The 461,373-nt window shown below is 64.0% G+C and carries 398 protein-coding genes, 17 tRNA genes and 1 pseudogene (2 of these 416 running past the window's edge); 168 read left to right on the top strand and 248 right to left on the bottom strand.

All coding sequences use genetic code 11. The features are described from left to right. Positions 1–9 carry the start of a hypothetical protein gene (locus tag O3297_RS04285; protein ID WP_034787797.1) on the bottom strand. Its footprint begins 444 nt before the window's first position, so only the first 9 of its 453 coding nucleotides appear in the window; it begins with the start codon at positions 7–9; its stop codon lies beyond the left edge, outside the window. A gap of 182 nt (positions 10–191) precedes the next feature. On the opposite strand from O3297_RS04285, the gene O3297_RS04280 reads away from it, so the two are divergent. Continuing rightward, positions 192–659, top strand: a complete 468-nt coding sequence (locus O3297_RS04280; RefSeq protein WP_070253636.1) for a PACE efflux transporter — start codon at positions 192–194, stop codon at positions 657–659. Here the strand turns inward: O3297_RS04280 and O3297_RS04275 are convergent. After that, positions 635–1,516: a LysR family transcriptional regulator gene (locus O3297_RS04275; RefSeq protein WP_034787224.1), complete on the bottom strand. Its 882-nt coding sequence runs from the start codon at positions 1,514–1,516 to the stop codon at positions 635–637. The two genes, O3297_RS04280 and O3297_RS04275, sit on opposite strands and share 25 nt — an antisense overlap. Positions 1,517–1,593: 77 nt before the next feature. On the opposite strand from O3297_RS04275, the gene O3297_RS04270 reads away from it, so the two are divergent. Beyond that, positions 1,594–1,797 (top strand): DUF3460 family protein, encoded by a 204-nt coding sequence (locus tag O3297_RS04270; RefSeq protein ID WP_034787227.1) that lies wholly within the window; start codon positions 1,594–1,596, stop codon positions 1,795–1,797. 6 nt (positions 1,798–1,803) lie between these two features. Here O3297_RS04270 and O3297_RS04265 read toward each other — a convergent pair whose 3' ends face one another. Together O3297_RS04265 and O3297_RS04260 are read right to left on the bottom strand one after the other, a co-directional pair. Then, positions 1,804–2,553 (bottom strand): YcbK family protein, encoded by a 750-nt coding sequence (locus tag O3297_RS04265; protein WP_370385381.1) that lies wholly within the window; start codon positions 2,551–2,553, stop codon positions 1,804–1,806. A gap of 99 nt (positions 2,554–2,652) precedes the next feature. Next, a complete protein-coding gene (locus O3297_RS04260; RefSeq protein ID WP_305047848.1) occupies positions 2,653–3,489 on the bottom strand; it encodes an EAL domain-containing protein in 837 nt (278 codons plus the stop codon). Between the two features lie 234 nt (positions 3,490–3,723). On the opposite strand from O3297_RS04260, the gene O3297_RS04255 reads away from it, so the two are divergent. Beyond that, positions 3,724–4,536 carry a class II glutamine amidotransferase gene (locus O3297_RS04255; RefSeq protein WP_071653602.1) on the top strand — a complete coding sequence of 271 codons (813 nt, stop codon included), beginning with the start codon at positions 3,724–3,726 and terminating at the stop codon, positions 4,534–4,536. Positions 4,537–4,601: 65 nt separating this feature from the next. Here O3297_RS04255 and O3297_RS04250 read toward each other — a convergent pair whose 3' ends face one another. After that, positions 4,602–5,132, bottom strand: coding sequence for a GNAT family N-acetyltransferase (locus O3297_RS04250; protein ID WP_070253641.1), 531 nt, complete (start codon positions 5,130–5,132; stop codon positions 4,602–4,604). Between the two features lie 400 nt (positions 5,133–5,532). Between O3297_RS04250 and O3297_RS04245 the strand changes: the two genes are divergently transcribed. Continuing rightward, positions 5,533–6,489, top strand: coding sequence for a sulfate ABC transporter substrate-binding protein (locus O3297_RS04245; protein ID WP_046685513.1), 957 nt, complete (start codon positions 5,533–5,535; stop codon positions 6,487–6,489). A gap of 56 nt (positions 6,490–6,545) precedes the next feature. Here O3297_RS04245 and O3297_RS04240 read toward each other — a convergent pair whose 3' ends face one another. Next, positions 6,546–7,046: a hypothetical protein gene (locus O3297_RS04240; RefSeq protein ID WP_305047847.1), complete on the bottom strand. Its 501-nt coding sequence runs from the start codon at positions 7,044–7,046 to the stop codon at positions 6,546–6,548. A gap of 170 nt (positions 7,047–7,216) precedes the next feature. Here O3297_RS04240 and O3297_RS04235 point away from each other — a divergent pair, with 170 nt between their 5' ends. Next, complete coding sequence (locus O3297_RS04235; RefSeq protein ID WP_034757699.1) at positions 7,217–7,435, top strand: molybdopterin-binding protein; 219 nt, start codon at positions 7,217–7,219, stop codon at positions 7,433–7,435. A 54-nt stretch (positions 7,436–7,489) separates the two neighbouring features. On the opposite strand, the gene O3297_RS04230 is transcribed toward O3297_RS04235, so the two are convergent. Genes O3297_RS04230 through O3297_RS04220 form a run of 3 tightly spaced genes read right to left on the bottom strand, consistent with a single transcriptional unit; the run spans position 7,490 to position 9,967 of the window. Further along, positions 7,490–7,918 carry a DsrE family protein gene (locus O3297_RS04230; protein WP_081345408.1) on the bottom strand — a complete coding sequence of 143 codons (429 nt, stop codon included), beginning with the start codon at positions 7,916–7,918 and terminating at the stop codon, positions 7,490–7,492. A gap of 43 nt (positions 7,919–7,961) precedes the next feature. After that, on the bottom strand, positions 7,962–8,711 hold the full coding sequence (locus tag O3297_RS04225; RefSeq protein WP_034777866.1) for a LytTR family DNA-binding domain-containing protein: 750 nt from the start codon (positions 8,709–8,711) through the stop codon (positions 7,962–7,964). Continuing rightward, positions 8,708–9,967, bottom strand: a complete 1,260-nt coding sequence (locus tag O3297_RS04220) for a sensor histidine kinase (protein ID WP_305047846.1) — start codon at positions 9,965–9,967, stop codon at positions 8,708–8,710. The genes O3297_RS04225 and O3297_RS04220 overlap by 4 nt, the downstream gene beginning before the upstream one ends. Before the next feature lie 416 nt (positions 9,968–10,383). Between O3297_RS04220 and O3297_RS04215 the strand changes: the two genes are divergently transcribed. Further along, positions 10,384–11,262, top strand: coding sequence for a serine hydrolase (locus O3297_RS04215; RefSeq protein WP_034778183.1), 879 nt, complete (start codon positions 10,384–10,386; stop codon positions 11,260–11,262). On the opposite strand, the gene O3297_RS04210 is transcribed toward O3297_RS04215, so the two are convergent. Further along, on the bottom strand, positions 11,263–12,195 hold the full coding sequence (locus O3297_RS04210; RefSeq protein ID WP_099393294.1) for a DMT family transporter: 933 nt from the start codon (positions 12,193–12,195) through the stop codon (positions 11,263–11,265). A gap of 109 nt (positions 12,196–12,304) precedes the next feature. On the opposite strand from O3297_RS04210, the gene O3297_RS04205 reads away from it, so the two are divergent. Next, complete coding sequence (locus O3297_RS04205) at positions 12,305–13,204, top strand: LysR family transcriptional regulator (RefSeq protein ID WP_099393293.1); 900 nt, start codon at positions 12,305–12,307, stop codon at positions 13,202–13,204. Between the two features lie 4 nt (positions 13,205–13,208). Here O3297_RS04205 and O3297_RS04200 read toward each other — a convergent pair whose 3' ends face one another. The 6 genes from O3297_RS04200 to O3297_RS04175 all read right to left on the bottom strand — a co-directional run bounded on the left by O3297_RS04200 (position 13,209) and on the right by O3297_RS04175 (position 28,486). Then, positions 13,209–15,143 (bottom strand): methyl-accepting chemotaxis protein, encoded by a 1,935-nt coding sequence (locus O3297_RS04200; RefSeq protein ID WP_305047845.1) that lies wholly within the window; start codon positions 15,141–15,143, stop codon positions 13,209–13,211. 159 nt (positions 15,144–15,302) lie between these two features. Further along, the gene (gene recD, locus O3297_RS04195; protein ID WP_305047844.1) at positions 15,303–17,261 is read right to left on the bottom strand and encodes an exodeoxyribonuclease V subunit alpha; all 1,959 of its coding nucleotides are present in this window, start codon (positions 17,259–17,261) and stop codon (positions 15,303–15,305) included. Next, positions 17,251–20,922, bottom strand: coding sequence for an exodeoxyribonuclease V subunit beta (recB, locus tag O3297_RS04190; protein WP_305047843.1), 3,672 nt, complete (start codon positions 20,920–20,922; stop codon positions 17,251–17,253). Before recB ends, recD begins: the two co-directional genes overlap by 11 nt. Beyond that, a complete protein-coding gene (recC, locus tag O3297_RS04185) occupies positions 20,919–24,338 on the bottom strand; it encodes an exodeoxyribonuclease V subunit gamma (protein WP_305047842.1) in 3,420 nt (1,139 codons plus the stop codon). Before recC ends, recB begins: the two co-directional genes overlap by 4 nt. A 75-nt stretch (positions 24,339–24,413) precedes the next feature. After that, the gene (locus O3297_RS04180; protein ID WP_305047841.1) at positions 24,414–27,452 is read right to left on the bottom strand and encodes a CHASE domain-containing protein; all 3,039 of its coding nucleotides are present in this window, start codon (positions 27,450–27,452) and stop codon (positions 24,414–24,416) included. A 143-nt stretch (positions 27,453–27,595) separates the two neighbouring features. Further along, on the bottom strand, positions 27,596–28,486 hold the full coding sequence (locus tag O3297_RS04175; protein WP_092610783.1) for a LysR family transcriptional regulator: 891 nt from the start codon (positions 28,484–28,486) through the stop codon (positions 27,596–27,598). A 138-nt stretch (positions 28,487–28,624) separates the two neighbouring features. Here O3297_RS04175 and O3297_RS04170 point away from each other — a divergent pair, with 138 nt between their 5' ends. Continuing rightward, positions 28,625–29,587 (top strand): cyclase family protein, encoded by a 963-nt coding sequence (locus O3297_RS04170; RefSeq protein WP_305049599.1) that lies wholly within the window; start codon positions 28,625–28,627, stop codon positions 29,585–29,587. An 11-nt stretch (positions 29,588–29,598) separates the two neighbouring features. On the opposite strand, the gene cobA is transcribed toward O3297_RS04170, so the two are convergent. From cobA to O3297_RS04110, 12 genes are all read right to left on the bottom strand, one after another. Next, the gene (cobA, locus tag O3297_RS04165; RefSeq protein ID WP_305047840.1) at positions 29,599–30,369 is read right to left on the bottom strand and encodes a uroporphyrinogen-III C-methyltransferase; all 771 of its coding nucleotides are present in this window, start codon (positions 30,367–30,369) and stop codon (positions 29,599–29,601) included. A gap of 14 nt (positions 30,370–30,383) precedes the next feature. After that, the gene (locus O3297_RS04160; protein WP_305047839.1) at positions 30,384–31,574 is read right to left on the bottom strand and encodes a CmpA/NrtA family ABC transporter substrate-binding protein; all 1,191 of its coding nucleotides are present in this window, start codon (positions 31,572–31,574) and stop codon (positions 30,384–30,386) included. A 157-nt stretch (positions 31,575–31,731) separates the two neighbouring features. After that, positions 31,732–32,370 carry an ANTAR domain-containing response regulator gene (locus O3297_RS04155; RefSeq protein WP_305047838.1) on the bottom strand — a complete coding sequence of 213 codons (639 nt, stop codon included), beginning with the start codon at positions 32,368–32,370 and terminating at the stop codon, positions 31,732–31,734. Positions 32,371–32,445: 75 nt separating this feature from the next. Continuing rightward, positions 32,446–32,628, bottom strand: coding sequence for a hypothetical protein (locus O3297_RS04150; protein ID WP_370385380.1), 183 nt, complete (start codon positions 32,626–32,628; stop codon positions 32,446–32,448). 79 nt (positions 32,629–32,707) lie between these two features. Continuing rightward, entirely contained in the window at positions 32,708–34,207 is a 1,500-nt protein-coding gene (locus O3297_RS04145) for a CoA-acylating methylmalonate-semialdehyde dehydrogenase (protein ID WP_305047837.1), read from the bottom strand. A 10-nt stretch (positions 34,208–34,217) separates the two neighbouring features. Next, a complete protein-coding gene (iolB, locus tag O3297_RS04140; protein WP_305047836.1) occupies positions 34,218–35,015 on the bottom strand; it encodes a 5-deoxy-glucuronate isomerase in 798 nt (265 codons plus the stop codon). Next, on the bottom strand, positions 35,012–35,932 hold the full coding sequence (iolE, locus tag O3297_RS04135) for a myo-inosose-2 dehydratase (protein WP_305047835.1): 921 nt from the start codon (positions 35,930–35,932) through the stop codon (positions 35,012–35,014). Before iolE ends, iolB begins: the two co-directional genes overlap by 4 nt. Further along, positions 35,929–37,758, bottom strand: coding sequence for a 3D-(3,5/4)-trihydroxycyclohexane-1,2-dione acylhydrolase (decyclizing) (gene iolD, locus O3297_RS04130; protein ID WP_305047834.1), 1,830 nt, complete (start codon positions 37,756–37,758; stop codon positions 35,929–35,931). Before iolD ends, iolE begins: the two co-directional genes overlap by 4 nt. Continuing rightward, entirely contained in the window at positions 37,755–39,701 is a 1,947-nt protein-coding gene (gene iolC, locus O3297_RS04125; protein ID WP_305047833.1) for a 5-dehydro-2-deoxygluconokinase, read from the bottom strand. The genes iolD and iolC overlap by 4 nt, the downstream gene beginning before the upstream one ends. Before the next feature lie 8 nt (positions 39,702–39,709). Further along, positions 39,710–40,495, bottom strand: coding sequence for an ATP-binding cassette domain-containing protein (locus tag O3297_RS04120; protein ID WP_034777901.1), 786 nt, complete (start codon positions 40,493–40,495; stop codon positions 39,710–39,712). 3 nt (positions 40,496–40,498) lie between these two features. Beyond that, positions 40,499–41,668 (bottom strand): ABC transporter permease, encoded by a 1,170-nt coding sequence (locus O3297_RS04115; RefSeq protein ID WP_034777904.1) that lies wholly within the window; start codon positions 41,666–41,668, stop codon positions 40,499–40,501. A gap of 139 nt (positions 41,669–41,807) precedes the next feature. Beyond that, complete coding sequence (locus O3297_RS04110) at positions 41,808–42,857, bottom strand: sugar ABC transporter substrate-binding protein (protein ID WP_305047832.1); 1,050 nt, start codon at positions 42,855–42,857, stop codon at positions 41,808–41,810. A gap of 247 nt (positions 42,858–43,104) precedes the next feature. Between O3297_RS04110 and O3297_RS04105 the strand changes: the two genes are divergently transcribed. From O3297_RS04105 to O3297_RS04095, 3 genes are read left to right on the top strand one after another with little or no spacing between them, the layout of a single operon-like run. Then, complete coding sequence (locus O3297_RS04105) at positions 43,105–43,971, top strand: MurR/RpiR family transcriptional regulator (protein ID WP_034757651.1); 867 nt, start codon at positions 43,105–43,107, stop codon at positions 43,969–43,971. Next, the gene (iolG, locus tag O3297_RS04100) at positions 43,964–44,950 is read left to right on the top strand and encodes an inositol 2-dehydrogenase (protein WP_305049598.1); all 987 of its coding nucleotides are present in this window, start codon (positions 43,964–43,966) and stop codon (positions 44,948–44,950) included. The genes O3297_RS04105 and iolG overlap by 8 nt, the downstream gene beginning before the upstream one ends. Positions 44,951–44,978: 28 nt before the next feature. Continuing rightward, positions 44,979–46,001 carry a Gfo/Idh/MocA family oxidoreductase gene (locus O3297_RS04095; protein ID WP_035817889.1) on the top strand — a complete coding sequence of 341 codons (1,023 nt, stop codon included), beginning with the start codon at positions 44,979–44,981 and terminating at the stop codon, positions 45,999–46,001. Between the two features lie 13 nt (positions 46,002–46,014). Here O3297_RS04095 and O3297_RS04090 read toward each other — a convergent pair whose 3' ends face one another. Next, a complete protein-coding gene (locus tag O3297_RS04090; RefSeq protein ID WP_099387406.1) occupies positions 46,015–46,350 on the bottom strand; it encodes a DNA-binding protein in 336 nt (111 codons plus the stop codon). Next, positions 46,319–46,693 (bottom strand): type II toxin-antitoxin system RelE/ParE family toxin, encoded by a 375-nt coding sequence (locus O3297_RS04085; protein WP_305049597.1) that lies wholly within the window; start codon positions 46,691–46,693, stop codon positions 46,319–46,321. The genes O3297_RS04090 and O3297_RS04085 overlap by 32 nt, the downstream gene beginning before the upstream one ends. Positions 46,694–46,933: 240 nt before the next feature. Here O3297_RS04085 and O3297_RS04080 point away from each other — a divergent pair, with 240 nt between their 5' ends. Then, the gene (locus tag O3297_RS04080) at positions 46,934–48,151 is read left to right on the top strand and encodes a hypothetical protein (RefSeq protein ID WP_305047831.1); all 1,218 of its coding nucleotides are present in this window, start codon (positions 46,934–46,936) and stop codon (positions 48,149–48,151) included. Between the two features lie 3 nt (positions 48,152–48,154). On the opposite strand, the gene O3297_RS04075 is transcribed toward O3297_RS04080, so the two are convergent. Beyond that, a complete protein-coding gene (locus O3297_RS04075) occupies positions 48,155–49,534 on the bottom strand; it encodes an MFS transporter (protein ID WP_305047830.1) in 1,380 nt (459 codons plus the stop codon). A 122-nt stretch (positions 49,535–49,656) separates the two neighbouring features. Here O3297_RS04075 and O3297_RS04070 point away from each other — a divergent pair, with 122 nt between their 5' ends. Then, positions 49,657–50,307, top strand: coding sequence for a TetR/AcrR family transcriptional regulator (locus tag O3297_RS04070; RefSeq protein WP_305047829.1), 651 nt, complete (start codon positions 49,657–49,659; stop codon positions 50,305–50,307). Between the two features lie 21 nt (positions 50,308–50,328). On the opposite strand, the gene O3297_RS04065 is transcribed toward O3297_RS04070, so the two are convergent. Genes O3297_RS04065 through O3297_RS04055 form a run of 3 tightly spaced genes read right to left on the bottom strand, consistent with a single transcriptional unit; the run spans position 50,329 to position 53,801 of the window. Next, entirely contained in the window at positions 50,329–51,792 is a 1,464-nt protein-coding gene (locus tag O3297_RS04065; RefSeq protein WP_099387404.1) for an ATP-binding protein, read from the bottom strand. Continuing rightward, positions 51,785–52,498 carry a response regulator gene (locus O3297_RS04060; RefSeq protein ID WP_034777921.1) on the bottom strand — a complete coding sequence of 238 codons (714 nt, stop codon included), beginning with the start codon at positions 52,496–52,498 and terminating at the stop codon, positions 51,785–51,787. Before O3297_RS04060 ends, O3297_RS04065 begins: the two co-directional genes overlap by 8 nt. Beyond that, entirely contained in the window at positions 52,473–53,801 is a 1,329-nt protein-coding gene (locus tag O3297_RS04055; RefSeq protein WP_305047828.1) for an ABC transporter substrate-binding protein, read from the bottom strand. Before O3297_RS04055 ends, O3297_RS04060 begins: the two co-directional genes overlap by 26 nt. Before the next feature lie 355 nt (positions 53,802–54,156). Between O3297_RS04055 and O3297_RS04050 the strand changes: the two genes are divergently transcribed. The 7 genes from O3297_RS04050 (at position 54,157) to O3297_RS04020 (ending at position 62,655) form a co-directional block, all read left to right on the top strand. Further along, positions 54,157–55,422 carry an ABC transporter substrate-binding protein gene (locus O3297_RS04050; protein WP_305047827.1) on the top strand — a complete coding sequence of 422 codons (1,266 nt, stop codon included), beginning with the start codon at positions 54,157–54,159 and terminating at the stop codon, positions 55,420–55,422. A 111-nt stretch (positions 55,423–55,533) separates the two neighbouring features. Next, positions 55,534–56,448 carry a carbohydrate ABC transporter permease gene (locus tag O3297_RS04045; protein WP_305047826.1) on the top strand — a complete coding sequence of 305 codons (915 nt, stop codon included), beginning with the start codon at positions 55,534–55,536 and terminating at the stop codon, positions 56,446–56,448. 8 nt (positions 56,449–56,456) lie between these two features. Continuing rightward, positions 56,457–57,296 carry a carbohydrate ABC transporter permease gene (locus O3297_RS04040; protein ID WP_305047825.1) on the top strand — a complete coding sequence of 280 codons (840 nt, stop codon included), beginning with the start codon at positions 56,457–56,459 and terminating at the stop codon, positions 57,294–57,296. Between the two features lie 10 nt (positions 57,297–57,306). Further along, complete coding sequence (locus tag O3297_RS04035; protein WP_305047824.1) at positions 57,307–58,440, top strand: ABC transporter ATP-binding protein; 1,134 nt, start codon at positions 57,307–57,309, stop codon at positions 58,438–58,440. A gap of 90 nt (positions 58,441–58,530) precedes the next feature. Further along, complete coding sequence (locus O3297_RS04030) at positions 58,531–59,766, top strand: carbohydrate porin (protein WP_034777930.1); 1,236 nt, start codon at positions 58,531–58,533, stop codon at positions 59,764–59,766. A 112-nt stretch (positions 59,767–59,878) separates the two neighbouring features. Continuing rightward, positions 59,879–60,910, top strand: a complete 1,032-nt coding sequence (locus tag O3297_RS04025) for a ParB/Srx family N-terminal domain-containing protein (RefSeq protein ID WP_305047823.1) — start codon at positions 59,879–59,881, stop codon at positions 60,908–60,910. Between the two features lie 77 nt (positions 60,911–60,987). Next, positions 60,988–62,655 carry a ParB-like protein gene (locus O3297_RS04020; RefSeq protein ID WP_305047822.1) on the top strand — a complete coding sequence of 556 codons (1,668 nt, stop codon included), beginning with the start codon at positions 60,988–60,990 and terminating at the stop codon, positions 62,653–62,655. 70 nt (positions 62,656–62,725) lie between these two features. On the opposite strand, the gene O3297_RS04015 is transcribed toward O3297_RS04020, so the two are convergent. The 5 genes from O3297_RS04015 to O3297_RS03995 all read right to left on the bottom strand — a co-directional run bounded on the left by O3297_RS04015 (position 62,726) and on the right by O3297_RS03995 (position 68,507). Beyond that, entirely contained in the window at positions 62,726–63,835 is a 1,110-nt protein-coding gene (locus tag O3297_RS04015; protein WP_070279178.1) for an ABC transporter ATP-binding protein, read from the bottom strand. Positions 63,836–63,844: 9 nt separating this feature from the next. Continuing rightward, positions 63,845–64,714, bottom strand: a complete 870-nt coding sequence (locus O3297_RS04010; protein WP_034777933.1) for a carbohydrate ABC transporter permease — start codon at positions 64,712–64,714, stop codon at positions 63,845–63,847. Then, positions 64,711–65,595, bottom strand: a complete 885-nt coding sequence (locus O3297_RS04005) for a carbohydrate ABC transporter permease (RefSeq protein ID WP_034777935.1) — start codon at positions 65,593–65,595, stop codon at positions 64,711–64,713. The genes O3297_RS04010 and O3297_RS04005 overlap by 4 nt, the downstream gene beginning before the upstream one ends. A 115-nt stretch (positions 65,596–65,710) precedes the next feature. Then, on the bottom strand, positions 65,711–66,964 hold the full coding sequence (locus O3297_RS04000; RefSeq protein ID WP_035817882.1) for an ABC transporter substrate-binding protein: 1,254 nt from the start codon (positions 66,962–66,964) through the stop codon (positions 65,711–65,713). 244 nt (positions 66,965–67,208) lie between these two features. Then, entirely contained in the window at positions 67,209–68,507 is a 1,299-nt protein-coding gene (locus O3297_RS03995) for a carbohydrate porin (protein WP_052140684.1), read from the bottom strand. A gap of 346 nt (positions 68,508–68,853) precedes the next feature. On the opposite strand from O3297_RS03995, the gene O3297_RS03990 reads away from it, so the two are divergent. Further along, positions 68,854–70,767, top strand: a complete 1,914-nt coding sequence (locus O3297_RS03990) for a glucokinase (RefSeq protein WP_070253665.1) — start codon at positions 68,854–68,856, stop codon at positions 70,765–70,767. Next, complete coding sequence (locus O3297_RS03985) at positions 70,751–71,839, top strand: LacI family DNA-binding transcriptional regulator (RefSeq protein WP_305047821.1); 1,089 nt, start codon at positions 70,751–70,753, stop codon at positions 71,837–71,839. Before O3297_RS03990 ends, O3297_RS03985 begins: the two co-directional genes overlap by 17 nt. A 51-nt stretch (positions 71,840–71,890) precedes the next feature. Here the strand turns inward: O3297_RS03985 and O3297_RS03980 are convergent, their stop codons facing one another. The 5 genes from O3297_RS03980 to O3297_RS03960 form a co-directional block, all read right to left on the bottom strand. Next, the gene (locus tag O3297_RS03980; RefSeq protein ID WP_191909660.1) at positions 71,891–73,531 is read right to left on the bottom strand and encodes a sensor domain-containing diguanylate cyclase; all 1,641 of its coding nucleotides are present in this window, start codon (positions 73,529–73,531) and stop codon (positions 71,891–71,893) included. A 232-nt stretch (positions 73,532–73,763) separates the two neighbouring features. Further along, entirely contained in the window at positions 73,764–74,696 is a 933-nt protein-coding gene (locus O3297_RS03975) for a carbohydrate kinase (RefSeq protein WP_305047820.1), read from the bottom strand. Beyond that, complete coding sequence (locus tag O3297_RS03970; protein WP_305047819.1) at positions 74,693–75,907, bottom strand: AGE family epimerase/isomerase; 1,215 nt, start codon at positions 75,905–75,907, stop codon at positions 74,693–74,695. The genes O3297_RS03975 and O3297_RS03970 overlap by 4 nt, the downstream gene beginning before the upstream one ends. Positions 75,908–75,975: 68 nt before the next feature. Next, positions 75,976–76,977, bottom strand: coding sequence for a tetratricopeptide repeat protein (locus O3297_RS03965; protein WP_305047818.1), 1,002 nt, complete (start codon positions 76,975–76,977; stop codon positions 75,976–75,978). Further along, positions 76,974–77,816 (bottom strand): tetratricopeptide repeat protein, encoded by an 843-nt coding sequence (locus O3297_RS03960; protein ID WP_305047817.1) that lies wholly within the window; start codon positions 77,814–77,816, stop codon positions 76,974–76,976. Before O3297_RS03960 ends, O3297_RS03965 begins: the two co-directional genes overlap by 4 nt. A 134-nt stretch (positions 77,817–77,950) precedes the next feature. Here O3297_RS03960 and O3297_RS03955 point away from each other — a divergent pair, with 134 nt between their 5' ends. Then, positions 77,951–78,340 carry a DUF1090 family protein gene (locus tag O3297_RS03955; RefSeq protein WP_305047816.1) on the top strand — a complete coding sequence of 130 codons (390 nt, stop codon included), beginning with the start codon at positions 77,951–77,953 and terminating at the stop codon, positions 78,338–78,340. A 12-nt stretch (positions 78,341–78,352) separates the two neighbouring features. Here O3297_RS03955 and O3297_RS03950 read toward each other — a convergent pair whose 3' ends face one another. The 8 genes from O3297_RS03950 to O3297_RS03915 all read right to left on the bottom strand — a co-directional run bounded on the left by O3297_RS03950 (position 78,353) and on the right by O3297_RS03915 (position 92,671). Beyond that, complete coding sequence (locus tag O3297_RS03950) at positions 78,353–80,359, bottom strand: SWIM zinc finger family protein (protein ID WP_305047815.1); 2,007 nt, start codon at positions 80,357–80,359, stop codon at positions 78,353–78,355. Next, complete coding sequence (locus tag O3297_RS03945) at positions 80,356–81,489, bottom strand: VWA domain-containing protein (protein ID WP_070279172.1); 1,134 nt, start codon at positions 81,487–81,489, stop codon at positions 80,356–80,358. The genes O3297_RS03950 and O3297_RS03945 overlap by 4 nt, the downstream gene beginning before the upstream one ends. Further along, positions 81,482–83,953, bottom strand: a complete 2,472-nt coding sequence (locus tag O3297_RS03940) for a DUF5682 family protein (protein ID WP_305047814.1) — start codon at positions 83,951–83,953, stop codon at positions 81,482–81,484. The genes O3297_RS03945 and O3297_RS03940 overlap by 8 nt, the downstream gene beginning before the upstream one ends. Next, entirely contained in the window at positions 83,944–85,050 is a 1,107-nt protein-coding gene (locus O3297_RS03935; protein ID WP_305047813.1) for an AAA family ATPase, read from the bottom strand. Before O3297_RS03935 ends, O3297_RS03940 begins: the two co-directional genes overlap by 10 nt. Before the next feature lie 14 nt (positions 85,051–85,064). Next, positions 85,065–88,805: a DUF4132 domain-containing protein gene (locus tag O3297_RS03930; protein WP_305047812.1), complete on the bottom strand. Its 3,741-nt coding sequence runs from the start codon at positions 88,803–88,805 to the stop codon at positions 85,065–85,067. A 212-nt stretch (positions 88,806–89,017) separates the two neighbouring features. Further along, a complete protein-coding gene (gene mmsB, locus O3297_RS03925) occupies positions 89,018–89,911 on the bottom strand; it encodes a 3-hydroxyisobutyrate dehydrogenase (protein ID WP_034788907.1) in 894 nt (297 codons plus the stop codon). A gap of 10 nt (positions 89,912–89,921) precedes the next feature. Continuing rightward, positions 89,922–91,436: a CoA-acylating methylmalonate-semialdehyde dehydrogenase gene (locus O3297_RS03920; RefSeq protein WP_305047811.1), complete on the bottom strand. Its 1,515-nt coding sequence runs from the start codon at positions 91,434–91,436 to the stop codon at positions 89,922–89,924. A 17-nt stretch (positions 91,437–91,453) separates the two neighbouring features. Beyond that, the gene (locus O3297_RS03915; protein ID WP_305047810.1) at positions 91,454–92,671 is read right to left on the bottom strand and encodes an ABC transporter substrate-binding protein; all 1,218 of its coding nucleotides are present in this window, start codon (positions 92,669–92,671) and stop codon (positions 91,454–91,456) included. A 121-nt stretch (positions 92,672–92,792) separates the two neighbouring features. On the opposite strand from O3297_RS03915, the gene O3297_RS03910 reads away from it, so the two are divergent. From O3297_RS03910 to O3297_RS03900, 3 genes are all read left to right on the top strand, one after another. Continuing rightward, positions 92,793–93,710: a LysR family transcriptional regulator gene (locus tag O3297_RS03910; RefSeq protein WP_305047809.1), complete on the top strand. Its 918-nt coding sequence runs from the start codon at positions 92,793–92,795 to the stop codon at positions 93,708–93,710. 50 nt (positions 93,711–93,760) lie between these two features. Beyond that, positions 93,761–94,291: an isochorismatase family protein gene (locus O3297_RS03905; protein ID WP_305047808.1), complete on the top strand. Its 531-nt coding sequence runs from the start codon at positions 93,761–93,763 to the stop codon at positions 94,289–94,291. A 106-nt stretch (positions 94,292–94,397) separates the two neighbouring features. Beyond that, positions 94,398–96,269 (top strand): hypothetical protein, encoded by a 1,872-nt coding sequence (locus O3297_RS03900; RefSeq protein ID WP_305047807.1) that lies wholly within the window; start codon positions 94,398–94,400, stop codon positions 96,267–96,269. Between the two features lie 19 nt (positions 96,270–96,288). Here O3297_RS03900 and O3297_RS03895 read toward each other — a convergent pair whose 3' ends face one another. The 3 genes from O3297_RS03895 to O3297_RS03885 are packed head-to-tail and all read right to left on the bottom strand — an operon-like array spanning position 96,289 to position 100,525. After that, positions 96,289–97,446 (bottom strand): DUF1624 domain-containing protein, encoded by a 1,158-nt coding sequence (locus O3297_RS03895; RefSeq protein ID WP_305047806.1) that lies wholly within the window; start codon positions 97,444–97,446, stop codon positions 96,289–96,291. Positions 97,447–97,455: 9 nt separating this feature from the next. Beyond that, positions 97,456–99,558, bottom strand: coding sequence for a TonB-dependent siderophore receptor (locus tag O3297_RS03890; RefSeq protein ID WP_305047805.1), 2,103 nt, complete (start codon positions 99,556–99,558; stop codon positions 97,456–97,458). A gap of 55 nt (positions 99,559–99,613) precedes the next feature. Further along, positions 99,614–100,525: a LysR family transcriptional regulator gene (locus O3297_RS03885; protein WP_305047804.1), complete on the bottom strand. Its 912-nt coding sequence runs from the start codon at positions 100,523–100,525 to the stop codon at positions 99,614–99,616. A gap of 127 nt (positions 100,526–100,652) precedes the next feature. Between O3297_RS03885 and O3297_RS03880 the strand changes: the two genes are divergently transcribed. Both O3297_RS03880 and O3297_RS03875 read left to right on the top strand, forming a co-directional pair. Further along, a complete protein-coding gene (locus O3297_RS03880) occupies positions 100,653–101,639 on the top strand; it encodes a zinc-dependent alcohol dehydrogenase family protein (protein WP_305047803.1) in 987 nt (328 codons plus the stop codon). A 71-nt stretch (positions 101,640–101,710) separates the two neighbouring features. Then, positions 101,711–102,034, top strand: coding sequence for a tetratricopeptide repeat protein (locus tag O3297_RS03875; protein WP_305047802.1), 324 nt, complete (start codon positions 101,711–101,713; stop codon positions 102,032–102,034). Positions 102,035–102,040: 6 nt separating this feature from the next. On the opposite strand, the gene bla (O3297_RS03870) is transcribed toward O3297_RS03875, so the two are convergent. From bla (O3297_RS03870) to O3297_RS03815, 12 genes are all read right to left on the bottom strand, one after another. Further along, positions 102,041–102,982 carry a subclass B3 metallo-beta-lactamase gene (gene bla, locus O3297_RS03870; RefSeq protein WP_305047801.1) on the bottom strand — a complete coding sequence of 314 codons (942 nt, stop codon included), beginning with the start codon at positions 102,980–102,982 and terminating at the stop codon, positions 102,041–102,043. 77 nt (positions 102,983–103,059) lie between these two features. Beyond that, the gene (locus tag O3297_RS03865; RefSeq protein ID WP_305047800.1) at positions 103,060–104,817 is read right to left on the bottom strand and encodes a M56 family metallopeptidase; all 1,758 of its coding nucleotides are present in this window, start codon (positions 104,815–104,817) and stop codon (positions 103,060–103,062) included. Continuing rightward, positions 104,814–105,206, bottom strand: coding sequence for a BlaI/MecI/CopY family transcriptional regulator (locus O3297_RS03860; RefSeq protein ID WP_034757543.1), 393 nt, complete (start codon positions 105,204–105,206; stop codon positions 104,814–104,816). The genes O3297_RS03865 and O3297_RS03860 overlap by 4 nt, the downstream gene beginning before the upstream one ends. Before the next feature lie 64 nt (positions 105,207–105,270). Further along, positions 105,271–106,761, bottom strand: a complete 1,491-nt coding sequence (locus O3297_RS03855; RefSeq protein WP_305047799.1) for a hypothetical protein — start codon at positions 106,759–106,761, stop codon at positions 105,271–105,273. Positions 106,762–106,865: 104 nt separating this feature from the next. Next, positions 106,866–108,212: a DUF3422 family protein gene (locus O3297_RS03850; protein WP_305047798.1), complete on the bottom strand. Its 1,347-nt coding sequence runs from the start codon at positions 108,210–108,212 to the stop codon at positions 106,866–106,868. 122 nt (positions 108,213–108,334) lie between these two features. Further along, complete coding sequence (locus tag O3297_RS03845) at positions 108,335–109,543, bottom strand: multidrug effflux MFS transporter (RefSeq protein ID WP_305047797.1); 1,209 nt, start codon at positions 109,541–109,543, stop codon at positions 108,335–108,337. Next, a complete protein-coding gene (locus tag O3297_RS03840) occupies positions 109,540–110,196 on the bottom strand; it encodes a CerR family C-terminal domain-containing protein (RefSeq protein ID WP_305047796.1) in 657 nt (218 codons plus the stop codon). The genes O3297_RS03845 and O3297_RS03840 overlap by 4 nt, the downstream gene beginning before the upstream one ends. A 122-nt stretch (positions 110,197–110,318) precedes the next feature. Further along, positions 110,319–110,795 (bottom strand): copper chaperone PCu(A)C, encoded by a 477-nt coding sequence (locus tag O3297_RS03835; RefSeq protein ID WP_174718099.1) that lies wholly within the window; start codon positions 110,793–110,795, stop codon positions 110,319–110,321. Between the two features lie 18 nt (positions 110,796–110,813). After that, on the bottom strand, positions 110,814–111,410 hold the full coding sequence (locus tag O3297_RS03830) for an SCO family protein (protein WP_070279155.1): 597 nt from the start codon (positions 111,408–111,410) through the stop codon (positions 110,814–110,816). Between the two features lie 62 nt (positions 111,411–111,472). Continuing rightward, positions 111,473–111,859 (bottom strand): DUF2946 domain-containing protein, encoded by a 387-nt coding sequence (locus tag O3297_RS03825; RefSeq protein ID WP_244965456.1) that lies wholly within the window; start codon positions 111,857–111,859, stop codon positions 111,473–111,475. A gap of 20 nt (positions 111,860–111,879) precedes the next feature. Next, the gene (locus tag O3297_RS03820; protein WP_305047795.1) at positions 111,880–112,503 is read right to left on the bottom strand and encodes a hypothetical protein; all 624 of its coding nucleotides are present in this window, start codon (positions 112,501–112,503) and stop codon (positions 111,880–111,882) included. A gap of 62 nt (positions 112,504–112,565) precedes the next feature. Then, the gene (locus tag O3297_RS03815) at positions 112,566–113,267 is read right to left on the bottom strand and encodes a Crp/Fnr family transcriptional regulator (protein ID WP_305047794.1); all 702 of its coding nucleotides are present in this window, start codon (positions 113,265–113,267) and stop codon (positions 112,566–112,568) included. A 112-nt stretch (positions 113,268–113,379) separates the two neighbouring features. Here O3297_RS03815 and O3297_RS03810 point away from each other — a divergent pair, with 112 nt between their 5' ends. Next, positions 113,380–115,014 carry an acyl-CoA synthetase gene (locus O3297_RS03810; protein WP_092610677.1) on the top strand — a complete coding sequence of 545 codons (1,635 nt, stop codon included), beginning with the start codon at positions 113,380–113,382 and terminating at the stop codon, positions 115,012–115,014. Between the two features lie 10 nt (positions 115,015–115,024). Here the strand turns inward: O3297_RS03810 and O3297_RS03805 are convergent, their stop codons facing one another. The 8 genes from O3297_RS03805 to O3297_RS03770 all read right to left on the bottom strand — a co-directional run bounded on the left by O3297_RS03805 (position 115,025) and on the right by O3297_RS03770 (position 125,602). Beyond that, a complete protein-coding gene (locus O3297_RS03805) occupies positions 115,025–116,440 on the bottom strand; it encodes an MFS transporter (RefSeq protein ID WP_305047793.1) in 1,416 nt (471 codons plus the stop codon). A gap of 73 nt (positions 116,441–116,513) precedes the next feature. Beyond that, on the bottom strand, positions 116,514–117,230 hold the full coding sequence (locus O3297_RS03800) for a hypothetical protein (protein ID WP_305047792.1): 717 nt from the start codon (positions 117,228–117,230) through the stop codon (positions 116,514–116,516). A gap of 70 nt (positions 117,231–117,300) precedes the next feature. Further along, on the bottom strand, positions 117,301–118,401 hold the full coding sequence (locus tag O3297_RS03795) for a branched-chain amino acid aminotransferase (RefSeq protein WP_151094501.1): 1,101 nt from the start codon (positions 118,399–118,401) through the stop codon (positions 117,301–117,303). Between the two features lie 117 nt (positions 118,402–118,518). Continuing rightward, complete coding sequence (locus tag O3297_RS03790; RefSeq protein ID WP_151094498.1) at positions 118,519–119,016, bottom strand: Fur family transcriptional regulator; 498 nt, start codon at positions 119,014–119,016, stop codon at positions 118,519–118,521. A gap of 133 nt (positions 119,017–119,149) precedes the next feature. After that, positions 119,150–121,486 (bottom strand): TonB-dependent siderophore receptor, encoded by a 2,337-nt coding sequence (locus tag O3297_RS03785; protein ID WP_305047791.1) that lies wholly within the window; start codon positions 121,484–121,486, stop codon positions 119,150–119,152. Between the two features lie 105 nt (positions 121,487–121,591). Then, complete coding sequence (locus O3297_RS03780) at positions 121,592–123,997, bottom strand: TonB-dependent siderophore receptor (RefSeq protein ID WP_305047790.1); 2,406 nt, start codon at positions 123,995–123,997, stop codon at positions 121,592–121,594. Positions 123,998–124,080: 83 nt separating this feature from the next. Further along, positions 124,081–125,103 carry a FecR domain-containing protein gene (locus tag O3297_RS03775; protein ID WP_305047789.1) on the bottom strand — a complete coding sequence of 341 codons (1,023 nt, stop codon included), beginning with the start codon at positions 125,101–125,103 and terminating at the stop codon, positions 124,081–124,083. Continuing rightward, complete coding sequence (locus O3297_RS03770; protein ID WP_370385422.1) at positions 125,090–125,602, bottom strand: sigma-70 family RNA polymerase sigma factor; 513 nt, start codon at positions 125,600–125,602, stop codon at positions 125,090–125,092. The genes O3297_RS03775 and O3297_RS03770 overlap by 14 nt, the downstream gene beginning before the upstream one ends. A gap of 261 nt (positions 125,603–125,863) precedes the next feature. Between O3297_RS03770 and O3297_RS03765 the strand changes: the two genes are divergently transcribed. From O3297_RS03765 to O3297_RS03750, 4 genes are all read left to right on the top strand, one after another. After that, positions 125,864–128,407 (top strand): sulfite reductase flavoprotein subunit alpha, encoded by a 2,544-nt coding sequence (locus tag O3297_RS03765; protein ID WP_305047788.1) that lies wholly within the window; start codon positions 125,864–125,866, stop codon positions 128,405–128,407. A 138-nt stretch (positions 128,408–128,545) separates the two neighbouring features. Further along, complete coding sequence (locus tag O3297_RS03760) at positions 128,546–128,731, top strand: hypothetical protein (protein ID WP_099387374.1); 186 nt, start codon at positions 128,546–128,548, stop codon at positions 128,729–128,731. A 162-nt stretch (positions 128,732–128,893) separates the two neighbouring features. Beyond that, positions 128,894–129,049 (top strand): hypothetical protein, encoded by a 156-nt coding sequence (locus O3297_RS03755; protein WP_161789600.1) that lies wholly within the window; start codon positions 128,894–128,896, stop codon positions 129,047–129,049. A gap of 299 nt (positions 129,050–129,348) precedes the next feature. Then, entirely contained in the window at positions 129,349–129,747 is a 399-nt protein-coding gene (locus tag O3297_RS03750) for a bacteriohemerythrin (RefSeq protein ID WP_034786005.1), read from the top strand. A gap of 3 nt (positions 129,748–129,750) precedes the next feature. Here O3297_RS03750 and O3297_RS03745 read toward each other — a convergent pair whose 3' ends face one another. After that, positions 129,751–130,620 carry a hypothetical protein gene (locus tag O3297_RS03745; RefSeq protein WP_305047787.1) on the bottom strand — a complete coding sequence of 290 codons (870 nt, stop codon included), beginning with the start codon at positions 130,618–130,620 and terminating at the stop codon, positions 129,751–129,753. Positions 130,621–130,957: 337 nt separating this feature from the next. Here O3297_RS03745 and O3297_RS03740 point away from each other — a divergent pair, with 337 nt between their 5' ends. Further along, entirely contained in the window at positions 130,958–133,192 is a 2,235-nt protein-coding gene (locus tag O3297_RS03740; RefSeq protein WP_175445024.1) for a TonB-dependent siderophore receptor, read from the top strand. Between the two features lie 15 nt (positions 133,193–133,207). On the opposite strand, the gene O3297_RS03735 is transcribed toward O3297_RS03740, so the two are convergent. Beyond that, positions 133,208–133,969, bottom strand: coding sequence for a nucleotidyltransferase domain-containing protein (locus tag O3297_RS03735; protein WP_305047786.1), 762 nt, complete (start codon positions 133,967–133,969; stop codon positions 133,208–133,210). Between the two features lie 106 nt (positions 133,970–134,075). Between O3297_RS03735 and O3297_RS03730 the strand changes: the two genes are divergently transcribed. Continuing rightward, positions 134,076–134,642, top strand: a complete 567-nt coding sequence (locus O3297_RS03730) for a methylated-DNA--[protein]-cysteine S-methyltransferase (protein ID WP_092610646.1) — start codon at positions 134,076–134,078, stop codon at positions 134,640–134,642. Positions 134,643–134,701: 59 nt separating this feature from the next. Continuing rightward, positions 134,702–135,076 carry a DUF1294 domain-containing protein gene (locus O3297_RS03725; RefSeq protein WP_034786011.1) on the top strand — a complete coding sequence of 125 codons (375 nt, stop codon included), beginning with the start codon at positions 134,702–134,704 and terminating at the stop codon, positions 135,074–135,076. Between the two features lie 640 nt (positions 135,077–135,716). Here O3297_RS03725 and O3297_RS03720 read toward each other — a convergent pair. Continuing rightward, entirely contained in the window at positions 135,717–136,439 is a 723-nt protein-coding gene (locus O3297_RS03720; RefSeq protein WP_305047785.1) for a hypothetical protein, read from the bottom strand. 158 nt (positions 136,440–136,597) lie between these two features. On the opposite strand from O3297_RS03720, the gene O3297_RS03715 reads away from it, so the two are divergent. Then, complete coding sequence (locus O3297_RS03715) at positions 136,598–136,777, top strand: hypothetical protein (protein WP_034786014.1); 180 nt, start codon at positions 136,598–136,600, stop codon at positions 136,775–136,777. Between the two features lie 89 nt (positions 136,778–136,866). Continuing rightward, positions 136,867–137,115, top strand: coding sequence for a hypothetical protein (locus tag O3297_RS03710; RefSeq protein ID WP_139144250.1), 249 nt, complete (start codon positions 136,867–136,869; stop codon positions 137,113–137,115). Positions 137,116–137,177: 62 nt separating this feature from the next. Here the strand turns inward: O3297_RS03710 and cydX are convergent, their stop codons facing one another. The 5 genes from cydX to cydD all read right to left on the bottom strand — a co-directional run bounded on the left by cydX (position 137,178) and on the right by cydD (position 143,553). Continuing rightward, the gene (gene cydX / locus O3297_RS03705) at positions 137,178–137,303 is read right to left on the bottom strand and encodes a cytochrome bd-I oxidase subunit CydX (RefSeq protein ID WP_070258990.1); all 126 of its coding nucleotides are present in this window, start codon (positions 137,301–137,303) and stop codon (positions 137,178–137,180) included. Between the two features lie 22 nt (positions 137,304–137,325). Then, the gene (cydB, locus tag O3297_RS03700; protein ID WP_099393239.1) at positions 137,326–138,480 is read right to left on the bottom strand and encodes a cytochrome d ubiquinol oxidase subunit II; all 1,155 of its coding nucleotides are present in this window, start codon (positions 138,478–138,480) and stop codon (positions 137,326–137,328) included. A 13-nt stretch (positions 138,481–138,493) separates the two neighbouring features. After that, positions 138,494–140,071 (bottom strand): cytochrome ubiquinol oxidase subunit I, encoded by a 1,578-nt coding sequence (locus O3297_RS03695; RefSeq protein ID WP_099387367.1) that lies wholly within the window; start codon positions 140,069–140,071, stop codon positions 138,494–138,496. 114 nt (positions 140,072–140,185) lie between these two features. After that, complete coding sequence (locus tag O3297_RS03690) at positions 140,186–141,868, bottom strand: amino acid ABC transporter ATP-binding/permease protein (RefSeq protein WP_305047784.1); 1,683 nt, start codon at positions 141,866–141,868, stop codon at positions 140,186–140,188. Then, a complete protein-coding gene (cydD, locus tag O3297_RS03685; protein WP_305047783.1) occupies positions 141,865–143,553 on the bottom strand; it encodes a thiol reductant ABC exporter subunit CydD in 1,689 nt (562 codons plus the stop codon). Before cydD ends, O3297_RS03690 begins: the two co-directional genes overlap by 4 nt. A 139-nt stretch (positions 143,554–143,692) precedes the next feature. Here cydD and O3297_RS03680 point away from each other — a divergent pair, with 139 nt between their 5' ends. From O3297_RS03680 to O3297_RS03670, 3 genes are all read left to right on the top strand, one after another. Continuing rightward, complete coding sequence (locus tag O3297_RS03680) at positions 143,693–144,244, top strand: GbsR/MarR family transcriptional regulator (RefSeq protein WP_170909696.1); 552 nt, start codon at positions 143,693–143,695, stop codon at positions 144,242–144,244. A gap of 305 nt (positions 144,245–144,549) precedes the next feature. Further along, complete coding sequence (locus tag O3297_RS03675) at positions 144,550–145,116, top strand: PEP-CTERM sorting domain-containing protein (RefSeq protein ID WP_305047782.1); 567 nt, start codon at positions 144,550–144,552, stop codon at positions 145,114–145,116. Between the two features lie 160 nt (positions 145,117–145,276). Then, positions 145,277–145,456, top strand: a complete 180-nt coding sequence (locus O3297_RS03670; RefSeq protein WP_305047781.1) for a hypothetical protein — start codon at positions 145,277–145,279, stop codon at positions 145,454–145,456. 83 nt (positions 145,457–145,539) lie between these two features. Here O3297_RS03670 and O3297_RS03665 read toward each other — a convergent pair. From O3297_RS03665 to O3297_RS03640, 6 genes are all read right to left on the bottom strand, one after another. Beyond that, a tRNA-Arg gene (locus O3297_RS03665) sits at positions 145,540–145,614 on the bottom strand. Positions 145,615–145,708: 94 nt separating this feature from the next. Then, a tRNA-Pro gene (locus tag O3297_RS03660) sits at positions 145,709–145,785 on the bottom strand. Between the two features lie 82 nt (positions 145,786–145,867). Continuing rightward, a complete protein-coding gene (glmM, locus tag O3297_RS03655; protein WP_305047780.1) occupies positions 145,868–147,205 on the bottom strand; it encodes a phosphoglucosamine mutase in 1,338 nt (445 codons plus the stop codon). A gap of 40 nt (positions 147,206–147,245) precedes the next feature. Further along, positions 147,246–148,079: a dihydropteroate synthase gene (folP, locus tag O3297_RS03650; RefSeq protein WP_070279803.1), complete on the bottom strand. Its 834-nt coding sequence runs from the start codon at positions 148,077–148,079 to the stop codon at positions 147,246–147,248. A 103-nt stretch (positions 148,080–148,182) separates the two neighbouring features. After that, the gene (ftsH, locus tag O3297_RS03645; RefSeq protein ID WP_034786027.1) at positions 148,183–150,066 is read right to left on the bottom strand and encodes an ATP-dependent zinc metalloprotease FtsH; all 1,884 of its coding nucleotides are present in this window, start codon (positions 150,064–150,066) and stop codon (positions 148,183–148,185) included. A 202-nt stretch (positions 150,067–150,268) separates the two neighbouring features. Continuing rightward, positions 150,269–150,952: an RlmE family RNA methyltransferase gene (locus O3297_RS03640; RefSeq protein WP_034757436.1), complete on the bottom strand. Its 684-nt coding sequence runs from the start codon at positions 150,950–150,952 to the stop codon at positions 150,269–150,271. Positions 150,953–150,994: 42 nt separating this feature from the next. On the opposite strand from O3297_RS03640, the gene O3297_RS03635 reads away from it, so the two are divergent. Further along, entirely contained in the window at positions 150,995–151,465 is a 471-nt protein-coding gene (locus tag O3297_RS03635; protein ID WP_010397237.1) for a YhbY family RNA-binding protein, read from the top strand. A 211-nt stretch (positions 151,466–151,676) separates the two neighbouring features. Here the strand turns inward: O3297_RS03635 and O3297_RS03630 are convergent, their stop codons facing one another. The 6 genes from O3297_RS03630 to O3297_RS03605 form a co-directional block, all read right to left on the bottom strand. Then, a complete protein-coding gene (locus O3297_RS03630; RefSeq protein WP_305047779.1) occupies positions 151,677–152,126 on the bottom strand; it encodes a DUF4149 domain-containing protein in 450 nt (149 codons plus the stop codon). After that, positions 152,126–152,602 carry a transcription elongation factor GreA gene (gene greA, locus O3297_RS03625; protein ID WP_034757428.1) on the bottom strand — a complete coding sequence of 159 codons (477 nt, stop codon included), beginning with the start codon at positions 152,600–152,602 and terminating at the stop codon, positions 152,126–152,128. Before greA ends, O3297_RS03630 begins: the two co-directional genes overlap by 1 nt. A gap of 163 nt (positions 152,603–152,765) precedes the next feature. Continuing rightward, positions 152,766–155,996 (bottom strand): carbamoyl-phosphate synthase large subunit, encoded by a 3,231-nt coding sequence (carB, locus tag O3297_RS03620; RefSeq protein ID WP_034786033.1) that lies wholly within the window; start codon positions 155,994–155,996, stop codon positions 152,766–152,768. After that, positions 155,989–157,167 (bottom strand): glutamine-hydrolyzing carbamoyl-phosphate synthase small subunit, encoded by a 1,179-nt coding sequence (gene carA / locus O3297_RS03615; RefSeq protein WP_092610630.1) that lies wholly within the window; start codon positions 157,165–157,167, stop codon positions 155,989–155,991. The genes carB and carA overlap by 8 nt, the downstream gene beginning before the upstream one ends. Positions 157,168–157,462: 295 nt before the next feature. Further along, positions 157,463–157,870, bottom strand: a complete 408-nt coding sequence (locus O3297_RS03610; protein WP_034786036.1) for a heme-binding protein — start codon at positions 157,868–157,870, stop codon at positions 157,463–157,465. Between the two features lie 59 nt (positions 157,871–157,929). Next, positions 157,930–158,841 carry a patatin-like phospholipase family protein gene (locus tag O3297_RS03605; protein WP_230522079.1) on the bottom strand — a complete coding sequence of 304 codons (912 nt, stop codon included), beginning with the start codon at positions 158,839–158,841 and terminating at the stop codon, positions 157,930–157,932. Positions 158,842–159,019: 178 nt separating this feature from the next. Between O3297_RS03605 and O3297_RS03600 the strand changes: the two genes are divergently transcribed. The 4 genes from O3297_RS03600 (at position 159,020) to O3297_RS03585 (ending at position 163,808) form a co-directional block, all read left to right on the top strand. Continuing rightward, a complete protein-coding gene (locus O3297_RS03600) occupies positions 159,020–159,679 on the top strand; it encodes a hypothetical protein (RefSeq protein WP_305047778.1) in 660 nt (219 codons plus the stop codon). Further along, positions 159,676–159,963 (top strand): barstar family protein, encoded by a 288-nt coding sequence (locus tag O3297_RS03595; protein WP_305047777.1) that lies wholly within the window; start codon positions 159,676–159,678, stop codon positions 159,961–159,963. Before O3297_RS03600 ends, O3297_RS03595 begins: the two co-directional genes overlap by 4 nt. A 364-nt stretch (positions 159,964–160,327) precedes the next feature. Then, positions 160,328–162,034, top strand: a complete 1,707-nt coding sequence (gene leuA / locus O3297_RS03590; protein ID WP_034786041.1) for a 2-isopropylmalate synthase — start codon at positions 160,328–160,330, stop codon at positions 162,032–162,034. A 169-nt stretch (positions 162,035–162,203) separates the two neighbouring features. Further along, positions 162,204–163,808 carry a methyl-accepting chemotaxis protein gene (locus tag O3297_RS03585; RefSeq protein ID WP_305047776.1) on the top strand — a complete coding sequence of 535 codons (1,605 nt, stop codon included), beginning with the start codon at positions 162,204–162,206 and terminating at the stop codon, positions 163,806–163,808. Between the two features lies 1 nt (position 163,809). Here the strand turns inward: O3297_RS03585 and egtB are convergent, their stop codons facing one another. Continuing rightward, entirely contained in the window at positions 163,810–165,051 is a 1,242-nt protein-coding gene (gene egtB, locus O3297_RS03580; RefSeq protein ID WP_305047775.1) for an ergothioneine biosynthesis protein EgtB, read from the bottom strand. 11 nt (positions 165,052–165,062) lie between these two features. Then, positions 165,063–166,055 (bottom strand): L-histidine N(alpha)-methyltransferase, encoded by a 993-nt coding sequence (gene egtD / locus O3297_RS03575; protein WP_305047774.1) that lies wholly within the window; start codon positions 166,053–166,055, stop codon positions 165,063–165,065. 324 nt (positions 166,056–166,379) lie between these two features. Here egtD and O3297_RS03570 point away from each other — a divergent pair, with 324 nt between their 5' ends. From O3297_RS03570 to O3297_RS03560, 3 genes are all read left to right on the top strand, one after another. Continuing rightward, the gene (locus O3297_RS03570) at positions 166,380–167,072 is read left to right on the top strand and encodes an ABC transporter ATP-binding protein (RefSeq protein WP_034786044.1); all 693 of its coding nucleotides are present in this window, start codon (positions 166,380–166,382) and stop codon (positions 167,070–167,072) included. 181 nt (positions 167,073–167,253) lie between these two features. Next, positions 167,254–167,541 (top strand): hypothetical protein, encoded by a 288-nt coding sequence (locus O3297_RS03565; RefSeq protein ID WP_034786045.1) that lies wholly within the window; start codon positions 167,254–167,256, stop codon positions 167,539–167,541. A 290-nt stretch (positions 167,542–167,831) separates the two neighbouring features. Further along, on the top strand, positions 167,832–173,297 hold the full coding sequence (locus O3297_RS03560; protein WP_305047773.1) for a CHAT domain-containing protein: 5,466 nt from the start codon (positions 167,832–167,834) through the stop codon (positions 173,295–173,297). Here the strand turns inward: O3297_RS03560 and O3297_RS03555 are convergent. Beyond that, positions 173,230–173,991, bottom strand: a complete 762-nt coding sequence (locus tag O3297_RS03555) for a GNAT family N-acetyltransferase (protein ID WP_034786047.1) — start codon at positions 173,989–173,991, stop codon at positions 173,230–173,232. The two genes, O3297_RS03560 and O3297_RS03555, sit on opposite strands and share 68 nt — an antisense overlap. A gap of 143 nt (positions 173,992–174,134) precedes the next feature. Between O3297_RS03555 and O3297_RS03550 the strand changes: the two genes are divergently transcribed. Next, positions 174,135–176,441: an FdhF/YdeP family oxidoreductase gene (locus O3297_RS03550; protein ID WP_305047772.1), complete on the top strand. Its 2,307-nt coding sequence runs from the start codon at positions 174,135–174,137 to the stop codon at positions 176,439–176,441. Here O3297_RS03550 and fdhD read toward each other — a convergent pair. The 4 genes from fdhD to O3297_RS03530 all read right to left on the bottom strand — a co-directional run bounded on the left by fdhD (position 176,438) and on the right by O3297_RS03530 (position 180,820). Then, the gene (gene fdhD, locus O3297_RS03545) at positions 176,438–177,265 is read right to left on the bottom strand and encodes a formate dehydrogenase accessory sulfurtransferase FdhD (RefSeq protein WP_081345828.1); all 828 of its coding nucleotides are present in this window, start codon (positions 177,263–177,265) and stop codon (positions 176,438–176,440) included. The two genes, O3297_RS03550 and fdhD, sit on opposite strands and share 4 nt — an antisense overlap. 68 nt (positions 177,266–177,333) lie before the next feature. Next, positions 177,334–178,023 carry a hypothetical protein gene (locus O3297_RS03540; RefSeq protein WP_305047771.1) on the bottom strand — a complete coding sequence of 230 codons (690 nt, stop codon included), beginning with the start codon at positions 178,021–178,023 and terminating at the stop codon, positions 177,334–177,336. A gap of 93 nt (positions 178,024–178,116) precedes the next feature. After that, a complete protein-coding gene (locus O3297_RS03535; protein ID WP_305049596.1) occupies positions 178,117–179,574 on the bottom strand; it encodes a Ppx/GppA phosphatase family protein in 1,458 nt (485 codons plus the stop codon). Between the two features lie 163 nt (positions 179,575–179,737). Continuing rightward, on the bottom strand, positions 179,738–180,820 hold the full coding sequence (locus tag O3297_RS03530; protein ID WP_070259032.1) for a calcium:proton antiporter: 1,083 nt from the start codon (positions 180,818–180,820) through the stop codon (positions 179,738–179,740). A 295-nt stretch (positions 180,821–181,115) separates the two neighbouring features. Between O3297_RS03530 and O3297_RS03525 the strand changes: the two genes are divergently transcribed. Then, positions 181,116–181,445 (top strand): hypothetical protein, encoded by a 330-nt coding sequence (locus tag O3297_RS03525; RefSeq protein ID WP_034782839.1) that lies wholly within the window; start codon positions 181,116–181,118, stop codon positions 181,443–181,445. Between the two features lie 16 nt (positions 181,446–181,461). On the opposite strand, the gene O3297_RS03520 is transcribed toward O3297_RS03525, so the two are convergent. Both O3297_RS03520 and O3297_RS03515 read right to left on the bottom strand, forming a co-directional pair. After that, complete coding sequence (locus O3297_RS03520; RefSeq protein ID WP_034782841.1) at positions 181,462–182,613, bottom strand: diguanylate cyclase; 1,152 nt, start codon at positions 182,611–182,613, stop codon at positions 181,462–181,464. Positions 182,614–182,650: 37 nt separating this feature from the next. Beyond that, positions 182,651–182,926 carry a hypothetical protein gene (locus tag O3297_RS03515; RefSeq protein WP_034782903.1) on the bottom strand — a complete coding sequence of 92 codons (276 nt, stop codon included), beginning with the start codon at positions 182,924–182,926 and terminating at the stop codon, positions 182,651–182,653. Positions 182,927–183,091: 165 nt separating this feature from the next. Here O3297_RS03515 and O3297_RS03510 point away from each other — a divergent pair, with 165 nt between their 5' ends. Continuing rightward, a complete protein-coding gene (locus O3297_RS03510) occupies positions 183,092–183,868 on the top strand; it encodes a transferase spermidine synthase (RefSeq protein WP_034782842.1) in 777 nt (258 codons plus the stop codon). A 154-nt stretch (positions 183,869–184,022) separates the two neighbouring features. Continuing rightward, positions 184,023–186,902 (top strand): EAL domain-containing protein, encoded by a 2,880-nt coding sequence (locus O3297_RS03505; protein ID WP_099393222.1) that lies wholly within the window; start codon positions 184,023–184,025, stop codon positions 186,900–186,902. On the opposite strand, the gene O3297_RS03500 is transcribed toward O3297_RS03505, so the two are convergent. The 6 genes and pseudogenes from O3297_RS03500 to O3297_RS03475 all read right to left on the bottom strand — a co-directional run. Beyond that, positions 186,892–187,125 (bottom strand): hypothetical protein, encoded by a 234-nt coding sequence (locus O3297_RS03500; RefSeq protein ID WP_211547432.1) that lies wholly within the window; start codon positions 187,123–187,125, stop codon positions 186,892–186,894. The two genes, O3297_RS03505 and O3297_RS03500, sit on opposite strands and share 11 nt — an antisense overlap. Positions 187,126–187,148: 23 nt before the next feature. After that, positions 187,149–188,030, bottom strand: coding sequence for a LysR family transcriptional regulator (locus tag O3297_RS03495; RefSeq protein WP_305047770.1), 882 nt, complete (start codon positions 188,028–188,030; stop codon positions 187,149–187,151). Between the two features lie 91 nt (positions 188,031–188,121). Beyond that, on the bottom strand, positions 188,122–188,739 hold the full coding sequence (locus O3297_RS03490; RefSeq protein WP_305047769.1) for a hemolysin III family protein: 618 nt from the start codon (positions 188,737–188,739) through the stop codon (positions 188,122–188,124). 134 nt (positions 188,740–188,873) lie between these two features. Next, entirely contained in the window at positions 188,874–190,373 is a 1,500-nt protein-coding gene (locus tag O3297_RS03485; protein ID WP_305047768.1) for an NYN domain-containing protein, read from the bottom strand. A 112-nt stretch (positions 190,374–190,485) separates the two neighbouring features. Then, positions 190,486–191,127 (bottom strand): hypothetical protein, encoded by a 642-nt coding sequence (locus tag O3297_RS03480; protein ID WP_305049719.1) that lies wholly within the window; start codon positions 191,125–191,127, stop codon positions 190,486–190,488. A 97-nt stretch (positions 191,128–191,224) separates the two neighbouring features. Next, a pseudogene (locus O3297_RS03475) lies at positions 191,225–191,443 on the bottom strand (dienelactone hydrolase); the annotation flags it as partial. A 390-nt stretch (positions 191,444–191,833) separates the two neighbouring features. Here O3297_RS03475 and O3297_RS03470 point away from each other — a divergent pair. Beyond that, positions 191,834–192,205, top strand: a complete 372-nt coding sequence (locus tag O3297_RS03470) for a flagellar basal body protein (protein WP_034782850.1) — start codon at positions 191,834–191,836, stop codon at positions 192,203–192,205. Between the two features lie 32 nt (positions 192,206–192,237). Here O3297_RS03470 and O3297_RS03465 read toward each other — a convergent pair whose 3' ends face one another. Continuing rightward, on the bottom strand, positions 192,238–192,843 hold the full coding sequence (locus tag O3297_RS03465; protein ID WP_092610589.1) for a TetR/AcrR family transcriptional regulator: 606 nt from the start codon (positions 192,841–192,843) through the stop codon (positions 192,238–192,240). A 140-nt stretch (positions 192,844–192,983) separates the two neighbouring features. Here O3297_RS03465 and O3297_RS03460 point away from each other — a divergent pair, with 140 nt between their 5' ends. Genes O3297_RS03460 through O3297_RS03450 form a run of 3 tightly spaced genes read left to right on the top strand, consistent with a single transcriptional unit; the run spans position 192,984 to position 195,850 of the window. Then, a complete protein-coding gene (locus tag O3297_RS03460; RefSeq protein WP_305047767.1) occupies positions 192,984–194,045 on the top strand; it encodes a sugar phosphate isomerase/epimerase in 1,062 nt (353 codons plus the stop codon). A 12-nt stretch (positions 194,046–194,057) separates the two neighbouring features. Further along, positions 194,058–194,924 carry an alpha/beta fold hydrolase gene (locus O3297_RS03455; RefSeq protein ID WP_305047766.1) on the top strand — a complete coding sequence of 289 codons (867 nt, stop codon included), beginning with the start codon at positions 194,058–194,060 and terminating at the stop codon, positions 194,922–194,924. After that, positions 194,921–195,850 (top strand): alpha/beta hydrolase, encoded by a 930-nt coding sequence (locus tag O3297_RS03450; RefSeq protein ID WP_305047765.1) that lies wholly within the window; start codon positions 194,921–194,923, stop codon positions 195,848–195,850. Before O3297_RS03455 ends, O3297_RS03450 begins: the two co-directional genes overlap by 4 nt. Before the next feature lie 51 nt (positions 195,851–195,901). On the opposite strand, the gene O3297_RS03445 is transcribed toward O3297_RS03450, so the two are convergent. Together O3297_RS03445 and O3297_RS03440 are read right to left on the bottom strand one after the other, a co-directional pair. Then, positions 195,902–196,438, bottom strand: coding sequence for a molybdopterin-dependent oxidoreductase (locus tag O3297_RS03445; RefSeq protein WP_305047764.1), 537 nt, complete (start codon positions 196,436–196,438; stop codon positions 195,902–195,904). Between the two features lie 30 nt (positions 196,439–196,468). Continuing rightward, positions 196,469–198,457 carry a TonB-dependent siderophore receptor gene (locus tag O3297_RS03440; RefSeq protein WP_305047763.1) on the bottom strand — a complete coding sequence of 663 codons (1,989 nt, stop codon included), beginning with the start codon at positions 198,455–198,457 and terminating at the stop codon, positions 196,469–196,471. A 277-nt stretch (positions 198,458–198,734) separates the two neighbouring features. Here O3297_RS03440 and O3297_RS03435 point away from each other — a divergent pair, with 277 nt between their 5' ends. The 8 genes from O3297_RS03435 to O3297_RS03400 all read left to right on the top strand — a co-directional run bounded on the left by O3297_RS03435 (position 198,735) and on the right by O3297_RS03400 (position 206,878). Further along, a complete protein-coding gene (locus O3297_RS03435) occupies positions 198,735–199,559 on the top strand; it encodes an IclR family transcriptional regulator (RefSeq protein WP_070259059.1) in 825 nt (274 codons plus the stop codon). Between the two features lie 39 nt (positions 199,560–199,598). Continuing rightward, entirely contained in the window at positions 199,599–200,753 is a 1,155-nt protein-coding gene (locus O3297_RS03430; protein WP_034782861.1) for an acyl-CoA dehydrogenase family protein, read from the top strand. An 11-nt stretch (positions 200,754–200,764) separates the two neighbouring features. After that, on the top strand, positions 200,765–202,303 hold the full coding sequence (locus tag O3297_RS03425; protein ID WP_305047762.1) for a class I adenylate-forming enzyme family protein: 1,539 nt from the start codon (positions 200,765–200,767) through the stop codon (positions 202,301–202,303). 60 nt (positions 202,304–202,363) lie between these two features. Beyond that, positions 202,364–203,530, top strand: coding sequence for an ABC transporter substrate-binding protein (locus O3297_RS03420; RefSeq protein WP_034782864.1), 1,167 nt, complete (start codon positions 202,364–202,366; stop codon positions 203,528–203,530). A gap of 104 nt (positions 203,531–203,634) precedes the next feature. Continuing rightward, positions 203,635–204,507, top strand: coding sequence for a branched-chain amino acid ABC transporter permease (locus O3297_RS03415; protein WP_034782865.1), 873 nt, complete (start codon positions 203,635–203,637; stop codon positions 204,505–204,507). Beyond that, positions 204,504–205,466, top strand: a complete 963-nt coding sequence (locus tag O3297_RS03410; protein ID WP_305047761.1) for a branched-chain amino acid ABC transporter permease — start codon at positions 204,504–204,506, stop codon at positions 205,464–205,466. The genes O3297_RS03415 and O3297_RS03410 overlap by 4 nt, the downstream gene beginning before the upstream one ends. Then, positions 205,459–206,172 (top strand): ABC transporter ATP-binding protein, encoded by a 714-nt coding sequence (locus O3297_RS03405; protein ID WP_305047760.1) that lies wholly within the window; start codon positions 205,459–205,461, stop codon positions 206,170–206,172. The genes O3297_RS03410 and O3297_RS03405 overlap by 8 nt, the downstream gene beginning before the upstream one ends. A 4-nt stretch (positions 206,173–206,176) precedes the next feature. Next, positions 206,177–206,878, top strand: coding sequence for an ABC transporter ATP-binding protein (locus O3297_RS03400; protein WP_034782870.1), 702 nt, complete (start codon positions 206,177–206,179; stop codon positions 206,876–206,878). Between the two features lie 40 nt (positions 206,879–206,918). On the opposite strand, the gene O3297_RS03395 is transcribed toward O3297_RS03400, so the two are convergent. After that, positions 206,919–207,836, bottom strand: a complete 918-nt coding sequence (locus O3297_RS03395; RefSeq protein WP_305047759.1) for an HDOD domain-containing protein — start codon at positions 207,834–207,836, stop codon at positions 206,919–206,921. A gap of 239 nt (positions 207,837–208,075) precedes the next feature. Between O3297_RS03395 and O3297_RS03390 the strand changes: the two genes are divergently transcribed. Continuing rightward, positions 208,076–208,660, top strand: coding sequence for a DinB family protein (locus O3297_RS03390; protein WP_305047758.1), 585 nt, complete (start codon positions 208,076–208,078; stop codon positions 208,658–208,660). 1 nt (position 208,661) lies between these two features. Here O3297_RS03390 and O3297_RS03385 read toward each other — a convergent pair whose 3' ends face one another. Continuing rightward, positions 208,662–209,054, bottom strand: a complete 393-nt coding sequence (locus O3297_RS03385; RefSeq protein WP_305047757.1) for a VOC family protein — start codon at positions 209,052–209,054, stop codon at positions 208,662–208,664. A gap of 79 nt (positions 209,055–209,133) precedes the next feature. Here O3297_RS03385 and O3297_RS03380 point away from each other — a divergent pair, with 79 nt between their 5' ends. The 5 genes from O3297_RS03380 to fghA all read left to right on the top strand — a co-directional run bounded on the left by O3297_RS03380 (position 209,134) and on the right by fghA (position 212,985). Further along, positions 209,134–209,685, top strand: coding sequence for a GNAT family N-acetyltransferase (locus O3297_RS03380; protein ID WP_305047756.1), 552 nt, complete (start codon positions 209,134–209,136; stop codon positions 209,683–209,685). 223 nt (positions 209,686–209,908) lie between these two features. After that, complete coding sequence (gene lepB, locus O3297_RS03375; protein WP_099387340.1) at positions 209,909–210,580, top strand: signal peptidase I; 672 nt, start codon at positions 209,909–209,911, stop codon at positions 210,578–210,580. Between the two features lie 48 nt (positions 210,581–210,628). Then, positions 210,629–211,492: an NAD-dependent protein deacetylase gene (locus O3297_RS03370; RefSeq protein WP_305047755.1), complete on the top strand. Its 864-nt coding sequence runs from the start codon at positions 210,629–210,631 to the stop codon at positions 211,490–211,492. Positions 211,493–211,527: 35 nt separating this feature from the next. Further along, complete coding sequence (locus tag O3297_RS03365; RefSeq protein ID WP_305047754.1) at positions 211,528–212,046, top strand: hypothetical protein; 519 nt, start codon at positions 211,528–211,530, stop codon at positions 212,044–212,046. A gap of 72 nt (positions 212,047–212,118) precedes the next feature. Then, positions 212,119–212,985, top strand: coding sequence for an S-formylglutathione hydrolase (gene fghA, locus O3297_RS03360; RefSeq protein WP_305047753.1), 867 nt, complete (start codon positions 212,119–212,121; stop codon positions 212,983–212,985). A 9-nt stretch (positions 212,986–212,994) separates the two neighbouring features. On the opposite strand, the gene O3297_RS03355 is transcribed toward fghA, so the two are convergent. The 4 genes from O3297_RS03355 to O3297_RS03340 all read right to left on the bottom strand — a co-directional run bounded on the left by O3297_RS03355 (position 212,995) and on the right by O3297_RS03340 (position 217,947). Next, positions 212,995–213,660 carry a dienelactone hydrolase family protein gene (locus tag O3297_RS03355; protein ID WP_052140159.1) on the bottom strand — a complete coding sequence of 222 codons (666 nt, stop codon included), beginning with the start codon at positions 213,658–213,660 and terminating at the stop codon, positions 212,995–212,997. Positions 213,661–213,845: 185 nt separating this feature from the next. Beyond that, positions 213,846–216,164 (bottom strand): xanthine dehydrogenase family protein molybdopterin-binding subunit, encoded by a 2,319-nt coding sequence (locus O3297_RS03350; RefSeq protein WP_305047752.1) that lies wholly within the window; start codon positions 216,162–216,164, stop codon positions 213,846–213,848. Beyond that, on the bottom strand, positions 216,157–216,624 hold the full coding sequence (locus tag O3297_RS03345) for a (2Fe-2S)-binding protein (protein WP_099387335.1): 468 nt from the start codon (positions 216,622–216,624) through the stop codon (positions 216,157–216,159). The genes O3297_RS03350 and O3297_RS03345 overlap by 8 nt, the downstream gene beginning before the upstream one ends. A 24-nt stretch (positions 216,625–216,648) precedes the next feature. Next, positions 216,649–217,947, bottom strand: coding sequence for a cytochrome c (locus tag O3297_RS03340; protein ID WP_305047751.1), 1,299 nt, complete (start codon positions 217,945–217,947; stop codon positions 216,649–216,651). A 207-nt stretch (positions 217,948–218,154) separates the two neighbouring features. On the opposite strand from O3297_RS03340, the gene O3297_RS03335 reads away from it, so the two are divergent. From O3297_RS03335 to O3297_RS03305, 7 genes are all read left to right on the top strand, one after another. Beyond that, the gene (locus O3297_RS03335) at positions 218,155–219,807 is read left to right on the top strand and encodes a Na+/H+ antiporter (protein ID WP_305047750.1); all 1,653 of its coding nucleotides are present in this window, start codon (positions 218,155–218,157) and stop codon (positions 219,805–219,807) included. Between the two features lie 194 nt (positions 219,808–220,001). After that, a complete protein-coding gene (locus tag O3297_RS03330) occupies positions 220,002–220,589 on the top strand; it encodes a YfiR family protein (RefSeq protein ID WP_305047749.1) in 588 nt (195 codons plus the stop codon). Beyond that, the gene (locus O3297_RS03325; protein ID WP_034782885.1) at positions 220,586–221,857 is read left to right on the top strand and encodes a diguanylate cyclase domain-containing protein; all 1,272 of its coding nucleotides are present in this window, start codon (positions 220,586–220,588) and stop codon (positions 221,855–221,857) included. The genes O3297_RS03330 and O3297_RS03325 overlap by 4 nt, the downstream gene beginning before the upstream one ends. Positions 221,858–221,873: 16 nt before the next feature. Then, positions 221,874–222,377 (top strand): OmpA family protein, encoded by a 504-nt coding sequence (locus O3297_RS03320; protein ID WP_034782886.1) that lies wholly within the window; start codon positions 221,874–221,876, stop codon positions 222,375–222,377. Next, the gene (locus tag O3297_RS03315; protein ID WP_305047748.1) at positions 222,374–222,877 is read left to right on the top strand and encodes a gluconokinase; all 504 of its coding nucleotides are present in this window, start codon (positions 222,374–222,376) and stop codon (positions 222,875–222,877) included. The genes O3297_RS03320 and O3297_RS03315 overlap by 4 nt, the downstream gene beginning before the upstream one ends. Before the next feature lie 71 nt (positions 222,878–222,948). Continuing rightward, positions 222,949–223,266, top strand: a complete 318-nt coding sequence (locus tag O3297_RS03310; protein WP_034782889.1) for a DUF3144 domain-containing protein — start codon at positions 222,949–222,951, stop codon at positions 223,264–223,266. Then, complete coding sequence (locus O3297_RS03305) at positions 223,266–224,207, top strand: fatty acid desaturase (protein ID WP_305047747.1); 942 nt, start codon at positions 223,266–223,268, stop codon at positions 224,205–224,207. Before O3297_RS03310 ends, O3297_RS03305 begins: the two co-directional genes overlap by 1 nt. On the opposite strand, the gene O3297_RS03300 is transcribed toward O3297_RS03305, so the two are convergent. From O3297_RS03300 to O3297_RS03280, 5 genes are all read right to left on the bottom strand, one after another. Further along, positions 224,180–224,722, bottom strand: a complete 543-nt coding sequence (locus tag O3297_RS03300; RefSeq protein WP_070259099.1) for a gamma carbonic anhydrase family protein — start codon at positions 224,720–224,722, stop codon at positions 224,180–224,182. The genes O3297_RS03305 and O3297_RS03300 overlap by 28 nt on opposite strands. A gap of 31 nt (positions 224,723–224,753) precedes the next feature. After that, positions 224,754–225,497 carry a CPBP family intramembrane glutamic endopeptidase gene (locus tag O3297_RS03295; protein WP_305047746.1) on the bottom strand — a complete coding sequence of 248 codons (744 nt, stop codon included), beginning with the start codon at positions 225,495–225,497 and terminating at the stop codon, positions 224,754–224,756. 86 nt (positions 225,498–225,583) lie between these two features. Further along, a complete protein-coding gene (locus O3297_RS03290) occupies positions 225,584–226,720 on the bottom strand; it encodes a benzoate/H(+) symporter BenE family transporter (protein ID WP_305049594.1) in 1,137 nt (378 codons plus the stop codon). 177 nt (positions 226,721–226,897) lie between these two features. Continuing rightward, positions 226,898–228,373, bottom strand: a complete 1,476-nt coding sequence (locus O3297_RS03285; protein ID WP_305047745.1) for a PLP-dependent aminotransferase family protein — start codon at positions 228,371–228,373, stop codon at positions 226,898–226,900. After that, positions 228,370–229,305, bottom strand: coding sequence for a hypothetical protein (locus tag O3297_RS03280; protein WP_305047744.1), 936 nt, complete (start codon positions 229,303–229,305; stop codon positions 228,370–228,372). The genes O3297_RS03285 and O3297_RS03280 overlap by 4 nt, the downstream gene beginning before the upstream one ends. Before the next feature lie 150 nt (positions 229,306–229,455). On the opposite strand from O3297_RS03280, the gene O3297_RS03275 reads away from it, so the two are divergent. Both O3297_RS03275 and O3297_RS03270 read left to right on the top strand, forming a co-directional pair. Continuing rightward, positions 229,456–229,923 (top strand): META domain-containing protein, encoded by a 468-nt coding sequence (locus tag O3297_RS03275; RefSeq protein WP_305047743.1) that lies wholly within the window; start codon positions 229,456–229,458, stop codon positions 229,921–229,923. Positions 229,924–229,978: 55 nt separating this feature from the next. After that, on the top strand, positions 229,979–230,689 hold the full coding sequence (locus tag O3297_RS03270; RefSeq protein WP_305047742.1) for an HAD-IA family hydrolase: 711 nt from the start codon (positions 229,979–229,981) through the stop codon (positions 230,687–230,689). Here O3297_RS03270 and O3297_RS03265 read toward each other — a convergent pair. From O3297_RS03265 to ssuE, 5 genes are read right to left on the bottom strand one after another with little or no spacing between them, the layout of a single operon-like run. Next, positions 230,646–231,476 carry an ATP-binding cassette domain-containing protein gene (locus O3297_RS03265; protein WP_099394564.1) on the bottom strand — a complete coding sequence of 277 codons (831 nt, stop codon included), beginning with the start codon at positions 231,474–231,476 and terminating at the stop codon, positions 230,646–230,648. The genes O3297_RS03270 and O3297_RS03265 overlap by 44 nt on opposite strands. Positions 231,477–231,493: 17 nt before the next feature. After that, on the bottom strand, positions 231,494–232,285 hold the full coding sequence (ssuC, locus tag O3297_RS03260) for an aliphatic sulfonate ABC transporter permease SsuC (RefSeq protein ID WP_305047740.1): 792 nt from the start codon (positions 232,283–232,285) through the stop codon (positions 231,494–231,496). Between the two features lies 1 nt (position 232,286). Beyond that, positions 232,287–233,447 (bottom strand): FMNH2-dependent alkanesulfonate monooxygenase, encoded by a 1,161-nt coding sequence (gene ssuD, locus O3297_RS03255; protein WP_070279091.1) that lies wholly within the window; start codon positions 233,445–233,447, stop codon positions 232,287–232,289. A gap of 21 nt (positions 233,448–233,468) precedes the next feature. After that, positions 233,469–234,467, bottom strand: coding sequence for a sulfonate ABC transporter substrate-binding protein (locus O3297_RS03250; protein WP_305047739.1), 999 nt, complete (start codon positions 234,465–234,467; stop codon positions 233,469–233,471). A 24-nt stretch (positions 234,468–234,491) separates the two neighbouring features. Further along, positions 234,492–235,112 carry an NADPH-dependent FMN reductase gene (gene ssuE / locus O3297_RS03245; RefSeq protein WP_305047738.1) on the bottom strand — a complete coding sequence of 207 codons (621 nt, stop codon included), beginning with the start codon at positions 235,110–235,112 and terminating at the stop codon, positions 234,492–234,494. Positions 235,113–235,365: 253 nt separating this feature from the next. Between ssuE and O3297_RS03240 the strand changes: the two genes are divergently transcribed. The 9 genes from O3297_RS03240 (at position 235,366) to O3297_RS03200 (ending at position 243,833) form a co-directional block, all read left to right on the top strand. Next, positions 235,366–236,580: an acyl-CoA dehydrogenase family protein gene (locus O3297_RS03240; protein ID WP_305047737.1), complete on the top strand. Its 1,215-nt coding sequence runs from the start codon at positions 235,366–235,368 to the stop codon at positions 236,578–236,580. A gap of 21 nt (positions 236,581–236,601) precedes the next feature. After that, the gene (locus O3297_RS03235) at positions 236,602–237,429 is read left to right on the top strand and encodes a MetQ/NlpA family ABC transporter substrate-binding protein (protein ID WP_305047736.1); all 828 of its coding nucleotides are present in this window, start codon (positions 236,602–236,604) and stop codon (positions 237,427–237,429) included. Between the two features lie 3 nt (positions 237,430–237,432). Then, positions 237,433–238,824 (top strand): LLM class flavin-dependent oxidoreductase, encoded by a 1,392-nt coding sequence (locus O3297_RS03230; RefSeq protein ID WP_305047735.1) that lies wholly within the window; start codon positions 237,433–237,435, stop codon positions 238,822–238,824. Positions 238,825–238,852: 28 nt separating this feature from the next. Then, positions 238,853–239,842, top strand: coding sequence for an aliphatic sulfonate ABC transporter substrate-binding protein (locus O3297_RS03225; protein WP_305047734.1), 990 nt, complete (start codon positions 238,853–238,855; stop codon positions 239,840–239,842). 6 nt (positions 239,843–239,848) lie between these two features. Next, the gene (locus tag O3297_RS03220) at positions 239,849–240,679 is read left to right on the top strand and encodes an ABC transporter permease (RefSeq protein ID WP_034785690.1); all 831 of its coding nucleotides are present in this window, start codon (positions 239,849–239,851) and stop codon (positions 240,677–240,679) included. A gap of 15 nt (positions 240,680–240,694) precedes the next feature. Next, positions 240,695–241,429, top strand: a complete 735-nt coding sequence (locus tag O3297_RS03215; RefSeq protein ID WP_305047733.1) for an ABC transporter ATP-binding protein — start codon at positions 240,695–240,697, stop codon at positions 241,427–241,429. 76 nt (positions 241,430–241,505) lie between these two features. Next, positions 241,506–242,291 carry a hypothetical protein gene (locus O3297_RS03210; RefSeq protein WP_305047732.1) on the top strand — a complete coding sequence of 262 codons (786 nt, stop codon included), beginning with the start codon at positions 241,506–241,508 and terminating at the stop codon, positions 242,289–242,291. Positions 242,292–242,355: 64 nt separating this feature from the next. Further along, on the top strand, positions 242,356–243,261 hold the full coding sequence (bla, locus tag O3297_RS03205) for a subclass B3 metallo-beta-lactamase (protein WP_305047731.1): 906 nt from the start codon (positions 242,356–242,358) through the stop codon (positions 243,259–243,261). A gap of 92 nt (positions 243,262–243,353) precedes the next feature. Beyond that, entirely contained in the window at positions 243,354–243,833 is a 480-nt protein-coding gene (locus O3297_RS03200) for an META domain-containing protein (protein WP_151094345.1), read from the top strand. Positions 243,834–243,926: 93 nt separating this feature from the next. On the opposite strand, the gene epsC is transcribed toward O3297_RS03200, so the two are convergent. Then, on the bottom strand, positions 243,927–244,865 hold the full coding sequence (epsC, locus tag O3297_RS03195; protein ID WP_092610475.1) for a serine O-acetyltransferase EpsC: 939 nt from the start codon (positions 244,863–244,865) through the stop codon (positions 243,927–243,929). Positions 244,866–245,054: 189 nt separating this feature from the next. Between epsC and O3297_RS03190 the strand changes: the two genes are divergently transcribed. Then, the gene (locus O3297_RS03190) at positions 245,055–246,230 is read left to right on the top strand and encodes a multidrug effflux MFS transporter (protein ID WP_305047730.1); all 1,176 of its coding nucleotides are present in this window, start codon (positions 245,055–245,057) and stop codon (positions 246,228–246,230) included. A gap of 92 nt (positions 246,231–246,322) precedes the next feature. On the opposite strand, the gene O3297_RS03185 is transcribed toward O3297_RS03190, so the two are convergent. Together O3297_RS03185 and O3297_RS03180 are read right to left on the bottom strand one after the other, a co-directional pair. Continuing rightward, positions 246,323–246,631, bottom strand: coding sequence for a hypothetical protein (locus O3297_RS03185; protein ID WP_305047729.1), 309 nt, complete (start codon positions 246,629–246,631; stop codon positions 246,323–246,325). Between the two features lie 80 nt (positions 246,632–246,711). Further along, complete coding sequence (locus O3297_RS03180) at positions 246,712–247,152, bottom strand: carboxymuconolactone decarboxylase family protein (protein ID WP_305047728.1); 441 nt, start codon at positions 247,150–247,152, stop codon at positions 246,712–246,714. A gap of 104 nt (positions 247,153–247,256) precedes the next feature. Between O3297_RS03180 and O3297_RS03175 the strand changes: the two genes are divergently transcribed. Further along, positions 247,257–248,729, top strand: coding sequence for a PLP-dependent aminotransferase family protein (locus tag O3297_RS03175; protein WP_305047727.1), 1,473 nt, complete (start codon positions 247,257–247,259; stop codon positions 248,727–248,729). On the opposite strand, the gene O3297_RS03170 is transcribed toward O3297_RS03175, so the two are convergent. The 5 genes from O3297_RS03170 to trxC form a co-directional block, all read right to left on the bottom strand. After that, positions 248,698–249,288: a DUF1287 domain-containing protein gene (locus O3297_RS03170; RefSeq protein ID WP_305047726.1), complete on the bottom strand. Its 591-nt coding sequence runs from the start codon at positions 249,286–249,288 to the stop codon at positions 248,698–248,700. The genes O3297_RS03175 and O3297_RS03170 overlap by 32 nt on opposite strands. Before the next feature lie 190 nt (positions 249,289–249,478). Beyond that, complete coding sequence (locus O3297_RS03165) at positions 249,479–249,844, bottom strand: DUF6616 family protein (RefSeq protein ID WP_099387316.1); 366 nt, start codon at positions 249,842–249,844, stop codon at positions 249,479–249,481. A 24-nt stretch (positions 249,845–249,868) separates the two neighbouring features. Then, complete coding sequence (locus tag O3297_RS03160; protein WP_305047725.1) at positions 249,869–250,615, bottom strand: DNA alkylation repair protein; 747 nt, start codon at positions 250,613–250,615, stop codon at positions 249,869–249,871. Further along, on the bottom strand, positions 250,612–251,121 hold the full coding sequence (locus O3297_RS03155) for a MarR family winged helix-turn-helix transcriptional regulator (RefSeq protein ID WP_305049593.1): 510 nt from the start codon (positions 251,119–251,121) through the stop codon (positions 250,612–250,614). Before O3297_RS03155 ends, O3297_RS03160 begins: the two co-directional genes overlap by 4 nt. A 70-nt stretch (positions 251,122–251,191) precedes the next feature. Continuing rightward, a complete protein-coding gene (trxC, locus tag O3297_RS03150) occupies positions 251,192–251,644 on the bottom strand; it encodes a thioredoxin TrxC (RefSeq protein WP_305047724.1) in 453 nt (150 codons plus the stop codon). Positions 251,645–251,791: 147 nt separating this feature from the next. Between trxC and O3297_RS03145 the strand changes: the two genes are divergently transcribed. Next, positions 251,792–253,219: a coniferyl aldehyde dehydrogenase gene (locus O3297_RS03145; protein ID WP_305047723.1), complete on the top strand. Its 1,428-nt coding sequence runs from the start codon at positions 251,792–251,794 to the stop codon at positions 253,217–253,219. Between the two features lie 4 nt (positions 253,220–253,223). Here O3297_RS03145 and O3297_RS03140 read toward each other — a convergent pair whose 3' ends face one another. Then, complete coding sequence (locus O3297_RS03140; protein ID WP_305047722.1) at positions 253,224–253,829, bottom strand: LysE/ArgO family amino acid transporter; 606 nt, start codon at positions 253,827–253,829, stop codon at positions 253,224–253,226. 202 nt (positions 253,830–254,031) lie between these two features. Here O3297_RS03140 and O3297_RS03135 point away from each other — a divergent pair, with 202 nt between their 5' ends. Then, positions 254,032–254,922 carry a LysR family transcriptional regulator ArgP gene (locus O3297_RS03135; protein WP_034785706.1) on the top strand — a complete coding sequence of 297 codons (891 nt, stop codon included), beginning with the start codon at positions 254,032–254,034 and terminating at the stop codon, positions 254,920–254,922. A gap of 105 nt (positions 254,923–255,027) precedes the next feature. Then, positions 255,028–256,059, top strand: a complete 1,032-nt coding sequence (locus O3297_RS03130) for an alpha/beta hydrolase (RefSeq protein WP_305047721.1) — start codon at positions 255,028–255,030, stop codon at positions 256,057–256,059. 105 nt (positions 256,060–256,164) lie between these two features. Here the strand turns inward: O3297_RS03130 and O3297_RS03125 are convergent, their stop codons facing one another. The 6 genes from O3297_RS03125 to O3297_RS03100 form a co-directional block, all read right to left on the bottom strand. Further along, entirely contained in the window at positions 256,165–256,803 is a 639-nt protein-coding gene (locus O3297_RS03125; RefSeq protein WP_070279068.1) for a phasin family protein, read from the bottom strand. A 280-nt stretch (positions 256,804–257,083) separates the two neighbouring features. After that, positions 257,084–257,419 carry a hypothetical protein gene (locus tag O3297_RS03120; protein ID WP_052140423.1) on the bottom strand — a complete coding sequence of 112 codons (336 nt, stop codon included), beginning with the start codon at positions 257,417–257,419 and terminating at the stop codon, positions 257,084–257,086. 26 nt (positions 257,420–257,445) lie between these two features. Further along, positions 257,446–257,817 carry a VOC family protein gene (locus O3297_RS03115; RefSeq protein ID WP_170846428.1) on the bottom strand — a complete coding sequence of 124 codons (372 nt, stop codon included), beginning with the start codon at positions 257,815–257,817 and terminating at the stop codon, positions 257,446–257,448. A gap of 108 nt (positions 257,818–257,925) precedes the next feature. Beyond that, complete coding sequence (locus O3297_RS03110; protein WP_151094325.1) at positions 257,926–259,197, bottom strand: YncE family protein; 1,272 nt, start codon at positions 259,195–259,197, stop codon at positions 257,926–257,928. A gap of 55 nt (positions 259,198–259,252) precedes the next feature. Next, complete coding sequence (locus O3297_RS03105; RefSeq protein ID WP_305047720.1) at positions 259,253–260,023, bottom strand: creatininase family protein; 771 nt, start codon at positions 260,021–260,023, stop codon at positions 259,253–259,255. A 272-nt stretch (positions 260,024–260,295) separates the two neighbouring features. Next, positions 260,296–260,763, bottom strand: a complete 468-nt coding sequence (locus O3297_RS03100) for an SRPBCC family protein (RefSeq protein WP_305047719.1) — start codon at positions 260,761–260,763, stop codon at positions 260,296–260,298. Between the two features lie 381 nt (positions 260,764–261,144). Between O3297_RS03100 and O3297_RS03095 the strand changes: the two genes are divergently transcribed. The 4 genes from O3297_RS03095 (at position 261,145) to O3297_RS03080 (ending at position 266,070) form a co-directional block, all read left to right on the top strand. Next, positions 261,145–261,564: a hypothetical protein gene (locus tag O3297_RS03095; protein WP_099387308.1), complete on the top strand. Its 420-nt coding sequence runs from the start codon at positions 261,145–261,147 to the stop codon at positions 261,562–261,564. A 213-nt stretch (positions 261,565–261,777) separates the two neighbouring features. Then, positions 261,778–262,893 (top strand): AraC family transcriptional regulator, encoded by a 1,116-nt coding sequence (locus tag O3297_RS03090; protein ID WP_151094319.1) that lies wholly within the window; start codon positions 261,778–261,780, stop codon positions 262,891–262,893. Positions 262,894–263,170: 277 nt separating this feature from the next. After that, a complete protein-coding gene (locus O3297_RS03085) occupies positions 263,171–264,328 on the top strand; it encodes a nuclear transport factor 2 family protein (protein ID WP_305047718.1) in 1,158 nt (385 codons plus the stop codon). A 35-nt stretch (positions 264,329–264,363) separates the two neighbouring features. Then, positions 264,364–266,070 carry a serine hydrolase gene (locus O3297_RS03080; protein WP_305047717.1) on the top strand — a complete coding sequence of 569 codons (1,707 nt, stop codon included), beginning with the start codon at positions 264,364–264,366 and terminating at the stop codon, positions 266,068–266,070. Positions 266,071–266,394: 324 nt separating this feature from the next. Here O3297_RS03080 and O3297_RS03075 read toward each other — a convergent pair whose 3' ends face one another. The 3 genes from O3297_RS03075 to O3297_RS03065 all read right to left on the bottom strand — a co-directional run bounded on the left by O3297_RS03075 (position 266,395) and on the right by O3297_RS03065 (position 270,482). Further along, the gene (locus O3297_RS03075; protein ID WP_305047716.1) at positions 266,395–268,041 is read right to left on the bottom strand and encodes a methyl-accepting chemotaxis protein; all 1,647 of its coding nucleotides are present in this window, start codon (positions 268,039–268,041) and stop codon (positions 266,395–266,397) included. 79 nt (positions 268,042–268,120) lie between these two features. Continuing rightward, positions 268,121–269,242 (bottom strand): patatin-like phospholipase family protein, encoded by a 1,122-nt coding sequence (locus O3297_RS03070; protein WP_305047715.1) that lies wholly within the window; start codon positions 269,240–269,242, stop codon positions 268,121–268,123. 313 nt (positions 269,243–269,555) lie between these two features. Beyond that, entirely contained in the window at positions 269,556–270,482 is a 927-nt protein-coding gene (locus tag O3297_RS03065) for a LysR family transcriptional regulator (protein WP_305047714.1), read from the bottom strand. 115 nt (positions 270,483–270,597) lie between these two features. Here O3297_RS03065 and O3297_RS03060 point away from each other — a divergent pair, with 115 nt between their 5' ends. The 12 genes from O3297_RS03060 (at position 270,598) to O3297_RS03005 (ending at position 287,037) form a co-directional block, all read left to right on the top strand. Further along, on the top strand, positions 270,598–272,172 hold the full coding sequence (locus tag O3297_RS03060; protein WP_305047713.1) for an MFS transporter: 1,575 nt from the start codon (positions 270,598–270,600) through the stop codon (positions 272,170–272,172). 238 nt (positions 272,173–272,410) lie between these two features. Continuing rightward, the gene (locus O3297_RS03055) at positions 272,411–273,628 is read left to right on the top strand and encodes a carbohydrate porin (protein ID WP_305047712.1); all 1,218 of its coding nucleotides are present in this window, start codon (positions 272,411–272,413) and stop codon (positions 273,626–273,628) included. 312 nt (positions 273,629–273,940) lie between these two features. Then, on the top strand, positions 273,941–274,954 hold the full coding sequence (locus O3297_RS03050; RefSeq protein ID WP_305047711.1) for a substrate-binding domain-containing protein: 1,014 nt from the start codon (positions 273,941–273,943) through the stop codon (positions 274,952–274,954). 291 nt (positions 274,955–275,245) lie between these two features. Further along, positions 275,246–276,883 carry an alpha-amylase family glycosyl hydrolase gene (locus O3297_RS03045; protein ID WP_305047710.1) on the top strand — a complete coding sequence of 546 codons (1,638 nt, stop codon included), beginning with the start codon at positions 275,246–275,248 and terminating at the stop codon, positions 276,881–276,883. A 222-nt stretch (positions 276,884–277,105) separates the two neighbouring features. Next, a complete protein-coding gene (locus O3297_RS03040) occupies positions 277,106–278,191 on the top strand; it encodes an ABC transporter ATP-binding protein (RefSeq protein ID WP_305047709.1) in 1,086 nt (361 codons plus the stop codon). Positions 278,192–278,289: 98 nt separating this feature from the next. Beyond that, positions 278,290–279,510, top strand: a complete 1,221-nt coding sequence (malE, locus tag O3297_RS03035) for a maltose/maltodextrin ABC transporter substrate-binding protein MalE (protein WP_070259175.1) — start codon at positions 278,290–278,292, stop codon at positions 279,508–279,510. Positions 279,511–279,650: 140 nt separating this feature from the next. Further along, a complete protein-coding gene (gene malF, locus O3297_RS03030) occupies positions 279,651–281,162 on the top strand; it encodes a maltose ABC transporter permease MalF (RefSeq protein WP_071653298.1) in 1,512 nt (503 codons plus the stop codon). A 10-nt stretch (positions 281,163–281,172) separates the two neighbouring features. Then, entirely contained in the window at positions 281,173–282,063 is an 891-nt protein-coding gene (malG, locus tag O3297_RS03025; protein ID WP_034783032.1) for a maltose ABC transporter permease MalG, read from the top strand. A gap of 2 nt (positions 282,064–282,065) precedes the next feature. Continuing rightward, positions 282,066–283,706 carry an alpha-amylase family glycosyl hydrolase gene (locus tag O3297_RS03020; RefSeq protein WP_305047708.1) on the top strand — a complete coding sequence of 547 codons (1,641 nt, stop codon included), beginning with the start codon at positions 282,066–282,068 and terminating at the stop codon, positions 283,704–283,706. Further along, a complete protein-coding gene (locus O3297_RS03015; protein ID WP_305047707.1) occupies positions 283,703–284,614 on the top strand; it encodes a carbohydrate kinase family protein in 912 nt (303 codons plus the stop codon). Before O3297_RS03020 ends, O3297_RS03015 begins: the two co-directional genes overlap by 4 nt. Positions 284,615–284,708: 94 nt before the next feature. Next, entirely contained in the window at positions 284,709–285,995 is a 1,287-nt protein-coding gene (locus O3297_RS03010) for an O-acetylhomoserine aminocarboxypropyltransferase/cysteine synthase family protein (RefSeq protein ID WP_070259189.1), read from the top strand. A 49-nt stretch (positions 285,996–286,044) separates the two neighbouring features. Further along, entirely contained in the window at positions 286,045–287,037 is a 993-nt protein-coding gene (locus O3297_RS03005) for a GyrI-like domain-containing protein (protein ID WP_305047706.1), read from the top strand. An 18-nt stretch (positions 287,038–287,055) separates the two neighbouring features. Here O3297_RS03005 and O3297_RS03000 read toward each other — a convergent pair whose 3' ends face one another. Continuing rightward, positions 287,056–287,859 carry an SDR family oxidoreductase gene (locus O3297_RS03000; RefSeq protein ID WP_305047705.1) on the bottom strand — a complete coding sequence of 268 codons (804 nt, stop codon included), beginning with the start codon at positions 287,857–287,859 and terminating at the stop codon, positions 287,056–287,058. Positions 287,860–288,025: 166 nt separating this feature from the next. Here O3297_RS03000 and O3297_RS02995 point away from each other — a divergent pair, with 166 nt between their 5' ends. After that, positions 288,026–288,589: a TetR/AcrR family transcriptional regulator gene (locus tag O3297_RS02995; protein ID WP_305047704.1), complete on the top strand. Its 564-nt coding sequence runs from the start codon at positions 288,026–288,028 to the stop codon at positions 288,587–288,589. On the opposite strand, the gene O3297_RS02990 is transcribed toward O3297_RS02995, so the two are convergent. The 9 genes from O3297_RS02990 to O3297_RS02950 all read right to left on the bottom strand — a co-directional run bounded on the left by O3297_RS02990 (position 288,561) and on the right by O3297_RS02950 (position 297,883). Next, entirely contained in the window at positions 288,561–289,589 is a 1,029-nt protein-coding gene (locus O3297_RS02990; RefSeq protein ID WP_305047703.1) for an AAA family ATPase, read from the bottom strand. The genes O3297_RS02995 and O3297_RS02990 overlap by 29 nt on opposite strands. Next, positions 289,586–290,953 (bottom strand): capsule biosynthesis protein CapK, encoded by a 1,368-nt coding sequence (locus O3297_RS02985; protein WP_305047702.1) that lies wholly within the window; start codon positions 290,951–290,953, stop codon positions 289,586–289,588. The genes O3297_RS02990 and O3297_RS02985 overlap by 4 nt, the downstream gene beginning before the upstream one ends. Further along, complete coding sequence (locus O3297_RS02980; RefSeq protein WP_070259199.1) at positions 290,950–291,543, bottom strand: hypothetical protein; 594 nt, start codon at positions 291,541–291,543, stop codon at positions 290,950–290,952. Before O3297_RS02980 ends, O3297_RS02985 begins: the two co-directional genes overlap by 4 nt. Before the next feature lies 1 nt (position 291,544). Continuing rightward, on the bottom strand, positions 291,545–293,308 hold the full coding sequence (locus tag O3297_RS02975) for a VWA domain-containing protein (RefSeq protein WP_305047701.1): 1,764 nt from the start codon (positions 293,306–293,308) through the stop codon (positions 291,545–291,547). Then, positions 293,305–294,276: a hypothetical protein gene (locus O3297_RS02970; RefSeq protein WP_305047700.1), complete on the bottom strand. Its 972-nt coding sequence runs from the start codon at positions 294,274–294,276 to the stop codon at positions 293,305–293,307. Before O3297_RS02970 ends, O3297_RS02975 begins: the two co-directional genes overlap by 4 nt. 9 nt (positions 294,277–294,285) lie before the next feature. Then, on the bottom strand, positions 294,286–294,771 hold the full coding sequence (locus tag O3297_RS02965) for a hypothetical protein (protein ID WP_305047699.1): 486 nt from the start codon (positions 294,769–294,771) through the stop codon (positions 294,286–294,288). After that, complete coding sequence (locus O3297_RS02960) at positions 294,768–296,348, bottom strand: AAA family ATPase (RefSeq protein WP_070259207.1); 1,581 nt, start codon at positions 296,346–296,348, stop codon at positions 294,768–294,770. The genes O3297_RS02965 and O3297_RS02960 overlap by 4 nt, the downstream gene beginning before the upstream one ends. Positions 296,349–296,423: 75 nt before the next feature. Continuing rightward, complete coding sequence (locus O3297_RS02955; protein ID WP_305047698.1) at positions 296,424–297,029, bottom strand: glutathione S-transferase; 606 nt, start codon at positions 297,027–297,029, stop codon at positions 296,424–296,426. Further along, a complete protein-coding gene (locus O3297_RS02950) occupies positions 297,026–297,883 on the bottom strand; it encodes an alpha/beta fold hydrolase (protein ID WP_305047697.1) in 858 nt (285 codons plus the stop codon). The genes O3297_RS02955 and O3297_RS02950 overlap by 4 nt, the downstream gene beginning before the upstream one ends. Before the next feature lie 99 nt (positions 297,884–297,982). Here O3297_RS02950 and O3297_RS02945 point away from each other — a divergent pair, with 99 nt between their 5' ends. Beyond that, positions 297,983–298,867, top strand: coding sequence for a LysR family transcriptional regulator (locus tag O3297_RS02945; RefSeq protein ID WP_305047696.1), 885 nt, complete (start codon positions 297,983–297,985; stop codon positions 298,865–298,867). Here the strand turns inward: O3297_RS02945 and O3297_RS02940 are convergent. The 9 genes from O3297_RS02940 to O3297_RS02900 all read right to left on the bottom strand — a co-directional run bounded on the left by O3297_RS02940 (position 298,864) and on the right by O3297_RS02900 (position 310,504). Further along, positions 298,864–299,382 carry a hypothetical protein gene (locus tag O3297_RS02940; RefSeq protein WP_305047695.1) on the bottom strand — a complete coding sequence of 173 codons (519 nt, stop codon included), beginning with the start codon at positions 299,380–299,382 and terminating at the stop codon, positions 298,864–298,866. The genes O3297_RS02945 and O3297_RS02940 overlap by 4 nt on opposite strands. A gap of 2 nt (positions 299,383–299,384) precedes the next feature. Beyond that, positions 299,385–300,533, bottom strand: a complete 1,149-nt coding sequence (locus O3297_RS02935) for an ABC transporter permease (protein ID WP_305047694.1) — start codon at positions 300,531–300,533, stop codon at positions 299,385–299,387. Then, positions 300,530–301,711, bottom strand: a complete 1,182-nt coding sequence (locus O3297_RS02930) for an ABC transporter permease (protein WP_305047693.1) — start codon at positions 301,709–301,711, stop codon at positions 300,530–300,532. Before O3297_RS02930 ends, O3297_RS02935 begins: the two co-directional genes overlap by 4 nt. Before the next feature lie 6 nt (positions 301,712–301,717). After that, complete coding sequence (locus tag O3297_RS02925; RefSeq protein ID WP_305047692.1) at positions 301,718–302,692, bottom strand: HlyD family secretion protein; 975 nt, start codon at positions 302,690–302,692, stop codon at positions 301,718–301,720. 2 nt (positions 302,693–302,694) lie between these two features. After that, positions 302,695–304,104 carry a TolC family protein gene (locus O3297_RS02920; protein ID WP_305047691.1) on the bottom strand — a complete coding sequence of 470 codons (1,410 nt, stop codon included), beginning with the start codon at positions 304,102–304,104 and terminating at the stop codon, positions 302,695–302,697. Between the two features lie 177 nt (positions 304,105–304,281). Then, positions 304,282–305,892 carry a bifunctional aspartate transaminase/aspartate 4-decarboxylase gene (locus O3297_RS02915; protein ID WP_151094271.1) on the bottom strand — a complete coding sequence of 537 codons (1,611 nt, stop codon included), beginning with the start codon at positions 305,890–305,892 and terminating at the stop codon, positions 304,282–304,284. 56 nt (positions 305,893–305,948) lie between these two features. Then, positions 305,949–307,637: an aspartate-alanine antiporter gene (aspT, locus tag O3297_RS02910; RefSeq protein ID WP_070279039.1), complete on the bottom strand. Its 1,689-nt coding sequence runs from the start codon at positions 307,635–307,637 to the stop codon at positions 305,949–305,951. A gap of 56 nt (positions 307,638–307,693) precedes the next feature. Then, positions 307,694–309,376 carry an aspartate-alanine antiporter gene (gene aspT / locus O3297_RS02905; protein ID WP_305047690.1) on the bottom strand — a complete coding sequence of 561 codons (1,683 nt, stop codon included), beginning with the start codon at positions 309,374–309,376 and terminating at the stop codon, positions 307,694–307,696. A gap of 261 nt (positions 309,377–309,637) precedes the next feature. Continuing rightward, on the bottom strand, positions 309,638–310,504 hold the full coding sequence (locus O3297_RS02900) for an ABC transporter substrate-binding protein (RefSeq protein ID WP_305047689.1): 867 nt from the start codon (positions 310,502–310,504) through the stop codon (positions 309,638–309,640). Positions 310,505–310,752: 248 nt separating this feature from the next. Here O3297_RS02900 and O3297_RS02895 point away from each other — a divergent pair, with 248 nt between their 5' ends. Continuing rightward, on the top strand, positions 310,753–311,016 hold the full coding sequence (locus tag O3297_RS02895; protein WP_070259219.1) for a heavy-metal-associated domain-containing protein: 264 nt from the start codon (positions 310,753–310,755) through the stop codon (positions 311,014–311,016). Positions 311,017–311,046: 30 nt separating this feature from the next. Here the strand turns inward: O3297_RS02895 and O3297_RS02890 are convergent, their stop codons facing one another. The 3 genes from O3297_RS02890 to O3297_RS02880 are packed head-to-tail and all read right to left on the bottom strand — an operon-like array spanning position 311,047 to position 313,535. Further along, positions 311,047–311,574, bottom strand: coding sequence for an SCP2 domain-containing protein (locus O3297_RS02890; protein WP_081345836.1), 528 nt, complete (start codon positions 311,572–311,574; stop codon positions 311,047–311,049). Between the two features lie 20 nt (positions 311,575–311,594). Further along, positions 311,595–312,491, bottom strand: coding sequence for a U32 family peptidase (locus tag O3297_RS02885; RefSeq protein ID WP_034783050.1), 897 nt, complete (start codon positions 312,489–312,491; stop codon positions 311,595–311,597). 9 nt (positions 312,492–312,500) lie between these two features. Continuing rightward, positions 312,501–313,535, bottom strand: coding sequence for a peptidase U32 family protein (locus O3297_RS02880; protein WP_034783049.1), 1,035 nt, complete (start codon positions 313,533–313,535; stop codon positions 312,501–312,503). A gap of 165 nt (positions 313,536–313,700) precedes the next feature. Between O3297_RS02880 and O3297_RS02875 the strand changes: the two genes are divergently transcribed. The 7 genes from O3297_RS02875 (at position 313,701) to O3297_RS02845 (ending at position 322,715) form a co-directional block, all read left to right on the top strand. After that, positions 313,701–314,111 (top strand): hypothetical protein, encoded by a 411-nt coding sequence (locus tag O3297_RS02875; protein ID WP_305047688.1) that lies wholly within the window; start codon positions 313,701–313,703, stop codon positions 314,109–314,111. Positions 314,112–314,234: 123 nt separating this feature from the next. Then, entirely contained in the window at positions 314,235–315,983 is a 1,749-nt protein-coding gene (locus tag O3297_RS02870; RefSeq protein WP_151094261.1) for a ribonucleoside triphosphate reductase, read from the top strand. Continuing rightward, on the top strand, positions 315,980–316,180 hold the full coding sequence (nrdD, locus tag O3297_RS02865) for an anaerobic ribonucleoside-triphosphate reductase (RefSeq protein WP_092712624.1): 201 nt from the start codon (positions 315,980–315,982) through the stop codon (positions 316,178–316,180). The genes O3297_RS02870 and nrdD overlap by 4 nt, the downstream gene beginning before the upstream one ends. Beyond that, on the top strand, positions 316,170–316,877 hold the full coding sequence (locus tag O3297_RS02860) for an anaerobic ribonucleoside-triphosphate reductase activating protein (RefSeq protein ID WP_151094259.1): 708 nt from the start codon (positions 316,170–316,172) through the stop codon (positions 316,875–316,877). Before nrdD ends, O3297_RS02860 begins: the two co-directional genes overlap by 11 nt. A 148-nt stretch (positions 316,878–317,025) precedes the next feature. Beyond that, positions 317,026–321,081, top strand: a complete 4,056-nt coding sequence (locus O3297_RS02855) for a Pls/PosA family non-ribosomal peptide synthetase (protein ID WP_305047687.1) — start codon at positions 317,026–317,028, stop codon at positions 321,079–321,081. Between the two features lie 11 nt (positions 321,082–321,092). Continuing rightward, complete coding sequence (locus O3297_RS02850; protein ID WP_305047686.1) at positions 321,093–321,608, top strand: 4'-phosphopantetheinyl transferase superfamily protein; 516 nt, start codon at positions 321,093–321,095, stop codon at positions 321,606–321,608. Positions 321,609–321,806: 198 nt separating this feature from the next. Continuing rightward, positions 321,807–322,715, top strand: a complete 909-nt coding sequence (locus O3297_RS02845) for a LysR family transcriptional regulator (protein ID WP_305047685.1) — start codon at positions 321,807–321,809, stop codon at positions 322,713–322,715. Here the strand turns inward: O3297_RS02845 and O3297_RS02840 are convergent. Beyond that, positions 322,712–323,389 carry a phosphoribosylanthranilate isomerase gene (locus tag O3297_RS02840; RefSeq protein WP_305047684.1) on the bottom strand — a complete coding sequence of 226 codons (678 nt, stop codon included), beginning with the start codon at positions 323,387–323,389 and terminating at the stop codon, positions 322,712–322,714. The two genes, O3297_RS02845 and O3297_RS02840, sit on opposite strands and share 4 nt — an antisense overlap. Positions 323,390–323,675: 286 nt before the next feature. On the opposite strand from O3297_RS02840, the gene O3297_RS02835 reads away from it, so the two are divergent. Further along, a complete protein-coding gene (locus tag O3297_RS02835) occupies positions 323,676–324,080 on the top strand; it encodes a hypothetical protein (RefSeq protein WP_305047683.1) in 405 nt (134 codons plus the stop codon). Between the two features lie 39 nt (positions 324,081–324,119). Here O3297_RS02835 and O3297_RS02830 read toward each other — a convergent pair whose 3' ends face one another. The 7 genes from O3297_RS02830 to O3297_RS02800 all read right to left on the bottom strand — a co-directional run bounded on the left by O3297_RS02830 (position 324,120) and on the right by O3297_RS02800 (position 329,374). After that, the gene (locus O3297_RS02830) at positions 324,120–325,154 is read right to left on the bottom strand and encodes an RNA methyltransferase (protein ID WP_305047682.1); all 1,035 of its coding nucleotides are present in this window, start codon (positions 325,152–325,154) and stop codon (positions 324,120–324,122) included. Between the two features lie 67 nt (positions 325,155–325,221). Beyond that, entirely contained in the window at positions 325,222–325,563 is a 342-nt protein-coding gene (locus O3297_RS02825) for a zinc ribbon domain-containing protein YjdM (RefSeq protein ID WP_034784061.1), read from the bottom strand. A gap of 91 nt (positions 325,564–325,654) precedes the next feature. Beyond that, entirely contained in the window at positions 325,655–326,638 is a 984-nt protein-coding gene (gene dmeF / locus O3297_RS02820; protein WP_305047681.1) for a CDF family Co(II)/Ni(II) efflux transporter DmeF, read from the bottom strand. Between the two features lie 10 nt (positions 326,639–326,648). After that, positions 326,649–326,924: a metal/formaldehyde-sensitive transcriptional repressor gene (locus tag O3297_RS02815; protein ID WP_034784058.1), complete on the bottom strand. Its 276-nt coding sequence runs from the start codon at positions 326,922–326,924 to the stop codon at positions 326,649–326,651. A gap of 123 nt (positions 326,925–327,047) precedes the next feature. Next, entirely contained in the window at positions 327,048–327,884 is an 837-nt protein-coding gene (locus tag O3297_RS02810; protein WP_305047680.1) for a TlpA disulfide reductase family protein, read from the bottom strand. Positions 327,885–327,942: 58 nt separating this feature from the next. Then, positions 327,943–328,614 carry a DUF2325 domain-containing protein gene (locus O3297_RS02805; protein WP_370385421.1) on the bottom strand — a complete coding sequence of 224 codons (672 nt, stop codon included), beginning with the start codon at positions 328,612–328,614 and terminating at the stop codon, positions 327,943–327,945. A gap of 142 nt (positions 328,615–328,756) precedes the next feature. Then, the gene (locus tag O3297_RS02800; protein ID WP_305047679.1) at positions 328,757–329,374 is read right to left on the bottom strand and encodes a hypothetical protein; all 618 of its coding nucleotides are present in this window, start codon (positions 329,372–329,374) and stop codon (positions 328,757–328,759) included. 247 nt (positions 329,375–329,621) lie between these two features. On the opposite strand from O3297_RS02800, the gene O3297_RS02795 reads away from it, so the two are divergent. Both O3297_RS02795 and O3297_RS02790 read left to right on the top strand, forming a co-directional pair. After that, entirely contained in the window at positions 329,622–330,452 is an 831-nt protein-coding gene (locus tag O3297_RS02795; RefSeq protein ID WP_305047678.1) for a PoNe immunity protein domain-containing protein, read from the top strand. Further along, complete coding sequence (locus tag O3297_RS02790) at positions 330,449–330,760, top strand: hypothetical protein (RefSeq protein ID WP_305047677.1); 312 nt, start codon at positions 330,449–330,451, stop codon at positions 330,758–330,760. Before O3297_RS02795 ends, O3297_RS02790 begins: the two co-directional genes overlap by 4 nt. A 7-nt stretch (positions 330,761–330,767) precedes the next feature. Here the strand turns inward: O3297_RS02790 and O3297_RS02785 are convergent, their stop codons facing one another. The 11 genes from O3297_RS02785 to cysS (O3297_RS02735) form a co-directional block, all read right to left on the bottom strand. Further along, positions 330,768–331,916 carry an FAD-dependent oxidoreductase gene (locus O3297_RS02785; protein ID WP_305047676.1) on the bottom strand — a complete coding sequence of 383 codons (1,149 nt, stop codon included), beginning with the start codon at positions 331,914–331,916 and terminating at the stop codon, positions 330,768–330,770. Beyond that, on the bottom strand, positions 331,916–334,102 hold the full coding sequence (locus O3297_RS02780) for a LodA/GoxA family CTQ-dependent oxidase (protein WP_305047675.1): 2,187 nt from the start codon (positions 334,100–334,102) through the stop codon (positions 331,916–331,918). The genes O3297_RS02785 and O3297_RS02780 overlap by 1 nt, the downstream gene beginning before the upstream one ends. Positions 334,103–334,149: 47 nt before the next feature. After that, entirely contained in the window at positions 334,150–334,509 is a 360-nt protein-coding gene (locus O3297_RS02775) for a hypothetical protein (protein ID WP_070259248.1), read from the bottom strand. Beyond that, positions 334,506–336,200: a tyrosinase family protein gene (locus O3297_RS02770; protein WP_305047674.1), complete on the bottom strand. Its 1,695-nt coding sequence runs from the start codon at positions 336,198–336,200 to the stop codon at positions 334,506–334,508. Before O3297_RS02770 ends, O3297_RS02775 begins: the two co-directional genes overlap by 4 nt. A 76-nt stretch (positions 336,201–336,276) precedes the next feature. Then, on the bottom strand, positions 336,277–338,322 hold the full coding sequence (locus tag O3297_RS02765) for a multicopper oxidase family protein (RefSeq protein WP_305047673.1): 2,046 nt from the start codon (positions 338,320–338,322) through the stop codon (positions 336,277–336,279). Between the two features lie 339 nt (positions 338,323–338,661). Further along, a tRNA-Ser gene (locus tag O3297_RS02760) sits at positions 338,662–338,754 on the bottom strand. 110 nt (positions 338,755–338,864) lie between these two features. Beyond that, positions 338,865–340,112 (bottom strand): aspartate kinase, encoded by a 1,248-nt coding sequence (locus tag O3297_RS02755; RefSeq protein WP_034784049.1) that lies wholly within the window; start codon positions 340,110–340,112, stop codon positions 338,865–338,867. Positions 340,113–340,308: 196 nt separating this feature from the next. Next, positions 340,309–341,727 (bottom strand): tRNA lysidine(34) synthetase TilS, encoded by a 1,419-nt coding sequence (gene tilS, locus O3297_RS02750; protein WP_305047672.1) that lies wholly within the window; start codon positions 341,725–341,727, stop codon positions 340,309–340,311. A gap of 145 nt (positions 341,728–341,872) precedes the next feature. Next, positions 341,873–342,847 carry an acetyl-CoA carboxylase carboxyltransferase subunit alpha gene (locus O3297_RS02745; RefSeq protein WP_034784047.1) on the bottom strand — a complete coding sequence of 325 codons (975 nt, stop codon included), beginning with the start codon at positions 342,845–342,847 and terminating at the stop codon, positions 341,873–341,875. A gap of 54 nt (positions 342,848–342,901) precedes the next feature. Then, positions 342,902–343,621: a DNA-3-methyladenine glycosylase gene (locus O3297_RS02740; protein WP_070279786.1), complete on the bottom strand. Its 720-nt coding sequence runs from the start codon at positions 343,619–343,621 to the stop codon at positions 342,902–342,904. Then, entirely contained in the window at positions 343,621–345,018 is a 1,398-nt protein-coding gene (gene cysS, locus O3297_RS02735; protein WP_282408500.1) for a cysteine--tRNA ligase, read from the bottom strand. Before cysS (O3297_RS02735) ends, O3297_RS02740 begins: the two co-directional genes overlap by 1 nt. A gap of 278 nt (positions 345,019–345,296) precedes the next feature. On the opposite strand from cysS (O3297_RS02735), the gene O3297_RS02730 reads away from it, so the two are divergent. From O3297_RS02730 to O3297_RS02715, 4 genes are all read left to right on the top strand, one after another. After that, positions 345,297–345,926 (top strand): peptidylprolyl isomerase, encoded by a 630-nt coding sequence (locus O3297_RS02730; RefSeq protein ID WP_174718096.1) that lies wholly within the window; start codon positions 345,297–345,299, stop codon positions 345,924–345,926. Between the two features lie 73 nt (positions 345,927–345,999). Further along, the gene (locus O3297_RS02725) at positions 346,000–346,491 is read left to right on the top strand and encodes a peptidylprolyl isomerase (RefSeq protein WP_034756945.1); all 492 of its coding nucleotides are present in this window, start codon (positions 346,000–346,002) and stop codon (positions 346,489–346,491) included. Between the two features lie 86 nt (positions 346,492–346,577). Next, positions 346,578–347,333: a UDP-2,3-diacylglucosamine diphosphatase gene (locus O3297_RS02720; protein ID WP_305047670.1), complete on the top strand. Its 756-nt coding sequence runs from the start codon at positions 346,578–346,580 to the stop codon at positions 347,331–347,333. A 69-nt stretch (positions 347,334–347,402) separates the two neighbouring features. Continuing rightward, positions 347,403–348,152 (top strand): DUF72 domain-containing protein, encoded by a 750-nt coding sequence (locus tag O3297_RS02715; protein ID WP_305047669.1) that lies wholly within the window; start codon positions 347,403–347,405, stop codon positions 348,150–348,152. Here O3297_RS02715 and O3297_RS02710 read toward each other — a convergent pair. Then, positions 348,149–350,392, bottom strand: coding sequence for a hypothetical protein (locus O3297_RS02710; RefSeq protein ID WP_305047668.1), 2,244 nt, complete (start codon positions 350,390–350,392; stop codon positions 348,149–348,151). The two genes, O3297_RS02715 and O3297_RS02710, sit on opposite strands and share 4 nt — an antisense overlap. 255 nt (positions 350,393–350,647) lie before the next feature. On the opposite strand from O3297_RS02710, the gene O3297_RS02705 reads away from it, so the two are divergent. The 7 genes from O3297_RS02705 to O3297_RS02675 all read left to right on the top strand — a co-directional run bounded on the left by O3297_RS02705 (position 350,648) and on the right by O3297_RS02675 (position 365,515). Then, positions 350,648–351,028 (top strand): GntR family transcriptional regulator, encoded by a 381-nt coding sequence (locus O3297_RS02705; protein ID WP_305047667.1) that lies wholly within the window; start codon positions 350,648–350,650, stop codon positions 351,026–351,028. Then, entirely contained in the window at positions 351,025–351,897 is an 873-nt protein-coding gene (locus tag O3297_RS02700) for an ABC transporter ATP-binding protein (protein WP_099393122.1), read from the top strand. The genes O3297_RS02705 and O3297_RS02700 overlap by 4 nt, the downstream gene beginning before the upstream one ends. Beyond that, positions 351,894–352,895 (top strand): hypothetical protein, encoded by a 1,002-nt coding sequence (locus O3297_RS02695; RefSeq protein WP_305047666.1) that lies wholly within the window; start codon positions 351,894–351,896, stop codon positions 352,893–352,895. The genes O3297_RS02700 and O3297_RS02695 overlap by 4 nt, the downstream gene beginning before the upstream one ends. A 759-nt stretch (positions 352,896–353,654) precedes the next feature. Further along, positions 353,655–360,773: a hypothetical protein gene (locus O3297_RS02690; RefSeq protein ID WP_305047665.1), complete on the top strand. Its 7,119-nt coding sequence runs from the start codon at positions 353,655–353,657 to the stop codon at positions 360,771–360,773. A gap of 110 nt (positions 360,774–360,883) precedes the next feature. Further along, positions 360,884–362,176, top strand: a complete 1,293-nt coding sequence (locus O3297_RS02685) for a TolC family protein (protein WP_305047664.1) — start codon at positions 360,884–360,886, stop codon at positions 362,174–362,176. A gap of 28 nt (positions 362,177–362,204) precedes the next feature. Next, positions 362,205–364,349: an ATP-binding cassette domain-containing protein gene (locus O3297_RS02680; RefSeq protein WP_305047663.1), complete on the top strand. Its 2,145-nt coding sequence runs from the start codon at positions 362,205–362,207 to the stop codon at positions 364,347–364,349. After that, entirely contained in the window at positions 364,346–365,515 is a 1,170-nt protein-coding gene (locus O3297_RS02675) for an HlyD family type I secretion periplasmic adaptor subunit (protein ID WP_070260260.1), read from the top strand. The genes O3297_RS02680 and O3297_RS02675 overlap by 4 nt, the downstream gene beginning before the upstream one ends. 38 nt (positions 365,516–365,553) lie before the next feature. On the opposite strand, the gene udk is transcribed toward O3297_RS02675, so the two are convergent. Both udk and O3297_RS02665 read right to left on the bottom strand, forming a co-directional pair. Continuing rightward, positions 365,554–366,198: a uridine kinase gene (udk, locus tag O3297_RS02670; protein ID WP_305047662.1), complete on the bottom strand. Its 645-nt coding sequence runs from the start codon at positions 366,196–366,198 to the stop codon at positions 365,554–365,556. A gap of 59 nt (positions 366,199–366,257) precedes the next feature. Next, positions 366,258–366,761 (bottom strand): DUF2199 domain-containing protein, encoded by a 504-nt coding sequence (locus O3297_RS02665; RefSeq protein ID WP_305047661.1) that lies wholly within the window; start codon positions 366,759–366,761, stop codon positions 366,258–366,260. Between the two features lie 192 nt (positions 366,762–366,953). Here O3297_RS02665 and O3297_RS02660 point away from each other — a divergent pair, with 192 nt between their 5' ends. After that, entirely contained in the window at positions 366,954–367,403 is a 450-nt protein-coding gene (locus O3297_RS02660) for a DUF4240 domain-containing protein (RefSeq protein ID WP_099387235.1), read from the top strand. A gap of 7 nt (positions 367,404–367,410) precedes the next feature. Beyond that, positions 367,411–367,779 carry a tetratricopeptide repeat protein gene (locus O3297_RS02655; protein ID WP_305047659.1) on the top strand — a complete coding sequence of 123 codons (369 nt, stop codon included), beginning with the start codon at positions 367,411–367,413 and terminating at the stop codon, positions 367,777–367,779. Positions 367,780–367,794: 15 nt separating this feature from the next. Here the strand turns inward: O3297_RS02655 and O3297_RS02650 are convergent, their stop codons facing one another. The 4 genes from O3297_RS02650 to rnr all read right to left on the bottom strand — a co-directional run bounded on the left by O3297_RS02650 (position 367,795) and on the right by rnr (position 372,682). Further along, the gene (locus O3297_RS02650; RefSeq protein ID WP_034784005.1) at positions 367,795–368,493 is read right to left on the bottom strand and encodes a YceH family protein; all 699 of its coding nucleotides are present in this window, start codon (positions 368,491–368,493) and stop codon (positions 367,795–367,797) included. Positions 368,494–368,503: 10 nt separating this feature from the next. Then, positions 368,504–369,253, bottom strand: coding sequence for a serine O-acetyltransferase (gene cysE, locus O3297_RS02645; RefSeq protein ID WP_070280435.1), 750 nt, complete (start codon positions 369,251–369,253; stop codon positions 368,504–368,506). Positions 369,254–369,373: 120 nt separating this feature from the next. Next, the gene (gene rlmB / locus O3297_RS02640; RefSeq protein WP_034784003.1) at positions 369,374–370,117 is read right to left on the bottom strand and encodes a 23S rRNA (guanosine(2251)-2'-O)-methyltransferase RlmB; all 744 of its coding nucleotides are present in this window, start codon (positions 370,115–370,117) and stop codon (positions 369,374–369,376) included. 15 nt (positions 370,118–370,132) lie between these two features. After that, entirely contained in the window at positions 370,133–372,682 is a 2,550-nt protein-coding gene (gene rnr / locus O3297_RS02635; protein WP_305047658.1) for a ribonuclease R, read from the bottom strand. A 387-nt stretch (positions 372,683–373,069) separates the two neighbouring features. On the opposite strand from rnr, the gene O3297_RS02630 reads away from it, so the two are divergent. The 4 genes from O3297_RS02630 (at position 373,070) to O3297_RS02615 (ending at position 373,866) form a co-directional block, all read left to right on the top strand. Further along, positions 373,070–373,154 (top strand) — tRNA-Leu (locus tag O3297_RS02630). Between the two features lie 321 nt (positions 373,155–373,475). Continuing rightward, positions 373,476–373,560: transfer RNA gene (locus O3297_RS02625), tRNA-Leu, on the top strand. Between the two features lie 68 nt (positions 373,561–373,628). After that, positions 373,629–373,713 (top strand) — tRNA-Leu (locus tag O3297_RS02620). A 68-nt stretch (positions 373,714–373,781) separates the two neighbouring features. Further along, positions 373,782–373,866: transfer RNA gene (locus O3297_RS02615), tRNA-Leu, on the top strand. 86 nt (positions 373,867–373,952) lie between these two features. Here the strand turns inward: O3297_RS02615 and O3297_RS02610 are convergent. Further along, positions 373,953–374,804 carry an SDR family oxidoreductase gene (locus O3297_RS02610; RefSeq protein WP_151094199.1) on the bottom strand — a complete coding sequence of 284 codons (852 nt, stop codon included), beginning with the start codon at positions 374,802–374,804 and terminating at the stop codon, positions 373,953–373,955. Between the two features lie 116 nt (positions 374,805–374,920). Between O3297_RS02610 and O3297_RS02605 the strand changes: the two genes are divergently transcribed. From O3297_RS02605 to phaP, 4 genes are all read left to right on the top strand, one after another. Then, complete coding sequence (locus O3297_RS02605; protein WP_034778174.1) at positions 374,921–375,349, top strand: helix-turn-helix domain-containing protein; 429 nt, start codon at positions 374,921–374,923, stop codon at positions 375,347–375,349. A gap of 91 nt (positions 375,350–375,440) precedes the next feature. After that, positions 375,441–377,693 carry an ATP-binding protein gene (locus tag O3297_RS02600; RefSeq protein WP_034778171.1) on the top strand — a complete coding sequence of 751 codons (2,253 nt, stop codon included), beginning with the start codon at positions 375,441–375,443 and terminating at the stop codon, positions 377,691–377,693. 47 nt (positions 377,694–377,740) lie between these two features. Continuing rightward, positions 377,741–377,935 (top strand): hypothetical protein, encoded by a 195-nt coding sequence (locus tag O3297_RS02595; protein WP_305047657.1) that lies wholly within the window; start codon positions 377,741–377,743, stop codon positions 377,933–377,935. 107 nt (positions 377,936–378,042) lie between these two features. Then, on the top strand, positions 378,043–378,654 hold the full coding sequence (gene phaP / locus O3297_RS02590; protein WP_034778166.1) for a TIGR01841 family phasin: 612 nt from the start codon (positions 378,043–378,045) through the stop codon (positions 378,652–378,654). Between the two features lie 122 nt (positions 378,655–378,776). On the opposite strand, the gene O3297_RS02585 is transcribed toward phaP, so the two are convergent. Then, a complete protein-coding gene (locus O3297_RS02585; RefSeq protein ID WP_151094193.1) occupies positions 378,777–379,406 on the bottom strand; it encodes a metalloregulator ArsR/SmtB family transcription factor in 630 nt (209 codons plus the stop codon). A gap of 8 nt (positions 379,407–379,414) precedes the next feature. Continuing rightward, positions 379,415–380,632 carry an MFS transporter gene (locus tag O3297_RS02580; protein ID WP_305047656.1) on the bottom strand — a complete coding sequence of 406 codons (1,218 nt, stop codon included), beginning with the start codon at positions 380,630–380,632 and terminating at the stop codon, positions 379,415–379,417. Positions 380,633–380,792: 160 nt separating this feature from the next. Here O3297_RS02580 and O3297_RS02575 point away from each other — a divergent pair, with 160 nt between their 5' ends. The 3 genes from O3297_RS02575 to O3297_RS02565 all read left to right on the top strand — a co-directional run bounded on the left by O3297_RS02575 (position 380,793) and on the right by O3297_RS02565 (position 385,499). Beyond that, the gene (locus O3297_RS02575) at positions 380,793–381,497 is read left to right on the top strand and encodes an SMI1/KNR4 family protein (RefSeq protein WP_305047655.1); all 705 of its coding nucleotides are present in this window, start codon (positions 380,793–380,795) and stop codon (positions 381,495–381,497) included. A gap of 88 nt (positions 381,498–381,585) precedes the next feature. Further along, positions 381,586–383,238, top strand: coding sequence for a VRR-NUC domain-containing protein (locus O3297_RS02570; RefSeq protein WP_034778156.1), 1,653 nt, complete (start codon positions 381,586–381,588; stop codon positions 383,236–383,238). Continuing rightward, positions 383,235–385,499 (top strand): ATP-dependent DNA helicase, encoded by a 2,265-nt coding sequence (locus O3297_RS02565; RefSeq protein WP_305047654.1) that lies wholly within the window; start codon positions 383,235–383,237, stop codon positions 385,497–385,499. The genes O3297_RS02570 and O3297_RS02565 overlap by 4 nt, the downstream gene beginning before the upstream one ends. Positions 385,500–385,504: 5 nt before the next feature. Here O3297_RS02565 and O3297_RS02560 read toward each other — a convergent pair whose 3' ends face one another. The 16 genes from O3297_RS02560 to pstS form a co-directional block, all read right to left on the bottom strand. After that, entirely contained in the window at positions 385,505–385,933 is a 429-nt protein-coding gene (locus O3297_RS02560; RefSeq protein WP_151094185.1) for an XRE family transcriptional regulator, read from the bottom strand. 21 nt (positions 385,934–385,954) lie between these two features. Continuing rightward, the gene (locus tag O3297_RS02555; protein WP_070254139.1) at positions 385,955–386,356 is read right to left on the bottom strand and encodes a type II toxin-antitoxin system RelE/ParE family toxin; all 402 of its coding nucleotides are present in this window, start codon (positions 386,354–386,356) and stop codon (positions 385,955–385,957) included. Between the two features lie 57 nt (positions 386,357–386,413). Continuing rightward, positions 386,414–387,142 (bottom strand): LytTR family DNA-binding domain-containing protein, encoded by a 729-nt coding sequence (locus tag O3297_RS02550; RefSeq protein WP_305049591.1) that lies wholly within the window; start codon positions 387,140–387,142, stop codon positions 386,414–386,416. A gap of 11 nt (positions 387,143–387,153) precedes the next feature. Next, positions 387,154–388,230: a sensor histidine kinase gene (locus O3297_RS02545; protein ID WP_151094183.1), complete on the bottom strand. Its 1,077-nt coding sequence runs from the start codon at positions 388,228–388,230 to the stop codon at positions 387,154–387,156. Between the two features lie 6 nt (positions 388,231–388,236). Then, the gene (locus O3297_RS02540) at positions 388,237–389,043 is read right to left on the bottom strand and encodes a LiaI-LiaF-like domain-containing protein (RefSeq protein WP_305047653.1); all 807 of its coding nucleotides are present in this window, start codon (positions 389,041–389,043) and stop codon (positions 388,237–388,239) included. Further along, positions 389,033–389,416, bottom strand: coding sequence for a LiaI-LiaF-like domain-containing protein (locus tag O3297_RS02535; protein ID WP_070254145.1), 384 nt, complete (start codon positions 389,414–389,416; stop codon positions 389,033–389,035). Before O3297_RS02535 ends, O3297_RS02540 begins: the two co-directional genes overlap by 11 nt. 384 nt (positions 389,417–389,800) lie before the next feature. Beyond that, positions 389,801–390,715 carry an NAD-dependent epimerase/dehydratase family protein gene (locus O3297_RS02530; RefSeq protein WP_305047652.1) on the bottom strand — a complete coding sequence of 305 codons (915 nt, stop codon included), beginning with the start codon at positions 390,713–390,715 and terminating at the stop codon, positions 389,801–389,803. A 219-nt stretch (positions 390,716–390,934) separates the two neighbouring features. Then, the gene (locus O3297_RS02525; protein WP_305047651.1) at positions 390,935–392,881 is read right to left on the bottom strand and encodes a UvrD-helicase domain-containing protein; all 1,947 of its coding nucleotides are present in this window, start codon (positions 392,879–392,881) and stop codon (positions 390,935–390,937) included. Positions 392,882–392,914: 33 nt separating this feature from the next. Then, positions 392,915–394,111: a selenoneine synthase SenA gene (senA, locus tag O3297_RS02520; protein WP_305047650.1), complete on the bottom strand. Its 1,197-nt coding sequence runs from the start codon at positions 394,109–394,111 to the stop codon at positions 392,915–392,917. Between the two features lie 76 nt (positions 394,112–394,187). Beyond that, entirely contained in the window at positions 394,188–395,504 is a 1,317-nt protein-coding gene (phoR, locus tag O3297_RS02515) for a phosphate regulon sensor histidine kinase PhoR (RefSeq protein ID WP_034778134.1), read from the bottom strand. An 11-nt stretch (positions 395,505–395,515) separates the two neighbouring features. Next, entirely contained in the window at positions 395,516–396,205 is a 690-nt protein-coding gene (locus O3297_RS02510; RefSeq protein WP_034755074.1) for a response regulator, read from the bottom strand. Between the two features lie 5 nt (positions 396,206–396,210). Further along, positions 396,211–396,921, bottom strand: a complete 711-nt coding sequence (phoU, locus tag O3297_RS02505) for a phosphate signaling complex protein PhoU (RefSeq protein ID WP_034778131.1) — start codon at positions 396,919–396,921, stop codon at positions 396,211–396,213. Between the two features lie 47 nt (positions 396,922–396,968). Further along, entirely contained in the window at positions 396,969–397,751 is a 783-nt protein-coding gene (gene pstB, locus O3297_RS02500) for a phosphate ABC transporter ATP-binding protein PstB (protein WP_010396817.1), read from the bottom strand. 38 nt (positions 397,752–397,789) lie between these two features. Beyond that, positions 397,790–398,677: a phosphate ABC transporter permease PstA gene (pstA, locus tag O3297_RS02495; protein WP_099387220.1), complete on the bottom strand. Its 888-nt coding sequence runs from the start codon at positions 398,675–398,677 to the stop codon at positions 397,790–397,792. Beyond that, a complete protein-coding gene (pstC, locus tag O3297_RS02490) occupies positions 398,674–399,645 on the bottom strand; it encodes a phosphate ABC transporter permease subunit PstC (protein WP_225240714.1) in 972 nt (323 codons plus the stop codon). Before pstC ends, pstA begins: the two co-directional genes overlap by 4 nt. Positions 399,646–399,867: 222 nt before the next feature. Beyond that, positions 399,868–400,917, bottom strand: a complete 1,050-nt coding sequence (pstS, locus tag O3297_RS02485) for a phosphate ABC transporter substrate-binding protein PstS (protein WP_034778123.1) — start codon at positions 400,915–400,917, stop codon at positions 399,868–399,870. 271 nt (positions 400,918–401,188) lie between these two features. Here pstS and ppk1 point away from each other — a divergent pair, with 271 nt between their 5' ends. The 3 genes from ppk1 (at position 401,189) to O3297_RS02470 (ending at position 404,065) form a co-directional block, all read left to right on the top strand. Next, positions 401,189–403,282, top strand: coding sequence for a polyphosphate kinase 1 (gene ppk1, locus O3297_RS02480; protein ID WP_034778120.1), 2,094 nt, complete (start codon positions 401,189–401,191; stop codon positions 403,280–403,282). A 26-nt stretch (positions 403,283–403,308) separates the two neighbouring features. Continuing rightward, positions 403,309–403,767: a phosphohistidine phosphatase SixA gene (gene sixA, locus O3297_RS02475; protein ID WP_070254143.1), complete on the top strand. Its 459-nt coding sequence runs from the start codon at positions 403,309–403,311 to the stop codon at positions 403,765–403,767. Between the two features lie 172 nt (positions 403,768–403,939). Beyond that, positions 403,940–404,065, top strand: coding sequence for a hypothetical protein (locus O3297_RS02470; RefSeq protein WP_254926692.1), 126 nt, complete (start codon positions 403,940–403,942; stop codon positions 404,063–404,065). An 83-nt stretch (positions 404,066–404,148) separates the two neighbouring features. On the opposite strand, the gene O3297_RS02465 is transcribed toward O3297_RS02470, so the two are convergent. The 8 genes from O3297_RS02465 to O3297_RS02430 all read right to left on the bottom strand — a co-directional run bounded on the left by O3297_RS02465 (position 404,149) and on the right by O3297_RS02430 (position 417,205). Beyond that, positions 404,149–405,264: a polyamine ABC transporter substrate-binding protein gene (locus tag O3297_RS02465; protein WP_305047649.1), complete on the bottom strand. Its 1,116-nt coding sequence runs from the start codon at positions 405,262–405,264 to the stop codon at positions 404,149–404,151. A 161-nt stretch (positions 405,265–405,425) separates the two neighbouring features. Then, positions 405,426–408,032, bottom strand: a complete 2,607-nt coding sequence (gene clpB / locus O3297_RS02460; RefSeq protein ID WP_176382777.1) for an ATP-dependent chaperone ClpB — start codon at positions 408,030–408,032, stop codon at positions 405,426–405,428. 121 nt (positions 408,033–408,153) lie between these two features. Further along, a complete protein-coding gene (moaE, locus tag O3297_RS02455; protein WP_034778112.1) occupies positions 408,154–408,627 on the bottom strand; it encodes a molybdopterin synthase catalytic subunit MoaE in 474 nt (157 codons plus the stop codon). After that, complete coding sequence (locus O3297_RS02450; protein WP_305047648.1) at positions 408,624–411,203, bottom strand: DUF349 domain-containing protein; 2,580 nt, start codon at positions 411,201–411,203, stop codon at positions 408,624–408,626. The genes moaE and O3297_RS02450 overlap by 4 nt, the downstream gene beginning before the upstream one ends. Before the next feature lie 194 nt (positions 411,204–411,397). Continuing rightward, positions 411,398–412,054, bottom strand: a complete 657-nt coding sequence (locus O3297_RS02445; protein WP_305047647.1) for a hypothetical protein — start codon at positions 412,052–412,054, stop codon at positions 411,398–411,400. A gap of 116 nt (positions 412,055–412,170) precedes the next feature. After that, positions 412,171–414,837 carry a bifunctional acetate--CoA ligase family protein/GNAT family N-acetyltransferase gene (locus O3297_RS02440; protein WP_305047646.1) on the bottom strand — a complete coding sequence of 889 codons (2,667 nt, stop codon included), beginning with the start codon at positions 414,835–414,837 and terminating at the stop codon, positions 412,171–412,173. A gap of 101 nt (positions 414,838–414,938) precedes the next feature. After that, positions 414,939–415,931 carry a DUF2804 domain-containing protein gene (locus O3297_RS02435; RefSeq protein ID WP_305047645.1) on the bottom strand — a complete coding sequence of 331 codons (993 nt, stop codon included), beginning with the start codon at positions 415,929–415,931 and terminating at the stop codon, positions 414,939–414,941. Continuing rightward, on the bottom strand, positions 415,928–417,205 hold the full coding sequence (locus tag O3297_RS02430) for a winged helix-turn-helix domain-containing protein (protein ID WP_305047644.1): 1,278 nt from the start codon (positions 417,203–417,205) through the stop codon (positions 415,928–415,930). Before O3297_RS02430 ends, O3297_RS02435 begins: the two co-directional genes overlap by 4 nt. Before the next feature lie 408 nt (positions 417,206–417,613). Here O3297_RS02430 and O3297_RS02425 point away from each other — a divergent pair, with 408 nt between their 5' ends. After that, positions 417,614–420,832 (top strand): di-heme oxidoredictase family protein, encoded by a 3,219-nt coding sequence (locus O3297_RS02425; protein WP_305047643.1) that lies wholly within the window; start codon positions 417,614–417,616, stop codon positions 420,830–420,832. Between the two features lie 33 nt (positions 420,833–420,865). On the opposite strand, the gene O3297_RS02420 is transcribed toward O3297_RS02425, so the two are convergent. Then, a complete protein-coding gene (locus O3297_RS02420; RefSeq protein ID WP_225317273.1) occupies positions 420,866–422,176 on the bottom strand; it encodes an ATP-binding protein in 1,311 nt (436 codons plus the stop codon). Positions 422,177–422,378: 202 nt separating this feature from the next. Between O3297_RS02420 and O3297_RS02415 the strand changes: the two genes are divergently transcribed. After that, entirely contained in the window at positions 422,379–424,523 is a 2,145-nt protein-coding gene (locus O3297_RS02415) for a TonB-dependent receptor domain-containing protein (protein ID WP_305047642.1), read from the top strand. A gap of 62 nt (positions 424,524–424,585) precedes the next feature. Here the strand turns inward: O3297_RS02415 and O3297_RS02410 are convergent, their stop codons facing one another. Continuing rightward, on the bottom strand, positions 424,586–425,254 hold the full coding sequence (locus tag O3297_RS02410) for a response regulator (RefSeq protein WP_070254154.1): 669 nt from the start codon (positions 425,252–425,254) through the stop codon (positions 424,586–424,588). 23 nt (positions 425,255–425,277) lie between these two features. Continuing rightward, positions 425,278–425,649 carry a YajD family HNH nuclease gene (locus O3297_RS02405; RefSeq protein WP_034755042.1) on the bottom strand — a complete coding sequence of 124 codons (372 nt, stop codon included), beginning with the start codon at positions 425,647–425,649 and terminating at the stop codon, positions 425,278–425,280. A gap of 274 nt (positions 425,650–425,923) precedes the next feature. Between O3297_RS02405 and O3297_RS02400 the strand changes: the two genes are divergently transcribed. The 3 genes from O3297_RS02400 to O3297_RS02390 are packed head-to-tail and all read left to right on the top strand — an operon-like array spanning position 425,924 to position 434,000. Next, positions 425,924–428,944 (top strand): PAS domain-containing protein, encoded by a 3,021-nt coding sequence (locus tag O3297_RS02400; RefSeq protein ID WP_249936266.1) that lies wholly within the window; start codon positions 425,924–425,926, stop codon positions 428,942–428,944. Between the two features lie 54 nt (positions 428,945–428,998). Continuing rightward, positions 428,999–430,225 (top strand): exonuclease SbcCD subunit D C-terminal domain-containing protein, encoded by a 1,227-nt coding sequence (locus tag O3297_RS02395; protein ID WP_305047641.1) that lies wholly within the window; start codon positions 428,999–429,001, stop codon positions 430,223–430,225. A gap of 16 nt (positions 430,226–430,241) precedes the next feature. Beyond that, entirely contained in the window at positions 430,242–434,000 is a 3,759-nt protein-coding gene (locus O3297_RS02390; RefSeq protein ID WP_305047640.1) for an AAA family ATPase, read from the top strand. Positions 434,001–434,004: 4 nt separating this feature from the next. Here O3297_RS02390 and O3297_RS02385 read toward each other — a convergent pair whose 3' ends face one another. Further along, on the bottom strand, positions 434,005–434,172 hold the full coding sequence (locus O3297_RS02385; RefSeq protein ID WP_162835746.1) for a hypothetical protein: 168 nt from the start codon (positions 434,170–434,172) through the stop codon (positions 434,005–434,007). Positions 434,173–434,350: 178 nt separating this feature from the next. On the opposite strand from O3297_RS02385, the gene O3297_RS02380 reads away from it, so the two are divergent. From O3297_RS02380 to O3297_RS02355, 6 genes are all read left to right on the top strand, one after another. Further along, positions 434,351–434,560, top strand: a complete 210-nt coding sequence (locus tag O3297_RS02380; protein WP_034755039.1) for a hypothetical protein — start codon at positions 434,351–434,353, stop codon at positions 434,558–434,560. Positions 434,561–434,620: 60 nt separating this feature from the next. After that, positions 434,621–435,478 (top strand): hypothetical protein, encoded by an 858-nt coding sequence (locus tag O3297_RS02375; RefSeq protein WP_305047639.1) that lies wholly within the window; start codon positions 434,621–434,623, stop codon positions 435,476–435,478. Between the two features lie 58 nt (positions 435,479–435,536). After that, a complete protein-coding gene (locus tag O3297_RS02370) occupies positions 435,537–436,715 on the top strand; it encodes a class I SAM-dependent methyltransferase (RefSeq protein WP_305047638.1) in 1,179 nt (392 codons plus the stop codon). Positions 436,716–436,771: 56 nt separating this feature from the next. Further along, positions 436,772–436,848: transfer RNA gene (locus O3297_RS02365), tRNA-Met, on the top strand. An 89-nt stretch (positions 436,849–436,937) separates the two neighbouring features. Next, positions 436,938–437,447: a hypothetical protein gene (locus O3297_RS02360; RefSeq protein ID WP_305047637.1), complete on the top strand. Its 510-nt coding sequence runs from the start codon at positions 436,938–436,940 to the stop codon at positions 437,445–437,447. Between the two features lie 62 nt (positions 437,448–437,509). Continuing rightward, positions 437,510–437,586 (top strand) — tRNA-Met (locus O3297_RS02355). A 70-nt stretch (positions 437,587–437,656) separates the two neighbouring features. Here O3297_RS02355 and O3297_RS02350 read toward each other — a convergent pair. Further along, on the bottom strand, positions 437,657–438,223 hold the full coding sequence (locus O3297_RS02350; protein WP_070280460.1) for a hypothetical protein: 567 nt from the start codon (positions 438,221–438,223) through the stop codon (positions 437,657–437,659). Between the two features lie 325 nt (positions 438,224–438,548). Between O3297_RS02350 and O3297_RS02345 the strand changes: the two genes are divergently transcribed. The 6 genes from O3297_RS02345 to dbpA all read left to right on the top strand — a co-directional run bounded on the left by O3297_RS02345 (position 438,549) and on the right by dbpA (position 446,457). Next, complete coding sequence (locus O3297_RS02345; RefSeq protein ID WP_305047636.1) at positions 438,549–439,067, top strand: sigma-70 family RNA polymerase sigma factor; 519 nt, start codon at positions 438,549–438,551, stop codon at positions 439,065–439,067. 1 nt (position 439,068) lies between these two features. Beyond that, entirely contained in the window at positions 439,069–440,079 is a 1,011-nt protein-coding gene (locus tag O3297_RS02340; RefSeq protein WP_305047635.1) for a FecR domain-containing protein, read from the top strand. A gap of 99 nt (positions 440,080–440,178) precedes the next feature. Continuing rightward, a complete protein-coding gene (locus O3297_RS02335) occupies positions 440,179–442,683 on the top strand; it encodes a TonB-dependent receptor (protein ID WP_305047634.1) in 2,505 nt (834 codons plus the stop codon). A gap of 116 nt (positions 442,684–442,799) precedes the next feature. Next, positions 442,800–444,464, top strand: coding sequence for an acid phosphatase (locus O3297_RS02330; RefSeq protein ID WP_070253446.1), 1,665 nt, complete (start codon positions 442,800–442,802; stop codon positions 444,462–444,464). A gap of 217 nt (positions 444,465–444,681) precedes the next feature. Next, positions 444,682–444,918 carry a hypothetical protein gene (locus O3297_RS02325; protein WP_034778081.1) on the top strand — a complete coding sequence of 79 codons (237 nt, stop codon included), beginning with the start codon at positions 444,682–444,684 and terminating at the stop codon, positions 444,916–444,918. 111 nt (positions 444,919–445,029) lie between these two features. After that, complete coding sequence (gene dbpA, locus O3297_RS02320) at positions 445,030–446,457, top strand: ATP-dependent RNA helicase DbpA (RefSeq protein WP_305047633.1); 1,428 nt, start codon at positions 445,030–445,032, stop codon at positions 446,455–446,457. Here dbpA and O3297_RS02315 read toward each other — a convergent pair. The 4 genes from O3297_RS02315 to O3297_RS02300 form a co-directional block, all read right to left on the bottom strand. After that, complete coding sequence (locus tag O3297_RS02315; protein WP_305047632.1) at positions 446,444–446,986, bottom strand: hypothetical protein; 543 nt, start codon at positions 446,984–446,986, stop codon at positions 446,444–446,446. The two genes, dbpA and O3297_RS02315, sit on opposite strands and share 14 nt — an antisense overlap. Beyond that, positions 446,979–447,548 carry a hypothetical protein gene (locus tag O3297_RS02310; protein ID WP_305047631.1) on the bottom strand — a complete coding sequence of 190 codons (570 nt, stop codon included), beginning with the start codon at positions 447,546–447,548 and terminating at the stop codon, positions 446,979–446,981. Before O3297_RS02310 ends, O3297_RS02315 begins: the two co-directional genes overlap by 8 nt. 42 nt (positions 447,549–447,590) lie before the next feature. After that, positions 447,591–448,967: a cysteine--tRNA ligase gene (gene cysS, locus O3297_RS02305; RefSeq protein ID WP_305047630.1), complete on the bottom strand. Its 1,377-nt coding sequence runs from the start codon at positions 448,965–448,967 to the stop codon at positions 447,591–447,593. Between the two features lie 238 nt (positions 448,968–449,205). After that, positions 449,206–450,447, bottom strand: coding sequence for an MFS transporter (locus tag O3297_RS02300; RefSeq protein WP_080753177.1), 1,242 nt, complete (start codon positions 450,445–450,447; stop codon positions 449,206–449,208). A 138-nt stretch (positions 450,448–450,585) separates the two neighbouring features. Here O3297_RS02300 and O3297_RS02295 point away from each other — a divergent pair, with 138 nt between their 5' ends. Next, positions 450,586–451,416 (top strand): helix-turn-helix domain-containing protein, encoded by an 831-nt coding sequence (locus O3297_RS02295; protein ID WP_052139850.1) that lies wholly within the window; start codon positions 450,586–450,588, stop codon positions 451,414–451,416. A gap of 43 nt (positions 451,417–451,459) precedes the next feature. On the opposite strand, the gene aqpZ is transcribed toward O3297_RS02295, so the two are convergent. From aqpZ to gltX, 17 genes are all read right to left on the bottom strand, one after another. Continuing rightward, positions 451,460–452,149 carry an aquaporin Z gene (gene aqpZ, locus O3297_RS02290; RefSeq protein ID WP_034778070.1) on the bottom strand — a complete coding sequence of 230 codons (690 nt, stop codon included), beginning with the start codon at positions 452,147–452,149 and terminating at the stop codon, positions 451,460–451,462. Positions 452,150–452,373: 224 nt separating this feature from the next. Next, the gene (locus O3297_RS02285) at positions 452,374–452,784 is read right to left on the bottom strand and encodes a GNAT family N-acetyltransferase (protein ID WP_070253439.1); all 411 of its coding nucleotides are present in this window, start codon (positions 452,782–452,784) and stop codon (positions 452,374–452,376) included. Further along, positions 452,784–453,242 carry an Ivy family c-type lysozyme inhibitor gene (locus O3297_RS02280; protein ID WP_167468645.1) on the bottom strand — a complete coding sequence of 153 codons (459 nt, stop codon included), beginning with the start codon at positions 453,240–453,242 and terminating at the stop codon, positions 452,784–452,786. The genes O3297_RS02285 and O3297_RS02280 overlap by 1 nt, the downstream gene beginning before the upstream one ends. 64 nt (positions 453,243–453,306) lie before the next feature. After that, positions 453,307–453,717 carry a hypothetical protein gene (locus tag O3297_RS02275; protein WP_034778064.1) on the bottom strand — a complete coding sequence of 137 codons (411 nt, stop codon included), beginning with the start codon at positions 453,715–453,717 and terminating at the stop codon, positions 453,307–453,309. 29 nt (positions 453,718–453,746) lie between these two features. Further along, positions 453,747–454,895 carry an amidase family protein gene (locus tag O3297_RS02270; RefSeq protein WP_305047629.1) on the bottom strand — a complete coding sequence of 383 codons (1,149 nt, stop codon included), beginning with the start codon at positions 454,893–454,895 and terminating at the stop codon, positions 453,747–453,749. Between the two features lie 206 nt (positions 454,896–455,101). Beyond that, positions 455,102–455,677: an elongation factor P gene (locus tag O3297_RS02265; RefSeq protein WP_034758247.1), complete on the bottom strand. Its 576-nt coding sequence runs from the start codon at positions 455,675–455,677 to the stop codon at positions 455,102–455,104. 135 nt (positions 455,678–455,812) lie between these two features. Beyond that, positions 455,813–456,982 carry an elongation factor P maturation arginine rhamnosyltransferase EarP gene (gene earP, locus O3297_RS02260; RefSeq protein WP_305047628.1) on the bottom strand — a complete coding sequence of 390 codons (1,170 nt, stop codon included), beginning with the start codon at positions 456,980–456,982 and terminating at the stop codon, positions 455,813–455,815. 95 nt (positions 456,983–457,077) lie between these two features. Continuing rightward, a tRNA-Glu gene (locus O3297_RS02255) sits at positions 457,078–457,153 on the bottom strand. Between the two features lie 57 nt (positions 457,154–457,210). Beyond that, positions 457,211–457,286, bottom strand: a tRNA-Glu gene (locus tag O3297_RS02250). 124 nt (positions 457,287–457,410) lie between these two features. Next, positions 457,411–457,486 (bottom strand) — tRNA-Glu (locus O3297_RS02245). Positions 457,487–457,728: 242 nt separating this feature from the next. Next, the gene (locus tag O3297_RS02240; protein WP_305047627.1) at positions 457,729–458,805 is read right to left on the bottom strand and encodes a DUF5694 domain-containing protein; all 1,077 of its coding nucleotides are present in this window, start codon (positions 458,803–458,805) and stop codon (positions 457,729–457,731) included. Positions 458,806–459,211: 406 nt separating this feature from the next. Then, positions 459,212–459,287: transfer RNA gene (locus O3297_RS02235), tRNA-Ala, on the bottom strand. Positions 459,288–459,337: 50 nt separating this feature from the next. Further along, positions 459,338–459,413: transfer RNA gene (locus tag O3297_RS02230), tRNA-Glu, on the bottom strand. 38 nt (positions 459,414–459,451) lie between these two features. Then, positions 459,452–459,527 (bottom strand) — tRNA-Ala (locus O3297_RS02225). A gap of 134 nt (positions 459,528–459,661) precedes the next feature. Next, positions 459,662–459,737: transfer RNA gene (locus O3297_RS02220), tRNA-Glu, on the bottom strand. Positions 459,738–459,804: 67 nt separating this feature from the next. Then, positions 459,805–459,880 (bottom strand) — tRNA-Ala (locus O3297_RS02215). A gap of 123 nt (positions 459,881–460,003) precedes the next feature. Further along, positions 460,004–461,373, bottom strand: partial view of a glutamate--tRNA ligase gene (gene gltX / locus O3297_RS02210; RefSeq protein ID WP_305047626.1) — the 3' portion only. It continues 37 nt past the right edge of the window; only the last 1,370 of its 1,407 coding nucleotides appear in the window; its start codon lies beyond the right edge, outside the window; its stop codon occupies positions 460,004–460,006.

The following is a 461,373-nucleotide window of genomic DNA, read 5'->3' as shown; positions in this document are numbered from 1 at the left end:
GCCTTGCATGCTCATTGACCTTTTCTGCGGTGATGCGGCGGGACCGGTTGCCTGCCAGCCGCCATTATCCACCGTTCAGGGCAAGCATGGTATTCCTACGCCGAATCAATCAGAAAAACTGACAGCTATCGACTTTAAAGATCAGCATGCCTGACTTAAAATATGCACCATCTCTTCTTTACAGGCTTTACATGCAAGGCATTAAACGCAAAATCGTCTACGTCACCGCTTTTGAAATCATCGGCATGGCCATTTCCACGCTCTGGCTGACCCTGCTTTCGGGCGAATCGCCCACCAGCACGGGGCCGCTGGCCATCATGATCACCACCATCGCCGTGATCTGGAACCTGCTCTACAACACCGCGTTCGAATACTGGGAAATCCGGCAGGTGTCGCGCACGCGCACGGTCTGGCGCCGCATCCTGCATGCGATCGGCTTCCAGATCACGCTGGTCATCTACCTGATCCCGCTGATCGCCTGGTGGCTGAACATCAGCCTGTGGCAAGCCTTCGTGCTCGATTTCGCGCTGATGCTGATCATCCCGTGCTACAGCTTCATTTTTAACTATTTCTTCGACGGCCTGTTTGGCGTGCCCCTGTCGGCGCAGCAGCCGAAGGAAGAAGCCACTGACGTTCAGGCTGCTTCGCTGAGCAACTGAAGAAAGGACCGCGCCGCCATGCCCAGCGGCCGGTCCTTCATCCACACCAGGTGGATGGGCACGACCAGGCCATTGCCCGTATTCTTGAACGCCACGCAGCGCACCCGCCCCGCCGCCAGAGAATGCTGGATGGCCGAGGCGGCAAAGTTGCCCCAGCCCAGTCCCGCTTCCACCATCGCCAGCGCCATCGGCAAACTGTCCGTGCGCCAATAGGACAGCCCCACCACGGGGCGCGCATCGGCCAGGTCGAGTTCGCGGCTGGCCACGATGATCTGGCGCAAGTTCACCAATTCCTCGATATACAAGGGCTGGCCCGCCGCGCTGGGCGGATGCTGGGTGGAGATAATCGCCAGCAAGGCATCGCTGCCGACCAGCTGGAACTGTTCTTCGTGATTGATGCGCCCGCCTGCGAAAGCCATGCAGGCGCTGATGCGGCCCCGGTGCAGCATGTCAAGCACATCGTCCTGCGGCGCCGTCAGCACCTCGATATCGAGCAAGGGATGGCGCTGCGACAGCGCGCGCACGGCGGCCAGGAAAGGCGTATGGTCAAGCTCGGCCGCGATGCCCAGCGAAATGCGGCTTTCCAGTCCCTGCGACAATTCCTGTACATGCAAGTGCAACTGTTTCAACTGCTCGGCGATCAGGCGCGCGTGCGGTATCAGGGCCAGCGCGGCCGGGGTGGGCACGGCTTCGCGTGCGCCGCGGTCGAACAGGGTGATGCCCAGTTCCGCCTCGATATTGGCCATCGCCATGCTGACGGCCGACGGCGCCCGCCGCAAGGCGCGCGCGGCAGCCGAGAACGAGCCGCCATCGACGACGGCCAGGAACAGTTCGATGTTATGGCTGGACAGTTTCATGAAAAAGTGGAAAGTGCGGCACTTTCGGGCGCGCGGGCGGTCAAAACGGGGAACGACAGCAACACTCGGGAGTACACATGCGCCATCGATTAACTTACCGCCGCAGCGGCTACATTTCCGACTTTACCCGCTTCATCGACGGCTACCTGCAGGCGCACCCGGAAGTGCAAGCCAGCCAGCGCCAGGGCTGGCGCATTTTCTGGGAGCGTCCGGCCAGCATGCGCGAACTGGAACTGGCTCACGCGGACAGCGTGCCGGAACCACCCTACCATTACGACTAAAAACTCTTAGCCTTTCCAGACGCGCTGCAATCCGGTGTCCGCATGGATCCAGCCACCACGCGGGCCGTTGCGGTAATAGAAGCCCACGCCGCCCTGCTTGAAGCTGCGCACCAGCGAACCGAGCACTTCCGCGTTCAGATTCGCCACGCGGATGTCGGCGGCGCGGCCCGAGATGTGCAGCGACTGGCGCGCGGCCGGCACGCCCGCTTCGCGCAGCCTGCTGTTCGACTCCGCCGTGCGGTAGCCCGACAAGATTTCCAGCGGCTGCTCGATGCCGTAGCGGGCCACGAACGCTTGCGTGCCCCACAGGGTTTCCAGCAGTTTCGGATCGATGGGCGCCGTCTTCTTGCCGTTGACGTCGCGCAGCAAGTGACACAGTTCCTGGTAGGCCGAATCGATGACTTCGCCATCTTTCCAGTACAGCAGCTTGGCCTTTTCATTGCTGGCCGGGCGCACCACTTCCAGGGTGCGGGGCTTGAGCCAGAATTCCAGGTCCAGCGCCTGCGCATCGAAAATGTCGGGTGGCGGTTCCATCTCGGTGATGGCCTGGCGCGATTGCGACGTGATCGAGCGGTCGATGCTGGCCAGTTGCGTCGGCTGCGGCGGCACGGCCGTGCGCGGCACGCGCGGCTTGGCGCTGGCCGAAGCCGAGGCGGGAGCGGCCGTGCGCGAGGCGCAGCCGATGAGAGGAGTGGCAACCAGGCCCAGCGCGGCCAGGCCCATACCGTGGTGTAGAAAATTTCTGCGCGATGCCATAGTCAGTCCAATTTAACGATGGGAATACTATAGCGTATTGTGCCGCGAAGAAAAACCCTCAATGCCTATCGTGTCACCCTCATTTCAAGGCATTTTGCGTCAGGCGGCAGCCGCGACGGAGACGCCGGCGCCTTTCGCCTGCGCCAGCGCCGTCAATGGCTTGTCGAGCAGATAACCCTGGGCCACGATGGGCAAGCCCGTGATGGCGGCGACGCGCTGCAGCGCGGCCAGCGCGGCCGGCGTGTCGAGGCGCTTGAAAAGGACGCGGATTTTCGCCGCATGGCACACAGTGACGAAGCTGGCGACGGCTTGCTCGTCGCTGAGGTTGCCCGCATCGAGCTTGAACGCATGCGGGTGCAGGCGCTCCAGCATGCCCGTTGCCTCATGCACGTTGGCCACGTTAATGGCCAGGCGGAAACCGTTGCGGCGGTAATTGTCGGCCACGTAGTTGAGCAGCCAGCCCTGGTTCGGCGTGACCGTCGGCAATTGCAGCACGATGCGCTCGATGGGCAAGCCCAGCGCGTCGAGGATGCGCTGGAAAGCGTGGCCGTGATTGCTGCTGACGGCGCTCAGCAGGCGGTCATGCACATTCAGGTACAGGTCGGCCTGCTCCGCTTCCGCCTGCCGGAAAAAATTAATGGCGTGCAGCATGCGGCACAGCCGGTCCAGTTCCACGGATTCATCGTCGCTGGCCGCGTGATCGAGCAAGCGCCACAGCGACAAGCCCTCGTCCGCCTTCGACACGCTGCGCGCCAATCCTTCGAACGCCACCAGCTTGCCGCTTTCCAGTTCGCGCAGCGGCTGGAAGGCGCTGGTCATGGTGCAATTGAAAAAGCGCCCCAGCGCCCGACCCTCCCCGTCGAGCCAGACGCTGGTGCCGGCCTGGGTTTGATGCGACAGGCGGGCCAGGTAATTTTTCAGGACAGGAAATGGCATACGTGCTCCTTCGTAAGGCTGCGCCAGCTGCCCTCATGGGGAAGACGGCGCCAAAGTGTGCAGAGTAAGGCAGCGCAAACCAAAGGAGAACGAATGGTTTCGCCATTTGATATGCACCCAGCAAATATGGACGCAACAACGGACAGCGCATAACGATAGTCAGAAACATTCCTTCCCGCCCCCTGGTCCAGCCTTTACTGTGGGCATGTACCGATACCATCAGGAAGGGCCGCCATGTGCCAGTTACTCGCAATGAACAGCAGCAAGCCTGCGGCGCTGGGATTTTCCTTTGCCGGCTTTGCCGAACGGGGCGGACGCACGGACGAGCACCGCGACGGCTGGGGCATCGCCTATCATTCCAGCAGCGGCTGCACCCTGCTGACGGATCACCTGGCGGCCATCGATTCGCCGCTGGCGGCCCAGGTGCAGCAGCATCCCGTGAAGGCGAAAAACATCGTCGCGCACATCCGCAAGGCCACGCAAGGCCGCATCGCCCAGGAAAATACCCACCCGTTCGCCCGCGACCTGTGGGGCAAGACCTGGTCCTTCGCCCACAATGGGGACTTGAAAACGTGGCGTGCGCCCGCCAATGCGCACTACCGCGCCAGCGGCGACACGGACAGCGAACAAGCCTTCTGCCACCTGCTAGCCACCTTGCGCACGCAGTTTCCCCTCGGTGAACCCACGCGCGCCGACTTGCGCGCCGCCATCGCCGAGGTCGCCAAGGACATTGCGGCGCACGGCACCTTCAATTTCATCCTGTCGGACGGCGAACTGCTGTTTGCCCACTGTTCCACGCACTTGCACTATGTGATACGCGAATACCCGTTTTCCGTGGCGCAACTGATCGACTGCGAGCGCAGCATCGACTTTCGCCAGCACAACCACCTGGACGACAGGATCGCCGTCATCGCCACGCATCCGCTGACGCAAAACGAGGATTGGCTGGCGTTCGCTCCCGGCGAACTGAAACTGTTTACGGGCGGCACCTTGCTGCCGGCGGATGATGCCGCGCCACAAGGCGTGTATATCCAGATCAGTTACTGAGGGAATTATTGAACGGGAAGAAATGGCCCGCCGCCGGATGGGCGGGCTGAGGGACTGACGGGGCGTCAGGCCGAATTGCAGTTGCAAAAGCGCTTGCGCTTGGGATCGCCGCTAGCGATGCCCGTGGGATCAATCTGTTTCCAGCAAAAAATCGTTTCCACGCCATATGGCGAACGCACATTGCCCGCCTCGACATAACCCTGCTTGACGAAAAAGGCCTGGCTGCTGGCCGTGCTGTGCAGTTGCAAGGCCTTGATGCCCCACTCGCGCGCCTGCGCTTCCAGCTGCTCCACCAGCGCCTTGCCAGCGCCGCGGCCTTGCGCCTCGGGCAGCAGGTAGCACAGGGCAAGCTTGCCGGCGCGCGTCAGCAAGCCGACGCCGACAACGGCGCCCGCCTCGACTGCGACCAGCGAAAAATTAGTCGGCGACGCAAACCAGCACGCCACCATCTGCGGTGTTTTATTGCCCAGCCAGGCTTCCAGGATGGCCGGATCGTCCCGGTGATCGAGGCTGCAGCATTCGACGATGGAGCGTCGTAATACGTTGCACGCCTCGAAAGCGTCGGTCGATGTTGCAATACGAATTTCAAGACTCATGTACGCTCACAAAATATTCCAGTTGCCGATGCAGACGGTTTTCCCCCTGTATCGTGCGATTCGACTATACACCAAGCGGCGCTTTCGGGTTTTTTGCCGCACGCCACGGGCCGGTTTTGCCTATGGCGCTATGCCTGCAGACTAAGTGCTGATGCGCATCTTGCCCACGAATGTTTCCAGAAATCGATATATGTTTTTTAGCGCAAACGGGAATCAAGTCTAAGCATATTACGAAAAATTCGTTTCTTTTCCGGCCGGAATTTTAGACTATGTCTATCTATTCTCACAACAAGAGTTCAACATGACCCATTCCAACGCCGTAACGACTGCCGCAGCAACGCTCACACAACGCTCGCGCCGCTGGTTCCTGGCCAGCGCCCTGGCCGCTTCCGCCGCCGCCATGAGCCTGCCGATGGCCGCCAGCGCCGCCGAACCGGTGGTCTTGCTGAACGCGTCCTACGACGTGATGCGCGAATTGTTCAAGGACGTGAATCCCGCATTTATTGCTGATTGGAAAGCCAAAACGGGCGAAACCATCACCATCAAGCAATCGCACGGCGGCTCCAGCAAGCAGGCGCGCTCCGTCGCCGATGGCCTGGAAGCATCCGTCGTGACCATGAACCAGGCCAATGACATCGACATCCTCGTCGACCGCGGCCTCGTGGTGGCTGACTGGGCCAAGAAATTTCCGAACAATGCGGCGCCGTTTTACTCGACCATGGTGTACCTGGTGCGCAAAGGCAACCCGAAACACATCAAGGATTGGGACGACCTGGCCAAGCCCGGCATCAAGGTCATCGTGCCGAATCCGAAAACCTCGGGCAATGGCCGCTACACCTACCTGGCGGCCTGGGGCTATGCCGTGAAAAAAGGCGGCAGCGAAGCGCAGGCGCGCGACCTCGTCACCAAACTGTTCAAGAACGTGCCCGTGCTGGACGGCGGCGGCCGCGGCGCCACCACCACCTTCACGCAGCGCGAAATCGGCGATGTGCTGGTCACGTTTGAAAATGAAGTGCAACTGGTGCGCGCCGAATTCGGCGACAACTTCGAAGTGGTATATCCAAGCATTTCCATCCTGGCCGAGTCGCCAGTGGCCGTCGTCGACAAGGTCGTCGACCGCCGCGGCATCCGCAAGGAAGCCACGGCCTACCTGCAATACCTGTACTCGGAACCAGGCCAGGAACTGGTTGCCAAGCACTACCTGCGCCCCCGTTCGGCGGCCGTCGCCAAGAAATACGCGGCCAGCTTCAAGCCGATCACCCTGTTCACCATCGACGACGTCTTTGGCGGCTGGAAACAGGCACAAAAGAAACACTTTGACGATGGTGGCGAGTTCGACAAGATTTATCAGAAGTAATCTTCGCCGCATCAAAAAAAACCGGGACATGTCCCGGTTTTTTTATCCTCCACACATCACTGCTTCTTCAGCAGCAGCTTGAATTGCGGCGCCCAGCGCCCGTCCACCAACATCTCGCTGGCCGCCTCATAGCCATCGCCCGACGGCGTCCAGCGCACGCGATAGGTCAGCGTCTTGCCATTCGCGCCCACGTATTGCGTGGCGGGAAAGTCGAGGCCGCCGTCCGCCGGCAGCATCGTGCCGCGGCTATGGCCGCCGCTATTCTCCACATACAGGAAGGCTACCTTGCCTGCGGCGGGATCGTGGTAATACGTGGTTTCGCCCACGTAGTCGGGCTTGCCGGGGCTGCGCACCGTGTGCACGTCGCGCAGCATCTGGCCGCCATACAGCCACTGGAAACAGTGCTCATCCGTTTGCTTCCCGCCAGGGAACTCGCCCTTCCAGCAATGCCCGGCCAGGAAAGCCATCGGTTGCAGGGCGGCAATGGGTTGCGCCAGCACGGCCGAGGTGGACAACAGCAGGGGCAACAGCAAGAGCGATAGCAGGAATGGACGCATGGCACACCTCCGGTAGATGCTCCAGTATAGGCGAATAATATGCTTGCAGCAGCGCTGGCGCACACTTTGCGCATATCGATATGCGCATCGATTCGTGGTCAAAAGCGTGCGCGCGCCGTACTCTGGCCTTGTCGCGCCGCATGGCGTATTACAGGCTCAAAGGAAATATCATGGCTATCTCGGAAGTGAATGTACGCAACCAGTTTCGCGGCAAGATCAAGGAAATCATCTTTGGGCCCGTGGTCTCGGAAGTGGACGTGGAAACGCCGCACGGCATCGTCACCTCGGTGATCACCTCGCGCTCGATCAAGGACCTGGACTTGAAAGTGGGCAGCGAAGTCATCGCGCTGGTGAAATCGACGGAAGTGTCGATCGCCAAGATCCAATAAGGGTTACCCACCCGCTAGCGCCGCGCCCCTTGCCATCCGGCAGCGGCGCGTGCGTCAGGGCTTGATATACGCATACCCTTCCTGCCACTGCAAGCGGCTCAGCTCGGCCACGCCCGAGGGCACGATGACGGCGTCGGGCAGCACGCGCTGGCGGTCGATGTTGCGTCCTTGCAAGGTGTTATTGCAGACACGGAAACTCACGCCGCGCTTGGTCAGCTCGCGCACCACTGCGTCATACGGAGTGCCATTCTTGTCGACGGCGCCATCGAGCAGGAAATCGATGCCGGGACCATGCGCGACGAGCACGATGGTGGCTTGGGGACTGGCGTCCAGGTGATTGCGGATATTTTTCAGCGCAGCCGTGGCATTGCTGGCGTCATTGACGTGATACACCACCTTTTCCTCCTTCTGCGCTGCCGTGGCGGCAGTGCAAGCGAACAAGGAAAGAAGGATGGCGGAGAACCAGCGGCGCAAGATTGTCATGAGATGTCCATTTCAGTGGCAGATTAAAAACATTGCCATCATATCAATCTCTGAACAAATACGTAAACGTGCGGCTGACGGGCAGCTTTTCCGTGCTGCCGCGCAGCAGCACCTGCATGCGCTCGGCGTCGATGCGTTCGGCCGCCTCGATGGCTTTCACGTTGACCATGGTGCCGCGGTGGATTTGCCAGAACTGTTCCGGATCGAGGCCGCCCAATAAATCCTTCAGCGGCGTGCGCACCAGCGCTTCCGAGCCGGCCAGCACCACGCGCGTGTACTTGGTGTCGGCCTGGAAGAACAGCACGTCGTCAATATCGATCAGGCGGATCTGCTTGCCCACGCTGGCCCTGATCCATTTCAGTTTTTCGCGCGGCGCGGCCGGCAGCGCCGCGCGCAGCGACTGCAGCAAGTGGGCCATGTCGGCCGGCTGCGCGCCCAGCTTGTCGCGCAGCCGGGATAGCGCGCGCTGCAAGCGCTCGGCCTGCACGGGCTTCAACAGATAATCGACGGCGCCCGCATCGAAGGCATCGACGGCATACTGGTCATACGCGGTGACAAACACCACGTGCGCCCGCACGCCGATGCGCTCGGCCACTTCCAGGCCCGACAGGCCCGGCATGCGGATGTCGAGGAAGACCACGTCCGGCTCATGCTCGAGGAAACCGTCCCAGGCATCGTTGCCGTTTTCCGCCACCAGCACGATGCGCGCCTCGGGCCAGGCCAGCGCCAGCATCGTTTGCAGGCGTTCGCGCATCAGGGGCTCGTCTTCGGCGATCAGGATGGTGGCATTCATGCGGCAAGTTCTTTCAGGCTGGTTTCCATTTTGATGGGCAACATAATTTCAGCGATCACACCCCCCTCTTCGCCGTCGCGCAGGGTCAGGCTGGCGGACGGATCGGACAGCGACAGCCGGCTGCGCACGTTTTCCAGGCCCAGGCCGCCTTCCGGCGCGCTGCCCGCAGCGCTTGCCGGCAAGCCCATGCCCGTGTCCTGCACGCGCAGGCGCAGCATGCCGTCCACCCGCAGCGCCGACAGGCTGATCTCGCCGCCGCGCAAGGACGGTTCAATACCGTGCTTGATGGCATTTTCCGCCAGGGTCAGCAAGATCATGCTGGGAATCGTCGCGTGTGCAAATTCGGCCGGCAAGTCCAGCGCATAGCGCAGGCGGGAGCCCATGCGCGCCTGCATCACGCGCAAATACGCGGCCACCATGTCGAACTCGCTTTGCAGCGGCACTTGCTCGCTGCGCATCTCCGCCATGCTGGCGCGCAAAAAGGCGATCAGGTCGGCAGTCAATGCCGCGGCCCGGCCGGCGCCTTGCGCTCCCTGCTCGGCCAGCTGCTGCACGGCGCCCAGGGTATTGAACAGAAAATGCGGCTCGATCTGCGCGCGCAACAGCCGCAGCTGCGATTCGCTCAGTTCGCGCGCCAGGCGGTCGCGCTCGGCATCCTGCTGCAGCTGCAGGGCCAGCGCTTCATACTGGCGGTTGCGCCAGGTGCTCACGACCGCCAGCGGCACCATATAAAACAACCCGGCCACCAGCAAGGCAATGCCGCCCACGCGCAGCAAGCGCTCGAAGGCCATTTCCATGGAACCCGTATCGCTCAAGCCGGCCAGCAGCACGCCGGCCGCTACCCCTGCCGCGCAGGTCGACACGATCAACAAAAGCTTCTTGAACTTGTAGCGCACGGAACTGCGGTAATTGAACCAGACGCCCACCAGGCCCCACGCCAGCGCAAAACCCAAGCCGTTGCTGAAGACCAAGGCCTTGAGCAATTCGAACCGTGCCGGCAACAGCAGGTGCAGGGCGACGCCGATGGCGCTGAACAGCAGCATCAGCTTGAACACGGCGATGTAAAAACCGGCGCCGCGGTACTTGAGCAGGAAATCGTGCAATTGCTGACGCTCGATCGGCGTCAGCTTGACCAGCTTCATGGCGACGTAGCGGCGCACTCTTCCCTGGATCTGGTCAGCCATCTCGGGATGTTTCAGCACCAGCAGCGATTCTTCGTCGATGCTGCGGTACCAATCCGTATATTTTTTTAACACGATGCGCTCCCCTTGGTCTGTGATTCAGGCATGAACGCAGTCTACGGCGCCACCGTGGCAGGGCATAGCGCGGGGCGACGAAGCACGAAGGGACAGGCATCAACGACGAGGTACATGGCGCCTGCCAGACCCTCGCTGCCAATATTGCTGAAATAATACGAAGTTTCCAAGGCGAAATCAATAATTGCGTAACAATTTTCACTACGGCAAGATTAGCCCCATTTATTTGCCAAATTGGCCGCAACACCGCTTGTCGCGGGCCTGTACCGTAGACATCGCTTGATCTTTAATGGTATTGTTTAAGCTTGGTAAATATTGCCTCCGAGATACACGCCGCGTCCCCGCGCGGCCCGTTTCCGGATTTGCGCGCAGCGCCCACGATGGCGCCCCAAAACTGCTTTCCCACATACAATCCCATGCTCAAAAAAATGTTCGCCGCGGTGCTGATGACGCTTTCGACAGCGGCCATCGCCGTGCCCTTCGGTTCCCAGTCGATACTGGTGGTCGAAGACGGCACAGGCAAAGTCTTGCTTGAAAAAAATTCCAACGTGGTGGTGCCCATCGCCTCGCTGACCAAACTCATGACGGCCATGGTCGTGCTCGACTCCAAGGCGAATATGCAGGAAGAGATCAGCATCGACCGCGAGGATGTCGACACCTTGAAGCACAGCACCTCGCGCGTGCCCGTGGGCGCCACACTGAGCCGTCACGACGTGCTGCAACTGGCGCTGATGTCGTCCGACAACCGCGCCGCCGCCTCGCTGGCGCGCACTTTCCCCGGCGGCCCCACCGCATTTGCCGTGGCCGTCAACGCCAAGATCAAGGCCCTGGGCATGCGCCAGACCGTGATCGAAGAGCCAACGGGCTTGTCGCCAAACAACCAGTCGACGGCAGCAGACCTCGTCAAGATGGCCGTGGCCGCCTCGCGCTACCCGGAAATCAGCCGCATCACGACGGATTCGAAGGACGTGATCCAGATCAAGGGCCGCGACGTGGAGTACCACAACACGAACCGCCTGGTGGGTGCCAAGGGCTGGGATATCGGCCTGTCGAAAACGGGCTACACGAATGAAGCGGGCCGTTGCCTGATCATGCGCATCAAGTCGGCCGGCAAGTTCGCCACCATGATCCTGCTCAACGCGCGCGCCAATTCCGTGCGCGCCATGGACGCCGTCAACATCCGCCGCATGCTGGCGGCCGAGAACGGCATCGAAGAGCCGAAAGTGATGCGCGCCTCGGTCAGCCGGCACAAAAAAGCGCCGGCGAAACCAAGTAAACGCCGCCGCGCCCGCTAATTACTTCGCTTGCCGGTTGGTCATCACCACACCGGCAATCGTCACCGCGCCGCCCACCAGCATCGAGACGAGCACGGGCTCGCCCAGCAACGCCGCCGCCAGCACGATGCCGAACACGGGCACGAGGTTGTTGAAGACGGCCGTGCGCGACGGGCCCAGCGCCTTCACGCCCTCGTAATACCAGACAAAGCCGATCACCGTGCCGAACACGCCCAGGTAGCCGATGGCGGCCCACACTTGCCAGCCAAAGCTGTGCCATGGCACGCTCGGAAATTCCACGGCCGCCCCCACCAGCAAAAAGGCCAGGCCCCACATCGACGCGTACGTGGTGGCGGCAATCGGGCTCAAGCCCTTCAGCGCGACCCGGCCGATCAGGGTATAGGCGGCCCAGCTGGAAATGCCGCAGAACATGAACACCTCGCCCATGCCGATGCCGCCGCCCGTGCCGTGCAGCACGCCGGCGAGATCGCCGCGCGTGATGACGATGGCCGTGCCGCAAAACGCCAGCATGATGCCCAGCCACTTGAAGGAACCGAGCCGTTCGCGGAACAGCATGGCCGAGGCCAGCGCCGTGACGATGGGATTCAGGGCCACGAACAGGGCCGTGCGCCCCGCCGGCATGCGCGACAGGGCCGCCAGGAAGCACAGGTTGTACAAAAAGATGCCCGTCAGGCCCAGCGCGGCCGTCGTTGCCAGCTGCTTGCGGTCCAGGCGCGGCAAGCCCCCTTCCAGTTTCCAGGCCAACATGACCAGCAACAGCACGGCCACGCCGAAGCGCCCGCTGGCGGCCGTCATGGGCGGCATCTGCTGCGCCAGCACGCGCCCCGCGATGAAGGTGCCGCCCCAGAACAGGGCGACAAAGATCAGTTTGATGTAGACGAGCGGCGATTGCACGGAAGGCAAGGCGGCTGATGGTATGGCGGAAGAAGACATGAAATATCCTGTATGGCCGCTTGCGCGGCGGGTGGTGTCCATATATATTAATACTAATATCAACTCATGAAATAATGAGTAAATACTCATAACTCAACAAAACCACGCCATGACCTTCACGCAACTGGAAATTTTTACCCTGGTGGCCGAATTGCACGGCTTTTCCGCCGCCGCCGCGCAGCTGGGCATCAGCCAGTCGGCCGTCTCGCACGCCTTGAAGGCGCTGGAAAAGGAGATGGGCGTGGACCTCATCGTGCGCCACCAGGCATCGGCCGAACTGACGGACGTGGGCCGCCAGCTGCTCGTGCGCGCGCGCGAAATCCTCGGTTTGTCGGAGGCCATGCGCCAGGAAGCGGCCGACGTGCTGGGCCAGCGCCAGGGCACCCTGCGCATCGGTTCCTTCGGCCCGACGTCTTCCTTGAATCTGCTGCCGGCCATCACGGCGCAATTCCGCCTGCGCTATCCGGGCATCGACCTGCGCATCGACGAGGGTGCAGACCATGAAGTGGTGCAGTGGATACGCGAACGCAGGGTCGATGTCGGCTTCGTCGTGCTGCCGGACGAGCGCTTCGACACGGCGCCGCTGGTGGAAGACCAGATGATGGCGCTGGTGCCGCGCAGCCATGCGCTGGCCAGCGAAACCGCCATCACCCTGGCCCAATTGTGCGAAGGGCCGTTCATCATGTCCGAGGCGGGATGCGCCTGCCTGATCGAACCGCTGTTCGCCAACGCGGGCTTGCAGCCGAACGTGCCCTACCGCATCAGCCAGGTGATCACCATCCTCGACATGGTCAGCCGCGGCGACGGCCTGTCTATCGTGGCCGAACTGGCCCTGCCGCAGCGGCTGCGGGAGCAGTATCCGGAACTGGTCGCCCTGCCGCTCAATCCGCCCGTCAGCCGCAAGGTGGGCCTGGCCGTGCGCGACCGGCGCCAGAATACGCCCGCCACCAACGCCTTTTTCGAGGTGGCCAGGCAGATGGCGCCGACCCTGGCGCCACGGCGCGCTTGAGCGTTTAAAAAGTCTCCCACTCCTCGCTGCGCTCCGGCTTGACGGCCGCCGTCCTTGCCGGAGTGCTGGCGAGGCGCGGCGCCATCGCGGCGCGCACCACGGGCCGAACGGGGTGCTGCTGCGGCGGCGGCGGTGCCTGCCCCTCATCGAGCTTGAACACGCCGACCACCTGCGCCAGCGTGCTGGCCTGGTCTTGCAGGCTTTCCGCCGCAGCCGCCGCCTCTTCCACCAGGGCCGCATTCTGCTGCGTCACCTGGTCCATCTGCGCGATGGCCTGGTTCACCTGCTCGATGCCCGAACTCTGCTCGGCGCTGGCGGCCGTGATCTCGCCCATGATGTCCGTTACGCGGCGCACGCTATCGACGATTTCCTGCATCGTCGCGCCAGCCTCGTCGACGAGGCGCGCGCCCGAATCGACCTTGCCCACCGAATCGTCGATCAGCAGCTTGATTTCCTTCGCCGCGCCGGCGGAGCGTTGCGCCAGGCTGCGCACCTCCGTCGCCACCACGGCAAAGCCCCGCCCCTGCTCTCCCGCGCGCGCCGCCTCCACGGCCGCATTGAGCGCGAGGATATTCGTCTGGAAGGCGATGCCGTCGATGACGCTGATGATGTCGACGATCTTCTTCGACGAATCGTTGATCGAGGCCATGGTATCGACCACCTGCGCCACCACTTGTCCGCCCTTGCTGGCCACGCCGGACGCCGATTGCGCCATCTGGTTGGCCTGGCGCGCATTGTCCGCATTCTGTTTCACGGTGCTGGTCAGCTCCTCCATCGAGGCGGCCGTTTCTTCCAGCGAACTGGCTTGCTGTTCCGTGCGCGACGACAGGTCCTGGTTGCCGGCGGCGATTTCCGACGATGACACTTTCACCGATTCGCTGGCCGTGCGGATTTTCACGAGAACGGCGGCGATCTTGTCGATGAAGCGGTTGAAGGCGCCGGCGATCTGCGCCAGTTCATCCACGCCGGAAGCGTCGAGGCGGCGCGTCAAATCGCCTTCGCCCGATGCGATGTCGTCGAGCGCATCGCGCACCAGTTCCAGGCGCTTGAGCATTTTGAAGACCAGCAGCGACAGCAGCAGCGCCGCCAGCCCCGTCAGCAGCGCGGCAGTGACGGTGGCTGTCGTCAGCATCGTCTGCAACGCTTGCATGGCTTCCTGCTGGTCGAGCACCACGGCCAGCAGCCAGTCGGTACCCGCCACGCGCGTGACGTACAGCATGCCGTCGCGCTCATTGAGGCGCACGGCCTCGCTCGTGCGCGTGCTTTCCAGCCGGTTGACCTGCGCGGCCGACAGCGCCGCATCGAGTTTCGCCACCGGCTGCAGGCTCAGGTCCTTGTTCGCATGGGCGATGATGGTGCCGCTCCGGTCGACGAGGAAGGCAAAGCTGTGCGGGGTCGGCTTGATCGCCACCACGTTGGCGATCACCGTATCGAGCAGCACGTCCGCGCCCGCCACGCCCAGCAGCGCCTCTTTCGGGCCGACAGGCGCCGTAAACGACACCACCAGCTTGTGGCTGGCCGCGTCCACATACGGCGGCGTCAGCATCGGCACGCCCGCCTTGACGGTGTCCGTGTACCAGGCGCGCGCCGTGGGATCGAAATCGGCCGGGCGCCCCGGATGGGTAAACACGGAACGCTTGTCCGCATAGCCGATGAACACTTCCGCAAAATCGCCGGCCTTTTCCGCGATCTGGAAGGCGCGCAGCGGATCGGGCGTCTCGGCGGACATGACAACGGATGCCATGACCTTTTTCTTGCCATCGACCCATTGCGCCAGCACGGCCGACTGGCTTTGCAGCAATTGCTGCATCTGCTGATCCGACGACGCCAGCATGCTGCTGCGCGTCGTCACGTAATTGGCAACCGACAAGGCCAGCATGGACAGTACGACAATGGCCACGCAAATGAGCACCAGCCGCGTGCGAAGGGAAGACAACATGATGGACTCCTCGTTTCGATTTTAATGGCGTGAAACAGTGCTGTTGCACCGCTTTCTCTACGGAAGCATTTTCACACAAAAATCGGAACAATTTTCATCAATATTCGGAATACAACACATATATTTCCGTGCAGAAACCTATCGAACCCTGTCAACCTATCAGCGGATCAGCCCCCTCAAGCCGCTGGCCCGCTGCGTGCGGCGCAGGATCGCGTCGAACAGCACGGCCTGCGTGGGCGAGACGAGGGTAAAGAAGTCGCGCGCGCGCGTGATGCCCGTGTAGACCAGTTCACGCGCCAGCATGGCGCCGCCTTCCTGCGGCAGCACCAGCACCGTATGGCGAAATTCCGAGCCCTGCGATTTGTGCACCGTCATGGCGAACGCCGTCTCCACGTGGCGCAGGCGCGTGGCCAGCACGCTGCGCACATTCTCGCCCTCCAAAAAATACACGCGCAGGGAGCCGGGCCGCGCAGGATCGCGCAAGGTCAAGCCGATATCGCCATTGAACACGCCCGTGCCGTAGTCGTTGCGCGTGACCATCACGGGACGGCCCACATACCATTCGCTGCGGCGTATCAAGCCATCCTTTTCCAGCCGCAGTTCGATGGCCGTGTTCAAGCCCGCCACGCCCCACTCGCCTTCGCGCACGGCGCACAGGATGCGGAACGATTCAAAACTGTGCAGCACGGCGCGCACCCAGTCGTCATGCTGCGCGTAGCCTTCGCCGCCCGCATTCACCAGCGCCAGGTAAGGCTGGTAGCCGCCCGGCGCGTCGGCGCGTCCACGCAAGGCCAGGCGCAGCACATCTTCCTGCTGCGCCGGCACGCTCCACGCCAGCTGGCCGCCGCTGTCGCCGGCGAAGCACGCTTTGGCCAGATCGGGCCTGCCGCCATTCACGGCCAGCGCCAGTTCGCCGATCGGACCGCTGAAGCGGTGGCTGTGGCGCAGCATCACCGTCTGCTGCGCCAGCGCGCCGGCCGCACCGGCAAAATCAGCGGGTATGGCCACGCCGCTGGCCGCCTGCGCATACGCGATGGTGGCGTCCGTGTAGCCGCCCGCCTGCGCGTCGTGGCACAAGTCGCCCAGCACGGCGCCCGCTTCCACGGACGCCAGTTGGTCCTTGTCGCCGAGCAGTATCAGGATCGCCGTGGACGGCAAGGCATCGAGCACGCTGGCCATCATCTCCAGGTGAACCATCGACGCTTCATCAACGATCAGCACGTCGACGTCGAGCGGGTTGCCCGCGTGGTGGGCAAAGGCGCGCGTCTCGGGCCGCGCCCCCAGCAAACTATGCAGGGTGCGGGCCGCCCCCATGCGCCGCGCCAGTTCCTGCAGGGGCAAGGCATCGCCCGCCTTCGCCGCCAAGCCTTCCAGCGCCTTGTCGATCGACTGTTTCAGGCGAGCGGCCGCCTTGCCCGTGGGCGCGGCCAGTGCGATGCGCAGCTGCTCCGGCTGCGGCGAGACGGCAAACAGCAGGGTCAAAAGGCTCGCCACCGTGTACGTCTTGCCTGTCCCCGGCCCGCCCGTGATGATGGCCACCTTGCCGCGCAGGGCGATCGCGCACGCCACTTTTTGCCAGTCCGGGCCACCATCCTGCGCGGGCTGGTCGAACAGGATGTCGAGCCATTGCCGCACCTGCGCCAGCGGGGGATCAGTCAAATCCTGTGCGCGGAGGGCTATTTTCTCGCCCACCAGGCTTTCGTCGCGCCAGTAGCGGCGCAGATACAAACGGTCGCCATCGAGCACCAGCGGCTGGCGCACATCGGCCGCACCGACCTGCCACACTTGCGGTGCACCGGCCAGCAGTGCGCGCCAGCCATCGACGCTGTCCGGCAGCGGACCGGAGACGGCCAGTACGGCATGCCACAGCTCCTCGCTCCAGCCCAGCAACTGCGACGGTTCGCTGGCCAGCTCAAACAGCATCAAACAGCTGTGCCCCCGCCCTTCCAGCTCGGACAGCACCACGCACGCCACGGCCACGGCCGGCGCATCCGGCGCATTCTCGTCCAGGCTGGCGATGAAGCGGGCAAAGGCGGCGCTCAGGCGGCGCAGATGGCCATCCTCGGCGACGCCGTCGACATGGGCAAACAAAGCGTTCATCTGTGCGTCATGCTGCATGGTGTTCCGTTTCTTCTAACAGTTGATCGAGGCCGTCCAGCAATTCCAGCTGCGGCGCCAGCCAGTAGCAGCCATGTGTATCCGCATTCGCTATGCCGCGCAAGAACAGGAAGATAGCGCCGCCCAAGTGCTCAGCCGCATCGTAGGCATCACCGAGCCGGCTTTTCAGCAGGCGGTGCAGGGCCAGCATGTAGATGGCGCCCTGAATATCGTAGCGGTGCTGCGCCATGCCGGCTGCCAGCGCCTGCGTGTGGTAGGCACCGTCGTTGACGCCCAGCGCATTCGACTTGTAGTCGAGCACCCAGTAGCGGCCATCCTGTTCGATGACCAGGTCGGCAAAGCCTTTCAGCATGCCGTGCAGCTGGCGCCGCGGCAGCACGGGACGCGGCGCGCCATCGAGCAGCAAGCGCGTGCACAGCTGATCGAGCGCCCCCGTGGACAAATGCTCGCTGGGGAACCAGAACTCCATCTCGGACAGGGTGCTATCGAGCTGCGACAGCGACGCATCGAGCAGCGGCAACGGCGTGAGGGCGATTTCCCTGAGCCAGGCGATGGCGTCTTCCTGGCGGTGCCCCCAGCCGGCCCGCTCGCAGCGCGCGGCCAGACGGGTATTGAAGTGCTCGTCGTGGACGCTGTCAAAACCTTCGCTGCCCATCCACTCGAGCTGCTCGTGCAGGAAATTGCCGGGCACGGAGCCGCGCGGGAAGCGGTGCCATGGCGCGTCGCCCATGTGCATCGGCGAAGTCACGGCGACAGCCGTGCCATCTTCCAGCAGGGTTTCCTCCAGCGCCCGTTGCGGCACGTGTGCGGCCGCTACAGCACCGATCTGGCGCGTCAGCGACGTAAAGCTGCCCACCGACCAGTCGCGCTCGAACTCGCCCGCGAACACGGGCGCGGGACGCAGCTCGGGGCGCCGCTCGACCCGGTCCAGCACCGTGCAGGCATCGGGCTGCGCCAAAGAAGCCACGTAGATGGCGTCGCAGTCACCCGCCACCTGCTGCCAGCGCAACAGCAATTGCTCCGCCGGCAGCTTGTCGCCGCCCGTCAGCAGGTAGCCGAGCGCCGATTCGTGCAAGGTATTCTCGCCCGCCTTGCGCGCCGCCTGGGCGGCCACGCCCAGCCACAGGAAGTGGCGCGCGCGCGTCAGCGCCACGTACAGCAGGCGCAAGTCTTCCTCGATGCGCGCCTCTTCGACCGCCGCCATGGCTTCGTCGGACAAGGACAGGTCGAGGCGGCGTTCGCCATCCTCGCCCGCATAATCGAAGAAGCTGCGGTTGCGTTTATCCACCTTGCGCGCCGTGACGGCAAACGGTAAATAGACCAGCGGGTATTCGAGTCCCTTGGATTTGTGCACGGTGATGACCTTGACCAGCTCCGCATCGCTTTCCAGGCGCAGCACGCGCTCGTCGCCGCCCTCGCCTTCGCCGGCGATCTGCTCGGCCAGCCAGCGTATCAGCGCCTGCTCACCATCAAGCTGGCGGCTGGCCGATTGCAGCAGTTCGGCCAGGTGCAGCAGATTCGTCAGCCGCCGCTCGCCGCCCGTCTGCTGCAGCAGCATGGCGGGCAATTGCAGCTCGTGGATGAAGCGGCGCAGCATGGCCAGCACGCCCTGGCGCTGCCAGATCAGGTGCAGGGCCTTCAGTTGTTCGACGCGGCGTTCCCATTCCAGTTCATCGCTGGACAGGCGCGCCAGCTCGCCCAGCGACAGGCCGATGGTGCGCGTGGCAAACGCGGCGCGCGCCAGTCCCCCGTCGAGGGGATTGGCCAGCGCCGCCAGCCAGCGCAGCACGTCTTGCGCTTCCTCGCTGTCGACGACGGAATCCTTGTCGGACAGGTACACGCTGGCGACCCGGCGGCGCGCCAGCGCGCGGCGGATATCCGCCGCTTCCTTGCGGTCGCGCACGAGGATGGCGACGTCGGCCGGCTGCAAGCGCGTAAAACCGTCGGGGCCATCGAAGCCCGCCTGCGGGTCGCCCAGCATGGCGACGATATGTTCGGCGCAGTGCTGCGCGAAATACTCGCGGTAGCTGTCGCCGCGCAGCCCTTCATCGCTGGCGCAGGCGGCCAGCAGCGCTGGCAGCGGGCCGCTGGCGTTCACCAGGTATTCGGCGCGGCCCTTGGCATCGACGGCTTCAAACGGCAGCGGGTTCTCGCCATTTTTCCGGTAGCGGAAGGCGCCAAGCGGCACTTCGGCGCGTTCGGCATGCAGGAACAGCTGGTTGACGGCAGCGACCAGCGGCGCCGTCGAACGGTAGTTGGTGCCCAGCTGGTAATGGCGTCCCGTCGTCGCGCGCCGCGCCGCCAGGTAGCTCTGGATGTCGGCGCCGCGAAAGCCGTAGATCGACTGTTTCGGGTCGCCGATCAGGAACAGGCCCAGGGCCGGGTCGTTGTCGGCGATGCGGTACAGCAGATTGAAAATCTGGTACTGGGCGGGCGCCGTATCCTGGAATTCGTCGACCATGGCCAGCGGATACTGGTCGATGATGCGCTGGCGCAGGGCCGTGCCATTCTCGCCGGCCAGCGCGTCGTGCAGGCGCTGCAGCATGTCGGCAAAGCCGAACTGGCGCGACTGGCGTTTTAACTGGTCCATGCGCCGCGCGATGGCCGCCGCCGCATGCAGGTGCAGCTTGTGCGCCAGCGGCGTGAGGCCCGCCAGGGCGGTCCCCAGCCCTTCCGTATGCTCGAAGCATTCGGGCACCTGGGCCGTGAAACTCTTGGCAAACGCATCCTCGATGCCGAACGGCGTTAATCTCTCCCACGCCTTGGCCGTGATGGCCGGCTGCAGCAGCAGCGGGTCTTGCGCCCAGCGGCGCAAGCCATCGAACCACTTCGCCAGGTTCTCCGGCTTCATCTTGACGCCGTTAAAACACTTGGGATTGGCGGCGCGGTGGTCGTTGATCCAGGCGGCCATCTGGTCCACGCGCTCGACCCATCCCGCCTTCAGGGTAGCCAGCTGCGCGGCCAGCGCCCGCTGTTCGCGCGCGATCAGCGCGGACAACGGTTCCTCGTCCGCCATGCCCATGATGTCCGCGCGGCGCGCCAGCTCGCGCGCGCCCTTCTTCAGCGCCCCCACGTCGGGCCAGCAGGCCAGCAGCACGTCGAGCGCCTGCGGCGGCAAGGGATAGACTTGCTGGCGCCAGTAATCGTGGGCAGCATCCTCGAACAGGGCTTGCTCGTCGCTGACCAGTTCTTCGTCGAACAGGCTGCCGCTGTCGAACGCGTGCTCGCGCAGCATGCGCTGGCACCAGGCGTCGATGGTGAAAATGGCCGCTTCATCCATCGTCTCGGCGGCCAGCATCAGCCGATGCGCGGCCTTTTGCCGTTCGCTCTCGTCCGGATAGGACTCGAGCAAGGCGTCGAGAAAGGGATCGCTGCCGCCGGATTCAATGCCAAATTCGTGGCGAAAATAGGCGGCCGCCTCGATCAGGCGCTCGCGCACGCGGTTCGACAATTCGCGCGTGGCGGCGCGGGTAAACGTCATCACGAGGATGTCGGCCGGCAGCAAGGGACGCGTAAAACGGCTGTCGTCGTCGCCATGCCCCAGCACGAGCCGCACGTACAGCGCGGCGATGGTCCAGGTCTTGCCCGTGCCGGCCGAGGCTTCGATCAGGCGCGAGCCGTGCAGCGGGAACGCCAGGGGGTTGAGCAGATGGCTCGTCATGGTTCTTCTCCCGCGCCGTCTGCGGGCGCGCTGATAGGGTCGATCGTGATGTGTTCTTGCAGCCAGTCGGCCAGCGGGCCATACAGCTCGCGCGTGCAGTCTTCCCAGGCCTCTTCCGCGGCCAATGCGGAAAACTCGGGCCACAGGCGCGCCAGGCACAGTTCTTCGCGCTCGCCGGAGACTTCAAAGCCGCCGTCGTAGACGGCGCGCGGGTCGCCCTGCTGCACCAGCGCGAGGCCCGTCTTGCACGCCGTCGGCAGCGGATGGTTCATGCCTTCGCGCCACAGCGCCAGCAAGGTGGCCAGCGCATCGCGCGAAGTAGCCGGATCGAGCGGCGCCATGCTGACGATGGCGTCGCGCGCCACCAGGTAGCCGGTGACGGGGAAACCGAGGGCGGCGGCGGCCAGCTGGCGCAGCCACATCAGCATCAGCTTGTCGCCGCGCGCCAGGCCGCCCTTGTCCGTCACCTTCGAGGAAATCTGCATCAGCCAGGCCGTGCCCTGCCCGTTGCTGCACAATTTGTCGAGCCAGTCGTCGATCTGCAGCTCGCCAAACGGCAAGTTGATGGCGCGCTTCTCGGCCGCGTACGGGAACGAGGCGCGCAGGGACAGCCACGCGCTGCGCACGGGCACCAGCGCCTCGACCAATTGCGCCTGCACTTGCCGGCCGATCAGACCGATGGGCAGCACGCCTTCGCGCGCCAGCTTTTCCGCGCGCGCTTCCAGGCTGGCGCGCACGTCATCGAGCGCTTCGACGGCACCGCCGTCGTCCAGCATGGTGTCTTCCAGCAGATAGCGCTCGAGCGCATTCAGGCCGAACGGCTCTTCATCCTCGCCCAGCATGGCCGCATCGGCGAAATACACGCTCAAGCGGCGGCGGAAAAAGTATTTCACGGGCTGGCGCAAAAAGCTCGCCAGCTCGCCCAGTTTCAGCCGCGTGCCGGGATCGAGCTCGTAAGGGCCAAGCGCCAGTTCCTCGACCTGCGCATCCGCATCGGCATGCGCCACGCGCCATTCGCGCGCGTAGGTCAACAAGCCATCGGCCTCGAAATAGCGGCGGCTGAACGGCTGCAGCGCATGCTCGGTGGTCAGCGATACAAGGTGCCGGTCCAGCGACCAGCCGGCGGCCAGGTAATCGCGCAGCTGCGACACCAGCACGGACGGCGGCTGCTCGGAATTGTCGCGCACATTGCGCCCCACCCAGCTCACGTACAGCTTGTCGCGCGCGGCCAGCAAGGCTTCGAGCATCAGGTAGCGGTCATCGTCGCGGCGCGAGCGGTCGCCCGGGCGCGCCATGCCGGGCAGCGCCAGCAGGTCGAAATCGGCCTTCTGCGCGCGGCGCGGGAAATCGCCATCGTTCATGCCCAGCAGGCAGACGACGCGGAACGGCACGGCGCGCATCGGCATCAGGGTACAAAACGTGACGCCGCCGGAGACGAATTGATGGTTCAGGGTCGGCTCGTCCAACGCGCCCAGCCACGCCACGCGCAGCACGGACAGCGGCACCTGTTCGACAAAGCCCGCGTGCTCGCAGGTTTCCAGCCAGCCCTGCAATGCGCCTTCCAGCTGCGCCAGGGTCAAACGGTCGCCCTCGTCGTCGGCGTCGAAAAAGGCGGCCAGCAGCGCACGCGCCTGCACGCCCCACTCGGCTGGCGTGCAGGCGCCCGCCAGCACGGTGCGCCAGTGCAGCAGCGCCTCGACCAGCTGCGCCAAGGACCCCGCCAGCGCCGCATCGAGGCCGCCCACTTCCGCATACGGCTCGATGCCGCCAAAGCTGGCGCCACTGCCGCTGGCATAGCCGAGCAGCATGCGCCGCACGCCGAAGATCCACGCATTCTGCTCGCCGGCCGCACCCAGTCCCAGGCCGGCGCGGTGTTCCTGGTCCAGGCCCCAGCGCACGCCCGCCCCTTCGATCCACGCGCCCAGGGTGGCCAGGTCGTCCGGCTGCAGGCCAAAGCGGGCGGCAAGCGCCGGCACGTCGAGCAAATCGCGCACCTCGCTCTGGCGGCAGCGCTGCTGCGGCAACTGCAGCAGCCACTCGAGCGCGACGAGCAGCGGATTGACGCTGCGGTCCTTCACGTCGCCGATCTCGAACGGGATGAAGCGCTCGTCATTGCGCCGGTACTGGCCGAAGACAGCGTGGATGGCAGCCGTAAAAGTGTCGATATCGGGCACCATCACCACCACGTCGCGCGGGCGCAAGCCCGTCTGGGCGCTGTGCGCGAACATGGCCAGCAGCTGGTCGTGCAGCACTTCCACTTCGCGCTGCACGCTGTGCGCCACGTGGAATTCGATCGAGCGGTCGCCTGGCTCGGGCGGCACCTGCTCATGCTCGGCCAGCGGGCGCAGTTCGCGGATGGCCACCTGCACCTGCTGCAGCAAGGTCTCGCCCGTTTCCTCGCCAAACAGGTCGATGCGCAGGCTGTCGTCGCGACCCTCGGCTTGCGCGTGTTCGTCGAATTCGTCGAGCATGCGGATGAAATCGCGCCCTTGCCTGCCCCAGCTGGCCAGCAGCGGGTGGCTGTGCGCATGCAGTTCTTCCAGCGGAATTTGCGCCAGGTCGGTGCCGTTTCGCTGCCGCTGGCGCTTGTTTTGCGCGCGCAGCAAGTCGCGCCCGTCGATGATGTCGCCCCAGTAAAACTGGCACGGATTGGGCACGGCCAGCACCACCTGCGTGTGGCGCGCCAGCGCGGCCAGCGCCTGCAAGGTCTGGTACGGCAAGGCCGACACGCCAAACAGCACGACACGTCGCGGCAGCTTGCCGGCAGGCGCATCGCCGGCGGCGATCGCTGCCAGGAAGGCCTCGTGGATGTCGGCGCGGCCCGTGTCGCGCTCGAACGCCTCGACATCGGCAGCCACGGCGCGCCACAACTGCGCCTGCCAGCGCTGGTCCTCCTTCAATGCGATGGATACCCCGCGCGCCGTGCGCAACTGGTCGCTACCCGCCGCCCAATCGGCCAGCCAGTCGGCGCGGTAGACCTGGTACTGGTCGAACAAATCGGCCAGCCGCTCGGCCAGCTGCAGCCGGCGCTCGCTATCGCCATCGGCAAGGAAGTAGCGCAGCGGCGCGAAGACCGGGTCGGCCAGCAAGGACGGCAACAGGCGCATCAAACGCCACGTCAGCGGCGATTTATCGAACGGCGACACGCGCGGGACGCGCTCGCGCCCCAGCATGCCCCGGTAGCTTTCCCACAGCAGGCGCGCCGGCAGCGCGATGCGCGTGGCGGCGCACACGCCCATCTCCTCGGCCAGGGCGATCTTCAGCCACTCGGCCACGCCGTTTGACTGCACCAGGAAGATATCCGTTTCCAGGGGCGCCAGCGGATGCTGGCGCAGCCACTGGAAGACGGCGGCGCGCAGCTGTTCCAGCTGGTTGCCATGCAGGATGAGGAGGCCGGGCGTGACGGGAGTATGCATGCTGATCCGATGGGTTGCCGCGCCTCCGGCCGGGTGGCCAGAGACGTCAAAGGCATATTATCGCCGCTGCTTGCGTCAGGGGGCGTCGCTGGCGGCAAATTCCACTGAAATTTGTTCTGCCACCTGCGCCAGCGCCGGCCCGAGCGCCGTCAGCAAGGCGCGCGCCTGCTGCAGGTCGCCGCCCAGGCGCAAGCCTTCGATCGACGTGCACAGGCCCGCAAAGGCATGCGCGCCCACGGCCAGCGCCGACGATTTGCTGCGGTGGCCCAGGTCGGCCAGGCGCCCCAGGTCTTCCAGCGCCATGGCCTGCTCCATTTCCGCGATGCCGTCGCGCGCCGTGTCGAGAAACAGCTGGGTGTACTTGCGCATCTTCACGGCGTCATTGCTGAACGTGAGCGCCAGCGTGGCCAGGTCGAGGATGGCCGTGTCGCGCAATTCCGGCGAAGCGGCCGATGGCGGCGCTTTCGGCGCTGCCGCCGGCCTCTCGCCCGCGCGCGCATGGCCGGTGCCGCCAATGCCTCCACGCAGGCGGAACCATTTCGCCAGCAGGTGAAACAGCAGATTCGGGGCGATAGGCTTGGTCACGAATTCGTCCATGCCCGCCGCCAGGCAGCGGGCGCGGTCTTCGCTGCCCGCATTGGCCGTCATGGCGATCACCAGCAGGCCGGCAAGCTGCGGATCGGCGCGGATGCGGCGCGTCGCCTCGAAGCCGTCCATTTCCGGCATCTGCACGTCCATCAGCACGCAGTCATAGCGCTGGTGGGCCAGCAATTCCAGCGCCTCGCGACCATTGCAGGCGACGCAGACGGTGGCGCCGGCGTCTTCCAGCAATTCGCAGCCTACCTGCTGGCTGAAGACGTTATCTTCCACCAGCAGGATAGACGCGCCGCGTATCACTCCCAGCACTTCCGGCTCCACTTCGGCGATGCGCTCGTCGCTGGCCTGCGTGCTTTTCTCCAGGCGCGCCGTGAACCAGAAGGTGCTGCCCAGGCCAGGCTGGCTGTACACGCCCACCTTGCCGCCCATGAGCTCCACCAGCTGCTTGCTGATCACCAGTCCCAGGCCGCTGCCGCCATACTTGCGCGTGGTCGACGGGTCCGCCTGGTGGAAAGAGCGGAACAGCTGCGCCACCTCTTCCTGGTTCATGCCGATGCCCCGGTCCTGCACTTCGAAGCGCAGCATGCTGTGGCTGCCCCGCTCCTCGGACTGGCGCACGCGCACGAAGATGCTGCCATTGTCGGAAAACTTGATGGCGTTGCTGGCCAGGTTCAGCAAGACCTGCTCCAGGCGCAGCGGGTCGCCACGCCAGCGCTGCGTCAGTTCCGGCGCGATATCGAACTGCAGTGCCAGGCCCTTGACGGCGGCCGCATCGCCGAGCTGGCTGGCGATGTTCGCCAGCAGGGTGTCGAGACGGAAATCCAGCACTTCCAGTTCCAGCTTGCCCGCCTCGATCTTGGAAAAATCGAGGATGTCGTTGATCAGGCCCAGCAAATGCTGGCCCGAATGGAAGATTTTCTGCAGATAGTCGCGCTGGCGCGCGTCGGCCACGGATTTCAGCGCCAGGTGCGCCATGCCGATGATGCTGTTCATCGGCGTGCGGATTTCATGGCTCATGTTCGACAGGAAGTCGCTCTTGGCCTGGCTGGCCGCGTCGGCCTGCTCCTTCAGCCGGTGCAGCTCCGTCACGTCGGTGGACAGGCCGATCAGGCCCGTGACGGGACCGGGCAAGCCCAGCGGCACCTTCACGCTCCACAGGTGATGCACCTGCCCTTGCGCATCGACGAAGCGCTCCTCGCCGACGAACTTGGCGCCGCTGTCGAACACCTGGCGCTCCGTGCGCTGCGCGGATGCCGCCGCATCGCCGAGCATCAATTCGCCGTCCTGGCGGCCGATCAGCTGCTCCGCCGAACGGCCCAGTATCTTCGCCGTGCGCGCATTCACGTAGCGGTAGCGCAGGTCGGCATCCTTCATGTAGACGTAGGCGTCGACGCTGTCGAGCACCGTATCGAGCAGGGTGCGCTGCGCCACCGCGTTGCGGCGCGAGCGGTACAAGGTAAAGATATAGCCATAAATGAGCAGGGTGCCGGCCACGCCGACGGCCAGCGCCAGCCATGGAAAATAGCGGTCGAAGGGGCTGTACAGCTCCGCCTTGCGCACGCGGAAATGGGCTTTCCACAGGCCGCCCTGGTACGCCACCGGCAGCACCTGGTCGAAATAGTCGGCATCGCTGCCCGGCTGCGGCGGCGGGGCCGTCAGGTCGCCACCGTCGTTGAACAGCAGGCGGTCCTGCGGCGTGATGCGCCAGACGCCGTCGGCAGGCGGCGCCTCGGCGGCGCTGTACAGGGTCAGGTGCAGCGGTTCCAGGGCGCTGCGTTCGAGTGCGCTGTGCACCAGCTGCGCCACGCCAAAGCCGATGCCGACGGATCCCTGATAGGCGGCGCGGCGCTCGGCCACGCTGCCTTGCGGCATGCCATTGCGGTACACGGGCAGGCGCATGCCCAGGCCCACGTGCGCTGGCGGTCCCTTGATCATGATCACCTGGCCCGACGCGCCGACCTCGCCGCTGTCGCGCGCCTGCGCCAGGGCCTGCGCCACCAGCGGGTTGGCGCCGATATCGACGCCCATGCGCTCGGCCAGCAGGGAGTCGGGTTCCAGGTAAGTGAGCACCGCATATTCCGGCCGCTCGCCTGGCGGTCGGATGGTGAATGCGGGATAGCCGCGCGGCGCCAGGCTGGTGTCCTTGCGCACGGACTCGATGAAGGCGGCGCGCTGCGCCGACGGGACGGCCACCGCGTAATTGACCGATTCGATGGCAGGGAACTGGCGCGCGATATCGAGGCCGGCCACGTAATCGTGGAACTGGCGGCGCGTCAGGTGCTCGCTGGTGCGGAACAGGGCTTCGAGGCCGCGCAGCAGGTCGGAATAGCTTTTTACGCGCGTGGCCAGGCTATGCTGGGCGCCATGCGTGAGATTGTCGAAACGCTGTTCGGCGTCGTCATTGACCGTGCGCGCCGCACCCGCATACAGGGCGCCGCCCACCGCCAATGCCAGCAGCAAGCCACCCGCCCAGATCCTGATGCCTGATCCCGCCCCGCCCTTGCTCAAAGTGTGCATTGTCAATCGCTTATTCCGGTTTCCTCGAATGTGCGGCGCTCCGGCCACCCAGCAAGTACGAGGATACTATCAAAGCTCCTGCCAGACGCGCTTGTGCAAGAAAAAAAGCGCGCATGATGGTTGCACTGGAAAACAACGCGCGCTTAAGCCTCCCGCAGCTCACCGGCCAGGAAGTCGCAAAAGGCGCGCACCTTTTCCTGCACATGCCGTCCGTCGGGCATCAAGGCATACACGCCGCGCCTGGCCATGCCGTGCGACGGCAGCACGCGCACCAGGGCGCCGCTGGCCAGCAGCGGCGCGGCGACGAACGACGGCAGCGCGCCCACGCCGATGCCCGCCACCAGCATGTCGGCCAGCAGCAGGCTGCTGTCGGCGGAAAAGCGCACAGGCAGGACGATGCTGCTGCTCCCTTCCGGGCCGGCCAGTTGCCAGATGCCGGGACTGTCGGCCAGGCGGTAAGCCAGGCAATCGTGGCCGTGTAAATCCTGCGCCTGACGGGGCGTGCCACGCCGCGCCAGGTAGGCAGGCGCCGCGCAAATCATCTGTTCGACGTCGCCCAGGCGGCGCGCCACCAGGGTCGAATCGGCCAGCGCGGCGCGGATGCGCAGCGACACGTCATAGCCCTCGCCCACCACGTCGCGCAGGCGGTCGTCCAGGGTCATTTCGATTTTGACTTCCGGATAGCGGGCCATGAACACCGGCAGCAGCGGCGACAGCACCTTCAGGCCAAACGACAGCGGTGCATTCACGCGCAGCCGCCCCGCCACCTTGCCGGCGCAGCCGCGCGTGGCCAGTTCCAGCGCATCGATTTCATCGAGCAGGCGGCAGCATTCCAGATAATAGGCGCGCCCGCCGTCCGACAAACTCATGCGCCGCGTCGTGCGCACCAGCAGCACGGTCGCCAGATGCGCCTCCAGCTGGCGCACCTGCTTGCTGATGGCTGCCGCCGACTGGTTCAGGTCCAGCGCCGCCTTGCTGAAGCTGTCGCGCTCGACCACCTTGCGAAACACGCGCATGTGCGCCAGGACATCCATGATTCTTTCCCTTCAGTTGAATATCTTATTATTTTATCGCTGATTATCAATGAATTAGAAAATAATATGATGAAGGCTTCTTCATTCATGTCACGCAAGGAGTACCCCATGTTCAAACCATCCGCCACCCTGACCACCATGCTGCTGGCGCTGCTGGCCGGCACAGTGCAGGCCGCCCCGGCCGCCGCCCTGCCGGAAGTGGGCATCAGCCCCTGGGGGCCGAAAGACGAGATCGGCCGCCTGAACCTGATGACACCGGCCTCGCGCGCCGCCATCCTGGCGCGCATCGACGGCGGCAAGAGCTACGACCTGGCCGTCGATTTCTATGTCGGCATGCCCAGCTGGCAGGCGGCCGGCGATCCGCCCTACCAGATGTGGATGACGCACACGCCGAAGGGCAACGTGGTGGCCGACTCGATGAACGTGGGCGAACAGATGAACCGCCACGTCAGTTATACGGGTTCGGCCGTGTCCATGTATGCGCACATGGGCACACATATCGACGCCCTCAATCACTTTGGCCTCAACGGCAAGATCTGGAATGGTTTTACGGAAGAGCAATACCTGGGCGACCGGGGCTGGACCGTGACGGGGGCCGAAAAGCTTCCGCCCATCGTCGCGCGCGGCGTGCTGATCGACGTGGCCGTGGCCAAGGGATTACAACAGCTGCCCGACAATTACCGGGTCACGCGGCAAGACTTGCGCGCGGCGCTGGCAAAACAGAAGGTCACGCTGGAAAAAGGCGACGTGGTGCTGATACGCACGGGCCGCATGCAGCACTATGAGCAGGCGCAAGCGTACATGGCCAATCCCCCCGGCCTGTCGCTGGACGCGGCAAAATTCCTCGTGGAAGATGGCGGCGCCATGGTGGTCGGTGCGGACAACCTCAGTTTCGAAGCATTTCCGTCCGAAGTGGCAGGCAATTACCTGCCCGTGCACACCTATCTGCTGGCGCAGCAGGGCGCGCCCATCCTGGAACTGGTCGACCTGGAAGCGCTGTCGCGCGACAGGGTTTACCAGTTTGCCTTCATCGGCGCTTCATTGAAATTCCGTGGCGGCGACGCGGCCCCCATCCGTCCCGTGGCGCTGCCGATCCGCTAAATTTCGCTGGATCACACGATCGCGGCCAGCAAGCCCTGTGCGCCATGGTCATCCCAGGCATCGGCGCAGCGCACCACCTCGCCCACGACGATGATGCTGGGGCTGCCCAGGCCGCTGGCCAGCAAGTCGGCAGGCAAGGCTTGCAAGGTACTCAGCAACTGGCGCTGCGCCGGCAAGCTGGCCGATTGCACCACGGCCACGGGCGTGCCTGGCGCCATGCCGCCGGCCAGCAAGCCGGCCTGGATGGCGGCCACCCTGGCCACGCCCATGTAGATGACGAGGGTGAGCTTGCTCTGCGCCAGTGCCGCCCAGTTCGGCTCGGACGCGCTATCCTTGCCATGGCCCGTGACGAAGATGGCGCCCTGGCTCCAGCCGCGGTGTGTCAGCGGCACGCCGATGCTGGACGGCGCGGCCAGGCCGCTGCTGATGCCAGAGATCACTTCGACGGCCACGCCGTGGCTGCGCAGGTAGGCGCGCTCTTCGCCGCCGCGCCCAAACAGATAGGGGTCGCCCCCTTTCAAGCGCACCACGTGCAGGCCGGCGCGGGCTTCGGCCAGCATCAGGCGTTCGATGAAGGCTTGCGGCGTGGAAGCGCAGCCGCCCCGCTTGCCCACCTCGACCACGCGCACGCCGGGCGCCGCATGCGCGAGGATGGCCGGGTTGACGAGGTCGTCGATCAGCACCACGTCGGCCCGCGCGATGGCCTTCACCGCTTTGATCGTCAACAGGTCCGGGTCGCCGGGACCGGCGCCGACCAAAGTCACGCTTCCTTGTTGTGCCATGATGAAATCTCCCATTAAAAAAAGTGGCCGATGGCAAACGATGCCGCGTACGCTTCCGGCGCGCTGCCGTCCCACACGACGCCGTCGCACAGGGTCGAGCTGCGCAGCGGTGAAGCGGGCAAGGGCGTGGCCGTCATTTCCGCCGCCTGGCGGTACAGGTCGATGCGGTTGACTTGCCTTGCCACCGCCAGGTAATCGGGTTCGTCGCGCAGCAAGCCCCAGCGCCGGTGCTGGGTCATGAACCACATGCCGTCGGACAGATAGGGAAAATTGACGGCGCCGGCGCCATAAAACCTCAAGCCGTGCGCCTCGTCCCAGGTCTTGCCCAGGCCATCCTGATAGTGGCCGAGAATGCGCGGCGCCAGCGTTTCCTGCGGCGTATTCAAGTAAGCGGGCTCGGCCAGAATGGCCGCCATGGCCAGCCGGTTGGCATCGGTGGCGTCGATCCAGCGCCCCGCCTCGAGCACGGCGGCGATCAGGGCGCGGCAGCTGTTCGGATGCTGCTGCGCAAACGCGGCGCTGGTGCCCAGCACCTTGCCCGGATGGTCGGGCCAGATGGCACCGCTGGTGGTGGCTGTCACGCCGACGCCATCGACAATGGCCTTGTAGCCCCACGGTTCCCCGGCGCAAAAGCCATCCATCTGGCCCGCGCGCAAGGCGGCCACCATCTGCGACGGCGGCACCGTCATCACGCGCGCGTCGCGCAGCGGGTCGATGCCATGCGCAGCCAGCCAGTATTGCAGCAGCATCGCGTGGTTGCCGGTCGGGAAAGTATGCGCAAACGCAAATGGCCGCGCCGCGCCGCGCATGTGCCGCGCCAGTGTGGTGCCATCGTGGGCGCCCTCGTGCGCCAGCGCCGCCGACAGGGTGACGGCCTGGCCGCTGTGATTGAGGTTCATCAGCACGGCCATGTCGTGCTGTTGTCCGCCGATGCCCATCTGCACGCCATACACGAGGCCGTACAACACGTGGGCAACGTCGAGTTCGCCGCTATTCAATTTGTCGCGCACGCCAGCCCACGACATCTCGCGGCTCAGTTCGATCTTGATGCCGTATTTTTCATCCAGGCCCAGCTTTGACGCCATCACCAACGAGGCGCAATCGGCCAGCGGCAGGTAGCCGATGCGTATCGTCTGTTTTTCCGGCTGCAGGGACCGCATCACCTGGGCACCATGTCCCGCCTCTTTGCCCGCTTGCTCTGTCATACCATTCCTTGCTGATAAGTACTGTTTTTCCGCGCCACCGTGGGCAAGGCTCTCCCCTTCCAGCAGCAAGGACCGTGCCTGTGCACGTCCCGTCCAGGGAGGCTGGAAACGCACCGGAATGGTGCGCTGCACCAGCATGTATCAGGAAATGGACGATTCATCCCAGCAAGTCCTCCACGTCGAGGATACGCTGGGCAATTTCCGCCAGTTTGAGTTTCTTGTTCATGGCCATGCTGCGCAAGCGCTGGTAAGCTTGGTCTTCCGTCAAGCCGTGATGCGTCATCAACAGGCCCTTGGCCCGCTCGATCACCTTGCGTTCGAGCAGCTTGTGCCGCGTGTCGAGCAATTCGGCGCGCAATTTTTCTTCCTGGCGAAAGCGCGCCAGGGCCACGTTCAGCACGGGTTGAATGCGCTCGGCCTGCAAGCCGGCCACGATATAGGCGGACACGCCGGCCGCCATGGCCGCGTCAATGCTGGCCGTGGCGCCGTCTTCGGTAAACAACACGATGGGGCGGCGCTCATCACGCGTGGCGATGACGATGTGTTCAAGTACGTCGCGCGCATCCGATTCGGCGTCAATGATGATGAGGTCGGGCTGCAGCTGGGCGATACGTTCGGGAAGGTAGAGGTCGGCAGGCAGGGAGGCGACGATGTCATACCCCGATTCAAGCAAACCGATGCGCAAGGCGTTGCCGCGCTGCACCTGGGCCGCCAATGCAGTATTCTCGTGCACGCCGTGCTCGACAATAGTGTTGACGACAACAATGCGCAATGGCTGGGTACGGCTGGACGTCATGGAGGGCTATCTGCAATGGCTAAACAATTAACCATTGCAGTAAGCAAGAAGCGAACCAGATAGTGCTAGCGCCCCTTACTTCAGGGTCGGCATGGCAAATTCGGCGCCGGCAGCCGTGGAAGCGGGCCAGCGCTGCGTCACCGCCTTCTGCTTCGTGTAGAACCGCACGGATTCCGGACCATGCGCGTGGTGGTCGCCAAACAGGCTACGCTTCCAGCCGCCGAAGCTGTGGAAAGCCATCGGCACGGGGATCGGCACGTTGACGCCGTGCTTTTCCCATCCCTCCCCACCTGCACGCGGTGCATGTGCTCGCACCCGACGTGCAGTTTGGATGGGATTATTTCAATGTCGGCATGGCAAATTCGGCACCGGCAGCCGTGGAAGCGGGCCAGCGCTGCGTCACCGCCTTCTGCTTCGTGTAGAACCGCACGGATTCCGGACCGTGCGCGTGGTGGTCGCCGAACAGGCTGCGCTTCCAGCCGCCGAAGCTGTGGAAAGCCATCGGCACGGGGATCGGCACGTTGACGCCCACCATCCCCACCTGCACCCGGTGCGTGTATTCACGCGCCGTGTTGCCGTCGCGCGTATAAATGGCCGTGCCGTTGCCGTACTCATGCGCATTGACGAGGTCCAGCGCGGTGGCAAAATCGGGCACGCGCACGATGCACAGCACGGGGCCAAAGATTTCCTCCTTGTAGATCGTCATCTCGGGCGTTACATGGTCGAACAGGCTGCCGCCGAGGAAAAAGCCGTTTTCGTGGCCTGGCAACACGAAACTGCGCCCGTCACTGACCAGCTTGGCACCTTCCTTGACGCCTATGGCGATATAGCCGGCAATCTTCTCCTTGTGCACTTGCGTCACCACAGGCCCCATTTCCGCTGTTAAATCCATGCCCTGCGTGATCTTGAGGGCGGCGATGCGCGGCACCAGCGCCTCGACCAGCTGGTCCGCCACATTGCCCACCGCCACCACCACGGAAATGGCCATGCAGCGCTCGCCCGCCGAACCGAAGGCGGCGCCCATCAGGGCATCGACGGTTTGCGGAATATCCGCGTCCGGCATGACCACCATGTGGTTTTTCGCGCCACCCAGCGCCTGCACGCGCTTGCCCTGCGCGCAGCCGGTGGCGTAGATATATTCGGCAATCGGCGTGGAACCGACAAAGCTGACGGCGCGCACGTCCGGGTGATGCAACAAGCCATCGACGGCCTCCTTGTCGCCCTGCACCACGTTGAAGACGCCGTCCGGCAAACCCGCATCCGTCAACAGTTGCGCCAGAAGCAGGCTGGCCGACGGGTCGCGTTCCGACGGCTTTAATACGAAGGTATTGCCGCAGGCAATTGCCATCGGGAACATCCACATCGGCACCATCACGGGAAAATTGAAGGGCGTGATGCCGACGCAGACGCCGAGCGCCTGGCGGATGGACCAGGCGTCGATGCCGCCGGCCACCTGCTCCGAATACTCCCCCTTCATCATTTGCGGGATGCCGCAGGCAAATTCCACTACTTCGATGCCGCGCGTCACTTCCCCTTTGGCATCCGTGAACACTTTGCCGTGCTCTGCCGTGATCAGGGCGGCCAATTGATCCGAGTGCTCTTCCAGCAATTCCTTGAACTTGAACATCACGCGGGCGCGGCGCAGGGGCGAGGTTTGCGACCAGGCGGGAAACGCCGCATGGGCGGCGGCCACGGCCGCGTTCAGTTCGGAAGGCGTCGCCAGCGCCACCTTCGCCGTCACGGCGCCCGTAGCGGGATTGAAGACGTCGCTCATGCGCTCGGAGCGCGAAGCCATCGGGTTGCCACCGATAAAGTGGCCGATCTGTTGCATTGTCATTGGAGTTCCTTTATTTGCTATTCATCAGCCACTCATGGGCCGGATCATTTTTAAAGTGCCACACGCGTTTCGGGCCGGCCATCACGTTCAGGTAATACCCATCGTAGCCATACGGCACGGTCACGGGGTGGTAGCCCCTGGGCACCATCACCACGTCGTGGTTTTCCACGGCCATGGCTTCATCGATGGAACGGTCATCCGTGTAGACCCGCTGGAAGGCAAAGCCCTGCTCCGGGTTCAGGCGGTGGTAATAGGTTTCCTCGAGCGAACTTTCCAGCGGCACATTGTCGCTGTCGTGTTTATGCGGCGGATAGCTCGACGAATGACCGGATGGCGTCACCACCTCCACCACCAGCAAGCCGTCGGCCTCGGCCGTCTGCGGCAGGATGTCGCACACATAACGCGTGTTGGCACCCTTGCCGCGCACGGAGCGCGTCATGGACGATGGCTCGATCAGGCGTCCCGGACGCTGGGTCGTGGCCGGTGCGCTGCACAGGGCCACTTCCGCGTTGCTCACCGCCGTGATGCTGACCTTGGTTTCCAATGGGACATACACGGCATACGGCGAGCGGTCCTCGAAGACGCTTTGGCGCTTGCCGATCTCGCGCCATTCCTGCCCGTCCGCCTTGACGGTGACCGTGCCCGTCAGCACGACGATGCACAGTTCGCGGCTGCCCGTTTCCAGATGCAACTGTTCGCCTGCCGCCAGCCGGTGCGCGGCAAAGCCCACGTGCATCCAGCCGGCCGACTCGGGCGTCACCTCGACGATGGCGGAACCCGACCGGGCCTTCACCAGCAGCGGGCTCATGCCGCCTCCCGGCCCAGGCGGGGAATGGCATCGACCAGGCGTGCCAGGTAATCGTGGCCCATCTTCGCATATTCGTAGCTGGGCGCGACGGCCGGGTCTTGCTCCGCTTCCACCACCAGCCAGCCTTCGTAGCCGTGCAGATACAGCCGCGTCAGGATGGCCGGGAAGTCGATGCTGCCGTCGCCCGGCACGCTGAAGGCGCCATTGATGACGGCCTGCAGGAAACTCCAGTGGCCATTGCGGGCCAGTTTCACCACGTTGGGGCGCACGTCCTTGCAATGCACGTGGCAAATGCGATCAATATGTTTATTCAGCACTGCCAGCGCATCGCCGCCGGCAAAGGTGATGTGGCCCGTGTCGAACAGCAAGCCGACCTCGGGTCCCGTCAAGGCCATCAATTGGTCCACATCGGCCGGCGTTTCCACGTAAGCGCCCATGTGATGGTGATAGGCCAGGCGTACTCCATGCGCCAGCAGGTGGGCGGCAAAGGCCGTCAATTTGTTTGCATATTCCTGCCATTGCTGCTGCGACTGGAAACGGGGGCGCTTATACAGGGCGCGCGCTTCGCCCTGGATGGCGTCGGCCACTTCGCCGTAGACCATCACGGTGGCGCCGCTGTCCGCCAGCAAACGCAGATGCGATGCCACGGCGGCGATCTCTTCCTCGACCGAGCGGTGCGCCAGGCGGCCCGAATACCAGCCGGAGACGCACGCCAGGCCATACTTGCCCAGCACGGCGTTCAAGGCCGGGGCATCTTTCGGAAACTTGTTGCCCAGTTCAAAGCCCACGTAGCCGATCTCGGTGCCTTCCTTGAGGGCCGTTTCCAGCGGGGTTTCTCCCCCCAGCGACGGCAAATCGTCGTTCATCCACGAGATCGGGTTGATGCCGATCTTCACATTCCATGTCGGTGCGTTCATTTTTGTTGTCCTTGGCGGTCAAGTTCATAACGGGCGCGCGCAAGCTGCACGCCGGGCTGGGTGGAGACCTCGGGCACGGCCACTTCCCACCAGCAACCACCCTCTTCGGTCGTGCGCGTGTCGTCCGTATCGATGCAGATCAGATAGGTACGCGTAGCGGCGCGGGCGCGCAGCATCGCCTGTTCCAGTTCGGCAATCGAGCCCACATGTTCGGACAGCGCGCCCAGCGATTGCGCATGCAGGGCAAAGTCAATATGCGGCGCGCTATCGGGCAACATATTGTTGAACGAAGCATTGCCGCACGCCTGCTGCAGGCGGTTGATGCAGCCATAGCCCCGGTTGTCGAGCACGACGATGATGAGTTTTTTATCGAGCATGACGGAAGTGGCGATTTCCGAATTCATCATCAGATAGCTGCCGTCGCCCACCATGACGACGACCTCCGCTTCCGGTTTTGCCATCTTGACGCCGAGGCCGCCAGCGATTTCATAGCCCATGCACGAATAGCCGTATTCCATGTGGTAGCCGCCCGGCGTCGACGTGCGCCACAGCTTGTGCAGTTCGGCCGGCAAGGTACCCGCCGCGCAGACGACGATGTCGCGGCTGGTGGAATCGGGAGCGGAACGCTGCACGGCGCCGATGACCTCACCGTCGTACGGCAAGTCGGCCACCTCGCGCTTGCCGGTGATGGCGGCCACCGTCGCGCGCCAGGCGTTGCCCGCCTGCTGCGCGCGGTCCATCCATTGCCCTGCGCTGTTCCAGCTGCCGAGCAGCCGCGACAGGCCTTGCAAGCCCAGCGTCGCGTCCGCCTGCAAGCCCAGGCCACGACGTTTCAGTACGTCAAAACTGTTGACGTTCAAGCTGACCAGCTGCGCCTGTGCAAACAGGGAATTCGAGCCGGTGGTGAAATCCTGCAGGCGCGTGCCGATGGCCAGCACCACGTCCGCATCCGCCGCCAGCGCGTTCGCGGCAGGCGAGCCCGTCACGCCGATGGCGCCCAGTTGCAGCGGATGGTCCCATGGCAAGGCACTCTTGCCCGCCTGGGTTTCCGCCACGGGAATGCCATGGCGCTCGGCAAACGCCTGCAAGGCGGCGCTGGCCTGGCCGTACAGCACGCCGCCGCCAGCCACGATCAGCGGCTGCTTGGCGTTTTTCAACAGCGACACCGCTTCTTCCAGTTCCTGCTCGACAGGCGGCAAGGCGCGGAAACGCACGACTCTCGGTTCGAAAAAGCTGGCAGGATAGTCATACGCCATCGTTTGCACGTCTTGCGGCAAAGATAAAGTGACGGGGCCGCAGGCGGCCGGGTCCGTCAAGGCGGCGATGGCACGCGGCAAGGCGGTGAGCAATTGCTCCGGATAGACGATGCGGTCGAAATAACGCGATAAAGGTTTGAAGGCATCATTCACCGAGACACTGCCGTCCGAGGCATCTTCCAGCTGCTGCAGCACGGGATCCGGTGCGCGCGAGACGAACACATCGCCAGGCAACAGCAATACCGGCAAGCGGTTCACGTGTGCCAGGGCGGCGGCCGTCAGCAAGTTGGTGGCGCCGGGACCGATGGAACTGGTCACCGCCATCATGCGCCGGCGCATGTGCGCTTTTGCGTAAGCGATGGCCGCGTGCGCCATCGCCTGCTCGTTGTGGGCGCGATAAGTCGGGAAACTGTCACGGTACTGGTACAGCGCCTCGCCCAGTCCCGCCACGTTGCCGTGGCCAAAGATGGCGAAGGCGCCGCCGAACAAAGGTTCGCCCCCTTCCACCCGCAAGGCGGCCAGATAGCGCACCAGCGCCTGCGCCATGGTCAATCTGATCGTGGCGCTCATGCTGCACGCTCCAGGCGGTTGCGCGTACGCTGCCACAGGGCGATAAGCTGCTCGAAGTTGGCGCGCACTGCGGCGATCAGGCCCGCATCGTCGAGTTCGCCCGCCAGCCAGCGGCGGCTCGGTTCCTGGAAGATGGTGCGGCCCACCATGAAGCCGCGGCACGTCGTGCTGGCACTGGCTTGCTCAAAACTGTCGGCCAGGGCGGCAATCGGCGCGTTCAAACCCAGCAGGACGACGCCACGGCAATACGGATCGCGCTCATGCACGAGGGCATCGATGGCTTGCCATTGTTGGGCAGACATGCTTTCCAGCTTCCACCATTCCGGGTAAATACCCAGGTTGTACAGGCGCTTGACGGCACGCAAGACCGTGTCGTCGCCGTGCGGCAAGGCTTCCGACGGTATCACTTCCAGCAACAGTTCGTGACCGCTCACTTGCGCCGCGTCGTACAGGGCCTTGATCTGCGCTTCCTGTTCCAGGCGGTTTTCCACGGCATCGTCCGGGTGCAGCTGCACCAGGCATTTGATCACATGTTCCTTGGGCCAGCTGAGCAGGTGCGAGCCGATGGAACGGCCCCAGTCGAATTGCAGCGGGTTTGATCCCGGCAATTCCACGGGACGGCCGATCCACCAGCCACGTCCCGTCGCATCATTGAGGGCATCGACGCCATAGCGGCCATCGATCAGCACGCCAGTCTTGCCGGCCAGCTGCAAGGCCGTTTCCGTCTGCGCCACGGCTTGCACCATCAATTGCTTCAGGGCCGCAATGGCGGACTCGGGTGCGCCCGTCTGTTGCGCCAGCTCAAAGAATTGCGTGCGGTGGTCAAAGGCAAACACGCACAGCTCATTCCACTCCTTGCGCGCTACCGTCGTGCGGTGCAGACGGGACAAGGTCGCGTCCTGGTCCGGCTGCGTCAGTTTGGCCGCGTTGGCCAGGAAATAGTCGAGCTCGACGGGCGAAGGCATGGCCGGCGCGCAGCCGTGGCGCGACACGACCAAGGCGCCGCAGCCATTCGCGTAGCGGCAGCACGCTTCGTAATCCTCGCCGCGCAGCCAGCCTTTCAGAAAGCCCGAGAGAAACGCGTCGCCCGCGCCCAGCACGTTCAGCACTTCCACGCGCACGCCACGGTAGTTATACGCGTCATCGAGGCTGTGCGGCACCACATTGTCAATGACGGCGCTGCCCAGCGGCCCGCGCTTGACGACGAGGGTCGCCAGGGTGGCGGACCGCACGGCGCGCAGGGACGCCATGATGTCGGCGCCGCCACCGGCGATCATGAATTCCTCTTCAGTGCCGACGATCAAGTCGAACTGCGGCAGGATGCTTTGCAGATGTTTGGTGACGCCTTCGTTCGAGACGAAACGCGTTTCGCCGTCCGCCTTGCCCGACAAGCCCCACAGCACGGGCCGGTAATCGATGTCGAGCACGGTGCGCACGTTGCTGGCGCGGGCCAATGTAAGGGCCTGCGTGCTGACGGCGTGCATGGCGGCCGTGGAGAAATGCGTGCCAGTGATCAACAGCGCCTTGCTCGATCCAATGAAGGCCGCATCCACCGAAGATGCTTCGATGGCCATGTCGGCACAATTTTCACGGTAAAAAATCAGCGGAAACGTGTTTTTATCCTTGATGCCCAGCATCACCAGGGCCGTCAGGCGGTCGTGGTCGATGCCGACATGGCTGACATCACAACCCTCTTTCGACAAGGTGTCGGTGAGAAAACGCCCCATGTGATCGTCGCCCACCTTCGACAGCATGGCGGACTTCAAGCCCAGGCGCGCCGTGCCGAAGGCGATGTTCGCCGACGAACCGCCCAGGTATTTGGCAAAGCTGGTCGCGTCTTCCAGGGTGCTGCCGATCTGCTGCGCGTACAGGTCCACCGCCAGGCGGCCCAGGCAGATCACGTCCAGCGCCCGCCCCTGGGCAAATTGTGTGGAATTATTCATGGCTATCCTTAAATCGTGACACCGTCGAGTTCACTCATCAGCGTTTGCATTTCCGCACCGCCCGCCATCATGTCCAGCAAGGCATCCTTGGTCACCGTATCCTTGGTGAAGGTGCCCAGCGACTTGCCCCGGTTCAATAAAGTGAACGAATCGCCGACCGGATACGCATGGTGCACATTATGCGTAATAAAGATCACGGAAATGCCCCGCTCGCGCGCCTTGTAAATCAGTTTCAATACATTGAACGATTGCTTGACGCCCAGGGCCGCCGTCGGCTCGTCGAGGATCAGCACGCGGGCGCCGAAATGGATGGCGCGGGCGATGGCCAGGCACTGCTTTTCGCCGCCCGACATGGTGCCGATGGCCTGGTGCGGGTCGCGCACCATGATGCCCATCTCGGCCAGCTTGTCGCGCGCCGTGTCGGCCGCATAGTCGATATCCATCACGGGCACCAGGCCCAGCAGCTTTTTCATCGGCTCGCGGCCCATGAAGAAATTGCGCGCCACGGACAGCAGCGGCACCAGCGCCAGGTCCTGGTAGACGGTGGCCACGCCCATGTCCAGCGCTTCGCTGGGCGAATTGAAGACGACGGGCTTGCCATCGACCAGGTATTGGCCATCGGTGGGTTTGTGCACACCGGCCAGGGTCTTGATCAAAGTCGACTTGCCGGCGCCGTTGTCGCCCAGCAAACAATGAACCTCCCCCTCGCGCAAGCGCATGGTGATGTTTTGCAGGGCCAGCACGGAGCCGAAACGCTTGCTGACATTTTCCAGTGCAAGAATATGCTCGCTCATGATTTATCTCGCTTCCGTGACGCGTGAGCGTACAAAGTTATTGAACAGCACCGCGATCAGCAGCATCACGCCGAGGAACACGCGGAACCAGTCCGAATTGATGTTGGTATAAGTGATGCCGATCTGCACCACCCCGAAGATCAGCGCGCCGAAGCAGGCGCCAACAACGGAACCGTAGCCGCCCGTCAGCAAGGCGCCGCCGATCACGGCCGCGATGATGGCTTCAAATTCCTTTTGCATGCCGCGGTCGGCGGCGGCCGAACCCACGTCGCATACTTGCAAGGTGGCAAACAGGCAGGCACAGAAGGCCGTGAAGACGAACAGCGAGATCTTGACCTTGCGCACCGGCACGCCCACGTTCTTGGCCGCGTTGGCGTCGCCGCCCACGGCAAACATCCAGTTGCCGAAGCGGGTACGCGACAACACGAATGCGGCGCCGGCAGCCAGCACCAGCCACCAGGCGATGACTTTCGGAATGCCCTTCACCAGCGGCGAGCCGTCGTCGAGCACGGCGATCCAGCCATGCGCGCCCATCCACTGGAACAGGCCCGTCGCCACATTGCCGTGGAACAGCAGGCTGGCCAGCCAGTCCTGCGCCGCCAGGTCGCCCACGCCGCTGACGATGGTGCGGTTGGCAAACATGATCGACAGGGCCAGCGTCAGGCCGCGCAGGATGAACAGGAACGCCAGGGTAACGATGAACGATGGCAAGCGCGTCTTGATGACGATGTAGCCGTTGAGCCAGCCCAGCGCCATGGAACCGGCAAAGGCGAACAGGATGGCGGCCCACAATGGCCAGTGGAAATAGATCGTCGGAATGGCGATCATCATGCCGGCAAAGCCGATCATGGAACCGATCGACAGGTCGAATTCACCGGCGATCATCAACAGGCAGGCGCCGATGGCGATGATGCCCAGGTAGGACGCCACTTGCATCCAGTTGACGACGCCATCGAGATTGAACATGCCGGAATCGCCGGCCGTGATGACGAAGAAGGCAAACACGAGCACCGCACCGGAAATCGAGGCGAATTCGGGGCGGCCAAAAAACCGTTTGACCCAGCTGGTCGTGCCCACGCGCTCGTCGGCGGCGGCAACTGGCTTGCTGGAGGCGCCGGGAGGCGGAGGAGGATACTTGCCGGGGCTAGCCAGGCTGGATTTGAGCGCAGTCATACGATGTCCTTTCAGTGATACTTGTTACCAATTCCAATTACTTTCCTGCCAGCATCGCTGGCGCCAGGCGTGTTCCTCCCATGCGCCGCCCGCGGGAGGCGGTGCGGCGCTGGGCAACTCCCGGTGGCGACTGTGTGGATTAGCGGTATTGGCCGGCGTATTTTTCGACCTTGGAGATATTTTCCTTGGTCACGAAACCGGGGCCTGAGCTGATGTGGCGTGGGCCGTAGATGGGCGTCAGGCCGTATTCCGCCAGGCGCGCCTGGTATTTCGGATTGGCGATCAGGATTTCCTTGACCTTGGCCAGGTCAGTGATCTTTTGCTGTTTCATGATCGCCATTACGGCGACAGGAATGTAACCTTGCAGGTAGGGCTGCTGGTCGATGGCGAACTGGATGCTGCCATCCTTGATGCCCTTGGCGATTTCTTCCGACAAGTCGAAGCTGGCGAAATACATCTTGCCTTTCAGGCCCAGCTTCTCGACGGCGCGCATGGCGGCCGGCGCCGAATCCGGTCCCAGCGCCAGCACGGCCTGGGTCTTCGGATTGCTGCGCAGATAAGCGCTGACCTTGCTTTCGATCACGCCAGGGTCGACGCCATTGGTGTCGAGCGTGGACGATTTGAAGTCGACGCCGAGCGCATCGGCAAAACCGCGGCAGCGCTCGAACGACGAGGCATTCATCGCATAGTGATTCACGCACACGAACGACTTGATGCCCGCCTCCTTGGCGCGCTTGCCGGCGCCCAGGCCCGCGTCATATTCGGGCTGGCCCACGTGCATGATGGCTTTCAGCTGCTCGCTTTGCGCGATGGTGCCCGAATTGATGGTCACGAGCATGATTTTCTTGGCCACTACCGTACCCAGCGGTTTTTGCAGCACGCTGAAGTCGGCGATATCGGCGATCAAGCCGTCATAGTTGCGCGCGGCCGACTGCTCGATCAGGCGCGCCATGTCGGCCAGGTCGCCATTCGGCGGATTGCGGTAGTCAACGGATACGTTGAAGTCTTCACCGGCTTGCTTGATGGCGTTCTTGATGGTGTTCCACCAGGAATCGGAGTCCGGCGCGTGGCTGACCATGACGAATTTCTCGCCGGCAGCATGGCTGGCGCCCGTGCTCAAACCCAGGCTCAGGCCCAGGCTGGCGATGGCCAGGCACTTCATCAAACCCTTGTTTTTATTGCTATGCATGAATGTCTCCTAGACGGATTAATTTTTATAGTTGCGAGCTTTTATGAAGGGTGTCACCGGCCTGGCCTTGCGGCACACGAACCGATGCACTGCGCACAGCTTAGGCCACAAAAAAGACAAATGCAATAAAATTTTCAAAATAAATTTAAATAGAAATTCATTTCTATTTTTGGATTTCCCTCCTATAATTCTCGCCAGAACCAGCCGCAGCAATCCTACGGCCCAGCAACACACAGAGGAAAACACCATGGCAGCCACCGCCCCCATCGAACAGCTGATGCAGCACATTGCCGCCGAGTACGACAATCTGTCGCGCCAGCTGAAAGTCATCGCCCAATACATTGAAAAGCACCGGGCCAGCCTGATGCTCGAGCGCATCAGCGACATCGCTGCCGCCTGCGACGTGCAGCCATCCGCCATCGTGCGCTTCGCGCAGCGCTTCGGCTACACGGGTTTCAGTGAAATGCAGGATGTGTTCCGCCAGGCATACACGGACCAGGCCGGCGCCACGCCCGACTATCAGCAGCGCATCCGCAAGCTCATTTCCACGCGCGACGCCGCCCTCAGCGCAGGCGACCTGACGCGCGAATTCGTCGGCGCCAGCCGCGCCGGCCTCGATGACCTGGCGGCCGGCCTCGACGACGCGCAGCTGGAAGCGGCCGTCAACCTGCTGCTGAAAGCGGAAAATATCTATGTGATCGGCGTGCGCCGGTCCTTTCCGATCGCCTCCTACATCGCCTATGCGCTGGAACACACGGACAAGCGAGTCCACCTGATCAGCGGACTGGGCGGCATGCACCGCGAACAGATGCGCAGCGTGCGCGAACGCGATGTGGCGATCGCCATCAGTTTCTCGCCTTACGGCAAGGAAACCCAGCAGTGCATCAAGGCGGCGCAAGACAAGGGCGCCAAGGTCCTCGTGATTACCGACAGCAAACTGGCCCCGCTCGCGCGGGCCGCCGACGCGCTGCTCACCGTCACCGAGGGCAGCGCCTTCGCCTTCCGTTCGCTGACCAGCACCATCTGCCTGTGCCAGGCGCTGTTTATCGCGCTGGCATACAAATTAGAGCTCGACATCGAAGAAATCCACACCCCAGGAGAACATGATGATTGAAGTAGCGTTGTTCGGCGCCGGACGCATCGGCAAAATCCACGCGGCCAACCTGGCTGCCCAACCCGGCGTGCAGTTCAAGTACGTGGTCGACGTCAACCAGGATGCGGCCGCCGCGCTGGCCGGCCTGCATGGCGGCAGCAGCGCGACTGTCGAGGCTGCCTTGGCAGACCCCGCCATCAAGGCCGTCGTCATCGCTTCCAGCACGGACACGCATGCGGACCTGATCCTGCGCTCGGCCGCCGCCGGCAAGGCCATCTTTTGCGAAAAACCCGTCGACCTGACCATAGCCCGCGCGCGCGCCTGCGCCGCCGCCGTCAAGGAAGCCAAGGTCATGTGCATGCTGGGCTTCCAGCGCCGCTACGACCCCACTTTCAATGCCGTCAAGACACGCATCGAAGCGGGCGAAATCGGCACGCCCGAATTGCTGGTGGTCACCAGCCGCGACCCGGGCCCGCCACCGGTCAGCTACATCAAGGTGTCGGGCGGCATCTTCAAGGATATGCTGATCCACGATTTCGACATCTTCCGCTGGATACTCGACGATGAAGCCGTCAGCGTGCACGCCACGGGCAGCTGCCTCGTCGACCCCGCCATCGGCGAGGCGGGCGACCTGGACACGGCCGTCGTCACCATCCGCACGGCCAAGGGACGCTTGTGCCAGATCAATGCCTCGCGCCGCGCCGCCTATGGCTACGACCAGCGCTTCGAAGTGCTGGGCAGCGCCGGCATGCTGCAAGCGGGCAACCACAAGCCGACGGAAGTGACGGCCTATGGTTCGGTGAATGTCAGCGTGGACAAGCCGGAAGACTTCTTCCTGGAACGTTATCGCGTGGCCTACGCGCAGGAAATGGCGCATTTCTTTGACGCCCTCACCCACGGCACGCCGCTGCGCACCACCGTCCACGATGGCTTGAAGGCACTGGAACTGGCCGAGGCGGCCACCTTGTCGTGGCGCGAACAGCGCGTGGTCACTTTATAAACCGATAATAAAAATACCTGGAGACACCATGTCATCCCCAACATTAAAAGTCGGCATCGTCGGCCTGGGCCGGCTGGGCCAGCGCCACGCCATCAACCTGGCGCAGCGCGTGCCGAATGCCGAAGTCGTGGCCGCCTGCAGCCCCGTACCAGCCGAACTGGACTGGGCAGCCAGCACGCTCGGCATCACCACCGGTTATGCCGACTACGACGCCCTGCTGGCCCATCCGGGCCTGGACGCCGTCTTCCTCGTCACGCCCACCTCGCTGCATGCGGACCAGATCATCGCCGCCCTGCGCGCCGGCAAGCACGTGTTTTGCGAAAAGCCGCTGTCCCTGGACCTGGCCGATTGCCTGAAGGTGGAAGCGGAAGCGGCGCGCCACCCGCAGCTGACCATCATGATCGGCTTCGTGCGCCGCTTCGACGCCAGCTACCATGATGCGCAGCAAAAGATTGCCCAAGGCTTGATCGGCAAGCCCTACCTGGTGCGTTCGCAAACCTGCGACCAGAACGACCCCAGCGGCGCCTTCATGCGCTTCGCCCCCACCAGCGGCGGCATCTTCCTCGATTGCAGCGTGCACGATATCGACCTGGCGCGCTGGCTGCTGGGCAATCCCGTGCCCAAACGCGTGTATGCGAGCGGCACCAACGCCATCCACACGGGCTTGCAGGCGTTCGGCGACGTGGACAATGGCCTGGCGACGGTCGAATTTTCCGATGGCAGCATGGCCAGCTTCATGGCCTCGCGCACCATGGCGCACGGCCACGAAACCCTGACGGAAGTGTTCGGCACGGGCGGCCGCCTGGCTGTGGGCAGCAATCCACGCCTGAACCGGGTGGAAATTTCGGATGCGCATGGCGTGCGCAATGAATGCACGCCGGACTTCTATGCCCGCTTCGCCGACGCCTTTTTGATCGAAGCGCAGGAGTTCACGGATGCGGCACTGGGCCGGCGCACCCTGTCGCTGACCTTGCACGACGCGACGGAAGCGACGCGCATCGGCCTGGCCATGACGCAAGCGATGCGCGAGGCACGGCCCGTGGAGTTTTAAGCCGCCAGGGGATTCAGGCAGCCGGCGCGGGAAATGGACGCTCGGGCTGCCTGGGTTCCACGGCCAGGCGCAAGCCCATGGCATCGAGGATGGCCGTCAAGGTGCTCAAGGAGGGATTGCCATCGGGCGACAAGGTGCGGTACAGCTGGGTAGGATTGAGCTTGGCCGCCTGCGCCACGGCGGGCACGCCGCCAAAGGCGCGCGTCAGCTGGCGCAGCACGGCCAGCAGTTCGCCGCGGTCGCCATCGACGAGAATATCGTTGATCAATGCAAGGGCGAAAGCGGGATCGTCGCGGTACAGTTCGGCCATCGCCTCGTCATGCGAGCGGTCTCTTGGTGGTTTGCTCATGACCTCTTTCACATCCTCTTTCATCTTCCCTCTCCTTCCAGTCATGCCAGCAGGCACAGGCGTATTCGATATCTTTCGGCTGCGTGCGCTTGTCTCCGCCACACAATAATAAAATGATCTGCCCGTCAGCGATGGCGTAATACACGCGGTAGCCAGGCCCCACATCGATGCGCAACTCCCACACACCGTCGCGGCAAAACTTGTGGTCGCCAAAATTGCCGGGAATCATACGCAGTACCCGGCGCACGATGGCTACCCTGGCCGTATTGTCGCGCTGGCGCTTCAGCCATTCCGTATACAAATCCCTGCCCGATGATGTCAGGTAGTGCCGTATCTCGTACATCATATTCGTCCATAAACGAAGAAAGATCAAGGGTAAAATCACGTGTACATGTAAAAAAGTAGGCCGCCCATCTTGCTACCAAACCCGCGCACACAGGCCGCGAATGCTGGGTTCACTGAGCTACATCAAGATGCGTTTTTCTAATTGTTATAGGGAAATGATGTCGCGTGTGTACATCGCATCTGCATGCAGATGCGCTATACAATAAGCACCTGTTCAACCGCCAGGAAGCATGCCGCCATGACGCAGCACGACAGCCACTCTCCCCTCCTCACCAACGTGGCCGAACGCTACGTGAAACTGGTCCTGGCCATGGGCCAGCACGATGCCTCGTATGTCGACGCGTATTACGGCCCGCCCGCATGGCAACAAGAAGCGGTAGAACAGCAACTGAGTTTGAGCGGCATCAAGGATGGCGCAAACGCGGCGCTGACCCTGCTGACCGACGCCGCCTGCTTGCGCGCCCTCAACCTGCGCAAGCAGTTGCAGGCCGTGCTGGCCAAGGCGGACATGCTGCAGGGATCGCGCCTGGATTTCGATACGGAAAGCGCGCGCCTGTACGACGCCGTCTCGCCCCATCACAGCCGCGCGTACTATGCAGAACTGGTGGCGCAGATCGATGCCCTGCTGCCTGGCGACGGCACGGTCAGCGATCGGGTCAATGCCTTGCGCGCGCAACTTGTCATTCCCGCCGACAAACTACGCGCCGTCATGGATGCGGCCATCCGCGCGGGCCGCGAACGCACCTTGCAGCACATCGCCCTGCCCGAAGGCGAAGATTTCGTGCTGGAATTCGTCACCGACAAGCCGTGGAGCGGCTACAACTGGTACAAGGGCAACTACCAGAGCGTGATCCAGATCAATACGGACTTGCCCGTGTACATAGACCGCGCCGTCGACCTCGGCTGCCACGAAGCGTATCCGGGCCACCACGTCTACAACGTGCTGCTCGAGCGCGACCTGGTGCGCGGCAAGGGCTGGATGGAATACTGCATCTATCCGCTATATTCTCCGCAATCCCTGATTGCCGAAGGCACGGCCAATTACGGCATCGAACTGAGTTTCACGGATGCAGAGCGGCTGGCTTTCGAACAGCAGGTGCTGTACCCGCTGGCCGGCCTCGATCCGGCGCTGGCGCCCCGCTATGCGCAACTCAATGGGCTGCTGGCCAAACTGAGCTATGCCGACAACGATATCGCGCGCCAGTACCTCGAAGGCAGCCTGAACCGCGAAGAGGCACTGGAATGGCTGGTCAACGTGCGCCTGTACCCGGCCGAGAAATCCGCGCAGCGCCTGCAGTTCTACGACGCCATGGGCGCGTACGTCATCAATTACAACCTGGGCCAGGACATGGCGAAAGCCTATGTCGAGCGCCAGGGCGCGACGCGCGCGGAACACTGGGCCGCATTCCGCGACCTGATGTCGTCGCCACGCGTGCCCAGCGCCTTGCGTGCCTGAGCCTTACTTCGGCGGCAAGCAGTACAGCGGCAAGGCCACGGCCAGGCACGCCAGCCCTGCCAGCAGCATCGCCAGCTGAAAGCCGGCGGCCAGGGCGGCAACCTGCCCGGCCCTCTCCAGCAGGGCGGCGGCGCGCAAACTCATCACGCTGCCCAGCACGGCCACGCCCATGGTCATCCCCGCCTGGCGCAAGGCATTCATGATGGCCGATGCCATGGCGGCCCGCTCGCCTTCCACGGCTGCCATCGCCAGCAAGCCCGTGGCTGGCACGGCCAATCCCATGGCCAGGCCCAGCAGGCCGAACAGGCTGCCGACGATGGCGTAGGGCGTCTGCGGCGCCAAGGTCGCCGTCGCCAGCAGCACCAGCCCCGCCAGCACATAGCCAGCCAGCATCAATCGCCGCAGGGACACGTGGCGGCTGAGGCGGCCGAAGCACAGGGAAACGATGCCCATGGCCGCAAACTGCGGCAACATGCGCCAGCCGCTGGCGCCCGCCGGCCAGCCCTGGATTTGCTGCAGGTACAGCGAGAAAAAGAACAGGCTGCTGTAGCAAGCAAACCCCAGCACCAGCGAGGCCAGGTTGATCACCGCAAAGGTCCGGTCGCGAAACAGCCGCAGCGGCAACAGGGGGCGCGGCGCGCGCGCTTCGACGGCCAGGAAGGCGGTGAAGGCCAGTAGCGCCCCCCCCAGCGATGGCCAGGCAGCCATGCCGCCCGGTCCGCCCACCTCGCCCAGCGCGATCAAGCCGTAGGTGAGCGCGCCGAGCCAGACGATGCTGAGTACCTGTCCCGTCCGGTCCAGCGCCGCCTGTTCACGATAATGGCGCTCCGTGATGCCCCAGGCCCCCAGCAGCATGGCCAGCAAGCCCAGCGGCAGATTGATCAGGAAGATGCTTTGCCAGCCCGTGGCCTCCAGCAGCATGCCGCCCAGCAGCGGCCCCAGGATCAGCGCCAGCGCGCTGAAAGCCGACCAGCCGCCGATCACGTGCGCCCGTTCGCGCGGGTCGGGAAACGCGTGGCTCAGTATCGGCATCGCGCCGGGGATCAGCAAGGCCCCCGCGACGCCCTGCACGGCCCGGCCCGTCAGCAGCAGCGGCAGGCCGGCGGCCAGCGCACACAGCAGCGAGCCCACTGTAAATAGCGCCACGCCCAGCAGCCAGATGCGCTTGTGCCCATGCCGGTCGCCCAGCGGTCCGGCGGACAGCATGCAGGCCGACAGGCACAGCGCATAGGCGTTGACCACCCACTGCAAGCCCGCCATATCCGTCGCCAGCGCCGTTTGCAAGGTGGGCAAGGCCACGTTGACGATGCTGATATCGAGCGAGGCAAGAAAGGTTCCAAGGTAGGCGGCGGCTACCAGAGCCGCCCGGCGATAACGTTGCATGAGTGATTCCGATGTATGAGTTTGCCTTCATCATAACTATCGACTGACCGTCGGTCAATTAAAAACCAATCGTGTGCACCGGTGAGCTTTGGCAGCGCCAGCGCTTCACTTATACTAGACGCATGACTACTTTCCTCCGCGCCATGCACGACGCCGCCCCTGCTACGGACGCGCCCGCACGCCCCCGCACCAAACCAGCCGAAGTGCGACTCGATGAATTGATGACCGCCGCCGAGCGCCTTTTCCTCGACAAGGGTGTTGACGCGACCACCGTCAGCGATATCACCACCCTGGCCGGCGTGGCGAAAGGCACGTTCTACCATTATTTTGCGTCCAAGCACGAGATGCTAGCGGCGCTGGCCGAACGCTATACGCAGCATTTCCTGGCCAGCCTGGAAGCGGCCATCGGCCTGTGCATGCCCAACGACTGGGAAGGCCGGCTGCGCGCGTGGGTGCAGGCGAATGTCGCCACTTACCTGCGCACCTGGCAATTGCACGACATCGTCTACACGAGCCACCGGCGCAGCATCGGCATCGACCCTGCGGACAATCCCGACAAGAACGCCATCCTGGCCCAGCTCGGCGCCATCCTGGCGGGCGGCGCGGCGGCGGGCGCATGGCCCCTGCCGCAGCCGCGCCTGGCGGCCCTGATGATTTACTCGGCCGTGCACGGCGTGACGGACGACGCCATCGCCGCGCAGTTACAGGACAGCAGCGCCTTCGCCGCTGACGTGGCCGACGCCTGCCTGCGCATGCTGGGCACGCCGCACTGAAGCGGCAGGCATGGCGGCACTTCAGTGTGCCGGCAGGCGGATGGTCGCTTCCAGGCCGCCGTCGCGATGGTTGGCCAAGGTCAGCTCGCCGCCATGGGCCTGGATGATGCTGCGCGCGATACCGAGCCCCAATCCCATGCCATGCGCGTTTTGCTCGCGGCCATGCTCCAGGCGCACATAGGGCTGGAACAGGCTGGCGAACGCCTCTTCGGCCACGCCGGGGCCGTCATCGCGGATGCGGATCACCACGTTGACGCCTTCGCGGCACGCCGACAGGTGGGCCGTCTTGCCGTAAAACAGGGCATTGTCGAGCAGATTACCGATGGCGCGCTTCAGGGCCAGGGGCTTGGCCTTCACGCTCAAGCCCGTCTCCGCGTAATGCACTTCATGACCAGCCAGCTGGGTCCCCCGCACCATGCGCTGCAGCAAGGGGTCCAGGCGCACCTCGGTGGCGTTTTCATGGATATCGCTATCCTTCACGCATTGCAGCGCGCCCTTGACCATCATGTCCAGCTCATCGAGGTCATCGTGGAATTCGTTGCGCTGCACATCGTCGTCGAGTAATTCCGTGCGCAATTTCAGGCGCGTGATGGGCGTGCGCAAATCGTGCGAAATCGAGACGAACAGCCGTTCGCGGTCTTCCAGGTAGCGCTGGATGCGTTCGCGCATGCCGCTGAAGGCGCGCGCCGTCTGCACGAACTCGCGGCTGCCCGTCTGCGGCAGGGGCGGCGGCGTCTCGCCACGGCCAAACGCTTCGGCCGCGTCCGACAAGGCCGCCAGCGGCCGTGTTGTCCAGCGTACGACGAGGATGGACAGCAGCAGCACGGCCGCCAGCGACAACGCTTGCAGCAATACCCGGTCCAGTGTCCACGGATTACTGCTTTGCAAGAAATACGGGTTGGGCATCAGTGCCGCCAGGTACAGCCAATTGCCAGGCTCCAGCTCGGCCTGGATCACGAGGACGGGCGCGGGATTCGGTTTCAGCAGCAAGATGTGCTGCACCCAGTTTTCCGGCAAGTCGCCGATGTGCGCGCCGCTATCGGCCACCACCAGGTCGCCCGGCCAGGCGAAGCCCACGCGGTAGCCGGCCAGTTGCGGCAAGTCGTTCTTCAGCGCCGCGCCCACTGTGGCCACCACCGTATCGGCCAGCGCGTGCGGGGCGATTTCGCGGATGGCCAGCGGCCCCTGGTTGACGTTGACGAAGAAGCGCGTGCCGCCCATCTCGCGAAATTGCTGGATCAGGATGGGGCGGTAGTTGGCCGGCAGGCTGAGGAAGAAACGGATGGTGCTGGCGGCGCTGCGGGCCAGGTGCTGCGAAGCCATGCGCGCCTCCACCGCCGAGTCGCGGCGCAGCTGCGTGGCCCAGATCAGGTTGCCCACCAGTTGCGTGGCCAGCACGCCGGCGACCATCACCACGGACAAGCGCCCCAGCAGCGACGGCGGCAACAGGCGCTCGAGCAGCCGGCGCGCGCGCCGCTCAGGCATGCGCACTGCTCACGTCGGCAGAAAAGACATAGCCGGCGCCGCGCACCGTCTTGATCAGCATGGGCTGCTTGCCATCGTCCTTCAGGCGCAAGCGCAGCCGGCTTACCTGCACGTCGAGCGAGCGGTCGAGCGGCCCCGCGTCGCGCCCCCGCGTCTGCTCGCACAGCACGCTGCGGTCGAGGATATCGCCCGGATGCTCGACAAAGTAGCGCAGCAGCTGGAAATCGAGGCCCGTCAGCTGCAGCGCTTCGCCATCGGCATCCGTCACCGTGCGCTCCAGCGTGTCGAGGGTGAAACCGACGAAGCGGTAATAGCGGGGCGGCGCGGCCGCGTCGATGCCCGTGCGGCGGTGGATGGCCTTGATGCGCGCCAGCAATTCGCGTGGACTGTAGGGCTTGGCGATGTAGTCGTCGGCGCCCAGTTCCAGCCCCACCACCCGGTCCGTCTCGTCGGAGCTGGCCGTCAGCATGATGATGGGCACGTTCGAGCGGGCGCGCACCACCTTGCACAGGGCAAAGCCATCCGTGTCGGGCAGCATCACGTCGAGGATCACCAGCGACAGGCTGTCGACGTGGCGGTGGAATTCGGCCAGGAAGGTGGCGCCATCGTGCGCCAGGCCCACCTCGTACTGGTTCTTTTCCAAGTAGGCCTTCAACAGCATGCGGGTCTTTTGATCGTCGTCAACGACCAGGATTTTGCGTGACATGGTCTCGTCCTTTTTTATTCAGCGCCTGCAACATGCTGCCGATACGGCGCTGGGCGTCGGCCGCGCTGATCGTCTCGTCCAGGAAATAGCGGTGCACTTCGGCGATGATGGCGTCCTTGCTGGTTTCATCGGTGGCCATGCGGTGCACGAGGCTGGGCGCCTGGAACGCGGCGCCGCGCGCGAATGCCTGCGCCGAGGCGCGTGCACAGCTGTCCAAACGCGACAGGTCGGCCTGGCGCAAGGCGGGAATCGAGCCCTTCACCTGGCTGTATTCGAGCTGCACGGGCAGCGAAGCGACCACCTGCGCCAGCTTTTCCTGCGCGCCCTGGTGCGTGTAATCGGACGCGAACATGGCCAGCGTATCGATGCTGTACAGGTGGTAGTCGCCCGTGTCCGGTGCGGCGGCGCAGCCGAACACTTCGTCCGTGGCGCGGCCCCAGGCGTTCAGCTCGCCCTTCGCCCAGTCGCCCATGATGTACATGGCCGCCTCGCCATCGCCCACCTGGCGCGCCATTTCGGGCCAGCCCTGTTCGCGCAGCGGCGTGCCCATCCACTGCTTCAGCGACCTCAGCCGCTGCAAGGCGTGGCGCAGGCGCGGGTCGGCATACGCCTCGGCTTTCTTGTCGACAAACAGGGCGCGGTAATACGCAGGCCCCGATTCGGCCAGCACCAGCGTTTCAAACAAGGTCGCCACCTGCCACGCTTCGCTGCTTTGCGCCAGCGGCGTGATGCCGGCCTGGCGCAGCTTGCCGGCCACGCGCTCGAAGTCGCTCCAGCTGCGCGGCACGGCCAGGCCCAGGCGCTGGAAGATCTTGCGGTTGTAAAACAGGGTATTGATGCGGTGGATACCGGCCGGCACGCCCATCGTATGGCCCAGGTTTTGCAGCAATCCCCACACGGTGGGATACATGGTCGCGCGCCAGTTGTTGCTGGCGGCGACGCTGTCGAGCTGCAGCAGCAAGCCCAGGTCGCTCCACTCGCCCAGGGTATAGCCGATCAGCTGCATGACTTCCGGCGAATTGCCGGCCAGCACGCGGCTCTTCAAGACCTTGCCCGCGCCGACCCCGGCGCCGCCCGCAATGCCCGCGTCGCGCCATTCGACGCCTTCCTGCGCCAGGCGTGCCACCAGCACGTCGGCGGCGCGGCGTTCGCCGGTGGACGTCCACCAGTGCAGCACTTGCAGCGGCTCGGCCCGCACGGGCACGCTGCAGAACAGGGCGGCCAGCAGCGCCAGCGCCGCCACGCCGCGACGGCGGGCGGCCCCGGCATGGCGGTCGGCGGTGCTGCGCGGTGGCGTCTTCAATCCTGTCCCCTTTTTCTTGTCGCGACAAACTATAGCCCAACTACAAAACAGCATGTTGGTAATTTAGTACCTTGATTTGTAAAGAAATGTGAGCTTTTGTTGCCCTATCTTGCGCGGAGGATAAACCGGGCCAGCCACCCGACGCCCCGCGCGGCGCGCCACGGCAGCGGATGACGGTAAGGAAAGGTAAGCAAGCGCACCTGCGCATTTGAAAATTATCCTTTTAAATCAACAGGATAAGAAAAATACATCGGTCCAATGCCGGGTGCTGGCGTCACATTTTCTCCGATGCTACTGTCCGCCAACTGCAGCGTAACCGGCAGTAAAACAAGACCAACACCAACAAGGAGACGACATGCAACTGCATGCAAAAGGCGGCGTGGCCGCGCGCAACACATTGCTGGCCCTGCTGCTGGCCAGCGGCACGGCACAAGCTGGCACGCTCACCATCGAAAGCTGGCGCGTGGATGACAAGACCCTGTGGGAAACGGTACTCATTCCCGCCTTCCAGAAAAAGCACCCTGGCATCGAGATCAAGTTCTCGCCCACGGCCCCCACCGAATACGATTCCACCCTGAACGCGCGCCTGAGCGGCGGCACGGCAGGCGACTTGCTGGCCTGCCGCCCGTTCGACGTCTCGCTGGCCCTGTACAAGCGGGGCCAGCTGGAAAAGCTCGACGGCAAGGCCGGCATGGATAACTTCCCCGCCTCGGCCAAGGTGGCGTGGCAGACGGACGATGGCAAGGACACCTTCTGCATGCCGATCGCCTCCGTCATGCATGGTTTCCTGTACAACAAAAAAATCTTCCGCGAACTGAAACTGCAGCCACCCGCCACGGAAGAGGAATTCTTCAAGGTACTGGAAACGGTCAAGAAAAGCGGCAAATATGCGCCCTTGGCGCTGGGCACGGCCGACCAGTGGGAAGCGAACCAGGTGGTCTTCACCAGCATCGGCGCCAATTACTGGAAGGGTGAAGAAGGCCGCAAGGCGCTGATCGCCGGCAAGGCCAAATTTACCGACCCGCAATTCGTCGCCGCCTGGGAATACGAGGCCCGCCTGGGCAGCTACCTGTCCAAGGGGGCCAGCGCGCAAACCTATGGCGACAGCCAGAACCAGTTTGCGCTGGGCAAGGCCGCCATCTACCCGTCCGGCTCCTGGGACATCGCCTACTTCAAGCAAGACCCGGAACTGGAGCTGGGCGCCTTCAACCCGCCCGTGCGCAAGGCCGGCGACAAGTGCTATATCTCGGACCACACGGACATCGGCATGAGCGTCAACAAAAAGTCGAAGAACAAGGAAGACGCCTACAAATTCCTCGCCTGGCTCGGTTCGCAGGAATTCGCCGACATCTACACCAACAAGGTGACGGGCTTCTTCTCTCTGTCGAACCATTTGATCTCCATCAAGGACCCGCTGGCCAAGCAGATGAACGGCTGGCGCGCCGGCTGCGCCTCGACCATCCGCCTGAACGCGCAAATCCTCAACCGTGGCGAACCGAGCATGGAAAACGAGCTGTGGAACGTCAACGCCCAGGTCTTGAACGGCAAGCTGGCGCCGAAGGACGCGGCGCGCCAGATCCAGTCCGGCTTTGCCAAGTGGTACAAGCCGCAGCAGCAATAAATCCCTCCCTCCTCCCCGCGCAACCGGCCTGAGCAAAGCGATGCGGCAGCCGGTGGCACGGTTTTGCCGGCGGCCCCGCCGCCGGTGCTTTTCTTCGTCTGGAGTTTCGCCGTGAAAAAAGTTTTCCCATGGCACGTGCTCGTGTTCCTGGCCCCGGCGCTGGTCATTTACTCGCTGTTCAGCGCCCTGCCCCTGGCCGATACCCTGCGTCTCGGCCTGTACACGACCGATGAGAGCGGCCAGCACCATTTTGCCGGCCTGGCCAACTACGCCACCATCCTGTTCGACCCGCAATGGTCGCAAAGTTTCTGGAATGCGATGTGGAACAACTGCAAGTTCTTCCTCATTCACATGCTGCTGCAAAATCCCATCGGCCTGCTGCTGGCCACCCTCTTCAGCCTCAAGGGGTTGAAGGGCGAGCGCAGCTACCGCACCCTGATCTTCCTGCCGACCCTGCTGTCCGTCGTCATCATCGGCTTCATCTGGCAGCTGATCTTGTCGCCGCTGTGGGGCGTGGGCCAGTCGCTGATGGATGGCGTCGGCATCGGCAGTTACTTCGCGCCGTGGCTGGGCCAGGAATCGACGGCCCTGCTGACCATCGCCCTCATTTCGGTTTGGCAATATATCGGCATTCCCATGATGCTGATCTATGCGGCCCTGCTGGCCGTGCCCGAGGAAATCATCGAGGCGGCCCACGCGGAAGGGGCCAGCGCCATGCGCATCTTCTGGCAAATCAAGCTGCCGCTGATCTGGCCCACCCTGGGACTGGTGACCATCCTCACCTTTGTCGCCAATTTCAACGCCTTCGACCTCGTGTATTCCGTGAAAGGTGCGCTGGCGGGACCGAACTACGCCACCGACATCCTCGGCACCTTCTTTTACCGCACCTTCTTCGGTTACCAGGCCCAGCTGGGCAGCCCCACCATGGGCGCCGCCGTGGCCACCATGATGTTCCTCGTGATCCTCGTGGGCGTGGGCGTGTATTTCTTTTTCGTGCAGCGCAAGCTGACACGCTACGAACTGTAAGGGCCACCATGCGCAACGTTTCCACCCGCCCCATGGGCCGCGCCGCCGTGCATGCGATCCTGGCCGGCTACACCATCATCGCCCTGTTCCCCATCGTCTTGATCCTGATCAACTCGGTCAAGACGCGGGCCGCCATCTTCGACAATCCGCTGGCCCTGCCCACGCCCTCCACCTTTTCGCTCGTGGGCTTTCACAAGGTGCTGGCCAATTCCGACTTCCTGCTGTACTTCGGCAACAGCCTGTTCGTCACTCTGCTGTCGCTGCTGCTGATCGTGCTGTTCGGCGCCATGGCGGCCTGGGCCTTGTCGGAATACACGTTTACGGGCAACCGCCTGCTGACCCTGTACCTGGCGCTGGGCATCATGATCCCCATCCGCCTCGGCACGGTGTCCATCCTGGAACTGGTGGTGCGGCTCGACCTGATCAACACCCTGAGCGCGCTGGTGCTCGTGTACACGGCGCAGGGCCTGCCGCTGGCCGTGATGATTCTGTCCGAATTCGTGCGCCAGGTGCCGCGCGAGCTGAAGGATGCGGCGCGCTGCGACGGGGTGGGCGAATTCGCCATCTTCTTCCAGGTGATCCTGCCCCTGATCCGCCCCGCCATCGCCACGGTGGCCGTGTTCACCATGATTCCCGCCTGGAACGACCTGTGGTTCCCGCTGATCCTGGCGCCATCGGACCGCACCAAGACCGTCACCCTGGGCGTGCAGCAATTCATCGGCCAATACGTAACGGACTGGAACTCCGTACTGGCGGCGCTGTCGCTGGCCGTCATTCCCGTGCTCGTCATGTACGTCATTTTCTCTCGTCAACTGATCCGCGGCCTGACGTCCGGCGCGGTCAAATAATAGGTGCGCCATGGCCCATGTAAGCCTGCAACAACTGACCAAATCCTACGACGGCCGCCACAATGTGCTGGCCGGCATCGACCTCGACATCCGCGACGGTGAATTCGTCGTGCTGGTAGGCCCTTCCGGCTGCGGCAAATCGACCTTGCTGCGCATGCTGTGCGGCCTGGAAAGCATTTCGCAGGGCACCTTGTCCATCGGCGGCAAGGTTGTCAACGACTTGCCGCCGGCCGAACGGGGCATCGCCATGGTCTTCCAGAGCTATGCCCTGTATCCGCACATGAGCGTGTACCGCAACATGGCGTTCGGCCTGAAGATCGCCGGCGCCAGCAAGGAAGCCATCGCCCAGCGCGTGCGCCACGCGGCCGCCATCCTGAAGATCGACCACCTGCTGGAACGGCTGCCGCGCGAACTGTCGGGCGGCCAGCGCCAGCGCGTGGCCATCGGCCGCGCCATCGTGCGCGAACCGCAGCTGTTCCTGTTCGACGAGCCGCTGTCCAACCTCGACGCGGCCCTGCGCGTGCAGACGCGGCTGGAAATTGCCAAGCTGCATCGACAGTTGAACGCCACCATCGTGTATGTGACGCACGACCAGGTCGAGGCGATGACCCTGGGCGACAAGATCGTCGTCATGCATGGCGGCCATATCCAGCAGGCCGGCACGCCGCTCGAGCTGTACCAGCAGCCGGCCAACCGCTTCGTGGCCGGCTTCATCGGCGCACCGATGATGAATTTCTTCGAGGGCAAGGTCATCGCCGCGCAGGGCGATGGCGTGCGCGTGGCGCTGGCCAGCGGCCAGGAAATCACGGCCCTCGTCGATCCGGCCGGCTTGCTGCCGGGCGATGCCGTCACGGCCGGCCTGCGCGCCGAGCATATCCTGGAAAACGGCGATGGCAGCGCCCAGTTCCAGGGCGTCGTCAGCCTGGTGGAACACCTGGGCGAAGCCAACTTCATCTACCTGGCACTGGACAACGGCCAGGAACTGGTGATACGCGGCGACGGCAACAACCGCGTGCCGCTGGGCCAGCCATTCACGGTCTCGGCCGCCAGCAGCGCCTTCCATCTGTTCGACGCGCAAGGCGTGGCGCGCACGCGGCGCGAACCCGGCAACCTGATTTCATCGAAACAGATTTTGGCCGCCTGAGCTTTCCGCCCAGGCAGTCCCCCGATTGGATCGGCAGCGATCCGGTACGACGTGCCCAAGCACGCATTTTGATAACGACAAGGAGATTCCATGCAACACCCGATCAAGACCTCGCTGGCCCTGGCCTGCACTATGCTGCTGGCCTGCGGCGCCGCCCACGCCAGCGATGCCGAAGGCGAATACCACGGCTACTTCCGCGCCGGCCTCGGCTCGAGCTCGGACAGCCGCGGCCCGCAAAGCTGCTACGGCCTGGGCGGCAACACCATGCGCTACCGGCTCGGCAACGAATGCGACACCTATGGCGAGTTCGAATACCAGAAGGAAATGGCCAAGTCGCCCAATGGCGTCAGCTTCGTCGGCCATATCATGGTGGCCGCCTACACGCCCAGCTCCGCCGTCAGCGATTCGGAACTGAGCATGTCGAAGATGTACGTGGAAGCGAAAAACATCGCCATGCTCAACGGCGGCACGGCCTGGATCGGCAAGCGCTACTACATGCGTCCCGACATCCACATGCTGGACTTGCAATACATCAATATGAACGGCACGGGCGGCGGCATCGACCAGTACAAGCTGGGACCGGGCCGCATCAGCTATGGCTTCTTCAAGGATAACGACAAGCCCGGCAACTCGGCCATCCGGCAAAATCTCGTCTACCAGGGCATCCCCATCAACCAGGATGGCACGCTGGAAGTGCTGACCACCCTCATCACGCCCGACAAGAAGGACAGCACCTCGCACAGCGGCTGGCAGGCCACCGTGCTGCACAAGCAGGATAAAGTGTGGGGCGGCGCCAACACCTTCGGCATCCAGTACGGCGTGGGGCCGGGCACGGGCGCCGGCGGCCAGTGCTGCGACCGCATGGGCACGACGGGTTCGATCCGCAATGGCAGCGACGTCACGCGCCTGCGCATCTTCAATTCGCTGTGGATACAGCCGACGCCGGAATGGAGCGCGGAAATGATCGCCATCGTGCAGCGCGACAAGTCCGACGCCACGGGCGGCAGTTCGACCTGGACCACCCTGGGCGTGCGCCCCGTTTATGCCGTCAACGACAACTTCAAGCTGCAATTCGAGCTGGGCACGGACCGCGTGACCTCGCCCACGGGCGGCGCCGCGCAGCGCCTGACCAAGCTGACCTTCGCGCCCACCCTGACAGCGGGCAAAGGTTACTGGTCGCGTCCCGAGCTGCGCGCCTTTGTCACCTACGGCAAATGGAACGACGCCGCCACGGCCGCCGTCAACAAGGCCAATGAATCGGGCCCCGTGTATGGCAACGCCACCAGCGGCACCTCGTTCGGCCTGCAGGTGGAAACGTGGTTCTAAGCGCTGGTTTTAATTACCCCTCTTGATATGGCGCAGTGCATGCGCCTGTCGGACTGCGCAAAATCGCGTGCCGCGCTATGCTGCACGCCATACCGCTCACTTCGGAGGTCGCATGCACACCGCATTTCCCCGGGTCGCCGCCGCGCTGGCCCTGTCTTTCGCCAGCATGGCCTGGGCCCGCGATGCCGCCATCGCGCCAGCCCCCGTCCTGAGCGCGCGCCAGCAGGCGCTGATGGCCACCGTCGTGGGCAGCGCCGCCCAGCCGCGCATCCTGCAGGTAAGCCTCGATGAACTGCATCCGACCCAGCCGGCCATCGGCTACGACCAGGTGTACTACAAGCTGGGACGCTATGCGGCCGAGGAAAAACGCATCGCCGACATCGCCAAGCCAAAGAAATTCGCCGACCTGTGCGAAGCCAATGGCCAGGGCGACGTCTTGCCCGGCACGGCCAATGTGGCCGGCGCCACCCTGGCCGCGCCACCGGCCGGCTACCGCTGCAAGGCGGCCGTGGGCAGCCGTCCCGACGACATGAAGACTGTCGTCATCGGCCCGCGCGGCACCGTGTACCTGACCGATGGCCACCACACGTTTTCCACTTTCCGGGATGCCGATGGCGGGCGCAATCATCGATTGAAGGTCTGGGTCAAGGTCAGCGACAATTTCAGCGCGCTGGGCGAAGCGGCCTTCTGGACGCGCATGCGCGAAGAGAACAAGGTGTGGCTGAAAAACGGCCAGAACCAGGCCATCACGCCGCAGCAGCTGCCGTCCGCCATCGGCCTGAAGGCCCTGGGCGACGATCCGTACCGCTCGCTCGTCTACTTTACGCGCGGGATCGGCTACGAGCCGCCCGACAAGGCCACGGAATTCCTCGAATTCTACTGGGCCGACTGGCTGCGCCGCAAACCGGCGCTCAACCTGGAACGTGCCGATCTGCTTGATCCCGCCGCGTATGCCAGCGCCATCCTGCTGGCCGCGCAGGCGATGGTGGCGCTGCAACCGGCGGAGATCGTCAGCGGCGGCAAGCGCGCGGCGGACCTTGGCGCGCTGCGCGAAATCGACCACGCAGCATTCGACGAACTGACCGAAGACAAGGGCAAGCTGGGCTACGCCATCGGCTACCGCAAGTCGCTGCCGCGCCAGTAACCTCCCGGCGTGTCATCATCCTGACATCTGCGCCCGCTAGCATGTCGGCACTTTTCAGGCCGACATCACGGGACACCATGTACAAGCATAATATCCGCCGCAGCACCCGCAGCACCTTGGCCATTGCCATCGCCTTCGCGCTGGGCGCCAGCCTGGCCGCCTGTGGCGGTAATGACTACCGCGACACCACCACGGCGCCCGTCGCCCCGGTGGAGCCCGTCGCCCCCGCACGCATCCTGAACGTGGTAGCGGCCACCGGCAAGGCCGTGGCGAATGCCTCCGTCACCGTGCTCGACGCCGGCAAGAATGCCGTCGGCAGCGGCACCACGGACGCGAACGGCAAAGCGGCCATCACCCTGTCCGCCACGGCGAAGGCGCCCTTCCTCGTCTCCGTCACGCCGGCAGGCGGCACCACCCTGTACGCACTGTCGCTGAAGGAAAGCGCCGTCAACCTGACGCCGCTCACCTCCGTCATCGCCATGCAGCTGCTGGGCAGCATCCCGTCGAGCGCATCCCCCGCCAGCCTGGCCGCCATCGATGCGGCACGCCTGCAAACGGCGCAGACGCAGCTGGGCACGGCCCTGGCGGCGCCCCTGCAAACCCTGGGCATGGCGGCCAGCTATGATTTCATCAATGGCCCCCTGACGCCGAACAGCAAGGACCCGGCAGACGTCCTGCTCGACAACCTGCAGGTAAAACAGAACGGCACGGATATCGACATCGTCAATGCCAGCGGCAGCATCGTCGCTCAGATCATCGACGGCGGCGCACCGCTCGCCACCGGCAAGAGCGTGCTGGAAACGCCGCCCGTGCTCAGCGCGCGCCAGCAAGTCCTGGCAGCCACGGCTGCCGGCACCGATGCGGCGCCCGTCTTCCTGCAAGTGTCGCTCGACGAACTGCACCCCACGCAACCGGCCATCGGCTACGACCAGGTGTACTACAAGCTGGGTCGCTATGGCGCGGAAGACCTGGTCATGGCCAAGACCAACAAGCCGAAGAAATTCGCCGAACTGTGCGAAGCCAACGGCCAGGACGACGTGGTAAGCAAGACGGCCAACGTGGCCGGCGCCACCCTGACCAATCCACCGTCGACGTTCCAGTGCAAGGCCGCCGTAGGCACCAAGCCGGGCGACATGAAGACCGTCGTCATCGGCCCGAACGGCACCCTGTACCTGACGGACGGCCACCACACGTTTTCCGCCTTCCGCGACGCCGACAATGGCCAGAACCATCAGCTGAAGGTCTGGGTCAAGGTGACGGACAATTTCAGCAAGCTCAATGAATACGATTTCTGGGCGCAGATGAAGAAGGTCAACAAGGTCTGGCTGAAGGACGGCGGCAACAAGGCGATCGCCACCAGCCAGCTGCCCGCGTCCATCGGCTTGAAGTCGCTGGGCAACGACCCGTACCGCTCGCTCGTCTACTTCACGCGCGACGCTGGCTACGTGGTGCCGTCGACGGCCACGGAATTCCTCGAATTCTACTGGGCCGACTGGCTGCGCACACAGGCCGGCATCGACCTGGCCAAGACGGATACGCGCGACGCCGCCAGCTACATGGCCACCATCAAGAGCGCATCGACGGCGATGGTCGGCCTGAAGGCGAATGATATCGTCAGCCGCGGCGTGACGGCGCAAACCCTGGGCTGGACGGGCGTCTTCAGCCAGGCGGCGCTGGACGACCTGGCCACGCCAACGGGCAAGCTGACCTACTCCATCGCGTACAAGAAATCGCTGGCAAAGTAAGCGCACCGGCGTAAACAACAACGGCCCGCTTGTCACCAGGACAAGCGGGCCGTTTTTATGGCGACAACGCTTAGGCGATGCGTTCACCATTCTCCGGATCGAACAGGGCCGCTTTCGACAGGTTGAACGACAGCTGCATGGTCTGCCCCGGCAGCACGGCTTCGCGCGGGTGCGTGCGGCAAGTCACGGCGGCGCCGTTCAGGCGCGTCGTCAGCAAGGTATCCGGGCCGGTCGGCTCGACCAGGTCGATCAGGCAACCGAGTTCCTGGCCCACGTCGCCGTGCGCGCTGCTCATGTCCGTGATCTGCTCCGGGCGCACGCCCAGGATCACGTCGCGGCCCGCATAGCTGCGCAGTTTGTCGGCCGCGAACGGCAAGGCCAGGCGCATGCTCTTGCCCGCGTTCTCGATGGCGACAAACACCTCGTTGCCTTCGATGACAGGCTTGACGGTGATGAAGTTCATCGATGGCGAACCGATGAAGCCGGCCACGAACAGGTTGGCCGGATTGTCATAGATTTCCTGCGGCGTGCCCAGCTGCTGCACCACCCCATCCTTCATGACGGCGATCAGGTCGCCCATGGTCATCGCCTCGATCTGGTCATGCGTGACGTAGACGATGGTGGCCTTCAGGCGCTGGTGCAGCAGCTTGATCTCGGCGCGCATTTCCACGCGCAGCTTGGCGTCCAGGTTCGACAGCGGTTCGTCGAACAGGAACAGCGACGGCTTGCGCGAAATGGCGCGGCCCATGGCGACCCTCTGGCGCTGTCCGCCCGACAGCTGCGCCGGACGACGGTCGAGCAAATGCGTGATCTGCAGGGTTTCGGCGACGCGGGCGACGATTTCTTCCTGCTCCGCCTTCGGCACTTTTTTCACGTTCAAGCCAAACGCGATGTTTTCGCGCACCGTCATCGACGGGTACAGCGCGTAGGACTGGAACACCATGGCGATGTCGCGGTCCTTCGGCGGCAGGTCGTTGACGACCTTGCCGTCGATGAGGATTTCGCCCGACGTGACACTTTCCAGGCCGGCCACCATGTTGAGCAAGGTCGACTTGCCGGAGCCGGAGCCGCCGACGAGGATCAGGAACTGGCCATCCTTGATCTCGATGTCGATGCCCTTGAGGACTTCGACGCCATTCGTGTACACCTTGCGGATGCTGCGTATCGATAAACTGGACATATTCTTTCCTTAACCTTTGACTGCGCCTGCGGTCAGACCGCGCACAAAATAACGGCCTGCGACCAGATAGACCAGCAGGGTCGGCAGCGCGGCAATCACCGCGGCCGCCATGTTGACGTTGTATTCCTTCACGCCCGTGGACGTGTTGACCAGGTTGTTCAAGCCCACCGTGATCGGCTGCGAATCGCCGCTGGCGAAGACGATGCCGAACAGGAAGTCGTTCCAGATCTGCGTGAATTGCCAGATGATGCAGACGACGAAAATCGGACCCGAAATCGGCAGCACGATCTTGCGGAAGATCAGGAAGAAGCCGGCGCCGTCGATGCGCGCCGCCTTGATCAATTCTTCCGGCACGCCGATATAGTAGTTACGGAAGAACAGGGTCGTGAACGCCGTGCCATACACCACGTGGACGAAGACCAGGCCGGTAGTCGTATTGGCCAGGCCGAATTCGCCCAGCAGGCGCGCCATCGGCAGGATCACCACCTGGAACGGAATGAAGCAGCCTACCAGCAAGGCGGCAAACAGGATTTCCGAACCGCGGAAGCGCCAGTGTGCGAACACATAGCCGTTGAAGGCGCCCAGGAAGGTCGAGATCAGCACGGCGGGAATCACCATCTTGATCGAGTTCCAGAAGAACGGCTGCATGCCGTCGCAGGTGACGCCCGTGCAGGCCGAGGACCAGGCCTTGGACCAGGAATCGAACTGCCACACGTGCGGCAAGGCCAGCAGGTTGCCGCTGCGGATCTCGTCGAGCGACTTGAACGACGTCGACAGGGTCACGTACAGGGGCACGATGTAGTACACCGCAAACAGAATCAGCAGCAGGTATACCACCACCCGTCCGAGGGTGAGGCGATTATTGCGGGTAGGTGTCATCTCATCGCCTTTGCGCTGCGCGTTTCCAGGTACATCAGCGGCACGAGCACGGCCACGATGGTGGCCAGCATCATCATTGCCGATGCCGAGCCCAGGCCCAGCTGGCCGCGGGTGAAGGAAAACTGGTACATGAAGATGGCCGGCACGGACGACGAATTGCCAGGTCCGCCAGCCGTCAATGCGATGACCAGGTCGAAGCTCTTGATCGCGATATGCGCGAGGATCAGCAGCACGCTGAAGAACACGGGTCGCATGGCGGGAATCACGATGCGCCAGTAGATCGTCGGCAGGGACGCGCCATCGACTTGCGCCGCCTTGATGATTTCATCATCGATGCCGCGCAGGCCGGCCAGGAACAGCGCCATGACGAAGCCCGACGATTGCCACACGCCGGCGATCACCACCGTGTAGATAGCCATGTCGGAGTTCACCAGCCAGTCGAAGGTAAACGAGGTCCAGCCCCAGTCGTGCATGACCTTTTCCAGGCCCAGGCTGGGATTGAGCATCCATTTCCAGGCCGTGCCCGTGACGATGAAGGACAGCGCCATCGGATACAGGTAGATGGCGCGCAGCGCGCCTTCGGCGCGGATTTTCTGGTCCAGCAGGATGGCCAGGAACAGGCCGATGGCGATGCTGCAACCGATGAACAGGACACCAAAGATGCCGAGGTTCTTGAGCGAGGTCCACCAGCGCTCATTATCGAACAGCTCGTAGTATTGCACCAGGCCGGCGAACTCGTAGTTCGGCATCAGCCGCGATTCGGTCAGCGACAGCCAACCGGTCAAAAAGATAAAACCATAGACGAATACCAAGCTGGCGATGAGCGTGGGGCCCAACACCATCTGCGGTATCCATCGGTCGAATTGCTTGCGTATGGACATAGGACAGCCGTAGAAGTAGAACTGCGTGTGGCGCCGGCCTGGTCGAGCGCCAGGGCGGACGCCTGCGATGCATGCGATGCAGCGGGCGCCGGCGGGAGTGCCGGCGCCGTCGTGATTACTTCACTTTTGCCGCTTTGGCCAATGCTGCAACCGCGTCTTTCGAGCTCATGTTGGTGTTCATGAACTTGGCGATGACGTCGGTCACGGCGCCTTGCGTGGCCGATGGCAGCGCCATGCCGTGGGCGAACGATGGCACCAGGCCGCCGGTCTTGTTGGTGGCGTCCATGTCTTCCATCGATTTCAGGGCGCAAGCGTCAAACTTGTCCTTGGAAACTCCGGAACGCACAGGGATGGAACCCTTGTTCAGGTTGAAGATCGACTGGAACTTCGGATTCATGATGGCGTTGGCCAGGGCGATCTGCCCCTTCTTCGCATTCGCATCCTTTTGCGTGAACATGGCAAACGAATCGATATTGAAGGTGTAGGCCTTGTCCGTGCCAGGAGCTGCCACGCACAGGTAGTCCTTGCCCGGCACCTTGCCTGCGGCCGTGAACTCGCCCTTGGCCCAGTCGCCCATGAACTGGAAGCCGGCCTTGTTGTTGATGACCATGGCGGTGGCCAGGTTCCAGTCGCGGCCTGCCGCATCCTTGTCGATGTAGGTTTTCACCTTGCCCAGGGTGTCGAACACCTTGAGCATGGTCGGGCCGGTCAATTCCTTCTGGTCCAGCTTGAGGATGGCCTTTTTGTAGAACTCCGTGCCGCCCACGCCCAGCGCGACGGATTCAAACACGGTGGCGTCCTGCCAAGGCTGGCCGCCGTGGGCGATCGCGATGCCGCCCGATTTCTTGATTTTCTCGGCCGCGTCGAAGAACGCATCCCAGGTGGTCGGAGTGGTGGCCACGCCGGCTTTTTTCAGCACTTCCGGGTTGACCCACATCCAGTTGACGCGGTGGACATTGACGGGAGCGGCGACGTAGTGGCCCTTGTATTTCATGATGTCGGCGACGACTTTCGGCAGCACGGCATCCCATTTTCCTGGAATGGCGGCATCATCGATATTCGCCAGCACGCCTTCCGCGCCCCATTCCTGGATCGATGGGCCCTTGATCTGGGCGGCCGTTGGCGGGTTGCCGGAAATGACGCGGGTTTTCAGCGCGGTCGCGGCGTTTTCGCCAGCGCCACCGGCCACGGCGAAGTCTTTCCAGCCAAAGCCGCTTTCTTTCACGATTTGCTGCAACTGGCCCACGGACTTCGCTTCGCCGCCGGAGGTCCAGTAGTGCAACACTTCCACGTCGGTCGCAAAGGCGCTGCCAGCGAATGCCAGGGTGGTCAATGCGGCCAGTTGGGTAATCTTGAATTTCAGTTTCATCTCCACATTCCTTTTTTGATCAAGCTTTTAGGGGGCTTCGGCATACGGGGGCCGAAAAAGGTGAAATCTGCGCCTGTACCGGCGCTCTTGTACTCAGACCCGCTTGCAAACGGGCATCATCTTGGTGTAAAGACGGCGCCGTGATCCATGAAACGACTACATTGCATTTATATCACGGGACGGCGCCAAAAACGCATCCGCGAAGGATGCGCCAGGTTGATTTAGACTTACAACGCCTGCTAACTTAGAACCAGGTTTCCACTTGGAAACCGTAAGAAGTGCCGCTGGTATTGTTGTTGTAGATCGGGCCGCCGTTGTTCGACGCATTGACCGAGGCGGTGGCCGCATCGTTCCATTTGCCGTACGTCACGAAAGCGCGCAGTTCAGGACGCGACCACAGGCCAGGACCGGCCGAGATAGTCGGCGCGATAGTCAGCTTGGTCAGGCGCTTGGCTGGCTGGCCGCCCGATTGCGTCACGCGGTCCGTGCCCAGTTCGCCCACCAGCTTGAAGTTGTTGGTGAATGCGTACACAGGACGCACGCCGACCGAGGTCCAGGTCGAGGAACCGGCGGCGGTCGATTCGTCTTTTTGCCACAGGGCGACGAATTCCATGCCGAAGTTTTCCATCGGCTGGATCGCCATGTCATTGAAGACGCGCGTGCGCTTGCGGTCAGAACCGTAGGAAGTGCTGCCCGAGGCGCCGAACTGTCCGTTGCCGTCACCGCCAACACCAGGGCCGACGCCGTACTGCACGCCGAAGGTGTTGCCGCCGCCGAAGACTTTGCCTTGACGATGGAATGCCGACAGTTGCCAGCCGTTATGTTTCGGGCCGTAGATGTCGTTGTCCTTGCCTTCGGCCGTGATGATGGTCGCGGCCAGGTCCAGGGTGCCATTTTCATTGACGGGAATTTCGCCGTAGATGAAGTTCTGGCGCACGGCGGAACGGGTGCCGGTGATGGCGCCAGTGTTCTTGTCGCGGGCATTGATGTCGTTGTCCTTGAAGAAGGCATACGAGAATTTACCCGGGCCAACAGGAATGCGGTCCAGGCCGGCGCCCGTGCCGTTCATGTTGATGTATTGCAGATCCAGCATGTGGATGTCAGGACGGTAGTAGAAACGCTTGCCGACCCAGGCCGTGCCGCCGTTCAGGAAATCGAGTCCCTGCGCTTCGACATAGGCCTTGACGATGCCCAGCTTGTTGTCGCCGAAATCCGAGTTTGGCGCATAGGCGTTGACCCAGATGGTGGCCAGGTAGTTCACGCCGCCGGACTTGGCAACAGACTTGGTGTAACCGAATTCCGTGTAGGCGTCGCACTCATTGCCCAGACGATATTTCATGGTATTGCCACCCAGGCCGAAGCAGCCTTGCGAACCGCCGTCGCCCGACGTATTGCTGCCGGCGCCAGCGCGCAGGTAGCCGTGGAAGCCTTCGGAGTCGGATGGGTACATAGGGTCGGCGGCAGCGGAACCGCTGGCGATGGCCAAGACGATGGCAGCTGGCAGTGTCTTCAACACGGCCTTCAACATGGTGCGATGCAGCATGGTAAGTCTCCTCAGTAATTTATTTTTTATCTAGTCATTCGTGGCCGAATGTACTGGCCAGAATTCTTTCCAGCAGGGACATAGTAACTATACTACGAACAAATATCAACATATTATGTTGTAATCCTACGACTACTCTGCGACACTTTATTTGCGCAGGGATTTGCCGGTTGACCGCCCTGATTTTTCAGCTGGCGCCGCCCGTTTCCGGCGCTGCGTGCAAGCATTTGCGCGGGTGCCCCGCATTTTTCGGCACGCGGCACGTATACGAATTAAAATCCTTGGTTTTTGCCATAACGACAGTGCGCCGCCATGACAGCGCACGCAAACGAGACTAGGCACCGCCATGAAAATTGATGAAAAAATGGAAGTAGCAGGCAGCGATCCGGCGGAGCGATTCAGTGAAGGGCCACGCCTGCTGGCCGACATCGGCGGCACCAATGCCCGCTTCGTGCTCGAGACGCGCCAGGGCCACCTGGAAGCGGTGGCCGTGCTGCCCTGCGACGACTACGCTTCGCTGCTCGACGCCATCACCGCGTATATGGATAGCAGCGAGGCGCGCGCCGCCGGTTCGGCCCGCGTGCGCCATGCGGCCATCGCCATCGCCAATCCCATCGACGACGACACTATCCGCATGATGAACCATCACTGGTTCTTCTCGATCGAGGCCATGCGCGCCACGCTGGGCCTCGACACCCTGCTGGTGGTGAATGACTTCACGGCGCTGGCCATGGCCCTGCCCTATCTGCGGCCCGACCAGCGCCTGCAGATCGGCGGCGGCATGGCGCGCGCCGACAGCGTCATCGGCCTGCTCGGTTCGGGTACGGGCCTGGGCGTGTCGGGCATGATCCCCGCGGAAGACCGCTGGATCGCGCTGGGCAGCGAAGGGGGCCACGTCAGCTTCGCGCCCTGCGACCAGCGCGAGATGGACGTGCTGTCCTTCGCCTGGCGCGAACTGTCGCACGTCTCGGCCGAACGCCTCGCCTCCGGGCGCGGCCTGGAACTGATCTACCGCGCCCTGTCCGAACGCGCCGGCAAGCCCGACGCGCTGCCGCTGCTGGCAGCCGAAATCACCAGCCGCGCCCTGAACAATGAATGCGAAGTGTGCCTCGAAGCGGTGGACTGTTTCTGCGCCATCCTCGGCTCCATCGCCGGCAACGTGGCCATGACCCTGGGCGCGCTGGGCGGCATCTATATAGGCGGGGGCATCGTGCCGCGCCTGGGTCCTCTGTTCGAGCAGTCGCAGTTCCGCGCCCGCTTCGAGCAAAAGGGCCGCCTGAACGACTACCTGGCGCAGATCCCCACCTTTCTGATCACGGCCGAACTGCCGACGTTCCTCGGTATCGCCGCCATCCTGGCGCAAAAGCTCAAGCGCGCCCATTCCGGCGCGCCCGTGCTCGAATCCGTGCGCCAGGCGCGCGGGCGCATGAGCCCCTCGGAATGCAAGGTGGCCGACTGGGTGCTGAAGGAGCCGAACGCCATGCTGACCCTGCCGATTGCGGAAATCGCCCAGAGGGTCGGCGTGAGCCAGCCGACCGTGATGCGCTTTTGCCGCTCGATCGGCGTGCAGGGCCTGGCCGACTTCAAATTGAAGCTGGCGTCCGGCCTGACGGGCGGCGCCATCACGGTGGCCCACTGCCACGTGGAGATCTCGGACTCCGACGCCGAACTGGCGCGCAAGGTATTGGGCAATAACGCCTCGGCCGCGCTGGCCATGCGCGACATGCTCGACGTGAAGGCGCTGACGGCGGCCATCGAGCTGCTGCGCGGCGCGCAGCGCGTGGAGCTGCTGGCCGTGGGCAGCGCCCGCGTGGTGGCCGACGACATGCAGCACAAGCTGCTCAACCTGGGCATCGTCAGCAGCTTCTTTGCCGATCCGCAGGCGCAGGAAATGAGCGCCGCCATGCTGAAACCGGGCGACGTGGCGCTGGTCATTTCCCGTTCGGGCGCCCTGCCCGACCTGCTGCGCACCGTCAAGGTGGCGCAGGGCTGCGGCGCGCGCGTGCTGGCGATCACGGCCAGCGGTTCGCCGCTGGCCAAGCTGGCCGACGTGCTGCTGACCTTGAACCACCCGGAAGGCAATCTCAATTTCGTGCCCATGATCGTGCGCCTGCTGCAGCTGATGATGCTCGATATCCTGTCCGTGGGACTGGCGCGGCGCGACACGGCGCAGCGCACCAGCGCCGCCGAACTGGAAGAAGGCCAATTGCACGGCATGCGCATCAGCGGCAAGCTGAAGTTCGGTGGCCACCTCGAATAAGGCGGCGCACGCCGCCCCCGATACCGCCAGCGGCGCCACCGTGCATGACGTGGCGCGCGTGGCCGGCGTATCGGCCATGACGGTATCGCGCGTGATCAATGGACGCAGCAGCGTCAGCGCGGCCACGCGCGACAAGGTCGAGGCGGCGATCGCCAGCCTGCGCTATCAGCCCAACCTGGCGGCCAGGGCTGCCCGCACGGGCACCCTGCGCATCGGCCTGTTGTACAGCAATCCGAGCGCGGCCTTCCTCAGCGAATTTTTAGTTGGCGCCATGGATCAATGCCGCCAGGGCGGCGGCCAGCTGCTGCTCGAACGCTGCGAAGACCTGGACAGCCAGCGCGCCGGCATCGATTGCCTGGTGGCGGCCGGCGTGGACGGCATCCTCGTGCCGCCGCCCCTGTGCGATTCGCCGGAAGTGCTGGCGCAACTGAACCAGATGGGTATCCCGGCCATCGCCGTGGCCACGGCGCGCCCCTCGCCCGGCGTCTCGGCCGTGCGCATCGACGACTACGAAGGCGCCCTGGCCATGACGCGCCACCTGCTCGCACTGGGCCACCGCGACATCGGCTTCATCGAAGGCGATCCCGCGCACACGCCCGCCCTGCTGCGCCGCCAGGCCTTCGAGGACGCCATGCGGGAAGCCGGCTTGCAGGTGCCGCCGCACAGGGTCGCGCAAGGCTATTTCACGTATCGCTCGGGACTCGACGCGGCGCGCCGGCTGCTGGCGCAGAAACCGCACCCGAGCGCCATCTTCGCCAGCAACGACGACATGGCCGCCGCCACCCTGGCCGTGGCGCACGGCATGGGCTTGCAGGTGCCAGCGGAATTGAGCGTGTGCGGCTTCGACGATACGCCTGTCGCCAGCACCGTCTGGCCGGAGCTGACCACCATCCACCAACCCATCGCCGACATGGCGCGCGCCGCCGTCAATCTTGTCATCGACGAGATACGCCAGCGCCGCGCAGGGGAAACCGTGCCAACCACGCATCACTTGATGGAATTTACCCTGATAGAGCGGGCATCGTCGGGCAGGCATGCGCCGACGGCCGCAAAGGGGCAGCGCAAACCTTGACGCTGCCAGAGCAGGCGATGGCCGCCACGCGCCTTGTCGACGCGCCCGGCCCTACACCGCCTCGATCAAGGCGGGGCTGCCGATGGAAGTGACGGCATAACCGTTGCGGCCAGCGCTTTTTGCCTTGTAGAGCGCCGTATCGGCCGCCGTCAACATTGCCCCTGCCGTCGTATCGCCCCGGGCGCAGAACGCCAAGCCGACACTGGTGGCGACATGCAGAGCGATGCCGCCGCAATCAAAGTGCACGACCATCTCCTGCACGATTTTCTTGCCCAGTATCGCAAGCTCGGACTGATCCGTCAGTTGTTCAAAAATGATGACGAACTCGTCGCCGGCAAGGCGCGCCACCGTGTCCGAGGCCCGCACGCAAGCTTTGAGCCGTTTGGCAAATTCAATCAATACCAGGTCGCCGATACCATGCCCATATGTATCATTTATTTTTTTAAAATAATCGATATCCAGATAGGCCAGCGCCAGACCCGTATCAGCGCGGCAGGCGCGCGTCAATGCCGCGGCCAGCGCCTCGTCAAACATGCGCCTGTTGTGCAGGCCGGTCAGCATGTCAGTGCGCGCCAGAGCAGCGAGGTTGCTCTCCGCAGCTTCCCTCTGCAGCGACAGCGCATAGAATGCACGGCTCAGCTTTCCGAACTCGTCTTTGCGGGCGATATCGAAAACCGCAATATCGGCATTGCCTGAGCGTATGCTCGCCACATGCCGGCCCAGATCGCCCAAGGGGCGCAAGAGCAGCAGCACCGCGAGCCAGCCGGCGCAACTGGCCAACAAGGCGACGCCTGACGAAGCAATGATGACTTTGGCATAAATATCGGTGATCGGTGTGAATGCCTCGCTTTCGGGGTAAACGGCGCCGATGATCCAATCGGCAGCGCGCAAATGCTTATACGTGATAATTGCCTGCACGCCCAGCTTGGTTTTACCCTGCGTCCAACCATCGAATCCACGCAATGCGGCCAAGGTGGAAGGCGTAACCCCACCCTTTTCTTCGCTCACCCGTTTCAGGACGCGCTCCGGGTCAGGATGGTGGAGAATCGTGCCGTCGTGGGTCAACATGAACAGATAACCGCTCTTGCCCGGCTTGAGCTGCTCCCACTGGCCGAAAAATGTCGGGCTTTGCAAATTGATACCGCCAGCGATCATATACCGCAATGTACCGGCTTCGTCATAGATCGGTTCGGTTACCAGCACAATGGGCTTGCCCGACAGCAGGCTCTTGAATGGACGCGATATCACGCCCTCCCTGGCTTTGACGGTATCGATAAAATATTCCCGCGTGGCGAAATTGAGTGTGCCGACCACGCGCCGGTCATTCATGCTGGCAATCAATGTTCCCGTAGCATCAAAGGCGACGAGATTAAAAAATTCCTCGCGCAGGGTTGGATGATCTTCAATATATGCCTGCATCCGCTGCGGATGTGCATACACGTCCGCAGGTAGCCCTTCCCCCAGCACCCTGAGCAGTGCTTTCTTCGCATTCAAGTCGTCGTCGATATATGCCGCCGCGCTGGCCAGCAAGGCATATTGCTGGTTGCCGATGACGGATGCCATCTGCCCCTGCGCGACAGACAGCGATGTGAGCGCAACAGAGCCCGTCGCGCACAGCACCAGCACGCCCACGAGCACAGCCATCTTGAATTTGAAGCTCCTGGGATTGAAAAATTTCCAGATCTTATGCATGCGGACTTCCTTCTCAGCACCCATGCTCTGTAAAGCGCACAGATCCGGCCAGGCGGCGCCATGCATGGCACCGGGCGGAACGGCATATTTTTCAGCGAATGCCGTGGAGCCTGGTCCCGCAGATGAATACAGTTCCCAGGACAGGCTCTTGGCATGGCAAGAGAGCAAAGCTTACGCCTATTCTGGCAAAAAGGGCGCCCTGGCGCCCCTTAATACACACTGCATACCCACATCATCCCAATATAGTGCTCTCCAGCAACGATTCCACCAGTTGCACCGACGGCGGTGCGCCGCCGGCGGCCAGGCAGGCGCCCGCACCCGCCGCGACGGCAAAGCGCAAGTGCTGGCCGCCGTTGGCATCGGGCCGGTACATCAGGCTGTACAGCAAGCCGCCGATGCTGGCGTCGCCCGCCCCCACCGAATCGACCACCTCGATGACGGGCGGTGCCGCCTGCCATGTCTGTTCGCCCTGGTACAGCGCCGCACCCTGCGCGCCGCGCGTATACAAATACGTGGCTTGCGGATTCCAGCTGCGCAGCATGGCAAACGCGGCATCGATGTCGTCATGGCGGAACAGGCCCGCCAGGTCTTCATCGGACACCTTGATCACGTCGGCCAGCTGCGTCATGCGGCGCAGGGTGGCGTCATAGCGTTCATCCATCATGATGCGGAAGTTCGGGTCGTAGCTGATCTTCACGCCAGCCGCCTTGAGCTCCTGCGCCAGCGCCACCAGCTTGCCCGCCAGCGGTTCGCGCGCCAGGCTGATGCCGCCGAAATGCACCCATTGCGCCCCCTGCATCCAGCCGGCCGGCAAGAGCGACGCGTCGAAATGCAGGTCGGCGCTGTCGTCGCCGATGAAGTAATAGGTAGGCGGATGCAGTTCATGCACGATGGCCAGCAGCGGCGACTTCGCATGGCGCTGCAAAAACCGCATGTCCAGGCCCGCCACGTCGGTCGCCTGCGCCAGAGCGTCGCCGAAGACGTCGAGGCTGACGCCGCCCGCAAAGGCGCTGGGCACGCCCAGGCGCGCCATCACGCGCGCCACGTTCCAGGTCGAGCCGCCCACCTGGCTGTTCCAGGAGTCCGCGCCCGTGCGCAGCATGTCCGTCAGCGCTTCGCCGGCCGACACAAAAGCGGGGAAAGAGGGAAAAGCGGTGGCGCTCATGCGGCACCGCCAATCACGTTCAGCACTTCATAGCAGGCGCCCATGGTGTGGTAATCGGTCTTGCCGGCCGGGCTTTTCTCGTTGCTGATCTTGCCGTTTTCCGGCGTCAGAATGCGGTACCAGGCGCCGTGCTCATGGTCGACGAAGTGCGTCCAGCTGTACTCCCAGATCTTGTCATAGCTTTGCCAGTAGGCCTCGTCCCCGGTGCGGGCGGCCAGCACGGCGGCGGCGGCGAAGCTTTCCGCCTGCACCCAGAAATATTTGTCGCCATCGCAGATCTCATCGTGCGGGCCGAAACCGTAGTGGATGCCGCCATGCGCGCCATCCCATGCCTTGGCCAGGGCCATGTCGTACAGCGCGCGCGCGCGCGGCAGCAGCCAGTCGGACGGACCGGCCATGAACCGGCTGTGGCGCTCCATGATCAGCAGCAGCTTGGCCCATTCCGTGAAGTGGCCAGGCTGGTAACCCCACGGACGGAAGATATTGCTCTTGTCGTGCAGGTTGTAGTCCCAGTCGATCGACCAGTCGGGCGTGTAGTGCTCCCAGATCATGCCGTTCGCCAGACCCGCCTGACGGACCGTGATGTTGTGCGCCAGGGTTTCGGCGCGGTGCAGATATCTCGCTTCGCCCGTCGCCTCGAACGCGGCCAGCATGGCTTCGCAGGCGTGCATGTTGGCGTTCTGGCCCCGGTAGCCGTCCAGGGTGGACCAGTCGGCGCTGGCCACGTCCGCATACAGGCCGTGTTCGGGCAGCCAGAAGCGCTGCTCCATCAATTCGAAGGTCTCGTCCAGATACGCGCGCGCTTCCGGCACGCCCGCCTGCAAGGCGTGGGCATAGGCCAGCAGCACGAAGGCCAGGCCGTAGCAGTGGTTGGCGCCGTCTTCCACCGTTTTGACGCCGTCTTTCCACGACAGTTGCCAGGCATAGCCGCCCGTGGCCGGGTCGCGGTGCACGTCGCGCAAAAAGGCCACGCCGTGGCGCAGGGCCGCCTGGTAATCGTCGCCGCCGAAGTGGCGGTAAGCCATGGCGTAATTGAAGATGAAGCGCGTGCTGCTGACCAGATGGCGCGTGCTGGCGTCGTACACCGTGCCGTCATCGAGGAAGAAGTGATAGAAGCCGCCGCTCGGGTCAACAGCGCGCGGGTGATAAAAATTCATCGTGTGCAGGATATGCTTTTCAAGCGTCGCCTTGGAGCGGAAATCGGGATTCATGGGTCTCTCATGATATTGTTATCGATAACAATGATGATAGCATGCCGTCCTGACTCCGTCATGCCCGCTCAGGGAGTCTTGGCCAGCCTGAGCTTTTCGCGCCACAGTGCCGCCTGCGCCGGGTCGGCCGCCTGTTCCAGCTCGCCCTGATCGTACACCTTGACCAGCCGTTCGATGGCTTCCGCGTCGCCCTGCTTCGCCGCCAGCAGGTACAGCGTGAACGGCGTGGGCGCCGGCCCTTGCCGGGTGGGGCCGCCACGGCCCTGTTCCAGCAGCCGCGCAAAACCCGTCTGTCCCGGCGGACTTTTGGCGATGGCCGCCATTTCATACCAGCCCAGGGCCGCCTCGTCGCTCTGCGGCACGCCCTGCCCCACTTCATACGAGTACGCGACATTGTTCAAGCCGGGCGGGTCGAGCGCCTTGGCCGCCTTCATGTACCAGGTGAACGCTTCCTTGCGCTGCGCCTCGTCCTCGGCCGTCATCATCAGGCGGTAGCCGATTTCATTGTAGGCATAGATAAAGCCGTTTTCGGCATAGAACTTCAGCCAGTGCAGCGCGTGCGCCTGTTCTGCCGGGCTGCTGTGGATATTTTCAAAGTGCATGGCCAGCGTGAAGTTGGCCAGCTCCACGCCTTGCGCGGCGCCCTTGCGCGACCAGTATTCGCCCAGCTTGCGGTCGATGTCCATGCCCTGCCCCAGCGTGTAGGCCACGCCGAGGAAAGCCTGCGCCGGACCATAGCCGCCTTCGGCCGATTTCCGCATCCACGCCAGGCCGGCGTCGACGTCGCGCGGCGTGCCTTCGCCGCCGTGCAGCATCTGCGCCAGCTCCAGCTGGGCGGCCGTGTCGCCCCCTTCCGCAGCCAGGCGCGCCTTCCCGAAGGCGGCCACCTTGTCCGGCGACAGGTCGGCGGGACGGTCGATCACGGCCCGCACCCTTGCGCGCATGTCGTCGAGGCCGGACATATCGAATTCGGCCAGCGCCGGATGCTGGCGCGGTGCCTTGGTGGACGCCGGCTGCGCCAGTACGGGCTGCGCCAGGGCGAGGCTCAATACAAACAGCATGGTTCTCATTTCTTTTCCTTCTCGGCCAGCTTGCCGCGCCACTCGGCCGCGTCTTCGGCATTCGCAGTCTGTCCCAGTTCGCCTTTGACATACACCTCGATCATGCGCCGCATGGCAGGCAAGTCGCCGCTCCACCCCGCCCGCTCGTACCAGACCAGGGCCCACTTGTCCGACTGCGCCACGCCGAGGCCCAGCTCGTGCGCGCGGGCCAGGTTGCGCATGCCGGCCGGCTCATTTTCACGCGCCGATCTGGAATACCAGTGGAAAGCCTCGGCGCGATCCTGTTCATCGACGGCTGCGCGCATCAGATGCTCGCCCAGCGCATTGTAGGCGGGCACAAAGTGCTGCTCGTTCGCCGCCGCCTTCAGCCAGGTGATGGCCAGCGCCTGCTCCTCGGCGCTGCTGTCGCCATCGATGAATTCCAGCGCCAGGATGGTTTGCGCCTCTGCATTGCCCTGCGCCGCGCCCTTGCGCAGCCAGTATTCGCCCTGCACGCGGTCGATGGGCACCTTGCCACCCAAGGTATAGGCCACCCCCAAAGCCGACTGTGCCGGTGCATAGCCGCCTTCGGCCGACTTGCGTATCCAGGCCATCGACTGCGCCGTATCTTGCGGAGTGCCGACACCCAGCTGCAGCATGCGCGCCAGGTCCAGCTGCGCCTCCACGTCGCCCGCTTCGGCCGCGCGCCGGGCCTGCTCAAACTCGGCGATGCTTTCCGGGCTATGGCTAGCCGCATCAGCCCTCGCCTTGATGGCGATCAGCTGCAGGTCGAGCAAGGTGGGCGAGGTCTGGGCCAGGAGCGGCAACGGCAGCAGGAAAGGAATCAGCAAGAGGAATTTCTTGGGCATGCGGCGGTGTCGGAAAGAAGAAAACACGCATGGTAGCCGATGCCATGCCAGACAGGCGCGCACTGCACAAGAAGTTTGACAGGGCAAGCCGGCAGGCTTACATTGCACGAGCCCACCACTTACACAGGAATGCCATGAACCGCCTCGCCACAACCGCCTTGACCCTGCTGCTCGCCGCAGCCTCCTTGGGCGCCAGCGCCGCCGACACCCAGCTGGCCGGCTGCGCCGCCAAGCGCGAAAGCATCCGCAGCGAATTGCTCCAGGCGCAGGAACAGGGCCTGTCCGACAAGGTCGCGGGCCTCACGCGCGCGCTCGACGAAGTCAACGCCCACTGCCGCGACAGTACCCTGGTCGAACGCCACAACAAGAAGATCGTCAAGGCGCAGGCGAAGGTGAACCAGACGGAGCGCTCGCTGCGCCTGGCCCAGGAAGCCAACAAGGAGCCGAAAAAGATCGCCAAACTGGAAGGCAAGCTGGAAAAAGCCAGGGCCGAGTTGGCGGCCCTGCAGGCGCAACAGCCCTGACCAAAGCCGCGACTACCCTGCCGCCTCCAGCGCGATGCACGTCGTGCAGACATATGCCAGGCGCAAGGCTTCAGGTGCGCGCGGCGCGCTGACGTAGGCCGCCAGCAGGCCGGCCGGCAAGTCCAGGCCCAGCGCACGCAAGGTGGCACCATGCTGCGCCAGTTCGCCGGCCAGTTCGGCTTCCAGTCGTGGGCGTCCGCTACGCGCCTGCAGTGCGAGAAGGTCGAGCACCTGGACCAGCACCCGCGATGCCGCCGAGGCTTGCGGCGGTATGGACGGCGCCAGGCTGGTGCCTCCAAGGCTCTTGAAAAAGCGCGCCAGCGCCGACGGCAGCTTGCCCGCATCGATCTCGAAATCGAGCGATACCACGCGCAGCTTGCCATTCTTGGCGATGAGCAGCGTCACCGGTTGCCAGCCACCTGAGTCGTCGCGCGCGCGGCTGGCCAGCACGGCCCGGATATCGGCGCCATCCGCCACGGCCGCCTGCAGCCGGGCGATGCGCGGACGCAGGGCCGGCACTGCCGGTATCTGCAAGTCCAGAACGTCGCCGCAGGCATCGAACACCTGCCAATCGAGCCGCTGACCTACTTCGTCAAGCTGCGGCCGCGCCACGGCCGCCGGACGCAGCACCACGCAATCGATGGGATCCGGCGCCAAACCGACGCTGTCACTCATGAAGGCAGCCAGTGCCGTCCAGTCGTCAAAACCCAGGCGCTGCCAGCGCGCATCGTCGAGCGCCCACAGTGGCGCCGCACTGGCGCGCACCTGGCTGTCCATGGCCAGGCGCCCATCCTCGGCCCAGGACGCGCCTGCCAACCGCAAGCCCGCCTCGCAAATATGCCGGGCGCTGCCAGCGCCCTGCCACAGGCTGCTCGCATCCCATGCCGATTCGCGCGTAAACGAGCGGTCGCTGGCGTCGGGCCGCGCCAGCACAGCCTGCACGATCCGTCCCTCGCCCTCCTCTGCATGCTGCCAGAACGACAAGGTCAGACCGTGCGCGCCGCCGCGCGTTTCCCACCAATACGCGCCCAGCGGCAGCAGGTCCAGGGGCGCATCTCCGGCCGCATCAAAGCTGCGCCGCGCCTGCCCGCGCAAGCGCTGCAATAGCGCACCAGACGCGTGTTCGAGCGCCGCGCACAAGGCGCAGATGGCCGCCATCTCGTCAAATGCCTGACGTTCGCTGGCGTGGTAGTCGCGCCGCACGAGCAGGTCCAGCGTACCGCCGAGGCCACGCAGCATGGCGGCAAGGCGGGGCAGACTTTCAGTGCGCGCCGACATGGTCAGCGCGCGCAACTGGCCAGCGGCAATCGCGCTGGCATGCGACAAGCCATTGTCGTACAGTTCACCGAGCAAACGCCGCACCTGGGCCAGGAACACCAGTTCGGACGTACTCATCCCTGGCGCTGCGTCGGCAGGCGCCATCGCCAGGCCTGCCGGCCAGGCAAACTCGCGGCCATGCTTGCGCCAGACACAGGCCAGCGCATACAGGTGCAGCGCCTTGCGGATGGCGGCCGGCGTATCGGACACCATGGCCTCGACCCCGGCGCCGCTCAGATAGCTGCAGCCCAGTTTCAACAGGGGCAACTCGATCTGCAGCCGCGCATTGACGATGGTGATGTCCGCCTGGTCGCCTTCAGCCAGCCAGGCCAGCGCCTGGCGCACCGCCGGCTTGCCAGCCTGCTTGCACACGGCGGCGCTGTCGAGCGCCAGCACTTCGTCCTGCACGCTGGCTGGCACCCCGTCCTGCGCGCTGTCTTGCGGCAGTTCGCGCAGCCACACGGCGGCGGCCAGGATATGCTTGCAGATGCCGGGCGCCGGGCAATCGCAACGGCCCTTCTGCGGCCCCCCCGCATCGAGCGACACATGCTGGCCGTCGGCGACCAGGGCGCCGCCCGCGTCAGCCTGCCAGCCCACCTTGCCCGCCTCGACATCTTTCAGGGCGCGGCGCAGCAGGCCTGCGTTGGCCAGCGTCGCCAGGCTGTCGTCGTCAAAGCTGCGGTACACGGCGTGCCAGCTCATCCCATCACCCCGGCCAGCCATTCGGCAAAGTGCTGCGGCGTCAGTGCCGCCACGTGCATGCCCTGATCCGCCAGGCGCTGCGCCATGCCGTGGTCATACGCAGGCTGCGCGCGCTCGTCGAGCGCGGCCAGGCCCAGCAGGGTGACGCGCGACTCTGCCATGCGCCTGAGCGCCGCCAGCAACGGCCCTGGCGGCGCGCCCTCCTCGAAATCGCTGATCAGGGCCAGTACCGTGCGCTGCGGATTGCTCACCAGTTGCTCGCAGTACTGCACCGCGCGGCCGATATTCGTGCCGCCGCCCAGCTGCACCGTCAGCAGCACCTCGACCGGGTCGGCGGCAAGGTGCGTCAAGTCCACCACGCTGGTGTCGAACACCACCAGCCGCACGTTGACCGCCGGCAGGCCGGACAGGATGCCGGCCACCACCGCCGCATAGATCACCGAATCCATCATCGAAGCGCTCTGGTCGACGCACAGGATGACGTCCCACGGCAGGCTGCGCTTGACGCGCGCGTTGAAGATGGGATGCGCAATGAGCAGTCGGCGGCTGGCCATATCGTAGTGTTTCAGGTTGGCGGCAATGGTCGCGCGCCAGTCGAAATTCTGCGTGCTCTTCATCTGCGTGCGGCGAAAGCGATTGCGCCGCCCCACCACCGCGTTGACGAAATCCTTGCGCAGGCGCTCGGTGATTTCCTCGACCACGCGCCGTATCACCGCGCGCACCGCGTCGTGCATGTCCGCGCCGAGCCGCCCGCGCATGCCGATCAGGGCGCGCGCCAGCGCCTGGTTCGGCTCCAGGCTGGCCAGCACCGCCGGATCGCGCAGCAAGCCGCTCAGTTCATAGCGCTCGATCGCGTGGCCCTGCACGCGCTCGTAGACATCCTGCGGAAACAGCTTGCGCGCCTGCGCCAGCCAGTCGATGGCGCGCAGCTGGCTGGGGTCCAGCGAACCACCGCCGCCGGCGCGCAGCATACCCTTGCGCTCATACTCGCGGCCATACAGGTAATCGAGGCTGGCATCGAGCCGGCCATCATTGTCAGACCAGGCCGCGCCCTGCAGCGGCTGCGCGTAGCGCCCCAGTATCAGGCGCCAGCGGCGCAGCAACGCCTGATTGTCCAGATTCTCAGCCATGCGGCTTCTCCGTAGAAATATCCAGCCAGCCGGACAGCGCGTCGCGCTCCAGGCAGGCGGCCAGCGCCGCGTTCAGGCGGCCGCCGGCCAGCATCTCGTCTTCGCTGACGTCGCAATGAAATTCAGCCTGCAAGGCGTCCGGCGCGGCGCCGTTCAGCACCGCCAGCGCCTCGGCAAGGTCGCTCGTCTCCTGCGGTTTCAAACCCGTGAAGGCCAGGCGCAAATCGGGCAGATAATGGATGAAACTGGCCTCGTCCCAGCTGCCGACCAGGGTGTTGAAGCTGCGCCGCAACCCCGGCTGCGTCAGCAGCAATTCAGGCGCGGCGGCCATCAGGCCCGACAGGAAGCGCACGGCATCCTGCGGCGTGGCGCCGGCGCCGAAGCGCTGTTCCAGCAAACGCGATAAATCCTGTTCGCCCCAGGCGCCATCGAGGAACAGCAGCGCGGCGGCGGCGCCGCAGATGCCGGGCGCGCAGTGGCGCGTCGCCGTCAGGGCGTGCAGGCGCTGGTGCAGGTCGCCGGCCTCGAAGGCCAGGTCCGCCTCGTGCGCAGGCAAGGCGCTGCGCGCGGCGCGGCCAAATTCGCGCAATGCCAGCAACTGCCCCACTTGCTCGCTTTCCCCTTCCATCCCCGTATCGGCCAGACCGGACAGCAGGAATAGCGCGGCCGGCCAGACGCGCCGCATCAGCGCCAGCACGCCAGGATGCTCGCGCACACCCAGCGGCTCGCGCGCGCGCCACAGGGTCACCAGCGCATGGCCGCAGGCGACGACGGAGGAGAAATCGGCATCGTCATCGAGATGGCGCGACAACAGCGCCAGCAGGCCGGGCAGACGTTCATGCAATCCCACCACGCAGGCACGCACCAGCAGGGCGGCGGCGCTGCCGGCCGAACGGGCCTGGCCCGCGGCGCCCAGCGCCTGCTCTTCGCGCAGCAGCCGCGCCAGCGCCACCTCGGCCAGGGTGGCGCCATCGGCGGACAGCTCGATCAGGCGCGCTTCGACCAGCGGCGTCCACGCATACGTCCATTCCTCGAACAGCAGTTCCAGCCGGCTGCCGGCCATGAAATCCGGGCCGCCCTGCCAGCGCGCCAGGCCCGTATCGAGATACTGCATCAGATGAAAGAACCGGCTGCGCCGGCGGTGGCGGTCCTTACGGTACAGGTCCAGCCGCGCCAGCCGCGTGTCGCCGTCGTCCAGCCGCAAGCCGTGACGATGCGCAGCCAGGCGCGCATCCACCACCAGCGGCGGCGAACCGGCCGACGGCGGCACGTCGCCCAGCCGGCTGCCCGTCATCTGGCGCCGCACATCGTCGAACAGGCCCTGCATGCCGTCGTCGATGGCGCCCTTGACAAAGCAGGAAGCCATCGCGTCAAGCACATCCTGGCGGCCTGGCCCCGCATGGCCGCGCAAGGCCGCCAGCCTGGCCGCCTGCAGCACGGCCGCCTGTACCTCCGCCGTGGAAATACGCTCCTGCAAGCCGCGCGCCCGGCTGTGCCTTGCCAGCATGGTCAACTGGTCCACGGCGACGGCAAGCTGATGATCGCCGTCCGCCGGCGATTGCAGGGCGTCCCAGACGGCCTGGTAATAGGCGGGCGCCGGCATGCCCGCGCCATAGCCATTCAGGGCATCGAGCCGCTCGAAGCTGTAGCGTATCAGCCAGCTGGGGCTGGCGGCGGCCGGCACGGCGTGGGCGGGAGCGGCGGCGACCAGTTCGATCAGCGCGCTGGTATGAAAGCCGCCGGTGACCACCACCACGGGGCCTTCCACCTGCTTGCGCCAGCGGGCGATATGCGCCGCCATGTGGCGTTCGCGCGGCAGGCTGCCCTCCGCTTCCAGCACCGCCGGCTCGTAATCGAGACGGGCCATGGCGCAGTAGGAAAACACGTCGCCAAACATGCTGCGCCAGTCCGCCAGCGCGGCGCGCGAACGCGCTTCGAACAGGTGATCCCACAATTCGTCCTGGTCGCGGCAGCCGGCGCGCGCGGCCAGGGTATTCAGATAGGTGCTGTGTGCCAGGTAGCGCTCGGCCATCAGGCTGCGCGCCTCGGCATCGTCCTGCGCGTCTGCCCTGCCCGCGCGCGCCTGCCACGGCAGGTCGATGAAGGCCAGCTGCGCCTGCGCGGCCGCCCCCTCGCGCAGCGCCACCCATTCAGGGCTGTAATCGCAAAACGGGAAAAACGCCGATGCCGTGCGCGCCCCTTCTTCGCCTGCCGCCGGCGTCTGGCACAACAGGGCCACGGGCGGGCGCGTGCGTTCGTCCAGCAACAGGGGCAGCATGTCCGTGAAGCCTTCCGGCCCCTCGATCAGCACGGCGGCCGGGCGCAATTCGCGCAGCATGGCCTGCAATGCATGGGCGCACGCCGGGCTATGGTGGCGCACCGGCGCGAAGTACAAGCCATGCTCGAACAGCCTGGCGCGCGCGGCAGCCACGCCGGCCGGCAAGTCCGGCTGCACTACAGCCATAGCTTGCGCGCCGCGTCGCCGAAGCTTTTCCACAGATCGTCGCGGCGGCCGCGTTCGCGCACCACCGTGTCGAAATAATGGCGCACGCGCTTGAGGTCATCGGCGTTGTCCTTCAGGACCACGCCCTGCAACTGGTTGGCCAGTTCGCGCGGGCGCAAGGTGCCGTCGCCGAAATGCAGCGCCTCGAGCGAGGCCGCATAGACCAGGTTGACCGCCTCGGCGCTCGACATCACCGCCTCCGGCGTCTTGATGGCCGTGCCTTCACGGGTCTGTCCGGCGCGCAGTTCCTGGAACGTGGTCACCAGCAATTCGACCACGTCACGCCCGACAACGACGGCGGCGCCGATGGCGTCCAGTTCGCGCTGCAGCTGCTGCATCACCAGCTCGACTTCGAAACCATGGTCGCAGATCGGCTTGACGGTTTCGAAGTTGAAGCGGCGTTTCAGCGCCGACGACATTTCATGCACGCCGCGGTCGCGCAAGTTGGCGCTGGCGATGATATTGAAGCCGCGCCGCGCGTGCACGCGCGCGTCGCCACCCAGTTCCGGAATCATCAGCTGCTTTTCCGACATCAGTGAAATGAGCACATCCTGCATCTCGGGCGCGCAGCGCGTGATTTCCTCGAAGCGCACCAGCTTGCCCGCCTCCATGGCCTGGAACAAGGGCGACGGCACCAGTGCGCGCCGGCTCGGCCCTTCGGCCAGCAGCAAGGCGTAGTTCCACGAATACTTGATATGGTCTTCGGTGGTGCCCGCCGTGCCCTGGATCGCCAGCGCGGAGTCGCCGCTGATGGCCGCCGCCAGCAATTCGGACAGCAGCGACTTGGCCGTCCCCGGTTCGCCCACCAGCATCAGCCCCTGATGGCCCATCAGGGTGACGATGGCGCGGTCGACCAGCGGATCGTCGCCATAGAATTTGCGGCTCACTTGCAGCGCCGCGTCGCCAAGGATGAAGCGGCGCACCGCGCGCGGCGACAGCTGCCAGCCCTCCGGGCGCGGCTCGGTATCGGCCGCTTTCAGGCGTTCCAGCTCGCTCGCGTAGCGCTGTTCGGCGCTGCGGCGCACCACCTGGCTATCATCATGTTGTTCCGTCATCATTGTGCTCTCTTTGCTTACCACGGCATTTTACTTTCCCATTGCGCATCATAGCCGCCGCACGCCTTCGACACCGCCAGATAATCGGCATAGGTTTCGGCCAGCAGCACGGACGGCACGTCGGCCAGCGGCACCGCCTCGTCGCGCCAGGAGCGCGGCAAGGGATAGAACTGCAGCGTTTTGAGGGCCGTGGCCATCAGTTCCTCGGGCAGGCTGCTGCCGGAAAATTCGATCACGGCGCGCAGGCCGGCGCTGATGAAATCCTTGTGATATTCGGTGAAGACGCCGCCATCCTCGGCCTGGCCGCGCTGATAGCCGTGCTTGCCGAACGCGCCGCGCAAGCCGAAGGTGTCGCCCACCCAACCTTCGCGGTCCGCGATGTGCCGGCCCGCCATCAGCGAGGCATCGGGCAACTGGTGCGCCAGCTGCTCGAACAGGGGCTTGACCTTGTAATCCTTGAAATGGCGCTGCCAGGCGGCGATCTGCGGCGCATCCAGCAGCGAGGCGTGCGCCAGGCGCAGCCGGCTGCCTTCGTTCAGGGCGACTTCCTCGTCGTCCGCGTCCAGCAGGCTGCCATCGTCGCTGGGGCGCAGCAGGGTACTGCCTGCGTCATCTTCCCGGATCCACACCAGCGCCTGCACCAGGCGGCCCGCGATCGGGTGGCCAAGCAGGTAATCGCGCCACTCCTGCGCCGGCCAGACACGTCCCGCGCACATGGCTTCGTACAGGCGTGCCGTCTGCATGGCGATGACTTGCTTGAGTTCTTTCTTGCAGATGGCTAGCTGCTGTTTGGCTTCCTTGGCCAGTTCAGGCGATTCGTCCTGGCGCGGCTCGGGCAAGGCCTTGATCTCCTTGCCGTCAGGGTTGTGCAGGCGCGGTTTCATGGCGCCATCCAGGGTCACATGGAAGACCCGCCCGCCATACGACAGGTCGAGCCGTCCGCTGTCGTCAAAGCCGCCCGTCGGGATGGTGCGGTCGCCCAGCTGGTCGTGGCTCCAGCCCTTGCCCTGCGCGATGCGCTCGACCAGCAGGCGCGCCTTTTCCTGCACCGAAGCGGTGCGGTAGCGCCGCGCGATCCCCAGCAATAACTGGATCACGGCCGGGTCGTAGCCGTCGGCCAGGCCGTCGAGCATCGCTTCGATCTGCGCGCGGCGCGGGTAATGGTCGCGCATATACGCTTGCAGCAGGCTGATTGCCACATGGCCTGGCGTGTGGGCGGCCAGCGCCAGGATGCCCTTCTCGCCGATGGCGCTGCCCAGGTACTCGGCCATCTTGTTGCGGCGGATTTGGTCGAATACCTGCTCCAGCGTCATCTTGCCCTCGGCGGCATAATGCTGGGGATAGCGCCTGGCGTGGTCCTGGTAACTCTGATAGGCCTGCGGCGCGCGCGCCTGCGCTTCGGCGGTCGCCACTTCCAGGCTCGGGCCGCGCAAATCCTCGTTGATAAACAGGCGCAGCACCGTCTCGCCCAAGGCGGCGCGGCCTGCCTCGTCAAGCAGGCCCAGATAGCGCAGCAGCAGGGCATTGCCGCCCGGCTCCTTCAATTTACAGGCCAGTACCACCCACCAGCGGATGATGTCGGCGTCGACCGGCGTACCGTCCTGCCAGCGGCAGGCGGGCAGCGCCTCGAAGACGAACCAGGCCAGGCCGACGGGCGCCTTGCCCTTCAAGCCCTTGCGCGCGGCGGCCAGCAGAATCTCGGGCGACAGGCGCGGGCTCAGGTCCTCGCCCAGTTTTTCCAGCGCCGTCAGCAGCGCGGCGATCACGGTTTCGCGCGTCTCCTTGTCCAGCGCCTGGTACAGCGCCGGAATGGCGGCGCGGTAGTCGAGGTCGGTCAGCCAGCGCGCCGCGCCGATGCGCATGTCCTGCTTGCCCGATCCCAGCGCCTCGGCCACGCGCTTGCCGATGTCGGGCAAGCTGGACAGCACCTGCTGCGCGCTGGCGCGGTGCTGCTTGCCCTCGCCCAGCGCGATCTCCATCACGCGCGGCAGCCATTGCACCGGCAGCACCGGGAAGGTGGCCAATATTTCCAGGGTGGGACCCAGCTCGGGCGCCACGCCCCGGCGCCTTTCGGCGGCACGCAAGCCCAGACCCTGGTCGATCAGCTCGGGCAGTTCCGCGAACAGCGGCCATACCATCTCCGCCGCCAGCACCTGCTGCGGCTTGGCGCCCCACCAGTTGCTGGCCATGCAGGCCATGGCCACGCTGTCCTGTTCGTCGCCGGCTTCGCACATGGCGCGCGCCAGCAGGCGCAAGTCGAAAGTCGACAGGTCCTGGTACGCCAGCCATTGCTGGAAAAATTCATCGTGCCAGAAATGAAAAATATTGCGCCGCGTGGCCAGCAGCCAGCGCGCCATGTGCGCCACGCCAAAGTCCGGCAAGGCGGCCAACTTGCCCTGCAGTTCGATCGGTTCGCGCACCAGGTTGTTTTGCAGGGACTGCGCGTCGCTCTTCGTTGCCTCGCCATTGAACACGCGTATGGCCGCTTCCAGCCAGGCCGGCTTGATCGTCTCATAGCGCTTCAGGCGCTCCTGCTTCCATTCGTACTTGTGCTCGGCGTGCTGGTTGTCTTCGCGCTCCTGCCGTGCTTCGGCGCGGTACTTTTCCAGCAGCGCCGCATGATTGGCCTGCAGCAGTTGCAGCGCGGCGTCGCCCAGGCGCGCCACCGGTGGCGCGGGCGGCAGCGGCGGCAGCGGCAAGTCCGCCGCGCCGGCCTCGCTGGCCGCGTCCAGCCACGACAAGGCGTTGCGGATGGCCGCCTGCACCGGCTTGCTCGTCTCCTGCGCCAGTGCCTGTTCCATCAGCACCCTCTGCTGCGGCCCCAGACTGCGGCCCAGCAGCTCGGCCGCCTGCACCCGCTCTTCCGTCTTGCCCGTCAACAGGCACTGCTGCAGCAAGGTGGCTCTGCGCTCCTCGGGAATGGCAGCCAGATGGGGAGCCGCTTCGGTGCGCACGCTCTTGCCGCCATCGACGGCCAGGCGCACCAGGACGGCGGCAAAAGTGTCGGCCAGCGCGGGCGCGGCGCCCAGGCGTCTGGCCAGCTGCGCCTTGCCGCTGGCCGACAGTACTGCCGGCAGGTGCTCCACCAGCGCCGCATGCGCGAGCATGTAAGCGTCGAGCGCGCCGGGCGCCAGCAGGCGCTGCAGGCAGTTGTCGCGCACGTATTCGTTCAATTCGCGCCGCTCGAACACCAGTTGCAGCGCGCCCTCTTCCGCCTCGCCATCGGCGGCCAGCAGGCGCGCCAGCAGCAGCACGTCCCAGCCGCGCCGGTTGACCGTGGTCGCTTGCGCGCGGGTCTCGGAAAAACTGGCGAACAGCGCATCGCTGACCAGGTAGTCGAGCCACTGCGGCACCGCGGCGCCGGTGCGCTCCAGCGAGTCGCCCCCGTCGGCCGCCTGCAGCAGCTTGCCCAAGCGGACCAGCAGCGCCACGTCCAGCGTCGCCGCATCGGACTGGGCATAGAACTGGTGCCGGTGGCGCAGGCTTTCATTGGCCAGTGCCGCATCCTTGTTAGGCATGTTATGGGTATAAAAATGCGAGTACAGGCGCCCTGGCTTGCCCAGCAAGGTGCCGCCGCGCGGCGCCGCCGCCTGCACATCGAGCAGCACGCCTTCCTGGCGCCCTTCGCAAACGAACTCGCAGGCGCGCTCCCACAGCGCAGGCGATATCTGCGCCAGGCCGCGCAAGCCCTTTTTCAATTGCGCGTGCTCATCCAGGCCCACTACGCCCTGCGCCAATTCCAGTATTTTTTTAAACATCGGGTGATTCGTCTTTCCTGTTCATCAAGGCCCTTGCCGGGCATGTTTTTTCGCAATCAGCGTCCAGATCCGCAGCATTCATTTCGCATCAAACTTGCATCCAATCAAGTTGCTGATTGTATATTCTTATCCTCCTGACAGCATGCACGTTTGGATGACGAGCATCAAAAAAAAAGCGCTCCCGCAGGAGCGCCATCGCCACAATAGCTGCCTTATGCTGGCGTATCCTGCAACCGGTAGATGCTGGAGAAATCGAGCCCGCCCGATCCAGCCTTGCTATGCATGTCGTACAGCGTGCGCGCCAGCGCGCCCAGCGGCACGCTGGCGCCCGCCGCCTCGGCGCTTTCCACGGCCAGCCCCAGGTCTTTCAGCATCAGGTCGACGCCAAAGCCGCCCGTGTAGCCGCGCGACGCGGGCACGTTTTCGGCCACGCCCGGACATGGGTTGTACACGTCCAAGGTCCAGTTGCGGCCCGAGCTTTTCGCCATCACGTCGGACACTACCTTGGGATCGAGGCCATTGGCCACGCCCAGGCGTATGGCTTCGCTGGTGCCGATCATGAGTATCCCCAGCAGCATGTTGTTGCAGATCTTGACCGTCTGGCCGCAACCGGAGCCGCCCGCGTGGAAGATGGCCTTGCCCATGACGTCCAGATAGGGCCTTGCCGCCGCCAGCGCGGATTCTTCGCCGCCTACCATGAAGGTCAGCGTGCCGTTGGTGGCGCCCGCCGTGCCGCCCGACACGGGCGCGTCCAGCATCGGCATGCCTTTTTCCTGCGCCGCGCGGCCCACCTGGCGCGCCGCCTCGGTGGAAATCGTCGAACAGTCGATCAGCAGGGTGCCGGGCCGCGCCTGCGCCAAAATACCCGCGTCCCCAAGGTAGGCCCCCAGCACATGGCGGCTGGCCGGCAGCATCGTGATGACGATGTCGGCCTGGCCGATCGCCGCCGCCTGATCATCGGAGACGAGGCCGCCGCCGTCGGCGAATTGCCGCACGCTGGCCGGCAGCAAATCGAAGCCCGTCACCGCATGGCCGGCCCGCACGAGGTTCTGCGCCATGGGCAAGCCCATGTTGCCCAGGCCGATGAAAACGATATTGGTGCCCATGGCCTTCCCCTTATTTCATCGAGATGGTGGTATTGACGCCGCTGCCGCCATCGTCCGGGGCGAACCAGCGCGCCGTGACGGTCTTGGTCTGCGTCCAGAAGTACAGGGCCTGTTTGCCGTTCGGGCCCAGGTCTCCCAGCTTCGACGCGCGCGACCCCGTAAAACTGAAATACGCGACGGGTACGGGAATGGCCACGTTGATGCCCACCTGCCCCACATCGATCTCGTTCTGGAATTTGCGCCCCGCCCAGCCGGACGAGGTGAAGATCGAGGTGCCGTTGCCGTTCGGGTTGGCGTTGATGAAGGCGATGGCCTGGTCCAGCGTGTCCGTCTCGACCACGCACATGGCGGGTCCGAAGATTTCCTGCGTGTAGACGGAGTTCGATGCCTGGACCTTGGAGAAAATCGTCGGGCCCATGAAATTGCCGCCCTCGTAGCCGGCCACCTTGTGGCCGCGGCCGTCGAGCAGCAGCTGCGCGCCTTCGTCCACGCCCGCCTGGATCAGCTTTTCCGCCCGCTGCATGGCCGCTTTTGAGACCATCGGACCCAGGTCGGCATTGCGGTCGCTGCCCGGCCCCACTTTCAGCGCCTGCGAGCGGGCGACGATTTCCGGCAGCCAGGAGCGCGCCTCGCCCACCAGCACCACGACGGAATTGGCCATGCAGCGCTGGCCAGCCGCACCGAAGGCCGCGCCGATCAGGTTATTGATCGCCTGCTCCTTGTTGGCGTCGGCCAGCACCACGCAATGGTTTTTCGCGCCCATCATCGATTGCGCGCGCTTGCCCGATTCGCTGGCGCGGCGGTACACATGCGTGCCCACGTGGGTGGAGCCGATGAAGGAGACGGCCTTGATGTCGGGATGGTCGCACAGCATGTTGACGACGTCGGCGCCGCCATGCACGACGTTCAGGACGCCGGCCGGCAAGCCCGCCTGGTACATCAGTTCGACCAGGTACATGGTCGAAGACGGATCCTGTTCCGACGGTTTCAGCACAAAAGTATTGCCGCAGGCGATAGCGATCGGGAACATGAAGCACGGCAGCATGACGGGGAAATTGAACGCCGTGATGCCGGCGCCCACGCCCAGCGGCTGGTAGATATTGTAGACATCGACGCCGGTGGCCGCGTTTTCCGCGATTTCGCCCAGCTGCAGGGTGGCGATCGAACACGCGTGCTCCACCACTTCCAGGCCCCTCATCACTTCCCCTTCCGCGTCGGGCAGGGTCTTGCCGTGTTCGCGCGTGATCAGTTCGGCCAAGGCCCCGATGTTTTCGCGGATCAGATGCTGGTACTTGAGCATGATGCGCATGCGCGCGGCCAGCGGGGTATTGCGCCAGGTCTTGAACGCTTCCTTGGCCGTGGCGACGGCCAGGTTGACTTCGTCCGGCGTGGAAAACGGCACCTTGGCGACGATTTCCTGCGTGGCCGGGTTGACGACGTCGCGCCATTCGCTGCTGCTTGACGCATGGTGCTTGCCGCCGATGTGCAGGGGGATGGCAGGGACTTGGGTGAGGGCTTGGTTCATGGTTCGAGACTCCGTGGTTATTTTTTAACGAGGTTGCACGCCGCAGCATCCATCGGCTTGAACGCCTGGTCGGCGGGGATGGTGGACAGCACTTTCAGGTAATCCCACGCGCCTTTCGATTCGGCCGGGGTCTTCACCTGCACCAGGTACATGTCGTGGATCACGCGGCCATCGGGGCGGATCGAGGCGTTGTTCATCACGGAGTCCTTGATGGGCAGCTGGCGCATTTTTTCGGCGACGATTTTCGAGTCGTCGCTCTTCGCGGCCGCCACCGACTTCAGGTAGTGGTAGACGCTGGAATACACGCCCGCCTGCACCATGGTCGGCTTGGCGCCCTTGTTGAGCGCCTCGAAGCGTTTCGCAAACGCGCGGCTGCGATCATCGTAATCCCAGTAAAAACCGTCCGCGTAGACCAGGCCCTGGGCCGTATCCAGTCCCAGCGCGTGCACGTCCGAGAGGAACACCAGCAAGGCGGCCAGGCGCTGCTCCTTGCCGCTGCCGATGCGGAATTCGCGCGCCTGCTTGATGGCCGATACCGTGTCGGCGCCGCCATTGGCCAGGCCGATCACCTGCGCTTTCGAGCCTTGCGCCTGCACCAGGAAGGACGAGAAATCGGACGCGTTGAGGGGATGGCGCACGGCGCCCAGCACCGTGCCGCCGTTGCGCTTGACGACCTCGCTGGCGTCCTTTTCCAGCGAATGGCCGAACGCGTAATCGACGGTGACGAAGTACCAGGATTTCTGTCCCAGCTTGGTCAGCGCCGCCGCCGTGCCGGCTGCCTGCGAATACGTGTCGAACATCCAGTGGAAGCCGTTCGGCGAGCAGTCTTCATTGGTCAGGCGCCCCGTGGCCGGGCCGCTGAACATGGCGATGCCGCCCTTCTCTTTCATCAGCTTTTGCACGGACAGGGCCACGGAGGAATTGGTCAGGTCGGCGATGGCATCGACCTTGTCGCGGTCTATCCATTCGCGCGCCTTGGAGGCGGCGATGTCGGCCTTGTTCAAATGGTCGGCCGAGAGGATTTCGATCTTCATGCCCTTGCATTCGGCCTTCAGGCAATCCTCGACGGCCATCTGGCTGGCGACGACGGAGCCGCGCCCGCCCATGGCCGAATACGGTCCGGACATGTCGGTCAGGATGCCGACCTTGACGACGCCATCGGAAATTTGCGCGTGCGCGCCGCCAAAGGAAAGGGTGAGCGCCAGCGCGCCCATGGCCAGAACGGTTTTTTTCATGCGTGTCTCCAGGTGAATGGGTTTTCTTATATGTTTAGATGCATTCTGCATGTGTAAAAATATGCACTCAAGTGAAATTAATGCATAATTCCTTTGCAAAAATGCACAGAGAGGGTTTGCCATGCTCGATTGGGACAATGTACGGGTCTTCCTGGAACTGACGCGCAGCGCCGGCCTCGTCGATGCGGCGAAAAAGCTGGGCATCGACCATTCCACCGTGTCGCGGCGCATGCGCAAGTTCGAGGAGCAGGTGGGCACCCAGCTGTTCGACCGCAACTACGTGGGCTACCAGCTGACGCCCGAAGGCCACCGCCTGATGGAATACGCGGAAACCATGGAAAGCACGGTGTTCGCCGCCACCGAGGAATTGGGCGAGCACAACCGCCTGTTGTCGGGCCAGGTGCGCCTGGGCGCTACCGAGGGCTTCGGCGCCATCGTGCTGGCGCCCCACCTGGCGCAGTTCTGCGGGCGATACCCGCACATCAGCGTGGACCTGATCGCCGTGCCCCGCTTTGTCAGCCTGTCCAAGCGCGAGGCGGACGTGGCCATTTCCGTCGAACGCCCCCAGTCCGGCCCCTACGTGGTGACGAAGCTGTCCGACTACCGCCTGAAACTGTATGCCACGCCCGCCTACCTGGCGCGCCACGCGCCGATCACCAGCGTGGCCCAACTGGCGCAGCACCCCATCATCGGCTATGTGGACGACCTGGTCTTCAGTTCGGAGCTGCGCTACATGGACAACGTGGCGCCCGATTCCCTGCGCGCGTTTCGCAGCACCAGCGTGATCGCCCAGTACCACGCGGCGCGCGCGGGCCAGGCGCTGGCCATCCTGCCCTGCTTCGTGGCCCAGCAGTCGAATGAGCTGGTGCCCGTGCTCGATGGCGAGATCGACCTGCTGCGCGCCTTCTGGATGATTTCGCCCAGCGAGCGGCGTAATATTGCCAGGGTCAGCGCCCTGTGGAACTACTTGCGTGCCGCCGTTGAGTTGAATCATGGCTACCTGATGGGCGAAACAGCCGTGCCCAGCTGGCCAACTTGAGCAAACTGCGGCGCGCTACACTGTCGCCACATACTAATGAGGAGAACGCCATGCTGATGGATGCGAACCAGGCCGTACTGGTCATTGTCGACCTGCAAGGTCGCTTGATGCCGGCCATCCACGACGCCGGCCTCGTGCTGGCGCAAAACCTGCGCCTGGCCAAGATTGCCCGCCTGCTCGACGTGCCCGTGCTGGGCACGGAACAGAACCGCCAGGGGCTGGGGCCGAACGTGGAAGAGATCGCCGCCCTGTGCGAACGGACCTTGCACAAGACGCATTTCGGCGCCTGTGCCGACGGACTGCAGGCCATCCTGCCGCCCGGGCGCAGACAAATCGTCGTCACGGGTTGCGAAGCCCATGTATGCATGCTGCAGACGGCCATCGGCTTGCTGGAACTGGGGTACGAGGTCATCATCGCCATCGACGCCGTCGGCTCGCGCCAGGCCGCCAGCCGCGACGCGGCGCTGCCCCGCCTGGGCAAGCTGGGCGCCCATCTGGTGACGGTGGAGATGCTGGCCTTCGAATGGTTGCGCGATTGCAAACATCCGCGTTTCCGCGAAGTATTGGCGCTGATTAAATAGAAAGCAGGTTTAAGCCAGATCAATCCTGTCGGCCGCCCATTTGCTAGCTTGGTAACAGCGCCGCCATTCCGAGCGGTGCGCCGTCCACATCAGCAAGGGAGCCATCATGGCCTATATCCTGCGGGGCAAGCTGTGCGGCTTGATCTGTGCCGAGTGTCCTGAAGCTTTATCCCACGTCTTCGTGCGCCTGTACCGGCCACGCGAGTCGCAAAACGTCACTGCCCTGGCCGTGGCCAGCGCCAAGGAAACCTTCGCCATCCTCACGGACGAGGAAGTGCAGGCGAAAGCGCCCTTCCTGCTGGCCGAAGCGCGCACGGATGACGATGGCAACTACAGTTTTACCCTGGAAGACGATTATCGGGGCGAGGCCGTCGAAGTCGATATCCTGTGCCCCACCGTGCCGCATTTGAAACCGGGACCGAAAGACCCCGTGCCGCTGCAGTTTTCCATCACCACCATCCAGCCGCGCTGGCGCCAGGTCGAGAACGATTTCCTCGCCGTCTGGGATTATTGCCTGCCGCAACGCTTCTGGTGCCTGGTGCGCGCCCGCTTCGGCGCCTGGACCATCTGCGGCCGGCTGCGCACCTGCGACGCTCCCCACGCGCCGATCGCCGGCGCCACCGTGCGGGCGTTCGACGCGGACTGGCTGCAGGACGATGCGCTGGGAGTGGCGGTGACGGACGCCAACGGGCGCTTCCGCATCGATTACCTGACGTCGGACTTCACCTTGACGCCTTTCTCCCCATTCATCAACGTGGAATTCGCCAGCGGGCCAGACGTGTATTTCACGGCGCAGCTGGGCAGCGTGACGATCCTGTCGGAAACGCAAGCCAACGGACGCCAGCCGGGGCGCGAAAACGTGGGCCACTGCTTCTGCGTGGAATTGTGTTCGAAAGACGTCTTGCCGCCCGACGTGGAAGGCGTGCCCCACTGGCAGCAGGTGGAAATCTTCGACATCCACCCGTTTCCCTCGCTGGCCGGCTTTTCCGCGCAAGGCTATGCGGGCGGCGCCGGAGCCTCGTATGTGTTCGCCGGCGGTGTCACCTTGAAGGGCAATTGCCCGCTGCGCAACAGCGCCATTCCCGCCAACCCGCTGGAATACCGTTTCCTGATCGGCGAATGGTCCTGGCCCGGCGGCAGCGACGACCCGGCAGCCATTCCCACGGTGGCGCCCGCCAGCCTGGCGCCATTGACGCAAATCATCGGCACACACGTCGGCTATGTGTTTTATACGAATGGACTGGGTCTCGGCGATTCGGCGCCCGTCATCATCGACGCGGGCGATCTGCAGCCTGGCGGCTGGATACGGGTGGACGGCAAGCCCGTCACCGTGGACATGCGCGACGGCACGACGGCCGTCGTCAACGTGGCGCCCAGCATCTTCCTGCGCACGTTTGACTTGCTGACCGTGAATACGCCGGCCATCACCAGCCTGCACCCAGCCAAGCTGCCGGGCGGCTTGCCCATCCTCGACGCGGGCCGCAGCCTGACGGCGGCCGAGAGCGAACCGATACGCCGCTACCGCCTGGGCTTCGAGGTGCGCGATGGCAATACCCTGGCGCTGGTGGCCACGGACGGGCTCGATTCCATCGTCTTCGATAACTCGCCCGTCATCATGGCGCTGGACCTGGAAGAGCTGCGCAGCAATGCCTGCAACCCCATCGCGGGCGGCCTCGTGCATATCCTGTACACGATCGACCATCCACATCTGCGCTTTTTCAATATCACGATTTCCAACAACAACGGCATCCAGCATCCGCCGCCACCGCTGCCGGCCGCCAGCTTCACGCCGCCGCCACCACCGAGCAATTATCTGTTCCGCGGCGCCGCGGGCGGGCCCCACCTGTCAGGCAACAATGGCGGCTTCCCCGTCAACGTGGCGCTCGATCCGCCGTGCGCCTACAGGGTGGCCATCGGTTGGCAGACGCGGCATTACCTGGCGTCTTCGCACAGTATCGACAGGCTATATTGCAAGTAAAATTGCAAGTAAGCATGGTTCAGAAGTAGCGCACCCACGCCTGCGTTGCGCTGCGCTTGTAATTGGCAAACGCGCGGCAAGGGAAATACAGCACGGGCATCAGCAGCAAGGCTAGCAGCCAGACTTGCCAGATGTGCTCGACGCCATAGCGGTTGCCGTGATTGGCACCGAGCACGGCCGTCAAGCTGATACCGATGAGCAGCAGCAGATACAGGTGCAACAAGTAGTAGAACATGGGGGCGCCGCCAAAGGTGGCGCACGCCCGCGTAAACCAGTTATCGACGCTTTCCAGCCAGGCCAGGCCCAGCATACCCAGGCCCAGGGTGAACAGCAAAAAGTCCAGCGATGGCGGATATTTCGTGAAGTTCAGCACGCTCATGGCCGTGCGCAAGGCCGTGTCGCCCGCCACCCACGGCAGGGTTTCACCATAGATATTGAAACCGCGCAGCACGGCCAGCAACAGCAAGCTGCCTGCGCCCAGCGCCAGCAGCAGGCGCCGCCGCCCCTCCGGCGAACGACTGCGCGCATACAGGGGCCCGGCCGCATAGCCGAGCAGGATCACGCCTATCCACGGCAGCAGCGGGTAGCTGACCTTGATTTTCATGGCGCCGTCCGCCACCAGGTAGCCCCGTTGCAGCAGCACCGTCAGTAGATAAGAGGCAAAGCTGCCCTCTTCCGCGCGCACGCCGGTCAACAGATGCTGGCCCGCGATAATCGCCACGCCCAGCAGCGCCAGCACTTTCAACGGCAGCTTATGCAGCACGGCCAGCGCCATCATGGCCAGGCCGATGACCCAGATCACCTGCAGATACAGCACGGCGGGCGGAAACGCCCCGCTCCATGCAAAGTTGACGAACACCAGTTCCAGCACGACCAGCAGCAAGCCCCTTTTGAACAGGAAACCCGTGGCGCTGCGGGGACCGGCGGCCGGATGCGCGTACAGCCAGGCCGACAAGCCCGTCAGGAAAACGAACATGGGCGCGCACACGTGGGCCGCCAGCCGCGTGAAGAACAGGGCCGGATCGACACTGGCCGCATCCATCGGGTCGCCGACCTGGTGGTGTAAAAAGACGGTTTCACGCACATGGTCGAACAGCATGATCAGCATGACGAGGCCGCGCAGCACGTCGATGACGGCGATGCGGGTGCGCAGGGTGGCAGAAGAAGTCGATGTCATAGTGATTGCTTAAAAACGGTAATGGGCATGCAAGGTCACCGTGCGCTCGGCACCCGGCGCCACCCACAGCTGGCTATACGAACTCGCATAGTAGCTGCGGTTGAACAGGTTTTCCACGTTCAGGGCCAGGCGCCATTGTGTGTTGGGCGAATACGACGCCAGCAATCTGGCCGTCGTGTAGGCCGGCAGGGTAAATTGGCTGCTGACGGCCACGTCGCCCAGGCGCTCGCCCACATATTGCACGCCGCCGCCCACGCTGGCCGTGCCCGTGTCCAGCACGAATTGCTGCGTGGCCAGCAGGTTGGCGCTGTGGCGCGGCACGTTGGCGAAGCGGCTGCCCGTCACGATCGTATTGTCGCCGCGCGTGACGGTGGCGTTGGTGTACGCATAGGCGCCCGAGACGCGCAAGCCGCGCGCCACTTCGCCCGACACGTCCAGTTCCAGCCCCCGGCTGCCCACTTCGCCCGCCGCGATGGCGAAATCCGTGTTGGCGGGATTCGTCGTCAGCACATTGCTCTTGCGGATGTCGTACACGGCCACGGTGGCCGTCAGCTTGCCCGTTTCCAGCTTGGCGCCCAGTTCATACGAGCGGCTGCGCTCTGCCGGGAAAGCCTGGTTGGCGATGCTGATGCCGCTGTTGGGGCGGAAGCCCTTGGCCGCGCTTGCATACAGCGACCATGCCTTCGTCGGCTGGTAGACGAGGCCCGCGCGGGGACTGGTGGCCGACAGCGACTGGCGGTTGCTCACGTTCAGGCGATTGTTCGTCACGTCCTGCGTGTACGTATCGTGGCGCACGCCGACCAGCGCCTTCCATTGCGCGCCCAGATCCAGTTGATCCTGCGCATACAGGCCGCGCGCCTTTTGTCCTTCCTGCGTGTCGATGGACAGGGCCAGCGGATCGGCCTTGCCGCCATACGCGGGATTGAAGATGTCGATGGCATACGCATTCGCGGCCGAAGGATTGCGGCGCAGCTGCACCCGGTGGTCGTCAAAATGATAGGCATCGATACCGGCCAGCACCTCGTGCGCCAGCGCCCCCGTCCTGAACTTGCCCAGCACTTCGACGCGGGCCGACACGTCGGTGGCGGAAAAATCGCGGTGGCGGCGCTGGCGGTTCAGGATGCGTCCATCGGCCAGCAGCTTGTTCGCCTCGGTCGAATAACCGCTCAATTCGCTGTCGCGGTAGGAGGCGCCCGCCTGCACCGTCCAGTCGTCGGACAGCGCGTGGTGGATGAATAGCTGCTGCCCCAGCGACTTGACCGTCATGGGGCCGTCGCCCGGCTCGCCCAAAAAGCGCGAAACGGGGACAAGACCCAGCTTGCCGTTCACGGCCACCACGCCGCGGTCGAACGGCGCGCGCTGGCGCACCGCTTCGATTTCATACGACACGGTCGTGTGCTCGCCCAGCAGCCAGAGAAACGAGGGAGCAAACAGGCTGCGCTCGACCTTCAAGGTATCGCGGAAACTGTGCCCTTCTTCATGCGCCGCGTTCAGGCGGTAAGCGATGGTGTTGCTCAGCGGTCCCGTCAAATCCAAAGCTGCGCGGCGCGTCTGGAAGCTGCCGAACGACACATCGGCGCTGTACTCGGGCGCGAATTTCGGCTTCTTCGTCGTGATGTTCACCGTGCCGCCCGGCTCGCCCCGGCCGTACAGGGCCGAAGCGGGGCCTTTCAGCACTTCCACGGCCTGCGTATTGCCGCCGTCGCGCATGCCGTTGTAGCCGCGGCTGGAACTGAAACCGTTGACCATGTAGTCGGAGCCGAAATTCGGGTCGCCCGTAAAGCCACGCATGGCGTAGCTGTCCCACAGGCCGCCCAGCGGACTTTGCTTCGCGATGCCGCTGGCCAGGTCCAGCGCGCCGGCCAGGGTCGTCACGCCGGCGTCGCGCAGCAAGTCGCCGGTCAGCACGCGCACGCTTTGCGGCAAGTCCATCAGCAAGGCATCCGTCTTGGTGGCGCCCGTGGCGGACAGGCTGCGGTAATGCTGGCGCTCGGCCTTGACGGTGACGACGTCCTGCGCGTCGGGCTTGTCGGCAGCAGGGTCAGCTGCCAGCGCCAGGGGACTGGCGGCGGCAAGCAAAAGCGCCACGGGGCGGCGTAAAAATACGGACATGGGGATTCCTGACAATGGACAATTCAATGCAATAGGCTTGCATTATAATTGATAATCAATTCTCATTAAAGCCTTCGTGAAAAATCTGCGCCAGGAACTCCACAAACACTTGCACCTTGGCCGCGCGCAGCTGGCGCGGATGGAACAGCGCCCACAGATCCGGCCCCCGCGTGCGATACGGTTGCAGCACGGGCACCAGAGTCCCTTCGCGCAAGGGCTGCAACACGGAGACGGACAAGGCCTGCACGATACCGCAGCCGGCCTGGGCGGCGGCAATCATCGATTCGATATGGTCGAAGGCCAGGGCCGCTGGCGGCGTGTGCGCATACGCCGTATCGCCCTCGCCGGCCTGGAACAGCCAGGGCCGCACCTGGCGCGATTTCGGGTACAGGAAATGCAGGCAGGCAAACTGGTCCAGTTCCTGCGGCGTACGCGGCATGCCATGCCGGGCGACAAAGGCGGGCGAGGCGCAGCACAGATAATCCATCTTCAGCAGGCTGCGCGCCACCAGCGATAAATCCTGCGGTGCGCCGATGCGCAGCATCACGTCGATGCCCTCTTCCACCATGTCGACCAGGCGGTCGCTGACGGTCAGGCGCAGGGAAATGTCGGGATAGGCGGCGGTAAAGCGGGGCAAGGCGGGCGCCACCAGGTTGCGGCTGATGCTGCTGGGCATGTCCACACGCAAGCTGCCCGATGGCCGCTCGGCCGCCTGCAGCAAGCTCGTTTCCAGCGCGGCCATGTCGGCCAGTACCTGGCGCGCCTGCGCATGGCACTGCCGGCCTTCGGCCGTGAGCGACATGCTGCGCGTGGTGCGCTGCAAGAGGCGCACGCCGAAATGCTTTTCCAGCGCCGCCACCTGGTTCGTCACGGACGACGTGGAAATACCCAGGCGCTGCGCCGCCTTGCTGAAGCCGCCCGCCTCGACCACGGCGCAAAACACGTGCATTGCTTCCAGCCTGTCCATGCCGGTCTCCTGTGAGTTCCTTGATTCCGGCGATTATCCACGATACTGAAATAGTGCATCGGGATGCGCCCCATTTTTCTTTGGACCGTCCCCGCCTAGACTGGGGCATCAACCACAGGAGAATTCCATGCAAGCCCTCGTCCTCAACACCTTTGCCACCCCCATGAGCATGACAAACCTGCCCGTGCCGCAGCCCGGCCCCGGCCAAGTCCTCGTGCGCATCGCCGCCAGCGGCGTCAATCCGCTGGACACGAAGATCGCCGCCGGCGCCGCCCCGCACGCCCGGCCTCGCCTGCCCGCCATCCTCGGCATCGACATGGCCGGCACGGTGGCGACCGTGGGCGATGGCGTGACGACTTTTCACATGGGCGCAACAGTCTATGGCATGGCCGGCGGCATCGGCGGCATTCAGGGCTCGCTGGCCGAGTACGGCGTCTTCGACGCAGCGCTGCTGGCGCCCGTGCCGCCAGCGCTGAGCATGCGCGAAGCGGCCGCCCTGCCCCTCGTCTTCATCACGGCCTGGGAAGGGCTGGTCGACCGCGCCCACGTGAAGGCAGGCGACAGCGTACTCGTGCATGGCGGCGCGGGCGGCGTGGGCCACATGGCCGTGCAGCTGGCCGTCGCCCTTGGCGCCACAGTGTATGCCACGGGCAGCGCCGCCAGCCGCGCTGCCATCGAGGCGCTGGGCGCCCGCTTCATCGATTACCGCACCAGCACGGTGGATGACTACGTGGCCGAACACACGGGCGGCGCCGGCTTCGACATCGTCTACGACACGGTGGGCGGCACTACCCTGGACGCCAGTTTCAAGGCGGCACGCATCTACGGCGGCCACGTCGTCAGCTGCCTCGGCTGGGGCACGTTCGCGCTGAGCCCGCTGACGGCGCGCGCGGCCAGCTATTCGGGCGTATTTACCCTGCTGCCCCTGTTGAGCGGCCAGGGCCACGCGCGCCATGGCGCCATCCTGCGCGAAGCCAATAAGCTGATCGAGGCGGGCAAGCTGCAGGTGCGGCTCGACCCGCGCCGCTTTACCTTGCGCACGGCGCACGATGCGCATGCGGCGCAGATCGACGGCAGCGCGCACGGCAAACTGGTGGTGGATGTGGAGGATTGAACGCCGGCTTGTTCCCCACGCGCCGAAGCGTTAATATGCAAGAATAAACTTGCATATTGATGAGGCCGGGAATGCGTGAAAATCTGGAAAAACTGCTGGCGCAGGGGCGCGACAACGCCCTGCTGCGCTTTGGCCTGGGCGACGCCTGCCTGAAAGACAATGACGCCGAGCAAGCGGCGCTGCACCTGGCGCAAGCCACCGTGCAGCAGCCCGGCTATTCCGCCGCCTGGAAGCTGCTGGGCAAAGCCCTGCACCAGCTTGGCCGGCTGGACGAAGCGCAGGCGGCCTGGACCACGGGCGTGACAGTGGCCCAGCAGCAAGGCGACCTGCAAGCCGTCAAGGAAATGACGGTGTTCCTGAAACGCCTGCAAAAACAGCGGCAGGCGTCAGCGTAAAACCGTTTAATGCGCGTGCGCCGCGCCCTTGGCCTCAAGAGGCAGCGCGACGCCCCGTTCCTTCGCCAGGCGCTTGGCCAGCAAGCCGCCCGCTTCGGCCGCATAGGCGCGGCAAGCATTCGCATCGATCAGGGGATTGTCCGTGCCGCTGCGCTTGGCGGCCTTGCCCAGCACGTCCGTCGTGCCCGGATGGACGGGGATAATGATGTCGCATGGCAAGGCGGCTACCTTGGCGATGCTCGCTTCGAACGAGGCCGAAATGTCAGGCGTGCCACCCTTGCCCGCGCCTTTGCCTGTATAGCGGAAATCGCCGCTGGCATACGGGTTCAGGCTGTCCGCATACACAACGTCCAGGCAGCGGTCGCCTTCGCACGAGGTCCAGGTCCACGTCGTGCCGCCGGGTGTGTGGCCCGGTGTCATGTGGGCCGTCAAGGTCACTGGGCCCACCTTGACGGTATCGCCCTCGCCCACCAGGCTGACCTTGCGCACCTTGGCCACATGCACCACGGGATTGGCCTGGTATTGCGGATCATCCTTGCCATTGGTGCCGCTTTGCAGCACCGGGGCGGCCGCTGCGCTGGCCATCACGGTGGCGCCACTGGCCCGCTGCAGCGCGGCAATGCCACCCGCATGGTCCCAATGGGCGTGCGAATTGAGGATGTATTTCACATCCTCGATGCGAAAGCCCAGCGCCTTGATGTTCGCCACGATCAGGGGTGCCGATTGCGGCAGCGCGCCGTCGAGCAGGATATGGCCTTGCGGACTCGTCACCAGCACGGCGGACAAACCGGCCGTCCCCACATACCAGGTATTGCCAAAGACATTGAACGGCTTGACGGGCGCATTCCATTCTTTGCAATTATCGCAATCGACAGGTTTATCCTGCACCGGTGCGGGGGTCTTCGCCTGCACCGAACCAGCCGCCATGGTCGCAACCGTAGCCAGCATCAACTTCGCCAATAGTGTCATCTTCATCTCCAGAGTGTAAAAAGGTGGGCGCCCGCACTGGCGCGCCCGGGGGGGTATCAATGCATGCGGCCTGGGCTCCCGGCCAGGGTGTCGCGGATGTGTCCGGCGTCGAGCGAGCGCCGCTGCGCGCCGGCGGCGTCCAGCAGCACCACGGTGACGTGCTTGCCGCCGCTGCGCATGCGCATCGTCAGGCAACTGCCCGCCTCGTTGCTGCTGCCAGTCTTGGACAGCAGAATGTCCCAGCCCTTGCCGCCCACCAGCGGATTGGTGTTGTGCAGGGTGCGCGTCTTGCCATTGACGGCCACGCTCGCCTGCGGATGGCTGGTGATGCGCGCGATGTCCGGATAGCGCGCGGCCGCCGCGACGATCTTCGCCACCTCGCTGGCCGTGGACGTATTCGCGGGAGAACTGCCGACGGGGTCCGTCAAGGTGGTGCGGCGCAAGCCCAGGTGGCGGATCTTCGCTTGCAACGCTTGCGCAAAGGCAGTGTTGCCGCCGGGATAGGTACGCGCCAGCGCGGCGGCGGCGCGATTTTCGGACGGCAGCAGTGCCAGTTGCAACAACGCGCCGCGCGACACGGCCACGCCATCGGCCAGCAGGCTGTGGCGCTGCAGCGACGCATCGCCGTCGGCGCGCACGATGCGCAACTGTTCATCGGGATCGAGCCCCGCATCGAGCACCACCATGGCCGTCATCAGCTTGGTGATCGAGGCGATGGGCACGACGGCGTCCGCATCCTTCGCCATCAACACCTTGCCACTGGCGTCATCGAATACCAGCATGTGTTTCGCGCTGACGGGCAAAGCCAGCATGCCGGCGGCGGCCTCGGCCAGCATCGCCCCGTTGACTGCGGGCTTTTCCTGCGTCTGCAACAACAGGGTGGCACAAGCCAGCAACAAGGCGGGTACGGCCAGTTTCCAGCCGGCCGTATCCAGCCCTGGCGCCATCAGGCGTTCGATGCGAGTGAGCAACGCCCCGCCCCGTGCCGACATCAGCAAGCGAGAATGCTGCGGCACAGCCGTGTGCAGGGACAGCGCATGCAGCGCCGTGGCCAGCTGCTGCGGGTCTTGCAGCGCTTGCGCAGCCAGGGCATCGGCCACCTGTTCCCGCTCGGCCCGCATGCGCGCCGACAGCCACCAGACGACGGGGTGAAAGAACAGCAGCGCCTCGGCCACGCTTTGCAACAGGTTGACCAGGTAATCCCAGCGCCGCACGTGCGCCAGTTCATGCGCCAGCAGCGCTTCGAGCAGGGCGACGGGCATGCCGCTCAGCAAGGCGGCCGGCAGCAGGATGACGGGGCGCCAGAAACCCACCGTGACGGGACTGGCCAGGCCTGCATGCAGCTTCAGCGGCACTGACCGACTGCCGCGCAAGCCCATGCGCAGCGCCAGCGCATCGAGGCGCGCCTGCCAGATCGCGGGGGCCGCCACGGCCTGGCGGCGCAGCCTGCCAACCCAGGCCAGGCCCAGGCACAGGCGCAAGCTCATCAGGCCAACGCCGGCGCTCCAGGCCAGCACCAGGGCCGGCATCCACGCTTGCAGCGCGGCGCGCCAGGCGGGCGGCGCTGCCATCGGCAGCTGGGCCAGTGATGTGCCCGACAGCAGAGACAGCAGGTGGATGGAGGGAATGCACATACACAGCAGCAGCGCCAGCGCGCACACGGCATAGCGCCAGCGCGCGCTGGCGTGGCGCAGCAGCCAGAGCAATACAGCGGAGACGGCGCCGACGATCAAGCCCTGCCAGACAAAATACAGCAAGACCCAGCCCAGCGCAGGGACAAGGTTGCCCAACTCTATGCCCAGGTCCAGGTTCATGGCGCGCCGCCATCCTTGCTGCGCAGGATTTTTTCAATTTCCAGGCGTTCCGCGTCGCTCACGTGCTCGCGCAGCGCCGTCAGCACGAGCGCCTTGCCGGAACCAGAAAACACCTTGCCGATCAAGTCCTTGAGCAAGCTCGTTTGCAGCTTTTCCTGCGCTTCGACGGCCGCATACAGCTGCGGCCGCTGGCTTTCATCGCGGCTCAGCAAGCCCTTGCCATGCATCAGTTGCAACTGGCGCAGCACGGTGGCGTAACTGGCGTCGGCACGCTCAGCGGCCAGGGCGTCATACACGGCGCGCGCGTCGGACGGGCCGCGCTGCCACAGGATGCGCAGCAGGTCCAGTTCGGCGGCCGTGGGATGGGGAGTGGAGGTATTTTTTAACATGCCGCTAGAATACCCAGTCTAGAACTCAATGTCTAGAACTTTTTTTCTATACTGCTGGACTGGTCTAGAATTCGCGCAAGCGGTCGAACAGCGCCAGCAAGGCCGCCTCATCGACGAGTGTGGCGCCCTGCCCGCCCAGTTGCTGCCGCAGCTGCGCCAGCAGCTCGGCCAGCACCGTGTAGATTTCCTCGCGCTCGACCGTCTCGATGATGCTCGTGCGCCGCTCGATCTTGTTGAAGGCATCCACATAGGCGGCGACCATCGCTTCCAGCGTGGCGGCCGCCGCCGTCGCCTGCATGGCGGCATCGATGCCGCGCGTCACGGCCAGCATGTTCTTGTAGGCCAGCGCCGCCTTTTTCGCATACGCGGGGGAAATATGCTCGCGGCCATCCCAATCGCGGAACGGGTTGAGCAGGTTATCCGCCAGCCATTCCGGCTTGCGTGCCTTGGTCACCGACAAGTCCAGTCCCAGCGCCGCCGCTGTCTTGTAGCCGGCCTTGATGGCCTTGGCGACATCGGCGGGCAAGCTGGTCAGCCACAAGGCGGACAGCTTCGGCAATTGCGCGGCCGATGGAAAATCCTCCGCCGTGAAACCGAACAGGTCATAGGCGGTGAACGTCCGCAGCTGGCTCAGCTGCGCAAGGCTGGCCATCTGCGACGCCATCCCGGGTTTACCCCAGATGCGCAAGGAGGTCAGATGGGGAAAACGCTGCGCCACTTGCGCCAGATCAACTTCCTTCATGCCGATCAGCGACAGGCCGCCCAGCTGGCCGAGGCCGTGGAACGGCGGCAGCGCGTGCGTGCACTGCAGTGTCAGGTGGCGGCCGTCGGCGCCATCGTCGATGCGCAGCGCCGGCGATGGCGCGCTGCGCAGCGCGAGCAGGCTCAAGCCTTCATTCAAGACCAGGCTGGTGACGCCATCGGGCTGCAGGATCAGGCGTTCCAGGCCGCTGCCGCTGAAGTCGAGCGCAGGCACCGTCGATGATTGCCAGTCCAGCTCATTGATGAAGGGATTGCCCTGGATAAACTCCATCAAGGCTTGCGTGCCGTTGCAAGTCTCGATCGACATCAGGCAAGGCAGTTGTTCCAGCTCGGACACGTCACCCAGCGCCTGCAAGACGCTGTCATTGATTTTCGTCGCGTCCTGCCGGAAGACCTGGCCGCCCAGCGTCACTTCACGCTTGTCCGACGCGGCCTTGAACCGCTGGCGCCGCGCCGGATCGATGCGCTCCCAGTTGCGCTGGCGCAGCACGCTGTCGCCCACGTACCAGGCGCTGCGGTAGCTGTTGACTTCCACATCCACCAGCGGCGCGATATTGCCAACGAGCGTATAGCCAGGCGGCACGTTCGCCGTGGCATAGCAGTGATCGTGGCGATTATTCCAGAAGAAATAGTCACATAGCAGCGGCCGCATGGCTTGCACGGCCGCCGCATCGGGCAAGGCGTCACCGGTCCAGTCCAGCTCCAGCACGGCAGCTACGGGCCTGGACGAGGATGCATCCTTGATGCGGGTGACCTGGCAAGCCACATACTGCTGCAGCTCGGACGAAAACACACTGTAAACATCTCCAACATTCGCTAGCACGCAACTTCCTTTTCAAAACACCTGACGGTCGAATGTTGAAAGATAGCAAAAATGACAGCGCAATGTCGTCCTGTTCAGTCAGCGTGCAGCTTGTGGTGCATGCGGCGCAGTCCCAGCCACACGGCGGCGGCCACGAACGGCACCAGGGCGCCGACGAGGATTTCCGGATTCACGGGCAAGCCCAGTACCTTGGCCGCCTTGCCCGTGTAGCTGAACAGACCGATCACATAATAGGAAATGGCGGCAACCGACAAGCCTTCCACCGCTTGCTGCAAGCGCAGCTGCTGCGCGGCGCGGGCGTTCATCGATTGCAGGATTTGCCGGTTCTGCAATTCCTGCACGATGCCCACGCGCGTGCGCAGCAAGTCATTCGTGTTGGCGATGCGCTGCGCCATCGCTTCCTGTCGGCTGGCCATGGCTTCGCACGTGTTCATGGCGGGCGTCAAACGCCGATCCATGAATTCCTCGACCGTGGGTATGCCTTCGATGCGCACTTCGCGCAACTCGTCGATGCGCGCCTTGACGAGGCCCATGTAGGCTTTCGACGCGGAAAAGCGGTAGCTATTGTCGAGCGACAGCTTTTCAATGCGGGCGGCAAGCCGCGTAATGCGGTCGAGCAAGGCTTGCTCGGCAACACCCTCGTCGGCCTTCGCCAGGCCAGGCGCGTCATCCGTGTCGACCATGGCGGCGGCCAGGGTGGCCAGTTCGTTCTCGATGGCGTTCAAGGATGGCGCCGCCTGCATGGCGTAGGGCAAGCCCAACAAGGCCATCATGCGGTAGGTTTCGATTTCCAGCACGCGCTGCACCAATCGACCCGACTGCTGCGAGCGCATGCCCGCATCGCGGATGACGAAACGGCTGAAGCCATCGGACTGGATGGTGAAATCCGTCCACAATTCGCCGCCCTGCAATACCTTGCTGCCGGCCAGGGTATTGCCCTCGAACACGCGCGACAAGCCCTGCATGAAGATTTCGGCTGGTTCAGTCGCTTGCTCGAGCACCACGTGCGCCGCCACCATCAGCTTGCCCTTCAAGCCCGCCAGCCATTGCTGCGGCAACTGTGCCAAAGGCATGCGCTCGAACGCCTGCGCCAAAGGCAAGGCCTGCCCCGGATGTTCGGCAAAGGTAAACGTGGCAAATTCCGTGTGGCATTCCCATTTCAGGCGGAAACGGCCAAAGTCGTAATAAAAATACTTGGCTTCGGCGGCGGGCGGCGTGACGCCGAAATGCGTGCACAAGGCCGCCAGGGTGGCATGCTGGGCGGCCATATTCGACGCACCGGGCGCTGCGCTGTCATCTTTATACACGGCCAGATGGGTGATCAGCTCGGGTGCGTCGAGCTGCAAAAACGGCCGCGAATGGATTTCCGCCGCCAGCGGCACGCGCAAGGCGTGGTTCAAACTGGAGTTAATCAAGTGCATGATAGCCAAAGGTAAAGTTGCAAAACTGCTTAGACCCGCGCGCGTGCTGCTGTGCCCGCAGCGGGGGTCTGATTGTCACAGTGTAACAAAGCAGGAAGCATGCCTACCTTTTCAAACTCCGCTCATGCCGTTTTGGCAATACTTATCACACCCTGCGCCGCGTCCTGGCGCGTGCCCAGCCACCAGAAAAACGCGGCCAGCGCCACGGCAGAGGCCTGCCCCAGCGCCAATTTGAACGCACTGTCGAACAGCAACGGTGCGACAAAACCGGACACGAGCGCAAACACCAGCATTTGCACAAAGTTTTGCAAGGAGGCAGCCAAGCCCCGCATCTGCGGGAAAATGTCGAGCGTCGACATGGTCATGCCCGGCAAGGCCAGCGACATGCCGAACGCGTACAGCATCACGGGCACGACGGCGAACGGGATGCTGGCCGCGAACCAGTGGTTGTAGGCAATGTTGAGCGCGCCCGTGGCCGCCATGGCCAGCAAGCCCCAGCGCACCAGCACGGCGCTTTTCACCGCATGGGCCAGCTTGCCCGACAGCGCCGAGCCGCCCACCAGGCCCGCCACCATGGGGATGAACATCCAGCCGAAGGCCGTTTCCGGCAGGTGCAGCAGTTCGAGGATGAAATGCGGGGCCGAGGCGATGTACAGGGCAAAGCCGCCAAACGCAAAGGCCACGGCCAGCGAACGCAGCAGGAACGCCCGGTGGCGCAAGGCCAGCCAGTAATTGCGCGCGATGTTGCCTGGGTGAAAAGGTTGACGTTGCTCGACAGCTAAACTTTCCGGCAAGCCTTTCAGGCAGGCGAGCAACAACAGCACCGTGACGGAAAAGGTGAACACGAACGTGGATTGCCAGCCATACGCCACGTGCAGCCAGCCGCCGATGATAGGCGCGATGGCGGGCGCGATGCCGAACACCATCATGATATTGGCCAGCATCTTCTGTGCGGCCGCGCCCGACAGGCTGTCGCGCACGATGGCTTGGCCGATGACCCTGCCCGCCCCGGCCGAGGCGCCCTGCATGCCGCGGAAAAACAGCAGCCAGCCAAAGCTGGGGGCAAACGCGGCGCCGATGGAGCCCACAGCAAAGATCAGCAGCGAGCCGAGAATCACGGGACGGCGGCCGAACGAATCGGACAAGGTGCCGTAAAACAAGGTCATGAAGGCATAGGCGGCCAGGTAGACGCTCAGGGTCTGCTGCACCAGCACGCTGCTGACGTCGAAATGAGTGCCGATCGCGGGAAACGACGGCAGGAAGGTATCGGTGGCGAACGGGCCCAGCATGGCCAGCCCGGCCAGCACCAGGGTCAGGTTGCGCGCTTTCATGCGCCCACCTGCACAGCATATTGGCGGCGCAAGCCGTCGAGGGCCGCCAGCGAGAACGCGGCGACATGCTGCGCAATGCTGGCAGTGCCAGTCTCGTCATAGGTAATTTCCGGTGCAACCAGTTCATGCACGATGCGCGAACGGGCATAGAACACGGCCTGGCCGATCACGCTGAACACGCATTTCTGCAGCACGTCCGCCGGCATGGCCTCGCCCACCACGCCACGGATCAAGCCTGTAAACAGGGCATGGTGCGCGCGCACGTCGCGGTCTGCCAGCATGTGGATGGCGGACGTGGGTTCGATCAATTCGCGCGCCACCAGGCGGCTGAACAGCGAAGCCGCTCCCGGACGCAGCATGTCGAAGACCATCGATTGTATCGCCAGGCGCAACTGTTCCACGGGCGCCACGGCCGCCGCCGGGCCTGCCTCCGGTACGGCAGCGGCCGAGGCACGCGCCAGCGCGCGCGCATGGTCGAAGGCGGCCAGGTACAGCTCTTCCTTGCCATGAAAATAATAGTTAACCATCGCCACGTTGACGTGGGCCGCCTCGCAGATCCTGCGTACGGACGCGAGCTTGTAGCCTTCGTCGGCAAACAGCTGGACCGCCGCCTGCAGGATGCGCGTGCGCGCCGTTTCGACTTCTTCTGTCATGCCATTCCCATCGTTTAAACATCTGTTTAATATTGTTCAGCATTGTATCAAACAGCTGTTTAATTTTCAAATGGACGCAAAAAAGCCCGGCGAACCGGGCTTTGCAAGGGTATTGCCGTCGCTTAGTGCTTCATCGCCGGCATCGCGGATGACGTCGAGGTGGCGCCCAGCGGACGGGCCACGGCATTGACTTCGATCGTTTCGCGGCGCTTGTCCTCGCCTTCGACGACGAGGGTCAGCGGGATCTTGTCGCCCGCCTTCACCTGCCCTTTGAGTTCCAGCAGCATCACGTGGTAGCCGCCCGGTTTCAGTTCGACGGCTTTGCCAGCTGGCAAGGCGATTTCCTTGACCTGGCGCATGCGCATCATATTGTCCGTCATGCTCATTTCATGGATTTCCGCCACGCCGGCCACGGGCGAGCGCACTTCCAGCAGGCGCATGGCTTTCGGCGCCGTGATCTGCATGAAGGCGCCCGTGGCTTTTTGCTGCGGCACGGTGGCGCGCACCCACGGGTCGGTAATCTGCACGGAGGTCTGGGCAGAGGCGGAGAAGGACAGCACAGCCAGGGCCGTGGCCAGCAGGGTTTTCAAATGGGTCATGATCATTCCTCGGTATGGTTATAAGGTGTATTTCGATTTCATCAGGGTCTTGATATCCTGCACGCACTCGTCGCCCGTCAACTGGTGCTTCAGGCCCAGGCGCATGCGTCCCTCGGCATCGAGCACATAGCTGATGGCCGTGTGGTCCATCGTGTAGGAACTGCCGCTCGGCACGCGGCGGTAGAAGACCTTGTAATTGAAGGCCGTCTGCGCCGTCGCCTGCGGGTCCGTGCGCAAGCCCAGGAAGCTGGGGTCGAAGGCGCGCATGTATTCTCCCAGCAACTCCGGCGTGTCGCGCTCGGGGTCGATGCTGATGAAGATCACTTGCAGCTTATCGGCATCCGGCCCCAGTTTCTGGCGGATTTCCAGCGCGCGCGACAGGGCTGTCGGACACACGTCCGGGCATTGCGTAAAGCCAAAGAAGACCATCACATACTTGCCCTTGAAATCGGCCAGGGTGTAGACCTTGCCGTCGGGGCCGCTCAACTTGAAGTCGGGCTTGTAATCGCCTCCAGTCAAGTCGAGGCCGTTGTAATGGGGTTTCGGCGCGGGTTCGCAAGCGGCAAGCGTGAGCAATCCCGCCGTACCGGCGAGAAGAAAAAGACGACGTTTCATGGCATTCTGGCCCGATGGGCGTAGTGGATACAGTTAAGACGTGGAAGGCGTGACGGGTGTATTCAGGCAGCCAGAGGCGGGCCGCGCGGGCTGGCGGCCAGCCAGGCGAACGGGGCCCGCGGCGCCTGGTAAAACAATGGCGGATACAGGTCGTGGCCCGTGATCACGGGCAGCGGCGATGCTGACGACGGCGGCAAACCCGCGCTGCCCGCATGGCTCATGCAGAACGGGCAATGCTCAATGTGGTGCAGCACGGAATCAGTGGTGGATTTGACGGCTGGCGCCAGGTCCGCTTGCGTGTAGACGGCGCCGCTGGCCGAGCAAATCTCGACGGCGGCATTGTTCGCGTTCGCATGCAGCGAAGCAAACGCATACGACAGGGATGGCGACAGCGCATTGAGCAGTATCGCCAGGCAGGCGAACCACATATGCCACTGTTTGCGCTTCAATAATGATCCCATGGCCCCGATTATAACGGAGTCTGGCTATCGCGTTGCGCAGGCGCGCCCGCCTGGCCGCGCAGGAACAGGCTGGGGCGCACGCCCGCCACGTCCACGCAGGCATCGCAAAACGCGGGGATCGAGGCAAAGCCGGAGCCGGCCGCCACTTGCGCCAGGTCGCGCTCGCCGTGCTCGCCATCGGCATCCGCTTGCGCCGCCGTGTGCAGCGCGTGCGCCAGGCGCTGTTCGCGCACCAGGCTGAGCAATGCCTCGCCCTCGGAAAACAGGCGCGCCCTGGCCTTGTGCGGCGTCACTTGCCACAGGGTCGCCAGGCGCGCAGCCGTCCATTTGCCTTGCGGCGTATCGAAGATGTGCTGCGCCAGCGCCTGGCTCCAGCGCTTGCCGCCGCCGTGGCCACCATCGGGCTCATCGCCTTCCAGCGCCAGGGTGAACACGGCCGGCTTGCCCCGCCCCGGCATCACGTCGCAGGCAAAGCGCAGGAAAGCGGGCACGACGAAACTGTCGCCGCTGGCCAGTTTCTTGGTGGTGATTTCATTGTGCAAGGTCACAAAGCCCTGGCGCACGGTAACGCGCAACCGGAGCGGAAAGCGCAAGCCCAGCAGGTGCAATGGATGATCGGAAACGAGGGCCATGCGTCAGGTCAAGGTGGTGAACGAGCAGCCAGCATGCCACACATCGCGCGTCCGGTCTGTCATCACAGCGACGCCACGCCATAACGGCGCAAGCCGTCCAGGTCGACGACGCGGATGGACTGGTAGGCAATGCTGATCAGGTTCAGCTCGGCCAGATGGCCCAGCGCCTGGTTCACGCGCTGGCGCGAAATGCCGGTCAGCAAGCCGATTTCTTCCTGCGACAGCTCAAGCACGCTGGACGTGCGCGGGTATAGCATGGGGTGGAACAGCTGCGCGATGGCTTGCGCCACTTGCGCGTCGACGGCCAGCAGGCGCTGATTCTGGATGGTGGCGATGAATTGCCCCATGCGCTCGTTCAGCTGGCGGATGACGAAGGCATTGAAGGAGAGGCTTTCGGCCAGCAACAGGTGAAACAAGTCCACCGGCACGAGGAGGATGCGCGATGCGCGCACGGCCACCACGTCGTAGCGGCGCAGTTCTCGCTTGAGCACGCTGCCCTCGCCGCACCAGCCGCCGGCCGGCACGCCGGAAAACGTGGCGCCGCGCCCATCGGCGTTGTAGACGGCCAGCTTGATCAAGCCCGTGTGCACGCCGATCCAGTGCGCCGACGGTTCGCCGCGCCGCGTGATGAAGGCGCCTGCCTCGAAATGCCGGATCACGCTGCCAGCGCGCAACAGGGCCTGATGCCCTGTATCGAGGGCCGTGAACCAGTCGTGGCTGTCGAGTTCGGGCACGGCACGGTCTACACTATCGTTGCTATCCATTCCATCCTTCAGTTGTCACTAAGATGACAGTGATTTTCCAGCGCCGGTGCTATGCTAACCGGTATCAATCCCGAAACAGGGAGCTACAAGATTCTTTTACCAGGAGACAAGCATGACAGCTGATTTCAACACCGGCCTCGGCAAAAACAGCGCCAACTACGCCGCCCTCACCCCGCTCGACTATATCGCCAGGGCAGCCGCAGTATATGGCAATCGCCTGGCAATTGCACATGGCGCCGTGCGCCAGACATGGGGCGAAACCTATGCGCGCACGCGCCGCCTGGCCTCCGGCCTCATCAAGCTGGGCGTGGGCACGGGCGACACGGTGGCCGTGATGCTGCCGAACACCCCCGCCATGGTGGAAGCGAGCTTCGGCGTCCCGATGGCCGGCGCCGTCCTCAACGCCCTGAATATCCGCCTCGACCTGGCCTCCCTGACCTTCATGCTGCGCCATGGCCAAGCCAAGGTCTTGCTGGCCGACACAGAATTTGCCGAGCTGGCGCGCCAGATGGCGGCGCAGATTCCCGGCTTGCGCGTGATCCAGGTCAACGATGTGCTGGGACCGGAAGTGGAAGCATTTGCCGACCTCGACTACGAAAGCTTGCTGGCCAGCGGCGACCCCGATTACGACTGGCAGCCGCCTGCGGACGAGTGGGACGCCATCGCTTTGAACTACACGTCCGGCACCACGGGCGACCCGAAAGGCGTGGTCTACCACCACCGCGGCGCGGCCCTGAACGCCCTGTCGAATATATTAGAGTGGGACATGCCCAAGCATGCCGTGTATTTATGGACATTACCGATGTTCCACTGCAATGGCTGGTGCTTCCCGTGGACCGTGGCCGCGCGCGCCGGCGTCAACGTGTGCCTGCGCAAGTTCGAACCGAAACTCGTGTTCGACCTGATGCGCGAATTGCGCATCACCCACTACTGCGCCGCGCCCATCGTGCATGCAGCGCTGGCCAATGCGCCCGCCAACTGGCGTGACGGCATCGACTGGACCGTGCGCGGCATGGTGGCAGGCGCACCGCCGCCTGCCGCCATGGTGGCGAAGATCGAAGCCATGGGTTTCGACTTGATCCACTCGTATGGCTTGACGGAAGTGTATGGCCCGGCCGCCATCTGCGCCGAGCAGGACGAGTGGGCGGCCCTGTCCCAGGAAGAACGCGCCGTATTGAAGTCGCGCCAGGGCGTGCGCTACCACCTGCAAAGCGCCGTGGCCGTGCTGGACCCGGAGACCATGCAGCCGGTGGCGGCCGACGGCGAACAGATCGGCGAGATCATGTTCCGCGGCAATATCTGCATGAAAGGCTATTTAAAAAATGAAAAGGCGACGCAGGAAGCGTTCGCCGGCGGCTGGTTCCACACGGGCGACCTCGGCGTCATGTATCCGGACGGCTATATCAAGCTGAAGGACCGCAGCAAGGACATCATCATTTCCGGTGGAGAAAACATTTCCAGCGTGGAAGTGGAAGACGCGCTGTACCACCATCCGCAGGTGCTGGCCGCCGCCGTCATCGCCCAGCCCGACGAAAAATGGGGCGAGACGCCATGCGCCTTCGTCGAGCTGCGCGAAGGCGGGACGGTGACGGAAGCGGAATTGATCGCCTTCTGCAAGAACAACCTGGCCGGTTTCAAGGTGCCGAAAGCCATTTATTTCGGCCCCCTGCCCCGCACGTCGACGGGCAAGATCCAGAAGTTCGAACTGCGCAAGCGCATGCAGTCGGACAAGGCCATCGACGTCTGATTTGTACCTGTCAGTCGCGCTTGCCTTGCAACCACGCCGGCTGCGCCACCACCAGGCGCGAGAAGCTGGCGATGCTGGCCACGGCGGCGAACCCTGCCGCCAGGCACAGCGCATACGTCGTGCCACGCGTGGCGGAAACCGTGAAGCAATACGCGACCAGCGCCGCGCCCGTGGCTTGCCCGATCAGGCGCGACGTGGCCACCACGCCGCTGGCGCCGCCGGCCCGCTCGGGCGGCGCGCTGCCCATGATGGCTTTCAGATTGGGCGCCTGGAAGAAACCGAAACCGATGCCGCACAGGGCCATGCGCCAGCCGATGTCGAACACGCTCGGGTGGGCTGGTATCCACACCAGGGTCAGCAAGCCGCCCGCCAGCGCCGCCAGGCCGATGCCGCCCAGCACGCCCGGCGAATAGCGGTCGCTGAGGCGCCCGGCCACGGGCGCCATCACGGCCACCAGCACGGCCCACGGCGTCATCAAAAAGCCCGTCTCGACGGGCGAACGGCCCAGGGTGACTTCAAAATAGAATGGCAGTGAAACGAAGGCCAGGCCCTGCGCGGCAAACGTGCAGATGGCCGTCAGCGACGACAGCAGGAATAATGGACGGCGAAACAGGTCGATCGGCAGCATCGGGGCTGCGTGCCCCGCCTGGCGGCGCAGCAGCAAAATAAAGAAGATCACTACTGCCACCAGTTCCGGCAGCAAGGTCGACAGGGTCGCGTGATGGGCGGCATCGCCAAACAACAGGATCAGCAAGCCGAAAGCGCCCACGTTGTACAGCGCCGTGCGCGCATCGAGCGTGTGACCGGACAGTTTTGTCGCCGGCAACATGCGGCTGGCGAGGAAGAAGCCGGCCACGCCCAGCGGCACATTGATGGCGAACAGCCACGGCCACGATGCCATCGCCAGGATCAAGGAAGCGGCCGTGGGCCCGATGGCAAACGCGACAGCCACCACCAGCGCATTGTTGCCGAACGCGCGTCCCAACAAGTGTTTCGGGTACAGGGCGCGCAGCAGCGCCGTATTGACGCTCATAATGGCGCTGGCGCCGACGCCCTGGAACAGGCGCGCCACCACCAGCGAGGGCAAGGACCAGGCCAGTGCGCAAGCGAGCGAAGCTAGGGTAAATAAAAACATGCCGGAGATGAATACGCGCCGGTAGCCGGCGATTTCGCCGAGGGCGGAAAACGGCAGCAAGGTCGCCACCATGGCCAGCTGGTACACGTTGACGATCCAGACGGAGGCGGCCGGCGTCGTGTGCAGCTCGCTGGCGATGGCCGGCAAGGCCGTGTTGGCAATCGCCGTATCGAGCGAAGCCATGCCCACGCCGATGGCCAGCGCCAGCATGGCCCATATACGGGCGCCGGGCGGCAAGCCGTCCTCGCCCACCATCACGGCTTGCGTTTGCTGCCGCATAGACTGCTGCATACACTACCTGTTCATCTTGCTGATCCGGACAATACACTAACATGTATGTAAGAAACCTGCAGGACAGGCCAGCCTACTTCTGGCAGTCGATGACCTTGAAGTCTTTCGAATAGCAGATGCGCAACTCGCCCGAGTGCTTTTCATAGCCGAGCCAGCGACCCTTCAGTTGCGGGTTATGCTGCTTCATCCACTGGAACAGCTCGTTCTTTGGCATGGTGGAATCCGGCAACTTCAAGGCCTGGAACAGTTCGCGTTCCTTTTCGAAATATTCCTTGGCCGTATCGAAATCGCAGGCACCATGCTTTTCCCATTCACCCTGCAGCAAGGCTTCGCCCGGCTGCATGCACATGTAGGGCAGGATGTCGGACGGCGCCAGTTTCGGCAAGTTGCCCTTGCAGTAACGCGGATGCAGTTCCGTCTTGCGCGGCGGCGTCACGGAAATGTCGTCGCAGCTGGCCGGATTGGCCGACTGCGCCCACAAGCCATGCACGATCCAGCCGAACTGGTTGCTCTCGGCGCACTGGAAGGCAGACTTCTTCGACACTGCGCCACGGCGGCGCTGGCTGTCGCAAAAGCCTGGCGACCACGACAGCGCCAGCATGAAGTAATCGGTGGGTACGTTCGTGCTTTGTTTGTAGCACGTGTTTTTCTCGTCCGACGGCTTGACGTCGTAATCGTAGTAGCTGACGTTGCGGGGAATGGCGCAGCTGGCGTCGGCCGCGTGGACGGCGCCGGCAGACAGGCTGAGGAACACGGCGGCCAGCGCGGGCAAGACAGAGCGGATTTTCATCGAGCTTCCTTCAAGATATAAAAACGCCGGCAACTGAGTGCCGGCGCGGTATTGAAATTACACCATCAACTTAGCAAACTTTATGCATCCAGCCGTGCGTATCAGCCGCCGTGCCATGCTGCAGTCCCAGCAACGCTTCGCGCAGGGCCAGGGTAACGGCACCATTTTCATTGTTGTTGATGGTCATTTCAAAGCCATTGGCCTTGGCCACGCCCACGGGCGTGATGACGGCGGCCGTGCCGCAGGCGAACACTTCGGTCATGCGGCCCGAGGCGATGTCGTCGCGCCATTGCTGGACGGACAATTTACGCTCTTCCGTCGCATAGCCGAGGTCTTTCGCCATTTCCAGCAGGCTGCGGCGGGTGATGCCAGGCAACAAGGTGCCCGTCAATTCCGGCGTCACGACGGTGACTTTCTCGCCATCCTTGTAGACGAAGAACAAATTCATGCCGCCCATTTCTTCGATGAATTCGCGGTGCACGGCGTCCAGCCACACGACCTGGTCGCAACCCTTCTCTTGCGCTTGCGACTGGGCCATCAGGCTGGCCGCATAGTTACCGGCGCATTTGGCTTCACCGGTGCCGCCCGGCGCGGCGCGCACGAAGTCTTCGCTGATCCACACGGTGACGGGCTTCACGCCTTTCGGGAAGTAGGCGCCGGCTGGCGAGGCGAACAGCACGAACAGGTATTCTTCCGATGGACGCACGCCCAGGTACGGGTCGGTGGCGATCATCAGCGGACGCATGTACAGGCTCTCGCCCGTATTTTTCGGCACCCAGTTGCGGTCTTGCGAGATGAGCGCGTCGCCCGCTTCCAGGAACAGCTCGACAGGAATGGCCGGCATGGCCAGGCGCGCGGCGCTGCGGTTGAAGCGCTCGGCATTCTGTTCCGGACGGAAGGTCTTGATGCTGCCGTCCGGCTGGGCAAACGCTTTATAGCCTTCGAAGATGGCCTGGCCGTAATGCAGGGACGAAGCGGACGGGTCCAGCGTCAAAGGGCCGTAGGCTTTCAGTTCGCCCTGCTGCCACTTGCCGTCGCGGTAAGGAATCACCACCATGTGGTCGGTGAAGATGCGGCCGAAAGCAGGATTGACCATGCGCGCGACGCGTTCGGCGTCGGACAAGGGGTGGGCGGATGGGGTGACGACGAGATTCGGTGTGGAAGTGGTCATGGCAGCAGAAGACGAGTCAGGGAGAATAAAGAGATTCCCTATTGTAGCGCCTAATGCGCGCTGCGAGGCGGCGGATGGCCTTGCCGCAATGTTGCGCCGCATCAAAAGGCGGCGCCGTCAGGCGGCCCGCAAGGGCTTGCCCCGCCCTGCCTGCGCTTCTTCAGCGCACTGGCTGCAGCGCATCTGCACGGAAATCACGTTGGCGCCGATGTCCATGCCGTGCGCCACCGCCGTCTGGCGCAGCTGCTCCACCAGCGGCGCATCCTGCACCAGCACGCTGCGTTCGCAGACCCTGCACACGAGGTAGCAACTGTCCGTCTCCACCTGGTCCGGCTTGATCAGGTAGCGCGCCTTGTTGCCGCTGGCGCTAGCTTCGCGCTCGCGCAGCAGCAAGCCGGCCAGCTCCATTTCCTTGAGCACGCGGTAAATCGTGCCCAGGCTGACGGCAATGCCGATATGCAGCAGTTGCTGATAAATGCTTTCCGCATTCATCGCTTGCCGCTGCGTTCCAGCCAGCACTTGCAAGATGCAGATGCGCGCGCTGGTCGGGCGCAGGCGCACGGCGCGCAAACGCTCGAACACGCGGCCATCGCCCTGGTATTGAATGTCTTGCATGGGATTCTCCGCTTGTGCGTTCTGCTCTCCCTACCTTGCCAAGCGAGAACGTCAAAAGGGAACCGGGAAATGAAAAAAGCGCCGCCCCAATCTGCCGGGTGCGGCGCCTTGCGCTACCTCAAACCGGCGAACATCAGAACTTGATGTTGGCCGTCACGGTTGCGGAACGGCCAGGGGCCACGCCAGCATAGTGCGGCGAGGAAACCTTGTCGAAGTACAGCTTGTTCGTCAGGTTCTGGATGTTCAGCTGCAGGGTCACATTGCGGTTGACCACATAGCTGGCCATGGCGTCGAAGCGCGTGTAAGCCGGGGCAAACTTGTTGTTGGCCACGTTCGCATAGACTTTATCGACGTAGTTCACGCCGCCACCCACCGTGATGGCGGGCGTGACCAGGTAGGACGTCCACAGCGAGGCGCTGTTTTTCGGCGTGGTGGGGAACTGGTTGCCGTTGTACGGCGACGGCGCGTATTGCGTCACGCCATTGATCACGCCATTCGTGACATAGCCATTGTTTTCCACGATGGCGTTCAGGTGCGTGTAGCCGCCGAAGACCGACCATTCCTTGGTGATATTGCCGCTCACGCCCAGCTCGATACCCTTGACTTGCTTGTCGCCCACGTTTTGCGTGGTGCCGTCCGGTGCCGTCACGCGCGCATTGCTCATGTCGCTCTGGAAATAGGCGCCGCTCACGGACAGGCGGCCGCCCGGCAGCACTTCCCATTTCGTGCCCAGCTCGAAGCTCTTGCTTTCTTGCGGCTTCAGGTTCTGGATGGCGACCGTCAAGCCGTCGATGCCGTCGCCGCCATCATTGCCCGGTGGCGTGGACGAGGTGCCGTAGGAAACATATACGCTGCTGTTGGTCGATGGCTTGTACACCAGGCCCGCCTGGTAGCTGGCGAAGGTGGCGTGCACATTGGCGCTGGTGGCGGCGGTGGTCTTGCCGTCGAGCGTGTATTGCGGCGTGTTCAGCGAACTCTTGTAGTCATCCCAGCGGATGCCCACGTTCAACAGCCATTGCGGCGTGAACTCGATGGTGTCGAAACCGTACACGGAACGCGTGTTGGTGACGATGTTCGTGCGTGCCGGCGACACCGTGCGCGTGTAGACCCATGGGTCGTTGGCGTTCGGGTTGAGCAAGGGGGCGCAGTTGTACAGGGTGGCCGCGCCATAGGTCGGGCAGCTGGAACCGACTTTTTCCAGCGGGTTGTTCGTCCCCGGGCTGAACAGATACGAGCTGCGATCCGTTTCCTCGCGGCCGACTTCCAGGCCCACGGTGTAGGTGTGCTTCACGCCGCCGGCCAGGAATTCGCCGCCCAGGCTGGTCGCATTGGCCAGCGCGTCCGTATCGGTGGTGCGCGTGTTGGCGCGACGCCAGACGGTGCCGTACAGCATGGTGTTGCCCTTGGAGTCGTCGGGCTGGGTCCACACGTAGTCGTTGCTGGTCTTGCCGTAACGGGTCACGTTGCGCAAAATCAATTTATTGCCGAAGTCGTGGCGCACGTCGATGGTGCCGATATCGCTCTGCGTGTCGCGGAAATCGCGGTTCACCAGGCCATAGAAGGTGTCGCGCGGCACGTTGACGGGCGTGCCATTGCCGTTTTTCGACACATTGGCGCCCGACGAGAACGGGTTGTTGAACGGCAAGCCGGTATCGGGCAATTCGCTCGACTGCATGTGGTAGTAGCTGAGGGTCGCCTGCGTGGCCGATTTCAGGCCGAAGGTGATCGATGGCGCGATGCCCCAGCGGTCGCCATTGATGAAGTCGCGGCCGGCAACGTGGGCGTCGTGCGCCATCACGTTCAGACGCACGGCCACATCGTCGCTGATGACGCGGTTCACGTCCGCCGTGGCGCGGCGGTACTTGGCGCTGCCCAGGCCAACGGTGGCGTTGGTGAAGTCTTCCGCCTTCGGCGTCTTGCTGATCAGGTTGACGCCGCCGCCTGCGGACGAGCGTCCACCGTAGGCCGAGTTCGGGCCTTTGACGACTTCGATTTGTTCCAGCGCAAAGATTTCACGCGATTGCGAACCCGTGTCGCGGATGCCATCGATATACGTATCCGTTTGCGCGTTGTAGCCGCGGATAAACAGGTTGTCGCCCACGGGGTTGCCGCCTTCGCCGGCGCCGATGGTGATGCCCGGCACGGTACGCAGCGCATCCGTCAGCGAGACGGCGCCCGTTTGCGAAATGATTTCGGCAGGAATCACGGTGACGGATTTCGGCGTGTCCAGCAGCGGCGCCGTCAGCTTGTCGTTGGCCGATTTGACGGGCGCCTGGATCAGGCGGTCCGCCGTGCCCACGACCTTGACTTCCTGCAACTGCTGCGGCTTGTCCGTCGTTTGCGCGTGCAGCGCCAGCGGCATGGCCAGGGTGGCAAACGCGGCCAGGGCCGTGCCATGCATGCGCGGCGTGGAAGTGGTGTGGTGCTTGCGGCTGCGGATGGTAACGCCCGCTTTGTCTTTCGATGTCATCACTATCTTTCAATGTATCGGATGGAATAAATTGGCTGGCTACTGCCCCCGGCAGTTGGCTGGCTCGTTGATTGCTTGGGTACTGCAAACCTGGCGCCTACAAAACTAGAACCGCCACAGCGCCGTCATGCGCAAGGCCCGGGGCGAACCGGGCGCGATGTTGTCGTTGCTGTGAGCGGAGGCAAAATATTTTCTGTTGAACAGGTTTTCCACATTCAGCTGCAGCTGAAAATTTCCCTGCGGCTTGAAGTAGACGGCGCCATCGACACGGGTAAAGCCGGGCAATACCACCGTATTCGACACCGAGGCGTACACGGCGCTGCGGGCGATCACGCCCAGGCCGGCGCCCCAGGCAGGCGAAAAATCGTAGCGGTTCCACAGCGACAGGCTGTGCCTGGGCACATGCGCCACCGTGGCGCCCTCCACGGCCGTCGTCGCCTGCGTGGCCGTCAGCACGGCGCGCTGCCACGCATAGCCGCCGGCGATGCTCCAGCCAGCTTGGACCTTGCCATTCACGTCCAGTTCCAGGCCCTCGCTGCGCTGGCCGTCGACCAGCATCGCCCGCGTCGTATCGGCGGGGTCGGTAACGGCCACATTGCTGCGTTCCAGGCGGTACACGGCCGCGCTGGCGGAGAGTAGCGGCGTCACCTCCCATTTAACGCCCAGCTCCACGTTGCGGAAACGCTCCGGTTCGAAGACGGCATTGCTGGGCGTCAACGATGCCAGCTGCTCACCCGCGCGCGGCAGGAACGATTGGCTGACGCTGGCATACAGCGACAGCGCGGGCACGGGTTGGTAAATGAGGGCGGCGCGCGGCGACCACGGCGCATCCGTGCGGGCGATGCGCGCGCCAGTACGCTTGTTGACGAAATCGACGGCAAAGCGCTCGTAGCGCAGGCCAGCAATCGCCTGCCAGCGGGCACTGAAACGCAGCTGGTCCTGCAGATACAGCGCGGCCGTATCGGCCACGCCATGGTTGTCCGCATCCGTAGCGCTGGGGCGGAAAGTGACGGGCAAGTCCGTCACGGGATGCGATGTAGGCAGGCTGATGTGGGTGACGTTGTCGCCCAGAGTCGTGAAATAGCCGGTGTTGCGCAGATTGTCCGTCGTCTGGCGGCCCAGTTCCCCGCCCGCCGTCAGCCGGTGCCGCACGGTCCCGGCCGCCACCGTCCACTCGACGTCCGTCTGGTTGAACAGGTTGCGTCGCCTGGTGGCGCTGTTGTACGCCAGCACGGTCACGCTCCCGCCATCGGCGCTGACGGGGCCGGGAAAGGCGTTCTGGTACAGCTTGTCGTAATCGGCCAGGCGCGTGCGGTTGCGCAGGCTTGCGCCACCACCCAGATCATGTTCGAAGGTCACGCCCAGCGCATCGATATACGCCCACGACGGGCTGCTGCCGGCGATGCCGAAAAACGTGGACGGGTCCGTGTCGAACGGCCGCCCCTGGTAAGAAGGCAGGCCCCGGTCCGTCACGCGGTCGTCGCGAAAATGTTCATAGCTGGCCACCACGGTGGTGCGCGGCGACAGGCGCCAGGCCAGCACGGGATTGATGGCGCTGCGGCGCACCTTGACGCCCTGGCGAAAAGAATCGCTGTTTTCCGCCATGGCATTGACGCGCACGGCGACATCGCCGCCGAAGACCTGTTGCACATCGAGCGCGGCGCGCCGGTTGCGCCAGGCGCCCAGGCTCACGCTCGCTTCACCGTCGTTCGTCCATTGCGGCTGCTTGGTGGCCCGGTTGATGATGCCACCGCCGCCGCCGCGGCCGAAGACCAGGGCGTTCGGCCCCTTGATGGCCTCGACCGCTTCGATATTGTAGAAATCGCGGTAGTACTGCACGTCATCGCGCATGCCGTCCAGATAGAAATCCGAGGTCGAGCTGTTGCCGCGCATCACGGCCGTATCTCGGTTGCCCTCGCCTGCGGCCATGCCCACGCCCGGCATGTAGCGCATGGCATCGGCCAGGGTGCGCATGTCCTGGTCACGTATCAATTCGCGGCTCACCACGCTGACGGCCTGCGGCGTGTCATGCAGGGCCGTATCGTTGCGGCTGGCGGCGGAAGAACTGGCGCGGCGGTAGCCATCGTCGCCGCTGCCCTGCACGGTGACGGGCGCCAGCACTTGCAAACCGGCGCCCTCCCCGTCCAGGTCGGCGCGCAGGGGCGTGGGCGCCAGGCGCACGATGTAACTTCCGTCCGGCAACTGCACGGCCACGAGGCCCGTGCCTGCCAGCAATTGCTGCAAGCCCTGGCCCGTGGCCACGGTGGCGTTCAAGCCGGCGCTGCGTTTGCCCTGCGTCAAGCCGCCTTCGGCCGATAGCAAGATTCCCGCCTGGCCCGCAAATTGGCGCAGGGCCTGGCCCAAGGGCGCGGCGGCGATGCGGAAGCTGTGCACGGTCTCTTCCGCCGCCGCTGCCATGGCATGCATGGCAGGCACGGCCAGCAGCGCCGCGGCCAGGGACAGCGGCAGCAGACGGCGGGCAAACGGCAGGGAGATGGGGTACGACGGCACGGCATTCCTTATTGATGTTGAGCAAGTTACTTCTACCTTGCCAAACAACTTTTCAAAAAGGGAACCAGTTTTGAGAAATATTCTTATTTACTGTTTTGACTGGGCAACTGGGCTTCCACCGTGACCCACCAGTCATGCACGCGGTTGATCCTGACGGGCAAGGTCGCTTCCAGCGCCGCCAGGATGCGGTCCGTGTCGGCCAGCGGATAGCTGCCCACCAGACGCAGGTGGGCCACGTCGGGCGCGCAGCCCAGGTGGCCGCGCCGGTAGCGCGACAGTTGCGCGAGGAAATCATCGAGCCGCATCTGCTCCGGTTGCAGGCGGTACTCGATCCAGGCGGCCCCGTTCGGGTCGGCGGCGTATGGCTCGCCGATAAAACCGTCGCCAAAGCGCACTTGCTGACCGGCCGGCACGATGCGCGGCACGCCGCCATCGCGGGGCGCCACCTCGACACTGCCCTCGTAGACGGCCAGCAAAGTGGCATCGCCTTGCGGCTGCACGCTGAAACGCGTGCCCAGCGCGCGCAGGCGGCCGTGCACGGTGTCGACCACGAGCGCGCGCGCCGGCTGGCGGCTGTCGCGCGCGGAGGCGAGATAGATTTCGCCGCCATGCAGGGCGATGCGGCGCAGCGTGTCGCTGTAATCGATGTCGAGGGACGTTGCCGTGTTCAGCCACAGTTGCGAACCGTCGGCCAGCGCCAGCTGGCGGATAGCGCCGACCGGCGTTTTTTCGCCCGCGTGCAGGCTGGCGACCCAGCTGCGCGTATCGCGCCGCAGCAGCGCGGCGCCACCCGTGCCGGCCGTCAGGCACAGTGCCAGCAAGCCCTTGACCAGGCTGCGGCGCGCGGCGTCGCTCTGGCGCGGCCCAGCAGCGTCGAGCGCCTGGCGCGCCGGTTCGCCGGGCAGCTGGCGAAATTCGGCGCTGACGGCTTCCACCCGGCGCCAGGCGGCGCGGTGGGCAGGAGAGCTGGCATGCCAGCGCTCCCAGGCTTGCTGGTCGGCCGGATCGGCGTCTTCGCCACGCAGCACGGCGAACCATTCGGCCGCTTCCTGCAAGATGGCGTAGTCGGCCGGCGGCATGGCGGCGCCTGGCTTAGGCGGCATCATCCATGCACAGCATGCATTGCAGCATGGCTTGCGCCATGTATTTTTTCACCATGCGTTCGGATACGTCCAGCTGGCCGGCGATCTGCGCATACGTCAGGCCGTCGAGCTGCGCCAGCAGGAAAGCCTGGCGTGCGCGCGGCGACAAGGTATCGAGCATGGCGTCGATGCGGCACAGGGCTTCGACCACGAGGGCCCGCTCTTCGGGCGACGGCGCCGTCAGCTCGGGACGGCCGGCCAGGGCCGCCAGAAACGTGCGCTCCAGGGTCAGGCGACGCCAGTGATTGACCAGCAATCCATTGGCCACCGTGCTCAGGTAGGCGCGCGGTTCGCGCAGGCTGTCCGCCGACTGCGTCGCCAGCATGCGCACGAAGGTGTCCTGCGCCAGGTCGGCCGCACCGTCGCGGCAACCGAGCTTGCGCCACAGCCAGTTATACAGCCAGCCATGGTGGCTAGCGTACAGGTCGCTAAAAGTATCGAGGGAGGGAGAAATGGTGGACACGGGCAAACAAACAAAGGGGCTGCCATACTTGCCGGTCAAGTGGGTCAGCACTGCATCACGAATGAGAATGATTTTCATTTTCACACAATTTCACGACGATGTAAATTATCAAAAGCATCATCCCGGTCTGGCGCGGGAATTTTGCGCAACAGTGCCAGTGCGCCATCATTTGCGAATGATTCTCGTTTGCGTTAATATGTCAGCCTTCCTTCTTCCCCGCCATGTCTGACGCCCTGCATGGCGGCGCTATCGAAAGCCGCCATGACCACCTCCTCCCTGCCACAACCCCAGCTGCGCACCAGCGTCGACGAGGCGCCGGAGACCCGCCAACAGCAGCGCCAGCCTGCCGCCACCCTGCAACCGCAGCGCTGGCACTGGAGCTGGAAGCAGGTGTGGTTTCAATTGCACTGGTTTATCGGCATCACGGCCGGCACGGTGCTGGTGATCATAGGCCTGAGCGGCGCAACCCTGGCCTTCAAGGATGAATTGCTGGACCTCATGAACCCCGGCGTGCGCCATGTCGCCGTGGAAACACGCGCGCCGCTGACGCCTGGCCAGCTGGGCAACATTGCCGCTGCCGAACACGGCCAGCGCGTCGCCTCCATCACCATGTATGCGGAGGCGGGCGCGGCGCCACGCCTGTTCTTCGCGCCGAAGAATGGCCAGCGGCGCGGCGAATCCATTTATGTCCACCCGTACACGGGAGCGACCCAGCCGGCGCTGACGGGGGCGGGCTTTTTCGAGTGGACGGAATCGCTGCACCGCTGGCTGCTGCTGCCCCGTGATCCGGGCCGGCAAGTAGCGGGCGCGCTGGCCCTGTGCCTGCTGGGCCTGGCCCTGTCCGGCCTGTATCTGCGCTGGCCCCGCCGTCCGCTGGACTGGCGCACCTGGCTGACCTTCGACCCTGCCCTGAAAGGCCGCTCCTTCCTGTGGAACCTGCACGCCGTGGCCGGTACCTGGTGCCTGGTGGTCTATGTAGCGCTGACCCTGACGGGCATTTACTGGAGCTATGACGTGGTGCGCGACAATATCGACGCCTGGGCCGGCAAGCCGCCAAGGATGGCACAGGCCCAGGCGCCCGGCAAGAAAGGCCAGTCCAAGGAGAAAAAGGAAATACCGGCCGTCGACATCGGACCGGCCTGGAGCAGCTTCCAGCAGCACGCCCCCGGCTGGACCCTGGCCAGCGTGCGCCTGCCGACACGCGCCGGCGAAGCCGTGCAATTCACGTGGCTGGCCAGCGATGCGCCGCATGAGCGGGCGCGCAGCCGCATGAGCATCCTGCCGGCCGACGGCACGGTGACGGAAAACGAACCGTACAGCCAGCAGGCGCTGGGTTCGCGCCTCGTCAACATCATTTATCCGCTGCACATGGGCACGTATTTTGGCTTGCCGGGCCGCATCATCGTCACCCTGGCCAGCCTGGGCCTGCCCCTGTTCGCCATCACGGGCTGGATGCTGTACCTGGGCCGCCGCAAGGCGAAACGCGCCGTGCGGGCGCAGCGCGCCATGCTGGGCGCCGGCGCGCCGGGCCAGGCGAACACGGACTTGCCCACTCTCGTAGCCTATGCCAGCCAGTCGGGACAGGCCGAGCGCCTGGCCCTGGAAAGCGCGCGCGCCCTGCAGCAGGCGGGCGTGGCCGTCGACGTGCAATCGCTGGACCAGTTTGATCCCGCGCAATTGCGCCAGTACGAACGGGCCCTGATCGTCGCCAGCACCTTTGGCGAAGGCGAGGCGCCGGATGGCACGCGCCGCTTCGCGCGCCTGCTGCAAGCTACCTCCGGCACGCCGCTGGCGGGCCTGGAATTCGGCATGCTGGCCCTGGGCGACCGCCATTACAGCGCCTTCTGCGGTTTTGGCCATGCGCTGGCGCAACAATTGCAGGCGCTGGGCGCCACGCCCCTGTTCCCGCTGATCGAAGTGGACAAGCACGACCCCGCCGCCCTGGCCGACTGGTCCACAGCGCTGGCCCGCTGCAGCGGCAGCGCCATCGACGCCATCGGCGTGCAGGAAGAAGCGTCATATGCCGAGTGGCGCCTGGCGCGCCGCGTGCTGCTCAACCCGGGCAGCCTGGGCGGCGAACTGCATGAAATCACCTTGACGGGTCCGGCCGATGCCACCTGGGACGCGGGTGCGCTGGCGGAAATCATCCCATGCAATGCGGACGGCAGCGATGGCGAGGCCGGCAGTGCCCATCACGCGCCGCGCAGCTATTCGCTCGCTTCGCTGCCATCCGATGGCGAACTGCAATTGCTCGTGCGTCAGGAGCGCCATGCGGGCGATGACAACCAGGGCTATGGCGTCTGTTCCGGCTGGCTCACGCGCTTCGCCCCGCTGGACACCAGCATCCGCCTGCGCCTGCAAGCCAATCCCGCCTTCGCGCCCGCCCTGGTCGACGTACCCTGCATTTACATCGGCAACGGTTCCGGCCTGGCCGGCTTGCGTGCGCATTTGCGCGCGCGCCAGCGGGCGGGACTGGCCCGCAACTGGCTGCTGTTCGGTGAGCGCCAGCAAGCTTTTGACAGTATTTGCGGCGCAGAGTTGCAAGGCTGGCTGGACGCTGGCCACCTGGCGCGCCTGGACCGCGTCTTTTCGCGCGATGGTGAAACACGGCAATACGTGCAGGACCGCCTGCGCGCCAGCGCCGGCGAATTGCGCGACTGGCTGGCGCAAGGGGCCATCGTCTACGTGTGCGGCAGCCTGCAAGGCATGGCGACAGGAATCGATGCTGTACTGCAAGAAGTACTGGGCCAGGAGGGACTCGATGCCCTGCTGGCGGCCGGACGCTACCGCCGCGACGTGTATTGATCTACATCAGCCCGCCCCCCGGCGCCGCCCGGCTATGTGGGCAGGCGCACAGTCAGCGCCTGCCATCGGACTACAGTAGCGGCATGGCGGCATGGAGACATATCCGCGCCGCCCCACCCACAGTCTGCGAGGCTAGCCATGAAAAACCCCTGGATGAGCATGTACCTGAGCGCCGCCAACCGCATCGCCAACACGGCGCGCGGCCACGCCACGGCCGCCGTCAAGCGCGAAGCGGCGAAAAATACGCGGCAATTGACGCAAGTGTGGTTCGATTCCTTCCTGCCCCCGGCAGGCAAGCCACGACGCGGGCGCAAGGCGAAATAGCCCCTGGCAGCAGGCGAACTGGTGCAGTGCATCACAGCAATAAGTTGAAGTTACGACCAGGTGGGCTAAACTGCAAGCATGGAATAAAGATATGCGTACGCGATTGAAGTGACCGGCAGGCGCCGCACCCCCGCGCCGCCACCGGCTCATCAGGAGACGACCATGTTGACGCTCAAAGTGCTGGCCTGCCTTGCCCTGTCGGCCTTGATGCTCGTGCCCCTCGTGCTGAGGGATACGATGCAAACGTCCGCCGGGCAGCAATTGCAGGTGCCGAATGTCGATGCGCAAGGCATGTGGGCCCACTGGCCTAAGCAATAATACGCGCGGCTGAGAAAACACCGCTGACTGCGTTGCTTTGACTTGCCGTACTCGCGTACTGTCTGCGTCAAAGACGCCTTGCCAGCGGCGTTTTTCAGCGGCGCTCGGTAGTGGATTGCATCGTTGAAACCGCTTTGTTTTGCGGGTGGGGATTTGTTCTCTCCTCCCATTTATTTTTGCCTTGATTTGCTCCCCCTCTTCGCCGTACTTTTGATCCAGATCATGGATTTCCACCTTTGCTGCGCCCAAACTGGAACAGTCCGCTTCGCACCGTGACGGACTTAACCTGGAGTATCGGCATGGGTAAATCGCATTGGAAGGATGAGATGGCGCTGGGGGTTCCCGTCATCGACGAGGCGCATGAGGCGCTGTTTCAGGAGCTGGCGCGGCTGCAGCAGTTGGGCGACCAGCATTTCAGCGTGGCGTTTCGCGAACTGATCGCGGCCGTCGAACGCGACTTCCGCGAGGAAGAGGATTTGATGGAGCAGATCGCCTTTCCTTCGCTGGCCAACCACCGCGAACAGCATGCGCGCGTGCTCAGCGGCTTGCACCATGCCTGGGCCGCCGTCGATGAAGGCGACCTGGAACAGGGCCGCCATGCGCTGTCGCTCTTGCCGCAATGGCTGATCTTCCACCAGGCCACGATGGATCTGGCCCTGGCGGCGGCGCTGGAAATGGTGCAGCGCCAGCCAAACTGACCTCTACAGCAGCAGCACCGTGGCTTGCTCGGGCATGACGACGCGGTAGTGTCCCGGGTATTTGTCTTCGCCGTCGAAAATCTTGCAAAACACGGGTTGGTTGATGTCGTTCACGGCCGACTCGTTCATGGGCAAGGTGGCGATCAGTTGCTCGCCATCCATCAACTGCAAGGCACTGCCCCGCTCGGCCGCGCAAAACGCCAGCGATTGCACGTCGCTGGCGAACGGCCGCTTGTACCATGGCGTGATGGCCCGCACGGCGCGCCTGGCGTCCTGCAAGACCTGTCCCACGCGCGTGACGTTCCAGGCATCGCGCGCCACAGACGGCTGGAGGACGATATTCGCCGTCAGCTCCCCCCTGCCCTTGTTCACCAGGAAAGTGCCGTCCTGCGCGGCGATGTCATCGTTGAGCGGCACGACAAACACCCCGCCGCTGGAGACCTTGATCGGCACAGGCGCGCCATTGCCTTGCAAGGCTACGCGCACGTCGTCGATGGTGGCGCTCAGCTTGGCCGGAATCAGGCGCAGGGCCATGACCACGCTGCCGCTCGACACTTGCCACACTTTCCTGGCAGTCAGATAACTTTCGCGGTAAGCCGTGAAACGGATGCGCGGCGCCTTGGCGTCGCTGCTGGCCGTGATCGTCACCATTTGCGGTGGCAAGGCATCGTCTGCGCTCGCCGCTGGCGCCGGTGCCGATACCGGTGCCGCGGCGGGTATGGCAGGCGTGGCAGGCGCAAGGGGTGGCGATACGGCGGCGGGCACGCTGGCGCTCTGCAGCGGCGCGGGAACAGCCGGCGGCGGCGCGTGTTCCTGGGCCTGGCCCAGCGACACGACACACAACCATCCGGCACAAGCGATCCATGTACGCATGCATTTCTTTCAATGAGGAAAATATTTTATCAGCGCCTGCATTATCGCAGAAGGCCCGCCGATGCGCCGCCCCGGGTCTGCCTGCACTCCTGTCTGCACTCTTTTGGTGCGCACGCTTGATTATTTGGCAAATATCGCCTATATTGATAATGATTCTTATTCACGAAAGTGACGGGAATCGCGCGCCCTTCTTTTCCACTGCCCGACTGCGCCGGGCCTTGCGGTGGAACTGCTATCCAAGCCAGACCACGGGCCAGCATCACGCCATCCCCCCAGCTACTGTGCACCTCGCCAGACGAGATAGGAAAACACACGACTACAATATTCCAGGACAATGATGCAATCGACTACCGTATTTTCTTCTTCGCACCAGCCCGCCTTGCGCCCCCTCCCCCGCCTGCTGCACATCGCCCTGCTGAGCCTTGCCGCCGGCGTGGTCCTGCCGGCACAGGCTGCCGACGCCGCTGCGGCCGACGTCACCATGCCAGCCGTCACCGTGCTGGGCCAGTCGACGGCTACCACGGAAGGCACGCAGTCATACACGGCGGGCGAAGCGCGCAGCGCCACGCGCATGGACCTGTCCTTGCGCGAAACGCCGCAATCGGTCAGCGTCATCACGCGCCAGCTGCTCGACGACCTGGGCGCCGTGCGCCTGGACCAGGCGCTGGCACAGACGACGGGCATCCAGGTGGGACAGAACGATACGGAGCGCACGACCTTTTATGCGCGCGGCTTCGGCATCGACAATATCCAGATCGACGGCATGGCGCGCGGCGGCAATGCGCCATTGCAAGACACGATCCTGTATGACCGCATCGAGGTCGTGCGCGGCGCCACCGGCCTGATGGGCGGCACGGGCGACCCGTCGGCCACCATCAACATGATACGCAAGCGGCCGACGAAGGAATTCCAGGCCAGCGCCGGCCTGATCATGGGCCGCTGGGATGATCAGCGCGTCGAGGCCGACCTCTCCACGCCACTCAACGCGGAGGGCAGCGTGCGCGCGCGCACAGCCCTGGCCTGGCAAAAACGCGATTCCTACCTGGACATGTATCACGAACGCAAGACGGTGGGCATGGTCATCGTCGAGGCGGACGTGCGCCCCGGCACCCTGGTGACGGCCGGCGTCGATTTCCAGGACAACAAGCCCACGGGCGCCACCTGGGGCGCCGTGCCGTACTGGAACGCAGATGGCAGCCTGGCCAATTTGCCGCGCAACACCAGTTTCACGACGCCATGGAGCACCTGGGCCAACAAGCAGCACACGCTGTTCACATCGCTGGACCAGCGCCTGCCCGGTAACTGGAATATGCACCTGGGCTATGCGCGCACGGAAAGCACGAACCGCACCACCGTCGCCTATGCGGGCGCGGGCCATCCCGACCCGGCTACCGGTGAAGGCATGCGCCTGTGGACGGGCGCCTGGGGCGCAGGCAAGAAGAACAGCGACAATTTCGATGTGTACGCCAGCGGTCCCTTCACCTTGCTGGGACGCAAGCACACGGCCATCGTCGGCTGGAACGGCGGCAACCAGCGCTCGCGCTCGCTGGGCGGCGAAGCGGAAATCAATTACCCGGACTTCATCCCCGATTACCGCAGTTGGACGGGCAACATCCCCCGCCCCGTGTTCCATCCGGACGGCTCGCACACGGAAACCGTGACGCGCCTGGCGGGCGGCTATGTGGCCACGCGTTTGAGCCTGGCCGACCCGCTGCACCTGATCATCGGCGCGCGCAGCAGCACGTACCGCACGGATACGCGCAACTACGATACGCGAGGCGTGCACACGGACAATAGCGACTTCGTGGAAACGCGCAATGAAGTCACGCCGTATGTGGGCGCCGTGTTCGACATCAACAAGCAATTTTCGGCCTACGCCAGCTTCACGCAGCTGTTCAACCCGCAATCGAGCAAGGACCGCAACAACCAGTTCCTGGCGCCGGAAACGGGCGACAATGCGGAACTGGGCATCAAGGGCGAGTTCTATGAAGGCAAGCTGAATGCGTCGGCCGCCCTGTTCCACACGAAGAAAAAGAACCTGGCGGAACTCGACCGCACGGTGCCGCCCGGCTTCTTGCTGCCCGACGGCGGCCAGGCCATGGTGGCCAATGGCGCCGGCGTGACGGCCAAGGGCGTGGAATTCGACGTCTCCGGCCAGATCACGCCCGCCTGGGAAGCGAGCGGCGGCTATACCTACCTGCACGCGGCCGAGGCAGATGGCCGCCGCGCCGCCACCACGCAGCCGCGCCATTTGCTGCGCCTGGCCACCAGCTACCGCTTCGACGGCAGCCTGGCTGGCCTGAAAGCGGGCGCCAGCATGACGGCGCAAAGCGCCACCTACAGTGAATCGTGGTACGGCCGCCCGCCATCGGGCACGATCACGGATATCCCGCAGGCCGGCTATGCACTGGTCAACGCCATGGCCAGCTATGCGCTCAGCAAGCATGCCAGCGTGCAGTTGAACGTGAATAACTTGCTCGATAAAAAGTACTATCGCAACGTGGGCTTCTTCGACGGCGTGTTCTGGGGCGAACCGCGCAACATCAGCCTGGCCGTGCGCACGGCGTTTTAAGCGGGTTGCAGTGTTTCAACCTGCCGGCGCGCTGCGCCAGTGCGCGGGCGCCAGCAAGGTAAAGCCATCGAGCAAGGGGCCGCCGACCGGCGCCAGCACGGCGGCTGCAACCTGCCCGAACGCATGCTGGCCGGCCGGCAAGTCGGCCGCCACCAGGCGCAGAGCGCCATCGAGTTGCCCGGCGATATAGGCGTCGAACGCCAGCAGGCGGCGAAACAGGTGCTTGCCCTCGCCGCTCCACTGGCCCGCCGCGCGCAAGTGCAGGTCGGCCAGCGCCGGATACAACTGGCAGGCAACGGTCAGCGCCTCGCCCGGGTGACGGCTGTCGACCAGGTCTTCCAGCGAGGTGGTGATGGCGTAGCGGCGCCGCTGCAAATTGTCCGCATCGAGCACGGGCGGCCCGGCGGCGGCGATGGCTTGCGCCAGCGCCAGCAGCTGCGCGTGCTGCGGCCCGGGCGCGGCGATGTTCTCGCCTTCCAGCACCATCCTCGCCAGCGGCACCGTGCCGCCAGGTGCATCGATTTCCTTGCAAAAATACGTGAACGTGGCCACGTCATGCGCGAACAGTTCCACCGTGCGCCCTTCGGCCACGATGGTCGAGCGCCAGGCGCAGTCGAGGTGGTCGAACAGCAGCAGCAAGTCGATATCGGAACTGGGCGTCTGCCGGCCCGTGGCGAACGAGCCGCCGATGATGGCCGCCACGGCCGTGGGATACTGCTGCCGCACCAGCCGCGCGGCAATCGCGCGGATATCGTCATAGGTAGGGATCGTCGTCAAAGCACATTCTCCGGGCCGAAAAAGGTTATCCTACACGCGATCGTGCAGACGACATGCACGCCGCCGCCATCCTGCTAAACTGGCGCCATCTGATCAAGGAACAAACATGGAATACGACTGCATCGTGGTGCCCTCGCCCGTGGGCGAGCTGACCCTGGTGGCGCGCGGCGCGGCCCTGACCGCCATCCTGTGGGAAAACGACAAGCCCAACCGCGTGCGTCTGGGCGCGATGCGCGTCGATGACAGTTGCCCCGTGCTGCAGGAAACGGCGCGCCAGCTGGCGGAATATTTCGCCGGCACGCGCCAGCAATTCGACGTGCCGCTCGATTTTGCCGGCACGCCATTCCAGCAGGAAGTGTGGCGTGCGCTGCTGACGATACCGTACGGCCAGACGCGCAGCTATGGCGAGATCGCGCGCCAGATCGGCCGTCCCGCCGCCGTGCGCGCCGTGGGCGCCGCCAACGGCAAGAATCCCATTTCCATCATTGCCCCCTGCCACCGCGTCATCGGCGCCACGGGCGAGTTGACGGGCTTTGCGGGCGGCCTGCATGCCAAGGAAACCTTGCTGGCCCTGGAAGGCATCGCCCTGTCCAGCGACCGCGAAGCGCTGAAAACGGGCCACGCCCGCCGCCGCGCCGTGCACATCGATACGGCGCAAGGCTGTTTGTTTTAAGCTGCAGCATCGCTCCCCTTGTGGGATACTCACGCCCCCCGCTCAAGCAAACACATCATATGCCCTACCTTGTCATCCTGTTCTTTGTTGTTCTGTATTTACTGGCCACTTTCTTTTTCCACATTCCCGCCCTGGTCGCCCTCGTGTATGGCGTGCTGAGCCTGAGCTGTTTCGTCGCCTATGCGATCGACAAGTCCGCCGCAAAACAGGGACGCTGGCGCACGCCGGAACGCACCCTGTTGCTGCTGGGACTGTTTTGCGGCTGGCCGGGCGCCGTACTGGCGCAGCAATGGCTGCGCCACAAGTCCAGCAAGCGTTCATTCCGCATCGCGTTCTGGATCACGGTCGCCATCAACATCGGCGCTTTCGTGTATTTCAGCATGCATTACGCGGCGCCCGATATCGGCACCGAGGTGGCGCCGATCGAACTGTAAAACTGCCCGGCTTCTCGCTCGTAGAACACCGTTGTCCAGAAGCAGTTCCACCCGCTAAGATGTAACAGTTATTGCAGTGCATTGTTCGTGAAAAGATCGCCTGTCAGAATATCAATATATACGATATTCAACCCCATTCATCGACACGGGAAAGCCCTTTTCAAGCATGCGTACCTTGCAATTCCACAATTCCTTCTTGTCACGCCTTGTTGTGGCGATTTGTTTCGCCATCAGTCTGGCCGGCTGCACCAGCTATCGCTTTATTCCCCCGGACTCCGACGCGGGCCGTCAATGCGTGACGAGCTGCGGGACCAATCAACAAATATGCATCGCAGGCAAAGAGCAAGTTGCGGCGGCCCAGGTACAGGCTTGTGAGATGAGGAACGTCAGTACCGTCTCCATTTGCCTGGCAGTTGCGAAAACAGATGCTGACCGGGAACTGTGCTCGAAGAAACGGCAATATTGTTCCTCCAACGCGGCTGGAACGTGGCAATGCGAGGCGGATTACAGAGCGTGCTATACGCAATGCGGTGGCAGAATCGAGGAGAGTGAATAAAGTATCGAAAGGCTGATGCCGCCGCACGAGACGCCGCCGTGGCTACCGCGCATCACGAGGCGTGGCGGGTTTGATTCAATATTATTACTCGCCCAGCAAGCGCAGCGATTCCAGCCAGTCCGCCTTCCATTCGCGCAGCAATGGTTGCGTGGCGAAGGCCTTCTTCAGGTGCGCCATCGGCACGCGGTGCACATCGTGCAAGCCGAACGCCAACGTCACCGGATGCCACAGGTGGCTGTTCTTGCCGCCGCGCGAATTCTTGCGCACGCGTGCGCCATCGTCGCCAAAGATGCCCACGCCGCTGGCCAATCCCTTGTCCAGGTCGATCTTGCCCACGCCGGCAAAGGCAATCAAAATCTGCTCGCGGCCCAGGCCCTTCAAGGCGCTGGGCAAGACCGCCGGCGCCGCTTTTTCAGTTTCGGCCGGGTCCGGCTGTGGATGCTGGAGTTCCTTGAGCAAACGCAACAGATCGCGCTCCTGGAAGTGCAATCCATCGACCGGCACGCGCAGTCCCGGCGCCTTCAGCTCGATGGCGATGTTGCCCGAGTCGCGCGTAAAGCGCAGCCACACGTCATCGGCGCCCGAGGCCAGGTGCTCCTTGTCGCCGATGAACACGACAGGCGCCGCATAGCGCGTCACGCCGTCATGAAACAGCTCGGCCCATTCTTCGCTGTAATCGAGCCAGACGTAGGGCAAGCCGCCCTGCTCCAGCAAACGTGCCAGGGTCCAAGGCGTGCCCGTCTGTTCAGCCAGCCAGGCACAGGCGTCAAAGGCGGTGGCGCGGTACGGCAAGGAAAGGGAGGTCATGGCGGTTCCATCGATAAAAGTGGAGCGCAGTGTAGCAGACGCCGCCATCATCCCCGTCGGCAGGCGCAGCGGGGCGCTGCGCGATGTGCTAGGCTGGAAGCATCAGCACGCGCGGCGGCCATTCCGGCCGCCTGGCGCACCACCGCAAGGGGATCATCATGCATTCGAGCACCAACGCCGCCACCGCACCCGCCCCGCCACCGGAGCGCGATTCGCCCACGCCGGCCAATGAAAGCCATGCGGAGGAAGCGCTCGATGAAGCACTGAAGGAAAGCTTTCCGGCCAGCGACCCGATCGCCATTGCCACCCCAAAACCGGCCGGCAAGACGCCCTCCTGAAGGCATCTCCCCCATCAGCCACCCTTGCGGTGGCTTTTTTTTGCCGAAACTGAATCCGGCCGCCCCGCCCGCGCGTACATGGCTATGCCATGACGAATGAAGTTGCCACGCGGGAAGGAAAAGCCATGCAGCATTACAGCAAAAAGACGGATCCCATGGATCAGCGCCTGTATCTGGCCCAGCGCATCGACCGGGCCGGTGCACGCCTGCAACGCTTGCACGATGCGGCAGAACGGGAACGCTGCGCGCAATGGATCACGGCCTGGGCCGTGGCGGCGGGCGCCGATGCGCCGCGCGGCATGAAGCTGCGCATCCGCGGCGAATTCATTTTGCTGTGATAAAAGTAAAAGCCCCGCCCGATGCATGCGCACGGGGCGGGGCCAGTCTAGCCGACACCTTCCTATTTCGGCGTGTCGCGGTACTGCTCGGGCGTCGTGTCGCCATCGGCGATTTCATACCACATCGCGTTGAGCACGGCGAAAGTCGCCGCCAGCGGAAGTCCCAGTATCCAGGCGAAATACCACATAGTTATATCCTTTCGTTAATTCTTAGTAGGCGTGACCGCTCTCGTCTTCAATTGCTTTTCCATCAACCTTACCCCACAGCACTTTATATACCCACGTCGTGTACGCCACGATGAGGGGAATGAAGACGGCCGTGACGACCAGCATGATGAACAGGGTCATGTGGCTGGACGAGGAATCCCACACCGTCAGGCTGGCGCGCGGGTCGATCGACGATGGCAGGATGAACGGGAACATGGCCGCGCCCACGCCAAGGATGATGCCGGCGACGCCGGCCGCGCTGGCCAGCAAGGCCGGCACTTCGCGGCGCGCACGCTGGAAGGCGAACGCCAGCAGCGGGCAAAGCAGGCCCAGCGCTGGAGCGATCCAGGTCCACGGATGGGCGGCAAAATTGAGGAACCAGGCACCCACGTGGACTTCCGCCGTTTTCAGCATCGGATTCGACGGACCGTCGACCACCACCGTGCTGCTGATGCGGTAGCCATCGACCCACAGCCACAGGGCCACGCCGGCCAGCGCATACAGCACCACTGTCGCGATCGCCGCCACGCTGCCGTAGCGGCGCGCCCGTTCGGCCACGGCGCCGTCCGTTTTCAGCTGCAGCCAGGTGGCGCCGTGCATCACCAGCATGGCGACCGAGACGAGGCCGCACAGCAGGGCGAACGGATTGAGCAGCGCAAAGAAGCTGCCGTCATAGAAGATGTGCATGTCTGGCGAGAAACGGAACGGCACGCCTTGCAGCACATTGCCGATCGCCACGCCGCAGATCAGGGCCGGCACGAAACCGCCCACGAACAGGGCCGCATCCCAACGGGCGCGCCAGCGCGGATCTTCGCGCTTGCTGCGGAATTTGAAGGCCACGGGACGCACGATCAACGCCACGAGGATGACGAACATGGCCAGATAAAAGCCCGAGAACGAGACGGCGTACAGTTGCGGCCAGGCGGCAAAGATGGCGCCGCCGCCGAGGATCAGCCACACCTGGTTGCCCTCCCACACGGGACCGATACTGTTGATGACGACCCTGCGTTCCAGGTCCGTCTTGCCGACGAAGGGCAGCAGGATGCCCGTGCCCAGGTCGAAGCCGTCCGTGATGGCAAAGCCCACCAGCAAGATGCCGATCAGCAGCCACCAGATCAGGCGCAGTGTTTCGTAAGAAATCATTTCATGCAAAATCATGGTCTGGCCCTCCTTAGGCGCGTTGAGTCTGAATGGCAGCGGGGGCTGGCACGGGGGCCGGCGCCTTCTCTTCCGGCCCCTTGCGGATGGCCTTGAGCATGAGCTTCATTTCGATAATCAACAGCACCGTGTAGATGGCGGCAAAGCCGGCAATCGTGATCAGCAAGGTCGAGGCACCGAGGTTCGATACGGCCACGGCCGTTGGCAGCACGCCTTCGATCACCCACGGCTGGCGGCCCACTTCGGCCACGATCCAGCCCGCCTCAATGGCCACCCATGGCAGCGGGATGGCGAACACGGCCAGCTTCAGCAGCCAGCGGTGCTTGTCCAGGGTGCGGCGCGTCGACAGGATGAAGAACGTACCAGTCAACAAGATAAAGAACATGCCCAGGCCCACCATCACGCGGAAGGACCAGAACAGGGGCGCCACGGGCGGCACGGTATCGAGCGCGGCCTTGCGGATCTGCTCGGGCGTGGCCTGGCGCGGGTCATCCACGTAGCGTTTCAGCAGCAAGGCATAGCCCATGGACTGGCCTTTCGACTCGAACATGTCCTTCGCCTCTTGCGGCACGGGGCTGCCTGGCGCCACGCCGCGGATGGTCTGCAGCGCGTCATACGCCTTGATGCCATCCTTGATCAGCAGCTCGCCGCGGTCGACCAGTTGCTCGATGCCGGGGATTTCCGTCGTCAGCGAACGCGTGCCGATCAAGCCCATGACCATCGGGATGTGCACGGCGTAATGCGTTTCGCGCGCTTTCGCGTCAGGGAAGCCGATGGCCGTGAAGGCGGCCGGGGCCGGCTCCGTGGTCCACATGGCTTCAATCGCGGCCAGCTTCATCTTTTGATGTTCGGACGACAGGTAGCCGCTTTCATCACCGAGCACCACCACCGACAGCGAGGCGGCCAGGCCGAACGAGGCGGCCACCGTCATCGAGCGCTTGGCCAGCTGCACGTGGCGGCCCTTCAGCAGATACCAGGCAGAAATACCCAGCACGAACACGGCCGCGGCCGTATAGCCGGCAGACACCGTGTGCACGAATTTCGCCTGTGCCACGGGATTCGTCAGCACGGCGCCGAAATCCGTCACTTCCATGCGCATGGTTTGCGGATTGAAGGCCGCGCCGACGGGATTTTGCATCCAGCCGTTGGCGATCAGGATCCACAGGGCCGAGAAGTTCGAGCCGATGGCCACCAGCCAGGTCGTGACCAGGTGGCCCCGCTTCGACAGCTTGTCCCAGCCGAAGAAGAACAGGCCGACGAAGGTCGCTTCCAGGAAGAAGGCCATCAAGCCCTCGATGGCCAGCGGCGCGCCGAAAATGTCGCCCACATAATGGCTGTAATAGCTCCAGTTCATGCCGAACTGGAATTCCATGACGATGCCCGTCGCCACGCCCATGGCGAAGTTGATGCCGAACAAGACACCCCAGAACTTGGTCATGTCGCGCCAGATGGGGCGGTTCGTCATCACGTAAACCGTCTCCATGATGGCGAGGATCACTGACAGGCCGATCGTCAGCGGAACAAATATAAAGTGGTACAGAGCTGTCAGCGCGAACTGCAGTCTGGATAAAGCGACAATATCGAAGTCCATATGATTTCCTTGGTGTTTCCCTACTGTAATTGTAAACTTGGTATCTATCTGATGCGATTCGATTGGTTCCGCTGCCTTCAGGCTGGCCTGCGATACCGCCTGTCTCCGTTCTTGTTAATCCCCCCGCAAGCCCGCCAGGGCCGCTTCGAAGCCATCCGTGCCGCGCCGCAGCTCTTCGACGATGCGGCCGTCGCGGATGCGCAGCAGCCGGTCCGCCAGCGCCGCTTCGCGCCGCAAGTGGGTTGCGATCAGCAAGCTGCGCCCTTCGCTGCGCATCCGCAGGCGCTGCAAGACGTCGCTTGCCGTCCCCGCATTCAGCGCTTCCGTCGCTTCGTCGAGCAGCCACAAGGTCGACTCGTGCAGGAACAGCCGCGCCAGCGCCAAACGCCGCGCCTGGCCGCCCGACAAGCCCAGGCCGCCCTCGCCCAGCATGGTGCCCAAGCCGTCCGCGAAGGCCCGCACTTCGTCGTCCAGGCCGGCCGCCTGTAGCGCTTCCCACAGGCGTTCATCGCTGGCGGACGGATCCGCCAGACGCAGGTTGTCGCGCAAGCTGTCCTGGAACAATTCCGTCTTCTGCGTAAACAGGCAGGCGCGCGGCGCGGCTACCGTGCCCGACAGCGGTGCCAGCTCGCGCGCGGCGATGGCCAGCAAGGTCGACTTGCCCGCACCGCTGGGGCCGATCAAGGCCACGCGCTCGCCGTCCGCGATGTGCAGCGATACGTCATGCAAGATGGCCACATGGCTGCCCGCATGCGCGGCGCTCACGCGTTCCAGGCGCAAGCCCGGCGCGGCATCCACGGGCGGCACCGCTACGTCCCGTCCAGCCAGGCGCGGCGCCAGACGGCGCATGGCCAGCAGCATGCGGCCCGCTTCCAGCGCGCCGCGGCGCAGTCCCGCAAACGGTTCCACGGCCGTCAGGGCGATCAGCAGGGCCAGGGCCGCCAGCGGCACGTTCAGCGCCTGCTGCTCCAGCAGCGCGGCCACGGCCAGCAGCACGCCAGCCAGGGTCGCACTGCCCGCCACGCCATACGCGGCGCCGGCAGCCGTCTCCAGGCGCAGCAGGGCAAAATCGGCTTGCGCCAGCGAGCGGTCGATCTGCGCCAACGCCGCGCATTGGGCGTCGATGCGGCCCGCCATCACCAGATCCGTCTGGCCCGCCACCAGGTCGATGGTGCCCGAACGCAATTTTTCAATGGCGCGCGAACGCACGATGGCGGGACGGCGGGCGCGCTGCGCGACGATCCAGCTGATGCCCCCGCCGGCGGCCAGCAGCCATGCGGCCAGGCCCAGGCCCAGCTGCCACTGCATCACGCCCAGCGCCACGCCGGCCAGCAAGGCCGCGCACAAGGCCGTGAAGGCGGGCACCAGCAGGCGCAAGTACAGCGATTCGAGCGCATCGATATCGGCCGTCAGGCGGAACAGCAGCTTGGCGGGCTGGCGCAACAGGCGGCTGGCCGCTTCCGGGCGCGACCAGCCGCGGAACAGCCGCACGCGGATGCTGGCCAGCGCGGCGAACGTGGCGTCGTGCGTAACGAGGCGCTCCGCATAGCGCGAGCCCGTGCGGCCAATGGCCAGCAGGCGGATGCCGGCCGACGGGCCGAACACGTCGAACAGGATCGCGGTGGACGCATGCAGGCCGGCGATCGAGGTGGCCGTGATGAACCAGCCGGACAAGCCCAATAACGCCATGCCGGACACCGCCGTCAGGGCCGCCAGCAAGGCGCCGCCGATCAGCTTGCCGGGTTGGGCCAGCAGCAACTGGCGCAGGACGGGGTTGCGTATCAGTGAATTTTTCATGCCTGCAGCTCCTGTACCAGGGCTCGGGCATCGACCTGCACCGTGCGCTGCAGGCGGCCAGCCAGCACGGGGTCGTGCGTGGCGACAATCATCGTCTTGCCTTTCGCCAGTGCCAGCAAGGCATCCGTCACGCGCGCCGCCGTTTCGCTGTCCAGGTGCGCCGTCGGTTCATCGACCAGCAGCAGATCGGCATGCGGATGCAGGGCCACGCGGGCCAGGGCCAGGCGCACGGCTTCGCCGCCGGACAAGCCCTGGCCACCATCGCTGAGCATGACGGCCGGCTGCGCCTGCGCCACGGCAGCCAGGTCGGCCAGGTGCAGGGCCTGCGTCACTTGCGCGGCGTTCGCGCCAACGCGGCCCAGAGTCACATTCTGGCTGACGGACGCGGCAAACACGTGCGGGCGCTGCCCCATCCAGGCCATGCGCTGGCGCAAGGTATTGACCGTGCTGTCGCTCAGGCGCACGCCGCCGATGCGGATGTCGCCGCCGCTGGCGGGCAGCAAGCCGGCCAGCAAGGACAGCAAGGTGGTCTTGCCGGCGCCGCTGGCGCCCAGCAGGGCTACGTGCTCGCCGGCAAGCACCTTCAAGTCGAAGCCGTCAAACACGGGCGCCTCGCCGGGATGGGCAAAGCGCAATTGCCGGAGCTCCACGGCGGGCGGCGGCGCCACAGCCATGGCGGCGGCGGACACGACGGCAGGCAGTACCTGCGCGCCAGGCAGGGGCACGCCCTCGCCCGCCAGGTCGTGCAAGCCGGCCAGGCCCGCTTCGCCGGCTGCCTTGTCATGCCAGACGGCGGCCAGTTCGCGCAGCGGTTCGAAAAACGCGGGCGCCAGCAGCAGGATGAACAAGCCCTGCCCCAGGTTCAGTTCCCGGCCCCAGGTGCCGAAATTGATGCTGCCCAACAAGGAGAAACCGATAAACGCCGCCACCATGGCCACGCCCAGCGCGGAAAACAGTTCCAGCACGGCGGACGACAAAAAGGCGATGCGCAGCACCACCATCGTGCGCCGGCGCACGGATTGCGACGAGGCGTCCAGCCGTTCAGCCGTGGCGTCGACGGCGTCGAGCGCGCGCAAGGTGGCCAGGCCGCGCAGGCGGTCCAGCAGAAAGGCGTTCATGCTGCCCATTTCCACCATCTGCGCGCGGCTGGCCGCTTGCGCGCCCATGCCGACGAGGGCCATGAAGACGGGAATCAGGGGCGCGGCGATGAGCAGGATCAAGGCGGCGATCCACGACAGCGGCGTCACCACGGCGAGGATCACGAGCGGCACGAGCATGACTTTCCAGCGTGCCGGCTTGTAGCGAACCAGATACGGCACGATGGCTTCGGCCTGTTCGGCGATGATGCTGGCCGCCTGTCCCGACTGGGCGCGCTGGCGGTCCAGCGGCGAACGCTGCGCCAGCGCCTGTGCCACTTGCGCGCGCAAGGTCGACAGGTGCTCGCGCGCCGCCGCATACATGCGCCGCGCACCCCACGCTTCGCAGCCGGCCCGCAGCACACCCAGCAGCAGCACGCCAGCGGCCGGCAGCAGGGCCGCGCGCCAGGGCGCACCGCCCTGCATGGCTTGCACGGCCCAGGCCAGCAAGGCCGCTTGTGGCAGCCACAGCAAGGCGGCACCGCCCTGCGCCAGGCTGGCGACACGGGGAAGAATAAAGCGGGGCAAGGACAAGGGCGTAGTCGGCATCTTCTATACTTCTTGAGTTTTCAGAATTTTCTGTAAATTCGATATTTTGTATAATACTGCGAAACATGACATATATCAATTGACCCTGCGGGTGTAGCGTGAAAAAATTCAGATAATTATGAAAACTCAACATATCCAAATGACGCCGCTGATCCTGACCTTCGTCAGCCATTTCGGCGAGATGGGCAGCCGCTGGGGCTTTAACCGGACAGTGGGGCAAGTGTACGCCTTGTTGTTTGTCGCGGAGCATCCTTTACACGCGGATGAAATCGCGGAACACCTGAGTTTTTCACGCTCGAACGTGAGCATCGGCCTCAAGGAATTGCAGGGCTGGGGCTTGATACGCCAGTCGCGCATTCCCGGTGATCGGCGCGAGTATTTTTCCTCGCTGGGCGATGTGTGGCAAATCTTCCGCGTGGTGGCCGCCGAGCGCCGCCGCCGCGAAGTGGCGCCCACCCTGACGGTGCTGCGCGAATCGCTGCTGGCGCCGGCCACGGAACCCGTGGACCAGTATGCGCAAGAGCGCATGCGCGAAATGTATGAATTGGTCGACCTGGCCAACACCTGGTTCGACGACTTGCAGCGCCTGTCGCCCGAATCGATGGCGCAGCTGATGAAAATGGGCGCCAAGGTGCAAAAACTGCTCAACGCCAAGGATCGCCTGTTTGGCGTCAGCAACAACAGCGACTGACGCCCCTCCCCTCCCCAAGGCAAGACGCCGCCAGCACAAACTGGCGCCCTTGTCACGCCATTTCCCAACCTCATGGTGGCTATCGCTGGCACAGCCAAACATAGCCATATACGATGTTATCAAGCCAACCAATAGAATTATTAAAATTGTATTAATTTATATCAAGGGTAAGCTTTCATATGCGTATTCACTACGCGCAGGAAATAGGTAAAAGCAGCTAAAACAGGCAATGGGATGACTTCCCCGGCATGCAGGGACGCGTCCCGACACTATGAAGCGACTGTCTCAAGCAAAAGGGGATTTTCATGAAAAGCGTAAAGAGCATTGCCATCAAGGCATCCATGCTGGCCGCAATGACTGTACTGGCAAGTGCGGCGCAAGCGGCCACTTGGGTGGATGTGGGTCCGGCCAGCGGTTTCGTCATCGCCGGCAGCACCGTCACCTATTCGCCATCGCCGGCACTGCAGGTGAAATATTATGACGATAACCTGGTGCCACAGAGTCCCTCGGACATCCAGGGTTATATCAATGGCGTGTTCGGCACCAGCCTGGGCGCCGCCGTCTCGTATTGCGACAACCCCACCTCGGGCTGCACTGCCGGCACCACGGCAGGCTTGAGTAGCGGTGTCAATTCCTATACGAGCGCGGCCGCCTATGACTACCTGGCCATCCACTTCGGCAAGGGCGAACTGGTGTTCCACTGGGCCGCTCCCGTGGCTGCCGGCACTACCTTCACGGTGGCGGGCCTGCCCAAGGATCTGAGCAATTACAGGGCCTTCATTTCCGCCGTGCCGGAACCTGAAACCTATGCCATGCTGCTCGCCGGCCTGGGCCTGATGGGCTTCCTGGCACGCCGCCGCCAGGGAAAGTAAGCCGCATGAACGGCAGCGGCGCTCCAGCGCCCGCTGCCGCCCTCCACGCGCGCGGCCTGTTTACGCCGCACTTGCGGCGCCAGGCCCACTATTTACACTATTTTTAGACTCCCCTCGCTATGCTTGGCGGCATCCACTGCCGACCGACGAGGGAGTCCTCATGCATGAACAACCGTTTCAGCCACGCGCACGCAAGGTGATCCGCCACCACCTGCCCGTGCGTGAACGGCTGCGCCTGGCCCGACTGGCCAACAGAAAAATCATTTCGGCATGCTCGGCGCTGCTGTGCGCGGCGCCACTGCTGTATTTGCTGAGCGTGGTACTGTTTGCGCAGCCGTGAGCAGCTGCGCGAAAACCGAATGGAGGAAAAGAGGAGGTGCGTTGCGGCAGTTTGCCGCCGCATGATCGTGGCCAGTATGAAACTGGTCCGCCCAGAGGGAATCGAACCCCCATTCACGGTTTAGAAGACCGTTGTCCTATCCGTTGAACGATGGGCGGAGAGGTGCAGTATTTTAATCCATGCGCGCCAGCAATGAAATGCCAGCGCGGAATAGAAAACGGGCTGTCATTTCTGACAGCCCGCTTATGACTTTGGTCGGAGTACAAGGATTCGAACCTTGGACCCCCTGGTCCCAAACCAGGTGCGCTACCGGGCTGCGCCACACTCCGAAGACAAGATAATAACGCCCCCACCCAATTTCGTCAATTGCCATAGACGAATTAGATGGAAATAACTATCGGTTCCTGCCTGTCACGCGGTCACTTTATCGGCGATGCGGCGCGCCATCGACTCGGCCTTCTCCTTGTCTTTCGCTTCCACCATTACGCGGATCAGCGGTTCCGTGCCCGAAGCGCGGATCAGCACGCGGCCCGTGTCGCCCAGCTCGGCCTCGACCAGTTCCTTCTCGGCCACCATGGCGGCATTTTTCTGCCAGTCGAAACCGGGCGCCACGCGCAGGTTGATCAGGGTTTGCGGGAACAGCACCAGCTCGGCCAGGCATTGCTGCAGGCTCTGGCCGCTGCGCTTGAGCGCGGACAGTACTTGCAGCGCGGAGACGATGCCGTCGCCCGTCGTGTGCTTGTCCAGGCACAGCAAATGGCCGGAACCTTCGCCGCCCAGGATCCAGCCTTTTTCCTTCATGACTTCCAGCACGTAGCGGTCGCCCACCTTGGCGCGCGCAAAGCCGATGTCCTGCTGCTTGAACAGCACTTCCAGCGCCATATTCGTCATCAAGGTGCCGACGGCACCGGCCACGGCGCCTGTCGCCAGGCGGTCCTTGACCATGACGTACAACAACTCATCGCCGTTATACAGACGCCCGGTGGCGTCGCACATGATCAGGCGGTCGGCGTCGCCATCGAGGGCGATACCGAGGTCCGCGCCATGCTCGACGACGGCTTCGGCCATGGCCTTGGTTGCCGTGGCGCCGAAGCCCGCATTGATGTTGAAGCCGTCGGGCTTGTTGCCGATGGCGATGACTTCCGCACCCAGTTCATGGAAGACGTGCGGCGCGATATGGTAAGCGGCGCCGTGCGCACAATCGACGACGATCTTCAGGCCGCGCAAGTCCAGCTCGTTCGGGAAGGTGCCCTTGCAAAATTCGATGTAGCGGCCCTGGGCATCATCGAGGCGCTTGGCGCGGCCCAGCTTGTCCGACGGCACGCAAGCCATGGGTTCGTCGAGCGCCGCTTCGATTTCCAGTTCCACGCTGTCGGGCAGCTTGGTACCCTGGCCGGAAAAGAACTTGATGCCATTGTCATGGTACGGATTATGCGAAGCGGAAATGACGACACCGGCCGACAGGCGCAGGGCCCGCGTCAAATAGGCGATCGCCGGGGTCGGCATGGGGCCGGCCAGCATCACATCCACGCCGGCGGCCGACAGGCCCGCCTCCAGCGCCGCTTCCAGCATGTAGCCGGAAATGCGCGTGTCCTTGCCGATCAGCACCGTCGGACGGGTCTTACCGCCTTGCGACTTGGCCAGCACCTTGCCAGCAGCATAGCCGAGGCGCATGACGAAATCGGGGGTAATCGGCGCCGTGCCCACCAGGCCACGAATGCCATCGGTACCAAAATATTTACGCGTCATAGTATTTCTCTTTTTGTTGTTTATAATAAATCTTACAGGCTCAGTGCGCCATGCGCCAGACCTTCAGTGCATCGACGGTTTCAGCTACATCATGCACACGGATAATTTCCGCACCTTGTGCTACCGCAGCAAGCGCGCCGGCAACACTGCCGGCCAGACGCTGCTCGACGGGGCGTCCCGTGACGGCGCCGATCATCGACTTGCGCGACAGGCCGGCCAGCACAGGCAGGTCCAGTTCGCTGCGCAGCTGGCGCGTGGCGCGCAGCAAGGCATAGTTCTGTTCCACCGTCTTGCCGAAGCCAAAGCCGGGATCGACGCACAGGCGTTCGCGGTCGATGCCGGCCGCCGTCATCGTGTCGATGCGTTCGCGCAAGAAGTCGATGACTTCGCGCACCACGTCTTCGTATTGGGGCTGGTCCTGCATGGTTTGCGGCACGCTTTGCATGTGCATGATGCACAGCGCGCAATCGCTGTCCCGCACGGCGTCGATGGCGCCGGTCGCGCGGAAACCGTTGATGTCGTTGATCATGTCGGCGCCCGCCAGGATGGCTTCGCGCATCACTTCCGGCTTGTACGTATCGACGGACAGGGGCTTGCCGCAGTCGCGCAAGGCGTACAGCACCGGCATGACGCGCTGCAACTCATCCTGCAGCGGCAGCGGCGGCGCGCCGGGACGGCTCGATTCGCCGCCGATGTCGATGATGTCGACACCGTCGAGTATCATCTGCTCGGCGCGCGAAATGGCAAACTCCAGGTGTTGATACTGGCCCGCATCGGAAAACGAGTCGGGCGTGATGTTCAGGATGCCCATCACCAGCGCTTGCGTGCCCTGCAGGTTGAAGCCGAAACGGCCGAATTGCAAATAGTGTCGCATGTGAATCTTTGTAGTCGTCAGGAAAATCTGGCGCGCCAACGAAAAAGGGCAAGGATTGCTCCTTACCCTTTTGATTGCGCGCCGCCGGTCGGGGCGGCCGTTATCAGGCTGGTGCCGTCACGTTTGGCGAGATGCCGCCCGTGCCGCTGTCACCGCCCGCATTGCGGCGTGGCGGGATGACTTTCGGTGGACGCGGCTCCAGGCCGGCCATGATGTCGTTGATTTGCTCTGCATCAATGGTTTCCCATTCCAGCAAAGCTTTGGTCATCATTTCGACCTTGTCGCGGTTGCTTTCCAGCAAGGTGCGCGCCAAAGCATATTGCTTGTCGAGAATGTTGCGGATTTCAGCATCGACCTTTTGCTGGGTCGCTTCCGAGATCGTCTTGGTGGCGCCACCGAAGAAACCTTCGTTTTCGCTGTCTTCGTAGACCATCACGCCCATGCTGTCGGACATGCCGAAGCGGGTCACCATGGAACGGGCCAGCTTGGTGGCACGCGAGAAGTCGTTCGACGCACCAGTGGACATTTGTCCCACGAAAATCTCTTCGGCGATACGGCCGCCGAACAGGATGGAAATTTCTTCCAGCATCTTGTCCTTGTAGGCGGACAAGTTGTCGTGTTCCGGCAGCTGCCAGGTCAGGCCCAGGGCCCAGCCGCGCGGCATGATCGTGACTTTATGCACGGGATCAGCCTTCGGCAGCAACTTGGCAACGACGGCATGACCGGACTCATGGTAAGCCGTATTGCGACGCTCTTCCTCGCGGATGATCATCGATTTACGCTCAGGGCCCATGTAGATCTTGTCTTTCGCGTCTTCGAAGTCAGCCATTTCCACCAGGCGCTTGCTGCGGCGTGCGGCGAACAGGGCTGCCTCGTTGACCAGGTTGGCCAGGTCCGCGCCCGAGAAACCGGGGGTACCGCGGGCCAGGATATCGGCTTTCACGTCGGTACCGATAGGTACTTTGCGCATGTGCACGTTCAAGATCTGCTCGCGGCCGCGGATATCGGGCAAGCCGACGGAGACCTGGCGGTCGAAACGGCCTGGACGCAGCAGAGCTTTGTCGAGTACGTCGGCGCGGTTGGTGGCGGCCACGACGATCACGCCGGAGTTCGCTTCAAAACCGTCCATCTCGACCAGCAACTGGTTCAAGGTCTGTTCGCGCTCGTCATTGCCGCCGCCCATGCCGGCGCCGCGGTGACGACCGACAGCGTCGATCTCGTCGATGAAGATGATGCACGGCGAATGCTTTTTCGCGTTTTCAAACATGTCGCGCACGCGGCTGGCGCCCACGCCGACGAACATTTCCACGAAGTCGGAACCGGAAATCGAGAAGAACGGCACCTTGGCTTCGCCGGCGATGGCGCGCGCCAGCAGGGTTTTACCCGTGCCCGGAGGACCGACCATCAGCACGCCGCGGGGAATGCGGCCGCCCAGTTTCTGGAATTTGCTCGGATCCTTGAGGAAGTCGACCACTTCGTTGACTTCTTCTTTCGCTTCGTCGCAACCGGCGACATCGGCGAAGGTGACGGTGTTGCTGGCTTCATCCATCATGCGCGCCTTCGACTTGCCGAACGAGAATGCCCCGCCCTTGCCGCCGCCTTGCATCTGACGCATGAAGAAGACCCAGACGCCGATCAACAGCAGCATGGGGAACCAGGAAACAAAAATAGTTTGCAGGAAGGACGCTTCCTCGGGCGGACGCACATCGAAATGCACGCCATTGTCGCGCAGGTCGCCGATCAGGCCCTTGTCGAGGCTGGTGGCGGTGGTACGCACCTTGGTGTCGTCCATCAGCTTGGCGGTGATCGACGAACCTTCGATCACGACATCCTTGACGCGCTTGGCTTTGACTTCATCCAGCAAATCGGAATAAGCGATGGCCTTGCTGCCGCCTGTGGCGCCATGACTGTCGAATTGCTTGAACAGCATGAACAACAGCAGCAATACGACTACCCAGATGGCAGATTTGGAAAACATGTTATTCACGAAGACTCCTTGGATGCAGTGCGCATCTCTTTACCTATAGCTAGAAACACGATTTTACTCGCAATAAGCGGGCCGTGCCAAAGCCCGCCGATCCGTGCGCGCGAAAAAATCGCGTTCACGCAAAAAAATGCAGTATAAACAATTTAGGCTTTTATGCCATCAGACGCTACTGCACTTCTCGTTCCCATGTGCGGATTCCCGCTTAAATATCAAGGGCGGAATCATCTTCTTCCACGGCATTTTTCAGCGGATTCTTGATTCCACGGCCCATCAGGAAGATTTCCGACGATTTATCGCGGCTGGCCTTGGGCTTTTTCTGCACCACGACCTTGAATTCGGCACGGAATTTCTCCACGATCTGGCTGAAACCCATGTCTTTAAAGCATTTCACCAGCAGCACGCCAGACGGCTTCAGGTGCAATTGCGAAAATTCGATGGCCAGGTCGATCAAGTGCTCCATGCGCGCGGCATCCGCCGTGGCGATGCCCGACAGGTTGGGCGCCATGTCCGACAGGACCAGGTCGACCTTGCGGCCCTGCAACACCACTTCCAGCTGGCGCAGCACGCGCGCTTCGCGGAAGTCGCCCTGGATGAAGTGGAAATCGGCGATCGGTTCCATTTCCAGCATGTCCAGGCCAATCAGGGTACCATTGACCCCGCCGCCGTCCTTGCCGGCCAGCTTGCGCCGCGTGTACTGGGCCCAGCTGCCAGGAGTGCAACCAAGGTCGACAATCACCTGGCCAGGTTTGATCAGTTTCTCGTCTTCATCGATTTCTTTGAGCTTGTATGCTGCCCGGGCGCGGTAGCCCTCTTTTTGCGCCAACTTCACATAAGGATCATTTATGTGGTCGTGCAACCAGTTTTTGTTTAATTTCTTCTTTGCCATTCGCGTAGAATACTGCTTTTAAGGGAATTACTAAATATTATTATGCTAAAACTTACACCCGTAGAGCGCAGCGCACTGCGCGCCGAAGCACACGCGCTGAAGCCTATCGTCATTATTGGCGAAGCGGGCTTGACACCTGCTGTCCTCAAAGAGATCGACCTTGGCCTGGATTCGCACGGCCTGATTAAAGTCCGCGTGTTCGGCGACGACCGCGAAGCGCGCGTCGGAATGTACGATACGATTTGCGGCAATCTCGGCGCCGCCCCGGTACAACATATTGGCAAACTGCTGGTAATCTACCGTCCGAAAAAAGAAGTGGTTAAGGAGAAGGTCAGCGCCGGCAAAGGCATGCGCGAAGTGACCATCGTCAAGGCCAGCGCCAGCGGCACCAAGCGCCCGAGCGTGACGAAAGTCATGATCAAGGGCAATGAGCGCGTTACCGAAGGCGGTTCCATCAAGCGTGCCAAGCCACGTCAGAAAAGCGCCAAGAAAAGCGCACTGGGCAGCAAGTAAGCCTGTTCACCCGGCAACCGCAAGGCGGCCGGGCTTGAAACAAGAAGCGGAGCACGGGATATTCCCTGCTCCGCTTTTTTATTGCTATTACGATATTCACACGCCGGCGATTGTCGGATTACGCGTGGCCTGCGGCCTCGCTAATCCGACCTACGTATGTCATGTAGGTCGGATTAGCGCGCAGCGCGTAATCCAACAACACCCGAGGCGATTACTGCTGCTTCCAGATCAGCACGCCCGCCAGCAAGCTCTGCACGGCAAAGATCACGGTCGACACGCCATGCAGCATGCCGAAGCGGCTGCGCATGGCCTCGTCCATGATGCCGGAGGAACCCTGCGCCTGCGCCTTGAGTTCAGCCATCAGGGGCGAAATGCCGAAATGGCTGAGCAATGCGCACACCAGCATCGACAGCACCAGCGCGCCCAGCAGGCGCCGGCGCTTCAGTTCCAGCGCGCCGGGAGCCCATTGCAGCAAGGCCAGCAGCACCAGCGCACAGGCGATGGACAGCCAGGCCTCGGCGCGGAACATGCTGCCGGCAATATTGCCTGCCAGTACGCGGTCGCTCAGGGTGCCAAACAGGGTCGGCGCCACGATGAAGCCGATGGTCCACAGGCTGCCGGCCCACAGGGTGGCAACGAGGATGCGCACGCGGCCCAGCATCAGATGTACAGTACTTCCAGGATTTCGTATTCGCGCGGGCCGGACGGCGCCTGCACTTCCACCACGTCGCCGGCGTACTTGCCGATCAGCGCGCGGGCGATCGGGGACGTCACGGAAACCTTGTTCATTTTCAGGTCGGCTTCATCGAGGCCGACGATCTGGTACGTGACTTTCTGGCCCGATTCCAGGTCTTCCAGGTTCACGGTCGAGGCAAACACCACGCGGCCTTCCGCGTCGAGCGCGGTCGGGTCGATGATTTGCGCTGCACCCAGCTTGCCTTCGAGTTCGGCGATGCGGCCTTCGACGAAGGCCTGGCGTTCCTTGGCGGCATCGTACTCGGCGTTTTCCGACAAATCTCCGTGCGAACGCGCTTCGGCGATCGCATCGATGACGATGCGGCGTTCCTTGGTCTTCAAATGATGCAGCTCTTCTTTCAAGAGTTCTGCGCCGTATTTGGTCAATGGGACTGAGGTCATGTTATCTCTACTATCTGCTAGTTATCGGCGCCGTTGTCCGTGTTTTGCCACGGTTAACGGACTTACCAAGTGAAAACCACAGAGGCCGCGCGCTGCTCTGCACGGAACTCTGTGGTTGATAAGCATGCAGTGTACCGCCTAACGGCGGCCACTGCAAACGCACTTAGTTCAAGGTCTTGTGCAGGCCTTGCAAATCGTACACACGCAGCTCATCCAGGTGGCGGATGCCTTCGACGGCCGCTTCCGCGCCCGCGATAGTGGTGTAGGTCGTCACGCGCGACGCCAGGGCCGACGTGCGGATGGCCCGCGAATCGACGATGGCGCTGCGCTTTTCTTCCACGGTGTTGATCACCAGCACGATTTCATGGTTCTTGATCATGTCGACCACGTGCGGACGACCTTCGATCACCTTGTTCACTGGCGTGACGGCGATGCCGGCAGCAGCGATCACGGCGGCGGTACCCTTGGTGGCGACCACGGTGAAGCCGGACTCGACCAAGTCACGCGCCACTTGCACGGCGCGCGGCTTGTCCGACGCTTTCACGCTGATGAAGACCTTGCCCGATTTTGGCAGGTTCACGCCGGCGCCCAGTTGCGATTTCACAAACGCTTCGCCGAACGTCAGGCCCACGCCCATGACTTCGCCCGTCGATTTCATTTCAGGGCCCAGGATGGTGTCTACGCCAGGGAACTTGACGAACGGGAACACAGCTTCCTTGACGCTGAAGTACGGCGGCACGACTTCCTGCGTGATGCCTTGCGACGCCAGCGACTGGCCCACCATGCAGCGCGCGGCGATCTTCGCCAGTTGCAGACCGGTGGCTTTCGAGACGAAAGGCACGGTGCGTGAAGCGCGTGGATTGACTTCCAGCACGAAGACGACGTCTTTCATTTCGCCGTCGATCTCTTGCTTCTGGATCGCGAACTGCACGTTCATCAGGCCGACCACGTTCAAGCCCTTGGCCATCAGCGCCGTCTGGCGCTTCAGTTCTTCAATGGTTTCCGGCGCCAGCGAATATGGTGGCAACGAGCAAGCCGAGTCGCCCGAGTGGACGCCAGCCTGTTCGATGTGCTCCATCACGCCGCCGATGAACGTCGTTTCGCCGTCGGAGATGCAATCGACGTCGCACTCGATGGCGTCGTTCAGGAAGCGGTCCAGCAGCACCGGCGAATCGTGCGAGACCTTGACGGCTTCGCGCATGTAGCGTTCGAGGTCGCGTTGCTCGTGGACGATTTCCATGGCGCGGCCGCCCAGCACGTACGAAGGACGCACGACCAGCGGGTAGCCGATTTCCTGTGCCAGCGCCAGGGCGTCGGCTTCCGTGCGCGCGGTGCGGTTAGGCGGCTGGCGCAGTTCCAGCTTGTGCAGCATTTGCTGGAAACGCTCGCGGTCTTCGGCCGCATCGATCATGTCGGGCGACGTGCCGATGATAGGCACGCCATTCGCTTCCAGGTCCAGCGCCAGTTTCAATGGCGTCTGGCCGCCGTACTGCACGATCACGCCTACCGGTTTTTCGATGGCGACGATTTCCAGCACGTCTTCCAGGGTCAAGGATTCGAAATACAGGCGGTCCGAGGTATCGTAGTCGGTTGAAACCGTTTCTGGGTTGCAATTGACCATGATGGTTTCGTAGCCGTCTTCGCGCATGGCGAGGGCCGCGTGGACGCAGCAATAGTCAAACTCGATACCCTGGCCGATACGGTTCGGGCCACCGCCCAGCACCATGATCTTTTTCTTGTCGGTCGGATTCGATTCGCACTCTTCGTCGTACGTGGAATACATGTACGCCGTGTCGGTCGAAAATTCCGCTGCGCAGGTGTCGACGCGCTTGTAGACGGGACGGATATTCAGCGCATGGCGCTGCTGGCGCACGGCCGTGTCGGTCGTCTGCAGCAGGAAGCCCAGGCGGCGGTCCGAGAAGCCCTTCTGTTTCAACTTGTACAGGGTGTTCTTGTCCAGGTTTTCCAGCTTCTGCGTGTCCAGCCACAGTTCCAGGTCGACGATTTCCTTGATCTGGATCAGGAACCATGGGTCGATCTTGGTGAGTTGGTGCACTTCTTCCAGGGTGAAACCCTGGGCAAACGCGTCGCCCACGTACCAGATGCGCTCAGGACCAGGCTCGCCCAGCTCTTCTTCGATCTTTTCGCGGTCCTTGGTCTTTTCATTCATGCCATCCACGCCCACTTCCAGGCCGCGCAAGGCTTTCTGGAACGATTCCTGGAAGGTACGGCCGATGGCCATCACTTCGCCGACGGATTTCATCTGCGTCGTCAGGTGGTGGTCGGCGGTCGGGAATTTCTCGAACGTGAAACGGGGAATCTTCGTGACGACGTAATCGATCGACGGCTCGAACGATGCCGGCGTGGCGCCGCCCGTGATTTCATTGCGCAGCTCGTCCAGGGTGAAACCGACGGCCAGCTTGGCGGCGATCTTGGCAATCGGGAAACCAGTCGCTTTCGATGCCAGGGCCGACGAACGCGATACGCGCGGGTTCATCTCGATGACGATCATGCGGCCATCGACGGGGTTGATCGAGAATTGCACGTTCGAGCCGCCGGTGTCGACGCCGATCTCGCGCAGCACTGCCAAGGAGGCATTGCGCATGATCTGGTATTCCTTGTCCGTCAGCGTTTGCGCTGGCGCCACCGTGATGGAGTCGCCCGTGTGCACGCCCATCGGGTCGAGGTTTTCGATCGAGCAGATGATGATGCAGTTGTCCGCCTTGTCGCGCACCACTTCCATCTCGTACTCTTTCCAGCCCAGCAACGATTCTTCGATCAGCAACTCTTTCGTCGGCGACGCTTCCAGGCCGCGCTTGCAGATGGTTTCGAATTCTTCTTCGTTGTAGGCGATGCCGCCGCCGGAACCGCCCATGGTGAACGATGGACGGATGATGGTCGGGAAGCCCAGCGTGCGCTGCACGGCCCACGATTCTTCCATCGAGTGCGCCACGCCGGAGCGTGCCGAACCGAGGCCGATCTTGGTCATCGCGTCCTTGAACTTGGAACGGTCTTCCGCCTTGTCGATGGCTTCCGGCGATGCGCCGATCAGTTCGACGTTGTATTTTGCCAGCACGCCATTGTTGAACAGGTCCAGCGCGCAGTTCAGCGCCGTCTGGCCGCCCATCGTCGGCAGGATCGCGTCAGGACGCTCCTTGGCGATGATGCGTTCAACGACCGACCAGGTGATCGGTTCGATATAGGTCACGTCGGCCATTTCCGGATCCGTCATGATGGTCGCAGGATTGCTGTTGACCAGGATGACTTTGTAGCCCTCTTCGCGCAGGGCCTTGCACGCTTGCGCGCCGGAATAATCGAATTCGCAGGCCTGGCCGATCACGATCGGGCCAGCGCCAATAATCAGAATACTTTTAATATCTAAACGTTTAGGCATTTTTCTTTTTCTCCTCCGCAGCCATCAAGTTGATGAAGCGGTCAAACAGGTAAGCAACATCCATCGGGCCCGGCGACGCTTCAGGGTGGCCCTGGAAGCAGAAGGCCGGCTTGTCCGTGCGGGCAAAGCCCTGCAGGGAGCCGTCGAACAGCGATTCATGGGTCACGCGGCAATTCGCGGGCAAGGTTGCCGCGTCGACGGCGAAACCGTGGTTTTGCGAAGTGATCAAGACCTGTTTCGTTTCCAGGTCCTGCACCGGGTGGTTGGCGCCGTGGTGGCCGAACTTCATCTTCAAGGTTTTCGCGCCGGAAGCGATCGCCATGATCTGGTGACCGAGGCAGATGCCGAAGGTCGGGATGCCCTTTTCGATCAGTTCCTTGGTTGCCGCGATGGCGTAGTCGCACGGCTCCGGATCGCCGGGACCGTTCGACAGGAAGATGCCGTCCGGATTCAGCGCCAGGGCGTCGGCGGCCGTCGCTTGCGCGGGCAGCACGGTGACTTTGCAGCCGCGTGCCGTCAGCATGCGCAGGATGTTGCGCTTGACGCCGTAGTCGAAGGCGACTACGTGGTATTTCGCGTCGGCATCGGCCAGCTGGCCATAGCCTTCACCGAGCGTCCATTCCGTTTCGCGGTATTCGTAGGCGTCCTTGCTCGACACCACCTTGGCCAGGTCCATGCCGGCCAGGCCGGGGAAGGAGCGGGCCAGTTCCAGCGCTTGCGCGGCGGATGGCTCGTTGCCTTGCGTGCCGACGAGGATGGCGCCGCCCTGCGCACCTTTTTCACGCAGGATGCGCGTGAGCTTGCGTGTATCGATGCCGGCGATGGCGACGATATTTTCAGCTTTGAGGTAGTCGGACAGGGAAAGGGTGGAACGGAAATTGGATGCCAGCAAAGGCAGATCGCGGATGATGAGGCCAGCGGCGTGTACCTTGGAAGATTCGACGTCTTCCGGATTGACGCCCGTATTGCCGATATGCGGATAGGTCAGGGTGACCATCTGGCGGCAATAGCTTGGGTCGGTAAGGATTTCCTGATACCCGGTCATGGAGGTATTGAAAACAACCTCGCCCGTGGTATGACCGGCGGCACCGATCGAAAAACCTTTAAAGATCGTTCCATCAGCAAGCGCTAATATGGCTGGAACGGCAGGGCCAGAAAAAAATGGCGGCAAGGGCAACTCCTGATAAAGTTACCGTAGCTGCGCCACGTCAGACCGACCGCCTAATTACCCGAGCCAGATGCACTCAGGGTGTTTCAACGGTCATTTTGAATGAGGGGATGGGTAGTCGCTACGGTATATGTGTGATTGGCTAAACCTTTGAATTATAACCAAAAGGAAGCTTTTCCACAAGGAAGAAAATTCAGAATCGGCGGCATTTTTTTGCATGGCAACATAAAAACTGCGCCCCATGAAAAAAGCCGCCCGGCTTGCGCGGGGCGGCTTGTTCTACAATTGCGGCTACTACTTAGGCGGTGAGCGCAGCAATGCCTGCTTTGGCGATTTGCGCATCTTCCGCCGACTTCACGCCCGAGACGCCGACGGCGCCCACGTAGTGACCGTCGAACACGATGGGCACGCCGCCTTCGAGCAAGCCGTCGATTTCCGGTGCGCTCAGGAACGACACGCGGCCGCCATTGATCATCTCTTCATAGATGCGCGATTCGCGGCGGCCCAGCGCGGCCGTCTTGGCTTTCGATGGGGCAATGTGCGACGAGATCGGCGCCACGCCATCCATGCGCTGCAGCCACAGCAGGTGGCCGCCGTCGTCGACGATGGCGATCGTGACCGCCCAGTTATTCTTGACCGCTTCCGCTTCGGCGGCGGCAGCGATTTTCTTTACGTCATCCAGGGTCAAAATCGGTTTCGATTGCATGGTGCATCCTTGTTATGTTGAATCAAAATTGTATACGAAATGCGCGACGGCGCTACCCCCTACTGCTCGCGCTTGGCTTTCAGCTTTTGCTTGAGCTGCGCCATGACGGCAAAGGTCGCCTGCTCGCCCGCCAGGATCGCCTGGTTGCGGCTGTTGAAATCGTTGCCCTTCATGGTGCCCAGGCTGGGCTGGATCACCACGTCCGCATCCTTGAGCTCGAACTGGTTGATGCGCTGGCCCATGATGGCGAAGGTCTGCATCAGCACTTCCATCGAGCTGATGGCCTTCTGGGTATCCGTTTGCGACGAAATATTCACGGCGATGATGAAATCGGCGCCCATGTCGCGCGCAAAGCGCACGGGTACGGGAGCGACGAGGCCGCCATCGACATAGGTGTGGCCGGCAATCGTCACAGGCTGGAACACGCCGGGCACGGCCGACGAGGCGCGCACGGCCATGCCGGTGTTACCGCGCTGGAACAGGATCGGCTGGCCATTTTTCAAATCGGTCGCCACCACGCCGAAGGGAATCTTCAGCTTTTCCAGCGGCACGCCGCCCACGGCCTTGTTGACATAGCTTTGCAGCGCTTCGCCTTTCAGCACGCCGGACGACTTGCCGAACAGGGGCAAGGCCCAGTCGGAAATGGCCGCCTCGTCCATGTCGAACGCCATCTTTTGCAGGGCAAAGCCGGAATTGCCTGCCGCATACATGGCGCCCACCACGCTGCCGGCGCTGGTGCCGGTGACGATGTCGGCGTTGATGCCCTGCGATTCGAGCGCCTTGATCACGCCGATATGCGCGAAACCGCGCGCCGCGCCACCGCCCAGCGCCAGGCCGATCTTGATCTTGCGCGGCGTGACGACGATGGGTTCGGGTGGCGTCAATACTTGAACGGGTTTCGGGGCGGTGGTATCGCAGCCGGCCAGCGCAAAGGCGGCCAGGGCAAGCAGGGTCAGGCGTTTAGGGAACATGTGGAGAGGGGGAACCGCGCGCGGCAGTGGCAATAAAGGAGAGCCGATTGTAGCGCAAGCGGGGCTGCCTGCACTGAAGGCTGTCTTAAATGTTTATGCTGGCAATGTTCGTGCGCGCCGCCTCATCCAGCGGACCACTGCTAGACTGGCGCCTGGTTTTTACTTTCCTCCAATCAATATGTCAGAACACCAATTTGCCGACAGCCGCGCCCTGAGCGAACCATTTACGCAACAGCTATCGCAGCAGCAGCCCGATGGCGCCCTCGCCTGGCTGACCGCCATCCTCGCCACGCAGGCACCCGCGCTGCGCTCGTCGAACGCCATCTTGCTGGCCTACACAGGCAATCCGGCCGCCCTCGCCTGGATCGAGACCAATGTCGGCTCGCCCGTGGCGGGACAATGGGGCGTGGCGGCAGCGCTGCTGGGCACGCCGTGGCCACGCATCCTGGACTGGCTGCAGCGCGGCGGCGCGCACCGGCTGATGGCGCTTGATACCCTGCTCGCCTACCGCAAGCCGGCCGTCAACATGTCGCCGCTGGAACAGATCGCCGCCCCCGTGCTGCCGCAGGCGCCCGCGCGCGCCGACCTCGACGCCGCGCTGGCCGCCTGCCTGGCCGCCTCCGCGACGCCGCGCATCCAGGCGGCCGTCAACTCGATCCAGCAGCATGCGGATGACATCCTGCGCGGCGGCCCACGCGGCGTGGCCGTGGCCGACTTGCCGCGCCTGTATCTGGACCCGGCGCCGTTCAAGGATGCGCCCGCCATCCTGGCGCAGCACGAAACGGTGGCCGCCGGCATGCGGCAAAACCTGCAGAACTTGCTCAAGGGAATACTGTGAGCAGGCAAGCCCTTGTCACGATCGACTTGAGCGATATCAATTCGCCGCGCCAGCTGCATGCGGCGCTGGCCGCCGCGCTGGGTTTTCCTTCCTTCTACGGCATGAACTGGGATGCGTTCTGGGATGCCGTCACGGGCCTGGTGGACATGCCGCAACAACTGGAGCTGCGCGGCTGGCGAGCCTTCGCCGCACGGCTGCCGCACGATGCGGCCATCCTGCAGCGCATCCTGGCGCGCATGGCGCAGGAAATGCCGGACCTGGCCGCGCAAGTGCATTACGCTTGACACAACGTGACGCCAGGAAACGCTTGACAGCCCGCCCCAACCTCCCTTACATTAAGTGCATGTCCTCCTTCAAACATCCATCCCCTTCCCTGCTGTCGCTATCGCGACTACACCTAGCACGCGCATAAGTTTGCCGCATTGCTTCGCCTGGCCACACGCCGGCGTGTTTCAAAAACCCTGGAAGGTTTGATGATGTTTGCACCATCCCCATTCGTACACGTAGTTCCCCCTGCGACCGCCCCCGCTGGCATCGTCGCTGCACTGCTATCGCTACCGATCGCTTGCCTGGCCTAGTGTTGCGTGGCCGCCCGGCAAGCTTGCGCCACAACCATTGATTTCCCCCTATCTTCAGGAGTACCCGATCATGATGTTGCAAAACCCAGCTTCCAAATACCGCGCCTTTCCTCCCGTCAAATTGACCGACCGTCAATGGCCGAACCAGATCATCAGCAAACCGCCTATCTGGATGAGCACCGACTTGCGCGACGGCAACCAGTCGCTGATCGAGCCGATGAGCGCGGAAAAGAAGCTGCGGTTCTTCGAGATGCTGATCGCCATCGGCCTCAAGGAAATCGAGGTGGGCTTCCCATCGGCATCACAAACGGATTTCGATTTCGTGCGCAAGCTCGTCGATGAGGGCCGCATCCCGGACGACGTCACCATCATCGTGCTGACCCAGTCGCGCGAAGAATTGATACGCCGCACGGTGGAATCCGTCGTCGGCGCCAAGCGCGCCATCGTCCACCTGTACAACTCCGTGGCGCCCGTGTTCCGCAAAGTCGTGTTCGGCATGTCGCGCGAGGAAATCACGAATATCGCCACCACCGGTACCACCCTGGTAAAACAGCTGGTGGCGCAGCATCCGGAAACGGAATGGGGTTTCGAATACACACCGGAATCGTTTTCCACCACGGAACTCGATTTCTCCAAGCATATCTGCGACGCCGTCAGCGCCATCTGGAAGCCGACGCCGGCCAACAAGATGATCATCAACCTGCCATCGACCGTGGAATGCAGCACGCCCAACGTGTACGCGGACCAGATCGAATGGATGTCGCGCAAACTGGCGCGCCGCGATTCCATCATCATCAGCGTGCATCCGCATAACGACCGCGGCACGGCCGTCGCGTCGGCCGAGCTGGCCGTGATGGCGGGCGCCGACCGCGTGGAAGGCTGCTTGTTCGGCAATGGCGAGCGCACGGGCAACGTCGACCTGGTGACTTTGGCGATGAACCTGTACACGCAGGGCGTGCATCCGGGCCTCGATTTCTCCGACATCGATACCGTGCGCAAGTGCGTGGAAGAGTGCAACCAGCTGCCCGTCCACCCGCGCCACCCGTATGCGGGCGACCTGGTGTTTACGGCATTCTCCGGCTCGCACCAGGATGCAATCAAGAAAGGTTTCGCCAAGCAACAACCGGACAGCATCTGGGAAGTGCCGTACTTGCCGATCGACCCGGCCGACCTGGGCCGCAGCTATGACGCCGTGATCCGCGTCAACAGCCAGTCCGGCAAGGGCGGCATGGCGTACTTGCTGGAACAGGAATACGGCCTGGTCTTGCCGCGCCGCCTGCAGATCGAATTCTCGCGCGCCGTGCAAGCCGTGGCCGACGCCACGGGCCGCGAAATCGCCGCGCAGGATATCCATGAAATCTTCCAGAAGGAATATCTGGAGCAGACGGCGCCATACGCCTACGCTTCGCACCGCATGGTGGAAGACACGAGCAGCGACGAATCCGTGCAGATCGACATCAGCCTGTCGCACCGCCAGACGCCATTGGCCCTGCAAGGCGGCGGCAACGGCCCCATCGATGCCTTCGTCAACGCCCTCGGTCTCGACATCAAGCTGATGGACTACCATGAGCACTCGATCGGCTCCGGCGCCAACGCGCAAGCGGCTTGCTACGTGGAGTTGCGCCTCGACAATGGCCCTACCCTGTTCGGCGCCGCCATCGACAGCAATATCGTCACCGCCTCGTTCAAGGCTGTCTTGTCGGCCGTGAACCGCCGCATCAAGCAGACGGACGCCGAAAAAACAACAGAGGCCGACGTGGCTGCCAACGCCGCCTGAGCACGGCCAGGGCATCCCTCATAGGGAGAAAAAGCGGTACGGCTTGATCGCCGTGCCGCCTTTTCATTTCTATTGGGCAATTAGTAGTGCAAATCAGGTATCACCAACCGTATAATCGTTGCATAACAAGACCACCGGAGACAGATCATTAGCTACCGAGGGAATCAGTATGAAATTGACGGATATGAAGATAGGCGTGCGCCTGGGCGCCGGTTTTGGCGTGGTGCTGCTACTGATGGCAGTGCTGGTAGGCACGGGCCTTTTCCGGCTCGACAAGATCGGCGCGCTTAGCGAAGCCATCATCGAGAAAGACTGGGCCAAGGCCGACGCCATCGCCACCATCCGCAGCACCACGCGTTCGAACGCGGCACTGGTGCTGGAACTGTTCATCCATGAAGATCCGGCCCGCGCCAACGCCATCCACGGCGAAATCGATGCCAACAAGGCCACCATCACCGATGCGCTGGTCGTGCTCGACCGCCTGATCGTGCTGCCTGAAGGCAAGGAATTGCTGGCCACCCTGAAGCAGCAGCGCAAGGCCTATGTCGTGTCGTTCAGCCAGGCCGACAAGCTGCTGGTGGCGGGACAGCGCGCGGAAGCGGCCGTGCATGTGCGCGACGACACCCTGCCCGCCCTGAACCAGTTGCAAAAGACGGTGAACCGCCTGAATGAAATCCAGCGCGGGGTGGTCGTGCATGGCGGCCAGCAAATCAAGCAGAATATTTCCGCAGCGAATGTGCTGATGGCCAGCCTGGGCACGGCCGCCCTGCTGCTGGGCGTGCTCTTTGCCTGGCGCGTCACGCGCTCGATCACCACGCCCATCGCCTATGCCTTGCGCGTGGCGCAAGCCGTGGCCGCAGGCGACCTGAGCAGCAAAATCGTGGCCGAAGGCAAGGATGAAGCGGGCCAGCTGCTGCAGGCGTTGCGCGACATGAACGCCAACCTGGCCACCCTGGTGGGGCAGGTGCGCGGCGGCACGGGCACGATAGCCGTGGCGTCGAGCCAGATCGCCAGCGGCAATGCCGACCTGTCGGCCCGCACGGAAGCGCAAGCCAGCGCGCTGGAAGAGACGGCCTCGTCGATGATCGAACTGACGGGCACCGTGCGCAGCAACAGCGACAATGCACGCCAGGCCGACAGCCTAGCCCGCTCGGCATCGGCCATCGCCCAGCGCGGCGGCTCGGCCATGGCGGAAGTGATCGGCACCATGGATGCCATCAATGCATCGTCGCGCAAGATCGTCGACATCATCGCCGTCATCGACGGCATCGCCTTCCAGACGAATATCCTGGCACTGAACGCGGCGGTGGAAGCGGCGCGCGCAGGTGAGCAAGGCCGCGGCTTTGCCGTGGTGGCGTCCGAAGTGCGCAACCTGGCACAACGCTCGGCGGCGGCGGCGAAGGAAATCAAGGAACTGATCGCCGACTCCGTCAACAGGGTCGGCCAGGGTGCGCAACTGGTCAGCCAGGCGGGCGCCACGATGGATGAAGTAGTGGCCAGCGTGGGCCGGGTCAGCGCCATCGTCGGTGAAATCAGCGTTGCCAACCACGAGCAGAGCGAAGGCATCGAGCAAATCAATGCGGCCATCATGCAGATGGACCAGACGACGCAGCAAAACGCGGCCCTCGTCGAGGAAGCGGCCGCGGCGGCGGCGGCCATGCATGAACAGGCGGGCGAACTGGAAACCCTCGTCAGCCAGTTCAAGCTGGAACAGAACACTGCCGCCAAGGCGCCGCCCCGCCCTGACGCAGCCGCCGTCCCGCGCCTGCACTAAGTTATTCCACCTGGCGCGCCAGGCGGATGCCGGAAAATTGCCAGCGCGCGCCGGCCGGGAAGAAATTGCGGTAGCTGGCGCGCGCATGGCCGGCCGGCGTGGCGCACGACGAGCCGCGCAGCACATACTGGTTCAGCATGAACTTGCCGTTGTATTCGCCGAGCGCCCCGGGCGCCGTGCGGTAGCCCGGATACGGCGCGTAGCTGCTGCTGGTCCACTGCCAGCAATGGCCGAACATTTGCCGCAGCCCTGTTCCCGGTGCGCCGGCGGCCGGATGCAGCTGGCCAACTTGCAGCGCGACGCCTTGCGCCGCCACTTCCCATTCCGCTTCCGTCGGCAGGCGCGCGCCGGCCCAGTGCGCATAGGCGTCCGCCTCGAACAGGGACAGATGCGTGGCCGGCGCCTGCAGGTCGAGCCGATGCAAACCATATAGAGTGAATTCCTGCCATTGCCCCGCCTCGTCGCGCTGCCAGTACAACGGGCATTCCAGCTGCCCGCTGCGCACCCAGTCCCAGCCTTCGGCCAGCCACCAATGCGCCGTGCGGTAGCCGCCCGCCTCGATGAAGGCCAGGTACTCGCCATTCGTCACCAGCGCGCTGGCCAGTTCGAACGGCGCCACGTATTGCGGATGGCGCGGCAATTCATTGTCAAAGCAAAAACCGTCGCCCGCATGGCCGATCTGCGCCAGGCCGCCGTCGAAGGCGAGCCAGGCCGTGGGCTGCGCGGCTTGCTGCGCTGATGGCGCCGCGCTATCCATGCGATCCAGGTAGGCAGGAAACAGGGCGCTCTGCGCCAGCAGGTGCTTGACGTCCGTCAACAGCAATTCCTGGTGCTGCTGCTCGTGTTCGAGCCCCAGCGCCAGCAGCATGGTCAGCCGTTCGCGCTCCTCGCGCGCCAGTTCGCCCGCCAGCAGGCGGCCGATGCGCGCATCGACATCCATCCGGTAGGCGCGCACGACGTCCATGCCGGGGCGCGTCAGCAAGCCACGCTGGGCGCGCGGGTGCTTCTCGCCCACGCCGTTGTAATAGGAATTGAACAGCACGCGAAAGGCCGGGTGGAATGGCGCGAACGCCGCTTCCATGCTTTCCAGAATAAACGTTTCGAAAAACCAGGTGGTATGCGCGAGGTGCCATTTCACGGGACTGGCGTCCAGCATCGACTGGGCGCCGCAATCCTCGTCGGACAGGGGCTCGGCCAGCCGCAGAGAATGCTGGCGCACTTGATGGTAATGATCGATCAGCATCTGTTCCCTTCTTAGTCCCGGATGACCCGCGCATAAATCACGGCAAACCACTGTTGCGGATCCGTCCAGACTTGCACGGTGGAAAACCCGGCCTGTTCCAGCAAGCCGACAAAGGCCGCGCGCGTGTACTTATAGCTGTCTTCAGTATGGATACGCTCGCCTTTCGCGAAACGCCGCTGGCCGCCTTTCCAATGGACAAACTGCTCGCTGCGCGCTTCCAGGTGCATTTCGACGCGGTGCTCGTCGGCATTGAAAAAGCCGTGGTGCTGCCACGCGCGCACGTCGAAGTCGGCGCCGATCAGCCCGTTCACGTGGCGCAGCATGTTCAGGTTGAAGGCGGCCGTGACGCCCAGCGCATCGTCATAGGCGGCGTCGAGGATGGCGTCGTCCTTGATCAGGTCGACGCCGATCATCAGGCCGCCATCGCCGTCCGCATTCGCGCGCAGGCGGCGCAAAAAGGCGGTTGCTTGCTCGGGCGCAAAATTACCGATCGACGAGCCGGCATAGAAGAACAATCGCCGTGCCTCGCGCACGCTGTCGGGCAAATCCAGGCGGCTGGAAAAATCCAGGCCCAGGCCCGTCATCTCGATGTGCGGAAAGCGCTGCTGCAGCCGGCTCAGCGATTCGCTGAGGAAATCGTAGGAAATATCCACGGCCACGTACTGGGCCGGGTGCAGCAGGGGGAACAGGCTGGCGGCCTTGGCGCAATTGCCCGCGCCCAGGTCGATCAGGGTGCTGCCCGGCCCCACGACGTGGGCGATCTCGGCGCCATGGCGGGCGAAGATGGCCGCTTCCGTGCGCGTCGGGTAGTACTCGGGCAAGGCGCAGATGGCTTCGAACAGTTTGGAGCCAAGCGCGTCGTACAGGTACTTGGGCGACGTCCAGGCATCGCGCGCCAGCAGGCCGCTGCTGATCTCGGCTATCGTGGCAGGAGTGGCGCTGGCCGCGCTGGCGTGGCTGGCGGGACGGAAATCGGACTGCTGTTGCACAAGTGGCATGGTCATGGGCTGGCGTCGTCAATGTTAGGTTCACGAAGGGCTTGCACGGTCAGCCACCGGGCGCACCGCCCCTGCCGCAGCGGTTTGCGGGCGCCTCTGCCGATGACTTTTTCTCATCATAGCGGAATCCGCGCAAGCCAGCCGTGCGGCAGGTAACTTAAGGTCGATGCGCGCCGTCTGCCGCAGGAACCACACAAAAGTGGTATTACCAAGCAAAAAGCATAAGCCTGTCGTATACTACACATTGCCGGCCAAACAATCCGCGCCCCTTTGCAGTTCCCAGGCCCCCCTCTCCCCCGCGTGCCTCCCTTTACGATAGCCGTTAACACCATGCTCGAATTGCGCCATCTGTCGAAGTCCTATGCCAATGCCCGTCCCGTGCTGGCCAACATTTCCTGCCGCTTCAAGGCCGGGGAATTCATCGCCATCATGGGTGACTCGGGCGTGGGCAAGTCGACCTTGCTGAACCTGATCGCCGGCCTCGATACGCCCGACGCGGGTGCCGAAGCGCACCCTATCCTGGTGGACGGCATTGCCATGTCCAGCCTCGATGACGCCGCCGCCACCCGGCTGCGTCGCGCCCGCATGGGCTTTATTTTCCAGGCCTTCCACGTCTTGCCGCACCTGACCCTGCTGCAAAACGTGGCCCTGCCGCTGCTGCTCAACGGATTGCCCCAGGAGCGTGCCGCCAGCATGCTCGAGGCGGTCGGCCTGGGCGGGCGCGGCGGCGACTTTCCGCAGCAATTGTCCGGCGGCGAAATGCAGCGCGTGGCCATTGCCCGCGCACTCGTCCACAAGCCGGCACTGGTGCTGGCCGACGAGCCCACCGGCAACCTCGACCCGGACACGGCGCACAGCATCCTGCAATTGCTGCGCGCCGAAATCAAGGCCAACGGCAGTTGCGCGATCATGGTCACGCATTCGCTGGCCGCCGCCGAAATGGCGGACAGGACCATGATTCTGACGAAAAGCGGACTACAAAATACAACAATCGTCAACCAAACTGATCAAACAATCAGTTAATTTAACTGACCATCTGTCACAAGTTTTGTTATCGTAGTATTATTTAAACACTTGCCTGGTTATCAATGTTGTAACGCGAATGTTGTACTACGTCACCCAGACAGCCGTACTGCGATGACGAACTATAGCCGGGACCGCGTCAAAGTGGTCTCGTCCCTTGCATAACCTGAAGGAGGAGTAAATGAACGTTCGGCAAAAGAAGCTGGAAATGATTGAGGCGATGAACCGGGCGCGTGCGCTCGAACCATCGAGTTTTGTGCCCAACAAGCTGCTCGATACCCTGATCGAGAAGATGAACCTGAAAAATGATGCGGAACTGTGCCGTGTACTGGAAGTCCAGCCCCCCATCATCAGCAAGATTCGTCACGGCAAACTGTCGGTCGGTGCAACGATTTTATTGCGCATGCATGAAAAATCGGACATCACCATCCGCGAACTGAAGGAACTGTCCGCCACGCCAGTCCATTGATATAACCGCTGTTGTAATGCCATGCCAGGCACCCAGGTTCCCGGCGCCATGAACTTTTGCCATGAAATTCGCGCAGTTCGCTCACCGCACAACATCCGAGCACGATAGCGAAGAGACCCAGCCCAAACCATGCTGACCGTTTCTCTGCCCTCCCGCCCCAGTTCCACACCCTCCCCGCCTTCACTCTGCATTGCCCCGCCAGCCAGCATTTCCACTCACTCTTGATCTGACACAACACGCATAGTCCGCGCAGGCATCAAGGTCAGCTTTTAACCAGCGATCCCAACCGCATGTCCAGCGATCCTCTTGCGCCGCCCGTGCTGCGCCTGACGCTCACGCGCGATCCCCTCGCCAATGCCGGCGACTGCCCCGCCGCGCCCGGCTGGCATGGCCAGACCCATGTGCTATCCAGCGCGCGCGGCATCGGCAGCTGCCGCATCGCCCTCGATATCGGCCCGTCCGACGTGGTGCAACTGCTGCTGTGCGACGGCAGTTCGCTGCTGGCAGGCAGCCTGGACCTGCCACGCTACCTGGGACCGGCCACGGCGGCGCGCGACGGCGCGCCCGCCAGCATCGAAGTGGGGCTGGCCTTGCGTCCGCAGGCGGCGCGCCAGCCGCCCGGCGCCAGCCGCGACGGCCTAGGCGCCTGGATGCTGCGGGCCGTGCGCGTGTACCGCTGCGGCGGCGCCGCCATGACGGCGCTGGCGGCGGCGGGCGCCTTCCAGGACCGCCAGCTGGAACAGCGCCTGGGCCTGTACCGCTGCGGCATCGAGGCCGGCAACATGACGGCCGTCGCCAGCCTGCCCGCCGGACCGGAACCGGTGCTGCTGCTGTTGCACGGCACGGCCTCATCGACCCAGCGCAGCTTTGGCGGCCTGTGGCGCAACGGCCTGGCGCCGCAACTGGCGGCGCAGTACGGCAACCGCATCTATGGCTTTGAGCACCGCAGCCTCAGCGACAGCCCCATCCAGAATGCGCTGGCCCTCGTGCGCCAGTTGCCGCACGGCGCCGTGCTGCACCTGCTGGCCCATTCGCGCGGCGGCCTGGTGGGTGAATTGCTGGCGCGGGCGCAGCGCATCGACAGCCGCGGCGCCGTCGATCTGGCCGGCGACGGCCTGGAGCGGCTGAGCGAAAACACGGTGGGGGGCGAAGCGTTCAACAGCCACGATATCGACCACTTCACGGCGCAGGCACGGCTGGGCGGCCGCAGCGGCTACGACGAGGATGCGGCGCGCCTGCGCGAACTGAGCGTGGAACTGAAGAAACGCGCCATCCGCATCGCCCGCTTCGTGCGCGTGGCCTGCCCGGCGCGCGGCACCACCTTGATGTCGGGCCGGCTGGACCGCTGGGCCAGCGTGATGTTCAACCTGCTGCTGCAGGACGACGTTCCCGATGGCGCCGTGGCATTCCTGCTGGCCGTGGTGCAGCAGCGCTGCGACGCGCGCATCCTGCCTGGCCTGGAAGCGATGATGCCCGACTCGCCCCTGGTGGCGCTGCTCAACGCGCCCGACGTGCGCGTGGCCAGCCCGCTGCATGTGCTGGCCGGCGCCTGCAGCGGCGATGGCTTGCTGGGCTGGCTGGGCGACTGCCTGGGCGAACAGCTGTACGGCGGGCAGAACGACCTGGTGGTCAATTGCGCCTCGATGGCCGGCGGCGCCACACGCAGCACGCCGGTGCGGCAACTGCTGCTGCGCGGGCCGCAGACGCACCACCTGAACTACTTCGCGCGCGCGCCGTCCAGCCTGGCCACCGTGCAGGCGCTCACGGGCGACGAAACCGGCTACCAGCCGCTGGCCGGCATGGAACATGGCGCGCTGGGGCGCGGCGGCGAAGTGCCGAAACGGCGCGCGCACGCGCCCATCGTGCTGCTGCTGCCCGACATGCTGGGCAGCCACCTGCAAGTGGGCAGCAACCGCATCTGGTTCGACCCCGTCAACCTGGTCGAAGGGCGCATCGAACGCCTGGCTGTGGGCCAGCCGCACATCGTCAGCGCCGGCTGGATCGAATCCTGCTATGAACCGTTTGCCCGCTTCCTCGCGCAAAGCCAGGAAGTGCGGCCCTTTGCCTATGACTGGCGCCTCTCGCTGCAATATTCCGGCGGCGCCTTCCTGCCCGTGCTCGACGAGGCCATGGGCGACGCCGAACAGCGCGGCCAGCCGCTGCGCATCGTGGCCCACGGCATGGGCGGGCTGGTGGCGCGCCTGGCCCTGAAAGACCGCTGGCAGCGCTTTGGCGCCCTGCCCGGCAGCCGCCTGCTGCAGGTGGGCACGGCCAACCGTGGCACGCAGGCGATGGTGCAAGTGCTGCTGGGGCGCGACCGGCTGGTGCAGATGCTGGCGTGCTGGATAGGCTGGAAGCACACGCGGCGCCAGTTTCTCGGCTTCGTGCGCGCCTTTCCCGGCGTGCTGGAGATGCTGCCGTGGCCGCAGGCGGGGGGCGGCATCGACTATTTCGACGCCGCCGCCTGGGCGCGGCTGGCCGCCGGCGACGGGCAAGCGGGCCTGCCCGGCGGCTGGCAGGCGCCCGAGGCCCAGGCGCTGGCCGCGGCGCGCGCCACCGTGGCCCTGCTGCAAGCGGCCCCGCTCGACGCCCGCCATTGCAGCTACCTGGCCGGCTGCGCCGACACGCCGGTGGCGCTGCGCCTGCGCGACGGCGGCATCGAGACCGCCTGGTCGCCGGACGGCGATGGCCGCACGGCTTGGCAAGGCGCGGTGCCGGACGGCGTGGCGGCCTGCTACCTGCCGGTGGCGCATGGCGACCTGCTGCTGCAAAAGGACTACTACCCGGCCATCGCGCAGCTGCTCGACAGCGGCCAGGGGACCTCCCTGCCGCGGCACCCGCCGCATGCGCCTGGCGGCGTCCCGCCCCGCTTCCATCCGTATGTGCCCGACGCTACGCCGCTGTACCCGCAGCCGCAGGAATTGCTCGACGCGGCCATCGGCGCCGCCGGCCCCGCCAGCGCGCCGGAAAACCGCGCGCCGCAGCTGAGCCTATCCGTCATCCACGGCAGCATGGCCTCGGCCGACGCACCCGTCATGAGCGGTTGCTACGCGTCCGAATCGCTGCGCGGCAGCATGAGCTTCCTGGACCGCCTGCTGGCCGGCAAGCTGCAGGAAATCCACGCGCTGGGGCGCTTTCCGCAGCGCCCCGACTCCGCCCTGGTGGTGCTGCAGCCCGATGCGGCGCGCCGGCCCGGCGGCGCCATCGTCATCGGCCTGGGCGCGCTGGGGGAACTGACGCCGGGCGAACTGGCGCGCGCCTTTGCCGGCGGCCTGCTCGAATACGCGTGCGTCTGCCTGCAGGTGCGCGCCGCCGGCCATGTAGCCGCGCCGCCGATGGGCGAACACGGCTTGCGCGTGGCCAGCCTGCTGTCCGGTTCCGGCTATGGCGGCTTGAGCATCGCCCTGTGCGCCCGGGCCCTGCTCGATGGCGCGCGCAGCGCCAACCGGCGCCTGGAAGACGCGGGCATGGCTTGCCGCATCGGCCATATCGCCATCTACGAACAGTCGGAGGCGCGCGCCATCGCCGCCGCCATGGCCATCGAGCAGATCATGGCCGAGGCGCGCTACCAGGGCAGCTTCACCTTCGAACAGCGCATCCGCCACAGCCCGGGCGGCTACAGGCGCATCCTGCCCAGCCTGAGCGGCGACAATGGCTGGCGCCGCGTGCAGATCGTCGCCGCGGATCTCTCCGGCGCCCTGCGCTTCACCGTGCTGACGGACCGCGCCCACAACAGCGTCGACGAGGAGCCGAACCAGCGGCAAGCCGTCGATGGCCTGATCATGGACGCCACCGACAACACCACCGACCAGCCGGGCCTGTCGCGCGCCCTGTACGAACTGATGCTGCCCAATGGCCTGAAGGCGGCCATCCCCGAGATGCGCGGCCTGATCCTAGCAGTCGACCAGAGCGCCGCCATCTATCCGTGGGAGCTGATGCGCGACGAGGCGGGCAGCGAGGAAAGCCCGCTGTCGACGCGCATCGGCATGGTGCGCCAGCTGGCCAGCCTGCGCGAGCAGCCGTCCGCCGTCAGCCCGCCCAGCAACAGCGTGCTGGTGATCGGCGATACCGATTCCGGCCTGCCCGAGCTGCCCGCCGCGCAGGCCGAGGCGCAGGACGTGGCGCGCATGTTCGGCGCGTACGGCTACCAGGTGCGCGAGCTGCTGCGCCCGCAGGCCCAGCGCGTGCTGGTGCATCTGTTCGACGAGCGCTATTTCGCCATTCACCTGGCCGGCCACGGCGAAGTGGCCGGCCCCGGCATCGCCCATACGGGCCTGGTGCTGGGGCCGAAGACGCGGCTGACGGCGGCGCAGGTGGGCAAGCTCAAACGCGTGCCGCAATTCGTCTTCATCAATTGCTGCCACCTGGGCGACATGCGCCCCGACGCCATCGCGCCATGGTCGAAACTGGCCGCCAGCCTGGCCACGGCCTTCATTGAAATGGGTTCGCAGGCGGTGATCGCGGCCGGCTGGCGCATCGACGACCAGGCGGCCAGCATCTTCGCGCACAGCTTTTATCACGCCATGCTGAGCGGCGAATACTTCGGCGACGCCGTGCGCCTGGCGCGCGAAGCGGCGTACCTGCAGTTCCCGGCCTCGAACACCTGGGGCGCCTACCAGGCGTATGGCGACGACCGCTACCGCTTTCCGAACACCCAGAGCCGGCCCTGGCAAGCGCCCGACTACCACTACCACGGCCACCTGCTGGCCGACCTGGAAACCCTGCACGCGCGCCTGGCGGGCGCCGATCCTGCGCGCCGCGCGGCCATCGAGGAAAAGCTGGGCAGCATCGAGGAAGCCGTGCGCGCGCGCTTCTTCGGTTGCGCCGACATCCGCGAAAACATGGCCGCCACGCGGGCCGGCCTCGGTGGCCTGGAAAACACCCTGCGCGCCATCGAACACTACCGGGCGGCGCACAGCGCGGCCGACGGCAAGGTGGGCTTGCGCGCGCTGGCGCACTGGGCGGAACTGGAGATACGCCAGGGCGCCGCCCTGTGCGGCCTCGATGCGGGCGCCGGCATCGAAGTGCCTGCCGTGCCGGATATGCCACAGGGCCGGCAGTTGCTGCAGGACGGAAAACAGCATATCGACCTGCTGGTGGCGCTGGCGCCCACGGCGCAGCGCCTGGCGCTGCTGGGACGCTACTGGGCCTTGCAGGCGCGCCTGGCCTGCGGCGCAGGAAGCTCCGGCGCGCCGGCCCTGCGCGACATGACGGATGCCTGCCTGGCCGCGCTGGAAGAAGCGCGGCGGCGCAGCGGCGTGGCCGACTGCGACCTCATTTTCCAGGTGCTGGCGGGCGCCCTGCTCCTGAAAGCCCATGCCGACGACAGCGCGTGGCGCGCGCTCGATCCGCAGCTGGGCGACTTGCTGCACGACGCCATCGCCTATGCGGGCCAGCGCCACGCGGACGAACACCGCGCCATCGATGCCGGCGCCCCCGTGCGCGCCGCCCTGCTGGCGGCCCTGTGGCAGGTGCCGGACGGCCAGCCTTTCGACGCGCCCGCGCGCGCCGCCTTCCTGGCGCTATATCACGACGCCGTGCGGCGCCACGGCAGCATCGGCGAACCCGAAGCGATCACGGCGCCGCTGCGCTTCCTGCTCGAACTGCTGCCACCCGACAGCGCGGACACCGGCTTGCGCAGCGCCGTGCAGGCGCTGGCCGGCCAGCTGCAGTCCTCGCTTCCCGCCCTTAGCCAGGCACCACGCCATAATGGCGCGCATAGCGCTCGTCCAGATTCGCCAGCGGCATCATCATGAACATGTCGGCGCTTTCGAAATCAGGGTCCCAGGCCGGTTCGCCGCAAATCCAGGCGCCCGAACGCAGGTAGCCCTTGATCAGCGGCGGCACCTGCGGCTTGTGCGCCGCTTCCACCTGGTGGATGGGGAAAGGCAGGTGCGGCGTGACGCGGTACTCGCTTGGGGCCATGTGCTTTTCGGCCAGCGCCTGGTACACGGCGACGGCGTTATGGCCGCCATCGGCCAGGCTGATGCTGGCGCAGCCGACCAGGTAGTCGCAGCGCTCGCGGCGCATGTATTCGGCCAGACCGGACCACAGCAGCATGATCACGCTGCCGCCCCGGTATTTCGGGTGGATGCAGGCGCGGCCCGCTTCGACCATGCGTCCGCGCAGGTTCTTCAGGCGGCTCAGGTCGAACTCGTTTTCCGAATACAGCCGGCCGATCTTGGCCGCCTTGGCCGCGCTCAGCACGCGGTAGGTGCCCACCACTTTCAGGGTATCGGCGTCGCGCACGATCAGGTGGTCGCAGTGCGCGTCGAATTCATCGCTGTCGAGGCCATCGGCATTGGCCAGCGACGTCAATCCCATGGTTTCGATAAACACCTTGTAGCGCAAACGCTGGACTTCGCGCACTTCCGCCGCTGTCGTGGCCTGGCTCAGCACCAGTTGGACCGGCCGGGCCTTGGCTTCGTTTGATGCGATTATGTTCTGCATGGTTTCATCCCCCTGTGATCAAGACGACTCCAGCGTACTTGTCTAATATGTCAGGAAAATGACAGCCGAATGTCATTTCCATGACGCAAGTCAATGTCATTCGGGGATCGTGCATAATTACCACACTCGCCCAGCCGAAAGACATGATGAAAGACCAGGACCCACCACACATCACGCCCTACACCAAGCCGGCAGCCGGCTGGGATGCCTTGAAACACGTGGCCATCAGCCTGCGCCAGGAGCGGGTCGCGCCCGGCAATCTGAAAGCGCTGCTGGCGCAAAACCAGCCGGACGGTTTCGATTGCCCCGGCTGCGCCTGGCCCGACCGCGACCACGCTTCCACGTTTGCCTTTTGCGAAAACGGCGCCAAGGCCGTCGCCGCCGAAGCGACCAGCCGGCGTGCCGGCCCGGAACTGTTTGCCAGCCATACCGTCACGCAGCTGCTGCAACAGTCGGACTACGCGCTCGAGCAGCACGGACGCCTGACCGAACCGATGGTGTACGACGCCGCCAGCGACCGCTATGTGCCGATCGCCTGGGAAGACGCGTATGCCCTCGTGGGGCGCCACCTGCACGCCCTGCCCGATCCGGACCAGGCCGCGTTCTATACGTCGGGGCGCGCCAGCAACGAGGCGGCCTTCCTGTACCAGCTGATGGCGCGCCTGTACGGCACCAACAACTTCCCCGACTGCTCCAACATGTGCCACGAGGCCACCAGCCGCGGCTTGCCGGCCACGGTGGGCATCGGCAAGGGCACGGTGACCCTGGCCGATTTCGAACTGGCCGACACCATCCTCATCTTCGGCCAGAATCCCGCCACCAACCACCCGCGCATGCTGGGCGAACTGCGCGACTGCGCGCGCCGCGGCGGCAGCATCGTTTCCATCAATCCCCTGCGCGAACGGGGCTTGCAGCGCTTCATGGATCCGCAAAGCGCGCTGGAAATGGCGACCCTGGGCAGCACGCGCCTGGCCGGCCTGTTCGTCCAGCCGACCCTGGGCGGAGACTTCGCCCTGATCAAGGCCGTCGCCAAGCGCGTCGTCGAGCATGACGATGCGGCGCTGGCGGCAGGCAGGCCCGCCGTCGTCGATCACGCTTTCATCGCGGAACACTGCAGCGGCTTCGACGCCTTCCGCGCCGACCTGCGGGCCGAAAGCTGGGACTTGCTGCTGAAAGAATCGGGCGTGGCGCGCGCGCAGATCGAGGCATTGACAGACATCTTCGTCAAGGGCCAGCGCATCATCGCCACCTGGGGCATGGGACTGACGCAGCACAAGCACAGCGTGGCGGCCATCCGCATGCTGTCGAACCTGATGATGCTGCGCGGCCAGATCGGCAAGCCGGGCGCCGGACTGTGCCCCGTGCGCGGCCACTCGAACGTACAGGGCGACCGCACGGTGGGTATCGAGGAAAAGCCGACAAACGCCTTCCTCGACCGCCTGGGCCAGGTATATGGATTCGAGCCGCCGCGCGCGCATGGCCACGACGTGGTGGCCAGCATCGAAGCCATGCAGCGCGGCGAGGTAAAGGTGTTCATCGCGCTGGGCGGCAATTTCGCCGCCGCCACGCCGGACACGCCGCTCACTTTTGCCGCCCTGCGCCAGTGCGCGCTGACGGTGCAGGTGGCTACCAAGCTCAATCGCAGCCACCTGGTCATCGGCAAGGAAGCGCTGCTGCTGCCCACCCTGGGGCGCACGGAGATCGACCTGCAGCACGGCGTGGCGCAGGGCGTGACGGTGGAAGACTCGATGAGCATGGTGCATATCTCGTACGGCCGCAATGCGCCCGCTTCGCCGCAGCTGCGCTCGGAAGTGGCGATCGTGGCCGGCATGGCCGAAGCGACCGTGGGGAGCAGTCTGGTGGACTGGCGCGCGTATGCGGCAGACTATGCGCGCATCCGCGACGATATCGAGAAGGTATTCGACGACTTTTACGACTACAACGCCAGGGTGGCGCAGCCGGGCGGCTTTCACCTGACGGTGGCGTCGCGCGAGCGCGTGTGGAAGACGGCCAGCGGCAAGGCCAGCTTCCTCGTCGCCCCGCTGGACCTCGATACGCCACTGCACCGCGCGAAACAGCGCCATGGCGCGCGCCTGATGGTGTTGATGAGCACGCGCTCGCACGACCAGTACAACACCACCATCTACGGCATGGATGACCGCTACCGGGGCGTGTACGGCACGCGCAAGGTCGTCTTCGCCAACGCGGAAGATATCGCCATGCTGGGCTTTGCCGATGGCGACCTGGTGGACTTGATCGGCGCCTGGGACGATGGCGTGGCGCGCCGCGCCGATGGCTTCCGGCTCGTGGCCTACGACATCCCGCGCGGCTGCCTGGGCGCGTATTACCCGGAGACGAACGCGCTGGTGCCGCTGGCCAGCACGGCCGACGGCGCCGGCACGCCCACGTCGAAGTCCGTCCCCGTGCTGCTGCAGCGCAGTGCTGCCTAAATACTGATACCGGGCGTGTAGTCGACGTACGCATCCTGGCGGCAGAAACCCACCAGCTTCATGCCCGCCTGCGTGGCGATGGAAATGGCCAGCGAACTGGGCGCGGAGATCGTCGCCAGCAACGGTATCTGCATGCGCGCCGCCTTGCGCGCCAGCTCGTAGCTGCCGCGGCTGGACAGGAAGACGAAGCCGCGCCGCATGTCCGCCCCGCTCAGTGCCAAATGGCCGATCAGTTTATCCAGGCCATTGTGGCGGCCGACATCCTCGAATACGTGCGCGATATCGCCATCGGGCGTGCACCACGCGGCCGCGTGCACGCCGCCCGTTTCCCGCATCAGCGCCTGGTGTTCTCGCAAGCCGCTCGATGCGCGCGCCAGCGCGGCCGGCAGGTCGACGTGGATCAGCGCCGGCGGCAGCGCTGCGGGCCGCAAATCGAGCATGTCGATGCTGTCGATGCCGCACACGCCGCAGCCCGTGCGGCCCGTGAGTTGGCGGCGCCGGTCCTTCAGGCGCACGAAATCTTCCTGGGCGATGCTCAAAGCCACTTCGGCGGAATCAGGACGCAGGAACACTTCGCAGTCGAAGATGGCGCCAGCGGAAGCCACCACGCCCTCCGTCAGCGCGAAGCCGTAGGCAAATGCTTCCAGGTCGCGCGGGGTGGCCATCATGACGACATGGGAAATGCCATTGAAGACCAGCGCGACGGGAATTTCCTCGGCGACGTGGTCGATGGCTGGGGTAGAAATGCCCGCCTGGTGGCGGACAATGGCGCGCTCGACAAAGCCGGCGCGTTCGATCTCTGTATCTTCTGACATGGCAACCATGGGGGAACTAGCACAGGCCCCATGGTAAACCAGAACGGGCAGACAGGGGGCGGCCCCTGCCCGCGCCATCAATCCTTCTTCGGACGGCCCGTTTTCAGCTGCGGCAAGCCGGCCAGCACGTTTTGCAGGGTGGCCAGGTCGATCTGGCTGATCAGCGCCACGCCGATGCGCAGCAATTCGCTTTTCTTGATCTCGAAACCGGCCTTCAGGCAGGCTTTCTTCACCTGGCCCAGGACTTCGTATTCCGCTTCCGGCATGGTGAAGCTGTCGCGCACCAGTTTCGGCTTGCGGGCTTTTTCCTTGACGGCGGCGACCTTGGCGACCGGCGCTTTTTTCGCTGGCGCAGGCTTGGCGGCCGGCTTGGCTACCGGTTTAACGGCGGCTTTCGCGGCCGGCTTGGCGACGGTTTTCACCGCAGGTTTGGCCGCCGGCTTGGCGACAGCTTTCACGGCTGGCTTGGCTGCCGGTTTGACGGCGGCTTTGGCCGCAGGCTTGGCAACGGCGGCCTTCGCTGCCGGTTTGGCGGCTGGCGCCTTGGCCACGGCTGGCTTGACCGCCGCAGGCTTGGCTGCCGCCGGCTTGACGGCGGCTTTTGCCACTGGCTTGACGGCTGCTTTCGCAGCTGGTTTAGCAGCTGGTTTAGCGGCGGGCTTGGCGGCCGGTGCCGCCTTGGCCGCAGCCGCATTGATCGAGGCGCTGGTAGGGAACATCGATACGGGCGCGCTGTCGGCTTTTTTCGCTGGGACGGTTTTGGTCATGGATTTTCCAATCTAGTAATTAATATAAACAATATATACTGTTTTTTAAAATCTTGCTTGCTGCACATCAAGTCATGCGCACGGCATGACCTTCTAGGCACTGGCGCGGATGGTGAAATCGACCCCGACCTCATCCCAGAATTCCTGCTCCTTCTCGATCCAGAACGACACGGTGGGATGGTGCGCGACCCAGCCGCGCTTGATGTCGAGTTCGATGCGGTTCTTCATGCGCAGGCGCAGTTCGCTGAAATCGGCTTCGATGCGCGCATGCATGAGCAAGATCGACAGGCGCAGCGCCAGCACGGCCTTGGCGAAATCGGGGTCGGACAGCACTTCGCCGATCTTGCGCAAGTTGCCCTTCTGCGCCAGGATCAGCCGGCTCATGGTCTTCTGTTCGCGCGTGGTAAAGCCGGGCAAGTCGGCGTTTTCCACGATGTAGGATGCATGCTTGTGATAGCCCGTCTGCGATACGGCCAGGCCCACTTCGTGCAGCAGGCTGCTCCAGCGCAGGGATTTCACCAGGGCGTCGGACGTGGGCTTGAGCTGCGCATACATGGCCAGCGCCTGCTCGGCCACCCTGCCGGCGCGCTGCTGGTCGATATGGAATTTCTCCATGCAGCCCTGCACCGACTGTTCGCGGCGGTCGCGCTTGGTCGAGCGCAGGTACAAATCCCACATCACGCCCATGCGCAAGCCCGCCTCGATCGGCGTCATGCCGGGAATGGCCAGTTCGCGGAACAGGCCGATCAAGATGGCCAGGCCGCCGACGATGGTGCTGGCGCGGTCGGGGCGCAAGCCGGGCATGTCGATGCGGCTGGTGTGGCCGAGTTCAATGAAACGGCGCGCCAGCGCATCGAGGCTGGCGCTCGTTAGCAAGCCGTCACCCAGCTTGTTGCGGGCGATGATGTCGGCGATGGTGCGGATGGTGCCGGAAGAGCCGTAGGCCGTCTTCCAGTGCTGCGGACGGTACGGCGGCGCGGCATCCTCGAAATGGCTGCGCGCCGACAGGATGGCCGCCTCGAACGACGGCGCGTCGATGCGCCCGCCGATGAAGAACGACAGGCTTTGCTTGACCGTACCCAGGCTGAACGACTCGACCCGTTCGATATCGTTGCCGCGCCCCAGTATCAGTTCGGTCGAGCCGCCGCCAATATCCATCACCAGCCGGCGCTCGCCGGGAATGGCCAGCGCATTGGCCACGCCCATGTAGATCAAGCGCCCCTCTTCCTCGCCCGAGATGATCTCGATCGGATAGCCGATGGCTTGTTCGGCCAGCGGCAGGAAGACGGCGCCGTTGCGCGCCACGCGCATGGCCGACGTGGCCACCACGCGCACGGCATCGAGTTCGAAGCCGGCGAGGATGGCGCGAAAGCGCTGCAGGCAAGCCAGGGCGCCCTGCATGGCCGCTTCGGTCAGGTCGCCATTGGCGTCCAGGCCAGCGGCCAGGCGTATCGGGTCGCGCACGCTCTTGACCACGCGGATCGTGTCGCCATCATGCTTGCCGACGTGTAAACGAAAACTGTTGGACCCCAGGTCCACCGCTGCATACATACTGGCCTCTTGTCTTGTCATTACTGTGCCAACTGAAAAAGTTGGCAAAATCAGTTACTAAACTATATAAATCATTTAAACGATTTAAAAATCCTACCACACTACCCTCATCGTATGACAGCGGCGTGACAGGATTGTGACAAAACGGCAGCGGTGCGGCAGCTTACGGCACGATGGTGGTAAACAGGTAAACAGCGAAAATCACCAGGTGCACCGTGCCCTGCATGACCGTGGTGCGGCCCGTGCCCAGCGACAGGGTGGCCACCATCAGCGACAGCAGCAACAGCACCGTCGACTTGATATCGAGTCCCAGGGTAATCGTCAGGCCCGTGGCCAGCGACACCACCACCACGGCGGGAATCGTCAGGCCGATGCTGGCCAGCGCGGAACCGAGCGCCAGGTTCAAGCTCGTTTGCAGGCGATTCGCGCGCGCGGCGCGCACGGCGGCCAGGCCTTCGGGCAGCAGCACGATGGCGGCGATGACGATGCCGACCAGGGTTTTCGGCGCGCCCATGGCGGCGATCGCCGTCTCCAGCGCGGGCGCCAGCGACTTGGCCAGCAGCACCACGGCGCCCAGGCACACCAGCAGCGCGCCGGCGCTGACCCAGGCGACGGTGGCCGTGGGCGGCGCCGCATGCACCTCTTCATCGCCAACGGCTTCCTTGGGCAGGAAGTAATCGCGGTGTCGCACCGTCTGCACCAGCACGAAGGTGCCGTACAGGACCAGGGAAATGACGGCGATGAAGATCAACTGGCTGGAATTGTAGAAGGGACCGGCGGCGCTCGAGGTGTAGTTCGGCAGCACCAGGGTCAAAACGGCAATCGCCGCCAGAGTGGCCAGCGAGGCGCTCACGCCCAGCAGGCCGAAGGTCTGCTCCTTGTGGCGCCCGGCGCCCAGCAGCAGGCAGATGCCGACGATGCCGTTCAGGATGATCATGATGGCGGCAAACACGGTGTCGCGCGCCAGCCCTGTCGTTTCCGGTCCGCCGGCCAGCATCAGCGAGACGATCAGCGCCACCTCGATCAGGGTCACGGCCAGCGCCAGCACCAGCGTGCCGTACGGTTCGCCGATGCGGTGCGCCACCACTTCCGCGTGGTACACGGCGGCCAGCACGCTGCCGATCAGGCCAGCCACCAGCAGTATCTGGTAGGCGCCGCCGACATTGAAGGTGGAACCGAACAGGAACAGCCAGCCGGCAACGGGGGCGGCAAGCGGCCATACAGGCAGGGATTTGAGCATTTTCATTATGGGCCTGGCAAGAGTAAGAAAGAGGAACTGCGGTGCGGACGGCACAGGGCAGCCTGGCGTGCGCTCGATAGCATAACTTGCTTAGCTTAAATGAAAGTTAGGGAATGCACACGTTCGGGTAGCGGCGCCCCGCGCCTTGCTCATCGTTCGAGCGCCTTGCTGTGATGCACCTGCTTGCTACCAGTAACTATAGTCCCTTTGGTAACATGCCGTTGCAATTTTCTTGTGTTTTTGCTTCCGGCTGGCGTCATAATGCAGGGCCCGCCCTCGCGGCACCGACCAAGGACAGACCATGATTTCCGTACACAGCGCCGCCATGCGTGCATTCATCCTCGCCGGCAGTTTGCTGAGCGCCGCCGCACACGCGGACACACCGCCAGCGCAGGTCGACGCGAACTGGGCCACCGCGCCCGTGCCTGCCGCAGAGCCAAGGTGGCAAGACAGCCTGCCGCCCGCGCCCCCCGTGGAACCACGCGAAGAAAAGATCCTGCCCAAGAGCGAATGGCTGACCGTCGAGCCGATGAAGGCGCCTGACCATCGCTGCGATCCCGGCCTCGATGCCCTGTTCCTGCCCAAGGAATGCGGCAAGGAACCCAGCTGGCTGGGCTCGCGCAAGAAGTAGGCGGGCTTGGGCTGAATTAAATGTCCAGGGTGCTGGCACCCTGCGCTTCCACTACCCTGTTGCGGCCCGCCTGCTTGGCCGCCTGCAGCGCTTCATCGGCGCGCTTGAACAGGCTGACGGTGCTGTCCTCGGCGCGGATGGTCGTCACGCCCAGGCTGGCCGTCAGCTGCAGCACGGCGCGCTCCGTCTTGACGGGCAGCACTTCGACGGCGGCGCGAATGCGCTCGGCCACCATCAGCGCATCGGCCAGGGTCGTGCGCGGCAGCTGGATGGCGAATTCGGCGCCGCCCAGGCGGCCCATCAGGTCGCTGTCGCGCAACTGCTGGCGGCACGTGTCGACGATGGTTTTCAGCACCGCATCGCCCACCGGATGGCCATAGCTGTCGTTGACTCTTTTAAAGTGGTCGATATTGAGCACCACCAGCGCCGTCGGCAAGCCAGGCCGGCGCGCCAGTGCCATCCATGGCGCCAGCGCCTGGTAAAAGCCGCGCCGGTTCGGCACGCCCGTGGCCGCATCGAGCACTTCCAGGCGCGCCAGCTCGCCGCCCAGTTTTTCACGCGACAGCAGCAGATAGCCGAAAGCATTCGTCAGCATCATCAGGTACAGGGCGCCAAAACCAGCCAGCTGCAGCAGCTCCGCGTCAAAATCGGGGACGGCGGCGGCCAGCACTCCGCGCGCGGCGATCAACAGCGACAGCAAGCCCATGCTGACGACGAGGAAACGGCGCAGCATGCTCGCCTCGCGCCACTTGAGGCACAGGGCGGCCACGCCGGCGAGGAAGAAACCGGCCACGATCAGCGAACCGCCGGCGCTGCGCAGCAGCGGCGCCACGTCGAACAGATAACAGGCGGCAAACAGGGTCACCGACAACCCCAGCGCCGGCAAGACATAACGGCGCCAGCCGCTGCGCCCGGCCGCCTGCCACAGCGCGCCCGCATCGAGCGCCATGCCGGCAAACAGCAGGCTGTTACCCAGCAAGATGGAGAGGAAATCGGGCAGCACGCCGCGGAAGTACAGCAGGCACCAGGCCACGGCCTGGCATTGCTTGGCCACCGCCCAGGTGGACATGCTGAGCGACTTCTTGCGCTCGTACTCGAAGAAGAACAGGGCCGCGCACAGGCTCAGGTTGCCGAGCGCCAGGGCCAGTACCAGGGTCTTGATATCCATGGGCTACGCTATCGATGCGCAGGCGCGGCGCGCCAGGTCAGATTTCGTGCTCGACATTGGTGCTGCCGTCGCCGACCTTGCTGGCCCACGCCTGCACGAAATACTGCTTTTCCACGTCGCTGGGTGCCTCGTGCCAGAACACGATGAGGGTGCCCTTGTGATCGTGGATCTGCGCCACTTTTTCAATGAAGCCGACATTGTCGGCCTGGTCGGCCAGCGCCGCCGCGTAGCCATACACGCGCGTCAGCCGCTCGATGCGGTCAGGCTCCGTAAAACTGTTCGTCGCCGTAATAATGGGGTGATCCAAAAACATGCTTGTCTCCATGGTGCCCGACTGCGCGGCCGTGCCGCCGCGCGCCGTATACATCTACATATACGCATGCTCGGCGCGGATTAATCGGGTATGCTCACGGGAGCTTATCAGATTTCTCTGAATGCAACAAAGCATCTCCCCCAGTCCACTCAGCGAAGTCGTCCCATGCCGGAAAACAGAAGCACCACCCCACTTGCCCCGCAGGTGCATACCTGTGGCGACCGGCGCCGCCTGGAATTCCAGCCCGGCATGATCCAGAGCGAAATGCTGCTGTCGCGCCCCGACCATCTGCTGCTGCGCTATGCGCGCGCCATGATGTGCTTTACCCTGTTCGTGCCGCGCCCGCGGCATATCCTGATGGTGGGACTGGGCGGCGGCTCGCTGCTGAAATTCTGCCACCGCCACCTGCCCGACACCCGCATCACCGTGCTGGAATTGCGCGCCGACGTGATCGCCCTGCGCGAGCAGTTCATGCTGCCGCCCGACGACGCGCGCCTGCGCATCATCGAGACGGATGCCGTCAGCTATATCCGCCAGCATCCGGGCTGCGCCGACGTGCTGCTGCTCGACGGCTATGACGAAACGGGCTTGCCGCCGGCACTGGGCAGCGCGCGCTTCTATGCGGACTGCCTGCGCGCGCTGCTGCCCGGCGGCGTGCTGGTGGCCAATCTGTTCAGTTATGACGAGCACTACCCTGCCATGCTGGCGCGCCTGATGCTCACCTTCCGCGGTGCCGTGTGCCACTTCGACGGCATCGCGGGCAATAACCGCATCATCTTCGCCGCCAAGCCGGAGCAAGGCCAAGGCGCCGGCGGCCGCGCCGTGCGCGTGGTGCGCCTGGTGCGCTGGCGGCGGATGGCCGGCCTGGCTTTCCTGAACCGCTGGCTGCCGGCCTGGCAGTTGTGGCGTGTGCGCCGCCAGTCAGGCGCGGGCAGCGACTGAAAGTCATCCTTCCCGGCCATAGATATTGTTGCTTATTAGCAGTGATTTGGTGCAAAATCAGCATGATGGATGTGGTTTATGACAAACTACGGCCTGCGTGGGGCCGGCAGGCGCCGCCGAACCCATGTATCCATGAAGTGAGATAGGAAAAACCATGCTGCGTGGCCGCCTGCCATTGTCGATTTCTGCCGCGGCCGCGCTGACCTTTGCCTGCGGCGTCAGCGTGACGGCCGTGCTGTTCGCCGCCATCAGCCAGCTTGAATACGACAAGATGAGCCTGAGCCTGCAGCAGCGCGCCAGCGCCAGGGTGGCCGCCATCGAGCAGGGACTCGACGATGCCGTCGAGGTGCTGACCACGACGAACCAGCTGTTTTCCGCCGTCGTGCCCGTCACACGGGAACAGTTCCACGACTTCACCACGCCGCTGCTGCAGCGCCACCCGTTCATCCAGGCCTTCAATTTCCACCGCATCGTGCCGCATGCCCAGCGCGCGGCATTCGAGGCCGAGCTGCGGCGCATCGTGCCCGACTACGCCATGACGGAAATGCGCGATGGCGTCGTCGTGCCCGCCACGACGCGCGCCAGCTACCTGGTGGTGGACTACCTCGAACCGTTGCAGGGCAACCGCCCCGCCTTCGGCCTGAACGTCAGCCCGAACGGCGTGCTGGCGCGCGCGCTGGAACAGGCGATCGTCAGCGGCCAGACCACCGCCACCGGCCTGCTGGCCCTGGCGCAGGGCCCCCAGCAGGGCTTCGTCATCGTGCGCCCCGTGTACCGCCACGGCGTGCCCCTGCAGACGGTACAGCAGCGGCGCGCGGCATTGATCGGCGATACGGCGGTCATCGTGCGCGCCGGGGAACTGGTGCAGAAAATCCTCGCCGGCGCAGACCTGCTGGGCGACTCGCAGCTTGAACTGAGCGTCTACGCCGATGCCGGCGCCGACCCGCGCCAATTGATCTTCCGGCATGGCCAGGCGCCGGCCGACGAACCGGGCGGCGCGTGGGAATCGCTGCCCCGCTGGCTGCACTTTGCCTACCACAGCCATTATGACCGGGCCTTCGCTTCCGCCGGCCGGCCCTGGCACGTGCGCGTGGTGGCCCATCCCCGCCCCTTCCTGGCCGACCATCTGGGCTCCCTGTTTACCCTGATCACGGGTTTGCTGTTCAGCGTATTGACGGCCGCCTTCGTGCAGTCGCTGACGCAGCGTTCACGCCGCGTGCAACTGCTGGTGGAGCAGCGCACGGCCGACCTCAAACGCAGCAATGAGCTGCTCAGCGCCGACGTGCGGGCGCGCCAGCGCACGGAGCGCGCCTTGCAGGAGAGCGAAAAGCGCTTCCGCCGCCTGCTGGCCCTGTCCTCGGACTGGTACTGGGAACAGGATGCCAACTTCTGCTTTACCCACATCACCAGCGGTTTCACGGACAAGTCGAACATGCCGCTGGAACGTTTCATCGGCCTGACCCGCTGGGACAACAATGCAGAGATGCGCAATTCGCGCTGGGGCAAGCAGCATATCGCCAACCTGGAAGCGCACCTGCCCTTTTCCAACCTCGAATATGCGATGCAGGACCGCGATGGCCAGCTGCGCTGGTTCAGCATCAATGGCGAACCGCTGTTCAACGAGCTGGGCGAATTTCGCGGCTACCGGGGCACGGGTTCGGAAATCACGGAACGCAAGCTGGCCGAGCAGCAAATCCAGCACATCGCCCACCACGACGTGCTGACAGGCTTGCCCAACCGCGCCCTGCTGCGCGACCGCCTGGCGCAGGCGATGGCCCTGTCGCGCCGCAAGAACCGCGCATTGTGGGTGCTGTTAATTGACCTCGACCGGTTCAAGTTCGTCAACGACAGCCTGGGCCACAAGGCTGGCGACCTGCTGCTGAAAACCATCGCCACGCGATTGCAGGCCAGCCTGCGCGAAAGCGATACGGTGGCGCGCCTGTCGGGCGACGAATTCGTCGCCATCCTGTGCGAACAGGCGGACGAAGTGCTCAGCGGCGCCATCGTGCAGCGCGTGATGGATGCCGTGGCGCAGCCGGTACTGCTGGATGGCAAGGAATTCTTCGTCACCTGCAGCATCGGCGTGGCCGTCTATGACATGTCGCGCTACGACGCCCCCGGCGACGTGACCCTGAATGGCGAGACGCAGAACCTGATCGAGCAGGCCGACATCGCCATGTATTGCGCCAAGAAACAGGGCCGCAACAACATCAAGTTCTACACGACAGCCATGAACCAGGCCACCCTAGAGCGCCTGCGCATCGAGACGGCGCTGCGCAACGCCCTGGAACGCGAGCAGTTCGTGCTGCATTACCAGCCGCAGGTGGACCTGGCCAGCGGCCGCATCGTCGGCGTGGAAGCGCTACTGCGCTGGCAGCACCCCGACCTGGGCATGGTGGCGCCGCAGCGCTTCATCGCGCTGGCGGAAGACACGGGCCTGATCGTGCCGATCGGCGCCTGGGTCATGCGCGAAGCGTGCGCGCAGGTAAAACGCTGGCATGCGGCGGGACTGGACACCTTGCGCCTGGCCGTGAATCTGTCGGCGCGCCAGTTCAACGAGCCGAACCTGGTGGCGTCGATCGCCGACGTGCTGCTGGAAACGGGCTTGCCGCCCGCCTGCCTGGAGCTGGAACTGACGGAAAGCCTGTTCATGCACGACGTGGCGCTGGCCGTCAGCCAGCTGCACGACATGAAGGCGCTGGGGGTGAAGCTGTCGATTGACGACTTCGGCACCGGCTATTCCAGCTTCGCCTACCTGCGCACCTTCCCCATCGACGTGCTGAAGATCGACCGCAGCTTCGTCGGCGACGTGGCGCGCGACGCGGACGACGCGGCCATCGTCGTTTCCATCATCGCCCTGGCGCACAATTTAAAACTGCGCGTGGTGGCCGAGGGAGTGGAAACGGCCGAGCAGCTCGATTACCTGCGCCGCCATGGCTGCGACGAGGCGCAAGGTTTTTACTTCAGCCGGCCGCTGCCCGCGCACGAAGTGGAAGCGCTGCTGCGGGCGGAAGAAACGCACGTCATGCTGTAGCCGGCGGCGGCACCCTGGCACCTAATTGCAGTTCCTGCCAATCAGGCTCAATGCCCGCTTGCTCGAGAAACGACGCCACGTCGAGCGCACGGGCCGGATCGATGTCCTGTTGCGGATGCATCCACAGCAAGTCGCACTCCGTGCAAACGATCACCGCCTGCCCCGTCTTCTTGACCGTTGCGTGTAGCAGGTCGCCATATTCGCCGCAGGTGGGGCACTCCATGCTCTTCGCCTTCATGCCCGGGCTTACAGCTTCTGTTGCAGGAACTCGAGGAAGCAGCTGATGCGCTGCGCCAGTTGCGTATTGCGGTAATACACGGCGTGGATCTGCTGGCGGTAGCCCGTATAGAACGGCTGCAGCACCTGCACCAGGCGGCCGGCCGCGATGTCGTCCTTCGTCATGAAGTCGGACAGGCAGACGATGCCCTGGTCATGCAGCGCCAGCTGGCGCAGGGTTTCGCCGCTGGACGCGGCCAGTGCGGGCACGATCTGCAGGCTGTTGCCCGCTTCGTGGCGCAGCGGCCAGCTATTGCCCAGTTCATATTGCGCAAAGCCCAACAGCGCATGGCCGGACAGCGCTTCCGGCGTGGCCGGGGTGCCGTGGCGCGCCAGGTAGGCGGGCGTGGCCAGCACGTGCAGCGGACTGGCACTGAGGGGGCGCGCATGCAGGGTCGAATCGACCAGGGCGCCGATGCGGATGGCGATATCGGTGCGGTGCTCGAGCAGGTCGGCGATCTGGTCGTTGCTGGTCAGTTCCAGGCGGATGTCCGGGTACATGGCGCGAAATTCCGCCACGTGGGGCACCACGCAATGGAGCATGAAGGGCGAGGCGGCATCGACGGACAGGCGCCCGGCCGGCTTCTGGCGGCGGATGCGGATCGACTCTTCCACGTCTTCCATCGACGCGAGGATGGCGTGCGCCTTGTCCAGGAACAGCTGCCCCTCTTCCGTCAGCTCCATGCGCCGCGTGGTGCGCGTCAGCAGCGAGGTGGCCAGCTTGTCTTCCAGGCGCGACAGGGCGCGGCTGACGCCCGAGGTGGTTTGTCCCAGGTGCACGGCGGCCGCGCTCAGGGTGCCGCTGTCGATCACGGTGACGAAGATTTTCAGGTCGTCCGAATTGATATCCATTGTTGCCTTATTATTGCCGCATTGTTGCGCTATTTTCACATATCGCGCCATTATAATGGAATCATGGCAACAGTGAGGACCAGCGACAACGTCAGGCAACGTAGAACAAAATGGCGATAAAATGGCAGATACTGCCGGCCAGCACGAACAGGTGCCAGATGCCGTGGCCATGGCGCAGCTTGTGGTCGGTGGCATAGAAAACGATGCCGCCCGTATAACACAGGCCCCCCGCCACCAGCCACAGGAAGCCGTTCCACTCGAGCGCCGCCAGCAGCGGCTTGATGCCGATGACGATCAGCCAGCCCATGGCCACGTAAATCACCAGCGACAGGATGCGCGCGCCTTTCGCGTACACATATTCCTGCACGATGCCAAGCAGGGCCAGGCCCCACACGACGCCGAACAGCGACCAGCCCCAGGGCCCGCGCAGGGTCACCAGCATGAATGGCGTGTAGGTCCCCGCGATGAGCAGGTAGATGGCGCAGTGGTCGAGCCGCTGCAGCACGGCCTTGGCCTTGCCGCGCACGCTGTGGTACAGGGTGGAAGTGAGGTAGAGCGTGAGCAGCATGGCAGCATACACGCTGCAGCTGACGATTTTCCAGGCATCGCCCGTGCGGGCCGCCACGACGATCAGGATGACGCCGCCGATGGCCGCCAGCGCGGCGCCCACCGTATGGGAAATGCTGTTGAAGCGTTCACCGTAATACATGCATCACCGCCTGCCGCGTTAAAGACAGGCTCATCGTACACGCTTGGGGACCAGGTGACGCAACTTCACCCCAATAGAAAGGCCGGGGTCGGACCCTGAGGGTCCGACCCCAGTACCTGCTTGGGGGGTGTCAATCAAGCTTCTTCCGCCTTCTTGCGTGCAGGACGGCGCGCGGGCGTCTTGCGCGGCGCCTTGGCTGGCTTGTCTTCGGCCACAACGGCCACTTCCACCGGCGCCGCTTCAACGACAGGTGCGGCTTCCACCACGACGTCAGCCGCCTTCTTGGCCGGTTTCTTCGCCGCTGCCACCTTGCGGGCCGGCGTGCGCGGCTTGGCCTTCGGCTTCGCTTCCACTACCGGCTCAGGTACAGGCTCCGGCATGGTTTCCACCACCGGCGCCACCTCGACGGCGACAACTTCGGCACGCGCTTCACGCCCGCCATCGCCATTCTTGCGGCCACCGCGGCCATTGCGGCGCGAACCGCGCTTGGCGTTGCCTTCTTCTGCCGCCACCTCGGCCACCGTTTCGGCGGCGGCTTCGGCCACTTCGTGCTGCACCTCCGGCTGCGGCGCCGGCGCATACTGCTCGACGACGACTGTTTCCGCGTCGGCCACCGGCACGAAAGCCTGTGGCGCGGACTCGCCGCGGCGTTGTTCGTTCTGCTTGCGGCCGCCACGGCCATTGCGGCGCGAATCGCGGCGGCTGCCGCCTTCGCGCTGATTGCCCTCTTCCGCCGTCACGCCCGTCTCGCCGGCGACGATGGCCTCGCCGGTGGCTTCCCCGTTCACGGCAGCGGGCACGGCCACCAGGCCGCTGCTGCGGTAGACATAGGCGCCCGATTTTTCATCGCGGCCAAATTCCAGCAAGCCGCGCGTCTGCGCTTCTTCCAGCAGGTTGCCGAAGGTACGGAAACCGTAATACGACTCGCTGAAATCGGGCTTGCGGCGCTTGATCGCTTCCTTCAGCATCGAGGCCCAGATCTTGCCGCTGTCGCCCCGTTCGGACACCAGCGCATCGAAGGTTTCGACAGCCATCTCGATCGCTTCCGTCTTGCGCGACTCGTACTTTTCCTTGCGGCGCACTTCCTCGTCCGGCGAACGCTTGGCGGCAGCAGCCGGGCTTTCGCGCGCGTCGCGCTTGGCGGCCGTGCGGCGGCTCTCGCGCACCAGGTCATCGTAGAAAATGAACTCGTCGCAGTTGGCCACCAGCAGGTCGGAGGTAGACTGCTTGACGCCCACGCCGATCACCTGCTTGGCGTTTTCGCGCAGTTTCGACACGAGCGGCGAAAAGTCGGAGTCGCCGCTGATGATGACGAAGGTGTTGACGTGGGCCTTGGTGTAGCACAGGTCCAGCGCATCGACCACCAGGCGGATGTCGGCCGAATTCTTGCCGGACTGGCGCACATGGGGGATTTCGATCAGTTCGAAGTTCGCCTCATGCATGGTGCCCTTAAAACTTTTATAACGGTCCCAGTCGCAATATGCCTTCTTGACAACGATGCTGCCCTTCAGCAGCAAGCGTTCGAGGATGGGCTTGATATCGAATTTTTCGTAATTTGCATCTCGCACGCCAAGCGCGACGTTCTCGAAGTCGCAAAACACGGCCATGCTGAGGTTTTCTGGGGATGACGCCATAAGGGTGAATTCTCGCTGATGATAAGGGCGGACGGGAAGCGCAACGCCTCCCTTTTCGCCTAGTATATTCGCCCATCCCCCGTTTCGGCGACAACTATCGTGCGCAGCCCGCCTATTGCGCGCCGCCGGCGGCGCTCGCGCTGGCGCCGGCGACCGGCCAAACGACGCTTTCATCGACGGAATACAGCTGGCACGGCAGGCTGCTCCGGCGCTGGCACGAGGCCAGCGCACGCACATCGGGGCTTTCACCCTCCTCGGCCCAGCCCCAGGCGCCGCTGGCCGACAGGGCAAAGGCGCGCGGCGCGGTTTTCTCCAGGAAGACGCGGTAGGCGGCGCGCCCCTGCTCTTCCAGATACGGCACGGCGGCGATATCGTCCTGCGGCGCGAAATGCGTGGCGGGCGGCGACGGCGCCTCGGCCACGCGATAGACCTGCCGCACCGGCATGCCGATCTTCCGCAGGAAGCGCTCGGTGGCGGGCAGCCACACGGCCACGCCGTCGCGGCTGCCCAGGGTCAGGTGCGCGTCGCGCTTGAACGGACCATAGGCGAGCAATTGCGCCCGGCCGCCCGATCCGATAAAGGAATTGAACAGCCGCCGCGCCAGGGCCGGCGAAAAATACGAGTCATTCGCGCCATACAGCCACAGGCTGGGAATGTGGTTGTAGGCGCCCATGGTGGCGAAGGACTTGGCCAGCGCCCCTTGCCAGTCGCAGCCGGGCATGTCGACGCGCAAGCCGCCGGAAAAATTGAGCACGCCGCGCACGCCGGGCAGCACCCGGGTGGCCAGCGCCAGTGCCGCCATACGACTGCCCCGCGACGACGATGCGTTCCGGGTCGACCCAGCTCTGGCGGCGCGCATACGCGAGCGCGGCCAGCACGTCGCGCGCCTGGCCCTGGGCGTTGCCCAGCATGTCGCAGCCGAAATCGCGGTAGGCGCCCGTGGAACGCGCAAAGCCGGCGCGCATGGGCAGCATCACCGCATAGCCGCGGCGCACGAATTCGGTCGCCATATAGATGAAGCGCTCGCGCGCCTGCAGCCGGGCCGGGCCGGCCTGCTTGCCATGATTCATCAGCAGCAGGGGAAACGGGCCGGGGCCGGCTGGACGGAACACCGTCGTTTCCAGCATCTCGCGCAAGCCGTCACCGGCCGGCACCATGATGACCTGCTCGTTCAGGCGCGCATCGAGCGGCAGTGACGAATGCTCAAGCTGGGCTTTCAGGGGCAGGCAAGGCAGGCTGAGCAGAAAACCCAGGAAAAGAGGACGTAACAGGTGAAAAATGGCGGACTCCGTGGATGACTTCCCTGCCAGTCTAGGCAGCGAAATGCCACAGAACAATATAAAAAAATTACGTGATGTACATATTTTTTGCGGCAACCGCCTGCAAGAAAAATTGTTGCCTTGCACCAACCACTTTTCCCGCTGGCGGGAGTAAACTGGGCGCATTCTGAAGGAGTTGCCATGTCCATATCCGCCCTCACCACCGGTACCTCGGGGCTGACCGCCAACCAGCGCGCGCTGGATGTGGCCGCCAACAATATCGCCAATGCGAATACGCCGGGCTTCCAGCCGCAACAAGCCGAGTTCCAGGAAGCCAGCCCGGCCGGCACGGGCGTTACCCTGTCTGTCGAAGGACGCAAGCTGGCCGCCAGCGAAAGCGTCAGCGGCGCCAACGCGAATGCCGCCAAGGCGGCGGAAAGCCGGCCGAACGGCGTGGGCCTCGCTTCCGAGCTGACGGATAACCTCGTCTACAAGGCCGGTTTTAATTTATCGGCGAATGTCGTCAAGGCAGCCGACCAGGCTTTGGGCAGCCTGATCGACGTCAAGACCTGAGGCAGCAAACATCCACGGCAACTATCGACACGCTAGTCTGGTTTTTGCATTTCCAGCACCAAAGGCGCCATCGCCGGCGCAATCAGCGCCAGCAGCCGTTCGGCCGGAATGCCGTCGCGCGCCTGCACCGACAGGCCATGCAGCAAGGCCGCATAGTAGTCGCCCAAGGCCTGCACGTCCGCCTCCCCTTTTAATTCTCCCGCCAGCTGCGCCGCGCGCAGGCGTTCGATGACGGCTTGCGTGCGTGCGCGGCGGTGCTGCGCCAGCCAGTCGGCGATGCCCGCGTTTTCCGCGCTCGTATTCGTGGCGGCCGTGACCACCATGCAGCCTTGCGGCTGGCCGCTGCGCGTGTACAGCAGCACCGCTTCTTCCAGCATGCGCGCCACGGCGTCGCGCACATTCAGGCTGGCCGCCAGCGCATGCACGGCAAAGGCGCCCTCGCCCGTTTCATACAATTCCACGGCTTCGCGGAACAACTGCTCCTTCGAGCCGAACGCCGCATAGATGCGCGCCGAGGCGATGCCCAGCGCCGCCACCAGGTCAGCCATCGATACACCCTCGTAGCCGCGCGTCCAGAACGCGTCGCGCGCTTTTGCCAGCGCCAGCGCGCGGTCAAATTCCCTCGGTCTTCCTGCCATCTTGATCCTCTGCTTGCGAAGTGGCGGCCAGTATAACGCCTGGCGCCCACGGCGCGTTCCCGATTTATTTTGCATCACGGGCTTGACCGAAGGGAAAATTTCGCCTATTCTTTGTCGATCGACAAACAATAGGAGCCGATATGAAAACCATCCAAGGACCAAGCCTGCACCTGGCACAATTCGCCGCCGACACGGCGCCCTTCAACACCCTGCCCGCCATCGCCGAGTGGGCGGCCGGCATGGGCTTCAAGGCCCTGCAGATCCCCGCCTGGGATGCGCGCCTGTTCGACGTGGCGCAAGCGGCGCACAGCCAGCAATACTGCGACGACCTGGTCGCCATGCTGGCCAGCCATGGCCTCGTCATCAGCGAACTGACGACGCACATCCTCGGCCAGCTGGTCGCCGTGCACCCGGCCTACGACGCGCTGTGCGACAGCTTTGCGCCGGCACACCTGCATGGCCAGCCGGCGGCGCGCACCGAGTGGGCCATCGAGCAGGTGAAACTGGCAGCCATGGCATCGAAGCGCCTGGGCCTGACGGAAATGGGCACGTTCTCCGGCTCGTTCGCCTGGCCCTACCTGTTCCCGTTCCCGCAGCGCCCGCCCGGCCTGATCGAGGCGGCCTTCGACGAACTGGCGCGCCGCTGGCTGCCCATCCTCGACGTGTGCGAAGAACAGGGCATCAACCTGTGCTACGAAATCCACCCGAGCGAAGACCTGCATGACGGCATCAGCTTCGAAATGTTCTACGAGCGCGTGGGCCGCCATCCGCGCTGCAAGATGCTGTTCGACCCGAGCCACTTCGTGCTGCAGCAGCTGAACTACCTGGAATTCATCGACATCTACAAGGACCATATCCGCATGTTCCATGTGAAGGATGCGGAATTCAATCCGACGGGACGGCAAGGCATCTACGGCGGCTACCAGTCGTGGGAAAACCGCGCCGGACGTTTCCGCTCGCTGGGCGACGGCCAGGTCGACTTCAAGGCGATCTTCTCGAAGATGGCGCAGAACGATTACGCGGGCTGGGCCACGCTGGAATGGGAATGCTGCCTGAAGGACCAGGAAGTGGGTGCGCGTGAAGGCGTGGCCTTCATCAATGCCCACATCATTCCCGTGACCGACAAGATCTTCGACGACTTCGCCGGCGCCCCCGTCAGCGCGCAGCAGATCAATACCCTGCTCGGCATCGAGCACAACTAACAAGGAAATACCATGCATCAGAATCAAGACAGCTACACCCACGACTACGTCCGCATCGACGGCCAGCGCCTGCATTGCGTCATCGCTGGTACCGGCAAACCCGTGCTGCTGATCCCCGGCTGGCCGCAGACCTGGTATGCCTGGCGCCATGTGATGGCGGCCCTGGCGGCCAACGGCTACCAGGCGATCGCCATCGATCCGCCCGGCAGCGGCCACTCGGAACGCCCGGCCGGCGGCTATGACACGGGCGCCGTTGCCGCCACCCTGCACCGCGCCATGCTGGCCCTGGGCCATGCGCAGTACGATGTCGTCGGCCACGATATCGGCATGTGGGTCGGCTATGCGCTGGCCAGCGATTTCCCGCAGGCCGTGACGAAACTGGCGCTGACGGAAGCCGTCATTCCAGGCCTGGCGCCGGCGCCGCCGATTTTTGTCGCGCCGTCCGACAACATCTTCCTGTGGCACTTCATGTTCAACCAGGTGCTCGATTTGCCGGAGATGCTCACGGCCGGCAAGGAACGCGAATACATCAGCTTCATCCTGGACCGCTGGTCGTACCGCCGCGACAAGGTGGCCGTCGACGTGTATGCGGACGCCTATGCCACGCCGGGCGCCCTGCGCGCCGGCTTCGCCTACTACCGCGCCATTCCGGAAACCATCCGGCAAAACCTGGAGCGGGCAAAGACAAGCCTGGCCATGCCCGTGCTGGCCATCGGCGCCGACCATGCGACGAATGACGCGCCTCTGCTGACCATGCAGGGCAAGGCCGATATTTTGCAGGGCGCCATCGTCGCCGAATGCGGCCACTTCATCATGGAAGAACAGCCGGAAGCGTTCATCGCCCACCTGCTGCCCTTCCTGGCCGGAGCACCCGCATGAGCCTCGATCCGCTGATCGCCGCCTGGCTGGAAGAGACAAGGGATGCGCCGCCACCCGCCTCGCTGGCGGACTTGCGCGCCGCCACGGAAACGGGGCTGCGCCAGCTGCACGGACCATTGGAAGACGTCGCGTCGATCAAGGATTACGTGCTGCCCGGCGAGCATGCGCTGACCGTGCGCGCCTATGTGCCTGCCGGCGCGGACACGGGCCAGCCCTTACCCGCCATCGTCTTTGCGCATGGCGGGGGATGGTGTCTGTGCTCGCTGGACCTGTACGACAATCCGTGCCGCGCGCTGGCCAACGCCACCGGCTGCGTGGTCTTTTCCGTCGACTACCGGCTGGCGCCCGAGCACAAGTTCCCCGTGCCGCTGGAGGACTTTTACTCGGCGCTCTGCTGGGTCGCGGACCATGCCGAAGCGCTGGGCATCGACGTGAAACGGCTGGCCGTGGGCGGCGACAGCGCCGGCGGCAACCTGGCGGCGGCAGCGGCCCTGATGGCGCGCGACCAGGCCGGCCCCGCGCTGGCGCACCAGCTGCTGTTATACCCGGCGCTCGATTTCGCCTTCGACACGCCGTCCTACCAGCGCTATGCGGAAGGCCATTCGCTGACGCGGGAAGCCATGCGCTTTTGCTGGTCGGCCTACCTGAACGAGCCGGCTGACGGCGCGCAGCCCTACGCGGCGCCCCTGCGGGCCGCCTCGCTGAAGGACTTGCCGCCGGCAACCGTGCTGGTGTGCGAGTACGATCCGCTGCATGACGAAGGCGAAGCCTATGCGCGGTATTTGCGCGACGACGGCGTGGCGGCGCAATGCGTGCAGCTCGATGGCATGATCCATGCGTCGATGCACATGCTGGGCTTGACGCCAGCGGCGCGTGGATTGTTCGACGTGGCGGGCCAAGCCATGCGGCAAGCGCTGGCGGCATAAAAAAACGCGCCGGGGATGGCTCCACGGCGCGTTTTTTCCATCAGCTGCGTGTCATTCCACCAGTTTGCGCACCTCGATGTGGTTCAACCACTTCACGTGGCGCGGACCCGTGCGGATATCTCTGGCCGAGATCAGGGCGATCTCGCCATCGCTTTCGTCAAGCGCCTTGCCGTTCTTCTCGTAGTAGACGATCACGCCCTCGCCGGCCGGTGCGTTATACAGCTCGCTCCAGGAAAACACCACCGCATAGCCATCGGTGGCCGTGGCGATGATGGCAAGTTTCTTGACATCGTTATGGCCCGGCGCATCGAGCGCCGCCTTGTCGAGGATATCGCGCAGGCGCACGCCCTTGTAACTGGTAATGGTCTCGGCCTTGTCGCCGTTTTGGCGCGTGACGGCAAGCTCGCCGCCATTCGCCGGCGGCAGCTGACGCAGGTCGGCCACTGTCAGGGTCAACGGCGTTGCCACCTTGCCCGTCACGGTCAGCGCATGGCTCATATGCTCGCGCGCCGGCGCCGGGCCGGCCCATGCGGGCGCCGTCGCCAGCAGGGCGGCGGAAGCAAAACCAAGGAATATTTTCTTCAACATGCTGTGTCCTTTCATGGAACAATCAAAAAATCAGAACTGGTATTGCGCATTGGCCAGCCAGGTGCGCCCCGCGCTGGGGAAACCGTCGGCCAGCGCGTAGTTGCGGTCAGCCAGGTTGCTCACGCCCGCTTCCAGGGTCAAGGCCGGCAAGGGCCGGTACACGGCCTTCAGGTTGACGGTGGCAAAGCCGCCCAGTTCCAGTGTGTTCGAGACCCAGCGCCCGCTGTTCGCTTCCGCGATGGCCACCACATCGAGCTGGCGCGCCGCGTGCAGCACGGCGTGCGCCGTCAGCTTGTGGCGCGGCACGTCCGTCAGGCGGATGGCGCGGTCGCTGACGTTCTTCATTTCCGTGTAGGTATAGTTGCCGCCGAAGTCCAGCCACGCGCCGGCGCTGCCGCGCAAGCCCAGCTCCGCGCCGCTGATATGCGCCCTGCCCGCGTTGCGCATCTGCGCGCGCACGCCCGCCACATTCGCCACGCTCTGTATCTTGTCCTTCACGTCGCTGTAGAACAGGGCGGCATCGAGCGCCAGCCCGCGCACGCTTGCCTGGTAGCCCACTTCATAATTGAGCGCCTCCTCGGCGCGCAGGTTCGGGTTTTCAATATACGTGCCCAGGCGCTGCGAATAGCGGTCCTTCAAGGTCGGCAGGCGCGACTTGCGCGCCACCGTGGCGTACACCTTCGCCTCGGGCCCCATTTTATGGAACAGGCCCGCCTGCATGTCCGTGGCCGATTGATTCTCCGGCAAGGTATACGCATTGCCGGCGCTGTAGACGGTATCCGGGCGCAGTGTATTGCGCGACACGCCCAGCGACAGTTCCGTCGCCGCATTGAGGGCAATGCTGTCTTCCGCACCCAGGGTCCACAGGGCATCCTTGTACCAGGTGGTGCGCACGCCCTTGGCGTCGAGTTCCTGGTGCTCGTCGGCCTTGTAGCTGGCGACAAAGCGCAGGCTGTGTGCGGCCAGGCGGAACGATTCGAGCTCCACCGCGCCGCCGTTCGTGCGGTCGTTGTAGATGCTGCGCCCGCCGCTGACGCTGCCCTGGCCGCTGGTTTTCAGGGTCGCGTAGCTGCCGTTCGTGTACGAGGTGATTTCATTGTCGTAGCTGTCGTGGTACAGGCGCAGTTTCAGGCGCTCGGCGTCGCCCAGGCGCGTCTGCGAGACGAAGTACACGCTTTCCTTGTTCCAGTAAGGCCATTGCCAATAGCGTGCGCCGACGGGATTCGTCGATGGCGGCTGGCCTTTTTCGCCATGCTGCTTGTAGTAGCTGAGTGCATACTCGTCGCCGCCCACGGGCGTGTAGCCCACCTTGAACGACAGTTTATGGTCCTTGCGGTAGGCGTTGTTGCGCGTGCCGCCGTCTTCCGTGGCCGTGGGACGGAAATCCGACGACAGGGGAAAGCCGTCGCTGTCGATGTACGACACGCCCGCCTGCAGATACCACAGGCCCTGGTTCGTGCCCACATTGGCCGACACCTGGCGCTCGCTGCCCGAGCCGAAACCGATGGAGGTGTCGCCTTCCATCCGCGCGGACGGCTTGCGCGACACCAGGTTGATGGCGCCGCCCAGGGTATTGGCGCCGTAGGCCACGGAGCTGTAGCCCTTGGCCACCTGGATGGCGGCCAGGTCGCTGGTGGTGAAGCGGTTGAAATCGACATAGCCGTCATACGGCACGTAGACGGGAATGCCGTCGATGTACAGCGGCACCTGGCGAGAGTCGAAGCCGCGGATCGCGACGGTTTTCTCATTGCGCGCATTGGTCGACAGCGACACGCCGGACAGCAAATTCAGAGCATCACCCACGTTGTCGCGGTTAAAGCGGCGCATCTCGGCGCGGCTCACTTGCGACCCCACCTGCTGTTCCATCTGCCCTGCCTGCTCGCGCTGGCCGATCACCGTCACCGTGCCCAGCACGAACGGCGCCGCCTCGTCCTTGCCGGCGGTTTGCTGCGCCCGCGCCGTCTGTGCCATGTGCGCCAGCGCCAGCATCACGGCGCCTGCCAATACCTGTTTCAACATCGTTTCGATCTTTCCACTGTCGTTATATAGAGTCTCATATAGCGATACTCAAAAAAGCGGCCACTCTTGCGGCGGCCGTCACCCAACAGCGCAATATACAGACGTATATAACGATGCTCAAGCGACAAGCGCCAAAACGCCTGCGCAGGTCAATTTTCCGAGAAAAATTCATGCAGCGCAGCATTTCGCTGTGCGAACGAATGTTTCACAAAATGGTTGACACGTCGATTTTGGCTAGGCAAACTGATTTCCAGGGAGCCTGAAAATGAATGCAAATATGACAAATATTCAGACCACAGCAGATCCGGAAATCATCGTCTTCAGCGACGACGAGGAAGGCAAGGACCGCCAGTTCGTCAACGCGCTGGCGCGCGGGCTGGAAGTACTGCGCTGCTTTCGCCCCGGCGAAGTATTCCTGTCGAATGCGGACATGGCCAGGCGCACGGGCATTCCGAAACCGACGATTTCGCGCCTCACCTATACCCTCACCAAACTCGGCTACCTGAATTATTCGGACAGCCTGGGCAAGTACCAGCTGGGCGCCGGCGTGCTGGCCCTCGGTTACCGCATGCTGTCGAACCTCGATGTGCGCAAGATGGCGCGCCCGCTGATGGAAGAACTGGCCGAACATGCGCAAGCCTCCGTTTCCCTGGGCACGCGCGACCGTCTCAGCATGGTGTACGTGGAAACGTGCCGCAGCAGCGCCAACGTCACCCTGCGCCTCGACGTCGGTTCGCGCATCCCCCTGATGACGACGGCCATGGGCAAGGCCCTGCTGTGCATCCTGCCGCAGGCCGAACGCGACTACCTGATGGACCATGCGCGCGTGCACGAGACGGAACGCTGGCCGCGCATCAAGGCCGGTATCGAACAAGGCTTCAAGGATTACCAGGACCGGGGCTTTTGCATCTCGGCCGGCGAATGGCAGAACGATGTGCACGCCGTGGGTGTGCCCATGCTGGGTGCCGATGGCGAACAGGTGATGGCCTTCAATTGCGGCGGCCCCGCCTTTTTGCTCTCGCGTGAAAAGCTCGAATCGGACCTGGGACCGCGCCTGGTCGCCCTGGTCAAGACAGTGGAAAAAAACCTGGGCCGCGGTTAGACTGCGCGCCCCCTCTTAATTACAGTACCGAGGACCCCGATGATACGCGACGAAGAAACCCTGAACATCCTGCTCGACAGCATCGCCCGTTTCGTGCGCGAAGTACTGGTGCCGAACGAGGCGCTGGTGGCCGAAACGGATACGATCCCGCCCGCCATCGTGGCGCAGATGCGCGAACTGGGCCTGTTCGGCCTGTCCATCCCGGAAGCCTACGGCGGCCTGGAACTGAGCATGGAAGAGGAAGTCAGGGTCGCTTTCGAAATCGCCCGCACCTCGCCCGCCTTCCGCTCGCTGATCGGCACGAACAACGGCATCGGTTCGCAAGGCATTGTTATCGACGGCACGGAAGCGCAAAAACAATACTATCTGCCCAAGCTGGCCGCGGGCGAGATCATCGGCTCGTTCGCCCTGACGGAAGCGGGATCGGGGTCGGATGCGGCGTCCCTGCGCACGACGGCCGTGCGCGACGGCGACTTCTATATCCTCAACGGCAGCAAGCGCTATATCACCAACGCGCCCGAAGCGAGCATTTTTACCGTGATGGCCCGCACGGATCCCGTCAAGCGGGGCGCCTCGGCGATTTCCGCCTTCATCGTGGAAAAGGACACGCCGGGCCTCTCGCTGGGCAAGATTGATAAGAAAATGGGCCAGCAAGGCGCACATACCTGCGACGTCATCTTTGAAAATTGCCGTGTGCCGGCCGCGAACATCATCGGCGGCAAGGAAGGCGTGGGCTTCAAGACGGCCATGAAAGTGCTCGACAAGGGCCGGCTGCACATCGCCGCCGTCTGCGTGGGCGCGGCCGAGCGCATGCTGGCCGACGCCCTCGCGTATGCGATGGAGCGCCAGCAGTTCGGCCAGCCCATCGCGGAATTCCAGCTGATCCAGGCCATGCTGGCCGACAGCAAGGCGGAGATTTACGCGGCGCGCAGCATGGTGCTCGACGCCGCGCGCCGGCGCGACAACAAGGAAGACATTTCGACGGAAGCGTCGTGCTGCAAGCTGTTCGCCTCCGAAATGTGCGGCAGGGTCGCTGACCGCTCCGTGCAGATCCACGGCGGCGCCGGCTACATCAGCGAATACGCGGCCGAGCGTTTCTACCGCGACGTGCGCCTGTTCCGCATTTACGAGGGCACGACGCAGATCCAGCAGATCGTCATCGCCCGCAACATGATCAAGGCAGCGCAAAAGTGAAGGAGGCCGCGATGGACATCCCCACCCTGCTGGCCGGCTTGCCGGCGCGCCTGTCGGCCATCCCTGCCTACTGGGCGGCGCGCGCGCCGGACGCGCCGGCACTGCATGAAGGTGGCCGCAGCTGGACCTACGCGCAGCTGCAGCACAGTGTGGAAAGTGCAGCGCAGCTGCTGCGCAACCTCGACGTGCGCGCCGGCGACCGCCTGATGGTGGTGGGAGAGAATGGCGCGCTGCAGGTGGCGCTGATCTTCGCGGCCGCCCGCATCGATGCGTGGATCGTCAACGTCAATGCCCGCCTGTCGGCGCGCGAGATCGATACCATCGCCGCGCACAGTTCCGCGCGGCGCGTGCTGTTCCTGGCAGGCGCCTCGCCGGAAGCGGCCGCGCATGCGGCGCGGCGCGGCGCCCGCCCTGTCACCGTCGATGGCATGGGCGAGCTGCTGGCCGGCGAATTGAACGACGCCGCCATCGCGGAAGACACGGTCCCCGGCAACGAACAGGTGGCCGCGCTGATCTACACGACGGGCACGACAGGCCAGTCGAAAGGCGTGATGCTCACGCACCGCAACCTGCTGTTCATCGCCGCCGTCTCCAGCACATTGCGGGGCCTGACGCGCAGCGACCGCGCGTATGGCGTGCTGCCGATTTCGCACGTGTACGGCCTGGCCTCGGTGGCACTGGGCACCCTGTATGCGGGCGCCGCGCTGTATCTGGTGCCGCGCTTTTCCGTCGATGGCCTCCTCTCGGCCTTGAAAGACGACGGCTTGACCATCGTGCAGGGCGTGCCCGCCATGTACGCCAAGCTGCTGCAAACCCTGGGCGGCGCCGATACGCCGCTGCCCACGCGGCTGCGCTTTGCGTATGCGGGCGGCTCGCCGCTGGCGCCATCGCTCAAGCGCGACGTGGAAAAGCTGCTGGGTACCGCGCTGCACAATGGCTACGGCATGACGGAAAGCGCGCCCACCATCAGCCAGACCCGCCTGGAAGCGCCGCGCCGCGACGATTCCGTCGGCATGCCGATCCCGGGCGTGGAAGTGCGCGTGGTGGACCTGGCCGGTACGGACGTGACGCCGGGCGAGCCGGGAGAATTGTGGATACGCGGACCGAACGTCATGGCCGGCTATTACCGCGAACCGGCCATGACGGCGGCCACCATGCGCGACGGCGGCTGGCTCAATACGGGCGACATGGCGCGCCAGGAAGCGGACGGCGCGCTGTTCATTGTCGGACGCACCAAGGAATTGATCATCCGCTCCGGCTTCAATGTGTATCCACTGGAAGTGGAAACGGCGCTGAACGCCCACCCTTCCGTGGTGCAGTCGGCCGTAGTGGGGCGCACCCTCGCCGATGGCAACGAGGACGTCATCGCCTACGTGGAGCTGGACCCGCGCCAGCCCGCCAGCGTGGCAGAATTGCAGGCATGGCTGGCACAGACCCTGTCGCCGTACAAGTGCCCATCCGCCATCATTGTCATGGAAGCGCTGCCAGCGGCCGCCACGGGCAAGATTTTAAAGGGGCAGCTGCGGCAAATGGCGCAGAATGCACGATAAGTTGACCATGCTGTACCAGACAAGACAATAAAACCAAGCCACATCACCGGAGGAGACACGATGAAACGCACCTATACACGCATCGCCATGGCAGCGCTGGTTGCCAGCGCCTGGATGGCACAGGCCAGCGCCGACGAATTTCTGGTCGGCGCGGAAATCCCGCTGACGGGCAACCTGGCGCGGGTCGGCGCCGGCATGCAGGAAGGGATCATGGTCGCGGCCGAAGTCTTCAACAAGACCAACGGCAAGCACACCATCAAGATCATCACCGTCGACGACGAATCGGCGCCCGCCAAGGCCATCGCCGCCGTGGAAAAGCTGGCCAGCCAGGGCGTGGTGGCCATCACGGGCGGCTATGGCTCGAACAATATCTCGCCCGCCTCGGACACGGCGAATAAACTGGGTCTCGTCTACATCACCTCGGGCGGCGTGGACGACAGCCTGGTGTCCAGCGGGCGCAAGAATTTTTTCCGCATCAATAACACGGCCGGCTACGAAAAAGCCATGCTGGGACTGCTGCAGGATGTGGGCGCCAAATCCGTCTCCATCGTGTATTCGACCAAGGACGCCACCACGGGCCTGGCGAAAGACGTGGAAAAGGCCCTGGCCGCCAAAGGCGTGAAAGTGACGACGCACTCGTTCGACCCGGCCATTACCGACTTCAAGCCCATCATCAACAAGATCAAGCTGCAGGATAAATCGGAAGTGGTGGCCATGGTCGGCTACGAAAACGATTACGTGGGCATCATCCGCGCCGCCCGCGTCCTGAAGCCGAAGATCAAGGCCATGGTGGGCGTGTGGTCGCTGGCCACGCCGAAAATGGCGGCCGACTTCCCCGACCTGATGCCGAACGTGTTCGGCACGGCCCTGCTGCCCTTCCCCACGGAATTCAAGACGGCCGACGGCAAGGCCTTCAGCGACGCCTACAAGCAGTTGTACAAGAAGGAGCCCGACTACCTGGGCCAGTTCGGCTATGTGCAATCGATGCTGCTGTTCGAAGCCATCGCGCGCGCGGCCGACAAGGGCACGCTCAAGAAAGGCGGCGTGGCCGAGGAAATGCGCAAGACGGACCGTGAAACCCTGATCGGCCGGGTGCAGTTCGCCGCCAATGGCGACAACCAGAATTTCGTGCACCGCATGGCGCAGCACCAGGACAAGAAAGTGGTGATCGTCTGGCCGAAGGAACACGCGACGGGCAAGCTGGCCTATCCAGCCCTGCCCTGGTAGGCAGCCTCCCGCTGCACACGCGCACGCCTGCCGGGCGTGCACCGATGAACGGCGTTCCTGGCGCATCTTCGCGATGCGCCAGGGCTGCCTGACGGGATGACGACATGACAGAATTAATCTTGCAAGCCTTGTATTCTGGCTTGCTACAGGGCGGCTCCTACGCCCTGATCGCACTGGGACTGGCGCTGGTCTTCGGCACCATGAAAGTGATCAACCTGGCGCACGGCGAGCTGGTGCTGCTGGCCGCCTACATCGCCTACAGCGTGGAATCCGGCCTGGGCCTGGGGCCCATGTTCGCCATTCCCATCGCGCTGGTGATCGTCAGCCTGACGTCCGTGGGCGTGTACCTGATCGTCAGCCGCATCAAGAAAGACCGCGAAATCAATTCTCTGATCCTCACCTATGGCATCGGCGTCATCCTCACCAATTTCATCCTGCTCGTATGGAAGGCGGACATCCGCTCGACCTCGTCGAGCTGGCTGCAGGAAGGCATCGAGATCGGTCCGTTTTTCAGCATGCGCAGCGAAGTGATCTTCTTTGGCGTCAGCCTGGTGCTGATGGCGGCCCTGTGGCGCTGGCTGTCCACCAGCTGGTATGGCCGCGCCGTGCGCGCCGTCTCCAGCAACCGCGACGCGGCCAAGCTGATGGGCATCGACCCGGGCCGCACGGAACTGGTTTCCTTTTTAGTCGCCGGCATCCTGGCCGCCTTTGCCGGTGTCGCCCTGTTCAGCTATGGCGTGATCCAGCCCGCCTACGGCGGCGCGCTGACGGTGAAAGCCTTCATCATCACGGTCCTCGCCGGCATCGGCTCGATACCCGGCGTGCTGATCGCCGCCGTGCTGCTGGGCGTGGCCGAAGCGCTGACCGTCACCCTGGCCAGCTCCGCGTTGCAGGAATTGTCCGGCATGGTGCTGTTCCTGCTGGTGCTGTTCATCATGCCGAACGGCCTGTTCGGCGCACAACGGAGGCGCGGATGAGCCGTACTTCACTGATGTCCACGGCGGGCCTGCTGCTGGCCGCCTATGTCGCCGTGCCGCTGGCCCTGGGCGGCAACCAGTATGTGATGAGCATGGTGGTGGCGGCCCTGATCATCGGCGGCGTGGCCATGTCCTGGGCCCTGCTGGGCAATTTGGGCGGCATGGTCAGCTTCGGCCATGCCGCCTTCTTCGGCGTGGGCGCGTATGTCTCCGCCCTCGCTACCGTGAAACTAGGCCTGCCCGTGTTTGCCGCCATGCTGCTGGGCGGCGCGGGGGCGGCCATCGCCGCCGTCATCATGCTGCCCGTGCTGCGCCTGCGCGGGCCGTATTTTGCGCTGGCCATCCTCGCCTACGCCCACATCTTCCGCATCCTGGCCACAGAATGGAGTTCCGTGACGGGCGGCGCCGGCGGCATCAACAACATCCCGACCTTGCCCACCGTCTTCGGCTTCGATTTGGCCAGCAAGACGGGCGCCTACCTGGTGGTGCTGACCCTGGTGGTGGCATGCGCGTTTGCCTACAGCCGCATCCGCGCCAGCCACTACGGCATCGCCCTGCGCGCCATGCACGACAGCGAAGACGCCACGCGCGTCGTCGGCGTCAACAGCACCTTGCTGAAAGGCGCCATGCTGCTCGTGTCGGCCTTCATGGCAGGCCTGTTCGGCGCCTTCAACGCCCACTACATCAACTTCCTGGAGCCGGACTACGCCTTCAACAGCCTGTGGGTGACGTTGCCGATCGTGGCGGCCATCTTCGGCGGCTACCGCACCATCCTCGGCCCCGTGCTGGGCGCCGTGGTGGTCTACCTGGTCGACCAGCTGATTTTCAAATCGCTGATTCCCACGGGCCACCAGCTGGTGCTGGGCGTGCTGCTGGTGGCGATGATCGTCTTCAGTCCTAACGGCCTGCTGCCGCTGCTACGCAAGGCGTTCAAAGCGAAGGAGAAAGCACATGCTTGAACTCGATAATGTCTGCGTGCGCTTCGGCGGCCTGACGGCCGTCGATTCCGTCACCCTGAACGTGGGCAGCCACGACGTGATCGGCCTGGTGGGCGCGAATGGTGCCGGCAAGACCACCCTGTTCAACGCGATCTCCGGCCTGGTGCGCCCCACCAGCGGCAGCATCCGCTTCGAGGGGCGCGACATCATGGCCACGCCCATGTACCAGCGCGCCCGCCTGGGACTGGGCCGCACCTTCCAGATTCCGCAACCGATGCATGAATTGACGGTGCGCGAAAATCTCGTCGTGGCGCAGCGCTTCGGCACCGGCAAGGTGGACCCGCGCAAGATCGATGAAATCCTCGACTTCACCAGCCTGGCGGACAAGGCCGGGCGCGACGCGGCCAGCGAACTGGCGCTGACGGAACTCAAGGCGCTGGAAGTGGCCAAGGCGCTGGCCACCAATCCAAAGCTGCTGCTGCTCGACGAAGTGCTGGCCGGCCTGGAAACGAACGGCAAGCGCCGCTTCATGGGCATGCTGAAGGACTTGCACGCGGCCTTTGGCGTGGGCATCGTCATGATAGAGCACGACATCGAAACCATCAGCAATCTGTGCCAGCGCGTGGCCGTGCTCAATTTTGGCCAGCTGATCGCCGACGGCACGCCCGATGCCGTGTTCCGCGATCCGGCAGTCATCGAAAGCTACACGGGAGCCGTTCATGCCTGAAACGATGCTTGACATAAGTAAACTGCGCGCCGGCTATGGCGCCATCAATGTGCTGTGGGATGTGTCGCTGTCGATCCAGAAGGGCAAGCTGACCACCATCATCGGCCCGAATGGGGCCGGCAAGACCACCCTGCTGCGCGCCATCATGGGTCTGCTGCCCGTGGGCGCGGGCAGCATCGCGCTCGATGGCGTGGCCATCAACGGCACGCCCACGTGGAAGATGAGCGACGCGAGGGTCACCATGATCCCCGAGGGCCGCATGACATTTCGCGACATGAGCGTGGAAGAAAACCTGATCATGGGGGCGTTTCCGAAAGAGCACCGCAGCCACATGCCGGCGCGCCTGGCCGAAGCCTACGCCATGTTCCCGCGCCTGCACGAGCGGCGCAAACAGCTGGCCGGTTCATTATCCGGCGGCGAGGCGCAGATGCTGGCGATGGCGCGGGGCTTGATGTCCGATCCGTCGCTATTGATCATCGACGAACCGTCGCTGGGCCTGGCGCCGCTGGTGGTCAACGAGCTGTTCGAGATCCTCGCGCGCCTGAACGACGGCCGGCGCACCATCATCCTCGTCGAGCAGAACACGGCGCGCGCAGTGGGCGTGGCCGATCACGTCTACCTGATGCAAAGCGGCAAAGTAGCGCTGTCACAGGCGGCTTCCGAGGTCGACCTCGATCACCTGCACGAACTCTATTTTGCGCGCTGAGTAATATCCGCCGCATGCCCATCGTGACGGCCTGCGGCCGTCACTCCTCGTCGTCCTCGTCGGCCAGCTTGTCGAACACCTGTAGCTCGGCCTTGCTCAATCCCGTCATCACGAAGGGATCGTCGGCAGGAAAGCGGCCAGTATCGACCAGCATGCGCAGCTTGCTCAAGCGATCTCCCAGCGCCAGCGCTCGCGCCTGCGGATCGGCATCGGCTTGGGCATCGACGCCGGCATGCCCGATCGCGCGGGTCACGGACTCGGGAAACTCCCATAACTCGGCGATCCGTACCGACAGGATGCGCGCTTGCGCAAACACCTGGGCAATGAAGGCGTCCGATTGCGGAAAGGCATCAGGCGCATGCATCTGGTCGATCAGCCGGAACGCCACCACCAGGCCGACATTGGCCATCAGTCCCGCCAGATAGGCGTCGAAGGCGTTGGCCTGCATGGCCGGCGCGACCAGGTTGGCCGCCAGCGCGCATTTCTCGGACTGGCGCCAGATCAGCGGCGCCGTGCGTATGGTCAGGCCGCCGCTCTGCATGCTGACGATGGGACGGAAGGCGACGCGGGCGAGCAGCATGCGCATGCCGTTTTGCCCCAGCAGCATGATGGCGCCTTCCATGTTGTTGATCGACGGGCTGGCGTTGTAGCGCGAATGGTAGCGGGGCCGGTTCGCTTCGCGGTAGACCTCGGCGACCAGCAGCACGTCCTGGGCCAGTTGGCGCGACAGCTCGGCCGCGCTCATGTTTTCATTTTGCAAGGTACGCATCAACTGCGGAATGATGGCCGGAATGCGCGGCACCAGCGCGGCGCCGGCGACCGGTTCACTGGCCAGGCGCGTCAATTCATCCAGCATCTGCTGTTCGGCCTGCTTTGTCGCCTGCGTCGCACCCGCGGCCGCCAGCCAGCGGTAGTAGATGGCATCGATTTCGGTGATGGTGGCTAGCTGCCGTGCCATCTCGGGTGCCGCCCCTGCCGTGGCTGGCGCGAGCTTGTTTTTTTCGTCGCCGCCGTTCAGTAATTTTCCTATCCAACCCATTGCTATTCCAGCCTTATATGCATCACTATCGCGACATCCGCTGCGCGATTTTACTTGATGACAGCCATGCCGGTGCGGCGGGCGTGGCCGGCTTGGTCCACCTGCCGCAAAGTGCTACAGTGGCGCTCGCGCAGGTCCCCCTCTTTGCAAGGTACATCATGAACAATCTGCTGGCCCAGTACGTCACCAGCCAGGCGTACAACAACGCCTGGGCCAACCACCGCCTGCTGAAAGCCTGCGGCGAACTGAGCCAGGCCGAATTCCAGGCCACGCGCGTCAGCTTTTTCCCCACCATCCAGTCCACCCTGAACCACATCCTCACCTGCGACTGGTTTTACCTCGATGCGCTCGAACGCGAGCTGCGCGGCGAAGCGCCCCATCCCGACTGCTATGTCTTCTTTGAAAAGGATGAGCCATTTACCGACTGCGCCACGCTGCAGGCGGCACAGCATGCAGCCGATGCGCGCCTGATCGCCCATTGCCGCAGGCTGTGCGACGCGGACCTGGCGCGGCCCGTGACGATCCTGCGCGACACGCCGCAAGTCGACACGCGCCAGCGCATGCTGGCGCATCTGTTCCAGCACCAGATCCACCACCGGGGGCAAGTGCACGCCATGCTGGCCGGCACGCGCATCGCACCGCCGCAGCTCGACGAATTCTATTGCGCCGGCGAAGCGGACGAGCGGGCGCAGGATTTTGCGGAGCTGGGCTGGACAGAGGAAGATATCTGGGCCCAGCGCTGAACTATTCCTCGGCGTGGCAGCAGACGCACAGCTTGTTGCCGTCGAGGTCGCGGAAGTAGGCGCCATAGTAATAGGCGTGGTAATGGGGGCGCAAGCCGGGCGGCCCTTCGCACACGGCGCCCAGAGCCAGCACGGCCTGGTGGCAGCGGTCCACCTGGGCGCGGCTGGCCGCCAGCAGGGCCGTCATCTGTCCATTGCCGGGCGCGGCCGGCAAGCCGTCATGCGGCGCCGTCAGCACGAACAAGGGACGCGGCGCATCGTGCGCCATCCAGCCTGCCCATGGCTTGACGGGGTCATGAAATTTCTCGATCAAACCGAGTTCTCCCAGCAGCGCCGTGTAGAAGGCGTAGGCGCGGGGAAAGTCGTTGGTTCCCAGGCAGATATGGGACAGCATGCTGCTCCTTCATGAATTCAGATGTGCGGCGAAATGCGCCAGCTGATTATAATGGCGCATCGCTTTCCGACACGCTCCCATGCCAGACCTCGACCGCCTTCAGCTACACCCGCCGGCCAGCAGCGACCTTCCCGCTTTGCTGGCCTTCGAACTGGAAAACCGCACTTATTTTGAAAACTGGGTCACGGCGCGCGCGCCATCCTACTACCACCCGGAAGCCATCGCCGCCGCCATCGAGCAGGCGCAGCGCGAGCGCCAGCAAGACCTCGCTTACCAGTACCTGGCAAAACTGGACGGGCAAATCATCGGCCGGGTCAATCTGACGGCCGTCACGCGCCCCTATTTCAACAAGGCAACGCTCGGCTACCGCATCGGCGAACGGTTCGGCGGGCGCGGCTACGCCACGCGCGTGGTCGCCCTGCTGCTGGAAGAAGCGTTCGGCACACTGGAACTGTGGCGCCTGGAAGCGACGGCGCGGCCGCAAAACCTGGGCTCCGTCGCCGTCATGCAGCGCAACGGTTTTCACCAATATGGCCGCTCGGAAAAAGCCATGCGCTTCCAGGATGCCTGGTCGGACCTGCTGTACTTTGAACGGCGCAACACGCAAACCATCGCTGGTGGCGCTCGGTGAGCTGTGGGATGGCATGCACGACAAGCGCCTGCATCGCTGAAGCCGGCGTAGTGATGCGTGCACGCAACAGCGGTACGCCATCCCCGCCATTCACCTGCGCATTGGTGGCCGCATTGGCGCCATTTAAGACTGGCTTCAGCCTCGCCGTGCATCGTGAATAGGTCGCCAGCAGCAATGGCGCCTCCCTTCACCATCACGGGCACAGCCCAGCGAAAGAGCCGACATGAGCACATGGATGCGCGCCAACAAAGGATTTTTGATGTTCCTCCTGCTGTTCGGCGTGTTCCGCACGGCCGTGGCGGACTGGAATCCGATACCGTCGGCGTCCATGCGCCCCAACCTGCTCGAAGGCGACGTGGTCTTCGTCAATCGCCTGGCCTTCAACCTGAAAGTGCCGCTCACCGATATCGTGCTGCAGCGCCTGGGCGAGCCGCAGCGGGGCGACATCGTCACCTTTTCTTCGCCGAAAGACGGCACGCGCCTGATCAAGCGCATCATCGCCCTGCCCGGCGACACGGTGGAAATGCGCAATGAGCAGCTGATCATCAATGGCCAGCCTGCCCAGTACACGGCGCTCGACACGGCGCCGGAAACCATCGCCCACGTGGGCCAGTTGACGGCCCAGCGCATCAGCGAACGCAACCAGACCGAGCAGCACCGCATCCAGGTCTTGCCGCAAATCGCTGGCGCGCGGCGCAGCTTTGCCCCCGTGACGGTGCCGGCCGACCATTTCCTCATGCTGGGCGATAACCGCGACAACAGCGCCGACTCGCGCTATTTCGGCTTCGTGCCCCGTGCATTGCTGATCGGCAAGGCCGAGCGCATCCTCGTCTCGGCCAATATCGAGGAACATTGGCAGCCGCGGCTGCAGCGTTTCGGCATGAAACTGGAGTAAATATCGCCCTTGCAACGGCATCCTGCTTTTCGGTTAGCATGGCGCATCATGCAAAAATTTTCCTTCGCCAGCCGGCAGCCAGCCAGCAGCCACCACGCCCTCGATCAGCTGGCGCAGTTCCTGCTACGCCATCCCGACGTACTGCTGCTGACGGGCGCCGGCATCAGCACGGCGTCCGGCATACCCGATTACCGCGACACGGAAGGCGTGCGGCGCGGCAACGCCCCCGTGCAAGGTCCCGATTTTCGCCGCCAGGAAGCCGTGCGCCGCCGCTACTGGGCGCGCAGCATGGTGGGCTGGCCAACCCTGGCGCGGGCCGTGCCGAATCCCGGTCACCTGGCCATCGCGCAACTGGCGCAGCGCCGGAGAATAGGCGGCCTGGTCACGCAAAACGTGGATGGCCTGCATCAGCAAGCGGGCAGCGCGGCCGTCACGGAGTTGCACGGCAGCATACATGGCGTCGTGTGCCTCGATTGCCATACCCGCCATACGCGCCGCCTGATCCAGGATCAGCTCGAACGCGACAATCCGCAGCTGCTGGGCGCCACGGCCACGCCGGCGCCCGATGGCGATGCCTTGCTGGAACCAATGCAGCTGGCCACCTTCCACGTGCCCGCCTGCCCCCGCTGCGGCGGCACCCTGCAGCCTGACGTGGTGTTTTTCGGCGATGGCGTGCCCGCCGCCTGCGCGGCCGAAGCCGAGCGCAAGATGATGGCAGCTGGCGCCCTGCTGGTGGTGGGTTCATCCGTCATGGTGTATTCGAGCTTTCGCCTGTGCCGCATGGCGGCCGAAACGGGCAAGCCCGTGGCCGCCATCAACCTGGGCAAGACGCGCGCCGACCATTTGCTGGCATTCAAGACCGAAGCGCCGGCACAGGACATCCTGCCGCTGGTCGCGGCCATGCTCGATTGATGCCGTCCCCGCCGCTGCCACGGGAATCGGCACGCATGCTGGCCAGTGCCGGCATCGCCGTGCTGCTGCATGTGCTGCTATGGCAAGTGCTGCGTTCAAACCACCTGCCGGCACCACCGTTGCTGCCACAGCGCAACACCCAACTGCTGTTGCTGGCCCCCGTGACGCCGCCCGCGCACCCCCTGCCGCCAGCAATCTCAAAAAGCCAGGCACGGCCCCGGCATACGGTAGCCATCACGCCCGCGCCGGTGTCCGCAGCAATGCCCGCACCTGCTGCCGCTGGCGACGTGGCAGCCGCATTGCCGCCTCCCGCTGCGCTCGACCTTGACGCCTTGAAACGCCAGGCCAGGGAAGCGGCACGCCAGACTGGCCCATCCATCACCGGGCCAGCACTGACGTCCAGCGACAGGACGGCGCAAGCCATCGCCAGCGCCGCGCGGCCCAAGTGCGACAACGATTACAAGCCGCGGCTGGGCAATGTGGAATTCGCCGGCCTGGCCAAGCTGCCCTTCCTGCTGAAAGGCGCGACGGGCGACAGCGGCTGCAAGTGGTGACGCGTGCTTGCCGCTCTGCTATTCCAGCCGCCTGCCACTCTGGCTATACTGTGAGATTAACGAGGAGAATTCATGCTGGAACTGTTGAGTGAACACGCCTGTTTTGGCGGCGTACAACGCTTTTATCGCCACGACGCGCAAGCCATCGGCTTGCCCATGCGTTTCTCGGCCTTCATTCCCGACACGGCGCCAGGCGCCACGGTCAGCACCAAGCGCCCCGCCCTGTTTTACCTTGCCGGCCTGACCTGCACGGAAGAAACCTTCATGATCAAGGCCGGCGCGCAGCGCGTGGCGGCAGAAGAAGGACTGATCCTGATCGCTCCCGATACCAGCCCCCGTGGCGCGAACATCGCGGGCGAGAGCGAATCCTGGGATTTCGGCGTGGGCGCGGGCTTTTACGTGGACGCCACCGAGGCGCCGTGGAGCAGCCATTACCGCATGTACAGCTACATCCTGGAATTGCGCGCCCTGCTGGAACAGGAACTGGCCATCGATGCGCAACGCACGGGCATCTTCGGCCACTCGATGGGCGGCCATGGCGCACTGGTGCTGGCCTTGCGCAACCCGGAACTGTTCCGCTCCGTCTCGGCCTTTGCCCCCATCGCCGCACCGAGTCAATGTCCGTGGGGCAAGAAGGCGTTTACGGGCTACCTGGGCAGCGATGCAGCCAGCTGGCTGCAGTACGACGCCAGCGCGCTGATGCGCGGCCGGCAGGGCCAGCCAGCATCATTTCCCGAAGGCATCTTGATCGACCAGGGCCTGGCCGACAAATTCCTGCCCGAGCAACTGTACCCCGACGTCTTCGAAGCGGCGTGCCGCGACGCCGGCCAGCCTCTGCAGCTGCGCCGCCATGCCGGCTATGACCACGGCTATTACTTCATCGCCAGCTTCATGGAAGAGCATGTGCGCTTCCATGCGAAGAACTTGCGCGCCGCCTGATCTGCCACGCTACTGCGACGTGCTGGTATGCCCGTTGAAATGGCGCGTGTACCAGTCCGTGGCCAGCAAGGCCGCCTGGTGGCGCGTGTCGGGGCCGCCGGGTGCGGCGATCTGTTCCAGTTGTTTGTCGCAGCGCAAGGTGGCGAACGCCATGCGGTTCAGGCCAGCCACGTCGGGATCGCGACCGCCCACGATCAGCAACGATGGCACGCGCACATTTTCCAGCGCCGCCTTGCCCGCCATTTCCACCTGGCCATCGCACACGGCCAGCGCGGCGATTTCCGCGCTGCGCCAGGCCGCCAGCTGCATCACGACGGCCGCGCTGGTGCCATAGCCATACAAGCCGCAGGGCAAGCGCCGCGTGGACGCGTCCATCTGCAGCCAGCCCAGGGCTTTTTCCAGCTGGCGCGCCAGCAGCACGATATCGCTGCGCACGAAATACGCATGGCCATTGCTGCCGCCGCCAGGCCCGACGCCGCCTTGGTCGAAACGCAGGGTGGCGATGCCCGCTCGCAAGAAATCCTGGGAAGTGGCGTGGCTGGAGGCGCCCAGGTAGTCGCTGTCGGCGCCTGCGCCGTGGGCAAACAGGACGATACCGACCGGCCGCTCGGGCATTTCAAGCACGCCATCCAGTTGAAGTTCATCGGCCGTAATGCTGACAAATTGTTCTTGCATGGTTGCCTCCGCAATCGAGCTGGGATCAAGCTAAAGCTGAAGTCGGGCTGTGCGCTGATTTTACGCTGATCTTGCCGGAACGGGCACAGCTTGCATACCCGGGGCGGCTAACCTCAGTGTAGCAGCCCGCAGCCATTCCTGCGCAGCCGTTCGCGCACCGCCGCCAGGAAAGCAGGATGGCAAGACTACACGGCGCCGTGCCGGTCCAGCCCCTTCAGCACGGCTTCCGGGCGGATCGGCAAATGCCGCACGCGCGAGGCCACGGCGGCAAAGATGGCGTTGCCAATGGCGGGCGCCACGGCCGTCGTGGGCGGTTCCCCCATGCCCGTCGAAGTTGCCGCGCTGGCAACGAATTCGATGTCGAGCTCGGGCACGTCGGCCATGCGCAGGGGCGTGTAGGTATTCAGGTTGGTGTCCTTCACTTCGCCATTCAGGAAGGCCGTGCCTTCATGCAAGGCCATGCTCACGCCCCACAAGGCGCCCCCTTCCGCCTGCGCCAGTGCGCCATCGGGGTCGACGATGCTGCCCGCGTCGATCACCATGAACAATTTTTCGACTTTCACCATGCAAGTGCTGCGGTCCACCTTGACCCGCGCGACGCAGGCCGTCCAGGTGGGCATGTCGCGTTCCTGGCCGAACGTGGCGGCGATGCCCAGGCCCGTGTCGGGCGGCATGGCCTTACCCCAGCCTGCCTTGTCCGCCACCCGCTGCAGCACGTGGGCCAGGCGCGCGGCGCCGCCGACGGCATTCGGCGCGCTGCCCGCGTTGCGTCCCGTGCCCTGCAGCAAGGACAAACGGAACGCCAGCGGATCGACCTTGGCCGCCTGCGCCGCCTCATCCATGAAACTTTCCACGGCCCAATTCGTCCAGCCGGGCCCCACGGAGCGCAGCCAGCCGGGGCGGAAACTGCTGTTGGCCAGATCGTTCGACACGGCCCGCACACGCTGCGCGCCTACCGTGTACCAGTGGTCGGCGCCGGCGATGGCGAACGGGTCATACGGATGGCCCTGCTTATCCTTGGCCAGGAAGGCGGGAATCATGGCTTGCGTGGGCCAGCCCGCGCTCGCTTCGTGCACCATCGCCGACACCTTGCCGGCGTCGTCGAAGGCCATGCGTACATGCTGCACGGATGGTGAACGGGGCGAATCGAAACGGGCATCGTCGGCCCGCGTGCAAATCATCTTGACGGGGCGCCCCACGGCTTGCGCGGCCAGCGCGGCCGGCACGCAATAATCGCCATTCAGGCGCCGCCCGAAGCCGCCACCAAGCAGATAGGTGTGCAGCATGACATTGCTCTCGGGCACCTTCAACGCTTGCGCCAGCTCGGGCAGGATCAGGGATTGCCACTGGTTGCCCGCATGAATGTGCCAGACGCCGTCGATTTCCTGCGCCACGGCATTCACGGGCTCCAGCTGGAAATGCAGCACGGTGCTGGTCGTGTAGTGGCGTTCCAGCTGCAGGCTGGCATCGCGGAACGCTTGCTCCACGCCATCATCATCGACCACGCGGGCGCCCAGGCTCGCATCGGCCAGCTGCTTGGTCCCATAGTTGAGGATATCCTGCTCCGCCAAGTGGGCCGCCGCGCCGGCCCGCCATTTCACTTGCACCAGCTCGGCCGCGCGCATGGCGGCCGCATACGTTTCAGCCACCACCATGACCCAGCCGGGCACCGTGCCGCTGGGGTCCTGCAAGGCGAACGAACGCAGGTAGCCCTTGACCTTTTTCGCGGCCGTATCATCGATGGACACCACTTTTGAGCCATAGCGCGTGGGCGGGATCTTCGGGCGCGCAAACAGCATGCCCTCGACTTCCGCATCGATGCCGTACACGGCCGTGCCATTGATCTTCGCGGGGATGTCCAGCGCCTGCACCTGCTGGCCGATCAGGCTGCGCTGCTGCGGCGTTTTCAGCACGATGGCCTTCAATTGCTCGGGCGTATACTGGCGCGCCAGCTTGCCACGGCGCACGATGTCGCCATAGCTGATCGAGCGCCCCCGGCCATGCACGACGCCCAGTCTGGCGTGGCAGGCGGACGCTGGCACGCGCAGCAGGCGCGCGCCTTCCTCGACGAGCGCGAGGCGCCCGGCCGCGCCGGCACGGCTGAGCGGGTCGAAATTCTGCCAGACGGACCAGCTGCCGCCCGTCACCATCAAACCCCACTTCGGGTCCGTGTCCACGTAATGCAGGCGCACCTTGCTCCAGTCCGCTTCCAGCTCCTCGGCGACGATGCGCGCCAGGGCCGTGCCGATGTGCTGGCCCATTTCCGCCTTGGCGATGTTGACGGTGACGATGCCGTCGCGGCCGATCTGGAACCAGATGCCGGGATCGAACACGGGTGCAATGCCTTGTTTTGGCGGCACGGGCGCCGCCTTGCCGGCGGCCAAGGAGCTGTCGGCGCGCAAGAAGGCCAGGGTAAAACCCGTGCCGGCGGCGGCGATCAGGAAACCGCGCCGGCTCAGCGGGCTGGGACGGGCACTGGTAGTTTCTTTTGGCAACTTAAACACCGGGCGCCTCCGACATGCCGGCCGCCAGCTTGATTGCCTTGCGGATGCGCACATATGCCATGCAGCGGCACAGGTTGCCGCTCATGACGGCATCGATATTCGCATCCGTCGGCTGGGGATAGTCTTTCAACAGGGTGGCGGCCTGCATGATCTGGCCCGACTGGCAATAGCCGCACTGGGGCGCCTGCGTGGCGAGCCACGCCCGCTGGAGCGGGTGCGTGCCGTCTGGCGAGAGGCCTTCGATGGTGGTGATGGCGCAGCCGGCCACGGCGGCAATCGGCGTGATGCAGGAGCGCATGGCGCGGCCATCCACGTGCACGGTGCAGGCGCCGCACATGCCGATGCCGCAGCCAAACTTCGTGCCTTTTAACCGGACTTCGTCGCGCAGCACCCACAGCAGGGGCGTCTCGGCGTCGGCCTCGGTGCCGAAGGGTTGGCCATTCACGATAATGTTATACATAGATATTTAAGAAACTTTCAAGAATTACTTGCCGGCGCGCGCGCGCCCCACGGCCGCTTCCAGGTTCGTCCAGGCCGGCTGGTGGCTGCGGCTGCGGCGCAGATAGGCGGCCAGCTGGGCCACGTCGTTGTCCGTCAGCGAGGCGGCAAAGCCGGGCATCAGCACGCCGGGCATGGCAGCATCCTTGCTAATGCCGTGCAATATCACCTGGATCAGGTTGGCGGGATCGGGGGCGCTGACGGCGCTGTTCAGGCTCAATTCCGGGCGCAGGGCCGCGGGTCGGCCGTCGCTGTTCGAATGGCACGACGCGCAGGCGGCCACGTACAGGCTGGCGCCACGGTCATTGTCGACCAGGCTGACCCTCTGCGAGCGGGCGATGCCGGCCTTTACCACGGTATCGGTATCCACCTGGCGTTGCTCTGCCCCGGCCACGCCGGCAAAATACGTTGCCAGCGCGCGGATATCGCTGTCGGGCGAGGCGCCCATGCCTTCATGCACGACGGCCGACATGGGGCCTGCCGCCACGCCGTGCAGGGCCGTCGCCCCCGTGCGCAGGAAGGCGTACAGCTCGTCTTGCGTCCATGGCAAGGGTGCCGTGTTGGCGCTGGTCAAGGCCGGCGCATACCAGTGGTCGATGGGCGCGCCCAGATAGGACGAACCGGCAAGCTCGGCGCCCAGCGCATTGCGCGGCGTGTGGCAGGCGGCGCAATGGGCCAGGCCTTCGGCCAGATAGCGGCCCCGGTTCCAGTCCAGTCCTTGTGCAGGATCAAGCTGGAAAGTCGCTGGCTTGAAAAACAGCAGCTTCCAGCCCGCCTGCAAGGGGCGCAGGTTCAGGGGAAACGGCACGCTGTTGGCGGGCGCCACCGCATACACGGGCGGGCGCGTCATGACATACGCGTACAAGGCCGTCAGGTCCGTATCCGAGACGAGGTTGAAATGGGTGTACGGAAAGACAGGATACAAATGCGCGCCATCGCGGCCCACGCCTTCGCGCATGGCCCGCTGGAAGGCGGCCAGCGACCAGCGGCCGATGCCCGTTTGCCTGTCGGGCGTGATATTCGTCGCGTAAATCGTGCCGAACGGCGTGGCCAGGCCGTGGCCGCCCGCGTAATCGGCGCCGCCCTTGGCCGTATGGCAGGCGGCGCAATTGCCCATGCCGGCCAGGATGCGGCCCCGTTCCACCACTTGCGGGGAAAATGCCGTGGCGGCAGGCGGATCGATGGGCGCCAGCGCGGGGCGCCAGTAATACAGATACGCGGCCAGGGCCGCCACGATGAGCAATGCCAGCGACAGCAGCAGTCCGGTGAAGATTTTCTTGAGCAAAACAGGAACCAGTGAAAAGTAAAGGCCAGGGTGAAAGCAAAGATATCAAGCAAGGCGGCCAGCCGCCGGCCAACGGCGGCGGTAGCAGGGCCACAGTGACAATCTTACCGCGATTGTGACTTGTTGTATGTACGCAATGACACGCAGGCGGTGCCTACAGGCGGGCCGCGCCTTATAATCAGCGTTTCAGCACGCCGCCGCTCCCTCATGCATACCGTTACCATCATCCTCATCCTCGTTCTGACCGTCGTCCTGTGCGGCTTTCTCGCCAGATCGCGCTGGGTCAAGCTGCCGCTGCCCTTGATCCAGATCGCCGGCGGCACGGGATTGGCCGTGTTTGGCGTGCAAGTGCCGCTCGATCCCGACATTTTCTTCCTGCTCTTCATCCCGCCACTGCTGTTTCTCGATGGCTGGCGCATCCCCAAGGGCGCCTTCTTTTCCGACGCCCGTTCGATCCTGATGCTGGCCATCGGCCTGGTGCTGTTTACCGTGCTGGGCATGGGCTTTTTCATCGACTGGCTGATCCCCAGCGTGCCGCTGGCCGTCGCCTTCGCGCTGGGCGCCATCCTCTCGCCGACGGACCCCGTGGCCGTGTCGGCGATCGCCGCCGGCAACCCGATCCCGCCGCGCCTGATGCACATACTGGAAGGCGAATCGCTGCTGAATGACGCGTCGGGCCTCGTCTGCTTCACGTTTGCCGTGGGCGCCATGATGACGGGCGGCTTTTCCATCGGCGCCGCCTCGCTGAGTTTCCTGCAGGAAGCGGGCGGCGGCATCCTCATCGGCCTGGCCATCTCGTGGGGCGTGGGACTGGCGAATAAATGGCTGGTGAGCAAGGTCGGCGAAGAGCCGGGCCTGCAAATCCTCATCAGCATCCTGATCCCGTTCGCCGCCTACCTGGGCGCCGAGCAAATCCACGGTTCCGGCATCCTGGCCGCCGCCACGGCGGGCGTGTCCATGCATTACGCCGACCTGATCGGCCGTCCGCTGGCCGCCACGCGCACCCAGCGCAAGGCCGTGTGGGATACCGTGCAACTGGTCTTGAATGGCGTGATCTTCGTCATGCTGGGCGCGCAGCTGCCCACCACCGTTGCCGGTTTGCCGGCCGCCTCCGCCGAAATCGGCGCCGGCAGCGCCTGGAAACTGCCGCTGTTCGTCATCGCCATCACGGTGGGACTGACCTTCATGCGCTTCCTCTGGGTCTTCATTTCCATGAAACTGACCCTGTTCAAGCACCACAAGAAAATGGCGGGCGAACCGAAGGACGCGGCGCTGCTGGCGCGCCCCAGCCTGCGCCTGCTGCTGGTGGCGTCGTTCGCGGGCGTGCGCGGTGCGCTGACTCTGGCCGGCATTCTGACCCTGCCCTTGTTCTTGCCCGACGGCACGCGCTTTCCCGCGCGCGACCTCGTCATCTTCCTGGCCATGGGCGTGATCTTATTGTCGCTGCTGCTGGCCAGCGTCACCTTGCCCTTGCTGACCAAGGGCCTCGTGTTCGCGCCGCCCGCGCGCCGTTCGACGGAAGAGCGCAATGCCCGTGCCGCTGCCGCCGAAGCGGCCATCGCGCGGCTCGAAAAAGTGTGTGAAGGCATCGACAAAAATGACAAGCAGCAAGTCGTCACGGAGGCGGCCAACCGCCTGATCGAAGCCTACCGGCGCCGCCTCGCGTATGGCGAAAGCAGCAACGACGAAGCGATGCGGTTGCAGGAACTGGCCAAGGCCGAACGGGCGCTGCGCCTGGAAGCGCTGAATGCGGAGCGGGATGAACTGTTCCGCCGCCGCATCTCGGGCGAACTGGACGACACCATCCATTTGCGCCTGCTGCGCGAAATCGACTTGCTGGAAGCGACACTGGAAGAATAGCAACACTTTGGCGTGCCACGGCAGTGTTGACAAGTAATTCTCATGGTAAAGAATGCAAGTTTTCACATTCGTGTTTATAATGCAAGGTTTATGGCGTAGCGCCGTGATTTACTTTCAACAAGGACTTCCGTAGAGTCTGTGTTGCTGAGTAACTAGTTGAATAGCAACCCGACCTGCATAAAGACACCGACGCCGTGCCCTCCTTCCCTCGCCACCGGCAGCGCTCCGCGCCGCCCGCCCTGCTCGTCGTGCTGCTGGCCTCGCTGCTGGCATCATTGCTGGCCTGCACGGCGCTGGCCCCGTGCGCGTGGGCGCAAACGGTCGCGGCGACGGACGCCAGGCGTCCCGCCGAGGTGGCCCAGGTCCTGTTTGGCATCATCAGCTATGTGCGCTGGCCCGTGGCGCGCCAGGAAGTGCGCGTCTGCATGCTCGGTGCGCCCCGTTACGGCGCGGCCATCGTCGACACGCCCGCTTCCAGCCTGGGCCAGCGCATCCGCGTGAAAATTCCGGCGGCAGCCGCCGCTGTCAGCGAATGCGACGTCGTCTACCTGGGCAGCCTGCCCGAGAGCGAACGCGAGCATCTGCTGGCGCAGATCATCGGCAAGCCGATTTTATCGGTGGCCGAACCCGGCACGTCCTGCGCCGTGGGCACCATGTTCTGCCTGCGCCTCGCCGAGGCGCAGATCGGTTTTGACGTCAACCTCGACGCCATCGCCCGCAGCGGCCTGCGCGTGCATCCGAACGCCTTGCAAATTGCACGTCGCAAGGGACCGCCGCCATGAGCGCCCGGATGAGCAACAAGCCTGCCCGCCGGCCCCGCCCGACGCTCGACAGCGTGCTGCGGCGCGCCCACCTGAGCGTGTCGCTGATCGCCGTGCTGGCTGCCGGACTGACCCTGACAGCCGTGGCGCTGCTGGCCCTGCGCGTGTATTCGGACCAGAACCTGCGCCTGGTGGCCCGCTCGATGAGCTACACGGTGGAAGGGGCCGTCGTCTTTGGCGATTCCATGGCCGCCAAGGAAGCGCTGGCCTTGATCGGCGTCAATGAAGACATCGACCAGGCGCAGGTGAGCGACACGGCCGGCAACGTGCTGGCCCGCTGGGAACGGGGCGAACACGGCACGCGCTACTATATCGAACGCGCGCTGACGGGCTGGATGCTGCCCGATTCGCTGACCTTCCCCATCACGCGCAACGAACAGGCCATCGGCAGCATCAAGCTGGTGCCGCACAGCCGCAGCCTGCTGCCCTTCCTGCTCAGCGGCCTGACCTGCCTGCTCGCCTGCCTGGTGCTCAGCCTCGTCGTCGCCGTGCGCCTGTCGCGCAGCATGGAAACGGAGATCACGTCGCCCCTGCGCCACCTGGCGGAAACGGCCCACCGCGTGCGGCGCGACCGCTCGTTCGAACTGCGCGTGCCGCCGGCCAATATTGCCGAACTGAACCAGATCAATGACGACTTCAACGCCCTGCTCGACGAACTGGAAGCATGGCAAAGCCATCTGCAAAAGGAAAACGCCTCGCTGTCGCACCGCGCCAACCACGACAGTCTGACGGGCCTGTCTAACCGCGCCTTCATGGAAGCGGAGCTGGAACGCGCCATCCTCGAAGCGCGGGTCGGCAATGGCAAGGTGGCCGTACTGTTCCTCGACAGCGACCGTTTCAAATATATTAACGACACCTTCGGCCATGCCTCGGGCGACCGCGTGCTGGTGACGATCGCCGCGCGCATCAAGCAGCAATTGCGCGAGGGCGACCTGGTGGCGCGCCTGGGCGGCGACGAATTCGCCATCCTGCTCAAGCCGCTGCGCAACAGCAGCGACGCCATGCACATCGCCGACAACATCATCGCCGCCATGGCGCAAGCCATTGAGCTGCCCACCGGCAATAGCATCGTCAGCTCGCTGACCATCGGCGTGGCCGTCTTCCCCGATCACGCCATCGACGCCGTTTCGCTGGTCGGCGCGGCGGACGAAGCCATGTACCGCGCCAAGCAGGCGCAGCGCGGCACGCGCCAGGTGGCGCGCCTGCCGCAACCCCATACCCACCCCTGAATCAAGGAGCAATACCATGCAATCCATCTACAAGCAATTACGCCGCGTCTTCCTCGGCTTGTTCATGCTGGGCCTGCTGGCCGCCTGCCAGAGCACGCCAGAGAAAAAACCGCTGTTCAATGCCGAGCAAGTGGCCACCTTGAAGGAGCAAGGCTTCAACCAGACCGAAGAAGGCTGGGAGCTGAGCTTTACCGACAAGCTGCTGTTCGATTTCGGCGCTTCCAGCCTGACGGCGCCGAGCCGGGCCGCCATCCAGAAAATCAGCGCCGCCCTGCTGAAAGTGGGCATCACTCACATGCGCGTGGAAGGCCATACGGACAACGAAGGTGCCGAAGTGCTGAACAACAAGCTGTCGCTGGCGCGCGCCAACGTGGTGGCCGACGCGATGGGCGTGGCCGGCATTCCACGCGGCAATATCACCGTCAAGGGCCTGGGCATGAGCAAGCCGGTCGCCTCGAACGCCAGCAAGGCCGGCAAGGCGGAAAACCGCCGCGTCACCGTCATCGTCTCGGCCCCATGAGGACAGGCGCGCCCGCCCGCTGGGTCGTGATGGGCGTGTCCGGCTGCGGCAAGAGCGCCGTCGGCAGCCTGCTGGCCAGCGCACTGGGCGTGCCGTATGTGGAAGGCGACGACGTGCACTCCCCGGAAAACGTGGCCAAGATGGCGGCCGGCATCCCGCTCGACGACGCCGACCGTGCCGGCTGGCTGGCCGCCCTGCGCGAGCGCATCGCCACGGCCAGCGCGCAAGGCGACGGCCTCGTCGTTTCCTGCTCGGCCCTGAAGCGCGCCTACCGCGACGTGCTGCGCGAGGGCGACCCGGCCCTGCGCTTTGTCCACCTGGATGGCCCGCGCGCCGTGCTGGAAACCCGTTTGCAGCGCCCCGGCCATTTCATGCCGGCCAGCCTGCTCGACAGCCAGCTGGCCACGCTGCAACCGCTGCAGGCGGACGAGGCCGGCATCGTGCTCGATATCCGCCAGCCGCTGGCCGTGCTGCTCGGACAGATCCTGCAAACGCCCTGACTGGCGGCCGCGCGGCTGGACAGTCCGCGGCCCCCTGTGTAGACTGGCGCGCACTTTCATGAGGGATTTCTATGAGCACACCAACCACCAAACCAGCACCGGGCCCGGAATTCTGGGAACGCGCCGACCAGGTCATCGCCCTGGCCAATGAACAATGCATGCACAGCGGCGGCAATGAAGTCGCCACCTCGCTGCTGTACGCGGCCGCACGCTTCAACGCCTTCCTCGTCGCCAGCAAGAGCAATGACGTGGCCAAGATGCAGGAAGAGAAGGAAGGCGCCGTGGCGTTCTTCACGGAACAGTACAAGCGCATGCTGACCGACAACTTCAACGACTACATCACCAACTTCGACAAGTACACGCAACCGTCGTCAGCCCCCAAGGGTTGATGTCCGCAGCCAGCCTGGCCAGCCACCGCGCCCGCGCCACCTACGCCGACAGCGTGCTGAAAGGTTCAGTACGCTTTGCGCCTTTGCAAGCGCTGTGGCTGATAGCCATGCTGGCCGGCGCCGTGACGGGCGCCCTGCTCTGCTTCAGCTGGACCGGCTTGCTGCTGTTTGTGAGCGGCACGGCCATCGTCCTGCTGTTCGGCCATTCGCTGGGCAGCCACCGCAAGCTGATCCACGACAGCTTTGAATGCCCGCAATGGCTGGCATATGTACTCGTGTACCTGGGCATGCTGGTGGGCCTCAGCGGCCCGCTGGGCCTGCTGCGCCAGCACGAACTGCGCGACTATGCGCAGCGCCTGCCCGATTGCCACCCGTATCTGCGCCACGGCGCCGGCTTCTGGAACGATGCCTGGTGGCAATTGTTCTGCCGCCTTGACCTCGACCACCCGCCGCACATCGCCATCGAGCCGCGCATCGCGCACGACCGCTTCTATCGTTTTCTGGAAAGAACCTGGATGCTGCAGCAACTGCCGTGGGCCGTGCTGTTCTACGCCTGGGGCGGCTGGGGCCTGGTCTGCTGGGGCGTCTGCGCGCGGGTCAGCGCCGGCGTGCTCGGTCACTGGCTGATCGGCTACTTCGCCCACAACCATGGCCAGATGCACTTTCATGTCGACGGCGCCGCCGTGCAGGGCCGGAATATCCGCCTGACATCGCTGCTGACCATGGGCGAATGCTGGCACAACAACCATCACGCGTACCCGGGCTCGGCCAGGCTGGGCCTGCTGCCGGGAGAATGGGACCCGGGCTGGTGGGTACTGCTGCTCTTGCGGCGTCTGGGCCTCGTGTCAGCCTTGCGCCTGCCGCAAGACCTGGCGCCGCGGCCGGAACTGCGCCGCATTGATACCGCTAGCGCTCAGGCGCCGTCGCCACCGGCCAGGTAATTGTTTTTGACGCGCACGTAATGCTCGGCCGAATAGCGCAGGTAGGCGATCTCGGCTTCGGTGAGCGCGCGCACCTTGGCGGCGGGCCGGCCCACGTACAGATGGCCGCTTTCCAGCACCTTGCCCGGCGATACCAGGCTGCCCGCACCCAGCATCACGTGCTTTTCCACCACCACGTCATCCATGACGATGCTGCCCATGCCGATCAGGCACTCGTCGCCGATGGTGCAGCCGTGCAAGATCACGGAGTGGCCGATGGTCACGTAGTTGCCGATGGTCAGCGGTGAACCATCGGGCTTGGCCGCATTCCTGTGCGACACGTGGCCCATGGAAAAGTCCTGGATATTGCTGCCTTCGCCGATGACGATGCGGTTAACGTCGCCGCGCAGCACGCTGTTGCACCAGATGGAGCAGTCGTCGCCGATCTGCACATCGCCGATCACTTGCGCCGTGTCATGCAGGTAGACGCGCTCGCCCACGACGGGGCGGGTATTCAGGTAGGAACTGACAGGCATCGCTTTCTCACTCTTCATAAATAGTAAACATTCACACCCAGCCGGCGGCCAGCGCAAAAATCGCCAGCCCATGCGCCAGGGACGCGCCCAGCAGGCCGGCACGGCAATATACCAGCCCCGCCACCACGCCTTCGATCACGGTAAACACGAGGATGGGCGCGCCCACCTGCGTGACGGTGGTGGCGAGGAAGGCGTGGCACAGGCCGAACAGCAGGCCCGACACCAGCGCCGCGCGCCAGGCCGGCAGCCAGGCGCGCAATTGCTGCTGCAGCAAGCCGCGAAACAGCAATTCCTCATAACAATTGGCCGCCAGCGCAAAACCCAGCAGCAAGGGCAGCGCGGATGGCGGGACGGGCGCCAGCGAGGGCAAGTCAAACACGGCTTTCAAGCCCGTCGCCAGCGCGATGATCAGGGCGGCGCCCGCCACGCCCAGCAGCACGGACAGGGCTGGCCGCATGCCGAACCAGTGGATCTGTCGGCGCGCCTCGCTTTCCAGCCAGCACGTGCTGACCACCAGCCCCAGCGACATGGCGCCCAGCGCCAGCAAGACCAGCGGCGGCGCCGTGAAACGCAAGCCGCCCGCCGCCACCTGCCAATAGCCGTGCGCCGTGATCGCATCGCGCGCCAGCACGAAAAATAAAATGTGCACGAGCACGCGCAGCAGCGGCACCGAGCGTGGCACAGTACGTGGCAACACCAGCAGCAAGGCGCCGCCAACGAGGAAGGCGGGCGTGATCGCCAGCAGATACTGCGCCAGGGAAGTGATCTCGGGCATCGTTCGGCTCAAGTCGGAATACGGTGCCAACGGGCACGGGCGCAGCAATTGTATGCGCCGGCTGACAAAACGGGTAACCTATCTTGCTATGCGGCCTTGCGCCTGCCATGCATCAGGCCATGCGCCACCAGTCCGGCAGCCAGCCCCCACAGGGCGCCGCCCACGCCCAGCAGGGTCACATTCGCGGCCGTCGCCAGGAAAGTAATCAAGGCCGTTTCGCGCATGCGCACGTCCGCCATCGCCTGCGCCAGGCTGTTGCCGATGGCGCCCAGCAGGGCCAGGCCCGCCAGCGCCGTGATGAAGCTGCGCGGCAAGACCATGAACAGGCTGGCCAGGGTGACGCCGAAAATGCCCACCAGGATGTACAGCACGCCGCAAGCGAGCCCCGCGACATAGCGCTTCGACGGATCCGCATGCGCATCCTTGCCCGTGCAGATGGCGGCCGTGATGGCGGCCACGTTGAAGGCGTGCGCGCCGAATGGCGCCATGAGCAGCGAACCGAGGCCCGTCACCGTCAGGATGGGATTGGCGCTGACCTGGTAGCCGTCATTGCGCAGCACCAGCATGCCGGGCATGTACTGCCCCGTCAGGGTGATCAGGAACAGGGGCAGCGCCACGCCCAGCAGGGACGCCACGGAAAAGCGCGGCATCTCGAACACGGGCGCGGCCAGGGCCAGTGCTATGCCTTGCGCATCGATGCGTCCCTGCGCCAGCAGCAGGACCAGGCCGATCAGCATGATGCCGACGACGGCAAAGCGTGCCGTGAAACGGCGCAGCACGGCATACGACAGCAGCAACACCACCACCAGCAGCGGGTCGGCGCTGGCGCCGCCAAACGCATTCACGCCAAACTGCAGCAGGATACCGGCCAGCAAGCCGGCAGCGATGCCGCCAGGAATCAAGCGCACCAGGCGCTCGAAGGCGCCGGACATGCCCAGCACAATAAAGGCGATGGCGGAGATCATGTAGGCGCCGATCACCTCGGCATACGGCGTGTGCGGCATGACGGTGGCCAGGAAGGCCACGCCGGGCGTGGACCAGGCCGTGATGATGGGCGCGCGGTAGCGGTAGCTGAGCCAGATGCCCGTCACGCCCACGCCGATGCTCAGCGACCAGACCCAGGATGCCGTCTGCGCCGCGCTCAGCTGGGCAAGCTGGGCTGCCTGGAACACCAGCACGAAGGTGCCGCCATAGTTGACGAGGACGGAGATGAAGGCGGCCATGGCGGGGGATGCCAGGTCGCGCCAGCGCGCCTGGCGCCTGTTGCCGGTTGCGGCCGATGATGTGGAGCTTGTGTGCATGCGTGTGCCCTTGCCTGATGTTCAAAAAGGGCATCTTAGCGTTTGCATGGACTGCTCAGACAGGCCACTTTACGCATACATAACAGACCACTTGAATACTTACCCCAGCGCGCGGGCCAGGCGGACGATGCCGCTGTCGATCTCGTGCGGCGTGAGTGCGGCAAAGCCCAGCAGCCAGCCGCCCCGCGCGGGCGGCGTTGCATACAGCCGGCTCAGGCCCGGCAGCACAATGCCCGCCTGCGCCGCCAGGCGTATCGTCTCCAGCTCGTCCCTGCCCTCGTGCAGCAGACACGGCATCTGCAAACCGCCCGGCGGCAGCTGCGCCGCCACCACGTGCGGCAAGTGCCGCTGCACGGCCTGCGCCATCGCATCGCGACGCACGGCGTAGACCTTGCGCATGGCGCGCACATGGGCCGCGAAATGGCCATCGGCGATGAAACGGGCCAGTGTCAGCTGGTCCAGCTGCGGCGTGTGGCCATCGAGAATGCTGCGCGCATGGGTCATCGGCTTGACCAGCGCGGGCGGCAGCACCATGTAGCCGATGCGCAGGCCCGGATACAGCGACTTGGCGAAGGTACCCAGGTAAATCGTGCGCTGCTGCGTGTCCAGCCCCTGCACGCACGCCGTTGGCAAGCCCGCGTAGTGAAACTGGCTGTCGTAATCATCCTCGATGATCCAGCCCTGGCGTTCCGCAGCCCAGGCAGTCAGGGCCAGCCGGCGCTCGAGTGCCAGGGTGGCGCCCGTCGGGTATTGATGCGACGGCGTGACGTAAATCGTGTTGGCGCCGCTGCGGTCCGCGCGCAGGTGCTCGATGGACAAGCCATGCGCATCGACGGGTACTGGAATCACCTGCAATTGCGCCATCTCGAACGCCTTGCGCGCGCCGAAATAGCCGGGGTCTTCCATCAGGATGGGACCGTGCGCGTCGGCCAGCACCTGCGCGCACAGGTACAGGGCCTGGCGCGTGCTGCTCAGCACCAGCACCTGGCTGGCCGTGGCCCGCGCGCCCCGCTCCAGGTTCACATAGTCGGCGATGGCCTGGCGCAAAGGCCCGGCCCCTTGCGGGTCGCCGTGCAGCAGCATGCCGGCCTGGTGTTCGCCTGCCGCCTGGCGCCGCAAGCGCTCCCACACATCGAGTGGAAAGGCCCGCGTTTCCGGCAAGCCCGTGGCGAATGCCTTCACGCTCTGCTGGTCGGCCACGCCGCCGCTGGCGAGAATCTGCGCGCCGCGCGCGCTGAGGGCCACCGGCTGCGCGGACAAGGGCGGCAGCGTCATCGCAGGCTTGCCCTGCAAGCTCGCGCCTATCGTCGGCGAGACAAAACTGCCCGATCCCGCCTGCCGCCGCAGATAGCCATCGAGGCGCAGCTGCGCATACGCCATTTCCACCGTATCGCGCGACACCGCCAGCGATTGCGCCAGCGCGCGCGTGGCCGGCAGGCGCAGGCCGGGCGCCAGCACGCCGTCGAGTATCAGCTGGCGCAGCGCGCGCTGCACCCGCACGCGCAAGTCGAGCGCCGCCAGTTCGGGTGCGGCGATGCGGATTTTCAGGGTGTCGAGTTCGAACTGCGGCGTCATATGGCCTTGGCGCGGGCCGCATCCACGACAGCCATGCTGCTGGCCAGCGAAAAACCGTGCTGCTGCAGCACCGCCACCAGCTGCTCGCCGGCGCAGCCCAAACGCAGGTTTTCCGCCACCCAGTCTTGCCAGGCGGCGCCGATCTCCGGCATGGGCTCATCTTCCAGCGTGAGACCGAGTATGCATGCGGCCAGCAAGCCGTTGATGCGCTTCGTGTCGATCAGGTGCTGCACCACCGCGTGACCCGACTGCGGGAACGGGTGCAGGGTGCAGCGGCCGAACGCAGCCAGGCGCTGCGCGTGCATGGCGTCGAGGTTGACCGATTCGCTGGCGCTGGCGCCGGCACTGGCCGCGTCCGGCCGCGTGCCGAACACCAGGTGCAGCTGCGTATCGTCCGTCGCCCTGGCGCGGCACAGGGCCGCCAGGTCGTAGTAGCCAGACGGCGGCGGGTCTTGCGCCAGCGATTCCATCACGGGCAGCCAGCGCAGCTCATGGTACAAGCGCGCCTGCTGCACGTCGAGGAAGGACAGCGGCCCGAAGGCGACGATCTGCTGCGCGTCCAGCAGCAAGCCATACATGACGGCCGCGTACGCGCCCATGGATTGGCCGACGGTGGTGACTTGACTGGGGGCGATGCGGCGCACGAGTTCGCGCAGGGCCTGCGCCGTTTCATCCACATGGCTGCCCAGGCCCGCGATGCGGCGGTGGTACCAGGCATTGCCCGAATCGCGCACGAGGATCTTGTTCAGATGCTGGCCGCTGGCCTGCTCCAGTTTTCTCAGGCGCCCGTAAAAATCGAAGGCGGGACGCGTCGTCCACGACACGAAACCGAAGGCGATCACCAGCGGCGCGCCGGGCACGATGCGGTCGACCAGCACGTCGTCGGCACTGGTGGCGACCAGTCGATTATCCAGCGCTTGCGCTTGCAGCATCGGCCCGGCTCCCCGATCAAGGTTAAAACAATAGAAAGCATGAGTGTAATGCCAGTACTGGCAAAATGGAAACATTCGCCGCTGCCGTACGCCGGCCGGCGCGAAAAACCTGCTAGTCTGCGGGCATTCCCCCCCTCACAGGAGCCTTCCATGCTGCATCGCCTGACGCATCGTCTCACCTACCTGTCCCTTGCCGCCGCCATCGCCATGACCGGCGGCTGCGCCACCACGCCCGACAGCGCCAGGCCGGACACCGGTCTGACACCGATGTACAGCCTGACGAATACCTACTGGAAGCTGACGCAGCTCGATGGCGCCGACGTGACGATGGCGCCGCAGCAGGAGCGCGAAGTGCGCATCACCCTCACCGACGATGGCAAGGTCCATGGTTTCACGGGCTGCAACCAGGTCATGGGCGGCTACACGCTGGCCGGCACCTCCCTGCGCTTCACGCAGCTGGCCGGCACGCGCATGGCCTGCCCGCCGCCCCTGATGCAGCTGGAAAGCGCGGTATTGGCCAATTTGAACAGCGTGACGGGCTACCGCTTCGAAGGCGAGTACCTGATCCTGCTCAAGGATGGCGCGCCTGTGGCCCGGTTTGAATCGGTCTACCTGTGAAATAAAAATCGACTGCCGTTACAATGGCTTCCAGCCCATCATCCGGAAGGAAGCCATGTCCGCACTGCCCTCGCCGTCTTCATCCCCGACACCATTGGCCGCCGGCCGCTACCGGGCTTTTCTTTTTGATATGGACGGCACCGTCATCAATTCCATCGCCGCCGCCGAACGCATCTGGGGCACGTGGGCACAGCGCCAGGGCCTCGACGTGGCGGCGTTCCTGCCCACCATCCATGGCGCGCGCTCGGTCGACACCATCGCCAAGCTGCGCTTGCCCGGCGTCGACGCGCAGCGCGAATCGCAGGGCATCACGGATGCGGAAATCATCGATGTGGAAGGAATTATTGAAATCGCCGGCGCGCTGCGCTTCTTGCAGTCGCTGCCGCCCGCGCAATGGGCCATCGTCACCTCGGCGCCAAGGGCGCTGGCCACGGCGCGCCTGAAGGCGGCCGGCATGCCCATCCCCGCCATCATGGTGACGGCGGAAGACGTCAAGGCCGGCAAGCCGAAACCCGATTGCTATTTGCTGGCGGCGGAAAAACTGGGCGTGGCGCCCTCCGATTGCCTGGTGTTCGAGGATGCCTCCGTCGGCATCGAGGCGGGCGAAGCGGCCGGTGCGAAGGTCATCGTCGTCACTGCCACGCATGCGCATCCGCTGGCCACGCGCCACCCGGCCATCGACAGCTACGAGCGCATCGTGGCAACCGTCGATGGTGACGGCTTTATTGTCCTGGCGGAGATGGCTGCAACACCCGCGACAAGATAGCTTGCTCCAGCGCGGCGAAAGCCGCATGGCCGCGCTGTCGCGGGCGCGGCAAATCCACCTGCACGTCCATGGTGATCTGTCCATCCTCGATCAGCAGCACGCGGTCGGCCAGGGCCACGGCCTCGGCCACGTCATGCGTCACCAGCACGGCCGTGAAGCCGCGCGCCAGCCACAGCGACTCGATCAGCTGCTGCATCTCGATGCGCGTCAGGGCGTCGAGCGCGCCCAAGGGCTCGTCGAGCAGCAGCAGTTGCGGCTCGTGCACGAGGGCGCGGGCCAGCGCCACCCGCTGCTTCTGCCCGCCCGACAGGGCCGACGGCCAGTCGTCCGCCCGCTCGGCCAGGCCCACCGTCCACAGCGAAGCGGCCGCCGCACCGACGGAACGGGGCAGGCCTAGGGCCACGTTGTCGAGCACTGTCTTCCACGGCAGCAAACGCGATTCCTGAAACATGATGCGGATGTCGGGCGCGCCGATGCCGCTGCCGATGGCGATTCTGCCGTCATCGACGCTTTCCAGGCCCGCGATCGAGCGCAGCAAGGTACTCTTGCCGCAGCCGCTGCGCCCCACGATGGCGACAAATTCGCCCGCTTCCAGCTGCAGGTCGACGTTTTTCAGCACGGGGCGGCTGGTGTAGGATTTGCTCAGGTTCGTCAGCTCCAAAGGTACGCCGCGCCGTTGCAAGGGAGCCTGTGGGGCTATCTTCGCCTGCGGCGGCGCACTGGCCGGGTCGTACTGCACGAAGTGCGACAGGAAATCCGTTTCGATCTGGATGGGGGCAAGCAGCATGGTGTCTTCTTTCGTCATTAGCGGTAAGCGGGATTCCAGCGCAGGCAGTGGCGCTCCAGCCGGCGCGAGAACAAATCGGCCAGCTTGCCCAGCAAGGCATACAGCAATATTCCCACCAGCACCACGTCCGTTTGCAAAAATTCGCGCGCATTCATGGTCATGTAGCCGATGCCGGCCTGCGCCGAGATGGTTTCGGCGACGATCAGCAGCACCCACACGAGGCCCAGCGAAAAGCGCACGCCCACCAGAATGGAAGGCATGGCGGCCGGCAGGATCACGTCGCGGTACAAGGGCCAGCCGGACAAGCCATAGCTTTTCGCCATTTCGATCAAGCCCTGGTCGGCCGAGCGGATGCCGTGGAAGGTATTCAGGTAGACGGGAAAGAACACGCCGACGGCCAGCAGAAACAGCTTGGCCGTCTCGTCGATGCCGAACCACAGGATCACCAGCGGGATCAGGGCCAGCGCGGGGATGTTGCGCACCATTTGCAGGGTCGTGTCGAGCAGCGTTTCCGCATGGCGGAAGCTGCCCGTCAATAACCCCAGCAGCAAGCCCAGTCCCGCGCCGACGGCGAAACCGACCGTCGCGCGCCACAAGCTCGTTTTCAGGTGCAGCCACAGTTCGCCCGACGCGGCCAGGTGCCAGAAGGCTTTCGCCACGGCCCACGGCTCGGGCAGGATGCGGCTCGACAGCCAGCCCCATTGCGCCGCCAGTTGCCAGGCCAGCAGCAGCGCCACGGGCAAGGCCCATGGCGCCAACGCATTGCGCCACGGCGTGCCGGGCATACGCTTGACGGTGGCCGTCGCCATCTCAGGCCGCCTTTTTCTGCGGCGCGGCCGGCACGATATTGCTGGCCATGACTTCGCCGAAAGGCCCCGTCAGTGACTGCTCACCCACGGCCTTGCCCTTGCCCAGCAGCGGAAATACCAGTTCGGCGAAGCGGTATGATTCTTCCAGGTGCGGGTAGCCGGAGAAAATGAAGGTGTCGATGCCCAGGTCCGCGTATTCCTGCATGCGCGCCACCACCGTCGGGCCGTCGCCCACCAGGGCCGTGCCCGCGCCGCCGCGCACCAGGCCCACGCCGGCCCAGAGATTCGGCGACACTTCGAGCTTGTCGCGCCGCCCGCCATGCAAGGCCGCCATGCGCTGCTGGCCCACGGAATCCATCTTGCCGAAGGCCGCCTGCGCCTTGGCGATGATGTCATCGTCCAGGTGACTGATCAGTTCATCGGCCGCGCGCCAGGCCGCCTCGTTGGTTTCGCGCACGATCACGTGGAGGCGGATGCCGAAGCGCACCGTGCGGCCTTTTTTTGCTGCGCGCGCGCGGATGTCGGCGATTTTCTCGGCCACCGCGGCGGGCGGCTCGCCCCACGTCAGGTACACGTCCATCTGCTCGGCCGCCAGTTCATGCGCCGGCTCGGACGAGCCGCCGAAATACAGGGGCGGGTATGGTTTCTGCACGGGCGGGTACAGGGTTTTCGCGCCCTTTACCTGGATATGCTTGCCCTCGAAATCGTAGCCGGCCGCGCCGCCCTCGCCCGCCAGGGTGGCGCGCCACACCTTGATGAATTCATCGGAAATTTCATAGCGCTTGGCGTGGTCGGCAAACAGGCCGTCCGCTTCCAGCTCGCCCTGGTCGCCGCCCGTGACGACATTGATCAAGAGGCGCCCGTTCGACAGGCGGTCAAAGGTGGACGCCATGCGCACGGCCAGGCCGGGTGTGGACAGGCCGGGGCGGATAGCCACGAGGAATTTCAGCTTTTGCGTCACGCTGATCAGCGACGACGCCACCACCCACGCGTCCTCGCAGGAGCGGCCCGTGGGCAGCAGCACGCCGTCGTAGCCGAGCGTGTCGGCGGCCACCGCCACCTGGCGCAGATAATCGGCATCGACGGGGCGCGCGCCCTGCGACGTGCCCAGGTAGCGGCTGTCGCCGTGGGTAGGGATGAACCAGAAGACATTCAATGACATGGCGTGCTTTCCTTTGCTTGTTTATTTTGTGCTGGTGGCCAGCTGGCGCGCCGGCAGCAGCGCGTCCTTGACGACGATCGGTTTCGGAATCAGCTTCAGGCTGGAAAACGCGTCGGCCACCCTTTGCTGCGAGGCGATGACATCGACCGACACGGGTTTGACGCCATACGCATAGCGCGAAGCGGCCAGCGCCACGACATCCTTGCTCAAGCCCGTCTGCGCGGCGAGGATCGTCGCCACTTCTTCCGGATTGTTGCGGCCCCAGTCATCGACCTTGGCCACTTCATCGAGCACGATGCGCAGGATCTCGGGATTTTTTTCCGCATACGTGCGCGAGGCCAGGTAGAACTGGTAGTTCGCCACCAGGCCCTTGCCATCGGCCAGCACGCGGGCGCCCAGCTGCTTTTCGGCGGCCGCCAGGAACGGATCCCAGATGGCCCACGCGTCCACGCTGCCTCGCTCGAAGGCGGCACGCGCATCGGCCGGCGGCAGGAACACGGCCTGGATGTCGGCGTACGCGACACCGGCCTTTTCCAGCGCCTTCAATAACAGGTAATGCACGTTCGAACCCTTGTTCAGGGCAATTTTCTTGCCCTTCAAGTCGGCCAGGGTGCGCAGGCCGGAACCCTTGGGCACGACGATGGCTTCGCTGGCGGGCGACGCCGGCTCATTGCCGACATACACCAGGTTCGCGCCGGCCGCCTGGGCAAAGATCGGCGGCGCCTCGCCCACGGTGCCGAAATCGATGCTGCCCACGTTGAGGCCTTCCAGCAGCACGGGGCCGGCCGGAAACTCCGTCCATTTCACGCCCACGCCCTGCTCTGCCAGGCGCTTTTCCAGGGTGCCGCGCCCTTTCAGCAGGGTCAATGTGCCGTATTTCTGGTAGCCGATGCGCACCTCCCCCTTGGCCTGCGCGAGCGCTGTCGCCGGCATGCCAGCCGCCATCACGCCCGCGGCGGCGGCAAACAGCAGGCCCAGGGTGGTACGGCGCGAGAGTCGTTGTGCGTGGCGGTGTGTCATGGCAGTTCCTTGGTCGGTGAATAATCAGGCGGCTTGATACTGGGGCGCGTAAGGCTGGTCTTGCAGCGAACGCACGGGGTGCGGGATATCGGTCGGCGCGGACGGGCGCTGTCCCTGCAGCACGAACAGGCCGGTGGAGAGTTCCTCGATGCCGGCCTGCACGCGTTCGGCAATCGGCGCATCCAGGCTCAGACCCCGCTCTTCATGCCACGCCAGCTGCTGCGCATTGGCATAGATGCTGGTGAAGACTTGCTTGGCGCCCAGCGCATGCAGCACGGGACGCAGCGCATAGTCGAGCGCCAGGGTGTGGGCATGGCCGCCGCCCGTGGCCAGCGGCAGCACCAGCTTGCCGGCCAGGCCATCTTGCGGCAACAGGTCGAGGAAGGCTTTCAGCAACCCGGTATACGAAGCCTTGTAGATGGGCGTGGCGATCACGATGGCGTCCGCGTCAGCCACGGCGCGCACGGCGCGGGCAATCGCCGCGTCGTCGTAGTCGGCCAGCAGCAAGGCTTGCGCCGGCAAGTCGCGCACATGCAGCTTGGCGTAGCTGTGGCCCTGCAGCGCCAGCTGTTCGCCGATATGCAGCAGCAGACGGCTGGAACTCGATGGGAGTTGCGGGCTACCGCCCAATAACAAGATGCTCATGTGATGCCCGTCCCTGTATGTTGTCGGATTGGAGTTGCTCGGATGCTTGCAGCCTATCGCCATCAGCAGCCGTGTAAAACGAATGCTTTCGCGCTTCGATATGCGTTTTTTGACTATCCGGGCCTGACGCCCCGCAAGCGAAGTCGCCGCTCCTTGCACGGCTTTTTTCGCATATCCATGCGCGGTTTTCTTCGTGTACGGCGCGTGCCTGGCGGTGCAATATCGGCGTCATCGTCTTTCTGGAATGTCACCCATGTCTAGCGTTTTTCTCCATGCCGCCCGTCCCCAGCCACCTGTGCCGGAACCCCTGCAGGACGCCATCAGCATCGCCACGTCGCTGGCCGCGCGCCTGGCTGAAACGGCCAATGCCCGCGACCAGGCCGGCGGGCACGCTGCGCAGGAACGCGAATGGCTGCGCGAGTCGGGTTTGCTCACCTTGTCGATCCCCGTGGAATTCGGCGGCCAGGGCGCGTCGTGGCCCCTCGTGTACCAGGTGATCCGCATCCTGGCGCGGGCCGACAGCGCACTGGCGCATGTCTTCGGCTTCCACCACCTTCAGCTGGCCGGCCTGCAGCTGTATGGCAGCGCGCAGCAACAGCGCCGCCTGCTCGCCTTGACCGTCGACGAGCGCCTGTTCTGGGGCAATGCCTTGAATCCCCTCGACAAACGGGTCACGGCCAGCGACAGCGACGACGGCTACCTCCTCGACGGCATCAAGAGCTTTTCTTCCGGTTCCGTGGGATCGGACTGGCTGACCGTCTCCGCCTGGCATGCGCCCACGCAAACGGCGCTGATCGCCGCCCTGCCCACGCGCCAGGATGGCGTCACCGTGCAGGCGGACTGGGATGCCTTCGGCCAGCGCCAGACGGACAGCGGCAATGTGCATTTCCAGGCAGTGGCCCTGCCGCAGGAGCTGGTGCTGCAGGCGCCCGCGCAGGCCGCCACGCCGCAAGCCACCGTGCGCTCGCAGATCGCGCAACTGATCATGACCAATCTGTATCTGGGCATCGCCGAAGGCGCGTTCGAGGCGGCGCGCCGCTACACGGACGAGCAGGCGAAAGCCTGGTTTGCCTCGGGCGTGGCCAAGGCAACGGACGACCCATTGGTGCAGCACCGCTACGGCCAGCTGTGGCTCTTGCTGCGTCCCGCGCAAGTGCTGGCCGACGCGGCGGCGCAGGAACTGGAAAAAGTGTTCCGCAAGGGCGCGCTGGTGACGGCGCGCGAACGGGGCTTGCTGGCCGTGGCCGTGGCCGAAGCCAAGTGCCTGGCGCACAAGGCTGGGCTGGAGATCAGCAGCCAGATGTTCGAACTGACGGGCGCCCGTTCCACCTCGGCCCAGTATGGCTACGACCGTTTCTGGCGCAACGTGCGCGTGCATACCCTGCACGACCCCATCGACTACAAGCTGCGCGACCTGGGACGCTTTGCCTTGACCGGCACGGTGCCCGAACCAACCGCATATTCATAATTCACCCACCAAGGAGCCACCATGACCATCGCCCGCCGCAGCATCCTCCTCAGCGCCCTGACCCTGGCCTTGACGGCCACCTTCGCCCACGCCAAGGACCCGAAGGACATCATCATCGGCACCAGCGCCGGGCCGTACGCGGACCAGATCAAGCTGGGCATCAAGCCCATCCTGGAAAAGCAGGGCTACAAGGTCAAGCTGGTGGAATTCAACGACTACATCCAGCCGAACTTCGCGCTGGCCGAGGGTTCGCTGGACGCCAACGTCTTCCAGCACATCGTCTACCTGAAGAAATTCGCGCTGGAGCACAAGCTGGCCCTGACGGACCTGATCACGATCCCCACGGCGCCGATTGCCATCTACAGCAAGAAGCACAAGACCCTGGACGACGTGAAGGAAGGCACGACGGTGGGCTTGCCGAACGATCCGACCAACCAGGCACGCGCGCTGGTGCTGCTCGACCAGCTGGGCTGGATCAAGCTGCGCGCCAGCTTCGACCCCGTGCGTGCGTCGGAAAAGGATATCGCCGTCAACACCAGGAAAATCAAGCTGCTGCCGCTGGAAGCGGCGCAGCTGCCACGCTCGCTGGGCGACACCGACTACTCCTTCATCAACGGCAATTACGCGCTGGCGTCGGGGCTGAAACTGACGGACGCGCTGGTGGCCGAGAAAATCTCGCCCAACTACATCAACCTGGTGGCCATCCGCACGGCGGACAAGGACAAGCAGTTCGCAAAAGACCTGGCGGCCGCCTACCGCTCGCGCGAATTCCTCGATATCACGAATAAACACTTTGCCGGCTATTCGAAACCCGACTACCAGCAAGCCTTGCAGACGGCGGCCAAGTAAGCCATGGCAAAGACGATACGCTTCAACGCCTTCCAGATGAATACCGTCGGCCACCAGTCGCCGGGCCTGTGGACGCATGCGCGCGACCGCAGCCACCGCTATACCGATCCGCAGCACTGGACGGAACTGGCGCGGCTGCTGGAAGCGGGCCTGTTCGACGCGGTGTTCCTGGCCGACGTGCTGGGCGTGTATGACGTGTACCGGGGCAGCCTCGATGCGGCCCTAGAGCACGGCGTGCAGGTGCCGCTGAACGACCCGCTGGCCCTCGTGCCCATCATGGCGCAGGCGACCACGCACCTGGGTTTCGGCGTCACCTGTGCCCTCACCTATGAGCACCCATACACGTTCGCGCGGCGCATGTCCACGCTGGACCACCTGACTGGCGGGCGCATCGGCTGGAATATCGTCACCGGCTATCTCGATAGCGCGGCGCGCAACCTGGGCCTGAACCAGCAACTGGGCCACGACGAACGCTACGACCTGGCCGACGAATACCTCGACGTCGTCTACAAGCTGTGGGAAAAAAGCTGGGACGACGACGCCGTCGTCAACGACAAGGCACGCGGCATCTATGCCGATCCGGCCAGAGTCCATCCGATCAACCATGCCGGGCGCCACTACCAGGTGCCCGGCATCCATTTGTGCGAGCCGTCGCCGCAGCGCACGCCGCTGCTGTACCAGGCGGGCACCTCGCCGCGCGGCACGCGCTTCGCGGCGCGCCATGCGGAAGCCACCTTTGTCAGTGGCCCCAGCAAGACGGTGGTGAAACGCTACGCCGACGACCTGCGCGCCGCCGTGCGGCAGGCCGGCCGCGATGGCGACGCGCTGCTGATCTACGCGCAGGCGCTGGTCATCACGGGCGCCACCGAGGAAGAAGCGCGCGCCAAGCATGCCGACTACCTGCGCCACGTGAATATCGAGGCGGCCCTCGTGCTGCTGTCCGGCTGGACGGGCGTCGATTTCAGCCGCTACCCGCTCGACGCCACCATCGACTACATCGATTCCCCGGCAGGCCGCTCGGCGCTGGCCTCGTTCAGCCAGGCCGACCCGAGTCGCACATGGACGGTACGCGAAGCGGCCGAATACATCGGCCTGGGCGGACGCGGCCCTGTGCTGGTGGGCGATGCGCGCCAGGTGGCCGACCAGCTGGAAAACTGGCTCGACGAGACGGGCATCGACGGCTTCAACCTCGCCTTCGCCATGGCCCACGACAGTATGGCCGACGTGGTGGAACACATCGTGCCGGAACTGCAGCGGCGCGGCCGCTACCGCACGCAATACGAGGAAGGCAGCTTGCGCCACAAGGTCTTCGGCCAGGGCCCGCGCCTGCCCGCCGATCACGCGGGCAGGCAGGTCAGCATCGCCCCCGTCAACGCCGCCCTGGCAGCGGCCTGACGCATCAGATTCCCCATTCAAGGACACCATGAAACGCAGAACCATCTTGCAACTGGCCGCCAGCGGCGCCACCCTCGCCGCTTTGCCCGGCCTCACACGCGCCGCCACGCCTGCGCCGCTGAAGGAGCTGCGCCTCGACTACGCCTATTATTCGCCCACCAGCCTGGTGCTGCGCCGCTTCGGCTGGCTGGAAGAAGCATTCAAGCCGGACGGCACCAGCATCAAGTGGGTACTCAGCGCGGGCAGCAACCGCGCGCTCGAATACCTGAACGCCAACAGCATCGACATCGGTTCGAGCGCCGGCCTGGCCGCCCTGCTGGCGCGCGCCAACGGCAACCCTATCCGCGCGCCGTATATTTTTTCGCGCCCCGAGTGGACGGCGCTGGTGGTGCGCAAGGATAGTCCCATCCGCAGCCTGGCCGACTTGAAGGGCAAGAAGGTAGCCGCCACCAAGGGTACCGACTCGTATCTGTTCCTGCTGCGCTCATTGAAGACGGCGGGCCTGAAACGCGGCGACATCGAACACGTCAGCCTGCAGCATGCCGATGGCCGCGCGGCGCTGGAACAGGGCAAGGTCGATGCCTGGGCCGGACTTGATCCGCACATGGCCGCCAGCGAACTGGAAGCGGGTTCGCGCCTGATCTACCGCAACGTGGCCTTCAACACCTACGGCTTCCTGAACGTGCGCGAGGACTTCCTCGCCAGCCGCCCCGTCGAAGTGGGCAAGGTGATACAGGCCTACGAGCGGGCGCGCGCCTGGATACGCGCCAATCCGGCAGAGGCGGCGAAGATCCTGTCGGAAGAAGCCAAGGTCAGCCTGCCGGTGGCGCTGTTGCAAGTGAAACTGCGCAGTGACTTCAGCAATCCGCAGCCGTCGAGCGAACATGTGAAGGCCCTGCTGGTGGCCGCGCCCATCCTCGCCGAGGAAGCGCTGGTCAAACCCGGTGCCGACCTGAACCGCGCCATCGCGGACCTGGTCGACACGCGCTTTGCCGCGCCCTTCATCAGCAAGGCGTAGGCGCTCATGGCCAGAGACACGCTCGCCGCGCCGGCACCGGCCCACGACACGGGCGTCCGGCACAAACTCTTTCGCCCGCCCTTGCCACGCGCGGTGCTAGGCCTGCTGCTCCCCGCCCTGGCGCTGCTGGCGGCGGAGCTGGGCGTGCGCACGGGTGCCATCCCCGTCAACCTGCTGCCGGCGCCCAGCGACATCGGCGCCACCATCGCCGAACTGGCGCACCAGGGCCTGGCCGGCCATGTGCTGGCCAGCACCGCGCGCGTGGCCACCGGCTTTGCGGGCGGCGCGCTGCTGGCCATCGTGCTCGGTGCGGCGGTGGGTTTGAACCGCACGGCAGAGGCGCTGCTCGACCCCACGTTCCAGGCCCTGCGCGCCATTCCCTCGCTGGCCTGGGTGCCCTTGCTGCTGCTGTGGCTAGGCATCGATGAAGCGCCAAAGCTGGTCCTGATCGGTATCGGCGCCTTCTTCCCCGTCTACATGGGCGTGGCGTCGGGCATCCGCGACGTGGACCGCAAGCTGATCGACGCGGCCCGTTTATACCGTTTGAGCCGCCCCGCGCTGGCGCGGCGCGTACTGCTGCCGGCCGCGCTGCCGGCCATCTTCACGGGTTTGCGCAACGGTTTGAGCCTGGCCTGGATGTTCATGGTGGCGGCCGAACTGATCGCCGCCAGCCAAGGCCTCGGCTACCTGCTCAGCGACGGGCGCGAAACGAGCCGCGCCGACATCGTGCTGGCGGCCATCGTGCTGCTGGCCGTGCTGGGCAAGGCCAGCGACAGCCTGATGCAGCACCTGGAAACCCGCTTGCTCGCCTGGCGCGACAGCTATGCCACTGCCTGACGAAAGCCCCAACGCATGACTACCCTGCTCGACATTGCCATCCATGACAAAGCCTATGGCCCGCGGCGCGTGCTGCACAACCTGCAATTGCAGCTGCGCCAGGGCGAGATCGTCAGCCTGATCGGCGCCAGTGGCTGCGGCAAGAGCAGCCTGCTGTCCATCGTGGCAGGTCTCGATACGGACTTTCGCGGCACCGTGCGCCTCGACGGCAAGCTGCTGGCGGGAGTGCATGCGGACATTGGCCTGATCTTCCAGGAACCGCGCCTGTTTCCCTGGCTGACAGTGGCGCAAAACATCGCCTTCGGCCTCGGTCCCAAAGGCGAAGACGATCCCAAGGTCGCGCAATTGCTGGAGGAAGTAGGCTTGCAGGGCCATGCGGACAGCCTGCCCAAGCAGTTGTCGGGCGGCCAGGCGCAGCGCGCGGCGATTGCCCGCGGCCTGTTTGGCCAGCCCCGCATCCTGCTGCTGGACGAACCGTTTTCCGCCGTCGACGCGTTTACGCGCATGAAGCTGCAAGACTTGCTGGCCGCCATCGCCGCGCGCCACGGCTTGAGCGTCCTGCTGGTGACGCATGATATCGATGAAGCGCTGTACCTGAGCGACCGCATCGTCATGCTCGACACGCGCGCCGGACCGCCACGCGCCCAGTACGACGTGGCCGCGCCCCGGCCCCGCCTGCGCACGCCGGCGGCGCAGGCGCAATTAAAAGAGGCCATCCTCGGCGAACTGCACGCCGCGCACGCGATCTGACGCTGGCGCGGCGGCGCCAGTGACAAGCCTGGGCATTCATGTTAGTTTGCCATCTTGAAAACAAACAGGCGGCTACGTGCATCTTCCTTTCCTTCCCGTTCTCGCCATCCTTGCCCTCAGCCACATCGCAGCTCACGCGGATACGCAGGCTGACACACCTGCCGACGCAGCGGTCGACACCAGCCAGTCCGTCCACGTCAGCAGCATCCGCAATCCGGAATTGAAATCGTACCGCGTGATGGCGGCCGGCCTCGATGCCTTTGACGACCACCATGCACTGGCGCCCAGGGCACGCGAAGTGCGCTTCCAGCTGATTCCCGGCCCCGGCGTCGCGGCCGATGCCCTGCGGGACGCAACCTTGCGCATCGTCGGCAACGAGACGGCGATCAGCGTGCCCCTGTCGGCCGATGGCAGCTTTGTGCTGCCCCGCAGCGCGCAAGCCGACAGCGACGACGCGGACCTGGTCACCAACCAGAAAAAAGATCGGTTCCGCTGGCAGGCCAGCGTACGCAGCGACGACGTACCGCCCGGCATGCGCCGCCTGGGCGACCTACGCCTGCAGTGCCAGGTCGGCATCGCCATTGCCAAGAAAGAGACGCCCTTCTTGCTACGCACCCTGGTCGCCACCAAGCTGCGCACCACCGACTGGTGCTCCGCCATTGAACTCAAGATGAGCACCTACAGCGATCCGGCCATCGCCAGCGCCACCCTGCTCGATGGCGGGCGCCGCGTCGCGCTGCAGGTGAAAAATGGCGGCACGTCCTTCCTGGCCCCCTTGGGCGACACCCGCTATGCGGACGATACCTTGATCGAACTGGTCTACCAGCAGGATGCCGCCAGCGCGCCGTCCGCCGCCCCTTAGCGTTTGCGTCCAGCTCCGTTCCGTGTCAGCATATGCCACCCTGGCACCACGGATAAGGATCGCAATGCCCCCCACTCTTATACGCGCGCTGGCACTGGCGCTGCTGGCAGGCCATGGCTCCCTGGCATTGGCGCAAGCGCCAGTCACGCCGCCGACGCCTGGCTGCGATGTCTGCGCCACCTGGAATGCGGACCAGGCGCCCTTTCGCATCTTCGGCAATACCTATTATGTGGGCGTAAAAGGCCTCAGTTCCGTGCTGGTGACGTCGCCGCAGGGCCACGTGCTGATCGACGGCGGCTTGCCGGAATCGGCGCCCAAGATCATCGCCAATATCGGCACGCTGGGTTTTCGCATCGAGGACGTCAAACTGATCCTCAATTCGCACGGCCATATCGACCATGCGGGTGGCCTGGCCGAACTGCAGCGGCGCAGCAATGCGCTGGTGGCCGCCAGCCCGTCGGCCGCGCTGGATCTGGCGTCGGGCGAAGTGGGGCCGGACGACCCGCAATACCACGCGCTGCCCAAGTACCCGCCCGTCAAGGACATGCGCCTGGCGCGCGACGGCGGCCGGTTCAACGTCGGCCCCGTCAACCTGACAGCGCATGCCACGCCGGGCCACACGCCCGGAGGCTTGAGCTGGACGTGGCAATCGTGCGACGGCCCCCGCTGCCTGAACATGGTCTATGCGGACAGCCTCAACGCCGTCTCGCGTCCCGGCTTTAAATTCAGCGCCAGCAGCGAGTATCCGAACGCGGTGGAGGACTTGCACCGCAGCTTCGAGACCCTGGAAAAACTGCCTTGCGACGTGCTGATCTCCGCCCACCCGGAGGCGTCGCAGCTGTGGGAGCGGCTGGAAGCGAGCGCCACGGCCAGCAGCGAGGCGTTCATCGACCCGCAAGCCTGCCGCGCCTACGTGGCAGCGGCGCGCACCGTGCTCGAGTCCCGGCTGGAACAGGAAAAGCAGGAGTGAGATTGCCAATGAGCTTGTCAACCGTGCACGCTGGCGCAGCGCCAATCTGCTACGCTGGCGGCTATCCCCTATTACGTTAACCAGGAAATACCATGTTCAAACTCGCCAGACTGATTCCCTTCGCCGCCATCGTCGCCATCACTGCCGGCTGCGCGCAAACGCCGGTGCGCAGCGACGCTGCCGCCGCCGCGCCGGGCGCCACCTCGCCCGCCAAGCCGGCACCGAAGCTGACGGGCACGCAGTGGAAGCTGAAGGAATTGAAGGGCAAGCAAGTGGTGCGCAAGGCGCCCGAACAGCGCGAAGTGACCCTGCTGCTGGCTGAAGGCCGCGCCAGCGGCAACAGCGGCTGCAACCAGATGATGGGCGGCTACACCAGCGATGGCGTCAGCACCCTGAACTTTGGACAGCTGGCCGGCACCATGATGATGTGCCAACCGCAGGACATGGACCTCGAACGCCTGCTCCTGACCACCCTGGGCGAAGTCAATGGCTACCGCTACGCCGACCAGGAATTGCTGTTGCTGAAGGATGGCGTGCCCGTGGCGCGCTATGAAGCGCTGACGGTGAAGTAAAACTGCTGCCTTCCCCCAAAGGCAAAGACTGGGGTCGTACCCTCAGGGTACGACCCCGGCATCTGTCAGGGGCTTGCTCTACCTCCACCGCACCTAATCATTGCGCATCTGCGCCTGCGATACATTGCTTTCTGGCGGCACGCTCTGCGTCAGCCACACATTTCCCCCGATAGTCGATCCCGCGCCGATGGTGATGCGCCCCAGCACGGTCGCGCCCGCGTATATGACCACGTCGTCCTCGACGATGGGGTGGCGCGGCGTGCCCTTGATCAGCGCGCCGGAAGCATCGGCGGGAAAACGCTTGGCGCCCAGGGTGACGGCCTGATACAGGCGCACGCGCTGGCCGATGATGGCCGTCTCGCCGATCACCACGCCCGTGCCGTGGTCGATGAAGAAGGACGCGCCGATGTGTGCGCCCGGATGGATGTCGATGCCCGTCAGCGTGTGCGCGATGTCGGCGATCAGGCGCGCCAGGAACGGCGCACCGAGCGCATGCAGGCGGTGCGCCAGGCGGTGGTACAGGATGGCGATGGTGCCCGGGTAGCACAGCATGATCTCGGCCACCGAGGTGGCGGCCGGGTCGCCCGCATACGCGGCCTGCACGTCCGACACGAGCAGGGCGCGGATGTCGGGCAGGCTGGCGGCGAATGCGCGGGTGATGTCGCGCGCCTGCTGCGCCAGGGCCGCGTCGTCGCTGGCGGCATCCCCCTCATCGCCGGCCGGCACTGAGAACAGCAAGCCGCGCCGCACCTGTTCGCTGAGGCGGTTCAGGGTGGTGTTGAGGGTGTCGCCGACAAAATAATCGATGCTTTCGTCCGTCAGGTTGGGCCGCCCGTAATGCGTGGGGAACAGGGCTGCCGACAGGCCGTTGACGATGGTAGTGAGGGCTTCGCGCGACGGCAGTTCGCGCACCCTGCCGTTATGGCGGATCTTGTGCTTGTCTTCGCGCGAGCTGCGCAAGGCCTGGATCACGGGCCCCAGGTTCCATTGAGCCGTGTCGTCGGCGGGCGCCGCGGGATAAATACTGTGCATGGCGTATCACTTCCAGAAAATGGCAAACAAGCCGGGTCGCCCAAGCATAGCGGTGGCGACAAGCGATGCAAACGAAGAATTTCAAGATTCCATATGCGAAAAACGCATATGAATGACAAACAAGGCCGGCGCCAAACCCGATTGCGTCCACTAGCGTAAAATGACGGGCTAACAAAAACACTCTTCAACATGACTAAATTATTAACATGGATTTTGGCGGGCCTGGCGATGGTCGGACCGCTTGCAATTGACACCTATCTGCCGTCGTTCCCCGCCATCGCGCAAGATTTCAATGCCAGCCCCCTGCTGGTGCAGCAAACCCTGAGCTTTTTCCTGTTCACGTTCGCCTTCATGATGCTGTTTTACGGCACCCTGTCCGACTCGTTCGGCCGCCGTCCTGTGATTCTCGTCTCGCTGGTGCTGTATGTGATCGCCTCCGTGGGCGCCGCGCTGGCGCCGTCGCTGGGCTGGCTGCTGGCCTGGCGCGTGCTGCAGGGACTTTCGGCGGGCGCCGGTTCCGTGATCGGGCGCGCCATCGTGCAAGACCGCTATTCGGGCGCCGCCGCGCAAAAAATCCTCTCGCACATCATGATGGTGTTCGCGCTGGCGCCGGCCATCGCCCCCGTGCTGGGCGGCTGGCTGCAAGTGGGCCTGGGCTGGCGCTGGATCTTCTGGTTCCTGACGGCGTTTGGCGTGCTGATGTTCGTCGTCGTCTGGCGCGCGCTGCCGGAAAGCTTGCCGAAGGAGCAGCGCCACGCCTTCCACCTGGGCGATATCGCCGTCAATTACTGGAAAGTGCTGTGCCATCGCCAGTTCCTGCTGCTGTCGACGGCCATCGGCGCCGCCTTTGGCGGCTTCGCCTTGTACATCGGTTCGGCTGCCTACTTCATCATCAACATCCTGCACCTGCCGGAAACGGCGTTTGCCTGGTTGTTCATTCCCCTGATCAGCGGCATGGTGTTCGGTTCGGCCCTGTCGGCGAAGATCGCCCACCGCTACAGCCAGCGCCAGATGATCTGGGCCGGCTTTATCCTGATGCTGGTGGCGGCTGCAGCCAACATCGGCTACAACTATGTCTTCGCCGCCGAAGTGCCGTGGGCCGTGCTGCCGCTGTTCTTCTACTCGTTCGCCCTGTCGATCGCCATGCCGCCGATGACCCTGATGGCCCTGAACCACTTCCCCAACAACAGCGGCCTGGCGTCGTCGATGCAGTCGTTCATCCAGATGCTGCTGTTCGCGCTGGTCTCGGGCCTGGTGGCGCCGCTGCTGTTCGACAGCGCCCTGAATCTGGCGTATGGTGTGATGGCGGGACTGCTGGTGAGTTTGGTTTGCTGGGTGTTTGCGCAGGGCAAGGCTGAAGCGTAGGTCGGATTAGGTCCAAAGGACCGTAATCCGACAACATTGTTGGCGACGGACGTCGGATTAAGCGCGAGCGCTAATCCGACCTACGGCCAAGATTATGGCCACGGCGCAGGGGTGACATCAACATACTGCGCGCCACCCTGCTCCGGTTCCGCTTCATTGTTCTGCGACGGCTGGTTCAACGGCCCGGCCGGCGAACGCAAACTCAAAATCTCCTTGCGCGATTCGACGAAGTCGGCGGAACTCAGCGGATGTTGCTGGTCGGGCCAGTGGCTCACGGCCCATTCCTGCAGGGTTTCAAAGCGCCGCCACAGTTCGGCGATGAAGGCGCGGCGCGCCTCTTCCTGCGCTTCTTCCTGCTGCCCCGGCGTCTTCTCGACACCCTCCCCGATATGTACCTGCATGGCTGCTCCCTGGCTGATCAATCATCTTGCCAGCCTACCCAGAGACCAGCCAAGCGTCTGTTCGCGAACGAACACAGAACTTATTCGGGCATCTTGCGAAAGCCCACGGCCAGGCGGTTCCAGGTATTGATGGAGCCGATGGCCAGGGTGACGTTGACCATTTCCGCCGGCGTCAATTGTTCCGCCAGCGCCGCATAGTCTGCGTCGGACGCATGGTTCTGCGGCAGCAGGGTCAGCGCTTCCGTCCAGGCCAGCACGGCCCGCTCGCGCGGCGTGAAGAACGGCGTTTCGCGCCAGACGGACACGGCATACAGGCGACGTTCCGTTTCGCCCGCCTTGCGCGCGTCGCTCGTGTGCATGTCCACGCAAAAAGCGCAGCCGTTGATTTGCGAGGCGCGCAGGCGGATCAGCTCGAGCAGCGAGTGTTCCACGCCCAGCTTGGCGATCGCCGCTTCCAGCGCGTACATGGCCTTGACGGCGTCCGGCGAAGCTTGCGTGAAGTCGATTCGTTGCTGTGTCATGATGCATTCCTTGATAGAGTAAAGATGCATTATTGTAGAAGCGCAAGCAGTCCGCGCGGCAGGCCAATCCCCCCGAAAAACAGCAGACCACCAGCAGACACACCATGGAATTACATATCCTGATCGACGGCACGCGCGACCTGGGCGGCCAGCTGTACCGCCAGCTCAGCGAAGCTATCCGCTCGGGCCGGCTGACGGACGGCCAGCAATTGCCGCCCTCACGCCTGCTGGCCAGCCAGCTGGGGCTGTCGCGCAAGACGGTCTCCAACGTGTATGACAAGCTCGGTTATGAAAAGCTGCTGGTCGGCAAAGTGGGCGTGGGCAGCTTCGTGCAGACGCCGCACGCCTCGCCGCAGCGCCGCCACGCCAGCACGCCGCTGGCCAGCGCGCAGCGCATCGCCCGCTGGGAAGCGACACCCACGCCCTTGCGCCGTGCCAGCCAGGAAGAGCCCGCGCGCTATGCCTTCATCGGCGGACGCGCCACGCCCGCGCACTTCCCGCAGGATGAATGGCGCGCCTGCATGCTGCACGCGCTGCGCCAGGGTGGACAGGCGCGCGGCCGCTATGCTCCTGTCGCCGGCTTGCCATCCTTGCGCGCGGCGATCGCCGGCCATGCCGCCTTCAGCCGCGGTATCCATTGCACAGAGGAACAAGTGCTCGTCACCAGCGGCGCGCAGCAAGCCTTGCACCTGCTGGCGCTGACCTTGCTGGAGCCCGGTGACACGGTTGCCGTGGAAGAACCCGGCTACCCTGTGGCGCGCGCCGTGTTCGCCAGCCAGGGCGCCCGCGTTGTTGGCATCGAAGTGGATGAGGATGGCCTCATCGTCGGGCAGATTCCCGACGGCACGCGCTTGATCTATGTCACGCCCGCGCATCAATTTCCACTGGGCATGCCGATGAGCATGGCGCGCCGCCATGCCTTGCTGGAGCGGGCCCAGCAACTGGGTGCCATCATCATCGAGGACGACTACGACAGCGCCTTCCGCTACGAAGGCCGGCCCGAGGATTCCCTGCAAAGCATGGACCGCTATGGCGTCGTGGCCCATGTGGGCAGCTTTTCCAAGATCATGCTGCCGGAATTGCGGCTCGGCTATGCAGTGCTGCCGCAAGCCATCGTGGCCGCCGTGGAAACGGTGAAATACCTGAGCGATTGCCATACGGCCAGCCTGGGCCAGCATGCCCTGGCCAAGTTCATCGGCGACGGCCATTTGCTGCGCCACATACGCCGCTGCCACGACATTTATGCGGGCCGCCGTGAGCGGCTGCAGCACTGGTTCAACGGCCCGTTGGCGCCGTGGTTCCGCCTCGTGCCGGCCAGCGCCGGCTTCCACGTGGCGGCCCTGGCCCAGGCGCCGCTCGACATCGCCGAATTGCTGCGCCGCGCGCGCCTGGCCGACATCAGCCTGTATGCGCTATCGGGCTTTTACCATGGCGTGGCGCGTCACGAAGGCCTGTTCCTCGGCTATGGCGCCATCGACAAGCTCGATATCGATACGGCGCTGGCCCAGGTGCTGGCGATCCTGCAGGAAATAGCACCGCTGGCCGTCAACGGGGCTGCCAGCGATAATGTCCCGTGATGGGATAGCTGAATAGAATATTTTCCTCGCGTGCACCCTCGCCGATGTTGTGGATGATGAGCGGCACGCCGCTCCACGACTGCTTGTCGCTGACGATGCCGATGTGCGTGAGGTTGCGCGGCAGGCGCCAGGTGACGATGTCGCCCGCGCGGTAAGCGTTCGCTTCCTTGCTTGGCGGCAGGCTGGTGCCGTGGCGGGCAAAGTACGTGCCCAGATTCGGCACGCGGCGGTGGTCGATATTGCGGTCCGGCCCCTTCATTTGCCAGCGTCCCTGCTGCTGGTACACCTGCCACGCCTTGCGCATGTCTTCGTGCACCAGCACCTGCAAATCCTGCCCCAGCTGGCGGTAGGCGCGCACGACCACGTCCGTGCACACGCCCCGCTCTATCGGCACGTCGCCGCCCGGATAGGCAAGCCGTTCGTAGCGCGGGTCGTACTGCAGGGTCACGCCCACCTGCTTGCGGGCGGCGACGACGAGGGCTTGCGGGGTGGCAGGGATGGCCGACGCCAGCATGGGCGCCAGGGCAAGCATCAGGATGGAGAGCAGTTTGGTCGGCATCAACGTCGGTGATCGGATGGAAATGCCAACTTTACCGCAGTGGCAAGGAAAACGCCGTACGGCTAAGTAACCCCCAATAAATTATTGTGATTTCTGACTTCCATAACCGGCGCTCTGCGGCGTTGCCCGCTGCTAGCAGTGCTCGCACTGCGTCGCAGCGGGCGCCTTGCATAGCATCCGGTTCTGTTCGTCATAATTTCACAATAATTTCCTGAGGATTACTTACGCCGGCCAGCTGCGCCAGGTGGCCAGGAAAATCCACGGCCGGGCCGGCCGCATTGATGGTATCGAAATAATCATGCCAGCCCGTAGCGGCGATGCCGGCCAACAAGGCGTTCAGTGCCGCCTCGTCCGGGAAGCGCCAGACGGCATAGAATTGCTGGGCAGCCGCATGCAGCTTGCCGCCATCGATGGCGCCCATGGCCAGCGCTTCGGCGCCCGTGCCGGACAAGGCCGCCATGCCGCCGCCCACCGTATCGAAATACGCCTGGCGCGCGGCGCCATCGAGGGCCAGCCAGGCCGGTTTCGGGCTATACAGTTCCAACAGATAATGCATGTTTTCTCCTTCAGTGATCCATCGTCAGGCCAGCGAGCGCTGGGCGCGCTTGCAGATGCGTTGCGTGGCGGCATTGGCACTTTCCAGCAGCCATTGCGCACACAGGCTGCGTACCCAGTCCGGCCGGCTCTTGGCCACATCGTTGAGCCAGTTGGCCACGGAATCCTGCACGTAGACGGCCGGATCGGCGCGCAAGGCGTGCAGCACGGGCAAGGCCAGCTGCGGCCGCTCTTTTAACTGGGCAATATGCGCACACCAGACGCCGCGCGGGCGCAGCGCTTCGCAGGCGAAACGGCGGACTCTTTCCGACGGGTCCGACGTCCACGGCGCCAGCAAGCGGATGGCGTCGTCAAGATGCGCCGCCAGATGGGGCCGCAGGGCCAGCCATGCCCATTCGCGCACGCCGAAGTGGCCATCGTCGGCCAGCGGCCGCATGGCGGCCAGCTGTTGCGGCAAGGTCCAGCCAGCCTGGGCGGCGATGGCAAAGCAGACCCAGCCTCGTACCGTGTCGGAAACATGCGCTTGCAATGGCGCCAAGTCAACTTGTGCGTCGAGCAGCAATTGCGCCGCCAGCGCCATGCGTTTGGTGATGCCAGCTGCGGCCTGCGAGCGCATCCGCTCCAGCCGGGCCGCGCCGATAGCGGGCACGGCCGCGGCCAGCAGCTGGGCGAAATCGATGGCCAGCCCTTCCGTCAGGGTGGCGCTGGCCACGCTTCCCCCGTGCAGCAGCGCCAGGCGCGCGGGAGCGATGTCGGCGATGCCACGGCTCATGCGGCACCTCGCTCCGTCTTGCGCCAGGCTTTTTCCAGCAGCGCGCTCAACAACTGCATTTCTTCCGGCGTGAAATCGGCAAACAGGCTGGCGATCCATTGCGCGTGTTCATCGACCAGGGTAGCTGCGGCCGCTTCGCCCTTGGCGCTCAGGCGCACCAGCAGCTTGCGCCGGTCGACCTGGTCCGCGTGGCGCGCCAGGAAACCATCGCGTTCCAGGCCGTCGAGCAAGCCCGTGATGGTGCCGCGCGTCACGCCGGCCCGCTCGGCCAGTTCGTGCGGCGACAGTCCGCCGGGCACATCGCGCAGCAGGGCCAGCAAGACAAACTTGCCTTCCGATAAACCATGCCGGCCCAGGCGCACAGCGCAATCGCCATCGATGGCGGAGGCCAGGCCCAGCACTTCAAAGCACAGGCGCAACTGACCGACGGACCGCGTCATATCGAGACCGCTGGCGCGCCGCTGCACGTCGCCCAGCAGGGCCGTATATTTTTGTTCTAGTTTTATCATATGGCGCAATATAATATGGCACCATATGAATTGTCAAATGGAAAACCCCGATGGTTTTCCTGCCGGCTCAAAAACGGGCTTTGTCCCGCGCCCAGGCGATGATGGCATTCGCATCGATGGCACCGGGCTGGCGCGCCACTTCCACGCCGCGCATAAACAGGGCCAGGGTGGGAATGCTGCGGATATTGAAACGGCTGCCCAGGTCCGGCGACGCTTCCGTATTCACCTTGACGACGCGAAATGCGGGTTCCAGGGTCTTGGCGGCCTGGACATAGAATGGCGCCATGCTGCGGCATGGACCGCACCATGGGGCCCAGAAATCGACCAGCACGGGAATGTCGCTGCGTTCGATATGCTTGAGGAAACGGGCACTGGCCAGGTCCACGGGCTGGCCCGTAAATAAATCCTTCTGGCACTTGCCGCACGTGGGCCGCTCAATCAGGCGCGCTGCCGGCAGGCGGTTGACGGCGTCGCAATGGGGGCACACGATGTGCAGGGAGTCTGGCGGGGTCGAGGTCATGGCATTCCTGGAAAGCGTAGTGTCAAGTTGATGGACATTTTACGGTGTATCGTACAACGCCGCCGGCACGCTGGCGGCACTTATCCGCAGAGTCCACTATAGTGTGCTGGAACGGCGCGCACATTGCCGGGCCGGCCAAGGAAAACAATGCCTGATGTCGCAGAAAACATGGAATTGAGCACCGAACTGACTGCCGCCCTGCGCTTGCAGCGCACGGCCTGCCTGGCCCACCCCGTGCCGACCCTGGCCGAGCGCCAACGCGACCTGCACACCTTGCAGCGCTTTATCCGCGAGCATAAAGATGCGCTATGCGAAGCGATCAGCGCCGACTACGGCAACCGTTCCCGGCACGAAACCTTGCTGGCGGAGATCTTTCCCGCCATCGATGGCATAACCCATGTATTAAAACACTTGAAAAAATGGATGCGGCCGCAGCGCCGCAGTGTGGACTGGCGCAGCTTTCCTGGCGCCCGCAACCGCGTGATGCCGCAGCCGCTGGGCGTGGTGGGCGTCATCGTGCCGTGGAATTTTCCCGTGAACCTGAGCCTGGTGCCCTTGACCTACATTTTCGCCGCCGGCAACCGCGCCATGGTCAAGATGAGCGAAAACTCGCGCCACCTGGCGCGGCTGCTGATCGACACCATGCCCGCCTACTTTCCACCAGAAAAGCTGCAGTTTTTTGACGAGACGGGCGGCGTGGGTATGGAATTTTCACAATTGCCGTTCGACCACCTGCTGTTTACGGGTTCCGGCCAGACGGGCCGCGCCGTCATGGCGGCCGCCGCGCGCAATCTATGCCCCGTCACCCTGGAGCTGGGCGGCAAGGCGCCGGCCATCGTCTGCGCCGATTTCGACGTGCGCACGGCAGCCGAGCGCATCCTGTTCGTCAAGTACCTGAACGCGGGGCAAATCTGCACCAGCGTCGACCACGCCTGGCTGCCCGAAGCCAGCATCGCCGCCTTCGTCGCGCATGCACGCGCCATCGTGCCCACGCGCTACCCGCGCCTGGACACGCCAGACTACACCTCCATCATCGACGAGGCCGCCTTTGAGCGCCTGCTGCTGGCGCTCGACGAGGCGCGGGAACGGGGCGCGCAAGTGATTTCGCTGTTGCCGGGCCCAAGCCACGACCGCGCCACGCGCAAGATCGCGCCGCACATCGTGCTCGACGCGCCCGACGATTGCCTGTTGCTGACGCGGGAAATCTTCGGTCCCATCCTGCCGCTGCGCGGCTATGCGAACCTTGACACCGTGATCGACAGCATCAACGCGGGACCGCGCCCGCTGGCCATCTATCCGTTCAGCAAGCAGGCAGACACGGTGCAGTTGCTGATCGACCGCGTGATGTCGGGCGGCGTGTCCGTCAACGACGCCCTCTTCCACGTGGGCCAGCACGATCTGCCCTTCGGCGGCGTGGGTGAGTCGGGCATGGGCCACTACCATGGCGTGGAAGGCTTCCACACTTTCAGCAAGCTGCGGCCCGTGTTTTACCAGGCCCGCTACAGTGTACTGAAACTGCTGTGGCCACCGTATGGCAAGCTGGCCAGCCGCGTGCTGGCCTTCCTGACGCGTTGATGCTTTACAGGAACAGCGAGGCGGCGATGGCCCACATGACGAGGGCGATGATGCCGTCGAGCACGCGCCAGGCCATGGGCTTGGCAAACACGGGCGCCAGGTGGCGGGCGCCAAAACCCAGCAGGAAGAACCACAGGGCCGAAGCCATGATGGCGCCGCCGGCGAAGTAGAAACGTCCCACGCCTTCATGCTGACCGCCGATCGAGCCGAGCAGGATGACCGTATCGAGGAAGGCGTGCGGGTTCAGCAGGCTGAACGCCAGCGCTGCGCCGATCACGGCCCAGTAGCCTTCGGGCGACTTGGCGGCCGACACCGTCAGGGCCGTTGGGCGCCAGGCCGACTTGGCTGCACGCAAGCCATACGCGATCAGGAACGTGGCGCCGCCGGCCTTGGCCCACAGCAGGAAATTGGGATTGTCGGCAATGAATGTGCCCATGCCGGCCACGCCGGCCGTGATCAGGATGGCGTCGCACACCAGGCAGACCAGGATGCAGGTGAGCACGTAATGGCGCTTCAAGCCCTGCTTGAGCAAGAAAGCGTTTTGCGTGCCGATGGCCACGATCAGGCTCGCTCCGAGCCCCATGCCTTTCAAGAAGATTGCGCTGTCCATATCGATTCCTTTATTGCTTTCCATCACGCGCACGGCCGCCCACGCTCTGCCGGCAACGGCAAAGTCATCAAAGGTAGGTGGAGGGTGTAGCGGTACCAGCAGGACCGCGCGGGAGAGTGGAGTTGTTACCCTATTTCAACAGTGTAAAGAAAAAGTAAATATAAGTATAATGAATGATTCTAACCATATATAAGAGAAACTTATGCGCGTCGTCGATTACCGTGGATTGGCCGCCCTCGACGCCGTGATCGGCCTGGGCAGCTTTGAAAAGGCCGCGCAGGCGCTGGCGATCAGCCAGCCGGCCGTGTCGCAGCGCATCCGCACCCTGGAAAACCTGGAAGGCACCCTGCTGATCATCCGCAGCCACCCGCCCTTGCCCACGGAAGCGGGCCAGCGCCTGATCGCCCATTACCGGCAAGTCAAGCTGCTCGAAGCGGCGCTCGACGCCCAGCCCGGCCCCACCACGCATTTGCCGGAGCTGGCCATCGCCGTCAACGCCGACAGCGCCGCCACCTGGATCCCGGAAGCGCTGGGACCGCTGCTGTCGCCGCCGTCGTGCCTGCTCGATATCCGCCTCGACGATCAGGACCACACCCTGAGCCAGCTGCGCGAAGGGCGCGTGTTTGCCTGCGTCACCAGCGCCAACGACCTGGTGGCCGGCACCACGGCCACGCCGCTGGGCGGCATGCGCTACCTGTGCGTAGCCTCGCCCGCGTTCGCGCAGCAATGGTTTCCCCATGGTTTTACGGTGGAAGCCGTCAGCCAGGCGCCGGCCATCACGTTTGGCAGCAAGGATGCACTGCACGAACGCTACCTGCAGCACCGCCTCGGCTACACGGGCCGCTATCCGCACCATGTGCTCGGTTCGGCACGCGACTTCGTGCGCTTCATCGAAGCGGGCTATGCTTATGGCATGGTGCCCTTGCTGCAGGCGGAAACGGCGCTGGCCGCCGGCAGGCTGGTCGACGTGGCGGCCGGGCAGGCGCTCGATGTGCCCCTGACTTGGCATGCCTGGGATATCCAGACGCCCCTCACACGCACCCTGTCGGACGCCGTCATCGCCACGGCGCGCAAATGGCTGTTACAGGACTGATTGACGCATGCAACATTTATCTATGCCAGACAGCAACTTCTCCGTGTGCGCCCAGCCCTGCCTGGCCTACACTGCAAGCATCAGCCATCACCATCAGGAGCAAGCATGACGATCCTGCGCACCACCCTGCTCGGTTTGCTGGGGGCCATCCCGCTGGCTGTCGGCCTGGCCGCCTGCTCGCCCTTGATAGCCATCAATGCCTTGTCGTCCGGCAACGCCTCGCAAGTGACGCGCGGCCTGGCCTACGGCCCTCTGCCACGGCAAAAGCTCGATGTCTACGCCCCCAGGACCCGTACGGGGCCCGTGCCCGTGGTGGTGTTCTTTTACGGCGGCAACTGGACAACGGGCGAGCGCGCCGACTATGCCTTCGTTGGTCACGCGCTCGCGGCGCGCGGCTATCTGGCCGTGATCGCCGACTACCGGCTGTATCCGGACGTGCACTATCCCGAAATCTTGCAGGATGCGGCCCGCGCCGTGGCATGGGCCGCGATGGAGTCCAGCCGCCATGGCGGCGACCCGACGCGACTGTTCGTCATGGGCCATAGCGCCGGCGCCTACAATGCGGCGATGTTAGCGCTCGACGCCAGCCTGCTGGCGCGCCACGGCATGCGTCCGCACGACTTGCGGGGCTGGATCGGCCTGGCCGGCCCCTATGATTTCCTGCCAATAGAAAACACCATCACCCGCCCCGTTTTCTTTTACCCGGACACGCCCGCCGCGTCGCAGCCCATCCATCACGTGACTGCCGAAGCGCCGCCCGCCCTGCTGATCGCACCGGCGCCAGGCAAGGATAAGCTGGTCGATCCGCAACGCAACACGGGTGGCCTGGCCAAGGCATTGCGGGCGCTTGCCAGGCCCGTGACGGAAACGTATTTCGACAAGGTCAGCCATACCACCCTGGTCGCCTCTCTGGCCAGCCCCTTGCGCATGCTGGCGCCCACGCTCGACGCCGTGAGCGCCTTTATCGACGCCAACAGCAAGACAGACCATGCGGCGGACAACACGGCAAACAACGGAGGCACGCCGCAAGACACCAGGCCAACGCCTCCGGCCACGCCGCAGCAGCCGGCAATGGCGCAGGGCACCGCCACGCAAGCTGCCGCGGCGCGCGTCCACGACAAAACGCCCGCCCCCTGAGGGGCGGGCGCTCTGCCTGGCCACGACGCGCAACGCTGCGTGTCAACCAGCCGCACCTCAAGGCTCGGCCCCCGAATGCGGATTCAGTTGACTGCAGCGGCCCGCTTACTCTTTACGGCTGGCGCTGCTGCTTTTGCTTTGTGCGGAGCCCGCTTGCGAGACGCTGCCGCTGGCCGAGCTTTCGCTGCCGGCCGACTGCTGGCTACCCTGATGGCTGCCGCTTTGCAGGCTTTGACCGTCACGGCTTTGCGCGCCGCGCTGCTGGTCGCGGCTGGCGCCGTTCTGATGATAGGCCTGGAACGGTTCGGCGATACGCTGCATGGCTTCCTGCTGCTTGCGCACGTTTTTCTCCGTTTCTTCCGAAGCAGTACGGGCCACTTCTTCGGCCAGGGCCTTGGCAGTACGGCTCGTTTCATTCACATGCCGCTCTGCCACGTTGGCCAGTTCGACTTGCGTATCGGCTGCCAGGCGCGCTACCTGTTGCTGGTACTTGCGCAATTGCTCGGCGGCTGGTTGGCCCGAGGCGGCAGCCACCTGGAACACATCTTCAGCGCGCTCGACCGTCAGCAGGTTCTGGCCGGTGACCGTGGTTTCTTCCAGCAAGCCTTGCGCCAGCTGCATGTTCAGGTCACTGAAGTGCTGCACCGACTGGAACAGCGACTTCGACAGTCCATTGAAGAAAGCCAGCTGGGCTTCCAGGTGGTTTTTGGCGGCAGGGGTAACACTACGGGAATATGGATACATGGAGTTCCTCATTAAATAGCGGTTGGGTGGACACAAACAAATGGCGACACCACCGGCAGTCGAACGGTGAGGCAAACGGCCAGGCTACGCCACGAAACGCGAAAAAACATATCCGATTGGTGGGAAGATGCTTTGCAACGCGAGTCCCAAGGCTACGTGAGCACCGCTGGCGAGGGATGATCTGGATCAAAGGTGCGCTAGGCTGCGCAGAAAGTTTTGGCTGGACGGCTTGCCTTTGGCAAACGTCAGTGACGGGAAGGAAAATCTGTGCCAGGCAAGCTCAACAAGCGGCGCCCGCGCCCGGCACGACGGGCTTGTAGCCATGGCTGCGCAGCGACGCTTCCAGCCAGCGATTGCCATACCAGCCACGCGCCAGCAGGTAACTGAGCTCCGAGACAGCCATCAGCAGCATCATCGGGCCGATGCGCAGTTCGGTGGCCAGATGGCTGCCAAACCACAGGCACGCATCCATCGCCAGCATGAGCAGCAGCAGCCACCAGCGGCGCTTGGCGACGGCCCAGAACGAGCCCAGGAACAGGGCCGGCCAGGAAAAACCCGCCTTGACGTAGGCATAGCGGCCGGCATCGTCGGCAAACAGGGTGGCGCTGTGCTTCATGCTGCTCTCTTCAGGAAATAACGGTGTCAGGGCTCGGGATGGTGGCAGACTGCTTCGACATTGTGACCGTCCGGTCCCAGCACGAAAGCGCCATAGTAATTCGGGTGATACAGGGCGCGGATACCTGGCGCGCCGTTATCCTTGCCGCCCGCTTCCAGCGCGGCCTTGTAAAAGGCGTCCACCTGGGCACGGTTGTCCGCCGCGAAGGCGAGATGCATGCCGGCATGCGGCGTACCGCCCACGCCGAACCAGAAATCGGGCTTGCCATCCTTGCCCAGGCCGACCCAACCCTGCTCTTCCATCACCACCGCGACGCCCAGGGGCGCCAGGGCGGCCGAAAAGAAGGCCTTGCTGGCCTGTGCATCGCTGACATTCAAACCGATGTGATCAAGAATCATGATGGCGCTCCCTGACGATAGTGAAATGGAAGTACAGTATGCGCTAACATTGCCTTTTAAGCAACCACAACTGCGAATCCGGCTGCTCAGGAAACGCCATGCGCATGCCTAGCGCAGGTTGCCCGTGTGGCCCAGCGAATAGCGGCCCGGCTGCGGCCATACGGTCAAGCCGTGCGGTTCCTGGCCAACTTTGACCTTTGCAACGTCGCCGCTGTTCGTATCGATACGGTAGACCACGTCGTCGAAACGGCCGGACAGCCACAGGTACTTGCCATCGGCGGACACATTGCCCATGTCGGGGCTGCCGCCGCCAGGTATCGGCCAGTTCGACACGACTTTTTCCGTGGCAAAATCGATCACGCTCACGCTGCCCTTGCCCTTGGGCTTGCCGTGGATGCGGTGCGTGCCGCGGTTGGCCACGTACAATTTCTTGCCATCGCGACTAGGGTACAAGCCGTGCGCGCCCACGCCCGTCTGGATGAAGCCGATTTCCTTCAGGGTGGCGCCATCGACGATGTGCACGCCGTCGGCGTCCATATCGGCGATATAGAATTTCTTGCCATCCGGCGAGATGCGTATGTCTTGCGGCATGCCCTTCTTGACGCTGCAGATTTCATTTGCCGGGCCGCCCACGGGGCCGGATTCGGCAAAGCGCTTGGCCGGCATCTGCAATTTCAGGTAGCCATCGACCTTGCGGCCCACCAGGTCGATCTTGGCGATGGTGCCGTCGAACTCGCAGGTGAACATGGCGTAGCGGCCGTCATTGGAGAAATCGGCATGGTTGATGCCGCCGCACTGGGGCGTGTCGATCGAATACTGCACCGCCATGGTCTTCGGATCGCGGAAATCGAGGCGGTGGCGCGCTTCGGCCACGACGATGGCCGATTTGCCGTCCGGCGTGTAATACATATTGTAGGGATCATCGACGGGCACTTCCTTGCCCGGCTTGCCGCTCAAAGGGTCGATAGGCGTCAAACTGCCCTTGTCCGTGCGCTCGGCATTGTTCGCCACCCACAGGGTGCGCAAGTCCCACGACGGCACCACGTGCTGCGGGCCGCTGCCGACCTTGAACTTGTCGACCACTTTCAGGGTCTCCTGGTCGATCACGTAGACATCGTTCGAGCGCAGGTTGGGCACGTAGACACGGCGCAAATGATCCTTGACGACGGGACTCATATTGCTGCTGGCGATGCTGCCGTACACGTTTTTCGGATCCACCAGCGGCGGCATGCCCGGCAGCGGCGAATAGGCGGCGGCCGGCGAGACGGCGGCTGGAGCCGCTGTGCTGGCGCCGGTGACCTGGCTGGCCACGCCCAGGCCGGCCAGTGCGGCAGCCAGGGCGGACAAGGTGACGATGGTGCGTCGTTGAGATTTTTTCATGTGATTTCGCGTCGTTTCGTTGCAAAAGCCGGAAGTTCAGCACTTCCAGCGGAAGTTATTTATTACGTTTCAGCAGCTGTTTGATGGCAGCCACCGAGGTATCCACCTGCAGCTTGACACCGATCTGGCCCAGTTCAGCCGTGGCGCGCGTCGCGTCGCCGCGCACGCCATCCGCCACGCCGGGCTTGGGTCCGTGGGCCATGGCGTCGCTGCGCACCAGCGACGGGTCCGTCGCCAGCATCAAGGCCGCGTCCGCCAAGCCCGCGTGCAGGCCGATCTCGGCGCTGCTGTGGCCGCGTTTCTGCAACTCGGCAATATAGGCCGATTGCGTGATGTCATAGTAGTCGAGCAAGGCATAAGCGCGCGCATCCTTGCCGGAGGAAGCCTTGCCCCAGGCGCGGTTCAATTTGTTGGCCACGTTCTGCTCGTTTTTTTGATAGCCGCCATGGTCGCCGAGAAAGATGATGTCGCGGAAACCATGCTGGCGCAGGCTGGCGGCCGCCCCTTCCAGCACGGCTTCGAAGGCGGCAGGCGGAATCGAGATCGTGCCGGCAAAGCGCATGTGGCCGGCCGGCGGAGAAACCGCGCCTTCCGGCACGTAGGAGACGACGGGCGCGACGATGGTATTGCCCAGCTTTTGCGCAATCTGCCGCGCCAGCAGGCCGGCGCGCACATTGTGCTTGCCCAGCGCGATATACGGCCCGCTCTGCTCGACGCCGCCAATCGGCACCAGCACGGTCGTGGCGCCGTGGTCGATACGGCTGCGCAACTCCGTGCTGGTCAGCTCTTCCAGCATGACACTGCTGCTGGCAGGCGCAGCCGCCATGACGGGCGCCGTGACCAGCAGGCACGAAAATGTCAGGACGAACAGGGAAACGGGGGGCTTGCGTGAAATGCGGAGCGTGGATGGCGCGCAAGGCGCCGTTCGCTGAGGGAACTGCAGAGTCATAAGCCAACATCTTTCCAAGGTCAAAGGCGCCGTGCCCGGCCTTGCCAGGCAAGCTGGCTGCCACGCAGGAATTGTATTCCATCATGACGGGAACGGCACGTTAATTTGACGGGGCAGTTTGCAAGGAATTGACGAAGAGAAACTATCTATCAGGCTGTTGTCGCGTTAGCTCCGCCCTCCTCGGCATTGTGGCGAGTGTCGTTGCGCTTCTCGGCATAGGCCTTGAGCGAGCGCATCGTCCTGGGAAGCCCGTCCCGGACCTGTCTGGCAACGCCTGGGCCGAACAGAAAGGCAAGGGCTCCAGTGAACCACACGCGGTGAACGACTTGCGATCCGCCCTCTGCCGCAACAACCGTGTGCTCGAAATGGATGCGGAAACAAGGGATGTAGCCCTCGACGGTGAACGAGCGGCCTGCCGAGCGCTCCGTGACCAGCATCGCAATACCCATCCCCTTGCTGGGAACTATCCTGCCCTGTGTTCCCACCGCGAATGGCCCATTGAGCCGGGCTTGCTTTGTATCCGGATCCCACAAGTGCCAGCGGTCGACCTCGCTCCAAATCTGGTCGATGACCGTGGGCGGGACGGCAATGTGGATGCTTTCTTCAATTTGCGCCAATTTGGGGGATCTCCCTATCATTGTGTGAAAGTAACTTGGCCTGTTATCCGGCGTCGCGCAGCATATGGAAATTGGGGATATTGGCCCGCGGCATAGCATTCATCACGCAATATCGCCATGCCATTGCGCCAATTCAAAAATACTCCGCCAGCAGGAACAAATGCCGCACCTTTTTCTTTGTCTCGACAAAAAATATATCTGCTGAAATTGCAGGATACACTGTTTTTTTATCATGCCGATAGAATCTGATTGTGGTTATACTGGTCGCAGATAAAGCCGGGCCATAATGACAGCCTTGTCTGGCGCCAGGATCAAGGGATGCTCCGGATTCGACCGCAAGCTGCTGCTCGCCATGGCCATGAGCATATGAAACTTTGAGAAATGATGAACACAACACATTGGCGGGTTCAGGAACTACAGCATCACTCAGCGGATATCGCCTGGCTGAATGCCGAAGACGCCCGCCGCGCCTATGAGGTAGCATGCTTTCACGACTCAAAGACCCATTTCGGCCTGAACGTTAACACCGTTGACTCGATCGAGCGCCTCGTATTCGGAAATGATGCGGCCACCGCAACAAAATGGTTACGCGCCCGTATGCCTGGAACTCAGCAGATCGTAGTGGTGTTTGGAGAAGACGAATGTTTCTTGTGCAGCAGTGTGTTCCTAGTCGAGAATTGGTCGGATATTTTTGTTCCATCACGTGACGACGCGATGATCTATTCGAACGGCACTCCGCTTATCCTGTTTTATTGCCATGAAAATGAATTCGAGGTGGGGCAGCGGAATGTCTTTGATTAAAGACATACTTCGGCCATTGAACAAACAGGGCACTCACGGCGCGCAGCGGGGATTCGGGACATACGGCTGCCGGGTTGCCTTGCCGGGCAGCGTATAGTCGAAGGCATCGCGGGGAAGCGTTCTCAGCGATGAGCGACCATGCGCTGATGTGCGCCGCCTTCGATTTTTTACGGGCCCCGGCCCATAACGCAGTCAAACGTCATCAACCGACCAGTGATCTCAAGCCAACTATTATTTCTCTTTAGCGCCCTGGGCTCGGTGAATGGCATATTCCTGGCGTTTTACTTCTTCAGCCGCCGCCCCCATCGATTGACGCATGCCATGCTCGGCGCATTGCTGCTGGCGATCGGTTTTCGCACGGTTAAATCGGCGTTTTACTACTTTAATCCCGACCTTGCGGTCGCGTTTATTCAACTGGGCCTGTCGGCGTGCCTGCTGATCGGGCCGCTGACATATCTGTATGTCCATTGCCATCTGGCCGACGTGACCGACAGTGCCGTCAGCAAGCATTGGCGCTCGCATCTTTTGCTGCCCTTATGCTTAATCGGCATCGCCCTGCTATTCCCGTATTCGCGCAATACGGACACCTGGTTCTATGCAATTTGCGGCATCCATGCTTACTGGTTTTCTTATTTGCTATTGGCGGGCAGGCAGCTATGGCAGGCGCGCGCCGTATTAGGCCGCGTCGATGGTCGGTTTTCCCGTCAAACGGTGCTCCTGCTCAGCGTTTATTTCAGTAGCCTCCTGATACTCGTTGCTTACGTCAGCACGCCATTCACGTCATATATTATCGGCGCGCTCTCGTTTACTTTTTCTATCCACATCACGATCTTGACGTATATCATGAAAAATGAAGCGGTGGACGTGGCAGGCAAGAAGGAGAAATACCACAATAAAAAAATGAGCGACGTCGATGTCCGCGCATTGCTCAATTCCATCGATAAGGTAATGTGCGAGCAGCAGCTGTATTTGAATCCGACCTTGAACCTGGCGATGCTGGCGAAGAAAGTCGGCAACCTGCAAACGACGGTTTCCCAGGCGATCAATGAAAATCTAAATAAAAGTTTCAACCTTTATATCAACGAGTTTCGCATTCAGCATGCAAAAAACCTGTTGATCACGGCATCCCACCTCAATATGGAACTCGTTGCCGAGCGCAGCGGTTTCAATTCCAATTCCACATTTTTTTCCGCGTTCAAGAAGATTACGGGGCAAACGCCTGCCAGCTACCGAGCCGTCTTTGCGTCGGTGCCGCCCTCATCTTGTGGCGATGGCGCCGACCGTGCACCGGCGCCATCGCAACGCCATCGCGTCACCAGCGATTCCTGACATACCGCGTCGCACGCAGCGACCGGCCGCTGGCGCCGGTCAGCCCCGTGTGCAGCCTGCCTGAACTTGCGCTTGCCCCCCTCACGCCCATCGTTGCAATCCCTCTCGAATTATGGATCCGGAGTCCTAAATTGTGGTTTGCGACCATGGGCTTCCCCGTTCGCGCTAACGTGTCATTCGGCAGCGTCGCTTCGTCGCACAGAGTGCGGATCCGATAGCCGCCCGAACAACCGTATTTACCTTCGGCGAATAGGTAATAGTGAACTTTAGGTAATGTATGAATCAATATATTCTTTTGCGCGCCATTCTCCAGATCTTTTTCTTGTTTTGCATGACGGGGCAGACGATGGCTGCCACGGCACCTGCCGCAGCGGGCGCGGAACGCGATCGGATCACAAAAACTTTGACGGACTATATGGATGGAACGGCCAATGGCGAACCGGCCAAATTGAAACAGGCGTTCCATCCTGATTTCAAGTTATACACGGTAACGGAAGACAATGAGTTGCTGATACGTTCCGGCGAACAGTACATCGCGGAAATCAAATCGGGCGAAAAAATGAAGCGCATCGGACGCATCGTATCGATAGACGTCGAGAACAATGCGGCCACCGCAAAGGTTGAAATACTAATGCCCAATTTCAGACTTTACACCGATTATTTCCTGCTTCTCAAATACGCGGACTCCTGGAAAATCGTGCAAAAGAGTTACACCTGGAAAGCGGTGCCCAGGCAGCAAAACAGGATATTGTTCGTCACGTCGAACCAGCATACCTATGGCAATACAAAGATCAGCGCGGCCAACCATTTCGAGGAAATAGTCATTGCCTACGACGTTTTCAGGAAAAATGGCTATGCCGTGGATTTCGTCAGTCCCGACGGCGGTGCAATTCCAGTGGGCTACGTCGATACGTCGAATCTGACGCAAAAGGAACACCTGTATGACGCCAGTTTCATGGCCTTGCTGAAGAATACGCTGAAGCCCGAACAAATCAACGCCAGCGAGTACCAGGCCGTCTATTACAGCGGCGGCGGGGCGGCCATGTTTGGTGTTGCAGAAAATAAAAGTATCCAGAATATCGCCGGCACCATCTATGAAAATGGTGGCGTCGTCTCAGCTATCTGCCACGGCACGGCCGGCATTGTCAACCTGAAGAATCCAGATGGTGCGTTCATCTTCGCGAATAAGAAAGTTACCGGATTCCCCGATATTTTCGAAGACACGAAAGCCGAATATTACAAGGCATTTCCATTTTCCATCGATAAGGAAGTCAGCAAGAACGGCGGAAATTTTGTCTATTCCAAAAGATGGGGCGACAACTTCTTCATCATCGACGGCAACATCATCACGGGGCAAGATCCGACGGCCACTGCTTCCGTGGCGCAGGAAGTGATCAGGAATCTCCAGCGACGCCATTCAAAAGACAGGGACTGACAATGAACATCCAAACTTTAAAAGCAGCATATTTCATGCTGGGACTCCTTGTATTGCTTCCGTTTTCGGCAAGCGCGAACAACGTCGCCGAATCAATCCCGATAGAGAAGTTCGATCAGATCGTCAGCGAACTCAATTCACCGAACAAACCGGCATTTGCGGTCGCTATTTTCAAGAAAGAAAAATTGATATACGAGAAATCTTTCGGAAGCGCCAATCTCGAATACAAGATTCCCGCCACGGTTAATACGAAATTCCAGATCGATACACTTGCCTGGGAATTTATCGCGTACGCCGTCTTGAAGCTCGAAGAACAGGGCAAGATAAAATTAAATGACGATATCGACATGTATGTGCCGGGGTTGCCGGATTTCGGCAAGAAAATCACCGTCAATCATTTGCTGAGCTCGACCGATGGCTTGCACGGATACAAGGTCTTGAAGTCGCTGTCAGGCTGGGAGTCGGCAGGGGCCGAACAGCACAATACCGTCCTGGAACTCGTGAAAAGCCAAAAGAAATTGAACTTCAAACCCGGCGACGTCTTTTCGCCGGGCGGCGATACACGGCTGATACTGCTGGCGAAGATCGTCGAAGTCGCCTCGGGCAAACCATTCGACGAGTATTGCAAAAATAATATTTTTGCACCGCTCGGCATGACGAACACGGCGTTCCTCTACGGCGACGTGCCGCCGGAAAATACGGCCGTGCCGTATCGCGATGACGGCAAAGGCGCCTATAAAATCGACTATGGCAGTGGAAACGTTCCAGGCCCCGTCAATCTTTACAGCTCGATCCGCGACCTCGCGATCTGGCGCTCCGCCATCTTATCCGACGCGCTCGGTGGGAACGCTCTGGCCACTAAACTCAATGCACCGATCAAGCTTGATAACGGCGAAATCATCAAGGATATCGCCAGCATTTCGACATACGGACAGCAACACGCCGGCAAGGAACGGGGCATTGCAAAGATTTACCAGATAGGCAGTTTTGGCGGATACGCGAGCTCGATTTTCCGTTTTCCCGATCAGGAAATTACTGCCGTCGTATTGAGTTCCGGCCTGGCGTACAACGGAATGTACGGCATGCGGATTGCCGCCACGATGTTGGAAAATCACTTCCTCGAGCCTGAAACCATCGATTATTCCAAGATAGAAAGCGTGAAGCTGAGCCGTGCGCAGAGTCAGAAATACGAAGGCGTGTACTGGAGCCGCGAACGGGCGCTTGCTGCGAGGGTACACGTTAAAAATGATGTCTTGTATTACACGCGGACGGAAGCCGATGGCCGCGTACTGATCCCGTTAAGCGATTCGACCTTCCAAATGAAAATTGACGGCGACGATCATTATTTTATTAAATTCGTCGATAAGAAAGGAAAAATGGATATGCACTTCAGCATGGGGGAAAGCGATCCCATTGTTTTTGAACCGTATAAGGCAGTTTCCTACGCAGAAAATGAACTGGCCAAGTTCACGGGAACGTTTTACAGCGAAGAGCTCAATTCCTCTTTCGTTTTTGTGGTCAATAGCGGCCAGCTTACGGCCAACAATGTGCGTGTGGGCTCCGTCACCTTTAAGCCCGTTAAGATCGATGTATTTTCCGGAAATAAATCTTTCATGGGCGGTATTCAGTTCAACCGTAATAGCAGAAATCAAATTATCGGATTTCAGGTTGTCGTCGACGAGGTACGGAATCTGGAATTCAAGAAGATGCGCATCGACGATAGCCTAGTTTGCGAGACTTGACTGGGGCGCGCTTGGGAAAGTACTGATCAATTCAATCTCCAGCGATTTCAAGGCGAGGTAACTGACTCGACATATCTGCGATTGAGAAACTCAAAAAAATGGGGCAGCTAGCGGCCGCCAAGCCGACAGTCCGCAGGCGAAAACTGACTCACGCGCGCGAAAGGTAGACTCCCTGACTAGCACGGAGCCGGGCGGCGCCTGCACCGTCGCCGCCCCTGCCAGCCCGGCAACTTGACTGACATTCGCCCCAGATGCCGAACATCAACGCTCCCCATTGGACAGCGCCACCACCAAAACCCCGGCATACCGGGGCAGTCACAAGGTTCAAGCGCGGGTACTGCGGCCAGGCAGCGCCAGGCGCTGGCTGGCTGAGGCTGAAGCCGGGGCCGGCAAGCCCCCCGCCACTGTCAACGGTTTTGCCTGGGTGTCGCCACGCAGGCGGAACACGGCCACCACGTCGACCAGTTCCACGGCGCGATCCTGCAGCGACGACGCGGCGGCCGCCGCCTCTTCCACGAGGGCTGCGTTTTGCTGGGTGACCTGGTCCATTTGCGAAATGGCCTGGTTCACCTGCTCGATGCCGGCGCTTTGCTCGTGGCTGGCGTTGGCGATGTCGCCCATGATGTCCGTCACGCGACGGATGCTGGCGACGATTTCTTCCATCGTCGCGCCCGCCTGGTCGACCAGCGCGCTGCCCGTGTTGACCTTGTCGACGGAATCCTCGATCAAGCCCTTGATTTCCTTGGCCGCCGCCGCCGAACGCTGCGCCAGGTTGCGCACTTCCGTGGCCACCACGGCAAAGCCCCGACCCTGCTCGCCTGCGCGGGCTGCTTCCACGGCCGCGTTCAGCGCCAGAATGTTGGTTTGGAAGGCAATGCCATCGATCACGCCGATAATGTCGGCGATCTTCTTCGCCGATTCGTTGATCGAACCCATGGTACCCACCACTTGCGCCACCACGGCGCCGCCCTTGCGGGCCACGTCCGAAGCGGACACGGCCAGCGAGTTCGCCTGGCGCGCATTGTCCGTATTCTGGCGCACGGCCGAGGTCAGCTCTTCCAGGCTGGATGCCGTTTCTTCCAGGGAAGACGCCTGCTGTTCGGTGCGCACCGACAAGTCCGCGTTGCCGGCGGAAATCTGCGCGGCCGCCACGCTGACCGTATCGGCCGAGGCGCGCACGGTGGCGATCACGCCGACGATGCGTTCCAGAAACTTGTTGAAGGCGGTAGCCGTGCGGCCCACTTCATCCATGCGTTCGACGGGCATGGCGGCGGACAGGTCCAGCGAGGCGCTGACGCGCTCCAGCGTGTGTTCGATATTGCCCAGTCCACCGCTGATGGTGCGGTAGATATGCCAGGCCAGCGCGCCCGTCAACAGCACGGCCACGCCCAGCACGGCCAGCATGGTGTTGAACGCCGTGTCGTAGGCGGCCAGGCTTTCGGCCTTCACGTCATCGACCAGCTTGTTGTTGTAGGCGATATGGTCATCCATGCTTTTCTTGGCGGCGGCGGCCGTGATGGCCAGCGGCGTGCCGGCCAGCAAGGTGGCGCGTACGCCATCCATGTCGCCCGCGTAGGCGGCGGCAAAGAATGGCGCCAGCGCGCGGCGGTAGGCTTCCATCGCGGCCTGGTCGGCGTCGAGCATCTTGCTGTCCGTCGCGTCATACAGGCGCTCGGCACGGTAGGTGGCGATGACCTTGTCGAAATTCGTGTTGGCATCGGCTACGGCCTTGTCCAGCGCCGTCTTGTCGGCCAGGTTCGAGAATACGGACAGGCGGTAGCCGGCCAGACGCGAATCGGCCAGGAAACCCTTGGCCGCATTCAAGCCCTGGATGCTGGGAATGATACGGTTTTGCACGGTATCAAAACGCTCCTGGGCGCGCTGCAGCTGGATGGCGCCACCGGCGCCCAGCAATAGCAGGGCCAGCAAGGCGATGGTCAGGGTCAGAATTAATTGCTTGGTGATATTCATGGTGTGTCACAGTAAAAAGGTAGCCTGGCAAGGCCAGGCAGGATAAATAGCTGCCGATCAGGTGGCCGGGGATCGGTTGCTAGGCCGCCAGCGGGGAAGCCTCGGGCGCGCGCCGCAGCAAGTCGCCATGCTGGCGGCAAAACGCCAGGCCCGCCTTGTGGCCCACGTCGAACAGCAACTGCATGTTCGAACTGGACCAGTCCAGCGTATCGGGCCAGTGCTGCTCCGGGATGCCGCCCATCAAGTCGAGCTTGAGCAGGCGCCGCTTGGGCTGGCCCGTGCGCGCATCCGTGTTGTGTTCGAGTTCGAACAGGCGCAGCTCGCTCTTGGAAATCTTCACCAGCGGCGTGATGATGGAGCGCACCCAGGCGTCGTACAGGTTGCGCGGCTTGCGCAGCAGTCGCTCGTCGCCGAGGATGTCGAGGATGACCAGCGTATCGGCGTCATGGTGCTCGCCCTTGCCTTCGATAAACGGGTCGAAATTGAGCGTATCGAGCGCCGCGCCTTCGATATAGTCGTCGCCGGCGATGGTCGTGGGCGCATACAGGAAGGGAAACGACAACGCGGCGCGCACGTGGATCGGCTCGATCTCGTGCTTGCCCCAGATTTGCATGCGGTGCGCGCTGAGGTTGTAGGCATTGATGTAGAAATCGGGGCGCATGCGGGCCACGCCCGAGAAATCCACGGCTTTTTCCAGGAAAGGCAAGTGCGCGCACAGGCCCAGGCTTTTCGCCGACAGGTCCGACGGCGACAGCGACGACACCATCAGCTTGCCCCAGTCCGACCAGGCCGTGGGCACGCCCGCAAACGTTTGCTGGAATGCCTGGAAAAAAGGATTGTTGGCCGGCGGCTGGAAGGCGTCGCGGAAAGTGCTCGCGTGCATGCCCGGCTTCTGGAATACCTTGTAGTTGATCGGAATCATCTTGTAGATGCTGTCGGCCACGCCCGTGTCGGCCCAGCTTTGCAAGGCCTGGCGCGGCGTGGCCTCGTGCGGCGTCGTGTAAAGCAAACCCATCAACACGCCGGCGCCCGAGGCGGAAATAACGTCGAACTCGATGCCCTCGTCAAGGAAAGCAGCCAGGGCGCCGGCGATCAAGGTGGAATTTGGTGCGCCGCCACCCAGCAGCAAACCCGTTTTGCGGGCCGGTTTCGCTGTCGTGGCTGGCGCCGGATCCTGCGGCGTCGTAGTGACTGTCTTCATGCACACTCCCTGAACGGAACGGGGTTACCATCCCTTAATTGTTGGTTACTACACGCTTATGGCGCCTAATCCTGCACATGTTCCCGCAAGCGACCAGCCGATGCAATGTTGCAGAAACAGATATGAAATTAACATAAATAAATTCCTTATGGCAATTTCCATAACGAATGACGGGTATTCAGGAAGGCCATAAGTTGATGCAGTGCGGCATGGCGTGATGCGGCGCAGCAAATATAAATCCAGCGGCGTTAGGAATAATCGTTTTGGGGTAGGAATATTCCCCAAGCAGCCGCCAGCGCGGCGGCCAGGGCCATCAAAGGGATGATGCAGGGTCGGGAGGGGGCGGAGAAAAATGCAGGTGGGTACACAAATGGTCAACAAAGACGCGAATTTTGGGCGACAGGTGGCGGCTCGACGGCCACAGCACCCAGAACTTGCTCGAGTACAACAGGCAATCGGCCAGCACGGCTCGCAGTTCGCCACGCGCGATGGCGTCGCGCACGATAAAGTCAGGCAGGTAAGCCAGGCCCACGCCCTGCGTGGCGGCGCCGATCAAGGCCTCGATATTGTTGCAGGTCAAGGCGGTCGGCAAGCGCAACTCGCCGCCGCTGTCGCCATCGGCCCGCTGCAGCGCCCATTCCTGCAGCTTGCCCGTGGTGGGGAATTTATAGCGCACGCAGGCGTGCCCTTCCAGCGCGCGTGGCGTGGCCGGCACGCCGTGACGGGCGAAATATGCGGGAGCGCCCACGATGGCAAAGGCAAACGGGCCCAGCTCGCGCGCCATCAGCCGCGAATCGGTCAGTGTGCCGCTGCGCACGGCCACGTCGATGCCTTCGGCCACCACGTCGACCAGGCGGTCGTTGAAATCGAGGTCGAGCTCGATCTCCGGGTACCGCCGCGTAAACTCGGCCAGCAGGGGCAGGATGATGCGGTAGCCGATCACGGGCAGGCTGACGCGCAGCTTGCCGCGCGGCGCCTCGGCCAGGTGCGACAGTTCCGCCTCGGCATCACCGAGGTCGGCCAGGATGCGCTGGCAGCGTTCGTAAAACAGCGCCCCCTCGTTGCTCAGGCTGATGCGCCGCGTGCTGCGGTTGAGCAGGCGCACGCCCAGCTTTTCTTCCAGCCGCGCCACGCTCTTACCCACAGCCGAGGCCGACACGCCGAGCAGCCGCCCGGCCGCCACATAACTGCGCGTTTCCGCCGCGCGCACGAAGGCGGCAATGCCATTCAGATTATCCATGCCATCTCGCCATCTCGATTAAGGAATATTTGTCCGCTATGAGTGGATTTTCAGCCACTTTTTCATTGATTACGCCCATATTATCATCAGATTCCCTCTTTCTGGAATCATTCCCATGGATACGAATCTTCCCGCGCAAGCTCCAGACCAAGCGACTGCACGGCGCACGCTGGTGCTGGCCGCCGTCTGCCTGGCCGCGCTGTGCATGCCGCTCAGTTTTACGGGACCGGCCATCGCCATTCCCGCCATCGCCGCCGACCTGCACGGCACGCCGCTGGCGCTGGCATGGATCACGAATGCATTCATGCTCAGCTTTGGCGGCTGCCTGATGGTGGCCGGCGCGCTGGCCGACCGCTATGGCCGCAAGCGCGTGTTCTTGCTGGGCATGGGCGTGTTTTCCGCCGCCGCGCTGGCACTGGCGGCCGCGCCCGGCATCCTGTGGCTCGACGTGCTGCGCGCCGTCCAGGGCCTGGGCTGCGCCATGGCCCTGTCGAGCGGACTGGCGGCCCTGGCACAGGAATTCGACGGCCCCGCCCGCGCGCGCGCCTTCAGCCTGATCGGCACGGCCTTCGGCGTGGGCCTGGCCTTCGGCCCCTTCCTGGCAGGCACCTTGATCACCCACACGGGCTGGCGCGCCATTTTTGTCGCCACTACCGCGGCCGGCCTGGCCGCCCTGCTGGCCGCAGCGCGCGCCATGCGCGAATCGCGCGACCCGCAGGCGCAGGGCGTCGACTGGCCCGGCGCCCTGACGTTTACAGGTGCCCTCTCCTTGTTTACCTATGGCTTGCTGCAGGCGCCCGACAGCGGCTGGGGCAGTGCTGCCAGCCTGGGGCTGCTCGGTGGCGCGGCCTTGCTGCTGGGCGCATTCATCCGCGTGGAGCGGCGCGCGGCGCGGCCCATGCTGGACTTGACCCTGTTCCGCCTGCCTGCTTTTGCTGGCGTACAACTGCTGGCGGCAGCGCCCGCGTTTTCCTTTGTCGTCCTGCTGGTACTGCTACCGGCCCGCTTCATCGGCATCGAAGGCTACAGCGCGCTGGAAGCGGGACGCATGATGATCGCCCTGTCGGCACCCATGCTGGTGCTGCCGGTCCTGGCCGGCATGGCGGCGCAGCGCATTGCCGCCGCCCACATCTGCGCCAGCGGCCTGCTGCTGGCGGCGGGCGGCTTGCTGTGGCTCTCCACCTGCGCGCCAGGGCAAGCGCCCGCTACCTTGATCGGGCCGCTGCTGCTGATCGGCTGCGGCATCAGCCTGCCCTGGGGCTTGATGGATGGCCTGGCCATCAGCGTCGTGCCCGTCGAGCGGGCCGGCATGGCGGCCGGCATCTTCAATACGACGCGCGTGGCGGGCGAAGGCCTGGCGCTGGCCATCGTCAGCGCGCTGCTGGGCACGCTCACCGTCGCGGCGCTGGGCAACGCTGGCATTGCCGGCATCGGCGCGGAACAGGCGGCGCATGCCGGCCCCTTCCTGGCGCTGGGCGAGCTGCGCCATGCGAGCACCCTGCTGCCACACGCTCCCGCCGCCGAGCTGGCGCAAGCGTATGGCACGGCCTTCCGCCACTTGCTGTATGTGCTGGCCAGCATCACGACGGCGTCGGCCCTGTTGATCCTCGCCTTCCTGCGCCATCCGGCGAATGCGGCCGATGCCGCACGGGACACAGCCGCCCTGCCCGCCTGCAAGGCGCCAAACTAAGCCGCCCGGCTTTCCCGCGGCAACCATTCCCTGCCCCGCCATACCCGGCGGCGCCCACGCGCCGCCGCCCGCCTTTGATGTTTCTCTGCAACACCTCAAAAGTTTTCAAGAACAAAACGAGTTTACTTATCAAAGCGCTTTGAACTATACTCAAAGCGCTTTGAAACATAGTTAAAGCGCTTTGGTTGTGCAAATTGATGCGCGCCGATCCCACACCTATAAAAACACTGGAGACACAATGAACAAATTTTTCTTGAAAGCGTTGCCAGCGGCAGTGCTGATGGCCTTGAGTGCGTCGGCCCAGGCCGCCCTGCCTATCGACTTCGGCGGCTATATCCGCTCGGGCTTCGGCACCAGCAGCGAAGGCGGCAAGGAAGCGTGTTTCGGCCTGGCCGGCGCCTCGTCCAAGTATCGTCTGGGCAATGAGTGCGAAACCTACGGCGAGCTGAAATTCGGCGGCGAAGCCTTCAAGGCAGCCAACGGCACCACCTTCCGCATCAATACCCTGGTGGCGTTTTCCGTCAACCAGAACCAGGACTGGGAGCAATCGGACCCGTCGTGGCGCGAAATGAACGTGGTCGCTGACAAGATCGGCACGGGCGCCTTCGCCGAAGCGCGCGCCTGGGTCGGCAAGCGCTACTACGACCGCCAGGACGTGCACATCACCGATTACTACTTCTGGAATAACAGCGGCCCTGGCGCCGGCCTGGAAAACATCGACCTGGGCGCCGCCAAGCTGGCCTACGCCGTCCTGCGCACGGCCGATGACGGCGACAGCAAGCGCATGGGCCTGTCCCACGACTTGCGCTTCTCCGGCATCAAGGTCAACCCCGATGGCGAACTGACCTTGGGCCTGCAATTCAACCAGAAACGCAATGCGCAAGGCGCGGCCCCCATCGCCAGCGGCCATTTGCTGACCATCATGCATACGCAAGGCAACCTGCTGGGCGGCTTCAACAAGGTGGCATTGCAGTACGGCAAAGGCAGCGCCGCCAACACGGGCGGCTTCAGCCTGGGCGCCAGCAAGGATGACAAGGTCGTGCGCCTGACGGAACAGATCATGATCCAGCCCAAAGGCGCCTGGTCGGGCATGGGCACCTTCGTCTACGAAGACAAGGAAACGGCAGGCGTGAGCAGCAAGTGGACGTCGATCGGCGCGCGTCCCGTCTACCACTTCACGGACAACTACAGCCTGGCCGTGGAACTGGGCCACGACATCGTCAAGCCGGAAGGCGGCGAAAGCCGCAACCTGACCAAGCTGACATTCGCGCCGCAACTGTCGGCCGGCAACAGCTTCTGGTCGCGCCCCGTGCTGCGCGCCTTCTACACCTACGCCAAATGGAACAAGGCAGCCCAGTCGGCCGCCGCCGCCGAATCGGCGCTGTCGTCGACGGGCGTGTTCGGTGGCAAGACCAACGGCAGCTCCGTCGGTTTCCAAGTGGAAAGCTGGTGGTAATCGCAGGCCGCTAGAACGTTGGCAAGCGTCCCCGGACGCTCGCCGGTGGCAGCAACACCGCCCGCTCATCCAGGGGCAAGTAATATCCGGACCCACCATTTCGCCGCTGCACGCGATGGCCGGCAGCTTCAATGTAGTGATTCAGCAGTATCCTCTTTTAGCGCGGGCGCCCCTGGGTTTGCCCGCGTATTTTTTTGGATGCTGCCGCCGCTTGTCATGACCCTGATCATTCCGGCATTTATCAGATAAACTACCCGTCATCGCACCGCATCGCTCCCGATCCACCCTGGATAGACCCCAACTGCAGCATCCATGAACCTCAAAAATCTCGCCAAAACGCTAGGAATATCCGAAACCACCGTTAGCCGCGCCTTGAATGGCTATCCGGAAGTGAGCGAACGCACGCGCGAGCGGGTGCTGGCCGCCGCGCAGGCGGCCGGCTACCGTCCCAACCCCATGGCGCGCAGCCTGGCCGTGGGACGCACGAACATCGTCGGCATCATTTACCCGCTGATGCCGAACGACCTGGCCGACCCCATGTTCATCGACATCGTGGGCGGCATGTCGGAAGCGCTGGAAGCGCAGCAGATGGACATGATGATCGCGCCCGCTTCGGCCACCAACGAATTCCACACCTATGAACGCATGGTCAAGGGCCGCCGCATCGATGGCCTGGTTGTCGGCCGCACGAAACCATTCGACGAGCGCATCGCCTACCTGGCGCAGCAGGGCATGCCGTTCGTCGCGCATGGCCGCACGCAGCTGAACCAGCCGCACGCGTGGTTCGACTACGACAACGAGGCGGGCATGCGCCTGGCAGTCGAGCGCCTGGCGCAGCTGGGCCACCAGCGCATCGGCCTGATCAGCGCCACGCCGGACTTGAACTTCGTGCGCCAGCGCGTCGACAGTTTCCAGCACGCCATGCAGGCGGGCGGCCTGCCCGTCGACCCCGACAACCTGGTCGACAACGCGCACGACCGCCGCGCCGGCTACCAGGCCATGCAGCGCCTGCTGGCCCGCTCGCCCCGTCCCACGGCCGTCATCGTCGACAACCACATGTCGGGCGTGGGCGCCGTGCGCGCCCTGCTCGACGCGGGCATCGCCATCGGCCGCGAGATGTCGCTGATCGTCTGGGGCGTGATGGAAGATTCCCTGGCCGGGCACAACGTCACCACCGTCGTCCAGCCCGACCCGCGCGGCGCCGGCGCGAAGATGATCCACATGCTGCTGGCCCTGATGGATGGCACGCCCGTCACCGACTTGCAGGAACTGTGGCCGTGCGAACTGCTGCCGGGCGAGTCGGCAGGGCCCGTAATACACGCATAATTCAGCCTCTCACCGCGCAACCCGCGAAATACCGGGGTCAGACCCTCAGGGTCTGACCCCAGCCCTTGCATAGGGTTTCGTCTTCGGCCAGGGGATGAACATCCCCTCCCTGAATCACCCTCATAAAAAAATCGTATGTCTGGCGCGTGTATCGCTTTACTTTTCAAAGCGCTTTGAACTATACTCATTTCATACCCAAAGCGCTTTGAATTTTAAAATAAGACGTTCGCCTACCAACCAGCAGCGCTGCCCTGATAGCCACGGCTACAGGCAACTTTTAAGAAATCATTCATGCCGACCATCCAGAACAATCTCGCCCACCTGCCCGCCGACTGGTGGCGCAGCGCCGTCATCTACCAGGTATATCCACGCAGCTTCCTCGACAGCAATGGCGACGGCATCGGCGACTTGCCTGGCATCACCTCCAAGCTCGATTACATCGCCGCCCTGGGCGCCGACATCGTCTGGATCTCGCCCTTCTTCACGTCGCCGATGAAGGACTTCGGCTACGACGTGGCCGACTTCTGCGACGTCGACCCCATGTTTGGCACCCTGGCCGATTTCGACCGCCTGGTGGCGCGCGCCCATGAACTGGGCTTGAAAGTGATGATCGACCAGGTGCTGTCGCACTCGTCCGACAACCACCCGTGGTTCGTGGAAAGCCGCTCCAGCCACGACAATGCCAAGGCCGACTGGTATGTGTGGGCCGACCAGAAACCGGATGGCACGGCGCCGAACAACTGGCTGTCCGTGTTCGGCGGTTCCGCCTGGCAATGGGAGCCGCGCCGCGGCCAGTACTATCTGCACGATTTCCTCGCCAGCCAGCCCGACCTGAATTTCCACAATCCGGCCGTGCAGCAGGCTCAGCTGGACAATCTGCGTTTCTGGCTCGAGCGCGGCGTTGATGGCTTCCGCTTCGATTCCTGCAACTTCCCGTATCACGACCAGCTGCTGCGCGACAATCCGCCCGCCGTGCAGCGCGATGCGAGCAGCGTGTCGGCCATCAACCCGTACGGCATGCAGGCGCACGTGTACGACAAGACGCAGCCGGAAAACATCGCCTACCTGCAGCGCGTGCGCGCCATACTTGACGAATATCAGGCCATTTCCATCGGCGAAGTGGGCGACGACAATGCGCTGGCCACCATGGCTGCCTACACGGGCGCCGACAAGCTGCACATGGCCTACAGTTTCAACTTGTTGACGGCGGAGTTTTCGGCCGCGCACATCCGCACCCAAGTGGAAGAATTCGAGGCGCAAGTGGCCGACGGCTGGGCTTCCTGGTCCGTGGGCAACCACGACAGCGTGCGCGTCATGACGCGCTGGGGCGGCGAGAATCCGTCGCCATCGCTGGCCAAGGTGGTGCTGGCCGTGCAGGCCGCGCTGAAAGGCACGCCTTGCCTGTACCAGGGCGACGAGCTGGCCCTGACGGAAGCGGACATTCCTTTCGAGGCGCTGCAAGACCCGTACGGCATCCCGTTCTGGCCCCAGTTCAAGGGCCGCGATGGCTGCCGCACGCCGATGCCATGGGTGGCCGATGCGCCGCATGGCGGCTTCAGCAATGCCAAACCTTGGCTGCCCGTGCCGCCCGAGCATCTGGCCCGCGCCGTTGATGTCGAGGAAAACGATTCCGCCTCGCCATTGCAGTTTGCGCAGAAGATCCTCGCCTGGCGCCGCACCCTGCCTCAATTGCTGCGCGGCGATATCGTCTTCTTCGATGCACCGGAACCCGTGCTGGCCCTGCGCCGCGACTTGCCCGGCCAACCGTCCGTCCTGGCCGCCTTCAACCTGGGCACGCAAGCGGTCACCTTCGCCTGGCCCGATGCGGCGCCAGCGGCCGACCTGGCCGGTCACGGCTTGCCGGGTAGCAAAGATGGCCAACAGCTCAGCCTGCCTCCGCATGGCGGCTGGTTCGGCACCCTGGCGTAAATCGCAGGCTTTGGCGGCCATGCCGCCAATTACAATAACGAGCCCCGCGCATCAGCGGGGCCAAATAACAGCGTATCAGTGCCTGGCAAAATCGTAGCGAGCGGATGAGAGTTGTAGCAGAGAAGCGCAGCTGTGCGAAGGCACAGTGAGCATCGCCAGCCGCAAATCTCGACGCGCAGTAGATTTGGCCAGGCACATTCAGTGAGATTGAGGACGACAGACATGGCTGGACTGAAGTTAACAGGCCTGAAGAAGGCATATGGCGACGTGCAAACCCTGCACGGCATCGACCTGGAGATCGCCGATGGCGAATTCATGGTGTTCGTGGGACCGTCGGGTTGTGGCAAATCCACCTTGCTGCGCAGTATCTGCGGCCTGGAAGAGATCAGCGGCGGCGATTTATTCATCGGCAAGACCCGCATGAACGACGTGCCGCCCGCCAAGCGCGGCATCGCCATGGTGTTCCAGAGCTACGCCTTGTACCCGCACATGAGCGTGGCGCAGAACATGGCGTTTGGCCTGAAACTGGCCGGCATGAGCAAGGTGCAGATCGCCGACGCCGTGCAACGCGCCGCGCAGATCCTGCGCATCGAACCCTTGCTGGAACGAAAACCGAAGGACTTGTCGGGCGGCCAGCGCCAGCGCGTGGCCATCGGCCGCGCCATCGTGCGCAAACCCGACGTCTTCCTGTTCGACGAACCGCTGTCCAACCTCGACGCTTCGCTGCGCGTGCAGATGCGCATCGAACTGGCGAACTTGCACCGCGAATTGCGCTCGACAATGATTTACGTCACGCATGACCAGGTCGAAGCGATGACCCTGGCCGACCGCATCGTCGTGCTCAACGCGGGCCGCATCGAACAGGTGGGCGCGCCGCTGGAGCTGTACCACCACCCCGCCAACCTGTTCGTGGCCGGCTTCCTCGGTTCGCCCCGCATGAATTTCCTCAAAGGCAAGATCCACAGCTACGCGGACGGCGTGGCCACCATCGCCACCAACGCGGGCGGCCTGCTGCAAGCCGTCCTGACGCAGCCGCTGGCCAGCGGCACCCCCGTCACCGTCGGCGCGCGTCCCGAACACGTGCAGGCGTGCGCACCCGGCGCCACTGCCGCCATCACGGCCACCGTGCAGGCGGTGGAAAAACTGGGCGACATCAGCTATCTGTATGTGCAAGTACCGGGCGGCGACGAGCCGCTGGTGGTGCGCGCCGATGCGGAAACGGACTGGACCATTGGCCAAAGCGTGGCGCTGCAAGTGGCGCCCGCCCGCGTCCACGTGTTCGACGAGCATGGCCAGACCCGTACCTGATTCCGAATTTAAAGGGCCAGGCGCTACAGGCGCCGCCTGGCCTGGTTGTATCGTCTCAGCCTTGATACTTAACATAAAAAAAGACACTGGAGATTGACATGTCCTTCACACACGCGAAACGCAGCTTCATCAAAACCACCCTGATCGCCGCCGCCCTGGCCGGCATCGGCAACCTGGCCGCCGTCAGCATGGCAAACGCGGCCGAAGCAGGCACCCTCCTGATCTGGATCAATGGCGACAAGGGCTACAAGGGCCTGGCCAAGGTCGGCGAGGAATTCACCAAGAAAACGGGCGTCAAGGTCGTCGTCGAGCATCCGGAAGATGCTCCAAACAAATTCCAGCAAGCAGCGGCCGCCGGCAAGGGTCCGGACATCTGGATCTGGCCGCATGACCGCATCGGCACCTGGATCGACGCCGGCTTGCTGCAACCATTGACGCCAAGCAAGGAAGCGCGCGCCGCCATCCTGCCGCTGGCCTGGAATGCCTTCACGGTGGGCGGCAAGACCTGGGGCTACCCGATCTCCATCGAAGCCGTCGCCCTCGTCTACAACAAGGACCTGGTGCCGACCCCGCCAAAAACCTTCGAGGAAATCGCCGCGCTGGACAAGAAATTGTCCGCGCAAGGCAAGAAAGCCATCCTGTGGGATTACACGAACACCTATTTCACGTGGCCTTTGCTGGGCGCGGGCGGCGGCTTCCCGTTTGAAGTCAAGGCCGACGGCCGCTACGATGCGGCAAAAACGGGCGTGAACAATGCCGGTTCGCAGGCAGGCGTGAATGCGCTGATGACCCTGATCAACAGCGGCGCCATGCCGAAGGGCGCGGGCTACGCGGAAATGGAAGCCGGTTTCAACCAGGGCAAGATCGCCATGATGATCAACGGCCCATGGTCGTGGGACAATGCGCGCAAGTCGAAGATCAACTTTGGCGTGGCAACGATCCCTACCGTGGCAGGCAAGACGGCCACCCCGTTCGTGGGCGTGCTGGGCGCGATGATTTCCAAGGCTAGCCCGAACAAGGACCTGGCCACGGAATTCCTGGAAAACCAGATGCTGCAGATCAATGGTCTGAAAACCATCAACGCCGACGTCCCGCTGGGCACGCCAGCGAACAAGGTGCTGTTCGCGGAATTGAAAGCCAACCCGAACATCCAGGCGACGATGGAAAGCGCGCAAGCGGGCCGTCCGATGCCGAACAACCCGGAAATGGGCCGCTTCTGGTCGTCGATGCAATCGGCGCTGGAAAACATCACGCAAGGCCGCCAGACGACCAAAGATGGCCTGGATGCGGCGGCGAAGCGGATTACGACCGCCAATTAAGCAGGTCAAGGCGTAGGTCGGATTAGGCCCGAAGGGCCGTAATCCGACACCAGCAGCCAACAATGTTGTCGGATTACGCGGCATAGCCGCTAATCCGACCTACGCCATCTCGTATCACTCCATCTTCACAGGTATCCATCGTGCGCAAGTTTATCGGCCCTACGGTATTGACCATCAGCATGGCGCTGGGTCTGTATCTGCTCTTCATGTTGTACATTTCCGGCCAGACCATGCTGGCCGCCGTTTTCCTCGGCTTGCTGACCCTGACGACGTTTGTCTTCACGTCGCCGCGCGCCTATGCCTACCGTTATCTATTTCCCGGCATTACGGCGGTCATCGTCTTCGTGCTGCTGCCGATGGTGTACACGGTGTCGATCGGCTTTACCAATTTCAGTTCGCGCAACCTGCTCACGTATGAGCGGGCCACGCAATACCTGCTCGACGAGACGCAGCGCGTGGAAAGCGCCGGCTATGCCATGACCGTGCATGCCGACAACAAGGAATACCGCCTGCGCCTGGAAAGCCCGGACACGGGCGAAGTGCTCTTGACGCAGCCGCTGGCCCTCAAGCGCGCCGTCCCCCTGAACGTGGAAGTGGCGCCGCTGGATCCCGTGCAGGCGCCCGTGCTGGCCGCGCCGCTGCCCATCAAGGACATCATCGCCCTGCAAAAGGACTTGAAGCTGCTCACCCTGGTCATGCCGAACAAGATCGAACTGCGCATGGTGGGCTTGCGCGAATTCGGCCCCGTCGCGCATGTCTACAAACAACTGCCCGACAAGACCCTGAAGAAAATCGCCACGGGCGAGCTCGTGACACCGAACTTCAAGACGGGCTTTTATGAAATGCCGGACGGTACCAAGCTGGAACCGGGCTTCAAGGTCAATGTCGGCTTCGCCAACTTCGTCAAAATCTTCTCCGATGAAGCGTTCCGCGGCCCCTTCCTGCGCATTTTCGTGTGGACCATCGTTTTCGCCCTGATCAGCGTGGCCACGACGACGGGCCTGGGCATGGTGCTGGCCGTGCTGCTGAACTGGGATGCGCTGCGCTTCCGCGGCCTGTACCGCACCCTGCTGTTCCTGCCGTACGCCGTGCCGGGTTTTATCTCCATCCTGGTCTTCAAAGGCTTGTTCAACAATAACTTTGGCGAAATCAACCTCGTGCTCGATGCCCTGTTCGGCATCAAGCCTGCCTGGTTCTCCGACACCACGCTGGCCAAGGCCATGATTTTGATCGTCAACACCTGGCTCGGCTACCCCTACATGATGGTGGTGTGCATGGGCTTGATCAAGGCGATCCCGTCGGACCTGTACGAAGCCTCGGCCCTGGCCGGCGCGGGACCGCTGACGAATTTCTTCAAGATCACGTTGCCGTTGATCATCAAGCCACTGACGCCGCTGATGGTGGCCAGCCTGGGCTTCAATTTCAATAACTTTGTACTAATCAGCTTGCTGACGGGCGGGCGTCCCGATTTCCTCGATACAACGTTACCGGCCGGCACGACGGACTTGCTCGTGTCCTACACCTACCGCATCGCGTTCGAGGATTCCGGCCAGAACTTTGGCCTGGCCGCCGCCATCTCGACCCTGATCTTCTTCCTCGTGGCCGCGATTTCGCTGGTCAACATGCGCCTGACGCGCATGAACAAAGCATAAAGGACAGCATATGGCTATCGTTGTCGACCGTTCCAACCGCTGGCGCATCCTGGCGGCCCATGTCGCCGTGATCGCGCTGATCGCGCTGGTGATGTTCCCCTTCCTGATGATCTTGTCGATCTCCTTGCGCCCCGGCAACTTCGCCTCGGGCAGCCTGATACCGCCCGAGATCAGCTTCGAGCACTGGCGCCTGGCGCTGGGCATGTCTTACCAGGCGCCCAACGGCGCCCTGGTCGAGCCGGATTTCCCCGTGCTGCTGTGGCTGTGGAATTCCATCAAGGTGGCCAGCATGAGCGCCACCGTCACCGTGCTGCTGTCGACCACCTGCGCGTACGCATTCGCGCGCATGCAGTTCCGCTTCAAGTCGCAAACCCTGTCCGCGCTGATGCTGCTGCAGATGTTCCCCGCCGTGCTGGCCCTGGTGGCCATCTACGCCATCTTCGATGTGCTGGGCAGCTACGTGCCGTGGCTGGGCATCGACCACCACGGCAGCCTGGTGCTGGCCTACACGGGCGGCATCGCCCTGCATATCTGGACCATCAAGGGCTACTATCAAACCATCCCCATCGAAATCGAGGAAGCGGCCAAGGTCGACGGCGCCACGCAATGGCAGGCGTTCATCTACGTGCTGCTGCCGATGACGGTGCCGATCCTGATGGTGGTATTCCTGCTGTCGTTCATCGGCGCCATCATCGAATACCCGATCGCCTCCGTGCTGCTGCATGAACAGAACAACCTGACCCTGGCCGTCGGCTCGAAACTGTTCCTGTACGAACAAAAATACCTGTGGGGCGACTTCGCCGCGGCCGCCATTTTGTCCGGCTTGCCCATCACGGCCGTGTTCCTGCTGGCACAAAAATGGATGATCTCCGGCCTGACGGCTGGCGGCGTGAAAGGCTGACCATGCGACGCTCCCTGACTGCGCTGGCCGCCCTGTTACTCAGCGCTTCGGCGCAGGCAGCGAGCTTCAGCTTCGCTGACAACCCCATCGTCTACTTCGCCGTAACGGACCGTTTCGCCAACGGCAATCCCGGCAACGACCACAGTTATGGCCGCGCCGCCGACCCGCAAGGCGGCGATGTCGGCAGCTTTCACGGCGGCGACATCGCCGGCCTCACGCAGCAGCTCAAAGCTGGCTACTTCAAGGAACTGGGCGTCAACGCCCTGTGGATCACGGCGCCGTACGAGCAGATCCACGGTTGGGTGGTGGGCGGCAAGCAGCAATTCCAGCATTACGCCTACCACGGCTACTGGGCGCTCGATTACACGACCATGGATGCCAACATGGGTACGCGCGAGGAACTGCGCGAGATGATAGACACGGCCCATGCGCAAGGCATCCGCGTGCTGTTCGACGTGGTGCTGAACCATCCCGGCTACGCGGACCTGCGCACCCTGTCCGAATACAAGGTGCCGGTCCTGTGGCCCGGCCATGAGCAGGCCGTGCTGCGCGACTATCACAGCTTCATCGACTACAACAACTTCGAATTCAAGCAGTGGTGGGGCCCGGACTGGGTGCGCGCCGGCTTGCCCGGCTACGCCGACGGCGGCAAGGATGATTTCACCATGCAGCTGGCCTACCTGCCCGACTTCCGCACGGAGAGCGGCAAGGCCGTGGGCTTGCCGCCGATTTTGCAGCGCAAGGCCGACACGCGCGCCGTGGCCCTGCCCGATGCGACTGTCCGCACTTACCTTGTCAACTGGCTGGCCGACTGGGTGCGCGAATTCGGCGTCGACGGCTTCAGAGCCGACACCGTCAAGCATGTGGAGCCGGCAAGCTGGCTGGCCCTGCGCGCGGCGGCCACCGATGCCCTCAAGGATTGGAAGGCGCGCCATCCGCAGCAAAAGATCGATGACGCGCCGTTCTGGATGACGGGCGAAGCGTGGGGCCACGGCCCCGAGCGCAGCAGCTGGCATGACGCCGGTTTCGATTCGATGATCAATTTCGACTTTCAAAGCCGCGCTGGCGGCGACTGGAAAAGCATCGATGGCGTCTACCGCCAGTACGCGGGCTTGCTGGGCAAGGGCCCGGCCCCCCGCTACGACATCCTGTCGTATATCTCGTCGCACGACACCAGCCTGTTCCCGCGCGACCGGCTGAAACATGGCTTGTCCGCCCTGCTGCTGGCGCCGGGCGGCGTGCAGCTGTTCTATGGCGATGAAAGCGCGCGCCAGCCTGGCGCGGCGCCCATCGGCGACGAACAGCAGGCCACCCGCTCCGACATGAACTGGAGCTCGATGGATGGGGCCACCCTCGCGCATGCGCGCAAGCTGGGCCAGTTCCGGCTGCGCCACCCCGCCCTGGCGCGAGGCGAACACCGCTTCATCGACGACAAGCCGTACGCATTCGCCCGCGTGATGGATGGCGACGCCGTCATCGCCGTGCCCGAGGCGCAAGGCCCGCTCGAACTGAAAGTGCACGGCGTGTTCGCCGACGGCACCAGTCTGCGCGACGCTTACACGAATCAAACCTATATCGTAAAAAACGGCACCGTCGCGGTGAACGCGGCCGGCACCGTCCTGCTGGAGAAAGCTGCACCATGAGTACCTATGACATTTTAGTGGTCGGCGGCGCCGGCATCGACACGATCGTGCGCGTCCCCGACCTGCAATTGCCCGTCGCCGATTCGCTGCACGTGCCGCCCATCCGCGACTACGTGGCGCACACGGGCAATGGCGTGGCGCTGGGCTGCCACGCGCTGGGCTTGCGCTGCAAGTTCATCGACTTCATCGGCGACGATGCGCAGGGCGCGGCCATCCTGCAGCGCTACAAGGAAGCCAGGCTCGATTTTTCACACCTTATCGAACCCTCAGGCACGCGGCGCAGCGTCAACCTGGTCGACCCGCAAGGGCGCCGGCTGTCGCTGTACGACGGCCGCCATCCGGAAGACGTGCGCATGCCAGCCGCTTTTTACCTTCCCTACCTGGGCCCGGCGCGCCATGCGCACTTTTCCATCATGGGCTGGGTGGCCGAGCTGTTTGACGATGCGCAAATGTGCGGCACCACGGTGTCGACGGATTTGCACGACTGGGATGGCGTCAACCCGCACCACAAGGTCTTTGCGCTGCGCGCCGACCTGGTCTTCCTCAGCACGGCAGCGCTGGGCGAGCGTACGGAGTCCGTCATGCGCGCCATTATCTCGGAAGGCCGCGCGCAGGCCGTCATCGCCATGGCGGGCGCGGACGGCGCCTATCTGCTGGAACGGAGCGGCGAGACCGTGCGTCACACGCCGACGGCAGGCTTGAAGCTGCCCGTGGTAGACACGAACGGCGCCGGCGACTCGTTCGTGGCGGCCTTCCTGCATGCCTGGCTGGGCGGCGCGGGCCTGGACGATGCTATGCGCCGCGGCGCCATCGGCGGCGCATTTGCCTGCGCGCAGAACGGCACGCATGAACGGTTCATCGGACTGGCAGAGCTGCATGACTTATATCAAGACAGCACTAGCTTATGAATTAAAATTCTATCAAGCGTAGCAACCAGCTAACGGGCGCATGGCACAATGGCTGCGGATTTCACCACCGCATACTATAGCAACCGGAGACCACATGAGAATCGAAACCCTGGCCGTGCACGCCGGCTACACCCCCGACCCGACCACCAAGGCCGCCGCCGTCCCCATCTACCAGACGGTGGCCTACGCCTTCGACAATGCCCAGCATGGCGCCGACCTGTTCGACCTCAAGGTCGCCGGCAATATCTACACGCGCATCATGAACCCCACGCAGGACGTGCTGGAAAAACGGGTCGCGGCGCTGGAAGGCGGCGTGGCCGCGCTGGCCGTGGCGTCGGGCATGGCGGCGATCACCTATGCGATCCAGACCATCGCCGAAGCGGGCGACAATTTCATCTCCGCCAGCCAGCTGTATGGCGGCACCTATAACCTGTTTGCCCACACCCTGCCGCAGATCGGCATCGAAGTGCGCTTCGCCGACGCGCGCCAGCCCGAGACCTTCGCCGCCCTGATCGACGCGCGCACCAAGGCCATCTTCTGCGAATCGATCGGCAACCCGCTGGGCAATGTCACCGATGTAGCGAAACTGGCCGAGATCGCGCATGCGCACGGCATCCCGCTGATCGTCGATAACACGGTGCCGAGTCCCTATCTGTTCCGTCCCATCGAGCATGGCGCCGATATCGTCGTGCACTCGCTGACCAAATACCTGGGCGGCCACGGCACCACCGTGGGCGGCGCCATCGTCGACAGCGGCAAATTCCCCTGGGCCGAGCACAAGGAACGCTTCAAGCGCCTGAACGAACCGGACGTGTCGTATCACGGCGTCGTCTACACGGAAGCGTTCGGCCCCGCCGCCTTCATCGGCCGCGCGCGCGTCGTCCCGCTGCGCAATATGGGCGCGGCCATCTCGCCACTCTCCGCCTTCCAGCTGATCCAGGGCATCGAGACGCTGGCCCTGCGCATGGACCGCATTTGCGACAACACGCTGGCCCTGGCCAGGCACCTGAAACAGCATCCGAAAGTCGCATGGGTCAATTACGCGGGCCTGGAAGACCACCCGGACCACGCGCTGGTGAAGAAATACATGAATGGCCGCGCCTCGGGCATTTTATCGTTCGGCCTGAAACTGGCGGCTGGTGAGGATCCACGCGCGGCCGGCGCCCGCGTGCTCGACGCCCTGCAACTGTTCACGCGCCTGGTCAACATCGGCGACGCCAAGTCGTTGGCCACGCACCCTGCCTCCACCACGCACCGCCAGCTCAATCCCGAAGAACTGGCGAAGGCAGGCGTGTCGGAAGACATGCTGCGCCTGTCCGTCGGCATCGAGCATATCGACGACTTGCGCGAAGACCTGGAGCAAGCCTTGAACGCGGCGTAAGCCTCTTTTCCACGCCGCCCGGAGGGGACTTCATGCCATAATCGGCGGCATGTCTTCCCCTCCTACTCCCTCTGAGCAGCCGACATCCGGCCATTTCCGCGCCGAATACGCGCGGCGCATGAATGCCGTGCTTGACCATATCGACCGCCACCTCGACACGCCGCTGGACCTGGCCCAGCTGGCCGACGTCGCGCATTTTTCACGTTTCCACTTTCACCGCGTATTCGCCGCCTGGATGGGCGAGACGCTGGGCGACTATGCGCGCCGCCGGCGCCTGGAAACGGCCGCCCTGCGGCTGGCCTGCCGTCCCGACGAAACGATACTGGACATCGCGCTGGCGACGGGCTTCGGTTCCGGCGAAGCGTTTGCGCGCGCCTTCAAGCTGAAATTCGGCTGCACGCCAACGGCCTGGCGCGCCGGCATCGCCGCAAAAAACGCTGCCATGCTCGCAGCCATGCGCCTGCGCCGGCAAGATAGCAATCCGGATCAGGCCATGCGCAATCCTGGTCAGGAAAACGGGCCGAACTTCCAGCACCATGGGCACTCCAATCCACTTCATAGAGAGAGTCCCATGCAAGTCACCATCCTCGACCTGCCGCCCGCCACGGTGGCGTGTCAGCGCCATATCGGCCCCTACGGTCCCGCCATCGGCGCCTTCTGGCGCGACACCATCGCGCCATGGATGCAGTCGCACGGCCTGGGCGACGCGACGTGCTACGGCATCGGCCATGACGATCCCAGCATCACGCCGCCAGCCAAATGCCGCTACGACGCCTGCGTCACCGTGCCCGATGCGTTCCAGTCGGGCGGCCGGGCCAGCATCACCACCCTGCCGGGCGGGCGCTATGCGGTGGCGCAATTCAAGGGACCATCCAGCGCCATTGCCGAAACATGGACGCGCATGACGCGCGAATGGCTGCCGGCCAGCGGCCTGCAGTGGGATGAGCGCCCGTGCTTCGAGCGCTTTTCCGCGGCCACGGCGCTGGACCCGGCCACCGGCGAATTCTCCTGCGACATCTGCATCCCCGTGCGGCCCCTGTAGCTTCCTCTTTCGCGTGCATCAGCCCGCGATACCATAACGCGATGCGGGCTTGCCGCGCATCGCGCCTGCGAACAGGGCCAGGCGGGCAGAGTCAAACTGCTCCCACAAGGCCTGGTCTTCCACGGAAGGCAAGGTCACCAGTTCGCCCTGATCCAGGCCCGCCAGCGCCGCATCGACACAGTCTTCCGCGCGCATGATGGTGGCCTGGTCCAGCTGCGCCAACGGCACGCCGCTCAATTCCCAGATTTCCGTTGCCGTCGATGCGGGCAGCACCAGCTGCACCACGATGCCCGTGCCGGCCAGCTCCTGCTGCAAGCCCCGCGTGAAATTCATCACATAGCCCTTGGTGGCGCTGTAGATCGTGCTGACGGGCAAGATGTGGAAGGACAGCACGGAGCCGATATTGATGATGGTGCCGCTGTTGCGCAGCTTGAACTGCGGCAGCACGGCGTAGCTCAACTCCGCCACGGCCGTCACGTTGACCTTGTCCATGGTGGCGATGCCCGCTTTCGGCGTATCGACGACGGGCGCCAGGGTCGAGGCGCCCGCATTATTGACCAGCATGGTGATGGCCGGATTGCTGGCCAGTTCATCGGCCACGCGCTGCAGGTCGGCCGGAGCGGACAGGTCCGCCGCCATGGCGCGCACGGACACGCCATACTTTTCTGCCAGCGACTTGGCCAGCACGCCCAGGCGTTCGACCCGGCGTGCCACCAGGATCAAATCGAAGCCACGGCTGGCCAGGCGGTCCGCATACACGGCGCCCAAGCCTGAGGAAGCGCCGGTGACGAGGGCCGTGCCTTGGGTAGTAACTGCATTCATGATCATTCCTTCTTCAATATAGGGGGTGGGCTGGCGTCACCAAACATGACAGCCATCATGCTTCAACACATTAAATATGACGGTCATCATGTTTAATGTGTTGAAGCATGACGAACATCATGTATGATGTCAACCATTATTTTTGAATTGCGATCAGGAGCCTGCCATGCGTTATCCCGCCGAAGAAACCGCTGAAAAGCACCAGCGCATCCTGACGCAAGCGGCGCGACTGTTCCGTGAAAAGGGCTACGACGGCGTCAGCGTGGGACAGATCATGCAGGCGACGGGGCTCACGCATGGCCCCTTCTACAACCACTTCGCTTCGAAGGAAGCGCTGATGGCGGAAAGCACCCTGCATGGCTCGGAACACTCGCGCGTGGCGCTCGATGCGGCAACGGCAAGCCCGGAAGCCATGCGCCAGTATGTGCGCGACTACGTGAGCGCGGCCCACCGAGACGTGCCGGGCGATGGCTGTTTGCTGGCCGCCCTGGCAGGCGACGCGCGCAAGCAGCCGGCCGTGCGCCCCGCCTTCACCGTCCACCTGAAATCCATCATCGGCAAGCTGGCCACGCATTTTCCGTGGCAGAAAAAGCGCAACCGACAACAGGAAGCCATCGTCATGCTGTCAGCCATGGTGGGCGCCGTGGCGCTGGCGCGCGCCGTCGACGATGCCGCGTTTTCCGATGAGATCCTGGCGGCAGTCAGCGCAACACTTGCGCCACCTGTCTGACCCTCTCGGCCACCGTGCCGGACACATTGATAAAAGCGATCCCCCGCCGCGCCAGCTCGTCCTGGTACCACGCATGCTGGCGCGCGCGAAAATCCTCGTCGCGGCGCGTGCCATCCTGGATGAAGGGGAAGTCTGGGGCGCACAGCAGCACCAGATCGTAACGGTGTTCTGCCAGCTGCGCCAATTCCTGTTCGGCCCTGCCGAACATCTCGACACAGTAAAAATACGTCGTCATGGGCGAGGTATCGCAAAACAGCCAGCGCCGCGCAGCCAATAGCGCCTGCGCTTCGCGGCGCAGCTGTTCCCGGCCGATCTTCAGCAGATCGTCATAGTTCAATATGCCATCCTGGCTTTCCCACAACTCGCGGCCATATTCGGCCACCCAGGCCGTCTCGAAATGCGCCGCCAGTGCTTGCGCCAAGGTCGTCTTGCCGCTCGATTCGCCACCGAGCACGCACACGCGCGTGACAAAATCGGCGCGCACAATCGGCGACAGAAAAGCGCTGTGCGCATGCGGGTCCTGCCTGGCCCGCGTGCCGGACACGGGCACCACAGTTCTCGCCTGGTCCACGCTCACATGCGCCACCGGCCCGCCGGCATAATGCCGTTCCAGCACCTGGGCAAAGCCGGGGCCATAGTCCTCGCTGGTGAAGACGGCATCGACGGGCAGCGCCAGCACCGTCCAGCACAGCCAGCCCATGAAATGGCGGTGCACATCGCCATCGTCGTCGTTGTGCGGCAGCGTACGCGCCGGCACGCCGCGCGCCGCGCACAGAGCGGCCAGGCGCGCATCATCCAGCAAGACGATGTGCGCCTGCGGGAATTGCGCGCGCAGCCACCGTTCCCGGCGCGCCGGCTCGTAACCGGGAAATTCGGGCTTGGTGTAGCTGACCACCAGCAGTTCTTCGCTGGCCTCTTGCGCACGATGGATCAACAGTTCGTGGCCCTGGTGCAGCGGACAAAATTTACCGACCACGAGGCCGCGTTTATAAAGGTTCATGCCACGGCTTCCTGCAAATCCGAAGTGTATTGAATGATCTTGTCTTCCGCCAGCAAGGTCTCGACCGTGATGGTGCCGAAAAAAGGCGCGAGCAAGGCGCGCGCCCGGTCAGCCTGCGGCATGGCGTTCGGCGCCAGGCGCAGCGCGATGGCGCCGTCGCCATGCTGGTGCACGCCGAACAGGGCGATGGCCAGCGGTTTCAGGGCATGCGTAATGTCGATATTGTTGATCCATTCGCCATTGATCGTCCTGTAGCGCAGGGGACTGCGGCCGGCCAGGCCCACCAGCACGGGACCATGCGGGCCATGCGCCAGCGAAGCGTAATCACCCGTGCGGTAGCGAACCAGCGGCAGGCAAAAATTGAAGCCGCCCGTCACGGTAATTTCGCCGCGTGCGCCATCCGGCACGGGCTGGCCCGCGCTATCGAGGATTTCCACGTACAGCCGGTGCTGCAGCAGCACGTGGCCACCCGCCTGTTCATCGTAGACGGCCACGGGGCCCACTTCATTGAGCGAATAGATGTCGAGCACGGGGCAGCCGAACGCCGCTTCGAGGCGCGCGCGCATGCCGGGCAACAGCATCATCGACACGGACAGCAGCGCGGCCGGCTTGTGCGTCATGGACAGGGTCAGCAACTCGGCAAACGAGATGGGGTCGCCCGCAATCAGCTCGGGCGCCATGGCGTCCAGGTAGCGCGCGCGGTCATCCGGGTCGCGCCAGTCGTCCTCGTGCAAGTTGATCTTCGCCAGGCCCGATTCGTTCATCGTCGGCGTGACGGAAACGTAGGTGAAGCAGCGGCGCTGATGCCCCAGCAGCATCACGCCCACCTGGCCCGCGCCATGGCGCAGGGTGACGCCGAAGCGGCGCAGCGCGCGCTTGTGGAAGGCCAGGTAGCGGCCCGCCACCAGCGGGTGCGAGGCGATCAGCAGCGGGTGGCCAGTCGTGCCTGTCGTCTGGAAGTTGATCATGCGCGCCAGGTCCGCGTCGTCGGGCACGAAGGCGGCGATGTCGTGGGCCAGTTCGGCGCGGCTGATGGGTGCCACGTCCGCAAGACGCGCGGGCGGCGAACCGCAGGCGCGGTAATGCGGCACGGTGGCGTAGGTCGTCCTGAGAAAATCCGCCAGCCAGGGCGGCGGCGCGTCTTTGCTCCAGCCGATCTCCGCCTGCATGACTTCCTGCTCGTAGGCGCGCAGCGCTTCGACCTCCCCGGCCAGCAGCTTGTTGCCGCTGCGGTTGCGGTACCGGGGTGCCGCGGGATGGCTGCGCAGTTTTTCCAGCATGCGCGCCCCCGCCTGCGTCAGGGTGGGACAGTAGTCGCAGTCCGATTCCCAGGCGCCGTCCGGCAAATTGACGTCCACACTCATTCGCGCGACCACTTGTCGGCCGATTCCTCGGCCGCCTTCTTTGCCAGCGCTTCGCGGATTTCGCGCGCGCGCTGCTCGGCCAGCCGGCTCGCTTCGAGCAGGCGGCGGCGCTCCGTGCCGCTGATGGCGGACAAGCGGTCCGTGGCCTGCGCCACGCTTTCGTCGCGGGGCCGAAAGCCCAGGCGCGCCAGCACGATGCGCGCCAGTTCCTCGCGCCGCTCGGGGTCTTGCGTGAACTGGTGGGCCGGCGTGGCAGCGGCCAGTTCGCGCGCCGCCTCGCCCAGCACCTGCAACAAATCGTGCTGCGGCAACTGCTGGCCAATGAACCAGTCGTCGGCCAGCAGCCAGCACAGGATCATGGCCAGCGCCAGCCGGTTGCGGTCCGCCTTCACCTGCGCGCCGATAAAACCCTGCAAGGATGCGGCCGGCGCGCGCGCGCCATGCAGCAGCAAAATGTCGTTGACCAGCGCGGCCACCGCCACCGCCTGCGCATTGGCGACGCCGGCGATGCGCGGCTCGGCGAGGAATTCGACGGGGGTGTCGGCCAGGCGGTGGGTCAGGGTTTCGAGGTGGGGACCGTGAGTATGCATGTCATTGTTGTATGTAGTGGCGCCGGCTGAACGCCCGCGCAAAGTCCAGCAAGTCCTCGTAGCGCTCGACGGCGTGGATATCCCAGCCCTGCTCGCGGCGCGCGCGCTTCAGATCGTCATAGGTCTGCTGCAGCCACTTATGGGCCGCCGCGCCTTCCCAGCCGCGCTCCAGGTTCAGGGCCATGGTGCCGCCCGCGCCGCCCTGCGCCAGCGCTTTCGCCGAGATATCCCAGCCGCTGTTGCCCAGTTCATCCTTGTCGAACATGGTGGTGATGCCGTCGTCGGAAATCATCAGGATGTGTGCAGGCCGTTCGCGCCTGGCCGCATAGGTCTGGCGCAGGCGGTGGATGGGGAAACAGGTGCCGCCGCCAAAAAATTCCGTCAGCACGCCCAGGATCATGTCTTCATCGCGCACGAAGCCTGGCGTTTGCATCACCTCGTTCTTGCCGCTCCACAGGGTCACCTGCACCTTCGCGCCGGCGCGCAGGGCGGACAAGGCAATCACGGCGCCAGCCAGTGTCAGGAACGAGGTATGCGCCTGCGGGTTCGGCATGGAGCCGGAACTGTCCACGTACATGTCCAGGTCGACGGGCACGGCATCGGTGGCGCGCGCAGGTTCGCGGCCGTACACGCGGCGCACGGTGGTCACGCCCGGCACGGGGCGCGGCGATTGCATCACCGATTGCAGCCAGTCGATATCCTCCAGCGGGTCGCCGATTTCCCATGCTTCCAGCCCTTCCATCTGCGGCTCCTGCGACTCGGGCGCGGGGCGGCAGGGGAACGCCACCAAGTGCGGCAATGCCCGTTCGCGGTAATAGCGGATGGCGATTTCATGGTCGCTCAGGTTCACGCCCGACGCCTTTAAGATATCGCCCAGCTCGAACGGTTCGCGCAGTTGCCCGCCGCCCTGCCTGGCGGGCGCCTCGGTCACAGGTTCCTCGCCATCAAGGCCGGAAATGCGCTTGTCGTGCACCGGGTGGATGGCGCCGTCCGCCTCGTCGTCCTCGATCTGCTGCGCACCATAGGTCTGGCAGCCACGGGCTGCGTCGCGCGTGTCGAGCAGATAGCGGCTCGGGCTCAAGGCATCCGTGTCTTCCACCAGGTAAGGCAGCAGCAAGGTGGCGAAGCGCCCCGCCGCCAGCATCCAGTCGTTCGCGTAAACACGGATCAGGCGCGCGCCCAGCCAGGCATCCGTGTCCAGGCGTTCGTCTGCACTACCGCCTCCGAGTTCGCCCTTTTGCAGCTGCCACAGGTTTTCATAGATGCGCATGTACAGCGTCCATACGCCGCCGCTGCCTTTGGCATCGGCTTGCGCAGAGCGCCCCTGCTGCAGTTTGCGGTAGATGTCGGCCATGCGCAGATTCGCCTGGCGCTGCAAGCGGTCGTTGATGAACAGGTCCGTGTACAGGTTGGCCACCATGGGCGCGTGCTGTTCCAGGGTCGGCAAGGCGCGGCGCATGCGCGCCAGCAGGCGGAACTGGTCGCTGGCACTGCCCGGCGCGAGGATGTGGTGGCCGATTTCATGGGCAAGCACTTCCAGCGCATAGTCGTCCAGGCCCAGCTCCGTCACCAGCGGCAAGTCCACCACCACGCTCTGGTCCAGCAAGCGGATCATGGCGAAGCTGCCGGACAAGCCCTGCTTGCTGGCCTCGACGCGGCTGGCGCACAGGTTCGGGTCGCGCAGGCGCGTAAATTTGCTCCACGCGGCCAGGGCCTCGGGCCAGGCGGCGCGCCAGCGGTCGATCAAGTCGGCATCGTTCTTCATGCGAGCGGCAGCAGGCGGATCGCATGCGTCCACGGTGACGTGACGGCCAGCGTATGCGCATTCGCGGCAAGCGCGATATCACCGGCCGGCAGGTCGAGCGCGATGCTGCGCGCGCCGATATGCACGGTCGCCCCCTCGAGGCGCACGGACGCCGGCATGCCACTTGGCGCCTGCTCGAACTCCTGCGCCGTCGCGCTGTGCAGCACGGCGCCATAGGCGTCGGCCACCAGCAGGTAGTGGCGCTCGGCGCTGCACACGACAAAACCGTCCTTTGTGGCGCGCACTTGCGGCGGTGTGCCGAAGTCGCCACCGAGGCCGCTGAAGCTGCCGAACGCCCGGCCCTCGGCATTGCCGCGCCAGGGATTCGCCAGCAACTGCGCATGCACCTGCGGCCATTGCGCGCCCGGCTCGCCAAAGGCGGCCAGCGCCAGCGCTTGTGGCAAGGTGTCGGCGGCGGCCAGCGCGCCCAGGCGGAAATGCGCGACGCCGGCGCGCCAGGCCAGCACCTGGCCCACGGCACGCAGCTGCGCGACGCTGGCGACTTGCGGCGCCACGGCAGCCATCCCGGCCTGCCATTGCGCGGGCCGCGCTCCCGCCACGGCGCCAATGTGGATGGCGGCGTTGCTGAGCATGCCCAATACATCCACGGGCGCGGTGGCCAGCAACGGCGCAAACGAGGGCGCCAGTTCGCGCCAGACGGTATTCAGGAACGGATTTTTCGCGGCAGGCCCGGCCAGGCCATGGCCCACCAGTTCCAGCGCCATGTCATAGGCGGCAAAGGTAGCGCCGCCCACGCGCTCGGGCGCGGCGGCGGCCAAGGCCACCACCAGCGGATCGACGCCGTCGTGCAGGAAGGCGCCAAAGGCGGCCATGTCGAGCGCGGGAAAGCGCCGGCGCGCTTCCACAGCGCGCGCATTGAACTGGGCGCGGCCGCTGGCAAGTATCGAGGAAAAGGCAGGAGAAATCATCGCAGCCTGTCAATCGCTGTGCGAAAAGTGCAGCAGATAGCGCTCATCCCCTGACTCGAAGGCGATCTCGTCCCAGTGAATCGCGTACCAGACACCAGGTGGCGGCGTCATCGTCACGGCGTGCACGGTGAATCCGGTCAACGACATGTCCAGCGCTTCGAGGAAGGCGTCGACGAGGCAGGCGCGAAAACGGCCGGGCGGCGCCGTGCGCATGTGATCCGACGAGAAGAACCAGCGCTGGCATAGCTGCTCCAGTTGCGCGCGCCCGCACGGCACCGCCGCGATCTGCCACAGGGGCGTCGGCAGCGCGCGCGCCGGGGCGATCACATTCAAGGCGTAATCCTCGACGCGCAAGCCCAGCGCCTTGGCCAGGTCAGGCGCGTCGGGCAGGCGCTGCAGCTCGTAAGTTGCGCACAGGTCGCTGGCCTCGCTGTTCAACATGGCCAGCGCATCGAGAAACCCGCGGCAATGGTCGATATTCAGAACGTCATTCATTGCGAACGCAGCCAAGTCCGGTAGTTCGTATAGCGCTGGTGCAGGTACTTGAGCTTCAGCAGGTCGTCGTACAGGGGACCGTACAATTTTCTGCCCTTCGTGCGTTCGCCGATCAGCTTTTCGATGCGGTTCAGGCGCGCCAGGGTCTCGCGCTCGCTGACGCCATCGAGGCCCAGGTCGAATTCGGCCGACAGCACGCCGACAGGATCATCGCGGTCCAGATCCAGGCGGTTGAATTCATCGTTTGACAAATCGAACAGGCGGCGCAGCCAGCCCAGCCTGTCGCTGCGGTAGGCGGCGTTTTCCGGCAGCGCGAAAAATGGCGCATCCGGGTCCGGCTGCAGCTTGTTATGCAGGACGAACGGCAGCACCTGGCGCAAGTCTTCCAGCGCCACCTCGCCATTGCCGCGGAAATAAGCCATGGCCTTGGCGTAGATCATCAGCGCCATCAGGGTGCGCACGGAAATGCCGTTCAAGGTCTGGCAGCCCAGGTCTTTCAGGCGGTCGCGCCCATTGTCGGCCGCCTGCGCGGCGCCCCGGTCGGCTCCGGCCAGGCGGGCCGTATCCTTGGTCATGTATTCAAACTGGCCGCCGGCCGTCTCGAACAGCTCGAACTGGCTGGCAAAGAATTCCAGGCGGCGGCGCACGGCGTCGGGTATGGCCACCTGGCGGATGGATGCGCCGATCTGATCCACCTCCCCTTCCGTGAAGATGATATCGGGCGGCACCAGCTCTTCGGGGCGCACGTTTTCTTCCACGCGCAGCAGCAGTTCGTTCAGGAAGCGCGGGTTGAAGGCCAGTGCCTGCACCGTCACGTCGACCCGGTCGCGCAGCGCTTCGATCACCTGGTAGGTGCCGCCGCCCTGGTCGTCGTTGGCCGTCAGATACCAGGCCGCTTCCGGGCATTCGTAAATATGGTTCAGCACTTCCGCGTAATTGTCGCCCATGACGGTGAGCAGCGCGCTTTGCGTGCGCGTGGGGATGCGGTTGTATTCATCGACGATCTTCACGCGCATGCCCAGCCAGGCGCGCCAGGCGATGCGGATATCGTCCATGCTTTGCGCGTTCACCAGGTCCGCCGGCAGCGGATTGCCCAGCAAATCGGCCACCGTCATCTGCGGGTGGCCATGCTGCATGGCGCGCTTGACTTCCTTGACGGTGGAGCCGGCCAGCACGCCCATCAGCAGGGCGCTGGCCGTCTTGCCCCGCCCCGGCCCGCCGACAAACAGGCATTTGCGGCGCGTGGCAAATGTCAGCAGGGGCAGCAAAATAAAACTGGAATAGCTTTGCGCCGACGGCAGATTCAGCGTGCGGCGGCTGTCGCCCACTGAATACGTCTGCGACGGGCCATCGTTGTATTCGATGTCGTAATGGGGGCTGATGATGGCGTGATTGACGATCCAAAAGTACGCCTGGCGCAGCTTTTCATCGAACGGCCGCGCTTGCGCCTCGCCTTCCGCTCCCAGCGCGATGGGGCCCTGGTACAGGTCCGCCACGTCGAACTGCCGCGCGGCGGGCGCGGACTTGGGTTTGGTGGGGGCCTGGGACAGGCGCTGGAACAGGTTAAAAGACGGCATGGCAATATTCTTCCATTAAGGAAATGAAATTATTGCACAAGCCACCTGCAAGCACCGGTTCGGATGACAAGCAACTCAGCCCGCCATCGGCGTGGCCCGAAACACCGGCTGCTGCTCGGCCAGCGCCGTCAAAGCGGCCACGGCCGGATAATCGCTGGCCGCCATCACGTCGGGCACCATCTGTTGAGCAAAACTCCAGGCCACCGCAATGGTGATGCCGGCAATACTCAAGCAGTCTGGCGCCGCTTCGCGCAATGACGCCTCCAGCTGCGCCCAGGCCCCATGCAACTGCAGCTGGACGCGGTCCAGCCAGGGCTGGTGCTGTTTTTCCTGCGGGCGCAAGCGCCGTTCATAGACGATCTGCACGGCTTTGTCGCAGGCTGCCAAGGCATAGCTGGTTTGGCACAGCGCGCGCAGGCGTGCCGGACCCGGCTCCGGCCGGATGCGGGGAGCATGCGCGGCCAGTTCCTCCAGATACGCCAGGATCAGGGTCGAGTCCATCAGCACCTGGCCGTCGTCCGTGACCAGGGTCGGCACTTTGACGGCCGGGTTGATGCTCCGTACCTGGTCGACATCGGAAAACACGGACAGGGGCCGGTGTTCGTGCTCCAGGCCCAGCACTTTCATACCGATGGCAACGCGCCTGACGTAGGGCGAATCGAGCATGCCGATCAATATCATGGCCTTCTCCTCTCCATCTGCTGAATAAACGCGATGACTTGCGCCGCGACTGGCAAGGGCGCGTCTTCCATCAGGAAGTGCCCGGCCTCGTCAAACAGGTGCAAGGTGGCGCCGGGAATATCGCGCTGCAGGCGATGGCCGTAAGCCACCGGCTGCCACTCGTCCTGCTGGCCCCATAACACCTGTACCGGCACTGTCAACTGCGGCAGTCTTTCGGCAAAGTCCATCGTATAGCAGGCGTTATAGTGCGCCACCTGGTGCTGGTAGAACGAGGGCTGGCCCACCACGCCGCACAGCGGCTCCAGGTAGCATCGCAGAAGCTCGCCCTGCATCCTGTCCTTGTGAAAAACGGCCATGCCCAGCTGGCGCGCCATCGTGTCGCGATGCTCGCCGGCCGGCGTCAAGGCACGCCGGGCGAAATCATCGCGCAGATGCTTCCAGGTGGGCGACGGCCAGGAATCGTAGCTGGGCGCGTCGGCGATGCTCAAGCTGCGCAGGCGCGACGCGTAGTCGAACGCCAGGCGCAGCGCAATGGCGCCGCCGATATCGTGGCCGAACAAATGAGTGGTCGGCAGTTGCCAGTGGTCGAGCAGGGCGGCCAGCAAGGTCACCTGCGCCGCTACCGAGGTATCGGCCTCGACGGGCCGCTCCGACCGTCCAAAGCCCAGCAAGTCATACAGGTGCACCTGGAAACCGGCATCGACGAACAGCGGCACCAGTTCGCGCCAGATAATGCTGTGCGCCGGCGTGCCATGCACCAGCACCAGCGGCGTGCCTGCGCCATGCATGCCGGTGGCGATACGGTGGCCGTGGATCAGGGCGTGGCCGTTCAACAGCGGTTCTTGACTCGTCATCAGATGTCCTTTTTTTTGCGGAACCTGCAGGCTAAGGCTTGACTGGACATGACGCCAGTGACATTCTTTTGACCTTCAATCCAACTTTTGTCATGATCCATGAATTTGCGCCTATCCGTCGATGCCCTGCGTGTGTTCAGGGCAGTGGTACAAACCGGCAGCATGAGCCAGGCCGCCAGCCTGCTCCATCTGAGCCAGTCGGCCGTCAGCTGGAAAATCAAGCGACTGGAGCAGCAGCTCGACTGCCAGCTGCTGGCGCGCAGCGGCGGGCTGTTTGGCACGACCGACCAGGGAGCCGTGCTGCTGCGGCATGCCGTCAACATACTCGATGCCCACGATGACGCCGTCGCCCATTTTTCGCCGTCGGCGATGCATGGCCGGCTGCGCATCGGCGTGACGGAGCAGATTTCATTGACGGACGTGTGTGCGGTGCTGTCGCAGTTCTCGCATCACCACCCCAAGGTGGACGTGCAACTGGTGGTGGAGCAAAGCCAGGTATTGCGCGAACGCTTTGCCGACGGCGTGTTCGATGTGATTTTGCACCAGGATTTTGCCGGCATGGCGGCGCCGGCCGACACGCTGTTATGGACAGAAACGCTGCATTGGTGCGCTGCCACGGCAGAGCAGACTTTGCCGGGCGAGAGCGTCAAGCTGATCACCTACGGGCCGCACTGCTTTTACCGCCGGCTGGCCGAGGAAAAGCTGGGCCAGGCCGGCATGGCCTGGAGCGTGGGCCTGGAATGCCCGTCGATGGCGGGCGTGCTGACCGCGATTGCCGCCGGCCTGGGCATGGCGGTGGTCAATGAACGCAACCTGGGCCAGGGCGTGCACCGGCATGCGGCACTGGAACGGCTGGCGCCGCTGCCCCGTGTCGCCAGCCTGCTGCGGGCCAATGACAACCTGCCCGACCCCGTGCGTGACGGTTTTTGCCAGCTGCTGCTGGCAGCATTGCAGAACAAGAGGCACGATGGATCCCGTCGCTAGCGATGCGGCCAGAGCAGGTCAACCTTCTCGTCGACGCTCAGCCACCAGCGCTTTCCGTCCTTGTCCTTGTGCACACCGAATATTTTCTGGTAGTTGTAGGTCTTGCAGTGCAGCTTCAGCCAGGCGTGGTAGTAGTCATCAAGAAAAGCGCTGAATATCTGCTGGAAGCGTGGTTCGCTGGCGTCTTTTTCGGGCAGCTCGAAGCTGCCTAACCTGGCAACGATGCGCGCGATGTCCGTCCTGCTGACGCCGTCGAGTTTCACTGGATCGGGCAAGGCTATCCTGAACGCCAGCACTTCCGCGCCCTCCTCTTCCCACCATTCGCGCAAATTAAAACGGGAAATATCTTTTCCGCTTAGTGCCTGCAATTGATCCGCGAGCCTGTCGTATTCGGCGTTGTCGTCGTCGCCATGTATGTCACATAACTGCGTATAAGCCAGTATCGATGCCAAAATCGTGGCATATTTTTCTTCCGCCACAGCCAGTGGGGGCTCCAGCGCTTGCTCTGATTTCATGCTCATCCTTGTTTGATGACGGGTGCCGGCGCCTCGGCGCGCCAGCGCCACCAGCCCAGCGCCACGCAGGCCAGCAGCAAGGCCAGCAAGCCCGCCACTTCATGGCGGATTTCATACAGCGAGGCGCCCATCTGGTTGAGCGCGACAAAACCCTGAATGCCGGCCGTCGATGGCAGCAGCCAGCGCAGCCATTGCAGCACGACGGGCATGGACGACACGGGCCAGGTCAGGCCCGCGAGGAACAGCACCGGCATCGAGGTGGCGATCATCAGCTGCGTACCCCGTTCGCGCGTGCGGAACAGCATGCCCAGCAGCATGCCGAAGGCCGCTTCCGCTAGGGAAAACAGCACCAGCAGCAAGAGCATGCCGCCAAAGTTGCCGCCACGGGGGTAATCCTGGAACCAGAAGACGAAACCGAAGAAATAGCAGCAGTTCAAAAACGCCACGCAGGCGAACGCCAGCAGCATGCCCATATACCCGCCCGCCGTGCGCTTGCCGGCCACGGGGAAACTCTTGCGCTGGTACCAGGTGCCGAACAGCATGGTCATGCCGATCAGCAAGGTCTGCTGCACAATGAGCGTAGCCACGCCCGGCACGACATACGCGCCATAGCCTTCCTTGACGTTAAACAGGGGCACGGCGTCGAAGGCGATGGGCGAGCGCTGCTGGTTGGCCTGGATGGCGGATGGCGTGCCCGCACCCAAACGCTTGAGTTCAATACCGGCCGACACCGTGCCCACCACTTCGGCCAGCCCGTTCAGGGCCACCTTGTTCAACATCAGATACAAGCCATTGCCCGCCACTTGCGCGTGGGCGGCGCGGCCGGCCAGCACGTCCGTCTGCAAGCCGTCGGGTATGATCAAGACGCCCATGACCTTGTCGCGCCACAGCAAATCTTGCGCAACGGGCAAGTCCGGCGTGACGGCGATCACGTGCAGCGACGGATGGGCCATGGCGAAGCGCGTCAGCTGGCGCGACATGGCGCTGCGGTCCTGGTCGACGACGGCCACGGGCACGCGCTGGACGATTTCCGTCGAGTACGGCAGCGGATAGAAGAAGGAATAGATGATGCCGCCGATGAATAGCAGGGTCAGCGCGCCCTTGTCCGTCAGCATGGCGCGCCAGGTGGCGACAAAGGCTGGCCAGATCATGTGCGTCCCCAGGCGGCAGGCGCATTCGCGCGGCGCGCCAGCAGGAATACGCCCACGGCGCCGCAACCGATGGCAAAGCCGGCCAGTATCAGCATTTCCTGCACGCCATAGCGCCACGGTGCACCGGCCAGCCAGTATTTCGTTTGCAGCTGCAGATAATGCGTGAGCGGCAAGGCTTCCGCCCAGGCGCGCGCTGGCGCCGGCATGGCCATCAGGGGAAAGGCCTGGCCCGCAAACGCAAAGGCCGGCGCCGTGATGAAGGCGGCACCGGACAGCGCCAAACGCATGGACAGGGTGGCGGCGATCAGCAAGGTGGCCAGGCCGCAGTAGGCCAGCACCAGCAGCAGCATGCTTAGCAGCAAGGCCGGCAAACTGCCCGCCACGGCCCAGCCCCGCGCCAGGCTGAAGAACAGCAAGTACAGCAGCGCCAGCGCAAAATAGGCAAGCAAGGGAAACAGCAGCTTGGCGCCGATGGCGCGCAGCCAGCTGCCATCGGCCGAGGCCAGCCATTGCGGCACCGTGCCGTCGCGCAACTCGCGGCCGATACTCGTGACGACGGCAACGACGATGAAAATCTGCAGCATGGCCGGCATCAGGGCCAGGGTCAAAAATGCTTCATAGCTGGTGTTTTCGTTGTATAAACTGTTCAAGGTCGTGCGTATCGGTTCGAACTGGGCCGCTGCCTGCACGCCCGACATGCCTTTCTTTACCCGCGCCGTCATCTCGATACCGGCCGACAAGGTCGTGCTGACCGTGCGCACGTCGCGCAGCAAGGCGCCCGCGTGCGAGGAAAACTGCGCGTTGTACAGCCATTGCACGGTGGCTTGCCGGCCGCCCAGCAGTTTCTGCTCGAAATCGTTCGGGATCAGCAGATAGCCGAACGCCGTGCGCTCGCGCAGCCGGTGCAGGGCTTCGTCGCTGGACGCCACTTTCGCCGACACCTCGATGCCGGGCGAGGCGTCGAGCCAACGCGTGAGCTGGCGCGACAGGGTGGAATTGTCGTTATCGATGACGACGATGGGCAAGTCGCGCGCGATGCCGGCGGAAAACACCAGCCACAACATGCCGCACAGCACCACCGGAATCCAGCTGAGCATGCCGATATCCCAGAAGTCGCCGCGCAAGCGCCGCCACTCGCGCGCCAGCGCTGAAACCGGCTCTTTATCCGCTTCGTTCATCGCTTATCAGAGCGGCGGGAACACGACCGACATGCCCGGACGCAAGCCCTCGACCTTGATGGCGGGACGCAAGCGGATTTCAAACGTGCGCAAGTCCGTGCCGCCCGGACGGGCCGCGCGCCACGTGGCGAAGTCCGGCAGCACGGCCACGGAGCTGACCTTGAAACTCAGTTGCTGTTTCAGCGCCGGCACATTGGCCGTATGCGTGCTGCCCATGGAAAACGCTGCCATTTCATCTTCGCGCACTTGCAGCACGGCCCAGGCGTCGTCGAGGTTCACCAGGGTGATTACGGGAAAACCTTGCGGCGCCAGTTCGCCCGGCTGTATCTGGATCTTGCTGACCTGGCCCGCCACGGGCGCGGCGATCTTCGTCTCGGCCAGGGCGATCTGCGCTTCCGTCAGCACGGCGCCCACCTGGCGCGCCTGGGCGGCGGCGGCCGTCTTGTCTTCGGGACGGGCACCCTTTTGCGCCATGTCATATTGCGCGCGGGCCGCTTGCGCCAGCTGGTCGGCCGCGCGCCATTGGGCTTGCGCCTCGTCGCGTTTCTGCTGGGCGATCACGCCTTGTTCGTACATATTGTTGACGCGGGTGTATGTGGTTTTGGCGATGGTGGCCCCTGTCTGCGCCCGCTCCCAGTTCGCCTTGGCGGCGGCGATTTCTTCCGGTCGCGCCCCCGCTTCCGCTTTTTTCGCCACGGCGTCGGCCGCTTGCGTGGCGGCCGTCGCTTGCGCGATCTTCGCATCCACTTCCGGGCTCGTCAGCTGGAACAGCAGCTCACCTTTCGGCACCGTCTGGCCCAGCTTGACGTACAGCTCGCCCACCCTGCCCGGCACTTTCGACGAGACATTGACTTCCTGCGCATCCATCTGTCCCTGCAAAGGCAGGCGCTGCGGCTGGAATGCCTGGTACAAGCCCCAGCCGACGAAGGCCAGAACGATGACGGCGGCGACTATGGCCAAGGGTTTTTTGGAGGTGCTCATTATTATTTGTCCACAGGTAATTGGATATCGGCCGCTGCCGCCAGGCTGCCCAGGCGCTGCGTCTCGCCTGTCGCTTCCAGCAATTGCGCCAGCCCCATCACATAGTTATAGGCCGTCTGCGCGCGCTGGGTCTCGACCTTGGCCAGGTTCAGGCGCGCATCGACCACTTCCAGCGACGTCACTTGCCCTTGCTGGAAGGCCACCGTTTGCAAGCGGATATTTTCGCGCGCCAGCTCCACCGACGAGGCCGTGGACAGGTACTGGATGCGGGCGTTTTCCAGCGCGCGCCAATTCTTTTCGATCAGGGTGGGAATGTCGCGCTCGGCCTGGCGCGCCACCACTTCCACCCGCTCCTGGTCCAGCTTGGCGGCGGCAATCATCTTGCCCGTATTGATGCGGTGCACGAGCGGTACGGACACGACCAGGCCGATGGCCCAGTTCGAACGTACGAGCTTTTCATTGCCGCGGTTCAAATTGTAGTTACCGATGGCAAAGACGGTGGGTGCGTATTCCTTGCCGTGCAGCTTCAAGGCTTGCTCGGCCTGCACGCGCTTGCTGTCGATCTTTTTCCAGTTCGCATTCTCGCGCATGCCCGTGCTGATGAACGATTGCAAAGTACCCACCGGCAAGCTGTTGACGAACAGCGGCGTGCTGGGAAGCACTTGCGAGTTGACGGCAAGCAAACGGTCGAGCGCCACCTGGGCGATTTCCTCGTCGCTGCGCGCCTGCGCTTCCTCGCTGCGGGCGCTGTCCAGGGCCACGTCGGCGCGCAAGCGTTCCGCGCGCGAAATCAGGCCGCCCTTTTCCAGCTTGGCCGCGTCGCGCTGGTGCTGCGTCACGCCGGCCGTCACTTCGGCCCGCACGGCCACCACCCGCTTGGCCAGCAGCAGCTGGAAATAGCGCTGCGCCACCAGGGTGGCCAGCTGCTCTTCCGCTTCCGTGCGCTCCGCTTGCGCGGCCAGGGTCAGGCTGGAAGCGAGGCCCTTGACGGCGTCCAGGCGCCCGCCCGTGTAGATGGGCCACATGCCCAGCAAGCCGAACGAGGTCAGGTCCGTCACCACTTCGCGGTTCAGGGAATTGGGAATATGCGGCGTGGGCAAGCCAGGAATCGGCGGCAGCACGGATTCGATGCCGCCCACCACGCCGGACAAGCCGCTCGTATCGATATTCAAGTCCGTCGACAGACGGCCGCGAAACGCCGTCAAGTCCACGGAAGGGCCATCGATATTCGACAAGGCTTCCGCCTTCAGTGTTTTTGCGCGCACGTCGAGCGCGGCGCCCTGCACGGCGCCCGAAGCCTTGGCCGCTTGCTGCAGCGCCTCGTTGAATGTCAGCGGTTCCGCCAGGGCGGGCAGGGCCGCGCCCAGCGCGCCCGCCAGCAATAATGATAAGTGTCCTTGCAATCTGCCCATGTAGCGTCCAGTCAATGAATGAGGGGAAAGCACGGGGTTGCCATGTTTATACTTTCACAATAGCAATTATATCTACGGATGTCTATTCCAGCCTGCACTATTGGTTACCGGAGCCGACACATAAAAACGGGCGCCTCTTGCGGGGCGCCCGTTGAGCTCAAGCAGCTACCCGGCGAATTACTTCTTCGCCTTCTTGCCGCCCTTCTCCTTTTCCTTTTCAAATACGGCAAAGAACTCGGACGCCATGTTGCGGATGGCACGGCCGATGTTGGCGTAGTCGTATTCGTTCAGGTTGGCCAGCGACACGCGGCCGGACGGGTGCGTGGTGCCGAAACCGCGGCCCGGCAGCAGGATGACGCCCGTTTCCTCGGCCAGGCGGAACAGGGCTTCGTTCGGTTTGAGCTTTTTCAGCAGCCACTGCGAAAACTCCACGCCATGCATCTGCGCGGCCAGCGACTCCATGTCCAGCAGGTGGTAGTAGCGCACGGAATTGGCGTCGTGCACCATCGGCAAGCCCAGTTCGCGGTACAGCGCTTCCTTGCGGCGCAGCACGATGCGTTTCATCGACTGCTTGTACTTTTGCTCTTCATCCATCAGCGAGAACAGGGAGAACAAGGTCATCTGCGCCTGCACGGGCGTGGACAGGCCGGCCGTGTGGTTCAGCGCCACCGTGCGGCTGTCAGCCACCAGGCGGTCGATGAATTTCAGCTCGCGCGGCTCCGTCGTGATGGAGTGATAGCGGGCATCGAGCTGCTTCTTGATGGTTTCCGGCAACTTGGCAATCTTGGCGTCAAGCACATTGTTTTCATGCGTGGCCACCACGCCCATGCGCCAGCCCGTCGCGCCGAAGTATTTCGAGAACGAATACACGAGGATGGTGTTGAACGGGCAAATGGCGAACAGCGAGACGAAATTGTCGGCAAAGGTGCCATACACGTCATCGGTCAGGATGATCAGGTCCGGGCGCTTCTTGATGATCTTGGCGATGTATTCCAGGGTCTCGTCATCGATCTTGACGGAAGGCGGATTGCTGGGATTGACGAGGAAGAAAGCCTTCACCTTCGGATCGAGCAGCTTGTCCAGCTCCTTCTTGGTGAATTGCCAGTTGTTCGATTGCGGCGCATCGATATGCACGGTATTCAGCTTGTAATCGTTCAGCTGGGGAATTTCGATGTAGGGCGTGAAGATCGGCATGCCCAGGGCGATCGTGTCGCCTTCCTGGATGATGTGGTTCGATTTCAGGCTGGCGAACAGATACGTCATGGCCGCCGTGCCGCCTTCGACGGCGTACATGTCGAAGTTGCCGACGAATGGATGGTCGCCGATCATTTCGCGGTGGATATACTGGCCGACGATTTTCTCGGACAGGCGCAGCATGCGGTCCGGCACGGGATAGTTGCAGCCGAGGATGGCTTCGCACATCTCATAGATGAAGTCGCCCGCGCTCAAGCCCAGCTGGTCGCGCACATACGACACGGCTGCCTCGATGAAGTGCACGCCCGGCGTCTCCGCATGCTGGCGCACGAAGATTTCAAAGCGCGCCTCGATGCCGTCGCGCGTGGGGAAACCGCCCACGTCGTCCATGTACACATAGGAACGCTCCGCTTCCGTCATGGCGAACTGGCCGAACTGGAAGAAGCCATGGCGTGGCGTAGTCGCCAGGAAATTCGGGTTGCCGCGGCCCGCATTGAGCATCAGGCGGTTGCTTTGCTTGGCCGTCTGGATCAGCGCATCCTTCAATTCAAATGGGCTCAACAGGGCAAGTTTGCTTGGGTTACTGAAATCCATTTTTGCTACTCCTTATAGACTGACAATGTTCAGGGTTCTTGCACATACATGCAGACTCAGACAAAGGCCACAATCAGCGGCCCCAGCAGGGTCAGGAAAACGTTGGCCAAGGCATACGTGATGGCAAACGGTACGGTGGGAATCGAGTTTTGCGCCGCATTCAACACTTCGCCGAACGCGGGATTGGCGCTGCGCGAGCCGGACAAGGCGCCCGCGAATACGGCCACGTTGTCATAACGCAAGATGTAGCGGCCGATCAGCATGGTCAAGATCATCGGCAAGATGGTCACCACCACCCCCACGCCGAACAGGGTCAGGCCGTGTTCGCGCACGGTTTGCACGGCTTGCAGGCCGGACGTGAGGCCGACGACGGCAACGAAGCCGGCCAGGCCCAGATCTTTCAGGATTTGCACGGCGCCGCTGGGCATGTAGCCAAACGTCTGGCGCTTGGCGCGGAACCAGCCGAATACCAGGCCCGACAGCAGCACGCCGCCACCGCTGCCCAGGGTCAGCGGAATCGAACCGATGCGCGCCACCAGCAAGCCCACCAGCAGGCCGACGACGAGGCCGGCGCCCATGTAGACGAAGTCCGTCTTGGCGCTCGGCACGATCATGTAACCCACTTCGGCGGCCACGCGCTTGACGTCCTGCTCGGCGCCATAGATGGTCACCACGTCGCCCGTCTGCACGACGGTTTCCGCCTGCATGGGGAGGATCTTGCCCATGCGGCTCAGCTGCACGACAAAGATGCCGTGGCGCACGCCCGGTGCCGTGGCGCTGCGGATTTCGCCCACCGTCTTGTTGTGGTAAGCCTTGTTGGTCAGCACCATGTCGCGGCGCTGCATCACCAGTTCCATGCCTTCGACGGCAAGCAATTCCTTGCCCAGCTGGGAAGAGACGCTGAGCATGGCTTCGCGGCGGCCCACCAGCAGCACGATATCGTCGGCCGCCAGCACCAGGTCCGGGCTGACGTCGATGATCTGGCCATTGCGTTTCACGCGCTCGATGGTGATGGCCGTGTTCGGATTGGCGCTTTCGATGTCCGCCACGGAGCGGCCGGCACCGGGGCCCACGTCGTAGATGCGGCCGATCAAGTCAGGCGCGGCCGGCGTCTGGCCCGGCCCCAGCACTTGCACACCCGCCTGCAGCGCCGTTTCCGCCTTGATCGCATCTTCGCGGATGGTGCGGCCCATGAGCTTTGGCAAGATGTTGACGCAGACAATGATGGCGCCAAACGAGCCGAACACATACGTCACGGCATAGCCGACGGCCACGTTGCCCTGCAAACGGGCCACCTCGTCGGCCGCCAGGCCCAGCTTGGTGATCGCGTCGCCGGCCGTGCCGATGATGGCCGACTGCGTCAAGCCGCCCGCCGCCACGCCCGCTGCCAGGCCCTTGTCCAGGCCAAACACCTTGGCCAGGATGACCACCGTCAGCAGCGCCGTCACGGCCAGCACGACGGCCAGGATGATTTCACGCACGGACTGGCGCCCCAGCGAATTGAAGAATTGCGGCCCGCTTTCATAGCCAACGGCGTAGATGAACAGGGCAAACAGCACCGACTTGACGCCTGGATCGATGGCGACGCCCACCTGGCTGACGAGTACCGCCACCAGCAGTGAACCGGCTACCCCGCCCAGCTGGAACGAGCCGAACTTGATCTTGCCGATGTAGTAACCCACTGCCAGGGAGAGAAACAAGGCAATTTCGGGCGACTTCTTGAATAACTCATGCAACCATTCCATGCGGACCGCCTTTCGTGTTGAAGGAATTCTTTACTGCGTGTGCCCTTGCCGGCTGCTCATGCGTGGACGGAGCCGGCCAGGGCCACGATGAGCGGCCCCAGCAGAGGCAGCACCACGTTCGAGATGGCATACGTAATCGTGTAGCCCAGCAAGGGCGTGGAATTACCGGCCGCGTTCTGCACGGCGGACAAAGCCGGCGTACTGCACTGCTGGCCGGCGATGGCGCCCAGCAGCACGGGCGCTTCCAGCTTGAGGAAAAAGTGCCCCACCAGCAGCGACAGCGAGGCGGGGATGACGGCGATCAATACGCCCATCAGCGGCAACGACAGCCCGTACTGGCGGATCAGATCAATCGCCTGCGGCCCCGACGCCAGGCCCACGCAGGCGATGAAGGTGGCCAGGCCGATATCCTTCATCATGTCGAGCGCGCTGTGCGGGATGCCCTGCATGCCCGGCTTGCGCGCCTGGTACCAGCCGAACACGAGGCCCGTCAGCAAGGCGCCGCCGCCCGTGCCCAGCGAAAACGGAATGCCGCCCAGCTTGGCGGAAAAGCCGCCGATATACACGCCCAGCACGATGCCGATGCTGGCGTAGACAATATTGCTGCGGTCGCCCGTGGGCACGCGCTTGCCGATGGCGGCCAGCGCCGTGTTCAGCTCGCGTCCTTCCGTCGTGCCGTACAGGCGCAGCACGTCGTCGCGCTGCAAGGAAAGATCAGGCAGCGGCGGCATGCTGTGTTCGCCACGAACGACGGCCGCCACGTGCACGCCGGAAGGCAAGGCCAGCTGGCGCAAGGGCTGGCCGACCAGCGCGGCTTGCTGCAGCACCACTTCGACGGCCGAGACAGCCATGTTCAAGCCCGTCGTGTCGGCAAATTCCTCGCCCAGGATGGCTTCGGCAGCCACCAGCGCGGGACGGTGGCCGATCACCAGCACTTCGTCGTTGTTGCGCAAGCGAAGTTCCGGTTCCAAAGGCAATACCTTGCCGTGCCGGCGCACGCGCGTGATGCTGGCGCGGCCCGCAAAAATATGCTGCAAGGCATCGAGACGGCGTCCCGCGCCACGGCTGATGCGGTAAGCGCGGCCCACCATTTCCGGCGTCGCCTGCACGCCGTCGCCATCGGTCTGCGCGCCGCCCATCTTTTCCCACAATTTATCGGCTTCTTCGCGCAGGTTGACGCGCAACAACAGCGGAAAGATCTGGCTGGTGACAATGACGATGGCGATCAGACCGAAGATATAGGTGATGGAATACGCGGTGACGACGTTGGCCTGCAGCTCGGCGATGCGGGCCGCCGGCAGCGCCAGTTTCGAGATGGCGTCCGTGGCCGTGCCGACGACGGCCGATTCCGTCGCCGCGCCCGCCATCATGCCGGCCGCCGTACCCTGGTCCAGGCCCAGGAAACGCGTGGCCAGCAGCACCAGCGCCAGCACCACCACCACTTCGATCAGGCACAGCAGCCCTAATCGCAAGCCCTTGGCATTCAGGTTGGCAAAGAACTGGGGACCGCCCGCATAGCCGAGGGCAAAGATGAACAGCATGAAGAAGACATTCTTGACGCTGGCGTCCAGGGTGATGCCCAGTTGGCCGATCAGCAGCGCGGCGATCAGGGTGCCGCACACGCCGCCCAGCTGGATCGGGCCGAAGCGTATCTGCCCTACCGCGTAGCCCAGCCCCAGCGCCAGGAACAGGGCCAGTTCCGGCACCTGGTGCAATACGGACGTGATCGAATCGAGCATGGAAAAACCTTCGAAAAGATAACGGATGGTTACAAGAGAACAGAGCGTTCGGCGGCTGACGGCAGCTGGCTGTTGAACGGGCGCACGGATCCTGCACGGCACCTGCGCTAAACGCTTACGCCGGAGAAATGTTGTTACGAGGAATCATGTTCGGTGAAAATTTTACAAGTGTCAACAGGTGTTCTGTTGAACTTGCTTTGCTTTTCATCAAACACCCTGCGCACGATTGAAGCACTTGTTTGACACTGATCAACAAAACCATTAGTAATGTCTTGGACGATACCAAAGTGCCTTGCGCGCCAGCGGTGTCTCCTCCGGCAAGTCGGGATTGGCCAGTTCCAGCACGTGGCGCCGGGACAGATTCAGGCCCTGCGCGAGGCGGCCGAAATGGCGCTGGAACAGCTGCGCGAAACTGCCGTCGGCAAGCATGGTTTCCAGTCCCGTTTCAATGTGGCGCGCCAGTTCCGGCCGGTGCTTGCCGACAAAAAAGTACAGCGCGGCCGGGTAGCGGATGACCAGGTGAGTGTCCAGCGCCAGCGGCAATTGCGCGTGGCTCGCCAGCTCGCTTTGCGCCTCGATCACGGAACGGGGAAAGTAATCGATGCGCCCCGCCGCCAGTTGCTGGAACAGGCCCTCATAGGTGCTCGACGTATCGAGGCGCAAGCCATTCGCCTGCAGGATGGCGGAGTCGGGCCAGTCGCGCATCTGGCCGGCCGACAGCCGCGCCAGGGCGGCAATGCTGCGCACGTCGCGCAGCAGTTGCGGCTGGCGCGCCTGGATCAGTGCCACTCTCCAGCCGATGAGGCCGCGGTCGATGGGGATGCGCACTGGCAACAATTGCGTTTCGCGCGCGCGGCTCGTCATCGCCCAGACGACATCAACGGTGCCCGACGCCATGGCGATTTCCTGCATGGCGCGCGTCTGCACCATGCGCAGTGCGGAGCGGCGCAAGGCATAGGCCTGGCCCGAACGGGCCAGCGCCTGCTGCAGCAAGGCCGTCACATAGCCTTGCTGCGGATCGTCGAGCGCCTGATGGCGCGGATACACGAGCGGCAGCGGCGGCACCGCGCCGATGGCCGCGCCCAACGGCCACAGGGCGGCAAGCTTGAGCAGGGGGCGGCGCCGCATGGCCCCTCCTTTCCAGCGCATTCATAGCGTTCTTATCAGAATGACAGTATCTCGCAGCAGAGCACGCTTGTCGACTGGAATGTGGAAACTGTGTACAAAACAACAGCAGTTTCAGACTGCAGCAGAGAGGCTGGAGTTAATCCAGATCAACAAAACCGCAAATAGAAAATAAATCTTGCGTGCTGCTCTGGACGGCATGCGCGCCCCTCGCCTACGCTGTTTTTTTATTTGAAAAACAAGAGGAACACATGCAGACAGCGCGCTTGAATATTATCGGGATGGATCACGAAGGCTGCGCCGACAGGCTGACGGGCGCGCTCGAAGCCGTTACGGGCGTGAGCACCGTGTGCGTCTCGCTGGCGCGGCACGGCGCCACGGTGCAATTCGACGAACGTCTGGCCACGCAGGAACGCCTGCTGGCCGCCGTCAACGACGCCGGCTTCATGGGCGAAGCGACGGATGAAGAACAGCTGGCATCGTGCAGCGGCGCTTGCGGCCACTGCCGCCACTGAGCGCCTGCCCCCCCCCCTTCCCTTCGCCGCTCAGCCTTCGCGCGCGCCCCGGTCGCGCAGATGCGCCAGCACGCGGCGCGGTCCCAGCGCCTGCAGGTCGAACGGCGGCAACTCGATGGCGTCGAGCGTATTCTTGAACAGCAAGCCCAGTTCCGTATCGCCTTCCAGGCTCAAACGGCGGCTGAAGAACAGGGTGTCCGGATCTTCGTGGCGCCGCGCCAGCAGCATCAAATCATGCACGCTGGCCGCGATGCACAGGTCCGGCACGTCGACATAGCGCTCGGCCACGAACACCGTGCCCTGCCACTCGAAATCGAAGGCGATGCCGGCGTCCAGCAACCGCAAGCGCAGGCTGCGCCCTTCCAGGCTGCGCCGCACGTCGTCGGGCAATTGCGGCGCCAGCAGGCGGTTCAAGCCCTGCACGAACAGCCAGGAGGCGGGATACGGGGGCAGCTTGGACAGCAATTCGGCCAGCGGTTCCGGCAAGCGGTACGACACGCCGGGCTTGCTCATGGGAGGCTTGGCCGGGATCGGCAATCTTTCCAGTTGATCTTGCATGGTGCTTCCTTTCGATGCGTTCAATGTGCGGCGTGCTGTTCCATGCCGGGCTGGCCGTGCCAGTAGCCGTCGCAGGCGCCGGCCGGCTGGCAGGCCGCCAGCTGGGCCTGGGCGCCGATGCCGCTGACCTGGCCGCGGCGGGCGCGGTCGAAGATGGCGATGACTTGTTCCGTATGCATGGCTTGCGGGCTGATGCGCGCCACCGCCACGCCCATGTCGCGCATGGCGTCGAGTTCTCGCACCAGGTTGTAGACCAGCGCCGACTGCGTCTGCGTGCCATTCAGTACCAGGAATGGCACTTCGTCGCGCGTGCGCAGCAGCAGGCCGTCCGGCTCTTCCAGGCAGCTGTAGCCGCAATCGTCCTTCGGCAGGTTGCGGTTGCGCGCCGTGAAGCAGCGCGCGGAAAACGCCAGCGGCATGCGGCCGTAGGCGAAGACTTCCGTCTCCAGCCCTTCCGGCTTCTGGCGCTGCATCTCGGCCAGCGCCGTCTGCCCCATTTCCAGCGGCATCACCCAGCGCCGCGCACCCAGGCGCGCCAGCAGTTGCAGGCTGGGGCCATTGAACAGGTTCAAATGGGGACCGGCGACGAAGGAGGTACCCTTTTCCATGCAGTGCACGGCGCCCATGTCGTTGGCCTCGACGCCGTAGCGGCCATTGCCCGTGATGCGGCGCAGGGTCGCCAGTTCGGCGCCCGCCTCGATCAGCGCCTGCGTCGACAGCACCACTTCCTTGCCGGCGGCGGCCAGCATGTCGGCGATATCGAGCCAGTCGGCCAGGCGCACCTCATGCCGGCGCGAGCAGACGGTTTCGCCCAGGTACACGATATCGACGGCGGTGCCGGCGATCTGCTGGTAAAACTCGAAGACGGTGGCGCGCGGCCAGTAGTACAGCAAGGGGCCCAGTGAAAGCTTCAGCATGTTCATCCTCTATTTCCAAGATCTGTGGTAAGCACCTAATGTGTGCTGCTGGCCTTCGGCCAGCTTGTCCATGGCCGCCATCCAGCCCGGCTTGACGGCGTAGCGCGCATTGCCTTCGCGGCAGGCGTCGATCGCCTCGCGCCACACGCGCGTCACCTGCGCCACGTAGGCGGGGCTGCGCTGGCGTCCTTCGATCTTCACGGCCCGCACGCCCATAGCGATCAGTTGCGGCAGCAGCGCCAGGGTATTCAGGCTGGCCGGCTCCTCGATGGCGTAATACTCTTCATCATTGACTTCGAAACGGCCCTTGCACAGGGTGGGATAGCTGGCGTTTTCGCCGGGCGCATAGCGGTCGATCAGCACGCCGTTCAGGCGCGATTCGAGGCCGTTCGGCGTTTCCAGCCAACGCACGGATTTCGCCGGCGAGCACACGCCATGGGTATTCGGCGCCTCGCCCGTCGCATACGACGACAGCGCGCAACGCCCTTCGACCATCACGCACAGGGAGCCGAAGCCGAAGACCTCGATCTCGACTTCCGTCTTGGCGATCAGTTGCTCCACCTGCGCCATCGACAGCACGCGCGGCAGCACGGCGCGGGCGATGCCGAAGTGCTCATGGTAAAAATTGATGGCCTCGTAGTTGGTGGCCGAGCCCTGCACGGACAGGTGCAGGCGCAGCTGCGGGTGATGCTCACTTGCGTAGGCCATCAGGCCCGGATCGGCCACGATCATGGCGTCGATGCCGGCCTGCGCGGCGCGATCGATGGCGCTGCGCCACACGGCCCAGTTGTGCGGCTGCGGATAGGTATTCAGCGCCAGCAGCACCTTGCGCCCATATTGGTGGGCGTAGCGCACGCCCTCGGCGATGGCCTTCTCGTCGAAATTGAGGCCGGCGAAATTGCGCGCATTGGTGGCGTCGCGAAAGCCCAGGTAAACGGTGTCGGCGCCATTGTCGACGGCTGCTTTCAAGGCGGGCAGGCTGCCGGCGGGGCAGACCAGTTCCAGCGGTCCGGCCACTCGGGTGGCGGTGGTTGATTCAAGCATCATGATATTCACAGTCCTGTATCGGCTCAGGGTGCAGACTATAGCCCCGCCCATGCTGGCCAGTCCTTGACGCAGGTGAAGGAATGCATGCATGGCTGGCGCGCGTTCAACTTGCTTGACCTGGCTGTAAAATGCCCCACTTTTCTCCCTCTTCGATTGCCCGCCATGCCCCGCAAACCGCTGCTGATCTTCCTGCTCACCCTGTTCCTCACCGTGCTGCAAGTGCAGTGGGCCGCGCCCGCCGACGGCTATGTCGAAGAAAAGCTCTCCATCCTGTCGCCCGAGATACTGGGCGCGTATCCGGGCGTGCTGCTGCTGTTCCTGCAAGCCGTCTTCGCGCGCCGCGCCATGCCGCCGATGCGCCAGGCCGCCATCTGCACGGGACTGCTGGCCGTCTACTGGCTGCTGGCGAACTACGTCACCTTCGATATCCGCGTCGCCAGCTGGAGCACCTTCTCGCCGCTGGAAATCTGGGCGCACGTGCTGCCCGCCTCCGCCATCAGCATCGCCGTCTGCGCCGCCGCGTACTTTGGCCTGAGCTGCTTCATCCTGCGCCGGGGCCGCGCGAAAAAGTAAACGGGGGCGCTTTTTTCACCTGCATCAAGGATTCGTCACGCAACTGCACGCGCCCTTTGACGCCACTATATTTAGTGATTAACCTCCATAAAAACACCGCATGTTGTGTTTATTGGAGGTTTCATGACGACAAATGCAGTTTCCCCCACACGCGGCCAGGTCGATGTCGCCGCGTCCATCAATGAATACCTGGAGCGGCGCGACTGGCGTGTCAACGCCAACGCCAACCAGGGCTACTCGCTGGGCGGCCTGATACTCAACGTGTCGGGCAAGGTCATCGCCAACTACTGGCTGGACCAGGTCTATCCGCCGGAAGTGGGCGCGGCGCACCGCGAAGCGGCGCTGCACATCCACGACCTCGACATGCTGGCCGGCTATTGCGCCGGCTGGTCGCTGCGCACCCTGCTGCACGAAGGCTTGAATGGCGTGCCGGGCAAGATCGAATCAGGTCCGCCCAAGCACATGTCGAGCGCCATCGGCCAGATCGTCAATTTTCTCGGCACCCTGCAAAACGAGTGGGCCGGCGCGCAGGCGTTCAGCTCCTTCGACACCTACATGGCACCCTACATCCGCAAGGACAGCCTGCGCTACGAAGACGTGCGCCAGTACATGCAGGAGCTGATCTTCAACCTCAACGTGCCATCGCGCTGGGGCACGCAGACGCCGTTCACCAACCTCACCTTCGACTGGGCCTGCCCGGACGACTTGCGCGAGCAGATTCCCGTCATCGCCGGCCAGGAGATGGATTTCAGCTATGGCGAGCTGCAGGTGGAGATGGACATGATCAACCGCGCCTACATCGAGATCATGATGGCGGGCGATGCCAAGGGCAGAGTCTTCACCTTCCCCATCCCCACCTATAACATCACCGAGGATTTCGACTGGCATAGCGAAAACGCCGAACGCCTGTTCGAGATGACGGCCCGCTACGGCCTGCCCTACTTCCAGAACTTCATCAATTCGGAACTCAAGCCGAACATGATCCGCTCCATGTGCTGCCGCTTGCAGCTGGACTTGCGCGAACTGCTGAAACGGGGCAACGGCCTGTTCGGTTCCGCCGAGCAGACGGGTTCCCTGGGCGTGGTGACGATCAACTGCGCGCGCCTGGGCCACCGATGGCGCGGCGACGAGCCAGCCCTGATGGCGGACCTGGACCGCCTGCTGGAACTGGGCAAGACCAGCCTGGAAATCAAGCGCCGCACCATCGAGGAACTGATGCAGCAAGGCCTGTTCCCGTACACGAAGCGCTACCTTGGCACACTGCGCAACCACTTCTCCACCCTGGGCGTGAACGGCATCAACGAAATGATCCGCAATTTCAGCGGCGACGCCCATGACATCACGAGTCCCGAGGGCCATGCGCTGGCCGTGCGCCTGCTCGACCACGTGCGCGCCCGCATGGTGCAATTCCAGGAAGAGACGGGCCATATGTACAACCTGGAAGCGACGCCGGCCGAAGGCACGACCTACCGCTTCGCCCGCGAAGACCGCAAGCGCTTCCCCGCCATCCTGCAGGCGGGCACGGTCGACAACCCGTACTACACGAATTCGTCGCAGCTGCCCGTCGGCCATACGGACGACCCGTTCGAGGCGCTGGAATTGCAGGACGCGCTGCAGCGCAAGTACACGGGCGGCACGGTGCTGCACCTGTACATGACGGAAGCGCTGTCGGACGCGAATGCCTGCCGCGAGCTGGTGAAACGCGCCCTGAGCCGCTTCTCGCTGCCCTACATCACGGTCACGCCCACGTTTTCCATCTGCCCGCGCCACGGCTACCTGGCCGGCAAACATGAATTCTGTCCCACCTGCGACGCGGAACTGATCGCGCGCAAGCAGTCCGATCTCGCTCACCCACTCAAGGAAACGCCATGAACGCACGTCCCGACTTCACTCCCGCCATCACCCTGCTCGACACCGAACGCCAGCGCTGCGAAATCTGGACCCGCGTGATGGGCTATCACCGCCCCGTCGCCTCGTTCAACATCGGCAAGCAGGGCGAATTCCACGAGCGCCAGTACTTTACGGAAGCGAGCGCCCGGGTTGGCCAGCCCGCCTGCCATGGCGGCTGATTTGAAAGTGGGCGGCCTGACGCCCTTTTCCGCCACCGACTACCCTGGCAAGCTGGCGGCCGTGGTGTTCGTGCAGGGCTGCCCCTGGCGTTGCGGCTATTGCCACAATCCTCACCTGCAGGCGCGCACGCCGGAAGGCGCCATGCCCTGGCACGACGTGTTGACCTGGCTGCGCCGCCGCATAGGCCTGGTCGACGCCGTCGTCTTCAGCGGCGGCGAAGCGTGCATGGACCCGGCGCTGGGGCGGGCCATGCAGGACGTCAGGGAACTGGGGTTCGGCATCGGCCTGCACACGGCCTGCATCTATCCGCAGCGCCTGCAGGAAGTGCTGCCCCTGGTCGACTGGGTCGGCTTCGACATCAAGGCGCCGTTTGCCGACTATCGTCATGTGACCCGCGTGGCCGGCAGCGGCGACCCGGCGCGCGCCTGCCTGGACGCCATCCTCGCCAGCGGCGTCGCCTACGAATGCCGCACCACCACCCACCCGGATCTGCTGCCGGACGAGCAGTTGCTGTCCCTGGCCACCACCCTGGCCGCGAAAGGCGTCGACAACTACGTGCTGCAGCAATTCCGCGCCGAAGGCTGCGCGGACGCGGCGCTGTCCGGCCGCCCCCTGCACGGCTATCCGGCGGCGCATACCTTGGCGCAAATCGGCGCCATGTTTCCGCGATTTACATTCCGTAATCATGGCGGTTGATCCTGCCGCCACATAATTGCTGAAAGCTCTACAAAATTCCCCGTTCTGCAACGCTGAAATGTCTTGCGTGCTGTAATGTATCAACTGTGCCGCGCGCCGTGCGCAGCCCATCAGATTCTTCACTCCGCATTACAGATAAGCGTCATCCATGAACGATTTCACCGCAGTCAGCCCAGGCACTCCCTCCACCCACGCCGACATCCTGTACGGCCCGCCGCGACCGGATCTGCTGCGCGAGGAAGTGCTGGCCGACCTGCTGGAAGCGACGGCACGCCGCTGCCCGCAGCAAATCGCCCTGATCGATGGCGCGCGCCGCATCACGTATGCGGAACTCGATGCGCAGGCGGGCCTGGCGGCGTCGCGCCTGGTGGCGGCCGGCGTCAAGCCGGGCGACATCGTGGGCCTGTGGCTGCCACGCGGCGCCCATCTGCTGCTGATGCAGGCGGCCATCGCCAAGGCGGGCGCCGCCTGGCTGCCCGTCGATGAAGACACGCCCGTCGAGCGCCTGCAAGTGTGCCTCGATGATGCCAGCGGTGCCGGCGTCGTCAGCTGCCAGCAGTTCGCGCCTCGCCTGTTTGATGCCGGCGTCCAGCGTCCCGTGTGGACGGCGGAAAGCCTGCTGGCGCCCGCCGCGCCGAGCGAAGTGCTGCCCGCGCGCGGCGCCGTGCTGCCCGAACACCCGGCCTATGTGATCTACACCTCCGGCTCCACGGGCAAACCGAAGGGCATCCTGATCAATCAACGCAGCATCTGCCACTTCCTGCGCAGCGAAAACGCCGTGCTGGAAGTGACGCAAGACGACACCGTCTACCAGGGCTTTTCCGTCGCCTTCGACATGTCGTTCGAGGAAATCTGGATCGCCTACCTGGTGGGCGCCACCCTGTGGCTGGGCCCCAAGGATATCTCGGGCGACCCTGAAGCCTTGCCGCGCGCGCTGGCCGAAAACAAGGTCACCGTGCTGCACGCCGTGCCGACCCTGCTGGCCCTGTTCGCCGAGGAAGTGCCGAGCCTGCGCCTGATCAACCTGGGCGGCGAGATGTGCCCCGAGTCCCTGGTCGAGCGCTGGTCGCGCCCTGGCCGCGCCATGTTCAACACCTATGGCCCCACGGAGGCGACCGTCTCGTGCAGCCTGGCGCGGTTGCGGCCCGGCGAACCGGTGACCATCGGCACGCCGCTGCCCAACTACGGCTTGCTGGTGCTGCAGGTGGCCGAAGCGGGAGAAAACCGTCCCCTGGCCCTGCTGCCAAGGGGCGAGACGGGAGAATTGTGCATCATCGGCCCCGGCCTGGCCGAGGGCTACCTGGGCCGGCCCGACCTGACGGTGGAAAAATTCCTGCCCAATCCATGGGCGGCCAGCGACGATGATGCGCGCCTGTACCGCACGGGCGACCTGGCGCGCATCGATGCCGACGGCCAGGTGCTGTGCCTGGGCCGCGCCGACGACCAGGTGAAAATTCGCGGCTTCCGCGTGGAGCTGGGCGAGATCGAAGCCGTGCTGGCGCAGCAGCCGGGCGTGGGCACGGTGGCCGTGTTGCTGCGCAAGGATGACGGCATCGACCAACTGGTGGCCTACATCGTCGGCAGCGAGGAGGCGTCCGAGGACGCCCTGGCGGCAAAGACCCTGCGCGCGGCCCTGAACCTGCATTTGCCACCCTACATGGTGCCGGGCCGTTTTGAATTGCTGCCGCTGATGCCGCGCCTGACCTCGGGAAAAATCGACAGGAAGGCCTTGAAGGCCATGCCATTGTCCGCGCCGCCGGCAGGCGAGGCAGGCGAATCGGACGTGCCGGAAACGCCGGCCGAAGCGGCCCTGTTCGCGGCCCTGGCCAAGCTGTTCCCGGGCCAGGCGATTTTGCGCCAGCTGGACTTTTTCAGCGACCTCGGTGGCCACTCCTTCCTGGCCGCGCGCCTGGCCTCCGCCCTGCGCGCGGATCCGGCCTACGCCCACATGACGGTGCGCGACATTTACCAGAACCGGCAGATCGACAAGATCGCCGCCGTCTTGAGCGAGGCGCCCGCGCTGGCCACGCCGGAGGCGGAGTGGACGCCGCCGTCCACCCTGAAGCGCTGGATCTGCGGCGCCGCGCAGGCGGCAGCCGTGCCTGGCCTCGTCACCCTGCGCATGGCGCAGTGGATGGCGCCCTTCTTCACCTACCACTTCTTCACGGGCGACACGGGAGATACCGTGCCGCGCGCCATCGCCGCCTCGATCGGCGTGTTCCTGCTGGCGACCCTGGCCGAATTTGCCATTGCGATTGCCGGCAAGTGGCTGATCGCCGGACGTTTGAAACCGGGCAGCTATCCGCTGTGGGGCGTCACGTATTACCGCTGGTGGCTGGCCGACCGCCTGGTCGAATCGGCGCCCGCCTACCTGCTCAGCGGCTCGTCCCTGAATAGCTGGTGGCTGCGCGCGCTCGGCGCGAAAGTGGGCAAGGAAGTCGTCATCGGTTCGATGACCCTGCGCGCGCCCGACCTGCTGTCCATCGGCGACAACGTCAGCGTGGGCAATGCCGTCAACTTTGAAAACGCCAGGGTCGAGCGGGGCCGCCTGTTGCTGGGCCAGATCCGCATCGACGACGATGCCTGCATCAGCTCTTACGCTATCATGGAAGGCAATACCAGCGTGGGCGCGTTCGGCCACCTGGAGGGCCAGTCAGCGCTGGCCGATGGCGCGGCGGTACCCGCCGGACGCGTGTACACGGGTTCCCCCGCGCGCGACATAGGCGCGTTTGACGTTGCCAGCCAGCCGCCGCGCCCCGCCGTCTCGCGCCTGCGCCTGACGGGCGAAACCGTGTTCTTCTGCTTCGGCATGGTCTTGATCGCCGTGCTGTTCTTCATGCCCGTCTTCCCCAGCTTCGTGCTGATCGACTGGTTCGACGAGCGCGAAATGATGCCGTGGCTGCAGGGACGCGACGTGACGACCCAGCTGGCCCGCTACTTCCTGCTGGCCTTCCCCGCCAGCGCCGTGCTGATCGTGCTCACGGCCTTGCTGTCGGCCGCCATCCGCTGGGGTGCGCTGCCCCGCTTGAAGCCGGGCAGCTCGCCCGTGCACAGCAATATCTATTGCGCCAAGTGGCTGGTCAGCCATATCCAGGAATCGAGCCTGAACGTCCTGCACGGCATCTACGCCACCGTGTACGCGCCGTACTGGTACCGCCTGCTGGGCGCCAAGGTGGGCAAGGGGGCCGAGATTTCCACGGCGCTGGGCGTGGTGCCCGACATGCTGACCCTGGGCGACGACACCTTCATCGCCGACGCCGTCATGCTGGGCGACGAGCAGATCGACGGCGGCTGGATGACCATGCGCCCCACCGTCATCTCGCACCGCAGCTTTGTCGGCAATGGCAGCTACATCCCGGACGGCACCACGCTGCCCGAACACGTGCTGATCGGCGTGCACACGCATGCGCCGCGCAATGAGCAGATGCACAGCGGCGACACCTGGCTGGGCTCCCCGCCCATGCATTTGCCCGCGCGCGAACAGGTCAGCGGCTTTGCCGAGCACCTGACCTTCAAGCCGTCCTTGCTGCGCCGCCTGGGCCGCAGCCTGATCGAAGCGTTCCGCATCGTCGCGCCGCACGCGGTGGTGATCGCCGTCGGCTACACCCTGGTGCTGGACGTGATGCCGATCGCGGGGGCGGGACGCTGGGGCGAAGTGGTGGGCGACCTGGCGATTGCCGGCCTGGCCTACGGCATCGGCAATTTCCTGGTGGTGGTGCTGTTCAAGTGGCTGCTGCTGGGACGCTACCGCAAGCACGCGGCGCCCATGTGGACGCCGTTCGTGTGGATTTCGGAAGGCGTGACCAACCTGTACGAAGGCATCGCCGTACCCAACTTCATGCGCTACCTGCGCGGCACGCCGTGGCTGCCGCTGGCCTTCCGCCTGTTCGGCTGCAAGATCGGCCGCGGCGTCTACATGGATACGACCGACATCACGGAATTCGACTGCGTGCACATCGGCGATTACAGCGAATTGAACGCGCTGACCTGCCCGCAAACGCATTTGTTCGAAGACCGCGTGATGAAGATCGACCATGTGGAAATCGGCCAGCGCGTCTACATGGGCCCGCGCAGCTCCGTGCTGTACAGCGCCAAGGTGGGCGACAACGCGCGCCTGGGCCCCTTGACCCTGGTGATGAAGGGCGAACACATCCCCGCCGGCAGCAACTGGGCCGGCTGCCCGGCGGCGCCGCTGCGCAGCTGATGGATGATAAGGTGCTCTTCTCAAGAGACGGCGTGCTGGTGATCGGCATCGCCGCCGTGCTGCCGCGCGCCGAAGCCCGGTGGCGCATCCGCGCCGCCGTGCGCGAGGCTGCGGCCCGCTGGCTGGATGTCAGTATCGGGGCGGTTTCGGTGGCATCGACGCCGGGCACCCCTCCCCGCTTGCTGCTGGCCGGAAGCACGGCCAGCCTGTCGTTCAGCCATGACGAGGGAATCTCGCTGGCCGCCATCGGCCTGCATGGCCCTGTCGGCATCGACGTGATGCGGGTGCAGGAGATTCCCGACTGGTTTGAGCTGGCGCGCGACTATCTGGGGCCGCAGGTGGCTGGTGAACTGAGCGCCTGCTCCGCCGATCAGCGCCCGTTGACCCTGGCGCAGGCGTGGACGGCGCGCGAGGCGGCGCTCAAGCGTGCGGGCTTGCCACTGGCGGAGTGGAACGGGGTAGCACCGGCTTGCCGCTTGCACGCCTTTGCGTTGCCGGCGCCGCATGTGGCGACCCTGGCATATTAATCTTCCTTCCCTTTGCCAGCTCCGCCGATCTGGACGAAAATCAGTTTTACGATAATACTGACGAGCAATCCCAGCACCCCGATCAATTCCAGCATGGTCTTTCCTTTGCAGTGACAGCAGACCAGCCCACTGTAACGCGAACACCGGGGCCAGGCTAATATCAAATCAGGCAGTCTCCGATCTCGAAAAGGCATACGATTGATTTCCATCAGACAGTTCCGCTATTTTGTCGAAGTCGTCGATGCGGGCAGCTACTCGCGCGCGGCGGAAAAGCTGTACATCGCGCAGTCGGCCCTGAGCCGGCAAATCAAGGAGCTGGAAGGTGAAGTACAGGCCCTGCTGCTCACGCGCGACGCGCGCCATATCGAACTGACGCCCGCGGGACAGGTCTTTTATGAGCGGGCCAAACGCATCCTCGAAGACATCGACGAAACCGTGCGCCAGACGCGCCACGTGGGACAAGGGGCGCAAGGCATCATCCGCCTGCTGCATTCGAGCTCCGTCACCCTCACGCCCGCCATCGGCGCGGTGCTGAACCGCCTGCTGGCGCAATTTCCCGGCGTTTCGCTCGATGTATCAAAAGGGTCGTCGGAAAACCAGGCCGCCGACATCGAGGAAGGCCGTGCCGACCTGGGCCTGGTGCGCCTGCCCACCCTGCGCAAGCATGCCAACATCGTCGTGCGCGAGCTGTTTACAGAAAAACTGGTGGTGGCCGTGTCAGCGACGTCGCCCCTGGCCACGCTGGAGCGCACGACCATCGCGGCATTGCGCGACGAAGCCTTCGTCTCGATCCCGCACAAAGACCGCGGAGGCCTGAGCTACCTGGTGGCGGGCCTGTGCCTGGCGCAGGGCTTTTTCCCCAAGGCGGCGCGCGCCCTGTCGCGCAAGACCTCGCAGCTGAACCTGATCGAAGCCAATATGGGCATCGCCATCGTCCCGGACAGCATGCGCCTGGTGGCGCCGCCCGGCGTGCGTTTTATTGCGCTGCCGGCCGAGGAATCGCATTCCGTCGTCGGCCTGATCTCGCCGCGCGCGGCCAGCGGCATGGTAGCCGCGTTTACGGAGGCGTTCGTGCGCGAGATGAATGCGCTGGCCGCGGCGGATTAACCCTCCGCATACAGCGCCGCATCCACGTCGCGCACGGCCGCCATCAGCAAGGCCAGTTTCATGACATCAAGCTTGCCATCCGTGCGCACGCGCGAGCACAGGTCGATGCCGTAGGGGCGCACCTGGCGCAGTGCATCGGCTACGTTGGTGTCATCCAGCCCGCCTGCCAGGAAGACGGGACGGGGACTGGCGCGCACGAAGCGCGCGCTGACGGACCAGTCATGCGTGCGGCCCGTGCCGCCCAGTTCAGGCACGGCAGCGCCGGGACGGCCCGAATCGAGCAAAAAAGCATGCACATGGGGCGCATAGGCGGGTATCAGCGCCAAAGCCTCGGGCCCCTCCACGTGGATCACCTGCACGCGCCGCACGTGCGGCAGCAAGCGCGCCAGCTGCGCCACTTCGCCGGGGTCGATATGGCTGACGATCTGCACGGTGGACGGCTGCGTGGCACGCACGTGTTCGGCGATGGCTTGCGCCGTCGTCTCGGACGTCAGCAGGAACGTGGCCACGGGCGGCGGCGTCCAGGCGGCGATCTGCGCGATGCGCGCGTCGGGAATCGGGCCGGGGCCGGATGGCATGGCCGCCACCAGGCCCAGCGCGTCGGCGCCGGCGGCAATGGCCAGTTGCGCTTCGTCGATGGAAGCGATGCAGCAGATCTTGATGCGGGTTCTCATGGCCTTGCGTACTCAGTCGGGATGATCAACATTACAACACAGGGCGGCACACGCGCCAAGACACGCGATCAAGGCCGCGCATGATTGTGTGCCGGAATGGAGCGCGCCCACCTCGTCTCGAAGGGAAACCACGCCATGCCGCCGCAACACCACCACCAGCGCAGCAGCGGGCAGGGGCCGATCCTCTGGCGCCTGATCGTCAGCCCGCGCTGATTGACATGCGCCAGGCGGCGGACGATACTTGCTTTATCCGGAATCGCCATTGGAACGTCACTGGAACACCAGCATGCGTATCGTCGACTTTGAAGTCCGCAAGGAGTGCCCGCCGCAGTTGTGCGATTGCGAACGCGAGCGCCTGCTCGACGATGCGCAGGCGGACCTTGCCATCCTGCGCCTGAACCTGACGGAAGAAAAGCGCCTGCTGGCGCATATCGAGCAGATCGACAGCTATACGCAGCTAAAGAAACTGCAAGAGCGCTTGAAGAGCAACCTGGGCGTGGACTTGCAGATTGCGCCGGGCAGCGGCGAAGTGCGCACCGTGCGCGGCTTCCAGATCCGCCTGCTGGAACAGCCCGGCCTGTGCCGCAAGACGCGCGCCGCCATTCCGGCCGCCGTGCGCCGCTGCCTGGCCGCGCATCCCGAGATCGCGTTTGCGATCTTGAATGAAAACGATTTGCTGGGTGGGGTGTGAGCCGAGTGCGAATGTCGGATTACGCTCCGCTAATCCGACCTACGCCGTCACGCTGGCGCGAATGGGAATGACCTTGCCCTTCGCTTCACGCGCCCTTAACTGCCCGCAGCCGCCCTCCACGTCCTGCCCGGCCGAATCGCGCAATTTGGTCAGCACGCCGCGCGCGTGCAGGCCGGCGGCAATGGCGCGCGCCTTTTCCCAGCTGGGGCGCTTGAACGGCAAGTCGTCGATGGTGTTATACGGGATCATGTTCAGCACCGCATATTTCCCCTGCAGGAGCGCGACGATGCCATCCATCTCGTCCTGGCCATCGTTGACCCCTTCCATCAGTGTCCACTGGTACTGCACCGGGTAGCCGGTCAGGCGCGCATACGACTCGCCGAAGTCCACCAGTTCGCGCGGCGACAGCCTGGGCGCGCGCGGCAGCAACTGTTCGCGCAGCTCCGGCTTGGTGGTGTGCAGCGACAGGGCCAGCGCCGGCTTGACGCGCCCTTGCGGCAGGCGCTCGAAGGCGCGCGGGTCGCCCACGGTGGAAAACACGAGGTTCTTGTGGCCGATATTGCCCTCGGTGCCCAGCAGCTCGATCGCTTCCATCACATTGTTCAGGTTATGCGCCGGCTCGCCCATGCCCATGAAGACGACTTTTTTCACGGGGCGCAGGGTGCGCGCCAGCACCACCTGCGCGACAATTTCTCCGCTGCTCACTTGCCGGATCAAACCATCGCGGCCCGTCATGCAGAACTGGCAGCCGACGGCGCAACCGACCTGGCTGGACACGCACAGGCCATCGCGCGGCAGCAGCACGCTTTCCACCGTCTGGCCATCGTGCAGTCCCACCAGCAAGCGTGCCGAACCGTCAGCGCCCGGATGGGTGCTGAGCAATTTCAGCATGCCCTGCAGCTCGAGATCGAGCGCAGGCAAGGCCTCGCGCACGGGCAGCGGCAAAAAATCCTCGGCGCGGCGCCGGCCCTGGTCGTGCGGCTGGCCCTGTATCCAGTCGCGCAGCACGCGCTGTTCATGCAGGGGCTTGGCGCCCAGGGCGCGCAGGCGCTGGCGGAGATGGTCTATTTGCATGGCGTCTGAAATAAAAAACGGCGCGCCGGCAGGAATGCGAGGCGCGCCGCGGATGGCAAGGAGGAGCTTAGACTTTTTTCACGAACTCGGTTTTCAGGCTCATGGAACCGAAGCCGTCGATCTTGCAGTCGATATCGTGGTCGCTGTCGACCAGGCGGATGTTCTTGACCTTGGTACCCATCTTGACGACACCGCCGCCGCCCTTCAGTTTCAAGTCCTTGATGACGCTGACCGTGTCGCCGTCCTGCAGGATATTGCCGGCCGCATCGCGGTACACGCGAGCGCCCTCTTCCGCCGCTTCGCCAGCCGTGGCCGACCATTCATGCGCGCATTCAGGGCAGATCAACTGGCTGCCATCTTCGTACGTGAATTCGGACTTGCATTGCGGGCATGGTGGTAATGTGCTCATTTTATTCTCTGTCTGGTGAACAGCGCGTGCTGTAAAAGCCGACAGTATAGTGCCTACGCCCCGCATCAGCGCGCTTTTTTCGCCATCATTGTCAAGGACGGCGAATAATCTCGATGGTGCTGTGGACAATTTCCTCGTGGATGCCGATGCGCGCGCGCAGCTCGGCGCCTGTCAGCGCGGGATCGCGGCTGACGACGGACAAGGCGCACGAATACAGCTGCTTGCCGACTCGCCACACATGCAGGTCGACGATGCGCGGCGTGTCGCCGGCGCTTTCCACTTCCACCGCCTCGCGGATTTCGTCCACCACCGGATGGTCCATTTCGCGGTCCAGCAAGACCTTGCCCGTCTCCTGCATCAGTTTTTTCGCCCACAGCGCCACCAGTACGGCGCCCGCGATGCCCATCACGGGATCGAGCCAGCGCCAGCCGTAAGCCCACGCGCCGCCCAGCGCAAGGATGGCCAGCACGGACGTGGCGGCATCGGCCAGCACGTGGATGTAGGCGGCCTTCATGTTCAGGTCTTCGCCATGGTGGTGACCGTGATGGTCATGCTCGTCGTGGCCGTGACCATGGTGATGGTCATGGTCATGGTCATGGTCATGGTCATGGTGCCCGCCGAGGATCAGCGCGCACACGAGGTTGACCACCAGGCCGAAGGCCGCCACGGCCATCGCCTGCGGATAGTGGATGGGCTGCGGCGAGAACAGGCGTTCGACGGAAGCGGCCACCATCAGCATGGCCACGCCCAGCAGCAGGATGGCGCTGGTGTAGCCGGCCAGCACCTCGATCTTCCACGTGCCGAAGGCAAAGCGCGGGTCGCGCGCATAGCGGCGCGCGGCCGCATACGCAAACGCGGCCAGGCCGATGGCCAGCGCGTGCGAACTCATATGCCAGCCATCGGCCAGCAGGGCCATGGAGTTGTACCACCAGCCGGCGAGGATTTCCAGCGCCATGGTGGCCAGGGTGATCCACATGACGATGCGCGCACGGCGTTCGGCCCTGCCATTGCTGCTGTCAAAAACGTGTTCGTGCTGCCAGGCGGAGAGGTCTTCGCCGAGGGATTGCGCTTTCATGGCATTCTCCTTATTTGAGGTAGGTGCGCAGGATGCCCGCGATGTCATCGGCACCCCTGGCCCGTTCGTCGCCGGAGATATCGGGACTGGCCACATGCTCGCGCAAGTGCTCTTCGATCACTTCGGCCATCAGGCCGTTCACGGCGCCGCGCACGGCGGCGATCAGCTGCAGCACTTCGCCGCAGTCGCGCCCCTCTTCCAGGCCCCGCTCCAGGCCCTCCACCTGGCCGCGGATGCGCTTGACGCGATTAAGCAACTTGGTCTTGTTGTGCGCCGTGTGTCCCATGATTTCACCTCAATAAATACTATAGGGGGGTATACTATCAGAAACCGCTACGGCCACGGCCAGGCGCAAAAAAACCGCGCATCGCGCGAACGATGGCGGCTCCGTCAAGAAGGCGTGTCCACGTCAGGGCGCGGGGGCGATCTTCTGCAGCTTGCTGGCCAGCGAGGCATCGGATAATTCGCCCAGGTGCGTATCGACCAGTCGCCCCTGCGCATCATAAAACAGGGTGGTGGGCAGGGCCGAGGAGCCGGCCGCCTTGCCCAGCGCCGCCTCGCTGTCGAGCACCACATTGCGTAGCACCACGCCGCTCCTGTCCAGGAAAGCGCTGGCCGCCGCCGCATCCTCGCGCTGGTTCGCATACACGAAGACGATATCGGCGCGCGCCTGCTGCGCGGCAGCCAGCACGGGCATCTCGCGCCGGCATGGCGGACACCAGCTGGCCCACAGGTTGACCACCATGGGTTTGCCGCCGGCCAGCGCCGCCAGGGTCACCGGAGCGCCACCGATAGCCCGCAGCGCCACGGCCGGCAAGGCTACCGGCTTGTCGTAGGCCAGCGAGATCCCTGCACTCAACACGCCCCAGGCCAGCGCGCCGGACGCGACGCTGATGGCCAGGGGACGGCGCATGGCCGCCATGGCGGGACGCCGGCAGCGCCACGCGGCGATGGCCAGGGCAGCCGCGATGCCGGCCGGCGCCATGAAACCGCCATCGCGGATATTGATGATGGACCAGGGCGCCGCCAAGGGGGAGCTGAAATACTGCTCATGCCAGCGCAAGACGAATGCCAGCCGCGCCGCCAGCAGGCCTGCAATCAGCATGTCGGAAACGAGGGGGCCGGCATCCGGCAGCTGGCGATAGCGCCGCAGCCAGCCCGCCACGCCGTAGGCGACGCCCAGGCAAACGAACAGCAGGACGAGCCCCGTGGGCAGGGCCAGGGGACCGATTTGCAGGGACAGCATGGGCGCTTTCAGGAACGTCGAGGGACGGCCATTGTGGCCCATGCGGATTAAGCGGGCGTTAAGAAGCGGCCAGCGCTTCCTTGCGCACGAAATGCATGGCTTGCGGCTGGTCGACCAGCACGCACTGCTTGCCCGTGCGCTTGCAGTGGTCATGCACGCGCCAGTAGGCGTCGTGGCTGACGCAACCCGTCTGGCAAATCACCAGGTCGGCCGCCACCAGGCCCGCTTCCAGCGCCGCCGCATCATCGGCGCCATCGTCGCCGCCCGCGTGATGCAGGAAGCGCCCGCCGGCCTGCTCGATGGCTAGTTGCGCCGCGTTGGCGCCACCAGTATCCTGGCCCGGCTCCATGCTTGAATAGTGGCCCACATATAGCACGGCCTTTTCACGCACGTCGGCCTGCAAGGCGGGCGACGGCACCCACTGCAGGCGCAGCAATTCGCGCATCAGGTCCTGCACGCGCTCACCGAGCCACTCGACCTTGCGCGCCAGCCGTGCACGCGTGGGCAGGCCCGGTGACGCGACCGCCAGTTCGGCCAATTCGTCGCGCGCCAGCGCCAGCTTCGTATCGCGGATCACCACCTGCGCCCGCGCGCGCATCAATTCCGATTCCAGCTGCGCGATGCGCGCTGCCTGCGCGGCCAGCTGCGCACTGCAGCGGGCCTGCGCCCGTCCATACTCGCCCATCAGCACGCGATGCTCATGCGCGATCAAATCCTCATTGCCGTACATACTGCCCATCATGCCCTCCCTCACCATGCATGGCGCCATGGCGCCGGCCCATCGCCACCCCATTGAGCCGCATTATAAATGAGAATCATTATTATTTGTCTATGCGCGTGCGCGCAGTAGGGGTATCGGGTGGCCACCAGCGTCACGCAGCCGGCGCACAAGACAGCAGGCGCTGCCATACGTCGTCCTGCACCTGCCGCACCTGCCGCAGGCCGTCAGGGCCGCGATAGATTCCCAGCGTGTTCGGCCACGCCATATCGATGAACAACAAGCGTGCCGGATCGATCAGCAGGGACTGCCCTACATAATGACCCTTGATCTCGCCCTTGTTGACGGTCAGCAGGCGCGCGCCGCCCGCAAGCGTCCGCTCGTCCAGCGCCACGCCGCTGCGCTCGGCCACATCGCGCAACCAGCGCTCGCGCCAGCGCGCCTGCTCCTCGAACTGCCCCTCTGGAGGCCGGTCCAGCTTGACGACGGCCGCCACGGGACCGTCAATGCCCGCCTGCAGCGAAAAGCCCATGCGTTGCTGCAGCTCGACCGTGTACGCCTCGCCCTTGACGTCGATCTGGTAGCGCCCCGTCCCGTCCTGCACCAGCAGGTCAGCCTGATGGTAGGAAGGTTTGACGCAATTGGCGTACTGATAGACGAGCACGTCAAGAAACGGCGGTGCGGCCGGCGTGGATGCCGCCATGGCGGGCGACAGGGTGGAACACAGGGCCGCGGCGGCCGCGCATTGCATCGCGCATTTCATCATACTCATACTTGCTCCGGTTCATGTGGAAGACGATGGCAGCCGACAAATACCCAGGGCACGCCATCTTGTCGCTCATAGTAGCTATTTTGTATATTTCTTTCTGGTACACGATTCAATTGAATCACGCTTGTTCGATCACTCTTTCTAAGGTGTAATCTTGCAAACAAATCATTGAGCTACCGTACCTTCACCATACCATTTGTATCCGGATGCGCTCCAGATGCGGATGCCCGGCCTGGAACAAGGAACAAGAATGCAAACGCTGGACGAACAGGATTTTCTGGCCAGGCGCAGGGAACCGCGGCTGTCATATGCCATCTATCTTGAAAGCAAGGAAAGCCAGGACGAGGGCTGCGACATGGTGGAAGCCGGCTTGCAACAGCCGGAAGAAGTGCTGCGAAATATTCCACCAGAAAACTTCATGACGGCTACGCGCCAGCGGGCCTGGGATGGGATCGACCAGCTCGCCCTCGCCTACAGCGCCGGCCACCCGCTCGACGAGTTGCGCGCGTCATATCCCACGATACTCGGCTACTGGCTGGCGTTTGCCCGGTATGACATGATATTTGACGCTCAGGCCAGCGAGGCCGAACAGGGATTTCCCCACTTCGCCCTGCCCGGCGACGCGTATGAACAAGTCAACCGCATGGTCTGCCTCGGCATTCTGCTTGGCTGGGGCAGTTTGCTGCCCAAGCTGGCGCCGGTCATCGATTTCAACAACCATGAGAAGGATGGCTTGCTGGAACGGCTGCTGGCCTGCTTCGTCGCCGGCAGGGATAGCGCCTGGCCCGCATGCACGCGCCACCTGCCCTACATCAACACACTCAAGATATTCGCGGCAGAAAAAGATGCGCGTCCCGCGCTGATGCAGGATTACCTGCGGCAATGGTATGACGCCAGCCGCCGCGAGCCCTATTACGACAGCCACCGGCGCGATACGTCGTTCTGGGGCTACTGGTCGTGGGAAGCGGCCGCCATCACCAGCGTGCTCGGCATCGACGACAGCAGCTATCGCGACGCGCCCTTCTATCCGGCCGACCTGGCGGCATTCTGCCGGATACAAGGGATCGGCGCAGGCGCATGAAAGCCGTCGCCGCCATTGCCGCCGTCACCGTGGTTGCAGGACTCTACTTCGCCCTGCCCGCGCTGTCGCGTGCTGCCGAGCGCAAGGCGCGCCTGACTGGGGAGCTGGCGCGGCAAAAACGCTTTTTGAAAGATATGTACAGGCTGCAGGACGAGGCCGCCGGGGAATCTGCCGACGGGGCATATCAACTGCGCTACCTGATTGACGAGTACGAAAAAACCATCACCTATCTGGAAACGTTTTCCGCATGCAGCGGCACCCTGGCGGCGTGCGACCAGCAAGCCACTGCAGCGGCCCGCGCGCCATGACGGTTGTTCAGGCCGGCACCTGCGCGCCGGCATGCAAGCGGCGCCAGAACGGCGCAGCGGGCCAGCGCTGCTCCCAGCCATAATACTGCTGGCGCTGCGCCAGGTACTGCGCATGGCGCTGCGCTACCGTGTGCGCCACCGCGCCCAGGGTGGCGTGGCCGGCGATGGCGCCAGCGGCCGCCATGCCGTTGGCCAGCGCCTTGACGATGCCTTGCGAGGTGACGGGATCGTAGGCCGAAGCGGCATCGCCGATGGCCAGCCAGCCGTCGCCATGCAATTGGTCGAGGCAATAGGACGGCGCGGGAAAACTCTGCACGCCGCCTGCCAGCGGCACCGCGCCGCGGGCCAGCGCGGCCGTATTGGGCGCGGCCGCCAGCCATGCCAGCCAGTGTCCGGCAAGCTGCAGGCGCCGCGCCTTGACGGTGGCCGCATCGCTGTAGAACGCGAGCAGCAAGGTGGCGTCGGGCAGGTGGGCGCCATACCACCAGCCATGTTCGACGGCTTCCAGGTGCGTCAGGCCGGAACGGGAGCCATCGGGCGCGGCGAAGCGCATGGCCAGGCAGACCAGCGGCAGCGTTTCCACCTTGCGGCTGCCGCGCTGGCGCGCGAAGACGGCGCGCGTGCCGCTGGCGTCGACCACCAGGTCGGCATGGATGCTGGCCGGGCGCGGGTGCGCCGGATCGCCCAGCATCAATTCCAGGGCAAAGCCGCCGCCTTGCGCCGGGGCCGACGCGGCCAGGCTGGCGCGCAGCAGCACTTCCGCCCCGCGCAGGTGCGCCTGGCGCGCCAGAAAGCCATTGAAGCGGGACCGCTCCAGGTGCCAGCCGTGGCCCAGCGGATGCAGCAGCGCGTCGTTGTAGCCGCGCTTGTCGCTGCCCCACCAGGAACAGCTGCCATGGCAAGGCGCATGCGCCTCGGCGAAAAATTCCTGCGCAATGTCCAGCGCCTGAAACAGGCGGTTGGCTTCGGGCGGAATGCTCTCGCCGATGCGAAATTGCGCGTAGTCCCCCGCCTCGATCACGAGCACGTCGTGCACGCCATGCTGCGCCAGCGCCAGCGCGCAGGCGCAGCCGGCCGGGCCGCCGCCGATGATGGCGACCCGGTAACGCTGCCGCGATGGCGCTACCGCGCCGGGACTGTCTGCAAACGCCGCCATCAGGGCTTCGGTTTCGACTGCGGCTTCGGCCGGTACACCTTGTCGATGGCCGTGTTGCGCCAATACTCGACCAGGTTGCTTTCATCGCTGTCGAACAGGCTCTCGACTTCCAGGTAGTAATCCTTGCAGATGGCCTTTTCGCCCGCCTTGCGCGCAATCGCCGTGCTTTGCACGACCACGCCGATGCGGTGCCAGTTCAGCAGGAACTGCGCGCGGTCCTGGTAGCGGCCCACATGCATGGCGGGCCGGTCGATTTCCGCATTTTCCGGGGTGGTCGACGGTACCCCATCGGCCCGCGTGCCCTTGCCGCGCACGGAGTAGCGCGGCGTCGCCAATTCGCCGCCGTTGGCGACGACGTCGTCGTACGTGTACACGGCCACGGGCCGCTGCGCCGGCCAGGAGGAATACAGCAAGGTATTGTAGCCATTGCCCTTGATCGCCGTGGCTGCATCGATCGCCTGCTGGTTATTGCGCACCGTGCCGCCGGGATTCGGGTCCGGCAGATGCGTGGCGCACGAGTTGTAATCGGTATGCCACGGCAAGGCCATGAACTTCGACACGTCGCCGGGCTGCACTTCGCCGCCGCGCAGCGGCATATAGCCGGCGCCGAGGAAAGGCTGGTCCCTGACAGCGGCCGGGTAATCGAGATGCTGTGCATTGATGCGGAACGGGCCGCCGCCATCATGGCGCCGCCACGCCTGCCGGTACAGGCCGGGGTCGCGCACGATAAAACCCATCTCGATGCCGGGGCTGTAGCGGCCGCCCAGGCAGTTGAACAGGACGGTACGATCGAGCGCTTCGCCCGCGCCCAGCAGGAAATCGCCGCTGTCGGCCACATACTGGCCATGCGCCCATTGATCCATGAAAAAATACTGGGCACGGGTCAGGGTCAGCAGGCTGCTGCCCGCATCGCCCAGCGACAGCGGCATTTGCGGCTTCAGCGACGGCGCGCCCGTCTGGTCGGGATGGCGGATGAAATTCATGATCGGGTAGGTCAGGCCTGCCGCTTTCATCTTGCCCAGCAAGTCGTGCTCCTTGATCGCCCTGGGTGGCAAGCTGGTCGTCCAGCGCTGCAGCGAGGCCGCGCGCAGGATGGGCTGGACATCGGTGCTGAAGTTGCTCCGGTAGCCCGTCTGGTAGCTGCCATCCGCATACACGGCGGGCCGCAGCGCCATTTTTTCCAGCCAGGTGCAATACAGGTCGTCCCACAGCGACACGACGTTCGCCGTTTGCGGCGCATACGACGGGTCGCTCGATATCACCCAGGCGCTGCCCTCGACGCTGCGCGCCGTGCCGTCGGCGAAGAGCAGCATGGCCGTGACGGGGCCATCGGCCACGTCATCGAACCAGTTGTCGTTGTTGACATTGTCGTGCAGGATGGCGGCGGCCGAATAATTACCTTGCGCGTCGAAGCCGCACGCCTTGCCATAGCCGCCCAGCACCAGCAGACGGCCATTCTTTTCCGTCGTGATGGCGCCCAGCGACGCGATGATGGCGCCAGGGCCCTGCGCCGGCGCGCCAGGCTGCCCGCCGCGCGGGAACGACACGGGGTAGTCGGGCAGGCTGCGCACGGCGCCGCTGGCCGCCTCCGCGCACGACGGCGACGTGGCGGCGTCGAATTGCTGCACCGACTGGCGCGAGGCTTGCACGCTGCGCGGTCCGGGGTCGATGACCAGCAGCTTCAGGCGCAGCGGGTCGGCCGGCGTGCCGAAATGCGGCGAGCCCGGCTCGCCAAAGTGCGGATTGCGCAGGGCTGGCGCGCCATTGTTTTGGAAGGGCGCCACGCCGTCCCCGCCCTCCCAGCTATTGGCTTTCTTGTTGGCCAGGTGCACGGTCCAGACGATGTCCTTGACGATCTTGCCATCGACCATGCTGCCGATGGCCACTTCGGCCGCCGCGCCCCGCCGGCCCAGCGGGTAGCTTTCCACGCCGTCCGCCGCGTCGAACGCATACTGGTAAATGCGGAAGCGGGCCGCCTGCCGCTTGAGCTTTCCGCTGGCGTCGCGCAATTCGGTGCTGGCGATTGCCGTGTCTTCCGTGCCGGGCCGGATCGGCAAGCCGCCCGTGCCATCCTGGCCATCGAGCGGCATGCCGGCCTGGCTTTCCGGGCCCAGATAGTATTCTTCGCTGTTGCCGACGCGGGCAATGCCGATGGCCGGGTGAATTCTCAAACCTGTGTATGCCATGCTGAACTCCTGATCATCAAGGGTGTCTGTGCCGGTTGGCCAACGCATCACGGCTGCATGCCGTCCCTGACCCACTGGTCGAAGATATCGATGCCTTCCTGCGGCATCGGGCCGTCGGGCGGCATCGGGTGCGGTGCGGACTTGACATACTCGCCTTCCCGCCCTCCCGGCGCGCGCAGGCGGTGCCCGGCCTCCACCAGCCATTTTTCCTTGCGGCTGTCATAGTCGTAACCGTGGATGGCCACCTGGATCTGCCACGCAAACGCCTTCACGCTCGCATAGTCGTTCAGATACAGCCGCTGCACGCCCGTCGAATCCGGGTTCGACAGCTTGACCTTGTTCATGTCGGCCACATAGCGGGAAAACAGGCCCTGCACATCGCGCTTGAAGCTGGTTAGTTCGCTCATGGCTTGTTCTCCTCATACGTGGGTTCGGCAGGTTTGCGCCGGTCGACAAGCTGGATCACGGGCGTGGAAAAATCGCCTTGCCGTATCAGGCCGCGGCCCTTGTCATTGGTGGTGATGGCCGCCGTAATGCGCCAGGCCTGCCTGCGCTTTTTGGGAACCAGGCTGTCGACGATGCCGGTGATATCCGTTTCGATGACATACTTGTCATGCTGGTGATGGCCGGACAAGGCCCAGTGGCTGGTGCTGGTCACCAGGTAGCGGTCGCGGAACGACTTGTCGCCGATGCGCGCGGCCACGTTGGCCGGATACAAGTAGATATCGGCCTGAAAACTGTAGTCTTCGTCCGCATGGGCGCGGTCCAGCACCATGTTGGCCCGCTTGTCGCTGGCGACCCGCCGCGCAGGGATCTTGTAGGCCCCCGTGACGGTCAGGTCTGGCCTGGCAACCGCGCCATCGGCCGCATCGTCGCTGAGCAAGGCGGCGAACAGGCTTTTCTGGTTGTCGCCAAACACGAAACCCGCCTGCTGGTGCCGGTCGATCAGGGCCTGGATATCCTTCTTGCGGGCAAACTCGCCGCCATAGCGCGGCTGGAAGCCATAGCCCTGCCGGATCGTGTCGAAGTACAGGTTCGCCTGGCCCATGTTGGCCGTGTAGTCGCCCGAATCACCGCGCTGGGCATCGCCGCTGCCTGCGCTCCAGCCGACGGGCCGGGGCAGGCTGGCGTCCTGCTCGCTGCGCATGAACGCCGTGCGCCCGCTGCCGCGTATGCCAGCATCGCCATGCTCGTCGAGCCACTTCTCGAAACTGTAGTCGAGGAAATTATGGAAGGCATAAAACAGCGGATCGAGGCCGGCCGTGACGTTGTCGCCCATGTTGCCGCCCATATAGGTCGCGTGCATGTGATTATGGATTTTTGTTTCCAGGTTGCCGCCGCCCAGGCTGCCGTATTCGTCGCCGCCGAAATCGGCCCAATCCATGTAGTAGATCTGGTAGGCCAGCAAGTTGGGCGAAGCCGTGGCCAGCGAGCTGTCGAGCCCCTCCCTCTTGCGCGTGGCGTCGTACAGCGGCGAATCGACGTCCTCGAAGGCTTTCGGGTAGCGCACGCCGGAAGGCTTGCGGGTGAAGTTCCAGTACGGCAGCGCGACATTGCGCGTGCTGGGTCCCCGCTCGCCGTTCGGGTCGGCCGCCTGCAAGGCTTGCTCATAGAAATACAGCTGCGCCCGGTGCCATTGCAGGAAGGTGTTTTTCTGGTGTTCGCACTCGCCGGGGAATTCCTCGTGGGCATTGTCCTCGGTCGCCACCTTGTCGAGAAAATAGGCAATGTCGCAGCTGTTGCGCGTGGGATCGCCCAGCAACTGCTTCAGCCTGTCGCCTGGCAAGGCCGCCTGACGGTCATTGAAGACGTCGACGGAAGTGCAGTTATGCACCCACGCTTGCCACAGGAAGCCGCGCCGGTCGTACACGTTTTCCTGGCTCTTGCGTTTCATTTCGCTCACCGCATGCTTGAAGGCGTCAAGCTCGGCCGGGGTCAGTTCATCGATATTCTTGCGGTAGCGCACGACGCGCGCGCCGCCCGGCTCCGCCTGGGCCAGCAGTTCCGGGCGGCAAGATACGGCCGCCTGCGCTTGCGCCCCGCTACAGACGCCCGCGCACAGCAGGCCGGCCAGGATGGGAAGGAGTGAAGTTTTCATGCGTAACATGGGCAGTTGCTCCAGAAGCAGGTTGGGAGGGGCGGAAGCGCGCCGGGCGCGCTCCCGCCAGGAACGGTCAGTGTCCATGTCCGCCCATGTCGCCGCCGCCCTTGCCATCCGGCAGTACCACCTTGACGTTCTGCATCATGCCCTGGTCTTCATGCTCGAGGATGTGGCAATGCAGCACGTACTCGCCGATGTAGCGCTGGTAACGCGTGGCGATCTCGATCTTGTGATTGGGGATCACCAGCAAGGTGTCTTTCCACGTGCCGAGCAGATCCTTGTATTGCGCATCGACCGCGCCGCCGTCGGTGCGGGTGATGCCGATGATCTGGAAGGGGTTGACGTGGATATGGAAGGGGTGGCTGCCATTCTTTGACGCCAGCTCCCAGATCTGCTCGGTGCCCAGCACCAGCGTGTGGTCGACGCGGTGCGGATCATAGACATTCTTCAGCTCGGGTACCGGCGAGTCTTCCGGCTTGCCTTCCACCATGAAGCGGGTCTTGCCGTCCAACTTGGCAATATTGAAGGTCGCATACTCCTTCTTCTTGCCGCGCATCGCGTCCTTTGCTTCTGCGCTGAAGCCCGCATGCGGGACGAACTTGGCAAGCTTGAGACCATTCTCCAGATCGCCGAGGATGGTGCCCTTGACGCTGTCGGGCAACTGCGCAACGGGCAGGCGCTTGACGGCATTGCGCAACTCGGCCAGCAGGAAATCGCGCGGCGACTCGCCCGCCCTGGCACGCGCGGCAGCCTTGGCGCTGGTCTTGGCCGTGATCACGCTGATCAGGCGCGTGTTGTTGACGTCATGCATCGTCGTCATGTTATTGAGGTTGGTTTCCGCATACACGCAATACGCGCCGGCCTTCGGCAGCGAAAACAGGATGTCGCTGCGGTAGCCCGGCTGCAGGTAATTGAGGGTCTTGGGGATGATCCTGTCGTGCGTCAGGCCGTCGCTGGCCACTTCGAATTGCGTAACGTCCTCGCCATCGCACAATTCCATCACGTCCTTGTCCTGGTTGGCCACGCCGAGCGCCTGCAACAGCTTTTGCGGATCGTTGGCACGGCGGATGCGCAGCACCACGGAAGCCTGGAAGCCCGTATCGATCAGGCGCCAGCGGTACAGGCGCTGCGTATCCATCTTCATCACCGGCTGCACCTTGCCGTTGACGGAGGTATAGCGGCCCGACATTAGCCAGGCATCGGGATCCTTGACCTGCTTGAAATCCTCCAGCATGCCCACCGCCTCCTTGTCGCACGGCTTCAGCGGCGTCAGGCTGTTGCTGGGGCAGTCATAGGGAATTTGCTGCAGCAGCATCACTTCGCCGGCGCTGCCGCTGCCATCGTCGGGCTGGAATTGCTTCAGCACGACGTCGAGGTCGCCATTTGCCTTGTCGGTCGGATAGCGGTCGCCTTCGACCACCAGCGCACCGGCCATGCCGCTGGCGACCTGCATCGCCGTCGCGCCATGCTGGTGCGGGTGATACCAGAACGTGCCGGCCGGATGGTCGATGGGAATATTGTATTCGTACTCGAAATCCACTTCCGGCTTGATCGATATCAGCACATTGTCGCTATTGCCCGAAGGCGAGACCCACAGGCCATGCGAGTGCAGATTGGTGTCGTTGAAGCAGCCAAGCGGACGCGGCGCATTGATATCGTCCGTCGCGCACTGCTCGGCCGGCAGCACCGGCAACTGGTTGTACAACCTGAAGCGCACGGTTTGCCCCGGCGCCATCACGACGGTGGGCGCCATGAAGGTGGCCGCATTCTCGTCGCGTCCATCGAGCGCCAGGCCGCTCGTCTGCTGGTAGGAGCGCAGGCGCACCTTGTCATGCTTGGCCGTGGTCGGGTTATAGATGCTGCCGTTGGCGTAGCGGATGTACAGGTCGTACGCTTTCTCGTACTCGTCGCGCTTGCTTGCCGCGCGATTGGCAGGCCTGGCGCGGGCCTTCAGTTTCGGCGGCTCCTGCAACAGGCGCAGCTCGAGTTTGGGCACAGACTTCAGGTTCAGGTCGAGATTCATATTCACCGTGGTTTCCGCGGCGAAGGCGGCGCCGCAGGCGAACGGCATGGCGGCCAGGCACAGCGACAGACAGCTGCGGGGAAGGCGATTGGACATGACAACTCCTTGATTGGACTCGGCAATGGAAGCATGGCTGGGCATGCGTATTTTTTATTAGTAACATTGCCATTATCCATAATGACAAAGAGTCAATACTCACACTAAGTCACTTGTTGTTTTTATTGCTGAGGTAACTGGGGCCGATGGGGGAGCTGGCTGCTGAAGCCTGAGATGGGGGGACGGCGTTGGCCGCGCAGCGGCCAACGTGCCGCGCGGAGCGCGGTGGTTGGGCGATTCGGAGAGGGCTGGGCCGGCACGGCCCAGCCCTTCGAATCCCACCGTTCCGTCCAGACAAATAAAAAAGCCTCCCGCAGGGGAGGCTTTTTTATTTGATTCTGGCGGAGACGGTGGGATTCGAACCCACGATACAGGTATAAGCCGTATGCATCCTTAGCAGGGATGTGCCTTCGGCCACTCGGCCACGTCTCCTAGCTGATTACTCAACTATGTCTCTGTAGCTAACTGCGCTGCAGCGACGAACGTCATAATATCGATTGCCCCCCCTTTGGTCAAGGGCGTGGGGCAATATTTTTGGATATTTAAGCTTTTTCCAGCTCGAACGCTTTATGCAGCGCGCGCACGGCCAGTTCCATGTACTTTTCATCGATCAGCACGGAGATCTTGATCTCGGAAGTGGAGATCATCATGATGTTGATGCCCTCTTCCGACAAGGTGCGGAACATTTGCGATGCGACGCCCACATGGCTGCGCATGCCCACGCCGACGACGGACAGTTTCGACACTTTCGCGTCGCCCGTGATGCTGGCCGCGCCCAGCGATTCGCGGTTCGCTTCCAGCACGGCCAGCGCGCGCGCGTATTCGCCGCGCGAAACGGTGAAGGTGAAGTCCGTTTTACCGTCGACCGACTGATTCTGTATGATCATGTCGACTTCGATGTTCGCGTCCGCCACCGGTCCCAGGATGTGGTACGCCACGCCTGGGCGGTCGGGCACGCCGAGCACGGTGATTTTGGCTTCATCGCGGTTGAAGGCGATGCCGGAGATGACTGCTTGTTCCATGTTTGTATCTTCCTCAAACGAAATCAGGGTGCCTGAATTGGCTTCTATTTCCAGCGGCAACATCGGGTCGGTCAGCGACGACAGCACGCGCGTGGGAACGCGGTAGTTGCCGGCAAATTCCACCGAACGCGTTTGCAGCACTTTGGAACCCAGCGAAGCCAGTTCCAGCATTTCTTCAAAGGTGATGGTCTTCAGGCGGCGCGCCTCGGAGACCACGCGCGGATCGGTCGTGTAGACGCCATCGACGTCCGTGAAGATCAGGCATTCGGCCGCCTTCATGGCGGCGGCGATCGCCACTGCCGAGGTGTCGGAACCGCCGCGGCCCAGGGTCGCGATGTTGTCGTGTTCGTCGACGCCCTGGAAACCGGTAATGATGACAATCTTGCCCGCATCGAGGTCGCGTTTGACTTTTTCGTCATCGATCGACTGGATGCGTGCCTTGGTAAAGGCGGAATCGGTCTTGATCGCGACTTGCCAGCCAGCATAGGATACGGCTTGTTTGCCGATCGCCAGCAGTGCCATCGACAATAGGCCGACGGACACTTGTTCGCCTGTCGAGGCGATCATGTCAAGTTCACGGGGATCGGGTTGATCCATGATTTCCTTGGCCAGTCCAATCAGGCGGTTGGTTTCGCCCGACATGGCGGATGGCACCACCACGATTTGATGCCCAGCGTCGTGCCACTTGGCAACGCGCTTGGCGACATTCTTGATACGGTCAGTCGAGCCCATCGACGTACCGCCATATTTGTGGACGATTAAAGCCATAAGAGTGAAGTTTCCGCTCAAGAAGAATAAAAAAGGAGGGCTTTACTCTACATGCCGCAATGCAAAATAACAAGCTAAAAAGCGCATTAGCTCATACCGATTGCGCATATGGAAATAACCAATCCATACAGTCCAGCTGGCTTGAACAGCCGCTTGGCGGCTACCCCGGGAGTGGCCGTGGCGGCTGTCCTTACGCTCAGCAGGAGAGCCAGCGCAAGGTGACGCGGGGACGATCCAGCAGGCTCAGGCAATGGCAGTCGAGGCCAATACCAGCCGCGTACAGCAATTGTTGCGCCGCACAGACAAGGGGCAGGCGTTCGCGCTCCCAGGCGGGCACGTCAAACGCCTGATAATGGTATTTCAAGCTCTTGGTGGGACGGTTCAAGGCCAGTTTCAATCGCTCGCCGCCCTGGCGGAAATCGATGGTCAAGGTCTGTGCTTGCAGCCAAGCAATATCGATGCCCTGGCCGCCCTCTTCCACCGCATCGAAATGCAGCACGCCGCCATACGCGGGAAAGGCCAGGCTGGCCTCGCCTTTCCATGCGAACTCCTGGCTGGCTTTTTCCAGGCCGGGAATGCCCGCATCGTCACGCTCGCGCATGCCGGCCAGGTCATCGAGCTTCGGCGTCAGGTACAGCCGGTCGCGGTGGCGCCGCACGTGGCATTCGGGATGCGTGACCAGCAATTGCGCATCGGGCCGCGCCTCCAGCAGCTGCGCCAGCATTTCCGCCAGCCACGCCGTCGACGGCATGCGCAAGCCGCGCGTGCCGAACCAGTGGCGCAGCAGGTTGTAGCAGCGGTCCGCGCTCAGCGCGCGCAATTTCGCCAGTTCGATGCAATCGCCATCGAGGCACGCTGCCAAATCCTGCGTCGCCAGTTCCGTCAACAGGCGCTGCGCCGATTGCGCGTGCTGGGCGCTGCGGGCAAAACGCTCCTGGAAGCCGGGAAAGGCCTGCGCCAGCACAGGCATCACCTGGTGCCGCAAGGCATTGCGGGCAAAACGGGGGTCGTCGTTCGACTCGTCGTGGATGTGCGCGATCGCATGTTTCGCCACATAGGCCTCGAGCTGCCTGCGCGACACGGGCAACAGCGGGCGCGCCATCACCAGGTCCGGGTTGCCCAGCAGCTCGGGCGCGCTGTTGGCGCCATCCATGCCGGACAGGCCCGCCGTGCCGGAGCCGCGCAGCAATTGCAGCAGCACCGTTTCCGCCTGGTCATCCTGGTGGTGGGCCGTCAGCAGCAGGCGCACGCCATGCGTGGCGCACAACTGGCCCAGGGCCGCATACCGGCGCTTGCGGGCCGCCTCTTCCGTGCCCGTTTTCGCATTCTTTTCCAAGGTGACCTTGCGCCCCTCGAAAGCGATACCCATGCCGGCGCACAATTGCCCGCAGTGGGCCAGCCAGGCATCCGCATTCGGGCTCAGGCCGTGGTGCACGTGGAACGCGTGCAAGGCCACGCCATGCTCTTGCGCCCAGGCATGCGCCAGGTGCAGCAGGGCCGAGGAATCGAGGCCGCCGCTCAGGGCGATGCCGACCGTCTCGCCGGCTTGCGGTCCGCAGGTTTCCAGCGCGCTGGCAAAGATATCGGCGACGGTGGCGGTTTGTTGCTTTTTCAATGTGGACTCCGGGAATGCAAAGAGGGACAGGCGGCTAAACGGATGGTGTCGTTTAGCGGACTGTCCCTGGTGTCTTACTATCTTGTCGGCTTACGTCTTGTCGGCTTACGCTGCGCTAAGCCGACCTACGCCGACCGGCGACGGCTTACTCGCTCGGCGTGGTTTCCTTGAACTTGCCGTAGCTCAGCAGTTTTTCATGGCGCGCGGCCAGCAAGTCCTTGGTTTTCATGCCCTGGAACTGGCGCAGGGTGTCGGCCAGTGCGCGTTTCAGCAAGGTGGCCATCTGTTTCGGATCGCGGTGGGCGCCGCCCAGCGGTTCGTTGATGATCTTGTCGATCAGGCCCATGGCTTTCAGGCGGTGCGCCGTCAGGCCCAGCGCTTCGGCCGCGTCGGAGGCGCGCTCGGCGCTCTTCCACAGGATCGAGGCGCAACCTTCCGGCGAGATCACGGCATAGGTCGAGTATTGCAGCATCAGCACGGCATCACCCACGGCGATGGCCAGCGCGCCGCCGGAACCGCCTTCACCGATGATGGTGGCGATCAGCGGCACTTTGAGTTCGGCCATCACGTACAGGTTGTGGCCGATGGCTTCCGACTGGCCGCGCTCTTCCGCATCGATGCCGGGGAAGGCGCCCGGCGTGTCGACGAAGGTGAAGATGGGCAAGTTGAACTTTTCCGCCACTTTCATCAGGCGCATGGCCTTGCGGTAGCCTTCCGGTTTCGGCATGCCGAAATTGCGCATGGCGCGCTCTTTCGTGTCGCGGCCCTTCTGGTGGCCGATGACCATGCACGGCTGGCCGTTGAAGCGGGCCAGGCCGCCGACGACGGACAGATCGTCCGCGTAGCTGCGGTCGCCATGCAATTCGTGGAAATCAGTAAAGATTTCATTCACGTAATCCATGGTGTAGGGGCGCTGCGGGTGGCGCGCGATCTGCGCCACTTGCCAAGGCGTCAGCTTGGCGTAGATATCTTTGGTCAGCTGCTGGCTCTTCTTGGCCAGGCGGTCGATCTCTTCCGAGATGTCGACGGCCGAATCGTCTTGCACGAAGCGCAACTCTTCGATCTTGGAATCGAGTTCCGCGATCGGCTGTTCAAAATTGAGGAAAGTCGTTTTAGTCATTGTACCTCCAGGTTTTACCGGCCACGGCGCCAGGGCGCGCGGCGTCATCTATGTTTATTTTACCGTACCGGCTGGTGCGCCGGGGGCTGTATCGGATGCGGCAGGAGCGGCTGCAGGGTCGAGACTGCGCCACAAATACCACGTCGCCACGGTGCGCCACGGTTCCCAATTGGCGGAAACCTCGCGCGCATCGCTGCGGGAAACTGGTTCGCCGGAGAAATAATTGACGCTGATGCCCTGGATCAAACCGGGGTCGTCGAGCGGCAAGACATTCGGCCGGAGCAGATTAAATATCAGAAACATCTCGGCTGTCCAGCGGCCGATGCCGCGGATCTGCACCAGTTCGGCGATGACGGCTTCGTCATCCATCTGGTCCCACTGGCTCGCGTGCACGCGTTTGGCCTTGAAATGGTCGGCCAGGTCAAGGATGTATTCGGTCTTGCGTTTGGACAAGCCGCAGGCGGACAGCTGCTCGGCGCCCGCCTTCAACACTTGCGAGGGCGTGCATTTCGGGCAAGCCAGCAACAGCTTTTTCCAGGCGGCATCCGCTGCCTTGGGCGTGATCTGCTGCCCCACCAGCGAACGGGCCAGGGTGGTAAACGGGTCGCTATGGCCGACCAGGTGCAGGTCGCCAAATTGCGGGATGAGCTTTTTCATGATGCGGTCGCGCTTCATCAGCTCGATCTTCGCCTCTTCCCAGTAGTGCGGCACCTGGATCACTTGCGCCAATTCCGTCACCTTGGGCGCTTCCCCGTTTTCCCTGGACGTTGGCATCATGCGCGGCGCCAGTTGGTCGAGCCGTCAGGCTTGTCTTCAAGAATGATACCCGCCGCCAGCAGCTCGGCACGGATCTTGTCGGACTGGGCAAAGTCGCGTGCTTTTTTCGCCGCGCTGCGCGCCGCGATGGCCGCTTCGATGCCGGCCGCCTCGTCCTGCCCACCGGCGGCAGCGCCGACGGTTGCCTGCAGGAATTGCTGCGGCGTACGCTCGAGCAAGCCGAATACACCCGCCAGGCCCTTCAGTTGACGCGCCAGCGCTGGCGACTTGCTCTTGTTAACTTCCGTTGCCAGGTCGAACAGGGCGGCCACGGCCAGCGGCGTGTTGAAATCGTCGTCCATGGCTTCGCGCACGCGCACGGCATGCGCTTCGCTCCAGTCGATGGCACCCTCTTCCACCGCCACGTCGGCCAGCGCCGTGTACAAGCGGGTCAGGGACAGGCGCGCGTCATCGAGATGCACGTCCGAGTAATTCAGAGGGCTGCGGTAGTGCGCGCGCAGGATGAAGAAGCGGATCACTTCGGCATCGAACTTTTGCAGCACTTCGCGGATGGTGAAGAAGTTGCCGAGCGACTTGGACATTTTTTCATTGTCCAGGCGCACGAAACCGTTATGTATCCAGTAATTCACGCTGGTATGGCCGAACGCGCCTTCGGATTGGGCGATCTCGTTTTCGTGGTGCGGGAATTGCAAATCCGCGCCGCCGCCATGGATATCGAACTGTTCACCGAGCAAGGCGCAGGACATGGCCGAGCACTCGATATGCCAGCCCGGACGGCCCTTGCCCCACTTCGAATCCCATTTCACTTCTTCCGGCTCGGATTCCTTCGACGATTTCCACAGCACGAAGTCGAGCGGATCGCGCTTGCCCGTGTTCACGTCGACGCGTTCGCCCGCGCGCAGGTCGTCGAGCGACTTGCCCGACAGCTTGCCGTAGTGGGGGAAGTTGCGCACGGCGTAATTGACGTCGCCATCCGCGCCCTGGTAAGCCAGATCCTTGGCTTCCAGCTGTTCGATCAGGCGCAGCATCTGCGGCACGTATTCGGTGGCGCGCGGCGTGTGGTCGGGCGTCAGGATGCCCAGCGCGGCCGTGTCTTCATCCATGTACTGGGTGAAACGCGTCGTCAGCTGGGAAATCGTCTCGCCGTTTTCCACGGCGCGGCGGATGATCTTGTCGTCGATGTCCGTAATGTTGCGCACATAGGTGACATCGAAACCGGACGCCTTCAGCCACCGGTAGATGACATCGAACGCCATCATCATGCGCGCATGGCCGATATGGCAATAATCGTAGATGGTCATGCCGCAAACGTACATGCGTACCTTGCCCGCTTCCATCGGGACGAATACCTGCTTTTCGCGAGCCAGGGTGTTGTAAATCTTTAGATTGCTCATCGTGCTTTGCAAGTGGAGCGGCCGCCAGCCTGGCAAAACGACAGACAGGCGCGGACACCAGGGGTGCCGCGCCACTGAACTGCCGTGTGCGCCGAGACTGTACGACCCGCTATATTGTTGTTCTTGTTTGTTAGAATTAGGGCGTTAGCGGTCAAGTATAACATTGATAAAAACCATACTGGCCCGATATGAATCAGGTTTTTACGATGTTCAACCGAAACTCACTTCTTTTGGCAACAACGCAAGTTTAAAGAAAAATAACGATCAAGGACGCCTTCATGCAAGAAATCAAATCGAAACGCCTGTCTTTCCTGGCCCGCTTTTGCACCCTGTTTGCCGGCCTGACCCTGGGCAGCGCCGTCGTGGCAGCCGCTCCGGCGACCGCTCTCGACCCAACGCCTCACGTGGCCCTGAAAACCAGCATGGGCGAGATCGTGCTGGAACTGGACCAGGAAAAAGCACCGAAAAGCGTGGCCAACTTCCTGCAGTACGTCAACAGCGGTTATTACAAGGGCACCGTGTTTCACCGCGTCATCGACGGCTTCATGATACAGGGCGGCGGCTTCGACAAGAACATGAAACAGAAAGCCACCAAGGCGCCGATCAAGAATGAAGCGCAAAACGGCTTGCAAAACGTCACCTACAGCATCGCCATGGCGCGCACGGGCGACCCGCATTCGGCCACCGCGCAATTCTTCATCAACGTCAACGACAATGGCGCGCTCGACTACCCTGGCCGCGACGGCTTCGGCTACACGGTGTTCGGCAAAGTCGTCAGCGGCATGGACGTGGTCGACAAGATCAAGGCCGTGCCGGTAGCCGACAAGGGCCCGCACCAGAACGTGCCGGTCACCCCCGTGGTGATCGAATCGGCGACTTTACTCAAGTCCGCGCCCGCAAAACTGTAAAATAGCGTTTTTGCGGCGCCGGCCTGGCTGGCGCCACTGAATCAATTATTCATCCAATTTATTAAGGATTATCATGACCTCCGTCATCATCACCACCAATCTGGGCAAGATCACCGCTGAACTGGACGCCGAGAAAGCGCCGAAAACGGTTGCCAACTTTCTGGCCTACATGAAAGCCGGCCACTACGACAACACGATTTTCCACCGCGTCATCGACGGTTTCATGATCCAGGGCGGCGGTTTCGAGCCAGGCATGAAACAAAAGCCTGCCGACACCACCGTGGAAAACGAAGCCAAGAACGGCCTGAAAAACGACACCTACACGCTGGCCATGGCCCGCACGTCGGATCCGCATTCGGCATCGGCCCAGTTCTTCATCAACATCAAGAACAACAGCTTCCTCGACTATCCAGGCCAGGACGGCTGGGGCTACGCCGTATTCGGTAAAGTCACCGAAGGCAAGGAAGTCGTCGACGCCATCCGCGCCGTGAAAACCTCGCGCGCCGGCATGTTCGCCGATGTGCCAGTCACCGATGTCATCATCGAAAAGGTCGAAGCCGCTTAATCAGGCTCTGGCATCATGAATAACAGGCATTGCAGCGTTTTCGCCTCTCCATGCACTTCACTTTTTGGGAGCGTTGAACGATGACAATGCCTGCCGCACTCTTTATTTCCGACCTGCATCTGCAGAGCTCGCACCCGCGCACCAGCGCGGCGTTTCTTTCTTTCCTGGAACACCATGCGCAATATGCGCAAGCGCTGTATCTATTAGGCGACCTGTTCGAATACTGGGCCGGCGACGATGACCTGGAAGACCCGTTCAATGCGCGCATGACGGCCGCCATCCGCGCCGTCAGCGATGCGGGCGTGCACGTCTACTGGATCGCCGGCAACCGCGACTTTCTCGTCGGCTCCGGGTTTGCCGCCGCCGCTGGCGCCACCCTGCTCAGCGAGCCGCACGTGGCCACGATTGCCGGCCAGCGCATCGTCCTGCTGCACGGCGACGCCGAATGCACGAAAGACGTCAGCTACATGGAGTTTCGCGCCATGGTGCGCCAGCCCGCCTGGCAAAAACAGTTCCTGTCCATGCCGCTGGCGCAGCGCAAGGCCATCATCGACGGATTGCGTCAGAGCAGCCGCCAGCACAATGGCGAAAAATCCATGGACATCATGGATGTCACGCCCGATGCTGTCGCGCAAGTATTTGCCGAACACGCGAGCACCGTCATGATCCACGGCCACACGCACCGCCCTGCCCTGCATAAAGTCGACGCTACCTTGCGCTATGTCTTGCCCGACTGGGAATGCGACGTGACGCCGCCGCAACAGCCGCGCGGCGGCTGGATCGCCATCCATGCGCGCGGCAACATCACGCGCCACGACTTGAACGGCGACATCATCGACTAGGCTTGCGCCGACCGCCGCACGGGCGTTTGTCCGATAGCCGCGCCCGCCTGGCCCTGCTGTAATGGCGCCATGCACACTGTTTACATCGGCACGGCCGGCTGGAGCCTGTCCAGCGCCGCCGCCAGCCACTTCCCCCTCGATGGCAGCCATTTGCAGCGCTATGCCCAGGTCTTGCCCTGCGTGGAAATCAACAGCTCGTTCTACCGACCGCACCAGAGCGCCACTTACGCGCGCTGGGCCGACAGCGTGCCCGCCCATTTCCGTTTCAGCGTGAAATTGCCACGCAGCATCACGCACGAGCGGCGCTTGCGCGACTGTGCAGCCGAACTGGAACGCTTTGCGGGAGAAGTCATGCAACTGGGGAATAAACTGGGCTGCGTGCTGGTGCAGCTGCCGCCCAGCCTGCGTTTCGAGGCGGACGTGGCCGCCGCATTTTTCCTTGCCCTGCGCCAGCGCTTCGACGGCATGCTCGCGTGTGAAGCGCGCCATCCCAGCTGGTTCGAGGCAGGCGCAACCGAGCTGTTAACGATGCAGCGCATCACGCGCGTGCGCGCCGATCCGCCTGCGGGACAGCCGGGGCCGCACATACCGACGACCAGCGTGGCCTACCTGCGCCTGCACGGCAGCCCGAAAATATATTATTCCGACTACCCGGCCGACTACCTCACGGCGCTGGCCGCTGAATTGCACACACCAGCGCATGTGGACAGCTGGTGCATCTTCGACAATACGGCGGCCGGGGCCGCCCTGTTCAATGCGCTGGATTTGCAGGCGCGGCTGAGGGATGCGCCAGCCACGTCTGCGCATCCCTCCATTTAAGGCAACGGCATCTGGATGATGGCGCGGGCGGTATAACCATACAAGGTTCCGTTGCCAAAAGCCAGGACCTCCACGATGGGATTTCCCCATGCCATTTGCGGTGAGGAAATGACCCCGGCCGTATCGATCTTGCGTACGCCATCCTGGCCGCTCAGGTACAGGTTGTCGGCCTTGTCGAAGGCCAGGCTGGGCATCCCGGCAAAGGACAGGCTGCCTACACCAGGCGCACCGTCGGCATTTTTAGTCGAGTACAAGGTGCCGGCAAACACCTTCACGGTGCCGTAACGATCCGCCTTGAAAATCACTTGATGGTAAAAGTCATCAAAATACAAATCACCTTTACTGTCAAACACCATGCTGTAAGGCAAAACATCTTGCAAGCCGAGATCGCTGTCGCTGAAGGAGCGCGCGAGCGTTTCAAAGGACACAAACAAGGAAAATACGCCACCAGGCGGGCGCCGGTAAATCCCCCCGCCCAAAGCCTCCGTCCAGGTGATATAGCCATCCTTGTCAACCGCCAGGATATACTGCTGAAGGCCAAAACCGCCTGCTGGCAATGGCTCGATGGTGGACATGACCCCGTCAGCATTGATCTTGCGCAAATTAAATGAAGGGGAATACAGCTCCCTGTCCGCCACATACACGGCCCCATCCGCACCGCAAGCGATCGCCACGGGATTGACCATGGTCGCGCTGAGCCGCGCTCCGTCATCGCTACCGGTACGGCCGGCAATCCCTGCATAGACTTCCAGCTTGCCATTGGGCGCCAGCCGGCGCAGCACCTTGTTGGCCGCATCGAGCAGATAGACATTCCCTGCAGGATCGCTGCACATGTCCGATGCCTTGACTTGGCCCACGCGCGCCGCAGCGCCCACGCCATCCACCTGCCCGATATTGCCCTGTATGACAGGCAGGATCACGATCCTGTTGCCGCCATCCACCCGGCTCAAGCGCTGCAGGGTGGAATCGTAGACCAGCATGCTGCCCGTATCCTCGATCAATACCTGGGCCAGGTTTTTCCAGTCGAGATAATTCCCTCCCGCGTCGGGTACATGCCGGCCCACCACCGTCGTCACCACGCCATCGGGAGTCATGCGCCGGATGGCCTCGCGGTCGGTCAGCAACAAATTGCCGCTGCGCTCGAACACCATGCCGCGCACGCCCCTGAAGCTGGCATTGACGCCCTTGCCGTCATAGCCAGTCGTCCTCACATTTCCTGCAAGCAGGGTGGCCACGCCATTGTCAAGTCGGTATATCTTGTTGCCGCTACTGTTGCTCAAGTAAATCACACCTTGGGCGTCGACCGCCATCTGACCCACCTTCCCTGGCCGCGGCGGCTGGCCATTCGGCTCGAAAAACAGGACATTGTAGGAACTGACCACGCCAGCTGGGGTCACCCGGCGAACCTGGAACTGTCCATCATCGACGAGCAGCAAATCACCGTTCGGATCCATGGCCATGCCGGTGATCACCCCAAACCGGGCTTGCGTCCCCGGCCCGTCGGCATACACAGGCACGCCATCCGGCTCGGCTGGTGCCGCACTGCAATTGGCACGGCGCTTGCCGGCCAGTGTACTGACCACGCCAGCCGGCGTAATTTTTCGTACCTGGCCATTGCAGGTGTCGGCCACATACAGGTTTCCCTTGCCGTCGCTCACCAGCGGTGCACGGCCCCCCATGTAAAAAGTCGCGCTGGCAGCCGGCCCGTCAACGGCACCAGCCTTGCCTGGCATGCCGGCGTAGATACTGAGGCTGCCGTCGGGGGCCAGCTTGTGGATCACTTGTGAGGGAACATCGGCGATGTAATAATTGCCCGCGCCATCCTGCGCTATGCCATCGACACGCTGGATCTGTTCCTGCACGCCCGCCAGCAAGATGGGCAGGCAACGCACGGCCAGGGTGCTGACATCCGCGCTGCCCATGGTCGCCGCGCCTTGCGCGATGCTGCAACCCAGGCCAGCGGAGGCGCTGTCGACCTTGCCTTGATACGCCGTGCCCACCGCCAGCTTGCCGGCAAAGCTGAAGGGACCGTTGGCCGTGACGGTCAGCTTTTCCGTGCCGTTCGCCAGCACGACGCTGGCGCCAGGCAGCAAGCCGCTGACCGTGCCGCCCAGCAGATAGCGCGGCGTTTCGACCGGCGCCACGGGTGTCGGAGGCGTGGACGTGCCGCCGCCGGAACCGCCGCCACAGGCGCTCAACAGCGCCAACAGTGCGGCGCCGCAGCCGGCACGCTTGAACAAGTTCCGTACTTCTCCAAAGCAATTTATCATTTCTGCTTTCATGGTTGTGGCGACATGCGCGCCAAAAGTTATCAAGTAAGATTTTTAAACACGCAACATTATAGTTTCCTTATGGATAGAAAAACATGAGTATCTTGACATTTGAATTTTCACTGTTATAGTTAACTACAACACCAACTCAATACATCACGGAGCTTCGATGCCTACAGCACTTTTTATGCGCCGCACCGCCCCGCCCTTGTGGGAGCGCATCCCATGAGCGCGGAATGGAACGACAATAGCCCCATCTACCGCCAGCTCAAGGCCAGGGTGGTGGGCATGATGCTCGATGGCGTGCTGCAGTCCGGCGACGCCTTGCCCTCGGTGCGCCAGGTGGCGGCCGATTATCAATTGAATCCCATCACGGTTTCGCGCGCCTACCAGGAACTGGTCGACGAAGCCCTGGTGGAAAAACGCAGAGGACTCGGTATGTATGTCTTGGAAGGCGCCCGCGACAAATTGCTGGCCAGTGAACGCGAGCGCTTCCTGCGCGAGGAATGGCCAGCCTTGCTGGAACACATCACCCGCCTGGGCCTTGACCTCGATCAACTGCTGCAAGCGAGCCGCGACGCCGGCGCACACGGAGAGAACGCATGAATGCATTGAACAAGGATAGCGTCATCAGCGCGCGCGGCCTGCGCAAGCAGTATGGCAAGCAGGTGGCCATCGATGGCATCAGCTTCGATATCGCGCCGGGGCGCATCGTCGGCTTGATCGGCCCTAACGGTTCCGGCAAGACCACCACCCTGAAAGCCATCCTGGGCCTGACGGGCTTCGATGGCGACTTGTCGGTGCTGGGGCGCGATCCCCGCGTGCAGCGCGATGCGCTGATGGAAGACGTGTGCTTCATCGCCGACGTGGCCATCCTGCCGGGCTGGCTGCGCGTGGCAGACGCCATCGATTTCGTTGCTGGCGTGCATCCACGTTTCGACCGCAGCAAGGCCGAACGCTACCTGGCCCACACCAAGCTGTCGCCGAAGATGAAGGTCAAGGCCATGTCGAAGGGCATGGTGGTGCAGCTGCACCTGGCGCTCGTGATGGCCATCGATGCCAAACTGCTGGTGCTCGACGAGCCGACCCTGGGCCTGGACATCCTGTACCGCAAGCAGTTTTACCAGAACTTGCTGGAAGACTATTTCGATGAAAACAAGACCATCGTCATCACCACGCACCAGATCGAGGAAGTGGAACACATCCTCAGCGACCTGATGTTCATTCGTGACGGCAAGATCGTACTGGCGTCCAGCATGGAAGAAGTGGGCGAGCGCTACATCGAGGTGATGGTGGGCCCGCAGCACGTCAATCCGGCGCGTGCCCTGCAGCCGATCAGCGAACGCAGCGTGTTCGGCAAGTCGGTGATGCTGTTCGACGGCGTCGCCCGCACCCAGCTGGCCGCACTCGGCGAAATACGCACGCCCAGCCTGGCTGACCTGTTTGTCGCGACCATGAAAGGATCGTACCAATGAGTATTTCCCATGTAAACAAGATGCAATGGCTGATCCGGCGCGAGTTGTGGGAACACAAGGGCATGCTGCTGTGGACGCCGGCCCTGATCGGCGTCGTCATGACGGTGCTGGGCGCCCTGATGGCGGCCGCGACCGTCGCAAAGACCAAAATGCACACGGCGCTCATCGTCAATGGCGAGGAAATTTCCTGGAGCACCGTTTTCAATACGCGCACCTTCGGCCCGCGCCGCACGGAAATCATCGACGCCGTCGCCAATAACTATACGTACGCGGCTGCGCCGCTGTTCCTGGCGCTGGGTTTCCTCGTGTTCTTCTATTGCCTGAGCGCCCTGCATGACGACCGCCGCGACCGCAGCGTGCTGTTCTGGAAATCGCTGCCCATCTCGGATGCGCAGACGGTGCTGTCGAAAGCGGCCATCGCCCTGCTGGTCGCGCCGCTGATCGTGGCCGCTGCCGCCAGCCTGACGTCGCTGGCCCTGATCCTGATCCTCAGCGGCGTGCTGGCGGTCAACGGCATCCACGTGTTTGCCGAACTGCTGGGCTCTTCCGGCCTGTATCTGGGACCGCTGCGCGTGTTCGGCTTGCTGCCCGTGTATTGCCTGTGGGCCTTGCCGACGGTGGGCTGGCTGCTGATGGTATCGAGCTGGGCCAAGTCGAAAGTCTTCCTGTGGGCCGTCGGCGTGCCGCTGCTGCTGCTCATCTTGACAGTCTGGGCCGGCAAGCTGACGCAGACGGAAAGCGATGTCAGCTGGATACAGATGAATGTCATCGGACGCGCCCTGCTGGGCACTCTTCCCGGCAGCTGGTATCTGTTCGAACCGGAACTGCTGCCACGCATGCACGCCCTGGCAGAGGGAGGATCGCACATGACGCGCATCGATGTGTTCAGCAATTCCTGGTCCAGCCTGGCCTTGCCAGCCGTCTGGCTGGGCGCAGCGGCAGGCGCGGCCCTGATTTACGCCGCCATCCGCTTGCGAAGCTGGCGCGAGGAAGGCTGACAGCGCACCACCGCATCCCCGTAAAAAACGCCCCGCCCGCCGGGGCGTTTTCATTTTTCCCCTGTTACGCCGCCGAAAATAATCACTATCGTGCTGATAGTGATTATTAACAAATCCCCTCGCCAAATAAAGACTATTCATTCGATAGCATTAATTAGATATAAAAATTACAAATAATTATTCCTATCGTATTTTATTACCAATCAAATTTGATAATCATAGAACAAAAAAGCAACAACTAGCAAATCGATAGCGAGACGATTATTGAGATGAAAGGCGCAGAAATGCTGGCGCATGACAGCAGATTCATCCGGAAAGCCTTGTTTCGTGACAATACGTGATTATTCACTTGCGCAAAGCTTGACAGAATAGAGTCATGGAAAATGATCAAAATGAAATTGAAAGTTTCAAAATTGAAATTACCATCAGAGTGAGGGCAGGCGCGGACATCCTGTAAAGATGCCATCCTGCCAGTGTGTATCGTAAAGCAAGCCAGTTACGGGCGAAGCAAAATACGAGAAATAAGCGCCATGCAAAACAAATGCAAAATTAGTATTTTTAATATCAAGGATCAAGCGCTCTTTTACGCCAGCGATTTTTTTCCAATTATGTTTTACTTGCCACTATCAACATCGGCAACACCAGAGTTCGACCACGGCCCAAGCCACGCCGGAGTAACCAAGGAAACGAAATACATTATTGATTTTTTAATATCTTAAAAAATTGAACGAATATCCAACCTCTTCCGGAGACTTTAAAATGGCCACCACCCAAAATCCAGCACAAGTTCCCGTCAATGCCGAAGGCCTTGGCGCCAAGGTCGCGACGCCCGCAAAAAAAGTCGCCAACCCGAAAAACGGCGACCGCAAGCAGTATGACGAAGATGAACTGGTGCAAGGGGCCGATGCCAGCCAAAGCATGCCGCCTGAAAATGTCGTCGAAGTCACGGGCAGCGCCGATACGGGCAATGCCGGCGCCCTGGGTGCGGCCGCCGCTGTAGCGGCAGCCGCCGCGGCAGCCGGTGGCGGTGGCAGCGGCGTCGCAGCAGGCCAGGCCGGCAACGGCAGCGCCGATCTCGGCACGCCGCAAAGCGACAACAATGGCGGTGCGGCAGGCGCGGGGGCTGGCGCCGCCGGGATCCCCAGCGGCAGTGTCGTGGATGTCGCCGGGGCATCGGCGGGCGCGGGTGCGGGCGCGGCAGGCGGATTGGGCGGACTTGGCGTGCTGGGCGCGCTCGGCGGCCTTGGCCTGGTTGCCGCCGCGGCAGGCGGTGGCGGCGGAGGCGGCGCCGCAGCTGGCGGCTCGGGTACGGGTGGCACGGGGACAGGAGGTACCGGCACGGGCGGTACGGGCACGGGCGGTACAGGCACCGGTGGCACGGGTACGGGCGGTACGGGCACCGGTGGTACGGGTACGGGCGGTACGGGCACCGGTGGTACGGGCACGGGTGGCACGGGAACTGGCGGCACGGGCGGCACCGGAGGAACGGGCGGCTCGACCGGCGGCCAGGGCGGCACGGGAAATCAATCCACCACCACCGTCGTGACCGACGCGGCCGTGCTGGCCGCCGCCGCCGCGGCGGCTGCCGCCAGCAACGCCCTGGCCGATGACGCCAGCGCCGCCGCGGCAGCAGCCACGGCAGCAGCTTCGCTGGCAGCGGCGAATGCCGCCATCCTGGCCGACCAACTGGCGGCACAGGCCGCCGCAGCAGCGGCAGCAGCCTTGCTCGCTGCCAATACCGCCACCAGCGACGATACGCTGGCGGCCAGCACGGCAGCCGTCGTCCCCGGCGCGCAAGCGGCCGCTACCGCCGCCACGAATGACGACAGCGCGGCAGCCACCGCTGCCGCTGCCGCTGCCACCTCCCAGGCCGCCGCCACGTCGGCGCAAAATGCTGATGCGGCTGCCGCCACGGCCGCCGCCAACGCCGCCGCCGCGCACGCCGCGGCCGATGCGGCGCAAACGCAGGCGGACCAGACCAACGCCCCGGCATTGCAAGCCATCGCCGATGCGGCCGACGTGGTCGCCGCCGCAGCCAACACCCAGGCAGCGCTGACCGACGCGGCAGCGCTTGGCGTCATCTCCGCCAATGATGCCGCCGCTGCCGCCGCCGCCACGGCGCTGGCCAATGCCACGGACGCCGCCGCGCTGGACCTGGCGGCCACCGCCGCCGCCAATGCCGCCGTCACCGCAGGCATCCAGGCCAGCCTGACGGATGCCGCCGCCCTGGCATTGATCTCCGATGCGGATGCCGCCACCGCCGCCGCTGCCGCCACCGCGGCCGCCGCCACCGATGCCGCCGCCCTGGCTGCCGCCTCGAACGCGGCCGCCACCGCGGCAGCGAATGCGGCGGCAGCTGCCAATGCCAGCGATGCCGCGGCACTCGGTATCGCTGCCACCGCCGCCGCGAATGCGGCCACCGCGGCCAGTACGCAAGCGGGCCTGACCGATGCCGTCGCCTTGAGCATGGCAGCGGACGCCGCCGCCGGCGTTGCCGCCCAGGACGCTGCCATCGCCAACGCCACCGACGCCGTCGCCCTGCAGGCTGCCGCCAATGCCGCCGCCACGAACGCCGCCAATGCACAGACGCAAGCGAACATGACGGACGCGCCCACCCTGGGCCTGATCGCCGACGCCGCCACCGCCGCGTCGGACGCAGCACAGCTCCAGGCCGGCTTGACGGATGCGGCCGCACTGGCCCTGATTTCCGATGCCGACGCTGCCGCAGCCGCCGCGGCAGCCCTTGCCGCCAGTACCGATGCCGCCGCGCTTGACGCCGCAGCAGCCCTTGCCGCCACCGTGGCGGCGAATGCAGTCGTCACGGCCAGCCTGAGCGACGCGGCCGCCCTGCAAATCACGGCCGATGCTGCAGCCAGCACGGCCGCCGGCGCCGCCACGCAAGCGGCATTGACGGACGCGGCCGCCCTGCAAGTGATTTCCGACGCCGATGCCGCCGCCGCGCTGGCCGCGCAAACGACGGCCAACCAGACGGATGCGGCCGCCCTGGCCGCTGCCGACGCGGCCGCCGCCAGCGATGCCGCCAATGCGCAAACAGTGGCCGACCAGACCGATGTCGTCGCCTTGCAGCAAGCAGCCGACCAGGCGGACGCCGATGCGGCTGCCGCCAATTCGCAAGCCAGCCTGCTGGACGTCAACGTCGCCCTGAATGCGTTCAACCTGGCCAACCTCGCCGCCCTGGCCGCCAATGTCACGGCTGGCCAGACCAGCGTGCTCGATCTGACGGCCACGGTCAATACCTTGCAGATCGGTGCCGATAATGCCGATATCTCTGCCGCTCTGTTCGATGCCACCATCCTTGCCGGCATCTCCACCGCCGATGCGCTGACGGCAGCCGGCCTGCAAACCATCGCCGACCTGACCAATGCCGATACGCTCATCGCCACGGCGGCCGCTGCCGTCTCGGCGGCGGAAACGGCCGCCCTGCTGGGCGGGATCGATATCTCGGCCGTCAGCGCAGCTGCCGCGGCACAGGCCGCCGCCGCGGCGGCCGCCACCACGGCCTTGCTGACCGATGCCGGCACGCTGGGCATTGCCTCCACTGCCGACGCTGCCGCTGAACTTGCCGCCCAGACTGCCGTCACCACCTTGACGGCCGCCAATACGCTGGCGCAAAACGCGCTGACCACGGCACAATTTGTTGCCAATCAGACCGACGCCGTGGCCCTGGGCCTGGCCTCTTCCGCAGCCGATGCGGCCGCAGCCCTGGCCGTCACGACTGCCGGCCAGACCGACGCCATCGCGCTGAGCCTCATCTCGAACGCCGATGCGCTGGTCGCGACCTCCGCCGCCAACCTGGCCGCGCTGACGGATGCCACGGCGCTGGGCGTGATCTCGACCGCCGACGCCACCCTGGCCGCCACCCTGCAGGCGACGGCCAATCTGACGGATGCCGCCGGCCTGGGCCTGCTCGCCACGGCCGCTGCCGCCGCCGCCAATACGGCGACGAATGTTGCCAACCTGACCGATGCGGTGGCCCTGGGTACGCTCTCGACAGCGGCCACCACCGCCGCCAATACGGCAGCCGCCACCGCCGCGCTGACCGATGCCACAGCCTTGGGCCTGGTCGCCACGGCCGACGCGGCGGCCGCTTCCGCCCTGCAAACGACGGCCAACCTCACCGACGCCGTGGCACTGGGCCTCGTGTCGACGGTCGCCAACACGGCCGCCAGCACCGCTGCCGCCGTTGCCAATCTGACCGATGCCGTGGCACTGGGCACCGTCTCGACGGCCGCCACGGCCGCCGCCAATACGGCAGCTGCCACGGCCGCCCTGACCGACGCCGTCGCACTGGGCTTGACGGCCACCGTCGACGCGGCGGCCGCCACCGCCGCACAAACAACGGCCAACCTGACGGATGCCGTCGCCCTGGGCCTGGTAGCGACCGTCAATGCCACCGCCTCCACGGCAGCCGCCGCCGTCGCTGGCCTCACCGATGCCGTCCTGCTGGGTACCGCCCACACGCTCGACGTCACGGCCGCCACCGTGGCGGCCACCAAGGCCGCCTTGACGGATGCCGCCGCCCTGACCACCGTCGCCAACAACGATGCCGCGAATGCCGCCGCCCTGGCTGCCTATTCGGCGGCCCATCCGTTCGACCTGGTGGCAGCGCTGGCGGCCACCGTCGCCGCCACCACGGCCGGCTTGTCGAACACCGCCGCGCTGGCGGCGCAAGCCGATGATGCGGCCGCCGCCTCGACCGCAGCAACGGCCGCAGCGTCCCTGACAGCCCTGAACAATGCGCTCGCGGCCGACAGTGCCGCCACCGCCGCCGCCACCCTCGCCCTGACGTCCCAGGCGGCGGCCACCGCGGCGGCGCTGGACGACACGCTGGCGGCCACCGCCGCCGGCGTGGCCGCCACCTCGCTGGCAGCGGCACAGGCGGCGCAGGCAGCCGATGCCGCCGCCGCCGCGACGGCAGCGACGGCGGCCAACGCCCTGGCCGCCTTGAATGCGGCCCTGCAGGCGGACGCAAATGCGGCCGCCACGGCCGCCGCCGCCATCACGGCGAGTGCGGCCACCGCCGCCGCCGTCGCCGACGATCTGGCCGCCGCCACGGCCGCCACTGTCGCCAACGTCTCGCAAGCGGCCGCGCAAGCGGCGCAGCTGGCCGACAATGCCGCCGCCAGCGCCGCCACCATCGCCGCCAACGCGCTGGCGTCGCTGAATGCGGCCCTGGCCGACGATGCCGCGGCCGCTGCGGCTGTGCTGAACTCCACCAATGCAACGGCCGCCGCCGTTGCCGCCGCCGCCGCCGATACGGCTGCCGCTGCGGCCGCCGCCGTGGCAGCCATCTCGGCCGCCGCCACGCAACATGCGCAAGCGGACGATATCGCCGCTGCCGCCGCCGCCCTCACGGCATCCGTCTCGCTGGCAGCCACGCTGGCCGCGCAGGCCGCCGATGCGGCTGTCGGCACGACCGCGGCAGCCGCTGCGAGCGCACTGGCCGCGCTGAACCAGGCCCTGAACGACGACAGCCTCGCCGCGGCAGCAGCCACGGCGGCGGCCAACGCGCAAGCGGCCCTGAATACCGCCACGACCACACTCAACGCGGCGATATTGACAGCCAGCGCCTCGCTCGCCGCCACGAATGCCGCCCTGGCCGACGACGCCACGGCGGCAAGCACGGCGGCAGCAGCGGCAGCGGCCCAGCTCATTGCCGATGCCGCGCTGCTGGCCGATGCAGGGCTGGCCGCGCTCGCAACGGCAGCCAACAATGCACTGGCAGCAGCCAGCGCAGCGCTGGCCGCCGACGATGCCGCCGCCAATGCCGCGCACACGGCCGCCCTCTCGGCGGCCGCCACCCTGGCGGCGCAGCTGGCCGATACGGCAGCCCTGAATGCCCATGCCGCGCTCAATGCGGCCATCGCCAACCTGAACGCGGCGGTAACAGCCGATACCAACGCCCTGGATGCCAACAATGACAGGACGCTGAAACTGAACCTCCTCCTCACCGCCCAGGGTGCGGCCGATGACGCGGCCCAGGCCAATGCCAATGCAGCTGCCGCCCATGCGGCGCTGGCGGCGGCACAGGCGGACGATGCGGCGGCTGCCACCGCTGCCGCCAATGCGACTGCCGCGCATGCGGCGGCCGTCGCGGCGCAAAACGCCGATGCCGCTGCGGCAGCGGCAGCGGCGCAAGCGGCCATTTCCCTGGCCGCCACCCTCAATGCCCAGGCGGATGACGCCACCGCGGCAGCGGCCGCCACGGCCGCCGCCAATGCGCAACTGGCCCTGGACGCAGCCCTGGCAGCGGACGCCAACGTCGCCGCCACCGCCGCCGCGGCAGCGGCCGCCCAGCTGGCGGCGCAAAACGCGCATGATGCCGATGTTGCGGCAGCGGCAGCGGCCGTTGCCGCTGCCATCACCCTGGCAGCCACGCAAGCGGCGCAGGCAGACGACGCGGCAGCCGCGCTGGCAGCGGCCAATGCCGCCAACGCCCAGGCAGCGCACGACGCTGCAGTCGCCGACGACCAGGCAGCTGCGGATGCCGCCGCCACCGCAGCGCTGGCGCAAACGGCTGCCACGGCAGCGGCAGCCGCGGATGCTGCCGCCAGCGCCAGCGCCGCCGCCGCGGCAGCATCACTGCTCGCCGCCCAGACGGCGCAGGCCGACGACACGGCAGCCAATCAGGCAGCGGCCAATGCCGCCGCCGCCACCGCCGCGCACACGGCCGCCATCGCCGCCGATGCGCTGGCCGTCAGCACGGCAGCAACGGCGGCCAGCGCACTGGCTGCAGCCACGGCAGCGCAGAACGCCGACGACGCGGCCGCCGCAGCCGCCACCCAGGCCGCCATCTCGCTGGCGCTCACCCAGGCGGCACAGGCCGACGATGCGGCGGCAGCAGCGGCCACGGTCAACGCCAACAACGCGGCGGCAGCGGCACTTGCCGCCCATGCGGCCGATGCGGCAGCGCCGCTGGCGCAGGCGCAGGCCGCCGCTTCCCTGCTTGCCCTGCAAGCGGCGCAAGCCGACGATGCGGCCGCCGCCAGCGCGGCAGCAGCAGCGGCACAAGCGCACGCCAATGCGAGTGCCGCGTATGCGGACGATGCGGCAGCGGCCCAGGCCAATGCCGACGCGCAGGCTGCCGACGTGGCCCTGGCACAGGCGAACGCCATCGCCGCGCAGACCGATGCCAGTGCCCTGGCCATCGTGGCGAATGCGGACGCCGCCAACGCCGCCGCCGCGCAAGCGCTGGCCGACCAGACCGATGCCGTGGCCCTCACCCAGGCTGCCGATGCGGCAGCGGCAGCGGCGCTGGCAGCGGCGCAGACAGCCGCCCTAACGGACGCCAATGCCCTGCACCTGGCAGCCGATGCGGCAGCAGCAGCCGCCCTGCAGGCGCAGGCGCAGGCGGACCTGACGGACGCCAGCTCGCTGACGGTGGCGGCTAATGCCGATGCCGCCGCAGCGGCGGCAGCCCAGGCCCAGGCCGACCTGACGGACGCGAGCCAGCTGTTCGTGCTGAGCCAGAATGCCCTGCACAACCCGCTGACGGTGGCCGACTTCAGCACCGGCCTGCCGGCTGCCGGCGGCGACGTGATCGACATGTCGGCCATCGCCGACCTGACGGCGTCGGTGGCCGTGGGCGTCAACGTGAGCACGGACTTCAGCAACAATAACCTGTTCATCTTCGACGGCACGTCCGTGTCGATCGGCGCGGCGGCCAGCGCCATCGCAGCCGACGACAGCGTCTTGTCGGGCCAGGGCTACATCGTCATCGCCGATGCGCAAAACAGCGGCGCCGTGACGGTGTATCACTCGAGTGATCTGAGCAACGCCAATGCCATCGACACGGCGCTGGTGCTGCTGAGCGGGGTGAACATCACGCAACTGACGGCGGCCAACTTCGTCGTCTGAAGCAGGGCACCCACGCCAGGCGCCGCGCCTGGCACGGCGGCGGGAGCGCAAGACAGCGCGCTCCCGCCACACCTTGAAATGCGTCAGGCCTCGGGCCGGAAAAATACGGGATGAGATTACGCGGTTTCCCAGCACTATCCTCACTGCCACGCATCGCGGCCTTGCTGGCGGCCGTGGCCATGGCATCGGTATCGTCTTTCGCCGGCGCCCAGGGCGCCACCGCCTGGAGCTTCGACCAGGTCTTGCAGCAGGCGCTGCAAAGCCATCCCGCCGTGCAGGGCAAGCGTTCGGCGCAGGCGGCCGCGCGCGCCGAACTCGATGGCGCGCAGTGGCAGCGCTTTCCCAGCCTGTCGGCAGAAGTGCCCACCGGTTCGCAGGAAACGGGCGGCGTGGTGCGCATCGAGCAGCCGCTGTGGAGCGGCGGACGCATCGACGCCGGCATCGATGCCGCCGGCAGCCGGGTCGATGCGGCCGGCGCCGCCATCGAGGAAGAACGCCTGACCCTCTCTTTGCGCGTGATCGCCGCCTACACGGAAGCGCTGCGCCAGACGGCGCGCGTGCGCTCGGCGGAGGCGGGCCTGTCCGAGCACCAGCGCCTGCTGGACATGATCAAGCGCCGCGTGGTGCAGTCGGTCAGCTCGCAGACGGACCAGCGCCTGGCCGAATCGCGCGCCTACCAGGCGGCCAACGACGTATCGAATGCGCGCCAGGCGCTGGAAAACGCGCTGGCGCAGCTGTCGCAACTGGCCGGCAAACCCGTGCGCCTCGTCAGCGCCACGGGCATCGGCGTGGGCGAACCGCTGCCCGACGCCAGCCTGGAGCGGGTCATGCGCCAGGCCATCGACTATTCCCCCACCCTGCACCGCCTCGATTTCGAGGCGCAGGCAGCCGATTCCGAGATCACCATGCAGCGCTCGGCCTACATGCCGAAAGTCGTGCTGCGCATGGAAAAGCCGACGGGCGGTATCAATGCCGACAACCGCACGCGAGCCATGCTGGTACTGCAGGCGCAGCCGGGCGCCGGCTTGTCGGCCAAGGCTGGCGTGGATGCCGCCGTGGCCCGGCGCGAAGGCGCGCGCGCCGCGCACGACGTGGCAGAACGCGAGGTGCGCGAGCGTTTTACCCTGGACTGGAACGAAGCCGAAGCGAGCCGCCAGCGCCTGGGCAACGCGGGCGAGGCCAGCACCACCTCGACGCAGGTATTCGAATCGTATGCGCGCCAGTACGTGATCGGCCGCAAGAGCTGGAACGACGTGCTCAATGCCGTGCGCGAAGCGACCCAGGCGCAGTTTTCACTGGAAGACACGCGCGCGCAGGCCATCGCCGCCAGCCTGCGCCTGGCCGCGCAAACGGGCACCCTGGCCGGGCGCACGGCGCCGGCAGGCATGGCGCGCGCGAATTGACACCGACATGATGCACACAGGAGACAGCGTGGATACCTCCATCAAACATGGCTTGCTGACACTCATCGAGCGCGCCGCCCGCCTGACGGGCCAGCACGTGCCCGCCGCGCGCCTGGCCGATCTGCAGCGCCAGCTCGATGACGCCGACGACAGCGGCCCGCCCGCCATGGTACTGACCACCCTCTGGCAGGCGGCCGGGCTGGAAGGCGCGGCGCGTCCGCTGCACGAGCCGACGCCGGGCGAGCTGCCATTCGCCGTCTACAGCGCCAGCACGGGCTGGGGCTTGCTGCAGTCGCGCGGAGCCGACGGCGCCTGGCGCGGCGAAGGCATCGATGGGCGCGCCTTGCAGCTGGCGACACTGGCCGGCCTGGCTTGCGTGGACCTGCCGCGCCGCAGCGAAAAAAGCGGCGCCCGCCCCGGCGCCCTGGGCCTCGTGCGCAACGCCCTGTGGCTGAAGAAAAGCGTGTTTGTCGACGCCGTGCTGGCCACCGCGCTGGTGACCCTGCTGACCATGGCCACTTCGCTGTTTTCCATGCAGGTGTACGACCGCGTGATCCCGAACCAGAGCTTCAGTACCCTGTGGGTGCTGGTGGTGGGCGTGGCCCTGTCGATCGGCCTGGAATTCATCCTCAAGCAGGTGCGCAGCCGCATCGTCGACCACTCGTGCAATGACGTCGACCATGAATTGTCCGAGTGGTTTTTCCAGCGCATGCTGGGCATCCGCATGGAGGCGCGCCCCGCTTCCGTCGGCACCCTGGCGGCGCAGGTAAAAGGCTTTGAAATGGTGCGCGGCGTGCTGACGTCGACATCGCTGTTCGTGCTGACGGACGTGCCCTTCGCCGTGATTTTTCTCGCCATGATCACCATCATCGGCGGCTGGCTGGTGGTGGTGCCGCTGGTGGCCCTGCCGCTGGCCCTCGTGTGCGGTTTGATGTTCCAGCGCGCCATCGAAAGCCATACGCGCAAGAACCTCAACGCCAGCAACCGCAAGGCGGGCTTGCTGGTGGAAGCCGTCGACGGCGTCGAAACGCTCAAGGGCAGCAGCGCCGAATGGATGATGCAGGCGCGCTGGGCCGAACTGGTGGCCGAGAGCAGCCACGCGGAGCAGAATATCCGCGACTATGCGGCCCTGTCGCAAAACATCACGGCCGCCTTCCAGCAGCTGACCAACGTGGCGCTGATCTCCATGGGCGCGTGGTTCGTGGCGGAAAACCAGATGACCATGGGCGCCCTGATGGCGTGCACCATCATCAGCAACCGCGCCCTGATGCCCATCGTGCAGCTGCCCGCCGTGATGGTGCAGTGGGCGCATGCGCGCGCCTCGATCGACGGCCTGGAGCAAGTCATCAGCCTGCCCAACGAAGCGGACAATGCGCAGTTCGCGCTGACGCCGCGCAGCCTCGATACAGGCTTGCGCTTCGAACGCATCCGCTTCACGTATGGCGGCGCGCAAAAGGTGGCGCTGGAAGTGGAAAACCTGGCCATCCGCCCCGGCGAACGGGTCGGCCTGGTGGGCGCCATCGGTTCGGGCAAGAGCACCCTGCTGAAACTGGCCTCGGGCCTGTACCAGCCGGCCGAAGGCAAGGTGTACCTGGGCGACGTCGACATGGCCCTGCTGGCGCCGGCCGTGGTGCGCGAAATGGTCGGCTACCTGCCGCAGGAAACGCGGCTGTTCAGCGGCACCCTGCGCGACAACCTGCTACTGGGGCTGGCCGACCCGGGCGAGGAAGCGATCCTGGCGGCCGCCAAACGCACGGGCCTGATCGAACTGATACTGGGCCAGCCACGGGGACTGGCACTGGGCATCACCGAGGGCGGACGGGGCGTGTCGGGCGGCCAGCGCCAGTTGATCGCCGTCACGCGTTTGCTGCTGGCCAAGCCGCGCATCTGGCTGCTCGATGAACCGACGGGCGCCATGGATGCGAAGACGGAAGCGCGCATCGTCGGGCTGTTGGGCGAACTGGCGGCCGAAGGCGTGACCATGGTCGCCACCACGCACAAGAACGCCCTCTTGCCCCTGCTCGACCGCCTGGTGGTGCTGCAGGCGGGACGGGTGCTGCTCGACGGCCCGCGCGACGCCGTGCTGGCCAAGCTGTCGGGCAAGCCGCAAGCCGTACCCGCCCCTGCCCCGGCACCGCAAGCAGCGCCGGTGGCGCAAGGAGCGGTGGCATGAAACTGGCCAAGGTCGAAGCGCGGGAAGAAGCGAAACGGGGCCGGGTGCTGATCTGGAGCTGCACGGCGGCGCTGGCCGGCGTCATCGCCTGGGCTTCGTGGGCGGAACTGGACCAGGTCACGCGCGCCAACGGCCAGGTGATCGCCAGTTCGCGCAACCAGATCATCCAGGTGGCCGATGGAGGCGTGCTGGCCGAACTGCGCGTGCATGAAGGCAGTATCGTGAAAAAGGGCGAATTGCTGGCCCGTTTCGACCGCACGCGGGCCGAGACGAGCTACCTGGAAAGCACGGCCAAGGCGGCCGGATTGAAGGCGGCCGTGGCGCGCCTGCAGGCGGAAGTGTTTGGCGGTGCGCCGAAGTTCCCGCCCGAACTGCAGGCGTTCCCGGAATTTCGCGCCAACCAGCTGGCCCTGTTCAGCAAGCGCCAGGGTGCCGTGCAGGCGGAAGTGAGCTCGCTGGAAAGCGCCATGAAGCTGATCAAGGAAGAGCTGGAAATGAATTTGCCGCTGCTGGAAACGGGAGACGTCAGCCGCGCCGAAGTGCTGAAACTGCGGCGGCAGGTGGTCGACATCCAGGCGCAGATCACCAACCGGCGCAACAAATACCTGCAGGACAGCCAGACGGACCTGGTAAAAGCCCAGGAAGACCTGGCCGGCGTGCTGCAGACCGTGACGCAGCGCAAGGAGCAGCTGGGCTCGACGGATATCTACGCGCCCACCGACGGCATCGTGCGCAACGTGCGCCTCACTACCTTGGGCGGCGTGGCCAAGCCGGGCGAGGAAATCCTGCAGATCGTGCCCACGGACGATGACCTGATCATCGAGGCGAAAGTCAAGCCGGCCGACATCGCCTTCATCAAGCCCGGCCTGCCCACGGCCGTGAAACTCGACGCCTACGACTACGGCATCTACGGCCGCCTGCGCGGCACCGTCAGCTACATCAGCGCGGACACCTTAAGTGAAGACAACAAGGGCAACGAACAGCCGTACTACCGCGTGCAGATCAAGACCAGCGGGCGCAACCTGATGGGCAAGAATGGCGAGCCGATCCTGATCCAGCCCGGCATGACGGCCACCGTGGAAATCAACACGGGCCGCAAGACGGTCTTGCGCTACCTGACGAAACCGATCACCAAGACGTTCTCGGAGTCGATGGGGGAACGCTGACGCAGCGGGCTGCGTCAGCCTGCTTCAGCCGGCCGGTTTCAATCGGCCGGTTTCAATTGACCGATGACGCTGGCCACCTTGGCCGTGATCATGTCGACCGCGGGGCCGTTGGCGCCATGCGGCAAAATGACATCGGCATTGCGCTTGGTCGGCTCGATGAATTGCTTGTGCATCGGGCGCACGGTTTCCAGGTACTGCTCGATGACGCTTTCCACCGAGCGGCCGCGTTCCGTGATATCGCGTTGCATGCGGCGGATGAAGCGCACGTCGGAGGCCGTGTCGACAAAGATCTTCAGCGACATCATGTTGCGCAAGTCTTCGTCATACAGGGCAAACAGGCCTTCGATCACGATCACCGGCGCCGGCTTGACCAAGATGGTCCTGTCGGAGCGGTTGTGCAGCGTGAAGTCGTACTCGGGCATCTCGATCGCCTCGCCATTGCGCAAGGCCTGGATGTGCTGCACCAGCAATGGCCACTCGAACGCCTGCGGATGGTCGTAATTCTGCTGCCTGCGCACTTCAGGGGAGAGATGGGTTTGGTCGCAGTAGTAGTCGTCCTGCATCACGACCGAGACCATGTCGGCGCCAAAGGACGCCAGCACTTGTTGGGATACGGTGGACTTGCCACTGCCGCTTCCGCCAGCGACACCAATAACAAACGGTTGGAAGGAAATAGTATTCATGCCGAATGATACCGGAAACGTGCGCGGACCGACAGGGAGGGGCTGAAAAGCCGGGCCTGTCAATCGCCATGCATCAGCTGCGCATACAGCTCGGCCACCCGCTCTGCCGTGATGCCGTCGCGCTGTTCCAGCGCCAGCGGGTGATCGGTCGGTTCCAGCTCGATGGCCGGACGCATGCCATCGTCGCGCAGGTGCACACGGGTCTTCAGGTTCAGGGTAGCGGGATACACGGGTAGCTGCGTGCTGAGCCAGCCGAAGAAGGGGCCGATGTGCGCCCGTTTGGCATCGTTGAAGCAGGCGTCCCAGGCATCGAAGCTGTCGCCGCTCAGCGATACCCACACGCCCCAGCTGAATGGCTCATCCGCGCCATGCACGGGGATGTCGAGGGTGGCGCGCACGAAGCAGTGCGCTTCGTCAACGATGCAAGCGTCGCTGTCGAGCTGGCAGCGCGCTTCGCGTTCGGCGGGCGCCATCTGCTGGTACAGCCACGGCGCATCGGCACCGAAGCTGGGCATGCCCGTGTGGGTCTCGCCGCAGGAGCGGCACAGGAAGGAAAAAGTCATGTGGGAAGGACGCTTGGTCGAATTGTTTGCGGTGTTGATTACAAAGAGTTACTTGGGGAAACTGTGCGCTTGGCATTCGGGCAAGATGATATTCTAAACAAGCTCAAGATGCACAGACGGGACGCATCGCGCCAAGGGAATTGCATGCCTGCTCTCTTTCAGTATCGATAGACTATTTACCTGGAATAAACAATGAACGAAGAAAAATTTTGGCAGCTGATAGAACAAATCGACCGTGAAGCCCTGGAAGACGGCGACGCCGATGCCGCTGTGGAACCATTGACCGAAGCGCTCGCCGAGTTGCCGGTCAAGGACATCAAGGGCTTCGAGGAGTGCCTGGCTCAGGCACTGTACCAGCTCGATGGCAAGGTGTTTGCGGACCATGCCGGTAACTCAGGAAAGTCGGATGACGGTTTCCTGTATGCGCGCTGTTTCGTCGTCGGCTCGGGCAAGGCCACGTATGACAGCGTACTGGCCGACCCCACGCTGATGCCCGATCAAACGGACAAGTGGCTGGAAGAACTGTTGAGCGTCGCTCCCGAGGCCTGGTCCGGGAAGACAGGGCGCGACACCGATGACTGGGATTTTACCGCCAGCGTCGATTATGAAACCGGAAGCAATTCCGCCGCCTGGCCTGGCTAAGGCGGCAATGGACGCCATCGCCGCAAGCAGGGCGCATATCCAGCTGGCCGAAGGCGATGCCGGGCAATGGGAGGCGCACATGGCGGCAGCCGAGGCCGTGTTGCGTAGCGCCTTGCAAGCGGCCCGGCAAGACACGGCCCTGATCACTTGCCTGGGCGCCGTGCTGTGCGACCAGGGCAAGTACAGGGAGGCCGTCAACGTACTGGAATCGGCGCTCAAGCTCGGTTCGACGGACAGTCATACCCATTACAACCTGGGTGTGGCCCTGGCGGGACTAGCAAAACCGCGCAAGGCCATGGCGCAATTTGGCAAGGCGCAGGGCCTTGCCGCTTCCAGCCTGACCTGGACCGCCTATTTCGACCCGCAAGCCCAATAGGCGCGTGCCCGGAAATTATTCGAACTGCTTGCGGAAAGCCTCGAACTGCGCCGCCAGGCCATCGAAGTCGCTGCGCAATTGCAGCACTTCCTGTTCCAGCTGGGCCACCCTGCTGCCCTGCTGCGGCGCGCTGACGGCGCCCGCAAAACCTGCCGCCGTCTCGATCTGCGCCAGCGCCTCTTCGCCGCCCAGCAGATGGCCGTAGCGCGGTTCCTTGGCGCCGGGCGCGACGGCCAGCTTGGCCACCAGCGGCGGGTATTTGTCGATCAAGAATTGCAGGCCGGATTCCACTTCCGCCACGGACTTGAATTCATGCACGCGGCCGCTGCGGCTGCGGATCTCGCCCGCCGTCTGCAAGCCGCGCAGCATCAATATCGTCAGGATGGCCAGCTTGTCCTGTTCCAGCGACCACTTGATGCGCATGCGGTGTTCGTACTTGGCGACCCGCGCGCCCGCCTGCGTGATGCCGTTGACGAACTTGCGCTGCATCAAACGCTGCAGCACGTCGTAGACGGTTTCTTCGGACAGGGCCATGACGGGGTCGCGGCTGGACAGCTGGTTGCAGCCGTTCGTCAAGGCATTCAGCGACAGCGGATAGCTGTCCGGCGTCAGCGCTTCCTTTTCGGCCAGCACGGCCAGCACGCGGATCTCGAAGGGGTCGAGCAGATTGGGATTGTCGCTGCTTTTTTCTGCTGCGTTTGCGTCTGTAGTCATGCCTGTATCCTTAATCAACCAGCTTGTTCATTTGCTCGGAATCGAATTTATCACACTCGGGCACGCCCTGGCAGCAGATGCCCGCCGCCTTCAGGGTGGCGAGGATGGTTTCGATGCGCTGTTCCTGTGCCACGGCATGCGTGATCAAGCCTTGCAGGGCTTTCGACAGCGGATCGTCGCCGTTGGGCGTGACGCCATACGCGGCGAACAAATGGGCCGTGCTGCCCTCGCGCAGGGCGCTGACATCCTTTTGCACGATGTGCGCGGGGTTGCCGACGGCCGTGGCGCCGGACGGCACGGGTTTCAGCAGCACGGCGTTCGAACCCACCTTGGCGTACTCGCCCACCGTGAAGCTGCCCAGCACCTGCGCGCCGGCGCCGACGATGACGCCCCGCTCCAGCGTCGGATGGCGCTTGGCGCCACTGTGCAGCGAGGTGCCGCCCAAGGTCACGCCCTGGTAGATGGTGCAGTCGTCGCCGACGACGGCCGTCTCACCGATCACCACGCCGAAGCCATGGTCGATGAAGACGCGCCGGCCGATGACGGCGCCCGGGTGGATCTCGATGCCCGTGATGATGCGGGCGATATATGAGATGAAGCGACCTACCCACTTCAGGTGCCGCGTCCAGCACCAGTGCGCCCAGCCATGCATGACGATGGCGTGCAGGCCAGGATAACAGGTCAGCACCTCCCAGCCATTGCGGGCGGCAGGGTCACGTTCAATGATGCTGTTGATATCTTCGCGCAGGTGGTGGAACATAATGACAATGAATAAGGTGGAACGCAAATGGTAGCGTATTCGGCGGCGTGCTGCCGGGGAGGCAGATAAACAACCGCCGCCTCAAGGGCGGCGGCATATCAAAGAAGCGCTACAAAATTTTTAGCCTTCTTTCGCGATGCGCTGGCGGCGGGCTTCGTAGAGACAGACGCCGGAAGCGACCGATACGTTCAGGCTCTCGACGGAGCCGAACATCGGGATGCTGACGAGGATGTCGCAGGTGTCGCGCGTCAAACGGCGCATGCCTTCGCCTTCGGAACCCATGACGAGGGCCGTCGGGCCCGTGAAATCGGCTTCGTACAAGCCTTTTTCGCCGTCGTCGGACGTGCCGATCAGCCAGATGCCCCGCTCTTTCAGTTCACGCATGGTGCGCGCCAGGTTCGTCACGGTGATGTACGGGACGGTTTCGGCGGCGCCGCTGGCGACCTTGGCGGCCGTGGCGTTGAGGCCCACGGCGCGGTCCTTCGGCACGATCACGGCATGTGCGCCGACGCCGTCGGCCACGCGCAGGCAGGCGCCCAGGTTGTGCGGGTCGGTGATGCCGTCGAGAATCAACAGCAGCGGCGGGCCGTCGATGGCGTCCAGCAGTTCATCGAGATTGCGCGCCAGCGACAGTTGCGAGGCAAACGCGATCACGCCCTGGTGGCGGCGCGTGCCGACGATCTTGTCCAGACGCGACGAGTCGACAGGCATGACGCGCACGTTGGCAGCCTTGGCGGCGGCGATCATGTCCTTCATGCGGCCGTCGACGCGGCTGGCATCGACGAAAATTTCTTCCACGGACGACGCTTCATGACGCAGACGCGAGGTGACGGCGTGGAAGCCGAAAATCATTTTATTCTTCATTTGTTATCGTTTCTTTTATCGCTTGTTCTTGCTTGATTTTGATACAGTTTTTGCTGCACGTGGTGCCGCCGCAGCGGGTGCCGCGGCTGGTTTCTTGCTGCGCTTAGGTTCGGCGGCCTTCGGGGCTTCCTTCAGCGCCGCCTTGGCTGCAGGCTTGGCTTGCGCCTTGGCGCCATTGGAACGGCCGCCGGAACCCTTGCCGGCCTTGCCGCCGTTGTTGACGCTGGCCTTGATCTCATGGCGCTGCTCGGTCGCAGGACCGGGCTTGACCATGGATTTCTTTTCGCCCTTGCGCTTGCCGGCGCCGTTCGGCTTGGCTGGCGCATCTTCGCCCGCCAGTTCCGCATCGGTAACCAAACGCAGGTCGATCTTGCGCGTTTCCAGATCGACACGCGCCACTTGCACCGTCAGACGGTCGGTCAGCTGGTAGCGCTTGCCCGTGCGTTCGCCGCGCAATTCATGGCGCGCATCGTCGTACTGGAAGTAGTCGGTGCCCAGCTCGGTGACGTGCACCAGGCCTTCGACAAACAGGGTATCGAGTTGCACGAAGACGCCGAAGGTGGTCACGCCGGTGATGGTGCCGGTGAACTCTTCGCCCAATTTGTCTTGCATGAAGTAGCACTTCAGCCAGGCTTCCACGTCGCGCGACGCTTCGTCGGCGCGGCGTTCGTTGGCCGAGCAATGCACACCCAGCGCGTCCCAGATCGTCAGGTCCGTCTTCTTCGGCTTGCCGTCGGCCTTGTCCTTCGCTTGCTGCTTGCGCGTGGCGTTCGACACGTTCGTGTTCAGCACGGTCTTCTCGGACAGCTTCGGCTCGTATTTCTTGCCTTGCAAAATGGCCTTGATGGCGCGGTGCGTCAGCAGGTCGGGATAGCGGCGGATCGGGCTGGTGAAGTGGGCATATGCCTCGTACGCCAGGCCGAAGTGGCCGATATTGTCCGGGCTGTAGACGGCTTGCTGCATCGAGCGCAGCAGCATCGTTTGCAGCAGGGCCGCGTCGGGACGCGCCTTGATCTGCTGCATCAGGGTCTGGTAATCGGATGCCGATGGCGTGTCGCCGCCCGTCAGGTTCAGGCCGACTTGCTTGAGGAAGGTGCGCACTTGCGTGAGCTTTTCCTTGGTCGGGCTGGCGTGGATGCGGTAGGTGCCGGGATGCTTGTTGCGCAGCAACAGATCCGCCGCGCAGACGTTGGCCGCCAGCATGCACTCTTCGATGATCTTGTGCGCTTCGTTGCGCGTGCGGGGGATGATCTTTTCGATCTTGCCGGCGCTATTGCAGACGATATACGTTTCCGTCGTCTCGAAGTCGATGGCGCCCCGCTCCGTGCGTGCTTTCAGCAAGGCGCGGTAGACGGCCTCCAGGTTTTGCAGGTGCGGCAGGATGTCCGCGCGGCGTGCCGCTTCGGGTCCCTTGGTGTTGCCCAGCACGGCGGCGACTTCGTCATACGTGAGGCGCGCGGCCGAATGGATCACGGCCGGGTAGAACTGGTAAGCCTTCAGTTCGCCCTTGTCGCTGACGACGGCGTCGCAGACGAGGGTCAAACGGTCGACGGCCGGGTTCAGCGAACACAGGCCATTCGACAGTTTTTCCGGCAGCATCGGGATCACGCGGCGCGGGAAGTAGACGGACGTGCTGCGTTCGAGCGCATCGGCATCGAGCGCGTCGTTCGGCTTCACGTAATGGCTGACGTCGGCAATCGCCACGATCAGGCGGAAGCAGTTGGCGCGGCCAATCTTGACGGGCTCGCAATACACGGCATCGTCGAAATCTCGCGCGTCCTCGCCATCGATGGTGACCAAAGGCACGTCGCGCAGGTCGACACGGTCTTTCAGGTCGGCGGCGCGCACTTCGAAGGGCAGCTTTTCAGCTTGCTTGAGGGCGGCGGCGGAAAAGATGTGCGGCACGTTGAATTTGCGCACGGCAATTTCAATTTCCATGCCGGGATCATCGAGCGCACCGAGCACTTCGACGATCTTGCCGACCGGCTGCTTGAAGCGCATCGGTTGCTCGGTCAGCTCGACGCTGACGATCTGGCCGGCCTTCGCCTTGCCCACCGAACCGGTCACCAGGATGTCCTGGCCGATGCGCTGGTCTTCCGGCGCCACGACCCAGGTACCGTTTTCCTGGATCAGGCGGCCGATGACATGGGTATTGGCGCGGTAGGTGACTTCCACGATCGTGCCTTCCGGGCGGCCGCGGCGGTCCGTGCCGACGATGCGGGCCATGACCTTGTCGCCATGCAGCACTTTCTGCATTTCTTTCTCAGGCAGGAACAGGTCGGCGCTGGCGTCGTCGGGAATGACAAAGCCGAAGCCGTCACGGTGGCTGGTAACGCGACCGGCGACAAGCGCGCTCTGGTCGGCCAGGCTGAAAACACCGCTGGCGTCAGACTTGAGCTGGCCGTCGCGCTCCATCGCCTTCAGGCGACGGACCAGGACATCCATGGAATCGGCATGCACTTGCAGCGTTTTCCCGAGAGACTGCGGGTCGAGAGGCGCGTTGACGCTGCGGAATATGCCGAGAATGTCCTCCCGGCTGGGGATGGTGTGGGTATTTTGGCTCAAAAGTATTTCTATAGTTGTTATTGACAGTGATCAAACGGAAGACAAAGACCGATGACATCACCGTCAATATTGACACGGTGATGTCCGGTAGTGTACCGGAGGACGCCTTGGTTTGCCTAACGGACAGCGTAGCGGAAACCGAACAAGTGCCCCGCCGATGAAAAAAAGGAGAAAAGCTGCGCAATGCATTTGACTTCGGCAAATATTGCTCTATAATCTCGGTCTCTTGCAGCGACAAACCTTCACGGGAATGCAGTTGCAGGAAAGCGGTACAGGGTTGATGTGCAGTATGGAGCGAAAGCTCATCTGGCGCAAAACTCTTCAAGCCGTTATAATAGCAGAATTGTTGCGAAGTTATTTTGCGACAAGTAATAGAGCAGCATCAGTGCCCACGTGGCGGAATTGGTAGACGCGCATGGTTCAGGTCCATGTGCCTTCGGGTGTAGGGGTTCGAGTCCCTTCGTGGGCACCATTACCTAATTCGCAAAAAAGCCGCAAACTTTCACGAGTTTGCGGCTTTTTTCATTTCCGCGACGAAAACTCCCTCCCCTCCCGCCAGCTGGCCACGCTGCGACAACCAGGCAGCACGGCACGCCCACCGACAGCAAGCTGCGGGAAATCGCTGAAAAAAGAGGCAGATTTAACCTTTTTTCATAGGGAACAGCCGTTTTCAGGCGAAAAAACATGTTTCTTGAAGAAAAGTGCAAAATGTTGATTGACCGAATGCACGCCAGCCCTTATGATTTTGTCCTCGCTGCAGAACATGCAGCGACAAGCAGCAAGCAGTAACAATGCCCACGTGGCGGAATTGGTAGACGCGCATGGTTCAGGTCCATGTGCCTTCGGGTGTAGGGGTTCGAGTCCCTTCGTGGGCACCACCAGCAACAAGTTGTCGATTGTTGTGATCCGCAGTAAAGTAGCAGATAGTAGTAACAAGCAGCACAATGCCCACGTGGCGGAATTGGTAGACGCGCATGGTTCAGGTCCATGTGCCTTCGGGTGTAGGGGTTCGAGTCCCTTCGTGGGCACCACCAGCAACGAGTTGTTGTCGTTGTAGTCCGCAGTACAGTAGTGAGATACAGCAACAAGCAGCATCAGTGCCCACGTGGCGGAATTGGTAGACGCGCATGGTTCAGGTCCATGTGCCTTCGGGTGTAGGGGTTCGAGTCCCTTCGTGGGCACCATTACCTAATTCGCAAAAAAGCCGCAAACTTTCACGAGTTTGCGGCTTTTTTCATTTCAAGATGCCGCGCTGCCGCGGCCCTTTCCCTTATTTGGCCAGCGCCGCCTTCACGGCGTTAAACAGGCTCGTCGTCGGACGGCCAATCAGCGCGCTCAATTGCTTGCCATTGTCTTCCAGGCCCCCCTTGGCCGCGCCCGCATCGGAGTCGGCCAGCAGGTCGGCAAACCCTTCCGGCACACCCACGCTCACCAGCGCCGCCTTGAAGTCCGCCTGCGGCATATCCTTGTACGCAATCGCCTTGCCCGACTGGCGCGCCACTTCGGCCGCGTACTCGGCCAGGGTAAAGCCGTCGTCGCCAGCCAGTTCATAGATGGCTTGCGGCTGGGGCGCCGTCAGCACGGCGGCGGCCGCCGCCGCGTAGTCAAGACGCGCGGCGGACGAGAAGCGGCCGTTTTGCGCCGCGCCCAGCACGACGCCATGCTCGAGCACGGGCGCCAGGTGTTCCGTATGGTTTTCCAGGTACCAGCCGTTGCGCAGGAAAGTGTACGGCAGACCGGATGCGCGGATGGCCGCTTCCGTGATCACGTGCTCGGCGGCCAGGCCCAGCGGCGACGTATCGGCACGCAAGACGCTGGTGTAGGCCAGCAAGGCCACGCCGGCCCGCTTGGCCGCATCGATGACGTTCTGGTGCTGCTGCGCGCGCTGGCCCACTTCGCTCGACGAAATCAGCAGGATCTTCGTTGCACCCTTGAATGCCGCATCGAGACTGGCGCCATCGTTGTAATCGGCCTGGCGCACTTGCACGCCTTGGGCGGCCAGGCCGGCGGCCTTGGCCGGGTTGCGCACGGCGGCGATGATATTGGCTGCGGGGATGGATGTGAGCAGGCTGGCGATGACGTGCTGGCCCAGATTGCCTGTGGCGCCGGTGATGACGATCATGATTTCTCCTTGGTACGTAGGTGGTAAAACCCTATAATAGGACTATTGCTTACTTATTGTAAGTACGTACCTTTTGGTAAGTATGAATGAAATCTACATTTACAGGTCCAACTATCATGTCCACAGACACTCCTGGCGCCAGCCTGCGCACCGCCCTCGCCCGCCAAAACCAGGGGGCGCACCTGCTGGCGGCGGCCTGCCCGTCGCGCGCCGTGCTCAGCCACCTGACCAGCCGCTGGGCCGTGCTGGTGCTGGTACTGCTGCTGAGCGGCACGCGGCGCTTCAGCGAACTGCGCCGCGAAGTGGGCGGCGTGAGCGAAAAAATGCTGGCGCAAACCCTGGAAGCGCTGGCGGGCGACGGTTTCGTGCTGCGCCAGGCGTATCTGGTGATACCGCCCAAGGTGGAATACAGCCTGACGCCGCTGGGACGCGAGGCGGCCGAGCGCCTGGCCGTGCTGGTCGACTGGATCGAGGATAATTACCCGCGCATCGAACAGGCGCGCGCGGCCCTGGAAGCGGCGCCGGCAGCGCAAAAAGCGGCTTGAACAGATTGCTTTTGGTCATCAAGAATTATCGTTTACTCCTACTTGCCTTGATGTAATACTAGGCCCATGAACCGCGTAAGGGCGCGACACCATGAACCAGTTGATTTCCTCCATCACCGACCGGGCCAATGTGCTGCTGGTCAGCAATTCGCCGAATGATGTGCGCGAACTGCTGTATGTGCTGGACCGGCATAACCTGGGCACGGGACTGGCGGGCGATATCGACGAAGGCGTGGAACTGGCGGCCGGCGGCACGGATCTGATCCTGCTCGACGCGGCGCTGGCGGGCACAAATATCGGCGCCACCTGCATGCGCCTGCGCAATGCGGGCGGACGCCACGGCGTGCCCCTGCTGCTGATGTCGGCCACTCCCAGCGCCGAGGAACAGGGCCGCAGCGTGGGCGCCGGCGCCAGCGACTACATCAAGATGCCCTTCAATGCGCGCGACGTGGCGGAAAAAATCCTCATGGAACTGGCGCTGCACAAGGCCGAGGCGCCAGCCGCCCGCCCCTTCGCCGCTCCCGCCACGCCACCGCGCCCCCTGCATCCGCAAACGCTGGAAGTCAATTACCACTCCATCCTGGCCGGTTCGCCCGACGCCGTGCTGCTGTTCGATATCGACAACCGCCTGCTGATCGACGCCAACCACCTGGCCGAAGAACTGTTCGGCATGCCGCTGGCCGAGCTGCTGCAAGGCGGCATGGAGCCCCTGTTCCCCAGGCATCAGAGTGATGGCAGCGCCTCGCCGCAATTGCTGGAAGAAAAGATCCGCGATACCTTGCAAGGCAAGATCGTCGTCTTCCGCGCCAGCTGCTGCCACCGCGACAGCCACCCGATCGCCTGCGAAATCCGCTTGATGCGCCTGTCCGTGCCGGGCCGCCAGCTCGTGCATGCGCGCATCATCGACTTGACCGAACGCAACCTCGCCGAAGCCATGCGCGCGGGCCAGAGCACACTGCTGGAAATGGTCGCCAAGGGTGCGCCCCTGATCCCCACCCTGAACCAGTTGCTGCTGCTGATCGAAGGCCAGTCGCGCGGCGTGCTCTGCTCCATCATGCTGCTCGACGATGACGGCATCCACATGCACAGCGCGGCCGGTCCCAGCCTGCCGCCCGAGTACATGGCCCTGCTCGAAGGCGTGGCCATCGGCCCTGGCGTGGGCTCTTGCGGCACCGCCATGTTCCTGCGCGAACCGGTGGTGGTCACCGACATCATGCGCGATCCGCTGTGGGCGCCCTACCGCGAGCTGGCCGCGCCGTTCGGCCTGCGCGCCTGCTGGTCGCGCCCCATCTTCGGCCAGGATGGCGCCGTGCTCGGCTCGTTCGCCATGTACTACCGCGAAGTGCGCCAGCCCGACGCGCGCGACCTGGAACTGATCGACACGGCGACCGACCTGGCCGGCATCGCCATCGGCCGCATGCGCCACGAACGCGAGCTGCAGCGCCACCGCGCCCACCTGGAAGAGCTGGTGGCCGAACGCACGGCGGCCTTGACGCAGGCCAAGGAACACTCGGAGCAAACGAACCTCGAACTGGCCGCCGCGCTGGAAAACCTGTCCATCACGCAGGAAGAACTGGTGCGCCGCGACAAGCTGGCCGCGCTCGGCGCGCTGGTGGCCGGCATCGCGCATGAACTCAATACGCCGATCGGCAACGGCCTGGTGGTGGCCACCACCATGGCCGAACGCACGCGCGAAATCCAGGCCAGCTTCCTCGACGGCCTGCGCCGCTCCGAACTGGGCGCCTACCTGACCCAGGCCAGCGAGGCGGACGCCATCATGCTGCGCAACCTGCAGCGCGCCGCCGACCTGGTCTCGAGCTTCAAGCAGATCGCCGTCGACCGCGCCAGTTCGCAGCGCCGCCACTTCCTGCTGCGCCAGTTCGTCGCCGAACTGATGCTGCCCATGTCCACGCCGCTCAAGGCCGCCGGCCTGAGCCTGACGCAGGACGTGCCGGACGGCCTGGCCATGGACAGCTATCCGGGCCCGCTGGGCCAGGTGCTGAGCAACCTGCTGGAAAATTGCCTGCGCCATGCCTTCGAGGGCCGCAGCGGCGGCAACATCGCCATCACGGCGCGCGGCAGCGACGATGGGCAGACGATCACCCTGTCCATCGCCGACACGGGCGTGGGCATCGCCGCCGACGACCTGGCGCACGTCTACGACCCCTTCTTCACCACCAAGCTCGGTTCCGGCGGCTCTGGCCTGGGCCTGCATGTGGCGCACAACATCGTCACGGGCGTGCTGGGCGGCCATATCGACGCCACCAGCAACACCGGCGCCGGCAGCGGCACCACCTTCACCCTGCAGCTGCCCGCCACGGCGCCGCAATCGCCCGCTCCCTGAACGGCAGGCGCGCTACAATGCCGGCAGGCTTTTCTTTCGGAGCAACTATGAAATACCTGATCGCCACGGCCCTGCTGGCCGCCTGCGCGTCGGCCTCGGCCGGCCCTGCCCCCTGGTACAAATGGCGCAGCAAGATCGACGGCACCCTGTCGTGCGCCCAATCGACCCTGGGATTTGGCTGGGAACTGGCCTCGGGACCGTACAAAGATAGCCGTTGCGAAAAACCGGCGCTTGTTAAATAATGGGGCCATGACCACACGGGGCACCGGCTTGAGATCAAGCGATGGCATTGCGGCGTCGAAAGAGTATGGAACGATAAGAACGTATCTATTCAAACCGAGGAGACCACATGTTTACGAATCCCGAACAATTCGCATCGGCCACCAAGGCCCTGTTTGAATTCCAGCTGATGACCTTCAACACCCTCACCTCCAAGGCCGTGCAAGGCGTGGAACAGGTATTGGCGCTGAACATGGCCACCGCCAAGTCCGGCATCGAGGATGGCCTTGCCGCCAGCAAGGAAATCAGCCAGGCCAAGGATCCGAAGGCCGCCATGGCCGCCGCCGCCGCCCAGCTGCAACCGGGCGTGGCCGGCGCAAAAGCGTATAAACAGCAACTCGACGACATCATCAAGGAAATCCACACGGAATTCACCACGGCCGCCGAAGCCCACGTGGCTGAAGCGAAAAGCAATCTGAGCGCCCTGATCTACGACGTCACGAAAAACGTGCCGCCAGGCTCGGAAAATGCTGTCGCCATCGTCAAGGCCGCCATCGACAACGCCTTCCTCGGCTACGAGCAGGTGACCAAGGCCACGAAACAGGCCGTGAAGACCGTGGAAGAGCAGATCGCCAAGGCCAGCGCGCAAGTGGCGCAGGCAACGGAAAAGGCGACGAGCGGCGCCACCGCCGCGGCTGAAAAGGCAGCGCCTGCCGCCAAGCCGAAGGCTGCCAAAAAGTAAGTGATGTAGGTCGGATTAGCGCGGCAAGGCCGCGCGTAATCCGACGCATTGTTGGCCCCAATGGTGATGTCGGGTTACACGCGCAACGCTAACCCGACCTGCAACTATCGGGGCCTGACTCCTCAGACCCCGATAGGTATGATCCGGTACACGCAGCGCCTCCCCCCCTCCAGCAGATATTCGCTGCGCTCCACCGTGCAATCGCCCCCCAGTACCCGCTGAAAGATGGCCAGCTCCGAGCGGCAGAAATTCTGGCATGCCGTGGCGGCCGCGCAAATCGGACAATGGTTTTCCACCAGCAAGACACTGCCATCGTCCTGCGGTTCCGCATGGGCCATGTACCCCTCGCCATCGCGCGCCCGCGCCAGGCTGTCCACTCGTTGCGCCAGCGCAAGCTGCGGGTCGACCAGCTTGCCGTAAGCGGCTTCGCTGCTGCGCTCGCGCGCGCCGATCAGTTTATCCAGGCCCTCGTCGCCGAACAGGCTTTTCACCTGCGCTATCAATTCCAGGGTCAGGTCGGCATGGCGGTCAGGAAAGCGCGCATGGCCCTCCCGCGTCAGCGTCCAGCGCCGCGACGGGCGCCCCACCTTGTCGTCGGCCACGTCCTCGAAAGCCACCAGGCCACGTTCCAGCGCCGCTTCCAGCTGGCGCCGCGCGCCCATGGACGTGATATCGAGCAAGGCCGCCAGCTGCTGCGCCGTCTGCGGCCCGCGCATCTTCAGCAGGAACAGGATCTGCTCCGACGTATTCATGCTCGCGCTCATGCCACGGCTTGCGTGTCGCCCACGCCGGCCAGCTGGCGGCGCCAGACCGCCATGCGCCACGCGGCCCAGGCGGCGGACAAGGCGCCCGCGACGAGGATCAGCCGCGTGTCGATCAGGGTCAGCACGGAGCCGCTGAGGGCCACGACGATGTTGGCGATGCAAAAGGTGGTGGCCAGCAAGCCCATCACGGCGCCCTGCCCGTGCGCGCTGAAGCGTTCGGCGCACCAGCCCTGGATCACCGTGTTGTACAAGGCATTCGGAATGCCGAACAGCACGATGGCAGCGATGCCCACCCAGATATTACCCAGTGCCAAGATTCCTACGGCCAGCGCCACACCGCAGGCATACCAGCTGGCCCGCAGCAGCGGCGCATGGCGGCTGGGCCCGCCCGCCAGCAAGGACGTGACCGTCATCGTGCCGCACAGGCCCACATTCACCCAGGCAATCTCCTGTGCATGGTAATTGGCCGTTTCGACCAGCCACAGCGGATAGAACTCGTAGAAGCTGGCCACGCCGCACGTCAGCGCCAGCTGCACGATGAACAGGGTGCGCAGCTCCTCATGGCGCAGCAGGTTCAGCGAATGGCGGTCGCGCGCCACTTGCCACCACGACGTCGTCAGCAACGACGGCGTTTCGCGCGGCAAGCCCACGGCCACCAGCACGGCGACGAGCATCAGGGCGGTGGCGGCGATCCAGAACGGCACCGTCACGCCCCAATGCAGGGTCGCACCCGCCAGGATCGGGCCCACCAGCCACCCCAGGTAAAACGCGCCGTTCAGCCACGACATGGCACGCAGGCGCAGCGGTCCCGTCAACTGGTCGGCCAGCATGGCGCGCGCCACGGCGCCGTTTCCCTCCAGCAAACCGGTGATGAAACGGGCGACGATGAACAGCGGGTAGGACTGGATCACCAGCGCCCAGGCCGTGATGGCATGGCCGATGGCGGCGCCCACGGCCGTGCGCATCAGCAAGGGGCGGCGGCCATAGCGGTCGGAAAGCGGCCCCAGCAAGGCCGAACCGATCAGCAATCCCAGCGGGTTGATGGTCAGCGCCAGGCCGAACAGCAATTTGGACGGCAAGCCGAGAAAATTATTGAAGGCATTCGGCGCTTCGGCCGCAAACAGGGGCGGCAGGATCGGATACGGCAGCGAGGCGCCGATGGTCGACAGCAGCGCCAGCAAACAGGCGGCGGAAATCAGGATGATGTTTTTCATGCGGGCTCGATGGATATTGTCTGGCAAGACTACGTGAGCACGCCACATAAGTAAACTAAAATGTTTATTAATTATGCCAGGCGTTGCCGCCATGGCGTGAACCGTGCGCGCCATCGCCTCGGCTATCATTGCCCCATGACTCACGTTTAACAGGGCAAACATGACACTGTCAGAAATTGAACAGCAACACGGCTTCACCTACCCTTCACTGTACCGGCAGCTGGAAAGCGACGGCATGCTGGCCGTGGGTGAATATGGCCCCGACTGGTACAAGCTGGTCTATCCCACGTTGACGGACCGCCCCACCCTGCTGCTGCATGCGGACGATTTCGAATTGCTCAACATCCAGGCCGTTGCCGCGGAAGTGGAAAGCTTGCTGGACGCGGACGATTACCGGCAGATCGATCCCGCCTTCCAGTTCATCCCGTTCGCGCAAACGGGCGCGGGCGACCACTACTGCTTTTTCGCGTCTGGCCAGCACGATGGCGAGATGCCCATCGTGCTGCTATGGCACGACCAGAATGAAGCCCAGTACCTGGCGAAGAACCTGCAGGACTTCCTGTTTCACATGTTGTTAAACAGCATGGCCGACCAGGATACGTACAACGACGTCGGCGACGAGGAATTCAAGGATCAACTGGCAAAAACCCTGGGCACCCACGCGCGCTACCTGACGGCGCGGCAAGCCGAGGTGCTGCAAACGCTGCTGGCCAGGGACATCATCGATTACGAGGTGGCGCTGCCGAAGGGGCGCACGGAAACGCACCGGGGCTTGCTGAGCAATATCGAACTGGCCAGCCTGCGCGCCGAACTGATTCCCTACGAAAAGTTCGACAGCTGTTTTGCCTACAGCGGGGCTGACTGAACATAAAATCGCTGGGCAAGCGGCGGCTGAAGGTTTAAACTGTATATAAACACAGTAAAACCAATCACCTTGCCCTATTGCCATTCCCATGTTGAGAGTCCTGGAAAATCCCCTGTACTATCTGGATAATTTCCAGGACGTGCTGAACTGGATCAGCGCGCGCTACGCCGATCTGCTGAGTGCTGAAGAAACGCAGTTCATCGCCGCATTCGGCGCACTGCCGCAGCCGTCGCGCGCCCTGTTCGTGCGCCTCGTCATGCGCAAGGGCTGTCTATTTCGCGCCAGCAAGCTCAATTACCCGGAAATCGGCGACACGCGCGCGGCCGCCCTGCCCCTGCTGGAGACAGGCTGGGTCGAGGCCGATCCCGTCATTGCGCTCGATGAACTGTTCGACTTGCTGCTGAAAGCGGAAATCGCCCAGGCCTTCCGCCTCGACGCGCCCCTGAAGGCGGCGCGCAAGGCGGAACAACTGGACGCCTTGCGCGTACTGCATGCGGAAAGTCAACCGTTCTCCGCCTGGCATCCGGCCTGCACCGACGTGCTGTACCGCATCGGACTTCAAACGCTGTGCGACCGCCTGCGCCTGATTTACTTTGGCAACTATCACCAGGACTGGTCGGAATTCGTGCTGTCCGACCTCGGTGTGTATCAATATGAAAAAGTGGAATTCTCGCCACAGTCGAGGGGCTTTCGCACGCGCCAGGATATCGAGCACTATGAAGTGCTGCACCAGTGCCGCGAACGCTACAACGACAGCGCGCCAGCCGACGAGGTGCTGCAGGAACTGGCTGCGCTGCCATTACCCGAAGACAATACCTGGCTGGCCAGCCGCCGCGACAAGCTGCGCTTCCAGATAGCCCAGCACCTGGAGAAATGCCAGGACTGGCCGGCCGCCTACCGCGCCTATGCCGATTGCCGCTATCCGGGTGCGCGTGGCCGCGCCATCCGCGTCCTAGAAAAAGATGAACAGCCGCAAGCGGCCTACGAACGCCTGCTGATCGCCCTGGCCGCGCCGGAAAGCGAAGCGGAACAGCAATTGCTGCTGCGCATGGCCCCCCGTTTGCGGCGCAAGCTGGGCCATGCGAAGCAGGCGGCCAATGCAGCAGCAGCCGTGGAGCGCATCGACCTGCGGCTGCCCTGCCCGGAACAAGCGTGCTACGTGGAAGGAGTGGTGCAGCAACACCTGATGCAGGACGGCGCGCCCGTGTATTACGTGGAAAACACCCTGATCAACTCGCTGTTCGGCCTGCTGTGCTGGCCCGCCATCTTCAAGGCCATGCCGGGCGCCTTCTTCCACCCGTTCCACCGTGGTCCAGCCGACTTGCACAGCGCCGATTTTTACCTGCGCCGCAGCAGCGACTTTGCCGCCTGCCTGGCGCAGCTGGACGACGGCAGTTACCAGGCCACCATCCGCGCCACGCTGGCCGCCAAGCACGGCATCGTCTCGCCCTTCGTCAGCTGGGACGTGCTGGACGACGGCTTGCTGGACCTGGCGCTGGCCTGCATTCCGGCAGCGCATCTGAAGAAGGCGTTCGAGCGCATCTTGCTCGACATCAAAAGCAACCGCAGCGGCTTTCCCGACCTGATCCAGTTCTGGCCGGCCGAACAGCGCTACCGCATGATCGAAGTCAAGGGTCCGGGCGACCGCCTGCAAGACAACCAGCTGCGCTGGATCGCATATTGCGCCGAGCACGCCATGCCCGTCAGCGTGTGCTACCTGCAGTGGCAGGTGGCCGCATGAGCGCGAGGAGGTACACGATCGCCGTGCGCGCCCTGTGCGAATTCACGGCCAAGGTGGGCGACCTGGACTTGCGTTTCACACCCTCGCCCACGGCGCAGGAAGGCATGGCCGGGCACGCCACCGTGACGAGCCGGCGCGACGACGATTACCAGCGCGAAATCAGCCTGTCCGGCGACTTTGGGCCTTTGCACGTGCGGGGCCGCGCCGATGGCTACGACCCGGCGCGCCGCCAGCTGGAAGAAATCAAGACCTACCGGGGCGAGCTCGACAAGATGCCTGCCAACCACCGCCAGCTGCACTGGGCGCAGGCGCGCATCTACGGCCATCTGCTGTGCCAGCAACTGAACCTGCCCATGCTGCGCGTGGCGCTCGTGTATTTCGATATCGTGAGCCAGAAGGAAACCATCATGCACGAGGAATGCACGGCCGAGGCGCTGCGTCTGTTCTTCGAACAGCATTGCGCCCTCTTCTTCGACTGGGCCGAGCAGGAAATGGCGCACCGCGCCAGCCGCGACGCGCAGCTGACCAGCATGGCGTTTCCCCATGCGGACTTTCGCCCGGGCCAGCGCCAGCTGGCCGAGGCCATGTACAAGGCCAGCAGCCGTGGCTGCGGCTTGCTGGCGCAGGCGCCGACCGGTATCGGCAAGACGGTGGGCAGCCTGTTTCCCATGTTGAAGGCGACGGCCGCGCATGGCCTGGATAAACTGTTTTTCCTGGCCGCCAAGGTGCCGGGGCGGCAAATGGCGCTCGACGCCTGCGCCATCCTGAAAGATAGCGCGCCCCTGCTGCCGCTGCGCGTGCTGGAGCTGAGCGCCAAGAGCAGCGCCTGCGAACATCCGGACAAAGCCTGTCACGGCGAATCATGTCCGCTGGCAAAAGGTTTTTACGACCGCCTGCCGCTGGCGCGTGAGGTCGCGCTGGCCAGCGGCTTGATCCTCGACAAGGAAGCCGTGCGCGCCATCGCCTTGCAGCAGGGTATTTGCCCCTACTACCTGGGCATGGAGCTGGCACGCTGGAGCGACGTCGTCATCGGCGACTACAATTATTACTTCGACCTCAGCGCCATGCTGTACGGCATGACTTTGGCCCACGACTGGAAAGTCAATGTGCTGGTCGACGAAGCGCACAATATGGTGTCGCGCGCGCGCAGCATGTATTCGGCCGAGCTGGCGCAGATCGACCTGAAAATCCTGCGCAAGTTCGCGCCCGACGCCTTGAAAAAGCCGCTGGACCGCCTCTCGCGCCAGTGGACGGCCTTGTTGAAGGAGCAGGATGGCGACTACCACGTGCATGCGGCCTTGCCGGACAAATTCTTTGGCGCCCTGCAAGGCGTGGCCACGGCCATCGGCGACTACCTGGCCGACCACGCGGCGGCGCTGGACGAGGACTTGCAGCGCTTTTATTTCGACGTGCTGCTGATCAACCGCCTGGCGGAGAGCTTTGGCGAGCATTCGCTGTTCGACGTCAGCAAGACGGACACGGGTACCACTGTCTGCATCCGCAATATCGTTCCCGCACCGTTTCTCAAGGAGCGCTTCGCGGCGAGCCACAGCACGGCCCTGTTTTCCGCCACCCTGAGTCCGTGGAATTACTACAGCGACACCCTGGGCATGCCAACCGACACGGCCTGGGTCGACGTGGAATCGCCGTTCCAGGCGGAACAACTGTCCGTGCGCGTGGCCGACACCATTTCCACGCGCTACCAGCACCGCGCCGCCTCGCTGCTGCCCATCGCCCAGCTGATGGCACGCCAGTATGCGGAAACGCCAGGCAACTACCTGGCCTTCTTCAGCAGTTTTGATTACATGGAAAAGACGGCCCAGCTATTCGCCCAGCATTACCCGGACGTGCCCATCTGGCAGCAGCCGCGCCGCATGGATGACGGGGCGCGTGCGCAATTTCTGGGCCGCTTCGGCCTGGATACGCGCGGCATCGGCTTTGCCGTGCTCGGCGGCGCCTTCGGCGAAGGCATCGACTTACCGGGCGCGCGCCTGATCGGCGCCTTCATCGCCACCCTCGGTTTGCCGCAGATCAATCCCGTCAACGAACAGATCCGCCAGCGCATGGGCGACATCTTTGGCGCCGGCTACGACTATACATATCTGTACCCCGGCATGCAAAAGGTGGTGCAGGCGGCCGGCCGGGTGATCCGCACGCAGTCGGACAAGGGGGTCGTCTACCTGATCGACGACCGTTTTTCCCGGCCGGAAATCCGCCAGCTGCTACCCACGTGGTGGGATGTGCAACTGGCCGGTGAATAATCTCTTCAGGTATTGCCAGCCCGCTTGCGCGACACGCCGGCTTTCCGTTTTCCTGGAGGGGTCGCAGACGCAGGAAGTCCGCTGTCATCGACATCGGCATCAACTTCCTGGCTGCGCAGAAAGTTCTGCAGTTCGATACGAACGCCGTTTTGCGCAACGACCGATAGTTCCAATGTCATGCCCAGCGATTGCAGAAACCGGCGCAAGGTCGATACATAGGTATCGGTACGCTTTTCCAGTTGCGAAACGGCATGCTGTTGAATTCCGAGTTCCCTGGCAACCTCCGCCTGGGTCTTGCCCACTGCCTTGCGGAAATCCGTCAGCGTGGCGGCGTGCGCTATCATTTCTTGCATCTTTTCCTGGGACAAAGCCGCAATTTTTGCCTGCCGCTCGGCCGGCAAACTGTGGATGACGTCGTTCAGATTTCTTCCCATGGCAAACTCCTGTTCCTAAAATCACCTGCTGCCTTTGTCCTGCCTTGCTTTCGCCGCATCCAGTTTTTTGAGGTGTTGCTCGTAGCGTGCATTGGCCTTGGATAACAAATCCCTGTAAAACCTGGCCTCATCGACACCCTGCTTGGCTGCCGCAACCAGAATGACCGCCTCTCGCCTCGTATCGAAAGCAAAGACCGCGCGCCACACCTCTGCCCCGTTGTTGGCCTTGAACCGCAGCTCTTTCATGTTCGGGTGTTCAGGATTCTTCAACGTCCCGACATGAGGCCGTCCGGCAGCCGGACCCAGCTTCGATAGCGCATCGGCACTCGCCAGCAATTCATCCTGAACATCTATCGGCAAAGCATCGAATTCCGCGTCGAAATCATCGTGAAACGTGATCGACCATGTCCTCGGCGCATTCACAATCACCTCCAGATGATATCATGCTTAAATGATTAAGTATCTCCGCCACAAAACATGCTAGCCCACCAGTAACCTGAGTTTCTGATACCCCGCCTTGCTCACGGGTATCCTCGTATCGTCGCGCAGGATGGCCACATGGCTGTCCTTGGTGGCCGCCTCGATGCGGCGGATACCGTCGATATTGAGCAGGTACGACCTGTGCACGCGCAGGAACTTGGCGGGATCGAGCTGGGTTTCCAGCTCCGACAGCCGCTGGCTTTTCAGGTAGGATTTGCCTTCGGAACGGATGCTGATGTAGTCATCCTGCGCCTCGATGTAGTCGATGCGCGCGCTGGCGATCACGTGGACCTTGGCGCCGTCGCGTATCAGCACGCGGTCCAGCGGGGCGGCCCGCGTGGCCGCCTCGCGCGCCAGCGTCAGCACCGTCTCGGGCGTGCTGCGGTTGGCGCGCGCATGGGCCAGCGCCTGGTCGAAGCGCTGTTCGCTGAACGGCTTCAGCAGATAGTCCAGGGCGTGGCATTCGAACGCTTTCAAGGCGTACTGGTCGTAGGCCGTGACAAAGATCAGCTTTGTCTTCGCGCCGATCAGTTCCGCCACTTCGAAGCCGTCCAGGCGCGGCATCTGGATGTCGAGAAACACCAGTTCCGGTTCCAGGTCCGCGATGGTCTTGACTGCTTCGAAGCCGTTGGCGCACTCGGCGACGATGTCGATATCGTCATGGCGTGCCAGGTATTCTCGCAACACGCTGCGCGCCAGCAATTCATCATCGACGATGGCCACCCGCATTCTTGCCTGCATCATGCTTCCTCCGTGTCGCCGGTCTGCGCCGGCATGGAAATCATCACTTCGAAATGGCCATCGCGCCGGCCCCAGTACACGCTGGCCTCGTGGCCATACGCGCCGGCCAGGCGCTGGCGCACATTCTCCAGGCCAACGCCATTGCCGCGCTCTGGCCCTTGATCCGCATCAACCGGGTTGCGCACGGCGATCTGCAACAGGCTGCCCATGCGCCTGGCCTCGATGGCGATCAGGCCGCCCTCCGTCAAGCCGCAGATACCATGCTTGACGGCATTTTCCACCAGCGGCTGTATCAGCATGGGGGGCAGCAGACACGCCAGCGCGGCGGCATCGATGGCTTCCGCCACTTGCAGGCGTTCGCCGAAGCGCACTTGCTCGATGGCCAGGAAATGGCGGATCAGCACCAGTTCCTGTTCCACGGTAATGTGCTTGTGCGCTTCCAGGCTCAGGCTCTGGCGAAAGAAGCTGGCCAGCTGCACCGTCATCTGGCGCGCGCCCGCCGCATTGATAGACGTCAAGGCGCTGATGGAGTTCAGGCTGTTGAACAGGAAATGCGGGTCGATCTGCGTGCGCAGCATGCGCAATTGCGCTTCCTGCGCCGTCAGTTGCGCTTCGAGTCCCCGCTGCTCGGCCATCCTGGCGCGCACGAATTCCAGCAAGAGATAATGCACGGCGGCAGCCAGGCAATACAGCAGCACGCCCAGGCCGAAGAACAGGGCCAGCAGCGATTGCGTCAGGTTCACGCCCAGCCAGCGCAGCTCCAGCAACAGGCTGACGCTGTTCAAAAATTGCAGCAAGGTGGCCCACAGCAAGCCCGCGAACAGGGCCGCCACCCCCATCACGCCGGCGATGGCGAGCGGATGGCGCGCATGCAAGGGATAGGCGCGGCACAGGTAAAACGCGGAAAAGCCCGAACCGATCGCATACACGAGCGTGGCGGGCACCACCAGCACGACGGCATTGAGCCAGGGCGCGTGGGCCACCCTGGCCAGGATAAAGGCCAGGGCCAGGCCCAGCGCGATGCAGACCAGGAAAACCACCACGGCGCCGCGCCGCTTCGACAGGGGCCCCGACATGCGCGCCTAGTTGCGGATTTCCAGGCCGCCCATGATGGCGTAGCCCGTCACGTACAGGCGCTTCGCCTGGTTCGGCGGCACGATGGTCTTTTCTTCGAAGCCGCCGAGGATGGGCGTGCCCTGCAGCACGACGCTCCAGTCAGGCGGAATCTTGATGGTGACGCCGCCGCACAGGGCAAATACGTTGAGCACGGCTTCGCCTTCGATCGACGCCTGACGCAAGTCGATCTCGCAGCCGGCCATGATGACATTGATATCGCCGCCCTTGAAGCGCTGCGACGACACGCGCCTCACATAGCCGCCGAGGATGGCCGTCACTTCGATAATGCTGTCATCGTCCGCCGGCCCGCTGGCGCCGGGCGCCGCAGTGGCATCCTTGTCGAGCGACACGGCGCCATTCCGCGCCTGGCCGAACGAGTCAGGCGCCGCGGTACCGTCTTGCTGCGCGGCAAAGCGCCGGCGGCGCTGGCGCTGCTGCGCGCCGGGCAGGGACTTCGACACCACGGCCACGCCCAGGCCGATGATCAGCAAGGGCCACAGCAAGTCCCAGTTCATGTAGAAGATGCCCATGTGCTTGAGGGTCCAGGCCACGCCCAGCAGCACCAGCATGCCGCCCACCAGATAGCCGTTCGCGCTGCGGCTTTGCGACAGTTTCAGCAGGCCAAACACGATCAGCGCCGTGGGCCAGAAGCGGAAGGTGTAGCGCACATTGATGAAACCGAGGTTATCGAGCAGGAACAGCAGCCCCAGGCCGATGACGATGACGCCCAGCACGATCTGCGATGGCGAGTGCAGCGGCGGTTTATTTTTCATGCTCGGACTCCCGGTAGGCAATAAAATGTTTGTTCAACAGCGGCTCCAGCACGAGACCCACGCCCCAGGCGATCAGCAAGGCGGGCCAGCTGTTATAAAAACTCAGGTTCCACAGTTCTTCATACGACACATACCACCAGGCGGCGAAAAAGATCAGCCACAGGCCGCTCAGCACCTGTTTGGCGGACACGGGCGTGAGCAGCTTGTTCAAGCCGAAGACGACCAGTATCACCGGCCAATAATGCCATAGTGAATAATAATCGTGGAGATAGATCACATCGAGCCGGTCCAGCAGGATGATGGCACCGATGGCGATCAGCAGCACGCCCCACAGCAGCTGGGTACGGCGGCAATAAGCTGGTTCAGGTTTCACGGTCACCCCTTGAAGTTGGTTGATCGTAAAGATACGCGGATTTCGGCGATGGGAAAACACCGCTTCGGCGAATGGCGGACAGGTGGCGGTGAATGGCGTAGCGGCGGAAACAACAGGCAAAAAAAAAGACCGGCTAGGCCGGCCTTGAAGGGGTTCGCAGTACACACCGCGACCTGGAGTTGCAGTGCACAGCCGCGTGGCACAGGGCGCCAACGCGAACAGAAATCTGGTGCCGATCCTTGAGGCGACCGGCTGACCTGCTGGAAGATCGAACATGCCGCCAACTTCACGGCAGTGCGTCTCAACCAAGCAGAGCCATCATACTCCCGATCGCCATACAGCACCGTTCGCTAGCGCACACTGATGGGGTTTTGCTGAGCTACATCAAACAGTGATGGCGTGCGGCGGATGGAGCATGTCGTTCTTGATCCATGCCAGCACGGACGGGCCCTGCGGCTGCCAGCCCAGCAGCTTGCGCGCCCGCTCGCCGCGCACGCGGCTGTTGGAGCCGAGGCCGTAGGAAGCCATCTCATAGCCCCATTCGGCTATCGCCTCGGGCAGCGGCCAATCCTGCGCGGGCCCCAGGTCCAGCGCCTCGGCGATGGCGGCCGTCATGTCGCGGAAAGCTGCTTCGCCCGATTCGACAAAGTAAAACGTGCCGGCCGGCGACTTTTCCAGCGCCAGCAAATACAGGCTGACGACATCGTCGATATGCACGTTGGACCAGATGTTGCGGCCCGGCCCCACGTGGCGCACGATGCCGCTCTTGCGCGCCTGTTTCAGCAGGCGCGGCAACTGCACGCTGTCGCGCGGCAAGGCGCCGTGGCCGTAGATCAGGGTGTTGCACAACACGCTGGCGCGCACGCCCTGGCTTGCGCTGGCCAGTATCAGGTCATCGATGGCGACGCGGGCCGCCTTGTCTGCCGTCGGCGCCGGCAGCTTGTCTTCGTAATAGATCTGTTCCGTGCCTTCGCCGCCCGACGCGTCGCCCACGATGGACGAGCCGCTTGTATGCAGGAACACTTTGTTCGTGCCGGCCAGCGCTTCGAGGATCGCTTCGACGGCGGCGCGGTGGTCGCTGCTGGCCGCATTGATGACGGCATCGGCCGCCTTCGCCTGCTCGATGAGCAATGCGCGATCGTTCAAGGTGCCGACGATACCGTGCACGCCGATGCTGGCCAGCTCTGCCACCTGCTCGGGTTTGCGCACGAGGCCCGTCACCTGATGGCCGGCGCGCACGAGGCCCGCCGCGATGGAACTGCCGATAAAACCCGCTGCGCCTGTCAAAAACACTTTCATGCCGTGGACGCCAAACAAAACCTACTGCGCGTCGCGCTTTGCGGCCTGCGATGCTCACCGTGCTCTAGCACGGTTGCGCTTCTTAGCCACAAATCATCGCCGCTCGCTACGGTTTTGTTAGGCGTCGTTCCTCCTTTGTAAGTTCAGATCGATTGTGATCAGTCCGACAAAGTATGCGCCGTTTCCGCCTTCGCAAAAAGCAGCCACACAGCAAAAGATCTATGACTTCGGCGCAACAATCTTCTGCTTGAGCTGCAGGGCGGCGATGTAGCGGCTCTGATAGGCGGGGTCTTCCGGCGTCAGCAGGGTGAGCCTGTCGCGCGCGCGGGTGGCGGCCACATAGAAGCGGTTTTCCTCTTCCAGCGGGTCGGTCTTGCTGCGCGGGAATTCGTCGACGGCCAGGTAGGGCAAGATGACGTGGTTGTATTCGAGGCCCTTGATCTGATCGATGCAGGCGATGACGAGTTTGGCCTTGCCGGTCGAGACCGTCACGGCTTCTTCCATCTCGCCCAGCCAGCCGGCAAAGCCACCCAGCGCCACGCCCGCTTCGCGGCACACGGCAATAAAACCGTGCAGGGAACGGGCGACGACCCGCGCCTGGGCCGGGTCGACGTAGATGCGGCGCGCCGTCTGTTCCAGCTGCATCAGGCCAAAGATGTGCTGCAGCGCGTCGCCCGCCAGGGCGTCGGGGGGCAGCGCGCGCAGGTAATCGACGGCGGCCAGAGTCAGGGCCGCCTTGTCCTGGTTGTGCGACTTGGCCAGCTGGTTCGTCAGGAAGCCTTCCAGCAAGTCGGGATAGTTGGCCACATCGGCCTTGGCTTGCTGGAGCTCACCGCGTGTAAAAGGGATTTCCGCGAACGCCACCAGGGCTTCCAAGATCTCGCCGCGGCGCGGGCCGCTCTTGATCGTATGTAAATCCTTGCGGGCGATGGCGACCATGCCGCGCAGCATCAGCACTTCCAGGCTCAGCAGATAGCTGTTCATGTCCACCAGGCCATACGCGATGCCGCTCTGGAACAGCGCCGTTTCCACGCGGATGGCCTGGTCGCGGTCGCGCAGCAAAATGGCCGTCGTGCCCGCATGCGCGTGTTCGAGCACGGCGATCAGCTGGGCACTACAGGCCTGCGGCTGCGCATGCTCGTATTGCAGCACTTCGATGTGCGTGGCGCGCGACAGGGCCGACACGCTGGCCTTGTTTTTCAGCACGCCCACGGCGTGTGCCAATTGCGGGCCGTAGCGGTAGGACGCCGTCAACGGCAGGCGCTGCAAGGTGGGGAATTCCTGCTCGAAGCGCTGGCGCAGGAAGCGGTGGTCGGCGCCCGACCACGTATAGATGACTTGATCCTTGTCGCCGGCGCCGCAGAAAAACGCGTTACCGCGGCGTATCAGCATGGTCAGCAGGCGGAACGACGCTTCGTTCAGATCGTGCAATTCATCGGCCACGATGATCTGGAAGGCCGGCAATTGCTGGCGCAGCGGCTCATCGCCGTCGAGCATGCGCACGAGGTCGTAGGTGGCGTCGAATGGCGCGCGGAACTGGATGTCGCCCGTGTCGGCGCCGCGCAAGCCTTCATATTCGCGCAGCCACAGATAATGCGTGCGCGACATGCCCAGCATTTCCAGATTGTCGTCCAGGGAATTGCTCTCGAAGTCAGGATTTTGAAAATCCAGGCGCGCCTTGGTGCGCAACTGCAATTTCAAGAATTCGGCGATCGCCCCGTTCGTCGTATTGATTTCCAGCGGGTAGCGGTGGGCGTATTTCTCCGACACGACTTCCAGCGCTTCCCAGGCCACCGGGCGCAACTCTTCATCGCTGCGCATGGATGCCACCTGCATGTTTTCCAGCTGCCGCAGCACCTTGGCGGCAAAGGCATCGAAAGTGTCGACGGTCAGGCGCTTGACGACGCCCAGCGGCACACCCACTTCCAGCAGGCGCTGGCGCAGGGCCACGCGCGCCGCCTCCGTGAACACGAGGGCCAGCATGCGCTCGGGCGCGCGGCCCCGGTGCAGCGCTTCGGCCAGACGCAGGGCCAGGGTCGTCGTCTTGGCCGCGCCGGCATTGGCGTCGATCAGCACCACTTTCTTTTGCGCCGTCTGGATGGCGACCTGCTCCGGCGTAGGCGTGATGCGTTTGGGAATGAACTGCGGGGCGTTATCTGTACTCAAGGGTATCCTGAAATGATGTCTGTTCTCGGCGCGCTACCAGGCGCAGGTGCGCAGGCCGGCAAAGATGTCGCCCCGTTCGGGCGCGTGGAAGGCGCGCATGCGGGCCGAATGCAGCCGCGGCGGCGTGGCGAAGGCGGCGCCGCGCAGCACCTGGTGCTGCATGAAATATGGCGCGGAATATTCGCGCCAGGCATCCACCGCAAAGCCCGGATACGGCTCGAACGGCGTCGCCGTCCACTCCCACACCTGGCCCCAATGGAAACGTGGATGGCCGGACAGCGCAGCATACTCCCATTCCGCCTCGGTCGCCAGGCGGCGCCCCGCCCAGGCGCAATACGCCTGCGCCTCATACAGGTTGATGTGGCGCACGGCTTCGTTCGGCGGCAAGGTCGTGCGCTGGCCGAAACGCATGGTGCGCCACTGCGTTGCTTCGCGCAGCCAGTACAGGGGCGACGAGCGCTCCTGCTGCATCAGCCAGGCGCTGCCGGCCGCGCTCCAGAACTGGCGGTTCTGGTAGCCGCCATCGGCGACAAAATCGGCAAACTGGGCGTTGGATACGGCGCAGGCATCGATGGAAAACGGCGCCACGTAGCAACTATAGGGCGGCGATTCATTGTCGAAGGCAAACCCGGCGCCGCGCGGCGAGCCCAGCTCAATGGTGCCGCCTGGAAAAGCGATCTCGCCCGCCCCCGGCGGCAGGGCCGGGCTGGCAGCCAGGGATTCCGGTGCTTCCAGGCCCATCCATTGCAAGCCGGCCAGCATTTCCTCGCCGCACAAGTCTTCATGCGCCAGCGCCAGCCGGTACGGCGCCAGGGCGCTGTCGACATTGGCTTCGCGCGAGAGTTTATCCAAGACCCTGTCGAGCACCTCGTGGCAATACGTTTTCACGGCGCCCGGGCTGGGCAGTTCCAGCTTCCAGCGCGCGCGATGCGCTACCATGTTGGCGTCGAACAAGTCGTCGCCGCGCGTCAGCAGGGAGTTATAAATGGCGTCGGCCGGATGGCTGGAAGCGGCTTCGCGCAGGATGAACCACTCGGCAAACCAGGCGATGTGCGCAAGTTGCCACAAGGGTGGCGTGAGGCGCGGATGCCGGGGCAAGCCGGCCACCACGTCCAGTCCGGCCGTGACGTAACAATCGAACAGGGAAAGAGTATCCTGGCGCGCGGCCTGCAGCGACTGGGCCAGTTGTTGCGCGCCGGCGTGGCGAAAAGAGGCGTTGATTAAAGTCATGGCCTGATTGTAACGACTTATGCCATCCTTGCACTAGTCGCACGGGTAACGGGGAGGGATGCTTCCCTCCCCCAGCCTACTTGACCAGCAACTCGCCCTGCAGCGGCGTGACGACGGATTTGGGCATGCTGACGATAAAGCTGCTGCCCTTGTCGGCCACGGACTGGATGGCCAAGGTGCCGCCATGGCGCAGCAGCACGTGCTTGACGATGGCCAGGCCCAGGCCCGTGCCCTGGGTTTCGCGCGAACGGCTCTTGTCGACGCGGTAGAAACGTTCCGTCAGACGCGAGATATGTTCCTGGCTGATGCCGATGCCCGTATCTTGCGCGATGAATTGCGGTCCGGCCGGGCCATCCTGCCAGCGCAGGGTGATGGTGCCGCCGGCCGGCGTGTAGCGCACGGCATTCGACGCCAGATTGCCGAACGCGCTGTACAGCTCGTCGTAGCTGCCCAGCACGTCGGGACCGTTGCATTCCATGGTCACTTCATGCTTGCCCGCCGACAAGCCCTTGGCGTCGCGCAAGACTTGCTGCATGAGCTTTTTGATATCCACGGGCTCGGGGCGCAGCGGGTAATCGACCGATTCCAGGCGCGACAGGGTCAGCATGTCTTCGATCAGATGCTGCATGCGGTGGCCCTGCTCCGTCATCAGCTTGAGGTGGGCGGCGCGCGTGGCGGCGTCAAGGTCCAGCTCGGCGGAAGCGATTTCCAGGAAACCCACGATGACCGTCAGCGGTGTGCGCAGTTCGTGCGACGCGTTGGCGATGAAGTCGCGGCGCATCATTTCGATGCGTTCCGTCTCCGTCACGTCGTGCGTGACGAGGATCTGGCGGCGGTTTTCAAACGGAATGATCTGCACGATCAGCTTGCGGTTGCGGAAGGTGATCGTCAGCGGCTGGTCGTAGCGGCCCAGGATGATGTAATCCATGAACTCCGGACTGCGGATCAGGTTCGTCACGCGCATGCCCTTGTCGCGCTCGTGCGTGAGGCCCAGGTGCTTCTCGGCGGCCGGGTTGCACCATTCGAGGAACAGCACGTCATCCATGATGACGACGCCGTCCGGCAACAGGTGCATGGCCTGGCGGAAACGCGCCAGCCATTCCGTCAGCTCGGCCTGGTTTTTCTCGTCGTCGCGGCGCATGCGGTACAGGCGCGCGAAGATGCTGGTCCAGGCGCCCCAGCCGTCGGGCAGCTTGGCGCTTTGCGGATTGTCCAGCCAATTACTCAGCTGGAACAGATACGACAGCTGCACGAACACCATCATGGCCATCAGCACGAAGGCGATGCCCAGCGCATACGTGGCGCCAAACAGATACCAGACGACGGCTACGCCCAGCAGCGCCAGCACCATGCGCAAGGCGGCCGGTACCCAGAACAGCAATTTCGGATTCATAGAGGCCAGCTTTACTTTTCAGACAACATGTAGCCGACGCTGCGCACCGTCTTGATCAGGCTTTCCGCCTCCTTCAAGGCTTTGCGCAAGCGCAATACGTGGACATCGACCGTGCGTTCCTCGATCACCACATGGTCGCCCCACACCTTGTCGAGCAGCTGGCTGCGCGAAAACACGCGCTCCGGATGGGCCAGCAGGAATTTCAGCAGCTTGTATTCGGCATGGCCGATATCGATCTTCTGTTCATCCATCATCACCGTGCAGCTGACGGGGTCCAGTGCCACGTTGCCGGCGCGCATGGGCGCCTGCGCGTGTTCCGGGCTCTTGCGTCGCAACAGCGCCTTGGCGCGGGCCAGCAGCTCGCGCGGCGAGAACGGCTTGGTGACGTAATCGTCGGCCCCGCTGTTCAAGCCGGCCAGCTTGTCTTCTTCCATGCTCTTGGCGGTGAGCATGATGACGGGGATGGCGGCGAAATTGCGGTCGGCGCGGATGCGCGACAGCAGGCGCAAGCCCGTCTGGTCCGGCAGCATCCAGTCCAGCAGGATCAGATGCGGCGTGCGGTGCTGGATGAATTCCCAGGCATCGGCGACATTTTGTACAGAACAGCAATTCCAGCCGGATTCGCGCAGCGAATAGGTCACCAGTTCAACGATGGCCGGCTCATCTTCAACAATCAATACCGTGGTTTTATCAGATGCCATAAAGCTTACTCAGGGAGCTCCTCGGAAATGGCGGGAGCAGCCACCTTGGTGTGGCGGATGTCCTTGCCTTCAACCACGTAAATCACGTATTCGGCGATGTTTTTCGCATGGTCGCCGATCCGTTCGATGGCCTTGGCCACCCACAGGGTATCGAGCGCCGCCGAAATCGTGCGCGGGTCTTCCATCATAAAGGTGATCAAGTTGCGCATGATAGACCGAAACTCATGGTCGATGATGGCATCTTGCGCAATTAATTGTAAAGCCTGCTTGCCATCGTTGCGCGCGAATGCGTCCAGCGCGTCGTGCAGCATGTCGGTGGCCGTGTTGGCGATGCCGCGCACCATCTCGTAATGGTTGACGACGCCGTTGCCGCGCTTGTGCAGATTCTTCGCCACGCGGGCGATTTTCGTCGCTTCGTCGCCTACTCGCTCAAGGTCGGTAATCACCTTGATGGTGGCCATGATGGTGCGCAAATCGTTGGCGGCCGGCTGGCGGCGCACGATCAGGTGGCTGCAGGCGTCGTCCAGCGACACTTCCAGCTGGTTGACGACGTCGTCTTCGCGCATCACGCGGTCGGCCCGCTCCGGATTGCCGATGCGAAAGCACGTCATCGCGTCGAGGAACTGGGTTTCAACGATGCCGCCCATCAGGAGCACTTTCGAGCGGATCGCTTCGAGTTCGTTGTCGTATTGCTTGGATGAATGTTCGCCTATCATGCTGTCTCTCCGTATTCAGTTGTCTTGTAGTCGCTATGCGGGATGGATCAGCCGAAGCGGCCCGTGATGTAATCCTGCGTTTCCTTGCGGGCCGGATTCATGAAGATCTGGTCCGTTTCGCCGAATTCCACCAGCTCGCCCAGGTACATATAGGCCGTGTAGTCGGAGCAGCGCGCCGCCTGCTGCATATTGTGCGTCACGATGGCGATCGTGTAATCCTGTTTCAGTTCGCTGATCAGCTCTTCCACTTTCGAGGTCGAGATCGGGTCCAGCGCCGAGGTCGGCTCATCGAGCAGCAAGACGTCCGGTTTCACGGCCACGCCGCGCGCGATGCACAAACGCTGCTGCTGGCCGCCCGACAGCGACAGGCCGCTCTTGCTCAGCTTATCCTTGACTTCGCCCCACAGCGCAGCCTTTTTCAGGGCCCACTCGACGCGCTCGTCCATCTCGCCCTTCGACAGGTCTTCATACAGGCGCACGCCAAAGGCGATGTTGTCGTACACGGACATGGGGAACGGCGTCGGCTTCTGGAACACCATGCCGACCTTGGCGCGCAGCATGTTGACGTCCTGGTCGGCGTCGAGCACGTTGCGGCCGCGGTACAGGATCGAGCCTTCCGCGCGCTGGCCCGGATACAGGTCGTACATGCGGTTCAGGGTGCGCAGCAGGGTCGACTTGCCGCAACCGGACGGGCCGATGAAAGCCGTGACCTTCTTTTCGTGGATGTCCAGGTTGACGTTATGCAAGCTTTGCGTTTTGCCGTAAAAAAAGTTCAGGCCCGAAATCTCGATGGTCTTTTTCTTTGGTGCCAGGTCTTGTGCTGGATTCATTTGCGTATTCATATGGGTTCGCTTCGCTCGGTATCTGTTTAATTAGGGACTTTTTGGCTGAACACGGTGCGCGACAGGATATTCAGGGCCAGCACGCTGAAGGTGATCAGCAGTGCGCCGCCCCATGCCAGCGAACGCCAGTTGTCGTAAGGGCTCATCGCAAACGATGCGATGACGGACGGCAAGTTGGCCATCGGCGCATTCATGTTGAAGCTTTGGAACTGGTTATTCAGGGCCGTGAACAGCAGCGGCGCCGTTTCGCCGGCGATGCGGGCCAATGCCAGCAGCACGCCGGTGATGACGCCGGCCTTGACGGCGCGCAAGCGCACCAGGGTAGCGACCTTCCAGCGCGGCGCGCCGAGGGCAAACGCGGCTTCCAGCAGGCTGTTCGGCACCAGACGCAGCATATTGTCCGTCGTGCGCACGACCACCGGCACGGCGATCAGGGACAGCGCGATGGCGCCCGCATAGCCGGAAAAGTGTTTGACGTGGGCCACATACAGCGCATACACGAACAGGCCGATGACGATCGATGGCGCCGACAGCATGATGTCCGTCACAAAACGCGTCACTTGCGCCAGCTTGTTTTCTTCGCCGTATTCGGCCAGGTAGATGCCGGCCAGGATGCCGATCGGGGTGCTGACCACGGTGGCCAGGCCCACCATCAGGGCGCTGCCGACGATGGCATTGATCAGGCCGCCGCCTTCGCTGCCGGGAGCCGGCGTCGTTTGCGTGAACAGGTCGACGGACAAGGCGCCGAAACCCTTGATCACCAGGGTGAACAGGATCCACACGAGCACGGCCAGGCCCAGGGCCATGGCGGCCACCGACAGGGCGATGCCGATGCGGTGCATCAACAGGCGCTTGCGGTAGACAGGGTTCATGGCCGGCTTGACCGGAACGTCGAGAGTGCTTACTTGGCTCATTTCGTGCCTTCCTTGCGGGACATGCCAGCCAGCATCAGCTTGGCGGCGGATAAGACGATAAAGGTGATGACAAACAGGATCAGGGCCAGCGAGAACAGCGAGGCCACGTGCAGTTCGGATTGCGCTTCGCCGAATTCATTGGCCAGCAAGGAGGTGATGCTGTTACCGGCGGCAAACAGCGACCACGACAATTTATTCGCGTTGCCGATGACGAAGGTGACGGCCATGGTCTCGCCCAGTGCGCGGCCCAGGCCCAGCATGACGCCGCCGACGACGCCGGTCTTGGTGTATGGCAAGACGATCTTGCGTACGACTTCCCAGCGCGTGCAGCCCAGGCCGTATGCGGATTCCTTCAGCACGGCAGGGACGATCTCGAACACGTCGCGCATCACGGAAGCGATGAAGGGGATGATCATGATGGCCAGCACCAGGCCGGCCGTCAGCAAGCCGATGCCCATCATGGGACCGCTGAACAGCTGGCCGATGACGGGCACGTTGCCGAGGGTGGCTTTCAGGATAGGCTGGACGTGGTCGGCAAACAGGGGCGCAAACACGAACAGGCCCCAGATGCCGTAGATGATCGATGGCACGCCGGCCAGCAATTCGACAGCCGTGCCCAGCGGGCGGCGCAGCCAGGCCGGGCAGATTTCCGTGAGGAACAGGGCAATGCCGAAGCTGACGGGAAACGCGATCAGCAAGGCGATAACCGAGGTCACCAGGGTGCCGATGATGGGGATCAGGGCGCCGTACTGGTCATTGACGGGGTCCCATTCCGCAGACACGATGAAATGCAGGCCGAAGGTCTTGAAGGCCGGTATCGATTCCATGATCAGCGAAATGATGATGCCGACCAGGACGATCAGCACCGACAGGGCGAACAGCATCGTCACCTTGTGGAACATGAAATCCTGGAAGCGCTGCTTGCGCATGGTGGAAAGCATTTGCGCGTGACTGATGGAATCGGTCATGGTGCCGCCTGGCATGGGGATCGTGGAGGAGGTAGATTGTGCGCTCATATTGTGCCAGATGTGGGTGGTACTGCCGGTGTCGCTATTTTGAACTCTTGTTTTATTGTTGCTTCTTTAGCCAGGACCGTCTGCAAGGGCTTGCGGGCGGTCCTGGCTAACTCCCTGCCCCGCCGTGCTGCTGGCGGGGACAAGGATGGATATTGCTGTATTCAGACTATCGGATTAGTAGATCGACTTGCCCGATGCGTCTTTCAGGTTGGCTTTCCACGACTCTTGCACCAGTTTCACGACCGATGCCGGCATCGGCACGTAGTCCAGTTCGACGGCAGCAGGGCCGCCGTTCTTGTAGGCCCAGTCGAAGAATTTCAGGACTTCTTTGGCCTTGCCTGCGTCAGCCTGGACTTTGTGCATCAGGATGAACGACACGCCGGTGATAGGCCAGCTGTTCTTGCCAGCCTGGTCGGTCAGGACCACGCCGAAGCCTGGGGTTTGCGTCCAAGGTGCCGAAGCGGCTGCTGCCTTGAAGTTTTCGTCGTCAGGCTGCAGGAAGTTGCCATCCTTGTTTTGCAGCTGGGTGTGCGACATCTTGTTTTTCTTGGCGTAAGCCCACTCGACGTAGCCGATCGAACCCTTGATACGCTGTACGTTGGCGGCGACGCCTTCGTTACCCTTGCCGCCCACGCCCACGGCCCATTTCACAGCCGAGCCAGCGCCGATTTTCGATTTGAATTCCGGGTTGGTTTTCGACAGGAAGTCGGTGAACAGGAACGAGGTGCCCGAACCGTCGGCGCGGTGCACCACGGTGATTTCCGTGTCCGGCAGCTTGACGCCACTGTTCAGCGCGGCGATTTCAGGAGCGCTCCACTTGGTGATCTTGCCCAGGTAGATGTCGCCAACGACTTTACCCGTCATTTTCAGCTGGCCTGGGGTCACGCCGTCCAGGTTGACGATGGTGACCACGCCGCCCATGATGGCCGGAAACTGCATCAGGCCCGCTTCTTCCAGCTCTTCTGCCTTCAAAGGCATGTCCGAGGCGCCGAATTCAACAGTCTTGGCCTTGATTTGCTTGATGCCAGCGCCGGAACCGACGGACTGGTAGTTCAGGCCGTTGCCCGTGTTGGCTTTGTACGTCTCAGCCCATTTGGCGTAGATCGGGTACGGGAAGGTTGCGCCAGCACCTGTCATATCTGCCGCCATGACGGAAGCGGAAGAAAATGCCATCGCTGCCGAAGCACCCACGACGATAAATTTGAACATTTGCTTCATTTGCATATCAAGTCCTCAGGGTTGTTAGGGCTCAAAGTCCCGGTTGAATGCTGCGCAGTCTAGCAAGCGAATATGACAGCTTTATGACATGGGTAAAAATTCCTGAAATAATTGGCTACGCCCGGGGAAATGCCATTTTCGGCGTGAAAAATGACAGCGCGGGCGACGCTTTATGACAGCTTATGTCACGCTTACGTCATATTTCATGATTACACTCACAACGCGTCATACATGATGAAATACGGCTAGAATTAACTATCTGCAAAGACAAAAGAATATGAAACCTGAACTGCACACGGAAGTGACCAAATCGGGCATCCTGCTTGACCGCGAGCTGTCGCAACTGACTTTCAACCGGCGCGTGATGGCCCAGGCGGAAGATCCGAACATTCCGCTGCTCGAGCGCCTGCGCTACCTGTGCATCGTCAGCAGTAACATGGATGAGTTCTTCGAGGTGCGCGTGGCCAGCCTGCTGGCGGCAGGCAGTATCGGCGGTTCGCTGGCGGGCCACCCTGCCCTGGCTGCCAACCTGGAGCGTATCGGCAAGGAATGCCATGCGCTGGTGGAACGCCAGTACGAGATATTAAATAACGACGTCTTGCCGGCCCTGCGCGAAGCGGGCGTGCATTTGCTGCGCGACAGCGACCGCAACGAGGCGCAGCGCGCGTGGGTCAAGCAATACTTCGACCGCGAAGTGCGCCCCCTGCTGACGCCGATTGGCCTCGACCCGGCCCACCCATTCCCGCAAGTGGTCAATAAAAGTCTTAATTTCATCGTCTCGCTGAGCGGCAAGGATGCGTTCGGCCGCGGCACGGCGATCGCCATCGTCAAGGCGCCCCGCGTCTTGCCACGCGTCATCAAGCTGCCGGACGAAATTTCCGGCGATGGCGTGTCTTTCTGTTTATTATCGTCCGTTATCCACGCGCATATCTCGGACCTGTTCGCCGGACGCGAAGTGATCGCCTATTCGCAATTCCGCGTCACGCGCGACAGCGACCTGTGGGTCGATGAGGACGAAGTCAAGAACCTGCGCCAGGCCCTGAAGGGTGAGCTGGTGGGGCGCCAGTTCGGCACCTCCGTGCGCCTGGAGGTGGCGCGCAATTGCCCACCAGAATTGTCGCAGTTCCTGCTCGACCAGTTCAGCCTGGATCAAAGCCGCCTCTACCGTGTCAACGGCCCCGTGAACCTGGTGCGCCTGTCGGAAATGATCGACCACGTCAAGCAGCCGGAGCTGCGCTTTCCGCCGTTTTTCCCCGGTCTGGCCCATAAAGCCATCGGCAACGACATCTTTGCCGCCCTGACCAAGCACGACATCCTGCTGCACCACCCCTACCAGTCGTTCCAGACGGTCATCGACTTCATCCGCAGCGCCGCCTACGATCCCTCCGTCGTGGCCATCAAGCAGACGATCTACCGCACGGGCATGAATTCTGACCTGATGGAGTCGCTGATTACGGCGGCGAAGATGGGCAAGGAGGTGACCGTCATCGTGGAATTGATGGCGCGCTTCGACGAAGAAGCCAATATCAACTGGGCCGACAAGCTGGAACAGGCCGGCGCGCAAGTCGTGTACGGCGTCGTGGGACTGAAGACCCATGCCAAGGTGGCACTCGTCATCCGGCGCGAAGAAGGCTCCTTGCGCTTCTACGCCCACCTGGGCACCGGCAACTACCATCCCACCACCACCAAGCTGTACACGGATTTTGGCTTGCTGACGGCGAACCAGGACCTGGCAGTGGAAGTGAACGAAGTCTTCATCCACCTGACCAGCCTGACCAAGCCGCACAACCTGAACCATTTGTGGCTGGCGCCGTTCGGCCTGCAAAGCGAGATCATCAAGGCGATCCGCAACGAGGCGAAGATTGCCCGTTCGGGCCGGCGCGGGCGCATCATCGTGAAAGTCAACGCACTGGTCGACGAATCCGTGATCCGCGCCCTGTATGCGGCCTCGACCGATGGCGTGAAGATCGACCTGATCGTGCGCGGCGCCTGCACCCTGAAGCCGGGCGTGCCTGGCCTGTCGGAAAACATCAAGGTGCGCTCCGTGATCGGCCGCTTCCTCGAACACAGCCGCATCTACTACTTCCGCAACGACCTGGCGCACGATGTCTACCTGGCCAGCGCCGACTGGATGAGCCGCAACCTGTTCCGCCGCGTGGAAGTGGCCTTCCCCGTACTGGACCGGGCGCTGAAGCGGCGCGTAATCGCCGAGGGCCTGAATCCATATTTGAAGGATAATACAAATGCATGGGAACTGGAGCCGACGGGCCACTATGCGCGCCGCAAGCCACGCGGCAAGCAAACGCCGTTCAGCGCCCAGCAATACCTGATGCACACACTGGGCACGCCGGGCGCGGAGGTCGGCGAATAGGCAATTTCAACACAGAGGAGCACAACATGGATCTCATCTTGTGGCGACACGCAGAAGCCGAGCCGGGCGTTCCCGATCTCGAACGCGCCCTGACCGTCAAAGGGCAGAAACAGGCGCGCCGCATGGGCGAATGGCTCGCTTCGCAATTGCCGGAAAACTGCCGCATCCTCGTCAGCCCCGCCCTGCGCACCCTGCAAACGGCCGAAGCGCTGGGCCGCAAGTTCAAGCTGATGCCGGAACTGGCACCCGGCGCCGAGGCGGAAGATATCCTCAAGGCGGCCAACTGGCCCGGCGGCAAGGAAACCGTGCTCATCGTCGGCCACCAGCCCACCCTGGGCCAGGCGGCCGCCCTGCTGCTGACGGGAGAAGAACAGGAATGGGAACTGCGCAAGGCCAGCGCATGGTGGTTTTCCCAGCGCGAACCGGGCGATCCGATCAGCGTCTATTTAAAAGCCGTGATGGCGCATGACCTGGTAGTGAAATGAAGGAAATGCGCAAAAAGTGCGCTGGGACAAATACTAGCAGGAATTACAACTCGGCAGCCTTGTAAAGCGCTGCCGATCTGCTAGAGTTTAATTGCATCAACTACGTGTTGGAGCACTGCTCTGGCACATTGAGCAACCCAGCGGACAGCCGTCCAACGGCGGCTGAAAGACCATGTTAACCTTCCTCGTTTTTCTCTTCATCGCCATCTTCGCCGCCATCATCGGCTTCGTCGCCTTTGAACTGATCGAAGAAATGCGCGGCAGTCACCACAAGCTGATGGACCGCTACCACGAGTAGCGTTCACCTCGGCAATATCGCATGGCGCCAGCGACGGCCTACAGGCCCGTCCCTCGCGCCATCCTTGTTTTTACACTCCCGTTTTACACTCCTGTCTTGAACTTCGTGTAGATACGCGTCATCAAGCGGCGGATATCGGCCGTGGTCGCTTCCGGTGCGGCCATGCGCTGCTTGTCGGCATCCGACAGGAAGATGGCCTTGTTTTCACCGATGTCCTTGCGTACATACTTGATGCTGGCCGGATTCGGATTCGCGTAAAACACCTTGTTGCTCAGGCTGGCATGCACTTGCGGGCGCAAAATGTAGTTGATGAACAGGTGCGCATTGGTCGGATGGGGCGCGTCGGCCGGGATGGCCATGGTGTCGAACATCAGGGCGGCCGTCTTCGGCACCAGCACCTGGATCAAATTTCCGTTCTTCGCATCGATGGCGCGCTGACGCGCGATATTGATGTCGCCCGACCAGCCCAGCGCCACGCAGACGGAACCGTTGGCCATGTCATTGATATAGCCAGACGAGCTGAACAGGGTCACGTAAGGGCGGATGGCCTGCAGTACCTTGCCCGCTTCCTGGTAATCGGCGGCCGCTTTCGAATAGGCGGGCTTGCCCAGGTATTGCAGGGCGGCCGGCAGCACTTCAGACGGCGAGTCGAGGAAGGACACGCCGCAGGACTTCAGCTTCGCCGCGTATTTCGGGTCGAAGATCAAGTCCCAGGCATTGTCCGGCATGGGCATGCCGCCCAGCGCGGCCTTGACCTTGTTGACGTTGATGCCCACCGTCGTGTAGCCCCACAGCCAGTCGACCAGGTAATCGTTGTTCGGGTCGATCTTCGACAGCTTGGCCTGCAGGTTCGGGTCCAGGTTGCCCAGGTTCGTCAGCTTGCTCTTGTCGAGCTTGCGCAGCAAGCCCGCATCGATCTGCAGGCGCGCCCACTGGGCCGTCGGCACGACGATGTCGTAGCCGGACTTGCCCGCCACCAGTTTCGCATTGAGGATTTCGTTATTGTCGAAAACGTCGTAGCGAACCTTGATGCCCGTTTCCTTCTCAAAATTCTTGATCGTATCGTCGCCGATATAGTCCGACCAGTTATAGATGTTCAGGACTTTTTCTTCCTGGGCATGCGCAGGCAATGCCAGCACGGCTGCCGCCAAGGTCAATCCCACTCCAATGCGCCGCCCTGCTTGCCATGTGTTTGCCATCGTACCGCCTCCGGAATTAGTCAGAAAATAGTGCCGATGATAGCAAGAAGGGCGCGATCAGGTCTAGCCTGATCGCGCCCTTGCTAAGATTCAACCCAAAAGCAAAGACCGGGGTCGGCCCCTCAGGGTCCGACCCCAGCCTTTCGCCGCTGGGGTCAACATTACACCTTGTCCAGCCCCACTTGCGCCCCCGTAAATACCAGGTTGCCGTTCTGGGCGTCGATGCGGATCTCGTCTTTCGGGCCAAACTTGCCTTCCAGGATCAGCTTCGACAGCGGATTTTCGATCTGCTGCTGGATCGCCCGCTTCAGCGGACGGGCGCCATATACCGGGTCGTAGCCCGCTTCGGCGATTTGCTGCAAGGCCGCGTCCGTCAGACTCAGCTGCATGTCCATGCGCGCCAGACGCTCTTCGAGGATCTTCAGCTGGATCTTCGCGATCGCGCCGATGTTTTTCTCGTCGAGACCGTGGAACACGACGATTTCGTCGATACGGTTGACGAACTCGGGACGGAAGTGCGAACGTACCTCGGCCATCACGGCCAGCTTCACGACACCGGGATCATCGCTTTCCATGGCCTGGATCTTATGCGAACCCAGGTTCGAGGTCATGATGATGACGGTATTCTTGAAGTCCACCGTGCGGCCCTGGCCATCCGTCATGCGTCCATCGTCGAGCACTTGCAGCAGCACGTTGAAGACGTCGGCATGCGCCTTTTCCACTTCGTCGAGCAGGATCACGCTGTACGGCTTGCGGCGCACGGCTTCCGTCAGGTAGCCGCCCTCGTCGTAGCCCACGTAGCCGGGCGGCGCGCCGATCAAGCGGGCCACGGAATGCTTCTCCATGAACTCGCTCATGTCGATGCGGATCATCGATTCTTCCGTATCGAACAGGAAGGTGGCCAGCGCCTTGCTCAGCTCGGTCTTGCCCACGCCAGTCGGCCCCAGGAACATGAAGGAACCATACGGACGGTTCGGGTCGGAGAGGCCGGCGCGCGAACGGCGGATGGCGTCAGCCACGGCCGTGATCGCCTCATCCTGGCCCACGACGCGCTCATGCAGCTTCTCTTCGATGTGCAGCAGCTTGTCGCGCTCGCCCTGCATCATGCGCGACACGGGAATGCCCGTCGCGCGCGACACCACTTCGGCGATTTCCTCGGCGCCCACTTCCGTGCGCAGCAGCTTCGGCTGGTCGGGATCGAGTTTCGGGATGCCGCTGTCAGCCTGCTTGAGCTGGGCTTCCAGCTGCGGCAGCTTGCCGTATTGCAGCTCCGACACTTTCTGCCAGTTGCTCTCACGCGTGGCCTGCTCCATCTGCAGCTTGACTTGTTCGATCTCTTCCTTGATGTGCGTGCTGCCCTGCACCACGGCTTTTTCCGCCTTCAGGATTTCCTCGAAGTCGTTGTACTCGCGCTGCAGCTTGACGATCTCTTCCTCGATCAGGCCCAGGCGGCGCAACGATGCTTCGTCCTTTTCCTTCTTGACGGCTTCGCGCTCGATCTTCAGCTGGATCAAACGGCGTTCCAGCTTGTCCATCACTTCCGGCTTGGAATCGATCTCGATCTTGATCTTCGCCGCCGCTTCATCGATCAGGTCGATCGCCTTGTCGGGCAGGAAGCGGTCCGTGATGTAGCGGTGCGACAGCTCGGCGGCGGCGATGATGGCCGCGTCCGTGATTTCCACCTTGTGATGCAGCGCGTATTTGTCCTGCAAGCCGCGCAGGATGGCGATCGTCGCTTCCACGGTCGGCTCGTCGACGAGCACTTTCTGGAAACGGCGTTCCAGCGCCGCATCCTTCTCGATGTACTTGCGGTACTCGTCGAGGGTGGTCGCGCCCACGCAGTGCAGCTCGCCGCGCGCCAGCGCCGGTTTCAGCATATTGCCGGCGTCCATCGCGCCTTCGGCCTTGCCCGCGCCCACCATGGTGTGCATCTCGTCGATGAAAACGATGGTTTGCCCTTCATCCATGGCCAATTCCTTCAGCACGGATTTCAGGCGTTCCTCGAATTCGCCGCGGAATTTCGCGCCAGCCAGCAAGGCCGCCATGTCCAGCGACAGTACGCGCTTGCCTTTCAGCGATTCCGGCACTTCGCCATTGACGATGCGCTGCGCCAGGCCTTCAACGATGGCCGTCTTGCCCACGCCCGGTTCGCCGATCAGCACGGGATTGTTCTTGCTGCGGCGCTGCAGGATCTGGATGGTGCGGCGGATTTCATCGTCGCGGCCGATGACAGGGTCGAGCTTGCCCTTGCGTGCCCGCTCCGTCAGGTCCAGCGTGTATTTTTTCAGGGCTTCGCGCTGGCCTTCGGCCTCTTGCGAGTCGACCTTGTTGCCGCCGCGCACGGCCTCGATGGCCGCTTCCAGGGCCTTGCGGGTCAGGCCGTTTTCGCGCGCCAGCTTGCCGCAGTCGGACTTGTCATCCGTCATGGCCAGCAAGACCATTTCGCTGGACACGAACTGGTCGCCAGCCTTTTGCGATTCCTTGTCGGCCAGATTCAGCAAGGCCACGAATTCGCGGCTGACCTGCACGTCGCCGCCCGTGCCCGATACCTTCGGCAAGCGTTCGATCGAGGCGCCCAGGGCCTTGGACAGGCCGCCCACGTTGACGCCAGCCCGCTGCAAGAGCGAGCGGGCGCCGCCGTCGTCCTGGTTCAACAGGGCCGTCAGCAGGTGGACTGGTTCGATATAGGGGTTGTCGTTGCCCACGGCCAAGCTTTGCGCATCGGCCAGGGCTTCCTGTAATTTGGTAGTGAGTTTGTCTTGTCGCATGAAAAGCGCTCCCGGTTAATTAGTTGTTAACCAAATTGGGGTGAGGCAGTACTTTTCAAGCATACACAAAGCAGAAAACCGCTGCATTTGGGCAAATGCTAGCGTGCGCGACAGATACGATTCAAATGGTGCTTGCTTTTACCGTCCACTTGTCCAGCGCCGTCTCGTCGCTATCGCGCGCATCGACCCAGCGCGCCCCTTCGGGCGTGTCTTCCTTCTTCCAGAACGGCGCTTCCGTCTTCAGGTAGTCGATGATGAACTCGCAGGCGGCAAAGGCCTCGCCCCGGTGGGCGGACGAGACCGCCACCAGCACGATCTGCTCCTGCGGCAGCAAGGGGCCCACGCGGTGGATCACCAGCGCACCGGACAAGGGCCAGCGGCCGCGCGCCTGCTCGACGATGGCCTCGATGGATTTCTCCGTCATGCCCGGATAGTGTTCGAGCTCCATGGCGGCCACGTCCAGTCCCTCGTTCATGTCGCGCACCGTGCCGACAAAGCCGACGACGGCGCCCACCTTGGGGTTGCCTGCGCGCAATTGTGCGATTTCTTGACTCAAGTCAAAATCGGCGTGCTGGACGCGGACACTGGTACTCATTTGGCATGCCCTCCGATGCGGCGCAGCAGGGTTTCGATGCGGCTGGCCGTGCGCGCATCGGTGGCGGCGGGAATCGCGCACAGCTGCATCAGCTGCGACACTTGCGTGAGCGGCTTCTGGCCCGATTTCAGCGACGATTGCAACACTTCCACCTGCATCTTCAGGCGGTCGCGGGCAAATTCGGCGCCGCTGTCGACGCCGGCGACGATTTCCAGGCGCAAGACTTCCTCGAGCAAGCGGGCCTCGTTGGCCTGCAATTGCTGCACGTAGGCGGCGGCACCCTCGCCCAGCGCGGCCTGGGCGGCGGCAAAGCGCTGCTGCAGGCTGCGTTCGTATTGCGTGTCGAGCGGCGGCAAGGCGCTCCAGCGTTCGGACCAGGTGGCAGCATCGGCGCCGGCATCGCCCTCAGCCAGCGTGGCTTCCAGCGCCTGCACAAGGCGCAGCTTGTCGCGCAAGGCGTTGGCCTGCGCCGCACCGGCGCGCTCGGCGATGGCGTCCGCTTGCGCTTGCACGCCAGCCACGGCCGCGTGGTAGCGCTGCTCGATCTTCGCTTCGCTGGCGCGCGGCACGGGACCGGTAGCGTTCCAGGCGGCGCGCGTGTCGCGCAGCAAGTGATTGATGAAGGCCGTGCGGGACTTGTCGTCGCCATCCGGCACGACGGCCGTTTCCAGCGCGGCGCACAGCGCTTCGCGCGCATGCAGGTGTTCGCGGCGCTCGTGATCGGCCGCGTGGGCCGTTTCCTTGCGCTTGGCGAAGATATCGTCGCAGGCGGCGCGGAAGCGCTGCCACAGCGCCTGTTCCGCGCGGCGTTCCAGCGGCAGGGCTTTCGCCAGTTCCTGCCATTTATCCTGCAATGCTTTGAGCATGTCGACCGTGTTGCGCTCCGATGGCTTGAGCAAGCCCACTTCGACGATCAATTGTTCGCGGCGCGCCGTCTCGATCTGGCGCTGCGTGTCCAGCGGCTTCGACAGGGCGTCCAGCGCGGCGCCGAACTCCGTATCCAGGCGTTTCTTTTCCTTGCGGTCGATGGTGCCCAGGCGCGTCCACGCCTGGCGCAGGCGCTGCGAGGCGGAGGCGACGTGTTTCCAGTCGGTGCTCTCTTCGGCAGCCAGGGCCGCTGTTTCCGCGATCAGTTCCTGGGCCTTGGCCGCATTGCCGTGGCGCTCTTCGGCCAATTGCTTGAAATGCTGGGCCGCCGGCGCATACGCGAGGCTGCAGGCCGCGTCAAAACGTTCCCACAGGGATTTGGGCGCCGGGCCGGACAGGGTGTCGAGCGACTTCCAGCGCTCGCGCAGGCTGCCTACTTTCTTGGCCAGCTCTGCCATTGGGAGTTCTTGCGCCGGCAATTCCTCGCCCGCTTTGACCAGCTCCTCGCGCGAGACGTTGCCGCCCCAGCGCGCCCAGTCGGCCAGGCGCTTGAACTCACCGCGTACGTGGGCCAGGCGGTCCGCCTGCGCAGGCGTCAGCCGGCCGTGCTTGCTATCGCGCAAGGTCTTGTCATGCTCGGAAGCCACATGCAACAAGCCATCCTGCAGGGCTGCTTCCATGGCGTCGAGTACTTTAAAGAATTGCTCCGTCGCTTCTTTCGACACGGGCGCGTGTTCCTGGCGCGGCTTGCGCGGAGCGGGCTCGGCATGGGCCGCTGCGGCCTCTGGCGCTGCCGCCTGCACGGGCGCCGGTGCGCTGGCCAGCACGGCCGCAAATTGCTGCTGCAGGCTGTCGGACAAGGGCGACTCGGGCAGGCGCGGCAGGGCTTGCCACGCACGCTTCAGGGTATCCACGTCGAGTGCGGCGGCATCCTGCGCCTGCCATTCCGCCAGCGCGGCCTGGCGCGCATCGAACACGGCCTGGTGTTGCTGCAAGGCTTGCAAGGCGGATTGCGCCTGTTCGCGCGCCTGGCTGAAATCGTTTTCCAGGTGTTTCGGCAAGGAAGCGCGCTCGGGCGATTGCGCATGCTGCGCATGTTCCGCATCCAGACGGGCCAGCGCCTGCGCCAGGTCGCCGGCGGACTGGCCATTGCTGGCCAGCGCGCGCGCGGCGGCGACGGCATCGATCACGGCGCGCTGCAGTACCACTTGCGCTTCCAGGCGGGCGGCCAGGGCGGCGCGCGCGCCGGCGAAGGCGGTCGCCAGTTCCGGCGTGGCCTTGATGACTTGCCATTGGCGATCCAGCTCGGCGACCTGGTTCGGGCTCAGCTTTTCATCGTTCAACAGGCGCTGGGCCGTGTCGATGCTGGCCTGGGCGCGCTGCGTCTCGGCGGCCTGGTGGCGGATCAGGTCGATGCGACCCTGCATCAGCTTGGCCACGCGTCGGTCCGTGTTGCGCATGGCCTGGTGGACTTTTTCCAGCAGGGGCAAGGCATGGACGTGTTCGGCCGCGATCAATCGGGCATCGGCAAATTCGCTGGACAGGATGAATTCTAAGGCGGCGGCTTCGTCGCCGGCCACGGCATGGGCACGCGCAACCTGTTCGGCGCGGCGCGATGCGCTCTGCGCCGAGGCGGCGGCCTGTTCTGCCACGACAGGATCGGGGACGGCAGTCTTGCTGGCAGAACGCTTGAAGAGAAATTCGAACATGACGGGTTTCGCGTGGATCAAAACCACCATCATAACAAAGCCCGGGGTATTGCATCGGACAGGGCTGAACAAGTTATCAAATGAATAAAGCGAATCTTTTCCCTGGATTTTCCCCTATGGCGGCGCGCCAGTCAGCATCACAAAAACGCCCCTCCTGCGGACGCCGCCCGGCGGGGTGTGCGCTCGCTACCCGCTCAAGCCTGCGCGCGCAGCGGCGGTGGCGGCACGGCCGGCGCGGACTGTGCGCCATCCGCTGCCGTTTCAGCGCTGTCGCCGGCTGCCGGCAAGGGTGCTGGCCAAGGCGCTGGCAAAACAAAGGGCAGCACTTGCGCCTTGCCACGGCGCGCTTCCTGCGCGCGCGCATCGTGGGCGAGGAACTGGTAGGCGATGGCAAACCACGCCTCGCCGACGATGACCTTGCGCGCCAGGGCGAACAGTTCGCGCTCTTCTTTTTCCAGCCGCTGCAGCAAGGCTGCGCAAAAGGCGTCGATGGCGGCGCACAGCTGTTCGGCCTGCAATTCGGAATGGTCGATGGCGGCGCCCGCGCGCTGCTGCACCACATTGATGCTTTCCAGCGCCGCGTGGTTCAAGCCGTTGATTTCATTCAACAGACCATCGGCATGCGGCGCGGCCTGGCGGATGGCGGGGATCAGATACATCTCCACCTTGCGCCAGTAGCCCCCCTGATACAGCCGGTTCAGCCAGTCGCCCGCATACTGCAGCTGCGCCAGGCTCAGCCTGCTTTGCTGGCGCAGCTGCACATGCATGTACTTCTGAAAAGCCAACAAACTCATGCGGATGCTGGCCTGTTCCACCGACAGGGAAACCAATATATATGTTGCAGTAAGCATGCACTCACTCCCGAAAACGCGCTGGATATGTCATCCTGGAAGTGAAAGTGTAAAGACTACCGACAGGGACGGGTTTGATCCTGCACAAACCCGCGGCTGGCCAGCCGCGCTTTCTTTTACGGCGCGCGCAGGCCGATATGCAGATTGACGACGCCAGGCTCTTCCGACGGCGTGACTTCGCCGCCAAAGCTCTTCACCAGCCGCTGCATGCCCTTGTTGCGCGCCATCGCCTCGCCCACCAGCGCTTCCGTGCCCCGGCTGCGGAAGTAGTCGACGAGCTTTTCAAACAGGATGTGTCCCAGTCCCTTGCCCTTCAGGGCCGAGCGCACGGCGATGGCGAAATCGGCGTGGATATTGTCCGGGTCCGCCACGGCGCGCACCACGCCCAGGGTTTCCGGCTTGCCGTCCGGTCCCGTGTGCGTGGCGATGAAGGCCATGGCGCGGTCGTAATCGATCTGCGTCAGGCGCGCCAGCTGCGACACGGGCAATTCGCGCATGGACGTGAAAAAGCGCAGGCGCACATCGTCCGGGTCCAGCGCGTGGAACAAATCCATGTGCTGCGGCGCGTCCTCGGGGCGGATGGGGCGCAGCAGAATCGGCTGGTCCATCCACGTCACCTGCTCTTCCAGTTCCTGCGGATACGGGCGGATGGCCAGGCGGTCGCGCTGCTGGCCCGGCTGCAGGCGGATGCGCGCATCGAGGGCGATCACGCCATCCGCATCGGCCACCAGCGGGTTGATGTCGAGTTCGGCCAGCTCGCCGATGTCGGCCACCAGTTCGGCCACCTGGATCAGGGTGTAGCAGATGGCGTCGATGTCGGCCGGCGGCTGGTTGCGGTAGCCGGCCAGCAGTTTCGACACGCGCGTGCGCGCCAACATGTCGCGCGCCAGCACCATGTTCAGGGGCGGCAAGCCAATGGCGTGGTCGGCCGTCACTTCCACGGCGATGCCGCCCTGCCCCACCAATATCACGGGGCCGAAGGCGGCGTCCGTGGTGACGCCGACGATCAATTCATGCGACTGCGGCCGGCGCGCCATCTGCTGCACGGTAAAACCGTCGATCAGCGCGTCGGGACGCATGCGGCGCACGCGCTTGAGCATGGCGGCGGCGGCCGTGCGCAGGATGTCGGGCGTGTCCAGGTCGAGCGCCACGCCGCCCACGTCGGATTTGTGGGCGATGTCGGGCGAGTGGATTTTCAGCGCGACGGGATAGCCGATGTCGGCCGCCACGGCCAGCGCCTCTTCCACGTCGGCCGCCATGCGCGTGGTGGCGACGGGAATGCCGTAGGCGGCCAGGATTTCCTTCGAGCGGCATTCGCCCAGCACCGTCTGGCCGGCCGCCAGCGCCGCGGCGACGATTTCGCGCACGCGCGCGCGGCGCGGCGTGGCCGACATGGGCAGCTGCGCCGGCACCTGCATCAGGGTTTCCTGGTTGCGCCGGTATTGCACGATCTGCATGAAGCCATGCACGGCTTTTTCCGGCGTGTCGTAGGTGGGAATGCCGGCCCGGTTGAACACCTGGCGCGCAGGCGCCACGGTGGTGCCGCCCAGCAGGCACGACAGCACCGTGCGCGAGGTGGCCTTGATCAGCGGCGTGACGGCTTCGGCGATGTCGATCGACGAGACCATGGCCGTGGGCGCGTGCAGCAGCAGCAAGGCGTCCGCCTGCGGCTCGTCGAGCAGCGGCTTGATGGCGTCGGCATAGCGCTGCACGGCCGCGTCGCCGGGCAAGCCCACGGGGTTGTCGTGCGACCAGCCCCGTGGCAGCGCCTTTTCCAGCGCGATGACGGTATCGGGCGACAGTTCGGCCAGCTTGCCGCCGCTGCTCACCAGCGCATCGGTGGCCATCACGCCCAGGCCGCCGCCATTGCACAAAATCGCCAGGCGCTCGCCGCGCTGGGAGCGGATATGCGTGAGCGTTTCCACGGCGTCGAAGAGCTCTTCGGCCGAATACACGCGCAGCATGCCGGCGCGGCGGATGGCCGCGTCGTACACGGCGTCGGAACCGGCCAGCGCGCCCGTATGCCAGGCCGCCATGGCAGCGCCTTCCGCCTCGCGCCCCGCTTTCAGGACGATGACGGGCTTGCTGCGCGCGGCCGCCCGCGCCGCCGACATGAATTTGCGCGCCGCCTGGATGTCTTCCATGTACAGCAGGATGGCGGCCGTGTCGATGTCGCCGGCCAGGTAGTCGAGCAGGTCGCCGAAATCGATATCGTAGCTGGCGCCCAGCGAAATGAACTTGGAAAAGCCCACGCCGTGCGCGTTGGCCCAGTCGAGCACGCCCGACACCAGCGCGCCCGACTGCGACACGAAGGCGATCTTGCCGCTGGTGGCGCCGACATGGGCGAAGCTGGCGTTCAAGCCCAGTTTCGGCACCAGCAGGCCCATGCTGTTGGGGCCCAGGATGCGCAGCAGGTGCGGCTTGGCCGCCTTCAGCATGGCCAGGCGCAGCGACTGCTCGCGCACGGGGTCGAGGCCGGACGTCATGACGATGGCCGCGCGCGTGCCCAGCGCGCCCAGTTCGCGGATCAGGGCCGTGATGGTGGCGGGCGGCGTGCAGATGATGGCCAGGTCCGGCGCCTTGGGCAGCTGCGCCAGCTTGCGGTAGCATTTCAAGCCCATCAGCTCGTCGTACTTGGGATTGACGGGCCAAATCTCTCCCTGGTAGCCGCCGCCCAGCAGGTTGTACAGGGCGATGGCGCCCAGCTTGCGTTCGCGCGCCGTGGCGCCGATCAGGGCCACCGAGGCCGGCTTGAACAGCTTGTCGAGATTACGGATACTCATGTTCTGGCCTCATGGATTGCCGGAGCGGCTACGCCCAGTGTATAGGATGCCTTGCCAAAAAAACTTGACCTTGTCGCGCGTTTCGCAAAAAAACAGTGCGCCTACCAGCGCGAGCGGTGGCTTTCCGTTACCCCGGCCAGCTGCGCCACGATGCGCTTGGGAGACTCCGCGCTGGTGCGCACCCAGCCGCTGAAAGTGCCGATCGGCTGGATGTAGCGGCTGGCGGCGATCCACAGGTTTTTATCCTCGCGCCGCGCGCCCTCGGGCTTGAAGTGCAGGTCCAGCAGATCGTCGTCCGTCCATACATGCCACGGCGCCAGCGGATTGTCGGGATTGAAGTCGAAATGCGCGCGGCCCAGGGCATACAGCTGGCCATCGAGCCACAGCGCATTTTCATGCGCGCCGAAATAACCAGCCTGCAGGTTGAAACCCAGGTCCAGACTGTGCGCCGAGGCCCAGCGCCATTCCGTTTCGCGCGCCAGCAAGCCGTTCGAATAATCGAAGCTGGCCACGCCATCGTCCAAGCTGTAGCCCATGGCGCCGCAACGCACCGTGCCCCACAAGGGCAAGCCGCCCGACTTTTGCGTGGCGTGCACGCTGCCGCCCTCGCCCACGGGTCCCACGGCCAGCAAGGTGGGGGCCACGGGCGGGCCGAATTCCGCATCGATGCCGAAATGGCCGCAATCGAGCCGCAATCGGTAGCGCTGCTGCGGCTGGGCTTCGATGCTGATTTTTTGCGAGAAGAACCGGAAACGGCTGCTGGCGCCCGCATGCGGCGCCACCGACGCGCACAGGCCGGGAATGCCATCCTGCGAAAAGCTTGCCACGATCTTGCCCTTGTGGCGGTCGAAGGCATACGCGAAGGCCGTGCTGGTCCAGCCCAGGTCGACGATGGCCACGCCGCAGAACAGGGTCGGCGTGGACAGGGCCACATAGTGCCAGCGCTTGTGGTGGAACAGGCGCCAGAGGGCGCCGCGCGCATGCGGCGGCGCCAGCGCCACCCAGTCGAAGGCGCTCAATTGGCCCGTGTAGCGGCCAAAGCAGGGAACGCCATCCGCGTCGAGCAGCTGGGGAGGAGCCGGCGGCAGCATCATGCGGCCCGCCTTGCGGCAGCGCCGCCGTCGTGCAGGGCCTCGGCCAGCTGCACACCGAAAGCCGCCGGCTGCGCCTGGGCTATCTCGACCTGCGGGCAGGCATGCCAGAGCGCCAGCCGCTGCACGGCGCCAGCCACGTCCTGCACCAGGCGGGAGCTGAGGCGCACGCCCTCTTCCAGCACCAGCGACTTGATCTCGAAGCGCCCCTGCGCGCGGTGCGCCTTGGCGTCCAGGCGCCCCACCAGCGCGCCGCGCCGCAAGATCGGCAGGGTGAAGTAGCCATACCGGCGCTTCTCGGCCGGCGTGTAGCATTCGAGCCGGTAGTCAAAGCCGAACAATTCCAGGGCGCGGCGCCGGTCCCACACGACGGGGTCGAACGGCGACAAGATCGTCGTCAGGCTGGGCGCCAGCTTGCCCGCAGCCGCCGCGCGCAGCAAGTCCCCATGCTCGGCATGCACGTACACGGCGTCATCCCAGCCGGCTACCGTGCAGCGCAGCAGCGCGCCTTCGTCCACCAGCGCCTGCAGATCGTGCGCCAGGCTGGCGCGCGCTTGTTTGGTGCGGAAGTAGTCGCTGATCCAGCTGGCCCGCGCCAGCCCCAGCGCCTTCACGCTGGCCAGCAGCAGGCGCCGGCGCACCTGCTCTTCGGGCGGCAGCAAGCCGTCGTGCCAACCCGGCAAAACGCGTTCGGCCAGGTCGTAATAGCGCTGGAAATTGTGGCGCTTGGCGATCATCAGCACGCCCGAGGTAAATAGCACTTCGAGCGAGCGCTTTTCCGGCTTCCAGCTCCACCAGCCGCCCGCCTGGCCATCCGTGCGCTCGAAATCGGCGGAGCGCGCGGCGCCGTTGGCGCGGATATGTTCGAGCACCGAGGCCACGGCCTCGCCCTGCTCGGCCATCCATTTGACGGAGTATTTCCAGCCCATGGCGGCCGGGTCCAGCATGCGGTGGCGGTACAGGCCATAGTCTTCGATGGGCACGAAGCAGGCTTCATGCGCCCAGTATTCGAACAGCGCGCCCTCGGCCAGCAATTGCTCCAGCCATGGCTGCGGATAGTCGCCCAGCCGGCTCCACAGCACCAGATACGGGCTGCGCGCCACCACGTGGATGGTGTCGATCTGCAGCACGCCCATCTGCCGCACGGCGGCCAGCACATCGGCCTTGACGGCTTTCCTGCGGCGCGCCTGCAGCAAGCCCTGCGCGGCCAGGTGCAAGGCGCGCGCGGCGGGCAGCGAGAGCGGCGGGAGTATCGGTATGGCGGGCGGAATCGGCAAGGTCAGTTCTTCCTCAAAAAAGGGGACGCGCAGTCGGCAGGCATTTCAGGAAGATACCGCATTCCCGTCGCGCGCCACGCATTTCTTGCTGAATTTTATTCATGCTATCGCCCATTATTATTCATCTTGCGCACCAGCATAGTGCAAAAAACCCGGGCGACATGAACAGTTGATGACAAGTCCACGAGACCGCTTGACATGCCTCATGCGCTTCTATAACTTAAGAAAATTATTGCCATACAGCAATTAAAACTGCTCCCCCCATCTTTGTCCGCCATGTCCTTCCTTGCCGCCCCCTGGCCGCAAGGCGCTGCCGTGACGGTGGAGCATGCGCAACACCATCGACGGGGATGCGGAGACGTCCATTCTGACCAATCTTGCATAATCAATAAAAACAAGGAAGATAGCATGCACACATCCCTGCTTCGGCCCCGGCAGCACCCGGCCGGCTTTATCCACTTTTCCAGGCGGCGCTTGCCGCTGGCCCTGGCCCTGCTGCTGGCCGCGTGCGGCGGCGGTGGCGGCGACAACCCGGCCACGCCCGCCACGGCGCAGCGGCTGCTGGCGCAAACGTCGGCGGAAACGGCGCTGACGCCCGTCGCCGCCACGGCCAGCTCGGCGGAACGGGGCGACCTGTCGGCCAGCGCCGCCATCGACCGCAACGACAGCACGCGCTGGGGCAGCGGCTTTACGGACAACGAATATCTGACCCTCGATTTCGGCGCCTCGCAGCGCATTACCCGCGTGCATATCGCCTGGGAAAACGCGCACGCCAGCGCCTACCTGCTGCAGGTATCGGACGACAATACGCACTGGACCACCATCCAGAACGTCAGCGACAGCAAGGGGGGCATAGAGGACATCACGGGGTTCGACGCGCAAGGCCGCTACCTGCGCATGCAGGGCGTCAAACGCGCGGGTCAGTATGGCTACTCCATCTTTGAAATCCAGGCATTTTCGGGTACGCCCGTGCTGCCGCCCGTGACGCCGCCCGTCACCGAACCGCCCCCGGTCACCATCGATCCGGGCCAGCCGGGCATGGATATCCGCCCCGTGGCCGCCACTTCCTCGCCCGTGGAAAACAACGGCATGTCCGCCGCCATGGCGATCGACGGCAAGACGGGCACACGCTGGGCCAGCAAATTCGAGGACGGCGCCTGGATCCAGTTCGACTTCGGCGCGAAGACGCCCGTCGGCTACATGAAACTGCTGTGGGAAAACGCATACGGCAAGCAGTACGCGCTGCAGGTCTCCGACGATGGCCAGAAATGGTCGCAAGTGCGCTACGTGACGAATGGCCACGGCGGCACCGAGGAATTCTTCAACCTGGGCATCAATGCCCGCTACATCCGCCTGCAGGGCGTGGCGCGCGCCACGCAGTATGGCTACTCGCTGCTGGAAGTGAGCTTCAAGACGCCGGGCAGTGACAACAGCCTGCCGTCGACTGCGACGTCGGCCCTGAAATTCCCCGCCAACGGCACCGGCTGGACACCGCTGCCGGCCGCCGCCCAGCCGCTGGAAAGCCTGCAATTCACCCTGGCAGACGGTACCCTGGTGACGCGCTTCGGCGCGCGCGGCCTGGCGCGCCATGGCCGCGAACGGGGCGAGGAATGGAATGAAATCGGCTACGGCCCGAATGAAACGGTCGATCCCGTCACGGGCCTGCCGCAAGACAAGGGGCCGGGCAATTACCTCACTTTCGTGCCGCAATACTTCAAGAACCGCACCTGGGGCGTGGAAATCATCGACAACAGCAAGGTACGCGGCGTTACCAAGCCCACGCTGATCGTCAACCAGTACACCACCGTCGATTTCCTGTCCGGCGGCGTGGCCTTCTTCCGCGGTTTCGACCGTCCCGGCGTGACGGGTTACGGCTGGATGTCGCCCGGCGAACTGGTGGACCGCAATGTCCCCGTCTGCAAGCCGACGGCCTACCCGGCCAACGACAGGCTGACGAACGCCAACGGCATCAATGGCGCCTGCACACTGCTGATCAAGGAGTACCCGGGCCATGGCGGCCTCGATGCCGGCGGCATGCCGAATGGCACGGACGTCAAGGCGCGCGCGCTGACGGCGGGCGACATCATCGAAGTGTCGCCATCGATGTTTTCCACTACCGCCTCGATGGCGTCGAAAGGCGATGCCGGCGGCATCCGCTACTACTCGTACGAATGGACGTATGTGGTGGGCGCGGGACTGCGGCCCTGGTATGGCGTGCAGCCGCGCCTCAATTCCGTGCCACTGCCGGAGGAAACGCTCTCCGGCGGCCTCGGTTCCGTATCGTATAACTACTCGGACAACGCCCTCTTCATGTTCCAGCAGCCGCACAACAATATCGGCATGCAGAACATGCAGCGCTTCGTCGAGGGCCGGCGCCTGGTGCATACCAACTTCACCACCGGCGAGCATAACGAAGGCGGCAACGACCGTTACGCGCCCGCCGTCGGCCTGCAGGGACAGCGCTACGGACAGTCGGCCTGCATCGCCTGCCACGTCAACAATGGCCGCAGCCCCGCGCCGATGGCCCTGAACCAGCGCCTCGACACGATGGCCGTGCGCGTCGCCAGCATCAATGCGGCGGGGCAGCAGGTGCCGCACCCGCAATACGGCACGGCGATCCAGATGAATGCCGTCTCGCCTTCCGGCGTGCCGCAAAACTGGGGCAACGGCGTCAGCGTGGGCGGTTTCACGACGAGCGAGACCACCCTGGCCGACGGCACGCAGGTCGAACTGCGCAAGCCGACGCTGGCCTTCGAAGGCCCCGTGCCGCAAGTCGTTTCGCTGCGCGCGGCGCCGCCCATGATCGGTGCGGGCTTGCTGGAAGCCGTGCCGGAAGCCGACATCCTGGCGCGCGCCCGCAGCACGCCGGATGCCGACGGCGTCAAGGGCCTGCCCAACTATGTATATGAACCAGAGACGGGCGCCGTGCGCCTGGGCCGCTTCGGCTGGAAGGCCTCGAAAGCCACCTTGCGCCACCAGGCCGCCGACGCGCTGCTGCTAGACATGGCCGTCACTTCGCCCGTGTACCGCAACCGCGCCTGCATGGCGGGGCCGGTAGCCTGCGCGGCGGGCGGCGCCCAGCCAGGCATCTCGGAAGCGGACCTGCAATCGATCACGCAATACCTGGCCCTGGTGGCCGTGCCGGCCCAGCGCAGCATCGCCAGCGGTTTCCCGAAAGGCGTGGCGCCGATCGAGGAGCTCAAGGTCGACCCGCAGCAGGTTTCCGCCGGCTCGAAGCTGTTCCAGGGCATGCGCTGCGCTGCCTGCCACACGGTGGAAATGAAGACGGGCGCGGGCCACCTGTTTGCGGAACTGCGCAACCAGACCATCCGTCCGTACACCGACCTGCTGCTGCACGACATGGGTCCCGAGCTGGCCGATACCTTCACGGAAGGCCAGGCGCAAGGCAGCATGTGGCGCACGGCACCGCTGTGGGGCATCGGCTACACGGAAAAAGTCATGGGCAATGGCGGCGGCAAGGCTGGCTACCTGCATGACGGCCGCGCGCGCAGCCTGACGGAAGCGATCTTGTGGCACGGCGGCGAAGGGACAAAAGCGCGCCAGCGTTTCGAGAACCTGTCGAAGACGGACCGCGACGCGCTGCTGGCGTTCCTGAAGTCGCTGTAAAGTCGGCCTGAACGCCTTGTCCTGGCGGGACCGTCATGGAAACACGACCGTCACCGCCAGCCCCCTGCCCTGCAAGCCGGCGCCGAGGATGATGTCCGCGCCATGCCGCTCGGCGATGCGGCGCACGATGGACAGGCCCAGGCCGCTGCCGGGCAGCTGCCCGCCGCCCAGGCGCACAAAACGCTCGAACGCGCGCGCGTGCAGTTCCTCGGCGATGCCCGGACCGGAATCGGCCACGCGCAAATAGCTGCGCCCCGCCTCCACGCCGCAGCTGATGACGACACAGCCGGGCGCCGGCGTATAGCGCAGCGCATTGTCGACCAGGTTGCGCAGCAACATCTGCAGACTGTCCGCATGCAGCGCACAGGGCGCCGGTGCCATGATCACGCTCAGCGACAGCCGGTACGTCGCGGCCAGCGCCTGCCACTGCGCGGCCTGCTCGGCCAGCAGGTCGGACAGGTCCCCCGCGCGCAAGTCGGCCGCCGCGCCCGAATGCGGGTCGAGCTGCGCCAGCGCCAGCAACTGGTTGACGAGGCGCGTGGCGCGCTCCACGCTGACGCCCAGGGCTGCAATGAATTCCTCGCGTTCAGCCTCGCTGCGGGCCCGCTGCAGCACTTGCAGATTGGTCTTGATGGCGGCCAGCGGCGTGCGCAATTCGTGCGCCGCATCGGCCGTGAAGCGCTGCTCGTTGTCGCGGCTTTGCCGCACTCTGCCGAACAGGCGGTTAATTTCCAGCAGCAGCGGATGCAGCTCGGTGGGTGCGCCAGCCAGCCTGACGTCGGCCAGGTCATCAGGCGTGCGCGCCGACACTTCATCGGCGGACGCCTGCAGCACGCGAAACACGCGGTGGATGCTCCACCAGATGGCGATGGTGGCCAGCGCCACCAGCAGCAGGCCGAACACGGCGATGCGGTAAAAGAAGCCGCGGCTGATATCGTCGCGGTGGCTGGTCGGCTCGGCCACCAGCAGCTGCAGGGTGCGCTGCGGGTCCCACAACGAAAACAGACGCCAGCGCTGGCCGCCGATGCGGGTCCAGGACAGGCCGTCCGGCGCGCTGCGCGACAGGGCGATATCGGACGCCGCGTCATTACGGTACAGCACGCGCTGCTGCGCGTCGCGCACCTTGAACAGCAAATACTGATGGGGATTCGGATGGCCGCGCAGCGGCACGTCGATGGGTCCCGTCAAGCCGTGTTGGCGCGCATCCTTTTCCACCAGCGACAGCAGCAGGTGGCCCGTCTCGATCAGCGACTGGTCGAACAGTTCCTGGCTTTCGCGGCGCGCTTCCACGTACACGATGGCGGCGCTGCCCACCCACAGGGCCAGGGTCAGGCCCAGCAGCACGCCCAGCAAAGTGCGCCGCAGCGACCAGGTTTTCAGGCCGCCGCCAGCCGTTAAGAATCTCTTAAGAACTTCTGCGCAAGATCCGGAGCGAAATATTTTTTGGGAAGCCATGGCTGCAATTGTAAATGATTCTTATTGCCTCAATGATTCCCATTAGCTTGCACCAGAAAAACCAATAACTCATCCACCATCAGGAGTTTGCATGTCCAACAGCACCCGCAGCGCGCGCCTGCCGCGTCCCACCACCCTGGCCCTGGCCTTGGCCGCCCTGTCCTGCCTGCCGGCTCACGCCCAGACGGGCACGCCTGCCAGCATGCCGGAAGTGGTGGTCTCCGCCTCCGGTTTCGAACAGGATATCAAGCAGGCGCCAGCCTCGATCACGGTGCTGACGCGCCAGGAGCTGTCGAAGGAGCGCTTCGGCAACCTGACGCAGGCGCTGGAAAGCGTGGAAGGCATCGACGTGGGCGCGGCGGGCGACAAGACGGGCGGCATGAACATCAGCATCCGCGGCATGCCCAGCGACTACACCCTGGTGCTGATCGACGGACGCCGCCAGAACGCGGCCGGCAATGTCACGCCGAACGGCTTCGGCGGCACGCAGACGAGCTTCATGCCGCCGCTGGCCGCCATCGAGCGCATCGAAATCATCCGCGGCCCCATGTCGACCCTGTACGGTTCGGACGCCATGGGCGGCGTGATCAACATCATCACGCGCAAGGTGGGCAAGCAGTGGATGGGTTCCGTCTCGGCCGACTACACCTTGCAGGAAGAGTCGGACTTCGGCGACGTGAAAAGCGGCCGCTTCTACCTGAGCGGCCCCATCGCCACCGACCTGCTGGGCCTGTCCCTGCGCGGCAGCAAGCAGCGCCGCGACGCGGCCGACATCCGCGTCCCCAACGCGGCCGGCGCGCAAGTGCCCGCCAGCATGGGCGCCAACCCCGTGCGCTCGGACATCGAGAACTTTGGTGCGCGCCTGGCCTTCACGCCGAACCGCTACCATACCGTCATCCTCGACGCGGACGCGGGCCGCCAGACCTACGACAATTCGAAGGGCCAGCTCGGCACCAATACCGTACAGGGCGGCTACGGCCCGGAACAGAAATACAAGCGCGACCAGTGGACCCTGTCGCACACGGGCCGCTTCGGCTTCGGCACGCTGGACAGCAGCTACATGGTAAACAAGACGGAAACCCTGGGCCGCACGATTCCGCCAGGCACGCCCGGCGCCGTCGCTGGCAGCGCGCGCACCCTGGAAGTGGAAAGCCAGGTGTTCGATACCAAATTGGTCATGCCGTTGGGCAAACACATGGCCACCGTCGGCGCGCAATGGTGGAAAGCGGAAATGACGGATGGCGTGGCGCCAAAGAAATTCGAATTCACGCAAAAAGCCCTGTTCGTGGAAGACGAATGGCAGGTGCTGGACAACGTCGCGCTGACCGTCGGCGCCCGTTATGACGATCACAGCATCTTCGGCGGCCAGACCAGCCCCCGCGCCTATGCCGTGTGGAACGCAGCGCCAAGCTGGACCGTCAAGGGCGGCGTCAGCAAGGGCTACAAGACGCCGCGCGTGGAGCAACTGTCGCCAGGCATCAACGGTTTTGGCGGCCAGGGCACGATCCCCCTCGTCGGCAGCCCGGACCTGAAGCCGGAAACGAGCACGACGACGGAAATCGGCGCATATTTCGACAACCTGGCCGGCTGGACCGCCAGCGGCACTTTGTTCAACAATACATTCAAGGACAAGATCACGACGGGCACGGGCCTCGTCAACTGCGACTACCGCCCCTCGCCGAACCGTCCCGGCTGCGTCAGCTTCGGCAACTGGCCCAACGTCGATGCGTTCGGCCAGTCGGTCAACGTGGATGAGGCCGTCACGCGCGGCGTCGAGCTGAACACGCGCTTCCCGCTGGGCAAGACCCTGTCGGCCAGCGCCAACTACACGTACACGGAAAGCGAACAGAAGAGTGGCAGCAACGTCGGCAAGCCCCTGAGCGACACGCCCAAGCACGCCGTCAATGCGCGCCTGTCGTGGGATATCTCACGCGAGTGGAACGGCTGGCTGCGCGCCGAGTACCGCAGCGAACGCTTCCGCGATCCGGGCACCTCGGCTTCCACGCGCGCCGCCAAGGCCGCGCTGGGCGACTACAAGGGTTACACCATGTTGCACCTGGGCAGCAGCTACCAGCTGAACAAGCGCGTCACCCTGAACGCGGCCGTGTACAACCTGCTCAACAAGGACTTCGTCGACTACCAGCCATACCGCGCACCGGCATTGAACTACGCCAACCGCTATGTCAACAGCCTGGACGGCCGTCGTCTGTGGCTGTCGGCCACCGTCGATTTCTGATGCCGTAACGCGCCATCAGCGCCAACATCGAACGGGCTGCCTCAGGGTAGCCCGTTTTTGTGTCAAGCCGCTTTGGGCTTGTCGATGCAATAACCGATCGCATGCACGGTGCGTATCAAGTCCCGCCCCAGCTTCTTGCGCAGGTGGTGGATATGCACTTGCACGGCATTGCTTTCCACTTCGTCACCCCAGCTGTACAGGTTTTTCTCCAGCTGTTCCCGGCTCAGCACCCGGCCGCCGTGCTCCAGCAGCAGTTGCAGGATGCGAAATTCCTTCACCGTCAAGGTCACGGGCAATCCCCCTTGCGTTACCTGCCGGTCCGCGATATCGAGCACCAGGTCGCCATGCACGAGGTGCTCGCGCAGGCGGCCGGCCGCGCGGCGGCAGGCGCTGCGGATGCGCGCGGCCAGCTCGTCGAGGTCGAACGGTTTCACGATAAAGTCGTCGGCCCCCGCGTCGAGCCCGGCGATGCGCTCGCCCACCTGGTCGCGCGCCGTGACGACCAGCACGGCGCCGCTATAGCCATTGTCACGCAGCACGCCCAGCGCCTGCATGCCATCCTGCCCCGGCAAGCCCAGGTCGAGCAAAATACAGCCATAGTCGTGCAGGCGCACGGCCGTGTGCGCGTGTTCGGCGCTCGTGACCCAGTCGACGGCATAGCCGCCCTGTTCCAGGCCGATCTGCGTGGCGCGACCCAGCTGCGGGTCGTCTTCGGTCAGCAAGATGCGCATGGGGTGGGAAGCGGAAGGGCCGCTCAGTCCTTTTTCTTGATCAGGCCAGCGAGCGCGGCAAACGGATTGTGCGTGGCGGGCGCCACCTCGGCCGACAGCAGGCCGGCGCCACGGTCCGCTTCCAGGTAGCGCGAGTGCTCATTGTCGTGGCAATACAGGCACAGCAGCTCCCAGTTGCTGCCGTCCGGCGGATTGTTGTCGTGGTTATGGTCGCGGTGGTGCACCGTCAGCTGTTGCACGTTGGCGCGCGTAAATTCGCGCATGCAGCGGCCGCAGACCCACGGATACATCTTCAGCGAGCGCTCGCGGTAGCCGCTCTCGCGCTGGTCGGCGGCGCGGCGCGCTTCGGCCACGATCTTGTCCAGTCTTGCCGCGTCGGGCTTTTTACTCTGCATGACAACTTTCGATATGGGAGGTAGAAGCGCCCATTTTAATGAGGATGGGGGCGCAATTGTACTTTTTCTGCCACGCCGCCGGCCCGTGTCGCCGCCGGCGTGCTTTTTTTAGCGTGCGCGGCACCACAGATACTTGATTTAACGCAAAATAAGGCCAGCGACAGACTACGAACAGACGCTGGGGCCGCAGGCAGCGCGCAGGTCAGCATATTTCGGCTATGATGCGCGCCACGCCGCCCTTCCACTTTTCCATGACCCTAGCCTGCAAGCGCCCGTGATAGCGATAACAAGACCCCTGCAACGCCTTGCCCGCCGCCTGTACCGTCTCAGCCTGGTACCCCTGTTCGCGCTCATCTTGCTGCTGGCGCTGTGGGCGGCTGTCTTTTACCAGGTTGGCCAGGAGCGGGCCAGCGCCGTGCGCGACGCCGTGGCCGTCAGCCAGTCGCTGGCGCGCACCCTGGCCGACCATACCAGTTTCACCCTGCGCCAGACGGACCACGCCACCCAACTGTTCAAGCTCAAATACGAGGAAACGGACGGCGGCCTGCGCCTGAATGAATTCACGCGCCGCCAGGGCCTGCTCGACAGCGTGCTGCCATCGAAGCTCGAATTGCCGATCGCCCTCATCGACGCGCACGGCAATGTGGTCGACAGCGCTCACGCCTATCTGCCGGAAAACCTGGCCACGCAGGCATTTTTCAGGGCGCTGGCCGCGAATGCGTCCGACACGGCCCTGGTCGACACGCCCATGCTCGACGCCGAGAGCAAGCGCTGGACCATCCGCCTGGCGCGCCGCCTGAACGATGCCCAAGGCCGCTTCGCCGGCGCCATCGTCATCCTCGTCGACCCCACGTATTTTGTCGACGACTACGACCGCCTGAACCTCGATGAACAGGGCGCGCTGATGCTGGTGGCGCGCGACAGCGGGCTGACGGTGGGACGCATCGGCGAGCAATTGATCCTCAGCGACCGCATCGACTTCCGCATGCCGGGACCGCCGCAGCACGCCCCCGAAGAACTGCTGATCGAGCCGCCCGTCGACGCGACGTCACGCATCTACAGCTACCACGAGCTGCCGCGCTACCCGCTGCTGGCCGTGGTGGGCGTGAACCGCGCCGTCGCCCTGGCGCGCTTCGAACACCGCCGCCTGGTCTATGTCGGCGCGCTGCTTGCCGCCAGCGTGCTCATTGCCGGCTTTACGACCCTGCTGATGCGCCAGAGCGCGCGCCTGCGCCGCAGCATCCGCCAGGCCAAGGAGACGCAGGCCTTGCTGCGCGCGGCGCACCAGGGCAGCCTCGATGCCGTGCTGCTGCTGAAAGCCTGGCGCCCCGCGCCGGGCAAGCCGGTGGAAGATTTCATTTTCGCCGACATCAACGAGCGGGCCGCCGACATGCTGGGCAAGCCACGCTCCGAACTGCTGGGCCAGCGCGTGCTGCAGCAGATGCCGCTGCTGCGCGGCGAGCGTTTTTTCAAGCGCTTCGTGCTGGTGATGGAAACGGGCCAGCCGCTGGAAGATGAATTCGAGCTGCCACTGGCCTCGGGCGGCACGCGCTGGCTGCGTCACCAGGTGGTGCCGATCGCCGACGGCGTGGCCGTCACCTCGCGCGACATCAGCGCGCGCAAGCACGACGAACTGGCGCTGCAGGACAACCGCAGCTTCCTGCAGTCGCTGATCGACCATCTGCCCGTGCTGGTCTACGTGAAAAGCGCGCGCCCGGAAAACTTCGGCAAGATGGAAGTGTGGAACAAGGCCGCAGAGGATATCACCGGCCACCTGGCTGCCGACGTCATCGGCAAGACCGATTGCCAGGCCTTCCCGCCCGACTTCGGCCTGCACGACGCCGAGGACGACCGCGCCATCCTGGCCGAGCGCGGGGTCATCGACCATACGGAAAAACCGCTGCGCCTGGCTGACGGCAGCCTGCGCTACCTGCGCGCCGTCTCCGTGCCCGTGTTCGACGAGCGCCAGCAGATCGAACATATCCTGTGCATCGCCGAAGATATCTCGCAGCGCCGCCAGCAGGAACTGGAACTGCGCCAGAAACAGGCCGAACTGGCCGCCGTCAACGACGCCTCGCCGCTCGGGCTGGTGCGCCTGGACCGCCAGCGCCGCTGCACCTACGTCAACCGCACCTTCGAATCGATCACGGGCTTGCCGCGCGCCGCCGCCCTGGGCGCCGGCTGGACCAGCGCCCTGCACCCGGACGACTATCCGCTGATGCACGTGGCGCTGGAGCAGCTCACGCGCAGCCACGCGCCGTTCCAGTCCACCCTGCGCTGCCTGCAGCGCGACGGCAGGCTGGTCTGGGTCTCCGTCAAAATTGCCCCCATCCTCATCGACGACCGGATCGAAGGCTACGTGGGGACCCTGGACGACATCACCACCTTGCGCGAATCGGAAGTGGCGCTGCTGGAAAGCGAAGCGCGCCTGCGCACCATCGCCGACACCTTGCCGGCCATGATCGCCTACATCGACGCCGACCAGGTCTACCGCTTCCTGAACATCGCCTATGAACGCGAATTCGGCCTGACGGGCCGGCAGGCGCTGGGCAAAAGCGTGCGCGACACCGTGGGCGAGGCGCGCTACCGCACGGTGGCGCCGTATATCGAACGCGTGCTGGCGGGCGAAACCCTGAGCTTCGAGGAAGAAGACGACAAGGAAGGCATCGAGCGCTGCATGGAAGTGATCTACATCCCGCAGATCGGCGAAGACAAGCTGCAGGTGGTGGGTTTTCACGTGATGCGCCAGGATATCACCGTGCAAAAGCGCGAAAAACAGCGCCTGCTGAAGCTGGCCCAGGTCGATGCGCTGACGGGCTTGTCGAACCGCGCCGGCTTCCAGCAAAAACTCAGCGACGCCATGCACGCGAGCCGCCAGCAGCAGCACCTGATGGCCGTCATGTACATGGATATCGACCGCTTCAAGCCCGTCAATGACACGCATGGCCACGGCACCGGCGACGCCCTGCTGCGCGCCTTCGCCCAGCGCCTGACGCAGACCATGCGTGCCACCGATATCATCGCCCGCCTGGGCGGCGACGAATTCACCATCATCATGGAACAGATCACCCGGCCCGACGACGCGGCCGTGCTGGCGGAAAAAATCGTCGCCGCCATGCAGCAGCCGTTCGAACTCGATGGCATCAGCGTGCGCATTTCCGCCAGCATCGGCCTGGCCTTCTACCGCGACGAAGACATTTCCCCCGCCGTGCTGCTGCAGCGGGCCGACGTGCTGCTGTATCAGGCGAAACAGGATGGGCGCAATACTTATCGCGCAGGCGTGCTGACGGCGTGAGACAGGCGCCATTCCTGCTATATTGGCGCCTGTCCTCCCTACCCTTGCCCCACCATGCGCCTGCTGCACACTTCCGACTGGCATCTGGGCCAGACCCTGCACAATTATGAGCGGGGCTACGAACACCAGCGCTTCCTCGACTGGCTGCTCGACACGCTCGTGGCCGAACAGGTCGACGTGCTGCTGGTGGCGGGCGACGTGTTCGACAACGCCAACCCTTCCGCCGCCTCGCAGAAGCAGTTATATGTATTCCTGCAGCAGGCGCGCGCGCGCCTGCCAGCGCTGCAGCTGGTCGTCGTCGCCGGCAACCACGATTCGGCCGGCCGCCTGGAAGCGCCCGGCCCCCTGCTGGCCGCGCATGGCACGCACGTGATCGGCCATGTGCTGCGTGGCGACGATGGCCAGATCGACCTGGAACGCCTGCTGCTGCCGCTCACCGGCAGCGATGGGCAAGTGCAGGCGTGGTGCCTGGCCGTGCCCTTCCTGCGCCCCGGCGACGTGCCGAAACTGCCGGCCGGCGATACCCAGGATGCCTACCTGGGCGGCATCGCCCTGCTGTACCGCCAGCTGGCGGACCTGGCGCTGGAGCGCCGCCAGCCCGGCCACGCCATCATCGCCATGGGCCACTGCCATATGGTGGGCGGCGAAATGTCGAACGATTCCGAGCGCCGCATCGTCATCGGCGGCACGGAAATGCTGCCGTCGGGGATTTTCGATACCGCCATCGCGTATGCGGCGCTGGGCCATTTGCACAAGGCGCAGGCCGTGGGCGGCCAGCAGCATATCCGCTACTGCGGCAGCCCGATTCCCCTGTCCTTCGCGGAAGTGAATTACCGCCATCAGGTGCTGTGCCTCGATATCGACGGCGAGCAATTACGCGAGGTACGCGCCATCGAGGTGCCGCGCGCCGTGCCGCTGCTGCGCGTGCCCGCCACGCCGGCGCCGATTGCCGAAGTGCTGGAACAGCTGGCCGCCCTCGACGTGCCCGCAGCGCCACCGGAAGCGCAGCCCTTCCTGGAAGTGCGCGTGCGCCTCGATGCGCCGGAACCGGGCCTGCGCACGCGCATCGAAACGGCGCTCGACGGCAAGCACGTGCGCCTGGCGAAGATCGAAACATCGAGCGCCGCGCGCAGCAGCGCGCCCGAGAACATGACGCTCGACCAGTTGGGCCAGCTGCAGCCCGACGACATCTTCCGCCGCCTGTACCTGCAAAAATACGGCCAGCCCGCGCCGCCCGAACAACTGTCGGCCCTGGCCGAACTGCTGCTGCCTGGCGCTTGAGCACACCTGAAGAACCATGAAAATACTGAAAATCAGCGGCAAGAACCTGGCCTCGCTGGCCGGCGAATTTGAAGTCGACTTCCAGCAGGAGCCGCTCGCGTCTTCCGGCCTGTTCGCCATCAGCGGCCCCACGGGCGCGGGCAAGAGCACCCTGCTCGATGCCCTGTGCCTGGCCCTGTACGACGCCACGCCGCGCCTGCTGAAAGTACTGGGCCGGGGCAGCGCCCTGCCCGACGTGGGCAAGGAAACCGTCAACGCCCAGGATACCCGCACCCTGCTGCGGCGCGGCACGCCGGACGGCTACGCGCAAGTGGACTTCGTCGGCAACGATGGCGCCAGCTACCGCGCGCGCTGGAGCGTGCGCCGTTCGCGCACCAAGGCCGAAGGCGCGCTGCAAGCCACGGCCATGAGCTTGCACCAGCTGCCAGCGCTGCAGCCCATCGGCGGCACCAAGACGGAAGTCAAGGAAGAGATCGAAAAGCGCATCGGCCTGTCGTTCGACCAGTTTACGCGCGCCGTGCTGCTGGCGCAAAACGAGTTTTCCACCTTCCTCAAGACGGAAGACAATGAACGGGGAGAGTTGCTGGAAACCCTGACGGGCAGCAGCATCTATACCGACATTTCCATGCGCGCCTTCGAGCGGGCAAAAAAGGAAAAGCAGGTCCTCGAACGCCTGGGCGAAAAACTGGCCGACCAGCGGCCCTTGTCGCCGGAAGAACGTACCGATACCGAGGTCCTGTGCAGCGCGGCCGAGACCACCCTGCAAACCATCGACTTGCGCAAGGCGGTGCTGGAACTGCAGCAGCGCTGGCACCAGGAAACGCACAAGCTGCAAAGCCAGGTAGCGGCGGCGCAAGAGGCGCTCGATGGCGCGGATGCCGAACGGGCCGCTGCCGAAGAGCGCCGCACGGCGCTGGCGCAGTGGGAATTGCTGCAGCCGGCGCGCCCCTTCGTCGATGACGTGGCGCGCTTGGCGAACGACATCGCCAGCAGCGGCGCCGCGCTGGAAGCGGCGCGCGCGCAGGCGGCGCAAGCCGTGGCCAGCGAAACGCAACTGGCTGCCGGCGTGCAGCAAGCGGCAGCGGCCTTGCAGGCCAGGGAAGCGGCGCAGCGCGACGCGGCACCGCAGCTCGATGCCGCCAAGGCGCTCGATGCCGGCATTGCCGCCCACTTGCCCGCGCACCGCCAGGCCAGGGAGGCGGCAATGACGGCAGACCACGCCAACGAGACGGCGCGCGCCACCTTGCACGATCTGCAGCAGGGCCAGCACGCCATGCAGGCGGAGCAGGAAACGGGCCGCCTGTGGCTGGTATCGCACCAGCATTGGCAAGCGCTGGCCACGTCGTGGCAATTGTCGGACCAGCTGTTCGCCCAGGCCGGCCAGGCTGCCGCGCAAGCCGATGCGGCCGACGCCAAGGCAGCCGAAGCGGCGCAGCTGGTGCGCGCGGCAACCAACGCGGGCCACGCGGCGCAAGCCGCATTGACGGCCGCCGCCGCCACGCTCGCCGAGCACGATGGGCAGCGGCGCGAAGCGCTGTCCGCCGTGCAAGCCATCGACGGACAGCTGCTGCAGGAACAGCGCGGACAGCTGGAAAACCATGCGCGCCAGTTGAATGCGGCGGAAAAGACGTGGACGGAGCTGGCGCGCCAGCAGCAGGCGCTGGCGCATGGACAAGCGAGGGCCGCCCAGCTGGCGCAGGCCGCGCAGACGGAAAACGCGGCGCTGGCCGCGGCGGCAGCACAAACAGCGCTGCTGGAAGCGAGCCTGGCGCAGGCGGAAAAGTCCTTGAAAGGCGCGGAAGCGGCATGCGCGGCCAGCGTCGAGCAGCTGCGCGCCACCTTGCAGGACGAGCAGCCCTGCCCCGTCTGCGGCGCGCTGGAACACCCGTACAGCCACGCCGATCACGCTTTGCAGGCGATGCTGGCCAGCTTGCAGGATGACGTACTGGCTTGCCGCGCACAGGCGCGCAGCAATCTGGAGCAACTGGCCACGCACAGGGCGGCGCTGGCCGCGACTGCGCGCGAACAGGCGCAGACGGATGCCGAACTGGCGGCCCTGCCGCCCGCCATCGCCAGCCTGCACGCGCAATGGCAGCCGCATGCCGATACCCTGCATCTGCCGCCGGAAAACCAGCGTGCGCACTGGTTCGTGCAGCAACTGGCAGCCAATGCGGCAGCCCTGCAGGCGCTGGCGCAGCAGGAGGCGGCGCTGCGCCAGGCCAGCGCGCGGCGTGAGCAGGCGCAGGCGGCGCACGAACTGGCTGGCGCCGAACACGCGCGCTACACAAGCGCCGTCGCCGAAACGCAGACACGGCTGGCGCAGTTGCAAGCGCAACAGGCGGCCAGCGTGGACAAGGTGGAGACGTCGCGCAGCGCGCTTGACGGCTTGCTGGCGCAGCTCGATGCCGCGTTTGCCGACGTGGAAGGCGCCGAAGGCTGGAAGGACAACTGGCGCGCCGGCCCCGCCGCCTTCCGCGCGGCGCGCGAAACGGAAAGCCGGCAATGGCTGAAACAGCAGGCGGACCAGGACCAGCGCGGCCACGCGCTGGCGACCCTGGCCGCGCAGCTGGAAGCGGCGCAGCTGGCCGCCGGCAAGGCACGGCAAGCGGCGCAGGAGTCCCACGCCGCCTTTGCCGCCGCCGACAAACAGCGCACGGCACTGCAAACGGAGCGCAACGCGCTATGGCAGGGCCAGAACGTGGCCGAGGTGGAACACAGCCTGGCTGGCGCCATCGCGCAGGCCAAGGAGCTGCTGGCACAGCAGCAAACGGCGGCGCAGTCGGCCGGCCAGCAGCGCACGCGCCTCGATGAAGCATGCGTGCAGCTGGCACAGCGCCTGGCCGCCATGCATGAACAGGAACGCGGCGCCACCGCCGCCCTGCACGACTGGCTGCAGCAGTTCCGGCAGCGTCACTCCGGCCATGCGCCCGCCACGCTCGACGAGCTGCGCGCGCGCCTGGCCATCGCGCCGGACGCCATGCGCGCCGAACGCGACGCCCTGCAGATGATCGCCGACCGCCACACGGCGGCCGTTTCCGTGCTGGCCGAGCGCCGGCAGCAACTGGCGGCGCATGTGCAACAGCCGCCGGAAGCGCTGGAAACGGACGAGGCCGCGCTGCAGGCGGCGCTCGACGCGCTTGGCGCCGAACGCCAGGCGGCCAACCAGGAAGCGACGCGCCTGCGCCTGGCCATCGCGCAGGACGACGCGCGGCGCCACAGCGCGCAAACGATGCTGGCGCAGATCGAGGCGCAAGCCGTCATCGAGCGGCGCTGGGCCAGCCTGAATGAATTGATCGGCTCGGCCGACGGCAAGAAATTCCGCAACTACGCGCAGCAATTCACGCTGGAAGTGCTGCTGGGCTATGCCAATGCACACCTGAACCACCTGGCGCGCCGCTACCAGCTCGAACGCATCGACAACCCGAACAATCCGTCGCTGGGCCTGATGGTGCGCGACCAGGACATGGGCGGCGAGCTGCGCTCCGTGCACTCGCTGTCGGGCGGCGAATCGTTCCTCGTCTCGCTGGCCCTGGCGCTGGGCCTGGCCTCGCTGTCCTCGAACCGGGTGCGCGTGGAATCGCTGTTCATCGACGAGGGCTTCGGCAGCCTGGACACGGAAACCCTGCGCGTGGCCATGGATGCGCTCGACGGCTTGCAAGCCATGGGCCGCAAGGTGGGCGTCATCTCGCACGTACAGGAAATGACGGAGCGCATCGCCACCCGTATCCTCGTGCAGCCTGGATCCGGCGGCAAGAGCGTGGTGACGGTGCGCTGAGTCACTAGCGGCTGGCCGGCTCCCGGCACAGTCTGAGCATATCCCAGCCCAGTTCGCGGCGGATCTGCTCGGGGTCGGGCGGGGGCCGGCGCTGTTCCAGCTCCGCTTTCAGCCACTTCCTGACCAGCTCCTTGGCGGGCTGTACAGGCTTTTCCTTGTCATGCTTGTCCATGGTGCTACCTCTTCAATGGCGGTCAGACGACCTCCTATATACGTTCAACGTCATGGCGCGGATTCAGTTGACGTGCGCGTGGCGCAGATGCAACAACGTGTAACGATGGCCAGAGTGCGTTAAAATCGCCGCCTTCGCGTAGAGGAACTCTACGCCCCGCAACAGTTCAAGGAACCCCATGAAAGCCGCCCGCAGCCTCACCTTCAAGTGCGTAAAATGTCACAAATCCATGCAGGTTTACCTGCAAAAAGTCTCCGCCTGCTCGCATATCCAGCCGTACCAGGGCATTTGCGCATGCGGCGAACTCAAGCGTCACGCCACGGGCCAGGCCGATGCCGTCAAGTCCTACCTGGAATCGGCAGACGGTAGCTGGTCGCACCACCACTGATGGTTAAAGAATGGGGCGATATTGTCGTTAATTCGACTATCCTCTCCATTTGAACCGACCATGTCCCAGCTCCCCGCCCTTGTCAGCCGTCAATCCGCCTCGAATACGCTGGCTGGCCAGCAGCCGTCCCGCACGGGCAGCAGCGCCACGGGCCTGGCCGCTTCGCCCCTGATGCAGCGCACGGCGCAGGACGTGGTGGCGCTGTCAAAGAATGGCCTGGACCTGTCGGCCAAGGGACTGTCGCAGCGGACCGATGCGCTGGGCAACGCCACCGTCGACGTGGCGCAGGATTTCCTCTCCACCATGACGCGCCAGCTGTTCGGCGACGGTGCCACGGTCGCCTTCGATTCCGTCGACCTGCAGGCCGGTTCCAGCTTCAGCAGTGGCAACGCCAGCGTCTCGGGCGCCAACGGCAGCAGCCGCGCGGCGGCCTTCAGCCTCGATGAAAACGCGCATTTCATCGGCAAGGGCAAGATCACGACGGCCGATGGCCAGACCTTCGACTTCGAAGTGGAAGTGCAATATCAATCGAGCATCAGCGCGGGCGTCCTTGAGCAAACGCAGAATGCCGCCGAGGAAGCAGCCTCCGCCGATGACGCAGAGTTGCCCGCGAAAGAGTTGCCCGCCACGCATTTCGGCGGCAATCTGCACGACCTGTTCAAGCTGCTGGGCCAGCAATTGCAAAGCAATCTCTACCAGGGCACGTCCGATGGCGCCAGCGCCAGCGGCAAGGATGACGGCCTGGCAGGCAGCCTGAGCTTGCGCTTGCTCAAGCTGGTGCAGCCGGACCAAGCCGCCGAGACCGCCAAAGCAGACAGGAAAGCCGTGGAAACCACGCCGGAAGAGCAGGCGCGCGCCCGCGCGCTGGCACTCGCATACGGCACGGACACCGCTAGCAGCACGGTCAGCAACGTATAATGGAAGACGGCCTGCGCAGGCGACCATGCCGCGCGCCACCTTCTATCGATTGAATCCCATGTCCGACACTTCTTCACCTACCGTTCATCCGCAGATCCACTGGAGCGAAAACGGCGCCGAGCATTCGGCCCGCTGGCGCTCGGAAAGCGGCATGCCGCCGCCCAAGCGCGTCGTCATCGCCGATGACCGCACGACGGCCGACCAGGCTTACCGCCTGGCCTGCGAAGGCACGGCCATGCTGTGGCGCGGCGACTTCCAGAACGCGCGCCAGCTGCTGCAGGCGCTGGCGCGGCGCGCCGACCACAAGAACGACAAACCGAGCAAGAAGGCCAAGGCCACCAAGCTGACGAAACCCGAACCGTCCGCCACGGAAGCCTTCCACTTGCACCGCCAGGCCCAGTCGCAACGCGCCCGTACCCTGGCCATGCTGCTGCTGCCTTTTGAGGCCGACTACACGATCCCGCTGCGCCGCGCGCCGGACGTGAAACTGGCGTGCAATGAAGCGTATGGCCGTGGCGAAGAACCGTTTATCGCCTCGCTGCGTGAATTGCTGGGCCTGATCGGCGCGCACGAATGGCGCCGCACGGGCGTGGAACTGCCAGCCCTGGGCCAGCGCATCCACCCGCATTACGGCGTGTTCGCGCCCATCCGCGGCGAATACGTGGGCCTGGTGGCGGAAGCGCCGCTGCCTGCGCGCGCCAGCCTGGCCTTTGATATCGGCACCGGCACGGGCGTGCTGGCCGCCGTACTGGCGCAGCGCGGCATTCAGCGCATCGTCGCCACCGACCAGGACCCGCGCGCCCTGTCCTGCGCGCGCGAAAACCTGGCCCGCCTCGATTTGCTTGACAAGGTCGACGTGCTGCAGACCGACCTGTTCCCTGCCGGCCGCGCGCCGCTCATCGTGTGCAATCCGCCCTGGCTGCCTGCGCGCCCAAGCTCGCCGATCGAATACGCCGTCTACGATCCGGACAGCCGCATGCTGCGCGGTTTCCTCGCCGGCCTGGCCGGGCACCTGGAAGCAAACGGCGAAGGCTGGCTGATTTTATCGGACCTGGCCGAGCACCTGGGCCTGCGCCCGCGCGCACAATTGCTCGAATGGATAGAACAGGCGGGCTTGAAAGTCATCGACCGCCTGGACGTGAAACCCACGCACCCGCGCGCGCAGGACGCCACCGACAGCCTGCACGCGGCCCGCTCGAAGGAAATCACCTCGCTGTGGCGCCTGGCGGCGGCGTAATCCAGGGTCTGAAACCCGGCCATTGCGCATTGCAGCAAACCCCGCTATAATTCGCCTGCGGGGTGGAGCAGTCTGGCAGCTCGTCGGGCTCATAACCCGAAGGTCACAGGTTCAAATCCTGTCCCCGCAACCAATATATGAAAGCCGCTGATTCTTGCAAAGGGATCAGCGGCTTTTTCATTCTCGCCCATTTTGTACAATCATGTTAAATTGAAACTTTAAATGTACAAGGGCCACGCCTTGAAAGCCTGCCGCACTGCCACCCTGCTTGCCGTCCTGTGCTTTTCCGCCACGGCACAAGCCCAATCCCAGGCGCAGCGGGATACCGAATATCTGCAAGAGTTCGTCGTTCCTTTGGCCAAGCTACAACTTGAGAAGCAAGGCCATTTCCTCCCGCTCGGCGCGGCCCTGAAGCAGACCGACAAATTCGTCCTCATGCCCGCAAGCACAGCTGCGATGTCGCTACTGCCGGCCGACATCATCAAGCTGATACAGGAAGCCCTGGTGCAAGGCGCCGTCGACGGCGAATACAAGACAACCGCCCTCGTGTATGACGCCACCGTCCCCCTGCCCTCGTCCGGCAAACAATCAGATGCCATAGCCGTAGCGCTCGACCATCGCGATGGCTATTCAATCATCACCTTTCTGCCATACGAACTGCGCGGCAAGGAAGTCCATATGGGCACGCCGTTTACACGCCAGGGAACGGCCACGATTTTCAAGCAACAGTAAGCGATGCGGCAGGCCTGACAAAGATCATTCCCGCAATGCAGCAAACTCGTATATAATTCGCATGCGGGGTGGAGCAGTCTGGCAGCTCGTCGGGCTCATAACCCGAAGGTCACAGGTTCAAATCCTGTCCCCGCAACCAATACATAAAAACCGCTGACTCCTGCAAGGGATGCAGCGGTTTTTTCATTCATGCCTGCCCTGTCCCGCCTTTACGCGGTGACGCTGGCCCTGATCTGCCTGGCCGCCGCGTGCAGGCTGGCCGCCACTCGTTCCAGCTTGTCGGCTCCCGCCGTTTCGGCCAGGGCGGCAAACGCGCTGATATGAAACGTGGCCACCATTGCCGGCGACACTTCGAGCTCCAGCGCCGTCTTGCTCAGTTCCGTCGACGCCTCGAGGTAAGGCTCGCTGCCCGCCTCGAAAGCCTGCTTCGTTTCCAGCAACTCCTGGCCGCCCTCCGCCTTGGCCAGGCAAGCATCGACCTTTTGCTGGAAGGCCGGCAAGGTATCGCGCACGGGGCCAGCATCCGGCGCCGCTTCCGGTTCCGGCTCCGCGGGTGCAGGCGCAGCTGCGGCCGGCTTGTCCGCCGCCGGCATGTCGCGCAAAGTCAGCCAGCGCTCGACGGCGAGGAAATCGGCGAACGGCTCGGCCACCTTCGGATTCATCAGCCAGACCTCGCCCGTGCGCCAGTCGATCCTGGCGCCGCGCTCGTTTCTCGCCAACAGAATATCCTTGCCGCCATCGGCATTCGACACCCGGCCGATGTCGAGCCAGTTCATCAACTCCGCCTGGCGCGACATCGCGTTGACCCGGTGAAAGTAGGCCAACCATAAGAATCTGGCGACCAAGAGAACCAGGGCACCGCCAACCATCCACATCATTTTTCGCTCCGCTCCGCACCACATCGACAGCCCGCATTTTCTCACATGAAAGCTTGCGCCAAGGAAACTTTTACATCTGCCGTGCGGCAGCGCAAATCCGCCGCCGCGCGCGGTCCGGACACGCAGTCGCATTTCAGCAACGCCGCGTTTTGCTGATTGCCGGGTGCGCGCCGCTACGCTATTATGAGAACAATTCTCATTTAGATTAAACCAAACTGTACGCATGCTGTCCGCCCCTTCCCCGCCATCCGATTTCCAGGCCCTGTATGCCGAGCACCACTCCTGGCTGCTGCACTGGCTGAAACGCCGCCTGCACGATGCGGGGCTGGCGGGCGACCTGGCGCAGGATACCTTCATCAAGATCTTCGTTGCGCGCAGCAGCGCCGGGATCGCGCAGCCGCGCCCTTTCCTGGCCACCATCGCCAAGCGCCTGCTGGCCAATCACTGCCGGCGCGAAGAGCTCGAACGGGCCTACCTCGACGCACTGCTGCACCAGCCGCAAGCCTGCACGCCTTCGCCGGAAGCGATGTCCATCCTGCTCGAATCGCTGCAACGGGTCGACCGCGCGCTGGACCAGCTCTCCGCCAAGGCCAGGGCCGCCTTCCTGCTGGCCCACCTGGACGGCATGACCTATGCCGAGATCGCCGCCGAACTGGGCACCACCACGCATTCCGTCAAAAAATACCTGAGCAAGGCCAATCTGCTGTGCTTTTTTGCCGTGCCCGATTTTGCCGCGTCCTGACATGCGCGGCGCCACCGTCTACGCACAGGGCCAGCCCATCGACCTGGCGATCGCCATGCAGGCGGCCGAATGGCTGGCCACCCTGATGAGCGGCGCAACCACGCCGGCGGAAAAAACGGCCTGGCAGCAGTGGCGCCAGGCGCATCCCGACCATGAGCGGGCGTGGAAACACATCGAAAGCGTCAGCGGCGGCTTGCGCGAACTCGATGCGCAGGCCAGCCGCAAGGCGCTGACACAGCGCTCCCGCCTCGCCTCGCCGATCTCGCGCCGCAACAGCCTGCAACTGCTGGCGTGGGTATCGGCCATCGGCCTTACGGGCTGGTTCGGCGCGCGCTCGGAATATGCACCCGACATGGCCCGCGCCGCGCTGGCCGACCTGTCCACGGGCGTGGGTGAGCGCCGCGAGCTGACCCTGCCCGACGGCAGCCGTTTGCACCTGAACAGCGGCAGCGCCGTGAATATCCGCTTTAGCGGCACGCAGCGCCTGCTGCAACTGGTGCAGGGCGAAGTCTTCATCGCCACCGCCCGCGAAACGGGCATGCCCTATCGCCCCTTCCTCGTCGAAACCGCGCATGGCCGGGCACAGGCGCTGGGCACGCGCTACTCGGTGCGCCAGGCCGGCGGCAGCACTCTGGTGTCTGTCGAGGAAGGCGCCGTCCGGCTGATGCCGCGCCATGGCGATGGCAATCTGCTCATCCGTGCAGGCCAGGGCGGCGGCATGACGGCGCGGCAGCTCTTGCCCGCGCACGCCGTCTCGCCCGACATCTGGGCCTGGCGCCAGGGCTTGCTGCTGGCCGACGCCATGCCGCTGCGCGACTTCCTGCATGAACTGAGCCGCTACCGCCACGGCTTGCTGGGCTGCGACGATGCCGTCGCCGGCCTGCGCATTTCCGGCGTCTTCCCGCTGGCCGACCTGGACGCCGTGCTGCTGTCGCTGCCCGACTCCCTGCCCGTCGATATCCGCCTGCGCACGCGCTACTGGGTGCAGGTCGAGGCGCGCCAGCAGCGTTGAATATTTATTTTGACGCCAACGAAAAAAAGTACCCGCTTTCGATTCTCGCGTGACCTGTGTAGGCAACGTTCTTTTTGACGACTACACCACAAGGTAACCATGTCTCCTGCCATTCATTCCAAGCCGCGCATCAAGCGCATGGCGTATGCCATCCAACTCGTCTTCATCGGTTCGGCCCTGCTGCTGAACACCCGGGCGCCAGCCATGGCGCAGGAAAGCGCGGCAGCGCCAGCGGCCAGCCAGAACATCCAGGATTTCCAGGTACCGGCCGGCGACCTGGCGGCGGCGCTGCGCCAGGTCGCCAGCCAGTCCAGGGTCATCCTCAGTTTTACGCCGGAACAGACGCGCGGCAAGACGTCCGCAGGCTTGAGCGGCCGCCACGACGTGCTGGCCGCCCTGAACGGCGTGCTGCGCGGCACGGGCCTGAAGGCCGAGCGCAGCGCCAACGGCAGCTTTGTCCTGCGTCCGGCCGATGCCGCGGCGGGCGGCGAAGCGCTGTCGATGATGCCGGAAGTGTCAGTCAAGGCGCAGCAGGACGCCACCGAAGGCTCGGGCGCGTATGTCTCCCCCCTGCCGATCGCCACGGCCACGCCACTGGGCCTGTCGATCCGGGAAACGCCGCAGTCGGTCAGCGTCATCACGCAGCAGCGCATGCAGGACCAGGGCCTGAACACCATCGCGCAAGTCATGGCGCAAACGCCGGGCATCACCCTGTTCTCGCTGGGCAGCGAACGCTCCGGCTTTACTTCGCGCGGCTATGCGATTACCAACTACCAGCTCGATGGCGTCAGCACGCATTCGGAAAACCTGGGCCTCAATGCGATACCGTCGCAAAGCCTGGCCGACATGGCGCTGTACGACCGCATCGAAGTACTGCGCGGCGCCTCGGGCCTGATGACGGGCGCGGGCGACGCCTCGGGCGCCATCAACATGGTGCGCAAGAAGCCAACGGCGCAATTCCAGGCGTCCGTCGAGGGCGAGCTGGGTTCCTACGATGAACGGCGCGCCATGGCCGACATCGCGGGTCCGCTGAACGAGGCACGCACCGTGCGCGGCCGCCTGGTGACACTGTACGAGGAAGGCGACGGCATCATCGACGGCTACAGCCGCGACAAGAAAGTGGTGTATGGCGTGATCGAAGCGGACCTGTCCGCCGATACGAAGCTGACGGCCGGCATCACGCACCAGCGCAAGCGCTCGAACGGATCCTTGTCCTACCTGGGCTTCCCCCTGTTCTACAGCAATGGCGCGATGACCAAGCTGCCCCGCTCCTTCAGCCCGGCGGCCAAGTCGAATCGCTTCGGCACCAATTCGACCGACCTCTTCGCCACCCTGGAACACGCGCTGGCAAACGACTGGAAGCTGAAAATCTCGGCCAACCGCGTACAGTCTTCGCAGGAAGAGCGCTCCGTGTTCATGAACGTGAGTACCGCCTTTGCAGACCAGGCCACGGGCGATGGCCTGCGCATGAGCGCCGACTACCGCGACTACCAGTTGCAGGTCAACAGCGTGGACGTCAATGTGCGCGGACCGTTCAACGCGTTCGGCCGCCAGCACGAACTGGTGCTGGGCATGGACTACAACGAATTCCAAAGCACGACGGATGGCCGCCGCGACAAGGACATCCAGGGCGCGCCCGTCAACCTGTACCGCTGGAATCGCATGGCAACGCCCGTGTTTGGCAATACCTTCGTCACCTATGACAGCACGCGCCGCCAGGCCAGCGCCTACGCGGCCAGCCGCCTCAGCCTCTCCGAGCGCCTGAAACTGATCGCCGGCGCAAAAGTACTGCGCTACAACGAAAATTACATCTCGGACGCGCCTGAGGCGCAATTTTTCAGCGCATCCCCGGCATCGGACAGCAGCGTCTTCACGCCATACGGCGGCCTGGTATACGACATCGACGCCACGCACAGCGCCTACGCCAGCTACTCCACCATCTACCAGCCGCAAGCCTCGCAAGACCGCTACGGCAAGCTGCTGGCGCCGCGCGAAGGCAAGACCTATGAAGCGGGCGTCAAGAGCGGCTGGTTCGATGGCCGCCTGAACACGTCCGCCGCGCTGTATCTGATCCGCCAGAAAAACCTGGCTGAAACGGACCCGGGCCACACCCTGCCCGGCTCCAACGATCCGGCGTTCCGCACCATCAAGGGCGCAGATACCAAGGGCATCGACCTGGAAGCGACGGGCGCCCTCACGCCAAACTGGAATGTGGCGGCGTCCTGGTCGTACAGCCAGACGGAAAATGCGGAGGGCAAGGCGATCCAGACCACCTTCCCGCGCCACCTGGTGAAACTGTGGACCACGTACCGCCTGCCCGGCGAGCTGAATCGCCTGACCATCGGCGGCGGCATGAACTGGCAAAGCCGCGTGTATTCCGACATCGACGCGTGGCAGATCAACAGTACCCTGCACTGGGAACAGAAGGCGTACTCGGTGGCCAGCCTGATGGCGCGCTACGACGTCAGCGACAAGCTCTCTGCCACCGTGAACGTGGCCAACCTGTTCGACAAGCAGTACACCGCTTCCGTGTCGGACTGGTGGTACTCGGGCATGTATGGCCCGGCGCGCAAGGTGTCGCTGAAGGTGCGTTATCAGTTCTAAGAGCGGCTGAATAGTTCACAGGGGCGCGGAGCCGGTGATACAATTTTCCCGCTTCACGGGCGTTGCCGGCGATTGCCGCCAACGCCCGTGCCCATAGAGACACCCAAGGAGAATGTGTGAAGGACCTCGCCCCCGCCCTGCCAGCCGATCCGGCCGACCAACCCGCCAATCCCTCGCGCCGGCGCATTTTCCAGGCTGCTTCCGCAGTCGGCCTGGCCGCCAGCCTGCCGGCATTGGCCGACGCCGCGCCAGCCAGAAAGACCATCGCCAAAGGTTCGCTCGACGCGAAACTCAAGGCGCACGTCAAGAACGTGGTCGTGATCTACCTGGAAAACCGCAGCTTCAACAACCTGTTCGCCAACTTCCCCGGCACCAGCGCCCCCCTGTCCGCCGTCACGGCCGAACAGGCGCAGCAGCTGGACCGCGACGGCAAGCCGCTGGCTACCCTGCCGAAAATCTGGGGCGGCCTGGTGCCGAACCAGCAAAATATCGGCGGCATCGATTACCTGATCAAGGAAGACCAGATTTCCGGCCTGCCGAACGCCCCCTACAAATTGAGCGACGCGGCCGGCAAGCCCCTGCCCGAGAGCATTATCACGCGCGACCTCGTACACCGCTTCTATAACAACCAGATGCAGATCAACGGCGGCAAGAACGACGGCTTTGCCGCGTGGGCCGATAGCGGCGGTTTGGTGATGGGCCATTACGGCGAAACGTCGAAAAACCTGAACCTGTGGCAGATCGCCGAACAGTACACACTGTGCGACAACTTCTTCATGGCGGCCTTCGGCGGCTCCTACATGAACCACCAGTTCCTCGTCACGGGCCGGGCCAACGAATACTTCAACGCGGCCGAGACGGCGGCAAAGAAAAAGATCGCCGTGCTGTCCGACGGCCCGCAAGGCGTGCGTCTGGCGATCTCGCCCGACTGCCCCGCCTCCGCGCTCGATGGCAAGCCGAAATACGTCAACGACGGCGCCCTCACGCCGGACGGCTATGCCGTCAACACCATGGCGCCGCCATACCAGCCCAGCTATATCCGCCCCGCCTTCGACGGCGACCCGCTGCACGCCGATCCGGCCGACGCGAATACCCTGCCGCCGCAAACCTACGACACCATCGGCGACCTGCTGTCGCGCAAGGGCGTCAGCTGGGCCTGGTATGGCGGCGGCTGGCAAGCGGCGCTCGACCACAAGGGCGGCGGCAGCAAGCCGAATTTCCAGTTCCACCACCAGCCGCTGAACTACTTCAAGCAGTTCGCACCCGGCACCGCCGCGCGCGCCGAGCACCTGCGCGACGGCGGCACGGGCGACAGCCCGATCTCGAACAAATTCCTCGCCGCCGCCGTGGCGGGCAAGCTGCCGGCCGTGACCTTCTACAAGCCGCAGGGTAACCTGAACCTGCACGCGGGCTATTCGGACATCGAGTCGGGCGACCAGCACGTGGCCAACGTCATCCAGCATCTGAAGGAGTCGCCGCAGTGGAAAGACATGATCGTGGTGATCACGTTCGATGAAAACGGCGGCTGGTGGGATCACGTGGCGCCGCCGAAAGGCGACCGCTGGGGTCCTGGCACGCGTATTCCCGCCATCGTCGTCTCGCCATACGCGAAGAAAGGCGCCGTCGACCACAGTTTCTACGACACCACGTCGATCCTGCGCCTGATCACGCGCCTGCACGACTTGCCGCTGCTCGAAGGCCTGAAAGTGCGCAATGACGCCTTTGCGTCACGCGGCGCGCTGCCGCCAGGCGACTTGACGGGCGCCCTGAGCTTCCGCTGACAGGACAACAGCGCATCCCACAATGCGGCACGCCTGTGATACACTGCGTGCCGCACTTTAATCCACAGGTCTGCTTTTCCTGCCGATGATATTCACAATGAGCCCGACTCCTGTAGCCGGGCTTTTGTTTTGTGGATGAAGTTAAAGCGTATGGACATAGGCGGACAGCATGCTGCCCGCCCCTTGGCCTTCGCAGGCCAGGGACAGAGGTTATCAAATGAGAGATAAAAAAGACAACGCCACCATCGACTTGCCCGGTTTCGGCCCGCCGCCAGCGCACGATGCGCCAGAGCCGGCGCCGGAGCCACAGCGCCGCGCCCGCCCGCGCAAGGTGGCGCTGAAGCAAGTGCAGCTCGAATTGCTGGAGCCGACCGACGCCACGGGCCTGCCCGTGTGGACGCGCGACGCCGGCCTGGATCTCACCGGCTTGCCCATCTGGGCGCCCGACAATTAATACCACACGCGGGCGGCCGTTTGCCGCCAGCTTCCACACCACCATCCGCACAAGGGCGTAGAACGCCTGTAGACTGTGCCCATCCACCCGCTTTTTACCGGCTCCGCCCCTATGAACACCACCACTGACACCACCACTTCCTTTGCCAGCCTGCCGCTGACGCCCGCATTCCTGGCCAACCTGGACTCGCTCGGCTACCACGAGATGACCACCATCCAGGCGCAAAGCCTGCCGGCGGTGCTCGACGGCCGCGATCTGATCGCCCAGGCCAAGACGGGCAGCGGCAAGACCGCCGCCTTCGGCATCGGCATCCTGCACAAGCTCAATCCGGCCTGGTTTGCCGTGCAGGGACTGGTGCTGTGCCCCACGCGCGAACTGGCCGACCAGGTGGCCAATGAGCTGCGCCGCCTGGCCCGCGCGGCTGGCAACATCAAGATCCTGACCCTGACGGGCGGCGCGCCGATGCGTCCGCAAATCGCTTCGCTGGAACACGGCGCCCATATCGTCGTCGGCACGCCGGGCCGTCTGCGCGACCATCTGGGCCGCGGCACCATCAACCTGAATCACGTGCAGACCCTCGTGCTCGATGAAGCGGACCGCATGACGGACATGGGCTTTTACGAGGAAATCGCCGGCATCGTCAGCGCCTGCCCGGTGCGCCGCCAGACCCTGCTGTTCTCGGCCACGTATCCGGAAGACATCCGCCGCGCCACGGCCTCGTTCCTCGTCAATCCGCTGGAAGTGACGGTCGAGGCGCAGCACGACAACGACAAGATCGAGCAGCGCTTCTATGAAATCGGCTTCGACGAGCGCAATGGCGCCGTCGGCAAGCTGTTGAAACACTTCAAGCCGGAATCGACCCTGGCCTTCTGCAACACCAAGGTGCATTGCCGCGAACTGGCCGAAGAACTGCGCCAGCAAGGCTTTTCCGCGCTGGCACTGTACGGCGAGCTGGAACAGTGCGAGCGCGATGAAATCCTGGTGCTGTTCGCCAACCGCAGCTGCTCCGTGCTGGTCGCCACCGACGTGGCTGCGCGCGGCCTCGATATTTCCGACCTGGGCGCCGTGATCAACGTCGACGTCTCGAAAGACACGGAAGTGCACATCCACCGCATCGGCCGCACTGGCCGCGGCAGCAAGAAGGGCCTGGCCCTGTCGCTGTGCGCGCCGAACGAGAAAAAATGGGTCAAGCTGATCGAGCAGTACCAGAACAGCGCCGCCGAATGGCACGACCTGAAGGAACTGGCCGAGGATGACGGGATGGAGGCGCTGCCGGCGCCGATGGTCACCCTGTGCATCATGGGCGGCAAGAAGGACAAGCTGCGCCCGGGCGACTTGCTGGGCGCGCTGACGGGCGACGCTGGCCTCACCAAGGAACAGGTGGGCAAGATCAACGTGTTCGAGTTCATGACCTACGTGGCGCTGGACCGCAAGGTGGCAGAAGCGGCCTTCAAGCGCCTGAACGCGGGCAATACCCTGGGCCGCGACTTCGGCAACATCAAGGGCCGCAGCTTCAAGATGCGCTTTATCGAGGCGTAAGCTGCTGCAATGCACGCAGGGACGCCATGGCCCTGCGTCCCGGATAGTCTTTCCACACGGGGTAGCGCCTGCGGTAGTAGCAGTTCCAGTAGCTGACGGCGCGCCGCTCCAGGGTGGCCACATACGCGGGATTTTCCCGCAGGTAGCGCGCCAGCGCCTGCGCATTCCAGGCCGGCAGCAGCGCGCCAATTGCCTCGACGATCTCCAGCACGTATTCGCCGCACAGGTGCACGACGAACGGCACCGTCCACGCCCGCTCCTGCTGCAACAGCTGTTTTAAACACGCTTCGCGCAGATGGCCATCGTGGTGGCGCGTGCCCAGGCACAGGGCGATCACGCCCGCGTCGCCGGGCAGCCGGGTACAGGCCAGCAATCGCTGGCGCTCGTAATACGTGCGCGTCGGGATCAGCAAGGCCTCGCCATCCTGGCATACGGCAAATGGCGGGTGTGCCCGGCTGCTCCCCAGCGCAGGCAATAGCCGCGCCACAGTACCGGCCAGCGCCGCCGGAAAGGCATCCGCTTCAGCCATCGCTCCCCTCCCTGCACACCTTGCGCACGCCCAGCGCCGGCTTGTCCATCTTTTCAAAGATCACATTCGAGTACCATGCGGCAGGATCGCCTTCGGTGGGCTTGCCCAGCGAGATATAAAAACCGTCATGTGTGAACAGGGCCGTGGTTTCCTTGCCTGGCCTTGCGGTCTTCAAAAAGGCCGGCCAGGCCGCCTTGTCGACAGGCGCAAACCGCGCGGCCAGCAGCGCCAGCAAACGCGCATGTGAGGCCGGCGCATACGGGAACAGATACAGGTACTCGACCAGTTCGCCGCCATCGCCCAGGCGCGTGACGGCGGATGTCGCCGCATCCACTTCCCCGCCAAAACTGCACAGCACTCCGCCGCTGTAGGCGAAATCGATGACGGTCGCCGGCGCGCACGCCTGCCGTTCGCGGTCGATAGCGGCGGGCGGCAGCGCGCGCACTTGCGCCAGCAGCGCCTCGCTCGATGTAGCCAGCGCGGGAAAACCGGGGCACTCGCTGGACGCCTGCGCGGACGAAAAGAAAAGACAGCAACTCAATAACAGCAAACGACGCTTCACGGCATCTCCAGTTTCATCAGGCGGCCATTATGCAGGACATCTTCACAAAGGCCGCGCCTGTTGCCCCTGCGGCGTATCGTCGATGTCATAACCGGCCGCGCGCGCCAGGTCGCGCAAGCGGTCCGCCTCGGCCCACTGGCGCTGCGCGCGGGCGATGGCCCGTTCCGCCATCCACGCCTGCACCTGCTGCGGCACTGCCACCTGCGCCGGCTGCCAGGCCAGCAGATCGAGCCCCAGGGCCGCATCGAAGCGGGCCATGGTGGCCTTTTTGACGGCGTCCGGCAGCCCGCTTTTCAGCAGCTCCCAGGCCACGGCCAGCGCGCGCGGGTAGTTCAGGTCATCGTTGACGCAGCTCATGAAACGCTCATGCCATGCAGGATCGGCCTCGCCTTCCGCAGCACCCAGGCCATGCACGGCCACGCGCAGGCGCGCCAGGCCGCTGGCGGCGGCGCGCAGCGCATCGTCCGTGAAATTGAGGCTGCTGCGGTAATGGGCGCCCAGGCACAGGTAGCGGTAGGCCAGCGGATCGACGCCCTGCTCCACCAGGCTTTGCAAACGCAAGAAGTCGCCCGAGGATTTCGACATCTTCGCATCCTGGGTCTTGAGGAACGCGCCATGCAGCCAGAAATTGGCCAGGCGCGTGCCGTGGCGCGCTTCCGTTTGCGCGATCTCGTTGCTGTGGTGGACGGCCACGTGGTCTTCGCCGCCGCAATGGATGTCGAAATACGCGCCCAGGTGTTTTTCCGCCATGGCCGAGCACTCGATATGCCAGCCGGGGAAACCCAAGCCCCAGGGGCTGTCCCACTCCATCTGCCGCTGGCCCGGCACGCCGCTGAACTTCCACAGCGCGAAATCGCAGATGTCGCGCTTCTCGCCCAGGTCCACCCTCTTCCCCGCCTGCAGGCCGTCGCGGTTCAGGCGCGCCAGTTTTCCATAGCTGTCCTGGCGCGTCGTGTCGAAATAGATGCCGTCGTCCGTGCGATAGGTATAGCCCTTCGCTTCCAGGTCGAGGATGAATGCGATCTGCTCCGCGATGTGGTCCGTGGCGCGGCACCAGACGGTGGGCGGCAGGATATTCAGCGCGCGCAGATCGCCCTCGAACGCGTGGGTGAATTCGGCGGCGATATCCCAGGCCGACTTGCCGCTGCGGGCGCTGCGCGCCTCGATCTTGTCGTCGCCGCTGTCCGCATCCGACGTCAAATGGCCCACGTCAGTGATATTCATCACGTGGCGCACCTGCAAGCCGTTGAATTCAAGCGCGCGGCGCAAGCCGTCGACGAACAGATAGGTGCGCAGGTTGCCGATGTGCGCGTAATCGTAGACGGTGGGGCCGCAGGCGTACAGGCCGGCATGGCCAGGAACGATGGTCTCGAAGGGCCGCAGGCTGCGGCTATACGTGTCGTACAAATGAAGTGTCATGCGGGACTTTCATGCGCGTTGCGGAAAAAGAAAATGGCCACAGGTTTTTCAACACTGTGGCCATCGGAATGAGGAGTAAAAAGTTTAACGGCGCCGGGCCGCATCCTCGCGAAGCCAGGTACACGGACACAGCGCAGCGGCGGCGCGGTATGCAAGGACTGGATGGAGGATGAAAGAGTTCATGAAGAGAATATCGCATGCGCGCGGGCGGGCCGTCAAGCCCTCCCGCGACGCTGGCCTACTTTTTCGCCTGCTCGATATGCGGCAGCAGCACCGTCAATATGCCCAGCAGCGGCAGGTAGGAGCAAATTTTATACACATAGGCGATGCCCGACACGTCGGCCAGGTGGCCCATCGCCGCGGCCGCGATCCCCGACACGCCAAACATCAGGCCAAAGAAGATCCCCGCGATCATGCCCACCTTGCCCGGCACCAGTTCCTGCGCGAAGACGACGATGGCGGAAAACGCGGATGAAATCACGAAACCGATGATCACCGTCAATACAGCCGTCCAGAACAGGTCGACATATGGCAGCAGCAGGGTAAATGGCGCGGCGCCCAGGATGGAAATCCAGATCACGCGCTTGCGGCCGATGCGGTCGCCGATGGGGCCGCCCATGAAAGTGCCGGCCGCCACGGCGGCGAGGAACAGGAACAGGTACAGCTGGGCATCGCCGAGCGACAGGTGGAACTTGTCGATCAGGTAAAAGGTGTAGTAGCTCGACAGGCTGGCCATGTAGATGTATTTGGAAAACACCAGCAGGGCCAGCACGCCCAGCGCACCCATCACCTTGTTGCGCGACAAGTTAGGTCCATGGCCGCCCGCCTTCGGCTTGAAGCTGGCCAGGTGGCCGCTATACCAGTGGCTGACCTTGTACAGCACGCCGATGGCCAGCACGGCGAGCAGGCTGAACCAGGCGACATTACCGTGGCCACGGTTCACGATGACGGCCGCCGCCAGCAGCGGGCCCAGGGCGGAGCCGACGTTGCCGCCCACCTGGAACAGCGACTGGGCAAAGCCGTAGCGCCCGCCCGACGCCATGCGGGCCACGCGCGACGCTTCCGGGTGGAAGGTCGACGAGCCGACGCCGATCAGGCCCGAGGCGATCAGCAGGGTCGGGAAAGTCGAGACGATGGACAGCATCAGCACGCCCGCCAGGGTAAAGCACATACCGACGGGCAACAAGAATGGCAGAGGACGGCGGTCCGTGTACAAGCCGATCCAGGGTTGCAGCAACGATGCCGTGCACTGGAACGTCAGGGTTATAAGGCCGACCTGGGTAAAACTGAGTGAAAACTCGGCTTTCAGCATCGGATAAATCGACGGCAATAATGCCTGGATCAAGTCATTAAGCAAATGCACGAAGGCGACGGCGCCCAGGATGTGCATGGCCAGACCGGATTGTTGTTGGGAACTGTGAAGCGAGGGAGCCGCCGGCACGGGCTTGGCCAGTGCTGGGGCAGGTGTGGTTGTGTGCATGTGTCATCCGCAATAATCGGGCACGGCGGGCGGCCCGGCAAAGAAGCCAGTATAGTATGGTCACTGAACTGACAACTTCCAATAATCGTCGCCCAAGTGACAACTAAGTGACAATCAGGTGACAATCCAACGACGCACATGTACACCCACCACCCCGCCCAGACCCACCCCGATGGCGTGCCGTTCAGCCGAAGCACCAGCTCACACGATTACCAGCACGTGCCGCGCCCCGTGACGGCCATGTCCAGGCAATACGTGGCGGGCGACTACACGGCGCCGCACAGCCATGTGCGGGCGCAACTGCTGTATGCGACGGAAGGCGTGATGCGCGTCTCCACCGGACACGGCGTGTGGATCTTGCCGCCGCGGCGCGCCCTGCTGATCCCCGTGGGCGTCGTGCATGAAGTTCACATCTTGAGCGAACTGAGCATGCGCACCGTGTACATCGATGCGCAGGTAGCGGCCCAATATGGCGCCGATTGCAAGGTACTGGAAGTGAGCCGGCTGTTGCGCGAGCTGATCCTGGCCTTGCTGGCCGAACCGATCGAATATGCGCTGGCGGGACGCGGCGACTGGCTGGCGCACCTGATCCTGTCGGAATTGGCGGGGGCCGATACCGTCCCCCTTGCCATCCCCTGGCCGCGCGACCGCCGCCTGGTGGCCGTCTGCTCGGCCATCATGAGCGCGCCCGGCAGTCGGCGCAGCATCGAGGATTGGGCGCAGGACGCGGGCGCCAGCGCACGCACCCTGATCCGTTTATTCCCCAAGGAAACGGGCTTGCACTACCGCCAATGGCTGCAGCAAGTCCACCTGGCCGAGGCCTTCTGCCGCCTGGACCGGGGTGAAGGCGTGGCGGCCATCGCCTATGCGCTGGGCTACGCCAGCCCCAGCGCCTTCAGCGCCATGTTCCGCCGCATCCTGGGCCGCACGCCGCAACATTACCTGAGCGAGTGGCGCGGCGCCGATTAAATGAAAAAAGCAGCCCGCGGGCTGCTTTTTTACATGTTGAAGCCTACTCTTTTTCGCCCGCAATCAAGCGGTAGGCCAGCGCGCCCAGCAAGGCGCCGATAATCGGTGCCAGCCAGAACAGCCACAGCTGGCTCGTCGCCCAGTCGCCCACGTACAGGGCCACGCCTGTGCTGCGGGCCGGATTGACGGAGGTATTGGTGACGGGAATGCTGATCAGGTGGATCAGGGTCAGCGCCAGGCCGATCGGCAGCGGGGCGAAGCCGGCCGGCGCGCGCTTGTCGGTGGCGCCCAGGATGACGATCAGGAAGAACATCGTCAGCACGATTTCAATGACCAGCGCCGACAGCATCGAATAGCCGCCCGGCGAATGGGCGCCAAAGCCGTTCGAGGCAAAGCCCTTGCTGACATCGAAACCGGCCTGGCCGCTGGCGATCACGTACAGCACGCCTCCGGCCACGATGGCGCCCAGCACTTGCGCAATGATGTATGGCAACAGTTGATTGGCGGGAAAACGGCCGCCGGCCCACAGGCCGATCGAGACGGCAGGATTCAGGTGGCAGCCGGAGATGTGGCCGATGGCGTAAGCCATGGTCAGCACCGTCAGGCCAAAGGCCAGCGCTACGCCGGCAAAGCCGATGCCAAGGCCGGGAAAGGCAGCGGCCAGCACGGCGCTGCCGCAACCGCCCAGGACCAGCCAGAACGTGCCGAGAAATTCGGCGCCATATTGTTTCATGATGTATTCCTTTAAAGTGACGAGAAAACGTGCCAGGGACGACCAATCGGACCGCTCACCACCTTTGCCCCGCCAGGTAGCGACGGCAAAGCACAGCACCAGCAACGCACCGCTGCGTAAGCTGCAGAGCGCGCATAATGACATGATGTCATTATCAATGCAACATTATTGCGTACAATAATGTTAATAGTTCTCTTGACACCTAAAGGTTGTTTTGATAATTCTCACGCTGCAGGACGACGCATATACTTGTGTGGCGCCTCCAGCGGCGCAAAACCAAAGCTGGCATACAGGCCGTGCGCGTCATCGGTCCCCAGCATCCAGACGACATCGCGCACACGCGCATCGCCGAGCGCGGCGGCCACGATCTGCTTGCCATAGCCGCGCCCCTGGTATGGCGGCAGCACAAACACGTCGCGCAGGTAGGCAAAATCCGTGTAATCGGTGATGACCCTGGCGAACGCCACTTGCTGGCCATCCACATAGCCGCCGAAACACAGCGCGTTGGCGATGCCCTTGCGCACCGTTTCGATCGCCACGCCGCGCTTCCAGTACGATTGCTCGCTCAGGTAGCGGTGGATCATGGCCACGTCCAGCTCGCCGCGTTCGCTGGAAATGCGCAGTGGCGCGTGCATCAGTTCTTGAACAACAGGTCGGCTTCGGCGATGCTGGGTTCGCCGAAGTAAACGGTGCGCAAGCCGCCCTTGCCATCGCTGCCCATATACACGCCCGTCATGCTGCGCTCGGCCGGGTCGTACAGGATGGAGTAGCGGTGGCCGCAATTGTGCGGTTCGCAGACACTGCTCAGCAGGCGCGCCTTGCCGTCGATCTCGACGGGCTTGAGCGGGCTGGCCACGCCATCCGGCACCCAACGCTGCCGCTTCAGGCCAGCTTTTTTCAAGCCCACATTGAAGGCCTTGCGAAACGCGTAGTCCGCCTTGTAGACGTCGGGGAAATACGGGCAGGTGTGGCCGCCGTCGCAGCTTTGCGCCTGCTCGATCAGCGACAGCCTCGGCGTACGCGCGTGCGCCGGCAGCGCGGCCAGCGCCACGGCGGCACCGAGGAACAGGGGGAACAGCAAACGTGCGGACATGCAATCTCCTAAAAGCATCATGTAATGCCGGCAGCATAGCAGAATGGCATGCTTGCGCACCGTCTCAGGGAGAACAGCGGATACCGACGACCCCGTTGACCTTGCCTTCCGGCCAGCCCGTCTCGCGCCAGCGGTACACGCCGGGCGCGACGATGATCAATTGCCATTCCACCAGCTTGCCAGCGGCATTGAGGCGGGTTTCATTGTCATAGCGTAACGTCAGGCTGTGCTCCGTTTCCGCTACGACCGTCGCGGCAAAGCGGTTGGTTTCACCCAGCTTGCTTTTCCACGTCCGGTCGTTGAAGATCGCCAGCCGCTGATGATCGTCAGACAGCTGCATGCGCGTAAAGTGCCGCGCCTCTTCGCAAACACTGTTCGTATTGACGCTGTCGGACCAGCTGCCAGACAATTGCGCGGCGTCAAAAGGAGTCGGGGTGGCGGTCACGGCCGCACTCAGCAGCAAGGTTGCAAGCATAGTTTATCGAAAGAAAACGAAAAGAAAATTCATGGCTGGCGCAGCGCCAGGGTGATGCTCGCCGGCAGCGCGGGCGTGCGCCGGTGCAAAGTCGCCTGCTCATACGCATAGGCCATCGCAATGAGCTGCATGTCGCCGTGGGCCGGACCGATGAAGGACAAGCCGACCGGCGAGCCACCGGCCACGCCGGCCGGCACCGTGATATGCGGCAAGGCCGCCGGCGCCTGCGATACGCCATGACAGGTAGGCCCCACCAGCGCATCGAGCCCATGCGAACCCAGCAATGCTTCGATGCCGCCAGGCCCGGGCGCGGGCGGCATCTCGATCAGTTCCGCGCCCTGGTCGCGCAGTACCAGCAGCGCCTGCCCGATCACGGCATCGGTCCCCGCGCACAGGCCGAACAGGCTGCGCGCCACGCCGATGCGGCGCCCATGCAAGCCGGCGGCATCGAGCACCACGCCATCGGCCAGGCGCTCGCCCGTCAGGGCGGCGAGCAGCCAGGCCGCCTCGCGCACGCTGGGGGCCATCGGCCCGGCCATGGCTGGCTCGCCGCCCTGCCCGCCAGCGGCCCTGCCCGTGGGCTTGATGGCGACCAGGCCGCAGTCTGAAGCAGGCGCGACGATGGAACCGTCCGCGGCGCTGTCGACGGCCAGGATGGTCAGCCCGGCCCAGCTGGCAGTGGCATGCGGCACGCTGACGGCAGCCCACTGACGCAAATTGCTTTTGCCGATGATGACGGCGCCGGCCGCGCGCAAGCGCGCCGCCACAAAGGAATCGCAGCTGGCCTGCGTGGCCAGGGGGGCTTGCGTGCGCGTCTTCATGCGGTCGCCCGTGGCGATATTGTCGCGCAAGACGACGGGAATGCCATGCAAGGGGCCGCGCACCTTGTGGACCTGCCGCTCGCGGTCCATTTCCAGGGCAATTTTCAACGCATCGGGATTGATTTCAATGCCGGGATAGGTCCGCGTGCCGATGCTGCACAGCGAGCGGATGCGCCCCAGGTACTGCGACGTCAGCGCATGGGAGCTGAGTTTGCCTGCCTGCATCATTTGCTGTTGCGGCAAGACGCCGGCATCGAGCAGATGGGCCATGGGGCTGGCGGGCGCCGAGGCACGGGCCAGCACGGGACGCGCCACGCCCCGGGACGCGCCACTGCGTAACATCTGACTGCGCTGCATGCTATCTCCAGGAAACTTCAATGTTTCTACCGCAATAATGTTCTAGCCATAGCATAGCAGTCCCTGCAACACAATTGTTGTTGAAGGGAATTATTTTTTAAGCAAAAAAAACGCTGCCCGAAGGCAGCGTTTTTTGATCATCCAGCACTGGAGCAAGCCAGGCCGGCATATGCCGGGCCATGCGAGCGGCGCAGTGCAACGATCTATCAGTTGCGTACGACACGCTTGTATTCGTTGGTACGGGTGTCGATTTCGATGACGTCGTCCTGTGCCACGAACAGCGGCACTTGCACGGTGTGGCGGTGCGCGTCGATAGCGTTTTCGATCTTGGCTTCTTTCAGGACGTTGCCCGACGTGTTGCCCTTGACCGCTGGCTCCGAGTACACCACTTGACGGGCGATGGTCGTCGGCAGTTCAACGGAGATCGCTTTGCCGTCGTAGAAAATGGCTTCGCATTCCATGCCATCTTTCAGGTAGTTCAGCGCTTCGCCCAGGTTTTCTTCTTCGATTTCGTACTGGTTGTACTCGGTGTCCATGAAAACGAACAGCGGGTCGGCGAAGTACGAATACGTCACTGGCTTTTTATCCAGAACAACAACGTCGAACTTGTCGTCGCCGCGGAACACGTTTTCCATCGGGGTGTTCGTCAGAAGATTTTTCATCTTCCATTTGTAGGTGAAGCCCGTGCGGCTCGAACCGTTGACATCAGAACGCAACACGATCATTGGCTTGCTGTCGACCATGATGATATTGCCAACACGAATTTCTTTTGCGGGTTTCATAGGAATGTACGTAAAAAGTGGGTTGCATGAAGACCATCTGCCGCCTGTGCGCCATCAGCGCCGCAAGCTTGCGTTTGATCGGTTAAAAATACGTTAGAAATAACCGGGCATTTTACCTTAATTTTGAGCAAGCGCCTATCTCGTCGCGCCAGCGAACGCCAGCAGCTTACTTGCCAGATCGCCATTAGCCTGCATCTCCCGCTGCCAGTCCTGCGCGCGCACCCTGATGCGCGGCAGATCGGCCTGCAATGCGGGCCACAGCTGCGACCACGGCAAGGTGTCCGCGCTGGCGCCATTCCAGGCCAGCGCCGCCTGCACCAGGCTGTCGATGGCGCCATCCGCATCGGCCGCATAGCGCTGCAGGAAGGCGCGCAATTTCACGTGATGCAAGTTTTCATCCTGCAGATAGATATGCCAGAGAAACGGCTGGCCGGCCCATTGCGCGCGCACGAAGGAATCCTCGCCGCGCACGAAATTGACGTCGCAGGCCCACAGCAGGCGGTCGTAATCGTCTTGCGGCACGAAAGGCAGCACGCGCACGGTGAGCGCGCCGCGCGTGCGCGCCGCACCAGATACCGCCGCATCGTCGCCGATAAATGACTGAACGGCATCGATCGCGACGCCTTCCGGCACCAGGCACGTCATGGGTTCGCTCCCTGCCTGCCAGGCCGCAAACAGCTCGGCGACGGGCGCGGACGGGTAGCAGAACAGCGATATTTTCAAGGCGCGCATTTCCGCCGCCGTCACGCCGAATTGCCCCAGGAATGCCGCCATGGCGGGTGCATCGGCCTGGAACGCCAGCCGCCGCTCATCCAGCGCCGCTTCGCGCAGCAAGCCGCCCGTCTTGTTCGTGAAGCCGGGAAAGAAGAAATGCTTGATCATGCCGTGGCGCGGCGACGTCAGCGCGTGGCAGCCCTCGACCCACTCTTCCGCCGTCAAGCCTTCCAGGTTCAGCCACACGGGATGCGGCGCGCACTGCGCCATGGCACTGATATAGCCGGGCGGAATGTCGCAGGCAAAGAATTCGATGACGATGTCGGCCACATCGCCGGGCACGAACGCGCCATCCTGGCCGCGCCAATGGCGCACCGTGACGCCGGAGACGTGCTGCGCTTCGGCCGCCACGTCGATTTCCGGGCAGATGCGCCGGAAACTCGGCAAATCATCGACCCACAGGGTGACGGCCACGGCATGCTCGCCGCTCAACTGCCGCGCCAGGCGCCAGCAAATGCCGATATCGCCGTAGTTGTCGACGACTTTGCAGAAGATGGCCAGGGATGGTGCGCGATCGGTAGGAAGTGGCATATTGAACGGAAAGAGAAAAACGTGGGCATGGCGACCCATAACAAAAAAGCCGCGCTGTTACCAGGCGGCTTTTTTGTTGGCTGATTCAGCCGGTCTGGCGTCCCCAAGGGGATTCGAACCCCTGTACTCACCGTGAAAGGGTGATGTCCTAGGCCTCTAGACGATGGGGACAGAAAATCTGTCCTGGATGCGCTGCTTTGCATCCCGACCTGTTACTACTTGCGAATCTGGCGTCCCCAAGGGGATTCGAACCCCTGTACTCACCGTGAAAGGGTGATGTCCTAGGCCTCTAGACGATGGGGACAGAAATCTGTCCTGAATGCGCTGCTTTGCATCCTGACCCGGCACTGCAGCAATATGGCAGAAACAAAAAAAGCCTGACTTGTCAGGCCCATTCAGCACTGCACTCTTACTTTACAACTAAATCCTGGCGTCCCCAAGGGGATTCGAACCCCTGTACTCACCGTGAAAGGGTGATGTCCTAGGCCTCTAGACGATGGGGACCTGTGCTGGCTTTACTCTCAGCGGACTCTTCGTTGAAGGCTTTGCTTAGCCCCTCAAAAAAGCGTGCGCGAAGTTTAACACGAAGCGATTCACGAAATCAACTGCTGGCCTTCTTATTTTCCACCTTTTTGCATCCCCCTTCCCTATGGAAACAAGATGATGGCAGGAAGATATGCAAAGCAACAGCACGCCAGGCATGCAGGAAAAACCGCGCCAACCTCCCGGCGCGGCAAAAGCACTCCTTAGCGCAAGATATCGTCCGTACTGGTGATGCGCACATCATGCATCTGGTTCAGATACGCCTCCAGATAGCCCTTGTGGGATGCGCCGACGATGACCAGCACGCGCATGCCTGGGCGCGCCGCCATGATTTCGCGGATATTCGACGCCATGCGCAAGTTGCGCACCTCCCAGGAGGCGACGTAGTTGCGGCCATACCGCTGCGGCGAAGGCTCTTCGAGCGCCGCGCCAAAATCGCCACGGAAGGCCAGATCCGCCTCGGCGCGTCCGTTATAGGCGCGATAGATCGCCAGCACACCGGCAGGCGTCGTCAATTGTTCCTCAAACCCGGCATGGATGCGCTTGCGCTCGGCCGAAAAGGAGTTATTCCAGGCCGCCCTGATCGCCTTGGCATAAGCCTTTTCATCGTCAACAGGCATATCGGACGTATGGTCATCCATGCCATGCACCCGCTCGTGCCCGCTCTTCGCCGCCAGCACGGCAGCGATCTGATAGCTCTCGTTGCGCTGCATCAGCAGGGAATTGAGGTTTGCGGCCAAGGGCTCGCTCACGCCGTCACCGGCGCGCCGCTCCTCGACAGGCAGGCGCAGCCACTGCACCAGCGCCGATGCGCGCTCGCCACCGGCCAGGAACAGGGAGGCCAATGTACGCCGCTGCGCGGCAGACGGCGCCGCCGGCCAGGCGGCCAGCAAACCCTCCGCCTGCGCCGTGGCCGCGACCACATCGAGCCCCGTGGCGGCCTGCGCGACGGAAGTGTCATAGCAATACACTTTCACCGTATCGCCATAGCGCTGCGGATAGGCGCGCAGGTAAGCACACTGCAAACCGGAAAGCGCCTCGATCGCGATCGCATCCGGCCGCCAGTCCGCCAGGCGCTCGTTGAGCAAGCTCAATTGAGACGGATCAAACGATTTTGGCAATTGCGCCAAATGGGGCGAGCCGAGCACCAGCACGTCATTGAACGGGCCCTTTTGCAACTTCAGCGCACCGGGATCAAATTTCGCCGCAGGCGGCGCCTCCGCATGCACGGGAACGTGCATAACGGCGGCAAGAAAAAAACTGGCAAATACGCGGTGCATCCTGTCTCCTCAATGTGATGGTCCATTTTTTATCAGCAGGCTTGATGCAATCAAGCCGCCTGCCAAATGTAACCACTCCGCAAATCACTGTCAGTTATATCCATGCAACCAATAGGCACAAAAAAAGCCGCCGAGGCGACTTTGAATATCTTGCGACTTATATGCTATTTCCGGAAATAAAAAAAGCCGCTCGAGGCGACTTTGATTTATTCACTACCTTACCTACCAGTTTCTGCGCTGTTGGTGGAGGTAAGCTGGAGCCAACCCTGACCTCTTGCATGCCATGCAAGCGTACTAACAGCTTAGCCATATTCCCCCGAGCGAAGAAACCGCCAGCACAAATAAAAAAAGCCGCTCGAGGCGACTTTGATTTATTCACTACCTTACCTACCAGTTTCTGCGCTGTTGGTGGAGGTAAGCGGGATCGAACCGCTGACCTCTTGCATGCCATGCAAGCGCTCTCCCAGCTGAGCTATACCCCCCGGGCGCAGAAACACTGCTACTTCTTTACAACTACAACACCAGACTGAACTGGCGTCCCCAAGGGGATTCGAACCCCTGTACTCACCGTGAAAGGGTGATGTCCTAGGCCTCTAGACGATGGGGACCTCGGCACTACAGTTTTACCACCTTACTTCTGCGCTGTTGGTGGAGGTAAGCGGGATCGAACCGCTGACCTCTTGCATGCCATGCAAGCGCTCTCCCAGCTGAGCTATACCCCCCGGGCGCAGAAATAATAAAAGCCGCACTTGGCGACTTTGTTCCACTACTTGCTTTCCATCCAGATTCCGCTTTTTACGGGCCTGAACTTACAACAATCAGTACAAACAACTGCCACTACTATACCACAACTACTTGGCGTCCCCAAGGGGATTCGAACCCCTGTACTCACCGTGAAAGGGTGATGTCCTAGGCCTCTAGACGATGGGGACCGCGGAACTTCCAAACAACAACTGCACCACTTCAACGACTAACAAAACCTGACTGCGATTTTGCTGCTGGTGGAGGTAAGCGGGATCGAACCGCTGACCTCTTGCATGCCATGCAAGCGCTCTCCCAGCTGAGCTATACCCCCGTTGGTGCAGAAACAAGAGTATAGCAAAGAAGTTTCACTCTGCAAATACCCTTTTTCGTCTATGAGCAACTTTTCATAGGGGCGGTTTCCGCACTCTCTTTTACGACGATTTAATCGCGATGCTTACAACCACTTTGCCAGGCGCGCGAGCACGGTGTCGCGGCCGAACATCACCACTACCTGGTCGATGGCCGGGGTCTGCAACTGGCCCGTCAGGATCAGACGCAAAGGCATGGCCAGCAGCGGCATCTTGATGGTGTTCGCGGCCAGCACTTCCTTGATCATGGCGGCGACGGCTTCCTTGCTCCACTCCACCGTGGCGATACGCTCGGCAAACTGCGCCAGCACGGGCTTGATGGTATCCGTGATGTGCTGCGCGACCAGTTCCGCTTCCGGCTGCGGTTCGCGGAAGAACAGCATCGAGGCGACAGCCAGTTCATTGACCGTGTTGGCGCGCTCTTTCATCATGCCCAGCACTTGCGCCAGGTCCGGCGCGCCTTCGAAGACGGCACCGGCGGCGGCCATTTGCGGGCGCGCCAGGTCGGCCAGACGCGTGTTGTCGGCCTGCTTGATATAGTGGTTGTTCAACCAGGCCAGTTTTTCATTGTTGAACTGGGCCGCCGATTTCGACAGATGGTTCAGGTTGAACCACTCGCAGAACTGCTCGGTCGAGAACACTTCATCGTCGCCATGGCTCCAGCCCAGGCGCGCCAGGTAGTTCAGCATCGCTTCCGGCAGGAAGCCTTGCGCCGGGTAATCCATCACGCTGACGGCGCCATGGCGCTTCGACAGCTTTTCGCCGTCCGCACCCAGGATCATCGGCAGGTGGCCGTACAGGGGCAGCGGTGCGCCGATGGCGCGCAGGATGTTGATCTGGCGCGGGGTGTTGTTGACATGGTCGTCGCCGCGGATCACGTGCGTGATCTGCATGTCCCAATCGTCGACGGCCACGCAGAAGTTGTACGTCGGCGTGCCGTCCGGGCGGGCGATCACAAGGTCGTCCAGTTCGCGGTTCGAAATCGTGATCGTGCCCTTGACCACGTCATCCCACGTCACGTCGCCATCGAGCGGATTCTTGAAGCGTACGACGGGCTTGCGGTCGGCAGGCACGGCCGGCAGGGTTTTGCCCGGTTCCGGACGCCAGGTGCCGTCGTAGCGCGGCTTTTCGCCGGCGGCGCGCATGCGCTCGCGCATCGCTTCGACTTCTTCCGGCGACGAGTAGCAGTGATATGCAGTACCTTCGGCCAGCATCTGTGCCACCACTTCGCGGTAGCGGTCCATGCGCTGCATCTGGTAGAACGGGCCCTCGTCGTGGTCCAGGCCCAGCCACTTCATGCCTTCGATGATGGCTTGCACGGCTTCCGGCGTGGAACGCTCCACGTCCGTGTCTTCGATGCGCAGCACGAAAGTGCCGCCGAAGTGGCGGGCATACGCCCAGCTGTACAAAGCGGTGCGGGCGCCGCCCAGGTGCAGATAGCCGGTCGGGCTGGGAG

This window comes from Janthinobacterium sp. SUN128 (genome assembly GCF_030587275.1).
GTDB lineage: Bacteria > Pseudomonadota > Gammaproteobacteria > Burkholderiales > Burkholderiaceae_D > Janthinobacterium > Janthinobacterium lividum.
Note: the sequence above shows the minus strand (reverse complement) of the source record. Positions and strands in the feature narration are given on the sequence as shown.

Bases quoted from the DNA above. Each gene is read 5' to 3' on its own strand.
- O3297_RS03120 (WP_052140423.1), bottom strand. From the start codon at position 257,419: ATGAAGCACAGCGCCACCCTGTTTGCCGACGATGCCGGCCGCTATGCC.
- O3297_RS02410 (WP_070254154.1), bottom strand. From the start codon at position 425,254: ATGCGCATCTTGCTGACCGAAGACGACCCGCAGCTGGGTCGCGCCACG.
- O3297_RS02995 (WP_305047704.1), top strand. From the start codon at position 288,026: ATGCGTTATCCCGCCGAAGAAACCGCTGAAAAGCACCAGCGCATCCTG.
- dmeF (WP_305047681.1), bottom strand. From the start codon at position 326,638: ATGAAAGCGCAATCCCTCGGCGAAGACCTCTCCGCCTGGCAGCACGAA.
- recC (WP_305047842.1), bottom strand. From the start codon at position 24,338: ATGCATACTCCCGTCACGCCCGGCCTCCTCATCCTGCATGGCAACCAG.
- pstC (WP_225240714.1), bottom strand. From the start codon at position 399,645: ATGACCGATTCCATCAGTCACGCGCAAATGCTTTCCACCATGCGCAAG.
- pstS (WP_034778123.1), bottom strand. From the start codon at position 400,917: ATGCAAATGAAGCAAATGTTCAAATTTATCGTCGTGGGTGCTTCGGCA.
- O3297_RS03215 (WP_305047733.1), top strand. From the start codon at position 240,695: ATGACTACCCTGCTCGACATTGCCATCCATGACAAAGCCTATGGCCCG.
- O3297_RS04000 (WP_035817882.1), bottom strand. From the start codon at position 66,964: ATGAAACTGAAATTCAAGATTACCCAACTGGCCGCATTGACCACCCTG.
- O3297_RS04155 (WP_305047838.1), bottom strand. From the start codon at position 32,370: ATGACGTCCAGCCGTACCCAGCCATTGCGCATTGTTGTCGTCAACACT.
- O3297_RS02405 (WP_034755042.1), bottom strand. From the start codon at position 425,649: ATGCAGAGTAAAAAGCCCGACGCGGCAAGACTGGACAAGATCGTGGCC.
- O3297_RS03495 (WP_305047770.1), bottom strand. From the start codon at position 188,030: ATGGATATCAATTCGGACGACCTGAAAATCTTCGTCACCGTGATCGAC.
- udk (WP_305047662.1), bottom strand. From the start codon at position 366,198: ATGAATACTATTTCCTTCCAACCGTTTGTTATTGGTGTCGCTGGCGGA.
- O3297_RS03430 (WP_034782861.1), top strand. From the start codon at position 199,599: ATGATACGCGACGAAGAAACCCTGAACATCCTGCTCGACAGCATCGCC.
- O3297_RS02700 (WP_099393122.1), top strand. From the start codon at position 351,025: ATGAATGCATTGAACAAGGATAGCGTCATCAGCGCGCGCGGCCTGCGC.
- O3297_RS03140 (WP_305047722.1), bottom strand. From the start codon at position 253,829: ATGGACAGCGCAATCTTCTTGAAAGGCATGGGGCTCGGAGCGAGCCTG.
- O3297_RS03950 (WP_305047815.1), bottom strand. From the start codon at position 80,359: ATGAGCTGGCACGCCGTGTACCGCAGCTTTGACGACGACAGCCTGGCG.
- fdhD (WP_081345828.1), bottom strand. From the start codon at position 177,265: ATGGTTGCCATGTCAGAAGATACAGAGATCGAACGCGCCGGCTTTGTC.
- O3297_RS02435 (WP_305047645.1), bottom strand. From the start codon at position 415,931: ATGATGCTGCCGCCGGCTCCTCCCCAGCTGCTCGACGCGGATGGCGTT.
- O3297_RS02980 (WP_070259199.1), bottom strand. From the start codon at position 291,543: ATGCATACTCACGGTCCCCACCTCGAAACCCTGACCCACCGCCTGGCC.
- O3297_RS02945 (WP_305047696.1), top strand. From the start codon at position 297,983: ATGAATTTGCGCCTATCCGTCGATGCCCTGCGTGTGTTCAGGGCAGTG.
- O3297_RS02860 (WP_151094259.1), top strand. From the start codon at position 316,170: ATGGCGGCTGATTTGAAAGTGGGCGGCCTGACGCCCTTTTCCGCCACC.
- O3297_RS02385 (WP_162835746.1), bottom strand. From the start codon at position 434,172: ATGGACAAGCATGACAAGGAAAAGCCTGTACAGCCCGCCAAGGAGCTG.
- O3297_RS02280 (WP_167468645.1), bottom strand. From the start codon at position 453,242: ATGTCCGCACGTTTGCTGTTCCCCCTGTTCCTCGGTGCCGCCGTGGCG.
- O3297_RS04180 (WP_305047841.1), bottom strand. From the start codon at position 27,452: ATGCACACTTTGAGCAAGGGCGGGGCGGGATCAGGCATCAGGATCTGG.
- O3297_RS04005 (WP_034777935.1), bottom strand. From the start codon at position 65,595: ATGTCCATACGCAAGCAATTCGACCGATGGATACCGCAGATGGTGTTG.
- O3297_RS02660 (WP_099387235.1), top strand. From the start codon at position 366,954: ATGAACGAAGAAAAATTTTGGCAGCTGATAGAACAAATCGACCGTGAA.
- O3297_RS02470 (WP_254926692.1), top strand. From the start codon at position 403,940: ATGTTAACCTTCCTCGTTTTTCTCTTCATCGCCATCTTCGCCGCCATC.
- O3297_RS03125 (WP_070279068.1), bottom strand. From the start codon at position 256,803: ATGTATCCATATTCCCGTAGTGTTACCCCTGCCGCCAAAAACCACCTG.
- O3297_RS02675 (WP_070260260.1), top strand. From the start codon at position 364,346: ATGAAACTGGCCAAGGTCGAAGCGCGGGAAGAAGCGAAACGGGGCCGG.
- O3297_RS03830 (WP_070279155.1), bottom strand. From the start codon at position 111,410: ATGAAACGTCGTCTTTTTCTTCTCGCCGGTACGGCGGGATTGCTCACG.
- O3297_RS02870 (WP_151094261.1), top strand. From the start codon at position 314,235: ATGACGACAAATGCAGTTTCCCCCACACGCGGCCAGGTCGATGTCGCC.
- O3297_RS03075 (WP_305047716.1), bottom strand. From the start codon at position 268,041: ATGAATATCACCAAGCAATTAATTCTGACCCTGACCATCGCCTTGCTG.
- O3297_RS03485 (WP_305047768.1), bottom strand. From the start codon at position 190,373: ATGGCGTCATCCCCAGAAAACCTCAGCATGGCCGTGTTTTGCGACTTC.
- O3297_RS03710 (WP_139144250.1), top strand. From the start codon at position 136,867: ATGACGAATGAAGTTGCCACGCGGGAAGGAAAAGCCATGCAGCATTAC.
- O3297_RS02685 (WP_305047664.1), top strand. From the start codon at position 360,884: ATGAGATTACGCGGTTTCCCAGCACTATCCTCACTGCCACGCATCGCG.
- O3297_RS03275 (WP_305047743.1), top strand. From the start codon at position 229,456: ATGCTGCATCGCCTGACGCATCGTCTCACCTACCTGTCCCTTGCCGCC.
- O3297_RS02550 (WP_305049591.1), bottom strand. From the start codon at position 387,142: ATGCGGGTGGCCATCGTCGATGATGAATTGCTGGCGCGCAGCGTGTTG.
- O3297_RS03975 (WP_305047820.1), bottom strand. From the start codon at position 74,696: ATGAGCGCCACCGCTTTTCCCTCTTTCCCCGCTTTTGTGTCGGCCGGC.
- O3297_RS03800 (WP_305047792.1), bottom strand. From the start codon at position 117,230: ATGAAAATCCGCTCTGTCTTGCCCGCGCTGGCCGCCGTGTTCCTCAGC.
- O3297_RS02900 (WP_305047689.1), bottom strand. From the start codon at position 310,504: ATGCGGCGCCGCCCCCTGCTCAAGCTTGCCGCCCTGTGGCCGTTGGGC.
- O3297_RS02285 (WP_070253439.1), bottom strand. From the start codon at position 452,784: ATGCACGCGCCACTGCGCATTTCCAGCGAACGCGGCGAGCTGGACGTG.
- O3297_RS03940 (WP_305047814.1), bottom strand. From the start codon at position 83,953: ATGGCTGTAGTGCAGCCGGACTTGCCGGCCGGCGTGGCTGCCGCGCGC.
- O3297_RS02690 (WP_305047665.1), top strand. From the start codon at position 353,655: ATGGCCACCACCCAAAATCCAGCACAAGTTCCCGTCAATGCCGAAGGC.
- O3297_RS04015 (WP_070279178.1), bottom strand. From the start codon at position 63,835: ATGTCCAGTTTATCGATACGCAGCATCCGCAAGGTGTACACGAATGGC.
- O3297_RS04080 (WP_305047831.1), top strand. From the start codon at position 46,934: ATGACGCAGCACGACAGCCACTCTCCCCTCCTCACCAACGTGGCCGAA.
- O3297_RS04065 (WP_099387404.1), bottom strand. From the start codon at position 51,792: ATGCCTGAGCGGCGCGCGCGCCGGCTGCTCGAGCGCCTGTTGCCGCCG.
- O3297_RS04170 (WP_305049599.1), top strand. From the start codon at position 28,625: ATGCTGCTGGCGCTGCTGGCCGGCACAGTGCAGGCCGCCCCGGCCGCC.
- O3297_RS03765 (WP_305047788.1), top strand. From the start codon at position 125,864: ATGACCACCTCCTCCCTGCCACAACCCCAGCTGCGCACCAGCGTCGAC.
- O3297_RS03315 (WP_305047748.1), top strand. From the start codon at position 222,374: ATGAGGACAGGCGCGCCCGCCCGCTGGGTCGTGATGGGCGTGTCCGGC.
- O3297_RS03220 (WP_034785690.1), top strand. From the start codon at position 239,849: ATGGCCAGAGACACGCTCGCCGCGCCGGCACCGGCCCACGACACGGGC.
- O3297_RS03935 (WP_305047813.1), bottom strand. From the start codon at position 85,050: ATGATGACGGAACAACATGATGATAGCCAGGTGGTGCGCCGCAGCGCC.
- O3297_RS03280 (WP_305047744.1), bottom strand. From the start codon at position 229,305: ATGCTGCAAGCGCAAGCGCTGGATAATCGACTGGTCGCCACCAGTGCC.
- O3297_RS03755 (WP_161789600.1), top strand. From the start codon at position 128,894: ATGTTGACGCTCAAAGTGCTGGCCTGCCTTGCCCTGTCGGCCTTGATG.
- O3297_RS02955 (WP_305047698.1), bottom strand. From the start codon at position 297,029: ATGATATTGATCGGCATGCTCGATTCGCCCTACGTCAGGCGCGTTGCC.
- O3297_RS04070 (WP_305047829.1), top strand. From the start codon at position 49,657: ATGACTACTTTCCTCCGCGCCATGCACGACGCCGCCCCTGCTACGGAC.
- malG (WP_034783032.1), top strand. From the start codon at position 281,173: ATGGCTATCGTTGTCGACCGTTCCAACCGCTGGCGCATCCTGGCGGCC.
- bla (WP_305047731.1), top strand. From the start codon at position 242,356: ATGCCCCCCACTCTTATACGCGCGCTGGCACTGGCGCTGCTGGCAGGC.
- clpB (WP_176382777.1), bottom strand. From the start codon at position 408,032: ATGCGACAAGACAAACTCACTACCAAATTACAGGAAGCCCTGGCCGAT.
- O3297_RS02570 (WP_034778156.1), top strand. From the start codon at position 381,586: ATGTTGAGAGTCCTGGAAAATCCCCTGTACTATCTGGATAATTTCCAG.
- O3297_RS03285 (WP_305047745.1), bottom strand. From the start codon at position 228,373: ATGACGCCGCAGTTCGAACTCGACACCCTGAAAATCCGCATCGCCGCA.
- O3297_RS03270 (WP_305047742.1), top strand. From the start codon at position 229,979: ATGTCCGCACTGCCCTCGCCGTCTTCATCCCCGACACCATTGGCCGCC.
- O3297_RS03380 (WP_305047756.1), top strand. From the start codon at position 209,134: ATGCCAGACCTCGACCGCCTTCAGCTACACCCGCCGGCCAGCAGCGAC.
- O3297_RS03555 (WP_034786047.1), bottom strand. From the start codon at position 173,991: ATGCAGAACATAATCGCATCAAACGAAGCCAAGGCCCGGCCGGTCCAA.
- O3297_RS03900 (WP_305047807.1), top strand. From the start codon at position 94,398: ATGGCCTATATCCTGCGGGGCAAGCTGTGCGGCTTGATCTGTGCCGAG.
- ssuC (WP_305047740.1), bottom strand. From the start codon at position 232,285: ATGGCGACGGCCACCGTCAAGCGTATGCCCGGCACGCCGTGGCGCAAT.
- O3297_RS03355 (WP_052140159.1), bottom strand. From the start codon at position 213,660: ATGCAAGAACAATTTGTCAGCATTACGGCCGATGAACTTCAACTGGAT.
- O3297_RS02605 (WP_034778174.1), top strand. From the start codon at position 374,921: ATGTCCACAGACACTCCTGGCGCCAGCCTGCGCACCGCCCTCGCCCGC.
- O3297_RS04235 (WP_034757699.1), top strand. From the start codon at position 7,217: ATGGCTATCTCGGAAGTGAATGTACGCAACCAGTTTCGCGGCAAGATC.
- O3297_RS02795 (WP_305047678.1), top strand. From the start codon at position 329,622: ATGCAAACGCTGGACGAACAGGATTTTCTGGCCAGGCGCAGGGAACCG.
- O3297_RS03405 (WP_305047760.1), top strand. From the start codon at position 205,459: ATGCTTGAACTCGATAATGTCTGCGTGCGCTTCGGCGGCCTGACGGCC.
- O3297_RS03565 (WP_034786045.1), top strand. From the start codon at position 167,254: ATGAACGTTCGGCAAAAGAAGCTGGAAATGATTGAGGCGATGAACCGG.
- O3297_RS04280 (WP_070253636.1), top strand. From the start codon at position 192: ATGCAAGGCATTAAACGCAAAATCGTCTACGTCACCGCTTTTGAAATC.
- O3297_RS03695 (WP_099387367.1), bottom strand. From the start codon at position 140,071: ATGGACTTCGATATTGTCGCTTTATCCAGACTGCAGTTCGCGCTGACA.
- ssuD (WP_070279091.1), bottom strand. From the start codon at position 233,447: ATGTCATTGAATGTCTTCTGGTTCATCCCTACCCACGGCGACAGCCGC.
- O3297_RS03225 (WP_305047734.1), top strand. From the start codon at position 238,853: ATGAAACGCAGAACCATCTTGCAACTGGCCGCCAGCGGCGCCACCCTC.
- O3297_RS03175 (WP_305047727.1), top strand. From the start codon at position 247,257: ATGGAATTACATATCCTGATCGACGGCACGCGCGACCTGGGCGGCCAG.
- O3297_RS03890 (WP_305047805.1), bottom strand. From the start codon at position 99,558: ATGTCCGTATTTTTACGCCGCCCCGTGGCGCTTTTGCTTGCCGCCGCC.
- O3297_RS02360 (WP_305047637.1), top strand. From the start codon at position 436,938: ATGTACAAGGGCCACGCCTTGAAAGCCTGCCGCACTGCCACCCTGCTT.
- O3297_RS03455 (WP_305047766.1), top strand. From the start codon at position 194,058: ATGCATCAGAATCAAGACAGCTACACCCACGACTACGTCCGCATCGAC.
- bla (WP_305047801.1), bottom strand. From the start codon at position 102,982: ATGCTGGCTACGGTTGCGACCATGGCGGCTGGTTCGGTGCAGGCGAAG.
- O3297_RS03510 (WP_034782842.1), top strand. From the start codon at position 183,092: ATGCCGGAAAACAGAAGCACCACCCCACTTGCCCCGCAGGTGCATACC.
- O3297_RS02650 (WP_034784005.1), bottom strand. From the start codon at position 368,493: ATGACTACAGACGCAAACGCAGCAGAAAAAAGCAGCGACAATCCCAAT.
- O3297_RS03095 (WP_099387308.1), top strand. From the start codon at position 261,145: ATGATGAACACAACACATTGGCGGGTTCAGGAACTACAGCATCACTCA.
- O3297_RS02595 (WP_305047657.1), top strand. From the start codon at position 377,741: ATGAAATACCTGATCGCCACGGCCCTGCTGGCCGCCTGCGCGTCGGCC.
- O3297_RS03730 (WP_092610646.1), top strand. From the start codon at position 134,076: ATGGAATACGACTGCATCGTGGTGCCCTCGCCCGTGGGCGAGCTGACC.
- O3297_RS02510 (WP_034755074.1), bottom strand. From the start codon at position 396,205: ATGGCATCTGATAAAACCACGGTATTGATTGTTGAAGATGAGCCGGCC.
- O3297_RS03965 (WP_305047818.1), bottom strand. From the start codon at position 76,977: ATGAGAACCATGCTGTTTGTATTGAGCCTCGCCCTGGCGCAGCCCGTA.
- recB (WP_305047843.1), bottom strand. From the start codon at position 20,922: ATGACGAGCCATCTGCTCAACCCCCTGGCGTTCCCGCTGCACGGCTCG.
- O3297_RS03065 (WP_305047714.1), bottom strand. From the start codon at position 270,482: ATGGATAATCTGAATGGCATTGCCGCCTTCGTGCGCGCGGCGGAAACG.
- O3297_RS03290 (WP_305049594.1), bottom strand. From the start codon at position 226,720: ATGGCCGCCTTCATCTCCGTCCTCGTCAACTATGGCGGCACCTTCGTG.
- O3297_RS03775 (WP_305047789.1), bottom strand. From the start codon at position 125,103: ATGATGCCGCCTAAGCCAGGCGCCGCCATGCCGCCGGCCGACTACGCC.
- O3297_RS03845 (WP_305047797.1), bottom strand. From the start codon at position 109,543: ATGAAAGCGCGCAACCTGACCCTGGTGCTGGCCGGGCTGGCCATGCTG.
- O3297_RS03005 (WP_305047706.1), top strand. From the start codon at position 286,045: ATGTCTTCCCCTCCTACTCCCTCTGAGCAGCCGACATCCGGCCATTTC.
- O3297_RS03110 (WP_151094325.1), bottom strand. From the start codon at position 259,197: ATGAAAAAATCTCAACGACGCACCATCGTCACCTTGTCCGCCCTGGCT.
- O3297_RS02835 (WP_305047683.1), top strand. From the start codon at position 323,676: ATGCGTATCGTCGACTTTGAAGTCCGCAAGGAGTGCCCGCCGCAGTTG.
- O3297_RS04275 (WP_034787224.1), bottom strand. From the start codon at position 1,516: ATGAAACTGTCCAGCCATAACATCGAACTGTTCCTGGCCGTCGTCGAT.
- O3297_RS04160 (WP_305047839.1), bottom strand. From the start codon at position 31,574: ATGACAGAGCAAGCGGGCAAAGAGGCGGGACATGGTGCCCAGGTGATG.
- O3297_RS04210 (WP_099393294.1), bottom strand. From the start codon at position 12,195: ATGTCTTCTTCCGCCATACCATCAGCCGCCTTGCCTTCCGTGCAATCG.
- O3297_RS02990 (WP_305047703.1), bottom strand. From the start codon at position 289,589: ATGAACCTTTATAAACGCGGCCTCGTGGTCGGTAAATTTTGTCCGCTG.
- O3297_RS03715 (WP_034786014.1), top strand. From the start codon at position 136,598: ATGCATTCGAGCACCAACGCCGCCACCGCACCCGCCCCGCCACCGGAG.
- O3297_RS02335 (WP_305047634.1), top strand. From the start codon at position 440,179: ATGTCTCCTGCCATTCATTCCAAGCCGCGCATCAAGCGCATGGCGTAT.
- O3297_RS03790 (WP_151094498.1), bottom strand. From the start codon at position 119,016: ATGCAAGACATTCAATACCAGGGCGATGGCCGCGTGTTCGAGCGTTTG.
- O3297_RS04250 (WP_070253641.1), bottom strand. From the start codon at position 5,132: ATGAGTCTTGAAATTCGTATTGCAACATCGACCGACGCTTTCGAGGCG.
- O3297_RS03585 (WP_305047776.1), top strand. From the start codon at position 162,204: ATGAAATTGACGGATATGAAGATAGGCGTGCGCCTGGGCGCCGGTTTT.
- O3297_RS03860 (WP_034757543.1), bottom strand. From the start codon at position 105,206: ATGTTAAAAAATACCTCCACTCCCCATCCCACGGCCGCCGAACTGGAC.
- O3297_RS02730 (WP_174718096.1), top strand. From the start codon at position 345,297: ATGCAAGAAATCAAATCGAAACGCCTGTCTTTCCTGGCCCGCTTTTGC.
- O3297_RS02765 (WP_305047673.1), bottom strand. From the start codon at position 338,322: ATGTCCAATCGCCTTCCCCGCAGCTGTCTGTCGCTGTGCCTGGCCGCC.
- O3297_RS02425 (WP_305047643.1), top strand. From the start codon at position 417,614: ATGCACACATCCCTGCTTCGGCCCCGGCAGCACCCGGCCGGCTTTATC.
- O3297_RS02930 (WP_305047693.1), bottom strand. From the start codon at position 301,711: ATGAACGAAGCGGATAAAGAGCCGGTTTCAGCGCTGGCGCGCGAGTGG.
- O3297_RS03385 (WP_305047757.1), bottom strand. From the start codon at position 209,054: ATGCTGTCCCATATCTGCCTGGGAACCAACGACTTTCCCCGCGCCTAC.
- lepB (WP_099387340.1), top strand. From the start codon at position 209,909: ATGAGCACATGGATGCGCGCCAACAAAGGATTTTTGATGTTCCTCCTG.
- mmsB (WP_034788907.1), bottom strand. From the start codon at position 89,911: ATGGGCACCAATATCGTTTTCATCGGCCTGGGCAACATGGGCTTGCCC.
- leuA (WP_034786041.1), top strand. From the start codon at position 160,328: ATGATGTTGCAAAACCCAGCTTCCAAATACCGCGCCTTTCCTCCCGTC.
- egtB (WP_305047775.1), bottom strand. From the start codon at position 165,051: ATGCTGATCGATCATTACCATCAAGTGCGCCAGCATTCTCTGCGGCTG.
- cydX (WP_070258990.1), bottom strand. From the start codon at position 137,303: ATGTGGTATTTCGCCTGGATACTGGGACTTCCGCTGGCGGCGACTTTC.
- O3297_RS02440 (WP_305047646.1), bottom strand. From the start codon at position 414,837: ATGAGTATCCGTAATCTCGACAAGCTGTTCAAGCCGGCCTCGGTGGCC.
- O3297_RS02530 (WP_305047652.1), bottom strand. From the start codon at position 390,715: ATGAAAGTGTTTTTGACAGGCGCAGCGGGTTTTATCGGCAGTTCCATC.
- O3297_RS02240 (WP_305047627.1), bottom strand. From the start codon at position 458,805: ATGCACCGCGTATTTGCCAGTTTTTTTCTTGCCGCCGTTATGCACGTT.
- O3297_RS02540 (WP_305047653.1), bottom strand. From the start codon at position 389,043: ATGAAAAATAAACCGCCGCTGCACTCGCCATCGCAGATCGTGCTGGGC.
- O3297_RS03805 (WP_305047793.1), bottom strand. From the start codon at position 116,440: ATGCAGCAGTCTATGCGGCAGCAAACGCAAGCCGTGATGGTGGGCGAG.
- O3297_RS03170 (WP_305047726.1), bottom strand. From the start codon at position 249,288: ATGCCGACCAAACTGCTCTCCATCCTGATGCTTGCCCTGGCGCCCATG.
- O3297_RS03675 (WP_305047782.1), top strand. From the start codon at position 144,550: ATGAAAAGCGTAAAGAGCATTGCCATCAAGGCATCCATGCTGGCCGCA.
- trxC (WP_305047724.1), bottom strand. From the start codon at position 251,644: ATGACCTCGACCCCGCCAGACTCCCTGCACATCGTGTGCCCCCATTGC.
- aspT (WP_305047690.1), bottom strand. From the start codon at position 309,376: ATGCTCGATTCGATCACGTCCGTATTGCACCAGGTGCCGGAACTGGCC.
- O3297_RS04035 (WP_305047824.1), top strand. From the start codon at position 57,307: ATGGCCCATGTAAGCCTGCAACAACTGACCAAATCCTACGACGGCCGC.
- O3297_RS02965 (WP_305047699.1), bottom strand. From the start codon at position 294,771: ATGAATGACGTTCTGAATATCGACCATTGCCGCGGGTTTCTCGATGCG.
- O3297_RS03745 (WP_305047787.1), bottom strand. From the start codon at position 130,620: ATGCGTACATGGATCGCTTGTGCCGGATGGTTGTGTGTCGTGTCGCTG.
- O3297_RS02855 (WP_305047687.1), top strand. From the start codon at position 317,026: ATGAACGATTTCACCGCAGTCAGCCCAGGCACTCCCTCCACCCACGCC.
- O3297_RS03520 (WP_034782841.1), bottom strand. From the start codon at position 182,613: ATGGATATCAAGACCCTGGTACTGGCCCTGGCGCTCGGCAACCTGAGC.
- O3297_RS03055 (WP_305047712.1), top strand. From the start codon at position 272,411: ATGAACAAATTTTTCTTGAAAGCGTTGCCAGCGGCAGTGCTGATGGCC.
- O3297_RS03335 (WP_305047750.1), top strand. From the start codon at position 218,155: ATGCATACCGTTACCATCATCCTCATCCTCGTTCTGACCGTCGTCCTG.
- O3297_RS03525 (WP_034782839.1), top strand. From the start codon at position 181,116: ATGATTTCCGTACACAGCGCCGCCATGCGTGCATTCATCCTCGCCGGC.
- aspT (WP_070279039.1), bottom strand. From the start codon at position 307,637: ATGGAATGGTTGCATGAGTTATTCAAGAAGTCGCCCGAAATTGCCTTG.
- O3297_RS04265 (WP_370385381.1), bottom strand. From the start codon at position 2,553: ATGGCATCGCGCAGAAATTTTCTACACCACGGTATGGGCCTGGCCGCG.
- O3297_RS03070 (WP_305047715.1), bottom strand. From the start codon at position 269,242: ATGAAGACAGTCACTACGACGCCGCAGGATCCGGCGCCAGCCACGACA.
- O3297_RS02390 (WP_305047640.1), top strand. From the start codon at position 430,242: ATGAAAATACTGAAAATCAGCGGCAAGAACCTGGCCTCGCTGGCCGGC.
- O3297_RS04230 (WP_081345408.1), bottom strand. From the start codon at position 7,918: ATGACAATCTTGCGCCGCTGGTTCTCCGCCATCCTTCTTTCCTTGTTC.
- O3297_RS03200 (WP_151094345.1), top strand. From the start codon at position 243,354: ATGTTCAAACTCGCCAGACTGATTCCCTTCGCCGCCATCGTCGCCATC.
- O3297_RS03820 (WP_305047795.1), bottom strand. From the start codon at position 112,503: ATGGCCCTCGTTTCCGATCATCCATTGCACCTGCTGGGCTTGCGCTTT.
- O3297_RS03040 (WP_305047709.1), top strand. From the start codon at position 277,106: ATGGCTGGACTGAAGTTAACAGGCCTGAAGAAGGCATATGGCGACGTG.
- O3297_RS03760 (WP_099387374.1), top strand. From the start codon at position 128,546: ATGAAAAACCCCTGGATGAGCATGTACCTGAGCGCCGCCAACCGCATC.
- O3297_RS03010 (WP_070259189.1), top strand. From the start codon at position 284,709: ATGAGAATCGAAACCCTGGCCGTGCACGCCGGCTACACCCCCGACCCG.
- O3297_RS02545 (WP_151094183.1), bottom strand. From the start codon at position 388,230: ATGTCGGGGCCCCTGTCGAAGCGGCGCGGCGCCGTGGTGGTTTTCCTG.
- cobA (WP_305047840.1), bottom strand. From the start codon at position 30,369: ATGGCACAACAAGGAAGCGTGACTTTGGTCGGCGCCGGTCCCGGCGAC.
- O3297_RS03885 (WP_305047804.1), bottom strand. From the start codon at position 100,525: ATGGACAGGCTGGAAGCAATGCACGTGTTTTGCGCCGTGGTCGAGGCG.
- iolG (WP_305049598.1), top strand. From the start codon at position 43,964: ATGATTGAAGTAGCGTTGTTCGGCGCCGGACGCATCGGCAAAATCCAC.
- cysS (WP_305047630.1), bottom strand. From the start codon at position 448,967: ATGACACTTCATTTGTACGACACGTATAGCCGCAGCCTGCGGCCCTTC.
- O3297_RS03810 (WP_092610677.1), top strand. From the start codon at position 113,380: ATGACAGCTGATTTCAACACCGGCCTCGGCAAAAACAGCGCCAACTAC.
- iolD (WP_305047834.1), bottom strand. From the start codon at position 37,758: ATGAGCGCCACGATCAGATTGACCATGGCGCAGGCGCTGGTGCGCTAT.
- greA (WP_034757428.1), bottom strand. From the start codon at position 152,602: ATGACCTCAGTCCCATTGACCAAATACGGCGCAGAACTCTTGAAAGAA.
- O3297_RS02725 (WP_034756945.1), top strand. From the start codon at position 346,000: ATGACCTCCGTCATCATCACCACCAATCTGGGCAAGATCACCGCTGAA.
- O3297_RS03930 (WP_305047812.1), bottom strand. From the start codon at position 88,805: ATGTTTAAAAAAATACTGGAATTGGCGCAGGGCGTAGTGGGCCTGGAT.
- O3297_RS04240 (WP_305047847.1), bottom strand. From the start codon at position 7,046: ATGCGTCCATTCCTGCTATCGCTCTTGCTGTTGCCCCTGCTGTTGTCC.
- O3297_RS03500 (WP_211547432.1), bottom strand. From the start codon at position 187,125: ATGGAGTGCCCCACCTGCGGCGAATATGGCGACCTGCTACACGCAACG.
- O3297_RS03160 (WP_305047725.1), bottom strand. From the start codon at position 250,615: ATGAGCCGTGGCATCGCCGACATCGCTCCCGCGCGCCTGGCGCTGCTG.
- O3297_RS03440 (WP_305047763.1), bottom strand. From the start codon at position 198,457: ATGTTGAAACAGGTATTGGCAGGCGCCGTGATGCTGGCGCTGGCGCAC.
- O3297_RS02580 (WP_305047656.1), bottom strand. From the start codon at position 380,632: ATGAAAAACATCATCCTGATTTCCGCCGCCTGTTTGCTGGCGCTGCTG.
- O3297_RS02665 (WP_305047661.1), bottom strand. From the start codon at position 366,761: ATGACTTTTTCCTTCCTGTGCCGCTCCTGCGGCGAGACCCACACGGGC.
- O3297_RS04270 (WP_034787227.1), top strand. From the start codon at position 1,594: ATGCGCCATCGATTAACTTACCGCCGCAGCGGCTACATTTCCGACTTT.
- O3297_RS04175 (WP_092610783.1), bottom strand. From the start codon at position 28,486: ATGGATGTCCTGGCGCACATGCGCGTGTTTCGCAAGGTGGTCGAGCGC.
- O3297_RS03515 (WP_034782903.1), bottom strand. From the start codon at position 182,926: ATGTTTTTGGATCACCCCATTATTACGGCGACGAACAGTTTTACGGAG.
- O3297_RS04105 (WP_034757651.1), top strand. From the start codon at position 43,105: ATGGCAGCCACCGCCCCCATCGAACAGCTGATGCAGCACATTGCCGCC.
- O3297_RS04090 (WP_099387406.1), bottom strand. From the start codon at position 46,350: ATGAGCAAACCACCAAGAGACCGCTCGCATGACGAGGCGATGGCCGAA.
- O3297_RS03835 (WP_174718099.1), bottom strand. From the start codon at position 110,795: ATGACCCATTTGAAAACCCTGCTGGCCACGGCCCTGGCTGTGCTGTCC.
- O3297_RS02780 (WP_305047675.1), bottom strand. From the start codon at position 334,102: ATGGCATACACAGGTTTGAGAATTCACCCGGCCATCGGCATTGCCCGC.
- O3297_RS02345 (WP_305047636.1), top strand. From the start codon at position 438,549: ATGCTGTCCGCCCCTTCCCCGCCATCCGATTTCCAGGCCCTGTATGCC.
- O3297_RS02350 (WP_070280460.1), bottom strand. From the start codon at position 438,223: ATGAACTGGCTCGACATCGGCCGGGTGTCGAATGCCGATGGCGGCAAG.
- O3297_RS04205 (WP_099393293.1), top strand. From the start codon at position 12,305: ATGACCTTCACGCAACTGGAAATTTTTACCCTGGTGGCCGAATTGCAC.
- O3297_RS03605 (WP_230522079.1), bottom strand. From the start codon at position 158,841: ATGTTCCCTAAACGCCTGACCCTGCTTGCCCTGGCCGCCTTTGCGCTG.
- O3297_RS04225 (WP_034777866.1), bottom strand. From the start codon at position 8,711: ATGAATGCCACCATCCTGATCGCCGAAGACGAGCCCCTGATGCGCGAA.
- O3297_RS03460 (WP_305047767.1), top strand. From the start codon at position 192,984: ATGAAAACCATCCAAGGACCAAGCCTGCACCTGGCACAATTCGCCGCC.
- O3297_RS02465 (WP_305047649.1), bottom strand. From the start codon at position 405,264: ATGGCAAACACATGGCAAGCAGGGCGGCGCATTGGAGTGGGATTGACC.
- O3297_RS02890 (WP_081345836.1), bottom strand. From the start codon at position 311,574: ATGCAAGATCAACTGGAAAGATTGCCGATCCCGGCCAAGCCTCCCATG.
- O3297_RS03000 (WP_305047705.1), bottom strand. From the start codon at position 287,859: ATGAATGCAGTTACTACCCAAGGCACGGCCCTCGTCACCGGCGCTTCC.
- O3297_RS02785 (WP_305047676.1), bottom strand. From the start codon at position 331,916: ATGGCGGCGTTTGCAGACAGTCCCGGCGCGGTAGCGCCATCGCGGCAG.
- carB (WP_034786033.1), bottom strand. From the start codon at position 155,996: ATGCCTAAACGTTTAGATATTAAAAGTATTCTGATTATTGGCGCTGGC.
- O3297_RS03470 (WP_034782850.1), top strand. From the start codon at position 191,834: ATGTCCATATCCGCCCTCACCACCGGTACCTCGGGGCTGACCGCCAAC.
- O3297_RS02825 (WP_034784061.1), bottom strand. From the start codon at position 325,563: ATGAGCACATTACCACCATGCCCGCAATGCAAGTCCGAATTCACGTAC.
- O3297_RS03995 (WP_052140684.1), bottom strand. From the start codon at position 68,507: ATGCTGCATCGCACCATGTTGAAGGCCGTGTTGAAGACACTGCCAGCT.
- pstB (WP_010396817.1), bottom strand. From the start codon at position 397,751: ATGAATCCAGCACAAGACCTGGCACCAAAGAAAAAGACCATCGAGATT.
- O3297_RS02380 (WP_034755039.1), top strand. From the start codon at position 434,351: ATGAAAGCCGCCCGCAGCCTCACCTTCAAGTGCGTAAAATGTCACAAA.
- O3297_RS04085 (WP_305049597.1), bottom strand. From the start codon at position 46,693: ATGTACGAGATACGGCACTACCTGACATCATCGGGCAGGGATTTGTAT.
- O3297_RS03365 (WP_305047754.1), top strand. From the start codon at position 211,528: ATGCTGGCCAGTGCCGGCATCGCCGTGCTGCTGCATGTGCTGCTATGG.
- O3297_RS02950 (WP_305047697.1), bottom strand. From the start codon at position 297,883: ATGACGAGTCAAGAACCGCTGTTGAACGGCCACGCCCTGATCCACGGC.
- cysE (WP_070280435.1), bottom strand. From the start codon at position 369,253: ATGTTCCACCACCTGCGCGAAGATATCAACAGCATCATTGAACGTGAC.
- O3297_RS02340 (WP_305047635.1), top strand. From the start codon at position 439,069: ATGCGCGGCGCCACCGTCTACGCACAGGGCCAGCCCATCGACCTGGCG.
- O3297_RS02600 (WP_034778171.1), top strand. From the start codon at position 375,441: ATGAACCAGTTGATTTCCTCCATCACCGACCGGGCCAATGTGCTGCTG.
- pstA (WP_099387220.1), bottom strand. From the start codon at position 398,677: ATGAGCCAAGTAAGCACTCTCGACGTTCCGGTCAAGCCGGCCATGAAC.
- O3297_RS03015 (WP_305047707.1), top strand. From the start codon at position 283,703: ATGAGTACCTATGACATTTTAGTGGTCGGCGGCGCCGGCATCGACACG.
- O3297_RS02300 (WP_080753177.1), bottom strand. From the start codon at position 450,447: ATGCACACAACCACACCTGCCCCAGCACTGGCCAAGCCCGTGCCGGCG.
- O3297_RS03370 (WP_305047755.1), top strand. From the start codon at position 210,629: ATGCAAAAATTTTCCTTCGCCAGCCGGCAGCCAGCCAGCAGCCACCAC.
- O3297_RS03145 (WP_305047723.1), top strand. From the start codon at position 251,792: ATGCCTGATGTCGCAGAAAACATGGAATTGAGCACCGAACTGACTGCC.
- sixA (WP_070254143.1), top strand. From the start codon at position 403,309: ATGGATCTCATCTTGTGGCGACACGCAGAAGCCGAGCCGGGCGTTCCC.
- O3297_RS03725 (WP_034786011.1), top strand. From the start codon at position 134,702: ATGCCCTACCTTGTCATCCTGTTCTTTGTTGTTCTGTATTTACTGGCC.
- O3297_RS03955 (WP_305047816.1), top strand. From the start codon at position 77,951: ATGAACCGCCTCGCCACAACCGCCTTGACCCTGCTGCTCGCCGCAGCC.
- O3297_RS03880 (WP_305047803.1), top strand. From the start codon at position 100,653: ATGCAAGCCCTCGTCCTCAACACCTTTGCCACCCCCATGAGCATGACA.
- O3297_RS04260 (WP_305047848.1), bottom strand. From the start codon at position 3,489: ATGCCATTTCCTGTCCTGAAAAATTACCTGGCCCGCCTGTCGCATCAA.
- O3297_RS03310 (WP_034782889.1), top strand. From the start codon at position 222,949: ATGAGCACACCAACCACCAAACCAGCACCGGGCCCGGAATTCTGGGAA.
- O3297_RS03815 (WP_305047794.1), bottom strand. From the start codon at position 113,267: ATGGATAGCAACGATAGTGTAGACCGTGCCGTGCCCGAACTCGACAGC.
- O3297_RS03530 (WP_070259032.1), bottom strand. From the start codon at position 180,820: ATGAAAATGCTCAAATCCCTGCCTGTATGGCCGCTTGCCGCCCCCGTT.
- O3297_RS03295 (WP_305047746.1), bottom strand. From the start codon at position 225,497: ATGCCCGAGATCACTTCCCTGGCGCAGTATCTGCTGGCGATCACGCCC.
- O3297_RS02565 (WP_305047654.1), top strand. From the start codon at position 383,235: ATGAGCGCGAGGAGGTACACGATCGCCGTGCGCGCCCTGTGCGAATTC.
- O3297_RS02295 (WP_052139850.1), top strand. From the start codon at position 450,586: ATGTACACCCACCACCCCGCCCAGACCCACCCCGATGGCGTGCCGTTC.
- O3297_RS02960 (WP_070259207.1), bottom strand. From the start codon at position 296,348: ATGCCGTCTTTTAACCTGTTCCAGCGCCTGTCCCAGGCCCCCACCAAA.
- O3297_RS03960 (WP_305047817.1), bottom strand. From the start codon at position 77,816: ATGCCCAAGAAATTCCTCTTGCTGATTCCTTTCCTGCTGCCGTTGCCG.
- O3297_RS03265 (WP_099394564.1), bottom strand. From the start codon at position 231,476: ATGCTGCTTGCCCCCATCCAGATCGAAACGGATTTCCTGTCGCACTTC.
- O3297_RS02705 (WP_305047667.1), top strand. From the start codon at position 350,648: ATGAGCGCGGAATGGAACGACAATAGCCCCATCTACCGCCAGCTCAAG.
- O3297_RS03865 (WP_305047800.1), bottom strand. From the start codon at position 104,817: ATGAACCTGGACCTGGGCATAGAGTTGGGCAACCTTGTCCCTGCGCTG.
- O3297_RS03875 (WP_305047802.1), top strand. From the start codon at position 101,711: ATGCGTGAAAATCTGGAAAAACTGCTGGCGCAGGGGCGCGACAACGCC.
- O3297_RS03450 (WP_305047765.1), top strand. From the start codon at position 194,921: ATGAGCCTCGATCCGCTGATCGCCGCCTGGCTGGAAGAGACAAGGGAT.
- O3297_RS04200 (WP_305047845.1), bottom strand. From the start codon at position 15,143: ATGTTGTCTTCCCTTCGCACGCGGCTGGTGCTCATTTGCGTGGCCATT.
- O3297_RS02740 (WP_070279786.1), bottom strand. From the start codon at position 343,621: ATGCCAACGTCCAGGGAAAACGGGGAAGCGCCCAAGGTGACGGAATTG.
- moaE (WP_034778112.1), bottom strand. From the start codon at position 408,627: ATGAGTACCAGTGTCCGCGTCCAGCACGCCGATTTTGACTTGAGTCAA.
- O3297_RS02655 (WP_305047659.1), top strand. From the start codon at position 367,411: ATGGACGCCATCGCCGCAAGCAGGGCGCATATCCAGCTGGCCGAAGGC.
- O3297_RS03060 (WP_305047713.1), top strand. From the start codon at position 270,598: ATGGATACGAATCTTCCCGCGCAAGCTCCAGACCAAGCGACTGCACGG.
- O3297_RS04030 (WP_034777930.1), top strand. From the start codon at position 58,531: ATGCAACACCCGATCAAGACCTCGCTGGCCCTGGCCTGCACTATGCTG.
- O3297_RS03795 (WP_151094501.1), bottom strand. From the start codon at position 118,401: ATGACCACTTCCACACCGAATCTCGTCGTCACCCCATCCGCCCACCCC.
- O3297_RS02715 (WP_305047669.1), top strand. From the start codon at position 347,403: ATGCACACTGTTTACATCGGCACGGCCGGCTGGAGCCTGTCCAGCGCC.
- O3297_RS02370 (WP_305047638.1), top strand. From the start codon at position 435,537: ATGTCCGACACTTCTTCACCTACCGTTCATCCGCAGATCCACTGGAGC.
- O3297_RS02925 (WP_305047692.1), bottom strand. From the start codon at position 302,692: ATGAGCACCTCCAAAAAACCCTTGGCCATAGTCGCCGCCGTCATCGTT.
- O3297_RS02755 (WP_034784049.1), bottom strand. From the start codon at position 340,112: ATGGCTTTAATCGTCCACAAATATGGCGGTACGTCGATGGGCTCGACT.
- O3297_RS04145 (WP_305047837.1), bottom strand. From the start codon at position 34,207: ATGACAATGCAACAGATCGGCCACTTTATCGGTGGCAACCCGATGGCT.
- O3297_RS03850 (WP_305047798.1), bottom strand. From the start codon at position 108,212: ATGCACTTGATTAACTCCAGTTTGAACCACGCCTTGCGCGTGCCGCTG.
- fghA (WP_305047753.1), top strand. From the start codon at position 212,119: ATGCTGGAACTGTTGAGTGAACACGCCTGTTTTGGCGGCGTACAACGC.
- O3297_RS04255 (WP_071653602.1), top strand. From the start codon at position 3,724: ATGTGCCAGTTACTCGCAATGAACAGCAGCAAGCCTGCGGCGCTGGGA.
- O3297_RS02895 (WP_070259219.1), top strand. From the start codon at position 310,753: ATGCAGACAGCGCGCTTGAATATTATCGGGATGGATCACGAAGGCTGC.
- O3297_RS02800 (WP_305047679.1), bottom strand. From the start codon at position 329,374: ATGAGTATGATGAAATGCGCGATGCAATGCGCGGCCGCCGCGGCCCTG.
- O3297_RS02265 (WP_034758247.1), bottom strand. From the start codon at position 455,677: ATGAAACCCGCAAAAGAAATTCGTGTTGGCAATATCATCATGGTCGAC.
- O3297_RS03490 (WP_305047769.1), bottom strand. From the start codon at position 188,739: ATGTATTACGGTGAACGCTTCAACAGCATTTCCCATACGGTGGGCGCC.
- O3297_RS03230 (WP_305047735.1), top strand. From the start codon at position 237,433: ATGGCAAAGACGATACGCTTCAACGCCTTCCAGATGAATACCGTCGGC.
- O3297_RS04040 (WP_305047825.1), top strand. From the start codon at position 56,457: ATGCGCAACGTTTCCACCCGCCCCATGGGCCGCGCCGCCGTGCATGCG.
- folP (WP_070279803.1), bottom strand. From the start codon at position 148,079: ATGCGACACTATTTGCAATTCGGCCGTTTCGGCTTCAACCTGCAGGGC.
- O3297_RS03180 (WP_305047728.1), bottom strand. From the start codon at position 247,152: ATGACACAGCAACGAATCGACTTCACGCAAGCTTCGCCGGACGCCGTC.
- O3297_RS03600 (WP_305047778.1), top strand. From the start codon at position 159,020: ATGTCAGAACACCAATTTGCCGACAGCCGCGCCCTGAGCGAACCATTT.
- O3297_RS02325 (WP_034778081.1), top strand. From the start codon at position 444,682: ATGAGAGATAAAAAAGACAACGCCACCATCGACTTGCCCGGTTTCGGC.
- O3297_RS04020 (WP_305047822.1), top strand. From the start codon at position 60,988: ATGTACAAGCATAATATCCGCCGCAGCACCCGCAGCACCTTGGCCATT.
- O3297_RS02880 (WP_034783049.1), bottom strand. From the start codon at position 313,535: ATGCTTGAATCAACCACCGCCACCCGAGTGGCCGGACCGCTGGAACTG.
- O3297_RS03185 (WP_305047729.1), bottom strand. From the start codon at position 246,631: ATGCAGGTACATATCGGGGAGGGTGTCGAGAAGACGCCGGGGCAGCAG.
- O3297_RS03395 (WP_305047759.1), bottom strand. From the start codon at position 207,836: ATGGCACGGCAGCTAGCCACCATCACCGAAATCGATGCCATCTACTAC.
- O3297_RS04120 (WP_034777901.1), bottom strand. From the start codon at position 40,495: ATGAGCGAGCATATTCTTGCACTGGAAAATGTCAGCAAGCGTTTCGGC.
- O3297_RS03905 (WP_305047808.1), top strand. From the start codon at position 93,761: ATGCTGATGGATGCGAACCAGGCCGTACTGGTCATTGTCGACCTGCAA.
- O3297_RS03420 (WP_034782864.1), top strand. From the start codon at position 202,364: ATGAAACGCACCTATACACGCATCGCCATGGCAGCGCTGGTTGCCAGC.
- O3297_RS03390 (WP_305047758.1), top strand. From the start codon at position 208,076: ATGAACAATCTGCTGGCCCAGTACGTCACCAGCCAGGCGTACAACAAC.
- O3297_RS02450 (WP_305047648.1), bottom strand. From the start codon at position 411,203: ATGTTCGAATTTCTCTTCAAGCGTTCTGCCAGCAAGACTGCCGTCCCC.
- O3297_RS04010 (WP_034777933.1), bottom strand. From the start codon at position 64,714: ATGACACCTACCCGCAATAATCGCCTCACCCTCGGACGGGTGGTGGTA.
- O3297_RS03720 (WP_305047785.1), bottom strand. From the start codon at position 136,439: ATGACCTCCCTTTCCTTGCCGTACCGCGCCACCGCCTTTGACGCCTGT.
- O3297_RS02445 (WP_305047647.1), bottom strand. From the start codon at position 412,054: ATGCTTACTGCAACATATATATTGGTTTCCCTGTCGGTGGAACAGGCC.
- O3297_RS02830 (WP_305047682.1), bottom strand. From the start codon at position 325,154: ATGCAAATAGACCATCTCCGCCAGCGCCTGCGCGCCCTGGGCGCCAAG.
- O3297_RS02875 (WP_305047688.1), top strand. From the start codon at position 313,701: ATGCCCCGCAAACCGCTGCTGATCTTCCTGCTCACCCTGTTCCTCACC.
- O3297_RS03640 (WP_034757436.1), bottom strand. From the start codon at position 150,952: ATGGCAAAGAAGAAATTAAACAAAAACTGGTTGCACGACCACATAAAT.
- O3297_RS03670 (WP_305047781.1), top strand. From the start codon at position 145,277: ATGCATGAACAACCGTTTCAGCCACGCGCACGCAAGGTGATCCGCCAC.
- O3297_RS03690 (WP_305047784.1), bottom strand. From the start codon at position 141,868: ATGAAAAATTCACTGATACGCAACCCCGTCCTGCGCCAGTTGCTGCTG.
- O3297_RS03750 (WP_034786005.1), top strand. From the start codon at position 129,349: ATGGGTAAATCGCATTGGAAGGATGAGATGGCGCTGGGGGTTCCCGTC.
- O3297_RS02275 (WP_034778064.1), bottom strand. From the start codon at position 453,717: ATGCTTGCAACCTTGCTGCTGAGTGCGGCCGTGACCGCCACCCCGACT.
- O3297_RS03165 (WP_099387316.1), bottom strand. From the start codon at position 249,844: ATGCATTATCTGTTGGAACTGTATAGCCCGAAACCGGCCTGGCTGGCC.
- O3297_RS03050 (WP_305047711.1), top strand. From the start codon at position 273,941: ATGAACCTCAAAAATCTCGCCAAAACGCTAGGAATATCCGAAACCACC.
- O3297_RS02415 (WP_305047642.1), top strand. From the start codon at position 422,379: ATGTCCAACAGCACCCGCAGCGCGCGCCTGCCGCGTCCCACCACCCTG.
- O3297_RS04110 (WP_305047832.1), bottom strand. From the start codon at position 42,857: ATGCATAGCAATAAAAACAAGGGTTTGATGAAGTGCCTGGCCATCGCC.
- O3297_RS02840 (WP_305047684.1), bottom strand. From the start codon at position 323,389: ATGAGAACCCGCATCAAGATCTGCTGCATCGCTTCCATCGACGAAGCG.
- O3297_RS03105 (WP_305047720.1), bottom strand. From the start codon at position 260,023: ATGGCGGCTGCGCCTGCCAGCAGCAGTGTCATGCTGGAAGAGCTGACC.
- O3297_RS03570 (WP_034786044.1), top strand. From the start codon at position 166,380: ATGCTCGAATTGCGCCATCTGTCGAAGTCCTATGCCAATGCCCGTCCC.
- O3297_RS02920 (WP_305047691.1), bottom strand. From the start codon at position 304,104: ATGGGCAGATTGCAAGGACACTTATCATTATTGCTGGCGGGCGCGCTG.
- O3297_RS03540 (WP_305047771.1), bottom strand. From the start codon at position 178,023: ATGACCAAAACCGTCCCAGCGAAAAAAGCCGACAGCGCGCCCGTATCG.
- O3297_RS03320 (WP_034782886.1), top strand. From the start codon at position 221,874: ATGCAATCCATCTACAAGCAATTACGCCGCGTCTTCCTCGGCTTGTTC.
- iolB (WP_305047836.1), bottom strand. From the start codon at position 35,015: ATGAGCCCGCTGCTGGTGAAGGCCCGGTCGGGTTCCGCCATCGTCGAG.
- O3297_RS02885 (WP_034783050.1), bottom strand. From the start codon at position 312,491: ATGCTGAAGCTTTCACTGGGCCCCTTGCTGTACTACTGGCCGCGCGCC.
- O3297_RS04050 (WP_305047827.1), top strand. From the start codon at position 54,157: ATGCAACTGCATGCAAAAGGCGGCGTGGCCGCGCGCAACACATTGCTG.
- O3297_RS03505 (WP_099393222.1), top strand. From the start codon at position 184,023: ATGCTGCGTGGCCGCCTGCCATTGTCGATTTCTGCCGCGGCCGCGCTG.
- phoR (WP_034778134.1), bottom strand. From the start codon at position 395,504: ATGAATCCGAAATTGCTGTTCTGGGTACCGGCCGCCTTGCGCATGGTG.
- malE (WP_070259175.1), top strand. From the start codon at position 278,290: ATGTCCTTCACACACGCGAAACGCAGCTTCATCAAAACCACCCTGATC.
- aqpZ (WP_034778070.1), bottom strand. From the start codon at position 452,149: ATGAAACAATATGGCGCCGAATTTCTCGGCACGTTCTGGCTGGTCCTG.
- O3297_RS02940 (WP_305047695.1), bottom strand. From the start codon at position 299,382: ATGAAATCAGAGCAAGCGCTGGAGCCCCCACTGGCTGTGGCGGAAGAA.
- cysS (WP_282408500.1), bottom strand. From the start codon at position 345,018: ATGAGCAATCTAAAGATTTACAACACCCTGGCTCGCGAAAAGCAGGTA.
- O3297_RS03840 (WP_305047796.1), bottom strand. From the start codon at position 110,196: ATGACAGAAGAAGTCGAAACGGCGCGCACGCGCATCCTGCAGGCGGCG.
- O3297_RS03445 (WP_305047764.1), bottom strand. From the start codon at position 196,438: ATGTTGAAGAAAATATTCCTTGGTTTTGCTTCCGCCGCCCTGCTGGCG.
- O3297_RS02610 (WP_151094199.1), bottom strand. From the start codon at position 374,804: ATGATCGTCATCACCGGCGCCACAGGCAATCTGGGCCAGCACGTCATC.
- O3297_RS04245 (WP_046685513.1), top strand. From the start codon at position 5,533: ATGAGCCTGCCGATGGCCGCCAGCGCCGCCGAACCGGTGGTCTTGCTG.
- O3297_RS03045 (WP_305047710.1), top strand. From the start codon at position 275,246: ATGCCGACCATCCAGAACAATCTCGCCCACCTGCCCGCCGACTGGTGG.
- O3297_RS03635 (WP_010397237.1), top strand. From the start codon at position 150,995: ATGCTAAAACTTACACCCGTAGAGCGCAGCGCACTGCGCGCCGAAGCA.
- O3297_RS04115 (WP_034777904.1), bottom strand. From the start codon at position 41,668: ATGACTGCGCTCAAATCCAGCCTGGCTAGCCCCGGCAAGTATCCTCCT.
- iolE (WP_305047835.1), bottom strand. From the start codon at position 35,932: ATGAACGCACCGACATGGAATGTGAAGATCGGCATCAACCCGATCTCG.
- O3297_RS03135 (WP_034785706.1), top strand. From the start codon at position 254,032: ATGCGCGTCGTCGATTACCGTGGATTGGCCGCCCTCGACGCCGTGATC.
- O3297_RS02695 (WP_305047666.1), top strand. From the start codon at position 351,894: ATGAGTATTTCCCATGTAAACAAGATGCAATGGCTGATCCGGCGCGAG.
- O3297_RS03630 (WP_305047779.1), bottom strand. From the start codon at position 152,126: ATGCTGGGCCGCGTGCGCATCCTCGTTGCCACCCTGTGGGCCGGCAGC.
- O3297_RS02985 (WP_305047702.1), bottom strand. From the start codon at position 290,953: ATGAGTGTGGACGTCAATTTGCCGGACGGCGCCTGGGAATCGGACTGC.
- O3297_RS03945 (WP_070279172.1), bottom strand. From the start codon at position 81,489: ATGGCTGAGAATCTGGACAATCAGGCGTTGCTGCGCCGCTGGCGCCTG.
- O3297_RS03560 (WP_305047773.1), top strand. From the start codon at position 167,832: ATGTCCAGCGATCCTCTTGCGCCGCCCGTGCTGCGCCTGACGCTCACG.
- O3297_RS03785 (WP_305047791.1), bottom strand. From the start codon at position 121,486: ATGACATCGAAAGACAAAGCGGGCGTTACCATCCGCAGCCGCAAGCAC.
- O3297_RS02790 (WP_305047677.1), top strand. From the start codon at position 330,449: ATGAAAGCCGTCGCCGCCATTGCCGCCGTCACCGTGGTTGCAGGACTC.
- O3297_RS03610 (WP_034786036.1), bottom strand. From the start codon at position 157,870: ATGCAATCGAAACCGATTTTGACCCTGGATGACGTAAAGAAAATCGCT.
- O3297_RS03915 (WP_305047810.1), bottom strand. From the start codon at position 92,671: ATGAAAAAAACCGTTCTGGCCATGGGCGCGCTGGCGCTCACCCTTTCC.
- cydB (WP_099393239.1), bottom strand. From the start codon at position 138,480: ATGATTTTGCATGAAATGATTTCTTACGAAACACTGCGCCTGATCTGG.
- O3297_RS03980 (WP_191909660.1), bottom strand. From the start codon at position 73,531: ATGCATAAGATCTGGAAATTTTTCAATCCCAGGAGCTTCAAATTCAAG.
- O3297_RS02815 (WP_034784058.1), bottom strand. From the start codon at position 326,924: ATGGGACACACGGCGCACAACAAGACCAAGTTGCTTAATCGCGTCAAG.
- O3297_RS02270 (WP_305047629.1), bottom strand. From the start codon at position 454,895: ATGCAGCGCAGTCAGATGTTACGCAGTGGCGCGTCCCGGGGCGTGGCG.
- O3297_RS03970 (WP_305047819.1), bottom strand. From the start codon at position 75,907: ATGAATCCCGATTTCCGCTCCAAGGCGACGCTTGAAAAGCATATCCTG.
- O3297_RS03080 (WP_305047717.1), top strand. From the start codon at position 264,364: ATGCTGGGACTCCTTGTATTGCTTCCGTTTTCGGCAAGCGCGAACAAC.
- O3297_RS02395 (WP_305047641.1), top strand. From the start codon at position 428,999: ATGCGCCTGCTGCACACTTCCGACTGGCATCTGGGCCAGACCCTGCAC.
- O3297_RS04095 (WP_035817889.1), top strand. From the start codon at position 44,979: ATGTCATCCCCAACATTAAAAGTCGGCATCGTCGGCCTGGGCCGGCTG.
- O3297_RS03020 (WP_305047708.1), top strand. From the start codon at position 282,066: ATGCGACGCTCCCTGACTGCGCTGGCCGCCCTGTTACTCAGCGCTTCG.
- O3297_RS03435 (WP_070259059.1), top strand. From the start codon at position 198,735: ATGACAAATATTCAGACCACAGCAGATCCGGAAATCATCGTCTTCAGC.
- O3297_RS04025 (WP_305047823.1), top strand. From the start codon at position 59,879: ATGCACACCGCATTTCCCCGGGTCGCCGCCGCGCTGGCCCTGTCTTTC.
- earP (WP_305047628.1), bottom strand. From the start codon at position 456,982: ATGCCACTTCCTACCGATCGCGCACCATCCCTGGCCATCTTCTGCAAA.
- O3297_RS04075 (WP_305047830.1), bottom strand. From the start codon at position 49,534: ATGCAACGTTATCGCCGGGCGGCTCTGGTAGCCGCCGCCTACCTTGGA.
- dbpA (WP_305047633.1), top strand. From the start codon at position 445,030: ATGAACACCACCACTGACACCACCACTTCCTTTGCCAGCCTGCCGCTG.
- O3297_RS02975 (WP_305047701.1), bottom strand. From the start codon at position 293,308: ATGAAGAACGATGCCGACTTGATCGACCGCTGGCGCGCCGCCTGGCCC.
- O3297_RS02315 (WP_305047632.1), bottom strand. From the start codon at position 446,986: ATGGCTGAAGCGGATGCCTTTCCGGCGGCGCTGGCCGGTACTGTGGCG.
- O3297_RS02810 (WP_305047680.1), bottom strand. From the start codon at position 327,884: ATGCTGTCCCTGCAAATCGGTCCCCTGGCCCTGCCCACGGGGCTCGTC.
- O3297_RS03415 (WP_034782865.1), top strand. From the start codon at position 203,635: ATGACAGAATTAATCTTGCAAGCCTTGTATTCTGGCTTGCTACAGGGC.
- O3297_RS03300 (WP_070259099.1), bottom strand. From the start codon at position 224,722: ATGCCTGTCAGTTCCTACCTGAATACCCGCCCCGTCGTGGGCGAGCGC.
- O3297_RS03085 (WP_305047718.1), top strand. From the start codon at position 263,171: ATGAATCAATATATTCTTTTGCGCGCCATTCTCCAGATCTTTTTCTTG.
- O3297_RS03465 (WP_092610589.1), bottom strand. From the start codon at position 192,843: ATGGCAGGAAGACCGAGGGAATTTGACCGCGCGCTGGCGCTGGCAAAA.
- O3297_RS03535 (WP_305049596.1), bottom strand. From the start codon at position 179,574: ATGTATGCAGCGGTGGACCTGGGGTCCAACAGTTTTCGTTTACACGTC.
- iolC (WP_305047833.1), bottom strand. From the start codon at position 39,701: ATGAATAATTCCACACAATTTGCCCAGGGGCGGGCGCTGGACGTGATC.
- O3297_RS02560 (WP_151094185.1), bottom strand. From the start codon at position 385,933: ATGGGAAGAAATCTGAACGACGTCATCCACAGTTTGCCGGCCGAGCGG.
- phoU (WP_034778131.1), bottom strand. From the start codon at position 396,921: ATGATAGGCGAACATTCATCCAAGCAATACGACAACGAACTCGAAGCG.
- O3297_RS03400 (WP_034782870.1), top strand. From the start codon at position 206,177: ATGCTTGACATAAGTAAACTGCGCGCCGGCTATGGCGCCATCAATGTG.
- O3297_RS03990 (WP_070253665.1), top strand. From the start codon at position 68,854: ATGAAAATTGATGAAAAAATGGAAGTAGCAGGCAGCGATCCGGCGGAG.
- O3297_RS03910 (WP_305047809.1), top strand. From the start codon at position 92,793: ATGCTCGATTGGGACAATGTACGGGTCTTCCTGGAACTGACGCGCAGC.
- epsC (WP_092610475.1), bottom strand. From the start codon at position 244,865: ATGCACAGTATTTATCCCGCGGCGCCCGCCGACGACACGGCTCAATGG.
- O3297_RS03550 (WP_305047772.1), top strand. From the start codon at position 174,135: ATGATGAAAGACCAGGACCCACCACACATCACGCCCTACACCAAGCCG.
- O3297_RS02970 (WP_305047700.1), bottom strand. From the start codon at position 294,276: ATGATTTCTCCTGCCTTTTCCTCGATACTTGCCAGCGGCCGCGCCCAG.
- O3297_RS03325 (WP_034782885.1), top strand. From the start codon at position 220,586: ATGAGCGCCCGGATGAGCAACAAGCCTGCCCGCCGGCCCCGCCCGACG.
- O3297_RS03425 (WP_305047762.1), top strand. From the start codon at position 200,765: ATGGACATCCCCACCCTGCTGGCCGGCTTGCCGGCGCGCCTGTCGGCC.
- O3297_RS03190 (WP_305047730.1), top strand. From the start codon at position 245,055: ATGACTAAATTATTAACATGGATTTTGGCGGGCCTGGCGATGGTCGGA.
- O3297_RS03410 (WP_305047761.1), top strand. From the start codon at position 204,504: ATGAGCCGTACTTCACTGATGTCCACGGCGGGCCTGCTGCTGGCCGCC.
- rlmB (WP_034784003.1), bottom strand. From the start codon at position 370,117: ATGAAGAATAAAATGATTTTCGGCTTCCACGCCGTCACCTCGCGTCTG.
- ppk1 (WP_034778120.1), top strand. From the start codon at position 401,189: ATGAAACCTGAACTGCACACGGAAGTGACCAAATCGGGCATCCTGCTT.
- O3297_RS03740 (WP_175445024.1), top strand. From the start codon at position 130,958: ATGCAATCGACTACCGTATTTTCTTCTTCGCACCAGCCCGCCTTGCGC.
- cydD (WP_305047783.1), bottom strand. From the start codon at position 143,553: ATGCCGACTACGCCCTTGTCCTTGCCCCGCTTTATTCTTCCCCGTGTC.
- O3297_RS03920 (WP_305047811.1), bottom strand. From the start codon at position 91,436: ATGAACCAAGCCCTCACCCAAGTCCCTGCCATCCCCCTGCACATCGGC.
- O3297_RS03235 (WP_305047736.1), top strand. From the start codon at position 236,602: ATGACCATCGCCCGCCGCAGCATCCTCCTCAGCGCCCTGACCCTGGCC.
- O3297_RS03895 (WP_305047806.1), bottom strand. From the start codon at position 97,446: ATGACATCGACTTCTTCTGCCACCCTGCGCACCCGCATCGCCGTCATC.
- senA (WP_305047650.1), bottom strand. From the start codon at position 394,111: ATGACTTTAATCAACGCCTCTTTTCGCCACGCCGGCGCGCAACAACTG.
- egtD (WP_305047774.1), bottom strand. From the start codon at position 166,055: ATGACCATGCCACTTGTGCAACAGCAGTCCGATTTCCGTCCCGCCAGC.
- O3297_RS03240 (WP_305047737.1), top strand. From the start codon at position 235,366: ATGTCTAGCGTTTTTCTCCATGCCGCCCGTCCCCAGCCACCTGTGCCG.
- recD (WP_305047844.1), bottom strand. From the start codon at position 17,261: ATGCAGCATGACGCACAGATGAACGCTTTGTTTGCCCATGTCGACGGC.
- O3297_RS03250 (WP_305047739.1), bottom strand. From the start codon at position 234,467: ATGACACACCGCCACGCACAACGACTCTCGCGCCGTACCACCCTGGGC.
- O3297_RS02575 (WP_305047655.1), top strand. From the start codon at position 380,793: ATGACACTGTCAGAAATTGAACAGCAACACGGCTTCACCTACCCTTCA.
- O3297_RS02745 (WP_034784047.1), bottom strand. From the start codon at position 342,847: ATGACTAAAACGACTTTCCTCAATTTTGAACAGCCGATCGCGGAACTC.
- ssuE (WP_305047738.1), bottom strand. From the start codon at position 235,112: ATGAGCATCTTGTTATTGGGCGGTAGCCCGCAACTCCCATCGAGTTCC.
- O3297_RS02720 (WP_305047670.1), top strand. From the start codon at position 346,578: ATGCCTGCCGCACTCTTTATTTCCGACCTGCATCTGCAGAGCTCGCAC.
- O3297_RS03115 (WP_170846428.1), bottom strand. From the start codon at position 257,817: ATGATTCTTGATCACATCGGTTTGAATGTCAGCGATGCACAGGCCAGC.
- nrdD (WP_092712624.1), top strand. From the start codon at position 315,980: ATGAACGCACGTCCCGACTTCACTCCCGCCATCACCCTGCTCGACACC.
- O3297_RS03130 (WP_305047721.1), top strand. From the start codon at position 255,028: ATGACGATCCTGCGCACCACCCTGCTCGGTTTGCTGGGGGCCATCCCG.
- O3297_RS02375 (WP_305047639.1), top strand. From the start codon at position 434,621: ATGTCCCAGCTCCCCGCCCTTGTCAGCCGTCAATCCGCCTCGAATACG.
- phaP (WP_034778166.1), top strand. From the start codon at position 378,043: ATGTTTACGAATCCCGAACAATTCGCATCGGCCACCAAGGCCCTGTTT.
- O3297_RS04060 (WP_034777921.1), bottom strand. From the start codon at position 52,498: ATGTCACGCAAAATCCTGGTCGTTGACGACGATCAAAAGACCCGCATG.
- O3297_RS02585 (WP_151094193.1), bottom strand. From the start codon at position 379,406: ATGAATACGTCGGAGCAGATCCTGTTCCTGCTGAAGATGCGCGGGCCG.
- O3297_RS03680 (WP_170909696.1), top strand. From the start codon at position 143,693: ATGACGCCGCTGATCCTGACCTTCGTCAGCCATTTCGGCGAGATGGGC.
- glmM (WP_305047780.1), bottom strand. From the start codon at position 147,205: ATGACGCGTAAATATTTTGGTACCGATGGCATTCGTGGCCTGGTGGGC.
- O3297_RS03305 (WP_305047747.1), top strand. From the start codon at position 223,266: ATGTCCGCAGCCAGCCTGGCCAGCCACCGCGCCCGCGCCACCTACGCC.
- O3297_RS03345 (WP_099387335.1), bottom strand. From the start codon at position 216,624: ATGTATAACATTATCGTGAATGGCCAACCCTTCGGCACCGAGGCCGAC.
- O3297_RS02770 (WP_305047674.1), bottom strand. From the start codon at position 336,200: ATGAAAACTTCACTCCTTCCCATCCTGGCCGGCCTGCTGTGCGCGGGC.
- O3297_RS02915 (WP_151094271.1), bottom strand. From the start codon at position 305,892: ATGGATTTCAGTAACCCAAGCAAACTTGCCCTGTTGAGCCCATTTGAA.
- O3297_RS02775 (WP_070259248.1), bottom strand. From the start codon at position 334,509: ATGAGCGAACTAACCAGCTTCAAGCGCGATGTGCAGGGCCTGTTTTCC.
- O3297_RS02935 (WP_305047694.1), bottom strand. From the start codon at position 300,533: ATGATCTGGCCAGCCTTTGTCGCCACCTGGCGCGCCATGCTGACGGAC.
- O3297_RS04215 (WP_034778183.1), top strand. From the start codon at position 10,384: ATGCTCAAAAAAATGTTCGCCGCGGTGCTGATGACGCTTTCGACAGCG.
- O3297_RS02805 (WP_370385421.1), bottom strand. From the start codon at position 328,614: ATGTACGGCAATGAGGATTTGATCGCGCATGAGCATCGCGTGCTGATG.